At 62.7% G+C, this 458026-nt stretch carries 412 protein-coding genes, 15 tRNA genes and 6 pseudogenes (2 of these 433 running past the window's edge); 260 read left to right on the top strand and 173 right to left on the bottom strand.

Annotated elements, in window-relative coordinates; all coding sequences use genetic code 11:
* Positions 1-116: the 3' portion of a LysR family transcriptional regulator gene (locus LOY37_RS19550; protein ID WP_258715551.1), read on the top strand. It extends 772 nt beyond the left edge of the window; only the last 116 of its 888 coding nucleotides appear in the window; the start codon falls outside the window, past its left edge; the stop codon is at positions 114-116.
* Between the two features lie 6 nt (positions 117-122).
* Here the strand turns inward: LOY37_RS19550 and LOY37_RS19545 are convergent, their stop codons facing one another.
* Positions 123-872 carry a 3-oxoacyl-ACP reductase family protein gene (locus tag LOY37_RS19545; RefSeq protein WP_258715550.1) on the bottom strand — a complete coding sequence of 250 codons (750 nt, stop codon included), beginning with the start codon at positions 870-872 and terminating at the stop codon, positions 123-125.
* Between the two features lie 123 nt (positions 873-995).
* Here LOY37_RS19545 and LOY37_RS19540 point away from each other — a divergent pair, with 123 nt between their 5' ends.
* Complete coding sequence (locus LOY37_RS19540) at positions 996-1928, top strand: LysR family transcriptional regulator (protein WP_093380520.1); 933 nt, start codon at positions 996-998, stop codon at positions 1926-1928.
* Between the two features lie 17 nt (positions 1929-1945).
* On the opposite strand, the gene LOY37_RS19535 is transcribed toward LOY37_RS19540, so the two are convergent.
* Entirely contained in the window at positions 1946-2428 is a 483-nt protein-coding gene (locus LOY37_RS19535) for a transcription elongation factor GreAB (protein WP_258715549.1), read from the bottom strand.
* Positions 2429-2432: 4 nt separating this feature from the next.
* The gene (locus LOY37_RS19530; RefSeq protein ID WP_258715548.1) at positions 2433-2819 is read right to left on the bottom strand and encodes a hypothetical protein; all 387 of its coding nucleotides are present in this window, start codon (positions 2817-2819) and stop codon (positions 2433-2435) included.
* Positions 2820-2941: 122 nt separating this feature from the next.
* Between LOY37_RS19530 and earP the strand changes: the two genes are divergently transcribed.
* Both earP and LOY37_RS19520 read left to right on the top strand, forming a co-directional pair.
* Positions 2942-4072, top strand: a complete 1131-nt coding sequence (gene earP, locus LOY37_RS19525; protein WP_258715547.1) for an elongation factor P maturation arginine rhamnosyltransferase EarP — start codon at positions 2942-2944, stop codon at positions 4070-4072.
* A 48-nt stretch (positions 4073-4120) separates the two neighbouring features.
* Entirely contained in the window at positions 4121-4693 is a 573-nt protein-coding gene (locus LOY37_RS19520) for an elongation factor P (RefSeq protein WP_038994110.1), read from the top strand.
* A gap of 70 nt (positions 4694-4763) precedes the next feature.
* On the opposite strand, the gene LOY37_RS19515 is transcribed toward LOY37_RS19520, so the two are convergent.
* The 3 genes from LOY37_RS19515 to LOY37_RS19505 form a co-directional block, all read right to left on the bottom strand.
* Entirely contained in the window at positions 4764-5192 is a 429-nt protein-coding gene (locus LOY37_RS19515) for an organic hydroperoxide resistance protein (RefSeq protein WP_045195238.1), read from the bottom strand.
* Positions 5193-5319: 127 nt separating this feature from the next.
* The gene (locus LOY37_RS19510; protein ID WP_093380528.1) at positions 5320-5781 is read right to left on the bottom strand and encodes a MarR family winged helix-turn-helix transcriptional regulator; all 462 of its coding nucleotides are present in this window, start codon (positions 5779-5781) and stop codon (positions 5320-5322) included.
* A gap of 56 nt (positions 5782-5837) precedes the next feature.
* On the bottom strand, positions 5838-6794 hold the full coding sequence (locus LOY37_RS19505; RefSeq protein ID WP_258594476.1) for a LysR family transcriptional regulator: 957 nt from the start codon (positions 6792-6794) through the stop codon (positions 5838-5840).
* 111 nt (positions 6795-6905) lie between these two features.
* Here LOY37_RS19505 and LOY37_RS19500 point away from each other — a divergent pair, with 111 nt between their 5' ends.
* A complete protein-coding gene (locus tag LOY37_RS19500; protein ID WP_093380533.1) occupies positions 6906-7655 on the top strand; it encodes a sulfite exporter TauE/SafE family protein in 750 nt (249 codons plus the stop codon).
* Here LOY37_RS19500 and LOY37_RS19495 read toward each other — a convergent pair.
* Complete coding sequence (locus LOY37_RS19495; protein ID WP_093380535.1) at positions 7645-8499, bottom strand: LysR family transcriptional regulator; 855 nt, start codon at positions 8497-8499, stop codon at positions 7645-7647. The two genes, LOY37_RS19500 and LOY37_RS19495, sit on opposite strands and share 11 nt — an antisense overlap.
* 97 nt (positions 8500-8596) lie before the next feature.
* On the opposite strand from LOY37_RS19495, the gene LOY37_RS19490 reads away from it, so the two are divergent.
* The gene (locus tag LOY37_RS19490; protein ID WP_309475534.1) at positions 8597-8827 is read left to right on the top strand and encodes a DUF1127 domain-containing protein; all 231 of its coding nucleotides are present in this window, start codon (positions 8597-8599) and stop codon (positions 8825-8827) included.
* 58 nt (positions 8828-8885) lie between these two features.
* A complete protein-coding gene (locus LOY37_RS19485; protein WP_258715545.1) occupies positions 8886-10127 on the top strand; it encodes a winged helix-turn-helix domain-containing protein in 1242 nt (413 codons plus the stop codon).
* On the opposite strand, the gene LOY37_RS19480 is transcribed toward LOY37_RS19485, so the two are convergent.
* A complete protein-coding gene (locus LOY37_RS19480) occupies positions 10108-11454 on the bottom strand; it encodes a class II 3-deoxy-7-phosphoheptulonate synthase (RefSeq protein WP_045195224.1) in 1347 nt (448 codons plus the stop codon). The genes LOY37_RS19485 and LOY37_RS19480 overlap by 20 nt on opposite strands.
* Before the next feature lie 130 nt (positions 11455-11584).
* Here LOY37_RS19480 and LOY37_RS19475 point away from each other — a divergent pair, with 130 nt between their 5' ends.
* Both LOY37_RS19475 and LOY37_RS19470 read left to right on the top strand, forming a co-directional pair.
* On the top strand, positions 11585-12340 hold the full coding sequence (locus tag LOY37_RS19475; RefSeq protein ID WP_045195222.1) for a spermidine synthase: 756 nt from the start codon (positions 11585-11587) through the stop codon (positions 12338-12340).
* A gap of 321 nt (positions 12341-12661) precedes the next feature.
* A pseudogene (locus LOY37_RS19470) lies at positions 12662-14357 on the top strand (DEAD/DEAH box helicase).
* 104 nt (positions 14358-14461) lie between these two features.
* On the opposite strand, the gene LOY37_RS19465 reads toward LOY37_RS19470, so the two are convergent.
* Positions 14462-15229, bottom strand: coding sequence for a class III extradiol ring-cleavage dioxygenase (locus LOY37_RS19465; protein ID WP_093380543.1), 768 nt, complete (start codon positions 15227-15229; stop codon positions 14462-14464).
* A gap of 104 nt (positions 15230-15333) precedes the next feature.
* Here LOY37_RS19465 and LOY37_RS19460 point away from each other — a divergent pair, with 104 nt between their 5' ends.
* Complete coding sequence (locus LOY37_RS19460) at positions 15334-15984, top strand: thiopurine S-methyltransferase (protein ID WP_093380546.1); 651 nt, start codon at positions 15334-15336, stop codon at positions 15982-15984.
* Between the two features lie 47 nt (positions 15985-16031).
* Here the strand turns inward: LOY37_RS19460 and htpX are convergent, their stop codons facing one another.
* The gene (htpX, locus tag LOY37_RS19455) at positions 16032-16919 is read right to left on the bottom strand and encodes a protease HtpX (protein ID WP_045195215.1); all 888 of its coding nucleotides are present in this window, start codon (positions 16917-16919) and stop codon (positions 16032-16034) included.
* A gap of 225 nt (positions 16920-17144) precedes the next feature.
* Entirely contained in the window at positions 17145-18356 is a 1212-nt protein-coding gene (locus tag LOY37_RS19450; protein ID WP_123567230.1) for a pyridoxal phosphate-dependent aminotransferase, read from the bottom strand.
* A 167-nt stretch (positions 18357-18523) separates the two neighbouring features.
* Here LOY37_RS19450 and msrB point away from each other — a divergent pair, with 167 nt between their 5' ends.
* Positions 18524-18916 (top strand): peptide-methionine (R)-S-oxide reductase MsrB, encoded by a 393-nt coding sequence (gene msrB, locus LOY37_RS19445; RefSeq protein WP_258717212.1) that lies wholly within the window; start codon positions 18524-18526, stop codon positions 18914-18916.
* Between the two features lie 15 nt (positions 18917-18931).
* Positions 18932-19417, top strand: a complete 486-nt coding sequence (locus LOY37_RS19440) for a glutathione peroxidase (RefSeq protein WP_045195209.1) — start codon at positions 18932-18934, stop codon at positions 19415-19417.
* Here the strand turns inward: LOY37_RS19440 and LOY37_RS19435 are convergent.
* A complete protein-coding gene (locus LOY37_RS19435) occupies positions 19410-21770 on the bottom strand; it encodes a response regulator (protein WP_258607642.1) in 2361 nt (786 codons plus the stop codon). The two genes, LOY37_RS19440 and LOY37_RS19435, sit on opposite strands and share 8 nt — an antisense overlap.
* A gap of 82 nt (positions 21771-21852) precedes the next feature.
* Between LOY37_RS19435 and LOY37_RS19430 the strand changes: the two genes are divergently transcribed.
* Entirely contained in the window at positions 21853-22743 is an 891-nt protein-coding gene (locus LOY37_RS19430; RefSeq protein WP_045195206.1) for an ATP-binding protein, read from the top strand.
* Complete coding sequence (locus tag LOY37_RS19425; RefSeq protein ID WP_093380555.1) at positions 22740-23222, top strand: GAF domain-containing protein; 483 nt, start codon at positions 22740-22742, stop codon at positions 23220-23222. The genes LOY37_RS19430 and LOY37_RS19425 overlap by 4 nt, the downstream gene beginning before the upstream one ends.
* A 103-nt stretch (positions 23223-23325) precedes the next feature.
* Here the strand turns inward: LOY37_RS19425 and LOY37_RS19420 are convergent, their stop codons facing one another.
* On the bottom strand, positions 23326-24093 hold the full coding sequence (locus LOY37_RS19420) for a hypothetical protein (RefSeq protein ID WP_045195204.1): 768 nt from the start codon (positions 24091-24093) through the stop codon (positions 23326-23328).
* A 335-nt stretch (positions 24094-24428) separates the two neighbouring features.
* Here LOY37_RS19420 and LOY37_RS19415 point away from each other — a divergent pair.
* From LOY37_RS19415 to LOY37_RS19395, 5 genes are all read left to right on the top strand, one after another.
* Positions 24429-24504: transfer RNA gene (locus tag LOY37_RS19415), tRNA-Glu, on the top strand.
* 2 nt (positions 24505-24506) lie between these two features.
* Positions 24507-24582 (top strand) — tRNA-Gly (locus tag LOY37_RS19410).
* 103 nt (positions 24583-24685) lie between these two features.
* Positions 24686-24761 (top strand) — tRNA-Glu (locus tag LOY37_RS19405).
* Positions 24762-24766: 5 nt separating this feature from the next.
* Positions 24767-24842 (top strand) — tRNA-Gly (locus LOY37_RS19400).
* A 91-nt stretch (positions 24843-24933) separates the two neighbouring features.
* A tRNA-Gly gene (locus tag LOY37_RS19395) sits at positions 24934-25009 on the top strand.
* 103 nt (positions 25010-25112) lie between these two features.
* Here LOY37_RS19395 and LOY37_RS19390 read toward each other — a convergent pair.
* Together LOY37_RS19390 and LOY37_RS19385 are read right to left on the bottom strand one after the other, a co-directional pair.
* Positions 25113-25520, bottom strand: a complete 408-nt coding sequence (locus tag LOY37_RS19390) for a PA2817 family protein (RefSeq protein ID WP_045195203.1) — start codon at positions 25518-25520, stop codon at positions 25113-25115.
* Positions 25521-25588: 68 nt separating this feature from the next.
* Entirely contained in the window at positions 25589-28036 is a 2448-nt protein-coding gene (locus tag LOY37_RS19385; protein ID WP_258715544.1) for an acyl-CoA dehydrogenase, read from the bottom strand.
* Between the two features lie 183 nt (positions 28037-28219).
* Here LOY37_RS19385 and LOY37_RS19380 point away from each other — a divergent pair, with 183 nt between their 5' ends.
* The 3 genes from LOY37_RS19380 (at position 28220) to LOY37_RS19370 (ending at position 30706) form a co-directional block, all read left to right on the top strand.
* On the top strand, positions 28220-28843 hold the full coding sequence (locus LOY37_RS19380) for a glutathione S-transferase family protein (protein ID WP_123567236.1): 624 nt from the start codon (positions 28220-28222) through the stop codon (positions 28841-28843).
* 154 nt (positions 28844-28997) lie between these two features.
* The gene (locus LOY37_RS19375) at positions 28998-29930 is read left to right on the top strand and encodes an ABC transporter ATP-binding protein (protein WP_045195197.1); all 933 of its coding nucleotides are present in this window, start codon (positions 28998-29000) and stop codon (positions 29928-29930) included.
* Positions 29927-30706: an ABC transporter permease gene (locus tag LOY37_RS19370; RefSeq protein WP_045195195.1), complete on the top strand. Its 780-nt coding sequence runs from the start codon at positions 29927-29929 to the stop codon at positions 30704-30706. Before LOY37_RS19375 ends, LOY37_RS19370 begins: the two co-directional genes overlap by 4 nt.
* Here the strand turns inward: LOY37_RS19370 and LOY37_RS19365 are convergent.
* Positions 30674-31216, bottom strand: coding sequence for a DUF2062 domain-containing protein (locus LOY37_RS19365; RefSeq protein ID WP_045195193.1), 543 nt, complete (start codon positions 31214-31216; stop codon positions 30674-30676). The genes LOY37_RS19370 and LOY37_RS19365 overlap by 33 nt on opposite strands.
* Positions 31217-31359: 143 nt before the next feature.
* Here LOY37_RS19365 and LOY37_RS19360 point away from each other — a divergent pair, with 143 nt between their 5' ends.
* The 8 genes from LOY37_RS19360 (at position 31360) to murB (ending at position 38191) form a co-directional block, all read left to right on the top strand.
* Complete coding sequence (locus LOY37_RS19360) at positions 31360-33582, top strand: DNA internalization-related competence protein ComEC/Rec2 (RefSeq protein ID WP_258715543.1); 2223 nt, start codon at positions 31360-31362, stop codon at positions 33580-33582.
* A 70-nt stretch (positions 33583-33652) separates the two neighbouring features.
* A complete protein-coding gene (locus LOY37_RS19355) occupies positions 33653-34288 on the top strand; it encodes a MotA/TolQ/ExbB proton channel family protein (protein ID WP_176794233.1) in 636 nt (211 codons plus the stop codon).
* Positions 34285-34716 carry a biopolymer transporter ExbD gene (locus LOY37_RS19350; RefSeq protein ID WP_045195189.1) on the top strand — a complete coding sequence of 144 codons (432 nt, stop codon included), beginning with the start codon at positions 34285-34287 and terminating at the stop codon, positions 34714-34716. Before LOY37_RS19355 ends, LOY37_RS19350 begins: the two co-directional genes overlap by 4 nt.
* Entirely contained in the window at positions 34716-35726 is a 1011-nt protein-coding gene (lpxK, locus tag LOY37_RS19345) for a tetraacyldisaccharide 4'-kinase (RefSeq protein ID WP_258715542.1), read from the top strand. The genes LOY37_RS19350 and lpxK overlap by 1 nt, the downstream gene beginning before the upstream one ends.
* 38 nt (positions 35727-35764) lie before the next feature.
* On the top strand, positions 35765-35950 hold the full coding sequence (locus tag LOY37_RS19340; protein WP_038994143.1) for a Trm112 family protein: 186 nt from the start codon (positions 35765-35767) through the stop codon (positions 35948-35950).
* Entirely contained in the window at positions 35947-36711 is a 765-nt protein-coding gene (gene kdsB, locus LOY37_RS19335; protein ID WP_195884755.1) for a 3-deoxy-manno-octulosonate cytidylyltransferase, read from the top strand. Before LOY37_RS19340 ends, kdsB begins: the two co-directional genes overlap by 4 nt.
* Complete coding sequence (locus LOY37_RS19330; RefSeq protein WP_258715541.1) at positions 36711-37175, top strand: low molecular weight protein-tyrosine-phosphatase; 465 nt, start codon at positions 36711-36713, stop codon at positions 37173-37175. The genes kdsB and LOY37_RS19330 overlap by 1 nt, the downstream gene beginning before the upstream one ends.
* Complete coding sequence (gene murB, locus LOY37_RS19325; protein WP_258715540.1) at positions 37172-38191, top strand: UDP-N-acetylmuramate dehydrogenase; 1020 nt, start codon at positions 37172-37174, stop codon at positions 38189-38191. The genes LOY37_RS19330 and murB overlap by 4 nt, the downstream gene beginning before the upstream one ends.
* 66 nt (positions 38192-38257) lie before the next feature.
* Here murB and rne read toward each other — a convergent pair whose 3' ends face one another.
* The gene (gene rne / locus LOY37_RS19320) at positions 38258-41425 is read right to left on the bottom strand and encodes a ribonuclease E (RefSeq protein WP_258715539.1); all 3168 of its coding nucleotides are present in this window, start codon (positions 41423-41425) and stop codon (positions 38258-38260) included.
* 744 nt (positions 41426-42169) lie between these two features.
* On the opposite strand from rne, the gene rluC reads away from it, so the two are divergent.
* Genes rluC through LOY37_RS19305 form a run of 3 tightly spaced genes read left to right on the top strand, consistent with a single transcriptional unit; the run spans position 42170 to position 44793 of the window.
* Positions 42170-43126: a 23S rRNA pseudouridine(955/2504/2580) synthase RluC gene (gene rluC, locus LOY37_RS19315; RefSeq protein ID WP_045195176.1), complete on the top strand. Its 957-nt coding sequence runs from the start codon at positions 42170-42172 to the stop codon at positions 43124-43126.
* Positions 43116-43808 carry an HAD family hydrolase gene (locus tag LOY37_RS19310; RefSeq protein WP_045195174.1) on the top strand — a complete coding sequence of 231 codons (693 nt, stop codon included), beginning with the start codon at positions 43116-43118 and terminating at the stop codon, positions 43806-43808. Before rluC ends, LOY37_RS19310 begins: the two co-directional genes overlap by 11 nt.
* Positions 43801-44793, top strand: coding sequence for a S49 family peptidase (locus LOY37_RS19305; protein WP_195884749.1), 993 nt, complete (start codon positions 43801-43803; stop codon positions 44791-44793). The genes LOY37_RS19310 and LOY37_RS19305 overlap by 8 nt, the downstream gene beginning before the upstream one ends.
* 52 nt (positions 44794-44845) lie before the next feature.
* Here LOY37_RS19305 and LOY37_RS19300 read toward each other — a convergent pair whose 3' ends face one another.
* Positions 44846-45424 carry a nucleoside triphosphate pyrophosphatase gene (locus tag LOY37_RS19300; RefSeq protein WP_045195170.1) on the bottom strand — a complete coding sequence of 193 codons (579 nt, stop codon included), beginning with the start codon at positions 45422-45424 and terminating at the stop codon, positions 44846-44848.
* Positions 45425-45519: 95 nt separating this feature from the next.
* On the opposite strand from LOY37_RS19300, the gene LOY37_RS19295 reads away from it, so the two are divergent.
* From LOY37_RS19295 to LOY37_RS19240, 12 genes are all read left to right on the top strand, one after another.
* Entirely contained in the window at positions 45520-46047 is a 528-nt protein-coding gene (locus tag LOY37_RS19295) for a YceD family protein (RefSeq protein ID WP_045195168.1), read from the top strand.
* Positions 46048-46060: 13 nt separating this feature from the next.
* On the top strand, positions 46061-46243 hold the full coding sequence (rpmF, locus tag LOY37_RS19290) for a 50S ribosomal protein L32 (protein ID WP_010223221.1): 183 nt from the start codon (positions 46061-46063) through the stop codon (positions 46241-46243).
* Positions 46244-46246: 3 nt separating this feature from the next.
* Positions 46247-47257, top strand: coding sequence for a phosphate acyltransferase PlsX (gene plsX, locus LOY37_RS19285; RefSeq protein WP_082075402.1), 1011 nt, complete (start codon positions 46247-46249; stop codon positions 47255-47257).
* A gap of 129 nt (positions 47258-47386) precedes the next feature.
* Positions 47387-48325, top strand: a complete 939-nt coding sequence (gene fabD, locus LOY37_RS19280) for an ACP S-malonyltransferase (protein WP_258715538.1) — start codon at positions 47387-47389, stop codon at positions 48323-48325.
* A 16-nt stretch (positions 48326-48341) separates the two neighbouring features.
* A complete protein-coding gene (gene fabG, locus LOY37_RS19275; protein ID WP_038994156.1) occupies positions 48342-49082 on the top strand; it encodes a 3-oxoacyl-ACP reductase FabG in 741 nt (246 codons plus the stop codon).
* A 196-nt stretch (positions 49083-49278) separates the two neighbouring features.
* Positions 49279-49515 (top strand): acyl carrier protein, encoded by a 237-nt coding sequence (acpP, locus tag LOY37_RS19270; RefSeq protein WP_003175607.1) that lies wholly within the window; start codon positions 49279-49281, stop codon positions 49513-49515.
* A gap of 104 nt (positions 49516-49619) precedes the next feature.
* Positions 49620-50864 (top strand): beta-ketoacyl-ACP synthase II, encoded by a 1245-nt coding sequence (gene fabF / locus LOY37_RS19265; RefSeq protein ID WP_045195160.1) that lies wholly within the window; start codon positions 49620-49622, stop codon positions 50862-50864.
* Positions 50864-51679, top strand: a complete 816-nt coding sequence (gene pabC / locus LOY37_RS19260) for an aminodeoxychorismate lyase (RefSeq protein WP_258715537.1) — start codon at positions 50864-50866, stop codon at positions 51677-51679. Before fabF ends, pabC begins: the two co-directional genes overlap by 1 nt.
* 3 nt (positions 51680-51682) lie before the next feature.
* Positions 51683-52828 (top strand): endolytic transglycosylase MltG, encoded by a 1146-nt coding sequence (gene mltG, locus LOY37_RS19255; RefSeq protein WP_258715536.1) that lies wholly within the window; start codon positions 51683-51685, stop codon positions 52826-52828.
* Positions 52829-52847: 19 nt separating this feature from the next.
* Positions 52848-53480: a dTMP kinase gene (gene tmk, locus LOY37_RS19250; protein ID WP_045195155.1), complete on the top strand. Its 633-nt coding sequence runs from the start codon at positions 52848-52850 to the stop codon at positions 53478-53480.
* A complete protein-coding gene (locus LOY37_RS19245; RefSeq protein WP_258715535.1) occupies positions 53473-54459 on the top strand; it encodes a DNA polymerase III subunit delta' in 987 nt (328 codons plus the stop codon). The genes tmk and LOY37_RS19245 overlap by 8 nt, the downstream gene beginning before the upstream one ends.
* 43 nt (positions 54460-54502) lie before the next feature.
* A complete protein-coding gene (locus tag LOY37_RS19240) occupies positions 54503-55285 on the top strand; it encodes a TatD family hydrolase (protein WP_258715534.1) in 783 nt (260 codons plus the stop codon).
* Between the two features lie 235 nt (positions 55286-55520).
* Here the strand turns inward: LOY37_RS19240 and LOY37_RS19235 are convergent, their stop codons facing one another.
* The gene (locus LOY37_RS19235; RefSeq protein ID WP_258715533.1) at positions 55521-56654 is read right to left on the bottom strand and encodes an aminotransferase class V-fold PLP-dependent enzyme; all 1134 of its coding nucleotides are present in this window, start codon (positions 56652-56654) and stop codon (positions 55521-55523) included.
* A gap of 72 nt (positions 56655-56726) precedes the next feature.
* Between LOY37_RS19235 and LOY37_RS19230 the strand changes: the two genes are divergently transcribed.
* The 4 genes from LOY37_RS19230 to LOY37_RS19215 all read left to right on the top strand — a co-directional run bounded on the left by LOY37_RS19230 (position 56727) and on the right by LOY37_RS19215 (position 59704).
* Positions 56727-57365, top strand: coding sequence for a TetR/AcrR family transcriptional regulator (locus tag LOY37_RS19230; RefSeq protein WP_045195146.1), 639 nt, complete (start codon positions 56727-56729; stop codon positions 57363-57365).
* Between the two features lie 127 nt (positions 57366-57492).
* The gene (locus LOY37_RS19225) at positions 57493-58461 is read left to right on the top strand and encodes a GTP 3',8-cyclase MoaA (protein ID WP_258715532.1); all 969 of its coding nucleotides are present in this window, start codon (positions 57493-57495) and stop codon (positions 58459-58461) included.
* Positions 58462-58527: 66 nt separating this feature from the next.
* Positions 58528-59133 (top strand): DUF4823 domain-containing protein, encoded by a 606-nt coding sequence (locus LOY37_RS19220; RefSeq protein ID WP_045195142.1) that lies wholly within the window; start codon positions 58528-58530, stop codon positions 59131-59133.
* Between the two features lie 10 nt (positions 59134-59143).
* Complete coding sequence (locus LOY37_RS19215) at positions 59144-59704, top strand: DUF1285 domain-containing protein (RefSeq protein ID WP_258715531.1); 561 nt, start codon at positions 59144-59146, stop codon at positions 59702-59704.
* A gap of 120 nt (positions 59705-59824) precedes the next feature.
* Here LOY37_RS19215 and LOY37_RS19210 read toward each other — a convergent pair.
* Positions 59825-59900, bottom strand: a tRNA-Asn gene (locus LOY37_RS19210).
* 63 nt (positions 59901-59963) lie between these two features.
* Positions 59964-61160 carry an amino acid aminotransferase gene (locus tag LOY37_RS19205; RefSeq protein WP_258715530.1) on the bottom strand — a complete coding sequence of 399 codons (1197 nt, stop codon included), beginning with the start codon at positions 61158-61160 and terminating at the stop codon, positions 59964-59966.
* 308 nt (positions 61161-61468) lie between these two features.
* On the opposite strand from LOY37_RS19205, the gene uvrB reads away from it, so the two are divergent.
* Positions 61469-63484 (top strand): excinuclease ABC subunit UvrB, encoded by a 2016-nt coding sequence (gene uvrB, locus LOY37_RS19200; RefSeq protein ID WP_045195137.1) that lies wholly within the window; start codon positions 61469-61471, stop codon positions 63482-63484.
* Positions 63485-63569: 85 nt separating this feature from the next.
* Here uvrB and LOY37_RS19195 read toward each other — a convergent pair whose 3' ends face one another.
* Positions 63570-65120 carry an MDR family MFS transporter gene (locus LOY37_RS19195; RefSeq protein WP_258715529.1) on the bottom strand — a complete coding sequence of 517 codons (1551 nt, stop codon included), beginning with the start codon at positions 65118-65120 and terminating at the stop codon, positions 63570-63572.
* A complete protein-coding gene (locus LOY37_RS19190) occupies positions 65110-66159 on the bottom strand; it encodes an HlyD family secretion protein (protein WP_045195134.1) in 1050 nt (349 codons plus the stop codon). Before LOY37_RS19190 ends, LOY37_RS19195 begins: the two co-directional genes overlap by 11 nt.
* Positions 66160-66303: 144 nt before the next feature.
* Here LOY37_RS19190 and gltX point away from each other — a divergent pair, with 144 nt between their 5' ends.
* The 8 genes from gltX (at position 66304) to LOY37_RS19150 (ending at position 70601) form a co-directional block, all read left to right on the top strand.
* Complete coding sequence (gene gltX / locus LOY37_RS19185) at positions 66304-67785, top strand: glutamate--tRNA ligase (RefSeq protein WP_045195132.1); 1482 nt, start codon at positions 66304-66306, stop codon at positions 67783-67785.
* 280 nt (positions 67786-68065) lie between these two features.
* Positions 68066-68141, top strand: a tRNA-Ala gene (locus tag LOY37_RS19180).
* A gap of 79 nt (positions 68142-68220) precedes the next feature.
* Positions 68221-68296: transfer RNA gene (locus LOY37_RS19175), tRNA-Glu, on the top strand.
* 53 nt (positions 68297-68349) lie between these two features.
* Positions 68350-68425, top strand: a tRNA-Ala gene (locus LOY37_RS19170).
* A gap of 44 nt (positions 68426-68469) precedes the next feature.
* A tRNA-Glu gene (locus LOY37_RS19165) sits at positions 68470-68545 on the top strand.
* Between the two features lie 178 nt (positions 68546-68723).
* Positions 68724-69263, top strand: a complete 540-nt coding sequence (locus LOY37_RS19160) for a TetR/AcrR family transcriptional regulator (protein ID WP_045195130.1) — start codon at positions 68724-68726, stop codon at positions 69261-69263.
* A gap of 28 nt (positions 69264-69291) precedes the next feature.
* On the top strand, positions 69292-70125 hold the full coding sequence (locus LOY37_RS19155) for an alpha/beta fold hydrolase (RefSeq protein ID WP_123567284.1): 834 nt from the start codon (positions 69292-69294) through the stop codon (positions 70123-70125).
* Positions 70126-70169: 44 nt separating this feature from the next.
* A complete protein-coding gene (locus LOY37_RS19150) occupies positions 70170-70601 on the top strand; it encodes a thioesterase family protein (RefSeq protein WP_258715528.1) in 432 nt (143 codons plus the stop codon).
* Positions 70602-70616: 15 nt separating this feature from the next.
* Here LOY37_RS19150 and LOY37_RS19145 read toward each other — a convergent pair whose 3' ends face one another.
* The 4 genes from LOY37_RS19145 to LOY37_RS19130 form a co-directional block, all read right to left on the bottom strand.
* Positions 70617-71321 carry an ATP-binding cassette domain-containing protein gene (locus tag LOY37_RS19145; protein WP_258715527.1) on the bottom strand — a complete coding sequence of 235 codons (705 nt, stop codon included), beginning with the start codon at positions 71319-71321 and terminating at the stop codon, positions 70617-70619.
* A gap of 1 nt (position 71322) precedes the next feature.
* On the bottom strand, positions 71323-72075 hold the full coding sequence (locus LOY37_RS19140) for a hypothetical protein (RefSeq protein WP_258715526.1): 753 nt from the start codon (positions 72073-72075) through the stop codon (positions 71323-71325).
* Positions 72072-73271 (bottom strand): YcaO-like family protein, encoded by a 1200-nt coding sequence (locus LOY37_RS19135; RefSeq protein WP_258715525.1) that lies wholly within the window; start codon positions 73269-73271, stop codon positions 72072-72074. The genes LOY37_RS19140 and LOY37_RS19135 overlap by 4 nt, the downstream gene beginning before the upstream one ends.
* A 788-nt stretch (positions 73272-74059) precedes the next feature.
* Positions 74060-74923 (bottom strand): McbB family protein, encoded by an 864-nt coding sequence (locus tag LOY37_RS19130; protein ID WP_258715524.1) that lies wholly within the window; start codon positions 74921-74923, stop codon positions 74060-74062.
* 810 nt (positions 74924-75733) lie between these two features.
* Here LOY37_RS19130 and LOY37_RS19125 point away from each other — a divergent pair.
* Positions 75734-76693, top strand: coding sequence for a tRNA-dihydrouridine synthase (locus LOY37_RS19125; protein ID WP_258715523.1), 960 nt, complete (start codon positions 75734-75736; stop codon positions 76691-76693).
* Between the two features lie 115 nt (positions 76694-76808).
* Entirely contained in the window at positions 76809-77255 is a 447-nt protein-coding gene (locus LOY37_RS19120; protein ID WP_045195122.1) for an Hsp20 family protein, read from the top strand.
* A 420-nt stretch (positions 77256-77675) separates the two neighbouring features.
* On the opposite strand, the gene LOY37_RS19115 is transcribed toward LOY37_RS19120, so the two are convergent.
* The 4 genes from LOY37_RS19115 to LOY37_RS19100 all read right to left on the bottom strand — a co-directional run bounded on the left by LOY37_RS19115 (position 77676) and on the right by LOY37_RS19100 (position 83204).
* On the bottom strand, positions 77676-78506 hold the full coding sequence (locus LOY37_RS19115) for an IS3 family transposase (protein ID WP_258717184.1): 831 nt from the start codon (positions 78504-78506) through the stop codon (positions 77676-77678).
* An 8-nt stretch (positions 78507-78514) separates the two neighbouring features.
* Positions 78515-78823, bottom strand: coding sequence for a transposase (locus LOY37_RS19110; protein ID WP_258715522.1), 309 nt, complete (start codon positions 78821-78823; stop codon positions 78515-78517).
* A 138-nt stretch (positions 78824-78961) separates the two neighbouring features.
* On the bottom strand, positions 78962-82258 hold the full coding sequence (locus LOY37_RS19105) for a PAS domain S-box protein (RefSeq protein ID WP_045195120.1): 3297 nt from the start codon (positions 82256-82258) through the stop codon (positions 78962-78964).
* A gap of 61 nt (positions 82259-82319) precedes the next feature.
* The gene (locus LOY37_RS19100) at positions 82320-83204 is read right to left on the bottom strand and encodes a LysR family transcriptional regulator (RefSeq protein WP_093380610.1); all 885 of its coding nucleotides are present in this window, start codon (positions 83202-83204) and stop codon (positions 82320-82322) included.
* A 130-nt stretch (positions 83205-83334) separates the two neighbouring features.
* Here LOY37_RS19100 and leuC point away from each other — a divergent pair, with 130 nt between their 5' ends.
* From leuC to LOY37_RS18995, 21 genes are all read left to right on the top strand, one after another.
* Positions 83335-84768 (top strand): 3-isopropylmalate dehydratase large subunit, encoded by a 1434-nt coding sequence (leuC, locus tag LOY37_RS19095; RefSeq protein WP_045195116.1) that lies wholly within the window; start codon positions 83335-83337, stop codon positions 84766-84768.
* Positions 84765-85409, top strand: a complete 645-nt coding sequence (gene leuD / locus LOY37_RS19090; protein ID WP_045195114.1) for a 3-isopropylmalate dehydratase small subunit — start codon at positions 84765-84767, stop codon at positions 85407-85409. Before leuC ends, leuD begins: the two co-directional genes overlap by 4 nt.
* A 64-nt stretch (positions 85410-85473) precedes the next feature.
* Positions 85474-86238 (top strand): class I SAM-dependent methyltransferase, encoded by a 765-nt coding sequence (locus LOY37_RS19085; protein WP_093380612.1) that lies wholly within the window; start codon positions 85474-85476, stop codon positions 86236-86238.
* A 53-nt stretch (positions 86239-86291) separates the two neighbouring features.
* Positions 86292-87374, top strand: a complete 1083-nt coding sequence (gene leuB, locus LOY37_RS19080) for a 3-isopropylmalate dehydrogenase (RefSeq protein ID WP_258715521.1) — start codon at positions 86292-86294, stop codon at positions 87372-87374.
* Between the two features lie 68 nt (positions 87375-87442).
* Complete coding sequence (gene asd / locus LOY37_RS19075; protein ID WP_045195108.1) at positions 87443-88555, top strand: aspartate-semialdehyde dehydrogenase; 1113 nt, start codon at positions 87443-87445, stop codon at positions 88553-88555.
* Between the two features lie 160 nt (positions 88556-88715).
* Positions 88716-89726, top strand: a complete 1011-nt coding sequence (locus tag LOY37_RS19070) for an aspartate-semialdehyde dehydrogenase (protein WP_045195107.1) — start codon at positions 88716-88718, stop codon at positions 89724-89726.
* A gap of 70 nt (positions 89727-89796) precedes the next feature.
* Positions 89797-92529 (top strand): FimV/HubP family polar landmark protein, encoded by a 2733-nt coding sequence (locus LOY37_RS19065; protein WP_258715520.1) that lies wholly within the window; start codon positions 89797-89799, stop codon positions 92527-92529.
* A gap of 120 nt (positions 92530-92649) precedes the next feature.
* A complete protein-coding gene (gene truA / locus LOY37_RS19060) occupies positions 92650-93474 on the top strand; it encodes a tRNA pseudouridine(38-40) synthase TruA (RefSeq protein WP_045195741.1) in 825 nt (274 codons plus the stop codon).
* Positions 93475-93535: 61 nt separating this feature from the next.
* Positions 93536-94156 carry a phosphoribosylanthranilate isomerase gene (locus LOY37_RS19055; protein ID WP_258715519.1) on the top strand — a complete coding sequence of 207 codons (621 nt, stop codon included), beginning with the start codon at positions 93536-93538 and terminating at the stop codon, positions 94154-94156.
* A gap of 279 nt (positions 94157-94435) precedes the next feature.
* Positions 94436-95356 carry an acetyl-CoA carboxylase, carboxyltransferase subunit beta gene (gene accD / locus LOY37_RS19050; RefSeq protein WP_045195100.1) on the top strand — a complete coding sequence of 307 codons (921 nt, stop codon included), beginning with the start codon at positions 94436-94438 and terminating at the stop codon, positions 95354-95356.
* The gene (gene folC / locus LOY37_RS19045; protein WP_258715518.1) at positions 95353-96660 is read left to right on the top strand and encodes a bifunctional tetrahydrofolate synthase/dihydrofolate synthase; all 1308 of its coding nucleotides are present in this window, start codon (positions 95353-95355) and stop codon (positions 96658-96660) included. The genes accD and folC overlap by 4 nt, the downstream gene beginning before the upstream one ends.
* Positions 96644-97312, top strand: a complete 669-nt coding sequence (locus tag LOY37_RS19040) for an SPOR domain-containing protein (RefSeq protein ID WP_258715517.1) — start codon at positions 96644-96646, stop codon at positions 97310-97312. The genes folC and LOY37_RS19040 overlap by 17 nt, the downstream gene beginning before the upstream one ends.
* 99 nt (positions 97313-97411) lie before the next feature.
* On the top strand, positions 97412-97966 hold the full coding sequence (locus tag LOY37_RS19035; protein ID WP_045195095.1) for a CvpA family protein: 555 nt from the start codon (positions 97412-97414) through the stop codon (positions 97964-97966).
* Positions 97967-98007: 41 nt separating this feature from the next.
* Positions 98008-99513: an amidophosphoribosyltransferase gene (gene purF / locus LOY37_RS19030; protein WP_010223267.1), complete on the top strand. Its 1506-nt coding sequence runs from the start codon at positions 98008-98010 to the stop codon at positions 99511-99513.
* A gap of 15 nt (positions 99514-99528) precedes the next feature.
* Positions 99529-100740, top strand: coding sequence for an O-succinylhomoserine sulfhydrylase (locus LOY37_RS19025; RefSeq protein WP_093380622.1), 1212 nt, complete (start codon positions 99529-99531; stop codon positions 100738-100740).
* 11 nt (positions 100741-100751) lie between these two features.
* Complete coding sequence (locus LOY37_RS19020) at positions 100752-101510, top strand: SDR family oxidoreductase (protein WP_177414847.1); 759 nt, start codon at positions 100752-100754, stop codon at positions 101508-101510.
* Between the two features lie 173 nt (positions 101511-101683).
* Positions 101684-101759: transfer RNA gene (locus LOY37_RS19015), tRNA-Val, on the top strand.
* A 76-nt stretch (positions 101760-101835) separates the two neighbouring features.
* Positions 101836-101912 (top strand) — tRNA-Asp (locus LOY37_RS19010).
* Positions 101913-102011: 99 nt separating this feature from the next.
* Positions 102012-102088 (top strand) — tRNA-Asp (locus tag LOY37_RS19005).
* A 111-nt stretch (positions 102089-102199) separates the two neighbouring features.
* Positions 102200-102276 (top strand) — tRNA-Asp (locus tag LOY37_RS19000).
* Between the two features lie 217 nt (positions 102277-102493).
* Positions 102494-103243 (top strand): SDR family oxidoreductase, encoded by a 750-nt coding sequence (locus LOY37_RS18995; protein ID WP_258715516.1) that lies wholly within the window; start codon positions 102494-102496, stop codon positions 103241-103243.
* Positions 103244-103251: 8 nt separating this feature from the next.
* On the opposite strand, the gene LOY37_RS18990 is transcribed toward LOY37_RS18995, so the two are convergent.
* On the bottom strand, positions 103252-104805 hold the full coding sequence (locus LOY37_RS18990) for a methyl-accepting chemotaxis protein (RefSeq protein WP_258715515.1): 1554 nt from the start codon (positions 104803-104805) through the stop codon (positions 103252-103254).
* Between the two features lie 266 nt (positions 104806-105071).
* On the opposite strand from LOY37_RS18990, the gene LOY37_RS18985 reads away from it, so the two are divergent.
* Entirely contained in the window at positions 105072-105941 is an 870-nt protein-coding gene (locus LOY37_RS18985) for a DUF2242 domain-containing protein (RefSeq protein ID WP_258715514.1), read from the top strand.
* A gap of 203 nt (positions 105942-106144) precedes the next feature.
* On the opposite strand, the gene LOY37_RS18980 is transcribed toward LOY37_RS18985, so the two are convergent.
* Both LOY37_RS18980 and LOY37_RS18975 read right to left on the bottom strand, forming a co-directional pair.
* Complete coding sequence (locus LOY37_RS18980; protein ID WP_045195083.1) at positions 106145-107185, bottom strand: AraC family transcriptional regulator; 1041 nt, start codon at positions 107183-107185, stop codon at positions 106145-106147.
* Between the two features lie 3 nt (positions 107186-107188).
* On the bottom strand, positions 107189-108310 hold the full coding sequence (locus LOY37_RS18975; protein WP_258715513.1) for a nitrilase-related carbon-nitrogen hydrolase: 1122 nt from the start codon (positions 108308-108310) through the stop codon (positions 107189-107191).
* 193 nt (positions 108311-108503) lie between these two features.
* Between LOY37_RS18975 and LOY37_RS18970 the strand changes: the two genes are divergently transcribed.
* Both LOY37_RS18970 and LOY37_RS18965 read left to right on the top strand, forming a co-directional pair.
* Positions 108504-110540 (top strand): NADPH-dependent 2,4-dienoyl-CoA reductase, encoded by a 2037-nt coding sequence (locus LOY37_RS18970; protein ID WP_258715512.1) that lies wholly within the window; start codon positions 108504-108506, stop codon positions 110538-110540.
* Between the two features lie 78 nt (positions 110541-110618).
* Positions 110619-111518, top strand: a complete 900-nt coding sequence (locus tag LOY37_RS18965) for a 1-aminocyclopropane-1-carboxylate deaminase/D-cysteine desulfhydrase (protein WP_258715511.1) — start codon at positions 110619-110621, stop codon at positions 111516-111518.
* On the opposite strand, the gene LOY37_RS18960 is transcribed toward LOY37_RS18965, so the two are convergent.
* Entirely contained in the window at positions 111515-112063 is a 549-nt protein-coding gene (locus LOY37_RS18960) for a cytochrome b (protein WP_093380638.1), read from the bottom strand. The two genes, LOY37_RS18965 and LOY37_RS18960, sit on opposite strands and share 4 nt — an antisense overlap.
* A 169-nt stretch (positions 112064-112232) precedes the next feature.
* On the opposite strand from LOY37_RS18960, the gene LOY37_RS18955 reads away from it, so the two are divergent.
* Entirely contained in the window at positions 112233-113519 is a 1287-nt protein-coding gene (locus LOY37_RS18955; RefSeq protein WP_258715510.1) for an arsenic transporter, read from the top strand.
* 57 nt (positions 113520-113576) lie between these two features.
* On the opposite strand, the gene LOY37_RS18950 is transcribed toward LOY37_RS18955, so the two are convergent.
* On the bottom strand, positions 113577-114521 hold the full coding sequence (locus tag LOY37_RS18950; RefSeq protein ID WP_258715509.1) for a DUF1853 family protein: 945 nt from the start codon (positions 114519-114521) through the stop codon (positions 113577-113579).
* A 133-nt stretch (positions 114522-114654) separates the two neighbouring features.
* On the opposite strand from LOY37_RS18950, the gene LOY37_RS18945 reads away from it, so the two are divergent.
* The 11 genes from LOY37_RS18945 to LOY37_RS18895 all read left to right on the top strand — a co-directional run bounded on the left by LOY37_RS18945 (position 114655) and on the right by LOY37_RS18895 (position 126657).
* Positions 114655-115545, top strand: coding sequence for an NAD(+) kinase (locus tag LOY37_RS18945; RefSeq protein ID WP_045195070.1), 891 nt, complete (start codon positions 114655-114657; stop codon positions 115543-115545).
* Positions 115545-116516: a metallophosphoesterase gene (locus LOY37_RS18940; RefSeq protein WP_093380644.1), complete on the top strand. Its 972-nt coding sequence runs from the start codon at positions 115545-115547 to the stop codon at positions 116514-116516. Before LOY37_RS18945 ends, LOY37_RS18940 begins: the two co-directional genes overlap by 1 nt.
* Positions 116513-117385 (top strand): rhomboid family intramembrane serine protease, encoded by an 873-nt coding sequence (locus tag LOY37_RS18935; RefSeq protein ID WP_045195066.1) that lies wholly within the window; start codon positions 116513-116515, stop codon positions 117383-117385. Before LOY37_RS18940 ends, LOY37_RS18935 begins: the two co-directional genes overlap by 4 nt.
* A gap of 14 nt (positions 117386-117399) precedes the next feature.
* Complete coding sequence (locus LOY37_RS18930; RefSeq protein WP_045195064.1) at positions 117400-117660, top strand: YeaC family protein; 261 nt, start codon at positions 117400-117402, stop codon at positions 117658-117660.
* Positions 117657-118487 (top strand): DUF2797 domain-containing protein, encoded by an 831-nt coding sequence (locus tag LOY37_RS18925; RefSeq protein WP_258715508.1) that lies wholly within the window; start codon positions 117657-117659, stop codon positions 118485-118487. Before LOY37_RS18930 ends, LOY37_RS18925 begins: the two co-directional genes overlap by 4 nt.
* Before the next feature lie 14 nt (positions 118488-118501).
* A complete protein-coding gene (gene pepN, locus LOY37_RS18920) occupies positions 118502-121159 on the top strand; it encodes an aminopeptidase N (RefSeq protein ID WP_258715507.1) in 2658 nt (885 codons plus the stop codon).
* A gap of 229 nt (positions 121160-121388) precedes the next feature.
* Positions 121389-122444: a YCF48-related protein gene (locus LOY37_RS18915; RefSeq protein WP_258715506.1), complete on the top strand. Its 1056-nt coding sequence runs from the start codon at positions 121389-121391 to the stop codon at positions 122442-122444.
* 20 nt (positions 122445-122464) lie between these two features.
* Positions 122465-124846, top strand: a complete 2382-nt coding sequence (locus LOY37_RS18910) for an RND family transporter (protein ID WP_195886034.1) — start codon at positions 122465-122467, stop codon at positions 124844-124846.
* Between the two features lie 122 nt (positions 124847-124968).
* Positions 124969-125262, top strand: coding sequence for a DUF5629 family protein (locus tag LOY37_RS18905; RefSeq protein ID WP_123567320.1), 294 nt, complete (start codon positions 124969-124971; stop codon positions 125260-125262).
* Positions 125225-126355 (top strand): lactonase family protein, encoded by a 1131-nt coding sequence (locus LOY37_RS18900; RefSeq protein ID WP_258715505.1) that lies wholly within the window; start codon positions 125225-125227, stop codon positions 126353-126355. Before LOY37_RS18905 ends, LOY37_RS18900 begins: the two co-directional genes overlap by 38 nt.
* 122 nt (positions 126356-126477) lie before the next feature.
* The gene (locus tag LOY37_RS18895; protein WP_010223291.1) at positions 126478-126657 is read left to right on the top strand and encodes a hypothetical protein; all 180 of its coding nucleotides are present in this window, start codon (positions 126478-126480) and stop codon (positions 126655-126657) included.
* On the opposite strand, the gene LOY37_RS18890 is transcribed toward LOY37_RS18895, so the two are convergent.
* The 13 genes from LOY37_RS18890 to LOY37_RS18830 form a co-directional block, all read right to left on the bottom strand.
* The gene (locus LOY37_RS18890) at positions 126654-127247 is read right to left on the bottom strand and encodes a glutathione S-transferase (protein WP_258715504.1); all 594 of its coding nucleotides are present in this window, start codon (positions 127245-127247) and stop codon (positions 126654-126656) included. The two genes, LOY37_RS18895 and LOY37_RS18890, sit on opposite strands and share 4 nt — an antisense overlap.
* A complete protein-coding gene (locus tag LOY37_RS18885) occupies positions 127244-130891 on the bottom strand; it encodes an AAA family ATPase (RefSeq protein ID WP_258715503.1) in 3648 nt (1215 codons plus the stop codon). The genes LOY37_RS18890 and LOY37_RS18885 overlap by 4 nt, the downstream gene beginning before the upstream one ends.
* Complete coding sequence (locus tag LOY37_RS18880) at positions 130888-132129, bottom strand: exonuclease SbcCD subunit D C-terminal domain-containing protein (protein ID WP_258715502.1); 1242 nt, start codon at positions 132127-132129, stop codon at positions 130888-130890. Before LOY37_RS18880 ends, LOY37_RS18885 begins: the two co-directional genes overlap by 4 nt.
* A gap of 51 nt (positions 132130-132180) precedes the next feature.
* Positions 132181-133806: a BatD family protein gene (locus LOY37_RS18875; RefSeq protein WP_258715501.1), complete on the bottom strand. Its 1626-nt coding sequence runs from the start codon at positions 133804-133806 to the stop codon at positions 132181-132183.
* Positions 133803-135524 carry a tetratricopeptide repeat protein gene (locus LOY37_RS18870; RefSeq protein ID WP_258715500.1) on the bottom strand — a complete coding sequence of 574 codons (1722 nt, stop codon included), beginning with the start codon at positions 135522-135524 and terminating at the stop codon, positions 133803-133805. The genes LOY37_RS18875 and LOY37_RS18870 overlap by 4 nt, the downstream gene beginning before the upstream one ends.
* On the bottom strand, positions 135521-136597 hold the full coding sequence (locus LOY37_RS18865) for a VWA domain-containing protein (RefSeq protein ID WP_258715499.1): 1077 nt from the start codon (positions 136595-136597) through the stop codon (positions 135521-135523). The genes LOY37_RS18870 and LOY37_RS18865 overlap by 4 nt, the downstream gene beginning before the upstream one ends.
* A complete protein-coding gene (locus tag LOY37_RS18860; RefSeq protein ID WP_045195039.1) occupies positions 136590-137084 on the bottom strand; it encodes a DUF4381 domain-containing protein in 495 nt (164 codons plus the stop codon). The genes LOY37_RS18865 and LOY37_RS18860 overlap by 8 nt, the downstream gene beginning before the upstream one ends.
* Positions 137081-138025: a DUF58 domain-containing protein gene (locus LOY37_RS18855; RefSeq protein WP_045195038.1), complete on the bottom strand. Its 945-nt coding sequence runs from the start codon at positions 138023-138025 to the stop codon at positions 137081-137083. The genes LOY37_RS18860 and LOY37_RS18855 overlap by 4 nt, the downstream gene beginning before the upstream one ends.
* Positions 138026-138029: 4 nt before the next feature.
* The gene (locus LOY37_RS18850) at positions 138030-138989 is read right to left on the bottom strand and encodes a MoxR family ATPase (protein ID WP_038994235.1); all 960 of its coding nucleotides are present in this window, start codon (positions 138987-138989) and stop codon (positions 138030-138032) included.
* 202 nt (positions 138990-139191) lie between these two features.
* Positions 139192-140520, bottom strand: a complete 1329-nt coding sequence (locus LOY37_RS18845; RefSeq protein WP_045195035.1) for an MFS transporter — start codon at positions 140518-140520, stop codon at positions 139192-139194.
* Positions 140521-140566: 46 nt separating this feature from the next.
* A complete protein-coding gene (gene lhgO / locus LOY37_RS18840) occupies positions 140567-141760 on the bottom strand; it encodes an L-2-hydroxyglutarate oxidase (protein WP_195884709.1) in 1194 nt (397 codons plus the stop codon).
* 109 nt (positions 141761-141869) lie between these two features.
* Positions 141870-142580 (bottom strand): FadR/GntR family transcriptional regulator, encoded by a 711-nt coding sequence (locus tag LOY37_RS18835; protein WP_045195031.1) that lies wholly within the window; start codon positions 142578-142580, stop codon positions 141870-141872.
* A gap of 75 nt (positions 142581-142655) precedes the next feature.
* Positions 142656-143009 (bottom strand): hypothetical protein, encoded by a 354-nt coding sequence (locus LOY37_RS18830; protein ID WP_258715498.1) that lies wholly within the window; start codon positions 143007-143009, stop codon positions 142656-142658.
* A 347-nt stretch (positions 143010-143356) separates the two neighbouring features.
* Between LOY37_RS18830 and LOY37_RS18825 the strand changes: the two genes are divergently transcribed.
* Positions 143357-148222, top strand: coding sequence for an NAD-glutamate dehydrogenase (locus tag LOY37_RS18825; protein ID WP_258715497.1), 4866 nt, complete (start codon positions 143357-143359; stop codon positions 148220-148222).
* 151 nt (positions 148223-148373) lie between these two features.
* Here LOY37_RS18825 and LOY37_RS18820 read toward each other — a convergent pair whose 3' ends face one another.
* Positions 148374-149192, bottom strand: coding sequence for a pyruvate, water dikinase regulatory protein (locus LOY37_RS18820; RefSeq protein WP_195884706.1), 819 nt, complete (start codon positions 149190-149192; stop codon positions 148374-148376).
* A gap of 176 nt (positions 149193-149368) precedes the next feature.
* Between LOY37_RS18820 and ppsA the strand changes: the two genes are divergently transcribed.
* The 8 genes from ppsA (at position 149369) to LOY37_RS18780 (ending at position 157554) form a co-directional block, all read left to right on the top strand.
* Complete coding sequence (ppsA, locus tag LOY37_RS18815) at positions 149369-151744, top strand: phosphoenolpyruvate synthase (protein WP_045195023.1); 2376 nt, start codon at positions 149369-149371, stop codon at positions 151742-151744.
* Between the two features lie 107 nt (positions 151745-151851).
* Entirely contained in the window at positions 151852-152841 is a 990-nt protein-coding gene (locus LOY37_RS18810; RefSeq protein WP_093380685.1) for an alpha/beta fold hydrolase, read from the top strand.
* A gap of 196 nt (positions 152842-153037) precedes the next feature.
* On the top strand, positions 153038-153526 hold the full coding sequence (gene rraA / locus LOY37_RS18805; RefSeq protein WP_038994247.1) for a ribonuclease E activity regulator RraA: 489 nt from the start codon (positions 153038-153040) through the stop codon (positions 153524-153526).
* A gap of 28 nt (positions 153527-153554) precedes the next feature.
* The gene (locus tag LOY37_RS18800; RefSeq protein ID WP_045195019.1) at positions 153555-154550 is read left to right on the top strand and encodes a zinc transporter ZntB; all 996 of its coding nucleotides are present in this window, start codon (positions 153555-153557) and stop codon (positions 154548-154550) included.
* Between the two features lie 93 nt (positions 154551-154643).
* Entirely contained in the window at positions 154644-154898 is a 255-nt protein-coding gene (locus tag LOY37_RS18795) for a CrfX protein (RefSeq protein ID WP_371128640.1), read from the top strand.
* 2 nt (positions 154899-154900) lie between these two features.
* Positions 154901-155725, top strand: coding sequence for a mechanosensitive ion channel family protein (locus LOY37_RS18790; RefSeq protein WP_038994250.1), 825 nt, complete (start codon positions 154901-154903; stop codon positions 155723-155725).
* Positions 155726-155839: 114 nt separating this feature from the next.
* Positions 155840-156406 (top strand): RNA polymerase sigma factor SigX, encoded by a 567-nt coding sequence (gene sigX / locus LOY37_RS18785; protein ID WP_036990388.1) that lies wholly within the window; start codon positions 155840-155842, stop codon positions 156404-156406.
* Between the two features lie 110 nt (positions 156407-156516).
* Positions 156517-157554, top strand: a complete 1038-nt coding sequence (locus LOY37_RS18780; protein ID WP_045195013.1) for an OmpA family protein — start codon at positions 156517-156519, stop codon at positions 157552-157554.
* A 57-nt stretch (positions 157555-157611) separates the two neighbouring features.
* Here LOY37_RS18780 and cobA read toward each other — a convergent pair whose 3' ends face one another.
* The 5 genes from cobA to LOY37_RS18755 form a co-directional block, all read right to left on the bottom strand.
* Entirely contained in the window at positions 157612-158349 is a 738-nt protein-coding gene (gene cobA / locus LOY37_RS18775) for a uroporphyrinogen-III C-methyltransferase (protein ID WP_045195011.1), read from the bottom strand.
* 28 nt (positions 158350-158377) lie between these two features.
* Complete coding sequence (locus LOY37_RS18770; RefSeq protein WP_093380688.1) at positions 158378-160048, bottom strand: bifunctional protein-serine/threonine kinase/phosphatase; 1671 nt, start codon at positions 160046-160048, stop codon at positions 158378-158380.
* A 10-nt stretch (positions 160049-160058) separates the two neighbouring features.
* Complete coding sequence (locus tag LOY37_RS18765; RefSeq protein ID WP_258715496.1) at positions 160059-161270, bottom strand: NarK/NasA family nitrate transporter; 1212 nt, start codon at positions 161268-161270, stop codon at positions 160059-160061.
* Positions 161271-161420: 150 nt separating this feature from the next.
* Positions 161421-161996, bottom strand: a complete 576-nt coding sequence (locus LOY37_RS18760; RefSeq protein ID WP_010223325.1) for an ANTAR domain-containing response regulator — start codon at positions 161994-161996, stop codon at positions 161421-161423.
* 14 nt (positions 161997-162010) lie between these two features.
* A complete protein-coding gene (locus LOY37_RS18755) occupies positions 162011-163225 on the bottom strand; it encodes a CmpA/NrtA family ABC transporter substrate-binding protein (RefSeq protein WP_093380693.1) in 1215 nt (404 codons plus the stop codon).
* A gap of 152 nt (positions 163226-163377) precedes the next feature.
* On the opposite strand from LOY37_RS18755, the gene LOY37_RS18750 reads away from it, so the two are divergent.
* Positions 163378-164400: a quinone-dependent dihydroorotate dehydrogenase gene (locus LOY37_RS18750; protein WP_045195001.1), complete on the top strand. Its 1023-nt coding sequence runs from the start codon at positions 163378-163380 to the stop codon at positions 164398-164400.
* Between the two features lie 96 nt (positions 164401-164496).
* Here LOY37_RS18750 and rmf read toward each other — a convergent pair whose 3' ends face one another.
* Positions 164497-164712: a ribosome modulation factor gene (rmf, locus tag LOY37_RS18745; RefSeq protein ID WP_010223328.1), complete on the bottom strand. Its 216-nt coding sequence runs from the start codon at positions 164710-164712 to the stop codon at positions 164497-164499.
* Positions 164713-165252: 540 nt separating this feature from the next.
* On the opposite strand from rmf, the gene rlmKL reads away from it, so the two are divergent.
* A complete protein-coding gene (gene rlmKL / locus LOY37_RS18740; RefSeq protein WP_258715495.1) occupies positions 165253-167451 on the top strand; it encodes a bifunctional 23S rRNA (guanine(2069)-N(7))-methyltransferase RlmK/23S rRNA (guanine(2445)-N(2))-methyltransferase RlmL in 2199 nt (732 codons plus the stop codon).
* Between the two features lie 102 nt (positions 167452-167553).
* The gene (locus tag LOY37_RS18735) at positions 167554-169947 is read left to right on the top strand and encodes a diguanylate cyclase (RefSeq protein WP_093380699.1); all 2394 of its coding nucleotides are present in this window, start codon (positions 167554-167556) and stop codon (positions 169945-169947) included.
* A 7-nt stretch (positions 169948-169954) separates the two neighbouring features.
* Here the strand turns inward: LOY37_RS18735 and dacB are convergent, their stop codons facing one another.
* Complete coding sequence (gene dacB / locus LOY37_RS18730; RefSeq protein WP_045194994.1) at positions 169955-171418, bottom strand: D-alanyl-D-alanine carboxypeptidase/D-alanyl-D-alanine-endopeptidase; 1464 nt, start codon at positions 171416-171418, stop codon at positions 169955-169957.
* Positions 171419-171632: 214 nt separating this feature from the next.
* Here dacB and LOY37_RS18725 point away from each other — a divergent pair, with 214 nt between their 5' ends.
* Positions 171633-171977, top strand: a complete 345-nt coding sequence (locus LOY37_RS18725) for a YggL family protein (protein ID WP_195884699.1) — start codon at positions 171633-171635, stop codon at positions 171975-171977.
* 60 nt (positions 171978-172037) lie between these two features.
* Here the strand turns inward: LOY37_RS18725 and LOY37_RS18720 are convergent, their stop codons facing one another.
* From LOY37_RS18720 to LOY37_RS18695, 6 genes are all read right to left on the bottom strand, one after another.
* Positions 172038-175694 (bottom strand): transporter substrate-binding domain-containing protein, encoded by a 3657-nt coding sequence (locus LOY37_RS18720; protein WP_258715494.1) that lies wholly within the window; start codon positions 175692-175694, stop codon positions 172038-172040.
* A gap of 8 nt (positions 175695-175702) precedes the next feature.
* Positions 175703-176329, bottom strand: a complete 627-nt coding sequence (locus tag LOY37_RS18715; protein WP_045194987.1) for a response regulator transcription factor — start codon at positions 176327-176329, stop codon at positions 175703-175705.
* A 291-nt stretch (positions 176330-176620) separates the two neighbouring features.
* Entirely contained in the window at positions 176621-177952 is a 1332-nt protein-coding gene (locus LOY37_RS18710) for a deoxyguanosinetriphosphate triphosphohydrolase (RefSeq protein WP_093387412.1), read from the bottom strand.
* Between the two features lie 426 nt (positions 177953-178378).
* On the bottom strand, positions 178379-178711 hold the full coding sequence (locus tag LOY37_RS18705) for a hypothetical protein (RefSeq protein WP_045194984.1): 333 nt from the start codon (positions 178709-178711) through the stop codon (positions 178379-178381).
* Positions 178708-179085: a phage holin family protein gene (locus tag LOY37_RS18700; RefSeq protein WP_045194982.1), complete on the bottom strand. Its 378-nt coding sequence runs from the start codon at positions 179083-179085 to the stop codon at positions 178708-178710. Before LOY37_RS18700 ends, LOY37_RS18705 begins: the two co-directional genes overlap by 4 nt.
* A 9-nt stretch (positions 179086-179094) precedes the next feature.
* The gene (locus LOY37_RS18695) at positions 179095-179409 is read right to left on the bottom strand and encodes a YqjD family protein (RefSeq protein WP_045194981.1); all 315 of its coding nucleotides are present in this window, start codon (positions 179407-179409) and stop codon (positions 179095-179097) included.
* A 301-nt stretch (positions 179410-179710) separates the two neighbouring features.
* Here LOY37_RS18695 and LOY37_RS18690 point away from each other — a divergent pair, with 301 nt between their 5' ends.
* Complete coding sequence (locus LOY37_RS18690; protein WP_195884697.1) at positions 179711-180919, top strand: ammonium transporter; 1209 nt, start codon at positions 179711-179713, stop codon at positions 180917-180919.
* A gap of 5 nt (positions 180920-180924) precedes the next feature.
* Here the strand turns inward: LOY37_RS18690 and LOY37_RS18685 are convergent, their stop codons facing one another.
* Complete coding sequence (locus LOY37_RS18685) at positions 180925-182883, bottom strand: monovalent cation:proton antiporter family protein (protein WP_093380714.1); 1959 nt, start codon at positions 182881-182883, stop codon at positions 180925-180927.
* 178 nt (positions 182884-183061) lie between these two features.
* On the opposite strand from LOY37_RS18685, the gene LOY37_RS18680 reads away from it, so the two are divergent.
* The 4 genes from LOY37_RS18680 to LOY37_RS18665 all read left to right on the top strand — a co-directional run bounded on the left by LOY37_RS18680 (position 183062) and on the right by LOY37_RS18665 (position 185165).
* Positions 183062-183298, top strand: a complete 237-nt coding sequence (locus tag LOY37_RS18680) for a glutaredoxin family protein (protein ID WP_123565427.1) — start codon at positions 183062-183064, stop codon at positions 183296-183298.
* Positions 183299-183391: 93 nt separating this feature from the next.
* The gene (locus LOY37_RS18675) at positions 183392-183823 is read left to right on the top strand and encodes a D-Ala-D-Ala carboxypeptidase family metallohydrolase (protein ID WP_258715493.1); all 432 of its coding nucleotides are present in this window, start codon (positions 183392-183394) and stop codon (positions 183821-183823) included.
* Between the two features lie 92 nt (positions 183824-183915).
* A complete protein-coding gene (locus LOY37_RS18670) occupies positions 183916-184227 on the top strand; it encodes a hypothetical protein (RefSeq protein ID WP_045194969.1) in 312 nt (103 codons plus the stop codon).
* Positions 184228-184277: 50 nt separating this feature from the next.
* On the top strand, positions 184278-185165 hold the full coding sequence (locus tag LOY37_RS18665; RefSeq protein WP_093380723.1) for a pseudouridine synthase: 888 nt from the start codon (positions 184278-184280) through the stop codon (positions 185163-185165).
* Between the two features lie 42 nt (positions 185166-185207).
* Here LOY37_RS18665 and LOY37_RS18660 read toward each other — a convergent pair whose 3' ends face one another.
* From LOY37_RS18660 to acnA, 3 genes are all read right to left on the bottom strand, one after another.
* The gene (locus LOY37_RS18660; protein WP_045194965.1) at positions 185208-186773 is read right to left on the bottom strand and encodes a PAS domain-containing methyl-accepting chemotaxis protein; all 1566 of its coding nucleotides are present in this window, start codon (positions 186771-186773) and stop codon (positions 185208-185210) included.
* A gap of 190 nt (positions 186774-186963) precedes the next feature.
* Positions 186964-187740 (bottom strand): CPBP family intramembrane glutamic endopeptidase, encoded by a 777-nt coding sequence (locus LOY37_RS18655; protein WP_258715492.1) that lies wholly within the window; start codon positions 187738-187740, stop codon positions 186964-186966.
* A gap of 151 nt (positions 187741-187891) precedes the next feature.
* Positions 187892-190633, bottom strand: a complete 2742-nt coding sequence (acnA, locus tag LOY37_RS18650; RefSeq protein WP_258715491.1) for an aconitate hydratase AcnA — start codon at positions 190631-190633, stop codon at positions 187892-187894.
* Positions 190634-190886: 253 nt separating this feature from the next.
* Here acnA and rlmM point away from each other — a divergent pair, with 253 nt between their 5' ends.
* Together rlmM and tusA are read left to right on the top strand one after the other, a co-directional pair.
* Positions 190887-191951 (top strand): 23S rRNA (cytidine(2498)-2'-O)-methyltransferase RlmM, encoded by a 1065-nt coding sequence (rlmM, locus tag LOY37_RS18645; protein WP_045194959.1) that lies wholly within the window; start codon positions 190887-190889, stop codon positions 191949-191951.
* 51 nt (positions 191952-192002) lie between these two features.
* Positions 192003-192245, top strand: a complete 243-nt coding sequence (gene tusA, locus LOY37_RS18640) for a sulfurtransferase TusA (protein ID WP_045194957.1) — start codon at positions 192003-192005, stop codon at positions 192243-192245.
* Here the strand turns inward: tusA and LOY37_RS18635 are convergent.
* On the bottom strand, positions 192242-193639 hold the full coding sequence (locus tag LOY37_RS18635; RefSeq protein ID WP_258715490.1) for an MATE family efflux transporter: 1398 nt from the start codon (positions 193637-193639) through the stop codon (positions 192242-192244). The genes tusA and LOY37_RS18635 overlap by 4 nt on opposite strands.
* A 142-nt stretch (positions 193640-193781) precedes the next feature.
* Here LOY37_RS18635 and pdxB point away from each other — a divergent pair, with 142 nt between their 5' ends.
* Both pdxB and LOY37_RS18625 read left to right on the top strand, forming a co-directional pair.
* Positions 193782-194924 carry a 4-phosphoerythronate dehydrogenase PdxB gene (gene pdxB, locus LOY37_RS18630; protein ID WP_258715489.1) on the top strand — a complete coding sequence of 381 codons (1143 nt, stop codon included), beginning with the start codon at positions 193782-193784 and terminating at the stop codon, positions 194922-194924.
* Between the two features lie 343 nt (positions 194925-195267).
* The gene (locus LOY37_RS18625; protein WP_258715488.1) at positions 195268-195417 is read left to right on the top strand and encodes a hypothetical protein; all 150 of its coding nucleotides are present in this window, start codon (positions 195268-195270) and stop codon (positions 195415-195417) included.
* A 338-nt stretch (positions 195418-195755) separates the two neighbouring features.
* On the opposite strand, the gene LOY37_RS18620 is transcribed toward LOY37_RS18625, so the two are convergent.
* Positions 195756-195932 (bottom strand): PA1571 family protein, encoded by a 177-nt coding sequence (locus tag LOY37_RS18620; RefSeq protein WP_176794234.1) that lies wholly within the window; start codon positions 195930-195932, stop codon positions 195756-195758.
* Positions 195933-196209: 277 nt separating this feature from the next.
* Here LOY37_RS18620 and LOY37_RS18615 point away from each other — a divergent pair, with 277 nt between their 5' ends.
* The 4 genes and pseudogenes from LOY37_RS18615 to mqo all read left to right on the top strand — a co-directional run bounded on the left by LOY37_RS18615 (position 196210) and on the right by mqo (position 201779).
* Positions 196210-197979: an ABC transporter transmembrane domain-containing protein gene (locus tag LOY37_RS18615; RefSeq protein WP_258715487.1), complete on the top strand. Its 1770-nt coding sequence runs from the start codon at positions 196210-196212 to the stop codon at positions 197977-197979.
* A gap of 210 nt (positions 197980-198189) precedes the next feature.
* Positions 198190-198921: pseudogene (locus tag LOY37_RS27650) on the top strand (methyl-accepting chemotaxis protein); the annotation flags it as partial.
* A gap of 117 nt (positions 198922-199038) precedes the next feature.
* The gene (locus tag LOY37_RS27645; protein ID WP_408980731.1) at positions 199039-199806 is read left to right on the top strand and encodes a methyl-accepting chemotaxis protein; all 768 of its coding nucleotides are present in this window, start codon (positions 199039-199041) and stop codon (positions 199804-199806) included.
* 374 nt (positions 199807-200180) lie between these two features.
* Positions 200181-201779: a malate dehydrogenase (quinone) gene (gene mqo / locus LOY37_RS18605; protein ID WP_258715485.1), complete on the top strand. Its 1599-nt coding sequence runs from the start codon at positions 200181-200183 to the stop codon at positions 201777-201779.
* A 91-nt stretch (positions 201780-201870) separates the two neighbouring features.
* Here the strand turns inward: mqo and LOY37_RS18600 are convergent, their stop codons facing one another.
* The 3 genes from LOY37_RS18600 to LOY37_RS18590 all read right to left on the bottom strand — a co-directional run bounded on the left by LOY37_RS18600 (position 201871) and on the right by LOY37_RS18590 (position 202740).
* The gene (locus LOY37_RS18600; protein ID WP_038994310.1) at positions 201871-202245 is read right to left on the bottom strand and encodes a bacteriocin; all 375 of its coding nucleotides are present in this window, start codon (positions 202243-202245) and stop codon (positions 201871-201873) included.
* A gap of 132 nt (positions 202246-202377) precedes the next feature.
* Positions 202378-202454 (bottom strand) — tRNA-Pro (locus LOY37_RS18595).
* Positions 202455-202518: 64 nt separating this feature from the next.
* Positions 202519-202740, bottom strand: a complete 222-nt coding sequence (locus tag LOY37_RS18590; RefSeq protein WP_010223359.1) for a YgdI/YgdR family lipoprotein — start codon at positions 202738-202740, stop codon at positions 202519-202521.
* 197 nt (positions 202741-202937) lie between these two features.
* On the opposite strand from LOY37_RS18590, the gene moaB reads away from it, so the two are divergent.
* Both moaB and glp read left to right on the top strand, forming a co-directional pair.
* Positions 202938-203477, top strand: coding sequence for a molybdenum cofactor biosynthesis protein B (moaB, locus tag LOY37_RS18585; protein ID WP_045194944.1), 540 nt, complete (start codon positions 202938-202940; stop codon positions 203475-203477).
* A 7-nt stretch (positions 203478-203484) separates the two neighbouring features.
* Complete coding sequence (gene glp / locus LOY37_RS18580; protein ID WP_045194942.1) at positions 203485-204687, top strand: gephyrin-like molybdotransferase Glp; 1203 nt, start codon at positions 203485-203487, stop codon at positions 204685-204687.
* On the opposite strand, the gene LOY37_RS18575 is transcribed toward glp, so the two are convergent.
* Together LOY37_RS18575 and LOY37_RS18570 are read right to left on the bottom strand one after the other, a co-directional pair.
* Positions 204676-205923 (bottom strand): glycosyltransferase family 4 protein, encoded by a 1248-nt coding sequence (locus LOY37_RS18575; protein WP_258715484.1) that lies wholly within the window; start codon positions 205921-205923, stop codon positions 204676-204678. The two genes, glp and LOY37_RS18575, sit on opposite strands and share 12 nt — an antisense overlap.
* A gap of 64 nt (positions 205924-205987) precedes the next feature.
* Positions 205988-207442 carry a mannose-1-phosphate guanylyltransferase/mannose-6-phosphate isomerase gene (locus LOY37_RS18570; RefSeq protein WP_258715483.1) on the bottom strand — a complete coding sequence of 485 codons (1455 nt, stop codon included), beginning with the start codon at positions 207440-207442 and terminating at the stop codon, positions 205988-205990.
* 280 nt (positions 207443-207722) lie between these two features.
* Here LOY37_RS18570 and yegS point away from each other — a divergent pair, with 280 nt between their 5' ends.
* Complete coding sequence (yegS, locus tag LOY37_RS18565) at positions 207723-208622, top strand: lipid kinase YegS (protein WP_258715482.1); 900 nt, start codon at positions 207723-207725, stop codon at positions 208620-208622.
* Here yegS and LOY37_RS18560 read toward each other — a convergent pair.
* From LOY37_RS18560 to LOY37_RS18550, 3 genes are all read right to left on the bottom strand, one after another.
* Positions 208606-209265: a response regulator transcription factor gene (locus LOY37_RS18560; protein WP_045194934.1), complete on the bottom strand. Its 660-nt coding sequence runs from the start codon at positions 209263-209265 to the stop codon at positions 208606-208608. The genes yegS and LOY37_RS18560 overlap by 17 nt on opposite strands.
* On the bottom strand, positions 209262-210101 hold the full coding sequence (locus LOY37_RS18555; protein ID WP_371128641.1) for a sensor histidine kinase: 840 nt from the start codon (positions 210099-210101) through the stop codon (positions 209262-209264). Before LOY37_RS18555 ends, LOY37_RS18560 begins: the two co-directional genes overlap by 4 nt.
* Positions 210102-210589: 488 nt before the next feature.
* Positions 210590-211114, bottom strand: coding sequence for a histidine kinase (locus tag LOY37_RS18550; protein ID WP_082075399.1), 525 nt, complete (start codon positions 211112-211114; stop codon positions 210590-210592).
* Positions 211115-211461: 347 nt separating this feature from the next.
* On the opposite strand from LOY37_RS18550, the gene LOY37_RS18545 reads away from it, so the two are divergent.
* Entirely contained in the window at positions 211462-212397 is a 936-nt protein-coding gene (locus tag LOY37_RS18545) for a chemotaxis protein CheV (RefSeq protein ID WP_038994319.1), read from the top strand.
* A gap of 40 nt (positions 212398-212437) precedes the next feature.
* Positions 212438-213244 carry an MOSC domain-containing protein gene (locus LOY37_RS18540; RefSeq protein WP_082075398.1) on the top strand — a complete coding sequence of 269 codons (807 nt, stop codon included), beginning with the start codon at positions 212438-212440 and terminating at the stop codon, positions 213242-213244.
* 58 nt (positions 213245-213302) lie between these two features.
* On the opposite strand, the gene LOY37_RS18535 is transcribed toward LOY37_RS18540, so the two are convergent.
* Entirely contained in the window at positions 213303-215231 is a 1929-nt protein-coding gene (locus tag LOY37_RS18535) for a transglycosylase SLT domain-containing protein (RefSeq protein ID WP_258715481.1), read from the bottom strand.
* 221 nt (positions 215232-215452) lie between these two features.
* On the opposite strand from LOY37_RS18535, the gene LOY37_RS18530 reads away from it, so the two are divergent.
* On the top strand, positions 215453-217375 hold the full coding sequence (locus LOY37_RS18530; protein WP_045194920.1) for an ATP-binding cassette domain-containing protein: 1923 nt from the start codon (positions 215453-215455) through the stop codon (positions 217373-217375).
* Between the two features lie 45 nt (positions 217376-217420).
* Here the strand turns inward: LOY37_RS18530 and LOY37_RS18525 are convergent, their stop codons facing one another.
* Positions 217421-217864 (bottom strand): universal stress protein, encoded by a 444-nt coding sequence (locus tag LOY37_RS18525; protein WP_045194918.1) that lies wholly within the window; start codon positions 217862-217864, stop codon positions 217421-217423.
* Positions 217865-217973: 109 nt separating this feature from the next.
* Here LOY37_RS18525 and LOY37_RS18520 point away from each other — a divergent pair, with 109 nt between their 5' ends.
* The 7 genes from LOY37_RS18520 (at position 217974) to LOY37_RS18490 (ending at position 226231) form a co-directional block, all read left to right on the top strand.
* Positions 217974-218411, top strand: coding sequence for a hypothetical protein (locus LOY37_RS18520; RefSeq protein WP_258607556.1), 438 nt, complete (start codon positions 217974-217976; stop codon positions 218409-218411).
* A 480-nt stretch (positions 218412-218891) separates the two neighbouring features.
* Positions 218892-221039: a fatty acid oxidation complex subunit alpha FadB gene (gene fadB / locus LOY37_RS18515; protein WP_045194915.1), complete on the top strand. Its 2148-nt coding sequence runs from the start codon at positions 218892-218894 to the stop codon at positions 221037-221039.
* Positions 221040-221070: 31 nt separating this feature from the next.
* Positions 221071-222246, top strand: a complete 1176-nt coding sequence (gene fadA / locus LOY37_RS18510; RefSeq protein ID WP_045194913.1) for an acetyl-CoA C-acyltransferase FadA — start codon at positions 221071-221073, stop codon at positions 222244-222246.
* Positions 222247-222325: 79 nt separating this feature from the next.
* On the top strand, positions 222326-222577 hold the full coding sequence (locus LOY37_RS18505) for a DUF1653 domain-containing protein (RefSeq protein WP_045194911.1): 252 nt from the start codon (positions 222326-222328) through the stop codon (positions 222575-222577).
* Positions 222578-222677: 100 nt separating this feature from the next.
* Positions 222678-225290, top strand: coding sequence for a type I DNA topoisomerase (gene topA / locus LOY37_RS18500; protein WP_010226976.1), 2613 nt, complete (start codon positions 222678-222680; stop codon positions 225288-225290).
* Between the two features lie 135 nt (positions 225291-225425).
* Entirely contained in the window at positions 225426-225947 is a 522-nt protein-coding gene (locus LOY37_RS18495) for a DUF6586 family protein (protein ID WP_258715480.1), read from the top strand.
* A 50-nt stretch (positions 225948-225997) separates the two neighbouring features.
* Entirely contained in the window at positions 225998-226231 is a 234-nt protein-coding gene (locus LOY37_RS18490; RefSeq protein ID WP_045194907.1) for a hypothetical protein, read from the top strand.
* 67 nt (positions 226232-226298) lie between these two features.
* Here the strand turns inward: LOY37_RS18490 and sulA are convergent, their stop codons facing one another.
* Entirely contained in the window at positions 226299-226793 is a 495-nt protein-coding gene (gene sulA / locus LOY37_RS18485; protein ID WP_093380765.1) for an SOS-induced cell division inhibitor SulA, read from the bottom strand.
* A gap of 10 nt (positions 226794-226803) precedes the next feature.
* Complete coding sequence (gene lexA, locus LOY37_RS18480) at positions 226804-227412, bottom strand: transcriptional repressor LexA (RefSeq protein ID WP_258715479.1); 609 nt, start codon at positions 227410-227412, stop codon at positions 226804-226806.
* Positions 227413-227642: 230 nt separating this feature from the next.
* On the opposite strand from lexA, the gene LOY37_RS18475 reads away from it, so the two are divergent.
* From LOY37_RS18475 to nagZ, 3 genes are read left to right on the top strand one after another with little or no spacing between them, the layout of a single operon-like run.
* Positions 227643-228356, top strand: coding sequence for a TetR/AcrR family transcriptional regulator (locus tag LOY37_RS18475; RefSeq protein ID WP_258715478.1), 714 nt, complete (start codon positions 227643-227645; stop codon positions 228354-228356).
* A 46-nt stretch (positions 228357-228402) separates the two neighbouring features.
* On the top strand, positions 228403-228927 hold the full coding sequence (locus LOY37_RS18470; RefSeq protein WP_123565451.1) for a L,D-transpeptidase: 525 nt from the start codon (positions 228403-228405) through the stop codon (positions 228925-228927).
* Positions 228928-228949: 22 nt separating this feature from the next.
* On the top strand, positions 228950-229948 hold the full coding sequence (gene nagZ, locus LOY37_RS18465) for a beta-N-acetylhexosaminidase (protein ID WP_176794328.1): 999 nt from the start codon (positions 228950-228952) through the stop codon (positions 229946-229948).
* 90 nt (positions 229949-230038) lie between these two features.
* Here the strand turns inward: nagZ and LOY37_RS18460 are convergent, their stop codons facing one another.
* The 3 genes from LOY37_RS18460 to mfd are packed head-to-tail and all read right to left on the bottom strand — an operon-like array spanning position 230039 to position 236379.
* On the bottom strand, positions 230039-232354 hold the full coding sequence (locus LOY37_RS18460; protein WP_258715477.1) for a DEAD/DEAH box helicase: 2316 nt from the start codon (positions 232352-232354) through the stop codon (positions 230039-230041).
* A 4-nt stretch (positions 232355-232358) separates the two neighbouring features.
* Positions 232359-232919 carry a peptidoglycan binding protein CsiV gene (locus LOY37_RS18455; protein ID WP_258715476.1) on the bottom strand — a complete coding sequence of 187 codons (561 nt, stop codon included), beginning with the start codon at positions 232917-232919 and terminating at the stop codon, positions 232359-232361.
* A 10-nt stretch (positions 232920-232929) separates the two neighbouring features.
* Complete coding sequence (gene mfd / locus LOY37_RS18450; protein WP_045194889.1) at positions 232930-236379, bottom strand: transcription-repair coupling factor; 3450 nt, start codon at positions 236377-236379, stop codon at positions 232930-232932.
* Between the two features lie 169 nt (positions 236380-236548).
* Here mfd and LOY37_RS18445 point away from each other — a divergent pair, with 169 nt between their 5' ends.
* From LOY37_RS18445 to sthA, 3 genes are all read left to right on the top strand, one after another.
* Complete coding sequence (locus tag LOY37_RS18445) at positions 236549-238012, top strand: glyceraldehyde-3-phosphate dehydrogenase (RefSeq protein ID WP_045194887.1); 1464 nt, start codon at positions 236549-236551, stop codon at positions 238010-238012.
* Positions 238013-238085: 73 nt separating this feature from the next.
* Complete coding sequence (locus LOY37_RS18440; RefSeq protein WP_045194886.1) at positions 238086-239084, top strand: FAD:protein FMN transferase; 999 nt, start codon at positions 238086-238088, stop codon at positions 239082-239084.
* Positions 239085-239255: 171 nt separating this feature from the next.
* On the top strand, positions 239256-240650 hold the full coding sequence (sthA, locus tag LOY37_RS18435) for a Si-specific NAD(P)(+) transhydrogenase (protein WP_038994353.1): 1395 nt from the start codon (positions 239256-239258) through the stop codon (positions 240648-240650).
* Positions 240651-240692: 42 nt separating this feature from the next.
* Here the strand turns inward: sthA and LOY37_RS18430 are convergent, their stop codons facing one another.
* Together LOY37_RS18430 and LOY37_RS18425 are read right to left on the bottom strand one after the other, a co-directional pair.
* Positions 240693-241415 (bottom strand): glycerophosphodiester phosphodiesterase, encoded by a 723-nt coding sequence (locus LOY37_RS18430; protein WP_045194882.1) that lies wholly within the window; start codon positions 241413-241415, stop codon positions 240693-240695.
* A 28-nt stretch (positions 241416-241443) separates the two neighbouring features.
* Positions 241444-242031 (bottom strand): PilZ domain-containing protein, encoded by a 588-nt coding sequence (locus LOY37_RS18425; RefSeq protein ID WP_045194879.1) that lies wholly within the window; start codon positions 242029-242031, stop codon positions 241444-241446.
* A 94-nt stretch (positions 242032-242125) separates the two neighbouring features.
* Between LOY37_RS18425 and LOY37_RS18420 the strand changes: the two genes are divergently transcribed.
* The 3 genes from LOY37_RS18420 (at position 242126) to LOY37_RS18410 (ending at position 245384) form a co-directional block, all read left to right on the top strand.
* Positions 242126-243376 carry a lipoprotein-releasing ABC transporter permease subunit gene (locus LOY37_RS18420; RefSeq protein ID WP_045194878.1) on the top strand — a complete coding sequence of 417 codons (1251 nt, stop codon included), beginning with the start codon at positions 242126-242128 and terminating at the stop codon, positions 243374-243376.
* Between the two features lie 7 nt (positions 243377-243383).
* A complete protein-coding gene (gene lolD / locus LOY37_RS18415) occupies positions 243384-244067 on the top strand; it encodes a lipoprotein-releasing ABC transporter ATP-binding protein LolD (RefSeq protein ID WP_176794235.1) in 684 nt (227 codons plus the stop codon).
* A 72-nt stretch (positions 244068-244139) separates the two neighbouring features.
* Positions 244140-245384 (top strand): lipoprotein-releasing ABC transporter permease subunit, encoded by a 1245-nt coding sequence (locus LOY37_RS18410; RefSeq protein WP_093387417.1) that lies wholly within the window; start codon positions 244140-244142, stop codon positions 245382-245384.
* A gap of 66 nt (positions 245385-245450) precedes the next feature.
* On the opposite strand, the gene LOY37_RS18405 is transcribed toward LOY37_RS18410, so the two are convergent.
* Positions 245451-246800, bottom strand: coding sequence for a heavy metal sensor histidine kinase (locus LOY37_RS18405; protein WP_258717211.1), 1350 nt, complete (start codon positions 246798-246800; stop codon positions 245451-245453).
* Positions 246797-247477: a heavy metal response regulator transcription factor gene (locus tag LOY37_RS18400; protein WP_045194874.1), complete on the bottom strand. Its 681-nt coding sequence runs from the start codon at positions 247475-247477 to the stop codon at positions 246797-246799. The genes LOY37_RS18405 and LOY37_RS18400 overlap by 4 nt, the downstream gene beginning before the upstream one ends.
* A 156-nt stretch (positions 247478-247633) precedes the next feature.
* Here LOY37_RS18400 and LOY37_RS18395 point away from each other — a divergent pair, with 156 nt between their 5' ends.
* Positions 247634-248125 (top strand): cupredoxin family protein, encoded by a 492-nt coding sequence (locus tag LOY37_RS18395; protein WP_258715475.1) that lies wholly within the window; start codon positions 247634-247636, stop codon positions 248123-248125.
* Positions 248126-248193: 68 nt separating this feature from the next.
* On the top strand, positions 248194-249024 hold the full coding sequence (queF, locus tag LOY37_RS18390; RefSeq protein ID WP_258715474.1) for an NADPH-dependent 7-cyano-7-deazaguanine reductase QueF: 831 nt from the start codon (positions 248194-248196) through the stop codon (positions 249022-249024).
* Positions 249025-249068: 44 nt separating this feature from the next.
* On the opposite strand, the gene LOY37_RS18385 is transcribed toward queF, so the two are convergent.
* The gene (locus LOY37_RS18385; protein ID WP_045194866.1) at positions 249069-249332 is read right to left on the bottom strand and encodes a DUF4404 family protein; all 264 of its coding nucleotides are present in this window, start codon (positions 249330-249332) and stop codon (positions 249069-249071) included.
* Positions 249333-249456: 124 nt separating this feature from the next.
* Positions 249457-250017, bottom strand: coding sequence for a hypothetical protein (locus LOY37_RS18380; protein WP_045194865.1), 561 nt, complete (start codon positions 250015-250017; stop codon positions 249457-249459).
* Positions 250018-250207: 190 nt separating this feature from the next.
* Here LOY37_RS18380 and LOY37_RS18375 point away from each other — a divergent pair, with 190 nt between their 5' ends.
* Positions 250208-250909 (top strand): VacJ family lipoprotein, encoded by a 702-nt coding sequence (locus LOY37_RS18375; RefSeq protein WP_045194864.1) that lies wholly within the window; start codon positions 250208-250210, stop codon positions 250907-250909.
* Positions 250910-250962: 53 nt separating this feature from the next.
* Here LOY37_RS18375 and LOY37_RS18370 read toward each other — a convergent pair whose 3' ends face one another.
* Positions 250963-251262, bottom strand: coding sequence for a PilZ domain-containing protein (locus tag LOY37_RS18370; RefSeq protein ID WP_258715473.1), 300 nt, complete (start codon positions 251260-251262; stop codon positions 250963-250965).
* Positions 251263-251524: 262 nt separating this feature from the next.
* On the opposite strand from LOY37_RS18370, the gene rssB reads away from it, so the two are divergent.
* Complete coding sequence (rssB, locus tag LOY37_RS18365; protein ID WP_045194857.1) at positions 251525-252709, top strand: two-component system response regulator RssB; 1185 nt, start codon at positions 251525-251527, stop codon at positions 252707-252709.
* The gene (gene rssC / locus LOY37_RS18360) at positions 252706-253188 is read left to right on the top strand and encodes an anti-sigma factor antagonist RssC (protein WP_038994382.1); all 483 of its coding nucleotides are present in this window, start codon (positions 252706-252708) and stop codon (positions 253186-253188) included. The genes rssB and rssC overlap by 4 nt, the downstream gene beginning before the upstream one ends.
* Before the next feature lie 40 nt (positions 253189-253228).
* Here the strand turns inward: rssC and LOY37_RS18355 are convergent, their stop codons facing one another.
* On the bottom strand, positions 253229-255124 hold the full coding sequence (locus LOY37_RS18355) for an alkaline phosphatase D family protein (protein ID WP_258715472.1): 1896 nt from the start codon (positions 255122-255124) through the stop codon (positions 253229-253231).
* Positions 255125-255392: 268 nt separating this feature from the next.
* Between LOY37_RS18355 and LOY37_RS18350 the strand changes: the two genes are divergently transcribed.
* Positions 255393-256322: a transposase gene (locus LOY37_RS18350; RefSeq protein WP_258715096.1), complete on the top strand. Its 930-nt coding sequence runs from the start codon at positions 255393-255395 to the stop codon at positions 256320-256322.
* Between the two features lie 128 nt (positions 256323-256450).
* Here LOY37_RS18350 and tal read toward each other — a convergent pair whose 3' ends face one another.
* On the bottom strand, positions 256451-257374 hold the full coding sequence (gene tal, locus LOY37_RS18345) for a transaldolase (RefSeq protein WP_258715471.1): 924 nt from the start codon (positions 257372-257374) through the stop codon (positions 256451-256453).
* A gap of 125 nt (positions 257375-257499) precedes the next feature.
* The gene (gene dusA, locus LOY37_RS18340; protein ID WP_258715470.1) at positions 257500-258510 is read right to left on the bottom strand and encodes a tRNA dihydrouridine(20/20a) synthase DusA; all 1011 of its coding nucleotides are present in this window, start codon (positions 258508-258510) and stop codon (positions 257500-257502) included.
* Between the two features lie 103 nt (positions 258511-258613).
* Between dusA and LOY37_RS18335 the strand changes: the two genes are divergently transcribed.
* Positions 258614-259738: a tyrosine-type recombinase/integrase gene (locus tag LOY37_RS18335; RefSeq protein ID WP_213603663.1), complete on the top strand. Its 1125-nt coding sequence runs from the start codon at positions 258614-258616 to the stop codon at positions 259736-259738.
* 1 nt (position 259739) lies between these two features.
* Here LOY37_RS18335 and LOY37_RS18330 read toward each other — a convergent pair whose 3' ends face one another.
* The 7 genes from LOY37_RS18330 to LOY37_RS18300 all read right to left on the bottom strand — a co-directional run bounded on the left by LOY37_RS18330 (position 259740) and on the right by LOY37_RS18300 (position 265225).
* A complete protein-coding gene (locus tag LOY37_RS18330; protein WP_213603664.1) occupies positions 259740-260015 on the bottom strand; it encodes a pyocin activator PrtN family protein in 276 nt (91 codons plus the stop codon).
* Positions 260012-260479, bottom strand: coding sequence for a hypothetical protein (locus LOY37_RS18325; protein ID WP_213603666.1), 468 nt, complete (start codon positions 260477-260479; stop codon positions 260012-260014). Before LOY37_RS18325 ends, LOY37_RS18330 begins: the two co-directional genes overlap by 4 nt.
* A 667-nt stretch (positions 260480-261146) precedes the next feature.
* The gene (locus LOY37_RS18320; RefSeq protein WP_213603668.1) at positions 261147-262976 is read right to left on the bottom strand and encodes a DNA cytosine methyltransferase; all 1830 of its coding nucleotides are present in this window, start codon (positions 262974-262976) and stop codon (positions 261147-261149) included.
* Positions 262973-263470, bottom strand: coding sequence for a hypothetical protein (locus tag LOY37_RS18315; protein ID WP_213603671.1), 498 nt, complete (start codon positions 263468-263470; stop codon positions 262973-262975). Before LOY37_RS18315 ends, LOY37_RS18320 begins: the two co-directional genes overlap by 4 nt.
* Before the next feature lie 93 nt (positions 263471-263563).
* On the bottom strand, positions 263564-263803 hold the full coding sequence (locus LOY37_RS18310; protein ID WP_213603673.1) for a pyocin activator PrtN family protein: 240 nt from the start codon (positions 263801-263803) through the stop codon (positions 263564-263566).
* Positions 263796-264308 carry a hypothetical protein gene (locus LOY37_RS18305; RefSeq protein WP_213603675.1) on the bottom strand — a complete coding sequence of 171 codons (513 nt, stop codon included), beginning with the start codon at positions 264306-264308 and terminating at the stop codon, positions 263796-263798. The genes LOY37_RS18310 and LOY37_RS18305 overlap by 8 nt, the downstream gene beginning before the upstream one ends.
* A gap of 257 nt (positions 264309-264565) precedes the next feature.
* Complete coding sequence (locus LOY37_RS18300; protein WP_213603677.1) at positions 264566-265225, bottom strand: LexA family transcriptional regulator; 660 nt, start codon at positions 265223-265225, stop codon at positions 264566-264568.
* Positions 265226-265322: 97 nt separating this feature from the next.
* Here LOY37_RS18300 and LOY37_RS18295 point away from each other — a divergent pair, with 97 nt between their 5' ends.
* From LOY37_RS18295 to LOY37_RS18280, 4 genes are all read left to right on the top strand, one after another.
* On the top strand, positions 265323-265517 hold the full coding sequence (locus LOY37_RS18295; RefSeq protein ID WP_213603680.1) for a helix-turn-helix domain-containing protein: 195 nt from the start codon (positions 265323-265325) through the stop codon (positions 265515-265517).
* Positions 265518-265743: 226 nt separating this feature from the next.
* A complete protein-coding gene (locus tag LOY37_RS18290; protein ID WP_213603682.1) occupies positions 265744-266232 on the top strand; it encodes a phage regulatory CII family protein in 489 nt (162 codons plus the stop codon).
* Positions 266225-266437 (top strand): TraR/DksA C4-type zinc finger protein, encoded by a 213-nt coding sequence (locus tag LOY37_RS18285; RefSeq protein ID WP_213603684.1) that lies wholly within the window; start codon positions 266225-266227, stop codon positions 266435-266437. Before LOY37_RS18290 ends, LOY37_RS18285 begins: the two co-directional genes overlap by 8 nt.
* The gene (locus LOY37_RS18280) at positions 266434-269202 is read left to right on the top strand and encodes a bifunctional DNA primase/polymerase (protein WP_213603686.1); all 2769 of its coding nucleotides are present in this window, start codon (positions 266434-266436) and stop codon (positions 269200-269202) included. The genes LOY37_RS18285 and LOY37_RS18280 overlap by 4 nt, the downstream gene beginning before the upstream one ends.
* Before the next feature lie 1151 nt (positions 269203-270353).
* Here the strand turns inward: LOY37_RS18280 and LOY37_RS18275 are convergent.
* Positions 270354-270620, bottom strand: coding sequence for a DUF1883 domain-containing protein (locus LOY37_RS18275; protein ID WP_213603688.1), 267 nt, complete (start codon positions 270618-270620; stop codon positions 270354-270356).
* A gap of 81 nt (positions 270621-270701) precedes the next feature.
* Between LOY37_RS18275 and LOY37_RS18270 the strand changes: the two genes are divergently transcribed.
* From LOY37_RS18270 to LOY37_RS18125, 30 genes are all read left to right on the top strand, one after another.
* Positions 270702-271049: a phage holin family protein gene (locus LOY37_RS18270; protein ID WP_213603691.1), complete on the top strand. Its 348-nt coding sequence runs from the start codon at positions 270702-270704 to the stop codon at positions 271047-271049.
* A 136-nt stretch (positions 271050-271185) separates the two neighbouring features.
* The gene (locus LOY37_RS18265) at positions 271186-271710 is read left to right on the top strand and encodes a terminase small subunit (protein ID WP_036994573.1); all 525 of its coding nucleotides are present in this window, start codon (positions 271186-271188) and stop codon (positions 271708-271710) included.
* A gap of 43 nt (positions 271711-271753) precedes the next feature.
* Positions 271754-273640: a phage terminase large subunit family protein gene (locus LOY37_RS18260; protein WP_258715469.1), complete on the top strand. Its 1887-nt coding sequence runs from the start codon at positions 271754-271756 to the stop codon at positions 273638-273640.
* 12 nt (positions 273641-273652) lie between these two features.
* Positions 273653-273868: a hypothetical protein gene (locus tag LOY37_RS18255; protein WP_036994575.1), complete on the top strand. Its 216-nt coding sequence runs from the start codon at positions 273653-273655 to the stop codon at positions 273866-273868.
* A 2-nt stretch (positions 273869-273870) separates the two neighbouring features.
* Positions 273871-275475, top strand: a complete 1605-nt coding sequence (locus LOY37_RS18250) for a phage portal protein (RefSeq protein ID WP_258715468.1) — start codon at positions 273871-273873, stop codon at positions 275473-275475.
* A 2-nt stretch (positions 275476-275477) separates the two neighbouring features.
* A complete protein-coding gene (locus tag LOY37_RS18245) occupies positions 275478-276698 on the top strand; it encodes a S49 family peptidase (RefSeq protein WP_258715467.1) in 1221 nt (406 codons plus the stop codon).
* A 12-nt stretch (positions 276699-276710) separates the two neighbouring features.
* Positions 276711-277061: a head decoration protein gene (locus LOY37_RS18240; protein ID WP_213603699.1), complete on the top strand. Its 351-nt coding sequence runs from the start codon at positions 276711-276713 to the stop codon at positions 277059-277061.
* Between the two features lie 11 nt (positions 277062-277072).
* The gene (locus LOY37_RS18235; RefSeq protein ID WP_258715466.1) at positions 277073-278104 is read left to right on the top strand and encodes a major capsid protein; all 1032 of its coding nucleotides are present in this window, start codon (positions 277073-277075) and stop codon (positions 278102-278104) included.
* Position 278105: 1 nt separating this feature from the next.
* A complete protein-coding gene (locus LOY37_RS18230; protein WP_258715465.1) occupies positions 278106-278288 on the top strand; it encodes a hypothetical protein in 183 nt (60 codons plus the stop codon).
* 2 nt (positions 278289-278290) lie between these two features.
* Positions 278291-278608, top strand: a complete 318-nt coding sequence (locus LOY37_RS18225) for a hypothetical protein (RefSeq protein ID WP_213603705.1) — start codon at positions 278291-278293, stop codon at positions 278606-278608.
* The gene (locus LOY37_RS18220) at positions 278608-279270 is read left to right on the top strand and encodes a hypothetical protein (RefSeq protein ID WP_258715464.1); all 663 of its coding nucleotides are present in this window, start codon (positions 278608-278610) and stop codon (positions 279268-279270) included. Before LOY37_RS18225 ends, LOY37_RS18220 begins: the two co-directional genes overlap by 1 nt.
* Positions 279263-279793 carry a hypothetical protein gene (locus tag LOY37_RS18215; protein WP_213603709.1) on the top strand — a complete coding sequence of 177 codons (531 nt, stop codon included), beginning with the start codon at positions 279263-279265 and terminating at the stop codon, positions 279791-279793. Before LOY37_RS18220 ends, LOY37_RS18215 begins: the two co-directional genes overlap by 8 nt.
* Positions 279790-280350: a phage baseplate assembly protein V gene (locus LOY37_RS18210; RefSeq protein WP_258715463.1), complete on the top strand. Its 561-nt coding sequence runs from the start codon at positions 279790-279792 to the stop codon at positions 280348-280350. The genes LOY37_RS18215 and LOY37_RS18210 overlap by 4 nt, the downstream gene beginning before the upstream one ends.
* Positions 280351-280687: 337 nt before the next feature.
* A complete protein-coding gene (locus LOY37_RS18205) occupies positions 280688-280906 on the top strand; it encodes a hypothetical protein (RefSeq protein ID WP_213604510.1) in 219 nt (72 codons plus the stop codon).
* Between the two features lie 4 nt (positions 280907-280910).
* Positions 280911-281237, top strand: coding sequence for a GPW/gp25 family protein (locus LOY37_RS18200; RefSeq protein WP_213603712.1), 327 nt, complete (start codon positions 280911-280913; stop codon positions 281235-281237).
* Positions 281234-282115 (top strand): baseplate J/gp47 family protein, encoded by an 882-nt coding sequence (locus tag LOY37_RS18195; protein ID WP_258715462.1) that lies wholly within the window; start codon positions 281234-281236, stop codon positions 282113-282115. Before LOY37_RS18200 ends, LOY37_RS18195 begins: the two co-directional genes overlap by 4 nt.
* Before the next feature lies 1 nt (position 282116).
* Positions 282117-282722 carry a phage tail protein I gene (locus tag LOY37_RS18190; protein ID WP_258715461.1) on the top strand — a complete coding sequence of 202 codons (606 nt, stop codon included), beginning with the start codon at positions 282117-282119 and terminating at the stop codon, positions 282720-282722.
* Positions 282719-285004 carry a phage tail protein gene (locus tag LOY37_RS18185; protein WP_258715460.1) on the top strand — a complete coding sequence of 762 codons (2286 nt, stop codon included), beginning with the start codon at positions 282719-282721 and terminating at the stop codon, positions 285002-285004. Before LOY37_RS18190 ends, LOY37_RS18185 begins: the two co-directional genes overlap by 4 nt.
* Positions 285005-285013: 9 nt before the next feature.
* Positions 285014-285571 (top strand): hypothetical protein, encoded by a 558-nt coding sequence (locus LOY37_RS18180; protein ID WP_258715459.1) that lies wholly within the window; start codon positions 285014-285016, stop codon positions 285569-285571.
* A 70-nt stretch (positions 285572-285641) separates the two neighbouring features.
* Positions 285642-286808 carry a phage tail sheath family protein gene (locus LOY37_RS18175; protein ID WP_258715458.1) on the top strand — a complete coding sequence of 389 codons (1167 nt, stop codon included), beginning with the start codon at positions 285642-285644 and terminating at the stop codon, positions 286806-286808.
* Between the two features lie 12 nt (positions 286809-286820).
* The gene (locus tag LOY37_RS18170) at positions 286821-287330 is read left to right on the top strand and encodes a phage major tail tube protein (RefSeq protein WP_095162631.1); all 510 of its coding nucleotides are present in this window, start codon (positions 286821-286823) and stop codon (positions 287328-287330) included.
* A 12-nt stretch (positions 287331-287342) separates the two neighbouring features.
* Positions 287343-287645, top strand: coding sequence for a phage tail assembly protein (locus tag LOY37_RS18165; protein ID WP_258715457.1), 303 nt, complete (start codon positions 287343-287345; stop codon positions 287643-287645).
* Positions 287646-287779: 134 nt separating this feature from the next.
* Complete coding sequence (locus LOY37_RS18160) at positions 287780-290506, top strand: phage tail tape measure protein (protein WP_258715456.1); 2727 nt, start codon at positions 287780-287782, stop codon at positions 290504-290506.
* 9 nt (positions 290507-290515) lie between these two features.
* On the top strand, positions 290516-291361 hold the full coding sequence (locus LOY37_RS18155; protein WP_258715455.1) for a phage tail protein: 846 nt from the start codon (positions 290516-290518) through the stop codon (positions 291359-291361).
* Positions 291336-291542, top strand: coding sequence for a tail protein X (locus LOY37_RS18150; protein ID WP_258715454.1), 207 nt, complete (start codon positions 291336-291338; stop codon positions 291540-291542). The genes LOY37_RS18155 and LOY37_RS18150 overlap by 26 nt, the downstream gene beginning before the upstream one ends.
* 67 nt (positions 291543-291609) lie before the next feature.
* The gene (locus LOY37_RS18145; protein ID WP_258715453.1) at positions 291610-292665 is read left to right on the top strand and encodes a phage late control D family protein; all 1056 of its coding nucleotides are present in this window, start codon (positions 291610-291612) and stop codon (positions 292663-292665) included.
* A 25-nt stretch (positions 292666-292690) separates the two neighbouring features.
* Positions 292691-293242: a glycoside hydrolase family 19 protein gene (locus LOY37_RS18140; protein ID WP_258715452.1), complete on the top strand. Its 552-nt coding sequence runs from the start codon at positions 292691-292693 to the stop codon at positions 293240-293242.
* Complete coding sequence (locus LOY37_RS18135) at positions 293239-293751, top strand: lysis protein (RefSeq protein WP_258715451.1); 513 nt, start codon at positions 293239-293241, stop codon at positions 293749-293751. The genes LOY37_RS18140 and LOY37_RS18135 overlap by 4 nt, the downstream gene beginning before the upstream one ends.
* A 155-nt stretch (positions 293752-293906) precedes the next feature.
* Complete coding sequence (locus LOY37_RS18130; RefSeq protein WP_258715450.1) at positions 293907-294701, top strand: DNA adenine methylase; 795 nt, start codon at positions 293907-293909, stop codon at positions 294699-294701.
* A gap of 171 nt (positions 294702-294872) precedes the next feature.
* Positions 294873-295193 (top strand): hypothetical protein, encoded by a 321-nt coding sequence (locus LOY37_RS18125; protein WP_258715449.1) that lies wholly within the window; start codon positions 294873-294875, stop codon positions 295191-295193.
* An 87-nt stretch (positions 295194-295280) separates the two neighbouring features.
* On the opposite strand, the gene LOY37_RS18120 is transcribed toward LOY37_RS18125, so the two are convergent.
* The 4 genes from LOY37_RS18120 to LOY37_RS18105 form a co-directional block, all read right to left on the bottom strand.
* Positions 295281-295958: an SOS response-associated peptidase gene (locus tag LOY37_RS18120; RefSeq protein WP_258715448.1), complete on the bottom strand. Its 678-nt coding sequence runs from the start codon at positions 295956-295958 to the stop codon at positions 295281-295283.
* Positions 295943-296671: a hypothetical protein gene (locus LOY37_RS18115; protein WP_258715447.1), complete on the bottom strand. Its 729-nt coding sequence runs from the start codon at positions 296669-296671 to the stop codon at positions 295943-295945. Before LOY37_RS18115 ends, LOY37_RS18120 begins: the two co-directional genes overlap by 16 nt.
* 24 nt (positions 296672-296695) lie before the next feature.
* Positions 296696-297061, bottom strand: a complete 366-nt coding sequence (locus LOY37_RS18110; protein WP_309475532.1) for a helix-turn-helix transcriptional regulator — start codon at positions 297059-297061, stop codon at positions 296696-296698.
* 554 nt (positions 297062-297615) lie between these two features.
* A complete protein-coding gene (locus tag LOY37_RS18105; RefSeq protein WP_258715446.1) occupies positions 297616-299370 on the bottom strand; it encodes an AIPR family protein in 1755 nt (584 codons plus the stop codon).
* A gap of 532 nt (positions 299371-299902) precedes the next feature.
* Here LOY37_RS18105 and LOY37_RS18100 point away from each other — a divergent pair.
* Complete coding sequence (locus LOY37_RS18100) at positions 299903-300364, top strand: hypothetical protein (protein WP_258715445.1); 462 nt, start codon at positions 299903-299905, stop codon at positions 300362-300364.
* A 31-nt stretch (positions 300365-300395) separates the two neighbouring features.
* On the opposite strand, the gene LOY37_RS18095 is transcribed toward LOY37_RS18100, so the two are convergent.
* Complete coding sequence (locus LOY37_RS18095; protein WP_045194844.1) at positions 300396-300842, bottom strand: acetyltransferase; 447 nt, start codon at positions 300840-300842, stop codon at positions 300396-300398.
* Between the two features lie 269 nt (positions 300843-301111).
* On the opposite strand from LOY37_RS18095, the gene LOY37_RS18090 reads away from it, so the two are divergent.
* From LOY37_RS18090 to LOY37_RS18070, 6 genes and pseudogenes are all read left to right on the top strand, one after another.
* Positions 301112-301774 carry a hypothetical protein gene (locus LOY37_RS18090; RefSeq protein ID WP_045194840.1) on the top strand — a complete coding sequence of 221 codons (663 nt, stop codon included), beginning with the start codon at positions 301112-301114 and terminating at the stop codon, positions 301772-301774.
* Between the two features lie 431 nt (positions 301775-302205).
* Positions 302206-303162, top strand: coding sequence for a LysR family transcriptional regulator (locus tag LOY37_RS18085; RefSeq protein WP_213603738.1), 957 nt, complete (start codon positions 302206-302208; stop codon positions 303160-303162).
* 118 nt (positions 303163-303280) lie between these two features.
* A pseudogene (locus tag LOY37_RS27640) lies at positions 303281-303541 on the top strand (PAS domain S-box protein); the annotation flags it as partial.
* A 357-nt stretch (positions 303542-303898) separates the two neighbouring features.
* Positions 303899-304846 (top strand): annotated as a pseudogene (locus tag LOY37_RS27635) (methyl-accepting chemotaxis protein); the annotation flags it as partial.
* Between the two features lie 9 nt (positions 304847-304855).
* Positions 304856-306613, top strand: coding sequence for a bifunctional diguanylate cyclase/phosphodiesterase (locus LOY37_RS18075; protein WP_258715443.1), 1758 nt, complete (start codon positions 304856-304858; stop codon positions 306611-306613).
* Positions 306614-306690: 77 nt separating this feature from the next.
* On the top strand, positions 306691-307326 hold the full coding sequence (locus tag LOY37_RS18070) for a hypothetical protein (RefSeq protein ID WP_093380918.1): 636 nt from the start codon (positions 306691-306693) through the stop codon (positions 307324-307326).
* On the opposite strand, the gene arsH is transcribed toward LOY37_RS18070, so the two are convergent.
* Genes arsH through LOY37_RS18055 form a run of 3 tightly spaced genes read right to left on the bottom strand, consistent with a single transcriptional unit; the run spans position 307297 to position 308829 of the window.
* The gene (gene arsH / locus LOY37_RS18065; protein WP_258715442.1) at positions 307297-307989 is read right to left on the bottom strand and encodes an arsenical resistance protein ArsH; all 693 of its coding nucleotides are present in this window, start codon (positions 307987-307989) and stop codon (positions 307297-307299) included. The genes LOY37_RS18070 and arsH overlap by 30 nt on opposite strands.
* A gap of 12 nt (positions 307990-308001) precedes the next feature.
* A complete protein-coding gene (locus tag LOY37_RS18060; RefSeq protein ID WP_093380924.1) occupies positions 308002-308472 on the bottom strand; it encodes an arsenate reductase ArsC in 471 nt (156 codons plus the stop codon).
* A gap of 12 nt (positions 308473-308484) precedes the next feature.
* A complete protein-coding gene (locus LOY37_RS18055) occupies positions 308485-308829 on the bottom strand; it encodes a metalloregulator ArsR/SmtB family transcription factor (protein ID WP_045194829.1) in 345 nt (114 codons plus the stop codon).
* Positions 308830-308999: 170 nt separating this feature from the next.
* Here LOY37_RS18055 and LOY37_RS18050 point away from each other — a divergent pair, with 170 nt between their 5' ends.
* Entirely contained in the window at positions 309000-310040 is a 1041-nt protein-coding gene (locus LOY37_RS18050; protein ID WP_258715441.1) for a DUF1176 domain-containing protein, read from the top strand.
* Positions 310041-310114: 74 nt separating this feature from the next.
* Here the strand turns inward: LOY37_RS18050 and LOY37_RS18045 are convergent, their stop codons facing one another.
* On the bottom strand, positions 310115-310900 hold the full coding sequence (locus tag LOY37_RS18045; protein WP_045194827.1) for a sulfite exporter TauE/SafE family protein: 786 nt from the start codon (positions 310898-310900) through the stop codon (positions 310115-310117).
* A 505-nt stretch (positions 310901-311405) separates the two neighbouring features.
* On the bottom strand, positions 311406-312029 hold the full coding sequence (locus LOY37_RS18040) for a helix-turn-helix domain-containing protein (RefSeq protein WP_045194826.1): 624 nt from the start codon (positions 312027-312029) through the stop codon (positions 311406-311408).
* Between the two features lie 121 nt (positions 312030-312150).
* Between LOY37_RS18040 and LOY37_RS18035 the strand changes: the two genes are divergently transcribed.
* From LOY37_RS18035 to LOY37_RS18025, 3 genes are all read left to right on the top strand, one after another.
* Positions 312151-313281, top strand: a complete 1131-nt coding sequence (locus tag LOY37_RS18035; protein ID WP_258717209.1) for an FAD-binding oxidoreductase — start codon at positions 312151-312153, stop codon at positions 313279-313281.
* Positions 313282-313300: 19 nt separating this feature from the next.
* Positions 313301-313678 (top strand): RidA family protein, encoded by a 378-nt coding sequence (locus LOY37_RS18030; RefSeq protein ID WP_093380936.1) that lies wholly within the window; start codon positions 313301-313303, stop codon positions 313676-313678.
* A 71-nt stretch (positions 313679-313749) separates the two neighbouring features.
* Positions 313750-314814, top strand: a complete 1065-nt coding sequence (locus LOY37_RS18025) for a hypothetical protein (RefSeq protein ID WP_258715440.1) — start codon at positions 313750-313752, stop codon at positions 314812-314814.
* Positions 314815-314868: 54 nt separating this feature from the next.
* Here LOY37_RS18025 and LOY37_RS27630 read toward each other — a convergent pair whose 3' ends face one another.
* The 3 genes and pseudogenes from LOY37_RS27630 to LOY37_RS18015 all read right to left on the bottom strand — a co-directional run bounded on the left by LOY37_RS27630 (position 314869) and on the right by LOY37_RS18015 (position 317815).
* The gene (locus tag LOY37_RS27630; RefSeq protein WP_408980598.1) at positions 314869-315609 is read right to left on the bottom strand and encodes a methyl-accepting chemotaxis protein; all 741 of its coding nucleotides are present in this window, start codon (positions 315607-315609) and stop codon (positions 314869-314871) included.
* A 162-nt stretch (positions 315610-315771) separates the two neighbouring features.
* Positions 315772-316755, bottom strand: a pseudogene (locus LOY37_RS27625) (cache domain-containing protein); the annotation flags it as partial.
* A gap of 175 nt (positions 316756-316930) precedes the next feature.
* On the bottom strand, positions 316931-317815 hold the full coding sequence (locus LOY37_RS18015; RefSeq protein ID WP_195884662.1) for a LysR family transcriptional regulator: 885 nt from the start codon (positions 317813-317815) through the stop codon (positions 316931-316933).
* A 122-nt stretch (positions 317816-317937) separates the two neighbouring features.
* On the opposite strand from LOY37_RS18015, the gene LOY37_RS18010 reads away from it, so the two are divergent.
* Positions 317938-318384 carry a PACE efflux transporter gene (locus LOY37_RS18010; protein WP_045194813.1) on the top strand — a complete coding sequence of 149 codons (447 nt, stop codon included), beginning with the start codon at positions 317938-317940 and terminating at the stop codon, positions 318382-318384.
* Between the two features lie 9 nt (positions 318385-318393).
* Here the strand turns inward: LOY37_RS18010 and LOY37_RS18005 are convergent, their stop codons facing one another.
* From LOY37_RS18005 to LOY37_RS17985, 5 genes are all read right to left on the bottom strand, one after another.
* Positions 318394-319440, bottom strand: a complete 1047-nt coding sequence (locus LOY37_RS18005) for a hypothetical protein (RefSeq protein WP_213604374.1) — start codon at positions 319438-319440, stop codon at positions 318394-318396.
* A gap of 64 nt (positions 319441-319504) precedes the next feature.
* Entirely contained in the window at positions 319505-319924 is a 420-nt protein-coding gene (locus tag LOY37_RS18000) for a hypothetical protein (RefSeq protein WP_082075396.1), read from the bottom strand.
* 92 nt (positions 319925-320016) lie between these two features.
* Positions 320017-320703 carry a GntR family transcriptional regulator gene (locus LOY37_RS17995; protein ID WP_045194811.1) on the bottom strand — a complete coding sequence of 229 codons (687 nt, stop codon included), beginning with the start codon at positions 320701-320703 and terminating at the stop codon, positions 320017-320019.
* A 16-nt stretch (positions 320704-320719) separates the two neighbouring features.
* Positions 320720-321424, bottom strand: coding sequence for a FadR/GntR family transcriptional regulator (locus LOY37_RS17990; protein ID WP_045194809.1), 705 nt, complete (start codon positions 321422-321424; stop codon positions 320720-320722).
* A 69-nt stretch (positions 321425-321493) separates the two neighbouring features.
* Complete coding sequence (locus LOY37_RS17985) at positions 321494-322804, bottom strand: C4-dicarboxylate transporter DctA (RefSeq protein ID WP_038994418.1); 1311 nt, start codon at positions 322802-322804, stop codon at positions 321494-321496.
* A 531-nt stretch (positions 322805-323335) separates the two neighbouring features.
* On the opposite strand from LOY37_RS17985, the gene LOY37_RS17980 reads away from it, so the two are divergent.
* Positions 323336-323485, top strand: a complete 150-nt coding sequence (locus LOY37_RS17980; protein WP_213603422.1) for a hypothetical protein — start codon at positions 323336-323338, stop codon at positions 323483-323485.
* 234 nt (positions 323486-323719) lie between these two features.
* Here the strand turns inward: LOY37_RS17980 and LOY37_RS17975 are convergent, their stop codons facing one another.
* Both LOY37_RS17975 and LOY37_RS17970 read right to left on the bottom strand, forming a co-directional pair.
* Positions 323720-324856 carry an IS481 family transposase gene (locus tag LOY37_RS17975; protein WP_258715439.1) on the bottom strand — a complete coding sequence of 379 codons (1137 nt, stop codon included), beginning with the start codon at positions 324854-324856 and terminating at the stop codon, positions 323720-323722.
* Between the two features lie 261 nt (positions 324857-325117).
* Complete coding sequence (locus LOY37_RS17970; RefSeq protein ID WP_045194806.1) at positions 325118-325432, bottom strand: helix-turn-helix domain-containing protein; 315 nt, start codon at positions 325430-325432, stop codon at positions 325118-325120.
* A gap of 278 nt (positions 325433-325710) precedes the next feature.
* Here LOY37_RS17970 and LOY37_RS27620 point away from each other — a divergent pair.
* The 9 genes and pseudogenes from LOY37_RS27620 to LOY37_RS17930 form a co-directional block, all read left to right on the top strand.
* A pseudogene (locus tag LOY37_RS27620) lies at positions 325711-325980 on the top strand (PAS domain-containing protein); the annotation flags it as partial.
* A gap of 174 nt (positions 325981-326154) precedes the next feature.
* The gene (locus LOY37_RS17965) at positions 326155-327264 is read left to right on the top strand and encodes a methyl-accepting chemotaxis protein (RefSeq protein WP_371128675.1); all 1110 of its coding nucleotides are present in this window, start codon (positions 326155-326157) and stop codon (positions 327262-327264) included.
* 22 nt (positions 327265-327286) lie between these two features.
* Positions 327287-328975 carry a bifunctional diguanylate cyclase/phosphodiesterase gene (locus LOY37_RS17960; protein WP_045194801.1) on the top strand — a complete coding sequence of 563 codons (1689 nt, stop codon included), beginning with the start codon at positions 327287-327289 and terminating at the stop codon, positions 328973-328975.
* Between the two features lie 188 nt (positions 328976-329163).
* Positions 329164-329253 carry a K(+)-transporting ATPase subunit F gene (gene kdpF, locus LOY37_RS17955; protein ID WP_036996387.1) on the top strand — a complete coding sequence of 30 codons (90 nt, stop codon included), beginning with the start codon at positions 329164-329166 and terminating at the stop codon, positions 329251-329253.
* A gap of 8 nt (positions 329254-329261) precedes the next feature.
* Positions 329262-330956 (top strand): potassium-transporting ATPase subunit KdpA, encoded by a 1695-nt coding sequence (kdpA, locus tag LOY37_RS17950; RefSeq protein WP_258715437.1) that lies wholly within the window; start codon positions 329262-329264, stop codon positions 330954-330956.
* Between the two features lie 10 nt (positions 330957-330966).
* Positions 330967-333021 (top strand): potassium-transporting ATPase subunit KdpB, encoded by a 2055-nt coding sequence (kdpB, locus tag LOY37_RS17945; RefSeq protein ID WP_258715436.1) that lies wholly within the window; start codon positions 330967-330969, stop codon positions 333019-333021.
* A gap of 15 nt (positions 333022-333036) precedes the next feature.
* The gene (gene kdpC, locus LOY37_RS17940) at positions 333037-333597 is read left to right on the top strand and encodes a potassium-transporting ATPase subunit KdpC (RefSeq protein WP_258715435.1); all 561 of its coding nucleotides are present in this window, start codon (positions 333037-333039) and stop codon (positions 333595-333597) included.
* Positions 333598-333612: 15 nt separating this feature from the next.
* Positions 333613-336267: a sensor histidine kinase KdpD gene (locus LOY37_RS17935; RefSeq protein ID WP_258715434.1), complete on the top strand. Its 2655-nt coding sequence runs from the start codon at positions 333613-333615 to the stop codon at positions 336265-336267.
* Positions 336264-336956 carry a response regulator gene (locus tag LOY37_RS17930; protein WP_213603759.1) on the top strand — a complete coding sequence of 231 codons (693 nt, stop codon included), beginning with the start codon at positions 336264-336266 and terminating at the stop codon, positions 336954-336956. Before LOY37_RS17935 ends, LOY37_RS17930 begins: the two co-directional genes overlap by 4 nt.
* Positions 336957-337016: 60 nt before the next feature.
* Here LOY37_RS17930 and LOY37_RS17925 read toward each other — a convergent pair whose 3' ends face one another.
* A complete protein-coding gene (locus tag LOY37_RS17925; protein WP_045194791.1) occupies positions 337017-338057 on the bottom strand; it encodes a patatin-like phospholipase family protein in 1041 nt (346 codons plus the stop codon).
* A gap of 158 nt (positions 338058-338215) precedes the next feature.
* Here LOY37_RS17925 and LOY37_RS17920 point away from each other — a divergent pair, with 158 nt between their 5' ends.
* The 3 genes from LOY37_RS17920 (at position 338216) to LOY37_RS17910 (ending at position 340162) form a co-directional block, all read left to right on the top strand.
* Positions 338216-338494 carry a hypothetical protein gene (locus tag LOY37_RS17920; protein WP_028941416.1) on the top strand — a complete coding sequence of 93 codons (279 nt, stop codon included), beginning with the start codon at positions 338216-338218 and terminating at the stop codon, positions 338492-338494.
* Positions 338495-338508: 14 nt separating this feature from the next.
* A complete protein-coding gene (locus LOY37_RS17915; RefSeq protein WP_258715433.1) occupies positions 338509-339279 on the top strand; it encodes a CHAD domain-containing protein in 771 nt (256 codons plus the stop codon).
* An 82-nt stretch (positions 339280-339361) separates the two neighbouring features.
* Complete coding sequence (locus LOY37_RS17910; RefSeq protein WP_258715432.1) at positions 339362-340162, top strand: acyl-CoA thioesterase II; 801 nt, start codon at positions 339362-339364, stop codon at positions 340160-340162.
* Positions 340163-340168: 6 nt separating this feature from the next.
* On the opposite strand, the gene LOY37_RS17905 is transcribed toward LOY37_RS17910, so the two are convergent.
* From LOY37_RS17905 to LOY37_RS17895, 3 genes are all read right to left on the bottom strand, one after another.
* The gene (locus LOY37_RS17905; protein WP_045194785.1) at positions 340169-340531 is read right to left on the bottom strand and encodes an Mpo1-like protein; all 363 of its coding nucleotides are present in this window, start codon (positions 340529-340531) and stop codon (positions 340169-340171) included.
* Positions 340532-340607: 76 nt separating this feature from the next.
* Positions 340608-342086, bottom strand: coding sequence for a methyl-accepting chemotaxis protein (locus LOY37_RS17900; RefSeq protein WP_258715431.1), 1479 nt, complete (start codon positions 342084-342086; stop codon positions 340608-340610).
* Positions 342087-342172: 86 nt separating this feature from the next.
* On the bottom strand, positions 342173-342979 hold the full coding sequence (locus LOY37_RS17895) for a TatD family hydrolase (RefSeq protein WP_045194781.1): 807 nt from the start codon (positions 342977-342979) through the stop codon (positions 342173-342175).
* A 158-nt stretch (positions 342980-343137) separates the two neighbouring features.
* Here LOY37_RS17895 and LOY37_RS17890 point away from each other — a divergent pair, with 158 nt between their 5' ends.
* The gene (locus LOY37_RS17890) at positions 343138-344559 is read left to right on the top strand and encodes a transglycosylase SLT domain-containing protein (RefSeq protein WP_258717208.1); all 1422 of its coding nucleotides are present in this window, start codon (positions 343138-343140) and stop codon (positions 344557-344559) included.
* 570 nt (positions 344560-345129) lie between these two features.
* Positions 345130-345438 carry a hypothetical protein gene (locus LOY37_RS17885; RefSeq protein WP_045194777.1) on the top strand — a complete coding sequence of 103 codons (309 nt, stop codon included), beginning with the start codon at positions 345130-345132 and terminating at the stop codon, positions 345436-345438.
* An 18-nt stretch (positions 345439-345456) separates the two neighbouring features.
* Here the strand turns inward: LOY37_RS17885 and LOY37_RS17880 are convergent, their stop codons facing one another.
* The gene (locus LOY37_RS17880; RefSeq protein ID WP_258715430.1) at positions 345457-346674 is read right to left on the bottom strand and encodes a DUF3422 domain-containing protein; all 1218 of its coding nucleotides are present in this window, start codon (positions 346672-346674) and stop codon (positions 345457-345459) included.
* Between the two features lie 152 nt (positions 346675-346826).
* Between LOY37_RS17880 and greB the strand changes: the two genes are divergently transcribed.
* Positions 346827-347303 (top strand): transcription elongation factor GreB, encoded by a 477-nt coding sequence (greB, locus tag LOY37_RS17875; protein ID WP_258607515.1) that lies wholly within the window; start codon positions 346827-346829, stop codon positions 347301-347303.
* On the opposite strand, the gene LOY37_RS17870 is transcribed toward greB, so the two are convergent.
* Both LOY37_RS17870 and LOY37_RS17865 read right to left on the bottom strand, forming a co-directional pair.
* Positions 347304-349802 (bottom strand): ABC transporter permease, encoded by a 2499-nt coding sequence (locus LOY37_RS17870; RefSeq protein WP_045194764.1) that lies wholly within the window; start codon positions 349800-349802, stop codon positions 347304-347306. It abuts the gene before it with no gap.
* Positions 349802-350485, bottom strand: a complete 684-nt coding sequence (locus LOY37_RS17865) for an ABC transporter ATP-binding protein (RefSeq protein ID WP_045194762.1) — start codon at positions 350483-350485, stop codon at positions 349802-349804. The genes LOY37_RS17870 and LOY37_RS17865 overlap by 1 nt, the downstream gene beginning before the upstream one ends.
* Positions 350486-350495: 10 nt before the next feature.
* On the opposite strand from LOY37_RS17865, the gene LOY37_RS17860 reads away from it, so the two are divergent.
* From LOY37_RS17860 to LOY37_RS17850, 3 genes are all read left to right on the top strand, one after another.
* A complete protein-coding gene (locus tag LOY37_RS17860; protein WP_176794241.1) occupies positions 350496-351101 on the top strand; it encodes an arylesterase in 606 nt (201 codons plus the stop codon).
* Positions 351102-351157: 56 nt separating this feature from the next.
* Positions 351158-351439: a hypothetical protein gene (locus LOY37_RS17855; protein ID WP_010222548.1), complete on the top strand. Its 282-nt coding sequence runs from the start codon at positions 351158-351160 to the stop codon at positions 351437-351439.
* Positions 351440-351560: 121 nt separating this feature from the next.
* Positions 351561-352538: a L,D-transpeptidase family protein gene (locus LOY37_RS17850; protein WP_258715429.1), complete on the top strand. Its 978-nt coding sequence runs from the start codon at positions 351561-351563 to the stop codon at positions 352536-352538.
* Positions 352539-352667: 129 nt separating this feature from the next.
* Here the strand turns inward: LOY37_RS17850 and oprI are convergent, their stop codons facing one another.
* Entirely contained in the window at positions 352668-352919 is a 252-nt protein-coding gene (gene oprI, locus LOY37_RS17845; RefSeq protein WP_003259780.1) for an outer membrane lipoprotei OprI, read from the bottom strand.
* 507 nt (positions 352920-353426) lie between these two features.
* Between oprI and LOY37_RS17840 the strand changes: the two genes are divergently transcribed.
* On the top strand, positions 353427-353711 hold the full coding sequence (locus LOY37_RS17840; RefSeq protein WP_010222546.1) for a GNAT family N-acetyltransferase: 285 nt from the start codon (positions 353427-353429) through the stop codon (positions 353709-353711).
* Positions 353712-353797: 86 nt separating this feature from the next.
* Here LOY37_RS17840 and LOY37_RS17835 read toward each other — a convergent pair whose 3' ends face one another.
* Positions 353798-354874, bottom strand: coding sequence for a 3-deoxy-7-phosphoheptulonate synthase (locus LOY37_RS17835; protein ID WP_045194753.1), 1077 nt, complete (start codon positions 354872-354874; stop codon positions 353798-353800).
* Between the two features lie 164 nt (positions 354875-355038).
* Positions 355039-355491: a PilZ domain-containing protein gene (locus tag LOY37_RS17830; protein WP_258715428.1), complete on the bottom strand. Its 453-nt coding sequence runs from the start codon at positions 355489-355491 to the stop codon at positions 355039-355041.
* Between the two features lie 116 nt (positions 355492-355607).
* Between LOY37_RS17830 and LOY37_RS17825 the strand changes: the two genes are divergently transcribed.
* From LOY37_RS17825 to LOY37_RS17780, 10 genes are all read left to right on the top strand, one after another.
* Positions 355608-356597, top strand: a complete 990-nt coding sequence (locus tag LOY37_RS17825) for a putative 2-dehydropantoate 2-reductase (protein WP_258715427.1) — start codon at positions 355608-355610, stop codon at positions 356595-356597.
* Between the two features lie 22 nt (positions 356598-356619).
* Positions 356620-357528 carry a 5'-nucleotidase gene (locus LOY37_RS17820; RefSeq protein ID WP_258715426.1) on the top strand — a complete coding sequence of 303 codons (909 nt, stop codon included), beginning with the start codon at positions 356620-356622 and terminating at the stop codon, positions 357526-357528.
* A 92-nt stretch (positions 357529-357620) separates the two neighbouring features.
* On the top strand, positions 357621-358118 hold the full coding sequence (locus LOY37_RS17815) for a universal stress protein (protein WP_045194744.1): 498 nt from the start codon (positions 357621-357623) through the stop codon (positions 358116-358118).
* A gap of 124 nt (positions 358119-358242) precedes the next feature.
* Entirely contained in the window at positions 358243-359217 is a 975-nt protein-coding gene (gene cysB / locus LOY37_RS17810; protein ID WP_010222540.1) for an HTH-type transcriptional regulator CysB, read from the top strand.
* Between the two features lie 379 nt (positions 359218-359596).
* A complete protein-coding gene (locus tag LOY37_RS17805) occupies positions 359597-360076 on the top strand; it encodes a CS1 type fimbrial major subunit (RefSeq protein ID WP_093380981.1) in 480 nt (159 codons plus the stop codon).
* Between the two features lie 94 nt (positions 360077-360170).
* Positions 360171-362702: a CS1-pili formation C-terminal domain-containing protein gene (locus LOY37_RS17800; protein ID WP_408980667.1), complete on the top strand. Its 2532-nt coding sequence runs from the start codon at positions 360171-360173 to the stop codon at positions 362700-362702.
* On the top strand, positions 362699-363916 hold the full coding sequence (locus LOY37_RS17795; protein ID WP_258715424.1) for a hypothetical protein: 1218 nt from the start codon (positions 362699-362701) through the stop codon (positions 363914-363916). The genes LOY37_RS17800 and LOY37_RS17795 overlap by 4 nt, the downstream gene beginning before the upstream one ends.
* A 134-nt stretch (positions 363917-364050) precedes the next feature.
* A complete protein-coding gene (locus tag LOY37_RS17790) occupies positions 364051-364785 on the top strand; it encodes a molecular chaperone (RefSeq protein ID WP_258715423.1) in 735 nt (244 codons plus the stop codon).
* Positions 364786-364821: 36 nt separating this feature from the next.
* Positions 364822-365448: a response regulator transcription factor gene (locus LOY37_RS17785; RefSeq protein ID WP_195884647.1), complete on the top strand. Its 627-nt coding sequence runs from the start codon at positions 364822-364824 to the stop codon at positions 365446-365448.
* Positions 365449-365461: 13 nt separating this feature from the next.
* Positions 365462-367348, top strand: coding sequence for an ATP-binding protein (locus LOY37_RS17780; protein WP_258715422.1), 1887 nt, complete (start codon positions 365462-365464; stop codon positions 367346-367348).
* On the opposite strand, the gene LOY37_RS17775 is transcribed toward LOY37_RS17780, so the two are convergent.
* Complete coding sequence (locus LOY37_RS17775; RefSeq protein ID WP_093387442.1) at positions 367335-368069, bottom strand: phosphoadenylyl-sulfate reductase; 735 nt, start codon at positions 368067-368069, stop codon at positions 367335-367337. The genes LOY37_RS17780 and LOY37_RS17775 overlap by 14 nt on opposite strands.
* Positions 368070-368198: 129 nt before the next feature.
* On the opposite strand from LOY37_RS17775, the gene thrH reads away from it, so the two are divergent.
* Positions 368199-368816: a bifunctional phosphoserine phosphatase/homoserine phosphotransferase ThrH gene (gene thrH, locus LOY37_RS17770; protein WP_093380992.1), complete on the top strand. Its 618-nt coding sequence runs from the start codon at positions 368199-368201 to the stop codon at positions 368814-368816.
* Positions 368817-368878: 62 nt separating this feature from the next.
* Here thrH and pabB read toward each other — a convergent pair whose 3' ends face one another.
* From pabB to LOY37_RS17750, 4 genes are all read right to left on the bottom strand, one after another.
* Entirely contained in the window at positions 368879-370222 is a 1344-nt protein-coding gene (gene pabB, locus LOY37_RS17765) for an aminodeoxychorismate synthase component I (protein ID WP_258715421.1), read from the bottom strand.
* 127 nt (positions 370223-370349) lie between these two features.
* Positions 370350-371327, bottom strand: coding sequence for an alpha-L-glutamate ligase-like protein (locus LOY37_RS17760; RefSeq protein ID WP_045194737.1), 978 nt, complete (start codon positions 371325-371327; stop codon positions 370350-370352).
* Positions 371327-372859 (bottom strand): inactive transglutaminase family protein, encoded by a 1533-nt coding sequence (locus LOY37_RS17755; RefSeq protein WP_045194736.1) that lies wholly within the window; start codon positions 372857-372859, stop codon positions 371327-371329. Before LOY37_RS17755 ends, LOY37_RS17760 begins: the two co-directional genes overlap by 1 nt.
* 5 nt (positions 372860-372864) lie before the next feature.
* Positions 372865-373401: an ATP-dependent zinc protease gene (locus LOY37_RS17750; protein ID WP_026001282.1), complete on the bottom strand. Its 537-nt coding sequence runs from the start codon at positions 373399-373401 to the stop codon at positions 372865-372867.
* Between the two features lie 293 nt (positions 373402-373694).
* Here LOY37_RS17750 and LOY37_RS17745 point away from each other — a divergent pair, with 293 nt between their 5' ends.
* The 6 genes from LOY37_RS17745 to prpD all read left to right on the top strand — a co-directional run bounded on the left by LOY37_RS17745 (position 373695) and on the right by prpD (position 382075).
* A complete protein-coding gene (locus tag LOY37_RS17745) occupies positions 373695-374405 on the top strand; it encodes a GntR family transcriptional regulator (protein ID WP_045194728.1) in 711 nt (236 codons plus the stop codon).
* Positions 374402-375292, top strand: coding sequence for a methylisocitrate lyase (gene prpB, locus LOY37_RS17740; protein WP_045194726.1), 891 nt, complete (start codon positions 374402-374404; stop codon positions 375290-375292). The genes LOY37_RS17745 and prpB overlap by 4 nt, the downstream gene beginning before the upstream one ends.
* Before the next feature lie 77 nt (positions 375293-375369).
* On the top strand, positions 375370-376497 hold the full coding sequence (gene prpC / locus LOY37_RS17735) for a 2-methylcitrate synthase (RefSeq protein WP_258607494.1): 1128 nt from the start codon (positions 375370-375372) through the stop codon (positions 376495-376497).
* 160 nt (positions 376498-376657) lie between these two features.
* Positions 376658-379249, top strand: coding sequence for a Fe/S-dependent 2-methylisocitrate dehydratase AcnD (gene acnD, locus LOY37_RS17730; protein ID WP_258715420.1), 2592 nt, complete (start codon positions 376658-376660; stop codon positions 379247-379249).
* A 99-nt stretch (positions 379250-379348) separates the two neighbouring features.
* The gene (gene prpF, locus LOY37_RS17725; RefSeq protein WP_258715419.1) at positions 379349-380539 is read left to right on the top strand and encodes a 2-methylaconitate cis-trans isomerase PrpF; all 1191 of its coding nucleotides are present in this window, start codon (positions 379349-379351) and stop codon (positions 380537-380539) included.
* 51 nt (positions 380540-380590) lie between these two features.
* Positions 380591-382075, top strand: a complete 1485-nt coding sequence (prpD, locus tag LOY37_RS17720; protein ID WP_258715418.1) for a 2-methylcitrate dehydratase — start codon at positions 380591-380593, stop codon at positions 382073-382075.
* A gap of 85 nt (positions 382076-382160) precedes the next feature.
* On the opposite strand, the gene acnB is transcribed toward prpD, so the two are convergent.
* Positions 382161-384770: a bifunctional aconitate hydratase 2/2-methylisocitrate dehydratase gene (acnB, locus tag LOY37_RS17715; RefSeq protein ID WP_258717207.1), complete on the bottom strand. Its 2610-nt coding sequence runs from the start codon at positions 384768-384770 to the stop codon at positions 382161-382163.
* Positions 384771-385176: 406 nt separating this feature from the next.
* On the opposite strand from acnB, the gene LOY37_RS17710 reads away from it, so the two are divergent.
* Complete coding sequence (locus tag LOY37_RS17710; RefSeq protein ID WP_093381002.1) at positions 385177-385644, top strand: DUF1289 domain-containing protein; 468 nt, start codon at positions 385177-385179, stop codon at positions 385642-385644.
* Positions 385645-385714: 70 nt separating this feature from the next.
* On the opposite strand, the gene LOY37_RS17705 is transcribed toward LOY37_RS17710, so the two are convergent.
* The 3 genes from LOY37_RS17705 to LOY37_RS17695 all read right to left on the bottom strand — a co-directional run bounded on the left by LOY37_RS17705 (position 385715) and on the right by LOY37_RS17695 (position 387812).
* Positions 385715-386545, bottom strand: coding sequence for an IS3 family transposase (locus LOY37_RS17705; protein WP_258717184.1), 831 nt, complete (start codon positions 386543-386545; stop codon positions 385715-385717).
* An 8-nt stretch (positions 386546-386553) separates the two neighbouring features.
* Positions 386554-386862 (bottom strand): transposase, encoded by a 309-nt coding sequence (locus tag LOY37_RS17700; RefSeq protein ID WP_258715417.1) that lies wholly within the window; start codon positions 386860-386862, stop codon positions 386554-386556.
* Between the two features lie 86 nt (positions 386863-386948).
* Positions 386949-387812, bottom strand: coding sequence for a universal stress protein (locus LOY37_RS17695; protein ID WP_258715416.1), 864 nt, complete (start codon positions 387810-387812; stop codon positions 386949-386951).
* A 158-nt stretch (positions 387813-387970) separates the two neighbouring features.
* On the opposite strand from LOY37_RS17695, the gene LOY37_RS17690 reads away from it, so the two are divergent.
* The 4 genes from LOY37_RS17690 to LOY37_RS17675 all read left to right on the top strand — a co-directional run bounded on the left by LOY37_RS17690 (position 387971) and on the right by LOY37_RS17675 (position 391971).
* The gene (locus LOY37_RS17690; protein ID WP_258715415.1) at positions 387971-388576 is read left to right on the top strand and encodes a tRNA-(ms[2]io[6]A)-hydroxylase; all 606 of its coding nucleotides are present in this window, start codon (positions 387971-387973) and stop codon (positions 388574-388576) included.
* Between the two features lie 156 nt (positions 388577-388732).
* Positions 388733-389206, top strand: coding sequence for a MarR family winged helix-turn-helix transcriptional regulator (locus LOY37_RS17685; protein ID WP_093381004.1), 474 nt, complete (start codon positions 388733-388735; stop codon positions 389204-389206).
* A 39-nt stretch (positions 389207-389245) separates the two neighbouring features.
* Positions 389246-390442, top strand: coding sequence for an HlyD family efflux transporter periplasmic adaptor subunit (locus tag LOY37_RS17680; RefSeq protein WP_093381006.1), 1197 nt, complete (start codon positions 389246-389248; stop codon positions 390440-390442).
* Entirely contained in the window at positions 390439-391971 is a 1533-nt protein-coding gene (locus tag LOY37_RS17675) for a DHA2 family efflux MFS transporter permease subunit (protein ID WP_045194704.1), read from the top strand. Before LOY37_RS17680 ends, LOY37_RS17675 begins: the two co-directional genes overlap by 4 nt.
* Positions 391972-392034: 63 nt before the next feature.
* On the opposite strand, the gene lpxH is transcribed toward LOY37_RS17675, so the two are convergent.
* Positions 392035-392757, bottom strand: coding sequence for a UDP-2,3-diacylglucosamine diphosphatase (gene lpxH / locus LOY37_RS17670; RefSeq protein WP_045194702.1), 723 nt, complete (start codon positions 392755-392757; stop codon positions 392035-392037).
* Positions 392754-393257, bottom strand: a complete 504-nt coding sequence (locus LOY37_RS17665) for a peptidylprolyl isomerase (protein WP_258715414.1) — start codon at positions 393255-393257, stop codon at positions 392754-392756. Before LOY37_RS17665 ends, lpxH begins: the two co-directional genes overlap by 4 nt.
* Before the next feature lie 216 nt (positions 393258-393473).
* Here LOY37_RS17665 and LOY37_RS17660 point away from each other — a divergent pair, with 216 nt between their 5' ends.
* Positions 393474-395177, top strand: coding sequence for a glutamine--tRNA ligase/YqeY domain fusion protein (locus LOY37_RS17660; RefSeq protein ID WP_045194697.1), 1704 nt, complete (start codon positions 393474-393476; stop codon positions 395175-395177).
* 9 nt (positions 395178-395186) lie between these two features.
* On the top strand, positions 395187-396569 hold the full coding sequence (cysS, locus tag LOY37_RS17655) for a cysteine--tRNA ligase (RefSeq protein WP_258715413.1): 1383 nt from the start codon (positions 395187-395189) through the stop codon (positions 396567-396569).
* Between the two features lie 75 nt (positions 396570-396644).
* Here the strand turns inward: cysS and LOY37_RS17650 are convergent, their stop codons facing one another.
* From LOY37_RS17650 to LOY37_RS17635, 4 genes are all read right to left on the bottom strand, one after another.
* Positions 396645-398033, bottom strand: a complete 1389-nt coding sequence (locus tag LOY37_RS17650; RefSeq protein ID WP_045194693.1) for a HAMP domain-containing sensor histidine kinase — start codon at positions 398031-398033, stop codon at positions 396645-396647.
* Positions 398011-398691 carry a response regulator transcription factor gene (locus tag LOY37_RS17645; RefSeq protein WP_045194691.1) on the bottom strand — a complete coding sequence of 227 codons (681 nt, stop codon included), beginning with the start codon at positions 398689-398691 and terminating at the stop codon, positions 398011-398013. Before LOY37_RS17645 ends, LOY37_RS17650 begins: the two co-directional genes overlap by 23 nt.
* A gap of 138 nt (positions 398692-398829) precedes the next feature.
* Positions 398830-399849 (bottom strand): branched-chain amino acid aminotransferase, encoded by a 1020-nt coding sequence (locus LOY37_RS17640; RefSeq protein ID WP_093381010.1) that lies wholly within the window; start codon positions 399847-399849, stop codon positions 398830-398832.
* Positions 399850-399980: 131 nt separating this feature from the next.
* Entirely contained in the window at positions 399981-400616 is a 636-nt protein-coding gene (locus LOY37_RS17635; protein ID WP_045194687.1) for a LysE family translocator, read from the bottom strand.
* A gap of 133 nt (positions 400617-400749) precedes the next feature.
* On the opposite strand from LOY37_RS17635, the gene LOY37_RS17630 reads away from it, so the two are divergent.
* Both LOY37_RS17630 and LOY37_RS17625 read left to right on the top strand, forming a co-directional pair.
* A complete protein-coding gene (locus LOY37_RS17630; RefSeq protein WP_045194685.1) occupies positions 400750-401250 on the top strand; it encodes an Lrp/AsnC family transcriptional regulator in 501 nt (166 codons plus the stop codon).
* A 193-nt stretch (positions 401251-401443) separates the two neighbouring features.
* A complete protein-coding gene (locus tag LOY37_RS17625) occupies positions 401444-401974 on the top strand; it encodes a cysteine hydrolase family protein (protein ID WP_258715412.1) in 531 nt (176 codons plus the stop codon).
* On the opposite strand, the gene LOY37_RS17620 is transcribed toward LOY37_RS17625, so the two are convergent.
* From LOY37_RS17620 to LOY37_RS17555, 14 genes are all read right to left on the bottom strand, one after another.
* Positions 401951-403558 (bottom strand): ABC-F family ATP-binding cassette domain-containing protein, encoded by a 1608-nt coding sequence (locus LOY37_RS17620; RefSeq protein ID WP_258715411.1) that lies wholly within the window; start codon positions 403556-403558, stop codon positions 401951-401953. The genes LOY37_RS17625 and LOY37_RS17620 overlap by 24 nt on opposite strands.
* A 412-nt stretch (positions 403559-403970) precedes the next feature.
* A complete protein-coding gene (locus tag LOY37_RS17615) occupies positions 403971-404219 on the bottom strand; it encodes a hypothetical protein (protein WP_258715410.1) in 249 nt (82 codons plus the stop codon).
* A gap of 8 nt (positions 404220-404227) precedes the next feature.
* Complete coding sequence (locus LOY37_RS17610) at positions 404228-404713, bottom strand: hypothetical protein (RefSeq protein ID WP_258715409.1); 486 nt, start codon at positions 404711-404713, stop codon at positions 404228-404230.
* 156 nt (positions 404714-404869) lie between these two features.
* Complete coding sequence (locus LOY37_RS17605; RefSeq protein ID WP_195884633.1) at positions 404870-405112, bottom strand: hypothetical protein; 243 nt, start codon at positions 405110-405112, stop codon at positions 404870-404872.
* A gap of 176 nt (positions 405113-405288) precedes the next feature.
* Positions 405289-405531, bottom strand: coding sequence for a hypothetical protein (locus LOY37_RS17600; protein WP_123565505.1), 243 nt, complete (start codon positions 405529-405531; stop codon positions 405289-405291).
* A gap of 14 nt (positions 405532-405545) precedes the next feature.
* Complete coding sequence (locus LOY37_RS17595; protein WP_258715408.1) at positions 405546-405791, bottom strand: hypothetical protein; 246 nt, start codon at positions 405789-405791, stop codon at positions 405546-405548.
* A 68-nt stretch (positions 405792-405859) separates the two neighbouring features.
* Positions 405860-406099: a hypothetical protein gene (locus LOY37_RS17590; protein ID WP_195884631.1), complete on the bottom strand. Its 240-nt coding sequence runs from the start codon at positions 406097-406099 to the stop codon at positions 405860-405862.
* Positions 406096-406587, bottom strand: coding sequence for a hypothetical protein (locus tag LOY37_RS17585; protein ID WP_258715407.1), 492 nt, complete (start codon positions 406585-406587; stop codon positions 406096-406098). Before LOY37_RS17585 ends, LOY37_RS17590 begins: the two co-directional genes overlap by 4 nt.
* 148 nt (positions 406588-406735) lie before the next feature.
* Positions 406736-406978: a hypothetical protein gene (locus LOY37_RS17580; protein ID WP_093381029.1), complete on the bottom strand. Its 243-nt coding sequence runs from the start codon at positions 406976-406978 to the stop codon at positions 406736-406738.
* A gap of 12 nt (positions 406979-406990) precedes the next feature.
* Entirely contained in the window at positions 406991-407470 is a 480-nt protein-coding gene (locus LOY37_RS17575; RefSeq protein ID WP_045194668.1) for a hypothetical protein, read from the bottom strand.
* A gap of 118 nt (positions 407471-407588) precedes the next feature.
* A complete protein-coding gene (locus tag LOY37_RS17570) occupies positions 407589-408977 on the bottom strand; it encodes a hypothetical protein (protein WP_258715406.1) in 1389 nt (462 codons plus the stop codon).
* Between the two features lie 21 nt (positions 408978-408998).
* Positions 408999-409856, bottom strand: a complete 858-nt coding sequence (gene nadE / locus LOY37_RS17565; protein WP_045194663.1) for an ammonia-dependent NAD(+) synthetase — start codon at positions 409854-409856, stop codon at positions 408999-409001.
* A gap of 11 nt (positions 409857-409867) precedes the next feature.
* A complete protein-coding gene (gene pncB, locus LOY37_RS17560; protein WP_045194661.1) occupies positions 409868-411073 on the bottom strand; it encodes a nicotinate phosphoribosyltransferase in 1206 nt (401 codons plus the stop codon).
* Between the two features lie 2 nt (positions 411074-411075).
* A complete protein-coding gene (locus tag LOY37_RS17555) occupies positions 411076-411720 on the bottom strand; it encodes a nicotinamidase (RefSeq protein WP_258715405.1) in 645 nt (214 codons plus the stop codon).
* 99 nt (positions 411721-411819) lie between these two features.
* On the opposite strand from LOY37_RS17555, the gene LOY37_RS17550 reads away from it, so the two are divergent.
* Genes LOY37_RS17550 through LOY37_RS17540 form a run of 3 tightly spaced genes read left to right on the top strand, consistent with a single transcriptional unit; the run spans position 411820 to position 413580 of the window.
* Entirely contained in the window at positions 411820-412380 is a 561-nt protein-coding gene (locus LOY37_RS17550) for an adenylyltransferase/cytidyltransferase family protein (RefSeq protein WP_258607477.1), read from the top strand.
* Positions 412377-413087 carry an NrtR DNA-binding winged helix domain-containing protein gene (locus tag LOY37_RS17545; RefSeq protein WP_093381042.1) on the top strand — a complete coding sequence of 237 codons (711 nt, stop codon included), beginning with the start codon at positions 412377-412379 and terminating at the stop codon, positions 413085-413087. The genes LOY37_RS17550 and LOY37_RS17545 overlap by 4 nt, the downstream gene beginning before the upstream one ends.
* A gap of 25 nt (positions 413088-413112) precedes the next feature.
* The gene (locus LOY37_RS17540) at positions 413113-413580 is read left to right on the top strand and encodes a GNAT family N-acetyltransferase (RefSeq protein ID WP_258715404.1); all 468 of its coding nucleotides are present in this window, start codon (positions 413113-413115) and stop codon (positions 413578-413580) included.
* 162 nt (positions 413581-413742) lie between these two features.
* On the opposite strand, the gene LOY37_RS17535 is transcribed toward LOY37_RS17540, so the two are convergent.
* Complete coding sequence (locus LOY37_RS17535; protein WP_258715403.1) at positions 413743-414498, bottom strand: hypothetical protein; 756 nt, start codon at positions 414496-414498, stop codon at positions 413743-413745.
* On the opposite strand from LOY37_RS17535, the gene LOY37_RS17530 reads away from it, so the two are divergent.
* A complete protein-coding gene (locus tag LOY37_RS17530) occupies positions 414491-415279 on the top strand; it encodes a suppressor of fused domain protein (protein ID WP_258715402.1) in 789 nt (262 codons plus the stop codon). The genes LOY37_RS17535 and LOY37_RS17530 overlap by 8 nt on opposite strands.
* 104 nt (positions 415280-415383) lie before the next feature.
* Here the strand turns inward: LOY37_RS17530 and LOY37_RS17525 are convergent, their stop codons facing one another.
* Both LOY37_RS17525 and LOY37_RS17520 read right to left on the bottom strand, forming a co-directional pair.
* A complete protein-coding gene (locus LOY37_RS17525; RefSeq protein ID WP_258715401.1) occupies positions 415384-416025 on the bottom strand; it encodes a LysE family translocator in 642 nt (213 codons plus the stop codon).
* 43 nt (positions 416026-416068) lie between these two features.
* Complete coding sequence (locus LOY37_RS17520; protein ID WP_258715400.1) at positions 416069-416941, bottom strand: LysR family transcriptional regulator; 873 nt, start codon at positions 416939-416941, stop codon at positions 416069-416071.
* A gap of 132 nt (positions 416942-417073) precedes the next feature.
* On the opposite strand from LOY37_RS17520, the gene LOY37_RS17515 reads away from it, so the two are divergent.
* On the top strand, positions 417074-418375 hold the full coding sequence (locus LOY37_RS17515) for an FAD-binding oxidoreductase (protein ID WP_258715399.1): 1302 nt from the start codon (positions 417074-417076) through the stop codon (positions 418373-418375).
* A gap of 46 nt (positions 418376-418421) precedes the next feature.
* The gene (locus LOY37_RS17510; protein WP_258715398.1) at positions 418422-419510 is read left to right on the top strand and encodes a polyamine ABC transporter substrate-binding protein; all 1089 of its coding nucleotides are present in this window, start codon (positions 418422-418424) and stop codon (positions 419508-419510) included.
* Between the two features lie 15 nt (positions 419511-419525).
* Here LOY37_RS17510 and LOY37_RS17505 read toward each other — a convergent pair whose 3' ends face one another.
* A complete protein-coding gene (locus tag LOY37_RS17505; protein WP_258715397.1) occupies positions 419526-420584 on the bottom strand; it encodes an NAD(P)-dependent alcohol dehydrogenase in 1059 nt (352 codons plus the stop codon).
* 180 nt (positions 420585-420764) lie between these two features.
* Here LOY37_RS17505 and LOY37_RS17500 point away from each other — a divergent pair, with 180 nt between their 5' ends.
* The 7 genes from LOY37_RS17500 (at position 420765) to LOY37_RS17470 (ending at position 426158) form a co-directional block, all read left to right on the top strand.
* Entirely contained in the window at positions 420765-422117 is a 1353-nt protein-coding gene (locus tag LOY37_RS17500) for a VWA domain-containing protein (protein ID WP_258715396.1), read from the top strand.
* 82 nt (positions 422118-422199) lie between these two features.
* Positions 422200-422424: an MbtH family protein gene (locus tag LOY37_RS17495; protein ID WP_038994517.1), complete on the top strand. Its 225-nt coding sequence runs from the start codon at positions 422200-422202 to the stop codon at positions 422422-422424.
* A gap of 9 nt (positions 422425-422433) precedes the next feature.
* Positions 422434-423153, top strand: coding sequence for a thioesterase II family protein (locus LOY37_RS17490; RefSeq protein ID WP_045194635.1), 720 nt, complete (start codon positions 422434-422436; stop codon positions 423151-423153).
* 63 nt (positions 423154-423216) lie between these two features.
* On the top strand, positions 423217-423768 hold the full coding sequence (locus LOY37_RS17485; protein WP_045194633.1) for a hydrolase: 552 nt from the start codon (positions 423217-423219) through the stop codon (positions 423766-423768).
* A 14-nt stretch (positions 423769-423782) separates the two neighbouring features.
* Complete coding sequence (locus tag LOY37_RS17480; RefSeq protein ID WP_045194631.1) at positions 423783-424277, top strand: DUF1543 domain-containing protein; 495 nt, start codon at positions 423783-423785, stop codon at positions 424275-424277.
* 72 nt (positions 424278-424349) lie between these two features.
* Complete coding sequence (locus LOY37_RS17475) at positions 424350-425018, top strand: hypothetical protein (protein ID WP_258594161.1); 669 nt, start codon at positions 424350-424352, stop codon at positions 425016-425018.
* Between the two features lie 60 nt (positions 425019-425078).
* Entirely contained in the window at positions 425079-426158 is a 1080-nt protein-coding gene (locus tag LOY37_RS17470) for a DUF1615 domain-containing protein (protein WP_045194627.1), read from the top strand.
* A gap of 81 nt (positions 426159-426239) precedes the next feature.
* Here the strand turns inward: LOY37_RS17470 and LOY37_RS17465 are convergent, their stop codons facing one another.
* Genes LOY37_RS17465 through LOY37_RS17430 form a run of 8 tightly spaced genes read right to left on the bottom strand, consistent with a single transcriptional unit; the run spans position 426240 to position 432355 of the window.
* A complete protein-coding gene (locus LOY37_RS17465) occupies positions 426240-427166 on the bottom strand; it encodes a metal ABC transporter solute-binding protein, Zn/Mn family (protein ID WP_258715395.1) in 927 nt (308 codons plus the stop codon).
* Positions 427163-428062: a metal ABC transporter permease gene (locus tag LOY37_RS17460; protein ID WP_038994524.1), complete on the bottom strand. Its 900-nt coding sequence runs from the start codon at positions 428060-428062 to the stop codon at positions 427163-427165. Before LOY37_RS17460 ends, LOY37_RS17465 begins: the two co-directional genes overlap by 4 nt.
* A complete protein-coding gene (locus LOY37_RS17455; RefSeq protein ID WP_045194621.1) occupies positions 428062-428811 on the bottom strand; it encodes a metal ABC transporter ATP-binding protein in 750 nt (249 codons plus the stop codon). Before LOY37_RS17455 ends, LOY37_RS17460 begins: the two co-directional genes overlap by 1 nt.
* Positions 428808-429725: a metal ABC transporter substrate-binding protein gene (locus tag LOY37_RS17450; protein ID WP_258715394.1), complete on the bottom strand. Its 918-nt coding sequence runs from the start codon at positions 429723-429725 to the stop codon at positions 428808-428810. The genes LOY37_RS17455 and LOY37_RS17450 overlap by 4 nt, the downstream gene beginning before the upstream one ends.
* 14 nt (positions 429726-429739) lie before the next feature.
* Positions 429740-430309 carry a DUF6162 family protein gene (locus tag LOY37_RS17445; protein WP_258715393.1) on the bottom strand — a complete coding sequence of 190 codons (570 nt, stop codon included), beginning with the start codon at positions 430307-430309 and terminating at the stop codon, positions 429740-429742.
* Positions 430306-430623 carry a hypothetical protein gene (locus LOY37_RS17440; RefSeq protein ID WP_408980666.1) on the bottom strand — a complete coding sequence of 106 codons (318 nt, stop codon included), beginning with the start codon at positions 430621-430623 and terminating at the stop codon, positions 430306-430308. Before LOY37_RS17440 ends, LOY37_RS17445 begins: the two co-directional genes overlap by 4 nt.
* Entirely contained in the window at positions 430620-431156 is a 537-nt protein-coding gene (locus tag LOY37_RS17435; protein WP_258715391.1) for a thiamine pyrophosphate-binding protein, read from the bottom strand. Before LOY37_RS17435 ends, LOY37_RS17440 begins: the two co-directional genes overlap by 4 nt.
* Positions 431153-432355, bottom strand: a complete 1203-nt coding sequence (locus LOY37_RS17430; RefSeq protein WP_045194614.1) for a PepSY domain-containing protein — start codon at positions 432353-432355, stop codon at positions 431153-431155. The genes LOY37_RS17435 and LOY37_RS17430 overlap by 4 nt, the downstream gene beginning before the upstream one ends.
* 225 nt (positions 432356-432580) lie before the next feature.
* Here LOY37_RS17430 and LOY37_RS17425 point away from each other — a divergent pair, with 225 nt between their 5' ends.
* The 4 genes from LOY37_RS17425 to LOY37_RS17410 form a co-directional block, all read left to right on the top strand.
* Positions 432581-441847, top strand: a complete 9267-nt coding sequence (locus LOY37_RS17425) for a non-ribosomal peptide synthetase (RefSeq protein WP_258715390.1) — start codon at positions 432581-432583, stop codon at positions 441845-441847.
* A gap of 69 nt (positions 441848-441916) precedes the next feature.
* Positions 441917-442975 (top strand): TauD/TfdA family dioxygenase, encoded by a 1059-nt coding sequence (locus LOY37_RS17420; RefSeq protein ID WP_045194609.1) that lies wholly within the window; start codon positions 441917-441919, stop codon positions 442973-442975.
* Positions 442976-442984: 9 nt separating this feature from the next.
* Positions 442985-446089 (top strand): amino acid adenylation domain-containing protein, encoded by a 3105-nt coding sequence (locus tag LOY37_RS17415; RefSeq protein ID WP_258715389.1) that lies wholly within the window; start codon positions 442985-442987, stop codon positions 446087-446089.
* 2 nt (positions 446090-446091) lie between these two features.
* On the top strand, positions 446092-458026 hold the 5' portion of the coding sequence (locus tag LOY37_RS17410; RefSeq protein ID WP_258715388.1) for a non-ribosomal peptide synthase/polyketide synthase. 437 nt of this gene lie beyond the right edge of the window; only the first 11935 of its 12372 coding nucleotides appear in the window; its start codon is at positions 446092-446094; the stop codon falls past the right edge of the window.

Genomic DNA, 458026 nt, shown 5'->3' with positions numbered 1-458026 from the left:
TCGAGGATGCGCCGGTGCGGCATGTTTATGCGATCTGGTCGACGCACCCGACCCCGGCCGCCAGGGCCTTTGTCCAGTTGATTGAGCAGCGCCTGGCGGTCCGGGACGGCCATTGACCTGCCTCAGGCAGCGAAGCCGCCATCGATGGTCAGGCTGGCGCCGGTAATGTAGGCCGTCTCCGGGCCGGCCAGGTAGGCGACGAAGCTGGCGATTTCCTCGACGTGGCCGTAGCGACCCACCGCCATCAAGCCCATCAGGCTTTCAGCAAACTCGCCCTGGGCCGGGTTCATGTCGGTGTCCACCGGGCCAGGCTGGACATTGTTGATGGTGATGCCCAGGGGGCCGAGGTCACGGGCCAGGCCGCGGGTCAGGCCGACCAGCGCCGACTTGCTCATGGCATAGGGGCCGCCGCCGGCGAAGGGCATGCGCTCGGCATTGGTGCTGCCGATGTTGATGATTCGCCCGCCCTGGCCCATGTGCCGGGCAGCGGCCTGGGTGGCGACGAAAACGCTGCGCACATTCACCGCCAGGGTACGGTCGAAGTCTTCCAGGCTGAAATCCGCCAGTGGCCCGACGGCCAGTACCCCGGCGTTGTTGACCAGGATATCCAGGCCACCGAAGGCCTCGACGGTGCTTGCCACAGCCTGCTGCACGGCGCTGGCATCGGCGCTGTCGGCCTTGATTGCCAGGGCCTTGCCGCCGGCGGTGATGATGCTCTGCTGCAAGGCATCGGCCTGGGCCGTGGCATTGGCGTAGGTGAAGGCGACACTGGCGCCTTCGGCGGCCAGGCGTTTGACGATGGCAGCGCCGATACCGCGCGAGCCACCCTGGATCAGGGCTACTTTACCGTTGAGGCTGGATTGGGTCGACATGCTGTGCTCCCGAAAGAACAAGGCCGGATGCCTTGGATGGGGCTCAGTATCGGCCGCTGATTACCCTGCCGGTAGCCAGTAATCGCTATAGTCTGTGTAAACCAGAAGTATGGAATCGCCGCGATGGAGTCGTTCAGCAGTATCGAGTGTTTTGTCCGCAGCGCCGAGGTCGGCAGCTTTGCCGAAGCCGCGCGGCGCCTGAGCCTGACCCCGGCGGCAGTGGGCAAGAACGTCGCCCGCCTGGAGGCACGCCTGGGTGTGCGCTTGTTCCAGCGCAGTACTCGGCGCCTGACCCTGACCGAGGCCGGCCAGCGCTTTCTCGGTGAGGTAGCGGCGAGTTTCCAGACCATCCAGTACGCCGTGGCTAACCTTGCCAGTGCCGAAGGGCAGCCGGCCGGTACCCTGAAAGTGAGCATGGGCACGGTGTTCGGCCGTCTGTACATTGTGCCGTTGCTGGCTGAGTTCCTGCGGCGCTACCCGGCCATCAGCCCCGATTGGCATTTTGATAACCGCCAGGTCGACCTGATTGGCCAGGGTTTCGATGCGGCCATTGGCGGCGGCTTCGATCTGCCGCAAGGCGTGGTGGCGCGCAAGCTGACTCCGGCGCACCGGATTCTGGTAGCGGCGCCGGCCTACCTGCAGCAGCATCCGCCGATCACCCAGCCTGGCGACTTGCACGCACTCGATGGCATCCTCATCCGTTCGCCGCAAACCGGGCGCGTGCGCTCCTGGCCGCTGACCAGCCGCGAGCGGGAACAAAGTCCGTTGAGCCTGCGCCTGCGCATGACCATGAGCGATTCGGAAGCCGCCTGCGCGGCAGCGGAGCAGGGCCTGGGCGTAGCGCTGGTGAGCATGCCATTTGCCGTGCCGTACCTGCAGGCCGGGCGGCTGCTGCGAGTGTTGCCGGACTGGTATGTGGACGACGGCAACATCTCGCTGTACTACGCCGAACACAAACTGTTGCCGGGCAAGACCCGGGCCTTTGTCGATTTTATCATCGAGCAGTTTGCCAGCCAGGGGTTGGCGCAGCGCTTTGATGCCTTGGGATCTTTGTGAAGGCGCAGCCTTCCTGATCACAGAACCTTGAGGATGAAGTAACGCTGGGACACCCCGCCAAGCACCAGGCTGACCTCATCCTCTTCGACCTTGCCGAGCAGTCCCTGACCCAGTGGCGAGCGCGGGGTGATCACCGTGACCAGGTGCTCGCCCTGGCCAATCTTCAGGCCCGCGCCTTCGGGGCCGAGGAATAACTGCTGGCAACTGCCGTTCTCGGCCTCGAGGGTCACCAGGTTGCTGACCTGGATGCCGCGTTGCGGGTCATAGTCGCGCAGCAGCAACTGCTGGTACGCCGCCCGCGCCTGGCGGATCTCTTCCATGCGCCGGGCTTGCCCGGTGGCCAGGTACGAAGCCTCAAGGCCCAGGGTGTCGTACTTGTTCTCGGCGATGTTCTCTTCGGCGGTGGCCGCTTCATAGGCGGTTTGCGCCGCGCGCTGGGCGACGTCCAGGTCGAAGGTCAGGGTATCGATGATGCGTTGCAGCAGGTCGGCTTTGTTCATGGTGTCAGTTGCAAAATTCCAGGACATGGGCGCGACTTTTTTCCGTGGGCAGGTTGCGGTTTTGCTGCAGCCAGAACTGGCACTTGGGGTTGGACAGGTTGCGCATGCTGCCTTGTGCCTGTTCTTCGGCCTGCTGTACCTGCTGGTTGCGCAGGATCTGCTGGTACTGCTCGAACATCTGCTGTTGCGGGTCTGCCGCCAGCGGGGGCGCCGGGGCGATGGCAGGCGGCGCAAGCACCTGGCCGATCGGCGGCACCGTCGCGGGAAGCAGGCGCCCGGCCAGCCACAAGCTCAGGGCGATGGCCACGGCGCCAAGCCACAGGCCCAGGGCAATGCACAGGATCAGTTGCAGCGGCTTGAGGGTGATCTTCAGTTCGCGAGGGCGGGGCATGATGGCCTCCTGGCCAGGACACGGGTGGCCATTGTCGCATGGTGCAGCAGGTTTTTTACCTGCCATGCTTTTGTCTGCGATGATTTACCCGGACAATCGGCGCTTTTTCCAAGGGGCCCGCGATGAAAGCGCACTGGGACATCTTCTGTTGTGTCGTCGACAACTACGGCGACATCGGCGTGACCTGGCGCCTGGCCCGGCAATTGGTGGCCGAGCAGGGCCAGGCGGTGCGCCTGTGGGTGGATGACCTTAAGGCGTTCGTGCGTATTTGTCCCGAGGCCCGGGCCGATGCCGCCCAGCAATGGCAACAGGGCGTTGATGTGCGCCAATGGCCTGGCGAGTGGCAGGAGACGGCGGTAGCGCAGGTGGTGATTGGCGCGTTCGCTTGTCAGTTGCCGCCCGCTTATGTGCAGGCGATGCTCGATCAGCCACGTGCGCCATTGTGGCTGAACCTGGATTATCTCAGCGCCGAAGACTGGGTCGAAGGCTGCCATGGTTTGCCGTCGCCCCAGGCCAATGGCTTGCGCAAGGTGTTTTTCTTTCCGGGCTTCACCCGCAAAACCGGCGGCTTGCTGCGTGAGGCGAACCTGTTGGCACAACGCGACGTGCTGCAGCAGGACCCTGCCGCACGTACCGCGTTTCTGCAGCGCCTGGGCGTGACGCCAGCGGCAAACGCCCGCCTGATTTCGCTGTTCGCCTACGAAAACCCCGGCGTGGCCAGCTGGCTCGAGGCCCTGGCTGGCGACAGCCGCGCCAATCATCTACTGGTGCCCGAAGGCCGGGTGCTGGGCGATGTTCAGGCCTGGCTCGGCGAGCCGCTGTGCGTCGGCAGTGTTGCCCGGCGCGGCGCACTGACCGTGCAGATCCTGCCGTTCGTCTGCCAGGACGATTACGACCGGCTGCTGTGGAGTTGCGATTTCAATGCAGTGCGCGGTGAAGACTCTTTCGTTCGCGCGCAATGGGCGGCACGACCGCTGCTTTGGCATATTTATGTGCAGGAAGAGTATGCCCACTGGGAAAAACTCGAAGCGTTTCTGGATCTGTACATCCAGGGCCTGAGCGCTGCGGCAGGCGACGCGCTGGTTCAATTGTGGCGCGCCTGGAACATGGACTGCGACATGGGCCAGGCCTGGCAGCAGGTGCTGCTGCACTGGGACGAACTCGACCAGCACGCCCGCCGCTGGAGCGCCGCGCAGGCCGCTCAGCCGGACCTTGCCACGGCGCTGGTACAGTTTTACCGAAATTGGCTATGATATGCGGCCTCGATTTTTGTAAATCCATCCAAATTCGGATATATCGCAATGAAAACTGGTAAAGAACTGAAACCCGGTACCGTGATCCGTATCGACAACGATCCATGGCTGGTTCAGAAGGCTGAGTTCACCAAGTCGGGCCGTAACAGCGCGATCATGAAAACCAAGCTGAAGAACCTGCTGACCGGCTACAAGACTGAAACCGTCTACTCGGCCGACGACAAGCTGGACGACGTAATCCTGGATCGCAAAGAAGCGACCCTGTCGTTCATCAACGGCGACACCTACACCTTCATGGACACCACTGACTACACCATGTACGAGCTGAACGCCGAAGACATCGAGGCCGTTCTGCCGTTCATCGAAGAAGGCATGGAAGACGTCTGCGAAGCCGTGTTCTTCGAAGAGCGCCTGGTTTCGGTTGACCTGCCAACCACCATCGTGCGTCAGGTTGACTACACCGAAGGTTCCGCTCGCGGCGACACTTCGGGCAAGGTCATGAAGCCTGCCAAGCTGAAGAACGGCACCGAGCTGAGCGTTGCTGACTTCATCGAAATCGGCGACTGGATCGAGATCGACACTCGCGAAGGTGGCTCCTACAAGGGCCGTGCCAAGGTCTAAGCCTGGCATTCCTGCGCAATCGAAAAACCCGGCCTTGGCCGGGTTTTTTTTATGCCTGGGGTTTTATCACTCAGACAGTGACATGCAAGCGTACATCAACGTTGCCACGGGTGGCATTGGAGTACGGGCAGACCTGGTGAGCGGCGTCGACCAGTGCTTGCGCCTCAGCCTGGTCCAGGCCCGGCAGGTTGATGTTCAGGTCGATATCCAGACCGAAGCCACCCGGAATCTGGCCGATGCCGACCTTGGCAGTGATCGAGCTGTCAGCAGGCAGGGCCTTTTTCTGCTGGCCGGCGACAAACTTCAGGGCGCCGATAAAGCAGGCCGAATAGCCGGCGGCAAACAGCTGTTCGGGGTTGGTGCCGTCACCACCGGCGCCGCCCAGTTCCTTGGGGGTGCTCAGTTTGACTTCCAGCTTGCCGTCGCTGGAGCTCGATTTACCGTCGCGGCCACCGGTGGATGTGGCTTGGGCAATGTACAGCGGAGTGACTTTTTGCATGATGAGCCTCGCTTGTGAGTGGCGCCGCGGCGCTGAGTGGGTGCGGAAATTAAATTAGCGCGCAATTATTTAGTGCGCAAGATAATTTTTCGGCTGACCTACCAACGGTCATCTACCAGCATAGCCCTCAGAGGCTTTTTTGCAGGTTGGCGCGCAGTTCCAGCAAGTCGGCCTGCAGCTTTTGCAGGCGTTGGAGGTTCTCGCCACTGGCGGCGAGGATGCAGTGCGGCACATCCTTGGCCCGGGCTTGCAAGGCGCGGCCCTGGTCGCTCAACTGCACCAGCACGACCCGTTCATCTTCACGGCTGCGGGTACGCTTGAGCAGGCCTTCGGCTTCCAGGCGCTTGAGCAAGGGAGTGAGCGAGCCTGGATCGGTGAGCAGGCGCTGGCTTATCTCGCCGACGGTCAGGCCGTCCTGTTCCCACAGCACCAACATCGCCAGGTATTGTGGGTACGTCAGCCCAAGCTTGTGCAGCAGCGGCTTGTAGACCTTGGTCATCAGCAGCGAAGTCGAATGCAGAGCAAAGCACACCTGGTTATCCAGGCGCAGTTCGTCGCAGGGAGCGGGCGCTTTCGGGTCGGCGTTCATGCACATCCTTTCATGGGTTGAGTCCTTTAAATTTAGCACGCAAGTCATTAGCGCACTTACTGCCAGCGCAGCTCGCTTTGCAGCGCCAGGTCCCATGGCGGGATCGGGCTGAAGCGGCTCTTGAGGAATTCGAGCAGCAAACGGCTGCGAGAGTTCGTTTCATGTTCCAGGCGCAGGGCATAGATGCCACTGCTTTCGGCGCTGGGCAATCCGTTGTCACAGAATAGCGGCAGCAATTCGCCGCGCAGCAGGTACTCGCTGATCAGCCAGGTGGGCAGGTGGGCGATGCCCAGGCCGGCGAGGGCGCCGAACAGCAGGGTTTCGGCATTGTTGGCACTCATGCGCATGCGCGTCGGGCGGTACAGGCGCATCTGCCCCTCGACCGCGAAGCGCCAGGCGAAGGGCGGGGCCAGGCCGTCCCAGTCCAGGCCATCGTGTTCAGGCAGTTCAGCCGGGCTGGCGGGAATGCCGCGCTGGGCCAGATAGCCGGGGCTGGCGCAGGCAATGCGCACCATATAGGCCAGCGGCGTGGCCACCAGGCGAGTGTCGGCCAGCGGGCCGGCGCGCAGTACCAGGTCGACTTCGCCCAGGTGCGCGCCGTGCAGGTCGACGAAGCTGTCGATCAGGCGCAGTTGTACGTCCAGGCCGGGATAGGCAACGAGGAAATCGGCGATGGCCGGGGCCAGATGGCGGCGGCCGAAGGCGGCCGGGGCGTCGATGCGAATCAGGCCTTCCGGGGCATTGCTCAGCGACACCGCTTCAGCCCGGGCCAGGCGCAGTTCTTCGACAATTCGCCGGGCGCGCTCGGCAAAGGCATTGCCCGCCGGCGTCGGCCTTAGCGCATGGGTACTGCGCACGAACAGGCGGCTGCCGACTGCGCTTTCCAGGCTGTCGATACGCCGTGCCACCGCCGAAGGCGTCAACGGATGACGCCTGGCAGTAGCGGAGAAGCTGCCGGTTTCCAGCACATCGAGAAACAGGCTGAGTTGTTCGGTCAGGGCGTCGGGGTTCATGGCGGCAGATCTGCTTTTGCGTAAATGGCACAGCCATTGTGCGTTGCTGTGCGTTTCCCCGCTAGCGCCAGCTCGGTAGCATGCAGCGCTTGGCACTTCAGAGAGACAGCAATGATCGAGTGGGTGATGTACATAGCGCTGGGCGCGGCACTGGGTACCGTGGGCGGGTTGTTCGGCATTGGCGGCGGGCTGATCGCGATTCCGGCGCTGGGGGTGCTGTTCGGCCTCGACCAGCAACTGGCCCAGGGCACGGCGTTGGTGATGGTGGTGCCCAACGTGCTGCTGGCACTGTGGCGGTATCACCAGCGCAATCGCATTGAGCTCAGGCATGCGCTGCCGCTGGCGGCGAGCAGTTTTGTGTTTGCCTGGCTGGGTTCGATCTGGGCGGTGGGCGTCGATGCCCAGGCAATGCGTTTTGGCTTCGTGCTGTTTCTGGTGGCGCTGGCGGCCTGGAACCTGGCGCGGATGTTCATGCGCACGGCGCAACCGTCCAGCGAGCTGCGCCAACCCTGGCCGTGGCTGGGTGTGCTGGGAAGCGGCGCCGGGGTGCTGGGCGGCTTGTTCGGGGTCGGCGGGGCGGTGGTGGCAACGCCAGTGCTGACCAGCGTGTTCGGCACCACCCAGGTGGTTGCCCAGGGTTTGTCGCTGGCGTTGGCGGCCCCGAGCACGGCCGTTACTTTGCTGACTTATGGTCTGCATCAACACGTGCAGTGGAGCATGGGCATCCCGCTGGCGGTCGGTGGCCTGCTGAGCATCAGTTGGGGTGTGAAACTGGCTCACGCCCTGCCGGAAAAAGTCCTGCGTTCGCTGTTCTGCGGCTTTCTGGTGCTGTGCGCGGTAATGCTCGCGTTCAAGATCTGAAGCCCTCGATGATGTAGTCGGCCAGGCAGTCGGTCATTTCCGACTGCGTGGTGCGATTGCGCAGCAGCATGATGCTGGCGGTGGGCAGTGGGGGCAGACCTTCGGCCTCGCCGATGATCTGCAGGTCGCTGGTGATCAGGCTCTGCAATTGCGCGGTGACCGCCAGGCCGGCGCTGACCACGGCCATGATCGCCGCAGTGCTGGCGCTGGTGTAGGCGATCCGGTACTCCTTCTCGATGGCATCCAGGGCGTTGCAGGCCCAGGTCCGGCAGTAACAATCGCAGTTGAACATCGCCAGCGGCAGCGGGTTGTGCTCATGCGGGCAGAAGCCCTGGGCCTGCACCCACACTGCGCGCTCGCGGCGCAGCAACTGGCCGATTTCGTTGCCAGGCTCGCGAGTGACGATGGTCAGGTCCAGATCCTGGCGTTGCATCAGCTGCCGCGAACTTTCGCAGTGCACCTCGACCTGCACCAGCGGATAGGCCTGGGCAAAACTTGAGAGGATGCCCGGCAGAAAACGCATGGCGTAGTCGTCCGGGGTGCCGATGCGCACCACACCGACCATGTGCGGCATGCGCAGGGTATTGAATACCTCGCCGTGCAGCTTGAGGATCCGCCGGGCATAGCCCAGCAGCACCTGGCCCTCGGCGGTCAGGCGCACCTGGCGGCCATCGCGCTCGAACAGCTGGCGCTGGATGATGTCCTCCTCCAGGCGTTTCATCTGCATGCTCACCGCCGACTGGGTACGGTTGACCACTTCGCCGGCACGGGTGAAGCCGCCGTGTTCGGCGATGGCGACAAAGGTGCGCAGTACGTCGGAATCGATACTCTGGTACTGGGACAAGGCATCAATCTCCTAGATGTATTACATAAGAAACATTCGTTGGATTGATCTTATGCCCGAGCTGACACTGTCGTCATCCCAACAGGAGGGTAAGACGATGAAAGGTCAGAAATCGCTTGTTCTGCAGTACTCAACGTCCCAGCACAGCTGGATCTACCAGCTCACCCAAGGGGCGGCCCAGCAACTGCTGCGCTGGCGCCAACTGCATCGCCAGCGCCGTGAACTGGCGCGCCTGAGCGATGCGGCGCTGGACGATATCGGCCTGAGCCGCGCGGATTTCCTGCGCGAGGTGGAGCGCCCGTTCTGGGATGATCCGCTGAAAAAATGAGTCGCATCATGGAGGTGCCACGACTAGTGTAAGTGGGCTTGTTCACAAGGAGCCGGGCATGCCCACCACACAGTCCCTTACCCTGGCCCAGGCGCGCCGCCTGGCGTTGTCGGCTCAAGGCTTCAACAATCGGCAGGCGAGCCCGTCGCTCGGTGCCGCGCAACTTAGCCGGATGATCGAGCGCCTGGGTGTGGTGCAGATCGATTCGGTCAATGCCTTGGTGCGTTCGCACTACCTTCCGCTGTTTTCCCGCCTCGGCAGTTATCCACAGGCGCTGCTCGATCAGCTGGCCTGGGGGCGCAACCGTCAACGCAAACTCTTCGAGTACTGGGGGCATGAGGCCTCGCTGTTGCCGCTGCAGCTGTATCCACTGCTGCGCTGGCGCATGGAGCGTGCGCGCCAGGGGCAGGGGATCTATCAACAGCTGGCGCGTTTTGGCCGCGAGCAGCAAGCGACCATTGCCCGGGTGCTGGCGGCGGTGACCGAGCACGGCGCCCTCGGCGCTGGCAGCCTGTCGACCCGCCAGGAGCGCGCCGGGCCCTGGTGGGACTGGAGCGCGGAAAAGCACGCGCTGGAATGGCTGTTTGCCGCAGGGTTGGTCAATGTCGCCGGCAGGCGCGGGTTCGAGCGCTTGTATGATTTGCCCGAGCGGGTACTGCCGGCTGCATTGCTTGAGCAACCACCACTGCCGGAGGCCGACGCTCAGCGTGGGCTTTTATTGCATGCCGCACAGGCGCTGGGCGTGGCCACCGAGAAGGACCTGCGCGACTACTTTCGCCTGGCCCCCGGCGACAGCCGCGCACGCCTGGCCGAACTGGTCGAGGAGGGGCAATTGCAAGCCTGTGCGGTACAGGGCTGGACGCAAGCGGCGTATTGCCTGGAGGCGCCAAAGGTGCCGCGCAAGGTCAGCAGTAGCGCCTTGCTTTCACCCTTTGACTCGCTGGTCTGGGCGCGTGAGCGCACCGAGCGGCTGTTTGACTTTCGTTACCGCCTGGAGATCTACACGCCGGCGCCCAAGCGCGTGTACGGCTATTACGTGTTGCCGTTTTTGCACAACGAACGCATTGCCGCGCGGGTCGACCTGCGCGCCGAGCGTGCCAATGACTGCCTGGCAATCCACGCGGTGCACGAAGAGCAGCCGGGGCTGGATGAAGCGGGCATGCAGGCCCTGGCCGACAACCTGCAGCGCATGGCCAGCTGGCTGGGCCTGGCCGAGGTGCAGTTGCACTGCCCGCGAGCCAGCGCCGCACGCTTGCGCGTGGCGCTGGCCGCTGGCCGCGTTAGCGACGCACTTGCTTGAGGGTTTCGGCGATCAGGAACGCCAGCTCCAGCGACTGATCGGCATTCATTCGCGGGTCGCAATGGGTGTGGTAGCGGTCGCAGAGGGCGTCTTCGGTGATGGGGCGTGCGCCGCCGATGCATTCGGTGACGTTCTGCCCGGTCATCTCGATATGGATACCACCGGCATGGCTGCCTTCGGCCTGGTGCACCTGGAAGAACTGCTTGACCTCGCTGAGGATCTGGGCGAAATCGCGGGTCTTGTAGCCGCTGCTGGCCTTGATGGTGTTGCCGTGCATCGGGTCGGAACTCCACAGCACCTGGCGGCCTTCGCGCTCGACGCTGCGAATCAGCGCCGGCAGGTGTTCGCCGACCTTGTCGGCGCCCATGCGCACGATCAGGTTGAGGCGGCCGGGGTCGTTGCTGGGGTTGAGCACGTCGATCAGGCGGATCAGCTCTTCGGTGTTCATGCTTGGCCCGACCTTGACCCCGATCGGGTTGTTCACCCCGCGCAGGAACTCGACGTGGGCGCCATCGAGCTGACGGGTGCGATCGCCGATCCAGAGCATGTGCGCCGAGCAGTCATAGTAGTCGTTGGTCAGGCTGTCGCGGCGTACAAAGGCCTCTTCGTAGTTCAGCAGCAGCGCTTCGTGGGCGGTGAAGAAGCTGGTTTCCCGCAGCTGTGGCGAGCTGTCCAGGCCGCAGGCGCGCATGAATGCCAGGGTTTCGTCGATGCGGTCGGCCAGCTGGCTGTATTTTTCTGCCAGCGCCGAGTTGGCGATGAAGTCCAGGTTCCACTTGTGCACCTGATGCAGGTCGGCGAAGCCGCCCTGGGCAAAGGCGCGCAACAGGTTGAGGCTGGCGGTGGACTGGTGGTAGGCCTGCAGCAGGCGCTCCGGGTCGGGGATCCGGCTTTTTTCGTCGAAACCGATGCCGTTGACGATGTCGCCACGGTAGGCCGGCAGGGTGACGCCGCCAATGGTCTCGTCGCCCGCCGAGCGCGGCTTGGCGAATTGCCCGGCCATGCGCCCGATCTTGACCACCGGGCAGCCGGCGGCGAAGGTCATGACAATGGCCATTTGCAACAGGACCTTGAAGGTGTCGCGAATCTTGGCTGCGGAAAACTCGGCGAAGCTTTCGGCGCAATCACCGCCCTGGAGCAGGAAGGCCCGGCCCTGGGTGACTTCGGCAAACTGGCGGCGCAGCTCCCGCGCTTCACCGGCGAACACCAGCGGCGGATAGCTGGCCAGGGTCTGCTCGACCTTGAGCAGATGGGCGGCATCGGGGTAGCTTGGTTGCTGCTGGATCGGCAGGGCGCGCCAGCTGTCAGGACTCCAGGGGTGGTTCATTGCGGGCTCGATCTGGTCGGAAAGGGGCTGTCTGCCATGTTAACAGGTGGCGCATGCCTTGTTGCACTGGCGCTATTGACAGACAATGGCGGTTTTTTGCGCGATACGGCGGCGTCTGCCGGGAGACAGCATGACAGTGGAACGGGTAGAGCGACTGCTGGCCCAGGTACAGGACCAATACGGCACCATCAGCGTGCTGGAAGTCGACGACTATCGCTTTCTCGAATTTGGCGAGGCGATCGAGCAAAGTTGCGTGTTCACCGCCGACCCGAGCTGGCTGGAGTACGACTACACCCGTGCCATGCTGATCGGCGCGCTGGCTCACGCCGAGCCCGAGAGCGCGTTGTTCCTGGGGCTCGGTGCCGGCACCCTGACCCAGGCCTGCCTGAAGTTCCTGCCGCTGGAAGACGTCGAAGCCATCGAGTTGCGCCCGGATGTACCGCGCCTGGCCATCGAGTACATGGGCCTGGATGACGACCCGCGCCTGTACATTCGTATCGGCGATGCCATGGAGCTGCTGGAGACGGCCGAATCCGCCGACCTGATCTTCGTCGACCTCTACACCGACCACGGCCCGGGGGTCGCGCACCTGGCCTGGAGTTTTCTGGAAAACTGCCAGAAACGCCTGAACCCTGGTGGCTGGCTGGTGATCAACCAGTGGGCCAGCGACGACGGCAAGCCGTTGGGTGCGGCGCTGCTGCGCGGCCTTTATCATCGGCATTACTGGGAATTGCCGGTCAAGGAGGGCAATGTGATCCTCATGGTCCCGGCTGACCTCGACCAGCAGCTCGATCTGCCGGGCCTGACCGCGCGGGCCGAGGCGCTGGCGCCGCAACTGGGCTACTCGTTGCAACCGCTGATCGGTGCGATTCGCCCGGCGTCCTGAGGCGCGTCACTGTGTCACTGGCGGAAAATCGATTCAGCCGCCAGTGTCGTCCACTTTCCGGGCCCGCCGTTACGTGGCCTGGCGCTGGCGTGTTTCATGAAAAAAATCTCCCGTGAATGGCGAATTCAGGTATAGTACGCGCCGGTCTTTCACCGGACCTCGTTTAAGGTGTGCAATTCCCCGAAGCCAGCTTCGGCTGCGCGTCCGCACTGCGGACTCTCCTTGACGTTCCTTTTTTTCTTCAATCGTTTTCGCAAATCCCCGCCGACAAAGCTGCCAGGGTGACCTTCGGGTCTTACAAGGCATGTGCAGCTTTGGAGCATGGGTCTTTGCGGATGCACTTAGAGGCAGACCCATGACCCAGGAAACCGGCGGCTTCGCCGCTCTCGAACTTCATCCGAGCATTGTTGCTGCAGTGCTGGCTACCGGCTACGAAGAGCCGTCCGCCATTCAGCAGCAATCGATCCCGATTATTCTCGCTGGTCACGACATGATCGGTCAGGCGCAGACCGGCACCGGTAAAACCGCTGCCTTCGCTCTGCCAATCCTGCACCGCATCGACCCGAGCAAGCGCGAGCCGCAAGCCCTGATCCTGGCGCCAACCCGTGAGTTGGCGCTGCAAGTAGCCACCGCTTTTGAAACCTACGCCAAGCAAATGCCGGGCGTAACCGTGGTGGCCGTATACGGTGGTGCCCCGATGGGCCCACAACTGAAAGCTATCCGTAACGGCGCGCAAATCGTCGTTGCTACCCCGGGCCGTCTCTGCGACCACCTGCGTCGCGACGAGAAAGTCCTGGCAACCGTCAACCACCTGGTGCTCGACGAAGCCGACGAAATGCTCAAGCTGGGCTTCATGGATGACCTCGAAGTGATCTTCAAGGCCATGCCGGAAAGCCGTCAGACCGTACTGTTCTCGGCCACCCTGCCTGCATCCATCCGTGCCATCGCCGAGCGCCACCTGCGCGAGCCGAAGCACGTCAAGATCCAGAGCAAGACCCAGACCGTTACCGCTATCGAACAAGCCCACCTGATGGTCCACGCCGACCAGAAGGTTTCTGCTGTCCTGCGTTTGCTGGAAGTGGAAGAGTTCGACGCGCTGATCGCCTTCGTGCGTACCAAGCAAGCCACCCTGGACCTGGCCAGCGCCCTCGAAGCCAAAGGCTACAAAGCCGCTGCGCTGAACGGTGACATTGCCCAGAACCAGCGTGAGCGCGTCATCGACTCGCTCAAAGATGGCCGCCTGGACATCGTCGTCGCTACCGACGTCGCTGCCCGTGGTCTGGACGTACCGCGCATCACTCACGTGTTCAACGTCGACATGCCGTACGACCCGGAGTCCTACGTTCACCGTATCGGCCGTACCGGCCGTGCCGGTCGCGAAGGCCGTGCGCTGCTGCTGGTTACCCCGCGCGAGCGTCGCATGCTGCAGGTGATCGAGCGTGTTACCGGTCAGAAGGTTGCTGAAGTTCGCCTGCCGAACGCCCAGGCCGTTCTCGATGCCCGCATCAAGAAGCTGACCAACAGCCTGGCGCCGCTGGTTGCTGACGCCGAGTCGACCCACGGTGATCTGCTTGACCGCCTGACCGCCGACATCGGTTGCAGCCCGCGTGCCCTGGCCGCTGCCCTGCTGCGCAAGGCTACCAACGGTCAGGCCCTGACCCTTGAAGCGGTCGAGAAAGAGCAGCCGCTGGTTCCGACCTACACTCCGCGTGAGCGCACTGGCGATCGTCCAGAGCGTGGCGAGCGTGAGCGTCGTGCACCCATGCCGCTGGGCGAAGGTCGTGCGCGTTGCCGTACCGCGCTGGGCGCGCGTGACGGTATCGCTGCCAAGAACCTGCTGGGCGCGATCCTCAACGAAGGCGGCCTGGCCCGCGAAGCGATCGGCCGCATCCAGGTGCGCGACAGCTTCAGCCTGGTCGAGCTGCCGGAGGAAGGTCTGGAGCGTCTGCTGACCAAGCTCAAGGACACTCGTGTTGCCGGCAAGCAGCTGAAGCTGCGCCGCTACCGCGAAGACTGATCCGCGAGCGATAAAAAAATCCCCGACTGGTTCGGGGATTTTTTTTGCCTGTACGAGGTGATGTGTTGGCTTGACCCGCGATCGGTCGCAATCCAGCGACAGGATCAATCGAACCGGTAAATATCCATCCCCAGCGCCCCCAGCGTAAACCCCTGATGGGCAATCCCGAATCGCCCGCCCGCACCCCGGGCGAAATACAGCGGCAACAGGTGCTCATCACTGGGATGATTGCGCACGGCAAACGGCGCCTGCTGGCGGTAGTCGTGCAAGGCGGGGGTGTCATCGGCTACCAGCTTGTCGATTATCCAGTCGCGAAACGCCAGGGCCCAGGGCTCGACGCTTTCGGGTCCAGCCTGCCAGTCGAGCTCGCGCAGGTTGTGGGTAATGCTCCCCGAGCCAATCAGCAGGATGTTGTCTTCGCGCAATTGCGCCAGCGCCTTGCCCACCTGCTCCTGCAGCTGCGGGCCCATCTGACTTGGTAGAGACACCTGTACTACGGGGATGTCGGCTGCCGGGTACATCAACGACAGCGGCACCCACACGCCATGATCAAACGGGCGCTTGGGGTCGAGGCGCGCGGCTAGCCCGGCATCGCCCAACAGGCCGATCAAGCGCTCGGCCAGTGCCGGCTCGCCAGGAGCGGGGTACTGAACGGCATACAGGGCGGCAGGAAAGCCACCGAAGTCATGCCAGGTTTCTGGTTGCGGGTGGCTGCTGACCCACAGCTCGCGGCTCTCCCAGTGCGCCGAGACCACCACGATGGCTTTGGGCCGCGGTAGCTCTGCGGCCAGGCGCGTCAGGGCCGGGCCGCTGGCACCGGGCTCGAGGGCGAGCATGGGCGAGCCGTGAGAAATAAACAGGCTGGGCAGCATGGAGAGGGTCCTGGCGGTTAAGATGGGCCCATCTTCCGGCAGATCATTGATCTGATTCCAATATAAGTTTTCGCATAATCTGATCGAATAATTCGAGGTATGCCATGCAGGCAGAGTTCTGGCACAAGCGTTGGGCAGACAACCAGATCGGCTTTCACCAGCGCCAGGTCAACGGCGACCTGCAACAGTACTGGCCCAGCCTGGGCCTGGCGCCCGGCAGCAAGGTCCTGGTGCCGTTGTGTGGCAAAAGCCTCGACCTGGCCTGGCTGGCCGGGCAGGGCCATCAGGTGCTCGGCATCGAGCTGTCCCAGCGGGCGGTGGAGGATTTCTTCAACGAACAGCGGTTGACGCCCGAAGTCGGCCAGCGGGGCGCGTTCAAGACCTATCGCAGTGGCAACCTGCAGCTGTGGTGTGGTGATTTCTTCGCCCTGAGCGCCGAGGATATCGCCGACTGCACCGCGCTGTATGACCGGGCCGCAGTGATTGCCTTGCCGCCTGCGTTGCGCCAGCGCTATGCCGCGCTGCTCAGTGGCTATCTGGGGTCCGGGTGTCGGGGGCTGTTGATCACCATGGATTACGACCAGGCCCTGCTGCCGGGCCCGCCCTTTGCGGTGGTTGATGCCCAGGTGCGGCAACTGTTCGCTGACTGGCAGCCGCATGAGCTTGAGGCGCGGGATATTCTCGCCGAGAGCCCGAAGTTCGTTCAGGCCGGGGTGCCGATGCTATTTGAGCGGGTGTACCGCCTGCAGCGCTGAAATGTAAAAGGGCGACCGAAGTCGCCCTTTTTTATTGCTGCTACCGATCAGCCGCGACGGCGCAGGGCTTCGATGCGCTCTTCCAGCGGCGGGTGGCTCATCAGCAGGCCGGCCAGGCCCTGCTTGAGGCCGCCGTTGATGCCGAAGGCGTTGAGGGTGTCGGGCATGTGCACCGGCACACCTTGTTCCGAGCGCAGGCGCTGCAGGGCGCCGATCATCGCGTTGGTGCCGGCCAGGCGGGCGCCGGCTTCGTCGGCGCGGAACTCGCGTTTGCGCGAGAACCACATGACGATGATGCTGGCCAGGATGCCCAGTACCAGTTCGGCGACGATGGTCGCGATGTAGTAGGCGATACCCTGGCCTTCTTCGTTCTTGAAGATCACCTTGTCGACGAAGTTGCCGATGATGCGGGCAAAGAACATCACGAAGGTGTTGACCACGCCTTGCACCAGGGCAAGGGTGACCATGTCGCCGTTGGCGACGTGGCCGATCTCGTGAGCCAGTACGGCGCGCACTTCATCGGGCGAGAAGCGCTCGAGCAGGCCCTGGCTGACCGCTACCAGGGCGTCGTTGCGGTTCCAGCCGGTGGCGAAGGCGTTGGCCTCGTAGGCCGGAAAGATACCCACTTCGGGCATCTTGATGCCGGCTTCGCGGGACAGTTCCTCGACGGTCTGCAGCAGCCATTGTTCGTGGCGGGTGCGCGGTTGGCTGATGATCTGGGTGCCGGTGCTCATCTTCGCCATCCACTTGGAGATGAACAGCGAGATCAGCGAGCCGGCAAAACCGAACACCGCGCAGAAAATCAGCAGCTGGTCGAGTTTGAGGTCAACCCCGTTGGCCGCCATGAACCCGTTGAAGCCAAACAGGCTCAGGGTAATGCTGGCAATCAGCACAACCGCGAGGTTGGTGGCCACAAACAGTAAGATGCGCATCATGGTTGTTACGTTCTCCTGACGGATAAAAGTGTCACGTATGCGGGGTATATAAGGTGCGCGCTGCAGTGATTCAACCGGGCGACTATTTCAAACTGTGTACTTGCCTTTATTACAGACGAATTCCAGCAACCCGCACGCCAGAGCGGCGGGTGATGTAAGGGCTGAATGCTGGGTCTGTAAGGTCTGCGCCGAGGGCGGCGCAGACGTTTCCATATGCGCAGTAGGTTACTGCTGATATGTCTTCAGGAAGTTTCCGATCCGGCCAATGGCCTGCTCGAGGTCGTCTACCCGTGGCAGGGTCACGACGCGGAAGTGATCCGGCCACGGCCAGTTGAAGGCCGTGCCCTGGACGATCAGCAGCTTTTCCGACAGCAGCAGGTCGAGGACGAACTTCTCGTCGTTGTGGATCGGGCAGACTTTCGGGTCGATGCGCGGGAACGCATACAGCGCGCCCATCGGCTTGACGCAGCTGACCCCGGGGATGCTGTTGAGCAGCTCCCAGGTGCGGTTGCGCTGCTCGAGCAGGCGGCCTTGTGGCAGTACCAGGTCGTTGATGCTCTGGTAGCCGCCCAGGGCGGTCTGGATCGCGTGCTGGCTCGGCACGTTGGCACACAGGCGCATGTTGGCCAGCATGTCGATGCCTTCGATGTAGCTCATGGCGTGATGCTTGGGCCCGGAGATGGCCAGCCAGCCGGAGCGGAAGCCCGCCACCCGGTAGGACTTGGACAGGCCGTTGAAGGTAAGGCAGAGCAGGTCCGGGGCCAGCGAGGCGGTGCTGATGTGCACGGCTTCGTCATAGAGGATCTTGTCGTAGATCTCGTCGGAGAACACCACCAGGTTGTGCTGGCGGGCCAGCTCGAGCATGCCCAGCAGCAGTTCGCGCGAGTACACCGCGCCGGTCGGGTTGTTCGGGTTGATGATCACCAGGGCCTTGGTGTTGGAGGTGATCTTGGCCTTGATGTCGTCCAGGTCCGGGAACCAGTCGGCCTGCTCGTCGCACAGGTAGTGCACCGGGTTACCGCCAGCCAGGCTGACGGCGGCGGTCCACAGCGGGTAGTCCGGGGCCGGAATCAGCACTTCGTCGCCATTGTTGAGCAGCGCCTGCATCGACATCACGATCAGCTCGGAGACGCCGTTGCCCAGGTAGATGTCTTCGATACCGACACCTTCGACCTGTTTTTGCTGGTAGTACTGCATCACCGCCTTGCGCGCGCTGAACAGGCCCTTGGAGTCGCTGTAACCCTGGGCGGTTGGCAGGTTGCGAATCACATCCTGGAGGATCTCGTCCGGCGCCTCGAAACCAAAGGGCGCCGGGTTGCCGATGTTCAGCTTGAGGATGCGATGGCCTTCCTCTTCCAGGCGTTTGGCGTGCTTGAGCACCGGGCCGCGAATGTCATAGCAGACATTGGCGAGCTTGTTCGATTTGCTGACCTGCATGATGTGATCCCGATTAGAAAAGATCGCCGCGCATTGCGCTGTGAAAACGTTTGAAATGCGTATGACGCGGGTGCCAGACTGATGTCTGATGAGGCGCAATAATATACGTGCCGCCCGCCCTGTGGAAAAGCCATGGCGCGGGGTTTTTGGACAGATGAGGCCTGATGATGGAAAAACTCGCGAAAACCCTTGAAGAATGGCGCGCCATGCTCGACCCCGAGCAGTACAACGTGTGCCGCCTGAAGGGCACCGAGCGGCCGTTCAGCGGCAAATACAACGGCACCAAGACCGACGGCGTCTACCATTGCATCTGCTGCAACGAGCCGCTGTTCGATTCGAGCAGCAAATTTGATTCCGGGTGCGGCTGGCCTAGCTTCTATGCGCCGATTGCCGACAGCGCGATGATCGAGATTCGCGATACCTCCCACGGCATGATTCGTACCGAAGTCACCTGCGCCAAGTGCGACGCCCACCTGGGCCACGTATTTCCCGACGGTCCGCCGCCGACCGGGCTACGCTACTGCATCAACTCGGTCTGCCTGGACCTGGTGCCACGCTGACAAAGGAGCAAGGTCATGGCCGACGCAATGCTGAAGATTCCCTGCATTACCCTGACCGGTGAGCAAAAAGCCCTGGCCGATTACCCGGCCAAGGCAGTACTGGTGGTCAACACCGCCAGCCAGTGCGGATTTACCCCGCAATACAAGGGCCTGGAGCAGCTCTGGCAACGTTACCGCGAGCAGGGGCTGGTGGTGCTGGGCTTTCCCTGCAACCAGTTCGGCAAGCAGGAGCCGGGCGATGCGAGCGAGATTGCGCAGTTCTGCGAGCTCAAGTTTGGGGTCAGCTTCCCGTTGTTTCGCAAAATCGAAGTCAACGGCGCCGGAGCCCATCCGCTGTTTATCGAGCTGAAAAAGCGCGCCCCGGGGCTGTTCGGCTCCGAAGGCATCAAGTGGAACTTCACCAAGTTCCTGCTCGACCCGGCCACCGGCAAGGTCACCCGCTATGCTCCGAGCACCAAGCCGGACGCCTTGGCCGGTTCGATCGAGAAACTGCTCAGGTAGCCGTCAACGGCACCCAGTGATCGATCAGCGCCAGCAATTCCTCGCGGCGAAACGGCTTGGCCAGGTAGTCGCTCATCCCCGCAGCCCGGCAGCGCTCGCGCTCTTCGGGCATGGCGTTGGCGGTCAGGGCGACGATCGGCAGGTCTGGCCAGCGCCCGCTCTGGCGGATCCGCCGACTGGCTTCATAGCCGTCCATCACCGGCATGTTGCAGTCCATCAGCACCAGGTCGAAGGGTGACTGCTCCAGCTGTTCGAGGGCGTCGGCGCCATGGGCGGCGACGCTGACCTCACAGCCGAGCTTGGCCAGCATACCCTTGGCCACCAACTGGTTCACCGGGTTGTCCTCGACCAGCAGGATGCGTGCACGGCGTTCGCTGTGCGAGGCGCCGCCAAGCGGTGACTGGTTGATGTGGTCGGCGCCGTGCAGGGTGCGCCGCAGTGTCTGATACAGGGCGTTGCGGGCCAGCGGTCGGGCCTGCTGCTGCAAGGGCGCCAGGTGCGCGGCCTGTTCGCCGGGCAGGAAATTGCCATAGGCGGTAACCAGCAGGATTGGCGCACTGACCTGCGGACGCAAACTGAACAGGCAATCCAGGTCGTCGGTGATCAGCAGGTCCGGGGTCGCGTCCTTGAGTTGCTCTGGCGTGTCGTAGCGCTGGTAGTCCAGGCCCCAGCCGGGCAGCAGTGTCTGCAGCAGTTCGGCCAGGCCGCTGCTGGCATTGCTGATGGCCGCAACGCTGCCGTGCAAAGGTTGCGCGGGCACCGCCGCGGTATGGCTGGGCAATGGCAACTCGGCGCTGAACTGGCTGCCGAAGCCGGCTTCGGAACTGATGCTCAGGCGCCCTTGCATGGCTTCGCAGAGGTTATTGGTCAGCGCCAGGCCCAGGCCGGTACCGCCGTATTGGCGGGTGATACCGGCGCCGGCCTGGGTGAAGGGCTGAAAGATCCGTACCTGGGCTTCGCTGGGGATGCCGATGCCGGTGTCGCAGACATCCAGGCGAACGCCGCCGGCGTAGCTGCAAAGGCGCACATCGACACGGCCAAAGCGAGTGAACTTCAAGGCGTTGGACAGCAGGTTGCTGACAATCTGCCGTACCCGTGTCGGGTCGCCGAGCACCATCGAGGGAAACTGCGGGTCGATCAGGCAGGTCAGCTCGACACTGGGCGCGGCGTTCTGCGACAGCAGGTTGGCGGTGTCTTCGACCAGCGCGCCGAGGTCGAAGGGAATGCGTTCAAGCTCCAGTTGCCCGGCATCGAACTTGGACAGGTCGAGAATATCGTTGAGCAGCTCGACCAGAACCTTGCCCGAGTCGTGGGCAATCGACAGCTGCTGGCGCTGCTCGGCATTGAGCGGGCTGTCCAGTGACAGCGCGATCATCCCCAGCAGGCCATTGAGCGGGGTGCGAATCTCGTGGCTCATGTTGGCCAGAAAGGCCGCGCGTGCCTGGGCCATGTCCAGGGCGCGGCGCCGGGCGTCTTCGAGTTCTTCGTTGGACTGGCTGAGGCGAGTGTTGCTGGCCTTGAGCTCGTTGGTGCGCGCCGAGACGATGTTCTCCAGCTCGTTGAGGTAGTCGGTCAGGCGGTTTTCGGCGTTGCGCCGCTGCTGGATCTCGGTGGCCATGCTGACGAACTGCTGGTTGGCGACCTTGACCAGCACGCCGATTTCGTCCTGCTCGTGGCCGGGTGGAAACGACAGTTTGGACTGCGCCGGGTTGCGCGAATCACTGTTGCTCAGGGCGCTGATCACCCGCACCAGCGGCTGGGTCAGCATGATGTAGAACAGGCCGAGAAGAATCCCGGTCAGGACCAGGCTGCGCACAAAGCCATTGAGCAGGGTGACTTCGGCGCGCTTGAGAAAGCGGCTGCCAAAGGCAAAGGTATCGACGTCCAGGTACAGGGTGCCGAGGTATTCGTCGGGCATATGGCTGAGAAACAGCTGGTCGCGAAACTGGCGCGATTCGCCGAAGAGGAAATCGCTGATCAGCCGGTAGCTGCTTTCCTGGCGTGGGCGCTGAACATCGGCGAGGACGGTGTCGTTGTTGTCGATCAGCCAGGCGCGGGTGATCGCCGGCGATTGCAGCAGGCCGCGGGTCAGTTCCTGGGCCAGTTCGGCATCGATGTTATAGGCGATGCGCGAAGCCGGGTTATGGCTGATTTGCAGCAGCGCCTGCATCTCGCGGTTGATGGAGGCGTCTTCACTGGCATAATCGATACCGATCTGGATGAGACTGAGCAATGTACCCAGGATGAAGCCGACCAGGACCGTCAGCCGGGCTTGCTTGTAGGACAGGCGATTGGTGAACTTGATATCCATGAGTCCCGAGCCAGTTTCACGTTCCGTGCGCTGCGCAAGCATAGCCGATCAGTCCCGGCTGCTGGCACGCCCTGTCACACATTCAGCTGTGCTTTTGTCCTTGCATCTGTCTTGAGGAATTCTTGTGGACTCACGTTTGAATGCTTTTCTGGAGCGCGCCGAAACCGTACTTGCGCGCCTTGAGCCCCTGTTGCCGGCGCCACGCCCGAGCATCGACTGGTCGCAATGCCTGGCTGCGCGCTGGCAGCGCGATGGCCGTAGCGGCTACCTGCTGCCGCTGCAGGTCAGCCTCGACATGCGCCTGTCCGACCTGATCGGCGTCGACCAGCAGCGCGAGCAACTGGGGCGCAACACCCGCCAGTTTCTCGATGGCATGCCGGCCAACCACGCACTGCTGTGGGGCTCGCGCGGTACCGGCAAGTCGTCGCTGGTGCGCGCACTGCTGGCCGAGCATGCCGAAGCCGGCCTGCGCCTGATCGAAATCGAGCGCGATCACCTGGCCGACCTGCCGCGGGTGGTCGAGCAACTGCAGAAACTGCCGCAACGCTTCGTGTTGTTTTGCGATGACCTCTCGTTCGAAGCCGGGGAGGGCGACTACCGGGTGCTCAAGAGCGTACTCGATGGCTCGCTCGAACAGGCGCCGGATAACGTGCTGCTGTATGCCACCTCGAACCGCCGCCACCTGGTGCCGGAAAAACAGAGCGACAACGAAAACTGGAAGATGGTTGACGGCGAGCTGCATCCCAACGAAGCGGTGGAGGACAAAATTGCCCTGTCTGACCGCTTCGGCCTGTGGCTGTCGTTCTACCCCTTCACCCAGGAGCATTTCCTCAACGTGGTCGAGCACTGGATCACCCAGCTGGCGCAGAGTGCTGGCCTGGCCTGGCGCCGCGACGAGGAACTGGACATTCTCGCCGTGCGCTGGGCAACCGGTCGCGGCAACCGTAACGGCCGTTGTGCCTACCAGTTCGCCCGTTACTGGGTGGGACTGAAACTGTTGGAGCAAAAATCATGATCGACCTCAACGCTACCGGCGCCGGCCTCGAAGGCTACGGTCTGCTGGCGGCACAACTGGAAGCCCTGCTGGCCGATGAGCGTGACTTCATCGCCAACGCCGCGCAGTTTTCGGCGTTTCTCTACAGCCAGGTCGAAGACCTGAACTGGGCCGGCTTCTACCTCAACCGCAACGAGCAACTGCTGTTGGGGCCATTCCAGGGGCAGGTGGCCTGCGTGCGCATCCCGTTCGGGCGTGGTGTATGCGGCGCTGCTGCGGCCAGCCGGGAAACCCAGCGGGTGGAAGATGTGCACGCGTTTCCCGGGCACATTGCCTGCGACAGTGCATCGAACAGCGAGCTGGTGATTCCGCTGGTAAAGGATGGCCGATTGATTGGCGTGCTGGACCTCGACAGCCCTAAGCTTGCGCGTTTCAGTGAAGTGGATCAGGCGGGGCTGGAGCGCTTGGCGGGGATTTTCCTGCGACTGACCGATTGCTGACGAGCGCTTTGCACTCGATCGCTGGCAAGGCCAGCTCTCACAGGTCTTGTATGTAGCGAACCTTGTGGGAGCCGGCCTTGCCGGCGATTGGGTCAATTAGAACTCAGTCGTAGATGACCTTTTTCTTCCAGTCTTCGGTGGTATCGGTCTTCAGGCCTTCGGTCAGGGCGTTGGTTTCGTCCTCGGCCGGTTCCAGCTGGCTCAACACCTGGGCATTGGCGCGGGCCAGCAGCTTCTCCATGTATTCCAGTTGTTCGCGGTAAATCACCGGGTCAGGCTGCTTGCGCAGGTATTGCACGCCACGCTCGAAGGCCAGGCGCGCGTGCCCCGGCTGGTTCTGTTGCAGCGCCTGCTGGCCGAGGTTGTTGAAGAACTCGATGTGCAGCAGCACCAGGATGTGGCGAATTTCCTTGACCCAGTACTTGGCCTCGTTGGTCGGCAGGAAGCCTTCCTGGGCGGCGCGGGTGATCTGGTTGTGCATGCCTTCCAGCAAAAAACGCACATCCTTGGCCCGGGCTTCGGTCTGGATCGGCATCGGCGGGTTGTTCACCGGCAGTGCTTCACCTTTGGCAATCAGCCCTTCGAGTTCGGCGATCCGTGCGCGAATATCACGGCTGTGCTTGTCCAGGGCCAACTGGCGCTGGTTGAGGTTGAGTTCCAGGCGGGTCAACAGCAACTTGAGGGCCGGGGTCATCAACTGGCCAGGAAAGGTTTCGGTGATTTCGCCACAACGGCGCAAACGTTCGGCCAGCTCGATCTTCAGCCGGGCACGCTCGAGCTTGTTGTTCTCGACCACGTTGTTCAGGTAGCCGATCACGATCAATAACGCGATCCCCGCTACTATAAGCAGGGTGATCAGAAGTGGTGTCACCGTTAACGCCTCATACAGGATGATTTACTGTTTGAGTGTAGTGGCTAAGCTTTTAGCCGGATAGAGCTGTTTGGCGGTTGCCCGGGGGCGATTGATGGCCTTTTGCTGGTAGATCGCCGTGGCTGCTGGGCCGAAGGCGGGTAGGGCGTCAGAAAATAATCGTCAAGCCTCAGGCGCGCGTTGCCCTGGCGCAAGGCTGCAAAGCGCCGGGAAGTCATTGATTTAAATAAATTTATACAGAGGGGTTGACGGCTTATCAAAGCATCCCTAGAATGCGCGCCACTTGCAGCGTAAAGCACACAGCGGAACGCGGCAGGGAGTGAATGTTGTAGCGTGTCCCCTTCGTCTAGTGGCCTAGGACACCGCCCTTTCACGGCGGTAACAGGGGTTCGAGTCCCCTAGGGGACGCCAATGCGGGAATAGCTCAGTTGGTAGAGCACGACCTTGCCAAGGTCGGGGTCGCGAGTTCGAGTCTCGTTTCCCGCTCCAGTTTACAATGGCTTTGCTTAACGGCAAGGCTTGTAAAAACCCAGCGTCAGATCTTCATGGTTTGAGTTGGTAACTGAGGCATGCATTGCATGTTTCGGGCGTCGTCCCCTTCGTCTAGTGGCCTAGGACACCGCCCTTTCACGGCGGTAACAGGGGTTCGAGTCCCCTAGGGGACGCCATTTTTGCGGGAATAGCTCAGTTGGTAGAGCACGACCTTGCCAAGGTCGGGGTCGCGAGTTCGAGTCTCGTTTCCCGCTCCAAATATGGTGCTCCAGCGTTTGATAACGCTGTAGTGATGGAACAAGGGCGTCAGTGCTTGTTCTTGCCGGTCCGGCCGGTCGCTACAAATTTGCGGGAATAGCTCAGTTGGTAGAGCACGACCTTGCCAAGGTCGGGGTCGCGAGTTCGAGTCTCGTTTCCCGCTCCAAATAAAGAAACGCCGTTCGTTTGAACGGCGTTTTTTTTCGTCTCGATTTTATCCGCTGTCTGCGTGCGGCAGGGCTGTTGTCAGCCCTGCGCAGCTTCATCGCTTAATGCTTGCTGTCGTCGTCCGACATGCTCAGCAGCTGTTTTTCCTGGTTCCAGTCGAAGGGTTCATCATTCTGCTCGGCCTCGAAGCGGCGCTCTTCCAGTTCCTGGTACATGTCCAGTTCGTTCTCCGGCATGAAGTGCAGGCAGTCGCCGCCAAAGAACCACAGCAGGTCGCGCGGTACCAGGTGCGCGACCTGTGGATAACGCTGGATGACCTGGCACATCAGGTCCTGGCCAAGATAGGTGCTTTCCGGGTCGACGGGCAGTTGCAGCATCAGATCGTCGAAGCGCTCCAGAAACAACGCGTGGCTTTCTTCCGGCACCTGCTCGGCTTCGCCCAGGGCAACCAGGATGGTGCGCAGGTGGGTGAGCAGGGCGAGATGGTATTCCAGGCGATCGGTAGCCATGCAGGCAGTCCTCTTGAGCAAAAACGGGCGCGGGAGTATACGGCTCCCGGCGCCCGATGTCCCGGCCCTTAGCGAATCTTGCCGTCGGCCGGTAGCAGTTGCTCCTTGTCGAAGGCATCGACATCGATCACCCGCCGGCGTGCCGACTCAGCGGCATGCAGGCTTTGCGCCTCACTGGCTTGCAGCACGCCAGCGTGCAGCGCCGCGTCGATAATCGACTCGCCTGGCGCAGGGGCAACCTGGCCACTCTTGACGGCCTGGTGCAGTTTTTTACGCAGCGGCGCGCCGGCGCTGAGTAAATCGCAGGCCTGTTGCAGGGCGGCAACCGGGTCGCCGTCCGCTTGCGGCCGATAACAACCGGCAAGCAGCCCCTCCAGCGCCGGGTCACCCTTGGCGCGGCCGATCAGTTCGGCAATCTCCGCGTCCAGTTCGTCGCTTGGCCCGGTATGCCGGCGGCCGAAGGGGAACACCACCAGGCGCAGGGCGCAACCGAGCAAGCGGTTGGGGAAGTTGTCGAGCAAGCGGTCCAGGGCTTTTTCGGCTTGGCCAAGGCTCTCCTCCAGGGCCCAACGCAGCAGCGGTTGCAGGTACTCGGGCGAATTCAGGTCGTGGTAACGCTTGAGCGCCGCCGAGCCCAGGTACAAATGACTGAGCACATCGCCCAGGCGCGCCGACAAACGCTCGCGACGCTTGAGCTCGCCACCCAGGAGCATCATGCACAAGTCGGCGAGCAAGGCGAACGCCGCCGCTTGGCGATTGAGGGCGCGGAAGTAACCTTGGCTTAACGCGTCGCCCGGGACTTTCTCGAAATGGCCCAGGCCCAGGCCGAGCACCAAGGTACTGGCGGCGTTACCGACGGCAAATCCAATATGCTGCATCAGCAGGTGATCGAACTCCTTGAGCGCCTGGTCGTGGTCTTCGCGACCGGCCAGGGCCATTTCCTTGAGTACGAACGGATGGCAGCGAATCGCCCCCTGGCCGAAGATCATCAGGTTGCGCGAGAGGATGTTGGCGCCCTCGACGGTGATGAAGATCGGCGCGCCTTGCCAGTTGCGTCCCAGGTAGTTGTTCGGGCCCATGATGATGCCCTTGCCGCCGTGCACGTCCATGGCGTGCTGGATGCATTCGCGCCCGCGCTCGGTGAGGTGGTACTTGAGAATCGCCGACAGCACCGAGGGTTTTTCGCCCAGGTCCACGGCCTTGGCGGTGAGCAGTCGCGCACTGTCCATCAGGAAGGCGTTGCCGCCAATGCGCGCGAGGGATTCCTGGATACCTTCGAAGGCCGCCAGCGGCACGTTGAACTGCTCACGAATCTGCGCGTACTGGCCGGTCACCAGGCTGGTGTACTTGGCTGCACCAGTGCCCACGGCTGGCAAGGAAATCGAGCGGCCCACCGACAGGCAGTTCATCAGCATCATCCAGCCCTTGCCGAGCATGTCCTGGCCGCCGATGAGAAACTCCAGCGGCACGAACACATCTTTTCCGCTGTTGGGGCCGTTCATGAACGCCGCGCCCAGGGGCAGGTGACGCTTGCCGATTTCGACGCCGGGGGTGTCGGTGGGAATCAGCGCGAGACTAATGCCCAGTTCTTCTTTATCGCCCAGCAGGTGTTCGGGGTCGTAGGCCTTGAAGGCAAGGCCGAGCAGGGTAGCGACCGGTCCGAGGGTGATGTAGCGCTTTTCCCAATTCAGGCGCAGGCCGATGACTTCCTCGCCTTGCCACTGGCCTTTGCAGATGATCCCGGTGTCGGGCATGGCGCCAGCATCGGAGCCGGCCAGCGGACCGGTGAGGGCGAAGCAGGGGATTTCGTCGCCGCGGGCCAGGCGCGGCAGGTAGTGATTGCGCTGCTCGTCGGTGCCGTAGTGCAGCAGCAGTTCGGCCGGGCCGAGGGAGTTGGGCACCATCACGGTGGAAGCAAGGTCGCCGCTGCGGGTCGCCAGCTTCATTGCCACCTGCGAGTGGGCGTAGGCCGAAAAGCCCTTGCCGCCGTACTCCTTGGGAATGATCAGGGCGAAGAAGCCGTGGCTCTTGATGTGCTCCCAGGCCGCGGGGGGCAAATCCAGGTCCTGGCCAATTTGCCAGTCGCTGACCATGGCGCAGAGTTCTTCGGTGGGGCCGTCGATAAAGGCTTGTTCTTCTTCAGTGAGTTCGGCCTTGGAGTAGCCGAGCAGGGTGTTCCAGTCCGGGCGGCCGCTAAACAGCTCGCCGTCCCACCACACGGTGCCGGCGTCGATGGCTTCGCGTTCGGTTTGCGACATTGGCGGCAAGGTGCGCTGGAACCAGCTGAACAAGGGCGCGGTGAGCACTTTGCGGCGCAGGTCGGGGAGCAGCAGGGGCGCGGCGACGGCGGCCAGCAGCAGCCAGAAAATCGTCAGTAGCCAGCCTGGGGCGTGGCTGAAAATGCCCATCGCCAGCAGGTACAGGGCAACGATGCCCAACGCCGGCAAGGCGGCGATGCGACGGTGGGCCAGGTAGGCCACGCCGATCACCAGGACCACTAACCACAACAGCAACATAGGAATTCCTCCGTGAAACATCGGGGCATTTCGCCATCCATCGAAGCTTAGACCGCATCGGTTAAACGGCTTGTCTGAACAGTGACAGGACATGACCTCAGGAGTTCGCCTGCACGCCAAACGATTGCCAGCGCGAGCGCCTGGAGTAGACTGGGCGACCAGCCAAATCATCAGGGAAACGACATGCTCAAGATCTGGGGCAGGAAGAATTCGTCGAATGTCAGGAAAGCACTGTGGTGCGCCGCAGAGCTTGGTCTGGAGTATGAGTCGATCGATGCCGGTGGCGCCTTCGGCCTGGTCAACGAGCCGCAGTACCGGGCGCTGAACCCCAACGGCCTGGTGCCGATGATCGAGGACGACGGCCTGGTGCTGTGGGAGTCCAATGCCATTGTGCGCTACCTGTCGGCGCAGTACGGCTGCGAGTCGGGCTGGTATGAGCAGGACGCACGCAAGCGTGCCGAGGCCGACAAGTGGATGGACTGGGTTACTTCCTCCCTGGCCACGCCGTTCCGGCCGTTGTTCTGGGGCATCCTGCGCACGCCTGCCGATCAGCAGGACTGGGTGGCAATCAATGCCGCACACAAGACCTGCGCGCAGTTGCTGTCGATTGCCGACCAGGCCCTGGCGCACCAGCCGTATTTGTCTGGCGACAAGCTGGGCATGGGCGATATCCCCCTGGGCTGCTTTGCCTACGCCTGGTTCGAGATGCCCATCGAGCGCCCCGAGATGCGCCACCTGCGCGCCTGGTATGAGCGCCTGCAAGAGCGTCCGGCCTATCAGGCGGCGGTGATGACGGCGCTGACCTGATTGACGGTTACCGGGAAAGTGCGGTCAAGCTGATAGTTAATATCGATACACATGACTGTACTTGTCTGGTCTGCACAAGCACCATGCTCCTATTCACTGCGGCTGGCCTCGTCCGGCCGCGTCTAGAACCTTCCACACTGGTACGCGACCCGCTATGAGTTCTGCTCTGTCCATAAGGCAGCTAACCAAAACCTACGGCAACGGTTTCCAGGCCCTCAAGGGCATTGACCTGGATGTCGCCGAAGGTGACTTCTTTGCCTTGCTCGGCCCCAACGGCGCCGGCAAATCCACCACCATCGGCATCCTCTCGACCCTGGTCAACAAGACCAGCGGCAGCGTCAACATCTTTGGCCACGACCTCGATCGCCAGCCCGCCGCGCTCAAGCGCTGCATCGGCGTGGTGCCGCAGGAGTTCAACTTCAACCAGTTTGAAAAGACCTTCGACATTGTCGTCACCCAGGCCGGTTACTACGGTATCCCGGCCAAGGTCGCCAAGGAGCGGGCCGAGCAGTACCTGACCCAGTTGGGCCTGTGGGACAAGCGCGATGTGCCGTCGCGCTCGCTGTCGGGCGGCATGAAACGCCGCCTGATGATCGCCCGCGCGCTGATCCACGAGCCGCGCCTGCTGATCCTCGACGAGCCGACCGCGGGTGTGGATATCGAGCTGCGCCGGTCGATGTGGAGCTTTTTGACCGAGCTCAACCAGAAAGGCATCACCATCATCCTCACCACCCATTACCTGGAAGAGGCTGAGCAGTTGTGCCGTCACATCGGCATCATCGACCACGGCACCATCGTCGAGAACACCAGCATGCGCGCGTTGCTGAGCAAGCTGCATGTCGAGACCTTCCTGCTCGACCTCAAGCAGGACCTGCCCCAGGCGCCAAACCTGGTCGGCTATCCGTGCCGCTTGATCACCCCGCACACCCTGGAAGTGCAAGTTGACAAGGAAGTGGGCATTACTGCGCTGTTCGGCCAGCTGGCGCTGCAGAACATCGAGGTGCAGAGCCTGCGCAACAAGACCAATCGTCTCGAGGAGCTGTTCGTGTCCCTGGTTGAGAAAAACCTGGCAAAGGTGGCGGTATGAGTTCGGAACTGAGCGCCAACCTGGTCGCCCTCAATACCATCGTCTACCGCGAAGTACGCCGTTTTACCCGGATCTGGCCGCAGACCCTGCTGCCCCCGGCGATCACCATGGTTTTGTACTTCGTGATTTTCGGTAACCTGATCGGCCGGCAGATCGGCGACATGGGCGGCTTCACCTACATGGAGTACATCGTCCCGGGGCTGATCATGATGTCGGTGATCACCAACTCCTACGGCAACGTGGTCTCGAGCTTCTTCGGCAGCAAGTTCCAGCGCTCGATCGAGGAGTTGATGGTGTCGCCGGTGTCGCCGCATACCATCCTCGTCGGCTACACCCTGGGCGGCGTGTTGCGCGGCCTGGCGGTAGGGGTGATCGTCACCTTGCTGTCGCTGTTCTTCACCGACCTGCAGGTTCATCACCTGGGCGTGACCATTGTCGTGGTGCTGCTGACGGCGACAATCTTCTCGCTGCTGGGCTTCATCAACGCCGTGTTCGCCCGCAACTTCGATGACATCTCGATCATCCCGACCTTCGTGTTGACGCCGCTGACCTACCTGGGCGGGGTGTTCTACTCGATTACCCTGTTGCCGCCGTTCTGGCAGACCGTGTCGATGGCCAACCCGGTATTGCACATGGTCAACTCGTTCCGCTACGGCATTCTCGGCGTGTCGGACATCCGCATTGGCGTCGCCATCAGCTTCATGCTGGTCGCCACGGCAGTGCTGTATATCGGCTGCGCGCGGTTACTGGTCAGTGGGCGAGGAATGCGCACCTGATTGTTTGACCTTGCGCCGGCGCCACTGCCTGCCGACCCACCAGCGCCAGTAGAGCATGGTCAGGCAGTAGGCGAGGGCGCCGAGCAGCACGCCACACACCACTGAGCCGAGCAGGAACGGCTGCCACAGGGTCGACAGCTGGTCGGTGATCCACTCGAAGGTCAGTTCTTCAGGCAGGGTGCGTGGTGGGATCTGCATCAGCCAGGCGCCCATCTGGTAGGTGCAGAAGAACACCGGCGGCATGGTGATCGGGTTGGTCAGCCACACCAGGCTGACCGCGATCGGCATGTTGCCGCGGACCATGATCGCCAGGCTTGCGGCCAGCAGCATTTGCATCGGAATCGGAATGAAAGCGGCGAACAGGCCGACAGCCATGGCGCGCGCAACCGAATGCCGGTTGAGGTGCCAGAGGTTGGGGTCGTGCAACAGCCGGCCGAGAAAGCGTAAGGATTTGTGTTCCCTGATGCTGGTCGGATCGGGCATGTAGCGTTTGAAGAGACGACGCGGCATGTGGGGTCTCGGCAATCTGAAGGGTGCCAGTATGCACGGATTCTAAAAGTGCCTTATTCAGACTTTGTGACAATTATTTAGCGAGCGGTTGCCGTCACTGATCTAAGCCTCAGGGGGTGGTTTACTTCTGGAGCTTCACGCTTATGCGCACAGGGATGTTGGCGCTTGCACTCGGGCTGCTCAGCCTCGGGTTCCTGCCGGCTTTGCCGCCCGTCTGGATACTTGTCCTGCTGGCAATTGCCGGGCTTTGCTGCCTGCCTACGCGGCTGTGGCCCGCCGGGCTGTTTCTGCTGGGCTTGAGCTGGGCGTGCGTCTCGGCGCAATGGGCGTTGGATGAGCGCCTGGCGGCGCAGTTCGATGGCCGTACCCTGTGGATAGAGGGCCGGGTTACTGGTTTGCCGGAGCAGGGTGCGCGCTCGGTGAGGTTCGAGTTGAGCGATGCCGAGTCGCGCCGGGGGCAATTGCCAAGGCGCATGCAGCTCAGCTGGTTCGGCGGCCCGGCGGTCAACAGCGGTGAATACTGGCGTTTGGCAGTCAGCCTCAAGCGCCCCGCAGGCTTGCTCAATCCTCACGGCCCGGACCAGGAGGCCAGTTTGTTGGCCCGGCGCATCGGCGCCACCGGCAGCGTCAAAGCCGGCGAGCGGCTGCTGCCGGCAACGGCGGCCTGGCGGGATGATCTGCGCCAGCGCTTGCTCAGCGTTGATGCCCAGGGCCGGGAGGCGGCGCTGGTGGCCTTGATACTCGGCGATGGCGGCGCTTTGGCGCGCCAGGACTGGCAAGCGCTGCAGGCCACCGGCACGGTGCACTTGCTGGTGATTTCCGGCCAGCATATTGGCCTGTTGGCCGGGCTGGTATACGCCTTGATTGCCGGGCTGGCGCGCCTGGGCTGGTGGCCGCAACGGCTACCCTGGCTGCCTTGGGCCTGTGCGCTGGCCTTTGCCGCAGCACTGGCCTATGGCTTGCTGGCCGGGTTTCAGGTGCCGGTGCAGCGCGCCTGCATGATGCTGGCCATGGTGCTGCTCTGGCGCCTGCGCTTTCGTCACCTGGGTGTCGGGCTGCCGTTGTTGCTGGCGCTCGATGCAGTGCTGCTGTGGGAACCATTGGCCAGCTTGCAGCCGGGCTTCTGGCTGTCGTTCATGGCCGTGGCCATTCTGATCTTCACCTTCAGCGGCCGCCTTGGCGCCTGGAACCCCTGGCTGGCCTGGAGTCGCGCCCAGTGGTTGATCGCCATCGGCTTGTTGCCGGTGCTGCTGGCGCAAGGTTTGCCGGTGAGCCTGACGGCGCCGCTGATCAATCTGCTGGCAGTGCCGTGGATCAGCCTTGCGGTGTTGCCAATGGCGTTGCTCGGCACTGTGTTGCTGCCGGTGCCGGTTCTGGGGGAAGGCTTGCTGTGGCTTGCCGGCGGCCTGCTCGACGGTTTGTTTCGCTTGCTGGCGCATGTGGCGGTTTGGCAACCGGCCTGGATGCCAGAACCATTGCCGTTCTGGGCCTGGTTGCTGGTGTGCCTGGGGGCATTGCTGCTGTTGTTGCCACGCGGCATACCGATGCGGGTGCTGGGCTGGCCATTGTTGCTGTTGGCGGTGTTTGCGCCCCGGGAGCGCGTGCCGCAGGGGCAGGTAGAGGTCTGGCAGCTGGATGTCGGCCAGGGGTTGGCCTTTGTGCTGCGCACCCGGCACCACGCCATGTTGTATGACGCCGGCCCGGCCATGGGCGATTTCGATCTGGGCGAGCGGGTAGTGCTTCCCAGCTTGCGCAAGCTGGGGGTGAGCAAGCTCGACCTGATGTTGCTCAGCCACGCCGACGCCGATCACGCCGGGGGCGCCCGCGCCGTGCAGCGCGGTTTGCCGGTGCTGCGGGTGCAGGCTGGTGAGGCTGCGGCCTTGCCTGAAGTGCTGCAAGCGCAGCCGTGCAGCAGCGGCGAACGCTGGCAGTGGGACGGGGTGAATTTTTCACTGTGGCAGTGGCAGGATGCTGGCGACAGCAATCAGGATTCCTGTGTGCTGCTGGTCGAGGCAAATGGCGAAAAACTGCTGCTCACCGGCGATCTCGATGCCCGCGGCGAACGGGCCTGGGCGCGGGACTGGCAGGCGACCACGGTCGACTGGTTGCAATCGCCCCATCACGGCAGTCGCAGCTCCTCCAGCGAGGCCTTGTTGAAGGCTACTACCCCGCGCGGCGTGCTGATCTCGCGCGGGCGCTACAACGCCTTCGGGCATCCGCACCCGGAGGTCATGGCGCGCTATCGGACGCACGGTATTCAGGCCTATGACAATGTCGACCAAGGTGCCTTGCGCCTGCGCCTGGGTGTGTTCGGCGAGCCTGAGGGGTTGCGTGCCCAGCGGCGTTTCTGGCGTGAACCGAGATGACGACCTTCGGCAGATGAGCCCCCTGGGGTCCTATGGTAAAGTGGCGGACTTTTTCGAGGGGATGCTTACTGTGTGGGAATTGGTCAAGTCCGGTGGCTGGATGATGCTGCCGATCATTCTGAGTTCCATCGCTGCCATGGCGATCGTCGCCGAGCGTCTCTGGACCTTGCGCGCCAGCCGGGTCACGCCACCGCACCTGCTGGGCCAGGTGTGGATGTGGATCAAGGACAAACAGCTCACCAGTGACAAGCTCAAGGCCCTGCGCGCCGATTCGCCGCTGGGCGAGATCCTTGCCGCAGGCCTGGCCAACTCGCGCCATGGCCGCGAAATCATGAAGGAATGCATCGAAGAGGCCGCAGCGCGTGTCATTCACGAGCTGGAGCGCTACATCAACGCCCTGGGCACCATCGCCGCCATGGCGCCGCTGCTGGGCTTGCTCGGCACCGTGCTGGGCATGATCGACATCTTCAGCGCCTTCATGGGTACCGGCATGACCACCAATGCCGCAGTGCTCGCCGGCGGTATCTCCAAGGCACTGATCACCACCGCGGCCGGCCTGATGGTCGGTATTCCGTCGGTGTTCTTCCACCGTTTCCTGCAGCGTCGTATAGACGAGCTGGTGGTCGGTATGGAGCAGGAAGCGATCAAGCTGGTCGAAGTGGTGCAGGGCGACCGTGATGTCGACCTGGCCGAGGGCAAGGCGTGAAATTCCGGCGCAAGCCACGGGAGACCGTGGACATCAACCTGGCCTCGCTGATCGACGTGGTGTTCATCCTGCTGCTGTTTTTCGTGGTCACTACCACCTTCACTCGCGAAACCCAGTTGCGTGTCGAGCTGCCGGAGTCGGTCAGCGGCGCGCCGGCACCGGATTCGGAGCTCAAGCAACTGGACATCACCATCAGCGCCGACGGCGTCTATTCGGTGAACAACCACCTGTTGCCCAAGAGCGACCTGGCGACCCTCATTGAAGCCCTGCAGCAGGAATCCGCAGGGGACACCAAACTGCCGTTGTCGATCAGCGCCGACGGCAAGACCCCGCACCAGGCGGTGGTGACTGCCATGGATGCGGCCGGCAAGCTCGGTTTCAGCCAGTTGCGCATGACCACGGTCGAGGCGGCTCAGGGGACGCCCTGATGGCCTTTGCCGATCGTCTGCTCGATGCCTGGTACGCCGGGCATCCGGCCCTGGCGCTGCTGCGTCCGCTCGAAGCCCTCTATCGTCGCGTGGTGCTGGGCAAGCGCGCGCGCTTTCTCAGTGGCGAGAGCCGCAGCTACCGCGCGCCGGTGCCGGTCATCGTGGTGGGCAACATCACCGTCGGCGGCACCGGCAAGACACCGATGATCCTCTGGTTGATCGAGCATTGCCGCCAGCAGGGCCTGCGTGTCGGCGTGGTCAGCCGTGGCTATGGCGCCAGGCCGCCACAGTTGCCGTGGCGCGTGCGTGCCGAGCAAAGCGCGGCCGAGGCGGGTGATGAACCTTTGCTGATCGTCCAGCGCAGCGGCGTGCCGCTGATGATCGACCCGGACCGTTCGCGTGCGGTTCAGGCATTGCTGGCCAGCGAGCCGCTGGACCTGATCCTGTGTGACGACGGCATGCAGCATTACCGCCTGGCCCGCGACCTGGAACTGGTGTTGATCGATGCCGCCCGTGGCCTGGGTAACCGCCGCTGCCTGCCGGCCGGCCCCCTGCGCGAGCCGGTGGAACGCCTGCAGGACGTCGACGCGGTGCTTTACAACGGCGCCACGACCGACCGCGAAGACGGTTTTGCCTTTGCCCTGCAACCTACTGCACTGGTCAACCTGCGCAGTGGCGAGCGCCGTGGCCTCGACTTCTTTGAGCCAGGCCAGGCCGTGCACGCGGTGGCCGGCATTGGCAACCCGCAACGTTTCTTCAATACCTTGCAGGGGCTAAACTGGCGACCTGTGCCACACCCTTTTGCCGATCATGCCCAATACAGCGCCCAGGCCCTGAGCTTCAGCCCTGCGCAGCCCCTGGTCATGACCGAGAAGGACGCGGTCAAATGCCGCGCCTTCGCTGCCGACGACTGGTGGTACCTTGCGGTCGATGCTGTGCCTTCGCCGGCCTTCAAGGCCTGGTTCGACACACAGCTTGCACGCTTGCTGCCCGGGTCGCGGCCCTCCTGATTCGTTTCTTTTTCCGGCCACTGGCCTGAGGAATTTCCATGGACACCAAACTGCTCGATATCCTTGCCTGCCCGATCTGCAAGGGCCCGCTCAAGCTCAGCGCCGACAAGACCGAGCTGATCAGCAAGGGCGCGGGTCTGGCCTATCCGATCCGCGACGGTATCCCGGTGATGCTCGAAAGCGAAGCCCGTACCCTGACCGATGACGAGCGTCTGGACAAATGAGCCTGGCCTTTACCGTTGTGATTCCGGCGCGGCTGCGCTCCACGCGCTTGCCCGGCAAGCCGTTGCTGCCGATTGCCGGCAAGCCGATGATCCAGCACGTCTGGGAACAGGCTCGCAAAAGCAGCGCCAACCGTGTGGTAATCGCCACCGACGACGCGGGTATCTTCAAGGCCTGCGAGGCCTTTGGCGCTGAAGTGCTGATGACCCGCGAAGACCATGACTCCGGTACCGACCGCCTGGCTGAAGTCGCCGCCAAGCTGGGCCTGGCTGCCGATGCCATTGTGGTCAATGTGCAGGGTGACGAGCCGCTGATTCCGCCGGTGATCATCGATCAGGTGGCGGCCAACCTGGCGGCCCATCCGGAGGCCGGCATCGCCACCCTGGCCGAGCCGATCAGTGACGTCGAAGCGCTGTTCAATCCCAATGCGGTCAAGGTGGTCAGCGATTGCAATGGCCTGGCCCTGACGTTCAGCCGCGCACCGTTGCCCTGGGCGCGGGATGCCTTTGCCCAGAACCGTGAGCAGATGCCGCAAGGCGTGCCGTACCGTCGCCACATCGGCATGTACGCCTATCGCGCCGGCTTCTTGCAGGACTTCGTCGCCTGGGGCCCGTGCTGGCTGGAGAAGGCCGAATCGCTGGAGCAGCTGCGGGCGCTCTGGCATGGCGTGCGTATTCACGTCGCCGATGCCATCGATGCGCCGCCCGTGGGCGTCGATACCCCTGAAGACCTGGAGCGCGTACGGCGCTTGCTGGAGGCCTGATGCGGGTTTTGTTCGTGTGCCTGGGCAATATCTGCCGCTCGCCTACCGCCGAAGGCGTGCTGCGTCAGCAATTGCGCGCCGAAGGCCTGGCCGAACTGGTCGAAGTGGCGTCGGCTGGCACTGGCGACTGGCATGTCGGCAAGCAGCCTGATGCGCGCACCTGCCGCACCGCGCGCATGCGTGGTTACGACCTGTCGCAGCAGCGTGCGCAGCAAATCAAGGCCGCGCATTTTGCTGAATACGACCTGATCCTGGCCATGGACAAGAGCAATCTTGGCCATCTGCAGGGCATGCGCCCGGCCACGGCCAAGGCCGAGCTGGACTTGTTCCTGCGCCGCTATGACGGCGCGCTGGATGAGGTGCCGGATCCTTACTACGGCGCCGAGGAGGATTTCGAACAGGTCCTCGACCTGATCGAAATCGCCTGCAGCCGTTTGGTCACCGAACTCAAGGGTCGTCTATGAGCGGGCAGTGGCAGCAACAAGTTTCGCTCAAGCCATTTAACACCTTCGGTATCGACGTTAAGGCCCAGTTTTTCACTGAAGCCCACAACGACGAAGAGGCTCGTCAGGCCTTGGCCCAGGCGGCTGATCAGGGATTACCGGTGCTGGTGGTGGGAGGCGGTAGCAACTTGTTGCTGACTGCCGATATCCAGGCGCTGGTGCTGCGCATGGCCAGCCGTGGCCTGCGCATCTTGTCTGACGATGGTGAGCGGGTGGTGGTCGAGGCCGAAGCTGGCGAACCCTGGCACCCGTTTGTGCAATGGAGTCTGGCCCAAGGCCTGGCCGGGCTTGAGAACCTCAGCCTGATTCCGGGCACGGTCGGCGCCGCGCCGATGCAGAACATTGGCGCCTATGGCGTCGAGATCAAGGACGTGTTCGCCGGGCTCACCGCACTGGATCGCCAGACGGGCAAGCTGCGCGACTTCAGCCTGCAAGAGTGCGCCTTCGCCTACCGCGACAGCCTGTTCAAGCGCAACCCGGGGCGCTGGTTGATCCTGCGGGTGCGCTTTGCCTTGAGCCGGCTCATGCATGCCCACCTGGACTACGGTCCGGTGCGCCAGCGCCTGAACGAGCAAGGCATCAGCCAGCCGACGGCGCAAAATGTCAGTGATGCAATTTGCAGCATCCGCCGGGAAAAACTGCCTGACCCGATCGAGCTGGGCAATGCCGGAAGTTTCTTCAAGAACCCGGTGGTGGCAGCTGTGCTGGCCGACAAGATCCGTTTGCAGTATCCGGGGCTGGTGGCTTATCCACAGGCTGATGGCCAGTTCAAGCTGGCTGCCGGCTGGCTGATCGAACAGGCGGGCTGGAAGGGCCATCGCGAAGGCGATGCCGGGGTGCACCGATTGCAGTCGCTGGTGCTGGTCAACTATGGCCAGGCCACCGGTGTGCAGTTGCATCAGCTGGCGCAGAAGATCCAGGCCGATATCCTCGAGCGTTTCGGGGTTGAGCTGGAGATGGAGCCAAACCTTTATTAACCGCTCCCAACGGCAATAAAAAAGCCCCGCCAGTCACCTGGCGGGGCTTTTTTTCAGCCTGGAAGATCAGACGAGCGGTTTGTGCTCTTCTTTCTCTTCAACCACTTCTTCAGCCGGTGCAGCAGGCGCCTCTTCAGCGACTACAGCAGCGCTGGCTTCGGCGGCGGCCACTGCAGCAGCGGCTGCGGCAGCTTCGGCTTCACGCTTGCGACGGCGTACTTCACGTGGGTCGTTCGGTGCGCGACCGTTGCTGGTCAGAGCACTGGCAGGAGCTTCAACCGCTGGCTCTTCAACCGCTGCAGGCTCGGCAACTACTGGCGCAGGCGCTTCGACCACTTCAGCAACGACTACCGGCTCGGCCACTACAGGTGCCTGGACTTCAGGCGCTGGCTCGACCGCAGCAACCGGTTCGACCACTTCAGCCGGGGCAGCAACAGGGGCTTCGATAACCGGCGCGATGCTGGTTTCTACGGCTTCTGCTGCTTCGACCGGGGCAGTGAAGGGCTGTTCGACAACCGGCGCGGCAGCGACTTCAGCGACCTGGGCAGTTTCTACCACTTCGGTTGCTTCAGTTGCTTGAGCCACTTCGGCGACTTCAGCCGCTTCAACTACTGGCTGAGTTGCTTCGACGACGGTTTCGCTGGCAACGACTTCAACAACCGCCTGCTCTTCGACAGTAGCGGTGGCGCGTTCAGCCTGCTGGTTGGCTTCGGCTTCGGCAGCGGCGCTGATGTTGCTGGTGGCAACAGCGGCGGTCACGGCCAGGCCTGCGGCCAGTTCAGCACCCAGTTCGCTGGCTTGAGGCTGCTCGTCGCTGCCGTCTTCCGAACCTTCTACCAGGTTACCGTTGGCATCGCGTTGACGCTCACGACGGTTGCTGCGACGACGCTGGCCACGGGAGCGGCGGCGAGGGCGTTCGCCTTCGGTACCTTCCTGGTTGTCATCCTGCAGCAGCTCTTCGTTCGGCAGTTGCTCTTCAGCAGCGTCGGCAGCCTGTTCGGCCGGGCGCGGCTGGCGTTCTTCACGCGGTGGGCGCGGAGCGCGCTCTTCGCGTGGGGCACGCTCTTCACGCGGTGCACGTTCTTCGCGCGGTGCGCGCTCTTCACGTGGGGCGCGTTCTTCGCGTGGAGCACGTTCTTCACGAGGCTGGCGCTCTTCACGTGGGGCGCGCTCAGGGCGTTCTTCACGGACCGCCGGGGTGGCGGCGTCCAGCGGCTCGCGCAGTTCGCGGACCGGACGCTCTTCACGGGAGCGGCGCTCTTCACGTGGGGCGCGAGCTTGACGCTCTTCGCGCGGCTGGCGTGGTGCACGTTCTTCGCGGGCCGGTGCTTCTTCGCGGGCTTCGCGAGGCTGACGCTCTTCACGCGGGGCGCGCTCGGCACGCTCTTCACGCGGCTTGCGGTCTTCGTCGCGACGGCCGTTGCGGTTGCGGCTCTGCTGGCGACCGTTGCGGCGCTCTTCGTTGCGCTGCGGGCGTTCGGTGGCGGGCTTCTCGGCAACCACAGGGGCGGCGGCAGGCTCGTCCTTGCCGGCGAACAGGCTGACCAGCGACTTCACCAGGCCTTTGAACAGGCTTGGCTCAGGAGCGTGGACTGGAGCAGCCACTGGCGCGGCAGCTTCGGTAGGTACTGGAGCGTTGGCGCGGGCCGGAGCGGTCTTGACCGCAGCTTCCTGGCGCACCAGGGTGCGGGTAGCGGCAGTCGGCTGGACTTCTTCGGTCTCGGCGGCGGCGATTTCGTAGCTGGACTGGCTGCTCAGGGCTTCCGGGCTGTCGTCGCGCAGGCGCTGGACTTCGAAATGCGGGGTTTCCAGGTGGTCGTTCGGCAGGATGACGATACGCGCCCGGGTGCGCAGCTCGATCTTGGTGATCGAATTGCGTTTCTCGTTGAGCAGGAAGGCGGCAACCGGAATCGGCACTTGCGCGCGGACTTCGGCGGTGCGGTCTTTCAGGGCTTCTTCTTCGATCAGGCGCAGGATGGCCAGCGACAGCGATTCGACGTCACGGATGATGCCGGTGCCGCTGCAGCGTGGGCAGACGATGCCGCTGCTTTCGCCCAGCGAAGGACGCAGGCGCTGACGGGACATTTCCAGCAGGCCGAAGCGCGAGATGCGCCCAACCTGTACGCGGGCACGGTCGGCTTCCAGGCATTCGCGGACTTTTTCTTCCACGGCGCGCTGGTTCTTGGCCGGGGTCATGTCGATGAAGTCGATCACGATCAGGCCGCCGATATCACGCAGGCGCAGCTGGCGGGCGATTTCCTCAGCCGCTTCCAGGTTGGTCTGCAGGGCGGTTTCCTCGATGTCGCTGCCTTTGGTGGCGCGCGCCGAGTTGATGTCGATGGAGACCAGGGCCTCGGTCGGGTCGATAACGATCGAGCCGCCGGACGGCAGGTCGACGACGCGCTGGAAGGCGGTCTCGATCTGGCTTTCGATCTGGAAGCGGTTGAACAGCGGCACGCTGTCTTCATACAGCTTGATCTTGCTGGCGTACTGCGGCATGACCTGGCGGATGAAGGTCAGGGCTTCTTCCTGGGCGTCGATGCTGTCGATCAGTACTTCGCCGATGTCCTGACGCAGGTAATCACGGATGGCGCGGATGATGACGTTGCTTTCCTGGTAGATCAGGAATGGCGCGGCGCGGTCCTGGGAAGCTTCCTTGATCGCGGTCCACAGCTGCAGCAGGTAGTCGAGGTCCCACTGCATTTCTTCGCTGCTGCGGCCAAGGCCGGCAGTGCGCACGATCAGGCCCATGTCGGCAGGGGCGACCAGGCCGTTGAGGGCTTCGCGCAGTTCGTTGCGCTCTTCGCCTTCGATACGACGGGAGATGCCGCCGGCACGCGGGTTGTTCGGCATCAGCACCAGGTAGCGACCGGCCAGGCTGATGAAGGTGGTCAGGGCGGCGCCCTTGTTGCCGCGCTCTTCTTTCTCGACCTGGACGATGACTTCCTGGCCTTCGCTGAGCACTTCCTTGATGTTCACCCGGCCTTCGGGCGACTTCTTGAAGTATTCGCGGGAGATTTCCTTCAGCGGCAGGAAGCCGTGACGCTCGGAGCCGAAGTCGACGAAAGCGGCTTCCAGGCTAGGTTCGATCCGGGTGATCCGGCCTTTGTAGATGTTGGCCTTCTTCTGCTCACGCGCGCCGGACTCGATGTCCAGGTCGTAGAGACGTTGGCCGTCCACCAGAGCTACACGCAACTCTTCGGGTTGAGTCGCGTTAATCAGCATTCTTTTCATGTAATACCGTCGGTTTCCGGGCTGCCGGAAACGGCGTTCGGCACACACGACTTCTCACGGTCTGTGTCAGGTGCGCAAGGGGTGGCGGGCCACCCCCGTGTCCAGCAACTTTCGAGTCCGACTGGTCACCCAGTACTGCCGAAGTCGCGACGACGCGTCCTGCTTGCTGTGGTGTCAAATGCACTCAGTCAGGAGGAGGAATCAGCCTTCGGCCGTGGACGCCCGTGGGGCATCTTGATCAAGACCGGGTCCGGTCGCCTGGCCAATAGGCCGGTGGACTGGACGCAGTACTACACGGTCCGACGGTTGTGCATCTCCACCCTACACGTATCCCTGATAATTCGGGTGCTGCCGCGCGCTGAATCCGCAACGGGTTGCATTTTCGCCAGCTCCATACGGGAGCCCGCGCCTTTTATGTCCAAGGCTGGTATTTCCGAAGCCGTCGCCATGACTGCGTGAAATTGACGGCACTGACAGAGTGGCAGCGAAAAAAACGTGGGGGAGGGTGAAATACCGCTCTTGTAGTTTTTTATCGGTCTTCTCTGCACGGCGCTGGTGGCGATTCCAGGCATTTCTGTAAACTGGCGAAAGCCCCGTCGGACGGCCTCGCGTCCTCGAGAATTGCGTCGGTCAGGGCCGGCTGAAAGCCGTGAGTCCGCTGGCCAGCCGCTTTTGGCGGCGTTCGCGACTATAGCAGCAATCATTAAGTGCTTCAAATCCATAAAAAATTGTTATGATTGGCAAATGACGACTACTGCCCCTCCGACCTCCGGCGTCCAGCTGATCGAGGTCGCGCCGGAACTTGCCGGCCAACGAATCGATAATTTCCTCGTAACGAAGCTCAAGGGTGTTCCCAAGACCTTGATTTACCGCATTTTGCGTAAAGGCGAAGTGCGCGTGAACAAGGGCCGGATCAAGCCCGAGTACAAGCTGCAGGCGGGCGACATCGTGCGCGTGCCGCCCGTTCGTCTGCCCGAGCGCGACGAGCCGGTACCGGTGGCTCAGGGCTTGCTTCAGCGCCTTGAGGCGGCGATTGTCTATGAAGACAAGGCCCTGATTGTGCTCAACAAGCCGGCCGGCATCGCCGTACACGGTGGCAGCGGCCTGAATTTCGGCGTGATCGAAGCCTTTCGTCAGATGCGCCCGGACGCCAAGGAGCTGGAGCTGGTCCATCGCCTGGACCGCGACACCTCGGGCCTGTTGATGATTGCCAAGAAACGCAGCATGTTGCGCCATTTGCACGCTGCCCTTCGCGGCGACGGTGTCGACAAGCGCTACATGGCCCTGGTCCGCGGTCATTGGGCCACCGCCAAGAAGCAGGTCAATGCGCCGTTGCTCAAGAGCAACCTGCGCTCCGGCGAGCGCATGGTCGAGGTCAATGACGAAGGCAAGGAAGCGCTGACGATCTTCCGCGTGCTGCGCCGTTTTGGCGAATTTGCCACCATTGTCGAGGCGCGGCCGATCACCGGTCGTACCCACCAGATCCGCGTACATGCCCTGCATGCCGGGCATTGCATTGCTGGCGACAGCAAGTATGGCGATGAAGATTTCACCCGTGAGATCCGTGATCTGGGTGGCAAGCGCCTGTTCCTGCATGCCTACGCCCTGACCGTGCCGCTGCCCGATGGTGGCGAGCTCAAGCTCGAAGCGCCGGTAGACGAAATGTGGGCCAAGACCGTGGAGCGCCTGGGTGCAGCGTAATTACGACCTGCTGATCTTCGACTGGGACGGTACCCTCGCCGACTCCATTGGCCGAATCGTCGAGGCCATGCACCTGGCCGCCGGTCGCGCCGGCTATGCCATCTGCGCGGATGACGCGGTCAAAGGTATCATTGGCCTGGCGTTGCCCGAGGCCATCAGCGTGTTGTATCCGCAGCTGGATGCCGAGCAGATCGTGCAGTTTCGCCAGCACTATGCCGACGTCTACATGGCCCTGGATGACCAGCCTTCGCCGCTGTTCGAGGGCGTGGTCGAGTCGCTGGAGGCCTTTCGGGCCGAGGGCTATCGCCTGGCGGTGGCGACCGGCAAGGCCCGGCGGGGGCTTGATCGGGTGTTACGCGCCAATGGTTGGGAAGATTACTTCGATATCACCCGTGCAGCCGACGAAAGCCGCGGCAAGCCGCACCCGCAGATGCTTGAGGAGATTCTTGCCCATTGCCAGGTCGAACCGCAGCGTGCATTGATGGTCGGAGATTCTTCCTTCGACTTGTTGATGGCCAGCAATGCCGGCATGCATTCGGTGGCGGTGGGTTACGGCGCCATGTCGCTTGAGGCCTTGAGTGCCTTCGGGCCACAGGTGTGTATCGATCATTTTTCACAGTTGCAGGCCTGGCTTCGCTGCACGCCTGCAGCAGTACATTCCAGGGTAGGTGAGCATGGCTGACGAGTGGAAGGCGCCCAGCGCCGAAAGTAACGACAGCAACGAAGAACAGAAGAGCTGGAAGCTGCTGGAGAAAACCCTCCTGGCCGGTGTTCAGGAGCAGCGTCGGGCGCGGCGCTGGGGGATCTTTTTCAAGCTGCTGACCTTTGTTTACCTGTTCGGCATTTTTGCCCTGTTCACGCCTTTGATGAACATGGACAAGGCGGCCTCGCGCAGCGTCAGCCATACCGCGCTGGTCGAGGTGCGCGGCATGATCGCCGACCAGGAGCCGGCCAGTGCCGACAATATCGTCAGCGGCCTGCGCGAAGCGTTCAAGGACCCGAAAACCAAGGCGGTGATCCTGCGTATCAACAGCCCGGGCGGCAGTCCGGTGCAGTCAGGTTACATCTACGATGAAATCCGCCGCCTGCGTGCCGAATACCCGACGATCAAGCTGTATGCGGTGATCAGCGATCTCGGCGCTTCCGGCGCTTACTACATCGCCAGTGCCGCTGATCAGATCTACGCCGACAAGGCCAGCCTGGTGGGCTCCATCGGTGTAACGGCGGCCGGTTACGGTTTTGTCGGCACCATGGAAAAGCTCGGCGTCGAGCGTCGTACCTATACCGCGGGTGAGCACAAGGCCTTCCTTGATCCGTTCCAGCCGCAAAAGCCTGAAGAGACGGCGTTCTGGCAGGGCGTGCTGGAAACCACCCACAAGCAGTTCATTGCCAGTGTCAAGCAGGGTCGTGGCGAGCGCCTCAAGGACAAGGAGCACCCTGAGCTGTTCAGTGGTCTGATCTGGTCGGGCGAGCAAGCCCTCTCCCTGGGCCTGGTGGATGGCCTGGGCAGCGCCGGTTACGTGGCGCGCGAGGTGGTAGGGGAGAAGGAGCTGGTTGACTTTACCGTCGAGGAGTCGCCGTTCGATCGCTTCTCCAAGCGCCTGGGGGCCAGTGTGGCCGAGCACCTGGCGATGTGGATGGGCTTTCAGGGGCCATCGCTGCGTTGATTGCCTGGTGCATTGAAAAAGCCGACCTTCGAGGTCGGCTTTTTTGTGCGCGTCAGGGCAGGCTGACGCCTTCGGCCAGCAGCATGTCTACCAGGCGGATCAGTGGCAGGCCGATCAGGCTGGTGGCATCCACGCCGTGGGTGCTCTGGAACAGGCTGACGCCCAGGCCTTCGGCCTTGAAGCTGCCGGCGCAGTCGTAGGGCTGTTCGGCGCGCAGGTAGCGCTCAATGCGTGGCAGGTCCAGTTCGCGCATGTTTACCGTGAACGGCACGCAGTCGACCTGGCAGTGGCCGGTGGCGCTGTTGAGCAGCGCCAGGCCGGTGAGAAAGGTCACATGGTTGCCGCTGGCTGCCAGCAGTTGCTCGCAGGCGCGCTCGAAGGTGTGCGGCTTGCCGAGGATCTGCTCGCCGAGCACCGCGACCTGGTCGGAGCCGATGATCAGGTGCCCGGGATGGCTGCCGGCCAGGGCCTGGGCTTTCTCCCGGGCCAGGCGCTTGACCAGCTCAAGGGCGGGCTCTTCGTCCAGCCGATGTTCGTCGATATCCGGCGATGCCCAACTGAAGGGCAGGCGCAGACGCTCGAGCAGTTCGCGTCGGTAGGGTGAGCTGGAAGCCAGTAATAAAGGCAGCATGATAGACTCCTGAACAGGTGAAACGATTCTAACATGCTGAACGGAGCCGAATTTCCTTTGACAGGGGCGGGGGTCATCCCTAGAATGCTGCGCCTATGTTGAATGACCCGATTCCACCTCACGTTGACCCGCGCAAATTGGCCGATCGTGGTGTTTCCCTCGAAGGAACACTGCAGCTCGCCGATTTGGAGAGACTCTGCGACCCGCTTTCCGACACTGTCGGTACGGTGCAGGCTAAATTCGATTTTGAGCGCGACGAGCAGAAAGCTGTGGTTATCCACACCGACCTGCGCGTCGAGGTCAAGATGGTTTGCCAGCGTTGTCTTGAGCTGGTCACCCTGCCGATCCACAGCGAATGTACTTACGCCGTGGTGAAGGAGGGTGCGAATACCCAGTCGTTGCCGAAAGGTTATGACGTGCTGGAACTGGGCGAAGATCCTTTGGATCTGCAGGCCTTGGTCGAGGAAGAGCTTCTGCTCGCCTTGCCTATCGTGCCTGCTCATCATCCGGAAGAATGCCAGCAGCCGGCGGGCGCCGATGAGCCCGAACCGAGCAAGGACGAGGTAACACGGTCCAACCCGTTCAGTGTATTGGCGCAGTTAAAGCGTGACCCAAACGTTTAGGAGTTAATCAATTATGGCTGTTCAGCAGAACAAAAAATCCCGCTCTGCCCGTGACATGCGCCGTTCGCACGACGCCCTCTCGGAAAACGCTCTGTCCGTAGAGAAAACCACTGGTGAAGTGCACCTGCGTCACCACGTATCGCCAGAAGGCGTATACCGTGGTCGTAAAGTGATCGACAAGGGCGCTGACGAGTAATCCTTGTCCGCTCAGATCATCGCGATTGACGCAATGGGCGGGGACTTCGGTCCCCGCAGCATTGTTCAGGCGAGTATTGCTTGCCTGTCGGCTACCCCCTCGCTGCACCTGACCCTTGTCGGTCAACCCTCCCTCCTTGAAGATCTGATCGCTGGCCAGTCGGCAGCGGATCGCGCGCGCCTGCAGATCGTGGCCGCCAGCGAAGTGATCGGCATGGACGAGCGGCCGTCACAGGCGCTGCGCAGCAAGCCCGATTCGTCCATGCGCGTGGCCCTCGAATTATTGCGTGATGGCAAGGTTCAAGCCTGCGTCAGTGCCGGCAACACCGGTGCGCTGATGGCCCTTTCGCGCTATGTGCTGAAAACCCTGCCCGGTATCGATCGCCCGGCCATGGTTGCCGCCATTCCCACCCAGACCGGCTATTGCCAGCTGCTCGACCTGGGCGCCAATGTCGACTGCAGTGCAGAAAACCTCTATCAGTTTGCCGTGATGGGCTCGGTGGCCGCCCAGGCCCTGGGTATCTCGCGCCCGCGCGTAGCCTTGCTCAATGTTGGCACTGAAGACATCAAGGGCAACCAGCAGGTCAAGCTTGCGGCCAGCCTGCTGCAGAACGCCCGCGGCCTGAACTACATCGGTTTCGTCGAAGGTGACGGCTTGTACCGTGGCGAGGCGGATGTGGTGGTGTGCGACGGTTTTGTCGGCAATATCCTGCTCAAGTCCAGCGAGGGCCTGGCGACCATGATCGGCTCGCGCATCGAGGCGTTGTTCAAGGGCGGGCTCGGCGCGCGCCTGGCCGGCGCCGTGGCCATGCCCCTGCTGCGCCGCCTGCAGGCTGACCTGGCGCCGGCGCGACATAATGGCGCAAGCTTTCTCGGCCTGCAGGGCATTGTCATCAAGAGCCATGGCTCTGCCGGGGTGCAGGGCTTGCAGAGCGCCATCCAGCGCGCTTTGATCGAGATCCAGGAGAACCTGCCGCAACGTTTGCACGGGCGCCTGGAAGACCTGTTGCTTTAGGCATATGCCTCAGGAAGTGGTTAAATGTGACCGCTTGGTCCTCGCTACCATCCAACTCTTCAGTTTCTTGTGCTCAGCCTGGTGCTGGGCGCTTTATTTCCGACGACAAGATCACTAGGGGCTTGTTCAATGTCTGCATCCCTCGCATTCGTCTTTCCCGGTCAAGGTTCGCAGTCCCTCGGCATGCTCGCCGAGCTGGGTGCCCAGCATCCGCTGGTCATTGATACCTTCCGTGAGGCCTCCGAGGCTCTGGGCTATGACCTCTGGGCGCTGACCCAGAACGGTCCGGAAGAGCAACTCAACCAAACCGACAAAACCCAGCCGGCCATTCTTACCGCCTCGATCGCCTTGTGGCGCCTGTGGCTGGCTGAGGGCGGCGCGCGTCCGGCGTTCGTTTCCGGTCACAGCCTGGGTGAGTACAGCGCCCTGGTCGCCGCCGGCAGCCTGAGCCTGGGTGACGCCGTGAAGCTGGTCAAACGCCGCGGCGAGCTCATGCAAGAGGCCGTACCGGCCGGGCAGGGCGCCATGGCGGCAATCCTGGGTCTGGACGACGCCGCTGTCGTGGATATCTGCGCAAAAGCAGCCCAGGGCGAAGTGGTCAGTGCGGTGAACTTCAACTCGCCAGGCCAGGTCGTGATCGCTGGCGCCAAGGCCGCCGTCGAGCGCGCCATGGAAGCCTGCAAGGAAGCCGGCGCCAAGCGTGCGCTGCCGCTGCCGGTCAGCGTGCCGTCGCACTGTGAGCTGATGCGCCCGGCAGCCGAGCGCTTTGCCGAGTCGGTCAATGCCATCGACTGGCAGGCCCCACAGATCCCGCTGGTGCAGAACGTCAGCGCCGCCGTTGCCGCGGACCTCGACACCCTCAAGCGCGATCTGCTGGAGCAGCTGTACAAGCCAGTGCGTTGGGTCGAGTGCGTGCAGACCCTGGCCGCCAATGGCGCGGTCAACCTGGTCGAATGCGGCCCGGGCAAGGTTCTGGCCGGTCTGAACAAGCGTTGCGCCGATGGCGTGACCACCTACAACCTCAATACCCCAGATGCTGTCGCCGCCACTCGTGCGGCGCTGGCCTGATTTAGGAGAAACTTGCATGAGCCTGCAAGGTAAAGTTGCCCTGGTTACCGGCGCCAGCCGTGGTATCGGCCAGGCTATCGCCCTGGAGCTGGGCCGTCTGGGCGCTACCGTGATCGGTACCGCCACCTCCGCTTCGGGCGCCGAGCGTATCGCCGCGACCCTCAAGGAGCACGGCATCACCGGCACTGGCCTTGAGCTGAACGTGACCAGCGACGAGTCGGTCACCGCTACCCTGGCCAAGATCCAGGAGCAGTTCGGTGCGCCGACCATTCTGGTCAACAACGCCGGCATCACCCGCGACAATCTCATGCTGCGCATGAAGGACGACGAGTGGTTCGACGTCATCGACACCAACCTGAACAGCCTCTACCGTCTGTCCAAGGGCGTGCTGCGCGGCATGACCAAGGCGCGCTGGGGTCGTATCATCAGCATCGGCTCGGTGGTCGGTGCCATGGGTAACGTCGGCCAGGTCAACTACGCTGCCGCCAAGGCCGGCCTGGAAGGCTTCAGCCGCGCCCTGGCGCGTGAAGTCGGCTCCCGCGCGATCACCGTCAACTCGGTGACCCCGGGCTTCATCGACACCGACATGACTCGCGAGCTGCCTGAAGCTCAGCGTGAAGCGCTGCAGACCCAGATCCCCCTGGGGCGTCTGGGCCAGGCTCAGGAGATCGCCAATGTGGTGGCTTTCCTGGCCTCCGAAGGTGCAGGTTATGTCACCGGCGCGACCATTCCGGTCAACGGCGGCATGTACATGTAAAATTGAATGTGACGGATTGCATCAAAAAAATGTCATACGAGCTGTCTAAAATCCGTTATAAAGCTGCAACCAGATTCTAGTCGGTTGGCAGGTGTGGTCTTGCAAGGCGTGTTGCGCTTGAAAAGCAGACGTCTTTCTATACACTTACACACCGGCCAGCTGCCTGACATATGTCCATTAGGAGTGAAAACAAGGTATGAGCACCATCGAAGAACGCGTCAAGAAAATCGTCGCCGAGCAACTGGGCGTTAAAGAAGAAGAAGTAGTGAACACTGCTTCCTTCGTCGAAGATCTGGGTGCCGATTCCCTTGACACCGTTGAGCTGGTGATGGCTCTGGAAGAGGAATTCGAGACCGAAATCCCTGACGAAGAAGCCGAGAAGATCACTACTGTTCAAGCTGCTATCGACTACGTCACCAGCCACCAGGCCTAAGACGTTGTAGTCGTCGCTTCTTGTCATGGAAAAACCGCACTGCCTTCGCCGGCGTGCGGTTTTTTCTTTACAAGAGATGTAGTCAATTGAATAAGGAGAGTGCTGTGTCGCGTAGACGCGTCGTGGTCACCGGTATGGGTATGCTGTCGCCACTGGGTACGGATGTGCCGAGCAGTTGGCAGGGCATTCTGGCTGGCCGCAGTGGCATAGGTCTGATCGAGCATACTGACCTGTCTGCCTACTCCACCCGTTTTGGCGGCTCGGTAAAGGGCTTTGAAGTCGAGCAGTACCTGTCGGTCAAGGAAGCCCGCAAGCTCGATCTGTTCATTCAGTACGGCCTGGCAGCCGGTTTTCAGGCAGTGCGTAACGCCGGCCTGGAAGTGACCGATGCCAACCGCGAGCGCATTGGCGTGGCCATGGGCTCGGGTATCGGTGGCCTGACCAACATCGAAGAAACCAGCCGGACCTTGCATGACCAGGGCCCGCGGCGTATTTCGCCGTTCTTCGTGCCGGGTTCGATCATCAACATGATTTCCGGTTTCCTGTCGATCCACCTGGGTGTACAGGGGCCTAACTACGCTATTTCCACCGCCTGCACCACCGGTACCCACTGTATCGGCATGGCTGCGCGCAACATCGCCTTCGGTGAAGCCGACGTGATGATCGCCGGCGGTGCGGAAATGGCCGCCTGTGGCCTGGGCATGGGTGGTTTCGGTGCGTCGCGGGCGCTGTCGACCCGCAACGACGACCCGACCCGCGCCAGCCGTCCGTGGGACAAGGGCCGTGATGGCTTCGTCCTCGCCGACGGTGCCGGTGCGCTGGTACTCGAAGAGCTCGAGCACGCCAAGGCCCGCGGCGCGACCATCTATGCCGAGCTGGTAGGCTTTGGCATGAGTGGCGATGCCTACCACATGACCTCGCCGCCAGAAGATGGCAGCGGTGCCGCGCGCTGCATGGCCAACGCCCTGCGCGATGCCGGCCTGAACCCCGGCGAAGTCGATTACATCAACGCCCACGGCACCTCGACGCCGGCCGGCGACCTGGCAGAAAGCTCGGCGATCAAGTCGGTGTTTGGCGATCACGCCTACAAGCTGGCCGTCAGCTCGACCAAGTCGATGACCGGGCACCTGCTTGGCGCTGCCGGTGCCGTCGAGGCGATCTTCAGCGTGCTGTCGATCAACAGCCAGGTGGCGCCACCGACCATCAACCTGGACGAGCCGAGCGAAGGTTGCGACCTCGACTTCGTGCCGCACCAGGCGCGCAACATGCCGATCGAGGTGGTGCTGTCCAACTCCTTCGGTTTTGGTGGCACCAACGGCTCACTGGTGTTCCGCCGGTTCGCCGGCTGATGCACAGCTGGGTCGATGGCCTGCCGGCAGATGCACTAACCCTGCAAAGCCGGGGGCTGGCCTATGGCGATGGTCTGTTCGAGACCATCGCCGTGCGCGCCGGTCGGCCATCGTTGCTCGAGTACCACCTCGAGCGCCTGGCGCTGGGTTGCCAGCGCCTGGCGATCAGCGCCGATTACGGCCTGATTCGCGACGAGCTATGCCGTTATGCCAGCTTGCTGGGTGACGGCGTGCTCAAGCTCATTGTTACCCGCGGCGACAGCCAGCGCGGCTACGCGCCGGCCGCTGGCGTGGCGCCACGACGAATTCTCCAGGGCAATCCCTTGCCCACCTATCCCGCAGGGCATGCCGAACAGGGCGTTCGCTTGTTCGATTGCCAGACCCGTCTGGCCGAGCAACCCTTGCTGGCAGGCTTGAAACACCTCAATCGCCTCGAGCAGGTGCTGGCCCGTGCCGAGTGGCAGGATGCCGCGCACGCCGAAGGTTTGATGCGCGATGTTTCCGGGCGCATCATCGAGGGGGTGTACAGCAACCTGTTCCTGGTGCGCGACGGCCAACTGCAGACTGCCGACCTGAGCCGCTGCGGCGTGGCCGGGGTCATGCGCGCAGCCTTGCTCGATCACGCCAGGGACGCCGCAATCGCTGTGCAGATTACCGACCTGAGCCTGCAGGACCTGCAGCAAGCTGACGAAGTGTTTGTCTGCAACAGCGTCTACGGCATCTGGCCGGTACAGGCTTTTACATCGCTGAACTGGCCGCCGGGGCCGCTCACCCGTAAACTGCAGGCCATTGCCCGTACGCTACTGGATGCCTGATTTGTGAGACGTAAATTCTTGGTGCTGCTGGAGATCGGCTTGATCCTGGCCGGCCTGACGCTGGGCTATTCGGCCTGGAAGGTAAAATCGGCGCTGGAGCAGACCCTGCACGTGACCCAGGAGCAGTTGCTCGACGTGCCCACCGGTACCACCCCCAACCGCATGTTCTACCGCATGCAGAACGACGGGGTGCTGGAAGACGCCTTCTGGCTACGCCTGTACTGGCGCTTCAACATGGCTGGCGTGCCGCTGCATACCGGCGAGTACCGCATGACCCCGGGCATGACCGTGCGCGAGCTGTTCGAGGTCTGGCGTCGCGGTGATGTGGTGCAGTACACCCTGACGCTGGTCGAGGGCTGGAACTTCCGCCAGGTGCGTGCGGCGCTGGCCAGGCACGAGAAGATCAAGAAAACCATCGACGGCCTGAGTGATGCCGAGGTCATGGACAAGCTCGGCCATCCGGGGGTGTTCCCTGAAGGTCGGTTCTTCCCCGATACCTATCGCTTCGTGCGTGGCATGAGCGATGTCGAGTTCCTCCAGCAGGCCTACGCGCGCCTGGAAGAAGTGCTGGCCAAGGAATGGGCTGAGCGCTCCAGCGATGTGCCGTATCGCGACCCGTACCAGGCGCTGATCATGGCGTCGCTGGTCGAGAAGGAAACCGGCGTACCGCAAGAGCGCGGGCAAATTGCCGGGGTGTTCGTGCGGCGCATGCGTATCGGCATGCTGCTGCAGACCGACCCAACGGTGATCTACGGCATGGGCGAACGCTACAACGGCAAGATCACCCGCGCCGACCTGCGCGAGCCGACGCCGTATAACACCTACACCAACGCCGGCCTGCCGCCGACGCCGATTGCCATGGTTGGCCGCGAAGCCATTCATGCCGCGTTGAACCCGACGCCGGGCAGCAGCCTGTATTTCGTGGCGCGTGGCGATGGCAGCCATGTGTTCTCCGATGACCTCGATGCGCACAATTCGGCCGTGCGCGAGTACCAGATCAAGCGCCGTGCCGACTACCGTTCGAGCCCGGCCCCGGTTACCGAACCTGAACCCGAGGCCCAGCCGCCGGCGCCGCAATCGCCGGATGTCAGCCCTGAGCCGGCGACCGAGCAAGCGGCGCCGGCCAACGACGCGGCCTCCCCGCAATGACCCACTGTAAGGACTGCCTGTGAGCGGCTTGTTTATCACCCTGGAAGGCCCTGAAGGCGCGGGCAAAAGCACCAATCGCGAGTACCTCGCCGAGCACCTGCGCGGCGCCGGCCTGGATGTCGTGCTGACCCGCGAGCCGGGCGGCACGCCACTGGCCGAGCGAATCCGCGAACTGCTGCTGGCCCCTAGTGAAGAGAAGATGGATGCCGACACCGAGCTGCTGCTGGTGTTTGCCGCCCGTGCCCAGCACCTGGCCGAAGTCATTCGCCCGGCCCTGGCCCGTGGCGCGGTGGTGTTGTGCGACCGTTTTACCGATGCCACCTACGCCTATCAGGGCGGCGGGCGCGGCCTGTCGCTGGAGCGCATCGCCACCCTGGAGAATTTCGTCCAGGGCGATCTGCGCCCGGACCTGACCCTGGTGTTCGATCTGCCGGTGGCGATCGGTCTGTCGCGCGCTGCCGCCCGCGGCCGCCTGGACCGTTTCGAACAGGAAGGCCAGGCCTTCTTCGAAGCCGTGCGCCAGGCCTACCTGGCTCGCGCCCAGGCTTCGCCGCAGCAATACCGGCTGATCGATGCCGCTTTGCCGCTGGCCCAGGTACAGCAGGCGCTGGACGCCTTGCTGCCGCAGATTCTGGAGCGTTGCCGTGGCTGAGGCCTTTCCCTGGCAGCAGGCGCTGTGGCAGCAACTGGCCGGGCGCACCCAGCATGCCCATGCCTATCTGCTGCACGGTCCGCAAGGCATTGGCAAGCGGGCCCTGGCCGACCGCCTGATGGCCTTGCTGCTGTGCCAGCGTGCGCAAGGGCTGCAGGCGTGTGGGCAGTGCAAGTCATGCCTGTTGCTCGCAGCCGGCAGCCACCCGGACAACTACGTGTTGGAGCCGGAAGAGGCCGACAAGCCGATCAAGGTCGACCAGGTCCGCGAGCTGGTGTCTTTCGTGGTACAGACCGCGCAGTTGGGCGGGCGCAAGGTGATCTTGATCGAGCCGGTCGAGGCGATGAACGTCAACGCCGCCAACGCCTTGCTCAAAAGCCTTGAAGAGCCCTCGGGCAATACTGTTCTGCTGCTGGTCAGCCATCAGCCCAGCCGCCTGTTGCCAACCATCAAGAGCCGCTGCCAGCAGCAGGCCTGCCCGCTGCCGAGCCGCGAGCAAAGCCTGGCCTGGCTCGAACAGGCCTTGCCCGACTGCGACGAGCAGGAGCGCCTGGAGTTGCTCAGCCTGGCCGCCGGGTCGCCGTTGGCGGCCGTCAGTCTGCAGGCCCAGGGTGTGCGCGAGCAGCGCGCGCTGGTGGTCGATGGGGTGAAGAAGCTGCTCAAGCAGCAGCAATCGCCTAGTCAGCTGGCCGATGCCTGGAATGCCGTTCCCTTGCTGCAACTGTTCGACTGGTTCTGCGACTGGTCCAGCCTGGTCCTGCGTTATCAGTTGACCCAGGACGAGGAGGGGTTAGGCTTGAGCGATATGCGCAAGGTGGTCCAGTACCTGGCGCAGAAGAGCAGCCAGGCCAGGGTCCTGGAGATCCAGGACTGGATTCTGGCCCAGCGCCAGAAGGTCCTGGGCAAGGCCAACCTCAATCGGGTGCTGTTGCTCGAGGCGCTGCTGGCGTCCTGGGCGATGTTGCCGGGCCAGCGTTGAGCTGCGCCGTTCCTTCATTTCTTTTCAGCGTTGTCATGCACCCATGCTTGTAGATTCCCATTGCCACCTCGACCGTCTTGACCTCACCGCCCACCAGGGCTCCCTGGATGCGGCCCTGGACGCTGCTCGCGCGCGCGGCGTCGGCCACTTCCTGTGCATCGGCATCAGCGCCGACAACGCCCAGGCGGTCAAGGACCTGAGCGAGCGTTACAGTGATGTCGACTGCTCGGTGGGCATCCACCCGCTCGACCTCACCCCCGATGGCGCACCGCCGCTGGACTGGCTGCTCAAGGAGCTGGAGCACCCGCATGTGGTGGCGATTGGCGAGACCGGCCTGGACTATCACTATGAGCCGGAAGCGGCTCAGGTGCAGCAGGACTCGTTCCGCCTGCACCTGGAGGCGGCCAGGGTAACCGGCAAGCCGGTGATCATCCATACCCGCGCGGCGCGCGCCGACACCCTGGCCTTGTTGCGTGAAGCGGACCTCAAGCAGGCCGGCGTTCTGCATTGCTTCACTGAAGACTGGGACATGGCCAGGGCGGCGCTGGATCTGGGCTACTACATTTCGCTGTCGGGCATCGTCACCTTCCGTAATGCCGATGCGTTGCGCGATGTGGCCCGCCAGGTGCCTGCCGATCGGCTACTGGTCGAGACCGACTCGCCGTACCTGGCGCCGATCCCCTACCGCGGCAAGGCCAACTTGCCAGAGTACGTGCGTGAAGTGGCGGAGTTCGTGGCGATGGTGCGCGGTGAAGGTTATGAGCAACTGGCTGAACAGACCACGGCCAACTTCAAGCGCCTGTTTCCGTTGGCGCGGGTGGCCTGAGCCCGCGGGCGGTAAAAACCGCAGGCAAAAAAAACCCGGGTTCTGGGGGGTGAATCCGGGTTAAGACCATTAGGAGTAAAACAAAGGCACGCGGTCCCTGAGCACCTTTATCGGCGCGCCACATGGGGGGATGCGCTGCGCCAACACCTGAAGTATTGGCCAGGATTGACGCGCCGCCAGCCACAGCTGGTCGTTTTTTAAACAGATTTGGAATACGCCTGCCGCTGCTGAGCACTCATCGCTCTGCGATCTCGCGCACAATGGCCAGAGTTTCGTCGATTATCTGCCTAGGTGTGTAGAAGTGCGGGGAAAATCGCACCCCGGGGCCACGCGGAATGCAGATCACCTGTTCCTGCTTGAGGCGCTGATAAACCTGGGCGTTCTCGACGCCCTCAATGCTGAAGGACACGATCCCTGAGCGACGCGCAGGCTCCTGCGGGCTGTGTACGGTGACCCCAGGGATCGCTGCCAGGCCTTCGTTGAGCCAGTGCACCCGCTCCAGCAGCGCTGTGGCCACTTGATTGATGCCCACTTCTTCGAGCAGCGCCAGGCTGGATTCTAGTGCCGCTGCACCAAGCATGTTCGGGCTGCCGCATTCAAAGCGCCGGGCGCTGTGGGCCGGCTGCCATTCGCTGCGGCTGTAGTCGCCCATGTGTTCGAGCATGTGCCAGCCGTACTCGCTGAGCTTGAGCAGCGGGCGTACCTCGGCGCGGCAATAGAACACCCCGAGGCCTTCCGGGCCGAGCATCCATTTGTGCCCATCGGCCATGGCAAAGTCGCACTGATAGGCCTGGACGTCGAAGGGCAGGGCGCCCAATTGCTGGATGGCGTCGATGCAGAACAACACCTCACGCTCACGACAGCCTTGGCCCAGACGCACCAGGTCAAGGCGCAGGCCGCTGGCAAACTGCACGGCGCTGATTGCCAGCAGGCGCACCTTGGGGCCGCAGGCCGCGAGCAAGGCCGCCTCCGGGTCGCTGCCCTTGAGGCTTACCTGGATGACGCTGACGCCTTTGTCGGCCAGGGCTTCCCAGACAATCCGGTTGGAGGGGAATTCTTCGTCGCTGATGACGATCTGGTCGCCGGCCTGCCAGTCGATACCGAAGGCGACGAAAGACAGCGCTTCGGAGGTGTTCTTGACCAATGCGATGTCATCCGTCGACGGTGCATTCGTCAGGCGCATCAGGCGTTCACGTAAACGCTGCTCCATGGCCATCCAGTCCGGATAGTCCCTTGCACCGAGCAAAACGTTCTCGCTGGCGAAGCGCGAAACCGCCTGGCTGGCGCGTTTGGGCCAGGGTGCGACCGCGGCATGGTTCAGATAACGAAGCCCCGGGGCCTGTTCAAACTCATCAAGAAACATAGACATGGTTGGATGATCCGTGCATTTTGGCGCAAGTTAGGCATAATAACCGGCTTCGATTTTGATCCAGTCCTTCTTATGCAGAAAGAACCTCGTAAGGTCCGTGAGTTTCGTCGCCGAGAGCAAGAAATTCTCGATACCGCGCTCAAGCTGTTTCTCGAACAGGGTGAAGACAGTGTCACCGTCGAGATGATCGCTGATGCCGTCGGTATCGGCAAAGGCACGATCTACAAGCATTTCAAATCCAAGGCGGAGATCTACCTGCGCCTGATGCTCGACTACGAGCGCGATTTGAACGAACTGCTGCACTCTGCCGACGTCGACCGCGACAAGGAAGCCCTGTCGCGCGCCTACTTCGAATTCCGCATGCGTGATCCGCAGCGCTACCGCCTGTTCGACCGTCTCGAAGAGAAGGTGGTCAAGGGCAACCAGGTGCCGGAGATGGTCGAGGAGCTGCACAAGATCCGCGCCTCCAACTTCGACCGCCTGACCCTGCTGATCAAGGGTCGCATCAGCGAAGGCAAGCTTGAGGACGTACCGCCGTACTTCCACTATTGCGCGGCCTGGGCCCTTGTGCATGGGGCCGTGGCGCTCTACCACTCGCCGTTCTGGAGCAACGTCCTGGAAGATCAGGAAGGCTTCTTCCAGTTCCTCATGGACATTGGCGTGCGCATGGGCAACAAGCGCAAGCGCGACCCGGATACCGCCGGTAGCTGAGACATTCAGCCAAACCATGGAGCTACTGGGATTGGGTGGCGAGGAATATACTCAGGTATGAGGCTTGCAAAAACCTGATTTTTGAGTCAGGTTTTGCAGGCCCGATTCACCCATGCCGGAGTCACCCATGATCGTCGACCGCCAAGGCAGGCGTTTTCGCAATTTGCGTGTCAGCCTTACGGCTGCCTGCAACTACGCCTGTACCTATTGTGTGCCCGACGGCAAGCGTCTGGTCGCGGCCCAGGACGAGCTCTCGGCCGAGGCCATGGCCCGCGGCGTGGCTTATCTGGTCGAGGCCGCCGGTATCGAGCGGGTGCGCGTCACCGGCGGCGAGCCGCTGGTCAGCCCCAAGCTGGAAACCTTCCTCAGCTCCATTGCCAATCTGGGTCTGGATGAAATCAGCCTGACCACCAACGGCCAGTTGCTGGCGCGCAAGCTGCCGTTGCTGCGCGCAGCGGGTATCCGTCGCCTCAACGTTTCCCTCGACACCCTTGATCCGGATGCCTTCCGGCGCATTGCCCGTGGCGGCGACCTGGTCACTGTGCTCGACGGCATGAGCCAGGCCAGCGCCGCCGGCATGCAGATCAAGGTCAACATGGTGCCGTTGCGCGGGCAGAACTTCGACCAGGTGCTGCCGCTGCTGGAGTACTGCCTGGCCCACGGCTACGAGCTGCGCTTCATCGAGCTGATGCGCATGGGGCACCTGGCGCGCGACAGCAATGCCTTTTTGCAGCAGTTCGTCAGCCTTGAGCACTTGCTGCAATTGATCGGCGAGCAGTACGAGTACCTGCAGGCCAACGCGCCAGTGGATGCCACCGCCTTGCGCTACCAGATCCCGGGCCAGGGTTATTTTGGCGTGATCGCCAACGAGAGCGTGCCGTTCTGCCGTACCTGTTCGCGTTTGCGCCTGTCCTCCACCGGCTGGCTGCACGGTTGCCTGTCGTCGAGCAACCGTCACTATATCGGCGACCTGCTCGACAAACCGCGCCACCAGGCCTTGCCGGCGCTACAGGGCTTGCTGGTCAAAGCCCTTGGCGACAAGCAGCCGGTGGCGTTTTCGGGCGGCGCGACGGTGATGAAAATCATCGGCGGCTAAGACTGGCGCAAAAGCTGCATCTGCCAGCTGTTCGCCGGTTTTCCGTCACCGGCCACTGGAGGATAGATGCGTAGCCTGGTTTTGCTGCTGGCGCTGACGGCGCTGGGCGGCTGCATGAATGTCAGCGATATGGGCGAGGGTGCCCGTTATCACATGAGCGATGCCGGTCTGCTCGATCACAGCGACACCCGTCGTTCGCTGTCGGTGCGCCTGCAGCCTGATTCATTCATTTACATTGGCCAGGGTGCTTTCGTGCCATCAGGCAAGGGCCCGTACCCGCGGCCCAACGTCGTGGCTGAAGAAGCCTTCAAGGGCTTTGTCGAGTACTTCCCGCTGGTTCGCCGTGCCCCTGCGCCGCTGGGCCTTGAGCAAGCGCTGATCGAAGCGCGTGAAGTCGGCGCCCATTACCTGCTGTACACCCGTTTTGCCCGCACCGACGATCGCATCGGCAATGGCGATGAGTGGTATGACGAGCAGGCGGTCGATCGTCTGGGCATCGATACTGGCGTGGTGCAGCTGATGCTGATCGAAACCAGCACCCGTTACCTGATCGACACCGCGCGGATCAAAAGCCGCGGCGGTTTGCTGACGTTCCACGACAACAAGCCGGAAGATTTGCTCCGCCCGCCACTCGAGGATTACGCTCGCAGTCTGTTGGGCATGAGTCGTTAAGGAGAGGGTGATGCAAGACACCGGCAAGGCCAATGATCTGCTGGCGCAGATTCCCAAGGCAGAAAAGGGCCTGCCGCCCGTGCACCTGTGGAGCCCGGATTTTTGCGGCGACATCGACATGCGCATCGCCCGTGACGGCACCTGGTACTACCTGGGTACGCCGATCGGGCGCAAGCCGATGGTGCGGCTGTTCTCGACCATCATCCGCCGCGACGGTGACGACTACTTCCTGGTGACGCCAGTGGAGAAGGTCGGCATCAAGGTCGATGACGCGCCCTTTGTTGCGGTCAGCCTGGAGGTGCAGGGCGAGGGTGAGCAGCAATTGTTGTGCTTTACCAGCAATGTCGACGACCAGGTCGAGGCCGGCCCCGAGCATCCGCTGCGCGTTGAAATCGACGCGCAGACCCAGGAGCCTTCGCCGTACGTGCACATGCGTAGCAACCTCGAAGCGTTGATCCATCGCAATGTCTTCTACCAGTTGGTCGAACTGGCGGTGCCCAGACAGATCGATGGCCAGCAGTGGCTGGGCGTCTGGAGTGGTGGCTGTTTCTACCCCATCGGCCGGACCTGATCGTCCGCCCGGTTTTCCCTGAGGGATGACCGGGCTTTGCCGGCGGGGTGTGCGATTTAATCGCGCCAGAAACGAAAAAAACCTCCAGTGCTCAGGGCAACTGGAGGTTTTTCAGGTGTTTGGCTCCGCGACCAGGACTCGAACCTGGGACCCAATGATTAACAGTCATTTGCTCTACCGACTGAGCTATCGCGGAATCTGTGGCGTATCTTACTGATTGCTAAGGGGAAGTCAAGCCTCCCCTATGCAATTGAGTAATTTACAGAACCTCGACGATCGCCTTGGTCACCACATGGATGTTGCTTTGGTTCAGCGAGGCGACGCAGATGCGACCGGTATCCAGAGCATAGATACCGAACTCGTTCTTCAGGCGCGCGACCTGCTCAACGGTCAGGCCCGAGTAGGAGAACATGCCGCACTGGCGACCGACGAAGCTGAAGTCCTGCTTGGCGCCGTACTCGGCCAGCAGCTCGACCATCTGCTTGCGCATGCCGTGGATGCGCTGGCGCATCTCGGCCAGCTCGTCTTCCCACATCTTGCGCAGTTCTGGGCTGTTGAGCACGGTGGCGACGATGGTCGCGCCGTGGGTCGGCGGGTTGGAGTAGTTGGTGCGGATCACGCGCTTGACTTGCGACAGCACGCGGGTGGCCTCTTCCTTGGACTCGGTGACGATCGACAGGGCGCCAACGCGCTCGCCGTACAGCGAGAAGGATTTGGAGAACGAGCTGGAGACGAAGAAGTCCAGGCCCGACTCGGCGAACAGGCGTACCGCGGCGGCGTCTTCAGTGATGCCGGCGCCAAAGCCCTGGTAGGCCATGTCGAGGAACGGCACGTGGCCCTTGGCCTTGACCACTTCGAGGACGTTTTTCCAGTCTTGCGGGGTCAGGTCGACACCGGTCGGGTTGTGGCAGCAGGCGTGCAGCACAATGATCGAGCCAGGCGGCAGGGCGTTGAGGTCTTCGAGCATGCCGCTGCGGTTGACGTCGTGGGTGGCGGCGTCGTAGTAGCGGTAGTTCTGGACCGGGAAGCCAGCGGTTTCGAACAGGGCGCGGTGGTTTTCCCAGCTCGGGTCGCTGATGGCGACGACGGCGTTCGGCGACAGCTGCTTGAGGAAGTCGGCACCGATCTTCAGGGCGCCGGTACCGCCGACGGCCTGGGTGGTGATCACGCGACCGGCGCTCAGCAGTGGCGACTCGGCACCGAACAGCAGCTTCTGTACGGCCTGGTCGTAAGCGACGATACCGTCGATCGGCAGGTAGCCGCGGGAAGCGTGCTGGGCAGCGCGCTGGGTTTCGGCTTCGATCACTGCACGCAGCAGTGGGATACGCCCTTCTTCGTTGCAGTAAACACCTACACCCAGGTTGACCTTGTTGCTACGGGTATCGGCGTTGAAAGCTTCGTTGAGGCCCAGAATGGGATCGCGTGGTGCCAGCTCGACAGCGGAAAACAGGCTCATTATTACCTTGGCTCTGAATGGAGAGTGGAAGAGGTCGCACGCTCCAGTCGCTTGCACTAGAGCGGTGCACAAACGGGGAGTCAGTATAGTGATACCGCTCGGTCACGGCGACAGTCTGTCGCAGCTTTTCCTGCTGTTTGACCGAATATTTTTCGACCGTTAGTCGATTTCACCGGTCCATACTCAGAAATGCCCGGGTTACTCAGTTGAAACTGGCGCAATGGGCCCTTAATTCGGTATAACTACTGTCTATAAATACAGTTGCCCGCGCCAGCGATGAAACCATCGCGATCACACAGAGGTTTGTCATGTCCGAGTTCCAGCTCGTCACCCGTTTCCAGCCGGCCGGCGACCAGCCCGAGGCCATTCGCCTGATGGTCGAAGGAATCGAGGCGGGCCTTGCGCACCAGACCCTGCTCGGGGTGACCGGCTCAGGCAAGACCTTCAGCATTGCCAACGTGATCGCCCAGGTGCAGCGCCCGACATTGGTGCTGGCGCCGAACAAGACCCTGGCGGCGCAGCTGTATGGCGAGTTCAAGTCATTCTTCCCGAACAACGCCGTCGAGTACTTCGTTTCCTACTACGACTACTACCAGCCCGAAGCCTACGTGCCGTCCTCGGACACCTTTATCGAGAAGGACGCCTCGATCAACGACCATATCGAGCAGATGCGCCTGTCGGCGACCAAGGCGCTGCTGGAGCGCCGTGATGCGATCATCGTCACCACGGTGTCCTGCATCTATGGCCTGGGTAGCCCGGAAACCTACCTGAAGATGGTCCTGCACGTGGACCGCGGCGACAAGCTCGACCAGCGTGCGCTGCTGCGCCGCCTGGCCGACCTGCAGTACACCCGCAACGAAATGGACTTTGCCCGCGCTACCTTCCGCGTGCGCGGTGATGTGATCGATATCTTCCCGGCCGAATCGGACCTGGAAGCCATCCGCATCGAGCTGTTCGACGACGAGGTCGAGAACATCGCCGCCTTCGATCCGCTGACCGGCGAGGTGATCCGCAAGCTGCCGCGTTTCACCTTCTACCCCAAGAGCCACTACGTGACCCCGCGCGAGACCCTGCTCGAGGCCGTGGACGGCATCAAGGAGGAACTGGCCCAGCGCCTTGAGTACCTGCACAAGGCCAACAAGCTGGTCGAGGCCCAGCGCCTGGAGCAGCGCACCCGCTTTGACCTGGAGATGATCCTCGAGCTGGGTTACTGCAACGGCATCGAAAACTACTCGCGCTACCTCTCCGGGCGCCCGGCCGGGGCAGCGCCACCGACTCTTTACGACTATCTGCCGGACGATGCCTTGCTGGTAATCGACGAATCCCACGTCAGCGTTCCGCAAGTAGGCGCCATGTACAAGGGTGACCGCTCGCGCAAGGAAACCCTGGTCGAGTACGGCTTTCGCCTGCCCTCGGCGCTGGACAACCGGCCGATGCGCTTTGACGAGTGGGAAAACGTCAGCCCGCAGACCATCTTCGTTTCTGCGACCCCTGGCAACTACGAGGCCGAACATGCTGGCCGGGTGGTTGAACAGGTGGTGCGCCCCACCGGCCTGGTCGACCCGCAGGTCGAAGTGCGCCCGGCCACGACCCAGGTCGACGACCTGCTCTCGGAGATCCGCAAGCGCGTGGCGGTCGAGGAGCGCGTGCTGGTCACCACCCTGACCAAACGCATGGCCGAGGACCTCACCGACTACCTGGCCGACCACGATGTGCGCGTGCGCTACCTGCACTCGGACATCGATACAGTGGAGCGGGTCGAGATCATCCGCGACCTGCGCCTGGGTACCTTCGATGTGCTGGTGGGCATCAACCTGCTGCGTGAAGGCCTGGATATGCCGGAGGTATCGCTGGTGGCGATTCTCGATGCCGACAAGGAAGGTTTCCTGCGTTCCGAGCGCTCGCTGATCCAGACCATCGGCCGTGCGGCGCGTAACCTCAATGGCCGGGCGATCCTCTATGCCGACAACATGACCGGCTCCATGCAGCGGGCGATAGGCGAGACCGAACGGCGCCGCGACAAACAGATCGCCTTCAACGCCGCCAACGGCATCGTGCCCAAGGGCGTGGTCAAGGACATCACCGACATCATGGAAGGCGCCAACGTGCCCGGCTCGCGCAGCAAGAAGCGCAAGGGCATGGCCAAGGCGGCAGAGGAGAGCGCCCGTTACGAAGCCGAACTGCGCTCACCGGGCGAGATCGCCAAGCGCATCAAGCAGCTGGAAGAGAAAATGTACCAGCTGGCGCGGGACCTGGAGTTCGAAGCGGCGGCGCAGTTGCGCGACGAGATTACCGCGCTGCGCGAGCGGATGATCACCACCTGAGGGCCTTATCGCTGGCCCTATGATTGCCATACCTGTGGGAGCGGCGGTGCGACGCCTCGACTTGACCCGCGATAAGGCGCCGCGATTAGTGCGCCTGCCCAGCCTTCAACCCCTGCGGCAATTTGCGCGTCATCACCACCGCCAGCATGCTGATCGCCAAGCCGATGCCGACAAAGTGGAAGGCATCGTTATAGGCCATGATCATCGCCTGCTGGTGGGTGATTTCACTCAGCTTGCCCAGCGCCGCCGCATCGCTGCCCAGTCGCTCTGCCAGTTGCGCCAGACGCTCCGCGACTTGCGGGTTGCTCGGCACGATCGACTCGCGCAGGTAATCGAAATACACCTTGGTCCGTGCATCCAGCAAGGTCGCCAGCAAGGCGATGCCGATGGCGCCACCCAGGTTGCGCAAGATGTTGAACAGGCTCGAGGCCGAGCCGGCGTCCTGCGGCTGGATGTACGCGGTGGCAATCAGCGAGATGGTCACCATGATCATCGGTTGGCCGAGGGCGCGGATGATCTGGATATGGTTGAACTGCTCGCCGGCAAAGTCCGGGTTGAGCACCCCGGAGCCGAAACTGGCCAGGCCGAACAGGCCGAAACCCAGGGTGCAGAGGATCTTCGGTGAAATCACCTTCATCAGCTGCGGCACCAGCGGAATCAGGAACAGCTGCGGAATGCCCATCCACATGATCACTTCACCGATCTGCAGGGCGTTGTAGTTCTGGATCTGCGCCAGGTACAGCGGCAGCAGGTAGATCGAACCGTACAAACCCACGCCCATGCCCAGGCTGGCAATGCTCGACAGGCCGAAGTTGCGGTTGCCAAGGATGCGCAGGTTGATCAGCGGGTTGGGTTTGGAAAACTGCAGGATCACGAAGGTGATCAGGCTGAGCAGGGCGATGCTGCCCAGGGTGACGATCAGGCTCGACTCCAGCCAGTCCTTGCGGTGGCCTTCCTCGAGAAATACCTGCAGGCAGCCAAGGCCGACGCCGAGCGTGACGATACCGGCATAGTCAGTGCTTTTCAGCAGTTCCCAATGGGCTTCTTTCTTCTCCAGGCCGTACAGCAAGCCGCCGATCATGATCAGCCCCGGCGGGATGTTGATGTAGAAGATGTACTCCCAGCCCCAGTTCTCGGTCAGCCAGCCACCCAGGGTCGGGCCGATCGAGGGGGCGAAGGTGGCGGTCATGGCGAACATGGCCATGCCCTTGGCCCGGTGGTGTTCCGGCAGCTTGATCAGGGTCAGGGTGAAGGCCAGGGGGATCAGCGCGCCGCCGGTAAAGCCCTGCATGGCGCGGAAGACGATCATGCTCTCCAGGTTCCAGGCCATGGAGCAGAGCAGCGATGAGGCCAGAAAGCCCAGCGACACCCACACCGCCAGGCGCCGCGCCGACAGCAACTGCACCAGCCAGGCGGTGAGCGGGATCATGATGATCTCGGCCACCAGGTAGGAGGTGGAAATCCACGAGCCTTCCTCCAGGGTTGCCGACAGCGCGCCCTGAATGTCCTTGAGCGAGGAGTTGGTGATCTGGATGTCCAGCACCGCCATGAAGGCGCCGAGCATCACGCTCATTACCGCGATCCAGTCGCGCCGGCTGGGTTCGCCGGCGGGACGGATCAACTGGTCACCGGCCATGGTCGGCGTTGTCGCGGATATCAACGGTGGCGGTTACCGACATGCCCGGGCGGATCTTGCCGTGCAGCGGGTTGTTGGCGGCGAAGGTCAGTTTTACCGGAATGCGCTGCACCACCTTGGTGAAATTGCCGGTGGCGTTGTCGGGCGGCAGCAGGCTGAACTGCGCGCCGGAGGCGGCGAACAGGCTGTCGACCCGCGCTTCGATCGGGGTGTCCGGGTAGCTGTCGAATAGCAGTTCAGCCTTTTGCCCGGGCTGCATGTGGCCGATCTGGGTTTCTTTGAAGTTGGCCTGAATCCAGATGTCTTCATCGGGGACGATCGACAGCAGGTAGGCGCCGGCCTGGACCACCTGGCCATTGCGCGCGGCGCGCTGGCCGATGATGCCGCTGATCGGGGCGTGGATTTCGCTGCGGGTCAGGTTCAGCTCGGCCTGGGCCAGGTCGGCGCGGGCGTTGACGATCTGCGCATCGAGGCGCTTGATCTCGGCGGCCAGGGCGTTGACCTGCTGGCGCTGGCCTTGCAGGTCGGCCTGGGCCTTGCTCACCTGGGAGCGGGCGACGTGGTTTTCGGCTGACAGTGTGGTGACCCGTTCTTCCGAGACAAAGCCCGGTTTGCGCAGGGCCTCGGCGCGGTTCAGGTCCAGTTGCGCACGGCCGAGGGTGGCCTGGTTAGCGGCAACCTGCGCTTTTCCTGCGGCAATCAGGCTGGCTTGCTGGGTGAGCCGGCTTTCGGCCTGCAGGCGTTCGGCTTCGCGGGTATCGAGGGCGGCGCGGGCGCGTTCAACGGCCAGGCGAAAATCTTCGGGCTCAAGGCGCACCAGCAGGTCGCCCTTGGCCACGTGCTGGTTGTCCTGTACCAGCACTTGATCGATGCGCGCGCTCAGCTGGCTGGAAACCCGGGTTATTTCGCCCTGCACGTAGGCGTTGTCGGTGCTTTCATAGAAGCGTCCCTTGAAGTACCAGTGGGCCAGGAAGGCGAGGGCAATCAGCAGGACAAGGGCAAGAAAAATCAGCAGGCGACGCTTGAGTTGGGCAGGCATGGGTACGATCGTTGTAAAAATGTAAGCAAATTTAACAGCGTTTGCAGCCGTGCTTACAAGTGCCGATCGCGCCCATTGCTGGAGCCCGGTGCCCGCTCCCTGTTAACATCCAGCCTTTGTTTCATCTCTAGTTCGAGACTGTCCATGACCACCGTTCGCACGCGTATCGCGCCTTCGCCTACTGGCGATCCCCACGTCGGCACCGCTTACATCGCCCTGTTCAATTACTGCTTTGCCAAGCAGCACGGCGGCGAGTTCATCCTGCGTATCGAAGATACCGACCAGCTGCGCTCGACCCGCGAGTCGGAACAGCAAATCTTCGACGCCCTGCGCTGGCTCGGCATCGAGTGGAGCGAAGGTCCGGACGTCGGCGGCCCGCATGGCCCTTACCGGCAGAGCGAGCGGGGCGATATCTACAAGCAGTACGCCCAGCAACTGGTCGACCTTGGCCACGCCTTCCCGTGCTTCTGCACCGCCGAAGAGCTCGACCAGATGCGTGCCGAGCAGATGGCCCGCGGCGAAACCCCGCGCTACGACGGTCGCGCCTTGCTGCTGTCGGCTGAAGAAGTGCAGCGCCGCCTGGCCGCTGGCGAGCCGCACGTGATCCGCATGAAGGTGCCGAGCGAAGGCGTCTGCGTGGTCCCGGACATGCTCCGTGGCGACGTCGAAATCCCGTGGGACCGCATGGACATGCAGGTGCTGATGAAGACCGACGGCCTGCCGACCTACTTCCTGGCCAACGTCGTCGATGACCACCTGATGGGCATCACCCACGTGCTGCGCGGCGAAGAATGGCTGCCGTCGGCGCCCAAGCTGATCAAGCTGTACGAGTACTTCGGCTGGGAACAACCGACCCTGTGCTACATGCCGCTGCTGCGTAACCCGGACAAGAGCAAGCTGTCCAAGCGCAAGAACCCGACCTCGGTGACCTTCTACGAGCGCATGGGCTTCATGCCCGAAGCCATGCTCAACTACCTGGGCCGCATGGGCTGGTCGATGCCGGACGAGCGCGAGAAATTCTCCCTGGCCGAGATGGTCGAGCACTTCGACCTGTCGCGGGTGTCCCTCGGCGGGCCGATCTTCGACATCGAGAAGCTGTCGTGGCTCAATGGCCAGTGGCTGCGCGAACTGCCGGTAGAGGAATTCGCTGCGCGCCTGCAGAAATGGGCGTTCAACAGCGACTACATGATGCAGATCGCGCCGCACGTGCAGGGCAGGGTAGAGACCTTCAGCCAGGTCGTGCCGCTGGGCGGCTTCTTCTTTGAAGGTGCGCTCAAGCTCGACGCCAAGCTGTTCGAAAGCAAAAAGCTCTCGGCCGACCAGGTACGCCAGGTGATCCAGCTGATCCTGTGGAAGCTCGAAAGCCTGCGCCAGTGGGAAAAAGAGCGGATCACCGCTTGCATCCAGGCGGTGGTCGAAGCCCTGGAGCTGAAGCTGCGTGATGCCATGCCGCTGATGTTTGCCGCCATCACCGGCCAGGCCAGCTCGGTTTCGGTGCTCGATGCCATGGAAATCCTCGGCCCGGACCTGACCCGCTACCGCCTGCGCCAGGCTCTGGACCTGCTCGGTGGTGTGTCGAAGAAAGAAAACAAAGAGTGGGAAAAGCTCCTGGGCACCATCGCCTGATTGCCTGACCTTGGTAAAACTTCGCGGGGCAAGCCCGCTCCTACCTGTTCAGTAGGCGCGGGCTTGCCCCGCGAAGAAGCCCGCAAACCCCTGTAAAACCGGGGTGTTTCATCCGCTCGGGCGGTAAGTGTTTGTTATCTCGGAAATTTTTTTTGAATTTTGTTGAAAATATATTTGACAGGTTCGCCATCCGATCTTAATATGCGCCCCGTCCACAGCGATGAACGAAAACGAAACGCGAAGCACCCAGCCAAGCGATTCAAGTTCAAAGCGACATTGTGGGGCTATAGCTCAGCTGGGAGAGCGCCTGCATGGCATGCAGGAGGTCAGCGGTTCGATCCCGCTTAGCTCCACCAAATTCCGATTCGCAGTCAGCTAGACTGACTGCGGAATCAACCGGGTTCCAGCGACCGGGTTGGTAAGGTAAGAAGGTTCGTCCCCTTCGTCTAGTGGCCTAGGACACCGCCCTTTCACGGCGGTAACAGGGGTTCGAGTCCCCTAGGGGACGCCAGTTTTACACAAGCGACATCGAAAGAAGTCGCTGGGCCGCGAGGCTAGAAATCTGGGGCTATAGCTCAGCTGGGAGAGCGCCTGCATGGCATGCAGGAGGTCAGCGGTTCGATCCCGCTTAGCTCCACCAATTTTGCCAGGATTCGTGAAAACGGATCTGCACGAAGGTTACAAGTCCCCTTCGTCTAGTGGCCTAGGACACCGCCCTTTCACGGCGGTAACAGGGGTTCGAGTCCCCTAGGGGACGCCATTTTACCCACTTTGTGGGATTTCAAGGCTCATTCGATTATTGAATGAGCCTTTTGTTTTTGTCTTGAAAAAACTTCTCCTCACGCCTTTCTTGCCTGACCCGACCAGCGGCAGCAATTTCTGCTTGCGAAAAAATATGATGAGAATAATATTCTAGCCATAATATTTTGGAGGCGAGCATGAACGACAAAAAGGCCAAGACCCGCGAACGGATTCTCGATGCTGCCTGCAGTGCGCTGATCCAGCATGGCCCCGCCGAGCCGAGCGTCAATCAGGTGATGGGCGCCGCCGGCCTGACCGTCGGTGGCTTCTACGCCCATTTCGACAGCAAGGACGCGTTGATGCTCGAAGCCTTTCGCCAGTTGCTGGGCGAGCGTCGGGCGCTGCTCGCCGAAGTCGACCCGAACATGAGCGGCGAGGAGCGCCGGGCTCTGGTTGCCGCCTTCTACCTGTCGCGCAAGCACCGCGACGCCACCGAGCGTGCCTGCCCGCTGCCGACCTCGCTGGGCGAAATGGCGCGCCTTCCGGAAGCCTTCCGCGAAGTGCTGGCCGAACACATTGAACTGATGATGGCCAACCTCGCCGACAGCCCGGAAGAGGCCGACAAGGTGCTCGCCGACATGGCCCTGATGATTGGTGGCCTGGCCCTGGCCCGGGCCCTGGGCACTGACGAGCTGTCTGACCGCATCCTGCGCGCCGCCAAGTCGGCGGTTGTCTGAACCACGCGATATCCACCGGAGTGAAGCGATGAATACCTTGAGCTGGATTCGTAGCGTTAACGGCACCCTCGGGCATCTGGCGCCGGAACATATCGCACGCAAGATGCGCCGTGCCTTCATGACCCCGCGCAACCGGCCGCCGCGAGACTGGGAGCTGCCGCTGCTGGCCCGCGCCGAGCGCATAACCTTGCGTTTCGGCCTCTCGGCACTGCGTTGGGGCCAGGGCCCGACCGTGCTGCTGATGCACGGCTGGGAAGGGCGCCCGACCCAGTTCGCCCACCTGATCGACAGCCTGGTCGACGCCGGTTACACCGCCGTGGCCCTGGAAGGCCCGGCCCATGGCCGCTCGCCGGGCAACGAAGCTAACGTGGTGCTGTTCGCCCGTGCCTTGCTGGAAGCCGCCGCCGAACTGCCGCCGCTCAAGGCCGTGGTTGGCCATTCCATGGGCGGCGCCAGCATGCTCCTGGCGTTGCAGTGGGGGCTGCGCGCCGAAGTGGCGGTGAGCATCGCCGCGCCGGCGCAGTTGCTTGGCGTGATCCGCGGTTTCGCTCGTCACCTGGGCATGCCGGCGCGGGCGCGGGCGGCGTTCATTCGCCAGATTGAGCGCGATGTCGGCGTGCAGATTTCCCGCCTGGATGTCAGCGGCTACCAACTGGAGCTGCCCGGCTTGATCGTGCATGCCGAGGACGACCAGTTGGTACCGGTAGACGAGTCCGACGCCATCCACCGCGCCTGGTTCGACAGCCGCCTGCTGCGCCTGCCCGACGGTGGTCACCTGCGGGTGCTGGCTGACCCACAAGTGCGCGAAGGGGTGCTGGCGCTGCTGCAGCGCAGCAGTTCACCGGCCCGGCAATCGGCCTGAGCATCCGGTACACTCTGCCCGTTAACCACGGATCTGGAGCGGGCATGAGTTGGGACCTGGCAACACCGTTCATCATCGACCTGCGGGTCGCTGCCGACGACATCGACGGCCTCGGCCACGCCAACAACGCGGTCTACGTCACCTGGCTCGAGCGCTGCGCCTGGCGCCACTCCCAGCGCCTGGGGCTGGACCTGGCCGAATACCGGCGCCTGGACCGGGCCATGGCGGTGGTCCGCCACGAAATCGACTACCTGGCCGCTGCCTACGAAGACGACGAGCTGCAACTGGCAACCTGGATCGTCGACTGGGACCAGCGGCTGAAAATGACCCGGCGCTTCCAGCTGGTCCGCCCCAGCGACGGCACCACTTTGCTGCGTGCGCAAACCACCTTCGTCTGCATCGAGTTATCCACAGGGCGACCCAAGCGCATGCCGGCCGAGTTTATCGACGGCTATGGCCCGGCGCTGCTTCTATAGGCGTACCTGAACCATTTACTGAATAGCTCCGTTGATGAATGCCTCGTCGAGTGAGGTGGCGTTGAAGTAATCCATGAAACCTTCCGCATCGTTGAAAGGAAGAAAACGGCGCCTGTGGATCAAGTGAAATTGATCGCAATGACTAGTGATTTCCTCTATATGGTGAGAAGAAACTAAAACGGAGATGCCTTCGCTGCACGCTTGCTGCAAACAAAGCCAAATGTAATAACGAAATTCGGGGTCTATTCCGGCAGTTGGTTCGTCGAGAATTAGTAAATCACAAGGAAGTGTCAGCAAGGTTAATGCAAAGAACGCGCGGATTTCTCCGTAGCTACATGTTGCGGGCTTTTTTTTCCACAGGGCGACATAGCGTTTGCTGATAGTTGGTGACCACTGCTTTAGTTTTTCGAATGTTTGCTCTCCACAAGGTGGGGTGGGAGTTGTCAAATTACATATCAAGCGGTGTATGTCTGCCATCTGAAGTGACGACGGTGGGGAAAGTATTTGCGAAAGATAAAGTGGTTGTGCTGCTTGATTCAAAACGCTCCCTTCAGCTGGGTGGCGTAGACCACAGAGCATATCAAAAAGCGTTGTTTTGCCTGAGCCGTTAGGTCCAAGAACTCCTCCCAGCGTGCCTTTTTGTAAGTGTAGGGTGGCATTGTCAAAAATGTTGTCTTGTTGGTACCTGAAGCTTATGTTGTTTACGCTTATGATGTTCATCTCAATAGCGGCTCCAGACAGGGTTGATGCGGAAATTATTATAGAAAATGAGGCAGCTAATTAACAATGATGTTAGTGAAATAGTAAGCGCCGTGATGATGTCTAGCGCGCCGGTCATGATGGACTGTGCAAAGTACAACGGATTAATCTGATTCAATTTGGCGGGAATTGATTCCGGGGATGATGCGCCTAAGTAGCCGCATGAGATCATCAAAAATGATACTGCAGAAAAAAGAGTATTCGCAGTGGAAAACCGTAGGGGGGCTAGCGCCAGTAATAGTCCAAGTGAAGAGTAGAAAGTATAGCTGGCGTAAAATCGAAGTAATATATCTGCGTACTCTTCAAGTACGTAGGGTCCAAAGGTAGGGCGAGAAGTAAGATAAAATATAGTTGCGTAAAACAAGCTGATAGTAGAGTGGCTTATAATGTGCGAAGCTAGATAAATAGATATTGATGTTTTTTTGAATATGAAGGAGCGGATAAACCCGCTTTCCCTTCGGCCAATCAAGTAAAAGCTAAAGCCAAATAAAGCGATGCTGGATGCCATGTAAGAGTAAAACCATGATGCACTATCAATATAGTTATGATTGACTATGTTCTCGCTTTTTTTTGAGAAGCCAAGGAAATAGAATAACAGAGATGGCGATATTATTATCCATAGTATTGCAATTGGCTCATTGATTTGTTCTTTCGTTAGTGTGTATGTTATTGAGAGGATTCTTTGTGTGTGGTGCTCGGCGAATTTTTTGCTCATGGGAAAGGGACCATTTTTTCTTGTCTGTGTTTTTTTGTCGTATTTTTAAACTGTGCTGAGTAGCTATTGTCATGGTTTATATTTGAAGCGTTATTCATGTGAAGGAATAGGTTTGGTGAAATGTACTTGCTGGCAAAAACCTGCGATTTATGGGGTAGAGGTATACTTTCTATGTATATGTATCCGTTTAGGCTCAGTGATCTGACTCTGTCGATTAGTGATGTTAAGGTAAGGGGGGCTGATTTAGTTGAGGTGCTTGGTGATGAGGATGAGCTAGCCACTTCAAGATAGGTGTCGTAATTGTTGCAACTAAGAAAATGTCTTAAGTAGTGGTCTTTTATGGTTTCTAAACGTTGGTTGCTGGCTACAAAGTTGTTCATGAATCTATAAGTCTGCCAAAGTTCTAGAATTGATTTTTCCAATGCGTCGCCAAAGCATTCCGAATAGGACATTCCGGCGCAATATTTCACTGATCGGTATTTGTCGGGGCTTCCGTATACAATCAAAATGCAGATGCCTGGGAAATTGGTATCACTGATGTCGAGAATACAAAGCTCGCCAGCGTTGCTCAGGGCTTCAAATAGATTTCTAGCGTATGATTTTTTTAGTGCTTCTAATGCTTGAGTGTTTTTTATTTTTTTGCGGCACGTATCAGTTAGCCAGAATCTCAAAAGAAATTGTCTCTCGAGTAATTCCTTGATTGAACCAAGAATTGCCTTATCTATAGTTTGATGGATGCAGCATCCGCAAGTGTCTCTGTTGGGAAGAATATTGTCATCCTTGCAATCGATTAAGGGTGATAATGAAATGCAGACAGTTGGTATGTTGCAAGGGGTAAAGTCGACAATCCGCCATGCTCTGCTGAGCTTGAATTTTTGTTGAAGTAGGGCGTTTTTATATATGTTCTGGTGCGATGTTTGCGAAAAGGCAAGAATAAATTCATTTACTTCTTGGGGAGAGAGCGATGATCTTAACTGATCGTAAGATGTACTCTGAATATCCAAATAGAAGTGTTTGCGTTCCAAGTACTCACCGAATGCGGAGGTGAAAGAGACATCACCCCACCCAACACCTGATCCAAAGACCTGCCAATAATTACCTGCTTCAACGCAGCTTGGAAGAGTTGTAGTCGCGCTGGGTTGGCAATATAAAAAATCTGGTTGAAAGTCTTGATGGTTGTCACGATACAGATTCATGTGTCACCCAATTAGTTGTATGCATAGGGGTAAGAATAACGCCGGATTTAATTTAAGAGTCTTTGTTATTTGGTGATCTGAAAAGCCAGACCACATTCGATTTTGAAGGTGTAGTTCTTTGCATCGAAGATCAATCAGCATATACATTGATCCAGCCTCCATCAGGGCTAGTCGATAGCCACGGTAGCGGTACTTAAAAAGTGATTTAGGTAAATACATGAAATAAATTATTGCTACGCTTGGGCTGCCTATGCCGGAAGGTTCTGGTGTTATGGCCTGTAGTAACGTGTTAGTGTTTATATTCGATGCTAAGGGTTCAAATTTTCTAGACCTCGGGAGTAGGTGTAGAATGTTTTGATTTTTTGGCCAGTCAGTGTTTTTTCTTGATAAATTGCAACAAAATATTTCCACTGGGTACAGTGCACCTCCACTTGGGTAGCCACGTTTGAATTTATGTTCAGGTTTTCCCAGCAGTGGGGAAAGGAGCTTTCCAATATTTTGGAAGGGAATGCTTTGGCCAAAAAACTCATTGCAGGACTCGTTTCTACTTAGTGGGTGTTCCGTGTTTATTTGTGGGATATGGTGCTGATCATGTTCTGTGGCTATGTCCGGATATAGTTTGATCTCGTTACCAGTAAGCGTTTTTAACTCGCTTTCACTGAGGTGATGCAAGGTGGTAAAGTGTTTCGTCGATCTGTGTATCGTGAAGTTTCCTTTCGAATGGAAGGATAGGGTTTCCTCGAATACGTCGTTTGCAAGAAATTTCAAATAGTAATCGTGAGAGATTGTCATTGATTAAGTCTCAGACATTCGCACATCAGCCAGTGGCTGGTGGACTGTTTGGTTATAAGCCCACTTTCAAGGTTTAAAGTCGTGGACTGCAATGTGGAGTCTTGAGTGACTTTTCGGGGTTGGGAAGTAGTGAGGGTGGTGATACTTTTAACGATTGCACTTAGAATCAATGTTAGCTGTAATGGGTCTAGGGGTTGCGGCGGTAGACTGATTCTGTTTGTTTGGCAAAAATTCAACATTTTTGTCCATAAATTAAATCCCGGGCGCTGGGTCTCATAGCTGATTATTCGATCAATGACGCAAAAGGCGCACGGGTTACCGATCTCAGGTACGAAAGGCTCTGTTAAATGAAAGCAGTTTCCGCTGATAAACCCAATGCATATTGCACAGTCAGTATTTTCTCTGCAGGTTTTGAAGTATAAGTCACGAAGCTTTGAAGGGTTAAGCGTTAGGCTTGATAAAACAAAAAATGTTTTTTGTGCTGGTTTGATTGGTGTGTCGTAGTTAAGTTTTGTTAAACTTATCGTCGCGTTAGTATTCTTCGTAATGTATTTTGTAAGTTCTGAGGTAATTTCCCAGTCATGATAGATGTGCGCCTTGTTGAAATATGGGTTTTCTTTGATTTGGCTGATAGTTAACACTTGCTTGAGGAATTCTAGGACTTCGTCTGGCTCTAGATTGTGTTCTTGGAATACCTTATTTAGCTGTCCGGTAGTTGTTTCTGGTAGGTGGGTTTCTTTTATTGCTCTAAGTGCTCTTTCCAGGTTGGGGGAGTGTATTTTTGTTATTCCTTTTTCGGAATAGAGTAGTGTGTCTGTGTCAAAATTTAATATTTCATAATTGTTTATTCGTATTTGCATGTCCGTCTCCTAGGCCTGCGTCTCTCATGCGCTGGTTTTGAGACACAGGCCATTTCAGTAGTTAGCTAGAAGGTTCTAGCTCGCTAATCCCATTGTTACCACTACCTCCTGAGCCACCACTCCCGCCACTACATCCACCGCCGCCGCCGCAACCGCCGCTTCCCCCGCATCCGCCTGCACCTCCTGATCCGCCAAAAAACTCCATGTTTGAGATTTCTGGGTTGTTAGTACTTACAAGGATTTCGCCTAGTTTTTGATCACTGTTCATTTGTTTTTTCTCCAGTAGTAAAAGATATCTCGACTTGATGTCCTTCAGATTTCGTTGAAGGTGTGAAATGTTTAGGTGTTTTTATTTTTTCTGTCAAAGCACGGCGCATAAGCTGGAAGCGATGTGGCCATTTCTTGTTTAAAGGGGAGTGGTTGATTTCGGAAAGGTCTGTTGAAATGTCTTGAGTTAAGTATGTATCTGTTGTAGGAGCTTTCTGTATTTCAAGGCAGGTGTTATCGGTTCCTTACTTTTTGTAGTCCATGTCTTGATAATTTTTGTGAGATTTCTTTTTTATTAGGACTTTGTTTCTTGGTTTGTAATTTGTTGTTGTGCAAAATTCCGACGGAAGGTTTTTATTATTTTTGTTTATAGTGGCGTTGGCGGAGTATTGAGTGGATGTCGAGAAAGAGGTTTGCTCGCCGCATCAGCAACCATCATGGGAGAAATCACCTTGTGATCGCTGGTTTGCCTCATTTTCTTCGGTAATTGTTGCCGTCGTCCGGGCTTTGTTAGAATCGCGTTTTTTCAACAGGTCAGCCTCCATGCAAATTGCCCTGGCCCCGATGGAGGGGCTGGTCGACGACATTCTTCGCGACGTACTGACCCAGGTGGGCGGCATCGACTGGTGTGTCACCGAGTTCATTCGGGTCTGCGACCGCCTGCTGCCGGCGGCGACCTTCGAAAAGCTCGCGCCGGAGCTGAGCCAGGGCGCCCGCACTGCGGCCGGGGTGCCGTTGCGGGTGCAATTGCTCGGTTCCGACCCGGTGTGCCTGGCCGACAACGCAGTGCTGGCCTGTGAGCTGGGCGCGCCGGTGATCGACCTCAACTTTGGCTGCCCGGCCAAGACCGTCAACAAGTCGCGGGGCGGGGCGGTGCTGCTCAAGGAGCCGGAACTGCTGCACGCGATCTTGTGTGAAGTGCGTCGCGCGGTGCCTGCGCATATCCCGGTCACGGCCAAGATGCGCCTGGGTTTCGACAGCCCCGACGGCGCCCTGGACTGTGCCCGGGCCCTGGCCGAAGGCGGCGCCGAGCAGTTGGTGGTGCACGCGCGGACCAAAGTTGACGGCTACAAGCCGCCGGCCCATTGGGAGTGGGTGGCGCGGGTGCAAGAGGCGGTCAAGGTGCCGGTGTATGCCAACGGCGAGGTCTGGACCCTGGAAGACTGGCGGCGCTGCCGCGAAGTCAGTGGCGTTGAAGACATCATGCTGGGGCGTGGCCTGGTTTCGCGCCCGGACCTGGCCCGGCAGATTGCCGCCGAACGCGATGGCGTCGAGTTCGTGCCCATGGACTGGCAGAGTTTGCTGCCGCTGATCCAGGACTTCTGGGGCCAGGCCCGCGCGCAGATGACCCCGCGCCAGGCGCCGGGGCGACTCAAGCAATGGGTGGCAATGCTGACCCGCACCTACCCCGAAGCGGTGGCGCTGTTCACCGAATTGCGTCGGGAAACCGACTGCGATCGGGTCGGGCAGTTGATTGGTGTACCGGTCAGCGAGGCGGCCTGAAAAAATTTTTGCAGGGTTGCTTGAAAAGCAGGCGAGGGTCCTTATCTAGGGAGTACGCGATGCCGAAGTCGGGTCGCGCTACTACACAAACTCGCTGATTTTCAGGAGATGCATCATGACTACTGCTTTTTCTCTGGCTCCACTGTTCCGCCATTCCGTGGGTTTCGACCGTTTCAATGACCTGTTCGAATCTGCGGCGCGTAATGAGGCGGGTAGCAGCTACCCTCCCTACAACGTTGAAAAACATGGCGATGACCATTATCGAATCGTCGTTGCTGCGGCCGGTTTCCAGGAGCAGGATCTGGACCTGCAGGTGGAAAAAGGCGTCTTGACCGTGACTGGCGGCAAGCGTGACAGCAACGCTGATAGCGTTACCTATCTGCATCAGGGCATCGCCCAACGGGCGTTCAAGTTGTCGTTCCGGTTGGCTGACCATATCGAGGTCAAGGCGGCTGGTCTGGCGAACGGGCTGCTGAGCATTGATCTGCTGAGGATTGTGCCGGAAGAGGCCAAGGCCAAGCGGATTCCTATCAATGGTGAGAGCAAGCCTGCTCTGAATTGATTGGTTGATGTGAATGAGGGCACCTTCGGGTGCCCTTTTTGTCTTTGGTGATTATCCATTGGCGAGGGTGCTGCCGAGGCACCTTTCCGCCCTTACGGCGGCTTACTTTTTTCAGTCGAAAAAAAAGTAAGCAAAAATTCTCGCCCCACCAGTGGGCCCTACGCTGCGCTTCGGGTTCCCTCGCTCCGGTGTCGCTACGGGGCATTGCGAACTACGAGTTGCAAGCAACTCTACGTTTCGCAACTTCGGCTAACGCCGAAGGTGCTGCGCACTAGCCCCTTCGCAACACCTGCACTCGGCCCTTCTGGTTGACGGGGCCAGGTGGATCAAGATCAAAAGCAGATCAAGAGCACGATTCGAGTTGCTTTTGTGGGAGCGGGCTTGTTCTGGTCAAGTTTTACCGGACACCGATTACGGTGATCAAGCTGCCAACTGCTCCATTGCTATTGGCGACAGGTAGTTGTTGTAGCTATGGAGCCTGATTTGGTTGTAGCGCAAGAAGAAGCTGGTCATGTCCTGTCTGGCTTCTTCGATCGTTGCATAGCCCTTGGCGGGCACCCATTCTGATTTGAGCGTGCCAAATAAGCGCTCCGTTGGTGCGTTGTCCCAGCATTGGCCTCTGCGGCTCATGCTTTGGGTTATGCCATGCTCAAGCAGTTCGGATTGGAAGCGTTGGCTGGTGTATTGGCAGCCTTGATCCGAATGAAACACCAAGCCCGCATGTTTGCCTCGTACTCCCACCGCCATTCCCAAGGCCTTGCTGACCAGGTGGGCATCATTGATCAGAGAAAATGACCAGCCAATGACCCGCCGGGCGAACAGGTCAATGACCACGGCCAAGTGATACCAGCGCTTCCCAATCATCAGGCTGGTTACGTCACCGCACCACACCTGATTGATTGCTGTGGGCTGGAAGTTGCGTTCAAGGACATTCTTGGCCACAAATGCTTCTACACCTCTGGAGCGATATTGGTGGCGACGGCGCTGTCTGCTGGTCAGGTTCGCTTCTGCCATAAGTCTTCCAGCTAGATACCTTCCAACCTTTAGCTGCTGGGCCTTCAAATACTGAGAAATCATTCTCGCACCAGCACTTTCCCTGCTTTCAGCATGCAATTGCACGACCTTTGCCCTGAGCGCATCACGCTCGGTATTGGGTACCGAGCGGCGATCGAGCCAGTCATAAAACGCACTGCGGGAAACGCCCAGAGCGCTGCAAAGCTGGCTGGTCGGATACGAGCCTGACTCTCTCAGCTCCTCGATCAGGAAAAACGATCGGGATCCGACATCAAGAGAGCGGTAGCTTTTTTTAGGATTTCGGCCTCGGTCTCTAAACGTTTGATCTTGGCGCGTAACTGCTGGAGCTCCCGCTGCTCATCGCTGATTGCCTTGGTACCTGGCACTGGTTGCCCTTTCTGACGCTCTTTACGAACCTGGTCTACCCAGCGGCGCAGAGCTGTGGGGCCGACGTCCATTGATGCGCAGACCTCGGGAACCGAGCAGTTGTCGTCAAGAACCATGCTTGCAGCACGTTGCTTGAACTCGCGGGTATAAGTCTTTCGTTCTTGCATGGAGCCTCCTGGTTGGGCGAATCATATCGCCCTTAAGAGGTGTCCGGGATCATTAGGCCAGTTCAGCTTGACCCGCGATGCGATGTGGCAGGCGGGACGATATCGCGGAGCTAGCCCGCTTCTACATTTTCGAAAGCTTCAGTAGCCCGCCGGCGCTTCAAGCAACATCGCCCGAAACTCCCCCAGCGGCAACGGCCGGCTATGCAGGTAGCCCTGGTACAGGTGGCAGCCCAGCCGCTCAAGAAACTCCAGTTGCTCCGACAGCTCGACCCCTTCGGCAATCACCGCCAGGTCCAGGCTGCGGGCCATGGCGACGATGGCGCGGACGATTTCGGCGTCGTTAGGGTCGATCGGGGCGTCGCGGACGAAGGACTGGTCGATCTTCAGGGCATCCACCGGCAGGCGCTTGAGGTAGGTCAGCGAGGAGTAGCCGGTGCCGAAATCATCCATGGCAAAGCTCACGCCAAAGGCCTTGAGTTCGCGCATTTTGCTGATGGTGTCTTCGAGGTTCTGGATGACGATACCTTCGGTGATTTCCAGCTTGAGGATCTTGTGCGGCAGGCGGTAGTCGTCAAGGCTGCGCATTACCCGTTCGACGAAGTCGTTCTGGCGGAACTGGCGCGGGCTGATGTTCACGCACAGGCTGAAGTCGTCGGGGTCGATCAGGCCGTCGCGCAGCATACCGGCGCAGGCGTCGCAGGCTTCGTCGAGGATCCAGCTGCCAACTTCGAGGATCAGCCCGCTTTCTTCCAGTACCTGAATGAACTGCGCCGGCGGCTGCTGGCCCAGTTGCGGGTGGTGCCAGCGCAACAGCACTTCGGCGCCGACGATGCGGTTGTCGCGGGCGTCGACCTGGGGCTGGAAGTGCAGGGCCAGTTCGCCGCGGGCCAGGGCCAGGCGCAGGTCGTTTTCCATGCGCAGGCGTTCGCTGGCAGCCTTTTGCATAGTGGTGTGGAACATTTGCGTGGTGTTGCGCCCGGAGTCCTTGGCCCGGTACAGGGCGATGTCCGCACGCTTGAGCAAATCGGCCGGGGTCGAGCCGTGGTCGGGGATCAGCGCCACGCCGATGCTCGGCGTCACCTGCAGGCGCTGGCCGTCCAGCGACATTGGCTCGGCCAGCAGTTCGCGCAGGGTATCGGCCAGTTCGCGGACTTTTTCCGTGACTTCCTCGCGGCTGCCTTCCAGGCCGCTGAGCAGCACCACGAACTCGTCACCACCCAGGCGCGCGACGGTGTCTTCCAGGCGCACGCTGGCTTCCAGGCGCGCGGTGATGATCTTCAGCACCGTGTCGCCGACCGGATGGCCAAGCGAATCGTTGATGTGCTTGAAGTGGTCGAGGTCGAGAAATAGCAGGGCGCCACGCAGGTTGTGGCGCTTGAGCAGGGCGATCTGCTGGCTCAGGCGGTCCATCAACAGGGCGCGGTTGGGCAGGTTGGTCAGCGGGTCGTGGTAGGCCAGGTGGCGGATCTGCGCCTGGGCATTCTTCAACTGGCTGACGTCGCGGGCGGTGAGCAGCAGGCACTCGGTTTCGTTGAGGTTGATCGGCTCGATCGAAACCTCGACGGTGAGGATGTCGCCACGCTTGTTGCGCCCGAGCATTTCCCGGTGATGCACGCGGCCTTTGTCGTGGAATTCGTTGAGCAGCGCGGCGCGCTGTTTGTCGTCGGCCCAGATGCCGATGTCGTGCACAGTCTGGCCGATCACTTCAGCGGCGCTGTAGCCGGTCAGGCGGCAGAAACCGTCGTTGACCTCCAGGTAGCGGCCGCTGTCGCGTTCGGTGATGGTGATGGCGTCGGGGCTTGAATGGAAGGCCTTGGCGAATTTCTCTTCGCTGGCCTTGAGCGCCGCTTCGGCGCGCTGCTGCTGGGTGATGTCGCGCAGGGTGGTGACGCTGCAGGGCTGGTTGTCGACCTTGATCAGGCGGCTGGAAATCACGCAGGTCAGCGGCTGCCCGTCCTTGTGGTTGACCACCACGGCGACGTTGTTCAAGGCCTGGTCGCGGATCACCCGTTCGATGCGCCGGGCGCGTTCGGCTGACTCGGCCCACAGGCCGATCTGTTCGGCGGTGTTGCCCAGTACCTGTTCGGCGTTCCAGCCAAACACCTGGGTAAAGGCCGGGTTGATCTCGATGAACTGGCCGCTGTCCTGGCGGGTCACGCAGATCGGGTCGGGGCTGGCCTGGAACAGGCTGGCGAACTTTTCTTCGGAACTGGTCAGGCGCTGCTCGCGCTCCACTTGTTCGGTGATGTCCAGCAAGGTGCCGGCCATGCGCAGCGGGTTGCCCTGTTCATCGCGGTACAGGCGCGCGCGGCTTTCAATGAAGCGCGAGCTGCCGTCTTCCATCTGGATGCGGTAGGTGATCTGGTAATTGCCGGCCGGACCTTCGCGCAGGCTGCGGTAGGCCTGGCGCATGCTGCTGCGTTCCATTTCCGGCACGCCTTCGAAAAACGACTCGAAGGATTCGTGAAACGGCACCGGCTCAAGGCCGTGCAGTTCGGCGGCGCGCGCCGAGCCATAGAGCATGCCGCTGGGGATGTGCCAGTCCCAGGTGCCCAGTTGTGCCGAGTCCAGGGCCAGGTCCAGGCGTTCCTGGCTGTCCTTGAGCGCTTGTTCGGCGCGTTTGCGCTCGCTGGTGTCGACGAAGGTGCTGAGCAGGTAGGCGGTGCCTTCCAGGTCGATGTTCTGAGTACAGAGCAGGCCGTCGTGGACTTCGCCGCTGCTGCCGCGAAACTGCACTTCGAGGGTCACCGGGCCGCTGGTGCCGCTGGTCGCCGCCAGCACCTGCAGGCGCTGCTGTGGATGCACCCACAGGCCAAGTTCGAGGGTGCTCTTGTTGATGATCTGGTGGCCCGGCCAGCCGAGGATGTTCTCGAAGTGCTGATTGACCTCGTAGATCATGCCGTCGGCGCGGCGGGTCAGGAGGATGACATTGGGGCTCAGGTGGAAGAGCGTGGCAAAGCGCTTTTCCGAGTTGATCAGCGCCGCTTCCCGTTCACGCTGGCGGGTAATTTCGCGAATCACCCCGACCATCTGTCGCCGGCCGTTGCGGTCCTTGGTCATGCTGCCGTTGATTTCCAGCCAGTGCAGGCTGCCGTCGGGCCAGCGGATGCGATGGCGCAGGGCTTGCTCGACCGGCTCGCCGTTGACCACCGCATGAAAGGCCTGCAGGGCGCGGGCGCGGTCTTCCATGGGCACCAGTTCCAGGTAGTCCAGGTCATTGGGCAGCGGCTGGTGCGGGTCAAAGCCGAACAGCGCCTGGGTGCCGCGCGACCAGCTGATCTGCCCGGTCTCGACATCCCAGAACCAGGCACCCAGGCGCGCACCGTTAAGCGCCGCCAACAGTTGCGGGGCGTTTTCCCAGGTTTGCTCCGATTCCTGGGGGTCCGCTGCATGAATTCGGGGCATGCGCGGAAAACGGTTTGCTGATTTGGGCATCGATACCAGACCTTTGGCAGATAACGCGTCCTTGAGCGGGCGGGTGTGCCCGGGTACTACCTCAGTGGTTCAAGGGGCTTGCATGGCTGTCGAGCAATGCCATAAAGGCCCTGGCGGCATTCGATAACGTTCGTTCGGTGTGCAGAATGTAGCCTAGCTGGCGCGACAGCTGTATGCCCGGCAAGGCGATGGGCGCAACCTGCTCGTCGAGCATAGTACGCGGCAGCACGCTCCATGCCAGGCCGATGGAGACCATCATCTTGATGGTTTCCAGATAGTTGGTGCTCATGGCGATGTTCGGCGTCAGGCCCTGGGCTTCGAACAGGCGCTGGACGATATGGTGTGTGAAAGTGTTACCACCGGGGAACACCGCCGGATGGTGGGCAATGTCGGCCAGGCTGACCGCGCCTTTGCGTGCCAGCGGGTGCTCTGGGGCGGCGACGAAGTCCAGCGGATCGTCCCATACCGGCACGGCACGCACCAGGTGGTGCGGTTCCGGGGCCAGGGTGATGACGGCGATCTCTGCGCGGCCATGGAGGATTTCTTCGTAGGCAACTTCCGAATCGAGAAACTGGATATCCAGCGCCACCGCCGGGTACTGGCGGGTGAAGGCTCGCAGCAGCGGCGGCAGGCGGTGCAGGCCGATGTGATGGCTGGTGGCCAGGGTCAGGCGCCCGCTGACTTCCCCGGTGAGGTTGGTCAGGGCCCGGCGGGTGTCGTCCAGCACATTCAGTATCTGATAGGCGCGCGGTAGCAGCGCGCGCCCTGCCTCGGTCAGGTTGACCTCGCGGCCGAGGCGGTCAAACAGGCGCACATCCAGTTGCTGCTCAAGGCCGGCGATACGTTTGCTGATTGCCGGCTGGGTCAGGTGCAAGCGCTCGCCGGCCCCGGAGAAGCTGCCAGTCTCGGCAATCGCGATAAAGGCATTGAGGTTGGCCAGGTCCACTACTCGAATTCCTTTTGGTTATCCAAAGCATAAAAATTATGAATTTGAGTTATTCAATCTACCGGCATAGCATCGTCCGTACAAGCCAAGGGGTTATTGGCATAGAAAGACGCTGATGAGGAACAGTCTGATGGCCGGCAAAACGCTTTACGACAAGCTCTGGGATTCGCATTTGGTCAAGCAGCGCGACGATGGTTCGGCGCTGATCTACATCGACCGTCACATCATTCACGAAGTGACGTCGCCGCAAGCCTTCGAAGGCCTGCGTCTGGCCAATCGCAAACCCTGGCGCATCGATGCCAACATCGCCACGCCTGATCACAACGTGCCGACCACCCCGGAGCGCAAGGGCGGTATCGATGCCATTGTCGACCAGGTCTCGCGTTTGCAGGTTCAGACCCTCGATGAAAACTGCGACGAGTATGGCATCGTCGAATTCAAGATGAATGACGTGCGTCAGGGCATCGTCCACGTCATCGGCCCGGAGCAGGGCGCGACCTTGCCGGGCATGACCGTGGTCTGCGGCGACTCGCACACCTCGACCCACGGTGCCTTCGGCGCCCTGGCCCACGGTATCGGCACCTCCGAGGTCGAGCACGTACTCGCCACCCAGTGCCTGGTGGCCAAAAAGATGAAGAACATGCTGGTGCGCGTCGAAGGCACATTGCCGTTCGGCGTCACCGCCAAGGACATCGTCCTCGCGGTGATCGGCAAGATTGGCACCGCCGGCGGCAACGGCCATGCCATGGAATTCGCTGGCAGCGCGATTCGCGAGTTGTCGGTCGAAGGGCGCATGACCATCTGCAACATGTCCATCGAAGCCGGCGCCCGGGTGGGCCTGGTGGCCACCGATGAAAAAACCGTCGAGTACGTCAAGGGCCGCCCCTATGCACCCAAAGGCGAGCAGTGGGCGCAAGCGGTCGAAGCCTGGAAAGACCTGGTCTCCGACGCCGATGCGGTGTTTGACACGGTGATCGAGCTGGACGCTGCGCAGATCAAGCCGCAGGTCAGCTGGGGCACCTCGCCGGAGATGGTTCTGGCCGTCGACCAGCGCGTACCGGACCCGGCTGCCGAGGCCGATCTGGTCAAGCGTGGCTCGATCGAGCGGGCGTTGAAGTACATGGGCTTGAATGCCAACCAGGCGATCACCGACATCCAGCTCGATCGGGTGTTTATCGGCTCTTGCACCAACTCGCGCATCGAAGACCTGCGCGCCGCCGCCGAGATCGCCAAGGGCCGCAAGGTGGCCGCGACCATCAAGCAGGCGATCGTGGTGCCGGGCTCGGGCCTGGTCAAGGCCCAGGCCGAGAAAGAAGGCCTGGACAAGATTTTCCTCGAAGCGGGCTTTGAGTGGCGTGAACCGGGTTGCTCGATGTGCCTGGCGATGAACCCCGACCGCCTGGAGAGTGGCGAGCATTGCGCCTCGACCTCCAACCGCAACTTTGAAGGGCGTCAGGGCGCCGGTGGCCGGACCCACCTGGTGAGCCCGGCCATGGCCGCCGCCGCCGCCGTTACCGGCCGTTTTGTCGATGTACGCGAGTTGATCCAAGGGAGCGCAGCATGAAAGCCTTTACCCAGCACACCGGCCTTGTCGCGCCATTGGACCGTGCCAACGTCGACACCGACCAGATCATTCCCAAGCAGTTCCTGAAGTCGATCAAGCGCACCGGCTTTGGCCCCAACCTGTTCGATGAATGGCGTTACCTGGATGTCGGCCAGCCGTACCAGGACAACAGCAAGCGCCCGCAGAACCCGGATTTCGTGCTCAACCACGCGCGTTATCAAGGTGCCAGCGTGTTGCTCGCCCGCGAGAACTTCGGTTGTGGCTCAAGCCGTGAACATGCGCCGTGGGCCCTGGAAGAGTACGGCTTTCGCAGCATCATCGCGCCGAGCTATGCCGACATCTTCTTCAACAACAGCTTCAAGAACGGCTTGCTGCCGATCATCCTCAGCGATGAGGAAGTCGACGAGCTGTTCAAGCAGGTTGAAGCCGATCCGGGTTACCAGTTGAGCATCGACTTGCAGGCTCAGACCGTGACCCGCCCGGACGGCAAGGTGCTGACCTTCGAGATCGATGCATTTCGCAAGCACTGCCTGCTCAACGGCCTGGATGACATCGGCCTGACCTTGCAGGATGGCGATGCGATTGCCGCCTTTGAAGCCAAGCACCGGGCCAGCCAGCCCTGGTTGTTTCGTGACGCTTGATTGATGCCAATCGCGGGGCAAACCCGCTCCCACATGCCCCGCGATAAGGCCCCAGGAGATGTAGATGACCAGCACCACCCATAAGGACGTCGTCCAGCGCCAGTTCGGCGAACAGGCCAGTGCCTACCTGAGCAGCGCCGTGCATGCCCAGGGCAGCGAGTTCGCCCTACTACAGGCCGAGCTTGCCGGCCAGGGCCGGGCACGCCTGCTGGACCTTGGCTGTGGCGCCGGCCATGTGAGTTTCCACGTTGCCCCGCTGGTGCGTGAAGTGGTGGCCTACGACCTGTCGCAGCAGATGCTGGATGTGGTCGCCGCCGCTGCCAGCGAACGTGGCTTCGAGAACATCGTCACCGAACGCGGCGCCGCCGAGCGCCTGCCGTTTGCCGATGCTTCGTTCGAATTCGTCTTCAGCCGCTATTCGGCGCACCACTGGAGCGACCTGGGCCTGGCGCTGCGGGAAGTGAAACGGGTGCTCAAGCCCGGCGGCGTGGCAGCCTTCATCGACGTCATGTCGCCGGGCAGCCCGTTGCTCGACACTTACCTGCAGAGCGTCGAGGTGCTGCGCGACACCAGCCATGTACGCGATTATTCGGCCAGCGAATGGCTGCAGCAGGTCAGCGAAGCCGGCCTGTTCACCCGCAGCCACAGCCGCCAGCGCCTGCGCCTGGAGTACAGCTCGTGGGTCGAGCGCATGCGCACCCCTGAAGTGATGCGTGGCGCCATCCGCCAATTGCAGCAGGCGATGGGCGAAGAAGTACGGCAGTATTACCAGATTGAAGCCGACGGCTCGTTCAGCACCGATGTCGTGGTGCTCTGGGCCGAACGCTAGGTTTTTTCCGGCAGGCCAACAGGGCGTGCCGCTTGAATTGAATAGAGGAAAGCATGAGCAAGCAGATTCTGATTCTTCCAGGTGATGGCATCGGTCCGGAAATCATGGCCGAGGCGGTCAAGGTGCTGGAACTGGCCAACGACAAGTTTCAGCTCGGTTTTAGCCTGGAGCACGACGTCATCGGCGGCGCTGCCATCGACAAGCACGGCGTGCCGCTGGCCGACCAGACCCTGGAACGCGCACGCAAGGCCGATGCCGTGCTGCTCGGCGCCGTTGGCGGGCCGAAGTGGGACAAGATCGAGCGCGACATTCGTCCTGAACGCGGCCTGCTGAAAATCCGCTCGCAACTGGGCCTGTTCGCCAACCTGCGTCCGGCGATTCTCTACCCGCAACTGGCCGACGCTTCGTCGCTCAAGCCAGAAATCGTCGCCGGCCTGGACATCCTCATCGTTCGCGAGCTGACCGGCGGCATCTATTTCGGCGCACCCCGCGGCACCCGCGAGCTGGAAGGCGGCGAGCGCCAGTCCTACGACACCCTGCCATACAGCGAGAGCGAAATCCGCCGTATCGCCCGGGTCGGTTTCGACATGGCCCGCGTGCGCGGTAAAAAACTCTGCTCGGTCGACAAGGCTAACGTCCTGGCCTCCAGCCAGCTGTGGCGCGAGATCGTCGAGGAAGTCGCCAAGGACTACCCGGACGTCGAACTCAGCCACATGTACGTCGACAACGCCGCCATGCAACTGGTGCGTGCGCCCAAGCAGTTCGACGTGATGGTCACCGACAACATGTTCGGCGACATCCTGTCGGATGAGGCTTCCATGCTCACCGGCTCCATTGGCATGCTGCCATCAGCGTCGCTGGATGCCGGCAACAAGGGCATGTACGAGCCTTGCCACGGCTCGGCACCGGACATCGCCGGCCAGGGCATCGCCAACCCGCTGGCGACCATTTTGTCGGTGTCGATGATGCTGCGTTACAGCTTCAACCAGCAGGCGGCAGCCGAGGCCATTGAAAAGGCCGTCAGCCTGGTATTGGATCAGGGGCTGCGCACCGGCGACATCTGGTCGGACGGTTGCAGCAAGGTAGGTACGCAGGAAATGGGCGACGCAGTAGTCGCAGCGCTGCGGAATCTGTAATCTCTCGGGCCCGCTGCTGTTTTTCCTAGTGAAGCAGCGGCCCACTTTTTAGCAAAGGTGTAGTTGCGATGAAACGTGTAGGTCTGATCGGTTGGCGCGGTATGGTCGGTTCCGTGCTCATGCAGCGGATGCTGGAAGAGCAGGATTTTGATCTTATCGAGCCGGTGTTCTTCACCACCTCCAACGTCGGTGGCCAGGGTCCGGCAGTGGGCAAGGATATTGCTCCGCTCAAGGACGCTTACAGCATTGAAGAGCTCAAGACCCTCGATGTGATCCTGACCTGTCAGGGCGGCGACTACACCAACGAAGTCTTCCCCAAGCTGCGCGAAGCCGGCTGGCAGGGCTACTGGATCGACGCCGCCTCCAGCCTGCGCATGCAGGATGATGCGGTCATCGTTCTCGACCCGGTCAACCGCAAGGTCATCGACCAGCAGCTCGACGCCGGTACCAAGAACTACATCGGCGGCAACTGCACCGTCAGCCTGATGCTGATGGGCCTGGGCGGCCTGTTCGAAGCCGGCCTGGTCGAGTGGATGAGCGCCATGACCTACCAGGCAGCCTCCGGCGCCGGTGCGCAGAACATGCGCGAGCTGATTCGCCAGATGGGCGCGACCCACGCCGCGGTCGCCGATGACCTGGCCAACCCGGCCAGCGCCATCCTCGACATCGACCGCAAGGTTGCCGAGGCCATGCGCAGCGACGCCTACCCGACCGAGAACTTCGGCGTGCCGCTGGCCGGCAGCCTGATCCCGTGGATCGACAAAGAGCTGCCTAACGGCCAGAGCCGTGAAGAGTGGAAGGCCCAGGCCGAGACCAACAAGATCCTCGGCCGCTTCAAGAGCCCGATCCCGGTCGACGGCATCTGCGTGCGCATCGGCGCCATGCGTTGCCACAGCCAGGCACTGACCATCAAGCTGAACAAGGACGTGCCGATTGCCGACATCGAAGGCATGATCAGCCAGCACAACCCTTGGGTGAAACTGGTGCCGAACCAGCGTGAAATCAGCATGCAGGAGCTCAGCCCGACCAACGTCACCGGTACCCTGAACATCCCGGTGGGTCGCCTGCGCAAGCTGAACATGGGTTCCCAGTACCTGGGCGCCTTCACCGTTGGTGACCAGCTGCTGTGGGGCGCGGCCGAGCCACTGCGGCGCATGCTGCGCATCCTCCTGGAGCGTTGATCGCCAGGCAGTGTTGAACCCAGGCCCGTGCTGGAAACAGCACGGGCTTTTTTGTGGGTGGTCCACGCTGTGGGAGCGGGGTTGACCCGCGATTCAGGTGTTCCGCGCATGAGAATCCAAGTAAAGTGCCGCTCCCGCCGTTTCAGCAGAGGATTTTTCCATGAGCCAGCCTATTGATATCGCCGTTATCGGTGCCACCGGTACTGTCGGTGAAACCCTCGTGCAGATCCTCGACGAGTGCGATTTCCCGGTCGGCACCCTGCACCTGCTGGCCAGCAACGAATCGGCGGGCAGCGGCGTGATGTTTCGCAGCAAGAGCCTGCGCGTGCGCGAGGTCGACAGCTTCGACTTCAGCAAGGTCAAGCTGGCCTTCTTCGCCGCCGGTCCGGCAGTGACCCGCAGCTTCGCGCCACGGGCCCAGGCGGCTGGTTGCGCAGTCATCGACCTGTCCGGCGGCTTGCCGGCCGAGCAGGCGCCGGCGGTGGTGCCGGAAGCCAACCCGGCAGTGCTCGACAGCCTCAAGGCGCCGCAGCAACTGAGCAGCCCAAGCGCCGCAGCGATTGCCCTGGCGGTAACCCTGGCGCCCCTTAAGGGCTTGCTGGAACTTGAGCGCATTAATGTCACCGCGTGCCTGGCGGTCTCGGCCCAGGGGCGCGAGGCGGTCAACGAGCTGGCCCGGCAGACCGCCGAGCTGCTCAACGCCCGCCCGCTGGAGCCGCGCTTCTTCGACCGGCAGATGGCCTTCAACCTGTTGGCCCAGGTCGGTGCCAGCGATGCTGACGGCCATGGCGCCCTTGAACGCCGCCTGGTCAGTGAGTTGCGCGAAGTGCTCGGCTTGCCTTCACTGAAGATTTCGGTGACCTGCGTTCAAGTCCCGGTGTTTTTCGGCGATAGCTACAGTGTGTCCGTGCAAAGCCGCACGCCGGTCGACCTGGCGGCGGTCAACGCCGCACTGGAAGCCGCTGACAGCATCGAACTGGTGGAGGAGGGTGATTATCCGACGCCGGTGGGTGACGCAGTGGGCCAGGACGTGGTCTATGTTGGACGGGTACGGGGTGGAATCGACGAGGTTGAGCAGCTCAACCTCTGGCTGACCACCGACAATGTGCGCAAAGGTGCGGCCCTGAACGCGGTCCAGCTGGCGCAATTGTTGATAAAAGGCCTTGTGTAAAAGATACTTGCCGACAATTTGCTCCACTTGTTCTCGCTTGCCGGGGAAGGTTCATTCAAAGGAAGAGGTCATGCTTCGAATTCGCAAACTGGTCTTAGCAATAGCCGCGGCGTCGGCGCTGTCGTCCGGTATGGCGCATGCCCTCGGGTTGGGCGAGCTGACCTTGAAGTCAGCGCAGAACCAGCCCCTGGATGCCGAGATCGAACTGCTCGATGTCCGCGACCTGACCGCGGCCGAAGTAGCGCCGAGCCTGGCGCCGGCCGAAGAGTTCGCCAAGGCCGGTGTCGAGCGCCAGGCGTTTCTCAATGACCTGACCTTTACCACGGTGATCAACCCCAACGGCAAGAGCGTGTTGCGGGTGACCTCGAGCCAGCCGCTGCCGGCGCCGATGGTCAAGTTCCTGGTCCAGGTCATGTGGCCGAGCGGTCGCCTGCTGCGCGACTACAGCGTGCTGATTGACGCGGCCAAGTTCAACGCTCCGGCCGGACAACCGGCGCCGGCCGGCGTTGCGCCTGCGGTAACCGCGGCCAACTACACCACCGTGCGTCGCGACACCCTGTGGGAAATCGCCTCGAAAGCCCGTCAGGGCGGGTCGGTGCAGCAGACCATGCTGGCCATTCAGGCGCTGAACCCGGATGCCTTCATCAACGGCAACATCAACCTGCTGAAAACCGGCCAGGTCTTGCGCCTGCCCGATCAACAGCAGATCACCAGTATTCCCCAGGCCCAGGCCGTTACCGAAGTGGCCGAGCAGTATGCTGCCTGGCGCGAAGGCCGGCGCCTGGGCCCGCGCGCACGCCAGCTGGACGCCACCCGGCGCAGCGGCACCGAGGCGGCGCCGGCACGTATCGCCAACCAGGACAACCTCAAGCTGGTCGCACCCGGCAGCAAAGGCGCTGCGGGCAGTAAAGGTCTCAACGACAAGCTGGCTGTGGCCCAGGAAAGCCTGGACACCAGCCGTCGTGACAACGAAGAACTGAAAGGCCGCATGGCCGACCTGCAGAGCCAGCTGGACAAACTGCAGCGCCTGATCGCGCTGAAAAACGACCAACTGGCCAAGCTTGAAGCCCAGGGCGCCGCTGGCGCGCCGGCGCCTGAAGCTGCCGCGGCCCAGCCGCCGGCCATTGCCGCCGAGTTGCAGCCGGCTCCTGCCGAACCGGTGGTCACCCCGGCACCGGCTGCGGTCGATACCGCACCGGTTGATCCGGCGCAGCCTGCTGCCGACCAGGCGCCGGCCGACTCGAACAAGATGCTCGACGATCTGCTCGGCAACCCGCTGTTGCTGGCGCTGATCGCCGGTTCCGCGTTGTTGGTGCTGTTGCTTCTGCTGCTGTTGCTGGCCCGCAAGCGCAAGGCCGACCAGGAAGCGGAAAAACACCTGCGCATGGCCCGCGCCCTGGCCGAAGAGGGCGAGCGCGCCCCAGACTTGGACCTGCCGCCAAGCAGTTTTGAAGGCCTGGACATCGCGCCGCCGAGCGTGACCCTGGCACCGGCAGTGGTCGCGGCATCTGCCGCCGCCGCCACAGCCGCCGCCTTGCCTGCCGAAGAGCCGGCGCCTGTGGTGGCGGAGCCAGCGCCGAGCAAGCCGGTGCAAGGCCCGATTGCCGCGCCATTGGTTGCTCCGGCGGCCAGCCCGGCAGCCCCGACCGGCGACACTGTGCTCGACGAAGCAGAGTTGAGCATTGCCCGTGGTCGCCTCAATCACGCCGCCGAACTGCTCGAGCCTGCGGTTACCGCAGCCCCTGAGCGCAGCGACCTGCGCCTGAAGCTGATGGAGGTCTATGCCCGCCAGGGCGATCGCGATGCCTTTGTCGGCCACGAGCGGCAGTTGATTGCCACCGGCCAGAACCATGCCGATGTCGAAGCCCTGAAAAACCGCTTCCCGGCCATGCTCGCCGTCGCGGCGGCGGGCGTCAGCGCGGCGGCGCTGGCGGCTGAACTGGATGCCCAGTATGTCCAGGAGCTGCTGCAGGACGAGGCGCCAGCCGAACCGCTGGCAGAAGCCGAACCAGCCGTCGAGCCAGCCGTTGAGCCAGAAGCAGGGGCCGAGCCTGAACCTGAACCTGTGGTTGAAGAATCGCTGGCCGAGCCTGAGCCTGTTCCTGAAGACGACCTGGACAGTGCCTTCGACCTGAGCCTGGATGACGACCTGCAAGGCCTGGAGCTGGACGCGCCGCCACTGCTCGACGAGCCCTCGCTGGCTGTTGAAGCGCCACAAGCCGAAGCAGTCGCGAGCGAAGCCAGCCCGGCGCAACCGGACTTCGACGCCTTGCTCGCAGAGCATCTTGCCGAGCCTGAGCAGGCCCTGGACGACCTCGCCGATTTCGACCTCGACGTCGCTGGCGACGAGCCAGCGCTGGCGCCGAACAGCGAGACCGTCGATATCGCCGCAGAGCTGGCGGCGTTCGATGAAACCATGCCCGAGTTCGACCCGTTGAGCGAGCTGGACCTGCCGGAAGACTTCGACCTGTCGCTGTCACTGGAGGACTCGCAGGCGGATAAAAACTTTGCCTCGGAGCTCGATGACGTCAACGCCGAACTCGACAAGCTGTCGCAAAGCCTGGAGCAGCCGTCGATCGAGCCGCACTTCAGCGAAGCGGACGCCGCGATCAGCGACGACCTCGACGATGATTTCGACTACCTCGGCGGCGCCGACGAAGTGGCCACCAAGCTCGACCTGGCCCGGGCCTATATCGACATGGGCGACCATGACGGCGCCCGCGACATTCTCGACGAAGTGCGCAAGGACGGCAGCGATGCCCAGCGCCAGGAAGCCGACGAGCTGCTCTCGCGCCTGGTCTGAGTTCACCCTGTGTAAAACCAACGGCAGCCCAAGTGGCTGCCGTTGTCGTTATAATTGCCGCCATCTGCTAAACCGACAGGCTGTATCCCCTTGGAAATCATTGATAACGCGGCTGCCGAAGTGGCCGCCGAAGGCTTCTTTCGTATCGCCCTGGGCGTTGAGTACAAAGGTTCGCGCTACCGCGGCTGGCAGCGCCAGGCCAGTGGCGTGGCAAGCGTGCAGCAAACCCTCGAAGAAGCCTTGTCGCGGGTGGCCGATTCGCCGGTCACCCTGCACTGTGCCGGGCGCACCGATGCCGGCGTGCATGCCTGCGGCCAGGTGGTGCATTTCGACACCCAGGCGGTGCGCAGCATGAAGGGCTGGACCATGGGCGCCAACATCAACCTGCCGCACGACATCAGCGTGTCCTGGGCCAAGCAGATGCCGGCGCACTTCCATGCGCGCTTCAAGGCCATTGCCCGGCGTTACCGCTACGTGATCTACAACGACCAGATCCGCCCGGCGCACCTGGGCGAAGAGGTGACCTGGAACCACCGGCCGCTGGACGCCGAGCGCATGGCCCTGGCCGCCGAGTACCTGGTCGGCACCCACGATTTCAGTGCCTTTCGCGCCGGCCAGTGCCAGGCCAAGTCGCCGGTCAAGAACCTCCATCACCTGCGTGTTAGCCGCCACGGCCAGATGATCGTCCTCGACATCCGCGCCAGCGCCTTCCTGCACCATATGGTGCGCAACATTGCCGGCGTGCTGATGACCATCGGCGCTGGCGAGCGCCCGCCGGAGTGGGCCCTGGAAGTGCTGCAAAGCCGAGAGCGGCGCGCCGGCGGGGTGACCGCGCATCCGTATGGGCTGTACCTGGTGCAGGTCGAGTACCACGACGAGTTCGAACTGCCCGAGCGTTACATCGGCCCACACTTCATTACCGGCTACGAGGCATTGACGGGCTGACGGCCCGCAAGCCATTTGCTAACATCCGGAACTTTCCGCTTTCTGCTGAGGTTCACAGGTCATGAGCGCCGTTCGCAGCAAAATCTGCGGCATTACCCGCATCGAGGATGCGCTGGCCGCAGCCGAGGCGGGCGCCGATGCCATCGGCCTGGTGTTCTATGCCAAGAGCCCGCGGGCGGTCGATGTGCAGCAGGCGCGGGCGATCATCGCCGCCTTGCCGCCGTTCGTCACCACCGTCGGCCTGTTCGTCAACGCCAGCCGTTGCGAGCTGACGGACATCCTCGAAGCGGTGCCGCTCGACCTGCTGCAGTTCCATGGCGATGAAACCCCGGCCGATTGCGCAGGTCACAAGCGTCCATGGATCAAGGCCTTGCGGGTGCGCCCGGGCGACGACCTGGAGGCCAGCTGCAAGCGCTACAGCGGTGCCAGCGGCATTCTTCTCGATACCTACGTGGCCGGCGTGCCCGGCGGTACCGGCGAGGCGTTCGACTGGTCGCTGGTGCCTGCGCAACTGAGCAAGCCAATCATCCTCGCCGGCGGCCTGTCGCCGGATAACGTCGCCCAGGCCATTGCGCAGGTGCGGCCTTATGCGGTGGATGTCAGCGGCGGCGTGGAGCAGGCCAAGGGCATCAAGGACCCGGCGCGGATCGAGGCGTTTATCCGCGCGGTCAAGCAGGCGTGAAAGCGCTGCGTGCTGCGGATGTGACGGCTGGCCGCGCGCCATCGTCCATAGCTTTCGCAGCCCGGTGCTGCCGGATCGCGCCCATGGGCCGGTCGAAATTAGCGGGTGACGCCACGGGCGTCGCCCTTACAGGTTGACGAGGGTGCGGTATCGGGGTGGCTCGCTGCAGGCGGGCGCCGGAGCCGCATCTTCATCGCGTCATACACGAATTGAGCTCAAGGGCATACGCGCGAGCCGGCAGCCATAGCCTGCCGGTCGCCGCTACTGGAGAAAGAAAGCATGAGCAACTGGTTAGTAGACAAACTGATCCCTTCGATCATGCGTTCCGAGGTGAAGAAGAGTTCGGTCCCTGAAGGCCTGTGGCACAAGTGCCCGTCCTGCGAGGCCGTGCTGTATCGTCCGGAGCTGGAAAAGACCCTGGATGTCTGCCCTAAGTGCAACCATCACATGCGTATCGGCGCCCGCGCCCGTATCGACATCTTCCTCGATGCCGAAGGCCGCGCCGAGCTGGGCGCTGACCTGGAACCGGTCGACCGCCTGAAGTTTCGCGATGGCAAGAAGTACAAGGACCGCCTGACTGCTGCCCAGAAGCAGACCGGCGAGAAAGACGCACTGATCTCCATGAGCGGTACCCTGCTGGGCATGCCGATCGTGGTCAGCGCCTTCGAATTCTCCTTCATGGGTGGTTCGATGGGCGCCATCGTCGGCGAGCGTTTCGTCCGTGCCGCCAACTACGCCCTGGAAAACCGCTGCCCGATGGTCTGCTTCTCGGCCTCCGGTGGTGCGCGCATGCAGGAAGCGCTGATCTCGCTGATGCAGATGGCCAAGACCTCCGCAGTACTGGCACGCCTGCGCGAAGAAGGCATCCCGTTCATCTCGGTGCTGACCGATCCGGTCTACGGCGGCGTTTCTGCCAGCCTGGCGATGCTTGGTGATGTCATCGTCGGTGAGCCCAAGGCGCTGATCGGCTTTGCCGGCCCGCGGGTGATCGAGCAGACCGTACGCGAGAAGCTGCCAGAAGGCTTCCAGCGCAGCGAGTTCCTTCTGGAGCACGGCGCCATCGACATGATCATCCCGCGTCAGGAGCTGCGTCAGCGGCTGGGCAACCTGCTGGCCCAGATGATGGGCCTGCCGACGCCCACGTTCGTCGCCCCGGTGATCGAGCCGATCGTCGTGCCGCCGGCGCCTGCCACCGTATGACCCAACGTACCCTTGGCGACTGGCTCGCCTACCTCGAGCAGTTGCATCCGTCGGCCATCGACATGGGCCTGGAGCGTTCGCAACAGGTCGCTGCGCGGCTCGGGCTGGGCCAGCCGGCGCCACGGGTAATCACCGTGACCGGCACCAACGGCAAGGGTTCGACCTGCGCCTTCGTTGCCGCGTTGCTGCGCGCCCAGGGCCTCAAGGTCGGCGTTTACAGCTCGCCGCACCTGCTGCGCTACAACGAGCGGGTGCAGATCAACGGCGCTGAAGCCGGCGATGAGCAGCTGTGCGAAGCCTTCGCCGCGGTTGAAGCGGCCCGCGGCGACATCTCCCTGACCTACTTCGAAGCCGGTACCCTGGCGGCGTTCTGGCTGTTCAAGCAGGCGGCGCTCGACGCCGTGGTGCTCGAAGTCGGCCTGGGCGGACGCCTGGATACCGTCAACATCGTCGATGCCGACCTGGCGCTGGTCACCAGCATCGGCGTTGACCATGTCGACTACCTGGGCGACACCCGTGAGTTGGTGGCCTTCGAGAAGGCCGGGATCTTCCGCCAGGGCAAGCCGGCCCTGTGTGGCGACCTCAATCCGCCGCAGCCGTTGCTGGACAAGGCCCGCGCCCTGAACAACCCGCTGTTTTTGCGCGGTCGCGATTTCGACCTGGCCAGCACTGACCAGCACTGGCAGTGGCGTGGGGTCAATGCCCGCGGCGAGGTGGTCGAGCTGCAGGATTTGCCGCTGCTCGACCTGCCGATGGAAAACGCCGCGTTGGCATTGCAGGCCTACCTGTTGCTCGACCTGCCGTGGGATGCCGGGCAGATTGCCGAGGCCCTGCGTAGCACGCGCATGGTCGGCCGCCTCGATCGGCGGGCCTTTACCTGGCAAGGCAAACCTTTGACTATCCTCATGGATGTCGGGCACAACCCGCATGCTGCCGAGTACCTGGCTCAGCGCCTGGCCACCCGGCCGCTTTCGGGCAAGCGCCTGGCGGTGTTCGGTTTGCTCGCCGACAAGGACCTCGAAGGCGTGCTCAAGCCGCTGCAGCACCAGGTTCAGGCCTGGGCCGTGGCGCCGCTGGATACCGCCCGCAGCCGGCCGGCTGACCAGTTGCAAGCGGCGCTGACGAACCTTGGTGCTGCGGTGCAGTCTTATCCCAGCGTCGCCGCCGCCCTGGACGGGCAGTGCGCGCAGGCAACGGCGGATGACGAAATCCTGCTGTTCGGATCATTTTTCTGTGTCGGCGAAGCCCTGCAGTGGCTCGACCGGCAGGCCACGGAGGACGGGGCAAATGGCATTGCTGGATAAAGTGGTCAAGCAACGCATGGTCGGGGCGCTGGTGCTGGTGGCGCTGGCGGTGATCTTCCTGCCGATGCTGTTCTCGCGCGAAGACGAAATGCGCCAGGTGCGCGTCGAAGCCCCCGAGGCACCGGCCGCGCCGACCCTGCCGCAAGTGCAGGTAGAGCCGGTGCAGGTCCCCGAGCCGCAGGTATTACCCGAAGAGCCGCTGATCGTCGAGCAGGCCACGGCACCGGTGCAGGCGCCAAGCACGCCGATTGCCCCGGCGCCGGCCGCCACGCCGCTGCCGACACCGGCCCCGGCTGCACCGGCTGTCGCGGCAAAACCGGCGACGCCAGCGCCCGCCAAGGTAGAAGCCAAGCCGGCAGCCACCGTCGCCGCTGCGACCAAGCCTGCTGCGGGCAAGATCGACGCCAATGGCCTGCCGGTTAGCTGGTCGATTCAGATGGCCAGCCTGGCCAACCGCGCCAGCGCCGACAACCTGCAGAAAACCCTGCGCAGCCAGGGCTACAACGCTTATATCCGTTCGGCCGAAGGCATGAACCGGGTGTATGTCGGACCGTTGATCGAGCGCGCCGAGGCCGAGCGCCTGCGCGATGTGATCAACCGCCAGCAGAAGCTCAAGGGCTTTGTCGTACGCTTCCAGCCCGAGCGCAGTTGAACCCTTGCCGCCCGGCCCGTACCGGGCGGTAAATCACTGCTTACCGACAGCCCGTTGCTCTGGTAAAATGCGCCGCCTTATCCGTTTGCAGGCAACACTGTGGCATTTACCTGGGTCGACTGGGCGATTCTCGCGATCATCGCCATTTCTTCGCTGATCAGTCTCAAGCGCGGCTTCGTCAAAGAGGCCTTGTCGCTGCTTACCTGGATCATCGCCGGTGCCGTGGCCTGGATGTTCGGTGGCTCGCTGTCGCAGTACCTGGAAGCTTATATCCAGACGCCTTCGGCCCGGGTCATCGCCGGATGCGCCATTCTTTTCGTCGCCACCCTGCTGGTGGGGGCCATGATCAACTTTCTCATCGGCGAGCTGATTCGCGTCACCGGGCTGTCCGGGACCGATCGCTTCCTGGGCATGGCCTTCGGCGCCGCCCGCGGGGCCTTGCTGGTGGTCGTGGCGGTCGGGCTGTTGAGCCTGGGGCCGGTACAACAGGATCAGTGGTGGCAGGAGTCTCGCCTCCTGCCACAATTTCTATTGGTGGCTGACTGGTCGAAAAACCTCATTCTGGGGTTCACCAGTCAGTGGCTAGCCAGCGGGATCAGCGCACCGGCTGATCTCCCGTTCCAGGAACAGCTGCTGGGGCCCAAAACGCCTTGAGCGCTTTTCAATCCAGTTTCATTAAGTAGGGGTTGCGTCGCATGTGTGGCATCGTCGGTATCGTCGGTAAGTCGAACGTCAATCAGGCGCTGTATGACGCGCTAACCGTCCTCCAGCACCGCGGCCAGGACGCTGCCGGTATTGTGACCAGCCATGATGGCCGGTTATTCCTGCGCAAGGACAACGGCCTGGTCCGTGACGTATTCCAGCAGCGCCATATGCAGCGCCTGGTCGGTCACATGGGTATCGGCCACGTGCGCTACCCGACCGCGGGCAGCTCGACCTCGGCCGAGGCCCAGCCGTTCTATGTCAACTCGCCCTACGGCATCACCCTGGCGCACAACGGCAACCTGACCAACGTCGAACAGCTGGCCAAGGAGATCTACGAGTCCGACCTGCGCCACGTCAACACCAGTTCCGACTCGGAAGTGCTGCTCAACGTCTTCGCCCATGAGCTGGCGGTGCGTGGCAAGCTGCAACCGACCGAAGAAGACGTGTTCGCCGCAGTCACCGACGTGCACAACCGTTGCGTTGGCGGTTACGCGGTGGTGGCGATGATCACCGGCTATGGCATCGTCGGCTTCCGCGACCCCAACGGCATCCGTCCGATCGTGTTCGGCCAGCGTCACACCGACGAAGGCGTCGAGTACATGATCGCTTCCGAAAGCGTTTCTCTGGACGTGCTGGGCTTCACCCTGATCCGTGACCTGGCGCCGGGCGAAGCGGTGTACATCACTGAAGAGGGCAAGCTGCACACCCGTCAGTGCGCGACCAACCCGCAACTGTCGCCGTGCATCTTCGAACACGTCTACCTGGCCCGCCCTGACTCGATCATCGACGGCGTCTCGGTGTACAAGGCGCGCCTGCGCATGGGCGAGAAGCTGGCCGAGAAGATCCAGCGCGAGCGCCCTGACCACGACATCGACGTGGTCATCCCGATTCCCGACACCAGCCGCACCGCAGCGCTGGAGCTGGCCAACCACCTGGGCGTCAAATTCCGCGAAGGCTTCGTCAAGAACCGCTACATCGGCCGTACCTTCATCATGCCCGGCCAGGCCGCGCGCAAGAAATCGGTACGCCAGAAACTCAACGCCATCGAGCTGGAGTTCCGCGGCAAGAACGTGATGCTGGTCGACGACTCGATCGTGCGCGGCACCACCTGCAAGCAGATCATCCAGATGGCCCGCGAAGCCGGCGCGAAAAACGTCTACTTCTGCTCGGCCGCCCCGGCGGTGCGCTTCCCTAACGTCTACGGCATCGACATGCCGAGTGCCCACGAGCTGATCGCGCACAACCGCAGCACCCAGGATGTCGCCGAACTGATCGGCGCCGACTGGCTGGTCTACCAGGACCTGCCGGACCTGATCGAAGCGGTCGGCGGTGGCAAGATCAAGATCGAGCATTTCGATTGCGCGGTGTTCGACGGCAAGTACGTCACCGGCGACATCGACGAAGCCTACCTGGACAAGATCGAGCAGGCGCGCAACGACGCCTCCAAGGTCAAGAACCAGGCGGTCAGCGCGATCATCGACCTCTACAACAACTAAGTTAGGAGCAGCGGCATGACACAGGAATGGGATGCCGGGCGCCTGGACAGCGACCTCGAAGGGGTCGCTTTCGACACGCTGGCGGTACGCGCCGGCCAGCATCGCACGCCGGAAGGTGAGCACAGCGATCCGCTGTTCTTCACCTCCAGCTACGTGTTCCGTACGGCGGCCGATGCCGCCGCGCGGTTCGCCGGCGAGGTTCCAGGCAACGTCTATTCACGCTACACCAACCCCACCGTACGCGCGTTCGAAGAGCGCATCGCCGCCCTTGAAGGCGCCGAGCAGGCGGTTGCCACCTCCACCGGCATGTCGGCGATTCTCTCGACCGTCATGGCCCTGTGCAGCGCCGGCGACCATGTGCTGGTGTCGCAGAGCGTCTTTGGTTCGACCATCAGCCTGTTCGAGAAGTACTTCAAGCGCTTCGGCGTGCAGGTCGACTACGTGCCGCTGACCGACCTGGCCGGCTGGGACCAGGCGATCAAGGCCAACACCAAGCTGCTGTTCGTCGAGTCACCGTCCAACCCGTTGGCGGAGCTTGTGGATATTGCTGCCCTGGCTGAAATCGCCCATGCCAAGGGCGCGCAGTTGGTGGTCGACAACTGCTTCAGCACCCCGGCCTTGCAGCAGCCGCTGAAGCTGGGCGCCGACATCGTCGTGCATTCGGCGACCAAGTTCATCGACGGCCAGGGCCGTTGTATGGGCGGCGTGGTTGCCGGGCGCAGCGAGCAGATGAAAGAAGTGGTGGGCTTTCTGCGCACCGCCGGGCCGTCCCTGAGCCCGTTCAACGCCTGGATCTTCCTCAAGGGCCTTGAGACCCTCAACCTGCGCATGCGCGCCCACTGCGCCAACGCCCAGGCCCTGGCCGAATGGCTGGAGCAGCAGGACGGCATCGACAAGGTCCACTACGCGGGCCTGCACAGCCATCCGCAGCACGAGCTGGCCAAGCAGCAGATGAGCGGCTTCGGTGCAGTGGTGAGCTTTGAGGTCAAGGGCGGCAAAGAGGGCGCCTGGCGCTTCATCGATGCCACCCGGCTGATTTCGATCACCGCCAACCTGGGTGACAGCAAGACCACCATCACCCACCCGGGCACCACCTCCCACGGCCGCCTGTCGCCGCAGGAGCGTGAGGCCGCCGGCATTCGCGACAGCCTGATCCGGGTTGCCGTGGGCCTGGAAGACGTCGCTGACCTCAAGGCCGACCTGGCCCGCGGGCTGGCGGCGCTGTGATCGACTGGTCGGTGGGCGATAGCAGCCATAACGGCCGCGTCGCCCTGGTCACCGGCGCGGCGCGGGGCATCGGCCTGGGCATTGCCGCCTGGCTGATCAGCGAAGGCTGGCAGGTGGTGCTCACCGACCTCGACCGGGCCCGTGGCGCGAAAGTGGCCAAGGTGCTCGGCGACAACGCCTGGTTCGTCGGCATGGATGTCGCCGACGAAGCCCAGGTGATGACCGGCGTGGCCCAAGTGCTGGGCCAGTTTGGCCGGCTCGACGCCCTGGTGTGCAACGCGGCGATTGCCGACCCGCACAACACCACCCTCGAAAGCCTGAGCCTGGCGCACTGGAACCGGGTGCTGGCGGTCAACCTCGGTGGCCCGATGCTGCTGGCCAAGCACTGTGCGCCGTACCTGCGCGCCCATTGCGGGGCGATCGTCAACCTGGCGTCGACCCGCGCCGGGCAATCGGAGCCCGACACCGAGGCCTATGCCGCGAGCAAGGGCGGGCTGCTGGCCCTGACCCATGCCCTGGCCATGAGCCTGGGCCCGGAGATTCGCGTCAACGCCGTCAGCCCCGGCTGGATCGACGCCCGTGATCCAGCCCAGCGCCGTGCCGAACCCCTGACCGAAGCCGACCATGCCCAGCATCCGGCGGGCAGAGTAGGGACGGTAGAAGACGTAGCGGCGATGGTGGCCTGGTTGCTGTCGCGCAACGCCGGCTTCGTCACCGGCCAGGAATTCGTGGTCGACGGCGGCATGACCAAGAAGATGATTTATCGGTAGCGGCAAGCGGCAAGCGGCAAGACGTCCGCGTTGTGCTTTTGATTTTGCTTTTTCTTGTAGCTTGCAGCTTGAACCTTGAAGCTGTTTTTTCCACCCCCGTGAAAAAAACTTCAATCAGGCTATTGACTTAGGTTCGATACCTGCGTAAATTTCGCCACCTCAGCGAAGCACACGGGTGATTAGCTCAGCCGGGAGAGCATCTGCCTTACAAGCAGAGGGTCGGCGGTTCGATCCCGTCATCACCCACCACTTCCTGAGATGTTCCTGACCCGACACTTTCGCAAGAAGGTGTTACCAGAGAGGAACCGGACGCAAGTCCATATGCGCAGCGGTAGTTCAGTCGGTTAGAATACCGGCCTGTCACGCCGGGGGTCGCGGGTTCGAGTCCCGTCCGCTGCGCCACTTTTCTCCAGATCGGTTTAACGACCGGTTTGAGGTTCCAGGGCCAAACAGCCTTGTAGCCAGATCCCAGTTTCAAGCGGGCGCAAGCCTGTACGATACGCAGCGGTAGTTCAGTCGGTTAGAATACCGGCCTGTCACGCCGGGGGTCGCGGGTTCGAGTCCCGTCCGCTGCGCCATCTTCGCTTCGAGGCCCTTGAACTCCTCGAAGTAACAAAGAGAGCGACCTGAGGTTGCTTTTTTTGTGCCCGGGATTTGCAGCCTTTGCGCAGCCCGGGTGAGCACGACACGCAGCGGTAGTTCAGTCGGTTAGAATACCGGCCTGTCACGCCGGGGGTCGCGGGTTCGAGTCCCGTCCGCTGCGCCATATTGCAGTACCAGAGAAAGCGACCTTCGGGTCGCTTTTTTTGTGCCGAAATTTTGGCACCGTGGTACGGCCATCACCGGCAAGGCCGGCTCCCACTCAGTGGGAGCGGCGGTACGACGCCTCGACTTGCCCCGCGATGCTTTTCAGGCCTGCTTGGTCTGCATCCAGTCCGCACAAGCGGTATGCTAGCGCCTCAAGTCTTCCACTGAGGTTCAGGATGAACAATCTTCAAGACTCGATCGCGGTCATCACCGGTGCCGGACGCGGCCTGGGTGCCGCGTTGGCCATCTCCTTGGCCGACGCTGGTTGCAAGGTCGTGCTCTGTGGCCGCAACGAAGCAGCCCTGGCCCAAGTCGCTGCCACGATCGAAACCCGCACCGCTCAACTGCCATTGACTGTCCAGGTCGATCTCGCCGACAGCGCCAGCGTTACCCAGGCAACGCAGGCCATCAGCCAGCGCTTCCCCACTATCGATCTGCTGATCAACAACGGCGCCATGTGGCTGGAGCACAACGAGCAAGGTTATTCCCCTGAAGACATCCACGGCGTGATCAACGCTGCGGTCACCGGTACCTTCCTCTTCACCCAGGGCTTGCTGGCCTCTCTGCGCCGCTCTCAGCGCCCGGACATCGTCACCATAGGCTCGATCAGCGCGCTGCCCAATGCCGCCTTGCACAGCGTCTCAGTGCCGTTCTACGCCGCCAAGCAGGCCCAGCGTGCACTGGCAGAGGGGTTGCGTCAGCAACTGGCCGGTACGCCGATCCGTTCGCTGTGCGTGCACCCGCCGTACCTGGACGACATCTGCCCGACGCAACCGGCCTGGGAGGCCGCCGCCCAACGCCAGAAAGGCGAGCGCGGCACCAACCGTGACGTGGTCGAGGCCGTGCTGTTTGCCGTGACCCGGCCGCGGCATGTGAGCCTGTCGTCGATCGTTATCGACAGCGACGACGGCGGCCTGTTCGGCTGACTTACCGGTTACACCCGAAAGCGCGCCACCAGCTGTTGCAGTTCACTGCCCAGGCGCGCCAGTTCCACTGACGAAGCCGCCGTCTGCTGAGACGCGGTGGACGACTGTTCGGCAACGTCGCGCACGCTGAGCACACTGCGGTTGATCGATTCGGCGACGCTGCTCTGCTGTTCGGCGGCGGTGGCGATCTGCAGGTTCATGGTCTGGATGCCGGTCACGGTCTGGGTGATGGCCTGCAGCTCGATACCGACCTGGTTGGCCAGCTCCACCGTACCGCCGACCTGTTGCTGGTTGGCTTGCATCATTTCGGCGGCTTTCTGCGCGCCTTGTTGCAACGACAGGATCAGCGACTCGATCTGCGCTGTTGATTGTTGTGTGCGCTGGGCCAGCCCGCGCACTTCATCGGCGACCACGGCAAAGCCGCGCCCGGCCTCCCCCGCGCGCGCCGCCTCGATGGCGGCGTTGAGGGCCAGCAGGTTGGTCTGTTCGGCAATGGCGTTGATCACCGTCATCACGGTGCCGATGCGCTCGCTTTCTTGCGACAATTGGCTGACCGCGCTGGCGCAATTGCCGATGTCGTCGGCCAGCCGGCCGATCTGGCTCAGGGCCTGCTGCACTACGCGGTTGCCCTGTTTGGCCTGGCTGTCGGCCTGGTGCGTGGCTTCGCTGGCTTCTTCTGCGTTACGCGCGACTTCCTGGACGGTGGCAACCATCTCGCTCATTGCCGTGGCCACCTGGTCGGTTTCGACCTTCTGGCTGGTGATGCCAGCGCTGGTCTGTTCAGTGATGGTCGACAGCTCTTCAGCGGCGGTCGACAGCTGGCGGGTGACATGCCCGGCCTGGCCAAGCATCTCGCGCAGGTTCTCGCCGCTTTGCGCCAGCGCCTGCAACAGCTGGCCGAACTCGTCGCGGCGTGGTTCGCTGGCAGTGTTGGTCAGGTCGCCTTGGCCAATGCGCCGGGCAATTTCCACCGCCTGGCGCAGTGGCTGGGTCACCTGGCGGATGATCAGCGCACTGATCAGCACGCCCAGCACCAGGGCTGCGAACAGCAAGCCCAGCATCAGGCTGCGGCTGTCGCTGGATTCCTCGGTGCTCTTCTGGTTCTGCAGGGTGATCAACTGGTTGATCGCCTCCAGGCCCTGATGCACGGTCTGCAGCAACTGGTCATGCAGCTTGCTCTGCAGCAGGGTGCCGCCGCTGGCCGCCTTGAGTTGCTCGAACTGTTGCAGGTACTGCTTGAGATCATCGCCAGTGGCCTTGAGCAGGCGCTGCGAGTCGGCATCGGGCAGGGCGCCGAGGTTTTCCTCGACCAGGCGGCTGGCCTCCTGGTGGGCCTGTACCAGCTGGCTGGCGAAGCTGCCTTCGCGGCGTTGCTCGAAGCTCAGCTGGGCGGCGCGCATTTCATTGAGGTTGTCGAGGATGTAGTTGACCGACACCAGGCGATCGGCGCGCTGGGTCAGGGTGTTCAAGCTGTTGATGGCGGTAATGGCGAGTAGCACCATCAGTACCAGAATGGGCGCAAAGCCAAGCAGCAACTTGATTTTCACAGATAGGTTCTTCACCGAGATAACTCCTGTCGACCGGTAGGTGGTGATGGCTAGTTGCCAGCGTAGTCGTAGAATGGGCAGGGCAAAAGTCGGATGGGTCCGATCTGTTCGTAGGGCTTGAGCGAAGGATTTGTGGGTTTATCGACCAATGGTCAAGCCCCGGCATCAGGGGCGATCACTGGCCCCTTGTATGAATTTTCTGCGGTGATTGCCCGCCTGTGGTTTCAGCATTCCGTCGATGTGTTGCACAATAGGCGCCGACCGTTTCCTCAGGATTTGCAATGTCAAAGTCAACCGTCTGCGGTGCGCTCGGGCTGGCCCTTGTGCTGGCGGGTGTTTCCGGCTGTTCTTCGAAGAAAGCTGCCATTTACGAACACGAGAATTTCGACGACTCGGGTACCTTCTCGCGCAGCTTTGCGGTGAGTGAAGCCGGTACCTGCGAAGCGGCGCGCCGTGCCTTGCTCAGCCAGGGCTATATCATCACCAGCAGCGACGCTGGCCAGGTCAATGGCAACAAGAGCTTCCAGCAGACTGGCGATTCGCACCTGCAGATCAGCTTCAACGTGGTCTGTGCCCGCGACAGCGGCGACGAGCAGCGCTCGACCATGTTCGCCAACGCCCTGCAGGACCGCTATGCGCTGAAAAAATCCAACACCTCGGCCAGCCTCGGCGTCGGCGTGCTGGGTTCGGTGTCGATGCCGATCGGCTCCAGTGACGATTCGATGGTCAAGGTTGCCAGCGAGACCGTGACCTCGGCCAAGTTCTACGAGCGTTACTTCGCCCTGGTGGAAAGTTTCCTGCCCAAGGAAACCAAGAAGAAGGCTGAGGCAAAGCCTGCAGCCAAGCCAGCGGTGGAGCTGGGTGTGCCCGAGACCGCGCCGGCAGCACCAGCGGCCGCCCTGGCTCCGGCTCCGGTTGAAGCACCAGCGGCTGCAGCGGCTGGCGTACCGGTCAGCGAACCGTCGCCGGCCCCGGCTGCCGAAGTGCCGGCCGCGCCGGTGGTGGATGACAGCAGTGGCTCGCAGCCGGTGCCGCCGCCCGCCGAAGCTGCGCCGATCAGCGTCCAGGACAGCAGCACACCGGCACCCGTAGAGCCGACCCCGACCATCGCCCCGGTAGCACCGGCCAGCAGCGAGCAGGCGCCGCTGTAAATTCGCCCGTCTCTGCTACGTTGTTTTGATAAGCGTCATTGTCATTTTTCTTTCATCGCGGCACTTTAGGCTCGTTGATGAATCAATGACATGAATGAGAAACAACGGAGCAGACGATGGACGACTATCAAGAAGAACTACTCGAATACCGCGCCATTGAGCTCGACCCGGTCGAGCCGGCCGAAGACGCTACCGAGCTGTAATCAGCCGGTACGCCGCTGGCTGCGGCGAAACTCGCCCGGGGTGATGCCGTTCCAGCGCTTGAACGCACGCTGAAACGCCTCCGCCGAGGCAAACCCGAGCAAGTAGGCAATCTCGCCAAAGGCCAGTTCCGTGTCACGGATATAGGTCATGGCCAGATCGCGCCGGGTATCGTTGAGGATGGCGCGAAACTGCGTGCCTTCCTCGGCCAGCTTGCGCCGCAGGGTCCAGGTCGGCAATTGCAGGTGCCTGGCCACTTCCTCCAGATCCGGTTCCCGTCCGCCATTCAATAGCGGCCCCAGCAGGTGGGCGATGCGCTCGCCCAGGCTGCGTATGCGCGTGCGTTGCTCAAGCTCGGCCTCACACAGCTGCAGCAGGTGCTGCCAGGTGCTCGGACAGTGCGCCGGGTTGCGCAGGGCCAGGTTGGCGCGGCTCAGGCGCAGTTGATTGGTGGCGGCGCCAAACTGCACCGGATTGCAGCTCAAGGCCTGATAGTGGGCGGCGTAGGCGGGCGCCTCGAACTCGATCTCGACCCGTTCGGCCAGCAGCATCGTACCCGCCAGGCTCGACAGCTGCGCCAGCCAGCCGGCCAGCAGCGAATCCACCACGAAGCGGTTATAGGCGTTGTACGGGCTGATCGAATAGAACCGTAGCCAGGCGCCGCTGCTGTCTTCATGAAAGCTTGAGTGCCCGCGGTAGTTGGCCGCGTACAGCGGCTCGAAGCGCAACAAGGTGCGCGCCGCTTCGCCCACGGTGGGTGCTTGTGCCGCAGTGACGCCGGCCAGGCCGGCCTGGCCCAGGCGGCTGATATGGCCCATGTGCAGGCCCAGGGCCGGGTCGCCGGTCAGTTCGATGGCAGCATGGCCCAGGTGCATATAGCGCGGGATCGACAGGCGCGCGCCGGCTTCGGCCAGGCGCGCTGGCTCCAGGCCGTAGCGGGCGAGCAGGGCCGTAGGATCGATGCCGCGTTGCTGCAGGGTTTCGCTCAGCGGCTGGATAAAACCGACCGACAGGTCGCCCAGGCGCACGCGGGGACGGTTCATGCCCTACAACCAGAGGTTCAGCAGGCGCGCACCGGGGCTGGACGTGCCGCCCAGGTTCACCCCGTTGAGCTGGGCAAAGCCCTGGCCATCGGCGGCCAGGTCCCAGAAGCGCCCGCGCAGGAACACACTCATGCTGCTGACCCTGGCGGCGTTGGCGTTCAGGGTCAGGCGTTGCCAGGCTTCGTGTTCACTCACCTCACCGGGCTTTAGCGCCAGCGACGAGGCCAGGGGTTGATGCCGGTTGCCGCGCCACGGCGCGTTCCAGCTGTCATGGCCGCTGAGAAACACCGGGTTGGCGACGATCTGGGCAAACTGGTTGGCCAGTTGCTGCTGGTTGCTCGGGTACCAGCTGTCGCTGCCGATCAGCACGCCCAGGCGCCCGGCCGGAGTTTGCAGCACCTGTGGCGGTTGATCGATGCCGCTGCTGATAAAGCGCCGCACTTCACTGTCCGGGTGCTGCTGGCGTTGCGGCTGGCCGAGCACCGAGCCGTCGCTGGCGAACACCAGGCTTGCGTTGTACAGGGCGCCGGAGCCGATGCGCAGGGTGCCGCGCTCGACGTAAGGTTCAGGCAGGACGATGGAGCCGGCCACCAGGGTTACGCCAAATTCCTTGGCCAGGCCGCCGAACAACTGCTGGTAATCCTCGGCCATCTGCCCGGCTTTCATCCGCAGGTGGGCGTCGGCACGGCGGTCGTCACCCTCGGCGCCGAGCAGGGCCAGGCCGTAGCGCAGCGGGTTGCTCAGCTCCAGCCATTGCAGGGCTTCGCGGCGTTGGGTGACCTGGTACAGCTCGCTCTTCTCGCCTCGGGCCCACAGCCAGGTGCCGATGTGTTCGGGCAGGATGACGATGGTTTTGGCGTTGACCAGGCCCTGGGCGCGGGCGTGTTCAAGGTAGGCGGCCAGCTTGCGGTGCAGGCGCTGTAGGCTCTGGTAGTCACCGGGGAACAGTTGCGGCTCGACGCCCAGCAGGTTGCCGTGATCGGCCGGCACGCCTTCGCTCAGGGCCAGCTCGATGCGCAGGTCCGACAGGTAGTGCCCGGCCGGGCGCTGCTCGGTCCAGAAGCCGTAGCCACTGAGGACGGCAATGACAACCAGCGCCAGGGCGCTCAACAGAAGTTTTCGCATGAAACGGGACAGCGCCGAAAAGGGATTCGGCCCCTAGGGTAGACCCCGAGTGCAGCAGGATCAATAACTTGTCACTTTCGGTCATTGAGCCGCGCCCGCTGGCTCTTTAATGTCGGCCTCAGATAACTGACGGGCCCCGCCAACCTTGGCGAGGCGCCCGCATTCCGTGATTACGCCTGTTGTGGAGTTGACTATGGCCGCCGCTCAATACCCGCATTTGCTCGCCCCGCTGGACCTGGGTTTCACCACCTTGCGCAACCGCACCCTGATGGGCTCGATGCACACCGGCCTTGAAGAAAAGCCCGGCGGTTTCGAGCGCATGGCGGCCTATTTTGCCGAGCGTGCCCGTGGCGGCGTCGGCCTGATGGTGACCGGCGGCATCGGCCCGAACGTGGAGGGCGGGGTGTATTCCGGCGCGGCCAAGCTGAGCACGCCGGAAGAAGCCGATAAACACCGCATCGTCACCCAAGCGGTGCATGAAGCCGGTGGCAAGATCTGCATGCAGATCCTTCACGCCGGGCGCTATGCCTACAGCCCAAAATCGGTAGCGCCGAGCGCGATCCAGGCGCCGATCAACCCGTTCAAGCCGCGTGAGCTGGACGAAGAGGGCATCGAGAAGCAGATCCAGGACTTCGTCACCTGCTCGCTGCTGGCGCAAAGCGCCGAGTACGACGGCGTCGAGATCATGGGGTCGGAAGGCTACTTCATCAACCAGTTCCTCGCCGCCCACACCAACCAGCGTACCGATCGCTGGGGTGGCAGCTACGAGAACCGCATGCGCCTGGCGGTGGAGATCGTGCGCCGGGTGCGCGAAGCGGTAGGGCCGAACTTCATCATCATCTTCCGCCTGTCGATGCTCGACCTGGTCGAGGGCGGCAGCAGCTGGGAAGAGATCGTGCAACTGGCCAAGGCCGTGGAGCAGGCCGGCGCGACCCTCATCAACACCGGTATCGGCTGGCACGAAGCGCGGATCCCGACCATCGCCACCAAGGTGCCGCGTGCGGCATTCACCAAGGTCACCGCCAAGCTGCGCGGCGCGGTGCAGATCCCGCTGATCACTACCAACCGCATCAACACCCCGGAAGTCGCCGAGCAGATCCTGGCCGAGGGCGATGCCGACATGGTCTCGATGGCGCGGCCGTTCCTGGCTGACCCGGAGTTCGTCAACAAGGCCGCCGCCGGGCGTGGCGACGAGATCAACACCTGCATCGGCTGCAACCAGGCCTGCCTGGACCACACCTTTGGCGGCAAGCTGACCAGCTGCCTGGTCAACCCGCGCGCCTGCCACGAAACCGAGCTCAATTACCTGCCGGTAACCCAGGTCAAGCGTATCGCCGTGGTCGGCGCCGGCCCCGCCGGCCTGGCGGCTGCCACCGTGGCGGCCGAGCGCGGCCATGAAGTGACCCTGTTCGATTCGGCCAGCGAAATCGGCGGCCAGTTCAACGTGGCCAAGCGCGTGCCGGGCAAAGAGGAGTTCTATGAAACCCTGCGCTACTTCAAGCGCAAGCTGCAGACCACCGGTGTCGAGCTGTGCCTGAACACCCGCGTCGATGCCGAGCAACTGGCGGCGGGCGGTTTTGACGAGATCATCCTCGCCACCGGTATCGCCCCGCGCCTGCCGGCCATCCCTGGCATCGAGCACGCCAAGGTGTTGAGCTACCTGGACGTGCTGCTGCAGCGCAAGCCGGTAGGGCAGAAGGTCGCGGTGATCGGCGCCGGCGGTATCGGCTTTGACGTCTCCGAGTACCTGGTGCACCAGGGCGTGGCCACCAGCCAGGATCGTGAAGCGTTCTGGAAGGAGTGGGGCATCGATACCCACCTCGAGGCCCGCGGCGGCGTGGCCGGGATCAAGGCCGAGCCGCACGCGCCGGCGCGCCAGGTGTTCCTCCTGCAACGCAAAAAAACCAAGGTAGGCGACGGCCTGGGCAAGACCACCGGCTGGATTCACCGCACGGGCTTGAAGAACAAACAGGTGCAGATGCTCAACAGCGTCGAATACCTGAATATCGACGATGCCGGCCTGCACATCCGTATCGCCGAGGGCGAGCCGCAGGTGCTGCCTGTGGATAACATCGTCATCTGCGCCGGCCAGGATCCACTGCGCGAACTGCAGGACGGCTTGCTCGCCGCCGGGCAGTCGGTGCACCTGATCGGTGGCGCCGATGTCGCTGCCGAACTGGACGCCAAGCGCGCCATCAACCAGGGCTCGCGTCTGGCCGCCGAGCTCTGACCGGCGCAGCGCGGCGGGCCGCCCGGCCCGTCGCGCTGTTACACTGCGCTGCCCTGGCAGCCCTGTTGTGCCCCGCCCATGATTGGCAATTTCGACGACCTTCCGCTCGCGCCCCTGCAACCCTTGCCGCTGAACTGGCTACGCCCTCATGGCGTGAAGCTCGCGGTGTTGCGCCTGGACCTGATCGACCCGCTGATCAGTGGCAACAAGTGGTTCAAGCTGCTCGAACACCTGCGAAACGCCCAGGCCCAAGGGGCGCCCGGGGTGATCAGCCTTGGCGGCGCCCATTCCAATCACCTGCATGCCCTGGCGGCGGCGGGCAAGCGCTTCGGCTTTGCTACCGCCGGGCTGTTGCGTGGCCATGCCCAGGACACCCCGACCGTGCGCGACCTGCAAGCCTTTGGCATGCAACTGCACTGGTTGGGATATGGCGGTTATCGCGAGCGTCATCAACCGGGGTTCTGGCAGCCGTGGCAGGCGCTTTATCCGGGGTGGCAATGTGTCGCCGAAGGCGGTGGCGGGGCGTTGGGTGCCAAGGGCTGTGCGTTGATCGTCGAGCAGGCGCAAGCGCAGTTGGCGGCGCTGGGCTGGGCGGATTACCACGGCTGGTGGCTGGCGGCCGGCACCGGCACCACCCTGGCCGGGTTGGTGTTGGCCGAGGCGGGCCGGCGTGAGGTGCATGGCGCCTTGGCCGTACCGCTGGACCACGGCGTGCCCGAGTCTGTCGAAACACTGGTTGGCAAGGCAGGTTACAGGCTGCATGAGGCCTGCCGTGGCGGCTTTGCCAAGGTCGATGACGAGCTGGTGGCGTTTATGGCCGACTGCGAATCTGAAACGGGCATGCCGCTGGAGCCGCTGTACACCGCCAAGGCCTTGCTGGCGCTGCGCCGGGAAGTCGAAGCGGGGGCTTTTGCCGCCGGCACCCGGCTGATCTTTTTGCACAGCGGCGGCCTGCAGGGCCGCCGCGGGTTCGCCTAGTTATTGCGTGGCAACATGCGCAGCAAGGTGTTGTCGCGCTGCACATAGTGATGGAACAGGCCGGCAACAGCATGCAGGCCGATCAACCAGTAGCCCCAGGTGCCGATGCGCTCGTGCCAGCCTTTGATGAACTTGGCCAGGTCCGGGTCCGGGGCTATAAGCGCCGGCAGCTCGAAGCCATAGAACGGGATCGGCTTGTTGGCAGCGCTGAGCAGCAGCCAGCCGGCCAGCGGCAGGCCGATCATCAGCAGGTACAGGGCCAGGTGCATCAGGTGCGCCAGGCCGGTCTGCCAGGCCGGCGGCGCCGGAATGATCGGCGGGGTCGGGCGGCCCAGGCGCAGGGCCAGGCGCAGCCAGACCAGCACGAATACCGTCAGGCCGAGCATGAAGTGCAGGTCTTTCATCAGCGCGCGCTCGGCGCTGTCCTTGGGGAACATGCCGCGCAGTTCGATAAAGGCGTAGACCGCCGCCAGCAGCACCAGCATCAGCCAGTGCAGGGCAATCGACAGACCGCCATAGCGGGCCTGGTTTTGGCTCAACGTCATGGGTATTCCTCATCATCAGGTCGAAGTCCGCGCTCTTGTGGCGCAGTCAGCTAACTGTAACCGCTTGCCAGCCGATTACCCGGCCATTGCAGCAGAAATTGGTCACGCAGGCCTTGATCTGTCGCTAGAATCCGGCGCTTGAGTCCGATTTCTACAAGGCTTGTACTTCATGCTGATGGCATCGCTGATATTCCTCCTGACCATTACCCTGGTGATCTGGCAGCCCCGCGGCCTGGGCGTTGGCTGGAGTGCCACGGGCGGGGCGCTGCTGGCGTTGCTCTGTGGGGTGGTGCAGTGGAGCGATATTCCGGTGGTCTGGCAGATCATCTGGAACGCCACCGGCACCTTCATTGCCCTGATTATCATCAGCCTGTTGCTCGATGCTGCTGGCTTTTTTGCCTGGGCGGCGCTGCACGTGGCGCGTTGGGGGCGCGGCAGTGGCCAGCGGCTGTTCTGCTTCATCGTACTGCTGGGGGCACTGGTGTCGGCGTTGTTTGCCAACGACGGCGCGGCGCTGATCCTCACCCCGATCGTGGTGGCCATGCTCCTGGCCCTGCGCTTCAGCCCGGCGGCGACCCTGGCTTTTGTCATGGCCGCAGGTTTTATTGCCGATACCGCGAGCTTGCCGCTGGTGGTGTCGAACCTGGTCAACATCGTCTCTGCGGACTTCTTCGGTATTGGTTTCAACCGTTATGCGGCGGTGATGGTGCCGGTCAACCTGGTTGCCGTGGCGGCAACCCTGGCGGTGCTGTTGTGGTACTTCCGCGGTGATATCCCGGCAGACTACGACCCGCTGCAGCTGGATGCGCCGCGCAGCGTGGTGCAAGACCCGGCGACGTTTGTTGCCGGCTGGCTGGTGCTGGCGATCCTGCTGCTCGGCTGTTTTGCCCTTGAGCCGCTGGGCATCCCCATCAGCGCGATTTCGGCGGTGTGTGCCCTGGTGTTGCTGCTGGTGGCGGCACGCGGGCACAGGATTTCCACGCGCAAGGTGCTCAAAGAAGCGCCCTGGCACATCGTGGTGTTCTCCCTGGGGATGTACCTGGTGGTCTACGGCCTGCGCAACGCCGGGCTGACCGATTACCTGGCCGGCTGGCTCGATGCCTTCGCCACCGGCGGGGTATGGGGCGCAGCGCTGGGCACCGGGCTGCTGACCGCGGTGCTGTCGTCGATCATGAACAACCTGCCGACGGTGCTGATCGGCGCCTTGTCGATCGACGCCAGTGCCGCCACCGGGGTGGTCAAGGAAGCGATGATCTACGCCAACGTGATCGGCAGTGACCTGGGGCCGAAAATTACCCCGATCGGCAGCCTGGCGACGCTGTTGTGGTTGCATGTGCTGGAGCGCAAGGGGGTGAAGATTGGCTGGGGGTATTACTTCAAGGTCGGGATTGTGCTGACGCTGCCGGTGTTGCTGCTGACGCTGGTGGCGCTGGCGTTGCGCTTGACGTTGGTTTAGGGCTGGCCTGATCGCGGGGCAAGTCGAGGCGTCGCACCGCCGCTCCGACAAAACCATTTACCCGGGAAGATTGGGCCAAAGGTCAGAGACCAGGAACAAGCGCTCGGCTTCCTCCCACTCGCCACGCTCGCCCTCGACCAGCCTTACCAGCAATTGCGCCGGAGCCAGCGGGTCCAGGGCCTGCAGCCAGGTTTCGAAGCGCTGCACCGACCAGCAGTCCTGCGCCGGATAACAGGCCGGCGCCAGCCAGGCATGGCGCGGTAGCGGCTGCCAGCGACCAGCCGCGCTTTGCCCCCGCAATGACGCCCAGTCCCGCTGATGCAACCAGAGCCCGCGTAAATGCTGCGGGTTGGCCCCACGCGGCGCTTGCGCCTGCCCCGGCCAGGGGTAGAGCAGGTAACCGCCCAGCCACAATTGCGCACTGAACTGCTCGATCTCCAGCGCCGCCAGCGCTTCGCGGCTTTCCGCGCGCGCCGAAATCGGCAACTGGTGTTCGGCCAGGTGGGCAAGCTTGCGGTCCAGGCGGTCATGGCAACCCGGCCCCAGCCACTGCGCCGGGTTCTCTCCCGTGCCGTTCTGCGGCCCCAGGTACAGCTTGATCGCCAGCTCCAGGTGGTGCACACCGTCGCTGTCGCGCAGCAACAGGTCCAGCTCGCCGAGGGTGTGCCCGCCATTGCGGATCGGCAGGTTGGCGGCCAATAAAGTCACCCCGGGGGCATGCTGGAGGACGAACTGCCATAGACGTTCGTAGTACAAACCCAGGCGCCGGGTGCTGGCCTGGGCCAGCCAGTGCAGCAGGGGCTGGCTGTCGCGGTCTTGTGCCAGCAGCCACTGGCGCAGTTGTTCAGGCTCGGCTACCCAGCGGCTGGCCGCCAGCGGGTGGCGCTGCGGCCACGGCGTGTCGCGCAGCATCGGCGGCGCCAGGATCACCCAGGCCAGGTCGCGCACCTGGGGCTGGCGCAACTGGCGGGGCAGGTCGGTCAGGCTGGGAAACGGGTTCATTCTGCGAGCATAGCCGCTCAGCCTGCGCGCTTGCTGAATTTCTCCGGCGTTTGCCGCTGCCCGGCGCTTTCGCCCATAATCGAACTCTTTGGCGAGCATCGCCTCTTTACCCGCCGCAGAGCCCTGGAGCCCCATGGAGCAATTTCGCAATATCGGTATCATCGGACGTCTGGGCAGCTCCCAGGTGCTCGATACCATTCGCCGACTGAAAAAATTCCTGCTGGCGCGGCATCTGCACGTGATCCTCGAGGACACCATCGCCGAAGTCCTGCCCGGCCACGGCCTGCAAACCTCGACCCGCAAGCTGCTGGGCGAGGTCTGCGACCTGGTGATCGTCGTCGGTGGCGACGGCAGCCTGCTCGGCGCCGCCCGCGCCCTGGCCCGGCACAACATTCCGGTACTGGGCATCAACCGTGGCAGCCTGGGCTTTCTCACCGACATCCGCCCCGATGAGCTGGAGGTCAAGGTCGCCGAGGTGCTCGACGGCCACTACCTGGTGGAAAACCGCTTCCTGCTGCAGGCCGAAGTGCGCCGGCACGCCGAAGCCATCGGCCAGGGCGACGCCCTCAACGATGTGGTGCTGCACCCGGGCAAGTCGACGCGAATGATCGAGTTCGAGATCTACATCGATGGCCAGTTCGTCTGCAGCCAGAAGGCCGACGGCCTGATCGTCGCCACGCCGACCGGCTCGACCGCCTACGCGCTGTCGGCGGGCGGGCCGATCATGCACCCCAAGCTCGACGCCATCGTCATCGTGCCGATGTACCCGCACACGCTGTCGGGGCGGCCGATCGTGGTTGACGGCAACAGTGAGCTGAAGATCGTCGTGTCCAAGGACCTGCAGATCTACCCGCAGATTTCCTGCGACGGCCAGAACCATTTCACCTGCGCGCCCGGCGATACCATCACGGTCAACAAGAAGCCGCAGAAGCTGCGCCTGATCCATCCGCTGGATCACAATTACTACGAGGTATGCCGGACCAAGCTCGGCTGGGGCAGCCGCCTGGGTGGTGGAGGCGAGTGATGCTCGATCCCGCTCGCAGTTTCGATCTGATCGGTGACGTGCACGGCTGTGCACATACCCTCGAACGCCTGCTCGACGCCCTCGGCTACAAGCGCCAGGGTGGCGTCTGGCGGCATCCGTCGCGCCAGGCCGTGTTCCTTGGCGACATCATCGACCGTGGCCCGCGGATTCGCGAAGCGCTGCACATCGTCCATGACATGGTCGAGGCCGGCCAGGCCCACTGCATCATGGGCAACCACGAGTACAACGCCCTGGGCTGGAACACCCCGGCGTTGCCCGAGAGCGGCAAGCACTACGTGCGCGAGCACACCCCGCGCCACGGCCGGCTGATCTACGAAACCTTGACCCAGTTCGAACAGCATCCAGGCGACTGGCATGACTTTCTCGAGTGGTTCTACGAACTGCCGTTGTTCATCGACGCCGGGCGTTTTCGCGTTGTCCACGCCTGCTGGGATGCGCGGCTGATCGACCCGTTGCGCCAGCAGTACCCGGACGGGCGCATCGACGAGCATTTCATCCAGGCTTCGGCAGTGCCTGAGAGCTTTGCCGCCACAGTCTGCAACCGCCTGTTGCGCGGCACCGACATGCGCCTGCCGGACGGTTTGACCCTGACTGGCGGCGACGGCCTGACCCGGGCGTTTTTCCGCACCAAGTTCTGGGAAGAAGACCCGCAGACCTACGGCGATATCGTCTTCCAGCCCGATGCGTTGCCCGAGCAGGTGGCCAGTGCGCCGCTCAGCCACAGCCAGAAGAACGCCTTGCTGCGCTACAGCGAGGACGAGCCGATGCTGTTCGTCGGCCATTACTGGCGCAGCGGCAAGCCGGCGCCGATCCGCGCCAACCTGGCCTGCCTGGACTACAGTGCGGTGCTGTACGGCAAACTGGTCGCTTACCGCCTGGATGCTGAAACCCGCATCGACCCGCGCAAGTTCGTCTGGGTTGATGTCGACCGGCCGGAGGCCAGCCAATGACTGCAGTGGTGGTATTACGCATGCCGTTGAGTACCGATCTCAGCGGCTTTGTCGGCCTGTTGCGGCGCCTGCAGGTGCCTCACCGGGTCAGCGAGGAGGGCGGTGACCAGGTGTTGTGGGTGGCCGAGAACCTCGCCGAAGACGTACGCCAGCTTTACCAGCGTTTCCCCGAGGGCAATGCCGAGTTCGAACTGCCGGCCGATGCCGCCCTGGCGCCGCCGGCGCGTCCGAGCATCGGCGAGCAGTTGCGCGCCAGCAAGGCCACGGCGGCGATTCTCTTGCTGTGCCTGATCGTCGCCGGCCTCACCGGCCTTGGCGACAACTTCGCGACCTTGAGCTGGCTGACCTTCCTCGATTTTCGCGTGCAGGGTGACTACCTGTACTTCACCCCCTTGGCCGCCAGCCTTGCCGATGGCCAGTGGTGGCGCCTGTTCACGCCGATGCTGGTGCATTTCGGCATCCTCCACCTGGCCATGAACGGCCTCTGGTACTGGGAACTGGGCCGGCGCATCGAACTGCGCCAGGGGCCATGGAACCTGCTCGGCCTGACCTTGCTGTTCAGCCTGGTGTCCAACGCCGCGCAGTACCTGTTTGGCGGCCCGAGCCTGTTCGGCGGCTTGTCGGGGGTGCTCTACGGTTTGCTCGGGCACATCTGGCTGTACCAGTGGCTGGCGCCCAACCCGGTGTATCGCATGCCGCGCGGCGTGCTGGTGATGATGCTGGTGTGGCTGCTGCTGTGCCTGTCCGGTTTGATCAGCCTGCTCGGCTTCGGCCAGATCGCCAACGCCGCCCATGTCGGCGGGCTGTTGGTCGGTTGCCTCAGCGGGCTCTTGGGCGGGGCGCTGGCCCGGCGTAAACTGACCGCTTGATTTTGGGAGACCTTATGTCCACTTTTGCGCAAATGATTGAAAACATCACCCCGGAAATCTACCAGAGCCTGAAACTGGCGGTAGAGCTGGGCAAATGGGCAGACGGGCGCAAGCTCACCACCGAGCAGAAAGAGCTGTCGCTGCAGGCGGTGATCGCCTGGGAGCTGCAGAACCTGCCGGAAGAACAGCGTACCGGTTACATGGGCCCGCAGGAATGCGCCTCGAAGTCGGCACCGGTGCCGAACATCCTGTTCAAGTCGGATGCGATCCATTGATCGAACTCGGCCGCGGCTCCATCAGTAAAATGTCGGCGCGTCTCGATGCGCCGGTGGTGCAGTACGCTTTTCGTCTGGGCGAGCAGGAAGTGCCGGTCAACCCCTTGATCGGCAAGACCCTGCGCCTGGAATACCTCGGTGCCATCCATTGCAGCCACTGCGGGCGCAAGACCAAGACCAGCTTCAGCCAGGGTTATTGCTACCCGTGCATGACCAAGCTTGCGCAGTGCGACGTGTGCATCATGGCTCCGGAAAAATGCCACTACGATCAGGGCACCTGCCGCGAACCTTCGTGGGGCGAGCAGTTCTGCATGGCCGATCATGTGGTGTACCTGGCCAACTCCTCAGGCATCAAGGTCGGCATTACCCGGGCGACCCAGTTGCCCACCCGCTGGCTAGACCAGGGCGCCAGCCAGGCGCTGCCGATCGTGCGGGTTGCCACCCGCCAGCAGTCGGGGCTGGTCGAAGACCTGTTCCGCAGCCAGGTGGCCGACCGCACCAACTGGCGCGCCTTGCTCAAGGGCGATGCCGAGGCGGTCGACCTGCTTGCCGTGCGCCAGCAACTGTTCGACAGCTGCGCCGAGGGCCTGACTGCCCTGCAGGCACGATTCGGCCTACAGGCCGTGCAGCCGTTGAATGATGGTGAAGTGCTGGAAATCCGCTACCCGGTCGAGGCCTACCCAAGCAAGATCGTCAGCTTTAACCTGGACAAGAACCCCGTGGCTGAAGGCACGCTGCTGGGCATCAAGGGCCAGTACCTGATCTTCGACACCGGCGTGATCAATATTCGCAAATACACGGCGTACCAGCTCGCCGTGCATCAGTAAAAAAGGACCGCCACATGCGTACCGAACAGCCGCAAGTGATCTACCTCAAGGACTATCAGGCCCCCGAATACCTGATCGACGAGACCCACCTGACCTTCGAACTGTTCGAGGACCACAGCCTGGTCCACGCGCAGCTGGTCATGCGCCGCAATCCGGCCCGTGGTGCCGGCCTGCCGCCGCTGGTGCTCGACGGCCAGCAGTTGGAGCTGCTCAGCGTCGCCCTGGACGACCAGGCCCTGGCCGCCGGCGACTACCAGCTCGATGACAGCCACCTGACCGTACAGCCCAAGGCTGCGACCTTCACCCTCGACACCAGCGTGAAGATCCACCCCGAGCGCAACACCGCCCTCGAAGGCCTGTACAAGTCCGGCAGCATGTTCTGCACCCAGTGCGAGGCCGAGGGTTTTCGCAAGATCACCTACTACCTCGACCGCCCGGACGTGATGAGCAAGTTCACCACCACGGTGATCGCCGAGCAGCATCGCTATCCGGTGCTGCTGTCCAACGGCAACCCGGTCGGTACTGGCCCGCAGGAAGATGGCCGGCATTGGGCAACCTGGGAAGACCCGTTCATGAAACCGGCCTACCTGTTCGCCCTGGTCGCCGGTGACCTGTGGTGCGTCGAAGACAAATTCACCCGCCAGTCGGGCCGTGACGTGACCCTGCGCATTTATGTCGAGCCGGAAAACATCGACAAGTGCCAGCACGCCATGACCAGCCTGAAGAAGTCCATGCGCTGGGACGAGGAAGTCTATGGCCGCGAGTACGACCTGGACATCTTCATGATCGTCGCGGTCAACGACTTCAACATGGGGGCCATGGAAAACAAGGGCCTGAACATCTTCAACTCCAGCTGCGTGCTGGCCCGCGCCGAAACCGCCACCGACGCCGCGCACCAGCGGGTCGAGGCGGTGGTCGCCCACGAATACTTCCACAACTGGTCGGGCAACCGCGTGACCTGCCGTGACTGGTTCCAGCTGTCGCTCAAGGAAGGCTTCACGGTGTTTCGTGACTCGGAGTTCAGCGCCGACATGAACTCGCGCACGGTCAAGCGCATCGAGGACGTCGCCTACCTGCGCACCCACCAGTTCGCCGAAGACGCCGGGCCCATGGCCCACGCCGTGCGCCCCGACAGCTTCATCGAGATCTCCAACTTCTACACCCTGACCGTGTACGAGAAGGGCTCGGAAGTGGTGCGCATGGTCCGCACCCTGCTAGGCGCCGAGGGTTTCCGTAAAGGCAGCGACCTGTACTTCGAGCGTCATGACGGCCAGGCCGTGACCTGCGATGACTTCATCAAGGCCATGGAAGACGCCAACGGCGTCGACCTGACCCAGTTCAAGCGTTGGTACAGCCAGGCCGGCACGCCGCGCCTGGCAGTCAGCGAGGCGTACGACAGCGCCGCGCAGACTTACAGCCTGACGTTCCGCCAGAGCTGCCCGGCCACCCCGGACAAGGTCGAGAAAAAACCATTCGTGATCCCGGTGGAACTGGGCCTGCTCGATGCCCAGGGCAACGACATTGCCCTGCGCCTGCAAGGTGAAGCGGCAGCAGACGGCACCTCGCGGGTGTTGTCGGTCACCGAAGCCGAGCAGACCTTCACCTTCGAGGGCATCGCTGCCAAGCCGCTACCCTCCTTGCTGCGTGGCTTCAGTGCCCCGGTCAAGCTGAGCTTTCCGTATGACCGTGACCAGCTGATGTTCCTCATGCAGCACGACAGCGATGGTTTCAATCGCTGGGAAGCCGGCCAGCAACTGTCGGTACAGGTGCTGCAGGAACTGATCGCCCAGCACCAGCAGGGCGCCAAGCTAGTGCTGGATCAGCGCCTGGTGACCGCGTTGGGTACGGTGCTGGCCAACGAGCAACTGGACCAGGCCATGGTCGCCGAGATGCTCTCGCTGCCCAGCGAAGCCTACCTCACCGAAATCAGCGAAGTGGCTGACGTCGATGCCATCCACGCCGCCCGCGAGTTCGCCCGCAAGCAGATCGCCGAGCAGCTGTTCGATGCCCTCAACGCACGCTACCAGGCCAACCGCGCGCTATCGCGTGGCACCGAGTACGTTGCCGAAGCCGAGCACTTTGCCCGTCGCAGCCTGCAGAACATCGTGCTCTCGTACCTGATGCTCAGCGCCCGGCCCGAAGTGCTGGCTGCAACCCTGGAGCAGTTTGACGCCTGTGACAACATGACCGAGCGCCTCACCGCCCTGGCCGTGCTGGTCAACTCGCCGTTCGAGACGCAGCGGGCCAAGGCCCTGGAAAGCTTTGCCGAGCACTTCAAGGACAACCCCCTGGTCATGGACCAATGGTTCAGCGTACAGGCGGCCAGCACCCTGCCGGGCGGCCTGGCGCGGGTCAAGGCGCTGATGCAGCACCCGGCCTTCACCATGAAGAACCCGAACAAGGTCCGCGCCCTGATCGGTGCCTTCGCCGGGCAGAACCTGGTCAACTTCCATGCCGGCGATGGTTCGGGTTATCGCTTCCTGGCGGACCTGGTGATCGAGCTCAACGCCCTCAACCCGCAGATCGCTTCGCGCCAACTGGCGCCGCTGACCCGCTGGCGCAAATACGACAGCGCCCGTCAGGCGTTGATGAAAGGCGAGCTGGAGCGGATTCTGGCTAGTGGTTCGCTGTCCAGTGATGTGTATGAAGTTGTGAGCAAAAGTCTGGCTTGATGGCCTCATCGCGGGTCAAGCCCGCTCCCACATTTAGTGTGGGAGCGGGCTTGACCCGCGATTGCTTCCCCGCAAATCCTGCGCTTAACAAAAGATAACGTCCCGTTCGTTGTCAGCCCTTTGCAAACCCCGATAGGATGGCTCTCAGCTATTGCGGGGCTCTGGAACACGGTTTTTGCAGTACCTGCATATAGATTGACCCAAATAACAATAAACGGGGGATAGATCTATGACTGAGCCTGTCATGGCGGGTCTCGGCGCTGCTGCGCGTAAAGCCGGCAATCGCCCTTGGGCATTGGCCGCCAGCGGCTTGCTGGTCTTGGCAATCGGGCTGTGGGCCAATACGGCCGAAGCCGCAGCCGCGCAAACCGATGACTACTCCACCCAATCGTCCAAGGCGGTAAAAAGCTTGCTGCTGGACGTCACCAAGGCCGGCGCACGCCTGGTCGCCGTGGGTGATCGCGGCCATATCCTGTTTTCCGATGACCAGGGCAAGTCCTGGACCCAGGCCAAGGTGCCGACCCGGCAACTGCTCACCGCCGTCTATTTTGTCGACGACCAGCACGGCTGGGCGGTCGGCCACGATGCGCAGATCCTCGCCAGCACCGACGGCGGCGCCACCTGGAATAAACAATTCGAAGACCTCAAGCGTGAAGCGCCGCTGCTCGATGTCTGGTTCAAGGACACCCAGCACGGCATCGCCGTGGGCGCCTATGGCGCATTGCTGGAAACCACCGACGGTGGCAAGCACTGGAACGATGTTGGCGATCGGCTGCATAACGATGACCAGTTCCACCTCAACGGCATCGCCGCGGTAAAAGACGCCGGCCTGTTCATCGTTGGCGAGCAGGGCAGCATGTTCCGCTCCAGCGACGACGGCCAGACCTGGGAAAAGCTCGAAGGCCCTTATGAAGGCTCGCTGTTTGGCGTCACCGGTACCGCCCAGCCACGCACTTTGCTGGCCTACGGCTTGCGCGGCAACCTCTACCGTTCCAGCGATTTTGGCGACACCTGGCAACAGATCAAATTGAAAGCCGCGCGCGGCAACCTCGAATTTGGTCTGGCAAGCGCTACGCTTCTCGATGATGGCAGCCTGGTACTCGTGGGCAATGGCGGCAGCGTGCTGCGCAGCAGCGACGACGGTCAGAGCTTCAGCGTGTTCAACCGGGCCGATCGCATTGCCCTAGCCGGCGTCAGCGGGCTGAATGAAGGGCGCCTGGTGCTGGTGGGCCAGGGTGGCGTGCACCTGGCTTCGGCCCAGGGCGCCGAAGGAGTGCAGCCATGACCCGTCAGGAGCAGTTCAACATGAACCAGCAGCAACACCATCAGGACAAGGCGACCTTGCTTGAGCGCCTGATCTTCAATAACCGCCCGGTGGTGATCCTCATCTGCCTGCTGGTCAGCGTGTTCCTGTTCTGGCAGGCCACGCAGATTCGTCCGTCCACCAGCTTCGAAAAAATGATCCCGCTCGAACATCCGTTCATCGAGAAGATGCTCGAACACCGCAACGACCTGGCCAACCTCGGCAACACCGTGCGCATTTCGGTGGAAGCCACCGACGGCGATATCTTCAGCAAGGACTACATGGAAACCCTGCGTCAGGTGCATGACGAGGTGTTCTACATTCCCGGCGTCGACCGCTCGGGGCTTAAGTCGCTGTGGAGCCCCAGCGTGCGCTGGACCGAAGTGACCGAAGAGGGCTTCGCCGGCGGCGAGGTGATCCCGCAGACCTACGACGGCTCGGCCGACAGCCTCGACCAGTTGCGCAACAACGTGCTCAAGTCCGGGCAGGTCGGGCGCCTGGTGGCCAACAACTTCAAGTCGAGCATCATCGACATCCCGCTGCTGGAGTCCTACCCCGACCCGCAGGACCAGGGCAGGCTGATCAAGCTCGACTACCAGCAATTCTCCCATCAGCTCGAAGAGAAGATCCGCGACAAGTTCCAGGCCCAGAACCCCAACGTGAAGGTGCACATCGTCGGCTTCGCCAAGAAGGTCGGTGACCTGATCGACGGCCTGATGATGGTGGCGATGTTCTTCGGCATCGCCCTGGTGATCACCTGGGTGCTGCTGTACTGGTTCACCTGGTGTATCCGCAGCACCATCGCCGTGCTGATCACCACCCTGGTGGCGGTGGTCTGGCAATTGGGCCTGATGCATGCGGTGGGCTTCGGCCTCGACCCGTACTCCATGCTGGTGCCGTTCCTGATCTTCGCCATCGGCATCTCCCACGGGGTGCAGAAGATCAACGGCATCGCCTTGCAGTCCAGTGATGCCGACAACGCCCTGACCGCGGCCCGGCGCACCTTCCGCCAGCTGTTCCTGCCGGGGATGATCGCCATCCTGGCCGACGCCGTGGGCTTCATCACCCTGTTGATTATCGACATCGGCGTGATCCGCGAGCTGGCCATCGGTGCCTCGATCGGTGTGGCGGTAATCGTCTTTACCAACCTGATCCTGCTGCCGGTCGCCATCTCTTATGTCGGCATCAGCAAGAAGGCCATCGAGCGCAGCAAGAAGGACGCCACCCGCGAGCATCCGTTCTGGCGCCTGCTGTCGAATTTTGCCAGCGCCAAGGTGGCGCCGGTGTCCATCGTCCTGGCCTTGCTGGCCTTCGGTGGCGGCCTCTGGTACAGCCAGAACCTGAAGATCGGCGACCTCGACCAGGGCGCGCCGGAGCTGCGCCCGGACTCGCGCTACAACCAGGACAACGCCTTCATCATCAACAACTACTCGACCAGCTCCGACGTGCTGGTGGTCATGGTCAAGACCCCGACCGAAGGCTGCTCGGTGCACTCGACCATGGCGCCGATCGACGAGCTGATGTGGAAGATGGAGAACACCCCGGGGGTGCAGTCGGCGATCTCCCTGGTGACCGTGTCCAAACAGATGATCAAGGGCATGAACGAGGGCAACCTGAAATGGGAAAGCCTGTCGCGCAACCCGGACGTGCTCAACAGCTCGATCTCCCGAGCCGACGGCCTGTACAACGCCGACTGCTCGCTGGCGCCGGTGCTGATCTTCCTCAACGACCACAAGGCCGAGACCCTCGACCGCGCGGTCAAGGCGGTGCAGGAATTTGCCGACACCCACAACAAGGAAGGCCTGGAGTTCCTCCTGGCGGCCGGTAACGCCGGTATCGAGGCGGCCACCAACGAGGTGATCAAGTCGGCCGAGCTGACCATCCTGATCCTGGTGTACATCTGCGTGGCGGTGATGTGCATGATCACCTTCCGCTCGTTTGCCGCAACCTTGTGCATTGTCCTGCCGCTGGTGCTGACCTCGGTGCTGGGCAACGCCCTGATGGCCTTCATGGGCATCGGCGTCAAGGTCGCGACCCTGCCGGTGGTGGCGCTGGGCGTGGGTATCGGCGTGGACTACGGCATCTACATCTACAGCCGCCTGGAGAGTTTCTTGCGCGCCGGGCTGCCGCTGCAGGAAGCCTACTACCAGACCCTCAAGTCCACCGGCAAGGCGGTGCTGTTCACCGGCCTGTGCCTGGCCATCGGCGTGTGCACCTGGATCTTCTCGGCGATCAAGTTCCAGGCCGACATGGGCCTGATGCTGACCTTCATGCTGCTGTGGAACATGTTCGGCGCGTTGTGGCTGCTGCCGGCACTGGCGCGGTTCCTGATCAAGCCGGAAAAAATGGCGGGCAAGCAGGGCGGTTCGATTTTCGCCCATTGATTGCTGGTGATAATCGCGGGTCAAGCCCGCTCCTACAATGTGGGAGCGGCGGTGCGACGACTCGACTTGACCCGCGATGCTTTCAGGTATCATGGGCTTTTCCTGCCAGTGATATCCCAGCAATGACAACCCTCTCCCAAGCCCTCGAATCCTGCGACATGCTCCTGATCGACGGCCTGCACGCTTTTGACTTCACCTTCGACGAAACCGGCCTGCATATCGCGCTGATGGACGGCCGCGTTCGTAAACAATGGTCGTTCACCCCGGAGCAGATCGGCGCCGCCCGCGCTGAAGGTGCCGACTGGCTGATCAACGCCGACACCGGCGAGCATCGGCTAGTCTGTATGAGTGCCTTTAGTGCCAGCGAAGAGGATGACGATGACGCGCCTGCTGAAGAACCTGCTGATCGCCAGTAGCATGAGCCTGATGCTCACCGCCCAGGCCCACGACCTGCTGGTCGGCAGCTACACCGCAGGTAGCAGCGAAGGTATCTACCGCTATCGCTTCAACAGCGACAGCGGCCAGATCGACCCCACGCCGCTGCAGGTGCTCAACAGTGAAAACCCGTCCTGGCTGACTCTCTCGGTCGACAAGCGCCTGCTGTTCGCGGTCAACGAGAATGGCGCCGGCAACGGTCAGGTCAGCAGTTTTGCCATCGGCAAGGACGGCAGCCTCAAGGCCCTGAACCAGGTGCCCAGCCTGGGCGACGAGCCGACCCATTCCAGCCTCAGCCATGACCAGCGCTACCTGTTCGTCGCCAACTACGGCGTGTTGCCCGCCCCGGGCGGCAGCCTCAGTGTGTTGCCGGTGAACCGTAAAGGCCGTTTGCAGGCCTCGGTGCAGCAAGACCGGCACAAGCCCAGCGGCGTCAACCCGGAGCGCCAGACCGGGCCGCACGTGCATTCGGTGGTGTCCTCGGACGACGGCAAGTACGTGTTCGCCAGTGATCTTGGCGCCGACAAGGTGTTTGTCTACCGTTACGACGGTGCCAGCCCCACCCAGCCCCTGAGCGCGGTGGAGCCGGTCAGCCTGCCGCCGGGCAGCGGGCCGCGCCATTTGCTGTTTGACCGCGACGGCAAGCATGCCTACCTGACCCTGGAAATGAGCGCGCAAGTGGTGGCGTTCGAGTACCAGGACGGCAAGCTGCTGGAGCTGCAACGCCTGCCCTTGACCGAACAGGGTGATGCCTCGGCCCGCGCGGCGGGGGCCTTGCACCTGTCGGCTGACGGGCGCTTTCTGTATGTCAGCAACCGCGGTACGGCCAACGAGCTGCTGGTGTTTGCCGTCGATGACAAGACCGGCAAGCTGATGCAGGTGCAGCGGCGCAGTGTCGAAGGTGATCATCCTCGGGAATTCACCCTCGACCCGAGCGGCAAGTTCCTGCTGGTGGCCAATCAGAAGAGTAACCAGATCGTGGTGATCCGCCGTGATCCGCGCAGTGGCTTGCTCGGTGAAACCGTGCAGAAGCTGGCCCAGGATGCGCCCTCGGACCTGAAGTTCGTCAACTGACTATCAATTGCGCTGATGTTTGCTACTGCTGCAATGAATTTCTGTGCGCCGCGCCAGCGGCGTAAGTTTGAACCACGGCCCCAGACGGCCACTTCAAACCACAGACTTCGAGGGTCAGCGCCATGAACTTCAACCTTTTCCCGGTCATCGCCGCTTCCGCCATTTCTGCTTCGGTGGTCCTGCCGGCCAACGCCCATGTCGAGCTCAGCGAGCGCAAATCGTCGACCCAGAGCTACACCCAGAAGTACCTGCAACAAAGCGCCAACTTCTACGCCGCGCTGGACCACAAGTCGCAGCACTAGCGCGCCATGATCGCCTTGAACAGCGCCGACTCCAGCCAACCCTGCAGCCACGCCCGCAAGTGCGGGTAGGGCGCCTGGGCAAACCATTCAGGCTCGACCCCGGCGAACTGGCGCATCAATGGCAGCAACGCCGCATCCGCCAGGCTTGGATGGTCAGCGAACAGGTAGGCCTGGTGCGCCAGTCGCTCATTCAGCTCGGCCAGCCAGGGTTCAGCCTGTGCCCGGTACTCCTCACGCGAGTGCTGCGGGTAGCGTTCAGCGTACTTGTACAGATTGACCTGCACCTTGAACTGGCGATCATTGCGCTCGATCAGCGCATCGGCGGCCTGCGCCGCCCGCGGGTCGGCCGCCAGTTGCCAGTCTTGCGGATCATGCCGGGCCAGGGCCCAGCGCATGATCTCCAGGCTTTCCTCCAGCACCAGGCCGTCTGCACTCAACACCGGCACCGTGCCCTTGGGCGACAGTGCCAGTAGTTCGGCCGGCTTGGCCTTGAGGCTGACTTCGCGAATCTCTACCGGACACTCGGCATAGCGCAGCGCCAGGCGCGCGCGCATGGCCCACGGGCAGCGGCGGAACGAGTAGAGGATCATCCGCTGACCTCCACCGTGCTCAGGCCGTTGCCCTGGCGGCGCACCTGGATCTGCACCGGGATACGCTCGTGCATCTCCTGTACGTGGGAGATCACCGCGACCTTGCGGCCCTGGGCCTGCAGGCCGTCGAGGGCGTCCATGGCCAGTTGCAGCGACTCCGGATCGAGGCTGCCGAAGCCTTCGTCGATGAACAGCGACTCGATGCGCAAGGTGCTCGAGGCCATCGATGCCAGGCCCAGGGCCAGGGCCAGCGAGACCAGGAAGGTTTCACCGCCCGACAGCGAATGCACCGAGCGCAGCTCGTCGCCCATTTCCGTGTCCAGCACCAGCAAACCGAGCAGGCTGCCACCGCGCTTGAGCCGGTAGCGCCTGGCCAGCTGGCGCAACTGGGCGTTGGCGTGGTGCACCAGCAGGTCGAGGTTGTAGCCCTGGGCGATCTTGCGGAAGGTGTCGCCGGTGGCCGAGCCGATCAGGGCGTTGAGCCGCGCCCAGCGCTGCCATTCGCCGTAGGCGCTGGCGATCCGTTCGGCCAGGGCCTGGTGCGCCAGTTGCCGGCGCTGGTCTTCAGCCTGGGCGGCACGCAGTTCGGCGCAGGTCTGTTCGCTGGCCGCCAGCTGTAGCTGCAGGCTGTCGATTACCTGCTCCAGGGCTTCGCGGGTGAGCTCGGCGTTGCCCTGGGCCTGATGCTGGTCCAGGCGCTGCTGGCGCTCCTGCAGCAGGGTGCGGGCCTGTTCGATGGCTTTTTCGGCGTCCTGCAGACCCTGACGCAGCTGCGCTACGGCGTTGTCGTCCAGTGCCAGCAATTGCTCCAGGCCACTGTCGTCCAGTTCCGGGTGGCCCTGGCGCCATTGTTCGATCTGCGCGCGAACCTCGTTGTGTTCCTGTTCCAGGTTGCTCAGGCGTTCGTCTTTGGCCTTGAGCTCGGCGGCCAATTCGATCAGTTGCGCCTGGGTTTGCTGCAGTTGTTGCAGCGCCTGGGTTTCAGCCTGGCGTGCGTGCTCCACGGCCTGTTCCAGATGCTGCTGCCAGTGTTCGGCGCTGGCCTGTTCGCCGAGCAGGGCGGTGAGGCTGTCGCGGCTACTTTGATGCTGGTGTTCCAGCTCAGTGCACTGTTGTTGCAGCTCTTCGTGTTTTTGTACCCGCGCCTGTTGCTGCAGCTGGGCTTTGTCCAGGCTCTGCTGGCGCTCGGCATGTTCCTGCTGCTCGTCCTTTTGCCGTTGCAAAAGGTCCAGGCGCAGGGCCAGTTGCTGGTCCAGGCGCATGAAGGCGGCGGCCGGCTCCTGGCGCAGGTCGTTGAGGATGTCAGCGGGCAACAGGCTGGCGAAGCTGCCCAGTTCCTGTTCCAGGCGTTCTTCGTCACTGGCCAGCGCTGTTTGCTGCTGGCTCAGGTGCTGGCTGGCCTGTTGGCTGGCTTCTTGGGCTGCCTGCAACTGCTGTTGCAGGCGGCTGGCGTCTTTTTGCAGGGTCAGCAGGGCGTTCTGGCGCTGCTCGTCACGACCGATGTCGTGGTTCAGGTTGCGTGCCTGCAAGTCCAGCCAGGTGCTGCGCTGGCTTGCGTCCTGAGCGGCCAGCGACGGGTACAGCGGGTGCGCCTGGAGGCTGGGCAGCAGCGCCTGTTGCTGGCTGCCCAGTTGCTCCTGCTGGTGCAGGTACTCCTTGATCTGGCCGTTGACCCCGCCCAGTTGCGTGCGCAGCTCATCGAGTTGCTTCTTCAGCCCGTCGACCACCTGCTGGGCATTGGCTTCTTCGTTCTGGTCGTGGCGGCCGAGGCTTTGCAGCAGGGCTTCGGGCTGATGGTAAGGGTGTTCCTGGCTACCGCAGACCGGGCAGGGCTGGTCGTCCTGCAATTGCGCGCGCAGTTCTTCGACGCTCTGGCTGCGGGCCAGGCGCTGGCGTTCGAGCAACTGGCGAGTAACGTTCAGCGCCTGTTCGGCGGCGGTCAGCTGGTTTTTGCCATTGAGGCCTTCGCTGATCAGCTGTTCGCGTTGTTGCAGGGCAGCTTGCTGGCGTTCGCGCAGGGCTTGCAGGCGCTGTTCGAGCTCTTGCTGGTTGCTCCACAGCCGGCTCAGTTCTTCGACCTGGCGTTGCTGCTGGCGGTTTTTCTGCAACAGCTCGCCAAGCAGGCCGATCTGTTCGGCCAGTGCCTCGGGTTCGGCCTCGGCTTCGCGGTAGAGCAGGGCCAGGGCGGCGCGTTGCGTTTCAAGCTGGGCGTGCGCCTCGCTGGCGCGTTGCTGCAGGCCCGGCAGTTCGGCACGGCCCTGGTTTAAGCGGTTGCCCAGTTGCATCAGTTGCTGCAGGCGGTGGCGATAGGCATTCCAGGCTTCGCTCAAGCCAGCCAGCGCCACGCTTTGCTCAAGCTGCGCGCCGATCTGCTGCAAGCGTTGTTCGCTCAGGCGTTGCTGCTCATTGAGGCTCAGCAGCTGTTGCTGGCCTTCGGCACTGGCCTGTTCGGCCTGCTGCTTGAGCGCTGTGCTATTGGTCAGCTCCTGCTGCAGGCGGGTCAGGGTGTTTTGCTCGGCAAAGGCCTGGCGTAGCGCTGGTGCGCTGTCGCTTTGTTGCGCCAGGGCCAGGCCCAGGGCTTCGCGGGCCTTGGCCTGTTCGTCCTGCAGTTGCTGCTGACGGCTATGCAACTGCTCATGTTGCTGGCGCTGCGCGGCGATACTCGCGGCCAGCGGGCTGAGCTGGGCATTGAGCGCCTGCTGGCGGGCGAACTGGTGACGCTGCGGTGCCAACTGTTCCAGGCGCGCAAGCTTCAGCCGCTCACCGTGCAGGCTGTCGTGGTGGTGTTGGGCGCTATGCAGTTGCGCGCTGGCGGCCTGCACTTGCTCTTGCACTTGCAGCAGCTCGCTGAGCCAGCTGCGTTGCTGTTCGAGCAGGCGCAGTTGCGCCTGTTCGGCCTTGAACCCGTCGAGCGCTTGGGTGTAGTGCAGGTCCAGTTCGGCGCGAGCCTCGGCGGCCATGGGCAGCACACCGCTGGCCTGGTCCTGCAGGGCTTTGTGCGCCTCTTCGGCTTCTTTGCTCTTGCTGTAGGCGCGGCGCCCCAACTGGCTGTAGATCGCCGTGTTGGTGAGCTTTTCCAGCAGCTCGCTGCGCTCTTTGTCATCGGCCTTGAGGAAGGCGCTGAACTCGCTCTGGGCGAGCATCACCGCGCGGGTGAACTGCTCGAAATTAAGTCCCAGGCGCGACTCGATCAGTTGCTTGTATTCGGCCTTGCTCTGGTTGCTCAGCAGTTGTTCGCTGTCCAGGTCATGCAGGCTCTGGCGGCTGCCTTGCAGCTTGCCGTTGGCCTTGTCGCGGGCGCGGTTGGTTTCCCAGCGGGCGCGGTAGCGACGACTGTCGATGCCGACGAAATCCACCTCGGCAAAGCCGCTGCCCGAACCCCGACGCAGCAGGGTGCGCGGGTCGCTGGTAAGGATGTCGCTGTCGACTTCCGGCAACTTGGTTTCGCGGCCGATGTTGCTCAGCCGCGGCACCGCGCCGAACAGCGCCAGGCACAGGGCGTCGAGCAGGGTGCTCTTGCCGGCGCCGGTGGGCCCGGTAATGGCGAACAGGCCGGCGCTGGCCAGCGGCTCGGCGCTGAAGTCGATCTCGATCGGGCCTTCCAGGGAGGCCAGGTTCTTCAGGCGGATGGCGAGAATCTTCATGGCTGTTCTTGCTCCTGCTGGACGTCCTGCAGCAACAGGGCAAAGTCGGCCAGGGTCTGTTCATCGACGGCGTTGCCGTAGGCCTGCTCCCAGGCGCGGCTGAACAGCTCGTGCGGGGTCAGTTGGCCGAGTTCCAGCAGGTCGGCGCTGCTGTCCTCTGCGCTGCGGCCGTTGCCGGCATACTCGGCGGCGATGCGCACCAGGCGCACGGCCTTGCCGTGCAGGGCGCCTTCAAGTTGCGCGCGCAGGTCGGGCAGGGGTTCGTCCAGGCGTACGCGGATCTCCAGCCAGGGTTGGCGCTGCGGGTCGTCGAGCAGGTCGACCACCGGCAGTTCGGCCAGTTGCTCCAGCACCTCGGCCAGCGGCGCCGGGCCCAGGCGTTGCAGGTGCACAGCGCGCGGCACCAGGCGCGATTCGACGCTGGCAAGCTTGGCGCCGTCCAGTTCGATTTCCAGGACCTGATGCTGATAGCCGATTTCCGAGAACGACAGCGGGATCGGCGAGCCGCTGTAGCGGATGCGCTCTTCGCGGTTGACCTTCTGCGGTTTGTGCAGGTGGCCGAGGGCGACGTAGCTGATCTCCGGGGCGAACAGCCGCGCCGGCAAGGCTTCGGCGTTGCCGATGATCAGGCTGCGTTCGGAGTCTTCCGAGATCGAGCCGCCGGCCATGTGGGCATGGCTCACGGCAATCAGCGCCTGGCCGTTTTTGCGCCGTTGCAGGGCGGCGGCGATAAGTTTTTCGTGGACCTGGGCGATGCCGCGCAGGTAGTCATCGCCCAGGTGGGCACCGGTGACTTCTGCGGGGCGCAAAAACGGCAGCGCCAGGCACCAGGCGGCGACCTTGCCCTTGGCGTTGGTCAGCGGAATCAGCAGGCGTTCGCTGTCCAGCTCGCCTTCATCCAGCCATTGCACACGGCCCAGGGCGTGGGTGCGCAAGCTGCGCATCAGCGGCGCCGGCAACTCGATGCGCGAACCGGAGTCATGGTTGCCGGCAATCATCACGATGGTCAGCTTGGGCTGCTGTTCGTGGGCCTGGACGATGAAGTCGTAGAGCCGTTCCTGGGCTTTGACCGGCGGGTTGACGGTGTCGAAGATGTCGCCGGCAATCAGCAGGGCATCGGGCTGGCGCAGCTTGAGCTGGCCGAGCAGCCACTCGAGAAAGCAGGCGTGTTCGAAGTCGCGTTCCTGGCCGTGCAGGGTTTGACCCAGGTGCCAGTCGGAGGTGTGAAACAGACGCATGAAGGGTTCCGCAGTGTGCCGGCGTGGCGCCCGGGGCGTCACGCCTTGAGGTTATTTGGGGTACAGCGGCGGCAAGCTGCCGTTCTCGCTTTGTGCAGGCTGGACCTGCTCGGCGGCCGGGATGGTACCGATGGCCCGCCATAATTCTTCGCCTTGCCAATACTGCCCGCTTTCGCTGTACAGCGCGCCGTTGAGGCCATCGAGGGCATCGGACAGCGGCACGAAACGCGCGGCCATCTCGGCCAGGGTTTCCGGTTGCTGGCGCGCCCAGGCATCCAGGGCCTGGCGCGTCGCTTGCGGGTCGTTGGCCTGGCACGCGCGCTTGAGGTCATCTAGCAGGGTGCGCGGGCTCGGCCCGCTTTGCGCCGCGCGCAGCACCGCCGGTTGCGAGCGCGCCCGCCACCACAGGGCAAAGCCCAGCAGGGTGGTCAGGGCCAGCACCAGGGTACTCAGTTGCCAGGGCCAGAGCAGGTAGGTGTGCACCGTGACCGGGTCGACGCTGGCCGGCTTGTCGGCGCTCAGCGCCGGGTTGTCCTCGATCTGCAGGCTGCGCGCCGGCAGGTTGCTGCGCTCCAGATGATCTTCGCGGGTGTTCCACCAGACCACTTCCTGGCTCGGCAGTTCCAGCCTGCCGGCGTGGGTCGGTACCAGCGCTTCGCGCTCTTCACGCACCCCGAGCAGGCCGCGGTCATTGACCTGGTTGCGCAGTTGCGGCTGGTCCGGGTAGCGGCGCAGGCCGCTCACTTCGGTGCCGGGCAGCGGCGGTAGCTGGGCGCTGGACAAGCCCTCGGCCTGGAGGATCACGGTGCGGGTCAGCGAGTCGCCGATTTGCGTCTGTTGCTGGGCCGGGTCCGGGCTCCAGTGTTCTTCCAGGGTCAGGCTGTTGGCCGGCAGCCACGGCGTATCGGCTGGGTAATCGGCCGGGATCGGGTCGACCGTCAGCACCAGCGGCGTCGAGCTGACCTGCACCTGCTTGCCGGCGCGCGGGGTGTTGAGTTCCTGCTCGGCGTCGTTCTGCGCGGCGGTGGCGCTGAAGGTCAGGGCCGGGATTTTCAGGTCGCCGCTTTGCTGCGGGTAAATTGCATAGCGCATCTCGATCACGCCGTGGCGCACACCGTCGATGACTTTTTCGAAGGTGCGCGACTCACCCAGCGGCTCGACCCTGGCGTTGTCCAGCTGCAGCGGGCTGAGGCTGCTGTCGTCGTACAGCGGCACCGAGTGATAGATGCTCAGGGTCAGCACCGCCTGGGCCTGGACGTAAACCTCGGGCTGGTCGAGGCTGGCGTCGATGAACACCGGCCCGTGGTTTTCGCTGCTGATCTCGTTGGCCTGGATCTGCAGGCTGATCGGCTGGCTGCGCACCTCGCCCAGTTGCAGAGCGGGAATTTCCACGCTGCCGCTCTGGCGTGGCAACAGGGTGATGATCCAGCGGGTGTTGGCGCTGTTCTCGTCGAGGCTGTTGAGGCTGTTGACCTGGCGGGTGCCACGCACTTCGAAGATGGCATTGAGCGGCGTCAGGTCGGGCTTGCCGAATTGGGTGACATCCTGGGTCTCGAGGGTCAGCTCAAGGGTTTCGCCGGCATTCAGGCGGGTGCGGTCGACACTGGCGAGCAGCGCCGCCGCCTGCACCTGCAGGGCGATAAAGAGGCTGAAGACCAGGACGCAGACGCGACTCATCGATGGGTTTCCTGATGTTGTTGCTGTTCATACCAGAATTTACGCCGCAACAGCTCGGCCGGGTTGTCCGGAATCTGTCGCAGCCATTGTTCCAGGGCCTGGCGCTGTTCGGCATCAAGGCTGCTGTCGGTCGGGCGCTGGGGCGGGCGGGTGGTGTCTTCGTCGTCCGCGCCGCTGGCCTGGTTTTGTGCCTGCTCGTTGGCGTTGTCTGCAGGTTTGCCCGCTTCATCGGCCTCTTGCGGTGGTTTTGCTGCGGCCTGGTCCTGGGCGTTCTGCGAGCTGCTGGCAGCGTCGCTGCTGCTGGTGGGGTCGCTTTGCTGGTTGTCTTCGGGCGGCTGCTCAGGCGTCTGTTCGGCCTGGCGTTGTTGCAGCAATTGCTCGACCAGGGCCTTGTTGGCCAGCGCCGGTTGCAGTTCCGGCTGGCGCTCCAGAGCCTGCTCGTAGGCATCCACTGCGGCTTCCAGTTCACCGCTGCGGGCCAGGGCGTTGCCGCGATTGTAATGGTCGGCGGCGCGGTTGCCCTGGGCGAACTGGCGCGCGGCGCCGTTGTAGTCGCCGGCCTCATACAAGGCCAGGCCTTTCCATTGCGGGTCTTCGAAGTGCCGCGCAGCTTCGGCCGGGCGCTGCTGCTCAAGCAGGCGCTGGCCTTGCTGGTCGGGGCGCAGCCACAGGTCGTTGAACTCGAAGGCGTAGCTTGGTTGCGGCAGGGCCAGCAGCAACGGCAGGCAGAACAGCCAGCCACGGCGGCCGGCGCAGGCGGCCAGCAGCAACAGCGGCAGCAACAGCCAGTAGCCCTGGTCGGCCCAGCTGTCGAGCTGCACGGTCTGGCCATCGTCTCGCAGGCTGCGCGGGTTGTCGAACAGGCGCAGGCCGCGCAGGTCGAGGTCGTCGATGCGGGCGCTGCGATAACGTCCGCCAGTACTGGTGACAAAGGCTTTGAGGCTGGCGCTGTCGAGGCGCGGCAAGAGGATGCCGCCCTGATCGTCCTTGAGGAACTCGCCGTTGGCCTGCCTGACCGGCGCCCCCTCGGCGCTGCCGACGCCCAGCATCAACAGGCTTGGGCCCTGGCGGCCAAGCGCCTGGACGATGCCCTGGCGCTCCTGGGCATCGAGCGATGAGCCGATCAACAGCAGACGGCCCTGGCCGATGCCTGCCTGGGCGAGCAGGGCCAGGCCCTTGCGCACGGCAAGATCCGCGCGCTGGCCGGCTTGCGGCATGATCGCCGGGTCCAGGGCTTCGAGCAGGTTGCGGCTGGTGGCCAGGTCGTCGGACAGCGGCACCAGGGTGTGCGCGCTGCCGGCGTAGACGATGATCGCGGTCTGGCTGTCGCGGCGGTGCTCGAGCAGGTCGAGGATCTTGCGTCGGGCCTGTTCCAGGCGGTTTGGCGCGGCGTCGTCGGCAAGCATCTGCGGGGTCAGCTCAAGCAGCACCACCAGCGGGTCGGCCGGGCGCTGGCGGGTGTCCTCCAGGCGCTGCCAGCTTGGGCCCACCAGGGCCAGCACGGTGATCAGCCAGGCCAGGCCCAACGCGATCCACGGCAGTTTGCTGTCGCGACCGTTGCCGCCACCGAGCAGCACGGCATGGAAGGCCGCGGGCAGGATCATCTGCCAGCGCCCGGCGCGTTTTTGCCGATGCCAGAGCTTCCACAGCAACCAGGCCAGCAGCGGCAGGACGACCAGCCACAGCGGGCGTAGCCATTGCGGCCACAGTTCGTTCATCGCCGCCTCCTCAAGCGCAGCCGTTGCAGGCGCTGGCGCCATTCCGGGTGCGGCTGTAAAAAGCGTGGGCGGCGCAGCAGGCGCTGCAACAGGTTGTCGGGCCATTGCTGCTCGACCACCAGCAGCACGCTGAGCAACAGCGCCAAGGCCAGCGGCCAGCTGTACAGCGGCTCGGCGGTGCGCGCCTGGGTCGGCTGCTGGGCTACCGGCTCGAGGCGGTCGAGGGCCTCGCCGATGGCCTGCAGTTCTTCACCGTCGTGGGCGCGGAAGTAGCTGCCGCCGGTCAGCTCGGCGATTTCCTTGAGCGAGGCTTCGTCCAGGTCCAGGCTCGGGTTGATGCCCAGCAAGCCGGCGGTGCCGGTCTGCTCCGGGTCGGCACCAATGCCGATGGTGTAGATGCGCACGTTTTCCTGGGCGGCCAGGCGCGCGGCGGTCAGCGGGTGGATCTGCCCGCCGTTGTTGGCGCCGTCGGTGACCAGCACCAGCACCCGGCTCTGCGCCGGGCGCTGACGCAGGCGCTTGAGCGCCAGGCCGATGGCATCGCCAATGGCAGTGTTCTTGCCGGCGATGCCGATCTGCGCTTCGTCGAGGAAGGTGCGTACGGTGCGCCGGTCGAAAGTCAGCGGTGCCTGCAGGTAGGCCTGGCTGCCGAACAGGATCAGGCCGACGCGATCGCCCTGGCGCTCTTCGAGAAAGTCGCCGAGCAGGGCCTTGACCAGGGTCAGGCGGCTGACGTCGTCGCCTTGCCACTGCATGTCGGGAAAGTCCATGGAGCCGGAAACATCCACCGCCACCAGCAGGTCGCGGCCACTGGCGGCCACCGGCAGCGGTTCGCCCAGCCACTGCGGGCGGGCGGCGGCAAACAGCAGCAACAGCCACACCAGCACGAATGGCGCTTGCTGGCGCCAGGTCGGCAGGTTCAGGCGCGCGCGGCGCCCGGCCAGGCCTTCGAGTTCATCGAGGAAACTGACCTTGAGCACCGGCTCGCCGCTGTCGGCGGCCGGCAGCAGCAGGCGCGCCAGCCAGGGCAGCGGCAGCAGCACGAAGATCCACGGCCAGGCCAGTTCAAACATGTTTGCGGATCCAGGTTTCGACCGACTGGTTGAGGCCGTTGATGGCTTTGTCGTCGAGTTTGCATTCGGGCTTGTAGGCGCCTTCGACCAGTACCATCCAGCGGGTCAGGCCGGCGGCCGGGCAGCGGTTATCAAGAAACGCCAGCCATTGGCGGCCGTTGAGGGTATGGCTGTGGCTGCCCGGGTAATGGTTGCGGCACAGGCGCTTGAGCAGTGCGTTGATCTGCTGCAGCCAGGCCCCGGCCGGGGCACCGTCGTAGGGTTTGGGCAGGCGCGCGAGTTCGGCCAGGGCCTCGATGCGTACCGGGTCCAGGGGCAGTTCGGCGCGCACGATGGGCTTTTTACCCGGGCGCCAATGGCGCAGGCGCCACAGGCCCCAGGCCAGCAGCGGCAGCAGCAACAGCAGTGCCCACCAGCCTGGCGCCAGCGGCCACCAGCCGATTGGCGCCGGGGCCAGCAGCGGCTGCAATTGATCGAGCGGGTTCACGAGGTTTTCCCCGGTCGTTGCGCGTTAAGGTACTCGCGCAGTTGCTCGATCATCTCGCTCTGGGTGCTCAGCGGCATCAGCACCACCCGCAGCTTTTGCGCCAGCAGCTCCCAGCGTTCGATGCGCGCCTCGCTTTGCTGGCGGTAGCTCTTGCGCAGGGTCGGGTCGAGGGTGTCGAGCTCCAGTTGCGCACCGTGCTGGGCAAAGCGCAGCAGGCCGGCGGCCGGCAGGGCATGGTCGAGCGGGTCGGACAGCGGCAACAGCAGCAGGTCGCAATGACGCGAAAGCAGGCTCAATTGCTGCTCGACCGCAGGCGTCAGCGCCCGCTCGTCGCAGATGATGATTGCCAGGCTGCCCGGGCGCAGCACTTCGCGGGCGCGGCGCAGGGCGATACCGAGGCTGTCGGCCTGGGGCACGGCTTCGGTGTGCAGCGACTGGTTGACCCGTGCCAGGCGGTTGAGCAACTGCAACAGGCTCTGCTTGCTGCGCCGTGGCTTGATTTCGTAGTGCTCGTTGTCGCCGAACACCAGGCCGCCAATGCGGTCGTTGTGGCCCAGCGCAGCCCAGCCGATCAGGGCGGCGGCCTGGGCGGCGAGCACCGACTTGAACATCAGCCCGGAACCGAAGAACAGACGCTGGCTTTGTTCGACGAGGATGAAGATCGGCCGCTCACGCTCCTCATGGAACAGCTTGGTATGCGGCTCCTGGGTGCGCGCGGTCACCCGCCAGTCGATGTTGCGCACATCGTCGCCGGCCTGGTACACCCGCACCTGGTCGAAGTCGACCCCGCGTCCGCGCAGTTTCGAGTGGTGCAGGCCGACCAGCGGGCTGCGCTGGCCGGGCCGGGAGAACAACTGCACTTCGCGCACGCGATGGCGCATCTCGATCAGCTCGGCGAGGCTGATGCGGATTCCGGGCGCGGCCAGCAGGCGATTGGGCATGGGTTCAGGCGACGGCGACGACGTCGAGGATGCGCTGGATCACCCGGTCCTGGTCAATCCCGGCGGCCTCGGCCTCGAAGGAAAGAATGATGCGGTGGCGCAGTACGTCGAACAGCACCGCCTGGATGTCTTCAGGGCTGACGAAGTCGCGTCCGGCCAGCCAGGCATGAGCCCGCGCGCAGCGGTCGAGGGCAATCGAGCCGCGCGGGCTGGCGCCGTAGGCGATCCAGTCGGCCAGCTCCAGGTCGAACTTGGCCGGGGTGCGGGTGGCCATCACCAGTTGCACCAGGTATTCCTCTACCGCGTCGGCCATGTACAGGCCGAGGATTTCCTTGCGCGCGGCAAAGATCGCCTGCTGGCTGACCCGTCGTTCCGGCTTGGTCTCGCCGTTGAGCGCCTCGCCCCGGGCCTGCTGGAGGATGCGCCGTTCGACGGCGGCATCGGGAAAACCAATCTTGACGTGCATGAGGAAGCGGTCGAGCTGGGCTTCGGGCAGCGGGTAGGTGCCTTCCTGTTCGATCGGGTTCTGCGTGGCCATCACCAGGAACAGCGGCGACAGCTCGTAGGTACTGCGCCCGACACTGACCTGGCGTTCGGCCATGGCCTCGAGCAGCGCCGACTGAACCTTGGCCGGGGCGCGGTTGATTTCGTCGGCCAATACCAGGTTGTGGAAGATCGGCCCCTGCTGGAACACGAAGCTGCCGGTTTCCGGGCGATAGATCTCGGTGCCGGTGATGTCGGCCGGGAGCAGGTCGGGGGTGAACTGGATACGATGGAACTCGGCTTCGACGCCTTCGGCCAGTTCCTTGATGGCCTTGGTCTTGGCCAGGCCCGGGGCGCCTTCGACCAGCATGTGGCCGTCGGCGAGGAGCACGATGAGCAAGCGCTCGACGAGTTTTTCCTGGCCCAGGATCTGGGTTGAAAGAAAGGTGCGCAGCGCGATCAGCGCCTCACGGTGTTCCATCGTTGACGGTTCCTGGAAAAAAGCCAGGGCGTGCGGCGTAAAAGCGCCCGGGCGGGGGCTGATACTTTAATCCATCCGGGGGCTTGCGACTAACGGCAGCAGGGAAAATTGTTCAAATCGTGAAGTCGGGGCTGCTGTGCAGCCCATCGTCGGCAACGCCAACTCCCACAGGGATCGCGCTGACCCTGTGGGAGCCGGGGTGTCAGTTCTTGAAGCTGGAATGCTTGCGGCCCTGGTCACACAGGGCAAACACCACCACGAACACCGCCGCCACCACCAGAATCAGCGCCACGCCGTCGGTGGAGTGGGTCGCCGAGTTGGCCACCAGCGCCAGGCCGCCCAGCGGTGCCAGACCGCCGGCCACGGCGGTGCCGATCTCGCGCCCGGTGCCAAAGCCCGAAGAGCGGGTCTGGGTCGGGAACTGGCGGCTGAGGAACGAGCCCTGCGGGGCAAACATCATCGGTGCGAGGATGCCGGTACCGATGGCAATCGCCAGGTAGATCATCATCGGCTCGCCGGTGTTGAGCAGGCTCAGGAACGGGTAGGCGAACAGCACCGAGAACAGCCCGCCAAGCATCAGCACGGTCTTGCTGCTCCATTTGTCGCACAGCCAGCCGAAGAACGGCACGGCGATAATCGCCACCAGGCTGGCGATGGTCACCGACAGCGAGGTGACATGGGCTTCAACGCCTTTGTACTGGGTCAGGTAGGCCAGCGAGAAGGTCTTGAAGATGTAGCTCAGGGCGTTGTAGCCGATGGCCACGAAGAACACCACGGCCAGGCCCTTGAGGTCGTTGCGAAACAGCAGCTTGAGCGGCGAAACCTGGTCCTTGGCCGGGGTTTTGTCGAGCTCTTTGAAGTCCGGGGTTTCCGGGATGCTTTTACGCACCCACAGGCCGACGCCGACCAGCACGATGCTGCAGATGAACGGGATGCGCCAGCCGCCGGCGAGCAGGAACTCGTTGCCGTTCATGGTCAGCAGGTAGACGGTCAGCGACGACAGCAGCAGGCCCAGGTTCAGGCCCAGCGCCGGCCAGGCGCCCTGGCTGCCGCGCTTGCCTTCGCTGGCGTGTTCATAAGAGGTCACCGCCGCGCCAGACAACTCGGCACCGGCACCCAGGCCCTGAATGATGCGTACCAGCACGAGGATGATCGGCGCCCAGATACCGATCGAGGCGTAGCTGGGGATCAGGCCGATCAGGGTAGTGCACACGCCCATCATACAGAAGGTGATGACCAGTACCTGCTTGCGCCCGAAGCGGTCGCCCAGGTAGCCGAACAGCACGCCGCCGAAGGGGCGGGCGATAAAGCCGATGGCGAAGGTGGAGAACGCCAGCAGCGACGCCACCGCCGGGTTGCTCGGGTCGAAGAAGATCTTCGAGAAGACGATCGCCGCCATGGTCGCGTACAGGTAGAAGTCGTACCACTCCAGCATCGAGCCGAAGATGGTCGCGGCGGCGACCTTGCGCAGGCGTTTGCGTTTTTGTTCCGGGGTTTCGCTCGCGGCCGCAGCCGCCTCATGTACTGACATGTGGGGTGTTCCTTTTTTGTCTTTGTAGTTAGGTGTGCAGCAGGATTCAGCGGGCCTTGAAGATCCTTTCGGCGATCATCTGGCCGATCGGGATGGCTGAGGTGGCCGCCGGCGACGGCGCGTTGCAGACGTGCACCATGCGCGGCGTCTCGGCGAACAGGAAGTCGTGCACCAGGGTGCCGTCGCGCATCACCGCCTGGGCGCGGATGCCGGCCTCATAGGGCAGCAGGTCTTCGACATTCAGCGACGGGCAGTACTTGCGGCATTGCTCCAGATAGCCGCCTTTGAACAGCGAGTTCTTCATCTCGGCGGTGCCGGAACCAAGGTTGTTCCAGATGGTTTTCCAGAACCCCGGAAAACGCGCGTATTCGGCCACGTCGCGCCAGTTCACCGAGAACTTGCGGTAGTTTTCCCGGCCCAGGCCGAGTACGGCGTTGGGCCCGACGGTAACGCTGCCGTCGATCATCCGCGTCAGGTGCACGCCAAGAAACGGCAGCTCCGGGTCGGGAATCGGGTAGATCAGGTGGTTGACGATGTCGTTCTTGGCCGCAGGCAGGCGGAAGTATTCGCCGCGGAAGGGGATGATCTGATGGTCGATCTTGACCCCGGCCATGGTTGCCAGGCGGTCCGATTGCAGGCCGGCACAGGCCACCAGCTGGCGGGCGCTCCAGACCTTGTCGTCGCTGCTGATGGTGACCTTGTCGGCGGTTTCGACAATCGCGCGCACGGTGGTTTGCAGCTGCACTTCGCCGCCGAATCGCTGGATGACCCGGGCCATGGCTTCGCAGACCTGCTGGTAGTCGACAATGCCGGTGGCATCGAGGAACAGGCCGCCGAGGCCGACGATATTCGGCTCGCGGCGTTGCAGCTCCTTGGCATCCAGCTGTTCGACCTTCAGGCCGTTCTGCTGCGAGCGCTCGTACAGGGCACGCATGCGCTCGACTTCCAGCGGCGTCGAGGCCACCAGCAACTTGCCGCAGACTTCGAACTTGATCTGGTGCTCGCTGCAGAACGCTTTGGTGGCCTGGGCGCCGCGCTTGCACAGGTCGGCCTTGAGACTGCCCGGCGCGTAGTAGATGCCTGCGTGAATCACGCCGCTGTTATGCCCGGTCTGGTGCTTGGCCAGGCTGCTTTCCTTTTCCAGGATCAGCAAGGAGGCGCCCGGTTGGCGTTCCAGCAGCGCCATGGCGGTGGCGAGGCCGACGATGCCGCCGCCGATGATGCAGTAGTCGTAGATCATGCAGGTGTCACCTTGGCTTGTTCTTATCAGAGAGTCTGCTTATCAGGTTGTCAGACTAAGTAGGTCAAACAAAAGGGCGCCATGCCGCAGCGCCCGTTCTATAGGGTGTTCAGTCGATACTCGGCAGGTCCAGTTTCAGGCGTTTGGCCGAGGCCCGCAGGTGCGCTTCGGCGCAGGCTGCGGCGCCCAGCCGGTCGCCATCGGCGATGGCCTGGTACAGCGCCTGATGCTCGCGATGGGCATCGGCCGAACCGCCGACCGAATGCGCTGCGGAGTTTTCCCAGGCGGTGCGACGGGCTGCGGCCAGCTGGCCACGCAGAAAATCATGGAAAGCGACGAAATAATCGTTCTTGCTGGCCTCGGCGATGGCCCGATGAAACTCCACGTCGGCAGCGGCGGCCACGGCAAACTCGCTGCGCTTGTCGAGCATCTCCTGCAGGGCCTTGCCCATGCGCGCCAGGTCAGCGGCGTCGCGGCGCTGGGCGGCTACCGAGGCGGCCTGGGTCTCGATCCACAGGCGCACTTCGAACATCTGCACCAGGTCCGGGCTGCGGCCTTGCGCAGCAGGGAAGCGGAATACCGTGCCGGTCGGGGTTTGCGAAATGTACGAACCCAGGCCGCGGCGGGCGATCAGCACCCCGTCCGCCTTGAGCTGGGCCACTGCCTCGCGTACCACCGAGCGGCTGACGTTCAATTGCTCGGCCAGTTGCTGTTCGGTGGGCAGGCGCGATTCGGCCGCCAGGCGACCGGAATCGATTTCTGCGCGGATGGCGCCGACAACCCGTTCGACCAGGGTGTCGGGGCGCTGAAGCTCAAGCATGAGGGGTGGCTCATTAATCAGGTTGTCAGACAATGCCTTTTGCAGCGGTTCCTTGTCAAGAAACCGCGTGGGCGATTACAGCTCGCTGACGTAGGTGCCGGTGCCCTTGAGGATGTTCTGCAGGGTTTCTTCGACTTCGGCGAGGTCGGTGCCGTCGGAGATCAGGGTAATCTCCAGGTGATCGTCGCCTTTGAACACATCGGCATCGCCTGGCGCCACTTCGATCAGCAAACGCTCGACGCTGAGGCTGACCTTGAGGCCGTCGAGGGTGCTTGGCTCGTCATCCAGGGTGATGTCCACCGTGTCTTCGTCCGGATAGCGCGTCATGAGGAACATCTGGCCCTTGTCGCTGTGGCAGCACAGGGTGGCCATGTTGTCTTCTTCATCATCGCAGGGTGTGGCGAAGAGCAGGGCGGTCTTGAATTGCATGAGCGGCTCGATCAATAAGTTGAAACACGATTCTGCCAGTCTTCGGCCTGTGGATAAACGTACGGTTGCACCTCAATGACCGAATATGTCGCAGCACCGCAAGCAGGGGCGGGCGGGCACTCGTTAAGCTGCGCTGTCGATGGACACCCGTAAAGACACAGCCGCGCTGGCAGTCGTTTTTGCAGATGCCCATCCGTGGAGCGGGAAGATGTGACTTGCGGGTCACCTTGAGCGCCTGTTTCTATGGTTTTACCGTCCTCCTGCTGCGGGTTGGCTATCGTTGATCCGTAAATGGCGGACGCGCGCGACGCTTCACTCAATAATAAAGCCCAAGCGGAGTACCACAGATGGCGTTTTTCACCGCAGCCAGCAAAGCCGACTTCCAGCATCAACTGCAAGCGGCCCTGGCGCAGCACATCAGCGAACAGGCACTGCCACAAGTGGCGCTGTTCGCCGAGCAGTTCTTCGGCATCATCTCTCTGGACGAACTCACCCAGCGCCGTATGTCGGACCTGGCCGGTTGCACCCTCTCTGCGTGGCGCATCATCGAGCGTTTCGATCACTCCCAGCCTCAGGTTCGCGTCTACAACCCCGATTACGAGCGTCATGGATGGCAGTCGACCCACACCGCGGTCGAAGTCCTGCACCATGACCTGCCATTTCTGGTCGACTCGGTACGCACCGAGCTCAACCGTCGCGGCTACAGCATCCACACCCTGCAGACCACCGTACTGAGCGTGCGTCGCGGGCCGAAAGGCGAGCTGCTGGAAATCCTGCCCAAGGGCACCCAGGGCGAAGGCGTGCTGCAAGAATCGCTGATGTACCTGGAAATCGACCGCTGCGCCAACACCGCCGAACTCAACCTGCTGACCCGCGAGCTTGAGCAGGTGCTGGCTGAAGTGCGTGTCGCCGTCGCCGATTTCGAGCCGATGAAAGCCAAGCTGCGCGAGGTCGTGGCGCTGGTTGAACAAACCGCCTACGCCCCGGCACAAAATGAAAAGGCCGAGGTCAAGGCGTTCCTCGAGTGGCTGCTGGGCAACCACTTCACCTTCCTCGGCTACGAAGAATTCGTCGTCCATGGCGACGCCCAGGGCGGCCAGCTGCAATACGACGAGCAGTCGTTCCTCGGCTTGACCCGCATGCTGCGCGTCGGTCTCACCGCCGAAGACCTGCGCATCGAAGACTACGCCGTCAATTACCTGCAAGAGCCGCTGCTGCTGTCCTTCGCCAAGGCCGCGCACCCAAGCCGCGTGCACCGTCCGGCCTACCCGGACTACGTGTCGATCCGCCAGCTGGACGCCGACGGCAAGGTCATCAAGGAATGCCGCTTCATGGGCCTGTACACCTCCTCGGTGTACGGCGAGAGCGTGCGCGCGATCCCCTACATCCGTGGCAAGGTCGCCGAAGTCGAGCGCCGCTCGCACTTCGACCCCAAGGCCCACCTGGGCAAGGAGCTGGCGCAGGTCCTGGAAGTGCTGCCGCGCGACGACCTGTTCCAGACCCCGGTCGACGAGCTGTTCAGCACCGTCATGTCGATCGTGCAGATCCAGGAGCGCAACAAGATCCGCGTGTTCCTGCGCAAGGACCCGTACGGCCGCTTCTGCTACTGCCTGGCCTACGTGCCGCGTGATATCTACTCCACCGAAGTGCGGCAGAAGATCCAGCAGGTGCTGATGGAGCGCCTCAAGGCCAGCGACTGCGAGTTCTGGACCTTCTTCTCCGAGTCGGTGCTGGCCCGCGTGCAATTGATTTTGCGCGTCGACCCGAAAAACCGCATCGACATCGACCCGCAGCAACTGGAAAACGAAGTGATCCAGGCCTGCCGTTCGTGGCAGGACGACTACGCCAGCCTGACCGTCGAAAGCTTCGGCGAAGCCCAGGGCACCAACGTCCTGGCCGATTTCCCGAAAGGCTTCCCGGCCGGTTACCGCGAGCGTTTCGCCGCCCATTCGGCGGTGGTCGACATGCAGCACCTGCTGACCCTGTCCGAGCGCAAGCCGCTGGTCATGAGCTTCTACCAGCCGCTGACCCAGGCCGGCAAACAGCAGCTGCACTGCAAGCTGTACCACGCCGATACACCGCTGGCGCTTTCAGATGTGCTGCCGATTCTGGAAAACCTCGGCCTGCGCGTGCTCGGCGAGTTCCCCTACCGCCTGCGCCATGCCAATGGCCGCGAGTACTGGATTCATGACTTTGCCTTTACCGCCGCCGAAGGCCTGAACCTCGACATCCAGCAGCTCAACGACACCCTGCAGGATGCTTTCGTGCACATCGTCAATGGCGATGCCGAGAACGACGCCTTCAACCGCCTGGTGCTGACCGCCGGCCTGCCATGGCGCGACGTGGCGCTGCTGCGTGCCTACGCCCGCTACCTCAAGCAGATCCGCCTGGGCTTCGACCTCGGTTACATCGCCAGCACCCTGAACAACCACACCGACATCGCCCGCGAGCTGACCCGGTTGTTCAAGACCCGCTTCTACCTGGCGCGCAAGCTCACCAGCGAAGACCTCGACGACAAGCAGCAGCGTCTGGAACAGGCGATCCTCACCGCCCTGGATGACGTCCAGGTGCTCAACGAAGACCGCATCCTGCGTCGCTACCTGGACCTGATCAAGGCCACCCTGCGCACCAACTTCTACCAGACCGATGCCCAGGGCCATAACAAGTCGTACTTCAGCTTCAAGTTCAACCCCAAACTGATCCCCGAGCTGCCCAAGCCGGTGCCGAAGTTCGAGATCTTCGTCTACTCGCCACGGGTCGAGGGTGTGCACTTGCGCTTTGGCAACGTCGCCCGCGGCGGCCTGCGCTGGTCGGACCGTGAAGAAGACTTCCGCACCGAAGTGCTGGGCCTGGTAAAAGCCCAGCAGGTGAAGAACTCGGTGATCGTGCCGGTCGGCGCCAAGGGCGGTTTCCTGCCGCGTCGCCTGCCGCTGGGCGGCAGCCGCGACGATATCCAGGCCGAAGGCATCGCCTGCTACCGGATCTTTATTTCCGGCCTGCTGGACATCACCGACAACCTCAAGGACGGCGCCCTGGTGCCGCCGGCCAACGTCGTCCGGCATGACGACGATGACCCGTACCTGGTGGTGGCTGCCGACAAAGGCACCGCGACCTTCTCCGATATCGCCAACGGCATTGCCATCGACTACGGCTTCTGGCTCGGCGATGCGTTCGCCTCCGGTGGCTCGGCCGGTTACGACCACAAGAAAATGGGCATTACCGCCCGTGGCGCCTGGGTTGGCGTGCAGCGGCACTTCCGCGAGCGCGGCATCAACGTCCAGGAAGACTCGATCACCGTGGTCGGCGTCGGCGACATGGCCGGTGACGTGTTCGGCAACGGCCTGCTGATGTCCGACAAGCTGCAACTGGTGGCGGCGTTCAACCACCTGCACATCTTCATCGACCCGAACCCGGAGCCGGCCAGCAGCTTCGCCGAGCGCCAGCGCCTGTTCGACCTGCCGCGTTCGGCCTGGAGCGACTACGACACCAGCATCATGTCCGAAGGCGGCGGGATCTTCCCGCGCAGTGCGAAAAGCATCGCGATCACCGCGCAGATGAAAGAGCGCTTCGCCATCGAAGCCGACAAGCTGACCCCGACCGAGCTGCTCAACGCACTGCTCAAGGCGCCGGTCGACCTGCTGTGGAACGGCGGTATCGGCACCTACGTCAAGTCCAGTGAGGAAAGCCACGCTGACGTCGGCGACAAGGCCAACGACGCCCTGCGCGTGGACGGCAACGAGCTGCGCTGCAAGGTGGTGGGCGAGGGCGGCAACCTTGGCATGACCCAGCTGGGCCGGGTCGAGTTCGGCTTGAACGGCGGCGCCACCAACACCGACTTCATCGACAACGCCGGTGGCGTGGACTGCTCCGACCACGAGGTCAACATCAAGATCCTGCTCAACGAAGTGGTGCAGGCTGGCGACATGACCGAGAAGCAGCGCAACCAGCTGCTGGGCAGCATGACCGACGAAGTGGCCGGCCTGGTGCTGGGCAACAACTACAAGCAGACCCAGGCGTTGTCGCTGGCTGCGCGTCGGGCCAAGGAGCGCATCGCTGAATACAAGCGCCTGATGGCCGACCTTGAAGGCCGTGGCAAGCTGGACCGCGCCATCGAGTTCCTGCCGACCGAAGAGCAACTGGCCGAGCGCCTGGCCGCCGGCCAGGGCCTGACCCGTGCCGAGCTGTCGGTGCTGATCTCGTACAGCAAGATCGACCTCAAGGAGCAGCTGCTCAAGTCGCTGGTGCCGGACGATGACTACCTGACCCGCGACATGGAAACCGCGTTCCCGCCGTCGCTGGTGAGCAAGTTCGCCGAAGCCATGCGCCGCCATCGCCTGAAACGCGAGATCGTCAGCACCCAGATCGCCAACGATCTGGTCAACAACATGGGCATCACCTTCGTTCAGCGCCTGAAAGAGTCCACCGGCATGAGCCCGGCGAACGTCGCTGGCGCCTACGTGATCGTGCGCGACATCTTCCACCTGCCGCACTGGTTTCGTCAGATCGAGGCGCTGGACTACCAGGTCCCGGCTGAAATCCAGCTGACCCTGATGGACGAGCTGATGCGTCTGGGCCGCCGTGCGACCCGCTGGTTCCTGCGCAGCCGTCGTAACGAGCAGGATGCCGGGCGTGACGTGGCGCACTTCGGACCGAAGATCGCTGCTTTGGGGCTCAAGCTTGACGAGCTGCTGGAAGGGCCGACCCGCGAGCGCTGGATGACCCGTTACCAGGGCTTTGTCGAAGCCGGCGTGCCGGAGCTGCTGGCGCGCATGGTGGCCGGCACCACGCACCTGTACACCCTGTTGCCGATCATCGAGGCTTCCGACGTCACCGGCCAGGACCCGGCCGAAGTGGCCAAGGCTTTCTTCGCCGTTGGCAGCGCCCTGGACCTGACCTGGTACCTGCAGGAAATCAGCAACCTGCCGGTGGAAAACAACTGGCAGGCGCTGGCCCGTGAAGCCTTCCGCGATGATATCGACCTGCAGCAGCGGGCGATCACCATCTCGGTACTGCAGATGATCGACGCCCCCGAGGACATGGACGCCCGCGTGGCCCTGTGGCTGGATCAGCACCGGGTCATGGTCGAGCGCTGGCGCGCCATGCTCGACGAGCTGCGTGCCGCTACCGGCACCGACTACGCCATGTACGCGGTGGCCAACCGCGAACTGGTGGACCTGGCCCTGAGTGGTCAGGCCACGGTGATGCCGTCTTAAGCGGCTAGCTTTAAGCTACAAGCTGCAAGTGGAATGCGTTGTTTCCGCTTGCAGCTTTCAGCTTGCTACTCGTGCAAGCTAACAACTTTCTCACCAACAGCGCCGCCTGCTTTTTCTTGTCGCTTGAAGCTTGCAGCTTGCAGCTTGCAGCCTACTTAAACCTTCGCTCTACACCTTTCTCGACCAGAATCTTCGCCGCAATCTCTTCCACGGAGAAATGCGTGGAGTTGATGTGCGCAATGTTCTCGCGGCGGAACAGGTTCTCCACTTCACGTACCTCGAACTCGCACTGGGCAAAGCTTGCGTAGCGGCTGTTGGGCTTGCGCTCGTGGCGGATGGCGGTCAGGCGGTCGGGGTCGATGGTCAGGCCGAACAGCTTGTGCTGGTGGTTTTTCAGGGCCTGGGGCAGTTGCAGGCGCTCCATGTCATCTTCGGTCAGCGGGTAGTTGGCCGCGCGGATGCCAAATTGCATGGCCATGTACAGGCAGGTCGGGGTCTTGCCGCAACGCGACACGCCTACCAGGATCAAGTCGGCCTTGTCGTAGTAGTGGGTGCGTGCGCCGTCGTCGTTGTCGAGGGCGAAGTTGACCGCCTCGATGCGTTCCATATAGTTGGAATTGCCGCCGATCGAGTGGGATTTGCCCACCGAATAGGACGAATGGGCGGTCAGTTCCTGTTCCAGCGGGGCCAGGAAGGTCGAGAAGATGTCGATCATGAAACCATTGGAGGTGGCGAGGACCTCGCGGATATCCTGGTTGACGATGGTGTCGAAGATGATCGGACGGACACCGTCTTTCTCAGCGGCGCTATTGATTTGTTGTACCATCACCCGCGCTTTTTCCACGCTGTCGATGTACGGCCGCGTGAATTTATTGAACGCAATGGTATCGAACTGCGCTAGAAGACTCTGTCCCAGCGTCTCGGCGGTAATGCCGGTGCCATCGGAGATAAAGAAAGCAGATCGTTTCATTTGCGCCTTGGGCCTTAAGCTGGTGACGAATCTTGGATATGATAGGTTCGGTTTACCGAACACTGCGTTCGGCATTCTCACTTATTTTCCAGGTCCAGGCCACAAGCGCCCGGCCAAGCCAGAGCTGGCAGGCGGGCGACCTGAGCTTTTCCAACACAGTTAGTGGAGAGATCACCTTGGTAGAGTACGTAGTTTCCCTCGATAAGCTCGGCGTCCATGATGTGGAGCATGTGGGGGGCAAGAACGCATCCCTCGGCGAGATGATCAGTAACCTCGCGGGCGCCGGTGTCTCGGTCCCCGGCGGCTTTGCCACTACGGCTCAGGCGTATCGTGACTTTCTCGAGCAGAGCGGCCTGAACGCCCAGATCCACGCCGCCCTCGACGCGCTGGACGTTGACGACGTCAACGCCCTGGCCAAGACCGGTGCGCAGATCCGTCAATGGATCATGGAAGCCGAGTTCCCCGAGCGCCTGAACGCCGAAATCCGCACTGCTTTCGCCGAAATGTCCCAGGGCAACCCGAACATGGCCGTGGCCGTGCGCTCCTCGGCCACTGCCGAAGACCTGCCGGACGCCTCGTTCGCCGGCCAGCAGGAAACCTTCCTGAACATCCGCGGCGTCGACAACGTCATCCGCGCCGCCAAGGAAGTGTTCGCCTCGCTGTTCAACGACCGCGCCATTTCCTACCGCGTGCACCAGGGCTTCGACCACAAGCTGGTGGCCCTGTCGGCCGGCGTGCAGCGTATGGTCCGCTCGGAAACCGGCACTGCCGGGGTGATGTTCACCCTCGACACCGAGTCGGGCTTTCGTGACGTGGTGTTCATCACCGGCGCCTACGGCCTGGGTGAAACCGTCGTTCAGGGTGCGGTCAACCCCGACGAATTCTACGTGCACAAAGGCACCCTGGAAGCCGGCCGCCCGGCGATCCTGCGCCGCAACCTGGGCAGCAAGGCGATCAAGATGGTCTATGGCGAAGAAGCCAAGGCCGGTCGTTCGGTCAAGACCGTCGATGTCGACAAGGCCGACCGCACCCGTTTCTGCCTGAGCGACGCCGAAGTCAGCGAGCTGGCCAAGCAGGCGATGATCATCGAGAAGCACTACAAGTGCCCGATGGACATCGAATGGGCCAAGGACGGTGACGACGGCAAGCTGTACATCGTTCAGGCCCGCCCTGAAACCGTGAAAAGCCGCGCCCAGGCCAACGTCATGGAGCGTTACCTGCTCAAAGAGACCGGCACCGTGCTGGTCGAAGGCCGCGCCATCGGCCAGCGCATCGGCGCCGGCAAGGTACGGATCATCAAGGACGTCTCGGAGATGGACAAGGTCCAGCCCGGCGACGTACTGGTTTCGGACATGACCGACCCGGACTGGGAACCGGTCATGAAGCGCGCCAGCGCCATCGTCACCAACCGTGGCGGGCGTACCTGCCACGCGGCGATCATCGCCCGTGAACTGGGGATCCCGGCGGTGGTTGGTTGCGGCAACGCCACCCAGCTGCTCAAGGATGGCCAGGGCGTGACCGTGTCGTGCGCCGAAGGCGATACCGGCTTCATCTTCGAAGGTGAGCTGGGCTTTGACGTGCGCAAGAACTCCGTCGACGCCATGCCGGAGCTGCCGTTCAAGATCATGATGAACGTCGGCAACCCGGACCGCGCCTTTGATTTTGCCCAGCTGCCCAACGCCGGTGTCGGCCTGGCGCGCCTGGAATTCATCATCAACCGCATGATCGGCGTGCACCCCAAGGCGCTGCTCAACTACGCAGGCCTGCCTGCCGAGCTCAAAGAGAGCGTCGACAAGCGCATTGCCGGCTACAACGACCCGGTCGGCTTCTACGTCGAGAAACTGGTCGAGGGCATCAGCACCCTGGCGGCGGCGTTCTGGCCGAAGAAGGTCATCGTGCGCCTGTCGGACTTCAAGTCCAACGAATACGCCAACCTGATCGGCGGCAAGCTCTACGAGCCGGAAGAAGAAAACCCGATGCTGGGTTTCCGCGGTGCTTCGCGCTACATCAGCGAAACCTTCCGTGACTGCTTCGAGCTCGAGTGCCGCGCCCTCAAGCGCGTGCGCAACGAGATGGGCCTGACCAACGTCGAGATCATGGTGCCGTTCGTGCGCACCCTGGGCGAGGCCAGCCAGGTTGTCGACCTGCTCGCCGAAAACGGCCTGGCCCGCGGTGACAACGGCCTGCGCGTGATCATGATGTGCGAACTGCCGTCCAACGCCATCCTCGCCGAAGAGTTCCTCGAGTATTTCGATGGCTTCTCCATCGGCTCCAACGACCTGACCCAGCTGACCCTGGGCCTGGACCGCGACTCGGGGATCATTGCGCACCTGTTCGACGAGCGTAACCCTGCTGTCAAGAAGCTGCTGGCCAATGCCATCCAGGCCTGTAACAAGGCTGGCAAGTACATCGGCATCTGCGGCCAGGGCCCATCCGACCACCCGGACCTGGCCAAATGGCTGATGGAACAGGGCATCGAAAGCGTCTCGCTGAACCCGGACTCGGTCCTCGAGACCTGGTTCTTCCTGGCTGAAGGCCAGGCCGCGAACTGATGCGCTGAACCGGAGCCTTCACCTGGCGGTTACGCCGGTGAGGGTTCCGACCGTATTCCAGGGCGTGTTCCAGTGATGGATCTCGCCCTTTTTTGTGCAAGAACCCTATGCAAAGCAGCAGTACCCTTTTTCCCGTGGCCTTGCTCAGTGCCGAGCGCCGTGGCGACCTGAGCGAGGACGTGTACCGGATCAAAGCCGGTAACAGCCCGGATCGCAGCGTCGAGCTGGCGCTCACCCGCCTGGGCATGGCCGATCAAGCCGAGGTGCGTGGCACCCCGGTCATTCTGCTGCACGGCAGCTTTTCCAACCGGCGCTTCTGGTATTCGCCCCGGGGCATTGGCCTGGGCGCCTACCTGGCGCGCGCCGGTTTCGATGTGTGGATCCCGGAGATGCGCGGCCACGGCCTGTCGCCGCGCAACCATGGCTATCGCAACAACCGCGTGGCTGACTATGCCCGTTACGACCTGCCGGTAATTGCCGCGTTCGTCTGCGAGCAGGCCGGCAGGCCTGCGCACTGGATCGGTCACTCGCTGGGCGGTACCACCCTGGCGGCAGCCCTCGGTGGCCAGTACCTGGGCGCCGAGCAGGTGGCCAGCGTGGCGTTCTTCGGTACCCAGGTCAGCCGAACCTACTGGCCACTGAAGCTGCCGCCGGTGGAGTGGGGCGGGCGCCTGCTGCTCAAGCGCTTTGCGCAGATTTCCGGCTCGCGGCTCAAGCGCGGCCCGGAAGACGAGCCGATTGGCCTGGCGCTGGAAAGCATGCGCTGGTTCGGTCTGTTTGGCCGCTTTGGCGACAAGGATCGTGACTGGTGGGCGGGGCTGGCCGAAGTTGATGTGCCAGTGCTGGCGGTGGCCGGCGCGGGTGATCACCAGGACCCGGTGTGGGCCTGTCGCAAGCTGTTCGAGCAACTGGGCAGCGAGCACAAGCAGTTTGTCCGCCTGGGCCGTGAAGAGGGCTTCGACAACTTTGGTCATGTCGACATGCTGGTCAGCAAGCCGGCGCAGGCGCAGGTCTGGCCGTTGGTCGAGCGTTGGTTGCAGGATCCGCTGGCGGCGTTGCTGCCGGAGGCGGCGCAAGCCGTTTCGCCGGCGAGCTGATGCCGTTAAGATATGACGATTGTGAAGGTTTTGGTCATTTTTGGGTTTTTCAGCGAACATCTGTTCGCTGACTCCTTGCCCAAGGTGACCGCAACGGCAGTGACGTGTAGCCTTGGGCCTAAAGCCGCATCGCCGGGCCTCGTTCACTGAGTGAAACTGCGACATTCATCGTCTCGATAATCGACAGGAGTTTCCCATGCATTACATCACCCCCGATCTGTGCGACGCCTACCCGGAACTGGTGCAGGTGCTGGAGCCGATGTTCAGCAACTTCGGCGGCCGCGACTCCTTCGGGGGTGAGATCGTCACCATCAAGTGCTTCGAGGACAACTCGCGGGTAAAAGAGCAGGTCGAGCTCGATGGCACCGGCAAGGTCCTGGTGGTCGATGGCGGTGGTTCGCTGCGCCATGCCCTGCTCGGCGACATGCTCGCCGAAAAGGCGGCGAAGAATCACTGGCAAGGCCTGGTGATCTACGGATGCGTGCGTGATGTCGATGTCCTGGCGCAGACCGACGTCGGCGTCCAGGCCCTGGCCAGCCACCCGCTCAAATCGGTACGCCGCGGTGTTGGCGAACTCAACATCCCCGTGACCTTTGCCGGCGTGACCTTCCGTCCGGGCGAATACATCTACGCCGACAACAATGGCGTGATCGTCTCGCCAAGCCCGTTGAAAATGCCTGAGTAAAGCTCTGAAACCGGTCAGTGGGGTAGGGATGTTCGAGGAAGAAAACGCGCAATGGGGGCTGGTGCATGCCCTTGTGCTGGATGGAAAAGGCGGTGCCCGTGCGATCGCCCGAACTGAACTGGACGCCCTTGCGTTGCAGCCCCAGGAAAGCCTGTGGCTGCACTGGGACCGCAGCCACCCGCAGACCCGCACCTGGTTGCGCCACGACAGCGGCCTGAACGAGTTTGCCTGCGACCTGTTGCTGGAAGAAAACACCCGTCCACGCCTGCTGCCCCTGCCGGATGCGCAGATGCTGCTGTTTTTGCGCGGGGTCAACTTAAACCCCGGCGCTGAACCCGAAGACATGGTCTCGGTGCGCATCTTCGCCGAGGCCCAGCGGGTGATCTCGCTGCGCCTGCGGCCGTTGCGCGCCAGTGACGAGCTGCTCCAGCAACTGGCCGAAAATCGAGGGCCGAAGACCGCCTCCGAGCTGCTGCTGAGCATGGCCCAACTGCTGACCGAAAAGGTCCAGGCGCTGATCAGCGACCTCTCGGAAGTGGTTGACGGCGAAGAAGAGCAGCTTGAAGCCGACAAGCGCTATGCCCCGGATCAGGGCAGCCTGCAGCAGATCCGCCGGCGTGCGGCGGGGCTGCGGCGCTTTCTCAACCCGCAGCGGGAAATCTACGCACAACTGGCGCGCAACAAGTGGAGCTGGTTCGCCGCCGACGATGCCGACTACTGGAACGAGCTCAACAACAGCCTGACCCGCTACCTCGAAGAGCTGGATCTCACCCGTGAGCGCGCCGCCCTGGTGCTCGAGAGCGAGGACCGGCGCCGCAGCGAGCGGATGAACCGGACCATGTACCGCTTCGGTATCATCACCTGCATCTTCCTGCCCATGAGTTTCGTCACCGGGCTTCTGGGCATCAACGTCGGCGGCATTCCCGGCTCCGACAGCCCCTACGGCTTTCTGTTCGCCAGCCTGCTGGTACTGGCCCTGGCGTTGGGGCAATGGTGGCTGTTCCGCCGCCTGCGCTGGGTGTGAAGATGAAATCTGTGAACATGCAGTCACAAACTGCCTGGGCGGTTCATGTGACCCGTTGTCTGGCGACCTCGTCTTTGACAGATATTGCGCGAGGTGCCTATGCACGATCCGTTTGAAGAATCCCTGCGAGACCTGCTCAAGGCATCGCCGTCCGGTCAGGACCGCGACGACGACGCCTGCCTGGGCCGGGTCCTGAAAACCGCCAACCGCCAGGTTGGCGCGGGCGATCTGTTCAGCCTGCTGGGCCGCTGGAGCCAGGCGCTGATGATTGCCGTGAACAATGGCTCGGCGCATGTCGCGCCGGTGCGCCGTAACGCTACCGCCCGTAAAGCTGATAAGGCCGATTGAATATGGAACTTGATCTCTGGACCCAGAGCCTGGTCACCGCGATGACAGCGCTGTGGACCAAAGTGGCGAACTTCATTCCCAACCTGTTCGGCGCCCTGGTTGTGGTGCTGCTCGGTTTCGTCGTGGCCAAGCTGCTCGATACCCTATTGTCGAAACTGCTGGCCAAGCTCGGCCTGGATCGCCTGATGGGCGGCACTGGCCTGACCAAGATGCTCAGCCGGGTCGGCATCCAGGTGCCGATCTCGACCCTGATCGGCAAGATCGTCTACTGGTTCGTACTGCTGATTTTCCTGGTTTCGGCCGCTGAATCCCTGGGCCTTGAGCGCGTCTCGGCGACCCTCGACATGCTCGCCCTGTACCTGCCGAAGGTGTTCGGTGCGGCGCTGGTACTGCTGGCCGGTGTGTTGCTGGCGCAACTGGTCAACGGCCTGGTACGCGGCGCCGCCGAAGGCATCGGCCTGGAATATGCCGCAGGCGTCGGGCGCATCGCCCAGGGCCTGGTGATTATCATCAGTATCTCGGTGGCAATCAGCCAGCTTGAGGTCAAGACCGACCTGCTCAACCATGTGATCGTCATCGGTTTGATTACCGTTGGTCTGGCCGTAGCGCTGGCCATGGGCCTGGGCAGCCGGGAAATCGCCGGGCAGATCCTGGCCGGAATTTACGTGCGTGAACTGTATCAAGTGGGCCAACAAGTGCGGATTGGCGAGGTCGAAGGGCAGATCGAAGAGATCGGCACGGTCAAGACGACCCTGCTGACCGATGATGGCGAACTAGTGTCGTTGTCCAACCGGATTCTGCTTGAGCAGCGAGTCAATAGCCGCTAACCGGGCAAATCCTGCTAATGTATGCCGCCGCAAAAATGCCCCAGGCAGGGGTATGCGGCGACATTGACCTGACTGTCGGCCAGATCCGTTTTGAATAAAGTTCACTCGCTGCCCATGCGTTACGACCCCCGCGAGCTCACTGATGAGGAGTTGGTGGCGCGTTCGCATGAGGAGCTGTTTCATGTTACTCGCGCGTATGAGGAGCTCATGCGCCGCTACCAACGGACCCTTTTTAACGTCTGTGCACGTTATTTAGGGAACGATCGGGATGCTGACGATGTCTGTCAGGAGGTGATGCTCAAGGTGCTCTATGGGCTGAAGAACTTCGAGGGCAAATCGAAGTTCAAGACATGGCTCTACAGCATCACCTACAACGAATGCATCACCCAGTACCGCAAGGAGCGGCGCAAACGTCGACTGATGGATGCCTTGAGTCTTGATCCACTCGAGGAGGCCTCGGAAGAGAAGGCGCCAAAACCGGAAGAGAAAGGCGGGCTGGACAAATGGCTAGTGCATGTCAATCCGATTGACCGCGAGATTCTGGTGCTTCGATTTGTCGCAGAACTGGAATTTCAGGAAATCGCCGATATCATGCACATGGGCCTGAGCGCAACGAAAATGCGGTACAAGCGTGCGCTTGACAAGCTACGTGAGAAATTTGCGGGCCTTGCTGAAACTTAGTAGCGCGCAAATATCTCTAACGTACCGGCAAGTTCTGCTAGACTTGCCGTCGAGTTGTCCCCCGGATGTTGGTGGGACTGCTTAACTATCACCAGATGGGGATTTAACGGATGAAATTGAAAAACACCTTGGGCTTGGCCATTGGTTCTCTTGTAGCCGCAACTTCCTTCGGCGCTCTGGCACAAGGCCAAGGCGCAGTCGAAATTGAAGGCAACGTCACCAAGCAGTACTACGACAGCGAACGTAACTTCAAGAACGACGGCACCAATCCTGGTGTTCGCCTCGGTTACTTCCTGACCGACGACCTGTCCCTGGACCTGGGCTACAACGAGACTCACAACGCTCGTGGCGAAGTCTTCAACAAAGACATCAAAGGTTCCAAGGCCAAGCTGGACGCTACCTACCACTTCGGTACCGTCGGCGACGCTCTGCGTCCATACGTTTCGGCTGGTTTCGCTCACGAAAGCCTGGGTCAAGCTACCCGTAACGGCCGTGACCACTCCACCTTCGCCAACGTTGGCGCTGGCGCCAAGTGGTACATCACCGACATGTTCTTCGCCCGTGCTGGCGTTGAAGCCATGTACAACATCGACAACGGCAACACCGAGTGGGGTCCGACCGTTGGTCTGGGTCTGAACTTCGGTGGTAGCGGTGGCAAGGTTGAAGCCGCTCCTGCTCCAGTCGCTGAAGTCTGCTCCGACAGCGACAACGATGGCGTCTGCGACAACGTCGACAAGTGCCCTGACACCCCAGCCAACGTTACCGTTGACGCTGATGGCTGCCCAGCTGTTGCTGAAGTCGTCCGTGTTGAGCTGGACGTCAAGTTCGACTTCGACAAGTCGGTCGTCAAGCCAAACAGCTACGGCGACATCAAGAACCTGGCTGACTTCATGAAGCAGTACCCACAGACCACCACCACTGTTGAAGGTCACACTGACTCCGTCGGTCCTGACGCTTACAACCAGAAACTGTCTGAGCGTCGTGCAAACGCCGTTAAGCAAGTTCTGACCAACCAGTACGGTGTTGAGTCGAACCGCGTTGAGTCGGTTGGCTACGGTGAAACCCGTCCGGTTGCTGACAACGCCACCGACGCTGGTCGCGCTGTTAACCGTCGCGTAGAAGCACAAGTAGAAGCCCAAGCCAAGTAATTGGTCCAGGCGCTACTGAAAAGCCCGGCCTAGGCCGGGCTTTTCTTTGCCTGCGATTCAGGCTGTCAGTTGCTGCAGCACTGCGCTGTGCGCTGCTGCCACCTCGCCGATCACCACAATCGCCGGGCTGCACAGCTTGAAGCGGGCGGCGTCCTGGCACAGCTGCGCCAGCGTGCTGCGTTGCTCGCGCTGCTGAGGCAGCGAGGCATTCTCGATCATGGCCACCGGCGTCTGCGCCGCCAGGCCACCTGCCAGCAAGCCCTGCTGCACGTCCTCCAGCTTGCTCACGCCCATGTACACCACCAGGGTAGTTCCGCCCTGGGCCAGCGCCTGCCAGTTCAACGGGCTGTCGTCCTGAGTGTGGGCGGTGACCAGGGTCACGCCACGGCTGACGCCGCGCAAGGTCAGCGAGATACCGCATTGGGTCGCGCCGGCCAAGCCTGCGGTAATGCCATTGACCAGCTCGGTTTCGACGCCATGAGCCTGCAACCAGGCCGCCTCTTCGCCGCCGCGGCCAAAGATGCACGGGTCACCACCCTTGAGCCGCGCTACGCAGCGGCCCTGACGGGCATAGCGCAGCATCAGGCGCTGAATGAAGGCTTGCGGCGTGGAGCGGCATCCGCCGCGCTTACCCACGGCAACCACCCGCGCCTGCGGGCAGTGTTGAAGAATGTGCGGGTTGACCAGGTCGTCGATCAGCACCACTTCGGCTTCCCCCAGGGCGCGTACCGCCTTGAGGGTCAGCAGCTCCGGATCACCGGGGCCTGCACCAATCAGCCAGACTTTCGCATGCATCGGGTTTTCCTCATCGGCATAGGGGCTGTCAGCCTTTTAGCAGGCTGATCAGCAGGATCAGGTTAAGCAGCAGGGACAGCAGCGCCAGGGTGCGCCAGACTTTCAGCGGCTCGCGCTCAAGCAGCGGCCGCGGGCGCACGCTGAGCGCCTGGCGGTCGCCCTGTTCAAGCAGCAACAGCCATTGCTCGGCGGTTTCAAAGCGTTGCCGTGGGTCGGCGAGCAGTGCCTGAGCGAGGTTGTGCTCGAGCCATTCGGGCAGGTCCGGGCGATAGCGGGCGGCGCTGATCGCCTGGGTGAAGCGCGGGCGCTGGAAGGCTTCGATTTCGCCATAGGGGTAATGTCCGGTGAGCAGGTAGTACAGCGTTACCGCCACGCTGTAGAGGTCCTGTTGCGGGCTGGGCGGCTCGGCGTCGAAGGCTTCCGGCGCAATAAACGAGGGCGTGCCCGGCAGCTCATGGGCGCGGTCTTCAGAAAGACCAGGGCAGAACGCCAGGCCGAAATCCAGCAGGCGCAGCTGGCCGTCATCGCCCAGGAGCAGGTTCTCGGGCTTGATGTCGCGATGGAGGATGTTGCGTCGGTGCAGCGCGCCTACCGCCTGCAACAGTTGCCGGGCCAGCGCCTGCCATTGCGCCAACGGCAGGGGGCCGCTGGCGGCGAACCGTTGCGCCAGGGTTTGCCCGGAGTACTCGCGCATCAGGTAATACAGGTGCTGGCGCTGGCTGGCCGGGTGCACTTCGGGGAAGTAGCGCCCGGCCACCCGGCGCAGGAACCACTCTTCAAGCAGCAGGCCTTGCTGCGCGCCGGGTTCATCTTTGCGTTCGGCCGGCAGGGTTTTCAGCAGCCATGCCTGTTGCTGCGGGTCGCGCACGCGATACAGCAAGGATTGGCGGCTGTGGCCAAGCGCCCGCTCGACCTGCCAGCCGTCGATTGTCTGCCCGCTGCGCAAGGCGGGCGGCAGTGGCCATTGCTGCAATTGCGCCAGCGAATCACCGAGGTTGCTCGCACCCAGTTGTTCGACCCGCACCAGCAGGGCGCTGGCATTGTCCTGGCTGCCGCTGTAGTGAGCCGAGCTGACCAGGGTCTGGGCGGCGTCCTGCAGGTCGATCTGCTCGCGCAGCACCGCGCGAATCTGCGCTTCGCTGAGGCTGGCCCAGACGCCGTCGCTGAGCAGTACGAAACACTCACCGGCCTGCAGCTCGCCCTCCAGGTAGTCGACCTGCAGGTGCTGGTCCAGGCCCAGGGCGCGCTTGAGCACGTGCTGCATGCCGGGTTGGTCCCAGACGTGGTCTTCGCTGATGCGCTGCAGTTGCCCGGCGGCCCAGCGGTAGATCCGGCAATCACCGACATGCGCCAGGGTAAAACGCCGACCACGCAGCACCAGTGCGCTCAGCGTGGTCAGCAGCGGCTGGCCGCCGCCATTGGCACGCAGCCAGCGGTTCTGCGCCAGTAGCAGGCGGTCCAGGGCCTGGGCCACGCCCCAGGTGGCCGGCGTGGCGTAATAGTCCAGGGCCAGCGCCTGCAGGCTGGCCCGCGCCGCCAGGCCGCCATCGGCGCACTGGCTGACGCCGTCGGCGAGGGCGAACAGGTAGCCTTTGCTGGCGGCCAGTTCCGGGTTGGGGGTGACCAGGCGCAGGGCGTCCTGGTTTTCCTCCCGGGGGCCGCTGGCGCTGGCCTGGGCAAAGCTCAGTTGCAGGCTCATGTTGTCATCCTCAAACCCGCGCCGCAGTCACCGCTGCCGAGCCCCAGGTGGTGCGCCAGCGCTGCTTGACGCCGTGCAGGCCGAACCAGGCAAGAATGCCCAGGCTGGCGAACAGCCACAGGCCCAGCTGATAGTCGCCGCTGTGCTGTTTGATCGCCCCCAGGCCCGCAGCGAGCAGAAAGCCGCCGATGCCGCCGGCCATGCCGATCAGCCCGGTCATCACGCCGATTTCCTGGCGAAAGCGTTGCGGCACCAGTTGGAACACCGCGCCGTTGCCGGCACCCAGGCCGAGCATGGCGCTGACGAACAGGGCCAGGGCAGCCACTGCGCTGGGCAGGTTGAAGCCGACGGCGGCAATGCAGATGGCGGCAACGCTGTACATCGCCAGCAGGGTGCGGATGCCGCCGAAGCGATCGGCCAGGGCGCCGCCCAACGGGCGCATCAGGCTGCCGGCAAAGACGCAGGCGGCGGTGTAGTAGCCTGCGGTCACCGGGCTCAGGCCGTACTGGTCGTTGAAGTAGCCGGGCAGGGCACTGGCCAGGCCGATAAAGCCACCGAAGGTGACGCTGTAGAAGAACATGAACCACCAGCTGTCGCGATCGCCCAGGGCCTTGAGGTAGTCGGCCACGGCTTTCGGTTTGGGCCGTTCGGGGGCGTTGCGCGCCAGCAGGCTGAACAGCACCAGGGTCAGCAACAGCGGGATCACGGCAAAACCGAACACGTTGTTCCAGCCAAAGCCTGCGGCCAGGGCCGGGGCCAGCAGGGCGGCGAACACCGTGCCGGAGTTGCCGGCACCGGCGATGCCCATGGCCTTGCCCTGGTGCTGCGCCGGGTACCACTGCGAGGCCAGCGGCAGCGATACGGCAAACGAGGCGCCGGCAACGCCGAGGAACACCCCGAGCAACAAGGCTTGCTCATAACTGTGAATGCCCAGGCGCCAGGCGCAGAACAGTGCGACGATGACAATCACCTGGCCGATCAGCCCGGCGATCTTGGGTGACAGGCGGTCCACCAGCAGGCCCATGACAAAGCGCAGGATCGCCCCGGCCAGGATCGGCGTGGCCACCATCAGCCCGCGCTGCTGGGTGGTCAGTTGCAAGTCGGCGGCAATCTGCACCGCCAGCGGGCCGAGCAGGTACCAGACCATGAAGCTCAGGTCGAAATACAAAAAGGCGGCGAACAGGGTGGGGACATGCCCGGACTTCCAGAAACTCGTATTCATCGAACACCTCGTTGAACAGGGACGGAAACGAAAAAGACGTCGCCACCCGACCCGCTGGCGCGAGTGGGGGTGCGACGTCTTTGTCGTGAAGGGGGCAACCGCCGTTGGCTACCTGTGCTGTGGTGATAGCAAGAGCCGGGCCAGAGTGCTTCAGCCGAGCAGGTCGCTCATGGCAATGATCTGCTCGGCCACCTGGATCAGCTTCTGCTGCTTGCTCATGGCCTGGCGGCGCATCAGGGTGTAGGCCTGTTCTTCGTTGCAGTCCTTCATTTTCATCAACAGGCCCTTGGCCAGTTCGATGCGCTTGCGCTCTGCCAGTTGCTGGTCGCGGGCCTGCAGTTGGGCCTTGAGCGCCTGGTCGCTTTCAAAGCGGGCCATGGCCACATCGAGGATCGGCTGCAAGCGCGTAGCCTGGATGCCTTCGACAATGTAGGCGCTGACCCCCGCCTGGATCGCCTGGCGCATCACCCCGGGGTCGTGCTCGTCGGTGAACATGACGATCGGTCGCGGCCGGTCACGGCTGACCAGCACCACTTGCTCCATGACATCACGACCCGGTGACTCGGTATCGATCAGCACCACGTCCGGATGCACCGTTTCGACGCGTGCCGGCAGGTCGATGGTCAGGCCCGACTCTTCGATCACTTCGAAGCCGGCCTGGACCAGCGCAGCCTTGAGGCGACCGACTTTTTTCGCGGTGTCGTCGATTAGCAGGATTCGCAGCATGAGAGCGTCTCCGTTCAGCGTCGGGCGAGGGCGGCGGGCGGCTCGGCCAGCGCGTGCAGACGAAAGCTGCGGGCGTAGCCGTGCGGGTCGCTGCCATCCCAGCGGCTGCCATCGATCAGCTGGCTGCTACGCATGTCGGAACCTGCGCAGGGCACGCCGACCGCCGTGGCGGCGTCGCGGTACAGCGCCAGTTGCTGCACCTGGCGGGCTACGGCGAGGTAATCGGGGTCTTCACGCAGCAGGCCCCAGCGGCGGAATTGGGTCATGAACCACAGGCCATCGGACAGGTACGGCAAGTTGGCCCGGCCCTGGTCATACAGGCGCAAAGCGTGGCGATCCTGCCACTGGTTGCCCAGGCCGTCCTGGTAGTGGCCGAGCAGGCGCGGCTCGATGCTCGACAACGGCGCATCCAGGTAGGCCTTGCTGCTGAGCAGTTGCGCGGTGCTGCGGCGGTTTTCGCGGCTCTGCTCGATAAAGCGGCTGGCGGTCAGCACCGCCATCACCAGGGCCCGCGCACTGTTCGGATACTGTTCGACAAAGGCCCGGGTGCAACCCAGGACTTTTTCCGGGTGATCCGGCCAGATTGATTGGCTGGTGGCCAGGGTGAAGCCCTGGCCCTGTTCGATGGCGCCTGCCGACCAGGGTTCGCCGACGCAAAATCCGTCGATGCGTCCTGCTTGCAGGTGTGCGAGCATCTGGCCTGGCGGCACCACCACGCTGTTGACGTCATGCAAGGGGTGGATGCCCTGGCTGGCCAGCCAGTAATACAGCCACATGGCATGGGTGCCGGTAGGAAAAGTCTGTGCAAAGGTCAGTTTTGTCCTGCTTTGGTGCACGAAGCGCTCCAATGCCTCGGGACTGGTCACGCCCTGACGTTGCAGCGCAGCGGACAGATTGATGCCCTGGCCGTTCTGGTTCAGGCCCATCAGCACCGCCATGTCGGCGGCCGGACTACCGCCGATGCCCAGTTGCAGCGCGTAGATCAGGCCGTACAGGCTATGCGCGGCATCCAGCTCGCCGCTGGCCAGCTTGTCGCGCAGGCCGGCCCAGGAGCTCTGGCGCTGCAGGTTCAGGGTCAGGCCGTAGGTCTGGGCGAAACCCTGGGTCGCGGCCACCACCACCGAGGCACAATCGCTCAGGGCCATGAAACCGAGATTCAGGCAGGGCTTTTCCGGGGCATCGCTGCCGTTGACCCAGGCCAGCGAGGTTGCGGGAATAGGGTTGGTCACGTCATTGCGCCTGTGTCGAAGGTCAGGCCGTACCGCTCGCGTGGCAGGCGTTTGATCAGGGTGCAAGCAACGCATATGCCAAGGCGGCCCTGTCCCCCGGGCGACGCCACCGCTATAATCGCCCCCTCACTCACGTCGAGCTAAACCCGCCCATGTATACCCTGGCCCGCCAGCTGCTGTTCAAGCTCTCCCCGGAGACCTCCCATGACCTGTCCCTGGACCTGATCGGCGCCGGTGGCCGTCTGGGCCTCAACGGCTTGCTGACCAAGGCGCCGGCTTCCTTGCCGGTCACTGTCATGGGCCTGAACTTCGCCAACCCGGTCGGGCTGGCGGCGGGTCTGGACAAGAACGGCGCGGCCATCGACGGTTTTGCCCAGCTGGGTTTCGGTTTTGTCGAGATCGGCACCGTCACCCCGCGTCCACAGCCGGGCAACCCCAAGCCGCGCCTGTTCCGCCTGCCGGAAGCCGAAGCGATCATCAACCGCATGGGCTTCAACAACCTGGGTGTCGACAACCTGCTCAACCGTGTGCGCGCCGCCAAATACAGCGGCATCCTCGGCATCAATATTGGCAAGAACTTCGACACTCCGGTCGAGCGCGCGGTCGACGATTACCTGATCTGCCTCGACAAGGTCTACGACCAGGCCAGCTACATCACCGTCAACGTCAGCTCGCCGAACACCCCGGGCCTGCGCAGCCTGCAGTTCGGTGATTCGCTCAAGCAACTGCTCGACGCCCTGGCCGAGCGCCGCTCGCAACTGGTGACCGAACGCGGCAAGCATGTGCCGTTGGCGATCAAGATCGCCCCGGACATGAGCGACGAAGAAACCGCGCTGGTCGCCGCAGCCCTGGTCGAGTCGGGTATGGACGCGGTGATCGCCACCAATACCACCCTCGGCCGTGAAGGCGTCGAAGGCCTGCAGCATGGTGACGAAGCAGGCGGCCTGTCGGGCGCGCCGGTGCTGGAAAAAAGCACCCATATCGTCAAGGTGCTGGCTGGCGAGCTGGGCGGCAAGTTGCCGATCATCGCCGCGGGCGGGATTACCGAAGGCAAGCATGCGGCGCAGAAGATTGCTGCCGGTGCCAGCCTGGTACAGATCTACTCGGGGTTCATCTACAAGGGCCCGGCCCTGATCCGCGAGGCAGTGGACGCCATCGCCGCCATGGGGCGCTGAAACCGCAGGCATAAAAAAGGGCCCCCTCAAGGGGCCCCTGGGCCTCAGCCCGCCGCCCGGATAGGGCGCGCATGGTAATCGGATTCAGTTCCTCGTTCAGCCAACGGCGTGAAGTTCGTTGAGTCTATGGATACCCGCAGTGCCGGTCATACCGTCCCAGTTGTCGCCGCGTCCTTCGCGCCAGCCATTGATCCATGCCTGGCGTACAGACGGTAGAGTAAAGGGGCAAAGCTCGCGGGATTTGCCGGTGACCCCATATTGGTAGCCACGTGAAAAAGCTCGTTCCAACGGATCACGCTTAAGTCTTCTCATAGGGTGTTGCCCTCACTTGTTGACTGTAATGTCCCGTCGACCTCTAGAAGGTCGGGCAGAATCGTTCTGCCGGTTTGCGCTCGCTGCCGGCGTCGCGAGCGGATGTGTTGCCCCGTTGCGGTGACAACCTGAGACCAGTTCTAACCAATGCAGGACACAGTGTGAATGATCGTTTTGTCATAAGGACGTAACCTTTCATAGGGTCACAGGATAAGTAAATAAATGCGTCTGATTAGGATCTGGCGCAAAGCCCGCTATGATCAGGGTTTGACCTGCTGCAAAGTCATCTGGCCATCGCTGTGTGATAATTTGTAACAACACCGGCAAAACGACGAAGGGTCATTTTTCCCGGTTCTTTGCCTGAATTTTTCGTTCTGCCCGGCAATCAAAGACTTTTCAGCCCTCGGCAAAAGTCGGATTGGCGGGCGGCCCGGCGCGAGATAAAGCGCCACTCGAACGCTGTGGAAAGGCGTTCGATTAAACATCGGAAGGGCGATGCGCTTGCCTCTCCACTTTATTGCTCAAGGCTCTGGATACCCCATGTCGGACCGTTTCGAACTTTACCTCACCTGTCCCAAAGGCCTTGAAGGCCTGCTTGCCGAAGAAGCCCGCGGCCTCGGCCTTGAAGAAGTGCGCGAGCACACTTCGGCGATCCGCGGCACGGCCGACATGGAAACCGCCTACCGGCTGTGCCTGTGGTCGCGCCTGGGCAACCGCGTACTGCTGGTGCTCAAGCGCTTCAACATGAAGAACGCCGACGACCTCTACGACGGCGTCAACGAAGTCGAGTGGCAGGATCACCTGGAGGCCAGCGGCTCGCTGGCGGTGGAATTCAGCGGCCACGGCTCGGGTATCGACAACACCCACTTCGGCGCCTTGAAGGTCAAGGATGCAATTGTCGACAAGCTGCGTACCAGCAGCGGCGAGCGCCCGTCGGTCGACAAGCTCAACCCGGACCTGCGCGTGCACCTGCGCCTGGAGCGTGGCGAGGCGATCCTGTCCCTGGACCTGTCCGGCCACAGCCTGCACCAGCGCGGCTACCGCCTGCAGCAAGGTGCGGCGCCGCTCAAGGAAAACCTCGCGGCCGCGGTGTTGATCCGCGCTGGCTGGCCACGCATCGCTGCCGAGGGCGGCGCCCTGGCCGACCCGATGTGTGGTGTGGGGACCTTCCTGGTCGAAGCCGCAATGATCGCCGCCGATATCGCACCGAACCTGCGCCGCGAGCGTTGGGGCTTCAGCGCCTGGCTCGGCCACGTGCCGGCCCTCTGGCGCAAACTCCATGATGAGGCGCTGGCCCGTGCCGAAGCCGGCCTGGCCCGCCCGCCGCTGTGGATTCGCGGCTATGAGGCCGACCCGCGGCTGATCCAGCCGGGCCGCAACAACGTTGAGCGCGCCGGCCTGAGTGACTGGGTGAAGATCTACCAGGGCGAAGTCGGCAGCTTCGAGCCGCGCCCGGACCAGAACCAGAAAGGCCTGGTGATCTGCAACCCGCCGTACGGCGAGCGCCTGGGCGACGAAGCGAGCCTGCTGTACCTCTACCAGAACCTCGGCGAGCGCCTGCGTCAGGCCTGCCTGAACTGGGAAGCGGCGGTGTTCACCGGCGCCCCGGACCTGGGCAAGCGCATGGGCATCCGCAGCCACAAGCAATATGCCTTCTGGAACGGCGCCTTGCCGTGCAAGCTGCTGCTGATCAAGGTTCAGCCCGACCAGTTCGTCACCGGCGAGCGCCGTCAGCCCGAGCGCAATGGCGAAGCAGCCGAACCGCGTACCCCGGCCGCCGTGGCCAGTGAGCCGGCACGCCTGAGCGAGGGCGGGCAGATGTTCGCCAACCGCCTGCAGAAGAACCTCAAGCAACTGGGCAAGTGGGCCAAGCGCGAGAACGTCAGTTGCTACCGCCTGTACGATGCCGACATGCCCGAGTACGCCCTGGCCATCGACCTGTACCAGGACTGGGTGCACGTGCAGGAATACGCCGCGCCGCGCTCGATCGACCCGGAAAAGGCCCAGGCGCGTCTGTTCGACGCCCTGGCAGCGATCCCTCAGGCCCTGGGCATCGACCAGAGCCGCGTGGTGGTCAAGCGTCGCGAGCGTCAGAGCGGTACCCGCCAGTACGAGCGCCAGAGCGCCCAGGGGCAGTTCCTCGAAGTGCAGGAAGGCGGCGTCAAGCTGCTGGTCAACCTCACCGATTACCTCGACACCGGGCTGTTCCTCGACCACCGCCCGATGCGCCTGCGCATTCAGCGCGAGGCTGCCGGCAAGCGCTTCCTCAACCTGTTCTGCTACACCGCCACCGCCAGTGTGCATGCGGCCAAGGGCGGCGCGCGCAGCACCACCAGTGTTGACCTGTCCAAGACTTACCTGGACTGGGCGCGGCGCAACCTGTCGCTCAATGGCTTCTCGGACAAGAATCGCCTGGAGCAGGGCGATGTCATGGCCTGGCTGCAAGCCTGTCGCGAGGAATACGAGCTGATCTTCATCGATCCGCCGACCTTCTCCAACTCCAAGCGTATGGAAGGCGTGTTCGACGTGCAGCGCGATCATGTCGAGTTGCTTGACCTGGCCGTGGCGCGCCTGGCGCCGGGCGGTGTGCTGTACTTCTCGAACAACTTCCGCAAGTTCCAGCTCGACGAAAACCTGGCTGAGCGCTACGCGGTGGAAGAGATCAGTGTCCAGACCCTGGACCCGGACTTTGCCCGTAACAGCAAGATTCACCGGGCCTGGAAAATTCAGGCGCGCTGATTGGCTGATTGTCGAGGGTGATGATTGCTACGTTAATGGCTAATGGCTATAACTCAATCAGAGCCCGCGATCCGCTGGACGCTGGCGTTTTGAGTGCTTTCTATGTCGATGCACGCCGCTCGTCCGAAGATGCTCGGCTTTGTCAGCGAGGAAGTGTCCGCCTGGCTGGTGGCCGGCGTGGCATTTGTCGCCGGCGGCCTGTTGACTGCGCTGCTGGCGCTGGCCACCCATGACCTGTACCGCCAGCAGTTGCGTCAACGCTTCGAACTGCTCGCCAGTGAGCGTTACAGCCGTATCGAAGAGCGTTTCGAGGACCAGGTGCAGCGTCTCGATGGCTTGCGCCGCTTCTTCGTGTTCTCCGAAAGCGTCACTCTCGCCGAGTTCAACGGCTACGCCAAGCCCCTGTTGTACCGGACCCAGGCCTACGCCTGGGCGCCGCGGGTGGCGGGCGATGAGCGTCAAGCGTTTGAGCGCAGCGCCGCGCAACTCCTCGGCAAGCCCTTTGCCATCCACGAACTGAATGACGCTGGCAGCCTGCAGGTAGCGGCTGAGCGTGCGCTCTATTACCCACTGTTGTACACCCAGGCCTCCAGCCACCAGGTCCAGCCCCTGGGTCTGGACATGCTCTCCCAGCCGCTGCGCCAGGCGGCCCTCGACCGTGCCCGCCAGCCCGGCAGCATGGCGGTGTCGGCACCCTTGAACCTGACCCATGTCGACCCGGCCTTCGCCCGCGGGGTATTGATGGTGGCGCCCGTTTTTGCCCCGGGCAGCGCCGCCGCCCCACCAGATGGCTACGTACTGGCGGTGATCAGCCTGCAGCAGCTGATGGCCGAGGGGCTGCCCAACCCGAGCGAGGACAACCTGGTGGTGCGCATTCTTGATCTGTCCGGGCAGGGCCAGCATGAGGTGTTGTTCCAATCCGGCAACCAGGGGGCCGACACCGATCTGACCGCCACCCACCTGTTGCGCCTGGCCGATCACGACTATCAACTGGATATCCAGCCCAGCCTTGCCTTCATGGACGCCAATCGCTCCTCGGCGGTCGTTGCCGTGGTGCTGCTTGGCGGCCTGCTCAGCCTGTTGCTCAGCGCCTTGCTGTTCAGCCTGTTCGGCCAGCGCCAGCGTGCCCTGACCCTGGTCGAGCAGCGCACCGCCGAGTTGCGCGTCAGCGAACAGTCGCTGCGCGATACCCACAACCAGCTGCGCAGCGTGCTCGATGCCGCCACCCAGGTGGCGATCATTGCCACCAGCCTGCGCGGGGTGATCAGTACCTTTAACGCTGGCGCCGAACGCATGCTCGGCTACCACAGCGCTGAAGTCATCGGCCGCCTGACCCTGGAAGAGCTGGTCTCGCCAGAGGAGCTGCAGGCCCGGGCCCGCGCCTTGAGCCAGCGTTATGGGCGCGAGGTCAGCCCGGCCCAGGCGATGTTCGCCGAGACCGTCCAGGAGGGTGAGAGCGAGCCTGGTGAGTGGACCCTGTTGCGCAAGGATGGCAGCCACCTGCTGGCTAACATGATGGTCAGCGCGGTGCTCGATGAGCACGGCCTGTGGGTCGGCCACCTGGCCATCTGCATCGACGTTACCGAGCGCAAGCGCGTGCATGAGGCCCTGGCGGCCCGCGACCGGTTGCTGGAAAAGCTCAGCGCCGAGGTGCCCGGCGGCATTTACCAGTTTCGCCTCGACCCCGACGGCAGCTCGTGCTTCAGCTATGCCAGCGAGGGCTTGCGCGATATCTACGAGATCGAACCGCAGCGCCTGCGCGAGGACGCCACGGCCGTGTTCGAGCGTATCCACCCCGATGACCTGGAACGGGTGCGCGCCTCGATCCGCTATTCCGCTGATCACCTCACGCCCTGGCGCGAAGAGTACCGGGTGCTGCTGCCGGTGGCCGGGATGCGCTGGATCCGCGGCGAAGCCACGCCGGAGCCGGCCGAGCAGGGCGGTACTCTGTGGCACGGCTACCTGACTGATATCTCCGATCTGAAGCGCGTCGAGGAGGAGCTGCGGGCGTTGTCGGTAACCGACTCACTGACCGGCATTCACAACCGCCGCTACTTTCAGGAGCGGCTCAAGGCCGAGCTTGAGCGGGCCCAGCGCGACAGCCAGGACCTGGCGGTGATCATGCTCGATATCGACCACTTCAAGCGCATCAACGACTTGTACGGCCATGCCGTGGGCGATCATGTGCTGCGCAGCCTGTGCCAGCGCATCAATCACCGCCTGCGCCGTACCGATGTGTTCTGCCGCCTGGGTGGCGAGGAATTCATGGTGTTGTGCCCGGGCAGCAATGCCGAGCAGGCCTACAGCCTGGCCATGGAGCTCTGGCAGGGCCTGCGCAGCGTGCCGGTGGACGGGGTGGGGATGGTCACGGCGAGTTTCGGCGTGGCCGGCTGGCGCCCGGGGGAGGGCGCCGATGCCTTGCTGCTACGCGCCGACTCGGGGGTCTACGCGGCCAAGCAGGCTGGCCGCGACCGGGTCGAGGGCGAACTGCCCTGAGTCAGGCTCAGGGCTGAACGGCGGCGGTGCTGTTGACCAGTTTCGGCTGGCGGTACAGGTCGAGCAGGACCTGGTCGAGCACGGCAGAAGCCCCCCAGGGTTTGGGGTCGTTGAGGATCGCCGCGACCGCCCAGGTGTTGCCGTTGCTGTCGCGGCTGAAGCCGGCGATGGCGCGCACGGTGTTCAGGGTGCCGGTCTTGATGTGCGCCTCACCGGTCATGGCGGTGCGCTTGAGGCGCTTGCGCATGGTGCCGTCCATGCCCACCAGCGGCATCGAGCTGATGAACTCGGCAGCGTACGGGCTGTTCCAGGCCGCTTGCAGCAGGGCGGCCATTTCCCGGGTGCTGACCCGTTCGGCGCGGGACAGGCCCGAGCCGTTTTCCATGATCAGGTGCGGCGCGGTGATGCCCTTTTTCGCCAGCCACTGGCGCACCACGCGTTGGGCGGCGCGGGCGTCGTCGCCGTCGGCGTCGGTACGGAACTGCGCGCCCAGGCTCAGGAACAGCTGCTGGGCCATGGTGTTGTTACTGTATTTGTTAATGTCGCGGATGATTTCCACCAGGTCCGGGGAGTAGGCGCGGGCCAGCAGACGCGCGCTTTTCGGCACGTTGTCGACCCGGTCACGGCCCTGGATGCTACCCCCCAGTTCGTTCCAGATGGCGCGCACGGCGCCGGCGGCGTAGGTCGGGTGATCGAGCAGCGACAGGTAGGTCTGCGAGTTGCAGCCATCACCCAGCTGGCCGCTGACCACGACGCTGACGCCGTCAGCTTGCACCACCGGGTTGTAGCGCACGTCGCCGCTGCACTGCTTGGTGTTGACCGCCTTGACCTGGTTGTCGATGCGGATGTTGGCAATCGGCGGCTCGACTGACACCAGCACCTTGCCCCCATCGTTGCGGGCGACGAAGCGCAGCGCCTTGAGGTTGATCAGCAGCGAGTCGGGCTTGACCAGGAAGGGTTTGTTTTCGTCGCCACCATCATCGTTGAACTGCGGCAGTTGTGGCTGGATGAAGTGGCTGCGGTCGAGCACCAGGTCACCGCTGATGGTCTGTACGCCATTGGCGCGCAGGTCGCGCATCAGCAGCCAGAGCTTTTCCATGTTCAGCTTCGGGTCGCCGCCGCCCTTGAGGTACAGGTTGCCCTGCAGCACGCCGTTGCGCAGCGGACCGTCGCTGTAGAACTCGGTTTTCCACTGGTGGGTGGGGCCGAGCATTTCCAGGGCGGCGTAGGTGGTGACCAGCTTCATGGTCGAGGCCGGGTTGACCGAGACATCGGCATTGAACACGGTCGGTGTGCCCGGGCCGTTGAGCGGCAGCATGACCAGCGACAGGGCCGAGTCCTGCAATTTGTTGGTTTTCAGCGCCTGCTGCACTTTTGGCGAAAGCGTGGTGTTGACCGCGGCGGCGTGGCTGGAAAGCGCCAGGGGCATCAGCAGGCCGGCAAGCAGAAGAGGGCGAAGAGATCTGATCATGTGCGATAAAACCCTGCGAGCGAGGGGTGAAAAAAACGGAGCGAAAAAAGGTGAAGGCCCCGATACGGAAAAATATAGCGCGCATTATGCCCCAAGCAGAACGCCCATGGGCCTGTGAATACAGGATCAAACAACAGCTTATCGGCTTTTATTCCGGCAATCGCGCGGTGAAACTGGTAAAGTGCCGCGCGTTAATACTCAAGAGGATTGTTTCATGGCCACTAACCGTTCCCGCCGTCTGCGCAAAAAACTCTGCGTGGATGAATTCCAGGAGCTGGGTTTTGAGCTGAACCTGGATTTCAAGGAAGATCTGTCCGACGAAGCCATTGACGCCTTCCTCGATGCATTCCTGGCTGACGCCATGGATGCCAATGGTCTGGACTATGTTGGCGGCGACGACTTCGGTCTGGTCTGCAAGGCCACCCGTGGTTCTGTCACTGAAGAGCAGCGCGCTGCTGTTGAAGCCTGGCTCAAGGGCCGCAGCGAACTGACCAAGATTGAAGTCAGCCCGTTGCTGGACGCCTGGTATCCGGAAAAATCGGTCAACCCGGCTTCCTGATCCTGCTGAAACGGCGGCCCCAGTGGCCGCCGTTTTCGTTTCTGCTCCCCCGCCGCCTGTTCAGGTGGTGCCGCTGGAACAGCGCTGCTCCGGCAAGTGTTCGTGCAAATACCCTTGTAATGCCTGCTCAAGCACCGAGAGGATGTGCAGGATCTGCCGTTGCCGACGCTCCAGCATGGCCGGCGCCAGGTTGGCCTGGCAATCGGCCTCGAGCTGTTCGCAGGCGTGGATCAGGCCGTTGGCCTGAATGATCCGCGCCGGGCCGAGAATCTTGTGCGCCTGGCTCATCATTTGCGCTACATCGCGGCCAGGGTCGAGCGCCTTGAGTTGGGCGCCGTCGCGCTTGAAGCTGCGCAGCAGTTCTTCAAGCAACTGGCGCAGGTCGTTGATGCTGTTGCCGACCACAGGCTCCAGCCCTTGCAGATCGAACGGCAACTGCGCAGGCGGCGCCGGCCGGGCGCTCATCAGTGGCGCCCGGGCCAGGCGCTGGCCCAAGGCGTTGAGGCTGATAGGCTTGAGCAAACAATCATCCATGCCGACCTGGCGACAACGTTCGCGCACTTCCGGCTGGGCATTGGCGGTGTAGCCGAGAATGGTGCAGGGTGACCATTGGTACTGTCGCTCGTGGTCGCGCAACGCCTGGGTGAACTGGTAGCCGTTCATTTGCGGCATGTTGCAGTCGACGATTACCACATCGAAGTGCGCCTGACGCCAGGCGTTGAGGCCGCTGAAACCATTGTCGGCACTGGCGTGTTCGAGCCCGAGAAAGTTCAACTGCTGGGCGATCAGCAGCAGGTTTGCCGGATGGTCATCGATCACCAGGATCCGCAGCGCTGGCAGCACCGCACAGGGCACCGCTACGGGGGAGTCCGGCTTGGCCGTTTCAGCCAGCAGGGTCAGGGGCATGCTGATGCACGCACGGGTGCCCTGGCCGAACACGCTGTGCAAGCTCAGGTTGCCGCCCATCGACTGGCACAGGTCGCGGCTGATGGCCAGGCCCAGGCCGGTGCCGCTGCGGGCCAGGTTGCTGTCCGGATCGGCCTGGGCGAAGGGCAGGAACAGGCGCTGCTGGTCTTGCGGGCGAATGCCGATGCCGCTGTCCTCGACCGTTATCTTCAGGGTCGGGTGATCCGCTTGCGGGCCGGGCTCCAGAACCAGGTGCACAGTGACCTGACCCTGTTCGGTGAACTTGATCGCATTGCTGACCAGGTTGGAAAGAATCTGCTTGAACCGCAGCGGGTCGAGCAATACTTCGCAGCGTGCTTGCGTGGCGATGTCCAGGTTCAGGCGCAGGTCTTTCTGGCGGGCCACGCCATCGAACACGCGCCCGACCGACTCGACCAGCTCGGCCAGGTTAACGGGCTCTGGTGCCAGGCTCAGGTGGCCGGACTCGATACGGGCCATGTCGAGAATGTCGCCGATCAAGGCCAGCAGTTCTCTCGCCGAGTTGTAGGCCACTTCGATGGCCGGTCGGTCGATATGCCCCTGGTCGCCCCGTTTGAGGGTCAGTTCGAGCATGCCGATGATGGCGTTCATCGGCGTGCGGATTTCGTGGCTGATGGTCGCCAGGAACACGCTTTTGGCGCGATTGGCATCGTCGGCGCGTTGCTTGGCCAGGCGCAGGTCCTGGATCAGCTGGCGGCGCTCGCTGATGTCGATCCAGCCGCCAATGATGCCCTGTACTTCGCCAAGCGAGTCGCGGTAAGGCAGGATCCAGTGATAGATGGTCAGTTCCCGTTCCCTGAGCAGCAGGGGCCGGTCAACGATCAGCGGAATGCCTTCGCGCATGACCTTCTGGTAATCGGCCTGGATCTGGCTGGCATAGCAGCTGTCGCCCAGGGTGCTGTCCTGGATGCGCTTGCCGAGGACGTCCTCAAGGCGCGCCTGCACCGCTTCCAGGTAACTGTCGTTGCAGCTTTGCAGCAACCCGGCACGATCGCGAACGTACATCGGGTGGGGGGTACCGTTGAGCAGTGCGCGCATGAACTCGAGCTGGTCGTTGAGGGCGCGCTCGGCGGCCTCGCGCTGCTTGATCTGGCGGCGCATCCAGGCGTTCCAGGCCAGCGACAGCAGCAACAGCAGGCTGGTACCCAGTACAACCTGGAGGATCAGGCGCTGGTACTTCTGCCAATAGGCGTCGGTTTCGGTACTGTAGCCACGCCAGCGGCTGTTGATGATGCCCAGCTCTTCCGGGGCGATGCTCAGCAACGCCTTGTCGAGGATTGACGCCAGCTCCTGGGCGCCTCGCGCCGTGGCCATGGCGAAGGTCGCAGGCTCGGCGCCGACCGAGGCGCGGATCGTCAGGTCGCGCTGGGAGGCCAGGCTGAAGTTGGCGTTGATCAGCGCGGTGATGGCCGCATCGACATGCCCGCTGGCCAGCAGTGAGGTTGAGAAGAAGGTGCTTTCCGTTTCGATCAGCTGGATGCCGGGAAAACGCTGGCGCAAGTCTTCGAACAGCGGGCTGTCGCGGGTCAGGGCCAGGCGCCGGCCGTTCATCTGCTCCAGCGAGTCCGGCTGGTCGCTGCCTTTGCGTGTCAGTAGGACGTAGGAGTTTTCCAGGTAGGGGCGGCTGATCGCCAGGGTGCCCGCGCGCCGCGGGCTGGGGGAAATTGCCGCAATGACATCGGCCTGGTCATGGTTGAGGCGGTCGATCATGTCACTGATGCCGCTGGCCCGTTGTACCTCGAAACGCAACCCGGTGCGCAGGCGGATCAGCTCCAGCAGATCGGCGGCGATGCCGCGAAAATTGCCGGCGCTGTCAAAAAAAGTCAGCGGCGCGGCGGTTTCGTTGACCACCACGCGCACCACCGGGTGGCCGCTGAGCCAGCGCTCTTCGCGTTGCGACAGCTGCAGCTTGCGGTCGGTGAGCAGCACGTCGCTGCCGGCGCTCCAGCGTTTGAAGATGCTTTCGCGGGTGCTGCTGGAGACGCTGTCGAGGGTGGCGTTGATCAGTTCCAGCAAAGGCTGGTTGCTGCGCTGCACGGCAAAGCTGAAACCGACCGGTTCGTGCTTGCCGAAATTGGCCATCTTGATGTTCTGCAAATGGCCCTGGTTGATCAGGTAATGGGTCGAGATGGTGTCACCGAGAAACACATCGGCCTGATCGAAGGCCACGGCGTTGAGGGCGTTCTGGTAGGAGGGGTAGGACTGGATGGTGGCGTCCGGATAACTGGCCAGTACCTCGTCCATCGGCAGGTAGTGATAGACCATGCTCAGGCGCAGGCCGGCCAGGCCCATGTCGAGCGGGCGCGCCTCGTTCTCGCGGGTGACCAGCACCGGCTGGTCGACCGCGTAGGGCTTGGACAGGGCAATGCCGGGAGTTGCCGCCTCGTAGCCGTTGGTGCTGCCCAGCAGGTCGATCTGCCCTTGGGCCAGGGCCTTGACCGCATCCTGGCGGGTGGCGAAGCGCTTTACCTGGATGGGCAGGTCCAGGGCTGAGCCAATCAACCCGGCGAAATCGGCGGTCAGGCCTTCGTAGTCCCGGCCGCTGGCGGTCATGTCGAACGGCGGGTAGTCCGGCGCCGAAGTGCCCAGTACCAGCTGGCCCTTGCCCTTGATCCACAGGCGCTGGGCCGGGGTCAGCGACAGTTGCATGGCAATCGGCCCGGCCCGGCTGAACAGGGTGAACGGGCTGGCGGCGACTTCGTCTGCCTGCGTGACATGGCTCAGGCAGGCCAATACGCCGCACAACAACAGGGTCAGGCGCTGCCTAAGCATGAGTGGCCTCACACCAGTGCATTGCGTTTGGCCATTTCAATCAGTTCGACCAGCGAGCTGGCCTTGAGCTTTTGCATCAGCCGTTTCTTGTAGGTGCTGACAGTTTTGTTGCTGAGAAACATGCCCTGGGCAATTTCCTTATTGCTTCGGCCTTGGGCAAATAGTTGCAGCACCATTAACTCGCGGTCATTGACCTGTTTGAAAAGGTCCAGTTCCGAGGCGCAATCTTCGTGTTTGCGTGGCGGATTGATCGCTTGGCTGGGGAAGTAGTTATAACCGGAAAGCACCGCTTTTATCGCACTGAGCAGTTCACTGAGATCTTCTTGTTTGCACACATAGCCGGCAGCACCGGAGTGCATGCAGCGAATGGCAAAGAGTGCCGGCGATTGTGCGGTCAATATCAGGATTTTCAGCGGGATGCCCATGGCGTGAAAGCGTGAGAGCACTTCCAGCCCATCGAGCCGGGGGATGCTGATGTCGAGGATGATCAGGTCCGGCAGGCATTCGCGGACCATTTGCATGGCGTCTACGCCGTTGTCCGATTCGCCGACGACGCGATAGCCCTCATTCTCCAGAAGCATGCGCACCGCCAGGCGGATGACCGGGTGATCGTCGACGATGAATACAGAGTACATGGTGAAGTTTCCATAAAGGTGCCAGAGGGAGAAACGGCACCTTAGCGCAGATAGAACAGGTCGCACATGAACTCAAGGGGAGTTAAATGATATATAGGAAAAGTCCTACTGGTTTTGAAATGTAGGATTACAGGGGTTTCTGTATGGTGGCAGTGTCAATAGTGTTGATAGTAAGTTGATGTTGCGAAGGATAAGGTAAGTTTATTGTTGTTTGCAGTGTGTAGGTGGTTTCTCACATCTTATCGGCGAAATCGTACTGCCCGAATGCAGGGCAGTACGCTGTGGTCGCGATCAGGTCGGGCTTGAGCGGCCGGTCATTTCGCGGGCCATTTCGCTGGCATAGCTGTCGGTCATCCCGGCGATGAAGTCGATCATGCGCAGGAACGAGCTGTGCAGCGAGGCGTCAGGGTCGGGTGCGTTCTTGCCGAGCAGGTCGAGGATGCGCCGGCTCTTGAACGACGGCGTGCGTCCGCCATGTTGCTCAAGGGCCGCCCCACAGAACGAGTTGAGCAAAATCTCCAGGGTGGTGTAGGCGCCAATTTCGTGCAGGGTCTTGCGTTTATCCTGGAAGATTTTCTTGCGCGCAATGTCCTTGGCCTGCAGCACGCAGCGTTTGGCCGGGCCGTGCATGTGTTCGACCAGATCGCCGCCGAGGGTGCCGGCCAGCAGGGCGTCCTGTTGCTCGACAAAGGCGCGTGCGGCGGCGTTGGTCAGATGTTCGATGGCCTTGCCACGCAGGATCGCCAGCTTGCGTCGGCGCGAATCGTCGGGGCCCAGCTGGCGATAGGTTTCCGGCAGGTCGTCGCCCACCAGGCTGAGCAACAGCGACTCGACCTCGGCATAGTCGAGCAGGTCCATTTCCAGGCCGTCCTCGAGGTCGATCAGCGCATAGCAGATGTCATCTGCAGCCTCCATCAGGTACACCAGCGGATGACGCGCCCAGCGTTGCTCTTCAAGCTGCGGCAGACCGAGCTTGCGGGCGATCTGTTCAAGCAGCGCCAGTTCGCTCTGGTAACAGCCGAACTTGTGCTTCTTGTAGCCCAGGGCGTCGGCATGGCGGGCGGTCCAGGGGTACTTTAGGTAGGTGCCGAGGGTGGCATAGGTCAGCCGGGTGCCGCCGTCGAACTGGTGGTATTCGAGCTGGGTAAGCACGCGAAAGCCCTGGGCGTTGCCTTCGAAGTTGAGGAAGTCGGCGCGTTCGGCCTCGCTCATGGCGTCGAGCCAGCCACGCCCGGCGGCCTGCTGGAACCAGTGGCGGATGGCGTCTTCGCCGGAGTGGCCGAACGGCGGGTTGCCGATGTCATGGGCCAGGCAGGCGGACTGCACGACCATGCCCAGGTCGCTGGGTTCGCACCATTGCGGCAGGCTGGCGCGCAGGGTTTCGCCGACGCGCATGCCCAATGAGCGGCCGACGCAGCTGACTTCCAGGGAGTGGGTCAGGCGGGTGTGGATGTGGTCGTTGCTGGACACCGGATGAACCTGGGTTTTGCGCCCCAGGCGGCGGAAGGCGCCAGAGAAGATGATCCGGTCGTGGTCTTTGTGGAACGGGCTGCGGCCGAGTTCTTCGGGGCTGTGCAGGGGTTTGCCGAGGCGTTCGCGGGTGAGCAGGGTGTGCCAATCCAAGGCCATTTCTCCGGTGCGGGGGGCAGGGGGGTAGCTTCGGGGTTTGGCGCTGGGGGTGCAAGTGGCTTGGTGGGCTTATCCGTTTGGGGTGGGGGATCTGCGGGCCCCTTCCGCCCTTACGGCGGCTTACTTTTTTCAGTCGAAAAAAAAGTAAGCAAAAATTCTCGCCCCACCAGTGGGCCCTGCGCTGCGCTTCGGGTTCCCTCGCTCCGGTGTCGCTACGGGGCATTGCGAACTTCGAGTTGCAAGCAACTCTACGTTTCGCAACTTCGGCTCACGCCGAAGGTGCTGCGCACTCGCCCCTTCGCAACACCTGCACTCGGCCCTTCTGGTTAACGGGGCCGGTGGATCAAGATCAAAAGCAGATCAAGATCAAAAGCAGATCAAGATCAAGGTCAAGATCGCAATGCACTTCGCTCTTGCTTTTTAACGCTTGCTACCAGCCCCTTGCATGGCCAGTTTCAACAATGGAATCAAGCTGGTCCCCAGGCGCACCAGGCGGCTGACGCTGCCGCTGCGGGCGCCTTTGCCGGTCAGGAAGCCCAGCAGCACCACGGCGCCAATACCCCACAGCGGCGCGTGCTTGATGCCCAGGCCGCCTTGCAGCGAGTCGCCCATGGCGCGCAAGCGGGTCAGGGGGTTGAGCAGTTGCCCGGATTCGTGGCGAATTTCCTGGCGGTGCATCTCCAGGCGCAGGCGTACCAGGGCCTTGCGCAATTCGCGGCGGTTGGTGGTTTGCGGCAGTTCTGGCAGGCTCATGGCAACAGGCGCTCCCGGTCCTTGGCAAGTTCTTCGAGGGTCGAGCTGAACGGCGACGATTCATCGAACACCGCTGCCTTCAGGCGCAGGCCGCAAAACACTGCGGCAAGCCCGTAAAACACGCACAGGCCGATGATGCCGGCCAGGCGGTAGCTGTCCCAGAGCATCACCAGCACCAGGCCGGAGAGGGCGGTCAACAGCAGCAGGGCAAACACCAGGGCCAGCCCGGCGAACAGCAGCAGGCTCAGGGTTCGGGCTTTCTGCTCCTGCAGCTCGATGCCGAACAATTCGACATGCCCATGCAACAGGCCCAGTACTGCCGCGCCCAGGCGCTTGCTGGAGGGGCCGGCACCGGCCAGTGGTTCGCTTTCCATGCTCGGTCCTCAGCGGCGGGTGGCCAACAGGCCGATCAGAAACCCTACGCCGGCGGCAATGCCGATCGACTGCCAGGGGTTGCTCTGCACGTAGTCTTCGGTGGCGCTCAGGGCCGCCTGGCCGCGCTCGCGGACCGAGTCCTGGGTCAGTTGCAGGGTTTCCCGGGCGCGCAGCAGGCTGTCGTGGATCTGCTCGCGCAGGTCGTCGGCCTGATCGCCGGCCAGGGTTGCAGTGTGTTCCAGCAGCTTCTCGGTATCGCGTACCAGGGCCTGGAAGTCAGCCATCAATATGTCTTGAGCAGTCTTTGCCGATTTGCTGGCCATGGGGCTCTCCCTAACAGTGTGTGTGGCTATTTCGAGTCGTGGGCGCGGGCGAAGGTTCAAGTGCAATTGGCTGGTACAGCTTTTGCTTTGCCTTGGTGCGCCAGGACCGGTGCCCGCGCCGATTGTGGGCGCGGGCCCTTACCGGACCTGTAAACCTTAACCCAATCCACGACAAACCCAAGGAAAAACTCCCGTATCACCCGGATCGGCCAGGGAGGTGGCCGTCACAACGATCCAGGCTGGTGCACCAAGGAGTACTTCTGGGCTGTCTTGGTGCTTTTTTTGCAGGCCTGCCGACTCCATGGAAAATTTGCAAAGCGCGGTGGACACCCTGGTCCACGGTTCCAACACGCTGTTCATCCTGCTGGGGGCGGTGATGGTCCTGGCCATGCACGCAGGCTTCGCCTTCCTCGAGGTGGGCACGGTGCGGCACAAGAACCAGGTCAATGCCTTGTCGAAGATTCTCAGCGACTTTGCCGTCTCGACCCTGGCGTACTTTTTTGTCGGCTACTGGATCTCCTATGGCGTGAGTTTTCTCCAGCCGGCCCAGGTATTGAGCCAGGAGCATGGCTATAGCCTGGTGAAGTTCTTCTTCCTGTTGACCTTTGCCGCAGCCATTCCGGCGATTATCTCCGGTGGCATTGCCGAGCGGGCGCGCTTTGCCCCGCAATTGTGCGCCACGGTGCTGATCGTTGCCTTCGTCTATCCGTTTTTCGAAGGCATCGTCTGGAATGGCAACTTCGGCCTGCAAGCCTGGCTGACGGCACGCTTTGGCGCAGGCTTTCATGACTTTGCCGGCTCCGTGGTGGTGCATGCCATGGGCGGCTGGCTGGCGCTGGCGGCGGTATTGTTGCTGGGGCCGCGCAACGGCCGCTATCGCGACGGCAAGCTGGTGGCCTTTGCGCCGTCGAATATTCCGTTTCTTGCCCTGGGTTCGTGGATTCTGATTGTCGGCTGGTTCGGCTTCAACGTCATGAGCGCGCAAACCCTGCAAGGGGTTAGTGGCCTGGTGGCGGTCAATTCCTTGATGGCCATGGTCGGCGGTACTGTCGCCGCCTTGCTGGTCGGGCGTAACGACCCGGGCTTCCTGCACAACGGCCCGCTGGCCGGGCTGGTAGCGGTGTGCGCAGGTTCTGACCTGATGCACCCGGTGGGGGCGCTGGCCACCGGGGCGATTGCCGGGGCCTTGTTTGTCTGGTGTTTTATTGCCGCGCAGAACACCTGGAAGATCGACGACGTACTGGGCGTGTGGCCGCTGCATGGTTTGTGCGGGGTATGGGGCGGGATCGCCTGTGGAGTCTTCGGTCAGAGCGCGCTGGGTGGTTTGGGTGGGGTGAGCCTGGCCAGCCAGCTGATCGGCAGCCTGGCCGGGGTGCTGGTGGCGTTGCTCGGTGGCTTTGCCGTATATGGCAGCATCAAGTTGCTGCACGGCTTGCGCCTGAGTCAGGAGCAGGAGTACTACGGCGCCGACCTGTCGATTCACAAGATCGGCGCCACCAGTCAGGACTGAACGGCTCAGCGCCCGGCGAGCAAGCGCGCCTCGCAGGCTTCTACCGCGCTCAATGGGCCGCTGACCAATACGGCATCGCCGGCGTGCAGGCAGGTGCCGGTGTCGACATTCAGCTCCTCGCCCTGGCGCTGCACCGCCTGCAACTCAACGCCCAGTTGCTCCAGGCCCAGCTCGCTCAAGGGACGGCCGCAGGCGTAGGCTTCGGCGCCGAGGTTGACTGCGTGCATCATCGCCTTGGGCAGGCCCTCGCTGTCGACCGGGCTGGTCTGGGCGCCATGGTAGAAGGCATGCAGCAAGCGGTAGCGGGTCTTGCGTACTTCATCGACACGCTGCTGCACCTGCTCTTGCGGCAGGCCGAGCATGACCAGGGCGTGGGAGGCCAGCATCAGGCTGGATTCAAGCAGCTCCGGGACCACCGCCGTGGCGCCGGCGGCGCGCAGTTCTTCACGCTGGCTGTCATCACGGGTTCGCACCAGGATCTGCACCTGGGCGTGCCGCTCGCGGGCGGCTTTCAACACGCTCAGGGCAATGTCGGTCTTGTCCACGGCAATCACCAGCAGGCGCGCGCGTTCAAGGCCGATGGCGGTGAGCAGTTCGCCGCGCCGCGAGTCGCCGTAATGCACGCAGTTTTCCCCGGCGGCAGCTTCCTGAACGCGCACCGGGTCGTCATCCAGGGCAATGAAGGCGATGTTCTCGCGCCGCAGGAAGCGCCCGATCGATTGGCCGACGCGGCCGTAGCCGCAGATCAGCACGTGGCCATTCATTGCCGCGCTTTGCGCTTCGATCTCTTCCAGGTGGATCTCCTGGTTGGGCTTGCGGTGCAGGCGGGCGGCGATGCTCGGCGCTGCGCGCAGCAGTAGCGGGGTGACCAGCATCGAGCAGAAGGTCGCGGCCAGCAGCAGGTTGCCCAGCTCTTCTGGCAGCAGGCGGGTCTGTTGCATCTGCGCCATCAGGGCGAAACAGAACTCGCCACCCTGGGCCAGGGCCAGGCCGCTGCGCCAGGCGGTCTCGGCATCACTGCCGCGCAAGCGCACCAGGGCGGCCACCACCACACCTTTGATCAGCAGCAGGGCGAGGGTCAGGGCAAGCAGCTGCCAGCCGTGGCTGGCGAACAACTGCAGGTCGATGAGCATGCCGATACTGACGAAGAACAGCCCGAGCAAAATGTCGCGGAACGGGCGGATATCGGCTTCGATCTGATGGCGATAATTGCTTTCACCCAGCAACATGCCAGCGAGAAACGCGCCCAGGGCCGGGGACAACCCCAGCAGGTGGGTCAGCCAGGCGGTCAACAGCACGATCACCAGCGCCAGCAAGACGAACAGCTCAGCTGAGTGCGAGCTGGCCACCTCATGGAACAGCCGCGGCAGCAGCCAGCGGCTGGCCAGCAGCAGGCCGAAGAAGAGGATCACGGTCTTGCCCAGGGTCAGCGGCAAAGCCCAGTACCAGGCCTGGCCGCCTTGACCGGCAAACACCGGGACCAGGGTCAGCAGCAGCACCGCCACCACGTCCTGGAACAGCAGCACGCCGATGGCATTCTGGCCATGGCTGCTGAAGATTTCGCCAAGGCTGGTCAGCTCCTTGCTGACGATCGCCGTCGACGACAGCGCCAGGCCTGCGCCGAGCATCAGGGCGACGTTGGGTTGCATACCGAGCAGCACCAGCAGGCCGGCGAGGAGGATGCTGGTGCAGATCACCTGCAGGCTGCCGAGGCCAAACACCACCTTGCGCAAGGCGAGCATTTTCGACAGGGAAAATTCCAGTCCCAGGGAAAACAGCAAAAACACCACACCCATTTCAGCCAGGTCCGGCAGCTCTTCGCTTTCGTTGACCCAGTCCAGGGCGGTAGGGCCGACGAACAGGCCGACACACAAATAGCCAAGTACCGGTGGCAACTTCAGGCGCCGGAAGAACGCGATGACGACCAGCGATGAGGCCAGGATGATCAACAGGTTGGCAAACACAAAACACTCCCTTGCGAAAACAGCGGAAAAACCATTAAGTCTGAACGACTTGCGCGATTTGGCCGTTGATGTACATCAGCACTTCATTGCCGTTGGCCGGCTTCAGGGGCGGCGCTCGACTGGCCCCGATTGCAGACCTAGAATAATGATCCGTTCCTACAGATGCTGGTACCCATAAATGCCTCCTGAATGCCAATTGTTCGGCACCTTGGGTTGTCACCTGTGCGAAGTGGCCGAGGCGCTGCTGATGCCGTTTGTCGAGCATGGCCTGATGGTCGAACTGGTCGATATCGCCGAGCACGAGGGGATGATCGACACCTATGGCCTGCTCATTCCGGTGCTGCGTAGATGTGATACCGGTGCAGAGTTGAACTGGCCGTTTGACCCTGAACAGGTGGTGACCTTCTTGCAGTAAAGCAGGGGGCGCGGGGAGCGGCTTCCTGTCGTGCGTTGATTCAAGGGTGCGAGGACAATCCCTGGCGAATACACAATGCCAAGGAATGGTCCCATGCAGCTGTCCGCACATTTTTCCCTCGCCGAGATGATTACCTCGGAGACTGCCGCTCGTCGTGGTATCGACAATACCCCCGAAGCGCAGGTCATCTGTAACCTGCAACGACTGTGCACTGTGCTTGAAGAGGTTCGCAGCCTGGTCGGTCGGCCGATTAGAGTCAGCAGCGGCTACCGTTCGCAGGTCCTCAACAAGGCAATCGGTGGCTCGCCCAGGAGTGCGCATACCCTCGGCCTGGCGGTGGATATCAATGTGACCGGGCTGGCGCCGAGCGAACTGGCCAGGCGAATCAAGGACAGTGAGGTGATGTTCGATCAGTTGATCCTCGAATACGACCAGTGGGTGCACTTTGGCCTCAGCACGCAAGTGCCACGCCGTCAGGTGCTGACCATTCGCCGCGGTAGTGGCTACCTGCCGGGTCTGGTCTGACAGCTGTCGTCTGATTGACGCAGGCGACTTCTCTGAATATGCTGTATATAAATACAGTAAAGGGATGGCGCTTGCGTCGAGGGTCCGGATCAATGGTCAATGTCGAACAACTGAAATACTCCGTCAATCGCATGGCTGTCGAGGTCGTGAGTGAAGCGGTGCTCGAGTTGCGCCTTGACGGCCTGGTGCTGGAAGGCAAGACGCCGTTCAATAAAGTGCATTTCAATACCTGCTTCGCCGAGATCGAGGCGCTGTTCCAGCGCGCGGGTTACCACCGGCCGCTGGATGTGGTCGGTTACCAGGGGTTGTTGTACGCCCTTTACGACCCCGGCCGCTGGGAGGCGGTCGAGGTGCTGCGCTGGCTCAAGGAGTTCACCGAGGCTGCAGCCACCGAAGCTGGCTGAGCGGGCGGGCATGGGCGATAATGCCCGGTCCTTTCGTCCTGAGTGTTCCCATGGCCACGCCTCCCTTCGATCCGGCACAGCATCAAGCCAGTACTGTCTGCCTGCCGCCCGGCAACTGGGCGACGGTGGTCGATTGCCTGAGCGAGCACTTCAAGGCCATCGGTCGCGAGCAGTGGCTCGATCGTATCGCCCGCGGCCGGGTGCTCGATGCCCAGGGTGCGCCGATCAATGCCGCGCTTGCCTACCGTCCGGGCCTGCGCATTCACTACTTTCGTGAAGTGCCGAACGAAAAACCGATCCCGGTCGAAGAGGCCATCCTGCACATCGATGAGCACCTGGTGGTTGCCGACAAGCCGCATTTCCTGCCAGTCACCCCGACCGGCGAGTATGTCGAGCAGACCTTGCTGCGCCGGCTGATCCGCCGCCTGGACAATCCCCACCTGGTGCCCTTGCACCGCATCGACCGGCACACCGCCGGGCTGGTGCTGTTCTCGGCCAACCCGCAGAGCCGTTCGGCCTATCAGTCGCTGTTTCCCAACCGGCAGATCGACAAGCGCTACCAGGCCATCGCCCGCGCCTTGCCCGAGCGTGATTTTCCACTGGTGCACAAAAGTCGCCTGGTCAATGGCGAGCCGTTCTTCCGCATGCAGGAAGTGGAAGGGGTAAGCAACAGCGAAACCCTCGCCCAGGTGCTGGAGAAGAATGGCGAGCTGTGGCGCTACGGGCTGTCGCCGGTGACCGGCAAGACGCACCAGCTGCGCGTGCACATGACCGCCCTGGGCGCGAGCATTTGCAACGATCCGTTCTATCCGGACATCGTTCAGGGGCCGGACGACTACAGCAAGCCGCTGAAACTGCTGGCGCACAGCCTGCGTTTCAATGACCCGTTGAGCGGTGCAGAGCGATACTTTGAAAGCCGGCTGACGCTCGACTGGTAAGGCGGGGAGCCGCGCACCGCCAATGGCGATGCGCGGCCGGGCTTAGCGGTTGAAGCGTTCCACCAGCGAGTACTGGCTGGTGGCGGTGCGGGTCAGTTCTTCGCTGAGCAGCGCCGAGTGCTGGGCCTGTTCCGAGGTCTGGTCGGCCAGTTGGGCGATGGTGCTGATGTTGCGGCTGATCTCGTCGGCCACCGCAGTCTGCTCTTCAGTGGCAGCAGCAATTTGCGTGGCCATGTCGGTGATGTTGGCTACGGCTTCGCTGATGCCGACCAATGCCTGGTCGGCTTCCATTACCCGTGCAACGCCTTCTTCAGCCTGGCGATGACCGCTTTCCATGGTCTGCACGGCGCTGTTGGCAGTCTGTTGCAGTTTGGCGATCAGGCCGTGGATCTGCCCGGTGGATTCGGCGGTGCGTTGCGCCAGCTGGCGCACTTCGTCGGCCACTACGGCAAAGCCGCGGCCCATCTCACCGGCCCGGGCCGCTTCGATGGCGGCGTTCAGGGCCAGCAGGTTGGTCTGGTCGGCAATGCCCTTGATCACATCGACCACGCCACCGATTTCGTCGCTGTCGCGAGCCAGCTGAGTCACGGTCAGGCCGGTCTCGCCGACGGCAGCCGACAGGCGCTGGATGGCTTCGCGGGTTTCCCCGGCGATGTCACGGCCGCGCCCGGTCAGGCGATTGGCTTCCTGAGTGGCATCGGCCGTGCGCTGGACGTGGTTGGCCACTTCCTGGGTGGTGGCGGCCATCTGGTTGACGGCGGCGGCAACCTGTTCGGTTTCCACGCGCTGGCGTTCCAGGCCCGAGGAGCTGTTGTGGGCCAGGGTATCGGACTGGCGCGCCTGCTCGTTGAGGTGCTCGGCGGTATCCTGCAGGCGGGTCAGGCAGGTTTTCATCCGCGCATCCTGGCTGAGCATGGCCATTTCCAGGCGCGCCTGCACGCCGCGGCTGTCGGTGTACATCTGCGCGATCAGCGGGTCGGAAGTGGCTTGTTCGGCCAGGCGCAGCAGGCGCTTGAGGCCGCGTTGCTGCCAGCTCAGGCCAAGCAGGCCGAGCGGCACCGAAAGGCCGGCTGCCAGGGCAAAGCCCCAGGAATGGCCGAGCCAGTTGCCGATCAGGAAGCCGATCTGGCTGATGAGGATGAACGGCAGCCAGTCCTGCACCACCGGCAGCCACTTGTCGCGGCGCGGAATGGCCGGCTTGCCCTGGTTGATGCGCTGGTACAGCGCTTCGGCGCGGCGTACCTGTTCGGCGGTGGGCTTGACCCGCACCGATTCGAAGCCCACCACCTGGTTGCTCTCGAACACCGGCGTAACATAGGCGTTGACCCAGTAATGGTCACCCGACTTGCAGCGGTTCTTGACGATGCCCATCCATGGCAGGCCTTGCTTGAGCGTGGTCCACATATGCGCAAACACAGCAGGCGGCACATCCGGGTGGCGGACCAGGTTGTGCGGTGCGCGCATCAGCTCCTCGCGGGAGAAGCCGCTGATTTCGACGAAGGCGTCGTTGCAGTAAGTGATAACGCCCTTGGCATCAGTGGTCGAAATCAACCGTTGCTGAGCTGGGAAAGTCCGTTCGCGCTGGGTAATCGGCTGGTTGTTACGCATTAGCTGTTCAATCCGCAAGGCTTTCGAGAGGTATCGGCACGCCGGGGGTTTTGTTGAATGAATATTTGCAGGGCTTGATTTCGATCAATGAGTCCTGATCTGACCTGCGCTAAGTCACTCGTGCAAAGTTCAACAAATTAGCTGCATTCTTTCATGTTTTTGACACAAAAGTCAGCTAATGACCGCAAGTTCACAACGGCGCCAGCATCGGGTAACTGAAACCGGCGAAATGCGCCAGGTTCAGGCCGAAATGGCAGAGTACTGCGGCGAAAATACCGCCATAACGGTACGCCAGGCCGTAGCCGACACCGGCAAGCCCAGCCAGCAGCACCCATTGCCAGCCGCCACCGAGATGGGCCAGGCCGAACAGGCTGGCGGCCAGCAGCAGGGCCAGGTTCTGGTTTTTCAGCAGGCGCTGCAGGCCGCCCTGGATGTAGCCGCGAAACAGCAGCTCTTCGGTCAGGCACACCAGCAGCAGGTTGTTCATGGCCCAGATCCACGCCTGTTCAGGCCACTTCGGCGCCCAGGCGATCATTGCCAGCAGCCAGGCGCCGCCCAGGCAGACCGCGATGACCAATGGCAAGGTCCAGGCCAGGCTCGCCAGTGGGCGCTTGTTCTTCAGGGCCAGCACCCAGGGGCACGCCAGCAGCAGCCAGAAGCCGATCAGCGGCTTGTCGAGGTTCAGGTACATGGAGAAGGGCAGGGCTTCGCTGCTAAAACGCACCTTGTCGATGACCTTGGCGCCGCTGAAACCGGGCAGCATGTGCAGGGCCAGGGCAAAGGCCAGGAGCACGAACAGGGCATGGCCGACCAGCTTTTGCCAGAGGCTTGCGCGGCGTACCAGCAAGCCTGCACACAGCAGGGCAATCAGGGTGGGCAGGGCCAGCAGGCCGAGGTTGCCCTTGAGCAGGGCGAAGAGGTAACCGAGGCCGAGCAGCGCCAGGCCGATCCATTGCGGGGCAAGCATGAGACATCCTTTGAAAAGCAAAACGTGAAACCTTCGACTGCGCTTTTACAATCGAGGACACGCCACTCGGCCATCCTTTGGCCATTACTGCTTATCGTACGTGGTCTGCTCCATCAGGCATAGGCCCGGTCACAGGGACCGGGCCGTTACTTCAGGCTGCGATCAATTGCCGCAGTACATAATGAAGAATCCCGCCGGCCTTGAAGTACTCCACTTCATTGAGGGTATCGATGCGGCACAGCACTTCGATCTGCTCCTGGCGACCGTCCTCGCGGGTGATCTTCAGGTTCAGGGTCATGTGCGGCTGCACCTGTGCATGGCTCAGGCCAAGAATGTCGATGCGCTCGCGGCCGTCCAGGGCCAGGCTCTTGCGGTTCTGCCCGGGCTTGAATTGCAACGGCAACACGCCCATGCCCACCAGGTTGGAGCGGTGGATGCGTTCGAAGCTCTCCGCCAGCACCGCCTTGACCCCCAGCAGGTTGGTGCCCTTGGCGGCCCAGTCGCGGCTGGAGCCGGTGCCGTATTCCTGGCCGGCAATCACCACCAGTGGCGTGCGATCGGCCTGGTAGCGCATGGCCGCGTCGTAGATCGCCATCTTCTCGCCGCTGGGCACATAGAGAGTGTTGCCGCCTTCTTCACCGCCGAGCATCTCGTTGCGAATGCGGATATTGGCGAAGGTGCCGCGCATCATCACTTCATGGTTGCCCCGGCGTGAGCCGTAGGAGTTGAAGTCGTGCGGCTCGACGCCTTTTTCCCGCAGGTAACGTCCGGCCGGGCTGTCGGCCTTGATGTTGCCGGCCGGGGAAATGTGGTCGGTGGTCACCGAATCGCCCAGCAGGGCCAGGACCCTGGCGCCGTGAATATCCTCGATGACCGGCAGCGGCCCGGTAATGTCGTCAAAGAACGGCGGATGCTGGATGTAGGTGGAATCGTCCTGCCAGACATAGGTGGCCGCCTGCGGTACTTCGATGGCTTGCCATTGGGCGTCGCCGGCAAATACCTCGGCGTACTCCTTGTGGAACATCGCGGTATCGACGCTGGCCACGGCGTCGGCAATTTCTTTCTGGCTGGGCCAGATGTCGCGCAGGTACACCGGCTGGCCATCCTTGCCGACGCCCAGCGGTTCGCGGCTGATATCCACGCGCACGCTGCCGGCCAGGGCATAGGCGACCACCAGCGGTGGCGAGGCCAGCCAGTTGGTTTTCACCAGCGGGTGAACGCGGCCCTCGAAGTTGCGGTTGCCCGAGAGCACCGAGGCGACGGTGAGGTCGGCGCTGGTGATGGCTTTTTCGATGGCGTCGTCCAGCGGGCCGGAGTTGCCGATGCAGGTGGTGCAGCCATAGCCCACCAGGTCGAAGCCCAAGGCGTCGAGGTATTGGGTCAGGCCGGCGGCCTTGTAGTAGTCGGTAACCACCTTGGAGCCGGGGGCCAGCGAGCTCTTGACCCAGGGCTTGCGCTGCAGGCCTTTTTCCACTGCCTTTTTCGCCACCAGCCCGGCTGCCATCATCACGCTGGGGTTGGAGGTGTTGGTGCAGGAGGTGATCGCCGCGATCACCACCGCGCCGTTTCTGAGCAGGTGTTGCTGGCCCTGGTATTCATAGCTGACTTCACCGGCCTGGTCGGCATTGCCCACCGCCACGCCGCCACCGCCTTCGCTTTCAAGGCGACCTTCTTCCTTGCTCGAGGGCTTGAGTTGCAGGCCGATGAAGTCATCGAAGGCCTGGCTGACATTGCCCAGGGCGACGCGGTCTTGCGGGCGCTTGGGCCCGGCCAGGCTCGCTTCGACTTCGTTCATGTCCAGGGCCAGGGCGTCGGTGAACACCGGCTCCTGGCCGGGCAGGCGCCACAGGCCCTGGGCTTTGCAGTAAGCCTCGACCAGTTTCACCGTGGCTTCAGGACGGCCCGACAGGCGCAGGTAATCGAGGGTGATCTGGTCGACCGGGAAGAAGCCGCAGGTGGCGCCATACTCCGGTGCCATATTGGCGATGGTGGCGCGGTCAGCCAGGGGTAGGTCGGCCAGGCCGTCGCCGTAGAACTCGACGAATTTGCCGACCACGCCTTTTTTACGCAGCATCTGCGTGACGGTCAGCACCAGGTCGGTGGCGGTGATGCCTTCGCGCAGCTTGCCGGTCAGCTTGAAACCGATCACTTCCGGGATCAGCATCGACACCGGCTGGCCGAGCATTGCAGCCTCCGCCTCGATACCGCCGACACCCCAGCCGAGCACGCCCAGGCCGTTGATCATGGTGGTGTGCGAGTCGGTGCCGACCAGGGTGTCGGGGAAGGCGTAGGTGCGCCCGTCTTCTTCACGGGTCCAGACGGTGCGCCCCAGGTACTCGAGGTTGACCTGGTGGCAGATACCGGTGCCCGGCGGCACCACGCTGAAGTTGTCGAAAGCATTCTGGCCCCAGCGCAGGAAGGCGTAGCGTTCGCCGTTGCGCTGCATTTCGATGTCGACGTTCTGGGCAAAGGCCTGCTGGCTGGCGTAGCGGTCGACCATCACCGAGTGATCGATGACCAGGTCCACCGGCGACAACGGGTTGATCCGCTGCGGGTCGCCGCCGGCCTTGGCCATGGCCGCGCGCATGGCGGCGAGGTCGACCACCGCCGGTACGCCGGTAAAGTCCTGCATCAGCACCCGCGCCGGGCGGTACTGGATTTCGCGGTCGGAACGCCGCTCCTTGAGCCAGTTGGCCAGCGCCGAAAGGTCGCCGCTGGTGACGGTCTTGCCGTCTTCCCAGCGCAGCAGGTTTTCCAGCAGCACTTTCAGCGACATCGGCAGGCGCTGCAGGTCGCCGAGGCTATGGGCGGCGTCGGGCAGGCTGTAATAGTGGTAGAGACGATCATCGACCGTCAGGGTTTTGAGGGTTTTCAGGCTATCGAGCGAGGGCATTACCAACTCCTTCTGCGCCGGTGATCGGCAATCTTCCCTGCTGTCGCCGGTTCACCGCCTCTGTGACAGTCCGCACGGCACGGACCTGGCTGAACGGTCAGGGTAGCCCTGTTTGGCGGACCTGACCATGTACTGGACCGGCCGGAAGTGTCGCAGGTTCCGATCTTCCTTTATCATTCGCCGATTTACCGGCGCTGCGTATTGCGCCCGGTCAGGGTTGGCGGTAATGGCCGTCAGCCGTCCTGGAGTGAAGATGAATACCCTGTTTATGCATTGCCGGCCCGGTTTCGAGAGCGAAGTCTGTGCCGAAATCGCCGAGCACGCCGCGCGCCTGAATGTCGCCGGCTATGCCAAGGCCAAGCCGCAGAGCGCCTGCGCCGAGTTCATCTGCAACGACGCCGAAGGTGCCGAGCAACTGATGCGCGAGCTGCGTTTTGCCCAGCTGATCTTCCCCCGGCAATGGGCCCGCGGCGCGTTCATCGAGCTGCCGGAAACCGACCGCATCAGCGTTCTGCTCGAGGCCCTGGCCGATTACCCGCAGTGTGGCAGCCTGTGGCTGGAGGTGATGGACACCAACGATGGCAAAGAGCTGTCGACCTTCTGTCGCAAGTTCGAAGTGCCGTTGCGCAAGGCCCTGAGCAAGGCCGGGCGCCTGGTTGAGGATGCGCACAAACCACGATTGCTGCTGACCTTCGTCAGCGGCCGGCGGGTGTTTGTCGGCCTGGCGGCGGCGGATAACTCGGCGATGTGGCCGATGGGTATTCCGCGCCTGAAGTTCCCCCGCGAAGCGCCGAGCCGTTCGACCCTCAAGCTGGAAGAGGCCTGGCACCACTTCATCCCTCGCGATCAGTGGGATGCGCGCCTGTCCGATGACATGACCGGGGTTGACCTGGGCGCGGCGCCGGGCGGCTGGACTTACCAACTGGTCAAGCGCGGCATGCTGGTCACCGCCATCGACAACGGGCCGATGGCTGAGAGCCTGATGGACACCGGCCTGGTCCAGCACCTGATGGCCGACGGCTTTACCTACAAGCCCAGGCAGACCGTGGACTGGATGGTCTGTGACATCGTCGAGAAGCCGGCGCGCAGTGCCGCCTTGCTGGAAACCTGGCTCGGCGAGGGCTTGTGCCGCGAGGCGGTGGTCAACCTCAAGCTGCCGATGAAGCAGCGTTACGCCGAAGTGCGGCGCCTGCTCGAGCGCATCGAAGAGGGCTTCAAGGCGCGCAAGGTCAAGGTCTCGATTGGCTGCAAGCAGCTGTATCACGACCGTGAGGAAGTGACCTGCCACCTGCGGCGCCTGGATCTGAAACCGCGCTGAGGCTGTGGGAGCGGCTTGAGCGACAATAGCTGATTGTTTCCGGAGTTCTACATGACTGACTTCACCCCAGATGCCATCCTCGACGCCACCGGCCTGAATTGCCCGGAGCCGGTGATGATGCTGCACCAGTACATTCGCGACCTGGCCCCCGGCGGCCTGCTCAAGGTGATCGCCACCGATCCCTCGACCCGTCGCGATATCCCCAAGTTCTGCGTGTTCCTCGACCATGAACTGGTCCAGCAGCAGGAAGAGGCGGGCACTTACCTGTACTGGATCCGCAAGAAGCTCGGTTAACGCTTTTCAGCGCGGCGAATGTGCTTGGCGCTGCTGCGCGCCAAGCGAATCGCCAGCATCAGCGCCGCGCAGGTGAGGCCGGCAATCAGGCCTTCCCACAGGCCGTTAGGGCCGCTTGCGGGGCCGAACAGGTCGGTCAGGCCGAGCACGTAACCCACCGGCAAGCCGATGCCCCAGTAGGCGAACAGGGTCAGGATCATGGTCACCCGGGTGTCCTGGTAACCGCGCAGGGCGCCGGCGGCAATCACCTGGATGGCGTCGGAGAACTGATACAGCGCGGCATACACGATCAGCATCGCGGCAATCTGGATCACCGCCGTGTCCGGGGTGTAGATCGAGGCGATGGGCTCGCGCATCAGCAGGATCAGGCTGGCCGAGAAGCAGGCAAACACCAGCGCCGCACCCAGGCCCACCAGGGCGGCGCAGCGCGCCTGGCGCGGTAGCCCGGCGCCGATCGCCTGGCCAACCCGCACGGTCACCGCCATCCCCAGCGAATACGGAATCATGAACAGCAGCGAGCTGATGTTCAGGGCAATCTGGTGCCCGGCCACCACGGTCGGGCCGAGGCTGCCGATCAGCAGGGCAATCACTGCGAAGATGCTCGACTCGGCGAATACCGCGATGCCGATCGGCAGGCCGACGCCGACCAGGCGCTTGATCACCGGCCATTGCGGCTTGTCCAGGCGCACCAGCACGCGGTGGCGGGCATAGGCCGGGGCCCAGTGGGTCCAGGCGGCCATGCTCAAGGCCATGAACCACATGACGATGCCGCTGGCCCAGCCGCAACCGACGCCGCCCAGAGCCGGCATGCCGAAGTGGCCGTAAATCAGTACATAGTTCAGTGGAATGTTCAGCAGCAGCCCGGACAAGCCGATAACCATGCTCGGCCGGGTCCGGCCCAGGGCATCGCTGTAGCAGCGCAACACGTAATAAAGGGCGACACCGGGGAAGCCGAAGGCAATGCCCTGCAAATAGCCCATGCTCGGCGCCACCAGTTGCGGGTCGACTTTCATCACCTGCAAGATCGGTTCGGCGCTGAGCAGCAGGCCACTGGCGATCAGGCCGACGCACAGTGCCAGCCACAATGCCTGGCGCACCAGCGGGCCGATCTCGGCGTGCTGGCCGGCGCCATAGCGCTGGGCAACCTTGGGCGTGGTCGCCAGCAGGATGCCGGTCATCAGCAGGTACACCGGAATCCAGATCGAGTTACCCAGCGCCACGGCTGCCAGGTCGCGGGGGCTGACCCGGCCGGCCATCACCGCATCGACAAAACCCATGGCGGTGGTCGCCAACTGGGCAATGATGATTGGCGTGGCCAGCATCAGCAGGCCGCGCAGCTCGCTGCGGATCCGCGTCGGGCGCGACAGGGCGGGGGTTTGGGTCTCGGCGGTCATCGGTGTCACAAGGCAGGCGTCCACAGGAAAGATGGGCAAAGCCGGCTAGTCTACGCCTTGACGCGGCAGTCAGGAACCTCGCCTGCCTGTGGATCGCCCCACCCGTATCGGCCTACACTGCGCACCCCGATAGGAGAGCGCCATGCTGATTGTTGCTGACGAGAATATCCCGCTGCTCGATGCCTTCTTTGCCGGTTTTGGCGAAATCCGCCGCTACCCCGGGCGAGCGATCGATGCCGCCTGCGTCAAGGATGCCGATGTGCTGCTGGTGCGTTCAGTGACCAAGGTTGACCGCACTTTGCTCGAAGGCAGTCAGGTGAAGTTTGTCGGCACCTGCACCATCGGCACCGACCACCTGGCCCTGGATTACTTCGCCGAGGCTGGTATTCACTGGTCCAGCGCGCCAGGCTGCAACGCCCGCGGGGTGGTCGACTATGTGCTCGGCAGCCTGCTGACCCTGGCCGAGCTCGACGGCGCCAGCTTGCCTGCGCGCACCTATGGGGTGGTCGGCGCCGGGGAAGTCGGTGGGCGTCTGGTCGAAGTGCTGCGCGGCCTTGGCTGGCAGGTGCTGGTGTGCGACCCGCCGCGCCAGGCGCGCGAAGGCGGCGACTATGTGAGCCTGGAGCAGATCATCGAGCAGTGCGACGTCATTAGCCTGCACACCCCGCTGACCCGTAGCGGCGAGCTGCCGACCTGGCACCTGCTGGGCCAGGCGCAACTGGCCCGCCTGCGCCCCGGCGCCTGGCTGATCAATGCCAGCCGCGGCCCGGTGGTCGACAATCAGGCTCTACGCCAGCTGCTGCGCGAGCGCGACGATATCCAGGCGGTGCTCGACGTCTGGGAGGGCGAGCCCCAGGTCGACCTGGCCCTGGCCGACCTCTGCGTGATCGCCACCCCGCATATTGCTGGCTACAGCCTGGACGGCAAGCAGCGCGGCACCGCGCAGATCTACCAGGCGTTTTGCGCCTGGCGGGGCGAACCTGCCGAGGTGCAACTGAGCGACCTGCTGCCACAGCCGTGGCTGGCCGAAGTCGCCTTGCAGGCCGAGACCGATCCGGCCTGGGCCCTCGCGACCCTGTGCCGTGCGGTGTATGACCCGCGCCGTGACGATGCCGATTTTCGCCGCAGCTTGAGCCGCGACCCGGCGCAGCAGAAGGCCGCCTTCGACAACCTGCGCAAGCACTACCCGCCGCGCCGTGAAATCGAAGGCCTGGCCGTGCGCCTGCACGGTGAAGCGCCGCAACTGGCGCAGCTGGTCCGCGCCCTGGGCGGCGTGCTGGTGTAAATAGCGGGCAATAAAAAGGCTCTTCACGGAATCCCGGGTTGGGATGTTGAGGCTGCGAGTTTATCCATTCAGTGTGGGGCTGCTGCTGGCCCCTTCCGCCTTTACGGCGGCCTACTTTTCTCTTGGGAAGAAGTAGGCAAAACCGCTTGCTCCTGCATACGGCCCTACGCTGCGCTTCGGGTCCCCTCGCTACGGCACCTTCCGGGGCATCGCGGCCTACGACTTGCTTCGCAAGTCTACATCTCGCGTCTTCGGCTGCCGCCGAAGGTGCTGCGCACCGCCCCTACAGGCACCTACGCTCGGCCTCCTGAAGTCGCTTTTCGCGGTGCCTGGAAGTACGTGCATGAACATCAAGATCAAGACCAAACAAGTTGGTGCTCGTTTTATCAGCGGGCTTGTCCCGCTCCTGCGGCAGCATGGCTTCGCCAACATCTGCTTTCGTAGATGCGTCAGTGCAGGCGCCGCCCGTAACTTCGCGACTTCAGGAGGCTGAGCGTAGGTGTCTGGAGGGGGCTGGTGCGTAGCACCCTTCGGCCTGAGCCGAAGTCGCGAGACGTAGACTTGGCGAAGCAAGTCGTAGGCCGCGATGCCCCTGGAAGGCACCGTAGCGAAGGAACCCGGAGCGCAGCGTAGGGCCGTATGCTGGAGCGAGCGGTTTTGGTTCCTTTTGCCAAGAACAAAAGGGACCCGCCGAAAGGGCGGAAGGGGCCAACAGCGGCGCCACACCGAATGGATTAGCCCGCAACCCAACCCAAGAATCATAGCCCCCGGGATTCCGTGAAGAACCAATAAAAACCCGGCGCGTGCGCCGGGTTGAAGAATTCGGGTGGGTCAGTCTTTCTTGGCGAGTTCTACCCGGCTTTTTTCCAGCTTCTCGCAGGCCTGCTGGATCATCTCCTCGGTGATGGTGATCTCATTGCCATCCTTGTCGATGATCGTGCCGCCTACCGATGCCTGGGGGTTAGGCGCGGGTTTTTCCTGGGTATTGCCTTGATGTTGCAAGCTCATTTCCTGTCTCCTCATCAGGTTGCAAGCTCAGACTAGAATCGCCTCGTGACCGGCCTGTGACAGCTCCTTCGGTTATCACTGTGCGACGTGTCCAGTCCATCAGAAAGCCGAGTAAACCTCCAGTAGTACTTTAGACCGAAACGGTCTAGCCGGCTGTGGCCTGGGTCTTATATGCCCAGGTTCTGGTTCCGACGCCCAATCATTGCCCGCAGTTCCTTGGCGCTTGATCAACGGTCCGGTGTAGGCTGCTGTAAACAGCGGACAAACGGCGTACTCCATGCTCAACCGGTTTTCTTCACGCCAGCGCCAGGCCCTGCGCCTGGGCTGGCGTTTTATCCGTCCTTACCGCACGCAGGCGCTGCTGGCCTTGCTGGCACTCATCGTTACCGCAGCGATTACCCTGTCCATGGGCCAGGGTATTCGCCTGCTGGTGGACCAGGGCTTCATGACCCAGTCGCCACACCTGCTCAACCAGTCCATCGGCCTGTTCCTGCTGTTGGTGCTGGCCCTGGCGATCGGTACCTTCAGTCGCTTCTATCTGGTGTCGTGGATTGGCGAACGCTGTGTGGCCGATATCCGCCAGCAGGTGTTCGATCATCTGATCTACCTGCACCCGGGTTTTTTCGAAAGTAACCGCAGTTCGGAGATCCAGTCGCGGCTGACCGCCGACACAACCTTGTTGCAATCGGTGATCGGCTCGTCGCTGTCGCTGTTCCTGCGCAACGCGCTGATGGTGCTGGGCGGCATCGTCCTGCTGTTTGTCACCAACCCCAAGCTCACCAGCATCGTGGTGCTGGCCTTGCCGCTGGTGCTGGCGCCAATCCTGATCTTCGGTCGGCGGGTGCGCAGCCTGTCGCGGCAAAGCCAGGACCGGGTCGCCGACGTCGGCAGCTATGTGGCCGAGACCCTCGGCCAGATCAAGACCGTGCAGGCCTACAACCACCAGTCCAGCGACCAGCAGCGCTTCGGCGCCACGGTCGAGGCGGCCTTTGAGGTAGCGCGCAAACGCATCCTCCAGCGCGCCTGGCTGATCACCCTGGTGATCGTGCTGGTGCTCGGGGCAGTCGGGGTAATGCTCTGGGTCGGTGGCATGGACGTGATCGCCGGGCGTATTTCCGGCGGTGAGCTGGCCGCCTTCGTGTTCTACAGCCTGATCGTCGGCAGCGCCTTCGGCACCCTCAGCGAAGTGATTGGCGAGCTGCAGCGCGCTGCCGGTGCCGGCGAGCGGATTGCCGAGCTGCTGGCAGCGCGCAGCGAGATAGTCGCGCCTGCTGACCTGCAGCGCTCGGCGCTGCGGGTCAGTGGCCGGGTCGAGTTGCAGGGCATCCGTTTTTCTTATCCATCACGGCCAACATCGCCGGCCATCAATGACCTGAAGCTTACTGTCGAGCCCGGCGAAACCCTGGCCCTGGTCGGGCCGTCGGGGGCGGGCAAGTCGACCCTGTTCGACCTGTTACTGCGTTTTTACGACCCGCAGCAAGGGCGCATCCTGCTTGATGGTCAGGACATCAGGTGCCTCGATCCGCAGGACCTGCGCCGCCACTTCGCCCTGGTAGCGCAGAACCCGGCGCTGTTCTTTGGCACGGTGGAGGACAACATCCGCTACGGGCGTGCCGATGCCACGGCCGAACAGGTCGAGGCTGCTGCCCGCAGCGCCCATGCCCATGAGTTCATCTTGCAGTTGCCCAAGGGCTATCAGACTCACTTGGGTGACGCCGGCCTTGGCCTCTCGGGCGGTCAACGCCAGCGCCTGGCGATTGCCCGGGCCTTGCTGGTGGATGCACCGATTCTGTTGCTGGACGAAGCCACCAGCGCCCTCGACGCGCAGAGCGAGCATTTGATCCAGCAGGCGCTGCCGACCCTGATGAGCGGGCGCACCACCCTGGTGATCGCCCATCGCCTGGCCACGGTGCAGCATGCCGACCGCATTGCGGTGATTGATCAGGGCCGGCTGGTGGCCATCGGCACGCATCGCCAGTTGATTGCCCAGAGCCCCTTGTATGCACGGCTGGCGGCGTTGCAATTCAATAACGTGACGGAAATGTGACAGCGTCCTACAGACTGTCACATTTCTGTAGCAATCCCTTGAGACTATCTGTTCCAGCTGTTGCGTAATGCTCGAACCTGGCTGCTATCGATCGATGGCAGCTTTTTTTTGGCCTGCCGTCAGTGGCCAGTGAACGAGGACAGGGACGTCTTTGCCTGGTTGGCGCCGAGTGGCGCCGCTCCCTTATTCCTTGTTCCGGGACTTCTTCCGATGTTGCGTAAATCCCTCAGAGTGCAAATTCTCGCCCTGCTCGGCGGCAGCCTGGCGGCGATCCTGCTGATCGCCCTGGTGTGCTTTCAGTTGTTGTCCTCCAGCGTGCGCGGCTACGGCCAGCTGATCGACGGGCCATTGCAGGCGTCGCAGTTGATCGATGAAGCCAACCTGCAGTTCAAGGTTCAGGTCCAGGAGTGGAAGAACGTGCTGCTGCGCGGCAAGCAGCCCGCCGAGCTGGACAAGTACTGGCAGCAGTTCCTGGCCCGTGAGCAGCAGGTGCAGGGCATCCTTGACCAGTTGATCGCCCGCAGCGAGCAGCCGCTCAAGGGCCGTGCCGAGCAACTCAAGGCCAGCCACCGACAGTTGGGTCAGGCTTACGCACAGGGGCGTCAGGCGTTTCTGGCGGCGGGCGCTGATCCTGTTGTAGGCGATCAGGCAGTCAAAGGTGTTGACCGCGCTGCCAGCGAGCAAATGAGTGAGTTGGTCAGCCAGTTGCGCAGCGATGCCCAGGCGCGTGCCCAGACCATCAACCAGTCGGCAGAGCGTACGGTCTGGCTGGGGCTGCTGGTGATGTTCGGCTCGGCGTTGCTGGTCGGGCTGTTCAGTCTGTGGCTGGTCAACCGCAGCCTGATCGAGCCGATCCGTGGCTTGATCGATTATGTCGCGCAGTTGAGCCAGGGGCGCTTCGCCGCGCGGGTCGCCAGCGATCGCCAGGATGAGCTGGGGCGGCTGGCGGTGGCGGCCAATACTCTGCGCGACTTTCTTGCCGACACCTTCAGCCGCCTGCAGCGCAATGCCGGTGAGCTGGAAAGCGCCAGCGGCGAGCTGCGCGGCATTGCCGGCAACATGGCCCGAGGCACCGACGACCAGTTCCAGCGTACCGACCAGGTCGCTACGGCCATGCATGAAATGTCGGCGACCGCCCAGGAAGTCGCCCGCCATGCCGCCGACGCCGCGCGCGCCGCCGATGAAGCCGACCACAGCGCCCAGGCCGGCGAGCAGGTGATGCAGGCAACCATTGCCACCATTGCCGGGGTCAACCAGGAAATTGCCGACACCGCCAAGGTGATTCGCCATCTGGAAGCCGACAGCGACCGTATCGGCAAGGTGCTGGAAGTGATCCGCGCGATTGCCGAGCAGACCAACCTGCTGGCGCTCAACGCCGCCATCGAGGCGGCACGGGCCGGTGAGGCCGGACGCGGCTTTGCCGTGGTCGCCGATGAGGTGCGCAGCCTGGCCCAGCGTACGGCCGCGTCGATTGCCGAAATCAACCAGATCATCAGCGCCGTGCAGTCCGGCGCCGTGGCGGCGGTAAAAGCCATCGAGAGTGGCCGGCAGCGCAGCGAGGAGGGCGCCGAGCAGGTGCAGCAGGCCGGGCAGATGCTGCAGCGCATCACCGTTGCCGTCGAGGCTATCCGCGACATGAACCGACAGATCGCCACGGCGGCGGAAGAGCAGACCAGTGTTGCCGAGGACATCTCGCGTAACCTGGTGGAAATTACCCGGATTGCCACCACCAACCAGCAGGCGGTGCAGCAGACCGAGCAGGCCGGGCAGCACTTGCACGGCTTGTCCGGGCAGTTGGGGGAGGTCACTGCGCGCCTGAGTGCTTGAGCAAAAGCGGGGGAAATCCGCCACATCCAGCGGTAAAGGCCCGGCAATGTGGCGGATTGTCGCCAGCTAAACCGTTAAAGTTGGGGTGCGACGACACGTCCTAGCTATTAGCCGTTGGTCTTGTAAAAGTTGGCCCGCTTCCTGCTTTAAGGCGACCCACCCTGACAGCGGCGGCCATGCCCCGCGTCTGGCGTGACGACCGTTCCCGATCCATCGAACAACCCCAGCCGCCATCCAGTGCGCGGGTGTCCGGGCCGATTGCCCGAGCACCAGCTACGCTAAGCCTTGGACTGCGCGAGCAACAACAAGAATCCGGGCGTGCACTACGGGACCTGCGGTCATTGCCAATTACTTCACTTCAATTGGATTGAACTATGAAAAAAATCCTGCTGACGCTCCTGTGCCTGAGTGTCATCGGTTGCTCCAAGCCCAGTGAGCCCGAGAAAACCGTAGACGTGCTGCTGATCGGCGGCGGCATCATGAGTGCAAGCCTGGGTACCTACCTCAATGAGCTGGAACCCGGTTGGTCGATCGACATCTACGAGCGCCTGGACAAGGTCGCCGAAGAAAGCTCCAACGCCTGGAACAACGCCGGTACCGGTCACTCCGCGTTCTGCGAGCTGAACTACACCAGCGAAGGTGCCGACGGCAAGATCGACATCAGCAAGGCCGTTGGCGTCAACGAGCAGTTCGAGATCTCCAAGCAGTTCTGGGCCTACCAGGTCGAGCAGAACGTGCTGAGCAACCCGACCTCGTTCATCAATAACGTGCCGCACATGAGCTTCGTCTGGGGCGACAAGAACGTCGAGTTCCTCAAGAAGCGTCATGAAGCCCTGCAGCACAGCTCGCTGTTCCGTGGCATGGAGTACTCCGAAGACCACGAGCAGATCAAGAAGTGGGTACCGATCGTGATGGAAGGCCGCGCTGCCGACCAGAAGATCGCCGCCACCCGCATGCCGATCGGCACCGACGTCAACTTCGGCGAGATCACCCGCCAGCTGTTCGCCTCGCTGACCAAGCACGACAACGTCAAGCTGCACGTCCAGCACGAAGTCCGTGACATCGTCCGTAACGCCGACAACACCTGGACCGTGGTCGTCGCTGACCTGGCCAACAAGGGCGTCGAGAGCAGCATCAAGGCCAAGTTCGTCTTCATCGGTGCCGGTGGTGGCGCGCTGAAGCTGCTGCAGAAATCGGGCATCCCTGAAGCTGACGGCTATGCCGGCTTCCCGGTCGGTGGCCAGTTCCTGATGACCGACAACCAGGACATCGTTGCCCGTCACAAAGCCAAGCTGTACGGCAAGGCTTCGGTTGGTGCGCCGCCAATGTCGGTTCCGCACCTGGACACCCGCGTGATCGACGGCAAGGAAGTGCTGCTGTTCGGCCCGTTCGCCACCTTCTCGACCAAGTTCCTGAAGAGCGGCTCGCTGCTGGACATGTTCGCTGCGCTGACCACCCACAACATCATGCCGATGACCCACGCCGGTATCGACAACATCGACCTGAGCACCTACCTGATGGGTCAGTTGATGCTGAGCTTCGATGACCGCATGGCGGCCCTGCGCGAGTACTTCCCGAACGCCAAGAACGAAGACTGGAAACTGCTGCAGGCCGGTCAACGCGTCCAGGTGATCAAGAAGGACCCTGAGCACGGCGGCATCCTGCAGTTCGGTACTGAAGTCGTTGCTGCCCAGGATGGCACCATCGCCGCACTGCTGGGTGCCTCGCCAGGTGCTTCGACCGCTGCGCCGATCATGCTGAGCGTGCTGGAAAAGACCTTCAAGGATCGCATCAAGACTCCTGAGTGGCAGGCCAAGCTGAAGGAAATCGTGCCGACCTACGGCCAGAAGCTCAACAACAACCTTGAGCTGACCAACAAGACCCGTGAGTGGAGCAGTTCGCGTCTGAACCTGCTGTACGTTCCGGTGCTGCCGGAAGAAGCGGCTGCGGTACAGGCTGAGCCTGCGCTGTAAGCTTTCGCTTTGCCAGAAACAAACAAGCCCCAGTTCAGGGGCTTGTTTGTTTCTGGCCTGGCAAAAATATCGCCGGCTACTCGGTTGCGGATCAGTGGCGTTTCTTGCGATGACTGTCCGCCAGGTTGTTACCCAACGCACCACCAGCCGCGCCGCCCAGGCCTGCGCCAATTGCCGAGCCGGTGCTGCCACCGAGCTTGCCGCCGACCAGCGAGCCACCGGCCGAACCCAGGCCGCCACCAATGGCCGCCTTGGTCTTGTTGCCTTTTTTCGCGCCCATGGCACTGCCTGCCGCGCCGCCGACGCCGGCACCAATGGCCGCACCGGTGCTGCCGCCAAGCTTCTGCCCGACCACGTTACCCAGAACACCACCCAGGCCACCGCCTACAGCGGTCTGGCCATCACCGGCCATGGCGCCTTGTGCGCACAAAAGGCCCAGGGTCAGGGCGGCAAGTGTCTTACGCATGTGAATCAACCTTACTGTTCAAAAAGGCGCGCATTCTGCTGGCAGCGTCGCCGCCGCGCAATGCTGGCCACTGCTGCTCGTCTGCCAGGCACGAAAAAGCCCGCGCGAGGGCGGGCTTTTTGCTGAGTAAAGTGGTCGGAGAGACAGGATTCGAACCTGCGGCCTTCTCGTCCCGAACGAGACGCGCTACCTGGCTGCGCTACACTCCGATGGAGAAAATATTACTCAAAATCTTCTCCTCGACAAGCCCCCAGAGGCGGCCTGTCGATCAGCTCACAGGTCCTTGACGGTGCGGACCTGGTCCTTGTTGATGCGGGTGCGCTTGCCGTCCAGTTGTTCGAATTCGTAGAAGCCCGAGTCTTCGTCGTATTGCGGAGTATCGACCGCCTGGATTTCGCGGCCGTCGTTCAGGGTAATGACGGTCGGCGAAGCGCAGCCAGCCAGAGTGCCAAGACCCAGGGCGAGCAGGAAAGCGGGAAGAGTCCGTTGAATCATTGTGTTTCTCCAGTAAAGGATGGTGCGTAATGTTTCTTGAGACGCATGGCGCCTGCGCAAGTTCCATGCAGATTTCAGCATAGCGGCAATCTAGCATTATTGACCGGCAACAATGCCTGGGCCGCTGGCGGGCGCGAGGCAGGCAGGGCTGTGATATAACACCGCTCATTCGTTCCTATCAATGGATTCAAGGTCCCATGAAAGCCAAGGCAGATGTACCTTTCGTGCCGCTGAACATTGCCGTCCTGACGGTCAGCGATACCCGCACCCTGGAAACCGACACCTCCGGCCAGGTGTTCGTCGACCGCCTGAGCGAGGCCGGCCACGCTCTGGCGGCGCGGGTGCTGCTCAAGGACGATCTGTACAAGATTCGCGCCCAGGTCGCCACCTGGATCGCCGATGAGCAGGTGCAGGTGGTGCTGATCACCGGCGGTACCGGCTTTACCGGGCGCGATAGCACCCCGGAAGCCGTGGCCTGCCTGCTGGACAAGCAGGTCGATGGCTTTGGCGAGCTGTTCCGGCATATCTCCCTGGCCGATATCGGTACCTCCACCGTGCAGTCCCGGGCCCTGGCCGGGCTGGCCAACGGCACCCTGGTGTGTTGCCTGCCGGGCTCGACCAACGCCGTGCGCACCGGCTGGGACGGCATCCTTGCCGAGCAGCTCGACGCCCGTCATCGCCCGTGCAACTTCGTCACCCACCTCAAGCAGGCCGCGCCCTGCGAAAGCCGTGGTTGAGGCGCCCATGCACACTCAACTGATGCCGGTCGAAGAAGCCCTGGCAAAACTGCTGGCGCTGGCCGAAGCCGCGCCTATCACCGCTACCGAGCAGGTCGCCCTGGCCGACGCCGAGGGCCGCGTGCTGGCACATGAGCTGGTCTCGAGCCTCGACCTGCCGCCCTGGCCCAACAGCGCCATGGACGGCTACGCGCTGCGCCTGGCCGACTGGACGGGCGAGCCCTTGACGGTCAGCCAGCGGGTATTCGCCGGGCATTCACCCGAGCCGTTGCAGCCGGGTACCTGTGCGCGGATCTTTACCGGGGCGCCGGTGCCGGTGGGGGCGGATTGCGTTGAGATGCAGGAAAACGCCGACGTCCTGGACGATCAGCGCGTGCGCTTTACCGAGGCGCTTCGCGTCGGTCAGAACATTCGCCCGCAAGGGCAGGAAACCCGCGCTGGCGAGGCGGTTTTGGCCGCGGGTACGCGCCTGGGGCCGATCGAGCTGGGCCTGGCAGCTTCCTTGGGGTGCGCCGAGCTGACCGTCGTGCGGCGGGTCAAGGTCGCTGTGCTGTCGACCGGCGACGAACTGGTCGAGCCCGGCTTGCCCCTGGGGCCCGGGCAGATCTACAACAGCAACCGGCGGCTGCTCGGCAGCTGGCTGCAACGCCTGGGCTGTGAAGTGATCGACGCTGGCATTCTGGCCGATGACCTGGAGAAAACCCGCAACTGCCTGGCTGCCCTGCAGGGCGTCGACCTGATCCTTTCCACTGGCGGTGTTTCGGTGGGCGAGGCCGATTACCTGGGCATCGCCCTGCGTGAAGAGGGTGAACTGTCGCTGTGGAAGCTGGCAATCAAGCCGGGCAAGCCGCTGACCTTCGGTCATTACAAGGGCGTCCCGGTCATTGGCTTGCCGGGTAACCCGGCTTCGACCCTGGTGACCTTCGGCCTGCTGACCCGCCCCTACCTGTTGCGCCGCCAGGGTGTTACCGAGGTCACGCCGCTGCAGTTCGCGGTGCCGGCCGGGTTCGACTGGCCCAAGGCTGGCACTCGCCGCGAATACCTGCGCGGGCGGCTGGAGCAGGGCAGCGCATTGATCTACAAGAACCAGAGTTCAGGGGTGCTGCGCAGCGCCGCCTGGGCCGAGGGCCTGGTCGAAGTCCGTGAGGGCCAGACCCCGGGCAAGGGCGATATCGTGCAGTTCATTCCCTTGAGCGAGCTACTTGGTTGAGCGGCTGAGCAGGGTGTCGCCCATCAGGGTGGCACCGCTCGGCGCGCGCAGGCTGGGGCGCGCATGTACGCTTTCCAGCTGGGCAGCGGCGATGCTCCAGTCGTGGCGGCTGCAGACAAACTCCCGCGCCGCTTGCGACAGCTGGCGCAGGCGCCAGGGCTGATTGAGCAGTTGGTTAATCATCAACGCCAGCTGGTCGCCGTCGTCACTGGCCAGGTAGTGCTCGCCATGGGTCACCTGCAGGCCTGACACGCCCTTGGCCGTGGTTACCACCGGCAGCCCGGCGGCCATGGCTTCCAGTATCTTGATCTTCGAGCCGCCGCCATAACGTAGCGGCGCAAAGAAGATCGCCGAGTTGCGTTGCAGTTCGCGCAGGTCAGGCAGGTAGCCAATCCATTCGATTCGCGGGTCGCTCCAGCGCAGTTTCCAGCTGGGCGGCAAGGCGTGGCCAACCACGGCCAGGCGTACTGCGGGGTTGCTCAACCAGACTTGCGGCAGAATGTCTTCCAGCGCCCATTCGATGGCTTCAAGGTTGGCGCCGTATTCGAAATTGCCGACGAACAGCAGGCGCTGGCTGCACAGCGACGGCTGGATATCCTGGTAATGCGCGCAATCCACGCCATTGATCACCACCGACACCGCAGCGCCGGTCGCCTGGCTGATGTGTTCGGCGTCGGTTGGGCTGACCGCTACCACTTCATGGGCCTGGCTGAGCACGCGGTTTTCCCAGCGCCGGTAACGCCAGCGATCAAAGGCATTGAACGGTCGCAGCCACAGTGGCAAGCGGTCGTGGCAAGCGGCGCCATTGACCGATTCGATGTTGTGCTCGCTGAGCACGAACGGCAGCCCGCGAGCCTGCAGGGCCTTTTCGAACGGCTGGAAGCTGTAGCTGTGCTCGATCTGGATGACATCCCAAGGCTCTTCCAGCAATTGCTCGAAGCAGTGGCGCAGGTGCGGCGCCAGGCCATTGATGCTGGCGCGCATCGGATAGCTGGGGTAGATCGCCGCCAGCAGGTTCAGGGGGCTGTGGAAGGGGCGCCTGGGTAGCACGATCAGGCGTTCGAGCAAAGGTTCCAAGGCCTGTCGGGCCGCGTCGCTGGGCGGGATTTTCGATTGCACCAGCAGGGTGATGCAGTGACCCCGCTGCGCCAGGCTGCGCAGCAGGTGGTATTGCCGTGTTTTACCGCCGCTGGTGGTGGGCCAGGGCAGGTAGGGTAGTGTCCAGAGTACGCGCATGACCCCTTTCCTCTGTGTTCAGGCGGGTAACGGCATGCAGATAAAAATGGACGCGCCGGGGGAATCAGCTTGCGGCTGGCTCCGGGGCGCGTCCATAGATATCAGTAAAGCGCACGATGTCATCCTCGCCCAGGTATTCGCCACTTTGTACTTCAATCATTACCAGATCGATCACCCCCGGGTTGGTCAGGCGGTGTACCCGGCCGGGTTTGATGAAGGTCGATTCGTTGGTATCGAGCAGAAATTCCTCTTCACCATTGGTCACACAGGCCATGCCGCTGACCACGATCCAGTGCTCGCTGCGGTGATGATGCATCTGCAGCGACAGCGAAGCCTCGGGGCGGACCATGATGCGCTTGATCTTGAACCGCGGGCCTTCCTCGAGCACCGTGTAGGTGCCCCACGGGCGGTTGACCGTGCGGTGCAGGCGGAACGCGTCGTGGCCCTGGCGCTTGAGCTGCTGGGCAATCACCTTGACCTCCTGGCTGCGCGCGGCATCGGCAATCAGCAGGGCATCGGGGGTGTCGATGATAATCAGGTTGTCCAGGCCCACCGCGCCGACCAGGCGCCGTGGCGAGTCAATGTAGCAATTGTGCACATCGTGCAGCACGGTTTCGCCGGTGCAGCGATTGCCTTGATGATCACCGGCCTTGAGCTCGCGCACCGCCTCCCAGCTGCCGATATCGCTCCAGCCCAGCTGGCTGGGCAGTACCGCGACCTGTTGCGAGGTCTCCATCACGGCATAGTCGATGGAAATGTCCGGCACCAGGGCGAAGCTGTCCGGGTCCAGTTCCACCTGACACTCGCGGGCGCCTTCCTTGCACGGGCTCAGGGCCAGGCAGTGATTGACCGCCGCCAGCAGTTGCGGGGCGTGCTGTTCCAGCTCATGCAGGATGGCGTCGACACGCATGCAGAACATCCCGGCATTCCACAGGTGCTGGCCGCCATCGAGGTACTGCTGGGCGGTGTCGGCGTCGGGCTTTTCGACAAAGCGGGCAACCCTGAAGCCGTTGGCATCCAGGGCCTGGCCTTTTTGGATATAGCCAAAACCGGTTTCGGCACGGGTCGGCAACAGGCCGAAGGTGGTCAGCCAGCCCTGGGCAGCCAGCAAGCGGGCCTGGCTGACGGCCTGGTCGAAGGCGCTGAGGTCGTTGATCAGGTGATCGGCCGGCAGTACCAGCAGTTGCGCATCCTCACCGTACAGCCGGGCGCAGTGCAGGGCGGCAGCGGCAATGGCGGCGGCTGTATTGCGGCCAAAGGGTTCTAGGATGTAGTCCAGGGCCAGGTTGGCCTTGTTCAACTGGCGGAATTCATCCTGGGTGCGGAAGAACACCTCGCGGTTGGTCACCGTCAGGATCCGCTCGACGTCGGCCAGGCGGCTGGCGCGGGCGAAGGTTTTCTGCAGCAGGCTCTGGCCGTCAGGCAGGCGCATGAACGGCTTGGGCATGGTTTCGCGCGATACCGGCCACAGGCGGGTGCCGGCGCCGCCAGCGATGATGCAAGGAATCAGAACACTCATCTCACAGCCTCGAGTCAGGGGCACTGCCTGGGCAGTGCAGCAAAAGTAAACAGAGCAACCTGGCAGGCTTTTGCGCAATGAGTCAATAAAATGACTTTTACCACTGGCATCGTCCATGAAGGCCAAATATTTGTCGAATGATGCCCCTCAGCGGCGAAGCTTTCAATGATATTTGTGTGAATGGCATGCGAAACTCTGCTGAAACGTTACCTGCAATGCAGTAAAGGGACGCCGGAAACGGTCGAGATACTCGACGCTCAATTCATCGGGGAACGCACACATGGCGCAGCAAAAGGCATTGATGATCCTGCATGGCAAGCAGGCCTTGAACGAAGAGGTGCGTGCTGCGGTGACCGGCATGCGAGAGCGCGGCTGGCAGTTGGACGTGCGCCTGACCTGGGAGGGGGGCGACGCCCAGCGCCTGGTCGAAGAAGCGCTGGCCGCCGGCTACCCGCACCTGGTGGGTGCGGGTGGCGATGGCACCCTGCGCGATGTCGCCGAGGCCATGGTGCGTGCCGACGCTGACGCCAGCCTGGTGTTGCTGGCGCTGGGCACCGCCAACGATTTTGCCAAGGCTGCCGGCGTGCCGCTGGAGCCGGCGCAAGCTTTGGACTTGCTGGAAGTGCCGGCCCGGGCCATTGACCTGGGCAAGGTGGGTGGGCAGGTATTCCTGAACATGGCCACCGGTGGCTTCGGCAGCCAGGTTACCGCCAATACCTCCGAAGACCTGAAAAAGGTATTGGGTGCGGCAGCCTACCTGTTCACCGGCCTGTCGCGCTTCAGCGAGCTGCGCGCGGCGTCGGTCGAACTGCACGGCCCGGATTTCCAGTGGCAGGGTGAGTTGCTGGCGCTGGGCATCGGCAACGGGCGGCAGGCCGGCGGCGGGCATGCGCTGTGCCCCCAGGCGCAGGTTGATGATGGCTTGCTCGACATCAGCATCCTGCCGGCACCCCAGGAAGTGGTCGGCACCTTGCGCGGCCTGCTCAGCGATGGCCTGGGGCTGGACAGCATGTTTGTCCGTGCGCGCTTGCCATGGGTCGAGATCAAAAGCTCGCAAGGCCTGGACATCAACCTCGATGGTGAGCCCTTGCAGGGCGACAACCTGCGTTTTGAAGTGCTGCCCGCGGCCTTGCGCGTGCACCTGCCGGTCGACTCGCCGATGCTCAGTCGTCGAGGCTGATGATTTGCTCGCGCACGGCAAACAGCACCAGGCCAGCAACGTCGTAGATCTGCAGGCGCTTCATGATCTGCGAGCGGTGGGTTTCCACGGTCTTGATGCTCAAGCCCAGGCCCTGGGCGATTTCCCGGGTCGACTTGCCGCGCACGATCAGGCGCAGGATTTCCAGTTGGCGGGCGGTGAGGTTGTGCTTTTCCGCTGTCTCCGGCTTGCCCGACTGGGCGCGCAGCAGGGCCTGGTTGATTACCGTGTGGGCAATCGCCGGGCTCAGGTAGCGCTCGTTGCCGCGCAGTGCTGCCAATGCCTGTTCAAGCTCGGTGGCGGTGGTGTCTTTGAGCAGGTAGCCATGGGCGCCGCTTTCCAGGGCCTGCATGATCAGCTCCGGGTCGGTGTGCATGGAGAGGATCAGCACCTTGCTGCGACAGCCCAGGGCGCGCAGGCGGGTCAGGGCATCCAGGCCGCTGGTGCAGCGCATGGAGATATCCAGCAGGACGATGTCCGGGTCCAGTTGCATGACCAGTTCCGGCACCTGGCTGCCGTCGTTGGCTTCGCCGATCACGGCATAGCCGGGAATGTCGGACACCAGCGCGCGCACACCTGCGCGAATCAGTGAATGGTCATCGACCAACAGCAATGTACAGGTCATGGGACGTTACTTGTCTTGGCGCGTTCGAGGGTGCGCGCAGGCCAGGGGAACAGGGCGTCGATCTGGGTGCCCAGGCCGGGCTGGCTGTTGACCGACAGTGTGCCATTGAGCAGGCCGACGCGCTCGAGCATTCCGGCCATGCCGCGCTGGCCTTCATCGGCTGGGCTGCTGGCCGGCGAAAAGCCCAGGCCGTCATCGCTGATCGACAACGCCAGGCCTTCGGGCTGGCGCTGAATGCGCACCACCAGGTTCTTTGCCTTGGCGTGACGCAGGATGTTGGTCACTGCTTCCTGGGTAATGCGAAAGGCGGCGATGGCCATATCTTCCGGGAGGCCGCCCAGGCGCTGGCGGCATTCCAGGCTCCAGTGCACCTCGGTGTTTTCCAGGGCGCGCAGCAGGTGCGCGCGCAGGCTGGCTTCCAGGCCCAGGCTGGACAGTTGTCTTGGGTTGAGGATGGCCGAAACATCGCGCACGCTGGCCAGGGTGTCGTCCAGGGTGCTGCGCAAGGTTTTGCAGTGCTCCTGCAACTCGCTCGGAGCGCGGCGCGCGAGCCAATCGGCCTGGAGTTTGGCGGCGGTCAGCAACTGGCCGATATCGTCGTGCAGTTCGCGGCTCAGGCGCTGGCGTTCGCTTTCCTGCACTTTGAGCAGGCGGTCGGCCAGTTCCGCCGGGCGCAGGGCAATCGAGCGCGCCCACTGGCGCAGTTGCCAGGCAATGCTCGACAGGGCGACCAGTTGCAGGGCCAGGGCGATGCCTGGCAGTGGTTGCTCAAGCAGGTACAAGGCCAGGTTGACGGCAACCGAAGCCAGGCACAGCAGGGCGGTTGCCCAGCGCAACAGAGAGGCTCCGGGGTGCCAGCGCTTGAGTGTCTTGAGGCTTGAGAACATAGAAATTGAAGCCACTGAAATATCGCTGTTGAAAGCCTTGCAAAGGTCGAACTAGAGGCGTTTGTCGAATTGCCTTCAATAACGTTTAAATGCCGGCGCCGGGGTAACCGCGATGAAAGTCTGCACGCGGTGTCTGGGGAGATCCGGGTAAGGTGCATGTGTTCATCAGCGCGCATGGTATCACTTCAAATACAATTGGTCGCGAACTCTGATAACTGACTGAATAGCCAGATTTTACGGGCTGGTACGACGGTTCCGATTGTCTTCGAATCTAGCATTTTGCCATCAGTTTGCGGGGCTGGGATTTTGCCCGAAATCAATTAAACGAAATGTTTGTTGCAGATAATTAGAGAGACCTGGAAATACACTAAGTTGGGTCTTAGTGTGCACTCGTCACAGGCTTGGTTAATCTCGCCGGGGCAGTATTGTTATGTCCCTTAGTTGCCCCTGGTTGGCGAAGAAAGTGCAGTGGCGTTCGCGCTGGTGGGCGCAGCCATTGAAGGGGCGGGGTGTTCGCAAGTGTGCCGGGTTTCGATGCAAGAGTCGCAGGCCAGAGCCTCCTGCGGGCTCAGGGCGGTGGCCAGGGTGTCGAGCAACTGCACCTGTTCCTCGGTATCCAGGCTCAGGCGGCCGGTGTGCGGATCGATCAACTCCAGCTGCCAGGCCAGCAGGGTCAGGCAGCTTTCCAGGGCTTGCAGGGCTTCACCTTGCAATGCCGGTTGCGCCTGCGCGGGTTCCAGCAGTGCCTGCAGATGTTGGCTGTAGCTTGCGACCTCGACCAGGCCAAGGGCCTGTGCGCGTTCTACCAGGGTGGCCAGGGTATCGTTGAGGCAGTGACAGGCATCCGGATCGTTGTCGATCAGTTGCAGGTGCAGCAGGCATTCCTCTGCCTTGGTCAGCAGCACCTGGGCGTCGATCAGGAAATCCTGCAGGGCGCTGTTGTGCAGTGCGTCGTTAGCCATCATTTGGCTCCAGCGCGTAAGGCTGGAGCAGGGGCTGGCCACCATGAGGCGATCGCTGACAAAAGCCTGACTCCGTTCATGCAATGAGAATGGCGTCACATTAATGGCTAATGGATATTGCGAACATCAGGTCTCACCCGATTGTCACTAGGGGATTCCCTGATACGGTGTTTTCGATACGACCCTTTGCGGGTGTTTGCGACAACGGAGAGGTGAGCGCAGTAAAGCATGATGGTAAAATGACATCAATGGGCTGCGGAGCATTTTCTTCACAGGGTCAAGCTCTGCGGCAAACGGCCGATACAGGGCCATTGGGATCATTTTCGACACACCTTGGGGGCTCTTCGATGGCTGGCATTCTCGACACGGTAGACCAAAGAACGCAGCTGGTGGGCGAGAACCGCCTGGAAATCCTGATGTTCCGCCTGGCTGGCCGGCAACTGTTCGCGATCAACGTGTTCAAGGTCCAGGAAGTGCTGCAGATGCCCAAGCTGACCCTGATGCCGCAACGCCATGCGTACGTCTGCGGCGTGGTCAACCTGCGTGGCCAGACCCTGCCGGTGATCGACCTGTCCCAGGCCATCGGCATGCGCCCGCTGGAGCCCGGCCCGGGCAGCACCATCATCGTCACCGAATACAACCGCTCGGTGCAGGCCTTCCTGGTAGGCGGCGTCGACCGCATCGTCAACATGAACTGGGAAGCCATCATGCCGCCGCCGACCAGCGCCGGTCGCCAGCACTACCTGACGGCGATCAGCAAGGTCGACGAGCAACTGGTGGAAATCATCGACGTCGAGAAGGTTCTGGCGGAAATCGTCCCGTACAGCGCCAAGGTCTCGCGCGACAAGCTCGAAGACCCGGTGCTGGCCCGTGCCCGCGGCCGCGAAGTACTGCTGGTCGACGACTCCACCGTAGCCCTGGCGCAGTTGCGCGACACCTTGTCGCAACTGGGAGTGAAAATGCATGTGGCCAGCGATGGCCTCAAGGCGCTGCGCATGCTCAAGGGCTGGGCCGATGCCGGCGAGGATGTTTGCGAGAAACTGCTGATGGTTTTCACCGATGCCGAAATGCCGGAAATGGACGGCTACCGCCTGACCACTGAAATCCGCAACGACCCGCGCCTGCGTTCGTTGTACGTGGTGCTGCACACGTCGCTGTCGGGCAGCTTCAACGAATCGATGGTGAAGAAGGTCGGCTGCGACAACTTCCTTTCCAAGTTCCAGCCCGACAAGCTGGTCGATGTCGTGCGCCAGCGGCTGATGCTGGATGAAGCCACGGCCTGAGTCGGTATAAGCTAGGGCTTTAACCGACACAAGGCAGGTCATGATGCGCCTCAGTGCGTTGTACCGATACCCGCTCAAATCAGCGCGCGGTGAGGCGCTGCAGACTTCCTCGCTGGACCTTCTGGGGTTGAGCGGGGACCGCCGCTGGCTGCTCGTGGAGCGCGCCAACGGGCGCTTCCTGACCCAGCGCATGTACCCGCAGATGACCCAGCTGGCCGCGCTGCACAACGCCGATGGCAGCCTCACCCTTGAGGCGCCGGGCCATCCCACGCTGCACGTGGCCGTGCCCGAGCCCGAAAACGACCTGCGCGGTATCACTATCTGGCGCGACACCTTTCGCGTACCCGATGCCGGCGATGCGGCCGCGCAGTGGCTTAGTGCATTCATCGGCAAGGACGTGCGCCTGGTTTACGTGCCCGATCAACGTGCACGCTTCCTGCCCAGTGGGTATGGCCTGAACAGCGACCGTGTGGCGTTCGCCGATGGTTTTCCCTTGCTGCTGATTGGCCAGGCATCGCTGGATGACCTGGTAGCGAAGGTCGGGCGGCCGCTGCAGATGCTGCGCTTTCGTCCCAACCTGGTGGTGGAGGGCAGTGCTGCCTTTGCCGAGGATGGCTGGAAGCGCATCCGTATCGGCGAGGTCGAGTTCCGGGTGCTCAAGCCCTGCGAGCGCTGCATCATGACCACCATCGACCCGCAGACCGGCGAACGCAGCCCGGACCGTGAACCACTGGCGACCTTGCAAACCTACCGGCAGAAGGAAGGCGATGTGCTGTTTGGCCAGAACCTGGTGGCCGATGGGGTAGGAAGGCTTGAGGTGGGGATGGCAGTGACGGTGCTGGAGTAGTTCGGCTGTGGACTTCTATCGCGGGGCAAGTCGAGGCGTTGCCCCGCGATGGAATCAATCACTGATCGTCAAAATACCGCTCATGCCAGTCCACCAGCGGCTGCGGCGAATTGAGCTTTTGCCCGTAGATCACCGAATACGACAGCACGTTCTGCACGTACTGGCGCGTCTCGTCGAACGGGATCGACTCGACCCAGACATCGAAGCTCAGGTGATCGGCGCCACGCAGCCACTGGCGTACCCGGCCTGGCCCGGCGTTGTAGGCGGCCGAGGCGAGCACGCGGTTGCCGTTGAACTGGCTGTGCACCTGGCTCAGGTAGGCAGCGCCGAGCTGGATGTTCTTGTCCGGGTTGAACACCTGCGCCGGCGAGGCCAGCGGGATGCTGAACTTGCGCGCGGTCTCTTTGGCGGTGGCCGGCATCAGTTGCATCAGGCCACTGGCGCCAACGCTTGAGCGGGCATCGTCCATGAACGCGCTTTCCTGGCGGGTGATGGCAAACACCCAGCTCGAATGCAGGCCGCGCACCTTGGCCTCGCGCACCAGGGTGTCGCGGTGGGCCATCGGGAAGCGGATGTCCAGGTCGTCCCAGTACTTGGCCTGGCTGATGGTGCGAATGGCCGGGAAGTACCAGCTCATGTCATAGGCCAGCTTGGCCTGGGCGACCATCTCGTCACGGTTGAAGTGCCGGCTGACGTGATACCACTCGCGGCGACCGTCGACGATCTGCCCCCGGGCGTGGAACTCCAGTGCACGTTTGACCCCGGGGGTGTTGCGTACCTTGTTGATGAGCTGCTGGCTGAGTACCAGCGGCTTGTTGTTCAATTGGTAGGGGGTTTGCGCGCGGTCGGCGGCGAGGAAGCCGTAGAAGTCGCGCTCACGGGCCACAGTTTTGTACAGCAGCGGGATCTGCGGGTTCTTCGGCTGCGCCAGCTCCAGGCTGCGCGCCTGCCAGTAGCGCCAGCGGTTGCTGCTGGCCAGGTCCTGGGGCAGGCGCTTGGTCAGCTCGTAGGCATCTTCCCAGCGGCCCAGGCGCAGCAGCAGGCGCAGGCGCCATTCGGTGACGGTGTTGTCACGCAGCTCCGGGTCGTAGCGGGTCATCAGGTCCAGCGCCCGCGGGTCGTAGCGGCGCGCCAGGGTCAGGCCGATTTCGCGGGCGATGGCGACCTTTTCGTCGCGGGAGAAATGCATGCGGTTGGCGTAGTCATCGAGCAGGCTCATGGCCCGCTCCGGGTCCTGGCGGGCCAGGCGGCGCAGGCCGAGGCTGACCACGTCGGACATCGCCTCGTTGACCGGAGTGAAGCGCCCGGGCTGGTTGAGCAACTCGGGCTTTTGTGCCACGTCGATCAGCAGGCGGCCCTGCGGCGCCAGGGTGTTGAGGCTCTTGACCAGGGTGTTGGCCAGCGCATAGTTGCGGGTTTGGGCCGCCAGCTTGGCGCGCTCCCAGCGTTTTTGCTCGGTCAACTGGCCTTCGGCGGCCCAGCGTTCGAACAGGGCATCGCAGGCAGCCGGTTGCGACTTGCCGACCAGCCAGAGTTTCTCGGCGCTGGCGAAGCCTTCGGCGCGCTGGCCGTGGCTGAGCTGGTACTGGCCGTTGAGGCAGTCCAGCTCGGTGAAATTGAGCTTTGGATCGTAGTACTTGGTGAAGGTCGTCCAGTCGCCGCGTTCGGCCAGCCAGCGCAACCAGCGCAGCTTCATCCAGTTGGCCTGGGGCAGGTCGCCGTGGGCGGCGAGGAATTTCTCGATTTCGTCGTTGCTGGCGGTTTTAAGCCGGGCGGTGAGTTCGTCGTAGGCCAGGTAAGGCGTCAACGGATAATCGCGCAGGGCATCGGCGTAACGCAGGTACGGGCCCTTGTCGCCCTTGGCCAGGGCGCGTTTGGCTTCATCGTAGTATTGACGTTGCTGGGTGATGTCGGTGGCCTGGGCGACACCCACTGCCGAGGCAGTGAGAAGCAGGCTGGATACGAGGCAGAGCAGGCGGCTGCGCATGAGACTTCCGGGCAGTTTGACCATGAAAAGTGACGGCGAAGCCAGCACTGTTGAAGTTGCATTGCCTTAGCTTAGCCGGTTGCCGCAGGCGGATGAAAGCATTGTGCTTGTATCTGGTTGTAAAGAAGCGGCCCGTCGTCGGAAGGTACAGTAGGACGCGCTGCTTAATGTGAAGCCGGCCCAAGTCGGGTAGAATGCGCGCCCGGTTTTTGGAGAAGATCATGACCCTGCTCAAATTAAGCGATGTGTCCCTTGCGTTCGGCGCCACGCCGTTGTTGGACAAGGTGTCCTGGCAGATCGCCCGTGGTGAGCGGGTGTGCATCATCGGCCGCAACGGCACTGGCAAGTCGAGCATGCTGCGCCTGGTCAAGGGCGATCAGAAGCCTGATGAAGGCGACGTCTGGCGTGCCCCGGGCCTGAAGATCGGCGAGCTGCCGCAAGAGTTGCCGGTGGCTGACGGCCGTACCGTGTTCGACGTGGTGGCCGAAGGCCTCGACGGCGTCGGCGCCTTACTGGCCGAATACCACCACCTGAGCCAGAACATCCATAGCGATGCCGACCTGGAAAAGCTCATGCACGTACAGCACGACCTCGAGTCGCGCGATGGCTGGCGCTTGCAGCAACTGGTCGACAGCACCCTGAGCCGCCTGCAACTGCCGGCCGACAAGACCCTGGCCGAGCTCTCCGGTGGCTGGCGCCGCCGCGTGCTGCTGGCCCAGGCGCTGGTGTCCGAGCCTGACCTGCTGCTGCTCGACGAACCGACCAACCACCTGGACATCGGCGCCATTGCCTGGCTTGAAGATGCCCTCAGTGGTTTCGGCGGCGCCGTGCTGTTCATTACCCACGACCGTTCCTTCCTGCAGAACCTGGCCACGCGCATTCTCGAGCTGGACCGCGGCGGCCTGATCGACTGGAACGGCGACTACGCAAGCTTCCTGGTGCACAAGGAAGCGGCGCTGGCGGCCGAAGAAACCGCCAACGCACTGTTCGACAAGAAGCTGGCCCAGGAAGAAGTGTGGATCCGCCAGGGCATCAAGGCTCGACGCACCCGCAACGAAGGTCGCGTACGCGCCCTCAAGGCCCTGCGTGTTGAGCGCAGCGAACGCCGCGAGCGCCAGGGCAAGGCCAACATCATGCTCGATGTCGCGGAGAAATCCGGCAAGCAGGTGATGGTCCTGGAAAATGTCAGCTTCAGCCACCCCAACGGCCCGCAGCTGGTCAAGGACTTCTCCATGGTCCTGCAGCGCGAAGACCGCATCGGCCTGCTCGGCGCCAACGGCACCGGCAAGACTACGCTGCTCAAGCTGATGCTCGGCGATCTTGAGCCCACCAGCGGCAAGGTCGAGTCCGGCACCCGTCTGGAAGTGGCCTATTTCGACCAGCTGCGCCATCAGCTGGACCTGGAAAAGACCGTGATCGACAACCTCGCCGAAGGTCGCGATTTCATCGACATCGACGGCCAGAGCCGTCACGTGCTGAGCTACCTGGGCGACTTCCTGTTCAGCCCGCAGCGTGCCCGCACGCCGGTCAAGGCCTTGTCCGGTGGTGAGCGTGCGCGCCTGCTGCTGGCCAAATTGTTCAGCAAACCGGCCAACCTGCTGGTGCTCGACGAACCGACCAACGACCTCGACGTCGAGACCCTCGAGCTGCTCGAAGAAGTGCTGTCGGCGTTCAAGGGCACCGTGCTGATGGTCAGCCACGACCGGGCCTTCCTCGACAACGTGGTCACCAGCACCCTGGTGTTCGAAGGCGAGGGCAAGGTGCGCGAATACGTCGGTGGCTACCAGGACTGGATCCGCCAGGGCGGTTCGCCGAAGTTGCTCGGTGTTACCGAGAGCAAGTCGGGCAAGTCCGAGCTCAACACCGCGGTGGTCGAGGCCGTGGCACCTGCGCCGGTAGCAGCGCCAGCAGCGGTTGACGCGCCGAAGAAAAAGCTTAGCTACAAGCTGCAGCGCGAGCTCGAAGCCCTGCCGGGCCAGATCGACGCACTGGAGCAGAAGATGGCTGCGGTGCAGGAAGAAATTGCTGCCCCGGCCTTCTACCAGCGCCCGATCGAGCAGACCAGCGCCGTACTGGCAAGCCTGGAGAAGATGCAGGGCGAACTGGACGTGCTGGTCGAGCGCTGGGCTGAGCTCGACAGCTGAGGGGCAGGGCCCGGCGCTTGAAAGTGCGCCGGGTCCGCCAGAGGTTTACTCGGCTTTTTTCTGCAGGCGTACCGCCAGCACATCGCACGGTGCGCCATGCAGCACGTCATTGGCGGTCGAGCCCAGCAGCAGGGCCAGGCCGTGGCGGCCATGGCTGCCGACCACGATCAGGTCGCATTTCTGCTCCTTGGCCAACTGGTGGATTTCCTGGCGCGGCTGGCCGTAGGTCAGGTGCGAATCGCCGCGGTTGATGTCGGGGTACTTGTTGTACAGGCGCTCCATGCGCTCCTTGGCCTGGTCGAACTGCTGCTGTTGCAGCTGCGACAGGTCCATTGGCACGTCGCCGCCAAAGGCCATGGCCATGGGCTCGACAATGTGCACCAGGGAAACCTTGGCGCGGGTAGGTTCAGCCAGCTTCATGGCGCGCTTGATGACCGGGTCGCATTCTTCGGTCAGGTCGACGGCAACCAGTATGTGTTCGTAGGGCATGAGAAGCTCTCCTGACAGTCGCGATAGTTAAAGTATGGTCGGTTTCAGGCTGATCGCTTCGAACCACGGCTAACCAGCTCATTTGCAAAGCTTTATGGGAACAACAGATATGACGGTCTGGGTAGTGGTGTCAATCCTTGCGCTGATTCTCAGCCCTTTGGCCTGGTTGCGTCCTTCACGCAAGCAGAGCGGCCAGATGGCCTTGCGCATGGAAGCCCGGCGCATGGGCCTGGCCATGCAACTGGCGCCCCAGGAGTGGCCGCACTGGCTGCCCAAAGAGCCGCCAAGCCCCTGTGCCCAGTACCTGCGACCGCGGCGCCAGGGCCGTAGCGACAGCTGGAGCTATTGGCAGACCACCCCTGGGGTATGGCTCAACCAGTGGCGCGAGCCGTGCACCGATGCTGTGCATGCCGGTCAATTGGCACGCTTGCCAGAAAGCGTCTACAAGGTCGAGGCGGGTCCGCAGATGGTTGCCCTGTACTGGGGAGAGCGCGGTGAAACGGCTGTATTGCAGGATATTGCCGAGGTCCTCAAGGCACTGGCCTGATCATCATCAATAAAAAGCCCGATTCACAGATCGGGCGGACAGGCCAGGCAGGCCGGCTTAAGGTTCAATCTCTCCCAGTGTAGCCATCTCGCGGCTATCTGCTGCAAATCCCAACTTTTTCCGTGTTGATCAATAGTAACGGCGTGTAAGCCGTTGAACACTATCGCGCCAGTGAATGGCTCAGCATCACCGCCACGGCGGTTTACCCGCGCTCAGCAGAAAATGACCGGAAAGTCGCGTTTTGCCGCTGCTTTTGGGTATTTGACAACGGCGATCTTTTCGTTGAATGTGTGCATACCCAAATCAAACGGGCGTATGAATTGAGCGTTTGTATTGTCAGACGGCTCTTACAGAATCCCGACTATCGCGCTGGCGGGTGTGCCTGGCGCAAGGGTTCGGCAACAACGGCCATTGGCCGGCCGGGCCTTTCACCAGCGATCGGCGTGTACAGTTCAGCTTCCATATCGTGGAGATCAGTTGATGATTTACGAAGGTAAAGCCATCACGGTTAAGGCTCTTGAAAGCGGCATCGTCGAACTGAAGTTCGACCTCAAGGGTGAGTCCGTCAACAAGTTCAACCGTCTTACCCTGAACGAATTGCGTCAGGCCGTAGACACCATCAAAGCCGACGCATCGATCAAGGGCGTGATTGTCAGCAGTGGCAAGGACGTGTTCATCGTCGGCGCGGACATCACCGAGTTTGTCGACAACTTCAAGCTGCCCGAGGCCGAACTGGTCGCCGGCAACCTGGAAGCCAACCGGATTTTCAGCGATTTCGAAGACCTGGCCGTGCCGACCGTTGCCGCGATCAATGGCATCGCCCTGGGCGGCGGCCTGGAAATGTGCCTGGCGGCGGACTACCGCGTCATGGCCAGCAGCGCCAAGATCGGCCTGCCGGAAGTCAAACTGGGCATCTACCCGGGCTTCGGCGGTACCGTGCGCCTGCCGCGCATCATCGGTGCCGACAACGCCATCGAGTGGATTGCCGCCGGCAAGGAAAACCGTGCTGAAGACGCGCTGAAGGTCGGCGCCGTCGATGCCGTGGTGGTTCCCGAGCTGCTGCAGGCTGCGGCCCTGGACCTGATCAAGCGCGCCATCAGCGGCGAGCTCGACCACAAGGCCAAGCGCCAGCCGAAACTGGAAAAACTCAAGCTCAACGCCATCGAGCAGATGATGTCGTTCGAAACCGCCAAGGGTTTCGTCGCCGGTCAAGCTGGCCCGAACTACCCGGCGCCGGTCGAAGCGATCAAGAGCATCCAGAAGGCCGCCAACTTCGGTCGTGACAAGGCCCTGGAAGTCGAAGCCGCAGGTTTCGTCAAACTGGCCAAGACCTCGGTCGCCGAGAGCCTGATCGGCCTGTTCCTCAACGACCAGGAGCTCAAGCGCAAAGCCAAGGCCCACGACGAAATCGCTCACGACGTGAAGCAGGCCGCCGTACTCGGCGCCGGCATCATGGGCGGCGGCATCGCCTACCAGTCGGCGGTCAAGGGCACCCCGATCCTGATGAAGGACATCAACGAAGCCGCCATCCAGCTGGGCTTGAACGAAGCCTCCAAGCTGCTCGGCAAGCGCGTTGAAAAAGGCCGCCTGACCCCGGCGAAAATGGCCGAAGCGCTGAACGCGATTCGCCCGACCCTGTCCTACGGCGACTTCGGCAACGTCGACATCGTCGTCGAAGCCGTGGTCGAGAACCCCAAGGTCAAACAAGCCGTGCTGGCTGAGGTGGAAGGCCAGGTCAAGGAAGACGCGATCCTTGCGTCCAACACCTCGACCATCTCCATCAACCTGCTGGCCAAGGCCCTCAAGCGTCCGGAAAACTTCGTCGGCATGCACTTCTTCAACCCGGTGCACATGATGCCGCTGGTCGAAGTCATCCGTGGCGAGAAGTCCAGCGAAGTGGCCGTCGCTACTACCGTGGCCTACGCCAAGAAGATGGGCAAGAACCCGATCGTGGTCAACGACTGCCCGGGCTTCTTGGTCAACCGCGTCCTGTTCCCGTACTTTGGCGGCTTCGCCAAGCTGGTCAGTGCCGGTGTCGACTTCGTGCGCATCGACAAGATCATGGAAAAATTCGGCTGGCCGATGGGCCCGGCCTACCTGATGGATGTGGTCGGCATCGACACCGGCCACCACGGCCGTGACGTCATGGCCGAGGGCTTCCCGGACCGCATGAAGGACGACCGTCGTTCGGCCGTCGATGTGCTCTACGAGGCCAAGCGCCTGGGCCAGAAGAACGGCAAGGGCTTCTACGCCTACGAGACCGACAAGCGCGGCAAGCCGAAGAAGGTCGCTGACGCGGCAGTCCTCGAAGTGCTCAAGCCGATCGTCTACGAGCAGCGTGAAGTCAGCGACGAAGACATCATCAACTGGATGATGATCCCGCTGTGCCTGGAAACCGTTCGCTGCCTGGAAGACGGCATCGTCGACACCGCGGCCGAGGCCGACATGGGCCTGGTCTACGGTATCGGTTTCCCTCCCTTCCGTGGCGGCGCGCTGCGTTACATCGACTCGATCGGTGTAGCCGAATTCGTTGCCCTGGCCGACAAATACGCCGATCTGGGTCCGCTGTATCACCCCACCGCGAAGCTGCGTGAAATGGCCAAGAACGGCCAGAGCTTCTTCGGTTAAGCGCCCAACGATATAGAGCGAGAGTGAATATATGAGCCTGAATCCAAGAGACGTGGTGATTGTCGACTTCGGTCGCACCCCGATGGGCCGCTCCAAGGGTGGCATGCATCGCAATACCCGCGCCGAAGACATGTCCGCGCACCTGATCAGCAAGGTGCTGGAGCGCAACACCAAGGTCGATCCGAGCGAAGTCGAAGACGTCATCTGGGGCTGCGTCAACCAGACCCTGGAGCAGGGCTGGAACATCGCCCGCATGGCCTCCCTGATGACCCAGATCCCGCACACCGCTGCCGGCCAGACCGTCAGCCGCCTGTGCGGCTCCTCGATGAGCGCGCTGCACACCGCCGCCCAGGCGATCATGACCGGCAACGGTGATGTCTTCGTCGTCGGTGGTGTCGAGCACATGGGCCACGTCAGCATGATGCACGGCGTCGACCCGAACCCGCACATGTCGCTGTACGCCGCCAAGGCCTCGGGCATGATGGGCCTGACCGCCGAAATGCTCGGCAAGATGCACGGCATCAGCCGTGAGCAGCAGGACCTGTTCGGCCTGCGTTCGCACCAGCTCGCCCACAAGGCGACGGTCGAAGGCAAGTTCAAGGATGAGATCATCCCGATGCAGGGCTACGACGAGAACGGCTTCCTCAAGGTCTTCGACTACGACGAAACCATTCGCCCGGACACCACCCTGGAAAGCCTGGCGGCCCTCAAGCCGGCTTTCAACCCCAAAGGTGGTACCGTGACTGCCGGTACTTCGTCGCAGATCACCGACGGTGCCTCGTGCATGATCGTCATGTCGGCCCAGCGTGCCCAGGACCTCGGTATCCAGCCTCTGGCGGTGATCCGTTCCATGGCCGTGGCCGGTGTCGACCCGGCAATCATGGGCTACGGTCCGGTTCCGGCAACCCAGAAAGCGCTCAAGCGCGCGGGCCTGTCGATCGCCGATATCGACTTCTTCGAGCTCAACGAAGCCTTCGCCGCACAGGCCCTGCCAGTGCTGAAGGATCTGAAAGTGCTCGACAAGATGGATGAGAAGGTTAACCTGCACGGCGGCGCCATCGCCCTGGGCCATCCTTTCGGTTGCTCCGGTGCGCGGATTTCCGGCACTCTGCTCAACGTCATGAAGCAGAATGGCGGGACCTTCGGCGTTTCGACCATGTGCGTCGGCCTGGGCCAAGGCATCACCACCGTCTTCGAACGCGTTTAACGCTTCGCTGGACGGAAACCGGGGCCTGGTGCCCCGGTTTTTGTTTTTGCAGCAAATTTTTTTCAAGAGGGTGAGCAACATGCAGATACAACCAGGCGTATACCGGCATTACAAGGGGCCTGAGTATCGTGTGTTCGGCACCGCGCGCCATTCCGAAACCGAGGAGTGGGTGGTGTTCTACCAAGCCCTGTACGGCGAATTCGGCCTGTGGGTGCGACCGCTTTCGATGTTTCTGGAGTCGGTCGAGGTTGACGGCGAGCAAGTGCCGCGCTTTGCTTTGGTCAAGGCTGAAACCGAGCTGTTTTCCCGCTCCGATGCCGAGGGTGGCTAAAGCCCCGCGCTTGACCTCACTCTGTTGCCACTATATATAGCGGTGCCGCGTCAGGTACCTGCCGTGTTTTTATTTTCAGTATTCAGGAATTTTCCGATCCATGGGCAAATCGCTGGTCATTGTGGAATCCCCGGCTAAGGCCAAGACCATCAACAAGTACCTGGGCAGCCAGTACGTGGTGAAGTCGAGTATCGGCCATATCCGAGACCTGCCCACCAGCGGTTCGGCCAGCGCCAGCAAGGAGCCTGCCGCCAAGCGCGGCAAGGCCGCCGCGGGCGAAGCGCCGGCCCTGTCGCCGAAAGAGAAGGCGCGCAAGCAGCTGGTTGCGCGCATGGGCGTCGACCCTGACCACGGCTGGAAGGCCAAGTACGAGATTCTCCCGGGCAAGGAGAAGGTCATCGACGAGCTGCGTCGCCTGGCCAAGGATGCCGACACCATCTATCTCGCAACCGACTTGGATCGCGAGGGGGAAGCCATCGCCTGGCACCTGCGCGAAGCCATCGGCGGGGACGACAGCCGCTACAAGCGCGTGGTGTTCAACGAAATCACCAAGAAAGCCATCCAGGAGGCGTTCTCGCAGCCTGGCGAGCTGGATATCGACCGGGTCAACGCCCAGCAGGCGCGGCGCTTCCTCGACCGCGTGGTGGGCTACATGGTTTCGCCACTGCTGTGGGCCAAGATCGCCCGCGGCCTGTCTGCCGGCCGGGTGCAATCGGTGGCGGTGAAGCTGGTGGTCGAGCGTGAGCGCGAAATCCGCGCCTTCATCCCTGAAGAATACTGGGAAGTGCACGCCGACCTGGGTACCGCCAAGGACGCCAAGGTGCGTTTCGAAGTGGCCCGCGAGAACGGCGAAGCCTTCAAGCCGCTGAACGAAGCCCAGGCCATGGCAGCGCTTGCGCAGCTCAAGTCGTCCAGCTACACCGTGGCCAAGCGTGAAGACCGCCCGACCAGCAGCAAGCCGTCGGCGCCGTTCATCACCTCGACCCTGCAGCAGGCCGCGAGCAACCGCCTGGGCTTCGGCGTGAAGAAAACCATGATGATGGCCCAGCGTCTGTACGAAGCCGGCTACATCACCTACATGCGTACCGACTCGACCAACCTTTCGGTCGATGCGGTGGAAATGGCCCGCAGCTACATCGAAAGCGAGTTCGGCAAGAAGTACCTGCCCGAAGCGCCGATCGTCTACGGCAGCAAAGAGGGTGCCCAGGAGGCGCACGAAGCGATTCGTCCGTCCGACGTCAACACCCATCCGACCAAGCTCAGCGGCATGGAGCGTGACGCCGAGCGTCTGTACGAGCTGATCTGGCGCCAGTTCCTGGCCTGCCAGATGCCGCCTGCGCAGTACCTGTCGACCACCGTCAGCGTCACCGCCGGCAACTTCGAACTGCGCGCCAAGGGCCGTATCCTCAAGTTCGACGGCTACACCCGGGTACTGCCGCAGCAGAGCAAGCCGGGCGATGACGATGTGCTGCCGGAAATGAACCAGGGCGAAGTGCTCAAGCTGATCCAGCTCGACCCGAGCCAGCACTTCACCAAGCCGCCGGCGCGCTACTCCGAAGCCAGCCTGGTCAAGGAGATGGAAAAACGCGGCATCGGTCGTCCTTCGACCTACGCGGCGATCATCTCGACCATCCAGGATCGCGGTTACGTGACCCTGCACAACCGCCGCTTCTACTCCGAGAAGATGGGCGACATCGTCACCGAGCGCCTGTCCGAGAGCTTCTCCAACCTCATGGACTACGGCTTTACCGCCGGCATGGAAGAGAACCTCGATGATGTGGCCCAGGGCGAGCGCGACTGGAAAAACGTGCTCGACGAGTTCTACGGCGACTTCAGCAACAAGCTCAAGCTGGCCGAGGACGGCGAGAAGGGCATGCGTGCCAACCAGCCGACCCTGACCAACATTGCCTGCAAGGAATGTGGCCGGCCAATGATGATCCGCACCGCCTCCACCGGCGTGTTCCTCGGCTGCTCGGGCTACAGCCTGCCACCGAAAGAGCGCTGCAAGGCCACCGTCAACCTGGTCCCTGGCGATGAGATCGCCGCCGATGACGAGGGTGAATCGGAATCGCGCGTGCTGCTCAACAAGCACCGCTGCCCGATCTGCTCGACTGCCATGGATGCCTACCTGCTCGATGAGAAGCGCAAGCTGCACATCTGCGGTAACAACCCGGACTGCACCGGCTACGAAATCGAAGAAGGCAACTACCGCATCAAGGGCTACGAAGGGCCGAGCCTTGAGTGCGACAAGTGCGGCAGCGAGATGCAGCTCAAGACCGGCCGTTTCGGCAAGTTCTTCGGTTGCACCAACGCCGAATGCAAGAACACCCGCAAGCTGCTCAAGAGCGGCGAGGCGGCGCCGCCGAAGATGGACGCGGTGAAGATGCCGGAGCTCAAGTGCGAGAAGGTCAACGACACCTACGTGCTGCGTGACGGCGCTTCGGGGTTGTTCCTGGCTGCCAGCCAGTTCCCGAAAAACCGCGAGACCCGCGCACCGCTGGTGATCGAGATCATCCCGCACAAGGACGAGATCGATCCGAAGTACCACTTCCTCTGCGAAGCGCCGAAGAAGGACCCGGACGGTCGCCCGGCAGTCATTCGCTACAGCCGCAAGACCAAGGAGCAGTACGTGCAGACCGAGGTTGACGGCAAGCCGACTGGCTGGCGTGCGTTCTACGACGGCAATGCCTGGAAGGTCGAAGACAAGCGCTGATCGCCAGGTCAGGTAAAAATCGCGGGGCAAGCCCGCTCCTACAGTCTGTAGGAGCGGGCTTGCCCCGCGATGCTTTTCAGGCCTGCACTAGTGTAGATTGATAGACCGCCTTGCAGCCTTTCGGAGGGCACCCAGATGGCCCAGGAACTCTACACCCGCACCAACCAGAAGATTTACTTCGCAGGCCTGGCCCTCGAAGCCCTTGGCAAGGCGCAGGAGAGCCGGGTCATGAACGCCCAGGCGCTGATCCAGGCCGAGCGCGAATCGGCGCTGTTCCACCTGTACGGCGCGTTGCTGGGCTTGTGTCACGAGATTGCCGGGTTCTATCGTTTGCCCCAGGCCGGCGCACCCCGCGCCGAGCTGCTGCTGACCCGTGAAGTGCTTGAGGCCATTGCCATTCCAGAGATGGCCGAACTGGTCGAACTGGCTGAACAGCGCGAAACCTGGCTGGCGCAATTGCTTGACGCTTATGCCGATTTGTTCCGACCGCCGGTCGCGAAAAAAGCAGCAAAAACCGACGTCACCCAGCCGCTGATTCAGGCGGTGAGCCTCGACGAACCCGAGGCGCCAGCGCTGTCGCGCGAAGAGCTGGAAAGCTGGCGGCAGAATCTCAAGCGCCTTACGGTTCGTTTTCGCGAGGGTTTGAGTGAGTGCTGATTGGGGCAACGGCTGGTACAATGCCGGCCTTTCGTGGAGAACAGCCCCTTATGCCAACGTCCTTTCTAGAAATTGTCGAGTTGCCTGATGGCCGGATCGAGCTGCGCCGTGCCGAGGACGAGGGTTCGTTGGTAACCCTGGATTTCTCCGAGGACGCCAAAGCCTTTTTGCAGGGTCAGCACGTCGAAGTGGCCAAGGCCATGCTCAGTGTTGGCGTGCAGATGGCTGGCAAGCTGGTGGAAGGCGAGATCGAGCGCGACGACGGGCCGCGGGTTCTGCACTGATCGCCTGCATGGCTTCCTCGTCCTGAGGAAGCCTGGCGAAATTCAACGATTGAAACAGACCTGAATATCAGCCGAGGCGGATGTTCAGGCTTTGTGCGTCTCCTGCGCGGGCGGCATTGCTCAGTTGCTGACGGGCGCTGCTGCTGACGGTATTGAGCCAGCTGACCACAGTGTGGCTGCGGCCCAGGCGCAGGGCTTCGCAGGCCAGTTGCAAGGCGCTCTGGTTGCCGCGCGGTTGCAGCAGCAGGATGCGCTCGCGGTTCAGCCCGGCCTCGCGCAGCCAGGCCTGGGTCAGGCTGGCGGGTGGAGCGATCAGGGTCAGCCAGCGGGCGTCATGTTCTTCGCTCAACTCGCTCAGTTCACGCAGCATCGGTGCCAGCAGGCTCTGGCAGCTACCCAGTGCGCCACGCAAGGACAGCTCGCTGAAAACCTGGGCCGCGCCGGGGTGGGGTGCAGGCCTGGAGTTTTTCAGTCCGGGCAGTACCGGCTGGGCCAGGAATGCTTCGAACAGTGGCAATTGTGCTTGCAGCGGTACGTTCTGTGACGCAGGGGGGAACTGCATGATGCCTCCTTTACCGGCGTATGACGCCGACACTCAAGCCCTCGATCACCAGCTCCTGGTCTTTCAGGTTGACTTCGATAGGGGCGAATTCGGGGTTCTCGGCAATCAGCCAGACCTTGCTGCCTTCGCGCTTGAAGCGCTTGACCGTGACTTCATCGCCGATGCGGGCGACGACGATCTGGCCGTTACGGGCTTCGCGGCAGGTGTGTACCGCCAGCAGGTCGCCGTCGACGATGCCGACATCCTTCATGCTCATGCCATGAACGCGCAGCAGGTAGTCGGCACGCGGATGGAAGAACGCCGGGTTGATGTTGCAGGACTCCTCGATGTGTTGCTGGGCGATGATCGGCGCACCGGCTGCTACCCGGCCGATGATCGGCAGGCCGCTGTCGTCGGGCTTGGCTTCGAAGCCCGGGATGCGAATGCCCCGTGACGCCCCGGGGGTCATTTCGATCGCACCCTTGCGGGCCAGGGCCTTGAGGTGCTCCTCGGCGGCGTTGGGCGATTTGAAGCCCAGCTCCTGGGCGATCTCTGCGCGGGTCGGCGGGAAGCCGTTGTCTTCCAGGCAGCGTTTGATAAAAGCCAGAATCTCAGCTTGGCGTGGCGTCAGTTTTAGCATGTCGATCGCTCTGTCTTTTTATACAGTGACTGGGATTATATACAGTGGGTGGCAAGCTGCAAGCGCCAAGCTTCAAGAAACGGCACAGGGGCGTTCTTGCAGCTTGCAGCTTGTGGCTTGCAGCTATGGTTTAATACGTGACCATATGGCCGCAAAACGGCTGCGCGGACTTGACAAATCACCACTTTGAAACGTATGTTTCAAACAAGTGTTTGTCAGGCGGAGAAGTCATGGCCCAGTCGGAAACCGTAGAACGCATTCTCGATGCTGCCGAGCAGCTGTTCGCGGAAAAAGGTTTTGCCGAAACCTCATTACGGCTGATCACCAGCAAGGCCGGCGTCAACCTGGCGGCGGTGAACTACCATTTCGGTTCGAAGAAGGCCCTGATCCAGGCGGTTTTCTCGCGTTTCCTCGGGCCGTTCTGCGCAAGCCTTGAGCGCGAGCTGGAGCGTCGCCAGGCCCGCCCCGAGCAAAAGCCCACCCTTGAAGAGCTGCTGGAGATACTGGTCGAACAGGCCCTGGTGGTACAGCCACGCAGCGGCAACGACCTGTCGATCTTCATGCGCCTGCTGGGCCTGGCCTTCAGCCAGAGCCAGGGTCACCTGCGCCGCTACCTTGAAGACATGTACGGCAAGGTATTCCGCCGCTACATGCTGCTGGTCAACGAAGCCGCGCCGCGCATTCCGCCAATCGAGCTGTTCTGGCGCGTGCACTTCATGCTCGGCGCTGCGGCGTTCAGCATGTCCGGGATCAAGGCCCTGCGCGCCATTGCCGAAACCGATTTCGGCATCAATACCTCGATCGAGCAGGTCATGCGCCTGATGGTGCCGTTCCTGGCCGCCGGCATGCGCGCCGACAGCGGCGTCACCGACGAGGCCATGGCTGCCGCGCAACTGCGCCCGCGCAGCAAGTCCTCCAGCGCTCCGGTCGCCGCCAAGGCCTGATGCCACGGCTGGGCGCGGCGGGCCGCATCGGCTAAGCTAGCGCCCCATGGCCAGTCTCGATTTCCTGCATATTTCCCTCGCTGATCAATGCCTCTATGGGTTCGCCCAGGGGCAGTTGCGCCTGCGCCTCGAGATCTCCACCGCGCGCAATGGCGCGGGCGAGCTCAATGGTTCAGGTTGCACGCCGCGAGGGCGCCACCAGGTACGTGCCAAGATCGGCGCCGGCCTGCCGCAAGGCGCGGTGCTGCGCGGGCGGCGCTGGACTGGCGAGACCTGGTCGGCCGAGCTGCATGAACAATTTCCCGGTCGCGACTGGATCCTTACGCGCATTCTCTGGCTCAGCGGTTGCGAGCCGGGCGTCAATCGCCTGGGGCCAGTCGACACCTTTCGCCGTTACATCTACCTGCATGGCACGCCCGATAGCGAACCTATGGGTGTGCCGTTGTCCCATGGCTGTGTGCGCTTGCGCAACGCCGACCTGCTGAGCCTGTTCGACCAGGTGCCGGTGCATTGCCCGGTGCAGATCGACGAAGCCGCGTGCCCCCAATGGGCTCACATCAGCGTCAACTGAAGGATCAATTATGAGTGCCAGCCTGCAAGGCTCCCTGATGGTCGACATCGCCGGTACCTGGCTGACCGCCGAGGACCGCCAGCTTTTGCGCCAGCCCGAAGTGGCCGGCCTGATCATCTTTGCCCGCAACATTGAAAGCCCGCGCCAGGTGCGTGAGCTGTGTGCCTCGATTCGCGCCATTCGCCCGGAACTGATCCTGGCGGTGGACCAGGAGGGCGGTCGGGTCCAGCGCCTGCGCCAGGGCTTTGTGCGGCTGCCGGCGATGCGCGCGATTGCCGACAACGACAACGCGGACTATCTGGCCGAACAGTGCGGTTGGCTGATGGCCACCGAGGTGCTGGCGGTGGGCCTGGACCTGAGCTTTGCGCCAGTGCTGGACCTCGATCACCAGCGCAGCGCGGTGGTCGGCAGCCGTGCCTTTGAAGGCGATCCACAGCGCGCCACGTTGCTTGCCGGTGCTTTTATCCGCGGCATGAACGCTGCGGGCATGGCCGCTTGCGGCAAGCATTTCCCCGGTCATGGCTGGGCCGAGGCCGATTCCCATGTGGCGATCCCTACCGACGAGCGCAGCCTGGAGCAGATCCGCGCAGCCGACCTGGTGCCGTTCACCCGCTTGAGCGGGCAAATGGCGGCAGTAATGCCGGCCCATGTGATCTACCCGCAGGTCGACAACCAGCCGGCCGGTTTCTCCCGCCGCTGGTTGCAGGACATCCTGCGTGGCGAGCTGGGTTTCAACGGGGTGATCTTCAGTGATGACCTGTCCATGGCTGGCGCCCACGTGGTCGGCGATGCGGCCAGCCGCATCGAGGCGGCGCTGAGTGCCGGCTGCGACATGGGCCTGGTGTGCAATGACCGTGCAGCGGCGGAACTTGCCCTGAGCGCGGCCCAGCGCCTGAAGGTCAAGCCTTCGCCGCGGATTGCGCAGATGCGCGGGCAGGGCTTTGCCCGTACCGACTATCGCCAGCAGCCGCGCTGGCTGGAGGCGCTGGGGGCGCTCAAGGAAGCGCAACTGGTTGATTGATGGCAATCGCGGGTCAAGCCCGCTCCCACACAGGATCGCAATCTTCTGTGGGAGCGGCGGTACGGCGACCCGACTTGACCCGCGATGAATTCAACCGGATCTAGAGCCGTGCCGCTTCCCCGGCAACGGCGCAAACAACGCATCGATATCCTCCGCCGCCAAACGCCAGTCCCCCGCCTGACGCCCATCCAGCACACCCGCCGCCAACGCCGATTTCTCCAGTTGCAACTGCTGGATCTTTTCTTCCACCGTGCCCCGGGTAATCAGCTTGTAGACGAACACCGGCTTCTCCTGGCCGATGCGATAGGCACGGTCGGTGGCCTGGTTTTCCGCGGCCGGGTTCCACCACGGATCGTAGTGGATCACGGTGTCGGCCGCGGTCAGGTTCAAGCCCACACCACCGGCCTTGAGGCTGATCAGGAAGATCTGCAATTGCCCGCTCTGGAAGTCCTGCACCGGCGAGCGGCGATCGCGGGTCTCGCCGGTCAGCAGGGCATAGGCGATACCGCGGTGCTGCAGTTCGGCCTCGATCAGCCGCAGCATGCTGGTGAACTGCGAGAACAGCAGGACGCGTCGCCCTTCGGCCAGCAGTTCTTCGAGCATTTCCATCAGGCTGGTGAGTTTGCCGGAGTGGGCGCCGCGCGCGGTCGAGGCTTCGCTGTTGATCAGGCGTAAATCGCAGCACACCTGGCGCAACTTGAGCAGCGCTTCGAGAATGATGATCTGGCTGCGCGCCACGCCCTTGCGGGTGATTTCGGCGCGCACTTTCTGGTCCATGGCCAGGCGCATGGTTTCGTACACGTCACGCTGGGCATCGCTTAGCTCGACCCAGTGGATCATTTCGGTCTTGGCCGGCAGTTCGGTGGCCACCTGCTCCTTGGTGCGCCTGAGCAGGAAGGGCTTGATTCGCGCATTCAGGTACTGCAGGCGTTCATCGTTGCCCTGGCGCTCTATCGGCACGCGGTAGTCGCGATTGAAGGCCTTGGCATCGCCCAGCCAGCCAGGCAGCAGGAAGTGAAACAGCGACCACAGCTCGCCCAGGTGGTTTTCCAGCGGCGTGCCGCTCAGGCACAGGCGCTGGCGTGCTTCGAGCTGGCGCGCGGCCTGGGCCGCCTTGCTGTTCGGGCTCTTGATGTACTGCGCCTCGTCGAGGATCAGCACATCCAGCATCAGGCCCTTGAAGTGCTCCAGGTCCTTGGGCAGCAGGGCGTAGGTGGTCAGCAGCAGGTCGTAGTCCTGCAGGTTGTCGAAATGCTTGCGCCGGCCAATGCCCTGCAGGGCCAGTACGCGCAAGCCTGGGGCGAAGCGCGCAGCTTCGTCCTGCCAGTTGGGGATCAGGCTGGTAGGCATCACCACCATCGCCGGGCGGGTCAGGCGTCCGGCGTTCTTTTCGCAGAGCAGGTGGGCGAGGGTCTGCAGGGTTTTGCCCAGGCCCATGTCGTCGGCGAGGATGCCGCCAACCTGCAGCTCGCGCAGGGCCTGCATCCAGCTCAGGCCTTCGAGCTGATAGGGGCGCAGGGTTGCGTTCAGGCCATCCGGGGTTTGTGCCGGCTGCAAGCGAATATCGCGCAGCCGTTCGCCCAGGCTGCGCACCTGTTCGCCACCTTGCCAGCTCAACGGCAGGTCTTCCAGGTCGTTGAGGCGAGTGGCGTCCAGGGTTGGCAGGCGCACGCTGGTTTCGCCGGGTTCGCGCAGGTAAAAATCACCCAGGGTGGCCAGCACCGGCTTGAGGCGGCCGTAGGGCAAGGCCACTTGCAGATTGCGCCGTGCTTCACCGGCGGGGGCGGGGATCTGCACCAGCAACTGCTCGTCATCGCGGCGTTTGTATAGCTGCGCCGGGTTGAGCAGCTCCGGGTGGCTGCGCAGCACATTGAGCAGAATCGGCAGCAGGCTCAGGCGCTGGCCGTTGATCTCGATGCCCAGCTCCAGGTCGAACCAGTCGCGGCCGCTGGCTTCGTCGATGTGCGCATACCAGTCGTCAACCTCGGCGAGGTTGAAGGCGAAGTCCTCGGTGTACTCGATCTCCCAGCCTTGCTCGCGCAGGCTGGGCAGATCGTTGAGCATGAAACGCAGCCAGGCCGCTTCGGAAGCCAGCTCCAGCAGGTCGCCGGCACTCTCCGGCAAGGCTTTGCTTTGCCGGGTGGCCACCTTGAAGCCCAGGCGTTGAAGGGTTTGGCGGATCTGACTTTCGGCTTCGGCGTGGCGCTGTATGCGTTGGCTGCTGACGTCCAGGCGGCCGGCTTCCTTGCCTTGCCTGCCGCTGGCGCGGATGCCGTCATAGTTGAACGACAGCGCCGCCCGGTGCTGGTGCTGGCGCTGCATCCGGCCGGTTTGCGGCACGTAGGCGCTGAACTCGTGGCTGCCCAGGATCAGGTGAGGTGTGGGGGCAAGACCATCGTTAGGCATCGGGTTACTGCTCCATCATCTCCGCAGGCGCAGCGGGGGCGCTGACTGGGCGGTGGGTAGTAACTTTCAGCAGCACGGCCAGGTGTCCGCCATCGAGGAAGGTCAACTCGCCATTTTTAATGTTGCTGTTGCTCTGCTTGAATGCTTCGCTCTGCAGCACGCTGCCGTTGCTGTCGAACTGGTTGACCCAGAAGTTGGCTTCTGCGGCGATGAAGCGCTCTTCCTTGATGCTCAGGTTGCCGGCGATGGGGAACTGGCCGAAGTGTTCTTCGCCGTCGCTTATCGCCACTGTGCCTGCGTCCTGTTTCCAGGCCTTGTGCAGCAGCACGGTGTACTGCGGGTCGGCGGCAAGCTTGGCCGCTTCGTCATTGAGCGCCGGTTGGCGCAGGTCACCTTCCTGGATGGCCTGGGCGCCGTTGCGCCAGTCTTCCGGAGCCGACTTGATGGTGATCGCCGGCACGGCGTTTTGCCGTACCAGGATCATTTCGACCTGAAAAGTGCCATCGGCAAAGGCTGCCGGGGCGATCAGCGCCAGCAGCAGGGTCAGGCTACGCATTACACGCATGGAACTTCCTTCACGCAGATTGTGGGGTCAGGCGCTCGAACAGCGCCTCAAGGTTGTTGAAGCGTTCTTCCGGACGCTCCATCGGCACCAGGAACTTGAACTGGGTGGCGCCTTCGAACTTGTAGCGTTTTGGCTGGCTCTGGATCAGCTTGATCAGCACCAGCGGATCGACCGGGGTTTCCGATTCGAACTCGATCTTGCCGCCATTGGGCCCGGCATCGACTTTCTTGATCCCGAGTTTTTCCGCCTGCAGCTTGAGCAGGGTCAGGCGCACCAGGTTCTTGGTCGGCTCCGGCAGCAGGCCGAAGCGGTCGATCATCTCCACTTGCAGGTCCTTGAGGCCGTCTTCATCCACCGCCGAGGCGATGCGCTTGTAGAGGATCAGCCGCGCATGGACATCCGGCAGGTAGTCCTCGGGAATCAGCGCCGGCAGGCGCAGGTTGATTTCCGGGCCGCCGCCCAGCGGCTGGTCGAGGTTCGGCTGGGCGCCCTTGCGGATGGCCTTGACCGCGCGCTCGAGCATTTCCATGTACAGGGTGAAGCCGACTGCCTGGATCTGCCCGCTCTGGCCTTCGCCGAGCAGCTCGCCGGCGCCGCGGATTTCCAGGTCGTTGGTAGCCAGGACGAAACCTGCGCCCAGGTCCTGGGTGTTGGCGATGGCTTCCAGGCGCTTCTCGGCGTCCGGAGTGATCTGCTGGCGCGGCGGGGTGAGCAGGTAGGCGTAGGCCTGGTGGTGGCTGCGCCCGACCCGGCCGCGCAACTGGTGCAACTGGGCCAGGCCGAACTTGTCGGCGCGCTCGATGATGATGGTGTTGGCGCTCGGCACGTCGATGCCGGTCTCGATGATGGTCGAGGCGATCAGCACGTTGAAGCGCTTGTGGTAGAAGTCGCTCATCACCTGTTCGAGTTCGCGTTCGCGCATCTGCCCGTGGCCGATGCCGATGCGGGCCTCCGGCACCAGTTCGGCGAGGTCGGCGGCGCATTTTTCGATGCTCTTCACATCGTTGTGCAGGTAGTACACCTGGCCACCGCGCAGCAGCTCACGCAGCAACGCCTCTTTGACCGTGCTCTTGTTCTGCTCCATGACAAAGGTGCGTACCGACAGCCGGCGTGCCGGCGGCGTGGCGATGATCGACAGGTCGCGCATGCCGGCCACGGCCATGTTCAGGGTGCGCGGGATTGGCGTGGCGGTCAGGGTGAGGATGTCCACCTCGCTGCGCAGGGCCTTGAGCTGTTCTTTCTGGCGCACACCGAAGCGGTGTTCTTCGTCGATGATCACCAGGCCCAGGTCTTTGATCTTGACGTCGTCCTGCAACAGCTTGTGGGTGCCAATGACGATGTCGATCTTGCCTTCGGCCAGGTCCGCCACCGCGGCAGCGACTTCCTTGGGCGACTTGAAGCGGCTCATCACTTCAACCGTTACCGGCCAGTCGGCAAAGCGGTCGCGAAAACTGTTGTAGTGCTGCTGGGCGAGCAGGGTGGTGGGCACCAGGATCGCCACCTGGCGACCGCCATGCACGGCAATGAAGGCTGCGCGCATGGCCACTTCGGTCTTGCCGAAGCCGACGTCGCCGCACACCAGGCGGTCCATCGGCTTGGCCGCGAGCATGTCCTCGCGCACCGCCTCGATAGCGCTCTGCTGGTCGGGGGTTTCCTCGAAGGGGAAGCCTGCGCTGAAGGTGGCGTAGTCCACCGACGGGTCGGCGAAGGCATAGCCTTTGCGCGCGGCGCGGCGGGCATAGATGTCGAGCAGTTCGGCGGCGACGTCGCGCACCTGTTCGGCAGCCTTGCGCTTGGCTTTCTGCCAGGCTTCGGAGCCGAGCCGGTGCAGCGGCGCCAGGGCGTCGTCGCTGCCGGTGTAGCGGGCGATCAGGTGCAGGTTGGCTACCGGCACATAGAGCTTGGCGCCCTCGGCGTATTCGAGGGTGAGGAACTCGGCGGCCTGGTTGTCGATTTCCAGGGTCGCCAGGCCCAGGTAGCGGCCCACGCCATGGTCGATATGCACTACCGGCGCGCCTTCGCGCAGCTCGGTGAGGTTCTTGATCACCGCATCGTTGTTGGCGTCGCTGCGCTTGTCGCGGCGCCGGCGCTGCATCACCCGCTGGCCGAACAGCGGGCTCTCGGCGACCAGGGCAATAGCCGGGTCGTCCAGCAGCAGGCCTTCGTCGAGCGGGGCGATGGTGATCGCCAGGCGCGCCTTGCCAGCGACGAAAGCGCTCCAGCTGTCGACGGTCTGCGGGCGCAGCTTCAGGCGTTCGAGCAGTTCCAGCAATACTTCGCGGCGCCCCGCCGATTCGGCGGTGAACAGCACGCGGCCAGGGAACGTCTCGAGAAACCCCGACAGCGCCGCCAATGGCTGGTTGGCCTTGGCTTCGATGGCAAGGTTGGGCAGGACCTGGGCCGGGAAGCGTTCGCGGCCGACCCCGCTGTCGAGGTCATCCTGGCTGACCACCACCCGCGGCCAGCTTTTGAGCCGGGCAAAGCAGTCTTCCACCGGCATGAACAGCTCGGCCGGCGGCAGCAGCGGCCGCGCCGGGTCGATGCGACGCTCCTCATAACGGTTGCGTACATCGCTCCAGAAGTGTTCGGCGGCCTGCTCGACACCGGGCAGGGAGAACACCTGGGTGTCCTGGGGCAGGTAGTCGAACAGGGTCGAGGTGTCGTCGAAGAACAGCGGCAGGTAGTACTCGATACCGGCCGGGGTGATGCCGCTGGAAAGGTCCTGGAAGATCGGGCAGCGGCGAAAATCAACGTCGAAGCGCTCGCGAAAGCGCGCCTTGAAACGCGTCACCGCATCTTTTTGCAGCGGGAACTCGCGGGCCGGCAGCAGTCGCACCGACTCGACCTTGTCGATCGAGCGCTGGGTTTCCGGGTCGAAGGTGCGCAAGGTCTCGATTTCGTCATCGAACAGGTCGATGCGGTACGGCAGCTTGCTGCCCATCGGGAACAGGTCGATCAAGGCGCCGCGCACGGCAAATTCGCCGTGCTCGTAGACCGTGTCGACACAGCGGTAGCCGCTGGCTTCAAGACGCGTGCGCATCTGCTCGACATCGAGCTTCTGGCCGATGTCCAGCACCAGGCTGCTGCCGAGCAGGAAGCGCGTCGGCGCCAGGCGGTGCAGGGCGGTGGTGATCGGCACCACGAGAATGCCGTGATCGAGCTCCGGCAGCCGGTACAGGCTGGAGATGCGCTGGGAGATGATGTCCTGGTGCGGCGAGAACAGGTCGTAGGGCAGGGTTTCCCAGTCGGGGAACGGCAGCACCGGCAGCTCGGGCGCAAAAAAGCGCAGCTCCTGCTCGAGGCGGTCAGCGCTCTGGCTGTCGGCGGTCAGCAGCAGGGTGAAGCGTTTGGCGGCGCTGGCCGCTTCGGCAATGGCCAGGCTCAGGGCGGCGCCCGGCAGGTTGCCCCAGGTTTGTTTGCCGGCAGTGGCCGGCAGGTGCGGTAGACGCAGAACAGGCACGGGAGGTCGAGCTCCAAGCGTTGCGACAAAGACGCCAATTGTACCGGGCGCAGGCCCGCGCTGTCAGGTTTGTGCAGGCTAAAAGCATGTAGTGCGATGCTGGCGACAGGCGCTCATTGCCCGATGGGCTGCGGGGCGTCATAATGTAGCCCCTTTTTTCTGTCCCTACATGTGGAAGGTTCCCGTGACTCAGAAGCCCGACCAGTGTCTTGGTGAGTGGATTGATCGTGAAGCGCTTGCAGAAGCGATGATCCCGCTTATCGGTCAGCTCTACCGCAATAACAATGTGGTGAGCTCGATCTATGGCCGTAGCCTGATCAACCGCTCGGTGATCTCGATCCTCAAAGCACACCGCTTTGCCCGTCATCGCCAGACCGACGAAACCGAACTGTCTGTACACGAGACATTCCCGCTGCTCAAAGCCATGAGCGAGCTGAAACTGGGCGCCGCCTCGGTCGACCTGGGCAAGCTGGCCAACAAGTTCAAGCAAGAAGGCAACGGCCGTACTGCCGAGCAGTTCGTGCGTGAAGAAATGGCTGACGTGGTTGGCCAGCAAAACGCTTCGGCACGCAAAGGCACCGACGTCGTGCTGTACGGCTTCGGTCGTATCGGCCGCCTGCTGGCGCGCATCCTGATCGAAAAAACCGGTGGTGGCGACGGCCTGCGTCTGCGCGCCATCGTCGTGCGCAAAGGCGCCGAGAACGATCTGGTCAAGCGTGCCAGCCTGCTGCGTCGTGACTCGGTGCACGGCCCGTTCGATGGCACCATCACCATCGACGAAGCCAACAACACCATCACCGCCAACGGCAACCTGATCCAGGTTATCTACGCCAAGAACCCGAGCGAAGTCGACTATACCCAGTACGGCATCGAGAATGCCCTGATCGTCGACAACACCGGTGTATGGCGCGACGCCGACGGCCTGGGCCAGCACCTGGCCTGCCCGGGCGCTGCCCGCGTGATCCTCACCGCACCTGGCAAGGGCGCGCTGAAGAACATCGTGCACGGCATCAACCATGGCGAAATCAGCGCTGATGACAAGATCATCTCCGCGGCTTCCTGCACCACCAACGCCATCGTTCCTGTGCTCAAAGCGGTCAACGACAAGTTCGGTATCGTCAACGGCCACGTTGAAACCGTTCACTCGTTCACCAACGACCAGAACCTGATCGACAACTTCCACAAGGGCAGCCGTCGTGGCCGCGCCGCGCCGCTGAACATGGTTATCACCGAGACCGGTGCTGCCACTGCAGCCGCCAAGGCACTGCCAGTGCTCAAGGGCAAGCTGACCGGCAATGCGATCCGCGTACCAACGCCGAACGTGTCGATGGCCATCCTCAACCTGAACCTGGAAAAAGCCACCAATCGCGAAGAGATCAACGAGTACCTGCGCCAGATGGCCATGCACTCGGACCTGCACAAGCAGATCGACTACGTGAGCTCCCAGGAAGTGGTCTCCACCGACTTCGTCGGTTCGCGCCACGCCGGTGTGGTCGATGCCGAAGCCACCATCTGCAACGATAACCGTGTTGTCCTGTACGTCTGGTACGACAACGAATTCGGTTACAGCTGCCAGGTAGTGCGCGTGATGGAAGACATGGCTGGCGTCAATCCGCCTGCTTTCCCACGCTAAGCTTGGCTTGATCGTGAAAGACGGGAACCTCAGGGTTCCCGTTTTTTTTGCCTGAATTTTCCCTGGAGGCTGGATGCGCAAGGCAGTGTTGATCGGTGCGATGCTGGGCCTGGCCGGGTGCGGGCAGGGCAACACCCTGGAGCGCATCAGTGGCCCGACCATGGGCAGCAGCTACACCGTGCAGTATGTGCGTACGCCCCAGGGGCCGGCACCGGAGCTGGTCAAGCGCGAGGTCGAGCGGATTCTGGAGGGTGTCGACAGGCGTTTTTCCACCTACCGTAGTGATTCTTTGACCGAAGCTTTCAACAGGCTGCCGGCCAATAGCTGTCAGTCGATGCCGGCCGATGTACTGCAATTGGTGCGGGTCGGCGAGCAACTGGCGCAGCAAAGTGACGGCGCTTTTGACCTGACCGTGGAGCCCTTGCTCGACCTGTGGGGCTTTGGCCCGCAGTCGCGGATGGAAAAAGTACCGGATGCCCAGGCCCTGGCTGCCACTCGCCAGCGGGTCGGGCATGGGCATTTGCGCATAGTTGGCGAGCAGCTGTGCAAGGATGCGCCGGTGGAAGTGGACTTCAACAGCATCGCCGCCGGGCATGCGGTAGACCTGCTGGTGGAGCGGCTAAAAGCCCTGGGGGTCGCGAATTTGCTGGTCGAGGCGACAGGTGAACTCAAGGCGATCGGGCGCAAGGCCGACGGCAGCCCGTGGAAAGTGGCGCTGGAACTGCCCCGCGCTGACCGCCAGATAGCCCAGCAAGTGCTGGACGTGGACGGGTTTGGTGTATCGACCTCCGGTGACTATCGCAATTATTTCGAGGAGAATGGCCAGCGCTATTCACACACCTTCGATGCGCGCCAGGGAAAACCCGTGAAACACGAGCTGGCCTCGGTGACGGTGTTTGACCGCTCGACGCTGATGGCTGATGGTTATTCGACCTTGCTGCTGATTCTCGGGCCTGAGCGCGGCTGGGAGTTTGCCCTTCGGCACGGGATTGGCGCAGTGTTCGTGACCCGGGTTGCCGATGGTTTCGTCTCCCGCAGCACGCCGGCGTTTGCCCAGGTGCTGGTGAACTGACAATGAATACATGTAGTGCAGAGAAAAATAGCCTACGACGCGACCAAGGGTTAATGTGCGCGGCGTTCAAGCTTGATTAGACTGCACCCGAATTTTTGCATGGCGCCGCTGGCGACATGAGGTAGCCCCGCCCGCCGATGTGGCGCGTGGGCCTGTTCTGAAGGAGTACGCATGGCTGTCTACAACTACGACGTAGTGGTGCTGGGTTCCGGCCCCGCAGGAGAAGGGGCGGCAATGAATGCTGCCAAAGCAGGACGCAAGGTGGCGATGGTCGATAGCCGTCGCCAGGTCGGCGGCAACTGCACCCACCTGGGTACCATTCCGTCCAAGGCCCTGCGTCACTCGGTGCGCCAGATCATGCAGTTCAACACCAACCCGATGTTCCGGGCCATTGGTGAGCCGCGCTGGTTCTCGTTCCCCGACGTGCTGAAAAGCGCCGAGAAGGTGATCTCCAAGCAGGTGGCCTCGCGCACCGGCTACTACGCCCGCAACCGCGTCGACGTGTTCTTCGGCACCGGCAGCTTCGCCGACGAGCAGACCATCGAAGTGGTCTGCGCCAACGGCGTGGTCGAGAAGCTGGTGGCCAAGCACATCATCATCGCCACCGGTTCGCGCCCGTATCGCCCGGCCGATATCGATTTCCACCACCCGCGAATCTACGATAGCGACACCATCCTCAGCCTCGGCCACACCCCGCGCAAACTGATCGTCTACGGCGCCGGCGTGATCGGCTGCGAGTACGCCTCGATCTTCAGCGGCCTGGGTGTGCTGGTAGAGCTGGTAGACAACCGCGGCCAGTTGCTGAGCTTCCTCGACTCGGAAATCTCCCAGGCGTTGAGCTACCACTTCAGCAACAACAACATCACCGTGCGCCACAACGAAGAGTACGAGCGTGTCGAAGGCCTGGACAACGGGGTGATCCTGCACCTGAAATCCGGCAAGAAGATCAAGGCCGATGCCTTGCTCTGGTGCAACGGCCGTACCGGCAACACCGACAAGCTGGGCCTGGAAAACATCGGCATCAAGGTCAATAGCCGTGGCCAGATCGAAGTCGACGAAAACTACCGCACCCACGTGGCGAACATTTACGGTGCCGGTGACGTGATCGGCTGGCCGAGCCTGGCCAGTGCCGCCCACGACCAGGGCCGCTCGGCTGCCGGCAGTATCGTCGACAATGGCAGCTGGCGCTTCGTCAACGATGTGCCGACCGGCATCTACACCATTCCGGAGATCAGCTCGATCGGCAAGAACGAGCAGGAGCTGACCCAGGCCAAGGTGCCTTACGAAGTCGGCAAGGCCTTCTTCAAGAGCATGGCCCGGGCGCAGATTGCCGGTGAGCCACAAGGCATGCTGAAGATCCTGTTCCACCGCGAAACCCTGGAAATCCTCGGCGTGCACTGCTTCGGCTACCAGGCCTCGGAGATCGTCCACATCGGCCAGGCGATCATGGACCAGCCGGGTGAGCGCAATACCCTGAAGTACTTCGTCAACACCACCTTCAACTACCCGACCATGGCCGAAGCCTATCGGGTAGCGGCTTACGACGGCCTCAACCGGCTTTTTTGAGCGGCTCCGGCCGGTGGCCTGAGCCGGCCGGGGAGACCGATTTCAGCGATTCTCGAGGGTGGCGCTGGCCAAACCGGGAAAGTCTGTAATCAGGCTGTCTACGCCGAAGTCGGCGAGCCTGCGCATCAGCGCCGGCTCGTTGACTGTCCACACCGACACGTGCAAACCCTGGCGCTGGGCCTTGATCAGGCGCTCGGGGGTGCACAGTGTCCAGTTCAACGCCAGCAAGTTGCAGCCATAGTTCTGGGCGACCTTCAGCGGGTCGAGCCAGGCGTACTCGGCCACCAGCCCCCTGGAAATATCCGGAGTCAGCTCCAGCGCTGCGCCCAGCACTTCCCGTGAGCTTGAGGTGATGGTGATCTTGTCGAGCAGGCCGAACTGCTGGGCCATTTCGCGGATCGCCAGCACAGTGGTGGCGGCGCGGGTGCGCGAGGCGCTCTTGACCTCAAGCTGCCAGTGCTCGAAATCGCACTTTTCAAACAGCTCCTCAAGTCGCGGGATCGGGCAGGGCGAGACCCAGCCCGGGCCGCCCTTGCGCGCATCGTAGGTGGCAAGGTCGGCGGCGCTGTGTTCAACCACCTTGCCGCGCCGGCCGGTGGTGCGCTTGAGGCTGGGGTCGTGAATCACCATCAGCTGGTTGTCAGCCGACAGGTGCAGGTCGAGCTCGCAGCGGCGCACGCCATGCTTGAGGCACTGCTGGAAGCTGGTGAGGGTGTTTTCGGGGGCTTCGCCCTTGGCGCCGCGGTGGCCGTAAATCGTGGTCACGTCTGTTCCTTCAACAAATAAGTGAAACTCAGGAGGCGCTTGGGTCGTTCTGCTCCAGGGCCTGGCGTCGTTGTTGCGCTTGGCGTTGCAGGATGTAGCGGGCCAGCAGCTGGCGCTGGGCGTCGGTGGTGTCGACGAACTCGGTGCCGATCTCGTACTGGCCGTCGGCCTGGCGGTCGCAATGGGTGACCTTGGCGCGCAGCAGCAAGCCCAGGGCCTGGGGCATCAACACCATCTTCACGGCCACGCGCTCGCCGGCTGCCAGCGGCTCGGCGCGGTTGAACTCGATGCCGCCCTCGGACAGCACTACCGCCTGCGGCGCGCTCAATTGCCCGAGCAGGGTCTGCGCAACCACGGCACTGAGCAGATCGATGCGTTTGTTCTGGGCCTTGAGAAAGGCCGCCAGGGTGCGGTCCTTGTCACTGAGCTGGCGCAGCAGGTGCTGGGACTCGAACTCGCTCAGGTGCAGTTCACTGAGCAGGTTGAACAGCGGTGAAGTATCTTGCAACAAGTCTGTGCCAAGCGCTTCGGCGGCGCTCAACGGGCTAATTTCCAGTGCGATCCGATCCTCGATACGGTAGTATTCGCGGCGATCTTCTTCATCTAATGTCGACATGGCGAACCCATGGTAGCGGCGGTGGTCTGAGTGTAAAGCTGCTAATCAAGCCCCGCCACAAGGACGTTCCTCTTTCATCCGAACAAGCCCCGACATGTTCAGACCTCTCTTCGTATTCATCGGCACGCGTTATACCCGTGCCAAGCGTCGCAACCACTTCGTCTCGTTCATTTCCCTGACCTCGATGATCGGCCTCGCCCTGGGCGTTGTCGTGATGATCGTGGTGTTGTCGGTCATGAATGGCTTCGATCACGAGATGCGCACCCGGGTGTTGGGCATGGTGCCCCACGCCACACTGGAAACCGGCCAGCCGATCAACGACTGGCCCGCCCTTGCCAGTCAAGTAAAGCAGAACCCGCAGGTTCTGGCGGTGGCGCCCTTCACCCAGATGCAGGGCCTGCTGACCCATGACGGCAAGGTGCAGAAGGTGCTGCTCAACGGCATCGACCCGGCCCAGGAGCGAAAGGTCTCGATCATCGACGACTTTATCCGCGAGGGTAAGCTCGATGACCTGGCCCCTGGCGGCTTCGGCATCATGATCGGCGACAAGGCGGCGGCCAAGCTGGGCGTCGGCATCGGTGACAAACTGACCTTCGTCGCCCCCGAGGTCACCGTCACTCCGGCCGGCATGTTCCCACGCATGAAGCGCTTTACCGTGGTCGGCATCTTCCATGTCGGCGCCGGTGAAATCGACGGCTACCTGGGCCTGACCAACCTGTCGGACCTGTCGCGCCTGCACCGTTGGAAAGCCGACCAGGTGCAGGGCCTGCGCCTGAAGTTCGACGACCTGTTCCAGGCCCCCCGGGTTGCCTGGGACATCGCCCAGAAGCTGGGCGAGCAGGAGTTCTACGCCCGCGACTGGACCCGTAGCCACGGCAACCTGTACCAGGCGATCCGCATGGAAAAAGCCATGATCGGCCTGCTGTTGCTGCTGATTGTCGCGGTGGCCGCGTTCAACATCATTTCCACCCTGGTGATGGTGGTCAACGACAAGAAGGGCGACATCGCCATCTTGCGCACCCTGGGCTCGACGCCGGGGCAGATCATGGCCATCTTCATGGTCCAGGGCACGGTGATCGGCGTGGTCGGCACCCTGATCGGCGCGCTGGTGGGCATTTTCGCCGCGCTCAATGTCAGCGCCGCGATTGCCGGCATCGAGACCCTGATCGGGCACAAGTTCCTCAATGCCGACGTCTACTTCATCGACTACCTGCCATCGCAGATCATGGCCGAGGACGTGTGGATGGTCTGCGGCGCGGCATTGGTCCTGAGTTTCCTCGCCACCCTGTATCCGGCCTGGCGTGCGGCACGCACCCAGCCTGCGGAGGCGCTACGTTATGAGTGAGTTGGGCATGAGTGATAAAGCAGTGCTGAGTTGCCGCAACCTGGGCAAGTCCTACGAGGAAGGCCCGGAGAAGGTCCAGGTGTTGTCCGGCCTGCAGCTGGAGCTGCACCCGGGCGAGCGGGTGGCGATCGTCGGTAGCTCCGGTTCAGGCAAGAGTACTTTGCTCAACCTGCTCGGCGGCCTCGATACCCCGACCGAAGGCAGTGTCTGGCTGGCCGGCGAAGAGCTCTCGGCATTGGGCGAGCGCGCCCGTGGCCTGCTGCGCAACCGCGCCCTGGGCTTCGTCTACCAGTTCCACCACCTGCTGCCGGAGTTCACGGCGCTGGAGAACGTGTGCATGCCGCTGCTGATCGGTCGCACCGCCATCCCCGAAGCCCGCGAGCGCGCCGAAGCGCTGCTCAAGCGCGTCGGCCTGGGCCATCGCCTGAGCCACAAGCCGGCCGAGCTGTCCGGTGGCGAACGCCAGCGCGTGGCCATCGCCCGGGCGCTGGTCAACCGTCCGGGGCTGGTGATGCTCGACGAGCCTACCGGCAACCTCGACCATCACACCGCCCAGGGCATCCAGGACTTGATGCAGGAGCTCAGCAGCTCTTCGCAGACGGCCTTCCTGGTGGTGACCCACGATCTCAACCTGGCGCGCCAGATGGACCGCGTACTGCGCCTGGAAGACGGGCACCTGGTACCGATCTGATTGCCCGCGCAACGTGCCCGCCGCTGTCAGGCGGGCACCTGGTTCCTTTTCTTTACCCGGGTGCTTTCGTTCATGTTCAGACCCTTGTCTATTTTCATCGGCGCGCGCTACACCCGCGCCAAGCGCCGCAACCATTTCATCTCGTTCATTTCCATGACCTCGATGATCGGCCTGTCCCTGGGCGTGCTGGCGATGATCGTGGTGCTGTCGGTGATGAACGGCTTCCAGCGCGAAATGAGCTCGCGCATCCTCGGCATGGTGCCGCACGCCAGCGTGCTCGGTGCCCAGCCGCTGGACGACTGGCGGCCGGTGGCGGCGCAAGCCTTGAAAAACCCTGAAGTGATCGCCGCCGCGCCACTGACCGAGATGGAAGGCATGCTCTCTTACAAGGGCTCGATGCAGCCGATCCAGGTCAGCGGCATCGACCCGGCCGAGGAGGGCAAGGTCTCGATCGTTGCCCAGCATATTGTCCAGGGCAGCCTTGAAGACCTCAAGCCGGGTGAGTTCGGCGTGGTCATCGGTGAAATCACCGCGCGCCGCTTTCGCCTCAATGTCGGCGACAAACTGACCCTGATCGTGCCCGAAGTCAGCAGCGCGCCGGGTGGCATCACCCCGCGCATGCAGCGCCTGAACGTGGTCGGGGTATTCAAGGTTGGCGCCGAGCTCGACGGCTCGCTGGGCCTGATGCACATGGCCGACGCCGCGCAGATGCAGCGCTGGGCGCCGAACCAGGTGCAGGGCGTGCGCCTCAAGGTCAAGGACCTGTACGCGGCGCCGCAGGTGTCCAAGGCGATTACCACAAGCCTTGGCGAGCAATACCGCGCCGATGACTGGACCCACACCCAGGGCAGCCTGTTCAGTGCCATGAAGATGGAAAAGACCATGATCGGCCTGTTGCTGCTGCTGATCATCGCCGTGGCGGCGTTCAACATCATTGCCACGCTGATCATGGTGGTCAACGACAAGGGCGCCGACATCGCCATCCTGCGCACCATCGGCGCAACGCCGGCGCAGATCATGGGCACCTTCATGGTTCAGGGCAGCCTGATCGGTATCGTCGGTACCTTGATCGGCGGTGTGCTGGGGGTTATTGCCGCGCTCAACGTCAGCCAGATCGTCGGCTGGCTGGAGCGGGTCAGCGGCCAGCACATCTTCACCTCGGACGTGTACTTCATCAGTACCTTGCCGTCGGAACTGCAATGGGGCGACGTGGCGCTGATCTGTAGTGCCGGCCTGATCATGAGCTTCCTGGCCACCCTGTACCCGGCCTGGCGGGCTTCGCAGGTAGAGCCGGCGTACGCCTTGCGTTACGAGTGATGGCTGATCGCGGGGCAAGCCCGCTCCTGCACCGGCTGTAGGAGCGGGCATGCCCCGCGATGGTATTCACACCGTCGGCAAGTCGATCACGAACCGCGTCCAGCCCCCAGCCGACTCCCCGCGAATACGCCCGCCGTGCGCCTGTACGATCGAGCGGGTAATCGCCAGCCCCAACCCCGCATGCTCACTGCTGCCTTCGCGCCGCGCCGGGTCTGCCCGGTAGAAGCGGTCGAACAGTTTCGGCAGCAACGCCGGGTCAATCGGCTCACCGCGGTTGGCCACCTGCAGCCTTACTCCGTCTTGGTGTCGCTCGATGGTCACACGTATCTCGCCGCCGGCCGGGGTAAAGCGCAGGGCATTGTCGAGCAAATTGGACAGCGCCCGGCGCAGCATATGCCGGTCGCCGGCAAGCGGCGCCTGGCCCTCACGGCTCAGGCTTACCTCGGCATCTTCAGCCAGCGGTGCGTAGTATTCGAGCAAGGCATCGGCCTCGTCCTCCAGCGCCAGTTGCTGGCGGCTGGGCATCAGCAAACCGTGGTCAGCCTTGGCCAGGTAGAGCATGTCGTTGACCAGTTGCGCCATCCATTGCAGCTCTTCGAGGTTGCTGTGCAGCGCCTCGCGGTATTCATCCAGGCTGCGCGGCCGGGTCAGGGTTACCTGGGTGTGGGTTAGCAGGTTGGACAGCGGCGTGCGCAGCTCGTGGGCAATGTCGGCAGAGAACGCCGAGAGGCGCTGAAAGGCATCGTCCAGGCGTTCGAGCATGGCGTTGACGGTCTGCGCCAGTTCTGCCAGCTCCACCGGCATTTGCCCTTCGGGCAGCCGCGTGGTCAGCGAGCGTGCCGATACCCCGGAGGCCACTTCGCCCATCTGCCGCAGTGGCCGCAGCCCGCTGCGCGCGGCCCAGGCGCCGAGCAGCGCGGTCGCCAGCGCCGAAAGGCCGACGGTCAGCCAGATCAGCTGCTGCATGCGCTGGAGGAAATGCTGATGGTGGGTGATGTCGAGAAACAGCGTCAGCTGCGCGTCGCCACCGTTGAGGTTGACACACAGGCTGCGAAAGTCGACGCCGCTGCTGTGCAGGGTGCTCAGGCCGAGCACTTGCGGCGACTCGGGCAGGCCGGCCTGGCTGTCGAACCAGATGCGCCCGTCCCGGCCGCGAATGCGCACGGCAAGGTCGGCCTGGTGGCTGAGTTCGGTTTGCAGGGCAGGCAGGCGCGGGGCGAGGCTGGCCGGGTCGTCCACGCCTTCGAGCATCTGGCGCAGCAGTGACAGGCGGCTGTTGAGCAGTTGCTGGTCGAGCTCGATGAAGTGGGTGGCGCTGGCGCGGCTAAAAAGGATACCGGCAGTCAGCGACACCACTGCCGTGCAGGCGGCAAACAGCAGTGCCAGGCGACTACCGAGGGACAGGCGGCGCATCAGGCGCTGCGCTCTTCAAGCACATAACCCATGCCGCGCACGGTATGGATCAGCTTGTTGTCGTGGGCATCGTCGATCTTCAGGCGCAGGCGGCGGATCGCCACTTCAATGACGTTGGTGTCGCTGTCAAAGTTCATGTCCCACACCTGCGAGGCGATCAGCGACTTGGGCAGCACTTCGCCCTGGCGGCGCAGCAGCAGTTCGAGCAGGGCGAACTCCTTGGCGGTCAAGTCGATGCGCTGGCCTGTGCGTTCGACCCGGCGGCGGATCAGGTCAAGGCGCAGGTCGGCCAGGCCCAGGCTGGTTTCCTGTGCCGGGCTGCTGCCGCGGCGCAGCAGGCTGCGCACCCGTGCCAGCAGTTCAGAGAAGGCGAACGGCTTGACCAGGTAATCGTCGGCGCCCAGTTCCAGGCCGTGCACGCGGTCTTCGACGGCGTCGCGGGCGGTGAGGAACAGCACCGGGATTTCCAGGCCGGCGGCGCGCACCGCCTGAAGGATCTGCCAGCCATCGCGGCCCGGCAGCATGACGTCGAGGATCAGCAAGTCATAGTCGCCGGTCAGGGCCAGGTGCTGGCCGGTATTGCCGTCGCTGGCAAGCTCGGTGGCAAAGCCCGCTTCACTGAGGCCCTGGCACAAGTACTGGCCGGTCTTGGTCTGGTCTTCGACGATCAACAGTTTCATCGGCTGGCTCTTTTACGTGGATTGCCGCAGGGTTATACCGCGGCGGGCGTGGCGGGTGGCCAAGCTGACAAAGTTGTAATGTTTTTGTCAGGTGACTGCCAGCGGCGATTTTCTACAGTGAAGCCTGAACCGTCGCAACCCTGGAGTGGGCTTGAAATGAAACACCTTTTTATCGTCGGCGCACTGGCGCTGTTCAGCCTTCCAGCCTTGGCGTCGCCCGCGCATTCCTACACCTTCGGCCAGCCTGCGCCTGCGAGCAAGGCCACCCGCAGCGTCGAGGTGGTGATGGGCGACATGTACTACGCGCCTCGCAGCCTTGAGGTCAAGGCCGGGGAGACCGTGCGCTTCGTGCTGGTGAACAAGGGCGCGGTAGTCCATGAGTTCAGCCTCGGCGATGCTGTGATGCACGCCAGGCACCAGAAAGAAATGCTCGCCATGCAGGGTCAGATGGACCATTCGGCCATGGGCCACGGCAACATGAATCACGCCAGCATGCAGCATGACGATCCGAACACGGTGATGGTCGAACCTGGCAAAAGCGCCGAGCTGACCTGGACCTTCAGCCAGTCGACGCCAATCGAGTTCGCCTGCAACGTGCCCGGTCATTATCAAGCGGGCATGGTCGGCAAGCTGACCATCGGCCAATAACAGCCGATTGCCCAAAGCATGGCCTAAAACCGATAAACTAGGCGCATTTGCTCCTACAGGTTTTAGCCATGCATCCTGCCGCCGAACATTCTCCGCTGGGTAAATCCAGCGAATACGTTTCCACCTACACACCCTCGCTGCTGTTCCCGATCCCGCGGGCGGCAAAATGGGCCGAGCTGGGCGTTAGCGCCGAGACCCTGCCATGGCAGGGCGTCGATTTCTGGAACTGCTTCGAGCTGTCCTGGTTGCTGGCGTCGGGTAAGCCGGTGGTGGCAATCGGTGAGTTCGCCATCCCGGCCGACTCGCCGAACATCATCGAGTCGAAGTCGTTCAAGCTGTACCTCAACTCGCTGAACCAGACCGTGTTCGAATCGCCCGCTGCCCTGCAGGCATGCCTGGTCAAGGACCTCTCGGCTGCCGCCGGCAAGCCGGTGGGCGTGCAGGTCCGCAGCCTGGCCGAGGTCGAAGGGCAGGGCGTGGTCGGCTTGCCGGGCGTGTGCATCGATGAGCTGGATGTCAGCATCAGCAACTACGAGCAACCGCAGCCGGAGTTGCTGCGTTGCGACAGCGACAACATTGTTGAAGAAACCCTGCACAGCCATTTGCTCAAGTCCAACTGCCCGGTCACCGGCCAGCCGGACTGGGGCAGTGTCACCGTGCACTACCGTGGCGCGGCGCTGGAGCATGCCAGCCTGCTGACCTACCTGATCAGCTTCCGCCAGCATGCCGACTTCCATGAGCAGTGCGTCGAGCGCATCTACCTTGACCTCAAGCGCCTGCTCAACCCCGAACACCTGACGGTTTATGCCCGTTACGTGCGCCGCGGCGGCCTGGACATCAACCCGTACCGCAGTACTTCCCAGGTGACCCTGGAGAACCTGCGACTGGTTCGCCAGTAACGAAAAGCCCCGTTCGATGACGGGGCTTTTTTATTCCGGCGGGCTTAGATGCCCATGCTTTGCAGGCTCTGAACGATATTGCGCAAGGTGGCGGTCAGGCCCGGGTGCTCGACTTCAAAGCGCTCCACGGCGAGGTTGACGCCATCGACCAGGTTGTTGTCCTTGGTCGCGGCTTCCAGCTTGATCTCGGCCTCGATCTTCTCCATCAGCTCATGCAGGTGTTGGCGCTCTTCTTCTGAAAGCGGCGGGTTCTGCTCCAGTTGCTCGCGCAGCTCAGTGAGTTGCTTTTGCAGTTCTTGGGCAGGCATGGGTGTTCTCCCTCTATGAATAGGCACAGTCATGGACCCCGTTAGCGGGTGAAAGGTCCATGCCCTGTCTACTAGAGTAATCCACCGGCTGGCGCTTTGCATGACCCTGATCAAAGGTGCTGTTTCAGGGTTTTTCACCTTTGCGCCGGCGCTGGCCGATGTCTGCCAGGCAGTCGGCCAGGGCTTCGAGGTGGTCGATCACCGAGTGCACGCCCAGGGCAAACAACTGCAAGGTGGCCTGGCCACGCTGGCGTTCCTGCTCTTTGGGGCCAAGGGCTTGCCACTGGCTGCTGGGCCCGCAGGCGGCCAGGCCGATGGTCCACAACCCGGCGTTGAGGCCCGACTGCAGCAGGCGTGGTTCGCCACTGACCAGCACGCAACCGTCGAGTTTGCCCGCCCTGAGGCTCATCAGTGCCTGCCAGCAGGCATCCGGTGCCGGCCAGGGGGTCTTGCAGGCCGGGAAGGCATTGAGCCAGGCCGGCAAGGGGCTGGCCATTTGTTTGCCGTCTGCAGCCGGCAGCTCATCGAGCCAGGCACAGGGAACCTTTTGCTGATACAGCCAGTCAAGGGTGGGCAGCGCGCCCGGAGTGGGGCAGGGTGCCTGGGCATCAGAGCCCGGGTTCACTTCGACAAGGCAGCCGCGCAAGCCGAACAGCAGGGCAGTAATGGCGGGGGAGTCTGGCATGGCAACGTCCCTGAAATACTTTGCAGGCTACGCTTGGGTTGTTACTTTTTGGTGACGCTGCCGATACACAGTTGTTCACATTTTTGCGACGTTGTTTATGCCAAGCTGCTTAACGGCAGCAGAGCCTTTATACTTGCTTCATTTTTTGGCGTAGGACGCGCGGCGTCTGCCTAGTTCGAGGAGTAACACTATGCGTAGGATCGGCCTGATCGATCGGATGACCCGGGCTTGTGTCTGTGCCGGCCTACTGTTGGCGCCTGTCGTCGCGGCCCAGGCGGCCACTGAAGAAGATCCCTGGGAAAGCATCAACCGGCCGATCTTCCGCTTCAACGACACGCTCGACACCTACGCGCTCAAGCCGCTGGCACAGGGGTACCAGGCGGTCACTCCGCAGTTCCTCGAAGACGGCATCCACAACATGTTCCGCAACCTGGGCGACGTCACCAACCTGGCCAACAACGTGCTGCAGCTCAAGCCGCACGCCGCCGGGGTTGATACTGCGCGGCTGATCGTCAACACCACCTTCGGTATTGGCGGGTTCTTCGATGTCGGCACCAAGATGGGCCTGCAGCGCAATGACGAAGACTTTGGCCAGACCCTCGGCTACTGGGGCGTGAGCAGCGGCCCGTACGTAATGCTGCCGTTGCTCGGCCCGAGCACCGTGCGCGATGCCATCGGCAAGTACCCGGACACCTACACCGAACCCTACCGCTACATCGACCACGTGCCGACCCGCAACACCGCCGCCGCCGTCGATGTGGTCGACACCCGCGCGAGCCTGCTGTCGGCTGAAAAGCTGATCAATGGCGACAAATACATCTTCATTCGCAATGCATACCTGCAAAATCGCGAATTCAAGGTCAAGGATGGCGCCGTCGTCGACGACTTCTGATCCGAGCGGGTAAACAAAAGGCGACCTTCAGGTCGCCTTTTTTGTGTCTGCAATTATTTCATACTGAGGATGCGCAGGCCGAGTTTCTGCTTGCCCTCTGGCTGGTCGGCAATCCACACCACCTCTGTGCTCGCTTCCAGGCCCTTGAGTGCCGGATGGTCGGAGTCGATACGCACCTCGAGTTGATCGCCAACCGTGAACGGCTGCGGCGCCTGGACCTGCATGCCACTGCTGGAGAGGTCGAGGCAGACGGCGGCGATGACCTGCCCCTGGTGGATCAGGCTTATATCTGCTTCCACCCGCATGCGAATGAAATCGCGCTTCTCGCTGTAGTCCATGGGCACTGAGCTCATCTCGGCATCCTTTCATTGCGTTGCGGTTGGAGGGGTTTTTATAACTCCCGGTGCTTTCGGCTGTAAAGAGCATCGGCGACCATCGGTGTGCCCTTGAAACGCCCGGCGGATGGGAGTACCGTCTGCGCCTTACAAGGCACCTCTGCTATTTGCCGGACAGGTTTTGATGTCCTACAACTCATAGAAGAGTAGCTCGAAGTGAATCCAGTACGTGGGCCGATGCTCACCTACGCCCAACCTATTCCTGGCGCCGTTTGCCCACATGCAGAAAACCAGTGCAACGCTGCTGATAATCGATGACGACGACGTCGTACGTGCGAGTCTTGCCGCCTACCTGGAAGACAGCGGTTTCAGCGTCCTGCAGGCAGCCAATGGCCAGCAGGGCCTGCAGGTCTTCGAACAGGAACATCCTGATCTGGTGATCTGCGATCTGCGCATGCCGCAAATGGGCGGCCTGGAGCTGATTCGCCAGGTAACCGAGCGCGCGCCGGAACTGCCGGTGATCGTGGTATCGGGCGCAGGGGTGATGAACGACGCCGTAGAGGCCCTGCGCCTGGGCGCGGCCGACTACCTGATCAAGCCCCTCGAAGACCTCGCGGTGCTCGAGCATTCGGTACGCCGGGCCCTGGACCGTGCGCGCCTGGTGCTGGAAAACCAGCGCTACCGGGAAAAGCTCGAAACCGCCAACCGCGAGCTTGAGGCCAGCCTGCACCTGCTGCAGGAAGACCAGACCGCCGGGCGTCAGGTGCAGATGAACATGCTGCCGGAAAGCCCCTGGGTGGCCGACGACCTGTCGTTCGAGCACCAGATCATTCCGTCGCTGTACCTGTCGGGCGACTTTGCCGACTATTTCCGTGTCGATGATCGGCGAATTGCCTTTTACCTGGCAGACGTTTCCGGGCATGGCGCGTCTTCGGCCTTCGTCACCGTGCTGCTGAAGTTCATGACCACGCGCCTGCTGTTCGAATTCAAGCGCGGCGGCAACTTGCGTGACTTCAAGCCGTCGGAAGTACTCGGACACATCAACCGCGGCCTGATCAACTGCAAGCTGGGCAAGCATGTGACCATGGTCGGCGGCGTGATCGACGAAGACACCGGTATCATGACCTACAGCATCGGTGGTCACCTGCCGTTGCCAGTGCTGTACACCCCGGGCCAGAGCCGTTATCTGGAGGGCCGCGGATTGCCGGTCGGCTTGTTCGAGGAGGCTACCTACCAGGACCACGTCCTGGAGTTGCCGCCGCAGTTCAGCCTGACCCTGCTGTCTGATGGCATTCTGGACCTTTTGCCCGGTGACACACTCAAAGATAAAGAGGCGGCCCTGCCTGAAATCATCAAGGCCGCAGGCGGTAGTCTGGATGGGCTGCGCCAACGATTCGGATTAGCTACGCTTGGGGAGATGCCGGATGATATCGCCCTATTGGTGTTGAGCAGGAACCTTCAATGAGTACGGGTAGAATCCAGTTCGCCGAGCAGAATGGCACCTTCGTGCTGAAGTTTGTCGGTGAAGTGCGCCTGACCTTGTGTTCGGCGCTGGATGCGACGATTGAAAAGATCTTCACGGCGCTGAATTTCTCGGCGATCGTCATCGATCTGACAGAAACCCACAGCATCGACAGCACCACCCTGGGCTTGCTGGCCAAGCTCTCGATCCTGTCGCGGCAAAAGGTCGGGCTGTTGCCCACGGTGGTCACCACCCACGCCGACATCACCCGCCTGCTGCAGTCGATGGGTTTCGACCAGGTGTTCAACATCGTTGACCGGCCGATCCCGTGCCCGGAATGCCTGACCGACCTGCCGTCGCAGGATCAGAACGAAGACGTGGTGCGCTCCAAGGTGCTTGAGGCGCACAAGATCCTCATGGGCCTGAACGATTCCAACCGCGAAGCCTTCCACGACCTGGTCAACGCCCTCGAGCGCACCTGATCGTCGAACGGGCGCCGTTCTGGCGCCGGTCAAAAATCACTTAACAGTCAGCTTCGCGCGGTGGAAACTCGGTCGCCGCGCTGCCATCGGCGTTGAGCTGGAAAATCCGCGCCGGCTGCCCCTGTTCATTGAAAAACACCTGGCCCAGGCCCGCGCTGTTCCACAGCCGCTCGCCGGCCTTGCTGTGCGCGGGTGTGCGCGGCATCACCTGCATCTGCCGGCGCTTGGTAAACCAGTTGAGCGGTGAGCGTGGCGAGTACAGCCAGCGGTTGAGGCGGTCGAAGGTGTCCAGCAGGCGCTTGGGGAACTGGTTCTTGATGCCGCTGCTGGTGATCTGCCACAGGTGCGGGGCGCGCTGGCGGTGGCGGATCAGCACCTCATAGACGAACGAGTAGTGCACGTCACCGGAGAGAATCACGTAGTGCCCCGGTGTGCGCGAGTGGCGGAAGATGTTCAGGATCACCTGCGCCGCGCCGCGATGGGCCATCCAGTTCTCGGCATCGACCAATAGCGGATAACCCAGCCAGCTGAATACCCGCTGCACGCTCTCGATCAGCTTGACGCCGAAGATCGGCGCCGGCGAGACGATGATCGCCGAAGGATGGTCGAGCAGCGCCTGCTGCAGCTCGCTTAAGGCTTCCCAGTCGAGCAGGCCCGAGGGTTTGTTGAAGTTGCTTTCACTGCGCCAGCGCCGGGTGCGGGTATCGAGCACCAGCAGCGCCGGGCTGCTGGGCAGGACGAACTGCCAGCCCTGAAAGCGCAGTACTTCGTTGATCAGCGCATCCTGCAGCGGCGTGTCGAGGTAGTCATCGGCGTCGGCACTGTGGCTGAAGGCCTGGCAATGCTCCAGTAGCCCGGTAAAGGCATCCGGGTTGTTGCCCCAGCCCTGGCACAGCATATAGCCGAGCAGGGCGTTGCCGATGATGCGCTTGGAGAACGGGTGGCCGTAGGCGGTTTCTTCCCATTGCGCCGACAGGTTCCAGTCATCGGTGATGTCGTGGTCATCGAAAATCATCAGGCTCGGCAAATGCGCCAATACCCGCGCCACCCCGCCCAGGCCGCTGGCAAAGCCGTCGATCAGTTGCTGTTCCTGGCGGTAGCGGGCCTGGCGCTCGGCATTGAGGCCGGGCGGCATCTGCACGTCGATCAGGCCCCAGGGCAGCGGGGACCAGACCAGCAGGTACATGGCCATGACTTCGGCGAAGGTCACCAGGTGGTTGTCGGCGTTGCTGCTGGTGAAGATCGGCTTGCGTGTGCCACCGAAAAAGCGCTCGCGCAGGGTTTCGTTGCTCTCGAGCGCCGGCAGCAGGTCGGCGCGGTGGTAATAGCTGGCCGGGTGCTGGTAGAGCGCGGCGCTGTCATCGACCACCGCGCCTTGCAGGTGCTCGCCAAACAGCCCCAGGCGCTCGATCAGCGCATGTATGGCGCGCAGCATGGGCCCGGCGACATCGTCGGCATACACCTGGTCACCGCTCATCATCAGCAGGGCCGGGCGCTGCAATGGCGTGGGGTGTTCCAGCAACAGGCGGTCGGCGCACAGCAGGCCGTCGGCCGCCGGGTGGTGGGGTTTGCGGCACGAGCCGTGGAGCAGGTGCTCCAGGTGTGAACGCAGGACGAAATTCGGCCGTTGCGCGCCGGGGTAAAGCAGGTGCGGGGCGTACTCGGCGATACCCTGGTTGTTGACGATCAGGTCGTAGTCGATCTGATCGTCACATGGCAGCGGGCTGTCGAGGCTGATGTCGAGCAGGTGGACAAACGCCTGGCGGCCAATCGGCACAACCGTGCAGTGGATGTCGGCGCTAACGCCTGCGCAGCTCAGTTGCAGCTCAGCTTGCAGCGGCTTGGAAGCTACCAGCCAGAACACGATGCGCGTGGGTTCGAGGCGGCGCAGTAAAGGTCCGGCCAGTACTGCGGGTAATTCGGAAGATTCAGACATCAACATCTCTGAAAGCAAAGTCGAAAGCATCGCGGGTCAAGTCGAGTCGTCGCACCGCCGCTTGTGTCTTGAGGTTGGAATAGAATCAGAAGTGAGAGCGGTGAATGGCAAGCTGTACGCCGGTAGTGCTTAAAGCACGTGTGGGAGCAAAGCTGCCATTCACCTCTCCACTCTGGCCCGAGCCCGAACAGTTGATTGAGCGCCTCTCGAATCACAAGCGTGGGCCAAGCCAGAGCGCTCTCACAACTGAGTGTAAGAGGGTTCAGCCATGTTGTCTTCTGTTGGAATCGACACTGCCAAAGCCACGTTGGAAATCTGCATCAAACCTCAGAAAATCCGCTTCGAAGTAATCAATGAGCGCCCAGGCTTTGATGTGCTGATCGGGCGACTGAAGGACTTCAAGATCAGCAGAGTGTTGATTGAAGCGACCGGCGGCTACGAGAAAGACGTGCTGATTGCATTGCGCTCGGCCGGTTTCGAAACCATCTGCATCAACCCAGCCCGTGCCCGGAAATTCGCCGAGGCGATGGGTAAAAAAGCCAAAACCGATAAGATCGACGCCGAGGTCCTTGCGGACTTCGCTGCACACCTCAGCGCTCCTCAAGACCAACTAATCAGCCCGGAACGCGAAGAGCTGCGCGAGTTGGTGAAGCAGCGCGCCCAATTTGTGCAGAGCCGTGATGACTACAAACGGCGCCGCCTGCAATGCCGCTCGGCAATGGTGATGGCTCACTTTGATGAGCACATAGAGCAGCTGAAAGTGCTGATCAAACGCCTTGACGAAGAAATTGACCAGGCGATGGTGCAACTGGACGACACCAGGGCGCGTCAGTTGTTGGCGGTGAGCGGAATTGGTCGGGTAACCGCCGCAAATCTGCTCGCCTCACTGCCAGAGCTGGGGCAATTGGACCGCCGTCAGATCGCCGCGCTAGTGGGCGTAGCGCCTTACAACAACGATAGCGGTAGCCATCAAGGGCACCGCCAGATATGGGGTGGCCGGGCGCATGTAAGGCGAGTCCTGTACATGTCGAGCTGGATCATCATCCGTCACAACACGGAATTTAAAGCACGCTACGAAGCACTTCGGGAGCGTGGCAAGTGCGCCAAAGTCGCCCTCGTAGCCTGTATGCGGGTGCTGATCGTCAGGCTGAATGCAATGCTGCGGGACAATACCCCTTGGCGAGTGCAAACAGCCTGATCAAGACAGTTGCTCCCACTTGCTGGGTGGGAGCGGCGGTGCGACGACTCGACTTGACCCGCGATGAGGCCCTGAAGGCCGATAGGATGCTCTACGCTGCACCCCTCACTGGCAAACCCAGATTTGTATCAGGCCTTTGCCAACAACGCCCCAAGCTTCTCCTGATCCCGGGCAAACTGGCGAATCCCCTCGGCCAGTTTCTCGGTGGCCATGGCATCTTCGTTCGACGCCCAGCGGAACTGGCTCTCCGTCAACTGCTGGCGCGCCTCGCCGGTTTTGCCAGGCTTGAGGATGCGCGGCAGCTCGCCCTGATCATCGCTCAACTGCTGCAGCAGCTCGGGGCTGATGGTCAGGCGGTCACAGCCGGCCAGTTGCTCGATCTGGCCGATATTGCGAAAGCTCGCGCCCATGACCACGGTCTTGTAGTCATTGGTCTTGTAGTAATCGTAGATGCGCGTCACCGACTGCACGCCCGGGTCTTCGGCGCCGACGTAGTCCTTGCCGGTGGACTTCTTGTACCAGTCGTAGATGCGCCCCACGAACGGCGAAATCAAGAACACCCCGGCGTCGGCGCAAGCCTGGGCCTGGGCGAAGGAGAACAGCAGGGTCAGGTTGGTCTGGATGCCTTCCTTTTCCAGAACCTCGGCGGCGCGGATGCCTTCCCAGGTCGAGGCCAGTTTGATCAGCACCCGGTCACGGCCGATACCGGCCTGGTCGTACAGCTCGATCAACTGCCGGGCCTTGGCCAGCAGCGCCGGTTGGTCGAAGGACAGGCGGGCGTCGACCTCAGTGGAGATACGCCCCGGAATCACCTTGAGAATGCCGGCGCCAACGGCCACGGCAAAGGCGTCACAGGCGAGGCCGACATCGCCCTTGCTGTGCGCGACCGATTGCTGGAGCAGCTCGGCATAGCCAGGCATGGCCGCGGCCTTGAGCAGCAGCGAAGGGTTGGTGGTGGCATCGACCGGTTTCAAGCGGCTGATGGCATCAATATCACCGGTGTCGGCAACCACAGTGGTGAACTGCTTGAGTTGTTCCAGCTTGGAAGTCATGGGCGTGCTCTGTCCTGTGCAATGGATCGACATTACCCGAGCGCTGCCAGCCGCTCAAGGGCTGGCTGGCAGGCGGGGCGAAGGGGATAAGCCTTCGAGTGCCAAAGCGCGCACAGGTTCCGGGGTTAACGCCCCTGCAGCAGCTCGCCGGCCTGGTCGAGCAGGGCCAGTGGGTCCTTGCTCTTGTGGATATCCACCGACAGCAACTGGCGGAACTTGCGCGCCCCCGGGAAGCTCTGGCCAAGGCCGAGAATATGCCGGGTGATGTGATGCATGGCGCCGCCGCAAGCCAAATGCGCAGCAATATACGGGCGCAACTTGGCCAGCGCCTCGCTGCGGCTGATCACCGGCGCGCTGCTGCCGAACAACTGCTGGTCAACTTCGGCCAACAGATACGGATTGTGATAAGCCTCGCGCCCGAGCATCACCCCGTCGAAAACCTTCAAGTGCTCCTGGCACTCGGCCAGGGTCTTGATCCCGCCGTTGAGCACCAGCTCAAGGTCCGGGAAGTCGGCCTTCAACTGCGCGGCGACGTCATACCGCAGCGGCGGAATCTCACGGTTCTCCTTCGGCGACAAGCCTTCAAGAATCGCAATGCGCGCATGCACGGTAAAACTGCGGCAACCGGCATCACGCACCTGACCGACGAAATCACACAGCTCGGCGTAGCTATCGCGGCCATTGATACCGATGCGGTGCTTGACCGTCACCGGAATCTGCACCGCATCCTGCATTGCCTTCACGCAATCGCCGACCAGCGCCGGATGGCCCATCAGGCAGGCGCCGATCATATTGTTCTGCACCCGATCGCTTGGGCAGCCGACGTTGAGGTTGACCTCGTCATAGCCTGCGGCCTCGGCCAGCTTGGCACAGGCGGCCAGATCAGCCGGCACACTGCCGCCCAACTGCAGCGCCAGCGGATGCTCGGCCTCGCTATGACGCAGAAAACGCTCGGCATCACCGTGCAGCAAGGCGCCGGTGGTAACCATTTCGGTGTAGAGCAGGGCGTTGCTGGACAGCAGGCGCAGGAAGAACCGGCAGTGGCGGTCGGTCCAATCCATCATAGGCGCAACGCTGAACCGGCGGGGCGGCTCAGGGCGCGGGTTTACTGGGGTTGAGGCGGATTCTAGGGGCATTTTCGGTTACGTATTTTGTACCATTTTTGGACGTTTTAAGGCGTTTTTTGTACCTCGGTGGTACGATGTACCACCGACAATCTCCTTTGTACCACCGGAATCTATGGCAACGATCAGAGCACGAAAAAAGGCCGACGGAACGGTCAGCTACACCGTCCAGATCCGTCTTAAAAACAAGGGTGTCCTAGTCTACCAAGAGTGCCAGACATTCGCCCGCAAGCAGGCTGCCCAGGCGTGGGCAAAGCGACGAGAGACAGAGCTAGCTGAACCTGGTGCGATCGAGCGAGCAAACCGCAAGGGGCACACCGTTCGGGAAATGATTGACCGCTACCTGGTCGAAGGCGCCAAGGTCCGGCCGCTTGGGAAAACCAAGAAGGCTACGTTGCTCGCCATTGCTGCGAGCCACTTCGGAGAGGTAGTGGACTCTGCTATCAACAGCCAGATCCTGGTTGATTACGCTTTGTGGCGCATGAGCCCTGAAGGTGGCGCTGTACAGCCGCAGACGGCTGGCAACGATCTCGCACACCTCGGATCGGTGCTATCGGTGGCTCGGCCTGCTTGGGGGTATGAGGTGGAACCTCACGCCATGAGTGATGCCCGTACCGTGTTGAAGAAGCTCGGGTACAACATGAAAAGCCGTGAGCGTGATCGTCGGCCGGCGATGGTTGAGCTGGACAGGCTGCTTGAGCACTTCTTCGAGATGCAGAAGCGTCGGCCATCGTCTATCAACATGCCAAAGGTGCTTGCCTTCGCCCTGTTCTCGACGCGTCGTCAGGAGGAGATCACGCGAATCCGCTGGGCTGATCTGGATGAAGAGCGGCAGGCAGTGAAGGTTCGGGACATGAAGAACCCGGGGCAGAAGATCGGTAACGATGTCTGGTGCCATTTGCCGGATGAGGCCTGGGCGATTGTCCACAGCATGCCTCGGGAGTGCGATGAGATATTCCCTTACAACAGTGATTCAATCTCGGCCGCATGGACCAGGGCTTGCCAGTTCCTAGAGATCGAGGACCTGCACTTCCACGACTTGCGGCATGAGGGGGTCAGTCGCTTGTTTGAGATGGACTGGGATATTCCGCGAGTGGCGAGTGTTTCGGGTCATAGGGACTGGAACTCACTACGCCGTTATACGCATCTGCGGGGGCGGGGTGATAATTACCGCGATTGGAAGTGGTTAGAGCAAATAAAGAAGGCGCCCGTAGAGTTGGGCGCCCGGATCAAGGCGTAAGTCAGCTGGCTTTCTTGTATCCGTTGAGCTGTGCGCATTCCTTTAATGCGGCTTCTCGTTGTTGGTCCAGATAGAGCGCCAAGTCGGCGATATGAATCCCTTTGGCGCTCTTCTGGCTGGACTCAAGTCGAGTGATGGGGATTTTGATCTGACCAGCCAAGACTTTACGCTCTAACATCTTTACAGTTAGGTGTGTGAAGTAATCGTTGCACACCTGCTCCAGAGGGATGACAGCAAGCCCGTTGTATTGCGCCATCAGTACGAAGGACGTATTCATAAATACCCCCTCTCTAAGGTGTCCTGTCGGTACGCTTCAATTAGTGCCTCACGAACATGCGTGTATTCGCCGGTCTCTGACTCGGTGTGTGGGAATCTTATTTCAGTTGTTTCGGGGTCGCTCCATATAGTGCCTCTCTGATCAAGCCATTCAATAAGTTGACTATCAGAAATACACTTATCCAGATGCATGCCAGGATGGATGTCGTGGTCGGGCGTGCCGCCCTCCGCTTTCGCCAAAGTGTGCTCGACCGTCACATCGGCGGTGGAGTGGCCAGCATGATCGTTGACGAGCTCGGGCTTACAGCCCTCGGCTTCTAGGCGGTGGCGCTCGATCTCTGTGATGAGTTCCAGAACAACCGCTGGCGGTACCGCCATGCCGTAGTCGTTCAGTACCAAACAGTCATACTGATCACGCTTGGCCGCCTCGGCTAGAGTCTTCAGTTTCAGGATGTCGACGCTCATGCCTTGCTCTCCTGCTTGATGATGAACCCAGCCGCTTGGCGGGCCTTTGAGCATTTGTCGTGGCCGCCTGGGCGAGTACGAGACTTGCCGCACACGTCGCAGATCGCCGACATCGCTGGGCGAAGCAGGGACTGCATGCCCCCGGGCGTTCTGGTCTCAGGTTGATAGCTGATAGTCGTATTCACAGTGAATACCTCTCATGAGCGCGGCGGGCTGCAGGGCTCAGCACTAGAGCGGTGGCAGCGTCGGCATTGATAACAGTCGGTAACATGCCTTTAGAGGCGAGCGCACAGGGCACTACCTGGTATAGGGCAGTGAGTGCGGCAACCAGCCCCACTGTCAGTACCACGCTGATGAACTGCCAGATGCGTTCTGGTTTAGGCATTGCGGCGGGCCTCGATCTGCATAAGGACCAGAGCGCGGGCATATGCAAACAGTTGGTCCGCTGATACGGGCTCTATGCGCTGCTCCCCGTTCTGCAGGGCTTCCAGGCGAGTGCGGTAAAGCCCGGCCGGGCCGAGCCACGCGACGGCGTTGTGTTCGGCGTCCGACACTGGACAGTCGTGGTTTTTGGGGCGGGGGCCTTGGTGGTCTCGACCACATTTTCTGCAGTGATGCAGGCCGCCGTCGTAACCTTCGGATGTGTACCAATTGTGGCTATGTGTGCTCATGCGGCCTCCTGCTGGTACAGGTCGATCAGGTCTTTCGCATTGGCGGCGATCAGGTCTTCAGCCTCATCGGGGCAAACACTGTTGCCGATCAGGCGTATCTGGTCAGTGTTCTTGATGGGGCGCCATTCCAGATGGCCAGTTTCTGCGTTCTCGAACAGGCCGCGATCGAGGATGTAGTCAGGGCTGAATCCCTGAGCGAGCTTCAGTTCGGGGGCTTTGAGCATGCGCAGGGTGAAATCGACTAGGGCGTGCTCGCCCAGCAGTATCACGTCGACCGGCTCAGGGAAGTGCTCCGGCAGGTACTTGTGCAGGAAACGGGCGCACTTGTGGGCCTTCTCCATCAACTCGGGAGGTAGGATCGCGGCGGGCACCTGAACTACGGTGACCAATGCCATGCGTTCTTTGGTAGGCAAGGTGTGCATCGGTTCGTACATGCCTTGCCATTGGCCGCCTGTGCCGTAGTACTTCACCAGGTACGCAGAGGCCAGGCGTTGATTGGTGCCGCGCCCAAGAATCGTGCTCAGTGGCGCCTTGGCTGCTCGGCCATCACCCTTGTAGAACCCGCCGTTCGCCTGTTCGAAGTGGCAGGCTACGACCGCGTGGTGGCCGCTGCTGGTGGTAAGGGCATTAACGGGCTGGCCCATGCCGTTGCCGATGGAGCCTTTACGCAGGGTGATCATGGAGGCGGTGACCAAAGCCTGCTCGCCTCGGTTAGCGCCGGTGATCGTGCGGGTTGCCTCGGTAATTGGGTAACCCGAGCGGTCCCCGTGATGGGTCAGGTGGGTGAGGTGTGCTGCGGCCAGAGCGAAGTGGCCGCCCTTGATCTGCGCAACCTGAGTACGCAGCGGCTCGGCGGCACTGAACGTTCGTTGAGTGCTCGCGTTAGCGAACTCAGTGAGACTCGCCGCTGCCAGCTGTTGCTCGTCCAGCTGGAGCACGAAGGGCTGCTCAGCCATGACGGTATGGCGCCAGAAGCCCTTGGCTACGCGGCGGCAGGTGTTGTCCACCAGCGGGCGCTTTCGGGTGAACAGGCTTTTGCCCAGGTCAGTGAAGTCAATGCACTCGGCGGCGGTTCGCCACGGCAGTTGACCCGACTTGGGATTCTCGTGTCGTTTCGGTTTCGTCCACACGATGGGACGGCCATCGGTGCGGCCGATGAGGAACAGACGCTTACGGATGGTGGGTGATCCTGCGTTCGAGGCGCGGCGCTCACGCCACTGCACGTCGCAGCCCAGTCCGCGCACTAAGGCATCCATTGGCACCCACTGGCCGATGCAGTCGATGATCTCGTCCATGTCCGGGTGATCGGCTGCGAGGCCGGTAGTGAGGCAGGCGACAAACGCCTTGAAAGTACGGCCCATTTCCGACTTGATCGGCTTGCCCTGGTCGTCCAATGGGCCCCAGGCCTGGAACTCTTCAACGTTTTCCATCAGGAAAAGGCGTGGGCGGGTCACGTAGACCCAGCGAACCACGACCCAAGGCAGCGAGCGCACGCTCTTACTGCGTGGGGCGCCGCCTTTCGCCTTGCTGAAATGGCGGCAGTCTGGCGATGCCCACAGGATGCCGACAGGTTGACCGCCGGTCGCCTGCAGTGGGTCGACCTCGTAGATGTCGCTGATGTAGTGGCGGGTGTTGCGATGGTTCGCTCGGTGAACTGCGATAGCGATTGGGTTGTGGTTAATGGCCACGTCGGGATCGCGGTAGGCGCGGGCCCCGCCGCTGCTGGCCCCGCCGGCGCCGGCGAACAGATCCACATAAAGCTCGCGCTGGAAGGGCAGGGCGTGCTGCTGTGCTCCCGCCAAACTGATCTGTTGGGCGATAGTCATGCCGCTTCCCCCGTGTCTGTTGGCTTGGCGGGGGTGATACGCAACTGGGCATGTACGCGGGCGGCGAGCTCTTCGATGTAGCGTTGCTGGTCATTAGCGTGCTGGGTCTGAGGGTCGACGTGCAGGGCCTTCCAGGTGCGGCCGGCCAGCTTCAAAGTGTTGGCGGTTTTGGTCAGCAGGTCGTGGTCAGCCCTGGTCACCGGCATGTCGGTGTAGGACATGATCCGGTCTTCAAGCTCTTTGACCCTGCCCTGGAGAGCGGCTTTGATGGTGAGGTGCTTTCGTTGTTCGGCTTCAAGCTGGATGGCGAGCTCGTCTCGCTCGATGCGTATCGACGCGATCCGCTGAGAGTTGATTGCGTCGCGGGTTTCAAGCCCTGCCGCTCTTCCGCTGTCGAATGCGCGAGTCCGGGCTTTTGCGAAAAGGAAAGGCAGGAATGCCAGGGTGAACAGCCAAAGGGCTGCGAGGGCCAGGATGTAGTGTTGCTGTTGCATGTGTTGTGCTCCAGGTGTTGCTCGGCACCAAGCCGTGAAGCCGTGGTGAGGTTCGATGCCGAGCAAGGTGTCCCAACAGGCCGGGACCGCCGTTTACGCCGTTTGCTTCGATTGGGAGTCGAGGAAGTCAGCAAGGTCGTGCAGGTAGACCACGGTTTGCGCTCGTGCCGAGTTATGCACCTTGCTGAGCTTGAGTTTGACCCGGTTGGTCTTGATCAACTCGCGCAGCCGGCGGTCTGTCTTTATGTGCGGGAAGTAGTGCTCTCGCACCGCTGATAGCGTTGGGCAAGGCGTGGTGAACTGCTTGCGCAGCTGGGCCAGCGTGTCAGTCATGGGTGCTCCCCGCCCCCTCTTGGGTGGGCCGGAGCTTGACGCGTACGGATTCTGCAAGATGGTTCTTACATCTGCCGGTGACAGCCGCACAGATTTCGCCTTGTACGTTGGTCACAACGACCCCGAAGGGGCGCTCCGAGTTGGTAGTCGGGGTGATGTAGGCGATCTGATCCCCTTCAAGCACGCCGTTCACGCTGTCGAGTGCTTCCATAAGAGCAAACGCCTGCTGCGACAGTTGCCCAGACTCAGTCCGGCCATTCGCCAGGTCTTGCATAAAGTCCCGCAAGGCGATGTATTTCGCCGAGTCGCCGCGTTGCAGTGTGAGAGAGCCGGTGAGAGGGCCGAAGGTAACTTTCAGCCGATGAGTGCGGTCATCGTTCTCAACGTCGATTCGAGCGTCAATGGACGTCTCAGGTCGGCGCATGGGGCAGGTGGTTGTGCCGCCATTTTCCAGAACGTGCTGAAGCAGCATGACTCGCTTGAGGGGGAGAATGTACTCGCTCATGCGGCACCTCCAGCGGGGATGGCGCGAACGATTCCTGTCGGAGAGACAATCAGTTGGAGCCCGGTGCGACGCTGGAAAGCGTCCACGATAGCAGGGCGAGTGCAGGTGGTTGGATGCAAGTAGACCTTGCATTCACTAGCGATATGTATGGGTTGCATGTCTGGACCTCAGTGGTGAGAGGGGGGTGCGGTCCAGACAATACTCAAACGAATTTATCAGGTCAATACATATTCGTATTGATCGGTTAGGAGGTTTGGTTAGAAAATCTCCACTTTCGAAATCACCACGCCGCAGATCAGTGCGCTATCAGGTAACTCAATGATTGGGTCGGGCCAGGAGGGATTGAGTGGCTTGAGAAATTGGCGCGTTCCCTCGCAGACGATCTGCTTGAAGGTCGCTTCCCGGCTGTCGGGTAGCTTGGCTATAACAAGTGACCCGTTCTCGTAGTCTTTAGCTGGATCTACAAAGATTATGTCGCCATCCCTGAATGACCGCCGCTCATGGGGGTTGAACATCGAAAGCCCCCTTACTCGTAGCGCGAAGGTACCGCTACTGTGGGATACGGCGCAGGGAAGCCACGTCTCCACATCTTGCAGCTCGAGCACGTCCTGCATCTCGCACCACGCCCCGGCCTGGACCCATGAAATCAGAGGGACAAAGCCGCGAACGCGAGGACCTGGCTCGATGTTGGAGTTAGGTCCAACAGTCATGTCAGGAGCTTCGCCTCCTTTCCAGAGCCACTCGCTGGTAACCCCCAGGGCTTTTGCAAGCTTCTCGACATTCGATTGGCGAGGGCTAGCGGATGTCCCTGTCAGGATCCTGTGGATGGTGGGTTGAGGTACGCCTGAACGCCTACCTAGTTCCCCTTCCGACCAGCCTAGTTCCTGCATTCGCTGGGCTATGCGTTTTCCAATCACGGCTATTGCTCGATTCGTTTGCGTATCGGAATTGTATTGCTCTGGTTAATTCGTTTGGGTATTATCCGCTCAATTCGATAACGCATCGGTGGGTGCAATGACCATTCAAGAGATGCTTCAAAAACTGATTGAGTTGGGATTCTCCCAGCGGGCAATTGCTGAGCGGGTGGGGGTTACCCAGCCGACTATCTATCGCGCAACGAAGGGGGCGGCAGTCCGCTATGAGGTGGGCAAGGCTGTTGAGCAGTTCTACGAAGAGCAAATCAAGATCGCAAATAAGCCCCAAAAGTAAGGAGTGCTGAGCTGGGCCTCTCACCACAAGAACCTCCCAGCTCAGCGTTGACGATGTATTAGCACCGCTACACCCGCCATCCGGTTGCCTCTCACCACAAGAATCACCGGATGACTAGAACGACATGCCGTGTCGCACAACACACTTGAACAGGCACATCGGTCGTGGTCGTAGGATAGGGCTTGCCCAATCCTGTGGCTACACCGTTAATCGAGGTTTAACGGTTATGAGTCGTATTGATCTATTTCCACGTCCAGGCGTGGTCCTCAGGCTTCGGCGGGCGCTCTATCGTGCAGGGCGCGATCCAGAGGGCGGCATTACTTCAGCAGCTTATGAGATGGGCATGGATGTCGATGCTCTGCAGAAAAAGCTCAACCCCAATGAAGAGCGCCGCTGGCTTTCGCCCGATGAGCTAGAAGAGTTTCTGGCATTGAGGCCCGATCCAAGGGTGCTCGACGCGATTTGCAGGGCGGCGGGAGTTGTGTGGTACCGCCCGGAGCCAGTTCCTGCCACAAATGAAGCGCTTAAAGCTGTCGGCAAGCTGCTTGATGAGGCTGGCGAGTTCGTTAGCAGCATGCACGATGGTGCGGCGGACAATATCTGGGAGCTGCATGAGGTGCTGCATCTTGAACAGCGCGGCATGGATGTGATCCGGCAGGTGTTGGCCATCATGGCCGGTGCTCGTCAGGCCATGGAGGACCGCACCAATGGCTAACCATCCAGATCCTCTCGACGTTGCAAACGAGCAGGCCGAGTACTTCCTTCAAATGGCGCTTCAGCGCCATACGCAAAAGCCCAGCAAACCTAGCGCCCAGTTCTGTGAGGATTGCGACGACGCTATTCCGTTGCTGCGTCAGCAATTGGTCGCGGGTTGTGAGACCTGCGTGAGTTGCCAGGAGCTGCGGGAGCGGCGTAGATGAGCGAGCCCAAAGGACATTCGATTGCGGCATGGTCGCGGCGTTATATCGAAACTTTCGGGCTCGCTCTGGTACCCGTTGAACCAGGAGAGAAGGGGCCCAAGGGGGACGCCTGGAACAAGCCCGGTGGTTACTTCACTGATGCCGACGCGGCCGAGGCGTTCTGGGCTGCTCATCCAACCCACAACCTTGGTGTAGTGCTTGGCCCAAGCCAGGTGTGCTCGCTGGACGTTGATGAAGTAGAGATGTCGCGGCAGGTCCTGCAGGAGGCATTCGGGCTGGACCTCGATGCGCTTGCCGCCGCCCATCCCACCACCGTGGGTAACCCTGCGCGTTTTCGCGTTATGTTTCGGGTGCCTACAGGCGTTGAATTGAGTCGTCGCTCGCTCACTTGGCCCAACCAGGCGGACCCGGATGGCTCGATTCTGAAGGCTCTCACCGCTCAGATGGTGGCAGCCAAAAAGGCGGGTGACGCGGGCAGGGTAGCCGCGCTGCGCATGGCTGCAGAGCCCTTCAAACGGACAACCGTGTTCGAACTGCGGGGTGGTGCTGTTCAAGACGTTCTGCCGCCATCCATTCATCCTGGTACTGGCCAGCCGTACACTTGGCGCAATCCACCCCCGCCTGAGGGCATGCCTGAGCTGCCAGCTGAATTGTTGGCAATTTGGCTTGGATGGGATCAACTCAAGGCTCAGGCGCAAGCGGTGTGTCCTTGGGCGCCTAAGCCTGCAGCTGCTCCGGCCCTTCCTGCCTCGAGGCCCCACTTAGCCGCTGAACGTTCTGGAGATCGACTGCCAGAGGTCATTCCCGAGTTCAACCGTTGTCACGACATCGCAACGCTGATCGAGGCCCACGGCTACGAGCGTAGAGGTGACAAGTGGCTGTGCCCGCACAGCAGCAGTGGCGATCCAGGAGTGACCATCATCGATGGCAAGCTCTATTCACATCACAGCTCCGATCCGCTTGCCAATGGCCACAAGAACGACGCTTTCGACGTTTTCTGCATCCTGATGCACGACGGTGACCAGCGGGCAGCGACCAGAGCGGCTGCGAAGGCCCTCGGTTTGGATGTTAAGTCGCGTCCACCAGCCCCACCGCCTCTCGGCGAGCTTCCCCATGCCCCATCGGTAAATGAGCCCGTGAGGCAGCCAGCCGGTGCGGCCACAACTGAACAGGAAGAAGGTGTGGCCCGCGAAGCATTGGATAGCGAGGTAGCCAGCTCGGCCGGCTCCTCAGGCCAAGGGGGCGCGGGGGGTAATGGTTTGGACATCGACGGAGCGATGCGGCGGTTCGCCCTGGTCGAGAGCACCACCAACGTGTGGGACTTCGACAAGGGTAAGCCTATGAAGCGGACCGGTTTCGAGGCCCTGGTTGGCAAGCCGCTCGCGAAGGAATGGATGGAGCGGACCGACAAGAAGTTGATCGCGTCGGAGAAGGTCCAAGAGCTGGACCAGGCGCGGCGTCTGTCGGCCAAAAAAGGCGCAGCGTTGAAGATGGACCCTATTGAACGCTATGTGTACATCGACGGCACAAAGGACGTCTGGGACCGCGAGAAGAAACGGCGCATCGCTGAAGGCGCTGTGAAGATGGCCCTGGGCGAGGAATACAAGTGGTGGTTGAACAGCCAGGATCGTCGGGTGGTGGACGTCGACCATATCGTGTTCGACCCGACCATGCGCAAGGACCCGAATGTTTACATCAATACCTTCGACGGGTTGCCCCTGGAGCCGGTGCGTGATGACGCCGCATGCGAGAACCTGCGATGGTTGATCTCATTCCTCTGCAACCATGACAACAAGGCGCTGGATTGGCTGGTCAAGTGGCTTGCGTATCCGCTGCAGCACATGGGAGCCAAGATGGACACCGCCGTCTTGATGCATTCGATCATGGAGGGTTCCGGCAAGAGTTTGCTGTTTGCTGATGTGTTCGGCCAGCTGTATGGCCAATACGCGGCGACCGTCGGGCAGACGCAGCTGGAGGGCAGCTTCAACGCCTGGCAAAGCCGCAAACTATGGGCGGTGTTCGAAGAAGTCGTCAGCCGGGATCAACGCTACAACCAGGTGGGCAAGATCAAGCACATGATCACCGGTAAGACGGTGCGCATGGAGTCCAAGTTCATCAATGGTTGGGAGGAAGCCAACCATATGAACGCGGTCTTCCTGAGTAACGAGATCATGCCGTGGCCGATCAGCGACGCTGACCGCCGAATGCTGGTTATGTGGCCAATGGAGACGCTGCCGGTCGAACGGCAAAAGGCGATCAGTCATGAACTGGCCAACGGCGGGGTGGCGGCGTTGTATGGCTGGCTGTTGGCTGTAGACCTGGGTGAGTTTGACCAGCGCACGCGTCCGCCTGATACCGAGGCGCGTCAGCGGTTGGTAGCCCTGAGTCGCACGGCCTGGCAAACCTTCCTTTTCCTTTGGCGTACTGGCGAGCTGGGGCATGGCCTATGGGGTTGCTGCCTCACCAGCGATCTGTATGCACTGTTCCTCGAGTGGTGCTCACGCAATAAGGAGCACTCCATGAGTCAGACCAAGTTCTCGCTGATGCTCAGCGCGACGGTGGAGAAGACGCGGGCGATCCCCTGGACCGATGGCAACAACCGGCGTTTCGCCGCGTTCTTCTTTCCCAGTGACGGCGATCCCTCCCTGCCCCCTTCCTTGAAGTCGGCCGAGCTGGGCAAGAACGTCGTCGAGTGGCGTGCTCGGGCAAAGCTCGCCGGCTGGAACGTGGACGCTTGGGAGCACGTCAAGGGGATCGCGGCATGAGTGCGTCAGTAAGTGTGGTGGGTGTGTTGGGTTGGTGTTGGGTCCGTTCTGGCAGGCCAACACAGTCTCAAGCCCCGGAATCAGCAGGGGGGCGGGCATCCGTGGCGGGTGTGTTGGGTTTGCGCACGCGCACGCGCAGGCGCGCCAACTTTAGTGGCGCCGCTATAGGTGAATTCAAAGTCCATGCGAAACTTCAAAAACTCAACAAACCCAACACACTCGACACAACCATAGGCAATCAATTGATTTTATTGAGTTTTAACTGTGTTGGGTTTGTGTTGGGTAGCGTGAATGTGTGTCGGGTTCAGTTTACGGTGAGGGGGCAATGACAATGGATCAGACTGAACGCCTACAAGCGGTAGCGGATTTAATGTGTCATTGGGGCAGGCAGCGGTCCCTGCTTGGGCAGGATGCTGGATTAGGCAGCCAAATGGGCAGCATCATGGAATGGAAGGGGGCAGCCCCCCGAGGCGGATCATCTGGTGCGCGTATCCTGGTAGCCGGAGCTGGTCTGGATCACTCAGCGGCAGAAGTCGATGCAGCGGTCGCTGAACTGGAGCGCCGTGATCAGCGTGGTGCAACGTTGGCAAAGCTGGCCCAGTTCCGCTACTTGCATGGCGCAACGATCCGCGAGCAAATGCACCAGGTGGGGCTCGCCGAAGATGCTGATCGGACCTACCGTAACTGGGTCAAGGCGCTGCATTTGCAGGTGTTATCGATTCTTATAGCGCGCTCTGGTCCGAATCGACGGCATACCGTCCGTCGGCTAACAATGCGCCGAGTATGCGCCGGGGATGCGTCGAAGTAGCGTCAAGGCTGCGAACCGAAAATCACCTCTTTTCGGTTTTTCCGGTGGCATGTAAAAAGGCGCCACGATATGAAAAGTGCGCTTAGGCGCTGACCCAACAACCACTGTGCCATGCAATTGCTCCGGTCTTAGGTGCATTGAGAACCCTGCCATTTGGCGGGGTTTTCTTTTGGGAGTACGCAAGGAGATGACGATGCGAGTTGAAGTACGAGATGAGGGGGGCGAATTGATTTGGTCGAGGAGCCCCGTAGGCGGCTTCACCAGCAACACCTACGGAGCAGATGGAACCCTCAAGCGTTTAGAACGAGCGCTGATGATGGCGCTTGATCAGTGTCGAGGTGAACTAGTCATTTCGGTGGATAGTAATCGAGTGGCGGATCTGGGCGGACCCACCACCTAGGTCAATAGTGATGTTCCAGTAGCCGGAATGTGGCGCAGCGATGCGTGCAGGCAGTTGCTTGTAGAAGCCACCGTAGTACGTGTGCTTCTTACCATTCTTGAAGTTCGAAAACTGAGAGTCGGTGGTCAGTCGAACATTGCATTGGTGAGAGCACTGTACCTCGACAACATCGCCTTCGTTCAAGTGTTCGCGTTTGTGCAAGAACTGCATAAGGCCTCCTTAGCCTATGTTGTGGTTGCATTTTGACATTAGCACCATATCCACCCTGCATGAGGAGAAGTTGTTAAAGACATGACTAGTGAACAGCAAACGCTGATTGATATGCCTATCTGGATGGTCATCGTACTGGCCCTGGTCGGCGGGGTGTCAGGTGAGATGTGGCGGGCAGACAAGGCCGGTGCTCGGGGCTGGGGACTAGTGCGGCGGATCGCCCTGCGGTCAGGTGCCTGCATCGTCTGCGGGCTCTCGACCATCATGCTCTTGTACTCCTTGGGGTTGTCGATCTGGTCGGCGGGGGCTGTTGGTTGCCTCACGGCCATGGCCGGTGCCGACGTGGCAATCGGCTTGTACGAACGTTGGGCCGCCAAGCGCCTGGGTGTCTGCGATGTGCCGCCATCGAGCGGTGGTGCTGGTCAGTGACCCAGGCGGGGTGGGGGTGGGGGTGCCAATTTTCTGGGTCCTCCCCCTGGGCCGCCCCCTACACGGGTACGGGGACTCGCGGAATCTCTGCAGCTGAGGTGTGTGCAGGGATGTCCGTCTTTTCAAGGACTTAGCAATGGGAAGGACAGTCAGCAAGGCCGAACTTGGTGAGATCGTCGGTCGAGATGAGCGCACCCTCAGCCGCTGGCAGAAGGACGGAATGCCGGTGATCGAGTTTGGCGTGGGGCGCGGCAACGAAAACCAGTACGACACCCAGGCGGTGATCGAGTGGCTCATGCGCCAGGCTGCGTTGAACGGCAAGAAAGAAAGCACACGGGATCGGCTAGACAGGCTACGCGGCGACCGCGAAGAGCTGGCGCTGGCCAAGGACCTGGGCGAAGTCGTGATCGAGGCAGAGATGGTTTCCCGCTTTGAGGCTGTCATTACCGCCGCCAAGATCGAGCTGCTCAACACTCTGCCGGATGAGTTGTCCGCAACCTTGTCCGCGCAGTACGGCGTCCAAGTTGACGACCAACTGATCCGCGAGCCCATCGAACTAATACTCAGGAGGTTGTCCGCGTATGACGAGGATGACGATGATCCCGAATGGGATCCTGACGAGCCGGACGATGAGGAGGGCTCTGAAGAAGACGGCGAGTAAGGGCATCAGCCGGGCGTGCCGAAAATGGGCGCCACCACCACGAATGAGCATCATCGAGTGGGCCACCAAGTACCGCTACCTCTCCACTGAAGAGGCGGGCAAGCCTGGTAAATACCGTTTCGATGTCACGCCTCACCTGGTCTGGCCGGGTGGCCCGCTGGAAGCCCTGGACGATCCGAACGTGTTCGAGATTGTTGGCCGCAAGTCCGCCCAGGTGGCCTGGACGTCGGGTGTGATGGGTAACGCCATCGGCAAGTGGATCGACCTTGATCCGTCCCCGATCCTGATTCTGTTTCCCAAGGCCGAAGCGGCCAAGCAGTACGTCGCTGAAAAGCTGGAGCCGATGATCGCGGCGACCAAGCGCTTGCGTAAGAAGGTCGATCTCCGCAGCCGCAAGCTGCAGCAGCGCCAGGACTTCAAGCGCTTCCCTGGCGGTTTCCTCAAGATGGTCGGATCAAACAGCCCCTCCAGCGTAAAGTCCACGCCGGTGCCTCGGGTCGCGGTCGAGGAGCCAGATGACTGCAACCTCAACCTGCGGGGGCAGGGGGACAGTATCAAGCTGGCTAAGGAGCGCCTCAAAACGTTCAGGCGCTCCAAGATCATTATCGGTGGCACGCCTACCATCAAGGGGCTCTCGGCGATTGACGCGGAGCTGGAGCTGTCGGACAAGCGCATTGGCCTGGTGCCATGCCATGGCTGCGGTCAGTCGCATGCGCTGAGCTTCGAGCACCTGTATTGCGACGAAGACCCCAGCTATCACCACGAGGTATACGGCAAGCGTCGGCCTGAAACGGCGTACTACGCCTGCCCTCATTGCGGCGAGATCTGGGACGACCACCAGAAGAACGCCAACCTCCAGCACGGCCGTTGGGAGGCTACCGCCGAGTTTCGGGGGATCGCGGGTTACATCCTCAATGAGCTGTATGCCACGTTCCACGGCTCTCGATTCGAAGTGCTGATGGAGAAGAAGCTCCAGGCTGAACACGCCGCGTCGAACGGCAACCACGGCCCGATGATCGCGTTCACCAACAGCCAGATGGGCGAGTGCTATGAGTACAAGAGCAATGCGCCCAAGACGGACGAGTTGGAGAAGCGCGCCGAACCTTACACCGAGTTGACCGCGCCGAAAGGCGTGCTGTTGGTCACCGTCGGCGTGGACGTTCAAGGTGACCGCCTGGCCCTGGTGATCGTGGGCTGGGGCAGGGGAGAAGAGTCCTGGCGGCTGTACTGGGGCGAGTTGGAGGGCAATCCGATTGATCCCCACGATCCGGTATGGACTGAGTTGGACAAGATCATCGCCACACCGATACCCGCCGAGGGCGGCGCTCAACTGGCCGTGTCAGCGGTGAGTATCGACAGCTCCGACGGCAACACTAACGATGCGGTTTACACCTACGTTCGGGATCGGCAGCGCTTCAACATAATGGCGATCAAGGGCGCATCGATCGACAGCCGGGACCGGGAGATCTTCACCAAACCGGCCCAGTCAGCGGACACCAGCCAGGACAATACTAAGGCTGCCAAGTACGGGCTGCGGGTCTACATCGTTGGCACTCACAAGGCCAAGACGCTGATCGATGGCCGTATGCGGCTCTCGGGCAGTGGGCCCGGCCGCATGCACTGGTACAGCGAGATTCGCGCTGATTACTACGAGCAGGTCACCAACGAAGTGCTGGCGCCGCACCCACGACAGCCAAGCAAGATGGTCTGGCAGAAGAAAGCAGGGCGGCGCAACGAAGCCCTGGACTGCGAGGTTTACGCCCTGCACGCGGCGCGCAGCCTCAAGACCCACCTGCTGCGCGATCACGAATGGGACCAGCTGGAGCAGCAACAGCTTCAGCCTACCCTCTTCAACACTGAGCAGGCGGTAGCGCCGGTGCCTCGCCGCGCTGTGACTCGCGGGCGTGGCACTCGGAGCCGCGTCAGCTAATCGAGGTTCACCATGACAGAAGCACAACAACGCCTTGCGGAAGTTCGGGCGGCGATCTCGGCCGTCCTGAAAAACGGCCAGCGCCTGCGCCGGGCGGATCGTGAGGTCCAGATGGCCGAACTCAACAGCCTGCGTCTGCTGGAGAAACAGTACGCCGAGCAGGTCGCCGCTGAGGCGGCTGCGCTCCAGCGCCGTGGCCGCAACCGCGTTTCGTACGTGAGGGTTTGAGCATGGGTTTCTGGAAGCGTGAAAGCGCAGCCGATCAGCTGATGCGCGAAGCCCTGAAGCTTGCTAAGGCTACGGTGGGTGGCCAGCAGATCGTTGCCCAGGGTGGCGGTGGCGGGGTCGAAACCCGGTGGCGCGGTGCCTCGCGCATGCTCCGTAGCATGGCCAGCTGGATCCCAGGCCTGGGCAGTCCGCGCCGCGACTTCAACCAGAGCGAGCGGCGGATGTTGGTGGCTCGCTCACGCGATGCCATGCGCAACCACCTGATCGCCCGTGCGGCGATTACCCGACTACGGACCAATGTGGTCGGTACCGGCCTGGTCTGCCGTGCCCAGGTCGACCATGTGGCGCTCGGTATCAGCGAAGAGGCGGCGGACGACTTGAACGGCGAGCTTGACCGCCTGTGGTCGTTGTACGCCGACGACCCACGGGAGTGTGATGCCGAAGCCACGCTCAACCATTACCAGCTCCAGGCGCTGGTCCTGGTGTCGTCAATGGTCGCGGGCGATGTGTTCGTGGCCAGCCCGGACCAGGAGCGCCCCGGTTGCATCTTCAGCACCCGTTTGCAGTTGATCGAATCCGACCGGGTCTGCAACCCAAATAACGGGATGGACCGGGTTGACCTGGTCGATGGCGTCGAGTTCGACGGGCTGGGTTCGCCCGTGGCGTATCACGCGTGCACCGGCTATGTCGGCGAGCACCTCGCGGGTAAGCCCCTGAGCTGGGAACGGCTGAGCGTGTTCGGCGCTGAGACAGGCCGCCGCCGCGTGTTGCATGTAATGGCGGACAAGGAACGGCCCGGCCAGAAGCGGGGCATGCCTTATCTGGCTCCGGTGCTTGAACCCTTGCAGAAGCTTGAGCGCTACGCCAGTGCCGAGCTTATGGCGGCGGTGATCTCGGCCATGTTCACCGTGTTCATCAAAAAGAGCAGCGACTTCCAGCCAGGCAACCTGCCGATGACGGCTTTGGCTGAAGAGAGCCCAGGCGGGGATGACACCACCGACGGAGAGTTGGCCCTGGGCGAGGGCGCTGTGGTTGATCTCGGCGTGGGCGAGGAACCAGTTGTGGCCAACCCCGGTCGGCCGAATGCCCAGTTCGATCCGTTCTTCACCGCCGTGGTGAAAGAGATTGGCGCCGCCCTGGAGCTGCCGCTGGAAGAACTGCTGCTGCACTACAGCAGCAGCTACAGCGCTGCCCGCGCCGCGATGCTGCAGGCATGGCGTTTCTACAGCCTGCGCCGCTGGTGGCTGGCCTGCGACTTCTGCCAGCCCAGTCGCGAGTTGGTGATCGATGAAGCGGTGGCCAGGGGCCTGATCGATCTGCCGGGATACGGCGACCCAGCCAAGCGCAGAGCGTACTGCCAGGCCATCTGGATCGGGCCGGCGCGTGGTGCCATCGATGAACTCAAAGAGGCCAATGCCGCTGGCAAGCGCATCGAGATCGGCGTCAGCAACGAAACTCTGGAAACGGCTGCAATGACCGGCGAGCCCTGGCAGCAGGTGTTCCGCCAGCGTGTGCGTGAGGTCGACCAGCGCCGCAAACACAACCTGCAGGCCCTGCCCAAAGGTGGGTTGGAAAACCCGCCTGAGCCCAAAACCGAAGAGGATTAATCATGCCGCGAGCACTTGAGCTGGCTGCCTCGCAGCCATGGCTGATGCTGCCCGACGCCCTGGACAATCTGTTGGCCATCTCTGATCGCATGGGCGATCCGGTGGCACTGGCGACCAAGCGCGGCGAGCGGCTGGAAGAAACCCGCAGTGTCAGCCTGCGCAACGGCGTGGCGGTGGTACCGGTCATAGGGCCGATCTTTCGCTACGCCAACTTGTTCACCGAGATCAGCGGCGCGACCAGTACTCAGGTCCTGGCCACCGATATCCAGCGCGCCTTGGATGACCCGAAGGTCAAGGCCATTGTGCTCAACATCGACAGCCCTGGTGGCGTGGCGTCGGGCATCAACGAACTGGCCGAGATGATCTTTGCCGGTCGCTCCCGCAAACGCATCGTCGCGTACATCGGCGGCACGGGGGCGAGCGCAGGTTACTGGATCGCCTCGGCAGCCAGCGAAATCGTCATCGACGAGGCCAGTCTGGCGGGCAGCATCGGCGTCGTTGTCGAAGCGGTTGTCGAGAACGAGTCCGCCAGCGGCCGCAAGCGATACCAGATCGTCAGCCGCAACGCCCCGAACAAGCGCCTGGACCTCTCAACCGAGGAAGGGCGCAGCAAGCTCGGCGAGACCATCGACGCCCTGGGCGATGTCTTCGTGAGCAAGGTTGCCCGCAACCTGGGTGTCGATGCCGAGACAGTCCCCGAGATGGGCGACCACGGCGGGTTGCGTGTCGGCGCTGATGCCGTCAAGCATGGCCTGGCCCATCGCGTGGGCTCGCTGGAAGCCCTGCTCACCGAACTGGCCAAACCGGCCATCACCTCCACAAGGATACACACCATGACCACCGTCAAGACCACGGCAGACCTGCGTGCGGCACTGGCTGCCGGTACCGACGTCAACACCATCGAGATTGCCCAGGCTGACCAGCCGGACACCGCCTCGATCCGTACCGAGGCTGCTACCGAAGAGCGCGAGCGGATCAAAGGCATCAATGCGCTGGCCAGCAAGGGCTTCGAGAAGGAAATCGAGGCGGCCATCGATAACGGCAGCTCTGTTGAAGCGACCGCGCTGGTGATGTTCAAGGCCGCACAGGATCGCGGTATTTCGCTGGCAAGCATCAAGAGCGATGCCCAGGGCGTAACCGGCACCACCCCAACCGGCGACGGCAAGCAAGGCGAGCGCAAGGCCGCCGTCAGCGCCATTGTTTTAGGCGCCTCGCGCCGTTAACTGGAGACACCCATGAGCAACCCCAAACGCACTACTTACCAGCCACGGCAGTTGTCTGCGGGCGACTTTCCCATCGCGATGGATACCGGTGTCATTGCTGCAGGCCAAACCTTGAGCTGTGGCGCTGTCCTGGGCCAGGTATCCGCCACCAAGGAATACCTGCTGTGCAAGGCCGCAGCCGATGATGGGTCGCAGGTGCCGACAGCGATCCTCGACCAGGACGTCGACACCACGGGTGGCGCCAAGAACGCCCCGATCCGCCTGACCGGCCAAGTGCTGGGCAGTCAACTCACTCTCGGCGAGGGCCTGACCCTGGCCGCCGCAAAGGTCGCGCTGCGACCTCTGTGCCTCTTCATTCGCTGACCGGAGCCCCCATGACCGATATTTTCGACACCCTGACCATGCTGGACGCGGTCGAGCAGATGACACTGCCGCGACGTTTCCTGATGAATACCTTTTTCAACGGTGCCAACCCGGTGACCTTCGGTACCGAAGCGGTGACCATCGATATCGTTAAAGGCCAGCGGACGATGGCGCCGTTTGTTCACCCTTCGCTGCCAGGGAGTATCTCGCTGCGTACTGGCTTCAGCAGCGAAACTTATACCCCGCCGTACATTCAGCCGAAGCGTAAGACCCGCGCCGAACAGATCCTCAAGCGTGCTGCCGGTGACAACCCCTTTTCTGCCCGTACCCCTCTGGAACGTGCGGGTGAGCAACTGGGGCGTGACCTGGCCGAGCTGGACGATGAGATCACCCGTCGCGAAGAGTGGATGTGCGCTCAGGCGTTGAGCACCGGCCGGGTTCGTGTGGTTGGCGAGGGCGTAGATGACACCATCGACTTCCTGATGGAAGACAGCCATAAGGTCACTCTGGCCACCGGCCGCTGGAACAGCTCGGACTCTGACCCCATCGGCAACCTGCGGCAGTGGAAGCGACAAATCGCCAAAGACTCCGGACGCACCGGCAACGTCGCGGTGCTCAGCGGCGAGGCCCAGGACGCCTTCCAGCGCAATGAAACCGTGCTGAAACAGCTCAACAGTCGCCGCGTTGATATGGGCTTGATCAAGCCGGAGCTGCTGCCCGACGGCGTGACTTACTTGGGCTACCTGAACGACCCAGGCATCGACCTGTACGTGTATGACGAGTGGTACCTGGACGATGCGGGGGACGAACAGCAGATGGTGCCTGCCGGTGGTTTGATCCTTGGCGCTACTTCAACGCGCAACGCGATGTTGTATGGCGCGATTCAAGACATCGACGCCATCGAGAGCGGGCTGGTGGAAGCGGTGCGTTTCCCGAAAAGCTGGGTCACCCCTGACCCGAGCGCTCGTTGGTTGAAACTGCAGAGTGCCGCACTGGCCGGCATGCTGGAACCTAACGCTTTCCTCTACGCGAAGGTGGTGTGACATGGCAGCGAAAATCGAATACGTCGTGGTAGACGGTTGCGTCCAGGACGGCAGCAAGATCTACAAGAAGGGCGAAGCCTACGTGCCGCCGAACAAGGAGCTCCTTGAGCTGTTGCTCGATGAAGGCAAAATCGCGCCCCGCGGGAAGCTCCCCGCTAAGGACGAGCAAGACGACGGTGAGTAACCATGGCCTTTCGTGACCAAGTGGCAGCGATGGACACGCAGCTACTGGAGGTCCTGGGCGATGAGGCGATGATCGAAGGGCGTGACGAGCCGGTGCCGGGTTTCTTCTCGGCACCTTGGTTGCAACCCAAGATCGGCCGCATCAACACCGGTGTGCGCGAGCCGGTCTTTGCAGTACGGATCGCAGAGGCGAACGGTATCAAGGAGGGGCAGCACCTGGTCTGCCTGCTCGCGCCTGAGGATGGCGGTGGACGCTATGTCATCAGCAAGCGGGAGCCGGACGGTACGGGCTGGATCAACCTGATATTGCGGGAGGTTTGATGAGCGTTGGCAGCTATCACAAGCAGTCGGCGAGCAGTGGCCTAATCAGTCTGCAGGCCGACCAGTCGGACCTGAAGGCGTTTGCCGACTTCGCTGCTTTAGTACCCAAGGCAGCCGCCGCCGCCCAGCGCCGGGCGATTAACAAAACCCTGCGCTGGTTGCGAACGCATGTCGCCCGGGCGGTCAGTCGGCAGGAGAAGGTTGCTGTTGGTGCAGTTCGGCAGCGTCTGCGGGCCTACCCGGTAGGTAGCAACGGTCAGGGCAAGCTGTGGTTCGGTATCAACCCGATCGAGGCCAGCCGCGCTGGCCGACCTCGGCAAAGCCGGTCGGGCGTTTCGGTGGCGGGGCGCCGCTATGAGGGGGCGTTCTACCGGAGAGTGTACGGCGGTCAGCCAGACATCTGGATCCGCACGGCCAGCAAGCACTTCAAGGCCAGTGACTACCCCGACAGCGAAGTCTCTGGCGGTAGTGGTGCGAGTTCGGGTTGGATCAGTGAAAACGGCAGCCGCTACCCGCTGGCCAAAGCCAAGATATCCCTGGATGACGTGCGCCCACACTTCGAGCGCTGGACCAAGCAAGCGCATGAGCACCTGCTGAAAGTCCTTGAGCAGGAGCTGAACTTTGAACTGCAGAAGTACTTGCGAGGATCTGCCCGTGTCTGAGGATGAGTTCAACCTGGAGCTGTTTTATCAAGCCATTGAGGAACATATCGACCGGGCAATCCCTGGTTTGGCTTGTGTTTGCACTATGCCGCACATGAAGGAACGCATAGATCTGCCAGCGGCAGTGATCGAGTTGGCGGGTTTTGAGCCCGGCCTTGATCAAGGTACGGGGGAAACGGCGCTGATTGCCCGATTGGAAGTGCGCTTCATCGTCGCTGGTGAGGATGTGGAATGCCAGCAGAAAGCCGCCTTCGCGGCGGCGCAAATGGCGGTGCTACTGCGCACTCAATCGTGGGGGCTGCCGGTCGACCAGGCCGAGTTCGTGAATTCGGCGCAGGATTGGACCCGACCCGAACTGGACAGTTACGCCGTGTGGGTCGTCGAGTGGACGCAGGGCATCTACCTCGGCGAGGAAGAGTGGCCTTGGCCCAATCAGCCCCCCGGCAGTTTGCTGTGGGGTATCAGCCCAGACGGCGGCCCGATCTCCGAAGGTGACTACCAGCCCCCGGAGGCCATGACATGAGCTACGCGAGCGCAGCCCATGACCGTATGCTGGCGGGGCTGATCATTCCTTGCCGGGTGGTGGCGGTCGATTTGGCTGCCGCGATGGTCCGCGTGTCCGACGGTGCTGGATGGACCAGCGCCTGGGTCCGCTGGCACAGCCAAGCTGCTGGCAAGGCCCGGCACTGGCGTGCGCCAAGCCTGGACGAACAGGGCGCTTTGATCAGCCCGAGCGGTGAGCCAGCTCAGGGCACGTTCGTGCCGGGGTTGTACGGCAATGCCGGTGCCCAGCCAGACAACCGCGACCATGTCGAGGTGTGGCGTTTCGATGATGGTGGCTCGCTGGTCTACGACTGGCAGGCCAGCAGCTACACCATCGAACTGCCAAGCGGCACCGCGACGGTCAAGGTTGGTGGCAGCACGGTGGTGGTGACGGACTCCGCGATCACCGCCAAGGCAGCGAGCATCACCCTGGAGGGCCAGGTGCAGGTCAACGGGCCTTTGCGCGTTACCGGCGACATCAACGGCGGCGGCAAGATCATCGATACCGGTGGCAACACGGCCAATCACAAACATTGAGTACTCAGTCATGGCTGAAAAGATGACAGCGTCGGATTTTGAACTTGCTTGGATTTTAAGCCCGACCAGGCCAGATGATCTCGGTGGTCACCCCTTAACTGGACAGCGCAACGATGCGAAGACATTGGTGCGTCTTGTTCTGGTTGAGGGGGTCGCAATTACGGAAGTAGCGTACCGATACGGCCTTAGAGGATGCACAGTAAGCCGATTGAAGGAATGCGTTAGCGAGGTAAGAAATCAAATTCTGGTACGTGTTGGCTGACGCTCTTCCATAGGAGCTGTTTATCGAAGTTTTTCAATGCCCGCTTTTTGCGGGTTTTTTGTGCCTGGAGGCATCATGGCCAAAGAAGTGAACAAGCAGCTAGATCCCCCGTTAGCCGTTCCACAAGCGGCAGCTCAGGTGTACCGCGACACGGTCTACACCTCCCGCGTGTTGATCCTGCCGGACGGCCGCACCCTGGCAGTGACCGGGGCGCTGGTGATCGCCGAGGCAGGCGACACCGTCGCACAGGCCTATCTGGGCAAACACCCAGACCTGAAGCTGCAGCCGGAGTAACCCCATGATCGGAATGGACCGCCGCCTGGGTCAGCCTCTTTCCGGTCTGGCGCATTTGCGGCAGTCCATAGAGGACATCCTGACCACCCCGCTGGGCAGCCGCCGTATGCGGCCGGAGTACGGCAGCCAGCTGCGCCGCTATGTCGATCTGCCGGTTAACGAAGGCTGGAAGAGCGCAGTGCAGGCGGAGGTGGCCCGGTCGCTTGGCCGCTGGGAGCCACGCCTGAAGCTGGAGCGGGTCAGGGTCACCGCCGTTGTCGGTGGCCAGATCACCCTGCAGCTGACCGGCCAGTACTTGGGCGAGAGCGCGATAGTTGAGGTAACGGCATGAGCACCATCGAACTGACGGCGCTGCCCGCGCCACAAGTGCTGGAGGATCTCGACTTTGAAGAGGTCTACCAGGCCGAGCTGGCAGTCTTTCGCCAGTTCATGGGCGACAACTGGTCGGCCCTTCTCGAAAGCGATCCGGTCACCAAGCTACTGGAGCTGGGGGCCTACCGGCGTCTGCAGGACCGGGCGCGGGTTAACGACGCGGCCAAGGCCTTGTTGCTGGCCTACGCCCAGGGCACTGACCTCGATCACCTGGCAGCCAACGTGCGGCTTAAGCGGTTGGTGGTTCAGGCCGAAGACTTGGCTGCTGTACCACCGGTACCGGCTGTGCTTGAGGCGGACGATGCTCTACGGGAGCGGATCCAGCTGGTGTATGAAGGGTTGACCACGGCAGGGCCCCGCAACAGTTACATCCTGCATGCGCGCAACGCCTCGGGCCTGGTCGCGGATGCCACCGCCGAAAGCCCCTCACCAGCAGTGGTAGTGGTCACGGTGTTGAGCCTGGAGGGAGAAGGCCAGGCCGGGCCGGAGCTGCTGGAGACGGTTCGCACCCGGCTCAGCGACGATGACGTGCGGCCGGTAGGTGATCGCCTGACGGTGCAGGGTGCCGAGATCCTGCGATACCGGATCGACGCGGTGGTGTACATGGCTGGCAGTGGCCCGGAGATCGAAGCCACGCTAGCCGAATGCCGCCGCCGACTCGAAGCATGGATCAACCCTCGGCGTCGCCTGGCGGTCGAGGTGGCCCGTTCGGGTGTGGACGCCCAGCTGCACATCGCCGGTGTCAGTCGGGTCGAGCTGAACAACTGGACGGACATTCGCCCGACCAAGTCGCAGGCGGCCTGGTGTGAGGGCATCACCGTCAAGCGGGGTGGCTGAGATGAAAAGCCTGCTCCCCCTGAACAGTACCCGGCTTGAGCGAGCGATCGAGACGGCCACCGAGAAAACCCCCGAGGTGCCCTTGCGGGTGCTGTACAACCCCGACACATGCCCGGCGGACCTGTTGCACCAGCTGGCCTGGGCCTGGTCCGTGGACCGCTGGGACGAGCAGTGGACGGAGGCGGTCAAGCGTTCAGTGATCCGCTCTGCGTTCTACGTGCATGCCCACAAGGGCACCATCGGTGCCTTGCGCAGGGTGGTCGAGCCGTTGGGCTACCTGATTGAAGTGCAGGAGTGGTGGGAGACCTTGCCACCGGGCGTGCCGGGTACCTTCGCGTTGCAGGTCGGCGTGCTCGATACCGGCATCACCGAGGAGATGTACCAGGAGCTGACCCGGTTGATCGATGACGCCAAGCCGGTCAGCCGCCACCTCACGGGGCTGGCAATCACCCTGGCCAGCACCGGCTACCTGCGCTTGCCGGGTTGTTTGTACGAAGGCGACGAAATCGACGTTTACCCGCCGACCTCCCGCGACATCGAGGTCATCGGCAGCTATGGCCCTGCAGGCCGCGAACACACTATTGAAACCCTGGACGTTTACCCATGACCGACCAAAACAGCCAGTTCTTTGCCATTCTTACGGCAGTAGGCGAGGCCAAGCAGGCCAACGCCGATGCCCTGGGTGTGCCCTGGACCTTCAGCCAGATGGGCGTTGGTGATGCCAACGGCACCGAGCCGATCCCCTCGCGCACGCAAACCCGTCTGATCAACGAGCGGCGCCGGGCGCCGTTGAACCAGGTCAAGGTCGACCCAGCCAACGTTAACATCGTCATCGCCGAGCAGATCATTCCGCCAGATGTTGGCGGCTGGTGGATCCGCGAGATCGGCCTGTATGACGCCGACAACGACCTGGTGGCCGTGGCCAACTGCGCGCCGAGCTTCAAGCCGCTGCTGAGCCAGGGCACTGGCAAGACCCAGGTGGTACGGATGAACTTCATCGTCACCAGCGCCGCCAACGTTACCTTGAAGATCGACCCGGCCGTGGTACTGGCCACGCGGGAGTTTGTCGAACTGCGCCTGAGCGAAGAGATCGGCAAGCTCGATGGCAAGAACAGCGTACGTGTCGCGACCCTCGGCCCTATTGATCTCGGCGGGATCCCCACCCTGGACGGGGTGGCCCTGCAGGCCGGTGATCGGGTACTGGTCAAGGACCAGGTACAAGGGCGGGAGAACGGACTGTACGTCGTCGGCCCTGGCCTGTGGGCTCGGGCGCAAGACGCGGATGGCAATGCCGAGGTAACTCCGGGTTTGACGGTGACGGTCGAGCAAGGTGCCAAGCTGGCCGATACCCAATGGAAACTGGTCACCGACGCGCCCATCGTGGTGGGCACCACGCCGCTGCAGTTCCAGAACGTGGCTGCCGGGTACAGCGGAATCGCTCCGCGCAATGTGGGTGGCCCGATTACCACCGCTGAGGCAGGTAAGCTGATCTACTTCTACGGTGGCGCGACCGGCCAGGTGCTGACCTTACCTAGCGCCGCCGACTTCCCCACGGGCGGTAAGCTCAACCTGCAAAGCATGAGCGGCGTGCCCTGTGAGCTTGCCGCGTTTGGAACTGAGCGGATCTGGGTCGGTGCCAGTACGGTTGCCAGTTTGACAATGTATCCCTGCACCGAGCTCGAGCTGGTGCGGGTCAGCTCCACCGAATGGTTTGCCCAGGGCACCGGCACCCTTTACCGGCTGAACAGCATGCCGCTGGTGGGCACAGGCGCAAATGACGGCCGACTGGCGAGCACAGCCTTTGTCCAGCAGGAACTGGTGGTCGAACGTGGCAGTGCTGCCCCGCTGATGGATGGCGTGGCCGCTGCCGGTACGGCGGTCAAGAAAGCGCGAGAGGATCATCGGCACCCGACCGATACCAGTCGGGCGCCGCTGGCATCGCCGGTATTTACCGGGGTGCCCCGCGTGCCCACGGCAGCAGCCAGCGCCACGGGTGACCAGGCGGCCAGTTTGGACTATTGCCGACTGGTGGTTGCGGCGCTGGTGGACTCGGCGCCGGGCGCATTGGACACGCTCAAAGAGCTGGCCGCCGCCCTGGGCAACGACCCGAACTTTGCCGCGACCATGACCTACTACCTGTCGCTCAAGGCGCCGTTGGTCAGCCCGGCCCTGACCGGCACCCCGACGACGCCGCTGGCGGCATTGTTCGACGACTCCAGCCTGCTGGCGTCGACGGCCTTTGTCCGCCGCTTTGGCAGTCAGTTCGGCGGCGTAGGCGTATACACCGCATCAGCGCAACTGCCGGTTACAGACGCGGGCAAGCTGATTTACTTTGCCGGTTCCGCACAAAACCAGACGCTGACGCTGCCTCCGGCCAGCTCGTTGCCGGTGGGTAGCAAGCTGCACTTCCAGAACATGGCGCCCAATCAGGTGTTTGTCAGTCGCGCCGGCACTGACACGGTGCAGGTGGGGGGTGTGCTGACGCCGGTAGTGGTGATCCCCGCCGGTGGTGATGCGTACTTCACCCGCGTGGGTGCCAGTGACTGGTTCGTCAACGGCACGGCAGTTCTGGACAAGCTGGCCAGCTTCGCCAGCCTCAAGCAGCCAAACGGCTGGGAGAAGTCACCGAGCGGAATCATTCGCCAGTGGGGCTACGCCAACAACGGCGACATGGTGAACGGCACGCTTATCACCCTGCCCATGACCTACCCGAACGAACACTTTCAGACCGTCGTCTGTGCCTACAACTCCACCGGCGATATCGACAACTGCTACATCGGCGAGCTGGGCACGAACTTTTTCCGCTTGCTCACGCAATCGCAGGCAGCGGCGGGAGGCCCCTGGGTCAACAACGTCGTGGCCGCCCGATACGTTTCCTATGGCTGGTAAGGAGTACACATGACCACTTTCTACAGTGCTTCAACCGGAGGCTTCTTTGACGACGCGCTGTTCGGTGCCGACAGCCTGCCAACCGATGTGGTCGAGATCACCGAAGATGATCATCAGGCGCTGCTGCAGGGGCAGTCGGACATGAAACAGATCGTCGCCGACGACAACGGCTACCCGCGCTTGCTGGAGCGTCCGACCAGCCTGCCGACCCCGGAAGAACTGGTGCAGCGGATCGATGCCTACGCCGTGACCCAGTACACCTACCTCAACCGGTTCGAAGTCGAGTACCGCGAGCGCGCAGCTGCAGCGCGCAGCTATCGCGAGGCTGGCTACAGCGGTGAGCCGGGGATCTGGATCACCTCGTTTGCCGAGGTAGCCGGACTCGAACCGGCATCGGCTGCCGATCGCATCATCAGCCAGGCCGAGGCGCTGGCCGATGCATTCGCCCAGCTGGCGGCGCTGCGCATGCGAAAGCGCGAGGTGCTCGCCCTGGACGGTGAGGATGCGCTGGTGCGCGCGCAGGAGATCACGGCGGCCATGGATGAGGTCGTGGCGCGGATCGAGTAGCCCCGCAGGTTAACCACCCCACAACAACCCCAGCCCCGTAAGGGGTTTTTTCATTTCTGGAGCATCACTTATGAGTGGCTTTTTCCACGGCGTGACCGTGACCAACGTCGACACCGGGTCGCGCACCATCGGCCTGCCATCGTCCTCGATCATCGGCCTGGTCGATACCTTCACCCCGGGCCCGACGGCCAGCGCCAAGGCCAACGACCTGGTGCTGATCACCAGCGAGCGTGAGGCGGTTGCCGCTTTCGGTCCCGACTCAGCAATCACTAAGGCCTGTCAGGCCATCTACATGCGCGCCAAGGCCGTTATCGTCGCCTGTGGCGTGGCCAAGGTCGAAGAGGCAGCAGCGCAAACTTCGGCGATCATCGGCGGTGTGCTGGCCGACGGCAAACGCACCGGCCTGCAGGCGCTGCTGGACGGCAAGAGCCGATTCAACGCGCAGCCGCGGCTACTGGTGACGCCCAAGCACAGCGCTACCCAGGCGGTCGGTACCGCGCTGGTGGCCTTGGCTGACAAGCTGCGGGGTATCGCCATCATCGACGGGCCGAACACCACCGACGAAGCGGCCATTGCCTACGCGGAAAACTTCGGTGCCAAGCGCGCCTACCTGGTCGACCCCGGCGTCCAGTCCTGGGACATCACCGCAGACGCGACCGTCGATGCCCCGGCCTCGGCCTGGGTTGCCGGTCTGTTTGCCTGGACCGATAGCGAGTACGGGTTCTGGGCCTCGCCATCGAACAAGGAGTTCGTCGGCATTACCGGTACCGGCCGCCCGATCGAGTTTCTCGACGGTGACGAAACCTGCCGGGCCAACCTGCTCAACAACGCCAACATCACCACCATCATCCGTGATGACGGCTACCGCCTGTGGGGTAACCGCACGCTGAGCAGTGATCCGAAGTGGGCGTTCGTCACCCGCGTGCGGACCATGGACATCGTCATGGACGCGATCCTGTACGGGCACAAATGGGCGGTCGACCGCTCGATTACCGCGACCTACGTCAAGGACGTGACCGAGGGCCTGCAGGCGTTCATGCGCGACCTCAAGGCCCAGGGCGCAATCATCAACTTTGAAGTGTTCGCTGACCCCGAGCTGAACACGGCCAGCCAGCTGGAGCAGGGCAAGGTGTACTGGAACATCCGCTTTACCGATGTGCCGCCTGCCGAAAACCCCAACTTTCGCGTCGAGGTCACCAACCAGTGGCTGACCGAAGTCCTCGACCAAAACGCCTAAGGAGCTGAACCCATGGCAATGATTCCCGAAACCCTGGCCAACCTGAACCTGTTCGTTGATGGCATCAGCTTCCAAGGCGATGTGCCCAGCCTGACCCTGCCCAAGCTGACCCTGAAGATGGAAGAGCACCGCGCCGGTGGCATGGATGCACCGATCGAGCTGGACCAGGGCATGGAAAAGCAGGAGGCCGGTTTTGTTACCACCGGCGTACGCCGTGAGTCGCTGAAGTTCTTCGGCCTGGCCGACGGCACCGCCTTTAACGGCACCTTCCGGGGCGCCTTCAAGGGCCTGAAAGGCAAGGTGACGCCGGTGGTGGTCACCCTGCGCGGCTCGCTGAAAGAGGTCGATATGGGCGACTGGAAGCCCGGCGACAAGGCCGAGATCAAGCACAACGTCGCGGTCACCTATTACAAGCTCGAGGTCGACGGCCGCCTGGTCTATGAGATCGATCCGCTTGGCATGAAACGCGTCATCAACGGCGTCGACCAGCTCGCCGCCCAACGTTCGGCCCTGGGCCTGTAAGGAGTGCAACCGATGATCAAAGTAGCCAAAACCCCGGCCTGGATGGAACTGCGTGCTGAGGGCGTCAGCATCACCCTGAGCAAGCCAACCGAAGCCAATGGCATGCAGGTCGACAAGTTGCACCTGCGGGCCCCTACCGTCCGCGATGTACGCGCTGCCGGGGCCACTGCGGGTGGTGATGACGAACAGCGCGAGCTGGCCCTGTTCGCCTCTCTGGCCGAGGTTGGCACCAAGGACCTGGAGGGCTTGACCCTCAAGGACTACAACCGCTTGCAGGCTGGCTATTTTCGCCTGGTGCAGGATGACAGCGTTTGACCCAGTGGTGCAGAAGCGAGCGGCCAAGCGATTGGCCGCCGAGCTGAATTTCTCGGCTGCTGAAATCGAGGCCATGCCGTTTGATCGCATGGCCTGGTGGCTCACGGACTGAGCCCGCACACAAGGGGTAGACCATGGCAGGCAAGCTATCACTGGGACTGGTGATCGGCGGCGCCGTCAGCGCGACGGTGCGTTCGGCGTTCACCGAAGTCCAGGGCCATATCAAGAAGCTGGAAGAGAAGGGCAACAAAGCCAAGGTGCTCAAGAGCACTATCGGCGAAACCATTCGCCTGCGCGAGGAATGGAAGAAGGCGCACGAAAGCGGCTCGGCCTCAGCCTCCGCCTTGTTGCGCAAGCTGGAAAGCAACCTCGACGGCCTGCGCAAGCAAGGGGTCGCGGTTGGCAAGTTGAACCAGGAGTACCAGCGCCTCGGCCGCACCGCCAAGGCGACGGATCTGCAGGTCAAGGGCCAGCAGCAGATCCAGCAGGGCAAGGAAGGGCTGAAGTCGACGGTCGGCCAGGCGGTGGTCGGCGTTGGTGCCTTGGGCGTGGCGGGCAAGATCAGCGCGGACTATCAGGCGATCATCCGCGACATTGCGATCAAGGCCGATGTGGTCAACCAGCCGCAAGAGGCCCAGATGAGCCGCACGGTTATTCAGACCTCGCAAGAAACCGGGATGGCGCGCAACGATGTAGCCGACCTGATCAATCAGTTGGTCGGCGCTGGCATGGACTTGAGCCAGGCTATGTCGTATGCGCCGGTGGCGGCCAAGTTCGCCATTGGCCAAGGGGCCAGCGGCGTCGACACGGCGAGCATGATTCAGGCGCTGCAGCAAAACGCCAAGATCACCGACCCCAAGGTCATGGAGCAGGCCCTGGAAGCCATCGCCCTGCAGGGTCAGGCAGGAAGCTTTGAGGCCTCCGACATGGCCAAGTGGTTCCCGCAGCTGTTGGCGGGTATGGAGAAGAACGGCAGCATCGGCATGGAGTCGGTCAGTTCCCTGGGTGCGATGCTGCAGGTGCAGATGAAGACCGCCGGCGGTTCCGATGAGGCGGCCAACAACCTCAAGAACTGGATGGAAAAAATCGGTTCGGGCGACGTGGTCAAGGCCTACAAGGACGCTGGCATTGACTATCAAAAATCTCTCAACACCGGCATTCAAAAGGGTATGTCTACCCTTGAGTCGAGCTTTTCCTTGGCTATGGAGTACATCCAAGCGACCGATCCCGCCAAGGCGGCCGCGATGGCCGAAGCTCAGGCCAAGATCAGCAAGGAGGCCAACCCCGAGAAAGCCAAGGCGATGCTCAACGCCCTGGAGCAGTCGCTGCGTACCGGCGATATCTTTGCTGATATGCAGGTTAAGGCGGCGCTGACTGCCTATGCCGGCAACCGTGACCTGTACGAACAGCTCAAGAAGGATTCGCAGAACGCCAAGGGCATTCTCGACAAGAACCTACGTGAGCGGCGGGAGGCATCGGCGCAAAAGTGGGCGGAAGCAACGCAAGCGATTAACGATTCGATGCGTAGCCTTGGCGAGGCAATTGCCCCGGTAACTGACATGATCGCGGTGGGCATCACGAAAGTCGCCCATGTGCTGACCAATCTGTCGGACGGCTCGCAATCGGTGGTGCTGGGGATCACAGCCATCGGTGCCGCATTCGTCGCCTTCAAGACCGTGCTCAACAGCCTGAAGATTGCCCGAGGGCTGGCCAACATCGGTCGCGGGGTGATGATGGAACGTAGCGGTTCACGCGGTGGGAGCCGCATCAGTGACGCCATCACCGGTAAGGGAGGGAAGACCGGTATCAAGCCGGTGGATACCGGCCTCAAGGTACTGGGCGGCCTGCTCGGGGCCAGCAACGATGGCGATGGCGGCAACAGCCGCGATCCGCAGCGGGTGTTTGTGGTCAATGCTAATGCCATGGGCGGATTGGGAGGCGCAGGCGGCAACGAGCGATCAGGTGGTCAGCGCTCCTCGAGGCGCAAACGCCGAGGGCGGACATCAACCAACACGCAGCAACGCTCGGCGGGCCCTCGCTCAAAGGGCGCTCGTCCAGTTACCTCGAGTGCGCCGGTTCCCCGGCCTGTGGTGCCGCCGGTCGCTGCGCCGGGCGCCCTCGGCAAGATGCTCGGTGCCGTTGGCAAGGTCAGTAAGTTCGCCAAGGGGGTGCCGGGCGGTGGCCTGATCGATGCTGGGGTGACCGCCGTTGATACCTTCATGAATGCCGAAACCCAGGACGAAAAAGCCGAGGGTTACGGCAGCGCGGCCGGTGGACTGGCCGGGACCATGGCCGGGATGGCTGCCGGGGCCGCGATTGGCTCGGTGGTACCGGTGATCGGTACCGCCATTGGTGGCGCCGTAGGGGCGCTACTCGGTGGCCTGGGTGGCGACAGCTTGGGTGGCATGCTGGGCAAGGCGTGGTTCGGTAGTGATGACAAGGACACGGCGGTGGCCAAGGCGGACGAACCTGACAAAGCCGCCAAGCCAGCGGTGCCCGGGGATGCTGTGCGTGCCATTGCCGCGACGGCGCCATCGCCTGCCGTGCCGGTCAAGGCTGCAGAACCGATCACGAAAGCGCCGGCCAACGCGCCGGGGGATGTTGTCCGCTCGATGGCCGTGGCGCCTCCGGCACCGGCAGCGGTGCAGGCCATCGCCAAAGCGGCGGAGCCAGCCAAGCCGGTGCAGCCGCAGGTGGACCAGCAGTTCACCTGGTCGCCGAGCTTCTCGGTCACGGTGCAAGGCGATGTGAAGGACGCGAACCAATTGGCCCGCGACCTGGCCCCCCATTTGCGGCCGCAGTTCGAGGAGTTTGCCCGTCAAGTTATGGGGCGACAGCTGTTCGACGCTCCCCACGTATAAGGAGGTGCCATGCCTTACATGGAACAAATGCAGTCCGGGCTGAAGTCCCTGGTCGCGGCGGGAGAAGCGGGCCGCCGCAATCTCGATGGCATGCTGGGCCCGCTCAACGGTGCGATCAGCGACATGACCGGTGCGGCGTCAGAGCTGGAAAACATCCCGTTCATCGGTCCCGCTCTGGGCGAGAAGCTGCAGCGCACCATGCGCGGTATCAACGCGGCCCAGTCAAAGGTCGGTGAGGTCGCGGCCAAGTACGGCCAAGCCACAGCGGCGGCCGCCCAGATCCAGGAGCGGATCGGCACCCTCAAAGAGCAGGCGTCCAAGGCCGGAGCGGAGATCAACCGGCTGGCCGGAAAGGTCAGTCCGTCCCTGGGCAACATCATGCCCACAGGCGCGCTAGCCCCGTCGATCACCCCGGCGGTCGAGGCGGTGAAGCCCTTCCCGCACCTGCTGATCCTGCAGCCGCTGCAGGCCAATGCGCAGCCGTACTTCTTCAACCTCGACACCGCCGCGTTCGATGAGCTGCGGCGGCAGACCGCGTTCCGTTGGGCGGGGCAGGAGCGCTTGAGCCGCAGCATTGCCCAGCAGGCCATCGGCCAGGGGGAAGACAAGCTCAGCCTCAAGGGCGCGATCTTTCCTGGGCACAAGGGTGGCCTCAAGCAACTCGACACCTTGCGCAGTATCGGTCGGCGCCTGCAGCCGCTGAGCCTGACCACCGGTTACGGCGAGGTGCTGGGCAACTGGTGCCTGCTCAGCCTGGACGAAGAGCAGAGCAACCTGTTGGCAGGCGGGATCCCGCGCAAACAAACCTTCAGCCTGGAGTTCGTGAGCTATGGCGATGACATGCAGAACGTCTGACGGGGATCTGCTCGACACCCTCTGTCAGCACCACTACGGCCACCTCAATGGCGCAGTCGAGGCGGTGCTCAATGCCAACCAGGGGTTAGCCGACGAACCGCAACCCTACCGTGCGGGGGTGCTGATCGTGCTGCCGGATCTGCCGACCTCGACCGAGGCACTGATGCGGCTCTGGGATTGATCGCCGTCACCTGGTCACCAACGAAGCCCCGCCTTGTGCGGGGTTTTGCATTTCTGGAGAGCAATCCATGCAACCCGTTTTCCGCCTTGTCGCTGACGGCAAGGACATTACCGCGCTGATCAACGACCGGCTGCTGACGTTGCGCACCTCGGACAAGCCCGGCATGGAGTCGGATGAGTTCGAGCTGCGTATCGATGACCGCGATCAGGGCGTGGCGCTGCCTTCGCGGGGCGCACATATCGAGGTGTTCCTCGGCTATGCAGGTCAGCCTCTGGCCCGCTTGGGCCGCTACACCGTGGATGAGGTCGAGTTGTCCGGCCCGCCCGATTCCTTGGTCATACGCGGCAAGGCCAGCGACATGCGCGGGAGCGGCAAGACCACACGCAGTGGCAGTTGGGAAGACGTGCCGCTGCAACAGATTGTTCGTGACGTGGCGGCACGCAACGGCTGGCAGCCGGTCTGCCCGGTGACCACCAAGGTGCCCCGCGTCGACCAGTTCAACGAGTCGGACTTCAACTTCATCACCCGCCTGGCCAAGCAGTACGACTGCACCGCCAAGGTCGGTGACGGCAAGTTGCTGGTGTTGCCGCGACAGGCCGGGCAAAGCGCGAGCGGCAAGGCCCTGGGCGCGGTCACCATCACCCGTCATGACGTTAGCCGCTACCAGTTCCGCCTGGGTGACAAGTCGACCCAGAAGGCGGTGCAAGCCAAGCACCAGGACAAGAAGAGCGGGGCGCTGAGGGTGGTCGAGCTTGGCAACGACGAGGCACCGGACGGCCTGCCGCCGGTGCATACCGATCGACACATCTACCCGAACAAGAGCGCCGCCGAGCAAGCCGCCAAGGCCCGCTTGGCCGCGTTCAACCGCAGCACTGCCGGGGTGCGACTGGAGATGCCCGGGCGAACCGACCTGTTTGCCGAGCGAATGATCAGCGCCCAGGGCTTCAAGGTCGGTCTTGATGGCGAGTACCTGGTGGACTCGGTGGAACAGGTGTTCACCCAGTCCGGCTGGAGCACCACGGTCGAGTGCAACGGCGGCAAGAAGGGCAAGGCCAAGGCCAAAGGCAAGAAAAAGAAACAAACCAAGCCACTGAAAGTGGTCGAGCTGTCCCCGTCGGCCTGACGTGGCCATCACTGGAGAAACATCGATGTCTATCACCGCGCAGCAGCTACTGCAGATCCTCCCCAACGCCGGCAAACAAGCCGGCGTTTTTGTTCCTGGCCTCAATGCCACCATGGGCAAGTACGCCATCATCACCCGCCTGCGCATGGCCGCGTTCATTGCCCAGATCGGCCATGAGTCTGGCCAGCTGCGCTATGTCCGTGAGCTGGGTGGTGACACCTACCTGGCGAAGTACGACACCGGCAGGCTGGCCCAGCGCCTGGGCAACACGCCAGAGGCCGACGGCGACGGCCAGAAGTATCGCGGCCGTGGGCTGATTCAGGTCACCGGGCGCGCCAACTACCAGGCCTGCAGTGAAGCCCTATTCGGCGACAGCCGATTGGTCAACACACCTGAGCTGCTCGAGCAGCCGGTCTATGCCGCGATGTCGGCGGGCTGGTACTGGCAACGGGCGGGGCTCAACACCCTCGCGGACAGGGGCGACTTTCTCGCCATCACCAAGAAAATCAACGGCGGTACCAACGGTCTGGCGGATCGCGAAGAGCTGTATGAACGTGCCTTGAAGGTGCTGCAGTGAAGCCCCTGGATTGGCAACTGCTGGCCCTGGCGCTGCTGCTGGGGCTTGCCATGGGCGGTGGTGCCGCCTGGGCCTGGCAGGCAAATAGCTACGAAAAGGCGCTTGCCCTGCAGGACGCTGACCATCGGAGGGAGCGAGAAGACGCCGCAACCGGCGCGATCAATCGGCTCGGCCAGGAACAAACCCAGCGCCGGACGCTGGAGGATCGCCTGCAGGCGAGTGATCAAGCCCACTATCAGGAGCTGCTCGATGCCCAACACATTCAGGCTCGCTTGCGTGACCGCCTTGCTACTGCTGATCTGCGGTTGTCAGTCCTACTCGACGCCACCCAGGGTGGTTACTGTGGGGTGCCAGCCACCACCGGCGCCGTCGGCGTGGTTCATGGAGGCATTCGAGCCAACCTTGACCCAAGACATGCTCAACGAATTATCAGCATCACCGATCGAGGCGACAAAGGATTGATCGCCCTCAAGGCCTGTCAGGCCTACGTGCGCGCTATCACGCGCTGAAGTGAAAAGGAGCGGGCCAGGAGGATGCGTCAACATCCAGCTGGCCCACCGAACCCGCAGACCCTTCCTGCAAGTCCAGCCGAGGCTCCTGCTCCGTGCACAAAGCGCGGCGAGCCTATCACCTGTTTATCCATACAGTAAAGACTTGCTATCAAATGACGACTCCAATCATTCCCTGGATGGGCGGCAAACGCCGCCTGGCCGACCGCCTTATCCCTCTCTTTCCCCCTCACGAATGCTACGTCGAGGTCTTCGCCGGTGGAGCTGCGCTGTTCTTCATGCGCCCGCAGCCCGCGCCGGTAGAAGTGCTCAACGACCTCAACGGCGACCTGGTGACGCTCTATCGGGTGGTGCAAAACCACCTGGAAGAATTCGTCCGCCAGTTCAAATGGGCCCTCAGCTCGCGCCAGATTTTCGAATGGCAGAAGATGACCCGGCCTGAAACCCTCACTGATATTCAGCGTGCCGCCCGGTTCTTCTACCTGCAGCAGCATGCCTTCGGCGGCAAGGTTACGGGTCAAACGTTCGGTACCGCGACAACCGGTCCGGCCATCAACCTGCTGCGCATTGAGGAGAACCTGTCGGCCGCGTGGCAGCGGCTGGCCGGTACCTACGTGGAGAACCTCTCCTGGCTGGAATGCGCCGAGCGCTACGATCGAGCGCACACCTTCCACTACATGGACCCGCCGTACTGGCAGACCGCCGGGTACGGGGTCGACTTTCCGTTCGACAACTACGAGCGGATGGCCGAGTTCATGCGGTGCTGCAAGGGCAAGGTGATGGTCAGCATCAATGACCACCCGGATATCCGGCGTGTGTTCGAGGGCTTTCATTTCGAAACGCTGGATATCCGGTACACCACGGCCAATCAGCGGCAAGGCAAGGCTGAAGTGACGGGTGAACTGGTGATCATGAACTGGACTCCTTCGGCTCTTGGGGGGTTATTTTAATCTAAATAGCGTCTGAATTAGTCTGACGACCTCGATGGCTAAGATAAGAGAAAGTTCGGTGATCATATAATTCTCCAGGCTGAGTTTGGCCGTCCGGCGCATTAGTGGGCGTCGGTTGCGGTTTGCTTTAGGTTGCTCGGCGATTAAATATAAATTCGGGGCGGGCTGTCAATGCTCTTGAATATATTTCTTAGAAGTCGGTCGCAAAGCCGCATCCCTCCGTTATGCCGGGGGCAGAGAGCAGGAAGGGTATTAGCCTGCACAGGCTGCTTAGGCGTCTTTGTTAACTTTGCTGCCTTTGGCTACTTAGGCGTCTTTGTTAACTTTGCTGTCTTTGGCTACTTAGGCGTCTTTGTTAACTTTGCTGTCTTTGGCGATTTAGGCGTCTTTGTTAACTTTGCTGTCTTTGGCGATTTAGGCGTCTTTGTTAACTTTGCTGTCTTTGGCGATTTAGGCGTCTTTGTTAACTTTGCTGTCTTTGGTGATACTTAGGCGTCTTCGTTAATTTTGCTGCCTTTGGTGACTTAGGTGTCTTCGTTAACTTTGTTGTCTTTGGTACCTTTGTCAGCTTGGTTCTCTTTACACGGCCTCTATTGAGGTAATCAAGCCCGCCCCTTGGTTTCGAACGTTACCTACGGAGGCTCCAACCCGAAACCACTCGAATGCCTCTGAGGGCTCGCCCAGGTTCAGGGCCATTTGCTCGGCCTGTTCTCTAGATGTAGTCGGAGCAAGCCACTCCCTGGCCAGATCCGGTGCCAGGACTACAGGACGGCGGTCGTGCACGTCGACCATCCCGCCTACGCTGTCGGCAGTGATGATCACGAAGCCATCATGTTCATTCGACTCGGCGCTGAACTGACCGATACCCGCACACAGGGCAGGGCGGCCATCCTTTCGCCTAATCAGGTAGGGCTGCTTTTTCGGTCCGCCTTCATCGACCCACTCGAACCAGTTGTCGATCGGTACGATAGCCCGGTGCGGCCAGATTGATCGGAAGAAGGGGCCGTGGGCCACTTTTTCTACTCGAGCATTGATAGGCGCTGAGTGGTCCGTTGCCCAGTGCGGCCGCCAGCCCCAGCGCACCAGGTCGGCATGAAGCACACCATCATCCAGCCGCAGTAAAGCAACGCGGGTGGTTGGGGCAACATTATATCGATCGAGTGGCTGCTTGCCGACGGAGTTGGCCAGCGGATGGCTCATGCTCAAGGCGTCTACGAAATCATGAATGCCACGGTACTGGCTCAATCTTCCGCACATCCCGGCTCACCTAGGTTATCCGCAACAAATCCCTGCCCATGGCAGGTCTCGCAGTCTTCGCGCTGAGCGAACGAATCACAGCACGCCGGACAACATATGAATGGCGAGTATCTCACCCGGTCCCGCAACAGGCGGTACCGCGCCCACTCTTTCTCCTCAAACGCTTCCTGCGCCAAATCAATCAGTACCCGGTATGCATCAGGGTCATCAACACCCTGCAGCATCCTGCCTTCAATCATCCTCGCGGTCTCAACCAGGCGGTAGACCCTGCCGTCGGCTCCAACCAGCCGCAGTCCCTGGATCACCCCCAGCTCACCTGAGGTTCGCAGCACGATTCGAAGTCGATCCGGCTCCTGGATCACCATGCCGTCGCAGCTGAATGCCTCCGTTCGGTTCTCCTTGTAGTAGTTGCCCTGGCGGATGCAGCCGATTCGCCGGTGCCCACCCACCGGCACAACGTTGTAGCTGGATGCTCTGCAGTACAGATCATTGGCGAACTGTTCCTCCAGAGCGGCGCTGTAAGCTGCTTGGGCTTGTTCGGATAGATCGTGCACTTCCAGCGGGTCGAGCAGCTCAAGGGCCTGCAGATCGGCGGTGGCCATTCGCATGACCTGCAGGTAGACCTCGGGGTTGCTCAGCCTGAGATGCTCGTTGCGCAGCGATCCGTTCCAGCGAGCCAGGGCTTCTGGCTTGCTCAGTGGCTTCTTGTTCACTGGGTGATTGCCCCTGGGTGAAGATCATTCGATCAAATGAAAGTCATCCCTGGTCCTGGGGCACGGAGTAGCCCCTCTCAAATTATCTCCCTTCATTGGTGGGTGGCCTGGAAGGAAGAACAATCCTTCTGCCTCCAGGGCGTAGGCGAGGGCCTGCATCGTGACGCGGCGCAGCTCGGCCCCTTTTTCCAGGCGCCTAATCGCACCAGGTGATACGCCCGAACGGAATGCCAAAGCTTCAATGCTCCAGCCAAGCATCGTGCGTGCTTCGGCGCAGTGATCACTGCGAAAGCCCAGTGGCAGGTTTTCCATAAGCCATTCCATGGTTGGTTTCTGTGTTTCATCCAGAGCCAATCGAATGGCTTGAATGTCGTCTTCGTCTGTAGGCATTGGCGCTCTCGCATAGCTGTATGTTTATACAGTGTAAGGCTTGGCGAGAGCGTGCGCAAAAAATGGTAGGTGTTGGCACACCGAGGTCTGCGCACGGGCGTTGGGGGATTGGTTTCTAGGGCAAATTTAGGGCAAAACTAGGGCCGCTATAGGCCGTTGCAGCCCGATAGGAAGAGTTCTAGTATCAGCAAAAGCGGGCCTATGGCGGCCTGTGATCCGCTGCGGGCGGGTTCAAATCCCTATCATGCCTGATCTACCACCAAGTGGAGGCATGCGGCAGCTCGGCCGAAGAAATTGAGCGTCTTAGATTGATAGCGGAACCGCTCTGCCAAGCGGTGACAGATTACCAACAGCGGTCTTTAGGTCTTTAGGAGCGCCATCAGGAACACCCCATTAGGAAGGGCGCGGGGCAAACCGTACGCCAAACCATGCCACTCAGCGCTAACCACTGCCATTTTACCTGAGCCAAACAAAAGCCCGAGGCCCTTTTGACTGGGGATCGGGCTTTTTTGTGTCACTACTCCAGCACAATCCGAGTATGTGCTGGTTAAACCTTATTTTTGATTTGGTTGTGCCGCAAAGTATTCATTTGCTTTGTTTATAAGGTCGGTGGTGAACTTTCCACGCTTTAAAGAGTCTGTCGATGGAGTGCCAGTGGATTTGATGATTTGCTGGCAAGTTATAAAGTGCTCCATGTATGGTTTGTCTTCGGCGGTGAGCGACAGAATTATCTTATTCGCATATTCTTCGGCGGCTTTTGAGGAGGGTGCAGGTATTTCAGTTTTTCCGTGAACTACCCATTTGTAGACCTGGATAATGTGCCAGCGAAGCTTGATGAAATTCTGCGCTCCGTTTTTACGGCCATTTACTAATGTGTTGTATTTGTAAAGGGCTAAAGCAGAAGCGTAATAGAGAGATTCATGGTCGTTGTCGCAAAAAAGCTCCTTGCCGCTAGTTGAGAAGATTTCCTTGACGTATCTGGCCGAATGATGCGCTTGATTTAACACCATCGCCGCATAGCAGCGAGCTAGTTCACGGACGTCGAAAATTCGAGTGAACTGATAGCCGGCTTCTTTATATTCGTTCTCGCGGCGCTCAAAGTAAATTCTGTTTTCTGGTGCGGCTTTAGCGTTCTTCGCGTCAAAGTATTTTTGAACCAGTTTGGCTTTGCCCTTCAAACCATGGAAAGACTCTGTGTTTACTTCGGTCTGGTTGTTGGTGGCGGAAATTATATCTTCTGATACATCTGTATTGGCGGACTCGATAAATTTTATGATGATATTTACAGAGTCATCTAGGAGGTGGCTATTCATAAATAATGTATTGCTGGTTTGGCAGCCGTTGATTACTTGATAGTTTGTTAAGTTGATTTCCTTTGTGTTGGGGGTCAGTGTAAGCTCTGGCGCAACAATTGTGATCCCGTTGTTGAGTACGGAAAACAAATTCTTTTTTTCCGCATCGTTAAGAGTGGACTTGATTTTGTTGTTGACTTGATTGCTTTCGCCCAAAAAGGATCGGACATTCTCTTCAAATACTCGATGATTTAGATTGCCATCGGCATCTGATAAGACATTGGTCACAAATTCTTTTGCGTTCGCAATTCCGATATATGACTGGGGGATGTTTGGAATTTTAGGCATTCCAAAGTAATCAATTAGCCTAAGGGCTGCTTCGTTTTTCTCGGTGGCATTCGCATATAGCTTTAGTAGTTCGGCTCGTCCGAGTGGTGTTACATGTACTTCACCAAAAAGGTCTTTTTCTTTAATTTTAATCTTTAGCGCATCAAAAGAGGCCTTTATTTCTCGTTCCTCTTTGTAATTGCCGCTGGTGCAGTAGTATGCGTGAAGGTTGGGGAGACGGTTTTTTATTTTCTTTAAGTTATCAAAGATTTCTTTGATTATTTTTAAAGCGTTATTGTTGAGTTTGCCTTGTGGGTATTGAGGCTTTAGTGTGATGAAGTCTTCAAGGCCAACGCTGAAATTGTTAATGTCTGCCTTTTTGAAAGCTTCACCGCTCTTGCATTGAGTGAATATAATGTCGGCGCTTAAGTTGGTTTTGTGGGTCTTGAAGATCTTCTGGACGTCATCTAGCGTTGTGATTAAGTCGCCGTCAATGATGATGGCGATTCCGTCAATTGATGCATCATCTTCATCAGTGGTGATGTCTTTCGGGTTGAATCTGCCGAGGTAATGCTTTGAGGTAATACAATAATTGCAGAAGTATTCGAATAGTTTGGATTCGACAGTTTTTTTGGAGTATTGGTATTCTTTTTTTAGTTCTTCAATATTTTTTTCGATGATGATATGCATGGCGGTCCATTGCTATGGCTTGTTGGCTAGGTGCCAGTATGCCACTGAAGCGTTTGCTTTTGGTACATGGGTACAGGAGAGGCGGGCGCTTAGAATTGATGTCTGGGCATCTGAACGATGCGTCAAGTGGTAGGTGGGTGGTACAAAAATGGTAAATGCTAAGAGCTTTCCGCTCTAAGCCCACGTGATTCAAGCTTTGCGAGAAAAACAGCTCCAATCCATCATAGGCGCAACGCTGAACCGGCGAGACGGCTCAGAGCGCGGGTTTACTGGGGTTGAGGCGGATTCTAGGGGCATGTTCTACGACGCATTTGCAGCCATTCAGGGGTGTTTTTGCTTTGCGTGGTTTGCTAAAGCATGCCGGCGCTAATCAAAAACAAAGGTGCTCTAGTCTACCAAGAGTACCGAGCGTTCGCTCGTAACCAGTCTACGACGAGAGGCGTTTCGTACAGCCCCTGAACAGGGCTCATGTAACCCGACAATGCGCCGATACCGTGCTGCGGAAAGTCCATAAAAGGCAGGAGCCTGAACATTGTTCGAACACATCTGGCGCAGCATCCATTCCCCGGGCTACTTCCCCAACGTACTGGAATGGATGATCGATATTCTCCTCAACCCGTTCATGGTGGTTATGTGCCTGATGGTCGGGGCGCTGGCCGGTAAAGGGTGGCGAGCCATCCCCTACGGCAGCCTCACCTGTTATGTGCTGTTCCTGAGCCGCTCGCCATTCTATCGGTGGGAAAGCATTTTTCCCGTAGCCGGGCTGCCCGCGCTGTTGATTGATGGCGCACTGTTGGCCCTGCTCGGTTTCTATTTGAAGGGCGTACTCAGAACCCGCTCAGCAGCAAGACCCGAAGGTCATTGGTTGCGCTGGCTTTATCAAAGCCTGAAGGTTGTCATGCTGACAATCGTGGTGGTGTTCTGGGTAGTCGTTGTGCTGTTTGTCTTGATCTTCACCGTCTCGGTCGCTACCCAACCGTCACTGGCGCACTGACCCAATTCCTGCTTGGCAACCCAGAACCGTTTCAGGCCGTTGCAGCCGGCAAGCTCATGTGCAGCAACGGGAACGGCCGGCCTTCGCCATCCAGCGGCGAACGGCCAGTCTGAACAAAGCCGTAATGCAGATAAAACCCCACCGCCTGGGGATTTTGCTCGTTTACGTCAACGCTCAGGGTATCCCGCGAATCATGCGCGTAATCCAGTAGCGCTCGGCCAATGCCTTGCCCGCGCAGGTCGGGATCAATGAAGAGCATCTCAACGTGGGTTTCGTTGAGCCCGATAAAGCCCAGCGGGCGGTCTTCAGTGTCTACTGCAACCCATAACTCAACCGCGGGTAGGTAGACGTCGCGCAGTTGCGGCAGCAGCGCGTCTATGTCGGATGCTTGCAGGAAGTGGTGGGTGGCGCGCACGGAGCGCAGCCAGAGGTCGAGCAGTTGCGGGTAGTCGGCAGCGTTAGCCTGACGAATGATCATGGAATCATCCTTGTGCACTTGATATCGGAGTAGAGGTACGCCAGGGAAGTGTCGGCATCTGTATGACCGCTTCGCGAGTTAACGCCTGGGCAGTGCACGGCAGAGGTAGCCGAAAAGGAGGGGCGGAAAAATTACTGAGTCTCTTTCGATGTGTCAAGAAAACTGGACGCTTGCGAGGCGTCAAGGAGCAACGCTGGGACATCAGTGCTCAGGATGCGATAGCATTGAGCCATTAACGAAGATTTTGCTCACCTGCAAGGGAATGTCTGATGTCGAAAAAAATGGGTTCTCTCGGATTGGCCTTGGCCGTGACCCTCGGAGCCAGCTCGTCGGCAATGGCCGAAGAAAAGCTGTTCAAGGATTTTGCCTTTGACTCGCCACGGTCAGCCTATACCGAAGCCAAGGGCTATTACGACTGCTCGGAAGATCTTCTCGCTCCCGCCATGTGCAAGGATGATGTGGACTTTATCGGCCACAAATTTACCCTGGCCCTGGTGTTTGCAGGCGGCAAACTGAACACGGTTTCGCTGATCAGTGACTTCGATCAGGAGATTTACAACAACGCCATGACAGCACTGAACAAGACGTTCATGTTGAGTTCGATGTCGGACGCCAACACGCAATTGGACTTGATCGAGCTGGCGAGCAGTGCGCGCAATCGCGACGACTACTTGACCCGGTATACCCGCTATGAAGAAGTGGGCGTCGCGGCGGGGGATTTCACTTACACCTTCCTTGAGGGGGCCGATACCTCGAAGAAATACTCCAGTGTCCCCACCTTGCTAAATGGCTCTGCAGATAACATCCGCTGCGCCGAGCTGATGCTGACCGGTGAGGGGGCTGACTCGGCGCTGTACATCCGCTTCTCCTTTCCTAACCTGGAGATGAAAAAAGCCGAAGCTGCGGCGCAGAAGCCGGTCGAATCCTTCTGACCGTCACCGCCAGAGCAAACCCCGCCCCGAGCGGGGTTTTTCATGTCTGTCGGGCAAGCAGAAATAATAAATCTTCCAGGTATTCCAAGTTGTTATAGTTGTGTTCGTTATTTTTATTTCAACTTTGACTGCCTGCTTTATAGGCTGTTTGGAATAACAAAGCAGCCGCTGCCTTGCCGATGTCTGAAAGTATGTTATGCTCGGAAAATAACCCCCGCCGCACCCTCTCTCCCTACCTGTTTTTCTCGCCTAAATTGATGATCTGCATCAGTTTTTTGCTCGCCTGCGGGCTCTATATTGAATTTAAAGGAATGAACAACTCTCCCCGCCACGCTGCGAAGTTCTGGTGTGAAAGTTTATAAAACAATAAGGAATCGCCCGTTAGGTTGAGTGCTGTTTTTACGGCGCTCGATCATCATCCGGTGTTACCCATGAAGTCGACCGTTGTCTCTGTTGCGCGCAAACTCAAACTCTATCAATTGGTGGTCTTCGACCAGGTCCTGCGTAGCGGCTCGCTGGTGGGCGCGGCCCAGGCGTTGAACCTGACCCAGCCGGCCGTGACCAAGATCATCCACGAAATGGAAGCCTTCCTCGGCGCCGCCTTGCTGGTGCGCGGCAACCGCGGGGTGCGTGCCACCGAGCTGGGCGGGGTGGTGGTGCGCCGCGCCCATGCCATGCTCACCGAACTGCGCAGCCTTACCGATGAGGTCAATGCCTACCACAGCGGCACCACCGGCCAGGTCATGGTCGGCTCGCTGACCTCGTCATCGGCCTTGCTGTTGCCGCATACCCTGCGCCTGCTCAAGGAGAGCGCGCCAGGGGTGCTGGTGACGGTGCGGGTCGGGCATATGGACCAGCTGTTCTCAAGCCTGTTGGCCGGTGAGCTGGATATTGTCGTCGGGCGCATTCCCGATGACTGGCGCTGGCACGAGCACGAGCCGCGGCTCAAAGTCGATGTGCTGTGCGAAGAGGGGCTGTGCATCGTCGCCGGTGCCGAGCACCCGCTGCACGCCAGCGGCGGGCCGCTGAGCCTGGCCGAGCTGCATCCGTTCCCGTGGATTCTGCCGCCGCGCAGCGGCCTGTTGCGGCGTACCGTCGACCGCCTGTTCGAGGAGCTGGACCTGGGCCCGCCGGCCAACGTCATCGAGTCGATCGCGGCCCTGACCAACTACGAATTGATGCAGGACCAACAGACCGTCGGTTTCTTCCCCCTGCAAACCACCCAGCAACTGGCCCAGGGCGGCAAGCTCAAGGCCTTCGACCTTGGCAAGCCGCTGAGCTTTGGCAGCATCGGCTGCTTCTACTCGGCCAATCGCAGCCTCGACCCGGCCAGCCGGCTGTTCCGTGAATGCCTGACCCTGGCCAACCAGCCCGGCGAGCAAAATTAACCAGGTATTCCATATCGCTATAGCTACAGCCGCTCTATTCATGAGGTATGGCCAATTGCCACACCTACAATGCGGGTAATTACACCCGATTGATCTCGCAATAACGGATACCCAGCGCATGAGAAGCAATCTGCCGGTCACCCAGCAGGAAGTCATCTTCCAGAACCAACAGCGGCTGATTTCTGCCACCGACCTGCACGGCAACCTGACCTACTGCAACGACGAGCTGGTGGCCATCAGCGGCTTCAGCCGTGAAGAGCTGATCGGCAGCCCGCACAATATCGTCCGCCACCCGGACATGCCCGAAGCGGTGTTCGCCCACATGTGGTCGTACCTCAAGGCCGGCAAGAGCTGGATGGGCATCGTCAAGAACCGCTGCCGCAACGGCGATCACTACTGGGTCAGCGCCTATGTCACGCCGATCCTCGAGGGGGCGACGGTCGTCGGCTACGAGTCGGTGCGGGTCAAGCCGCAGCGTGCCGATATCGAGCGTGCCGCCGCGCTTTACCAGCGCATCCGTACGGGCAAAAAGAGCTGGAGCTTCAAGCACCTGGCCAAGGCTGTGAAAGAGCAGGCGCTGGCGCCGGTGGCGCTTGGCGTGCCTTGCCTTGCCGCCGTGTGGTACCTCGATAGCTGGGCGGCGCTGGCCGTGCTGGCCTGTGGTTTTGTCGGCATGCAGGTGGCTGCGCACTGGAACCTGCAGCGCAAGTTCGCCCTGGCCCGGCGTGCCACCGCCGACAGTTTCGACAGCGAACTGATTGCCCGCACCTACACCGACGAGCACGGCGCCGTGGCGCAGTTGATGATGTCGCTGATCAGCGAACAGGCCAAGGTGCGCACCGCCCTCAGCCGTTCCGGCGACTACGCGCAGAAGACCGAAAGCATGGCCGGCGAAAGCGGCAAGCTGGCCCAGGCTTCCGAGTCGTCGTTGCAGCGCCAGCGCGACGAGACCGACATGGCCGCTACCGCCATGACCCAGATGGCGGCGTCTATCTCCGAGGTTTCGACCCACATCCACGACACCGCCCGTGAGGCCGACGACGTCAACCAGCTGACCCGGGTCGGCTCCGAAGAAGCCGGCAAGACTCGCCTGGTGATCGAGAAACTGCAGGACACGGTGAACCAGATCAGCCAGTCGGTGGAAAATTTTGCCGACGAGACCCAGTCGATCCAGATCGCCTCGAACATGATCCGCCAGATCGCCGACCAGACCAACCTGCTGGCGCTCAACGCCGCCATTGAAGCGGCCCGGGCCGGCGAGCAGGGCCGTGGTTTTGCCGTGGTCGCCGATGAGGTGCGGGCGCTGGCGTTCAAGACCCAGGAGTCGACCGAAACCATTCAGACCATCATCCAGTCGCTGCACAGCGCCGCCAACCAGGCGGTGGATATCGCCCGCCAGGGCAGTGACGAGGCCCATGCCGGTGTCGATCAGGTGATCGCCACCCAGAATGCCCTGGAAGGCATCGGCGTGGCGGTCGAGCATATCCACCAGATGACCGAACAGATGGCCGCCGCCTCCGAGCAGCAGGCCCATGTCGCCGAAGACATCAGCCGGCAGATCACCACCATCGCCCAGGTGTCGGAACAGAACGTCGACATAGCCGCCAGTTCCGCCAGCATCGGCCGTGAGCTTGAACACACGGCGCATGAAATGTATGCGCTGGTGGACCGCTTCAACCGCTAGGCCGCGATCATGACCCGAGAGGATTTCGACAAGCTCGCGGCCAACGCCGAGCGCGAGCTGACCAGCATTCCCTACGCGATTTTCGAGGCCGCCGCCGATGCGATTGTCATCACCGATGAATGGGGGCGGGTGCAGGCGATCAATGCCGCGGCGCAGAAGCTGTTCGGCTACAGCTTCGGCGAACTTGCCGGTGCGAATATTTCCCGGCTGATGCCCAGGGCCTACGCCGAGCACCATGATCAGTGCCTGGCGTCCTACCGTGCGGGCGGCGGGCGCAAGCTCAACGGCCTGGTACGCGAGCTGCTCGGCAAGCGCAAGGACGGCTCGTTGTTCGATTTGCACGTAAGTGTCGGCGAGCTGTTGCTGGGTGGCCGGCAACTGCTGATCGGGGTGTGCTATGACATCAGTGAACAGTTGCAGATGCACCGGCGCATCAACCACCTGGCCAGCCATGACACCCTGACCCACTGCATGAACCGCAGCGCCCTGCATGCGCGCCTGCAGCAGGAGATCGCCCTGGCGCAAGCGCAGGTGCAGCAACTGGTGCTGGTGTTCATCGACCTCGATGGCTTGAAAATCATCAACGACAACCATGGTCATTACGTCGGTGACCGGGTGCTGGTTGGCGTCGCCGAGCGCTTTCGCCAGCACCTGACCGGTGCGGGGTTGCTGGCCCGGGTTGGCGGCGATGAGTTCGTGGTGGTGGTGCGTCAGCCGTTTGCCGAACAGGGTGGCATGGGCCTGGCCACACGGCTGTTCGAGTGCCTGCAGGCGCCGCTGCGGATCGACGGCATGGCCTTGGCTGTGCGCGCAAGCCTTGGCGTCAGTACCTGCGCCAATTGCCGGGAAGGGCAAGCGCCGGCGCCGGATCAACTGATCATCGATGCCGACTTTGCCATGTACCAGGCGAAGAAGGCCGGCGGCAATCGCATCGCCTGTTTCAACCCGGCCATGCGCATCACCCAGCAGCGCGAGCAGCAGCGCCTGGAGCGCTTGCGCCAGGCGATCGAGACCGAGCAATTGCAGCTGCATTACCAGCCGCAGTTCGAGCTGGCGGACCCGCAACGGATCACCGGCCTTGAGGCTTTGCTGCGCTGGAACGACGGCGCCAACGGCCCGGTATCGCCCGAGGTGTTCATCCCCCTGGCCGAGCAGAACGGGCTGATGTCGGCGCTCAATGTCTGGGTGGTGACCCGTGCCTGCGCCGACAACCGGGCGCTGATCGAAGCCGGCCTGCTGGATGTGCCGGTGGCGGTGAACATGAGCGGCTACTCGTTCATGCAGTGCGATTTTGTCAGCAAGTTGGCGGCGGTTCTCGAGCGTAGCGGCCTGGCGGCCAACCGCCTGGAAATCGAAGTGACCGAAACCGCCGCGCTCAAGGATATCGAGCAGGCCCGGCAGAACGTTTTGCGCTTGCAAGGCATGGGCGTGCAGGTGTCGATCGATGATTTCGGTACCGGCTACTCATCGCCTAGCACCTTGCGCGCCTTGCCGTTCGAGAAGCTCAAAATCGACCGGGTGTTCATCAGCGAGGTGCAGAGCAACCCGATCGACCAGGCTATCGTCAATGGCTACCTGATGCTGGCCGAGAGCCTGGATATCCAGGTGGTGGCCGAGGGCATCGAAACCCGCGAGCAGCTCGATTACCTCAAGGCCCAGGGCTGTAGCCTGGGCCAGGGCTTCTGGTTCTGCCGGCCGTTGCCGATGGACCGCTTGCTGCAGTTCGTCATGGGCCGTGAGCATGCCGGACGTCGGTTGGTGAGGTAGCGCCAGCAAGGCTTGCCTACACTCATCGGTCGCCTGTGCAATGGATGCATGGGGCCATTTCATGGAGATCAGTGGCAATGAATTCGCCCGGAAAAGGACTTCCCGAGACCTTCCTGCAAGCCGCCGCCCTGCGCGAGCACGACCGCTACCCTGAGGATATGGACTGGCAGGCGCTGGTCCATGCGTTTTTCCCCGACAGCGTGGTCGGCATGGCCCAGTCGCTGTCGAACATCACCGGGGCCTTCTATGGCCTGATGCTGGAGCAGGCCGGGGAAATGTTCGGCCGCGAGCACATCAATCGCCTGTCCGAGCGCATGTTCTATCGCCTCGGCCGGCGCATGGCAGCGCGGCACATGGCCAGCCAGGTGCAACTGGAGCGCGACGCCCGTGGCCTCGGCCGGTTGGTGGTGGCGGCGATTTTTACCTCCAGTCCGGAATACCGCCTGCACATCCTCGAATTCGGCGCCGAGCAGGTGTTTATACGCATCACCGGCGCCGATCGCTACCACCGCATCGCCCGTGAACTGGGCTTCGAAGACGTGCTGCAGTGGCCGGTACTGCGCGAGTTTTTCCGTGGGCTGGGGGATGAGCTGGGGATTACCGAGCGCTTCGCACTGGCCATGGAACTGGTAAGCCTGGATGACGACAGCCGGTGCGATTATTCGCTGGCTATCGTCAGGCGCTCAGATCGAACGCTGGCCGACCCGCTGTGACAAAGCCTCGGCCGACTCCTTGCGCTCGGAGTAGCGATCGACCAGATGCTCGCTGCGCCCGCGCAGCAGCAGGGTGAACTTGACCAGCTCTTCCATGACGTCGACCACACGGTCGTAGTAGGCCGAAGGTTTCATCCGGTCGTTACCGTCGAATTCCAGCCAGGCCTTGGGCACCGAGGACTGGTTGGGGATGGTGAACATACGCATCCAGCGCCCCAGTACTCGCAGCTGGTTGACCACGTTGAATGATTGCGAACCACCACACACCTGCATCACTGCCAGGGTTTTACCCTGGGTCGGACGCACCGCGCCCATGGCCAGCGGCACCCAGTCGATCTGCGCCTTGAACACCGCCGACATGGCGCCGTGGCGCTCGGGCGAGCACCATACCTGGCCTTCGGACCATTGCATGAGGTCGCGCAGTTCGACCACCTTGGGATGGTCCTCGGGCGCGTCGTCGGGCAGGGGCAGGCCGCTGGGGTTGAAAATCCGGGTTTCGGCGCCGAAGTGCTCCAGCAGGCGCGCAGCTTCCTCAGTCAGCAGGCGGCTGAACGAGCGTTTGCGGGTCGAGCCGTAAAGCAGCAGGATGCGCGGCTTGTGCCCGTCATGGGCGGCGTTGGCAGGGATCAGGTCGAGGTCGAGATTGGGCAGTTGATCGTTCATGGGAGAGTCCTTTTACAGGGTGCCGATGCGGTCAATTTCAGCCTGCAGCTGATCGCGGCTCAGGCGCTCGAAGGGCAGGGCGAGGAAGGTTGTGCAGCGCAGCGCGATACGCGCCAGGGTGGCGTCGAAGGCGGCATCGAGCTGGGTGTCGGTGCCGTGGATTTCGGACGGGTCCGCCAGCCCCCAGTGGCTCTTCAGTGCCGGGCCGAAGTACAGCGGGCAGGCTTCGCCAGCGGCGTTGTCGCAGACGGTGATGACGATGTCCGGTGGGTTGTCGACGAAGGTGTCGTTGCCTTTGCTGGTCAGGCCGCTGATACCGATGCCGGCGCGTTGCAAGGTCGACAGGCTGCGAGGATGCACCTGGCCCTTGGGGAAGCTGCCGGCACTGAGCGCTTCGAAACCGGCCGGGGCCAGGTGGTTGAACAGCGCTTCGCACAGAATGCTGCGGCAGCTGTTGGCGGTGCACATGAACAGGATTCGCATGGGGCGGACTCCTTAGCAGCAGGTTGCGCGGGCAGGGCGATCACCCATGCCGTCGAGGCGGGTGCTGTCGGCGCTGAGCCACTGGCCGTTGGCTTCAAGGGTCAACTGCAATACCTGGTTGACCCAGGCCGGCAGTTGCGGGTTAAGCCGGTAGTACACCCACTGGCCCTGGCGGCGGTCGAGCAACAGGCCGCAGCTGCGCAGTTGCGCCAGGTGGCGGGAGATCTTTGGCTGGCTGTGGTCGAGCGCGCACATCAGCTCGCAGACGCACAGCTCACCTTCGCGGGCGATTAGCAGCGTGGCGCGGGCACGGGTTTCATCGGCGAGGCATTTGAACAGGGCGGTGGGGCTGAGCATCGAATCGGCCTTTTACATATGGAAATTCGAATATACGGATTTCCATATGTTTTTGGCAAGCCGGTTGTCTAATCAGCCAGCCGCTGGTGAACTCAGCATCATTACCCTGGAGCAGTACTTTCAGGATGCCCAGCGTTAGAATGCGCCGTTTACCAGAAACGGAATTCATCATGAGCGCACCGTTGCACGCCGCTTTTTTCACCTTGCTGGCCTTGCCCGGTGCTGCCCACGCTGCGGCGGCAGAACCGGTACCGCTGTACCAGCCCCTCAAGGACTGGGTGGTTGGCTGTGACAATACCCGCCAGTGCACGGCGCTGGCGGCCGATACCCGGGCGGACATGCCGCTGGGCATCCAGGTAATGCGCGGGGCCGGCCTCGATGGCCAACTGCAGGTGACGATCTTCAGCAACAGCTCGCTGGAGGCGCCGTTGCAGCTCGATGGCCAGCCGCTGGCACTACCCTTGAGCGAGGCTCAGGAGGACGGCGTGGTGTTCTGGCACGCCAGCGGCGAGCAGGCGATGGCCCTGCTCAAGGCCATGCGCAACGGCGCGCGCCTGACCTCGCAGAGCAATGATGGTGAGCTCGGTAGCTCTCTGAACGGCCTGACGGCTTCGTTGTTGCTGATCGATTCGGTGCAGGGGCGGGCAGGGCATCGCAGCGCCTTGGTGCGCACAGGGGATGCGCCGGATAGCGCCGTGCCTTCTGCGCCAGTACTGCCCAAGCTGGCGCCATTCGTACGCCCCGAGCCGATGGGTGAAGCAGAGGCCAGGCGCATCAGCGAGGTGGTCATGGCCGTCACCGCAAACGACTGGCGCGACCCCGACGCGGACTGGACCCCGGACAGTGCCCAGGCCTATGCCTTGAGCAAGGACACGGCGCTGGTCAGCTTTCGTTTCGGCTGCGGTGCCTACAACTGCGAGTACGCGCTGTACACCACTTCGCGGGCGCATCCCGAGCAGGCGAAGGCGCTGCAACTGGAGAAGATTGCGGCGCAGGAGCAGTGGGGCGACTTTGGCGGTTCGGTGGGCTATGACCCGGACTCCGGGGTGCTCAGCAGTTTCATCCTGGCGCGGGGCATTGGCGATTGCGGCATGGAACAGAGCTGGCGTTTTGACGGGGAGCGCATGCGACCGCGCTCGCTGTCACGCATGGGCAGTTGCACTGGGAACTGGCCAGACAAGTGGCCGGTGCTGTGGCGTACGCAGGATTGACCCTGGGGCTACTGCGTAGCCCATCGCCGGCAAGGCCGGCTTCCACAGGGATTGGTGTTGCCTGAAAGCCTTGATCAGAACGCCAGCTTGTAGCCAATCATCAGCAGCATGCCCGCCAGGCACGGGCGCAGGATGCTGTCGGAAATTCGCCCGGTCAGGTGGCTGCCCATGTAGATGCCCGGCAGCGAGCCGAGCAGCAGGTAGCCGAGCAGCGACCAGTCCATGTTGCCCATGCTCGCATGGCCGAGACCTGCCACCAGGGTCAGGGGCACGGCGTGGGCGATTTCGGTGCCGACCAGGCGGCGGGTGACCAGGTACGGATAGAGCAGAAACAGCGCCACGGTGCCCAGGGCGCCGGCACCGATCGAGGTCAGCGAGACCATGACGCCGAGCACCACGCCGGTGACTACGGTCAGCAGGTTGAGGCTGGTGCCGCTCAGGTGGTAGCGGTCGCCGGCGTGTTTGCTGGCGAAGGCCTGGAGTTTGCTTTTGAACAGGATGGCCAGGGCGGTGAGCACCAGGACCACGGCCAGGCCTTGCTTGATAATGGCGTTGGCGGCCTGGGTGTCGGCATCGAGGCTGGCGAGGAACCACAGGGTCAGGGCGGCGGCCGGGACGCTGCCGAGGGTCAGCCAGCCGGTGATTTTCCAGTCGATATTGTTGTTTTTGCCGTGGACCCAGACGCCGCTGGCTTTGGTGATGGCGGCGTAGAGCAGGTCGGTACCTACGGCGGTGGCGGGGTTGATGCCGAACCACAGCAGGATCGGGGTCATCAGCGAGCCGCCGCCGACGCCGGTCATGCCGACGATGAATCCAACTACCAGGCCTGCAATGGTGAAACCGAAAGAACCTACATCCATAAGTAACCTAAACGCCCAACGTGCCCGTGATCGGATGGCAGCCAGCATAAAGGTTTTTTTATAGCCAAATAGACTTGTTCGTTATTAGGTTATAACTGGGTCGAGCTTCGGGAGGGTTTGCACCATCCATTTGCCAGGGTGTGGCTTAGTCACCTTTCCGCCCTTACGGCGGCTTACTTTTTTCAGTCGAAAAAAAAGTAAGCAAAAATTCTCGCCCCACCAGTGGGCCCTGCGCTGCGCTTCGGGTTCCCTCGCTACGGTGTCGCTACGGGGCATTGCGAACTACGAGTTGCAAGCAACTCTACGTTTCGCAACTTCGGCTAACGCCGAAGGTGCTGCGCACTCGCCCCTTCGCAACACCTGCACTCGGCCCTTCTGGTTAACGGGGCCGGTAGATCAAGATCAAGAGCACAATTCGCTTCGCTCTTGTTGAGCGCGTAGCGCTGTGGGAGCGGCGGTGCGACGTCTCGACTTGACCCGCGATGCGGTGTTACAGACAACGCTGTTACCGATCCGTCATCACCACCATCACATGCGCATCCCCACCATCTTCCGTCTCGGAAAGATAAATATGCCCGACATTGCTGTTGAAGTACGCCGTCTCCTGCGGGCCGATACTCACCGCCTCACCGGTTTCAAACACAATCCGTACTCGCCCGCTCAGCACCAGGGCAAATTCCTGCCCGGGGTGGCGGATGAATTCGTCGAACTGTTGCCGCTCGCGAGCGATGATCCGGGCGTACATCGGGGTCATCAGGCGCTGCGGAAATTCGCCGGCAATCGGGTGGTAGTCGTAGGTGCCGGTGCTGTAGCCGGGAGCGCTGGGCAGGGAGTTGACCACGACGGTGGTCGGCACTGGCACATCGCTTACGCCTGAAGCGCGAAACAGCTGGGCGATATCCACCTGCAACGCCCGCGCCGCCGCCGCGAGTTTTTCGTAGCTCACCGAGACCTGCGCCAGTTCCATTTTCGACAGGGTCGAGACCGGTACCCCGGACAGCGCCGAGAGTTGCTTGAGCGTCAGTTGCTGGGCCTTGCGCACGCTGCGCAGGCGCGCGCCGACTTCGGCGCGGTCAATCAGCGGCAGCGCGCCAGGGCGGGTGTCGGCAGGGGAGCGGTCGGCACTCATCAAGCATCTCGGTCAGGTAAAACGGATGCGCATCTTACCGTGAGCGCTTGCATAATCCGAAATTCTCAGATATTAGAATTCTCACAAATGATAATTTCATCTCGCAGGTGATTGCATGGCTATGACACAGACCTTCGACATCGTGATCATCGGCGCCGGTATTGCCGGTGCTTCATTGGGCTATCGGCTGGCGCCAGGGCGCCAAGTGCTGATGCTTGAACGCGAAGCCCAGGCCGGCTACCACTCCACCGGGCGCTCGGCGGCGATGTTCATGGAGGCCTATGGCACCCCGCAGATCCAGGCGCTGACCCGCGCCAGCCGGGCCTTTTATGAGTCGCCGCCGCCGGGCTTCTGCGAGCATGCCTTGCTCGAACCGCGGGGTTGTCTGTATGTGGCGACCCTGGAGCAACAGGCGCTGCTCGACAGCACCTATGCACAGAGCCAGGCCAACGGTACCGAAGTGACCTTGCTCGACCGCGACGGGGCGCTGGCGCTGGTGCCGAGCCTGCGCGCCGAGGTGGTGGCCGGCGCGGTACTCGAACCCGGCGCCATGGACCTGGATGTACACGCGCTGCACCAGGGCTTCTTGCGCGGTTACCGCCAGGCCGGCGGGCACTTGCACTGCAATGCCGAGGTGGTCGAGGGCAGTTACCACGAAGGTTACTGGCAGCTCGTGATGGCCGACGGCAGCTGCATTCAGGCGCGCCAGTTGGTCAACGCCGCTGGCGCCTGGGCCGATCACATCGCGGCGGTCTGCGGCGTACAGCCGGTCGGCCTGCAGCCGTGCCGGCGCTCGGCCTTTACCTTCGACGGCCCGCCAGACCAGGCCTTCAGCCGCTGGCCGGCAGTGATCGGCGTCGATGAGAGCTTTTATTTCAAACCCGATGCCGGGCAGTTGCTCGGCTCACCGGCCAACGCCGACCCGGTCGAGCCCCAGGACGTGATGCCCGAAGAGCTCGACGTCGCCATCGGTATCTACAACATCGAGGCCATCACCACCCTGGCGATTCGCCGCCCCAGTCATAGCTGGGCCGGGCTGCGATCGTTCGTTGCCGATGGCGACCTGGTGATTGGCCGCGATCCGCACAACCCGGCGTTTTTCTGGCTGGCGGCGCAAGGCGGTTATGGTATCCAGTCCGCCGCTGGCGCTTCGCAACTGGCCTGTGCGCTGTTGCTTGAGCAACCGTTACCGGCAACCCTGAGCGCCGAGGGGGTCGAGCCGCAACGCTTGTCCCCGGCGCGTTTTCGTTAACTCCCGAAGGAGATTTCCCATGAGTTCGACTATCGAGCGTATCCCCAGCCACCTGCCATATCCGTTTTCCAAAGCGGTCAAGGTCGGCGGTTTTCTGTTTCTTTCCGGGCAGATCCCCCTGCACGCCGACGGTGAAGTGGTGCGCGGCGACATTCAGGTCCAGACCCGGGCGGCGCTTGAGCGTATCGGTGAAACCCTGGCCGAGTGCGGCGTCGGTTTCGACCAGGTGGTGAAGGCCACCGTGTGGCTGTCCGACATGGCTCATTTCGCCGGCTTCAACGAGGTCTACAAAAGCTTCTTCGCCAGCGGCTACCCGGTGCGTTCCACCGTCAGCGCCGGCCTGGCCCTGGGCGTGGATGTCGAGATCGAAGTGCAGGCCTGGCTCGGCAACGACTGAGTCAGCACGGCAACACTGGGTAAAAACAACAACAAAGGCCCCGCAGGGCCATCGATACCAGAGGGCTGAAAATGAAAGAGCAGCTGAAAATTGCAGGCGCCTTTATCGGCGTGATCGTCGGCGCAGGGTTCGCCTCGGGGCGGGAGCTGTTGCTGTTCTTTGTCGACTTCGGCCTCTGGGGCCTGCTTGGGGCGCTGGTCAGTGCGGCGTTGTTCACCTTTCTCGGCATGGCCCTGGCAAGGCTCGGCAATCGCTTGCAGGCGGCCTCGCACAAGGACGTGGTGTACGCCATCTGCGGGCGTTACCTGGGCTTGTTCGTCGATTTGCTGATCACCTTTTTCATGTTCGCCGTCACTGTGGTGATGCTTGCCGGCGGTGGGGCCTTGCTCGAGCAGCAGTTTGGCATTCCGGCGCTGGCCGGCAGTGTGCTGGTGACGGTGCTGGTGGTGGCGGTGGTGTGCCTGGATGTGCAGAAGGTGATTCTGCTGATCGGTGCGGTGACGCCGTTCCTGATCCTGGTCGCCACGGCGATTGCCTTGTACGCGGTATTTACCCGCGAGCTGAGCTTTGCCCAGCTTGACCGGGTGGCCAGCCAGCAAGAGGCGGGCACCCGCCATTGGCTGCTCGGTGCGTTCCTGTATGTGTCGTACAACATCGTTGCCGGAGCGCCGATCCTGGCGATTCTCGGTGGCTCCGCACGCCTGGAGAAAACCGCGATCTGGGGCGGGATTCTTGGCGGCGCGGCACTGGGCGGGCTGATGCTGGTGATGAGCGCCGGGCTGTTGTCGCGCCTGGACAGCGTGGCCGAGCTGCCGATGCCGATGCTGTCGATTGCCAGCGAAATCTCCCCGGCACTGGGCGTGATCATGTGCGTGATCATCTTCGGCATGATCGTCAACACCGCCGTGGGCACGCTGTATTCGTTTCTGGCGCGGCTGTTGCCGGCCGGCACCCGCAGTTTTCGCCTGGGTTCGGTGGCGGCGGGGGTGGCGGCGTTTGTCTGCAGCCTGATCGGCTTTATCAGCCTGGTCGGCCAGGTCTATCCGTTCTTCGGTTATCTGGGTTTTGTGCTGATGCTGGCGGTTTTGATCGGCTGGCTGCGCCTGGGGCGGGCCAAGCAGGTGCTTGCGGTGTAGCGCGAGAGGATGAAAAAAGGGGCCGCAAGCGGCCCCTTTTGTTTTTCACAGCGGTCAGATCTTGAAGCTGTCGACCAGTTGCTTGAGGCGCCCGGCCTGTTGGGCCAGGGCATCGCAATGACGCAGGGTGTCATTGAGGTTGGCCACGCCTTGCTGGTTGAGCACGTTGATCTGGGTGATATCCAGGTTCAGGCTTTCTACCACGGCGGTCTGCTCTTCGGTCGCGGCGGCCACCGACTGGTTCATGCCGTCGATCTCGCCGATGCGCTGGGTCACGCTGCTCAGGCGCTCGCCGGCCTGGTTGGCAACCATCACGCTTTCTTCGCTGGAGACCTGGCTGGCGTTCATGTTGTGCACCGCCTCGCGCGAACCGACCTGCAGGGTGGTGATCATCTTGTGGATTTCTTCGGCCGACTCCTGGGTGCGGTGGGCCAGGTTGCGGACCTCGTCGGCCACCACGGCAAAACCACGCCCGGCTTCACCGGCACGGGCCGCTTCGATGGCGGCGTTGAGCGCCAGCAGGTTGGTCTGCTGGGAGATGCCCTTGATCACGTCGAGGATCTGGCCGATGTCGTCGGTGCTGGCGTTGAGGGTTTCGATCTGCTCGCACGATTCGCTGATCTTCTGCGACAGCGAGGTCATCGCCGAAATGGTTTCCTGCACCACCTGACGACCGTCGTTGGCCTGCTCGCTGGCGCCGCTGGCGTGTTGCGAGGCATCGGCGGCGTTGCGGGCGATTTCCTGGGTGGCAGCGCCCAGCTCGTTGATCGCCGCAGCCACGCTGTTGGTGCGCATGCTTTGCTCTTCAGAGCCGATGATCGAGGCGTTGGAGGCGCTCATCACGCGCTCGGACAGGTCGTGGACCTGGCGAGTGGCCGAGGACACTTCGGCAATCGAGGCATGGATACGCTCGACGAACTGGTTGAAGGCACCGGCCAGTTCACCGAACTCGTCCTTGTTCTCGACGACCAGGCGGCGGGTCAGGTCGCCTTCGCCCTGGGCGATGTCCTGCATGGCGCGGCCCATGGTGGTCAGCGGACGCATCAGCACCGGGATCAGCAGGCTCAGCAGGCCGGCGATGGCGGCCACGGCAATGAGCATGGCGATAATGGCCGAGGTACGGAACTGGCTCAGGCCGGCGTAGGCTTTGTCGCGATCGATCGACAGGCCGATGTACCAGTCAGCCGTCGGCAGGCCGCTGACCGGGGCGAAGGAGATGATCCGCTCCTGTTTGTTCAGGGTGACCTCGTGGGTGCCCGGGGCGATGTGCAGGTTGCTGCCCGGGTAAATGTCCTTGAGGTTCTTCATCACCTGGTCTTTGTCCGGGCTGACGATCACCTGGCCGTTACGGTCGACCAGAAATGCATGGCCGATACCGCCGAAGTCCACGGCGTTGATGATGTCCACCAGGGTCGCCAGGCTCAGGTCGCCACCGACCACGCCGAGCAGCTCGCCGCTGGTTTTGCTTTTCACCGGCATGCCGATGGTGACCACCAGGCCGCCGACCGCCGCCATGTATGGCGGGGTCAGCATGGTCTGGTTGGCAGCGACGGCCGCGGTGTACCACGGGCGCTGGCGCGGGTCGTAGCCGTCAGGCATCTTCGCGTCCGGGCGCTGGGTGAACACGCCGTTGGCCTGGCCCACGTAGGTGAACTGGAAGTTGTTGGTGTACGAAGGCTGGTCGACCAGGCCCGGCAGGTCGGCGTTGGCGCCTTGCTGGGCGACGTCCTGGGCGAGGTTTTCCAGGACCAGAATGCGCCCGCTCATCCAGTTCTGCACACTGCTGGCAGCCAGTGCCCCGGCCTGTTTGACCGACGAGTCGATGTTCTGTTTGATGGTGTTGCGTTGCAGGTAATCGTTGTAAAGGGTGAACAGTGCAAATGCCAGAACCACGACGCCGCAGGCGCACAGCAGGATCTTGTGGCGAAATTTCAGGTTCATGTTCCGAGACCTTGTGCCAGTAAAGAGGAGTGCCGAGCGGCGCTTTTGGCGTGTGCTCGTACCTATCCAGACGGGTATCGGCCGCAAAACTGAAAAATTGATAGGAGTTTTTGCCGCAGGGGCTGACAGGATTTTCCTACTGCCTGCTCTGGAATGCGTGTTTCAGCCGGGCGCTTTATTGCACGCCCAATAAACGCACCAGCGCCTGGGCAGCTTTTTGCAGTGGCTGGTGCTGGCGCCAGAAGGCATGCACCGGCAACTGCAACTCGTTGCGGGTGTTGCTGAAGTCCAGGCGCACCAGGCGCCCGGCGCCGAGCAACGGTGCTACCCGCGACAACGGAAAGTCGCCCCAGCCAAGGCCGGCTTCGACCATTTCGATGGCCATGGCCAGGCTGTCGGTGCGCCAGTACGCCTTGCCGATCAGCGCGCGGGTGTCGCTAAGGGGCAGGTCGCGGCTGGCCACCAGGATCTGCCGGACGTTGGCCAGGTCTTCGAGGTAAACGATTTGCCGGGGGCGCTGTTGCAGGGCCGGGTGCTGCGGGCCGATGCAGGCCACCAGCGACTCCATGCCGATGTTCTGAAAGCGCTGGCGGGCGTCCACCGACAGCCCGGCGAAGGCCAGGCACAGGCTGACGCGGCCGTCGTGCAGCAGTTGCAGGGCATCTTCCTGCGGTGCGCTCAGCACCTCGACATTCAGCAGCGGGTGGCGCTCACTGAGGGTTCTGATCGCCGCCAGCAGGCGGGTGTGGTCGATGTCCGGCACCACGCTGATGCTCAAGGTGCTTTCCAGCCCTTGGGACAGCTCCAGGGCATGCACCTGCAATTGCCCCAGTTGGTTGGCGATCATCCGTGCATGCGGCTCCAGGGCCTGGGCCATGGCGGTGGGGCGGGTTTCCCGGTGGGTGCGTTCGAACAGGCTGAAGCCCAGTTCCGCTTCCAGGTTGCCGATGGCCATGCTCACCGCCGACGGCACCCGGCCCAAAGCCCGGGCGGCAGCGGAAAACGAGCCGCGGTCGAGTACGGCGAGAAACAGTTCGATGTTGTCGCTGGAAAAGTTCATGGCAATCTCCTGTCAGCTAATCTGATAGCTGCTGACTTTGGCTGTCAAGAAGATTGACGCATGCTTGCCCGCCTCAGTTGCCCAAGAGGGCGACGTTTTACGGCAAAACCGAGGTTAGCAACGTGCAAGGTGTCAAACGCAAACTGGTCTACGTGACCGCCTATGAACTGATCGGACTGTGCATGTCGACCCTGGGCCTGGCCTACCTGGCCGACAGCGCGCCGAGCAATACCGGGCCGCTGGCGGTGATGATCACCACCATCGCCATGGCCTGGAACTTCATCTACAACACCCTGTTCGAGTACTGGGAAAGCCGCCAGGCCAAGCGTGGGCGCAGTGTTGGCCGGCGGCTGGCGCATGCCATCGGTTTTCAGCTGACCCTGGTGGTGTACTTGATCCCGCTGATTGCCTGGTGGCTGGACATGAGCCTGCTGGAGGCCTTTGTCGTCGACCTGGCGTTCATCATCCTGATCCCGTGCTACACCTTCATCTACAACTGGCTGTTTGACCGCATCTTCGGCCTGCCGACCTCGGCCCAGGCTCAGCCCGACAACCGCGTCGCCGCATAAGCCGCGCGTTTATTGGGCCGGCAGGGTGATCACCTGGGCTGCGGGCTGCGGCTCGCGCTCGGGGCCTTCGGCGGCCAGCAGGCTGTCTTCTATCTCCCCCGACAGGTAGTAGACCCCGGCCATGGCGCCGGTCTTGCGGTTCTCCATCAATTCCCGCCATTCCTCGTTCAGCGCGACGTTGAGGATCACCCGCAGTTGCTCGATCATCGCCGGTTGTTCGCGGTTGTGGGTCATCACCCCGATGCCGGTGGCCGCCAGGGAAATCACCGTGCCCGCCGCACGCCCGACGGCTGCCGCCACGGCGCTGGCGATGCCCCGTGGCGCCAGGGTGGCGCCGAGCTTTTCACTGGCTTGCTGGGCGACCGATGACAGGCCGATGTCGGCGCGCTGGGTGCCGGCGCGCACGGCGCTGTGCAGGCGTTTGACCAGTGCGGCGTAGGCGGGTTGCTGTTCCAGCGGCTTGCTGAACAGCAATTGATGGAGCGAGGCATTGTTGTTGGCCGGGGGGCCGAGGCCGATGGCCTGGATTCGCGTCAGGTGCAGGTTGAACTGCTCCGGCGGCGCCCGGTAGCGCTGGGCAATCTGCTGCAGTTGCTGGCCAAGCAGCTGGATATACAGCTCCATGGCCCGGTCGCGAATGGCCTCGGGGTCGATCTCCTTGGCCACCGGGTCCAGCACCCGTTCGTGGTACTGCTCCTGCAGGTACTGGGCCAGGCGCTTTTCCGGGGTTTCGCTGCCGTCGCCACTGTTCATTTTGTACCAGGCCACTTTCATGGTCAGCCATTGCTGGGTCCAGTAGCCGGTGAACCAGGGGATGAACTCGCTTTCGGTGTACTGCTGCACGCGGTCTTTCCAGACCCGCATGGAGCGCCGGGCATAGTCGTTGACTGAACTGGTGACCGCCAGCGAAGCGTCGATGATCTCGCGGTCGATCTGTTGCCAGGTCGCCGCATTGACCGGGATGGGCGGCGGCTCGCTGACCTTTTGCCGTGAGCCGCAGCCGCCCAGCGCCAGGAGCACGGCGAGCAGCAGGGCGATGAGCGGGGAACGCGGAATCAAAGCGCAGCCCCCCTGTGGTCAGGCAAGCTCGAATGGTGTGGTTACCTGAGTATAGGTGCCGTCACTCGCGCTGCTGTTCGGCCTCAGCCTCGTCCAGGGCGAGGAGGATGTCGGCCCAGATCTCCTTGCAGAAAAACCACACCCAGGTGGCGTTCAACAGGCGGTCGATATGGCGCCGCCACCAGCTGTCGCGGCGTGCCTGGAGGGTTTCTTCGATCTCCTCCTGCAGCCAGGTTTCGTCGAAACCGGTCCAGACCGGCGGTACCGGCGTCATGATGTTGCCGTAGCAGGCGGGGGCGACTTCGCTGTAGAAGATTTCCTTGAGCAGCTCGCGGTCAAAACCCACCAGGTGGCGGGCGATCCACAGGTATTCGACGTGGGTGTCGACGAAGGCATCGGACATTGCTGCGCGCACTTGCTGGCGCTGCTGCGGTGTCATGTGCGGCGCAGGTGTCATCAGGGTGCCCTCCAAGGCGGTCATCGGTCCATTTGTTAGGAGCGGGCTTGACCCGCGATAGCGTCCTGTCGGCCACATCGTATCGCGGGGCAAGTCCCGCTCCCAGGCGAAAATGCTCAACCCTCCAGGTCGAGCTTGGCCTCGATATGATCCAGATGCTCATGCATCAACGCCAGCGCCGCCTCGCCATCGCCGTTCTCCAGCGCATCGATGATCGCCGCATGCTCCTGCCAGGCGCAATGGCTGCATGGTCGTGCTTCGTACTGGGCAATGATCAGCGAAGTCTGCGGTACCAGGCCGTTGAGAAAACGCGCCAGCGGCAGGTTGTCGGCCATGTCCGCAAGTTTGAGGTGAAACTCGCCGCCCAGGCGGATCGCCGTGCAGCGCTGGCCCTGTTCATGGTGCTGGCGCTCGCGGGCCACCAGTTCGCGCAACTGGCGGATCTTGGCCGGCCGTGCGCGCTTGGCCGCGAGGCTGATCAGGGTGGTTTCGGCCAGGCGCCGGGCGCTGAGGATCTGCCGTGCATGCTGCGGGTCGGGCGCAGCCAGGCGTGCGGTGTGGCTCGGGCGCTGGACGATCACCTGTTGGTCCGACAAACGCCCGAGCACCCGCCGGATCACCGTGCGGCTAACCCCGAAAGCATCGCCCAGGGCTTGCTCGGTCAGGGCGCTGCCAGGAGCCAGGCGCTGTTCGAGGATGGCATCGAACAGCCGTGGGTAGATCTGCTCGGCCGACAACCTGCGCTCACCCTGGGCAAGCAGCGAGGGCAGGGCGGTGTCATGGGCGTGGGCGCTGGCGTTCATGGTCGCACTCCTGGGGTCAGTTGCCCGGATGATCGTCCGGGATGTTCAGTTCGATGCCCATGCGCCGGCCTTCCTGAAGGATATGGTGGCGCATCTGCGCGCTGGCCTGGGCGCTGTTCTTGTTGCGGATGGCGCGCACCACCGCTTCGTTTTCCTCAAGTCGCGCCGCCAGATGCTCGGGCGAGTTGCGCAGCACTGCGGCGCTTTGCTTGAGGGCGTTGCTGGTCTGCTGCACCACGCTCTGGAAGATCGGGTTGGCGGTCAGGGTGAACAGCTCTTCGTGAAAGGCGATGTAGGCGTTGACCCCGGCTTCGCTGTCTTCGGCCTCGAGGGCTTCGCGCATGTCCATCAGGGTCAGGCGCAACTGGCCGATTTCCTTGCTGCTGATCGACTGCGCCACCAGGCCGACGATGAACGGCTCGAGGGTGTAGCGCAGTTGCAGCACATCCTCGAGGCTGGCCTCGGCGACACCGCTCTGGGGCGAGGTGCTTTGCGCCGCATCGGCGTCCAGTACCAGCACGCCCTTGCCCGGCATCGAGCGCACCAGGCCGAGGGTTTCCAGCACGGTCACCGCTTCGCGCAGGCTTGGCCGGCTGATACCCAGTTGCTCGGCCAGTTCGCGCTGGCCCGGCAGCATGTCGCCGGAGCGCCACTGGCCGCGGGCCAGGGCCTGGCGGAGTTTTTCCACCACCGAGTTGACGACGGTTGATGAAGTAATCATTGGTCACTCCATGAGAACACTTGCATGGTTTGCTCCTGTGGCCGGCAGTTTTGCTGCCGGCCCTGTTGCTCAGAACTCTTGTTGATGGGCGTTGGGGGTTTTGCGCTGGGCAAAGCCGAAGCCCTGTTTGCCCGACAGCACATTGTTGGCCCGTTCCATGTCGATATCGCCTTCCCAGCGGCCGATGGCCACGGTGGCCACGCAGTTGCCGATCAGGTTGGTCAGCGCCCGGCCGATGCCCATGAACCAGTCCACCGCCAGCACCAGCACCAGGCCGACCACCGGGATCGCCGGAATCGCGGTGAGGGTCGCGGCAAGGATCACCAGCGCCGAACCCGGAATACCGTGGGCGCCCTTGGAGGTAATCAGCGACACCAGCAGGATGGTCAGCAGGTCGGTCATCGCCAGCGGCGTGCCGGTGGCGTTGGCAATGAAGACGATGGCCAGGGTCAGGTAGATCGAGAAGCCGTCGAGGTTGAACGAGTAACCGGTAGGAATCACCAGGCCCACCGTCGAGCTGCCGATGCCCAGGTGCTCGAGCTTACGCATGATCTGTGGCAGCACGGCGTCGGAAGAAGCGGTGCCGAGGACGATGGTCAGCTCTTCGCGCAGGTACTTGATGAACGGCAGGATCTTCAGCCCCGACAGGCGCATCACGGTGCCCAGGATCAACAGCACGAAACCGGTGCAGGTCAGGTAGAACAAGGCCACCAGGCCGCCCAGGTGCTGCAGCGATTCCAGGCCATATTTGCTGGTGGTGAAGGCGATGGCACCGAACACGCCGATCGGCGCCAGGCGCACGATCATGCCCATGATGCGGAAGATGATGTGGCTCAGTTCGTTGATCAGCCGCGAAATGCCCGAGGCCGCTTCACCGACCAGGTTCAGGGCGCTGCCGAACAGCACTGAAAACAGCAGGACCTGGAGGATGTTGTTGTCGGCAAAGGCGCCGACCACCGAGGTCGGGATCAGGTCCATGAGGAACGCTGCAGTGCCATGGATGTGCTGGCCGCGTTCGGCCAGGTTGCTGGCTTCGCTGCTGGCCAGTTGGTCCAGATGAATGTTGGCGCCGCTGCCAATGCCCGAGGTAAAGGCGAACACCAGGCCGATCACCAGGGCGATGGTGGTCAGGATTTCGAAGTAGATCACCGATTTCAGGCCGATGCGCCCGACCTTCTTCAGGTCGCCAGCACCGGAGATGCCGCTGACCACCACGCAGAACACGATCAGCCCGATCAACATCTTGATCAGCTTGATGAAGCCGTCACCGAGGGGTTTGAGTTGCAGGGAAACTTCAGGAAAGCTCAGGCCGCAGGCTATGCCTAGCACAAGGCCCAACACCACTTGGAGGAAGATCGAACGCGAGCACCATTTGAGCATGGGAGGGATCTCTGGTCGGTGTCCCTGCTTCGATGCCACGGCGGGCGAAAGAGCGGAGGACTTAATTATTGTGGTCTTACCGGTATGTCCAGTGCGTGGGCAGTGTAGGCGCGATTTTTTTGGGTTTGCAAGGGGTTTTCGGCTGAGCGGGCAAGAATTGGCTTTACCGGTCTGACCAGTTGCGGTGCAATAGCCAGGCAAAAAAAGCTCTTCACGGAATTCAGGGTTGGGTTGTTGAGGCTGTGAGTTTATCCATTCAGTGTGGGGCTGCTGCTGGCCCCTTCCGCCTTTACGGCGGCCTACTTTTCTCTTGGGAAGAAGTAGGCAAAACCGCTTGCTCCTGCATACGGCCCTACGCTGCGCTTCGGGTCCCCTCGCTACGGCACCTTCCGGGGCATCGCGGCCTACGACTTGCTTTGCAAGTCTACATCTCGCGTCTTCGGCTGCCGCCGAAGGTGCTGCGCACCGCCCCTACAGGCACCTACGCTCGGCCTCCTGAAGTCGCTTTTCGCGGCGCCTGGAAGTACGTGCATGAACATCAAGATCAAGACCAAACAAGTTGGTGCTCGTTTTATCAGCGGGCTTGTCCCGCCCCTGCGTCAGCATGGCTTCGCCAACATCTGCTTTCGTAGATGCGTCAGTGCAGGCGCCGCCCGTAACTTCGCGACTTCAGGAGGCTGAGCGTAGGTGTCTGGAGGGGGCTGGTGCGTAGCACCCTTCGGCCGAGGCCGAAGTCGCGAGACGTAGACTTGGCGAAGCAAGTCGTAGGCCGCGATGCCCCTGGAAGGCACCGTAGCGAAGGAACCCGGAGCGCAGCGTAGGGCCGTATGCTGGAGCGAGCGGTTTTGGTTCCTTTTGCCAAGATGTATGGACCGGAGACATCGCTGACACATGTACGGGGACATGGTTGACACATTATCGCTTGCCATCCGGGTTGTTGAAATCGATGGTTCTCAGCTTGCGGTGGCAGAAGTAGACGTCGAAGTGATCAGGTCCCTTCTCGCTCGGGCGCAAAGCCAAAATGTGGCCCACCAGCGCTTTTGCTATCCGGAATGAGCGCTTCCTGAAGCGGAACTGACTATCGTAGGGTTTGACTAGGATATCTTCGGGTCCGTATTCAAAGGTTGGTACCCGGCTTGGAAACGGCCGTGTGCTCATCTGGTAGCGCTCCCTCGGTACTTGGTAGTCCAACTGCTGGTGGGGTCGCTTGTAGTTGTAGACGCCACGCCACAGGTCGAACGCCTCCTGCGCCTCCTGCGCCTCCCGCAAATCACGGAAGGTGCGGTCCCTGAGCACCTCTGTCTTGAGCGTTCGGTGGAAGCGCTCGTCTTTACCGTTGGTCTGTGGGTGCCCTGGCCGGCTGAAGGTCAAGCGTATGCCCAGACGCACTATCCAGATCCCTAGCGGCGTCAGCTCTCCAGGGTTTCGTGGTGCCCCCCAGGGCGCGCCATTGTCTGCGTTGATCTGCAGGGGAAGGCCATACCGCCTGAACAGATCGGTCAGGTGCTCCTGGACCAATTCGGTTCGCTGATGCGCACAGGCTTGAATCGCCAAGTTGAAGCGCGAGTGATCATCGATCAACGTCAACGGGTAGCACGGCCCCTGACCTGTCTGGAAGAAGCCTTTGAAGTCGATCTGCCAGAGATCATTAGGAGCCTCGCGTTCATAGCGTTTCCACGGCGTAGCTGCAGCACTGGCTTCGGAGGTGATCAGCCCGTGGCGATGCAGAACATTGGTGACGGTACTGGCGCAAATGCGCTGACCCAGTAGATGCCTGATCTTGCGGCCACCCCAGGCAGGGTGCTCCTTGCGGATGGCGATCACTTCTTTCTCAAGCCCACGATCCGTCAGCCTAGGGCTGCTGGCAGGTTTTCTGGATCGTTCCAAAAGGCCTGCCGCACCCTCCTGCCGGTAGCGGTTAAGCCACTTGTAACCTGTCTGGGGACTGATACCGAAGCGTCGGCACAACTCCCTGACATTGGCGTCTGGGTGATTGGCCAGACGAACGAACTCTTCTCTCAAGCTCATGGCGTCTCTCGCGTTCCAAGGCATGGTCGAATTCCCGGCAGGTTTGCTTGCCGAAAAGTGTCAACCATGTCCCCGTACACCTGTCCACCATGTGTCCGGTCCATACACCAAGACAAAAGGGACCCGCCGTAAGGGCGGAAGGGGCCGGCAGCCGCGCCACATCAAATGGATAAGCCCGCAGCCGTAACCGCAACAACCCAACCCAAAGATCATAGACTCCGGGATTGCGTGAAGAACCAAAAAAAAGCGGCAGGGTCGACCTGCCGCTTTTCGGGGTTGCCGCCACTAAGGCTTGGACAAGGCCAGGTCTACCGCTGCGATCAGCTTTCCCAGGTCTTGGGAGGGCGTTTTGTGAATGACGCCGAAGAGATAGGCACGCTGCTCGTCTTCGTCGTTCTCTTCGGCGAAGAAGGCTTTGAGTTTGATCCCCAGCACTTCGGAAAAGCTCGACAGGGCTTCCACGCTGGGAGTGTAGGTGCCGGTTTCGAAGCGACTGATGGTCTTGGGGTCAAAACCGGTTTTCTCGCCAAGTTCAGCCTGAGTGAGCCCGGCTACCTTGCGGTAACGTCTGATGGCCGAACCCAAACTTGAAATTGTCATCGCTTAATTCCCATTTAGAATCAAGAACTTAACGATATCTATCGGCAAGAGGCAACGCCACAATTCATCACCTTTGTTTGCATAATGTGATGTAATTCGTAGAATTGATCGTTTGGACAGGTCAAAAGCCATCGAGTTTCAACCGCGCTGACCCAGCTGAGACTATTCAGCAAAGCACCCCGGTAGAAGGCTGATCTCGGTGTCGGACGAATGGTTTGGGCGCTGCGCAGGACAACCTGGCAGACCCCTGCAAATGGAGTTTTATCGTGCGTCTCAACATGCCGGTTACCTCGGTCGAACAGACTTTCGGCGAGGATCAACGGCTTATTTCCGCCACCGACACTGCCAGCAATATTACCTACTGCAACGCCGAATTCGCCGCCATGAGCGGGTTCAGCCAGGCCGAGCTGATCGGTAGCCCGCACAACCTGGTGCGCCATCCGGACATGCCGCCAGCGGTGTTTGCCCTGATGTGGCAGTACCTCAAGGCCGGCCAGAGCTGGATGGGCATCGTCAAGAACCGCTGCAAGAACGGCAACTTCTATTGGGTCAGCGCCTATGTCACGCCGATTCTCGAGGACGGCCGCCTGGTCGGCTATGAGTCGGTGCGGGTCAAGCCCACTCGCGAGCAGGTGCTCCGTGCCGAAGCACTGTATGCACGCTTGCGCGAGGGCAAGCCGGCAGTGGCGAGCGGGCGCCGGCTGGCTCAGCTCGGCCAGGTGATGAGCCTGCCCCTGGCTGCAGGCGCGCTGGCGGTGGCGGCCAACCAGGTGCTGCCGGGCTGGCCGGGCCAGGGGATCACCCTGGGCCTGTTCGCGCTGCTCGGCCTGTGGGCGCATGGCCGTCTGGGTCGTCAGTTGGGGCAGATCGTCGGGTGTTCGACGCACACCTTTGCCGACCAGATCAGCGCCCTGACCTACAGCGACCTACTGGGCCCGGCGGCGCAGTTGCAGATGATTTTGATCAGCGAAGAAGCGCGGCTGAAAACCGCGCTCACCCGCCTGAGCGACCTGGCCACACAAATGGCCGAAGCCGCCAGCGACTCTAGCCGTTTGTCGCGCAACACTGAAACGGCACTGCTGGAGCAGCGCGGCGAAACCGACATGACCGCCACCGCCATGACTGAAATGGCCGCCTCCATCGGCGAGGTGGCCGAGCATGTGCAGCAGACCGCCGTGCAGGCGCAGACCGCCAACCAGTTGGCCGAGCAGGGCAGCCAGGTCGCCGGCACCAGTCGCGAGGCCATCCAGTTGCTGGCCACTACCGTCAGCCAGATCAACCAGGCGGTCACCCACCTGGCCGGGCAGACCCAGGACATCATGCTCGCCGCTGAAGTGATTCGCGCGATTGCCGAACAGACCAACCTGCTGGCGCTCAACGCCGCCATCGAAGCGGCCCGCGCCGGCGAGCAGGGCCGTGGCTTTGCCGTGGTCGCCGATGAGGTTCGCGCCTTGGCGGCCAAGACCCGGCACTCGACCGTGCAGATCCAGGGCATCATCGAGAACCTGCGCAGCGGCGCCGACGAGGCGGTGAGCATCGCCAGCCTCGGTATCAACGAGGCCGAGCAGGGCGTGGCCCAGGTGCTGGAAGCGCAGCGCGCCTTGCAGGGTATTCGCGCCGCGGTCGAACGCATCAGCGACATGAGCCAGCAGATGGCCGCCGCATCGCAAGAGCAATCCTCGGTGGCCGAAGACGTGTCCGAGCAGATCAACAAGGTTGCCAGCACCGTGCAGGCCACCGCGCTCAACGCCAATGCTGCAGCCAGCCGCGGCGCCGAACTGGAAAGCATTTCTTCGGGCCTGCGGGCCCTGGTCGAGCGTTTCAATCGCTAGCCACCAGGGTGCAGAGGAATTCATGGACGATAACTACCGCGCGGCAGTCGATGCCGCCGCGATCTTTTCCGAAACCGACCTGAGCGGCCGGATCACCTACGTCAACGAGCAGTTCTGCAGCATCTCCGGCTACAGCCGCGAGGAACTGCTGGGCGCCAACCACCGGATCCTCAACTCCGGCCTGCACGGGCCGGAGTTTTTCATCGGCATGTGGCGCGCGCTGGTTGCCGGGCGGGTGTGGAAGGGCGAGATCTGCAACCGCGCCAAGGACGGTTCGCTGTACTGGGTCGACAGCACCATGGTGCCGTTGATCGACCCGGCCACGGGCAAGGTGCGCAAGTACGTTTCGATCCGCTTCGACGTCACCGAAAAACGCCAGCTGCTGCATACCCTGCAATGGCGGGTCGGCCACGACGTGCTCACCGGCCTGCCCAATCGCGCCTACCTGTCCGACCTGCTTAACCAGGCCCTGGAGTTCTCGCGCAACGAGGACATTCCGCTGGCGGTGTGCATGCTCGACCTGGACGGCTTCAAGGCGGTCAACGATGGCTACGGGCATGCCAGCGGCGATCTGCTGCTGGTCGAAGTGGCCACCCGGCTCAAGGGCATTCTGCGTGGCGGCGATGCCGTGGCGCGCTTGTCGGGCGACGAGTTCGTGCTGATTCTGCGCCACGTGCAAGACCCCACCCACTTGCAGGCGGCGCTTGACCGGGTGCTGACCGCGATCGCCGCGCCATACCGGATTCGCGAGCAGGAGATTCGCGTCAGCGCCAGCATCGGCGTGACCCTGTTCCCCCAGGACAACGAAGACACCGACACCCTGGTGCGCCACGCCGACCAGGCCCTGTACGTGGCCAAGCAGAGCGGACGCAACCGCTTTCACCTGTTCGACGTGTCGCTGGACCAGGAGGTCAAGGCCACCCACCAGACCGTGGCGCGCCTGCGCCAGGCCTTGCACCAGGGTGAGCTGTGCCTGCATTACCAACCCAAGGTCAACATGCACAGCGGCGTGGTGATCGGCTTCGAGGCGCTGCTGCGCTGGCAGCACCCGGGCAAGGGCCTGGTGCTGCCCGGCGATTTTCTGCCGCAAGTCGAACAGACCGACTTGATCGTCGAGATTGGCGAGTGGGTGATCGACCAGGCCATGAGCCAGATGCAAAGCTGGCAGGCGCTGGACCATCAGTGGCCGGTCAGCGTCAACATCGCTGCCCGCCATGTGCAGCGTGACGACTTTGTCGAGCGCCTGCAGTTGCTGCTCGGGCGTCATCCGGACGTGGCGCCGGCGATGCTCGACCTGGAGATCGTCGAGTCGGTGGCGATCGAAAACATCCAGCGCGTCAGCCAGTGCCTGGAGGCCTGCCAGCGTTTGGGCGTGCAGTTCTCCCTGGATGATTTCGGCACCGGCTATTCGTCGCTCAGCTACCTCAAGCGCCTGCCGACGCGGACCATCAAGATCGACAAATCGTTCGTGCGCGACATCCTCCACGACCACGACGACCTGGCCCTGACCCGCGCCGTCATCGGCCTGGCCCGGGCCTTTGGCCGCCAGGTAATCGCCGAAGGCCTGGAGACGGTAGAGCATGGCCAACTGCTGATGGGCCTGGGTTGCGACATCGCCCAGGGCTACTGCATCGCAAGGCCGATGCCGGCCGAGCAGGTGATCGGCTGGGTTGCCGGTTACCAGCAGCCAGCGCAGTGGAAAGTCCTGTAGGGGCGGGCCTTCTGTGGGAGCGGGCCTTGCCCCGCGATCGAGCGCGTAGCGCTCGCAATCCAGGCCCCGCCGCATCGCGTTATTTACGCATTCTTTATGCCCGGCCCTGGCTCTCGATCTCGCCCCTTTACAGCCTCTCTACCGACAATGACCGTCAGCGGCACGTGCCGTAAGGACGGAGAGTTTTCATGAGCATTCTGGACGGGGTGTCACTGCTGCTGGCAGTGGCCTTGATGATCTACCTGCTGGTCGCGCTGCTGCGCGCCGATCGGGGTTAGGAGCGACCATGCACAGTTACGATTACGCGTTGCTGCTGGCGTTCTTTGCGCTGGTACTGCTCCCGGCACCCTTGCTCGGGCGTTTCTATTTCAAGGTGATGGAGGGCCAGCGCACCTGGCTGTCGCCGCTGCTGGGGCCGGTCGAGCGTGGCTGCTACCGGCTCGCCGGGGTCGATGCCAGCAAGGAGCAGAGCTGGCAGCAGTACACCCTGGCCTTGCTGGCCTTCAACCTCGCAGGCTTTGTGCTGGTGTTTGCCGTACTGCTGTTACAGGGCTACCTGCCGCTCAACCCGCAGCACCTGGCGGGGCAGGAGTGGTCGCTGGCGTTCAATACCGCCGTGAGCTTCGTCACCAACACCAACTGGCAGTCCTATAGCGGCGAAGCCTCGGTCAGTTACCTGAGCCAGATGCTCGGCCTGACCGTGCAGAACTTCGTCAGCGCCGCCACCGGCCTCGCCGTGCTGGTTGCCTTGTGCCGTGGTATCGCCCGCCGTTCGGCACAGACCCTGGGCAACCTCTGGGTCGACATGACCCGCGCCACGCTCTACGGCCTGCTGCCGCTGTGCCTGGTGCTGGCCTTGCTGCTGGTGTGGCAGGGCGTGCCGCAGACCTTCGCCGATTATGTTCATGCCCTGACCCTGCAAGGCGCCGACCAGACCATCCCGCTGGGCCCGGCTGCCAGCCAGATCGCGATCAAGCAACTGGGCACCAACGGCGGTGGCTTTTTCGGCGTCAACTCGGCGCACCCGTTCGAGAACCCGACGGCCTGGAGCAACCTGTTCGAGGTGGCCTCGATCATTCTCATTCCGGTGGCCCTGGTGTTCACCTTCGGCCATTACGTCAAGGACATGCGCCAGAGCCGGGCGATCATCGCCGGCATGCTCGCGCTGTTCCTGATCGGCGGCGGCACCGCGCTGTGGAGCGAGTACCAGGCCAACCCGAACCTGAGCAGCCCGCTGGTTGAACAGACCGCGCCGCTCGAAGGCAAGGAAAGCCGTTTCGGCACCACCGCCAGCGTGCTCTGGACGGTGACCACCACCGCCGCTTCCAACGGCTCGGTGAACAACATGCACGACAGCCTCAACCCGCTCAGCGGCATGGTCGCGCTGGTCAACATGATGGTCGGCGAGGTGATCTTCGGCGGCGTCGGCGCCGGGCTCTACGGCATGCTGCTCAACGTGCTGATCGCGGTGTTCCTCGCCGGCCTGATGATCGGCCGCACCCCGGAATACCTGGGCAAGAAACTGCAGGCGCGGGAAGTGCAGTTGCTGGTGGCGACCCTGCTGGTAATGCCGGTCGGCGTGCTGGTGCTCGGCGCCCTGGCGGCCAGTTTGCCCGGCCCTGCGGCGGCGATCAGCAATCCCGGTGCCCACGGCTTCAGCCAGTTGCTGTACGCCTACACCTCGGCCAGCGCCAACAACGGTTCGGCCTTTGCTGGCCTGGGTGCCAACACCACCTTCCACAACCTGATGATCGGCCTGGGCATGCTGATTGGCCGCTTCGGCTACATCCTGCCGGTGCTGGCCCTGGCTGGCAGCCTGGCACTGAAAAAATCCGCACCGGTGGGGCAGAACAGCTTCCCGACCCACGGCCCGCTGTTCGTCACCTTGCTGGTGGTGACCATCCTGCTGGTTGGTGGCCTGACCTTCCTGCCGGCCCTGGCCCTGGGGCCGGTGACCGAATACCTGAGCCTGGGCTTGTGAGGAACAACTGATGAACATGCCGATTCCTGAAGTAAAGGCGCAGGCCCCCGAGGCTGCGCGCACTACCTTTGCCGCCCTGTGGCGCCCGGCGCTGGTGCAGGCCTTCGTCAAGCTCGACCCGCGCCAGCTCAAGCGCTCGCCGGTGATGCTGGTGGTGGAACTGACCGCAATCTTCACCACCTTGCTGTGCTTCGTGCCCGACAGCCGCGTGCCGACCGCCGTGGCGGTGCAGATCGCCCTGTGGCTGTGGTTCACGGTGCTGTTTGCCAACTTCGCCGAAGCCCTCGCCGAGGGCCGCGGCAAGGCCCGCGCCGACAGCCTCAAGGCCGGCAGCCAGGGCCTCAGTGCCCGCCGCCGGACGGCCTCGGGCAGCTTCGAGATTGTCCCGGCCACCAGCCTGCGCAAGGGCGATGTGGTCAAGGTCTCGGCCGGGGAGATGATCCCTGGCGACGGCGAGGTGCTCGAAGGTATCGCCGCGGTCAACGAGGCGGCGATTACCGGTGAGTCTGCGCCGGTGATCCGCGAGTCCGGCGGTGATCGTTCGGCGGTGACCGGCAACACCCGGTTGGTCTCCGACTGGCTGCTGATCAGCATCACCAGCAACCCCGGCGAGTCGACCCTGGACCGCATGATCGCCCTGGTCGAAGGCGCCAAGCGGCAGAAGACCCCCAACGAAATCGCCCTGGATATTCTGCTGATCGGCCTGACCCTGATCTTCCTGGTGGTTGTGGTGACCCTGCAGCCGTTTGCCCATTTCGCCGGTGGCAGCATCCCCCTGGTGTTCCTGGTGGCGCTGCTGGTCACGCTGATCCCGACCACCATCGGCGGCCTGCTGTCGGCCATCGGCATCGCCGGCATGGATCGCCTGGTACGCCTTAACGTCATCGCCCGTTCCGGTCGTGCGGTAGAAGCGGCAGGCGACGTGCATGTGCTGATGCTCGACAAGACCGGCACCATCACCTTCGGCAACCGCCGCTGCAGCGCCCTGCATGCTGCGCCCGGCGTCACCGCCCGCGAGCTTGGCGAGGGCGCCTTGCTGGCGTCGCTGGCCGACGACACCGCCGAAGGTAAATCGATTGTCGAATACCTGCGCCAGTTGCATGACTTCAACGAACCCAACGCCGAACAGTTCACGCCTGTAGCCTTCAGCGCCGAAACCCGGCTGTCCGGCATCGACTACCAGCAGCGTCGCTACCGCAAGGGCGCGGTGGACTCGGTGCTGGCCTTCGTCGCCATGCAGCGCCTGGAAATGCCCGCGCCCTTGGCCCGCGAAGTGGACAAGATCGCCCAGAGCGGCGGCACGCCCTTGCTGGTCTGCGCCGACAAGCGCCTGCTGGGGGTGATTCACCTCAAGGACGTGGTCAAGCCGGGCATCCGCGAGCGCTTTGCCGAATTGCGCAAGCTGGGTATTCGCACGGTGATGGTCACCGGTGACAACCCGCTGACCGCCGCCGCGATTGCCGCCGAAGCCGGGGTCGATGACGTGCTCGCCGAAGCCACCCCGGAGAAGAAACTGGCGCGCATTCGCCAGGAACAGAACGACGGCCGCCTGGTGGCGATGTGCGGCGACGGCGCCAACGACGCCCCGGCGCTGGCCCAGGCCGATGTCGGCATGGCCATGAACGACGGCACCCAGGCCGCGCGCGAGGCGGCCAACATGGTCGACCTCGACAGCGACCCGACCAAGCTGCTGGATGTGGTCCAGGTCGGCAAGGAGCTGCTGGTGACCCGCGGCGCGCTGACCACCTTCTCGATTGCCAACGACGTGGCCAAGTACTTCGCCATTCTTCCGGCGCTGTTCGCGGCGATCTACCCGCAACTGGGCGTGCTCAACCTGATGCACCTGAGCAGCCCGCAAAGCGCGATCCTCTCGGCGATCATCTTCAACGCCCTGATCATCGTCGTGCTGATCCCCCTGGCCCTGCGCGGGGTGCGGGTACAGGCGGCCAGCGCCGCCCACCTGCTGCGTCGCAACCTGCTGATCTATGGCCTGGGCGGGCTGATCGTGCCGTTCGCCGGGATCAAGCTGATCGACCTGTTGCTCACCGCCCTGAAGCTGGTCTGAACCAAGGAGATGACCATGACTAACCCTATTCGTCCGGCCCTGAGCCTGATCCTGTTGATGACATTGATCACCGGCGCGGTGTACCCGCTGGTGGTCACCGGGGTGGCCCAGCTGGCCTTCCCCGAGCAGGCCAATGGCAGCCTGCTGCGCGACGGCCAGGGCCAGGTGCGTGGCTCGCAGTTGATCGCGCAACGCTTCGAGGGTGACGCCTGGTTCCAGTCGCGGCCCTCGGCCGGTGACTACGCCACGGTATCGAGCAGCGCCAGCAACCTGGCGCCGAGCAACCCGGCGCTGGCCGAGCGGGTCAAGAGCAGCGCCGCGCAGTTGTATATCGAAGCGCAGGGGCCGGTGCCGCTGGCCTTGCTGACCACCTCCGGCAGCGGCCTGGACCCGCACCTGTCGCCGGCGGCGGTGGCTTACCAGCTGCCGCGGGTGGCGGCGGCGCGCAAGGTTGCCCCCGAGGCCTTGCAAGTACTGGTCGAGCAGTCCACCCTGCACCCCTTGATCGGCCCGCCGGTGGTCAATGTACTGGCCCTGAACAGCACCCTTGAGCAGCTGTCGCCGGCGTCGAAATAAGGACAGGCAGTGAGCATGAGCAATTCCGAACGCGCTGATGCGTTGTTGGCCGGGCTGCCGCGCGAAGGGCGCGGCCGGCTCAAGGTATTTCTGGGTGCGGCACCGGGGGTAGGCAAGACCTACGCCATGCTCCAGGCCGCCCATGCCCAGCTGCGCCAAGGCGTGGCGTTGCTGGCGGCGGTGGTCGAAACCCATGGCCGCGCCGAGACCGAGGCGCTGCTCGGCGGCTTGCCCCAGCAGCCGCTGCTACGCAGCGAATACCGCGGCATGCTGCTGGAAGAAATGGACCTCGACGGCCTGCTCAAGGCCCGTCCGCAACTGGTGCTGGTCGACGAGCTGGCCCACAGCAACGCCCCCGGCAGCCGCCATGCCAAGCGCTGGCAGGATGTCCAGGAACTGTTGGCCGCCGGCATCGACGTCTACACCACGGTCAACGTCCAGCACCTGGAAAGCCTCAACGACCAGGTGCGTGGCATTACCGGTGTGCAGGTGCGCGAAACCCTGCCCGACTGGGTGCTGCAGGAAGCCTTCGAACTGGTGCTGATCGACCTGCCGCCGCGCGAACTGCTCGAGCGCCTGCGCGAGGGCAAGGTCTACGTGCCGGAGCAGGCACGGGCGGCGATCGATGCATTCTTCACCCAGACCAACCTTACCGCCTTGCGCGAGCTGGCCATGCAAACCGCTGCGGCCCAGGTCGATGCCGACCTGGCCCACGGTTACCGCCAGCTTGGCCAGGATGCGCCGGCCTTGCGCGGGCGTTTGCTGGTTGGCGTCGATGGCGATGCCCAGGCCGAACGCCTGGTGCGTCACGCCAGCCGGGTGGCGCAGCGGCGTCATCTGCCGTGGACCCTGGTGCACGTCGACAACGGCCGGCTACGTGACGAAACCGCTCGCCAGCGCTTGCAGGCGGCCCAGCAACTGGCCGAACGGCTGGGCGGCGAAGTGGTGCTGCTGCGCGCCGGCGAGGTGGCCAAGACCCTGATCCAGCATGCCCTGGAACGCCGGGCCAGCCTGGTGCTGGTCGGCCAGTCGCGCGATCGCCTGCGCCGGCGGTTGTTCGGCGCTGGCGTGGCGACGCGCTTGCTGCGCGATGCCCACGGCCTGGAAATCAACGTGCTCGACCGCGACACTCAGCCCGAGCCGCCCAGTGCAGCGGCGAAAAAGGTCTGGGTCTGGCGTCATTACCTGTTGGCCTTCGCCGCCACGGTCCTGGCCACCGGCCTGGCCTGGGCGGTGGCCAGCGTGCTGGCGCTGCCGAACATTTCGCTGGTGTTCCTCGCGGCGGTGTTGCTGGTGGCGGTGCGCAGCAGCCTGGGCCCGGCATTGGCCTGTGCAGTGATGTCGTTTCTGGCCTATGACTTTCTGTTCATCCCGCCGAATTTCTCCTTCAGCATCCAGCGTGAAGAAGACGTACTGACCTCGCTGTTCTTCCTGTTGATGGCGGCGCTTACCGGCAACCTGGCGGCGCGCCAGCGCCGGCAATTGCAGGCTTTGCGCGAAACCCAGGAGCAGACCAGCCAGTTGCTCGACCTGTCGCGCAAGCTCACCGCTGCCACCGATCGCCAGGCGGTATTCACCGCCGCCGGCCAGCACCTGGATGGCTGGCAGGACCTGCAGGTGTGCCTGCTCGAGCGCGACGCCGAAGGCCATCTGCAGGTGGCCAGCGGCGGCAACCTGCAGTTCAGCGACAACGAGCGTGCCGCCGCCGACTGGGCCTGGCAGCACGACCAGGCGGCGGGTCTGGGCAGCGATACCCTGCCTAACGGTCGTTGGTGGTGGTGGCCGCTGTCGGTGGACGATGCGCGTCTGGCGCTGCTCGGCGTGCGCCCGCACAAGGGCGAGCAACTCACCGCTCAGCATCGGCGCCTGCTCAAGGCCCTGAGCCAGCCGCTGGCCCAGGCCCTGGCGCGGGCGCGCTTGGCCGAGCAGCTGGAATCGGCGCGTTTGCACGGCGAAACCGAGCAACTGCGCAGCGCCTTGCTGGCCTCGGTGTCCCACGACCTGCGCACGCCGCTGACCGCTATGCGCGGCAGCATCGACAGCCTGCTGGCCCTCGGCGAGGCGATCCCCAAGGCCGACCGCCAGGAACTGCTTGAAGGCACCCGCAATGAAGCCGAGCGCCTGGATCGCTATATCCAGAACTTGCTCGACATGACCCGCCTGGGCCATGGCGGCCTCAAGCTTGCGCGCGACTGGGTGGCGCCCAGCGACATCGTCGGCAGCGCCCTGAACCGCCTGCGGGTGGTGCTGGCGCCGTTGCAGCTGCGCACCGAAGTGCCGGCCGACCTGCCGCTGTTGTTCGTGCACGCGGCGTTGATCGAGCAGGCGCTGATCAATGTGCTGGAGAACGCCGCGCGCTTTTCGCCGGCGGCTGGCCGGCTTGATCTGCAGGTCAGCGTCGACGGCGAGTTGCTGTGCTGTGCCGTCAGTGATGAAGGCCCGGGCATTCCCGAAGCCGACCGCGAGCGGATTTTCGACATGTTCTACACCGCCGCGCGTGGTGACCGGGGCGGGCAGGGCACGGGGCTGGGCCTGGCGATCTGCCAGGGCATGATCGGCGCCCACGGTGGGCACATCCGCGTCGCTGACGGTATCGATGGCAAGGGCACCTGCATCACTCTATGCTTGCCGCTGCCGACCCAACCCGAGCCTGAAAGCGAAGCCCCATGAGCCAGAGCGCGACCCTGCTGGTCATCGATGACGAACCGCAAATCCGTAAATTCCTGCGTATCAGCCTGAGCTCCCAGGGCTATAAGGTAGTGGAAGCCGGCAGCGGCGCCGAGGGCCTGACCCAGGCGGCACTGGCGCGCCCGGACCTGGTGGTGCTTGACCTGGGCCTGCCGGACATGGACGGCCAGCAGGTGCTGCGTGAATTGCGCGAGTGGAGCGCGGTGCCGGTGCTGGTGCTGTCGGTGCGTGCCAGTGAAGTCCAGAAGGTCGAAGCCCTGGACAACGGCGCCAACGACTACGTCACCAAGCCCTTTGGCATTCAGGAATTCCTCGCTCGCGTACGCGCCTTGCTGCGCCAGGCGCCGCAGGCATCAGCCAGCGCCTCGGCGCTGAGCTTCGGGCCGTTGACCGTCGACCTGGCGTTTCGCAAGGTGACCCTGGACGGCGTCGAGGTGGCGCTGACGCGCAAGGAATATGCACTGCTGGCGCAGCTCGCCAGCCATCCCGGGCGGGTGATTACCCAGCAGCAACTGCTCAAGGACATCTGGGGGCCGACTCATGTCGACGACAGCCATTACCTGCGCATCGTCGTCGCCCATGTGCGCCAGAAGCTTGGCGATGACCCGACGGCGCCGCGGTTCATCGTGACTGAGCCCGGGGTGGGGTACAGGCTGATCGGACCGGAGTAGGGGCAAGCCCGCTCCCACAGCAAGTGTAGGAGCGGGCTTGCCCCGCGATGCTGTTAGTCATCAACGCCGCTCCGCTTCATAGTTATCCAGCGTGTCCCGGGCAATCTCCCGCCCCAGGGCGATCAGTTCCGGCGCCTTGTAGAACTCGAAAAACCGGCACACGCGCTTGGGCACGTTGATCAGTACATCCGGCGGGTAGCCGGCAATCTTGTACTGCGCAAGCGACGTTTGCATCACCTCGAAACTCTGGTTGATCAAGTCCAGCAATGACGCCGGCCCGACGTTGTCGATGATGAACGAACCGGTCGCCGATTTCGGCGCGCCTTCAATTTCTGGCGCTGCCGCCGGTTGCTGGGCTTCGGGGTCGGCAGCATCGCTGAGCCAGGGGTTGGGGATTTGCGCCGCCTCCGGTTGCAGGCCCTGCTCGATACGCATCAGTTGTTCGGCCGGTTTGCGCCGGAACGGCAAGTGCGAACCCAGCGAATTGATCAGGTTGTCAAAGCGCAGCTTGAACGCCGCCGGGCGTTCGATCACTGGCAACTGGTACTGCTTCTGGTTGGTCGAGTTGAGGTTCACGGCGATGATCAGGTCGCAGTGGCTGGACACCACCGGGATGATCGGCAAGGGGTTGAGGATGCCGCCGTCGACCAGCATGCGATTGCCTTGCACCACGGGCGTGAACAGGCTGGGGATCGCCGCCGAGGCGCGCATGGCCTGGTGCAGGCAGCCTTCCTGAAACCAGATTTCCTGCTGGTTGGTAAGGTCGGTGGCCACTGCCGTGTAGGGGATGCGCAGGTCTTCGATGTTGATCTCGCCGACGATCTTGCGGATCTGGCCGAAGACTTTCTCGCCACGGATCGCCCCCAGGCGAAAGCTCACGTCCACCAGGCGCAGGACGTCGAGGTAGTCCAGGCTTTCAATCCAGTTGCGGTATTCATCGAGCTTGCCGGCGGCATAAATTCCGCCAATCACCGCGCCCATGGAGCAGCCGGCGATACAGGCGATGTCATAGCCACGGCGTTCGATTTCCTCGATCACGCCGATGTGTGCATAGCCCCGGGCCCCGCCCGAACCCAGAACCAGTGCGACGCGTTTTTTCATGATGCTTCCCCGGTGTTCTGCTTCCATGGTCTAACAATGCGCCCAATTGTGTCTGTGCTTCAATCGTCACTGGCACTGGGCTACGCTGAACAGGGCACTTTTCTCGCTGTTTACCGTCGAAGTCGCCACCCTGAACTTTTTCTTTTGAGGTATTGCCGATGAAAGCCTGGATTTGCCTGCCCCTGATTGCCCTGGTTCTGACCGGTTGCGCTGGCAAGACAGCCTACCGCGACAGCTGCGCCAATCAGCTGGACTCGGCCTGGAAGGAGCTCGACCTGGCCAAGGCCGAAGGTTTCGCCGGTACTGTCAGTTATTCAAAAGCCCTGTCGTTGTTGACCGGGGCCAAGACCCAGCAGCAGTTCGAAGCGTTCGAGGGCTGCAGCAAGAAGGCCGAGAAGGCTCGCTTCTACATTCGTGAATCTCGCGCCGGGCGCTGATACAGGAGTAGACCATGTCGTCGGCCATGCTCGACCACGTCATTGCCCAGGTGCTGAGCCTGCAGGTGCGCCTTTTGGCCTGCCAGGCGCGCCTGGTTGCCGATACCGACAGCGAGGCGCTGCACGACCTGCGCATCGGCGTGCGGCGCTTGCGCAGTGTGTTGCGACCGTTACGGGCACTGCCCGGTGTCGATCAGCTGGAAGGTGCGGCCAAGGCCCTGGGCAGCTTGACGACGCCGTTGCGTGACCGTGAGGTACTGGCCGCGCAGCTGCTTGAGCGCCAGCAAGTGGCCGCGGCGCAGGCACGCCTGGCCCAGCGCCGGCAAACCTTCGCCAGCGTTGCCGCCAGTGCCGAACTGGCGCGCCTGCTGGCGATCATCGACGCCTTCCCGGTGTTCCTGCGCGCCGCCCAGCGCCAGGGCTTGATCCGCCGGCTGCAACAGCGCATCGACAAACGCCTGGTAAAACAGTGGAAGCAACTGCGTCAGGCCCTCGACGACCCGGCCCACGACCGCCATCGTCTGCGCCTGCTGATCAAACGGGTGCGCTACGCGGCTGAAGCCTACCCGCAACTGCAGCACTCCAACTCGCGCCTGCAAAAGGCTCTCAAGCGTGCCCAGAGTGACCTGGGCAGTTGGCACGACCTGTTGCAGTGGCTGCTGCAGGCCGAGCAGCAACGCGATCTGGCGCCGTGCGTCAGCCATTGGCAAGCGCAGTTGGCCAAAGCCGAACAAGGCGCCGACGCCACCCTCGAACGCCTGCAGGCGCAGCTTGCGCAGCGATAGCCCGCTGAAATGGCCGAAATGCGTGCTGTAGACCGCTTGCTGGCTGGTTAAGATCAGTTTTTTCCTGATCGCTGAGGTCGGCATGAACTTCTCACAATTGCTCACGGCGGTCCGCCAGCATCCCCAGTCGGTAGTTATTGATTCCAGCTGGGCCCAGGGCCGCGCCTGTTTCGGCGGGCTGATGGCGGCCTTGCTGTATGAGGCCATGCTGGCCAAGACCTCGCCGGGGCGCCCGGTGCGTTCCCTGGCCATCACCTTTGTCGGCCCGGCCGAGCCGCAAATGCCGATCAGTTTTGAAGTGGAACTGCTGCGCGAAGGCAAGGCGGTCAGTTCGCTGCTGGGCCGCGCCGTGCAGAACGGCCAGGTGGTTACCCTGATGCAGGGCAGCTTTGGCAGCGGCCGCGATTCGCTTATCGATGTTCCGGCCTTGCCGGCGGTAGACATGAAGCCGCTCGAGCAGTCGAGCACGGAGTTGCCGTACATCAAGGGCGTGACCCCCGAGTTCATGCGCCATGTGTCGCTGCGCTGGGCCATCGGCGGCATTCCGTTCAGCAACAACAAGTCCCGCGACATGGGCGGCTGGGTGCGTTTTCGCGACAGCGAACGGGAAGAGCCGATCAGCGAGGCGCACTTGCTGGCGCTGGTCGATGCCTGGCCGCCGACCTTGCTGTCACACCTGAACAAGCCGGCGGCTGGCAGCACCCTGACCTGGACCATCGAGTTCATCCAGCCGGTGGCGAGCCTGACCACCCTGGACTGGTGCCGCTATCACGTCGAAACCGAACATGCCCGCGATGGTTACGGGCATGCGGCGGCTGTGCTGTGGAGCGACAAGGGCGAGTTGCTGGCGCTCAGCCGCCAGACCGTAACAGTGTTCGGCTGACGCCACTCAATGCCGGTGGCGGTCGCGCCAGGCGCGCCACCAGGCACCGCTGAGCACAAAGCGCGGGAAGGTGATGAACTGCTCCACCAGCAGGCGGCCGATGGCGTCCTGGCGGTTGGCGAACGGCTCGGGTTGCTGGGCCTCCAGGCGATGCCCCTGGCGTTGCAGGCCGAGCCCGGCGATCAGGGCGATGATGCCCACCGCCAGTTGCCCCAGGTCCAGCGAGAACAAACCGGACAGCACTAGCAGCACGCCGAGGATGAACAGCGGCACGGCAATCAGGTGCAGCACCAGGTTGGTCGGGTTGCGGTGGTTGTGGTGGTAGCCACGCCATTGCCAGGCGGGCAGGTTGGGCAGGCGTTTGCTCATGGAAATGTTCCTCAGGGTCTTGCCTGAAGAATAGTGCGGCCCCGGTGAAGGGGCCAATCGATGGCGGCTATGACGCCTATAGCTTGAGCTGACCGATGGCCTTGTTCAGCTCACCGGCCAGGGTCGCCAGCTCGCTGCTGGTGGTGGCCGAGTCGACAGTCTGCTGTACGGTCTCTTCGGTCACATCGCGGATGCTTACCACTGCCCGGTTCATTTCTTCGGCCACCTGGCTTTGCTGCTCGGCGGCCACGGCAATTTGCGTGTTGCTTTCGCGCATCTGTGCCACCGCGCTGGTGATTTCCGCCAGGGCAGCGCCGGCTTCCTGGGCCTGCTGCACGCAGTCGTCAGCCTTGAACGAGCTTTCCTGCATGAAGTCCACGGCGTCGCGGGTACCGGCCTGCAGTGCCGAGACCATGGTGGTGATTTCGTCGGTGGAGGCCTGTACGCGCTTGGCCAGGTTGCGCACCTCGTCGGCGACCACGGCAAAGCCGCGGCCCAGGTCACCGGCACGGGCGGCCTCGATGGCAGCGTTGAGGGCCAGCAGGTTGGTCTGCTCGGCAATGCTGTGGATCACCCCGACCACGCCGTTGATCTTCTGGCTGTCGTCGGCCAGTTGGCGAATCATCTCGGCGGTCTGCTGCACGCCGCTGGACAGCCCGGCAATCGAGGTCTGCACCCGGCTGACCACCTCCTGGCCACTGCCGGCCAGGGAGTCGGCGCTCTGCGACAGGTCGCGGGTGGCACCGGCGTGCTGGGCAATGTGGTAGACCGTGGCAGTCATTTCGTTGATGGCGGTGGCGGCCTGGTCGGTTTCGCTCTGTTGGCCGAGCATGCCGTGGCGCACATCGTTCATGCTCGCGGCCAGGCGCGCGGCGCCGGAATCCAGCTGCGCGGCGGTGCGCGCGACGGTGTTGACCACCCGGTGGTAGGTGGTTTGCATGGCGTTGAAGGCGCTGGCCATCTGTCCGACTTCATCGCCGCAAGCCAGCGGCACGCGGGCCGACAGGTCGCCGGTTTTTTCCACGTGCAGCATCACGTCCTTGAGGGTGTTGAGCTGGCTGAGCAGAAAGCGGATCAACAATTGCGAGGCACAGAGCATCGCCAGCATCAGGATCAGTACGCACACGGCGTAGTTGGTGAAGCGGTCGGTGAACACCTGGATCAGGCTGGGGGAGGGGGCGAGCACGGCAATCTGCTGGTCACCGCGGCTGATCACCTGGGCGCCGGTCAAAGGGTTCTCACCCAGCAACGGCAAGCCTTCGAGTTCGACCCAGCCTTGGGCCGTGGCCAGCGCATCGAGGCTTTGCCCTTCGAATTGTGGCGCCTGGCCGGGGCTGTAGGTCAGCCACAGGGCGTTGCTCGGCAAAGTTTGCCCGGCAGGCCAGGCGGCCAGCAACTGCGCCTCGGCTTCAGCTTTGCTTTGGGCGGTCTGGGCCCGCGCCTGTTGTTCCAGGTGCACGGCATACAGCACCAGAAACAACGTGGTGACAAAGGCGACCGCGTTCACGGCCCAGAACTTGTATTTCAGGGAGATATTGCTAAGCCAGGCACCCATGGTAGGTCTTCTCTGATTGAGCGGAAACATTGTTGGCAAGGTGCCATCATTGTGCCGACTCGATCATCAAGACGTCTTGATATGCGTCAAATAATCGCGGGCAGGTTAAAGAAGGCCCGTGCCGTGGCGGTGCTGTGGGCGGCCAGTTGCTCGACGCTTTCGCCACGGTGCAGGGCCACTTCACGCAGTACTTCGGTGAGGAACGCCGGTTCGTTGCGCCCGCTTTTCGGTTTGGGCCGCAGGCTGCGCGGCAGCAGGTAGGGCGCATCGCTTTCGAGCATCAGGCGGCCTTGGGGGATGCTGCTGACCAGTGGGTGCAGGTGGGTGCCGCGGCGCTCGTCGCAGATCCAGCCGGTGATGCCGATGTGCAGGTCCAGGTCCAGGTAGCCGAACAACGCTGCGCGCTCGCCGGTAAAGCAGTGCACTACCGCTGCCGGCAGGCGGTCGCGAAAGTCCTTGAGGATCGCCAGCAGGCGTTCGCTGGCGTCGCGCTCGTGGAGGAACACCGGCATCTGCAACTCGACCGCCAGGGCCAGTTGCTCTTCCAGGGCCTTTTCCTGCTGCGGGCGCGGCGAAAAATCGCGGTTGAAATCCAGCCCGCATTCACCCACGGCCTGCACCCGCGGCTGCTCAAGCAAGGCCCGTAACTGACGGCTACTGGCACTGCTCCAGCTGCTGGCGTCATGGGGGTGCACGCCTGCGGTGCTGAACAGGTGCTGGGCGCTTTCATCGAGTTGCTGGCACAGCTCCAGGGCCTGTTCGCTGCCCTCAAGGCTGGTGCCGGTGACCATCATCTGCACCACCCCGGCGGCCAGGGCGCGTTCGAGAATTGCCTGGTGTTTGTCGGCAAAACTTGGGTTGGTCAGATTGACGCCGATGTCGATGAGTTGCATGGTGCTACCTCAGGCCGGAAGCCGGCCAGCATAACAAAGCTCGACCGAAATCGATAAAGCCAAGAACTTCAACGAGTTGTCGTGGTCTTTTGCGGTCAATTGTCATGGAACGACTGCAAACTATGGCGCCAACCCCACACGCGCGGACCTCGCAACGGATGACCCGAGCGCTGTTTTTGTTGATCGTGCTGAGCTTCTCGCTGCTGCCTGCCGGGCCGGCCAGCGCGCGTCTGGCCGGGCCGCAACAGGCGGTACCCAAGACCCCGGCGCGCGACCTTGCGCAAATCCGCAGCAGCCGGGTACTGAAGGTGCTGGTCAACCAGAGCCGCAACAGCTCCGGCGAAGTCAAGGGCGAGCCGGTGGGGGTCGAGTATCACCGCCTGCGCGCGTTCGAGCATTACCTCAATGCCCGCGCCCGTGATGGCGAGGAAATCCGCCTGAAGATCATCCCTCGCGCCAAAGACCAGTTGCTGGCCGCCTTGCAGCGCGGCGAAGCCGACCTGGTGGCGCCTGGCGAGCTGGTCGACCCGACCTCTACCCGCGGTCTCAGCGCCAGCGACCCGGTAGTCGACAAGGTGCCGCTGGTGCTGGTCGGGCGCAAGGGCGAGCGCAGCGTCCAGCGCGTCGAGCAGTTGTCCGGGCGTACCCTGGCGCTGACCAGCTCCAGCGCGGCCGGCGACACCCTGCACGAGATCAATCAGAAACTGGCCCTGCGTAAGCTTGCGCCGATCAAGGTTGAGTGGGTCGACCCGACGCTGGCCGTGGAAGACGTGCTGGAGATGGTCCAGGCCGGGATCTTTCACCTGACCGTGGTCGAGCAGCCAATTGCCGAACGCTGGGCCAAGGTCATGCCCAAGCTGCGGGTCGAGCGCAAACTGCACCTGGCCAGCCCCGAGGCCATGCGCTGGTACGTGCGCCGGGATGCGGTGATGCTGCACGCCAGCGTCGATCGTTTTTTGCAGGGCTACAAGGCGCCGGCCAACCAGGACGCAGCGTTCGAGCGGATCTACCGGCGCCTGTACCGGGTGCACAACCCGTTGGCGCGTAGCGACCGCAAGCGCCTGGAGGCCTTGCGCCCGGTGCTGCAGCGCCATGCCAGCGCTCAGAACATCGATTGGCTGAACCTGGCGGCGGTGGCCTTCAAGGAGTCGGCCCTGGACCCCAGCGCGCGCGGCGCCGGTGGCGCTCATGGGCTGATGCAGATCACTCCCAGTGCCGCCCAGCGGGTCGGGGTGAGCAATATTTCCAATGTCGATGGCAATGTTCAGGCCAGCGCCCGCTATATGGCGCTGATCCGGCGCAAGTTCTTTGCCAGTAACCAGCTCAACGAGCGTGAGCGCATGGCCTTCACTCTGGCGGCCTACAACCTGGGGCCGGAGCGGGTTCAGGCGATGCGCGCCGAGGCCCGGCGGCGGGGGCTCAATGGTAATCAGTGGTTTTTCCAGACCGAGCGCATTGCCATGGAGCAGGTGGGCATGGGGCCGGTGAGCTATGTGAACAGTGTCAACAAGTACTTCCTGGCGTTTGATCGGGAGCGGGCTTCGCTGGAGCCCAAAGGGGGGAAAGGTAATGGGCGTTAGTAATGGGGTGTTTGGAATGGCTCATTAAGGGTCCGGATGGGGCGGGGATGCTGAGTCACCTTTGCGCCCTTACGGCGCCTTACTTTTTTCAGTCGAAAAAAAAGTAAGCAAAAATTCTTGCCCCATCAGGGGCCCTGCGCTGCGCTTCGGGTCCCCTCGCTCCGGTGTCGCTACGGGGCATTGCGAACTACGAGTTGCAAGCAACTCTACGTTTCGCAACTTCGGCTATCGCCGAAGGTGCTGCGCACTCGCCCCTTCGCAACACCTACACTCGGCCCTTCTGGTTAACGGGGCCGGTGGATCAAGATCAAGAGCAGATCAAGATCAGGAGCACAATTCGCTTCGCTCTTGCTGAGCGCGGCTTGTCGAAATTCCGGGGTTTTTTAGTCCCAGGGCCGTTGACATTCCACCCGCAGCGCCTCTAGGATGCTGACTTGCGCCGATTTAAACAGCTACTTGCGGGGCGCAGGGTTACCTCTTCGGGGGTTTCACCAAATACCGCTAAAACGCTGGTTCGGTGACGCCTCCCACCGCAGCCCAGCGGGTTTTGCGAGGCGGAGATCTAACCCCATGAGTTGTCCACGTTCCAGTGTTTGCCTGACCCCGTTGCCCGCCAGCCAAGGCACGCGCACACCGCGTATTCTTTTGGGCGGCAGCCATCAGCCAACCCTCCTGCGCTACCTTGACGGCTGGCCGCGTCGCAACAGCCGCAACACTGCCTTCCTTATCCAGTTCGCCGACAGCCGTGATTCCCTTGGCCAGTTTGCCAACGACCGTTTCGATCTCGCCGTGATCCAGTCGCCCAGCGCCGACGACGCTGCCGAAGTTATCGGCCACCTGACCCGCGTCGCCCGCCAGGGTTTGATCACCCGGGCCTGAACAGCCCGGGCCCGGGCGTCAATGCGCCTTGGCTTTCCTGATCCGTAGCAAAATCACCAGCAGGGTCAATATCACCACCGGCGCCATGCCCAGCAGCGCTTCGCGGGCAGTGATCTGTGCGCCGAGGGTGTGCAGGCCGGCATAAAAGAGCTTGAACAGGCTCAGCAGGTAGTAGCTGATGGCGATGATCGACAGGCCTTCGACTGCCCGCTGGATCTTGATCTGGGTGTCGGCGCGGGCGTTGAGGCTGCGCAGGATCTCGGCATTCTGTTCTTCCATCTCCACCTGCACCCGCGCCTGCAACAGGTCGCCGAGGTTGGCGACGCTTTCGGCCAGGTGCTCCAGACGCTGCTCGCTGGCCGCGCAGTAACGCACGGTGGGCTTGAAGCGCCGCTCGATGAACACCCCCAGGCGCTGGCAATCGCCGACATGGCTCTCGCGCAGTTCGCCCAGGCGTTCGAACACCAGTTGCGCATAGGCCTGGGTGGCGCTGAAGCGGTGGCGGTGCTTGACCGTGCTGCCGACCACCTGGCGCGACAACTGGGCGATATCGGCCAGCAGCGCCTTGGCGTTGCCGCCGTCGCTGCTGACGTTACGCTCCGACAGGCTCACCAGTTTACGGTCATAGGCGTCCAGTTGCGGGCCCAGGGCCTTGGCGGCGGTCAGCGACAATGACGCCATCATCCGGTAGGTCTCGATCTCCAGCAGGCGGCGGATCATGCGCCCCTGGCGGTAAGCATTGAGCCTGCGGTTGATGAACAGGAAGCGGTTGGTGCCATCGGCGGTCAGGCGAAAATCGCTCCACACCACGGCATCGCCGCCGCCCACGCACGAGCCGCTGGGGTCCTTGAAACCGTAACGGCTGAGGTCGAGGTCGTGTTCATCGCGTACCAGCACCTGCACCGAGTTGATCATCTGCTCACGGTAGGGCTCCACACCTGCAGCCAGAGCCGCCGGCAGGGTACTCCAGTGCAGCTCGGCGCTGGCGGCGGGCACCACCAGCGTCAGGGTGAAGAACTCGGAATGGCGCTCCCATTTGAACGGATGGCCGTCCAGCGTGGTGATGCCCTGGGCGGCATCGGGCTCGAAGGCGCCCGGGCAGCAACGTTGCAACAGGGTATTGCAGTCGGCATCGGCGCCGAGAAACGCCAGGTGGAAAACATGCGCGGGCTCATCGAAATACAGCGACGGGCGGGCGTGCAACTCGTTGTGCAAGGCGGTGCGTTGGGCGTGCATGCGGGTCAGACCGTATTGTTGTGGTTGTCTGCGGTTTCACTCTTGGGACTGGAACCGACAGGCACAAGTCACGTGCAGTTGCGCCGTGCTTCGACAGGGTTGATGATCAGGCCCTGCAAGCCACTCAGTCAGCCTGGAAGCGAGAATTTTTGTTGAGTACGCAAATCATCACGAAGGAAGGTCACGAAGCGCTCAAACAGGAGCTGGACCATCTGTGGCGGGTCAAGCGCCCCGATGTCACCCAGAAAGTCACCTGGGCAGCGTCGCTGGGCGATCGCAGCGAGAACGCCGATTACCAGTACAACAAGAAGCTCTTGCGCGAGATCGACCGCCGCGTGCGCTACCTGCGCAAACGCCTGGAAGACATGCGCGTGGTCGACTATTCGCCAGAGCAGGAAGGCCGGGTGTTTTTCGGCGCCTGGGTCGAAATCGAGAACGAGGAGGGCGAGAGCAAGCGCTTTCGCATCGTTGGCTACGACGAGATCTACGGGCGCATGGACTACATCTCGATCGACTCGCCCATGGCCCGCGCCTTGCTGAAAAAAGAGGTCGGCGATGAAGTCATCGTCCAGACCCCTTCCGGCGAGATGTGCTGGTGGGTCAACGCCATCGACTACGTCAAACCCTGATCAGCCCTCGCGCAGTACCGCCAGCGGGCTGGCATTGAGCGCCCGGCGCGTGCCGTAGACCCCGGCACCGCCGACCAGCAGGGCGCCGAGGACCGGCAGCAACAGCAGCCATGGGTGCGGGCTCCAGTGCAGGTCGAAGGCGTAGCGGTACAGCACCAGGGTGATCAGCTCGCAGCCAATCGCCGCCAGCAGGCCGCTGGCCGCCCCGAGCAAGCCAAACTCGATGCGTCGGGCCTTGACCAGCAAACCGCGCCCGGCGCCCAGGGCGCGCAGCAGGGCGCCCTGGCGAATACGCTCGTCGAGGGTCGCCTGCAAACCGGCGAACAGCACCGCCAGGCCCGCCGCCAGCACGAACAACAGCACGTACTCCACCGCCAGGGTGACCTGGGCGAGGATGCTGCGCAGTTGTTCCAGCAACGCATCGACCTGAAGGATGGTCACCGCCGGGAACGCCCGCGACAGCGCTACCACCTGCTGGTCATGCCCGGGGGCCAGGTAGAAGCTGGTGAGGTAGGTGGTCGGCAGGTCCTGCAGGGTCTGAGGCTGGAAGATCATGTAGAAGTTGGGCTGGAAACTGTCCCAGTTGACCGTGCGCAGGCTGCTCACCTGCACCTGGCGTTGCAGGCCGCCGATGCTGAAGGTCAGCTGGTCACCGAGTTTGAGCTTGAGGCTCAGGGCCAGTTCGGCTTCCACCGAGACGCCGGGCAGGGCATCGGCCGGCGGTTGGGCCTGCCACCACTGGCCTTCGCTCAGGGTGTTGCCCTGGGGCAGGTCGGCAGCCCAGGTCAGGCTCAGGTCGCGCTGCACCGCGCGGTCGCCGGTGGATTCCTTGCTGACGATCTGTTGCACCGGCTCGCCGTTGATTGCGGTCAGGCGTCCGGGGATGACCGGGTACAGCGGCGCGGCTTCGGCGGAGAACTCGCTCAGGCGCTGGGCGAAGCTGTTCTTGTCGTCGGGCAGGATGTTCAGGGCGAAGTAGTTGGGGGCGTCCTTGGGCAGCTGGTTCTGCCAGGTGTCGAGCAGCTCGGCGCGCAGCAGGGCAATCAGCGCCATGGCCAGCAGGATCAGGCCGAAGGCCAGCGATTGCCCGGCCGCCGCCAGCGGATGGCGCAGCAACTGGCCAAGGCCCAGGCGCCAGGCCAGCGGGCTGCCGGCGAGCAGGCGGCGCAGGCTGCGCAGGCCGAGCAACAGCAGGCCGCCCAGCAGCAAGGCGGCCACCAGGCCACCGCCGAGCAGGGCGAAGGTCAGCAGCAGGTCGAGGCTCAGCCGCCACATGATCAGCCCGAGGGCGAACAGTGCGGCGCCATACACCAGCCAGCTGCTGGCCGGTACCGGCAGCAGGTCGCGGCGCAATACCCGCAGCGGCGGCACCCGGCCCAGGGCGGCCAGCGGCGGCAGGGCGAAACCGGCCAGGGCCACCAGGCCGGTGGCAATCCCGGCCAGGGCCGGGCCGATGCCGCCAGGTGGGATCTGCGCCGGCATCAACCCCTGCAGCAACTGGAACAGGCCCAGTTGGGCCAGCCAGCCGAGCGCCGCGCCACACAGCGCAGCGATGCTGCCAAGAATCGCCAGTTGCAGGCAGAACAGGCTCAGCGCCTGGCGCCGCGACAGGCCCAGGCAGCGCAGCAGGGCGCTGGCATCGAAACGGCGGGTAGCGAAGCGGCTGGCCGACAGGGCCACGGCGACACCAGCGAGCAGCACTGCCACCAGGCTGGCCATGTTCAGGTAGCGTTCGGCCTTGCCCAGGGCGCCGCCGATTTGCTGGTTGCCATCGCGCGAATCCTGCAGGCGCTGGTTGGCGGCAAGGTTTTTACTCACCGCGTCACGGTAGCTGGCCAGGGCTTCGGGCTCGCCGCGCCAGAGTTCGCGGTAGCTGACCCGGCTACCCGGTTGCACCACCCCGGTGGCCTCAAGGTCGGCAAGGTTGATCAGTACCCGTGGGGTCAGGCTATAGAAGTTGCCGGCGCGGTCGGGCTCGTAGGTCAGTACCCGGCTCATGCGCAGGGTTTTCATGCCGACATCGATGCTGTCGCCGATCTTCAGCTCCAGCGCTGCCAGCAGCCGTGGCTCGACCCAGGCCTCGCCCGGTGCCGGGCCGCCACCGGCGGTTTCGCTGGCATAGGGTTCGGCGGCGCTGCGCAGCTCACCGCGCAGCGGATAACGGTCGTTGGCCGCCTTGATGCTCGACAGCTGGATGCCGTTGTCGGTGGCGATCACGCTGGAGAACTCGACCACCTGGGCATGCTGCAGGCCCAGGGCGGTGCCGCGGCTGATCTGCTCGGGGGCGGCCGGCGAGCTGCCCTGCAGCACCAGGTCGGCGCCGAGGAATTCGGTGGCGCGCAGCAGCATGGCGCCATTGAGGCGGGCGCCGAAGTAGCCGATCGCGGTACTGGCCGCCACCGCCACCAGCAGGGCGAAGAACAGCACGCGCAACTCGCCGGCGCGGGCGTCGCGCAGCAACTGGCGCAGGGCCAGGGGGAACAACGGCAGGCGTTTCATCAGGGCTCCAGCGGCGCGACCAGGTGGCCGGCGTCCAGGCGGATCAGGCGACGGCAGCGCTGGGCCAGGCGTTCGTCATGGGTGACCAGTACCAGGGTGGTGCCGCGCTCCTTGTTCAGTTCGAACAACAGGTCGCTGATGCGCTCGCCGGTGTGGCTGTCGAGGTTGCCGGTCGGCTCGTCGGCAAACAGCACCGCAGGCTCGGCGGCAAAGGCGCGGGCGATGGCCACCCGTTGCTGCTCGCCACCGGACAACTGGCGCGGCGAGTGGCTCAGGCGCTGGCCCAGGCCGACCCGTTCGAGCAGGCTGCGGGCGTGCTCGCGGGCATCGCGGCGACCGTCCAGCTCCAGCGGCAGCATGACGTTCTCCAGGGCGTTGAGGCTGTCGAGCAACTGGAACGACTGGAACACGAAGCCGACATGCTCGGCCCGCACCCGTGCGCGCTGGTCTTCATCGAGCGGACCGAGGTCGTGGCCGGCCAGGGTCACGGAGCCTGCGCTAGGCAGGTCGAGGCCGGCCAGCAGGCCGAGCAGGGTCGATTTGCCCGAGCCCGAGGCGCCGACGATGGCCAGGCTGTCGCCTTGTTTCAATTCCAGCGAGAGTTCGTGCAGGATGGTCAGGTCGCCTTCCGCGCTGGGGACCACTTTGCTAAGGTTGCGCGCACTGAGAATGCTGGGGCCCATGGAGAATCCGATGCGAGTGTGGTTATTGAGTGCTGGCCTGGCCTTGATGTGCCTGGCCCAGGGCGCAGCCGCGGGGACCGTGCTGATTGTCGGCGATAGTATCAGTGCCGCTTTCGGCCTGGATACCCGCGAGGGGTGGGTTGCCTTGCTGGAAAAACGCCTGAAGAGCGAGGGTTTCGACGCCAAAGTGATCAATGCCTCGATCAGCGGCGACACCAGTGCCGGCGGCCAGGCGCGGCTGCCGGCGCTGCTTGCAGAGCACAAGCCGGAGCTGGTGGTGCTCGAATTGGGCGGCAACGATGGCCTGCGCGGGCAGCTGCCAACGCAATTGCAACAAAATCTTGCCTCGATGATCGACCGCTCGCGGGCTGCCGGCGCCAAGGTGCTGTTGCTGGGCATGCGCCTGCCGCCCAACTATGGCAAGCGTTACAACGAGGCTTTTGCCCAGGTGTATGAAAACCTGGCGACGGAAAAACAGGTGCCGCTGGTGCCGTTTTTCCTCGAAGGGGTGGGCGGTGTACCCGAGCTGATGCAGGGCGATGGCATCCATCCGGCGCAGGGCGCCCAGGCCAGGTTGCTGGAAAATGCCTGGCCGCAACTAAAACCGCTGCTTTGACGCTTTTATAGTGACCGGCTTTCGGCTAATGTTGCGCCCCCGATTTGGAGCCCCCGATGCCGCGTCCCGCCTGGTCCCTGTATGCCTATCAATTGATCGAGCCTGACGAACAGCTTGACCTGTTCGCCTGCCAGGAGATCCGCGTCCACCTGGTAGCCCGCCAGCTCGAGCTCGGTGGCTCGGCCGACCGCACCCTCTGCGGCACCCTGTTGCCGGCGCAACCGCGCTGGTCGCAGGCCGAGCGCAGCATCTACCGTGACCGCCGCCTGTGCTCGCTGTGCCGGGCGATTCTCGATGCCCAGCGCCGTGGCACGCGGCCAGTGTGGCCCGAGCTGTAACGCGCTGATATAACCTTTCATCCCCTGCACCGCCAACTGCGCCCGGGACATCTCCCTGTTCTGCGGGGGGCGGTGTACAATCGATTGCTTGACTCAATTGAATTAGCGAAGGATTTCCCGGATGTTGCCGCGCTTTCCCGCCGTCACCCGTTGCCTGTCCCTGGCCGCCCTGCTGGCGGCAGGTCCCGCTGCTGCGCTGGAGTTCCCCCTGCCGCCTCCCGGTGAAGACGTCATCGGCCAGGTCCAGGTGATCAAGGCCAAGTACGAAGACACCTTTGCCGACATCGGCACCGCCAACGACCTTGGCTACCTGGAAATGATCGCCGCCAACCCCGGCGTCGACCCGTGGCTGCCGGGCGCCGGCACCGAGATCATCCTGCCGACCCGCTTCATCCTGCCGCCGGGCCCGCGCGAAGGCATCGTCATCAACCTTGCCGAGTACCGGATGTACTACTACCCGAAAGGGCAGAACGTGGTGCACACCTACCCGCTGGGCATCGGCCGTGAAGGCTGGGGTTCGCCGATCGCCAACACCAAGGTCACCGCCAAGACCCCGAACCCGACCTGGACGCCGCCTGCCTCGATCCGCAAGGAGCACGCCGAAGACGGCGACATCCTCCCGTCCGTAGTACCGGCAGGTCCGGACAACCCGCTGGGGCCGTTCAAGTTCACCCTCGGCGTGCCGGGCTATCTGATCCACGGTTCGAACAAGAAGTTCGGCATCGGCATGCGCACCAGCCACGGCTGCTTCCGCATGTTCAACAACAACGTGCTGGAGCTAGCCAAGATGGCTCCGGTCGGCGTGCCGGTACGCATCATCAACGAGCCGTACAAGTTCGGTATCAGTGCCGGCAAGGTCTATCTCGAGGCGCACACGCCGCTGGACGACAAGGGCGACCCGTCGGTGGTCGACAAGCACACCGCAGTCATCAACGCCTTGCTCAAGCGCGAAGACCTGGCCAACAACCTGCGCATGAACTGGGACATGGTCCGTGACGTGGTCGCCGCCGAAGACGGCATGCCGGTGGAGATCGCCGTGCCCAATGGCGCTGGCAGCCCGGCACCGATGGTGTCCAGCGTGCCTTACGACATGCAGTAAGCCATTCCTGCTGTACCTGAGGCCTGCCATCGTGCAGGCCTCGTCGTTTCTGCTGTTGCACTTTCACGGCGGCAATAAAAAAGCCGACCCACAAGTGGGTCGGCTTCCAATAACAATCCCGAAGGACTATTACTTGCGGCTGGCTTTGTCCAGCATACGCAGAGCGCGCTCGTTAGCTTCGTCAGCGGTCTGTTGTGCTTTTTGAGCAGCAGCCAGAGCGTCGTCAGCTTTGCGATAGGCTTCATCGGCACGAGCTTGTGCACGAGCAGCTGCGTCTTCGGTAGCGGTCAGACGAGCTTCGGTTTCTTTGGATACGCTGCTGCAACCGGTAGCCAGGACTGCGGCCAGAGCCAGAGCAGAAAATTTCAGAACGTTGTTCATCGTGTTCCCCTTCAAGGACTTTCTATTAAATAGCCATCTCTCAAGAAAGAGAAACTGGCCGGCGTACATAGTACCCATTACTTGTAGTAAGTAAACTGACAGAGCGCAAGAACTGCAAAAAAATGCGCCTGTCCCGGGTCCGCCACAGCCTTATGTAGAAAAACTGTGAAGGCGCCGCATGCGCGGGTGCTAACAAGTGTAGCAAGTGTGTAATTTGTTGAACTAAAAGTGACTTAAAGTGTCATCCTTCGTCATAGCACTACAACATCCGGCAACTGTTCAGGCCGATGCTCGCCGCCGTGTCCGCTTGCCACAAGTGGGTGAAATTTGCGACCAGCCACCTTGAGCATCCGGGCATCGGGCGCCTACTATTTGTACGTGCTCATTTGCCAGAGAACAGCCATGCTCTTCTCGTTGTCCAATGGGGCACGGGGTGGCGTAGAGGTTCCTTCGCCGGACAAACATCGGTAAGGTAGGGTCATAGCACAAGACCCGCGAGGAGTAGTGATGAGCGAGGCGTTGTCCATCCACCATGACCAGGCTGGTCATCAGTTCGAGACCAATGTGGACGGTCATCGTGCTTACCTGACCTACATGGACCTGGGTAAGCAGACCCTGGATATCTACCGCACGTTCGTGCCCAACGCGTTGCGTGGCCGGGGTATCGCTGCGGCGCTCACCGAGCAGGCGCTCAAGTACGCCGAAGACATGGGCTATACCGTGATTCCGTCGTGCTCCTATGTTGAGCGCTACATGGAACGTCAGCAAAAGCACGCCACCAACAAGGCCTGAAGATCACGAAGGGCAGCCCTTTGCGCTGCTGTTCAACGCACCAACAAAAACGCCGGGCAATTGCCCGGCGTTTTTGTATCTGCCTGTCAGCCGCGCTGGCGTTTGGGCAACACGTCCTTGAGCTTGGCGTGCATGCTGCGCAGGGTTTTCTCGGTGGACGCCCAGTCGATGCAGGCGTCGGTGATCGAGACACCGTACTGCAGGTCGTTGAGGTCTTTCGGGATTGCCTGGCAGCCCCAGTTCAGGTGGCTCTCGACCATCAGGCCGATGATTGACTGGTTGCCTTCGAGGATCTGGTTGGCGACGTTCTCCATCACCAGCGGCTGCAGGGCCGGGTCCTTGTTGGAGTTGGCGTGGCTGCAGTCGACCATGATGTTCGGCTTGATCCTGGCCTTGGCCAGGGCCTGTTCGCACAGGGCGACGCTGACCGAGTCATAGTTGGGCTTGCCGTTGCCCCCACGCAGCACCACGTGGCCGTAGGCGTTGCCCTTGGTGGTGACGATGGACACGCCGCCTTCCTGGTTGATACCAAGGAAGCGGTGCGGGCTCGACACCGACTGCAGGGCGTTGATGGCAACGGTCAGGCCGCCGTCGGTGCCGTTCTTGAAGCCGACCGCGGAGGACAGGCCCGAGGCCATTTCCCGGTGGGTCTGGGATTCGGTGGTGCGCGCGCCGATGGCCGACCAGCTGATCAGGTCCTGCAGGTACTGCGGCGAGATCGGGTCGAGGGCTTCGGTGGCGGTCGGCAGGCCCATTTCCGCCAGGTCCAGCAGCAGCTGGCGGCCAATGTGCAGGCCGTCCTGGATCTTGAACGAGTCGTCCAGGTACGGGTCGTTGATCAGGCCTTTCCAGCCGACGGTGGTACGCGGCTTTTCGAAATACACGCGCATGACCAGGTACAGGGTGTCGGACACCTCTGCCGCCAGCACCTTGAGGCGCTCGGCGTATTCGTGGGCAGCCTTGATGTCGTGGATCGAGCAGGGGCCGATCACCACGAACAGGCGGTGGTCCTTGCCGTCGAGGATATTGCGCACCACTTCGCGACCGGCAGTCACGGTCTGCAGGGCAGTAGCGCTGAGAGGGATTTCCTTCTTGAGCTGATCGGGGGTGATCAAGGTCTCGTTGGAGGCAACGTTTAGGTCATCGATCGGTAAATCAGCCATCGTGTTACTCGTCAGGTCACGGGTGCCGGCCGCCAGCGATCCCCGTGCGGCGGAGCAGCGAAAATTGTACGCAGCGGGGAGCCGAACCTTAGCGCGTTACACCGTGGCTCGACAATGGGCAAGGGCGGCTTTCCTGCAAGGAAAAGCCCACAGCCACGGGGTTTTTACCCCGGAAGGAGGATTTGCCGGGTATGGCTTGCCTCAAGGCTGGCCTCGGAGAACTCGCCGGCGTGCAGGCTGACCCACTGCTGGGCGAGGGCTTCGACATCGGTATCGGGGTTGGCGGCGTGTTCCCGGGCCTGACAGAAGTGCTGGATCTGGCACACCTGTTCGCCCATGCGTGCGCCAAACAGCGCCTGTTCGTCGATAAAGGCAATACCCACCCGGTAGCCGTCCTGGTGCTTCTGGCACCAGGCCACGTAACCTGGGTAGCGCGCCTCGGCGCCGAGGGAGGGGATGAGCATTTCCACCGCCATGCCGCGTCGGTAGGCCCGAGGGTGGTTGCAGGCGATTCCGCCCAGGCTGATAGTGTGCAGCCGTTGGCGGAACAGTTTGGGCGACTGACGCAGGGTCAGCTCCACCGGAACATCGTCCGGGTGCAGCAAGAAACCACGCATGCTCGACTCCGTGTCGATTTTTTGACCTTGTTCGCCTCAGTATAGTGAAGGTTCGTAAAACGTATGATTTGCGTGTAAAAAATGTGAACAGAAAATGAACGCTTGAGGAGAGCAGGATGAACACGAGCAGCCCGCGTATCGGCGTAATCGGCACCGGTGCCATTGGAGGCTTCTATGGCCTGATGCTGGCGCGTGCCGGGTTCGAGGTGCACTTTCTCTTGCGCAGCGAGTTCGACGCCGTTCAGCTCAACGGTTTGCGCCTCGACAGCGCCGTGCATGGCATCGTGCAGATGAAGGTTTCGGCCTACGCCGACGCCGCCGACATGCCGCCCTGCGACTGGCTGCTGGTGGGCGCCAAGACCACCAGCAACGCTGAACTGGCGCCGTTGATTGGCAAAGCGGCGGCGCCGGATGCCAAGGTGGTGCTGCTGCAGAACGGCCTGGGCGTCGAAGAGCAGCTGCGACCGTTGCTGCCGGCCAACCTGCACCTGCTCGGCGGCTTGTGCTTTATCTGTGTCAACCGCGAAGCGCCGGGGGTGATCCGCCACCAGTCGTTGGGCGCGGTGAACCTGGGCTACCACAGCGGCCCGGCGGTCGATGAAGGCAGCCGCCAGCAGATTGTCGAGGCCGGGGCGGCGCTGTTCCATGGCGCCGGCATCGATTCCCAGGCTATGAGCAACCTGGCCCAGGCGCGCTGGCAGAAGCTGGTGTGGAATGTGCCCTACAACGGCTTGTCTGTGCTGCTCAAGGCCAGTACCACGCCGCTGATGGCCGATGCCGACAGCCGCGCATTGATCCAGGCGCTGATGGCCGAAGTAGTGCAGGGCGCACGTGCCTGTGGCCATGAGTTGCCGCAAGGCTATGCCGAACACCTGTTTGCGGTGACGCAGAAGATGCCCGACTACTGGCCGAGCATGTACCACGATTTTGTCCAGCAGCGGCCACTGGAGCTGGCGGCGATTTATGCCGAGCCGTTGGCCCAGTCACGGGCGGCGGGTTGTGAGTTGCCGAAGATGCAGGTGTTGTATCAGGCCTTGGCTTTTATTGACCGGCAAAACAGCATCGCCCCTGCAGGAGCGGGCTTGCCCCGCGATGAGGCCCGCTAGAACAGCGCAATAGGAGCAGCATATGAGCAAGAACCTCGGTGACAAACTGGTCGTCGCCATCTCCTCCCGGGCGCTGTTCGACCTCAGCGAGAGCCATCGGCTGTACCTGGCCGAGGGTGTTGAGGCGTATCGCCAGTACCAGATCGAACACGAAGACGAAGTGCTTGAACCCGGTGACGCTTTCCCGTTGGTGCAAAAGCTTCTGGGTCTGAATGCCCATCTTGGCCAGTCGCGGGTCGAGGTGGTGCTGGTGTCGCGCAACAGCGCCGATACCGGCTTGCGGGTGTTCAATTCGATCGAGCATCACGGCCTGGGTATTTACCGCGCCGCCTTCGTCGGCGGTCGTAGTCCTTATCCGTATCTGGCGGCGTTTGGTTGTCACCTGTTCCTGTCCACCGATGCCGATGACGTACGCAGCGCCCTGGAGGCTGGCTTTGCCGCCGCCACTATTCTCTCCGGTGGCGCCCAGCGTGCGGCCAGTGACGAGCTGCGCATCGCTTTTGACGGCGACGCGGTGCTGTTCTCCGATGAGTCCGAGCGAGTCTACCAGCTCGGCGGCCTCGAAGCGTTTCAGGCCAGCGAGCGTCAATCGGCGCGTGAACCGTTGCGTGGCGGGCCGTTCAAGCCGTTCCTGGCGGCGCTGAACCTTTTGCAAAAGGAGTTCCCGCAAGGCGCCTGCCCGATCCGCACGGCGCTGGTCACCGCCCGTTCGGCACCGGCCCATGAGCGGGTGATCCGCACCTTGCGCGAATGGGATATTCGCCTGGACGAATCGCTGTTTCTTGGCGGCCTGGACAAATCGGCGTTCCTCGAAGCCTTCGCTGCCGATGTGTTCTTCGACGATCAGGCCGGCCATTGCGAACGGGCCCGCAGCGTCGTCGCCACTGGCCATGTGCCTCATGGGATCAGCAACGAACCGACCCTGGGCTGACTGGCAAACCTCGGCGCCGGACGGCCCTGCGGCCGATCTTGGCGCTGCTAAGCTGAAGCTTGCTCTGCCGTCGTGGCAGTCGAGGAGGTCGAATGATCCGTTCCATGCTGTATGCCACTGACCTCGGTGTGTACGCGCCTTTTGTCATGCAACACGCGCTGGCGCTGGCGCGGACCTTCAACGCAGAGCTCTACGTCATTCATGCAGTCGAGCCCATGGGCCAGTTCGCCGAATCACTGCTGCAAAGCTATCTGGACGAGCAGACCCTCGATGAACTGCACAGCGAAGGCGTCACCACGGTGATGGCCAACATCGAGCAGCGGGTTCTGGAAAACTTTCGTGACGAATTAGGCGAGGAGGCCGATCTGGCCCTGATCAAGGCCGTGCGCGTGCGCCAGGGCGACCCGGCGCAGGTGATTCTCGAGCAGGCCCAGCGCCTGAGTGTCGACCTGCTGATCTTCGGCAGCCACAGCCAGGGCGCCGGCGTCGACATTCCGATTGGCCGCACCGCCGTGCGCTTGCTGCAGCTGTCGCCGGTGCCGGTGTACATGGTGCCGCTCGCGCAACATCTCGGTCGTAGGAAGTCTTAACTGGGTGACGTAGGTGGGTTCCTTGAAGACTGCTAAAATAGTTCTAGATTTATTCTTCAAACCACTAATATAGTTATAAATCGTCGCTGCTGCCGGTGACGCCCAGCTGATTTGAGGGATACCTATGAAGCTTCAACAATTGCGCTACATCTGGGAAGTGGCGCACCACGACCTCAACGTCTCCGCGACAGCGCAGAGCCTGTATACCTCCCAGCCGGGCATCAGTAAGCAGATCCGCCTGCTCGAGGACGAGCTGGGCGTCGAAGTGTTCGCCCGCAGTGGCAAGCACCTGACCCGCGTGACCCCGGCCGGTGAGCGCATCATCACCACCGCCGGCGAGATCCTGCGCAAGGTCGAAAGCATCAAGCAGATTGCCCAGGAATTCTCCAACGAGAAGAAGGGCACCCTGTCGATCGCCACCACTCACACCCAGGCGCGTTATGCCCTGCCACCGGTGATCAGCAGCTTCATCAAGCAGTACCCGGAAGTGGCCCTGCACATGCACCAGGGCTCGCCGATGCAGATTGCCGAAATGGCCGCCGACGGCACCGTCGATTTCGCCATCGCCACTGAAGCCCTGGAGCTGTTCGGCGACCTGGTGATGATGCCCTGCTATCGCTGGAATCGCTGCGTGGTGGTGCCTCAGGGCCACCCGCTGACCAAACTGCCAAAGCTCACCCTCGAAGCCCTGGCCGAATACCCGATCGTTACCTACGTGTTTGGTTTCACCGGCCGCTCCAAGCTCGATGAAGCCTTCAGCCACCGCGGCCTGACTCCGAAGGTGGTGTTCACTGCTGCCGACGCCGACGTGATCAAGACCTACGTGCGCCTGGGCCTGGGCGTGGGTATCGTGGCCAAGATGGCGGTCGACACCAAGCTCGATAATGACCTGGTGGTGCTTGATGCCAGCGAGCTGTTCGAGTCCAGCGTGACCAAGATCGGTTTCCGGCGTGGCACCTTCCTGCGTGGCTTCATGTGCGACTTCATCGAGAAGTTCGCCCCGCACCTGACCCGCGAAGTGATGGCCAAGGCGATCGCCTGCCACAACAAGCAGGAGCTTGAAGAGCTGTTCGAAGGTGTCGAGCTGCCGGTGCATTGATCCGAACCCTGATAGACGATGTGCAGAAAGCGCCCTTGAACGGGCGCTTTTTTTTGGCTCTTCACGGAATCCCGGGTTGGGATGTTGAGGCTGCGAGTTTATCCATTCAGTGTGGGGCCAGCAGCGCCACACCGAATGGATAAGCCCGCAACCCAACCCAAGAATCATAGCCCCCGGGATTCCGTGAAGAACCTTTTTTTTGTGCGATTGAACGCTAACGCTCTTTGGGAAATTTCCCAATCCTGCTGGGAGTGGTCCGACTTTTTGCGTCGGATATCTGCCGAATAATCCTCCTCGCCAACCGCCCTGTGCGGTGCGGCATTCGCCGTTGGCACGTCGCCTGTGACGATTGCACAGGTCAATTCGAGGAGATCAATTCATGAAGCGCACTTTTCTGGCCCTGCCGCTCGCCTTGCTGGCCGTTGGTAATGTATTTGCCGCCGACCCACTGGAGAAACAAGTCACCGTAACCGCCACCGTTCCGACCGAGAACTTTTATGTCGAGCCGGTGGGCGGCAACTGGATGAACGAACCGCAGAACATGGCCTGGAACGCCCTGCGCGAATCGCTTGAGCCGATCCGCAAGCAATTGCAGGTCAAGAGCACCACCGGGGCGATTTCCGCCCGTCTGCTCAGCCCGGCAGTGATCAACAGCGGCGCCAACAGCATCGGTCTGGACGTCGCGGTCAACGGCACCGACCTGACCACCACCTCGGTGCCGGTAGTGCCGGCAGCCGCAGCGGCGGCCGGCACCCTGGTGGCCTTCGATGTGGCCGCGCAGTCGGCCGGTGCTGGCGGCTACGTGCCAGGCAACTACCAGGGCATCGTCAACATGCTGTTCGAGACCGTTTCGCCGTAAGTCGCCAGCCGGCGTTTTTTTGTCCCCTTCTATTCACCCCGGTGCTCCTTCGTTTGGATGAGTACGGGGTGAATATTGCCTGTGAAAAATGGACATGGCCAATTACTTGTCTCTCGCTGCATCCGTTCGACGGGCCCTGGGTTGGGTTGTGCTCTGCAGTTCTGCCTGTGCCTGGGCCGATGCCCGGGGAGCGGCCGGGCCCTTGGGGGTGTTGAGCCAGGCGCAAGGCTTGCCGCAAGAATTCAGCGAGCACTTCTTTGATGTGCCCCTGGCGGTCCGCGTCGACCTCGATGGTCGCTACCTGGGTGATGCGCTGGTGGTGCTATCGCGCGATGAGCGCGTGCACCTGCTCGACTTTACCGACACCTTCGACAGCCAGGCCGCTGACAGCGAGCGTTCACGCTGGCGCGAACAGTTGCAGGAGCCGAGGTTGCTGGGCAACTGCCTGTCCAGTTGCCCGCTGGGGCTGGTGGCCTTGCACTACAGCCTGGTCAATTCGCAGTTGTCGATCCTGACCTCGGCAGCGGAACGCAGCGATCAGCCGTCGCTTTATCATCAATTGCCCGAACGTGGCAGCCACGGCTTGCTGCTGCGCAACCAGTTGAACCTGGTCGGCGGCGACCTGGAAACCACCGGCCGTTATGCCGTACAGGGACAGGGCAGCGTCGGCAACTGGACTGCCGTTGGCGAGGCGCAGTTCGACCGCAACAGCGACTACGCCGAGCAAACCCGGCACCGTGTCGACCAGCTCTATGCCGAGCGTGTGCACGACCAGCATTTCTTTCGCCTGGGCTACTTTACCCCGGGTGCCCAGGGCCTGACCCGCCAGCCGCGCCTGCTCGGCAACCTGCCCGATACCACCCGCGGCCTGATGCTCGGCAGCAGTGACAGCCTGGCGGTCAATAATGGCCAGGCCAGCGCCACGCCCATCTATGTCACCCCGAACCGCTCGGCTATCGCCGAAATCTACCGTGATGGTGTGCTGATCAACAGCCAGGCGGTGCAGGCCGGTTTGCAGGCGCTGGATACCCGGGTGCTGCCGGGAGGCATTTATGAAGTAGAAGTTCGCCTGATTGAAGACAACCAGGAAACCTCGCGCAGCGAGGCCTTCATCTACAAACCCTCGAACTGGAACAACGCCGAGTCGCCATGGCGCTACAACGTTTATGTCGGGCAGCAGAGCACCTTGTGGAGCAATTGGGACAAGGACTATGACAACAGCCTGACGGCCGGGGTCTTTACCAATTACCTGTTGCACCCGCGGGCAGTGCTCGGGCTCTCGGCCCAGCGCATCGATGAACTCATGCAATACGGCAGCTCGCTGGACTGGGATGTGCTCGATCCGTTCAAGCTCTATGGCAGCGTTTTTCACACCGAAGATCAGGGTAACGGCTACGACCTGCAAGGCATCTACAACTATGCCTCGGGCTCGCTGGTGTTCAGCCAGAGCCGCTCATGGCTGGACAGCCGCAGGTTCGAAGACGATCAGCCTGGCGCGCAGCGCGACTTCAGCGTGCGCGAGGTGCGCCAGAGCGCGCTGTCGCTGAACCACCGGGTCGATCGCCACAGTACCGCTACCGTACGGGTTTCCCATAGCAGTGGTACTGGCGCAAACGGCACCGGGTTCGATGTCGGCTGGGGCTATTTTGGCAAGTTGCTGGACTCCGATACCCACTGGCGGCTGTCGGTGTTCGATCGCCCTGGCACCAGCAGCTCGGGTGATGCGCGCAACCGCGGCGTCACCTTGAGCATGAGCATGAGCCTCGGCGGGCCGGGCCGCAGGATTTCGGCAACCCTGGGCAGCCGCACGTCCCGCGACGGCGGGCGCGATCAGAACGCTTCGCTGACCTATCAGCAAGATGTCGACTACGGCGCACTGCAGAGCCTGGCCGGCACGGTTTCGCTGGACCGTTATGGCACCGGCTTTGGCGGCAGTGCCCTGTTCGAGAGCCCGCTGCTGCATGGCGATGCCTATGCCCAAAGCTCGTCCTACAACGGCGAACTGACCGCCGGTTTGAACCTCGACAGCGTGGTGGCGATCGGCGCCGGCCAGGTGGCGATGTCCGGGCAGTACCTGCCCCACGAGGCCGGCCTGATTGTCGATGTCGAGTCGGACCTGCAGGGCCTGCGCATGCGCGCCGACGACCATCACGGCCACAGTGCCGTGCTGCGCCCGGGGCGCAATGTCATTCCGGTCAGCGCCTACAAGGCCGGCCAGGTGCACTTCGATTTCGAAGGCACGGACGCCCATGCTGCGGTCATCCAGCCCTCGGCAGTCGAGTATCACCTCAACCGTGGCGGGGTGGGCTATCACCAGATCCGCGTGATGCAGACCCTCACGGTGATCGGTCGACTGGTCGATGCTAAAGGCCAGCCGCTCAGGGGGGCAATGGTGATCAACCACGCCAGTCGCAGTGTCAGTGAAGCGGACGGTTTCTTCGCCATCGAAATGAGCGAGTCGACACCCACCCTGGAAATTCGCCGAGGCGCCGAAGCCTTGTGCCTGGTCAGTTTCGATCAAGGCAAGTACACCCGTGAGAACGACGTCCTGCTGGTCGGCGACCTGACCTGCGCCGGAGCCAACGTGGCCCGGGCCGAACTGAAACCAACAAAGGAGGATGCGTGATGCGGCAATTGCGAAAATGCTTGGGCGCGGCGCTTGCCGTGTTCATTGGTGTCTCAGGAGGCGGTCTGCCGGGGCTGTTCAGTACACAGGCCGAGGCCAGTGTGGTGAACATCACTTTTGAGTACAAGGGCCCTCGGCCGGGTTACAGGCCAGACGCGTTCGTCTACACCACGCCGTCGGCGCAGTTCTGTTCGGGGCTGGCGACCTGTAATCAACACAATGAACACAAATACACCGTCAATTTGCCGGTGAGCTTTCGCACCCGAGGCATCAATTATGCGTCGAATTGGAGGGACAGGTATTTCTTCAAGCTGCCGGACGTGACGTCTCTGAATCTGGTCAATGAACGAGGAGATTCGTTCAGTGCTGCGTTCAAGGCGACCCATATCGGCCTCAGAGGCACGGCTACCAGACCTCAGTTGGTATGGGAGGGTCTCGGCGGGTGTTCGGGCTTGGCATGGCGCGGGCTTGGGACCCTCAATACTCAGCTGTTCGCGCAGATCCAGGACCCGGCTCGTGGTTGTTACATTCTGGATCGGGACCCTACGCAAGGGGTTGTCAATGATGTCCGTACCGAGGTCATGGGCATATCCTTCACACTACAGTTGCCGTCCGCCTTAACACTGAAAAACGGCGTCTATCGCGGCCAGTTGCCATGGAGCGTTGGTGGAGCGGGCTCAGACTTTGACCTTGGTAACCAAGTCGTTTCGGCGACGCCGGACAGGTTGATTCTGGATTTCGAATTTATTGTCAGACACCCCTTGAAACTCGAGTTTCCTCCCGGCTCCGAACGTGCAGTACTCGAACCGCCCGGTGGCTGGGCAAGCTGGATCAATCGCGGCACGCCGCCTCAGCGCTTGTACCGGGTGTTGCCATTCCAGATCTGGACCACCGGTGCGATCAGCGTGCACACCCGCTGCGAATACGACCTGGGTGGGCGCTGCGGCATTCGCGGCCGCGACGGCCACCAGGTTCCGCTGAAAGTCGCCCTGACCCTGCCGTCCAGCATGAAGCACCAGGGCGCGCCGGTGGACGCCCTGGTGTTGCCGGTCGGCGCGCCGGCGGCGCTGCACATCGATACCGTCGAGGCCACGCTCGACCGTCAGGCGCGCTTGCTGTTCGAAGTGTCCCAGGCCGATACCGCCTCGATGCTTGGGTACCCGGGCGAAACCTTCCAGGGCGATGTGACGCTGGTACTGGATGCTGCGCTTTAAGCAACCCCCGAACGGGGCAATTGGAAGTTTCGCTGTCAGTTAAGGAAGTTTCCTACGGCCCCTGCCGGTTGCCCGGACAGACCGGGTGGATGAGAATGATATTAATTGGCCAGTTGAGCTGGGAGCTAAACGACATGAAAGGAATACTGGCGGTACCGCTGCTATGGATACTGGTGGCGAGCGCTGCGCTCGCCGGGCCCGAGCTCAACATCGGGACCTTCTACGATTACCTCGACGGTGAAAAGAGCACGTTGCTCAAGCGCGTGCGCAATGCTGGCGATACCACCGCCTTCGTCAAAGTCAGCGTCGCCGAGCTGGTCTACGATGAGCAGGGCCAGGCCCGCGAAGTCGAGATGGACGGCCGCGAGGCGTTGCAGCGTGGCCTGGTGGTGAGCCCGGCGCGGTTGATCATCCCCGCCAATGGCATGCAGGCGGTGCGCCTGCTGTATCGCGGCGAGCGTGAACACGAGCGCTATTTCAGGCTGCGTTTCATCCCGGTGCTGCCGGAGGTCAACGACGGTTTTGCCGTGACCGAAGACGAAGCCGAGCGCTATGAAAACGCCCTCAAGGTCGGGGTCAACATTTTGGCCGGCTACGGCTCGATCCTGTTCGTGCGGCCCCAGGCCAGCCGCTACCAGGTCGAAGTCGAGCATGAGGCCGGGCGCTTTCTGATTCCCAACAAGGGCAACACCACCATCGTCCTCGATCATTTCAATGATTGCGCCGCCGGCAACAAGGACTGCGCCCCGGCGACCAAGCACCATGTGTTGCCGGGCAAGGTCCGTGCATTCGAGAAACAGGCCGGGCGCCACTATCGCTTTGAGCTGGTAGAGGGCGAGCAACGTCGCGAAATTGCCTTCAAGGGGTGAATCGGACCGAGTCACCGTCGTGGTATGAGGGAAGGTATGAGTAGTGTTCTGATCGTGGACGATCACCCGTTTATTCGCTCCAGCGTCAACCTGCTGCTGGTCAGCGAGCGCTTCGAAGTCGTCGGCCAAACCGACAACGGCATCGATGCCGTGCGCCTGGCTCGTGAGCTGAGCCCTGACCTGATGATCCTCGATATCAGCATTCCGGGCCTGGACGGCCTGGAGGTGATTGCCCGGGTCAAAGCAATGAAGCTTGCGCTGAAAATTCTGATCCTGACCTCTCAGCAGGCTGATTATTTTTCCCTGCGCTGCATGAAGGCCGGCGCGGTCGGCTATGTATCGAAAACCGACGATTTATGCGAGCTGAGCAAGGCCGTGCATGCGGTCATGTCCGGCTACACCTACTTCCCTGAAGTCGCCTTGAGCTCGGTGAGCAGGGTCGATGTGCGCGCCTCGGAAGCCGAGTGCATCGCCAGCCTGACCAACCGTGAACTGCTGGTGCTGCAGCAACTGGCCCGCGGCCTGAGCAACAAGGCCATCGGCGACGCGATGCTGTTGAGCAACAAGACCATCAGCACGTACAAAACCCGTCTGATCGAGAAATTGAGGGTCAAATCATTGGTGGACCTGGCGGATGTCGCCAAGCGCAACCTGCTCATTTAGGTTGCCCAATTGTGTGCATGCTCGCTTGCTGCAGGCGCTGGTGTTGCTGGTACTGCAGTGCCTGGCCACAGTGGCCGGGGCCGAAGAGGTAGCGCCAGGCATCTGGCCGGATGCCATCCGCGGCCTGCACGCCTTTGAGGCGCAAGCGCATGCGGTGGTGGCGCAACACCCCACGCTGGCGATTGTCGACAGTTTCTGGCACGAAAACGGGCGCCTGATTGCCCAGGCTTGTGCCGTGGTCGGCAGCTTGCTGGCGCTGGCGCTGGTGTGGATTCACTACCTGCGCCAGTCAATCCGCAAGTGCGAACGGGCCGAGCGTGCCCTGACCGAGATGTATGCTGAACTGCAAGCGGCCAAGGAACAGGCAGAGGCGGCCAACCAGGCCAAGACGACGTTTCTGGCGACCATGAGCCACGAGATCCGCACGCCGATGAACGCCCTGTTGGGCATGCTCGAACTGGCCCAGGAAAAGGCCGATCAGGGGGTGCTCGACCGGCTGGCTATCGAGGTGGCCTCAAGCTCGGCGCGTGGCCTGCTTGAACTGCTCGGCGATGTGCTGGATGTCACCCGCATCGAATCCGGCCATTTGCTCCTTGAACCGCGCCGCACCCAGCTGCGCCAGCAGGTCGAAGGGGTGGTGCGCATGTTTGAACAGCAAGCCCTGGGCAAGGGCCTGCGCCTGCACCTGGAGGTTACCGGCGCCCTGGACAGCGACGTGCTGCTCGACGCCCTGCGCTTCAAGCAGGTTCTCTCCAACCTGATCAGCAATGCCATCAAGTTCACCCGTGAAGGCTCGGTGCGTGTGCGCCTGCACACCCAGCGCCGGCTGCGCCGCGTGGAGGTGAGCCTGGTGGTGGAAGATACCGGCGTCGGCATTCCCATGGCCGATTTGTCACGCCTGGGTACGCCCTATTGCCAGGCCAGCAACAACCGCCAGGCCGGGCGCAATGGTGCCGGGCTGGGGCTGAGCATCTGCCGGATGCTGTGCGAGCTGATGGGCGGGCGTATGCAGCTGGACAGCAGTATCGGTGTCGGTACCCGTGTCGAGGTGCAGTTGAACCTGGCCTGCCTGCCACCGGCGGCGTCCAGCGACGCTCCGGGCCGGCGCCGGGAGAGCGCCAGCCTGAGCAAGCCGCTGAAGGTGCTGGTGGTGGATGACTACCCGGCCAATCGCATCCTGCTCATGCACCAGCTCGGTTACCTGGGCCATCGCGTGCGGGTCTGCGAACACGGCGGCGAGGGCTTGCGCTGCTGGCTGCGCGAGTCGTTCGATGTGGTCATCGCCGACTGCAACATGCCGATCTTCGATGGCTATCGGCTGGCCAGGGCGATCCGCGAGCATGAGCGGCGCGCCGGCCGCGAGGCTTGCCGGGTGCTGGCGGTTACCGCCAATGCCCAGGCGTCGGAACGTGCCCGCTGCCTGGCGGCGGGAATGAATGCCTGCCTGTTCAAGCCCTTGAGCATCGACGATCTGCAGCAGGCGCTGGAGGGCCTGACGGGCCGTGTCGCGGTGCCGGTGGTGGCCCAGGCAGCGCCGGTGCTACCGGGCATGGACATCTCCAGCCTGCTGGTGCTGGCCGCCGGTGATCAGGACAAGGTCCGGGCCCTGCTCGGCGATCTGGTCAGCAGCAATCGCCAGGACCTGCGCGGTCTGGACCGGTTGCACGATGGTAAGGATCGGGTGGCGTTGGCCGACCTGGTGCATCGGCTCAAGGGCGGGGCGCGGATGATCCGTGCTCATGAGGTGTTGGCAGTTTGTGTGCAGCTGGAACAGGCCTGCAGTACACAGGCGCCGGCCCACCGCATCAGCCAGCTGGTGCAGATGCTGCGCCAGGCGATTATCGACCTTGAGCAGCACCTGGAGCGCTATTGCCAGCGCGAGGAAGTCAACCCTTGGTGATCAGGTTGCCGGCGTGCAGCCCGCATTCCTTCTGGGTCGACTCTTCCCACCACCAGCGGCCTTCGCGCTCGTGCTGGTTCGGCAGCACCGGGCGGGTGCAGGGCTCGCAGCCGATACTGATGAAGCCGCGCTCGTGCAGGCTGTTGTACGGCAGCTCGAGCATGCGGATGTAACCCCAGACTTCCTCACTGCTCATCTGTGCCAGCGGGTTGAACTTGTACAGGGTGTGCTCGGGGCTCGAGAAGGCGCTGTCGATTTCCAGCGCCGCCACCTGGCTGCGGGTGCCCGGGCTCTGGTCGCGGCGCTGGCCGGTGGCCCAGGCGCTGACAGTGCTCAGCTTGCGCCGCAGCGGCTCGATCTTGCGGATGCCGCAGCACTCGCCATGGCCGTCCTTGTAGAAGCTGAACAGGCCTTTTTCCTTGACGAAGGGCTCGAGCTTGCTGTGGTCGGGGGAAAGGATTTCGATCGGCAGCTGGTACTGTTCGCGCACCTGGTCGATGAAACGGTAGGTTTCCGGGTGCAGGCGGCCGGTATCCAGGCTGAACACCTTGAGGTTCTTGTTGAGCTTCCAGGCCATGTCCACCAGCACCACGTCCTCGGCGCCGCTGAAGGAAATCCACAGGTCATCGCCGAAGTGCTCGAAGGCCAGCTTGAGGATGTCTTGCGGCGACTTGTTGGCGTAGGTCGCGGCCAGGGCGGCGACGTCGAAGGGTTGGCTCATCAGGCGGCTTCCGGTCATTGAATGGCGCTTGGCGCTCGTAATGCCCTGATCTTAACAAAAATTGCCCGGGTAGACGCCGCGCATGTAGAGTGCGGCTTCCCATTTTTGGCGTTGTTCGAGGAGTGTGCTGTGGAAATTGCCTGTCTCGACCTGGAAGGCGTATTGGTCCCGGAAATCTGGATCGCCTTCGCGGAAAAAACCGGAATCGAATCGCTGCGGGCCACCACCCGTGACATTCCCGATTACGACGTGCTGATGAAACAGCGCCTGCGCATCCTCGATGAGCACGGCCTGAAGCTTTCCGATATCCAGGCGGTGATCGCCACGCTCAAGCCACTGGACGGCGCCATCGAGTTCGTCGACTGGCTGCGTGAGCGTTTCCAGGTGGTGATTCTTTCCGACACTTTCTACGAGTTCTCCCAGCCGCTGATGCGCCAGCTGGGCTTCCCGACGCTGCTTTGCCACCGGTTGATCACCGACGAAAACGACCGGGTGACCGGCTACCAGCTGCGCCAGAAAGACCCCAAGCGCCAGTCGGTGCTGGCCTTCAAGAGCCTGTACTACCGGGTGATTGCCGCAGGTGATTCATACAACGACACCACCATGCTCGGCGAGGCAGATGCGGGGATTCTGTTCCATGCGCCGGAGAACGTGATCCGCGAGTTTCCGCAGTTCCCGGCGGTGCATGATTTTGCGGCGCTGAAGAAAGAGTTCATCAAGGCTTCGAACCGCTCGTTGAGCCTGTAGGGCCTCATCGCGGGGCAAGTCGAGGCGTCGCACCGCCGCCTCGACTTGCCCCGCGATGCTTTTCAGAGGCCTTGCAAGGTCTCGAGCAACACCTTGACCTTGGTGATCGACTCTTCGTACTCCGCCTGCCAGTCCGAATCCGCCACCACTGCGCCACCCCCCCAGCAGCACACCTGACCGTCCTTGACCAGCAGGCTGCGGATGGCGATTGAGCTGTCCATCTCGCCGCGCACATCCACATACAGCAACGACCCGCAGTACAGCGCCCGACGGCTGGGTTCCAGCTCGTCGATGATCTGCATGGCGCGGATTTTCGGTGCGCCGGTGATCGAGCCGCCGGGGAAGCTGTCAGCGATCAGGTCCAGGGCGTCCTTGCCGGCCGCCAGGCGCCCGGTGACGCTGCTGACCAGGTGATGGACGTTGGGGTAGCTCTCCAGGCTGAACAGCTCCGGGACCTTCACCGAACCGATCTCGCAGGTGCGCCCCAGGTCGTTGCGCAGCAGGTCGACGATCATCAGGTTCTCTGCGCGATCCTTGCTGCTGCCCAGCAGTTCGGCGGCGTTGCGCGCATCTTCGTCGGCATCGCTGCTGCGCGGGCGGGTGCCCTTGATCGGCCGGGTTTCGACCTGGCCATTGCTGACCTGGATGAAACGCTCAGGCGAGAAGCTCAGCAGCGCGCTGCCGTCGGCCAGCAACTGGAACCCCGAATACGGCGTCGGGCAGGCCTGGCGCAGGGCCTGGTAGGCGTGCCAGGGGTCGCCCTGGCAGGGCGCGCGAAAGCGTTGGGTGAGGTTGATCTGGTAGCAGTCGCCGGCATGAATGTACTGCTGCACGCGGTCGAAGGCCTGGCGGTAGCTGTGTGCGCTGATATCGCCGCGCATCGGTGCTTGCAGGGCGAAGCTGGCGGTATCGATAGCGGGTGGCGCCTCGAACAGTTCGATCAGGCGCTGACGTTCGGCTGCAGCCAGGCTTGGGTGAAACAGCAGCTGGCTACTGTGCAGGCGGTGATCGCTGATCAGTGCCCAGGCATACAGGCCAAGGCTGGCATCGGCCAGGCCCAGGTCATCGACAGCGATGCTTGGCAGTTGCTCCAGGCGCCGGCCAAAGTCGTAGCTCAGGTAACCGATCAGGCCGCCGGCAAACGGCAACTCGATGCCATCCGGTACCTGCGCCTGGCCCAGTTGCGCCAGGCTTTCACGCAGCCGTTGCAGGTAGGCGCTACCACGTTCATCCATCGCGGGCGCCAGGGTTTGCAGCGGCCAGGCGCTGAGCAGGTCAAAGCGGCCGCGTTCGGCGCTAGGCCGGGCGCTGTCGAGCAACACGGCGCCGGGCGCCTGGCGAATACGCGCGAAGTAGGCCGCAGGGTCGGCCTGGTAGGGCAGGGGGTGGAGCGTACAGGTCGGCATGCAAGTAACAGCTATGAATGCGGGGAGGCGATTGTAGTCCTCTGTAGGAAATGCTCCTAGCGCTGACTACGACATAGAGGCTCCAGGGCGCGCCAGCCGGGCAGGCTGGCGCGCACAGGATGTGGACTCAGCTCGGCACGTGGCCGAACAGCTCCTGGGCGAAGCGTACGCGTTCTTCGGGGCTTTCCTGGCGGCCGTCTTTGGCCAGTTGCTCCAGGTGCGCTTCCACCGCGTGGGTGCGCAGGGTCAGGCCGCAGTCGTTGGCGATCTGGATGTTCAGGCCGGGGCGGGCGTTGAGTTCGAGGATCAACGGGCCCTTGTCCTGGTCCAGCACCATGTCGACACCGATGTAGCCCAGGCCGCACAGCTCGTAACAGCCGGCGGCAAGCTTCATGAAGCCGTCCCAGTTCGGCAGTTGCACGCCGTCCACCGCGTTGGTGGTGTCCGGGTGCTTGCTGATGATGTTGTTCAGCCAGGTACCGCGCAGGGTCACGCCGGTGGCCAGGTCGACGCCGACGCCGATGGCGCCCTGGTGCAGGTTGGCCTTGCCGCCGGACTGGCGGGTGGGCAAACGCAGCATGGCCATCACCGGGTAGCCCATCAGCACGATGATGCGGATGTCCGGCACGCCTTCGTAGCTGATGCTCTTGAAGATCTGGTCGGGGGTAACGCGGTACTCGATCAAGGCGCGGTCGCGGTGACCGCCCAGCGAGTACAGGCCGGTGAGGATGCTGGAGATCTGGTGCTCGATTTCCTCATGGCTGATGATCTTGCCCGAGACCGTGCGGTAACGGTCTTCGAAGCGATCGGCAACCACCAGGATGCCGTCGCCGCCGGCACCCTGGGCAGGCTTGACGACGAAGTCGCTGCGCCCGCCGATGATCTCGCCGAGCTTGTCGATCTCTTTCTCGGTGGAGATGATCCCGTACATTTCCGGCACATGGATGCCGGCCTGGATCGCACGCTCCTTGGTGATGATCTTGTCGTCGACGATAGGGTACAAATGGCGCTTGTTGTACTTGAGGACGTAGTCCGCATTGCGCCGGTTGATACCCATGATGCCCCGGGCCTCCAGGGCTTTCCAGGTTTTCCAGAGACCGAACATCAGGCGTCAGCCTTCACGAAAGCCTTGAAACGCACCAGCTCCGTCAGGCGGTAGCCGCGGTAGCGACCCATCGCCAGCATGAAGCCCACCAGAATCAGCAGTACCGCCGGGAAGGTGAAGACGAAGTACACCAGCTCCGGCACGCTCATCAACAGATGCGCCAGGGAGGCAGCAAACAGGGTGCCGATCGCCACTTTCATGGCATGGCCGCCGCCGCGTTCTTCCCAGGTGATCGACAGGCGTTCGATGGTCATGGTCAGGATCACCATCGGGAACAGCGCGACCGACAGGCCGCGTTCCAGGCCCAGCTTGTGGCTGAACAGGCTGATGGCGGCGATCAATACCACGACGAAGGTCAGCACCACCGACAGGCGCGGCAGCATCTGCAACTTAAGGTGTTCAAGGTAGGAGCGTAGCGACAGCCCGAGCGCGGTAATCACCGTGAACAGGATGATGCCGAAGCCCAGCTGGGTTTCGCGGAAGGCCAGGGCGATCAGCACCGGGGTGAAGGTACCCAGGGTCTGGATGCCGATCAGGTTGCGCAGCACCAGGATCACCAGCACGCCGATCGGGATCATCACCATGATCATGAAGGTCTGCTGGGTCTGCAGCGGCAGGCCGTACAGCGAGTACTCGAGGAAGTCGGCGTCGGTGTTCTCGTCGGTCAGCTTGGCCAGGCGAATGGCGTTCATTTCGCTGTTGTTGAGGCTGAAGCTGACGTTGGCTTTCTTGCCGCCATCGACGGTGATCAGGTTGTCGTCACCGGTCCACCACAGCAGGCGGTCGGCCGGCAGGCCTTGCTCGCCGGTGTCCGGGTTGAAGTACAGCCAGTCGCTGCCGTTGAAGCTGCGCAGCCACAGTTCAGGAGTTTGCGGCTGGTCGGCGACCAGGCGGATGGTGTGGACCTTCTCCACCGGCACGTGGGCAATCGACAGCAGCAGGTCGATGACCTTGGCCTTGTTCAGCGACGAGGTATCGCCGGCCAGCAGCAGCTTGACGTTGTCGTCGTTGAGGTTGTTGACCCGCTTGATGGTCTCGCCAACAAAGGTTTCGACGTCGGCCGAGTGCTGGCGAATAGGCGCCATCAGGGCTTCGGCGGCGATCTTCTCGGGGCCTTCTACCGCCAGGCTGTCGCGGAAGGTCGGGCCTTTGATCTTGGCTTTTTCGGTGCTGTAGCGCTTGGTCAGCACCAGACGGTAGTAGAGGGTCTGGTTGCCGCTGGCGCGACGGGCCGACCAGGTCACCTTGCGGTTGCCGTCGACGCGGTTGACGCTGACGCCGTAGTTGTTGGAGATGAAACTCTCGTTGAGGCTCACATAGTCGCGGCTCAGCGGCGGCACGAACATCTGGACCTTGACCGGGTCCTTGGGGCTGGCGACGAACTCGACCTTGGCGTCGATGTTCCACAGGTCATCGGTTTCGTCCTCGGTCACCGGAATGCCGAGAAAGAAGATCTGATAGGCCGTGACCAGGATGCCCAGTAGCACCAGGACGGTAATCAGGACTTTCAGATGGAGGGTAAGAGAGCGCATCAGGATTACTCTGCGGTGTGAGCGTCAGTGGCGCAGGCGGGTTTGCCGGCAGCGTATTTAAGGCTTGGATCGACCAGCGCGTCGAAGTGCTTGAGGGCCTCGGAGCCGATCAGCAGCGGATACTGGAACGCGCTGCGGTCGGTCAGGTTCACTTCGATGCTGCGCAGGGCCGTACCCATGCAGATGTTCATGGCAATCACCGGGCGGGCGGTATAGGCCTTGCCTTCGTCCGGGTCGTAATCTCCGGCGCGTCGCTTGATCTTGCTGACGCGGGCCAGTGGTCGTTCTATCGGATGCGAGTGGGCAGCGTCAATTGCCAGGTAGAAGCGCACCCATGACTCACCATTGCGCTTGAAGCGCTTGATGTCGCGGGCACTGAGCGAGGCGGTCTTGGCCCCGGTGTCGAGTTTGGCCGCCACTTCCAGGTCGATATCGGCCAGGCGGGCGTATTCATTAAGGCCGTACACGGTCTTTTCCGCAGCCTGGCCCAGGGCCGGCAACAGACAGAGGCTGAACAACAGGGGGAGGGGCGTAAGTCTCATAAATCCTGGCGCGGTGCTGTGCGATGTTCGGGTCAAGGCCACTGGCAGTACTGCGCAAGCTTCCTCGTTTACCTGGCACCTGCATAAACAGATGACAGACACACTATTCGTGCCCCGTCGGGAGGCGCGGCATTCTATCACGCTGGTGTGCTGGCGCCAGCGGCTGGACTCAGACAACAGCGGACACCTTGAAGTTCGTTCTTAGACGATTGTCGACAATGTTCATTTTGTCTTTGACTCCGCATGCCAATTTAGCTAGTTTTGCCCTCATTGATTTATGAGGTGTCGACAATATGCTGGACACAGCCCAAGCCCCCGGCACAGTGGCAGACGACAGCGAAACCCTCTCGGAAAACGTCTTCCGGCGTATCCAGGCGGCCATCGTCAAAGGCGAGATCGCCCCCGGCAGCAAGATCTCGGAGCCGGAGCTGGCACGCACCTACGGCATCAGCCGCGGGCCGCTGCGCGAGGCCATCCACCGCCTGGAAGGCCAGCGCCTGCTGGTGCGCGTACCGCATGTCGGGGCGCGGGTGGTGTCGCTCAGCCATGCCGAGCTGATCGAGCTGTACGAGATCCGCGAGTCCCTCGAAGGCATGGCCTGCCGCCTGGCCGCCGAGCGTATGAGCGTAGCCGAGATCGACGAGCTGCGCCGGGTGCTCGACACCCACGAGCGCGACGCCACCTTCCAGGCCGGCCTGGGCTATTACCAGCAGGAAGGCGATTTCGACTTCCACTACCGGATCATCCAGGGCAGCGGCAACCGCACCCTGGTGCAGATGCTCTGCGGCGAGCTGTATCAACTGGTGCGCATGTACCGCATCCAGTTCTCCGCCACGCCCAACCGGCCACGCCAGGCGTTCGCCGAACACCACCGGATTCTCGATGCCATCGCCGACCGTGACGGTGAACTGGCCGAGCTCTTGATGCGCCGGCACATCGGCGCCTCCAAACGCAACATCGAGCGTCACTATCTGGACGCTACCAGCCCACGAGGTGAGTCATGAGTCAGAAAAGCAGTCCCGGCCAGCGCTTTCGCGATGCAGTTGCCGCCGAACACCCGTTGCAGGTGGTCGGTGCGATCAACGCCAACCACGCGCTGCTGGCCCAGCGTGCCGGTTTCAAGGCCATCTACCTGTCTGGTGGCGGTGTTGCCGCAGGCTCCCTGGGCCTGCCTGACCTGGGCATCAGTGGCCTGGACGACGTGCTGACCGACGTACGGCGCATCACCGACGTCTGCGACCTGCCGCTGCTGGTCGACGTCGATACCGGTTTTGGCTCCTCGGCGTTCAACGTCGCCCGTACGGTCAAGTCGATGATCAAGTTCGGCGCTGCCGCCATTCATATCGAAGACCAGGTCGGCGCCAAGCGCTGCGGCCACCGCCCGAACAAGGAGATCGTCACCCAGCAGGAGATGGTCGACCGCATCAAGGCCGCCGTTGATGCCCGTACCGACGACAGCTTCGTGATCATGGCGCGTACCGACGCCCTGGCCGTTGAAGGCCTGGAAGCGGCACTGGACCGCGCTGCCGCCTGCATCGAAGCCGGCGCCGACATGGTCTTCCCGGAAGCCATCACCGAGCTTTCGATGTACAAGACCTTTGCCGACCGGGTCAAAGCCCCGATCCTCGCCAATATCACCGAATTCGGCGCCACGCCTTTGTACACCACCGAAGAGCTGGCCTCGGTCGATGTCTCGCTGGTGCTGTACCCGCTGTCGGCCTTCCGTGCCATGAACAAGGCCGCGGAAAACGTCTACACCGCGCTGCGCCGCGACGGCACGCAGAAAAACGTCATCGACACCATGCAGACCCGCATGGAGCTGTACGACGCCATCAACTACCACGTGTTCGAGCAGAAGCTCGACGCCCTGTTCGCCCAGAAAAAGGGCTGAATGCTCGAACCTGTAGGAGCGGGCTTGCCCCGCGATTAGCCAAGATTCCATAACAATTTCAAAAGTGGAGAAAGACAATGGCCGAAGCAAAAGTACTCAGCGGTGCCGGCCTGCGTGGTCAAGTGGCCGGGCAAACCGCACTGTCGACCGTGGGCCAGGCCGGTGCCGGCCTGACCTACCGTGGTTACGACGTGCGCGACCTGGCCGAGCACGCGCTGTTTGAAGAAGTCGCCTACCTGCTGCTGTACGGCGAGCTGCCGAGCAAGGCGCAACTGGCCGAGTACCAGCAAAAGCTGAAAACCCTGCGCGACCTGCCGCAGGCCCTCAAGGAAGTGCTTGAGCGCATTCCGGCCAACGCCCACCCGATGGACGTCATGCGTACCGGTTGCTCGGTGCTCGGCACCCTGGAGCAGGAGCTGACCTTTGCGCAGCAGCACGACAAGACCGACCGCTTGCTGGCGCTGTTCCCGGCGGTGATGTGCTACTGGTACCGCTTCAGCCACCATGGCGTGCGCATCGACTGCACCAGCGACGAAGACACCCTCGGCGGCCACTTCCTGCACCTGCTGCACGGCAAGAAGCCGAGCGAGCTGCACGTCAAGGTGATGAACGTCTCGCTGATCCTTTACGCCGAGCACGAATTCAACGCCTCGACCTTCACCGCGCGGGTTTGTGCCTCGACCCTGTCCGACCTGTACTCCTGCGTCACCGCCGCCATCGGCTCGCTGCGCGGCCCGTTGCACGGCGGCGCCAACGAAGCGGCGATGGAGCTGATCGAGCGCTTCCAGAGCCCGCAGGAAGCGGTCACCGAGCTGCTGCAGATGCTCGCGCGCAAGGACAAGATCATGGGCTTTGGCCATGCCATCTACAAAGAGTCCGATCCGCGTAACGAAGTGATCAAGGCCTGGTCGAAGAAGCTGGCGGACGAGGTGGGCGATACCGTGCTGTACCCGGTGTCCGAAGCCATCGACAAGACCATGTGGGAGCAGAAGAAACTGTTCCCCAACGCCGACTTCTACCATGCCTCGGCGTACCACTTCATGGGCATCCCGACCAAGCTGTTCACCCCGATCTTCGTCTGCTCGCGCCTGACCGGCTGGGCGGCGCATGTGTTCGAACAGCGTGCCAACAACCGCATCATCCGCCCGAGCGCCGAGTACACCGGCGTCGAACAGCGCAAGTTCGTGCCAATCGAACAACGCTGAGACCAGGCCGAGCTGCAAGCTTGAAGCGCCAAGCTGCAAGTAACAGCAGGGATGTGCCCCGGCAGTAAATGCTGACGCACCACTCATCTGCTTTGCTTGCCGCTAGTGGCTTGGGGCTTGTAGCTGGCTTTCGACCTTACCGTGATTGAGTCCCTGTGCCATGAATAGTGAATTTCGCAAGAACCTGCCGGGCACTGGCCTGGATTATTTCGACGCCCGTGCGGCTGTCGATGCGATCAAGCCCGGCGCCTATGACCGTCTTCCCTATACCTCGCGGGTGCTGGCGGAAAACCTCGTGCGCCGCTGCGACCCGGCCAGCCTCAATGCTTCGCTGGGCCAGCTGATCGAGCGCAAGCGCGACCTCGACTTCCCCTGGTTCCCAGCCCGTGTGGTGTGCCACGACATTCTTGGCCAGACCGCGCTGGTCGACCTCGCCGGCCTGCGCGACGCCATCGCCGAAGGCGGCGGTGACCCGGCTCAGGTCAACCCGGTGGTACCGGTGCAACTGATCGTCGACCACTCCCTGGCGGTGGAATGCGGTGGTTTCGACCCGCAGGCGTTCGAGAAGAACCGCGCCATTGAAGACCGCCGCAACGAAGACCGTTTCCACTTCATCAACTGGACCAAAAAGGCGTTCAAGAACGTCGACGTGATTCAGCCAGGCAACGGCATCATGCACCAGATCAACCTGGAGAAAATGTCGCCGGTGATCCATGCCGAGCGCGGCGTGGCCTACCCGGACACCTGCGTCGGCACCGACAGCCACACCCCGCACGTCGATGCCCTGGGCGTGATCGCCATCGGCGTCGGCGGCCTTGAAGCCGAGAACGTCATGCTCGGCCGTGCCTCGTGGATGCGCCTGCCGGAGATCGTCGGCGTCGAGCTTTCGGGCAAGCCGCAGCCGGGCATCACCGCCACCGACGTGGTACTGGCCCTGACCGAATTCCTGCGCAAGGAAAAGGTCGTTGGCGCCTACCTTGAATTCTACGGCGAAGGCGCTCGCGCCCTGACCCTGGGCGACCGCGCGACCATCTCCAACATGGCCCCGGAATACGGCGCCACCGCGGCGATGTTCTCCATCGACCAGCAGACCATCGACTACCTCAAGCTCACCGGCCGTGAAGACCAGCAGGTCAAGCTGGTAGAAACCTACGCCAAGGTCGCAGGCCTGTGGTCCGACAGCCTGGCCAACGCCGAGTACGAGCGAGTGCTGCGTTTTGACCTGTCCAGCGTGGTGCGCAACATGGCCGGGCCGTCCAACCCGCACGCCCGGGTCGCCACCAGCGACCTGGCGAGCAAGGGCATCGCCGGCCAGTGGGAGGAAGTACCGGGGCAAATGCCCGATGGCGCGGTGATCATCGCTGCCATCACCAGTTGCACCAACACCAGCAACCCGCGCAACGTGATTGCCGCCGGTTTGCTTGCGCGCAACGCCAACAAGCTGGGCCTGGTGCGCAAGCCGTGGGTCAAGTCTTCGCTGGCGCCGGGTTCCAAAACCGTCGCCCTGTACCTGAAAGAGGCGGGCCTGGATGACGAGCTGGAGCAGCTCGGTTTTGGCATCGTCGCCTTTGCCTGCACCACCTGTAACGGTATGTCTGGCGCGCTGGATCCGCTGATACAGCAGGAAATCATCGACCGCGACCTGTACGCCACCGCCGTGCTCTCGGGCAACCGCAACTTCGACGGGCGGATTCACCCATACGCCAAGCAGGCGTTCCTGGCGTCGCCGCCGCTGGTGGTGGCCTACGCGATTGCCGGCACCATCCGTTTCGACATCGAGAAGGACGTGCTGGGCGTGGTCGACGGCAAGGAAATCCGCCTGAAAGACATCTGGCCAAGCGACGAAGAGATCGACGCGGTGGTCAAGGCCGCGGTCAAGCCCGAGCAGTTCCGCCAGGTGTACATCCCGATGTTCGCCGTGCAGGAAGACACAGGGCCCAAGGTCACCCCGCTGTACGACTGGCGCCCGATGAGCACCTACATCCGCCGCCCGCCGTACTGGGAAGGCGCCCTGGCCGGCGAGCGCACGCTCAAGGGCATGCGCCCGCTGGCGGTGCTGCCGGACAACATCACCACCGACCACCTGTCGCCGTCCAACGCCATCATGCTCGACAGCGCCGCCGGTGAATACCTGGCGAAAATGGGCCTGCCGGAGGAAGACTTCAACTCCTACGCCACCCACCGTGGTGACCACCTGACCGCTCAGCGCGCAACCTTTGCCAACCCGAAACTGTTCAACGAAATGGTCCAGGAAAACGGCAAGGTCAAGCAGGGTTCGCTGGCGCGCCTCGAGCCGGAAGGCAAGGTCACGCGCATGTGGGAGGCGATCGAAACCTACATGCAGCGCAAGCAGCCGCTGATCATCGTTGCCGGTGCCGACTACGGCCAGGGCTCGTCCCGTGACTGGGCGGCCAAGGGCGTGCGCCTGGCCGGTGTCGAAGCCATCGTCGCCGAAGGCTTCGAGCGTATCCACCGTACCAACCTGGTGGGCATGGGCGTGTTGCCGCTGGAGTTCAAGGTGGGCGTCAACCGCAAGACCCTGGGCATCGACGGCACTGAAACCTTCGACGTGCTCGGCGAGCGCACCCCGCGGGCGACCCTGACCCTGGTCATCACCCGGGCCAACGGTGAGCGTGTCGAAGTGCCGGTGACCTGCCGCCTGGATACCGCCGAAGAAGTCTCGATCTACGAAGCGGGCGGGGTGCTGCAGCGCTTTGCCCAGGACTTCCTCGAATCGGCGGTCGCGGTTTGAGGTAGGGCCTCATCGCGGGTCAAGCCCGCTCCCACTGAACTGTGGGAGCGGGCTTGACCCGCGATAGCTCCCCCAAAGCACTCACAGGACAACTCAGCCATGGCTCACGTACCCCAGATCAAAATCCCCGCCACCTACATTCGTGGCGGCACCAGCAAGGGCGTATTCTTTCGCCTCGACGACCTGCCGCAAAGCGCGCAGATCCCGGGCCCGGCCCGCGACGCGCTGCTGCTGCGGGTAATCGGCAGCCCCGACCCCTACGGCAAGCAGATCGACGGCATGGGCGGCGCGACGTCGAGCACCAGCAAGACCGTGATCCTCTCGCGCAGCATCAAGCCCGGGCATGATGTCGACTACCTGTTCGGCCAGGTCTCGATCGACACCGCGTTCGTCGACTGGAGCGGCAACTGCGGCAACCTCTCGGCAGCCGTTGGTTCGTTCGCCATCAGCGCCGGCCTGGTCGACAGCAGCCGCATCCCGCACAACGGCGTGGCCGTGGTGCGCATCTGGCAGGCCAATATCGGCAAGACCATCGTTGCCCACGTGCCGATCACTGACGGTGAAGTGCAGGAAACCGGCGACTTCGAACTGGACGGCGTGACCTTCCCGGCCGCCGAAGTGCAGCTCGAATTCATGGACCCGGCCGCCGACGAAGACGGCGAGGGCGGCTCGATGTTCCCCACCGGCAACCTGGTCGATGACCTGGTGGTGCCCGGTGTCGGCACCCTGAAAGCCACGCTGATCAATGCCGGCATCCCGACCATCTTCATCCAGGCCGAGGCCCTCGGCTACACCGGTACCGAGCTGCAGGATGCGATCAACGGCGACTCGCAGGCTCTGGCCCGTTTCGAAACCATCCGTGCCTATGGCGCGGTGCGCATGGGCCTGATCGAGCATATCGACGAGGCCGCCAAGCGCCAGCACACACCGAAAGTCGCCTTTGTCGCGCCAGCGGCGGCTTATCAGTCATCCAGTGGTAAAGCCGTGGCCGCCGGCGACGTTGATCTATTGGTACGGGCGCTGTCCATGGGCAAGCTGCACCACGCCATGATGGGCACCGCTGCGGTTGCCATTGGTACTGCCGCGGCAGTGCCTGGCACCCTGGTCAACCTCGCCGCCGGTGGTGGCGAGCGCACGGCCGTACGTTTCGGTCACCCCTCGGGCACCCTGCGCGTCGGCGCCGAAGCCCGCCAGGTGAACGGTGAGTGGACTGTCACCAAAGCAATCATGAGCCGTAGCGCTCGCGTACTGATGGAGGGCTGGGTACGGGTACCCGGTGATGCCTTCTAACCAGTAGCGGCGCTTGGCTCCCTGTTACTTACGTCAACAGAGAGATGTGAAATGAGTGCCAACGTTGATCTGAATAACCGTCCCGACTACGACCGGGTGCTGCAGGACATCGCCGATTACGTCCTCGGCTACAAGGTCGAGTCGCAGGAGGCGCTGGACACCGCGCGCAACTGCCTGATGGACACCCTGGGCTGCGGCCTGCTGGCCCTGCGCTTCCCGGAATGCACCAAGCACCTGGGGCCGCTGGTGGAGGGCACGGTGGTGCCGTTCGGCGCGCGGGTGCCAGGTACCCGCTACCGCCTGGACCCGGTCAAGGCCGCCTGGGACATCGGTTGCATCGTCCGTTGGCTCGATTACAACGACACCTGGCTGGCTGCCGAATGGGGCCACCCCTCGGACAACCTCGGCGGTATCCTGGCCGTCGCCGATCACCTCTCGCAAAAACGTGTGGCCAATGGCGAAGCGCCGCTGAGCATGCGCGTAGTGCTCGAGGCGATGGTCATGGCTCATGAGATCCAGGGTGTGATTGCCCTGGAAAACTCCTTCAACCGCGTTGGCCTCGATCATGTGTTGCTGGTCAAGGTCGCCTCGACCGCGGTGTGCGCCAAGCTCATGGGCGCCAATCGCGAACAGCTGCTGGCGGCGTTGTCCCACGCCTTTGTCGATGGGCAGGCGTTGCGTACTTATCGCCATGCGCCGAACGCCGGCTCGCGCAAGTCCTGGGCGGCGGGCGATGCCTCCAGCCGTGGCGTGCGCCTGGCCGATATCGCCCTGCGTGGCGAGATGGGCATCCCCGGGGTGCTGACGGCGCCGCAGTGGGGCTTTTATGATGTGCTGTTCAGCCACACCAACAAGGACCTGGCGCTCAAGCCTGAAGGCAAACGTGCTTTCAGCCTGAGTCAGAAGTACGCAAGCTACGTGATGGAAAACGTGCTGTTCAAGATCAGCTTCCCGGCCGAATTCCATGCCCAGACTGCCTGCGAAGCGGCAGTCACCTTGCACCCGCAGGTGCGCAACCGCCTGCATGAAATCGAGCGTATCGTCATTACCACCCATGAGTCGGCGATCCGCATCATCTCCAAGGTTGGCACCCTGGCCAATGCCGCTGACCGTGATCACTGCATCCAGTACATGACCGCCGTGCCGCTGATTTTCGGCAACCTGGTGGCCGAGCAGTACGAAGATGATTTCCATGCTGCGCACCCGATCATTGACCGTCTGCGCGAGAAGATGGAGATCGTCGAAGAGCCGCGATTCACCCGCGAGTACCTGGAGGCCGACAAGCGCTCGATCGCCAATGCCGTGCAGGTGTTCTTCAACGATGGTTCGAGTACCGAGCAGGTGGTGGTGGAGTACCCGATCGGCCATCGCCGGCGCCGGGCCGAGGGCATTCCGCTACTGGAAGAGAAGTTCAAGGCCAACCTGGCGACGCGGTTTACCGGGCAGCGCAGCGCCGAGATCTTTGCCTTGTGCAAGGACCAGGCGGCGCTTGAGGCGACGGCGGTGCAGCGGTTCATGGATTTGTTTGTGATCTGAGGGCCTCATCGCGGGGCAAGCCCGCTCCTACAGGGCCCCATAAAAAACCCCGCCAATTGGCGGGGTTTTTTTACGCTAAGTCAGCTTAGGCTTGAACAACCGGGATCTTGGCGTTCGCAGCGGCTTCACGGAACTCGGCGATCTGGTCGAAGCTCAGGTAGCGGTAAACGTCGGCAGCCATGCTGTCGATGTTCTTCGCGTACTCCATGTACTCTTCGACGGTTGGCAGCTTGCCCAGGATCGAGGCAACAGCGGCCAGCTCGGCAGAGGCCAGATAGACGTTGGCGCCATCACCCAGACGGTTCGGGAAGTTACGGGTCGAAGTCGACACTACGGTCGAGTTCGCCGCAACGCGTGCCTGGTTACCCATGCACAGCGAGCAGCCCGGCATTTCCATGCGCGCGCCAGCCTTGCCGTAGATGCCGTAGTAGCCTTCTTCGGTCAACTGGTGAGCGTCCATCTTGGTGGGCGGCGACAGCCACAGACGGGTCGGGATCGAGCCTTTGACCTTGTCCAGCAGCTTGCCGGCAGCGCGGAAGTGACCGATGTTGGTCATGCACGAACCGATGAACACTTCGTCGATCTTCTCGCCCTGTACCGAGGACAGCAGACGGGCGTCGTCCGGGTCGTTCGGGGCGCAGAGCACAGGCTCTTTGACGTCGGCCAGGTCGATCTCGATGATCTCGGCGTATTCGGCGTCCTTGTCGGCGGCCAGCAGTTGCGGGTTGGCCAGCCAGGCTTCCATCGCTTGCGCGCGGCGTTCCATGGTGCGGGCATCGCCGTAGCCTTCGCTGATCATCCAGCGCAGCAGGGTGATGTTCGACTTCAGGTACTCGGCAACGGCTTTTTCTGGCAGCTTGATGGTGCAACCGGCAGCCGAACGTTCGGCCGAGGCGTCGGACAGTTCGAACGCTTGCTCGACGGTCAGCTCGTCCAGGCCTTCGATTTCCAGGATGCGGCCGGAAAAGGCGTTGATCTTGCCTTTCTTCTCGACGGTCAGCAGGCCTTTCTGGATGCCGTAGTAAGGGATGGCATGGACCAGGTCACGCAGGGTGATGCCTGGCTGCAGCTTGCCCTTGAAGCGCACCAGTACCGACTCCGGCATGTCCAGCGGCATGACGCCGGTGGCAGCGGCGAAGGCGACCAGGCCGGAACCTGCAGGGAACGAGATGCCGATCGGGAAGCGGGTGTGCGAGTCACCACCGGTACCGACGGTGTCCGGCAGCAGCATGCGGTTCAGCCAGCTGTGGATGATGCCGTCGCCTGGACGCAGGGACACGCCGCCACGGGTGCGGATGAAATCCGGCAGGGTGTGGTGGGTGGTGACGTCGATCGGCTTTGGATAGGCCGCGGTGTGGCAGAACGACTGCATGACCAGGTCGGCGGAGAAGCCCAGGCACGCCAGGTCTTTCAGTTCGTCACGGGTCATCGGGCCAGTGGTGTCCTGGGAGCCGACGGTGGTCATCTTCGGTTCGCAGTAGGTGCCTGGACGCACGCCTTTGCCTTCCGGCAGGCCGCAGGCTTTACCGACCATCTTCTGTGCCAGGGTGTAGCCCTTGCCGGTGTCGACAGGTGCTTCAGGCAGCTTGAACAGGTCGGTTGGGCCCAGGCCCAGCTCGGCGCGGGCTTTCTCGGTCAGGCCACGGCCGACGATCAGCGGGATACGGCCGCCAGCGCGGACTTCGTCGAGCAGCACCGGGGTCTTCAGTTCGAAGGTGGTGATGACGTCTTCGGTGCCGTGCTTGCAGACTTTGCCAGCGTGCGGGTAAACGTCGATGACGTCGCCCATGTTCAGGTTCGACACGTCGAACTCGATCGGCAGGGCGCCGGCGTCTTCCATGGTGTTGTAGAAGATCGGGGCGATTTTCGAACCGAAGCAGAAGCCGCCAGCGCGTTTGTTCGGTACGTACGGGATGTCGTCGCCGAAGAACCACAGCACCGAGTTGGTGGCGGATTTACGCGAGGAACCGGTACCGACCACGTCACCGACGTAGGCAACCGGGAAGCCTTTGGCTTTGACTTCTTCGATCTGCTTGAGCGGGCCGATGGCGCCTTGTTGTTCAGGCACGATGCCGTCACGGGCCATTTTCAGCATGGCCAGGGCGTGCAGCGGGATGTCAGGGCGCGACCAGGCGTCCGGGGCAGGGGACAGGTCGTCGGTGTTGGTTTCGCCAGGGACCTTGAACACGGTCAGGCTGTACTTGTCAGCGATGGCTGGCTTGCTGGTGAACCACTCACCGGCGGCCCAGGATTCCAGCACGGCCTTGGCGTGGGCATTGCCCGCCTTGGCTTTTTCGGCGACGTCGTGGAAGGCATCGAACATCAGCAGGGTGTGCTTGAGCTGTTCGGCGGCCACAGGGGCCAGTTCGGCGCTGTCCAGCAGCTCGACCATGGTGGCGATGTTGTAGCCGCCCTGCATGGTGCCCAGCAGCTCAACGGCGCGCTTCTTGTCGATCAGCGGCGAGGTGGCTTCGCCTTTGGCGATGGCGGAAAGGAAACCAGCCTTGACGTAGGCGGCTTCGTCCACTCCTGGTGGAACGCGATTGGTGATCAGGTCGACGAGGACTGCTTCTTCGCCAGCAGGGGGATTCTTCAGCAGCTCGACCAGGCCTGCGGTTTGTTCGGCGTTAAGCGGCTGGGGCACGATACCCTGGGCGGCACGCTCTTCGATGTGTTTGCGGTAGGCTTCAAGCACAGTTATTACCCTCATCAGTGGTCCCAAATGGGTGTCCGGGACGCTCATCCAGAAATTCCGGCAGCCATGCGCAATACGGCTTCTTGGGCCGCGTAGCCAGGGTTGCAGGAAATCCTTACAGAAGCTGCTTTCAAAGTTTTACGCCTGTAGAACGGAGGCTGATGAGGGCTGGCGCGGGACATGCGCGAAGCGAATATCCCGGGCCAACGCCGTTCTACCGGATGAACTGTGCTCGTGACGCTTTGAAAACAGCTTCTAACGGACATTGCTGCCTTAAAAAGGCCGGATGATTCTACGGTAAAAAGTCGATAAAGGTAAGGCGCGCTGGATGACTTTAGCGGGTGACCCTCGTTAGACAAAGGGCTAACATGGCAGCCTGTTCCACCGCCAAGCTGTCGGTTTTTTCATGTCCAATCAGTCAATTAAAACGCCTTGCGTCGGCCTCTGTTCCACGGTTTACGGGGACTTGGTGTGCCGTGGCTGCAAGCGTTTTCACCATGAAGTGATCAACTGGAACGGCTACAACGAAGATGAAAAGCGTGCGGTGTGGCTGCGCCTGGAGCAATTGCTGGTGCAGGTCATGGTGGCCAAACTTGAAGTCTTTGATGCCACGCGCCTGCGCCAGCAACTGGAGCTGCGCAAGGTCCGCTTCGTAGCGCATCAGTCTGAATATTGCTGGGCTTATCAACTGATTGCCCGCGGCGCACGGGTGATCCGTGAGCTGGAGGCTTACGGCATGGTGCTGCTGCCGGAGTTTCGCGACTGGGAATTGCCCGAGCTGCGCGATGCCATTGATCGGGAATTCTTCCTGCTGTCTGAAGCGCATTACCAGCGCTATATCGCGCCAGGCTTTCTCAAGGATGCCTTGGGGTAGGTGGGTCAAGCCTGCTCCTGTAGGAGCGGGCTTGTTCTGGTCAAGTTTTACCGGACACCGATTACGGTGATCAAGCTGCCAACTGCTCCATTGCTATTGGCGACAGGTAGTTGTTGTAGCTATGGAGCCTGATTTGGTTGTAGCGCAAGAAGAAGCTGGTCATGTCCTGTCTGGCTTCTTCGATCGTTGCATAGCCCTTGGCGGGCACCCATTCTGATTTGAGCGTGCCAAATAAGCGCTCCGTTGGTGCGTTATCCCAGCATTGGCCTCTGCGGCTCATGCTTTGGGTTATGCCATGCTCAAGCAGTTCGGATTGGAAGCGTTGGCTGGTGTATTGGCAGCCTTGATCCGAATGAAACACCAAGCCCGCATGTTTGCCTCGTACTCCCACCGCCATTCCCAAGGCCTTGCTGACCAGGTGGGCATCATTGATCAGAGAAAATGACCAGCCAATGACCCGCCGGGCGAACAGGTCAATGACCACGGCCAAGTGATACCAGCGCTTCCCAATCATCAGGCTGGTTACGTCACCGCACCACACCTGATTGATTGCTGTGGGCTGGAAGTTGCGTTCAAGGACATTCTTGGCCACAAATGCTTCTACACCTCTGGAGCGATATTGGTGGCGACGGCGCTGTCTGCTGGTCAGGTTCGCTTCTGCCATAAGTCTTCCAGCTAGATACCTTCCAACCTTTAGCTGCTGGGCCTTCAAATACTGAGAAATCATTCTCGCACCAGCACTTTCCCTGCTTTCAGCATGCAATTGCACGACCTTTGCCCTGAGCGCATCACGCTCGGTATTGGGTACCGAGCGGCGATCGAGCCAGTCATAAAACGCACTGCGGGAAACGCCCAGAGCGCTGCAAAGCTGGCTGGTCGGATACGAGCCTGACTCTCTCAGCTCCTCGATCAGGAAAAACGATCGGGATCCGACATCAAGAGAGCGGTAGCTTTTTTTAGGATTTCGGCCTCGGTCTCTAAACGTTTGATCTTGGCGCGTAACTGCTGGAGCTCCCGCTGCTCATCGCTGATTGACTTGGTACCTGGCACTGGTTGCCCTTTCTGACGCTCTTTACGAACCTGGTCTACCCAGCGGCGCAGAGCTGTGGGGCCGACGTCCATTGATGCGCAGACCTCGGGAACCGAGCAGTTGTCGTCAAGAACCATGCTTGCAGCACGTTGCTTGAACTCGCGGGTATAAGTCTTTCGTTCTTGCATGGAACCTCCTGGTTGGGCGAATCATATCGCCCTTAAGAGGTGTCCGGGATCATTAGGCCAGTTCAGCTTGACCCGCGATGAGGCCCTCAGCCCCTGGCCAGTTCCGTCAGCTGCACCTTCACCTCCTCGGTCTTGAGCACCAGCACATCACACTCCAGCGCATCGAGCACCACTTCCGCGGTGTTGCCGATCAGCGCCCCGGAAATCCCGGTACGGGCCACGGTGCCAATCACCGTCACCGCCGCTTCGTACTTTTTCGCCGTATAGGGAATCAGCACATCGGCCGGCCCTTCGGCAACATGCAGGCGCTCGTCCTTGATGTCGAACTCGGCCTGGAACGCTGCGCATTCCTCGCGGTACTTGCGCTCGATGGTGTCCTTGAGCTGGTACACCGGGTCTGCCGCCGACAGCATCGGCGACGGATGGGCGCTGATCACATGCAGCTCGCCCTTGGCCAGGCTTGCGATCGCGTAGCCATGGTCGATGATGCTGGTGTGCAGCAGGCGATGGGCCTCGTCGTGGTTGCCGACATCCACCGCGGCGAGGATCACCCCGCCGGTCCAGGGCCGCTCGCTCTTGACCATCAATACCGCGCACGGGCACTGGCGCAGCAACTTCCAGTCGCTGGGGGTGAGCAGGGCGCGCTTGAGCGGGTTGTCCGGGCGATGCTCCTTGATCACCAGCTCGCAGCCTTCGGCCTGCTGCACACTGACAATCGACTCGTGCAAGGTGTCGTGCCAGGCCTGCTCATGGGTCACGTTGTTGTAGCCGTCATCATGCAGCTGGCTGGTCAGCAGGCTGAGCAGGGCGCTGTGGTCGTGTTTCTTGTCGCACATCAGCAAGTGCAGGCGCGCGCCGGTGACCCCGGCGATCAGTTTGGCCCGGGTCAGCGCCCGGCTGTGAGCGTGATCGGGATCCAGTACCACCAGGATGCTGCGTACTTCTTGCATGAGCGTGAACTCCCTTCATAAATGGCGGCCAATGCCTGACTATAGTCGGCGCCAACTGCACCGGGCGTTGATATGTATCAAGCATAGTTCACTGGTGATCGGCGCTGCTGCCGGTATAATCGCCGGTCTTGCCGTTTGCCCTGCCTGTTTGTGAGCCTATGTCCCTTATCCCTGAAATCGAAGCCTTCCTTGGTTGCCGTACCCCTGATGCCTGGGTCCAGGCGGCGCTCGCCGACCAGGAAACCCTGCTGATCGATCACAAGAACTGCGAGTTCAAGGCCGCCAGCACCGCCCTGAGCCTGATGGCCAAGTACAACACGCACCTGGACCTGATCAACATGATGTCGCGCCTGGCCCGCGAAGAGCTGGTGCACCATGAGCAGGTACTGCGCCTGATGAAGCGGCGCAAGATCGCCCTGCGGCCGTTGTCGGCCGGGCGCTATGCCTCGGGCCTGCGCCGGGTGGTGCGCACCCACGAGCCGGTGAAGCTGGTCGACACCCTGGTGGTCGGCGCCTTTATCGAGGCGCGCAGTTGCGAGCGCTTTGCCGCCCTGGTGCCGCACCTGGATGAAGAGCTGGGCAAGTTCTATCACGGCCTGCTCAACAGCGAAGCGCGGCATTATCAGGGTTACCTCAAGCTTGCCCATCAATACGGCGATAGCGCAGATATCGAGCGGGTGGTGGAGAAGGTCAGGGCGGTCGAGGCCGACCTGATCAGCAGCCCGGATGAAGAGTTCCGTTTTCATAGCGGCGTGCCGGCCTGATTAATCACTTCTTTTGAATGCCTGATCGCGGGGCAAGTCGGGTCGCCGCGATTGCCTTCTATCGACAAAATAATAAGCTAGCTAATTAATGCCTTGACGTTAGCTGCCTAAGCAGTAACATTATGTAACTTACTGCCTAAGCAGGTATCTGTGTCCATGCAGCACTACACCCCGGAAAACTTCCAGAACTGCACCCTCGGCATGCTTCTGGGCCGCACCGCGCTGGTCAAGGACCGCATCATCGACAGCCACATGCAGCCTTACGGCGTGACTGCCGCGCAGTTCAAGGTGCTGATCATCGTCGCCCAATACGGCGTCGACACCCCGGCCGAGCTGTGCCGCTACCTGTCGGTGGACAGCGGCTCGATGACGCGCATGCTCGACCGCCTCGAACAGAAAGACCTGATCATCCGCCGCCGTTGCCCGGACGACCGTCGGCAGATTCGCCTGGGTCTGAGCGAAGAAGGCCAGAAGCTCGCCGACCTGCTGCCACAGATCGGCGCTGCGGCGATGAACGAGCTGGTCGGTGTGCTCGAGCCCAGTGAGCTGGCCACCCTCGAAGCGATCCTGAGCAAGGTGCTGCTGGCCGCCGGCGACACCCTGACGGCCATGCGCCTGGGCGCCAAGTAAGCGCCCATTTCACCCATTCACTCAGCCAAGGTATTAGCAATGGCCACTACTTCTTCTGCGCACGACACCACGCAGGACCTCAACAACCAGCGCAAGCGCAAGACCTGGCTGTTGGCCCTGGCGTTGCTGATCGTCGTCGCCGGCGCTGGCGTCTGGGCCTGGCACGAGCTTTACGGGCGCTGGAGCGAAGAGACCGACGATGCCTATGTCAACGGCAACGTAGTGGAGATCACCCCGCTGGTCACCGGCACTGTGGTCAGCATCGGCGCGGACGATGGCGACCTGGTCCACGAAGGCCAGATGCTGCTCGAATTCGACCCCAGCGACGCCGAGGTCGGCCTGCAGGCTGCCGAGGCCAAGCTGGCGCGTGCGGTGCGCCAGGTGCGTGGCCTGTACAGCAACGTCGATGGCAAGAAGGCCCAGGTGGCTTCGCGCCAGGCCGAGCTGAAAAAAGCGCAGGAGAACTTCAACCGGCGACAAACCCTGGCCGCCGGTGGGGCGATCTCCAAAGAAGAGCTGTCCCATGCCCGCGACGACCTGTCTTCGGCGCAAAGCGCCTTGAATGATGCAAAACAGCAGCTCAACACCACAGCGGCGCTGGTCGATGACACCGTAGTGTCGTCGCACCCCGAGGTGATGGCCGCGGCCGCCGAGTTGCGCCAGGCCTACCTCAACAACGCCCGCACCACCCTGGTGGCACCGGTCACCGGCTACGTCGCCAAGCGCACCGTGCAACTGGGCCAGCGCCTGCAACCGGGCACTGCGACCATGGCGGTGATCCCCCTGGACCAGCTGTGGATCGACGCCAATTTCAAGGAAACCCAACTGCGCAACATGCGCATCGGCCAACCGGTCGACATCGTTGCCGACCTGTACGGCAGCGACGTCAAGTACAGCGGCACCATCGACAGCCTCGGCGCCGGCACTGGCAGCGCCTTTGCCCTGTTGCCGGCGCAGAACGCCACCGGTAACTGGATCAAGATCGTCCAGCGGGTGCCGGTGCGTATTCATATCAATGCCGAGCAACTGGCCAAGCACCCGCTGCGCATCGGCCTGTCGACCCAGGTCGAGGTCGATCTGCATGACCAGAGCGGCCCGGTGCTGGCCCAGCAGCCGCCGCAGAAGGCCTCGTTCGCCACCCAGGTGTACGACCGTCAACTGGTCGAGGCTGATCGCCTGATCACCAGGCTGATCCATGACAACAGTGCCGGTTCCAGCAAGACGGCGCAGCGATGAGCGCCAATCAGGCTTCCTTTACCCCGCCAAGCCTGTTGCTGACCACCATCGGCCTGTCACTGGCGACCTTCATGCAGGTGCTCGACACCACCATCGCCAACGTGGCATTGCCGACTATTTCCGGCAACCTCGGCGTCAGTTCGGAGCAGGGCACCTGGGTCATTACCTCGTTTGCGGTGAGCAACGCCATTGCCTTGCCGCTGACCGGCTGGCTGAGCCGGCGCTTCGGTGAGGTCAAGCTGTTCATCTGGGCCACGCTGCTGTTCGTGCTGGCTTCGTTCCTCTGCGGCATTGCCCAGTCGATGCCCGAGCTGGTCGGCTTTCGCGTGCTCCAGGGCATCGTTGCCGGGCCGCTGTATCCGATGACCCAGACCCTGCTGATCGCAGTCTATCCGCCGGCCAAGCGCGGCATGGCCCTGGCGTTATTGGCCATGGTTACGGTGGTGGCGCCGATTGCCGGGCCGATTCTCGGCGGCTGGATCACCGACAGCTACAGCTGGCCGTGGATCTTCTTCATCAATGTGCCGATCGGCCTGTTCGCCGCCGCCGTGGTGCGCCAGCAGATGCGCACGCGCCCGGTCAGCACCAGCCGCCAGCCGATGGACTACATTGGCCTGCTGAGCCTGATCATCGGCGTCGGCGCCTTGCAGATCGTGCTCGACAAGGGCAATGACCTGGATTGGTTCGAGTCGAATTTCATCGTCATCGGCAGCCTGATCTCGGTGGTGTTCCTGGCGGTGTTCATCATCTGGGAACTGACCGACAAGCACCCGGTGGTCAACCTGCGGCTGTTCGTGCACCGCAACTTTCGCATCGGCACCATCGTGCTGGTCGGCGGCTATGCCGGCTTCTTCGGCATCAATCTGATCCTGCCGCAGTGGCTGCAGACGCAGATGGGCTACACCGCCACCTGGGCGGGCCTGGCGGTGGCGCCGATCGGCCTGTTGCCGGTGCTGATGTCGCCGTTTGTCGGCAAGTACGCGCACAAGTTTGACCTGCGGGTGCTGGCGGGGCTGGCGTTCCTGGCGATTGGCGCCAGTTGCTTCATGCGTGCCGGTTTCACCAACGAAGTCGACTTCCAGCACATCGCCCTGGTGCAGCTGTTCATGGGGATCGGCGTGGCGCTGTTCTTCATGCCGACCTTGAGCATCCTGCTCTCCGACCTGCCGCCGCACCAGATCGCCGACGGCTCGGGGCTGGCGACCTTCCTGCGGACCCTGGGCGGCAGTTTTGCCGCGTCGCTGACCACCTGGATCTGGATTCGCCGGGCAGACCAGCACCATGCCTACCTGAGCGAGAGCATCAGCAACTACGAGCCTGCGACCCGCGAGGCGTTGAACCAGCTGGGCGGGGCGAGCGGGCAGTCGTATGCGCAGCTGGAGCGGATGCTCAGCAGTCAGGCGTACATGATGTCGACGGTGGATTACTTCACCCTGATGGGCTGGATTTTCGCAGGCTTGATATTGCTGGTGTGGTTGGCCAAGCCGCCGTTTGCGGCCAAGGCCGGGCCAGCGTCGGCGGGGCACTGATAATCGCGGGGCAAGCCCGCTCCTACCAGGAATGTAGGAGCGGGCTTGCCCCGCGATCAGTCTTCAGGGAAAAGCAAAAGGCTGCAGTTGAAACCCTTGCTCATCCACCTCCAGCGCCCAGCCTTGGCGGTCCCAATCGCCCAGCACGATACGCCGCGCCGGTTGATCGCCGACCACCAGCTTGTGAATCGCCGGCCGATGGGTGTGGCCATGCACCAGGGTGCGCACACCGTATTGCTGCATGATCCGCGGCACTTCCTCGGCGGTCACGTCGACAATGTCGTTGGCCTTCATCCGCGTCTGTGCCCGGCTTTCGCTACGCAGCTTGCGTGCAAGCTTCTGCCGGGTGCTCAGCGGCAGATGCCGAAGAATCCACAGGCTCAACGGGTTGCGCAGGTAACGGCGCATCTTCATGTAGGCCAGGTCGCGGGTGCACAGGCTGTCGCCGTGCATCAGCAACACCGGCTCGCCGCCCATCTCGACCACGCTCGGGTCGGCCAGCAGGGTGCAGCCAGCGGCCTTGCAAAAGGCCTGGCCGAGCAGGAAGTCGCGGTTGCCGTGCATCACAAAGACCTGCGTGCCGCTGTCGCTCAAGGCACGCAGGGCCTGGCAGATCGAGGTCTGGAAGGGCGTCATGGCGTCGTCGCCGATCCATGCCTCGAAAAAATCGCCAAGGATATACAGCGCCTCGGCGTGCCGCGCGCGACCGTCGAGCAGATCAACAAACGCCCGGGTAATGTCCGGGCGTTCTTCTTGCAGGTGCAGATCAGAGATCAGCAGTATCACTCAATGATCTCGGCTTTCTCGATGATCACGTCGTCCTTCGGCACGTCCTGGTGACCGGACTTGGAACCGGTGGCGACTTTCTCGATGGCGTCGACAACGTCGGTACCTTCGGTCACTTTGCCGAATACCGCGTAACCCCAGCCCTGCACGTTCTTGCCGCTGTGGTTGAGGAAGTCGTTGTCCGAGGCGTTGATGAAGAACTGCGCCGAGGCCGAATGCGGCTCCATGGTGCGAGCCATGGCGATGGTGTACTTGTCGTTCTTCAGGCCGTTGTCAGCTTCGTTCTGGATGCTGGCACGCTTGTCACGCTTCTCGTTCATGCCTGGCTCAAAACCGCCGCCCTGGATCATGAAACCCTTGATTACACGGTGGAATACGGTGTTGCTGTAGTGGCCAGCGTTAACGTACTCGATGAAGTTGGCCACGGTGATCGGGGCTTTCTCGGCGTTCAGCTCGATGACGATGTCACCGTGGTTGGTAGTCAGTTTGACTTTGGACATGCTTGAAACTCGCTCTGTTCGGGGGTTTTGCGGTGGTGTAGCTTCAAGCTTCAAGTGGCAAGCTGCAAGAAAAAGCGCACGGCGTTCGTCTTGGAGCGTGTTGCTTGTAGCTTGAAGCTGCTATTTGACCTGTCGGCAGCTCGACCGCTTCGGCTATGATAAGCGCTTTGATTCAGTCGGCCTACCCAGGCCGTGCACCCCGTATTCAAGGATCCTATGAGCAAGCCCACTGCCGACACCGCTCCCAACGCCGCTGCCAAAGGCGCTCCCGCCATCCCTGCGAACTTCCTGCGTCCGATCGTGCAGGCAGACCTGGACTCGGGCAAGCACAGCAGCATCGTCACCCGTTTCCCGCCAGAGCCCAACGGTTACCTGCACATCGGCCATGCCAAGTCGATCTGTGTGAACTTCGGCCTGGCCCAGGAATTCGGTGGGGCCTGTCACCTGCGTTTCGATGACACCAACCCGGCCAAAGAGGACCAGGAGTACATCGACGCGATCCAGAGCGACATCAAGTGGCTGGGCTTCGAGTGGACCGGCCCGGTGCGCTACGCTTCGCAATATTTCGACCAGTTGCACGACTGGGCGGTCGAGCTGATCAAGGCCGGCAAGGCCTACGTCTGCGACCTGACCCCGGAGCAGGCCAAGGAATACCGTGGCAACCTGACCACCCCTGGCCAGAACAGCCCGTTCCGCGAGCGCTCGGTTGCAGACAACCTCGACCTGTTCGCGCGCATGAAAGCCGGTGAGTTCAAGGATGGCGAGCGCGTGCTGCGGGCCAAGATCGACATGGCCTCGCCGAACATGAACCTGCGCGACCCGATCCTCTACCGCATTCGTCATGCCCATCACCACCAGACCGGTGATGCCTGGTGCATCTACCCCAACTACGACTTCACTCACGGTCAGTCGGACGCCATCGAAGGCATCACCCACTCGATCTGCACCCTCGAGTTCGAAGGCCATCGCCCGCTCTACGAGTGGTTCCTCGACAACCTGCCGGTGCCGGCCAAGCCGCGCCAGTACGAGTTCAGCCGCCTGAACCTGAACTACACCATCACCAGCAAGCGCAAGCTCAAGCAACTGGTCGATGAGCAGCACGTCAACGGCTGGGACGACCCGCGCATGTCGACCCTGTCGGGTTTCCGCCGTCGCGGCTACACCCCGGCGTCGATCCGCAACTTCTGCGAAATGGTCGGTACCAACCGCTCCGACGGCGTGGTCGACATGTCGATGCTCGAATTCAGCATCCGTGACGACCTTGACCGCACCGCGCCACGCGCCATGTGCGTGCTGCGCCCGCTGAAAGTGGTCATTACCAATTACCCGGAAGGCCAGGTCGAGAACCTCGAACTGCCGCGCCACCCCAAAGAAGACATGGGCGTGCGCGCACTGCCATTCGCCCGCGAAATCTACATCGACCGCGACGACTTCATGGAAGAGCCGCCCAAGGGCTACAAGCGCCTGGAGCCGGCCGGTGAAGTGCGCCTGCGCGGCAGCTACGTGATCCGCGCCGACGAGGCGATCAAGGACGCTGACGGCAACATCGTCGAGCTGCGCTGCTCGTACGACCCCGACACCCTGGGCAAAAACCCTGAAGGCCGCAAGGTCAAGGGCGTGATCCACTGGGTGCCGGCCGCGGCCAGCGTCGAATGCGAAGTACGCCTGTACGACCGCCTGTTCCGCTCGGCCAACCCCGAGAAGACCGAAGATGGCGGCAACTTCCTTGACAACATCAATCCTGATTCGCTGCAGGTGCTGACGGGTTGTCGTGCGGAACCTTCCCTGGGCCAGGCCCAGCCAGAAGACCGCTTCCAGTTCGAGCGCGAAGGCTACTTCTGCGCCGACCTGAAAGACTCCCAGCCGGGTCGCCCGGTGTTCAACCGCACCGTGACCCTGCGCGATTCGTGGGGCAGCTAAGGAACTCTCGTGCTTACCATCTACAACACGCTCAGCAAGACCAAGGAAGTCTTCAAACCGCTTGAAGGCAACAAGGTGCGGATGTACGTCTGCGGCATGACCGTCTACGACTTCTGCCACCTGGGCCACGGGCGCAGCATGGTCGCCTTCGACCTGGTGACCCGCTGGCTGCGTTACAGCGGCTACGACCTGACCTATGTGCGCAACATTACCGACATCGATGACAAGATCATCAACCGGGCCAACGAAAACGGCGAAAGCTTCGACGCCCTGACCGCCCGCATGATCGACGCGATGCACGAAGACGAGCGCCGCCTGAACATCCTGCCGCCGGACCAGGAGCCGCGTGCCACCGACCATATCGCCGGCATGCACGCGATGATCCAGACCCTGATCGACAAGGGCTATGCCTACGCGCCGGGCAACGGCGACGTGTACTACCGGGTCGGCAAGTTCGTCGGCTACGGCAAGCTGTCGCGCAAGAAGATCGAAGACCTGCGCATCGGTGCCCGCATCGAGGTTGACGAAGCCAAGCAGGACCCGCTCGACTTCGTCCTCTGGAAGGGCGTCAAGCCCGGCGAGCCGAGCTGGGAATCGCCCTGGGGCGCGGGTCGTCCGGGCTGGCACATCGAGTGCTCGGTGATGTCCACCTGCTGCCTGGGCGAGAGCTTCGACATTCACGGTGGTGGCAACGACCTGGAGTTCCCGCACCACGAGAACGAAATCGCCCAGAGCGAGGCCGCCACCGGCAAGCAGTACGCCAATTCGTGGATGCACTGCGGCATGATTCGCATCAATGGCGAGAAGATGTCCAAGTCCTTGAACAACTTCTTCACCATTCGCGACGTGCTCGACAAGTATCACCCGGAGGTGGTGCGCTACCTGCTGGCGTCGAGCCACTACCGCAGCTCGATCAACTACTCCGAAGACAGCCTGCGCGAGTCCAAGGGTGCCCTCGAGCGCTTCTACCACGCCCTGCGCGGCTTGCCACGGGTGGCGGCTGCAGGTGGCGAGGAGTACGTCGAGCGCTTCACCGCGGCGATGAACGACGACTTCGGCACCCCTGAAGCCTGCGCCGTGCTGTTCGACCTGGTGCGTGAGATCAACCGCCTGCGCGAGAACGATCCACAGGCCGCTGCCGGCCTGGCCGGTCGCTTGCGCGAACTGGGTGATCTGCTCGGTGTGCTGCAACTGGACGCCGATGACTTCCTGCGTGCCGGCGCCGAAGGCAAGGTCGATGCTGCCGAGGTTGAAGCCTTGATCCAGGCGCGCCTGCAAGCGCGTGCCGACAAGAACTGGGCCGAATCCGACCGCATCCGCGACCAGCTGACCGCCATGGGCGTGGTGCTGGAAGACGGCAAGGGCGGCACGACCTGGCGCCTGGCTGACTAAGCAATCGCGGGTCAAGCCCGCTCCCACAGAAGACTGCAATCCTCTGTGGGAGCGGGCTTGACCCGCGATGAGGCCCTAACTGACGACACCCGTCCTGCAGTGCAACACCAGTTTCGCCCCACCCAGCTCACTCTCGCCGACCTCCAGTTCAAAGCCATGCAGGTCAACGATCGCCGCCACAATCGACAGGCCCAGCCCGAACCCCGGGTGACGCTGGCCTTCCTCACTGCGATAAAAGCGCTTCAACACCGCCCCACGCTCGTCCACGGGAATTCCCGGGCCGCTGTCGTGCACCTCGATATGCAAGCCCTTGGCATCGCTCAACGCGCGCATCAGCACCTGGCCCTGGGCCGGGGTGAACTTGATCGCGTTGCCGACCAGGTTGGCCAGCGCCTCGAACAGCAACTCGCGATCACCGTGCAGCGCCGGCAATTGCTCGGGCATTTCCAGGGTTAGTCCAATCTCGCCGTCTTCGGCCAGCGGCAGGTAGAAGTCGTGCAGCTCCTGCAGCAGCCCGTGCGGGTCAAGCTCGACAAACCCGGCGCGGCGCTGGCGGTCTTCCAGCTCGCTGATGCGCAGCAACCCGCGAAAGCGCGCCATCAGCGTGTCGGTTTCGCCAATCGCCTGTTCCAGTGCTTCGGCCTGCGGCGAATCATCGCCGGCCTGCTGGCGGATGCGGTAGAGCTGGGCGCGCAGGCGGGTCAGCGGGGTGCGCAGGTCGTGGGCGATGTTGTCACAGACGCCTTTGACTTCATGCATCAGGCGCTCGATGCGGTCGAGCATGGCGTTGACGATGGCCGCCAGCATGTCCAGCTCGTCGCGCCGCGCCGACAACGGCAGGCGCCGGGTCAGGTCGCCGGAAACAATCTGCTCGGCGCTGGCCTGGATCGCGCGGATACGCTTGAGCGGCCTGCGCCGCAGCAGGTACCAGCCGGCAATGCCGGGAATGATGGTCAGCGACAGGCCCCAGAGCAGGGCGTGGAGGATGATCCGGGTGACCACGAACAGCGAACCGTTGTCGCGCACCAGCACCAGCCAGCGGCCATCGCGGACCTTGATCGCCACCGCATCGCAGCTGTCACGGGGCAGGTGCGGGTCGTCGGCGTCCAGGCAGCGGCTCAGTTCGTGGATCTTGCCGTCCAGGCCGAGCTCGGGCGGGATCTGGCGAACCTGCCCGCCGAGCGCATTGAACTGCGCGTCGAACAGCCCATAGGCATCAAAACTGCGCTCTTCGAAGGCCTGGCTGGCAATCAGCGCATCATCGAGCTGCTTGCCGCTCATGTGCGCGAACAGGTGCTGGCGCTGCAGCAGGGAGTGGCGGGTGAGCTTGTTCAGGTAGCCTGATACCTCGAAGTACAGCACCCCCATGAGGATGCTGCTCCAGGCCACGAACAGAAAGCTGTACAGCGCCAGCAGGCGGCTGGTGGACGAGCTCCAGCCCTTAGACGGGTTCGGCAATGGCATAGCCCGAGCCCCGCACGGTGCGAATCAGCGGCGTCTGGCCGGCGGCGTCGATCTTCTTGCGCAAGCGTCCGATGTGCACGTCGATCAGGTTGGTGCCCGGGTCGAAGTGATAGCCCCAGACTTCCTCGAAAATCATCATCCGGGTAATCACCTGGCCAGCGTGACGCATGAGAAATTCCAGCAGCTTGTACTCGGTGGGCAGCAGGTTGAGGGTCTGCTCGCCGCGCTTGGCCTCGTGGCTGATCAGGTCCAGCTCAAGGTCGGCAACCTGCAGGCGGGTCTGCGCCAGCGGCACGCTGTTGCGGCGCAACAGCACCTCGACGCGGGCGGCCATTTCATCGGAGGCGAACGGCTTGGTCAGGTAGTCATCACCGCCGGCGCGCAGGCCACGGACCCGTTCGTCGACATCCGAAAGGGCGCTGATCATCAGGATCGGCGTGGCGATCTTCAGGGTGCGCAGGGTGGTGACGATGGTCAGGCCGTCGACTTCCGGCAGCATCCGGTCCAGGGTGATTAGGTCGTAGCCACCGGCAATCGCCTTGGCCAGGCCTTCACGGCCGTTGTCGGCCCAATCCACTTCCAGGCCATGGCTGGAAAGCTCGGCGACGATCTCCTGGGCGGTGACAGCGTCGTCTTCGATAGTCAGTACGCGGGGCATGCTTTTACCTGGGCGGCGGGTAGAGACTTGATTGTGCCAAAGAATAGGCGGTGCCCGGGTTAAAGAAAAATTCATCTAGGGAGGAGAGCATCGCGGGTCAAGTCGGATCGCCTTGACCCGCGATGGCGGTTCAGCGCATCAGGCGACCTTGACGATCCAGCCCGCCGGGCCTTCGATGTCGCCGCTCTGGATACCGGTCAGCTCGTTGTAGAGCTTCTGGGTGACCGGGCCAACCTCGGTTTCGCTGTAGAACACGTGCAGCTTGTCGCCATACTGGATGCCGCCGATCGGGGTGATCACCGCGGCAGTACCGCAAGCGCCGGCTTCGACGAAGCGGTCCAGGTTGTTGATCAGCACGTCGCCTTCGATGACCTTCAGGCCCAGGCGCGATTGCGCCAGTTCCATCAGCGACAGGCGGGTGATGCCCGGCAGCACGGAGGCCGACTTCGGCGTGATGAACTCGTTGTTGGCGGTGATGCCGAAGAAGTTGGCCGAGCCGACCTCCTCGATCTTGGTGTGGGTCAGCGGGTCAAGGTAGATGCAGTCGGCAAAGCCGGCTTGCTTGGCCTTGTAGCCCGGTTGCAGGCTGGCCGCGTAGTTGCCGCCGACCTTGGCAGCGCCGGTGCCTTGTGGCGCGGCGCGGTCGTAGTCGGAAATCAGGAACTTGTGCGGGGTCATGCCGCCCTTGAAGTACGAGCCGACCGGGATGGCGAAGATCGAGAAGATGAACTCCGGCGCGGTCCGCACGCCGATGTTGTCGCCCACGCCGATGACGAACGGACGCAGGTACAGCGCACCTTTGCCATACGGCGGAATGAAACGCTCGTTGGCCTTGACCACTTGCTTGCAGGCGTCGATGAACTGTTCGGTCGGCACCTGCGGCATCAGCAGGCGGTCGCAGCTGCGCTGCATGCGCAGGGCGTTCTGGTCCGGGCGGAACAGGTTGATCGAGCCGTCCTTGCAGCGGTAGGCCTTCATCCCCTCGAAGCATTGCTGGCCATAATGCAGCGCGGTCGAGCCTTCGCTGATGTGCAGCTGGTTGTCTTCGGTCAGGGTGCCCTTGTCCCACTCGCCGTTACGGAAATAGGACAGGTAGCGCTTGTCGGTCTTGATGTAGTCGAAGCCCAGCTTGTCCCAGTTAATGCTTTCGTTACTCATGGCACCCTCGATTCGGTTGCAGATGCCTGCTCAGGCAGGCGGTTCTTATTGCGCACTCGGCCACGATAATACATCCCGTGCAGATCGGGAACGCCCAGTCATAGATTGGACCTTGGTCGCAGTGAAAATCTTCAGCCACCGAGCTGGCGCAGCAGTGCCAGACGCATGCCGAAGCCGATCAGCAGGGTGCCGAACACGCGGTTCTGCAGTTTCTGCTTCCAGGGGCTGGCGGCCAGCCAGCGCCCCAGGCGATCGCCACTCAGGGCATAGAGCCCGTCAAAGCCCAGGCCGACCACCACCAGCACCGTGCCGAGCACGGCAAACTGCTGGCCGACCGCAGCGCCGTGCGGGTCGATGAACTGCGGCAACAGCACCGAGCAGAACAGCAGCGCCTTGGGGTTGAGCAGGTTGGTCAACAGGCCCTGGCGCAATGCCGCCTGCCAGTGCCCGCGCTGCTGCACCCCGCTGTGACGTGGCGGCAGCGGCGCAACCGGGGCGCAGAGTAATTGCCAGCCGAGCCAGGCCAGGTAAATACCGCCGGCAATGCTCAGCAGGTCAAACGCCCAGGGGTGGCTGCGTAGCAGGGCGGCCAGGCCCAGTGCCGCCAGGCTTACGTGCGCCGCGCGGGCCAGGGCCAGGCCCAAGGCGGTCACCAGGGCCTGGCGCTTGCCCTGGCTGGCGCCGGTATTAAGCAGCAGGAACATGTCCGGGCCGGGCACCAGGTAGACCACCAGCAAGGCGGCGCAAAACAGGCTGTATTGAGACATGACGGGCTCCTGCGCACATAACGGGACGAGAAAATTCTAAGCGCGAAAGGCCTGGCAGGTGCTTGCGATTGTTGCGTGTTTGCCCGGGTGTATTGCTATAAACTGCCACGATCTACCGTTCAGAATTAAGATCATGCCAAAACTCACCCTCGACGCTTTTGATCGCAAGATTCTCGAAGCTTTGCAGCGCAATGCCCGCCTGAGCAATGTCGAGCTGGCTGAAGCCATTGGCCTGTCGCCGTCGCCGTGCCTGCGCCGGGTGCGTCTGCTGGAAGAGGCGGGGCTGATCAAGGGCTACGCCGCGCAACTGGACCGCGATGAAGTCGGCCTGGGCCTGACCGTGTTCGTCGGGGTCAAGGTCGAGCGCCACCACGAGCCAGCCGCCCAGGCCTTTCAGCAGGCGGTGCTGGCGCTACCGCAGGTAATTGCCGCGCACCTGGTGTCCGGCGAGTCGGACTTCCTTTTGCAAGTGGTGGTGCCGGACCTGCGCAGCTACGAGCGCTTTCTCATCGACACCTTGCTCAAATTGCCCGGCGTCAGCGATATCCGCAGCAACTTCGCCATCCAGACCGTCAAGGCGCACGGCCCGTTGCCGCTGGATCACCTGGGCCTGGCCGAGGAAAACAAGCGTTGACCGCTGCTTGGCCCGGGCGCATTATCGAGCTATGAAGATTTGCCTGCTGACCTCGTCGCGTACCACTACCACCGCTATACGCGGGGCGGGTACGGCTGCTTAACCTTAGGCAGCAGGTAATCCAAGGCCCCGCCAGCAATGGACGGGGCCTTGTCTTTTCTCCGTCCGGCTGGCCAATCACACGGAGATGAAGATGCAAGCAAAACGCGCACTGCTGGTCCTGGATATGCAAGTGGGTTTGTTCCATGGCCCCGAACAGCCCTGGCAGGGTGAGCAGGTGCTCAACCGGATCAACAGCCTGATTGGCGCTGCGCATAACGCCCAGGCACCGGTTTTTGCGGTTCGCCACACCGGCCCCGAAGGTTCGCCGATTGCCGCAGGCAGCCCCGCGTGGCAGTTGTTGCCGGCCCTGGCGATTGATCCCGCGCGCGACACGGTCTTCGATAAAACCCGCCCCAGTGCCTTCTTTGCCACCTCGCTGGCCGATCAGCTGCGCGAAGCCGCTATCGATGAACTGGTCATCGTCGGCCTCAAGACCCAGTACTGCGTCGACACCAACTGCCGGGTTGCCCGCGAGCTTGGCTTCAAGGTCGTGCTGGTCAGCGATGCTCACACCTGCATGGACACCCCAGGCTTGCCCGCCGAGGCGATCATCGCCCACCACAACCTGACCCTGGGCGGCGCCTTTTCACGCCTGCAATCAAGCGCGGATGTGCAGTTCTGAGCCTTTGTCCAGCTGCAGGTAGCCGTCCAGCGCCAGTTGCTGCATGAACACCCGGTCGTGGGACGCAACCAGCAAGGTCCCGCGATACTGGCGCAGCATGGCTTCAAGGGCGGCGAGGGAGGGCAGGTCGAGGTGGTTGCTCGGCTCGTCGAGCAACAGCAGGCCCACCGGGGTGTCGCGGTACAGCACCCCGGCCAGGGTTGCCTTGAGCCGTTCGCCGCCGCTGAGCACGCCGCTGGGCAAACTGATGCGCTCGGCGCCCAGGCCCAGTTGCGCCAGGCGCGTACGCAGCAGGCTCTCGTCCGGGTTGGCGCTGGCGCTGCGCAGGTAATCGAGCACCGATTGCCCGGCGGGCAGCAGGCTGCAGTGCTGGTCGAGCAAGGCGACTTCGCTGCGTACTTCACACGTCCCCGCGGCCGGCGCCAATTGCCCGGCCAGTACCTTGAGCAAGGTGGATTTACCGCTGCCATTGGCGCCGACCAGGCCCAGGCGTTCGCCGCTATACAGGTTGAGATTGACCAGGCCTTGGTGGGCGAAGGGCAATTGCAGGTCTTGAAGTACGACTACCTGACTGCCGCTCGGTTGTAGCGGCGCGGGCGCATGGATCACGATCGGGCTGGCAGATTCAACCTGCTGCGCCGCATCGCGCACCTGTGCGTTAAGCGCCTGGCGCGCCGCCTGATGATCACGCTGCTGTTTGCCGGCAGTGGTTTCGCTGCGTTGCTGCTGGCGGTCGAGAAGGATCTTCGCCTGATTGGCCGAACGCGCAGCCTTGCTGGCGCGCGACTGCTGGCGCTGCCGGCGCTCGCGCTGTTGCTGTAGCTCGCGGGCCTGGCGCTGGCGTTCGAGCTTGAGGCGTTCCAGGGTACGTTCGGCCTGCTCGGTCTGCGCGCTTTTGCACTGGGCATAGAAGCTGTAATTGCCGCCGTAGCTGCTCAGGCCCAGGGGCGAGAGTTCGACGATGCGCTCCATGCGCTCAAGCAGCGCGCGGTCATGACTGATCACCAACAGGCCCTTGTTCCAGCCCTCGAGCAGGGTCATCAGCGCCTCCCGGCTGGTGGCGTCCAGATGGTTGCTGGGTTCGTCGAGGATCAGGTAATCGGCATCACTGACAAAGGCCCCGAGCAGCGCCACGCGCATCGCCTGGCCGCCGCTCAGCGCCGCTGCACAGTGCGCCCAGTTCAGTTGCCCCAGGCCATGCAGATCAAGCTGCGCCTGCAGGCGTTCGCGAATGTCCCAGCGCTCGCCGACGCAATCGAAGTCCGCGTCTTGGGTGCTGCCGGCCTCGATGCGCAGCAAGGCATCGATCACCTCGCGTACCTGAGCCAGGTCCGCCACCGTGGCATCGGCATCGGCCAGATGCTGACCCACATAGTGCACCCGGCCACGACGCAAACAGCGGCCTTCGCTGGGCGGCAAGCGCCCGGCCAAAACTTGCGCCAGCAACGACTTGCCCACGCCATTGCGACCGACCAGGCCGGTACGGCGCTGGTCGAAAGTCTCGACAAGATCGGAAAACAACAACCTGCCATCCGGCAAGGCCAGGGTGACGCTGTCCAGCGTCAGGATCGACGTATTCGTCATGCAAAACTCCAAGAAATGCCCGCGACGTCCCCCAAAAAGGGGCTGAAGACTGGCCGTCGCAAAGACGGCGGCATTAATGGCGCATTGGACGAATACCTCGGGGAGATGGCGGAGGGGACAGCTTAGGGTGCAGAGCGGTGCGGGTAAAGAGCCATTTAGTCCAGGTGGTCAAACCTGCGACGCCTGAAGAATAAACTGGAGCCGGAACCTGAGATGAGCAATGACACCAGCCAGATGTCCAGTCCGTACCAGTACGTGTCAGGGAATGCGAACATGCCATAGATACCGGCTCCCCAAAGCGAAATCCCCAGCCACTTTCTGATCGGGTAGGGTTTCAGGCAGTGGTCCACCACGGACATCAGGATCATTGCAAAGCACATTTGTGTAATTGCAGACATAGCGTATGCCCTGCTCAGGCCCAGCGTTCGGGATTGAATCGGTGGCGCCTGAAGAACAGCTCCAGCCCACCGACAACGGCAAAGAGTGAAACGAGGTGCAAGTCAAAGCCAAGCCAATGGCTTTCGGTCAGCGTTAACCTGCCAAGCAAGCCGCCACCCAGGCAGGTAAGACCGAGCCATTTTCGTGGCTTGTAGGGCTTGATCAGACGGTCTATGAGGATGAAAAACGCCAGGACGAGGAAGAATTGATTGGACTCTGACATGGTATTTTTCAGCCTCGACTTTCGATGATCATTGAGGAAACTGAACGTTGAGGGCCAAAGCCGCCACTGACCGAAGCTTGGAGGCTGACGATGACATCTCCAGCATGGTAGGTGGGTAAGCGGCCTTTTATGAAGTCGCCTGATTCAGAGTTGGTAGCTTTTCCAAACAATGGATTGCTCAGCCAAGTGGTTAAGCCACCAAAGCCTGAGGCTAAAGTAGTTATCACTGTGTGACGTTGGTCGTTCAACCTATCTGCCTGCTGACGGCTCAACGCTCGAGAAACAGCGACTTTCATCTCGCAAGCTCGATTTTCGGCCTGCATTCTGTCGTATAGCGCCACGAGCATTGTGTTGACTTGGTAGTGCGCCCCCTTCGCCTCGCTGATATGCAACTCGCGCAGCCTCGCGCGATCCTCCGGCAGGACCACAATTTGCGAGACGTGGAAAACGATGCCGAAGTTGCCGGCGTACTCATAGGTTTTTTCGATCTGCACAACAACTTTCCCTGTGTAATACAGACGCGCCAGGCGCACCTCATCGACGTGCAGGGAAAGATGCCCAAATCAACTTCGGGCGTATGTCGTACTACTCCGACATCAAGGTAGGACCGATCCCAAATTAGCGGATGACGGTCTGTCGAAGAGGTTCATTCATTCGTCGGGTTGAAACTTGCGGCGTCCCTTAACCAGAGTCATGCCCGCGAACAATACGAACAAAGGGAACAGTTTCAGATTCAACTCATGCCAATAGAGGCCGCCGGGCACAAATTGCAACGTAACGGCGGCTGTCATCAGCGCCAGGCCCAGCCATTTGCGGAGTAAATAGGGTTTCAGGCAGTGATCCATAAATGCAATCAGGATCAGTGCGTAGCACAGCTGGGTAACGTCAGACATGGGCAGCACTCAAGCGTCCTCATCGAATCGGTTGCGCCTGAAGAGCAACTCCAAGCTAGCAATCATACCGACGCCAAACAATACGACGCCACAACGTTTTCTTAGCCGATAAGGCTTGATGAGGAAATACAGGAGGTAAAACACAACCAGAAGGATGGTGTATTGAAGATACTCACTCATTCGTCAGGTTGAAACTTGCGGCGTCCGATGATCAGCGTCGTACCTGCGCAGAACACGAGTATTGGCACTAGGAACAGATCCATTGCCTCCCAATAGCTGCCACCCGGTTTGAACAGTAAAGTAATACCGGCGGCCCATAGGAACAACCCTAGCCATTTACGAATCAGGTAGGGCTTCAGGCAGTGATCCAGAAAGGCGATGAGGATCAACGCGTAACATAGCTGGGTAACTTCAGACATGATGTGTGCTCTGCTCAGTCATCGTCTTCGTGGCGGTTGCGTCTGAAGAACAACTCAAGTCCTCCGACAATTGCAAAAAGCGAAACCAGATACAGATCAAAGCCGCCCCAGTAACTTTTTTCGCTCAGCGTGACTCTACCCAACAGGCCGCCCAGCAAGAATATCAAGCTTAGCCATTTTCGTAGCTTGGAGGGTTTGAGCAGGCGCTCAATCAGTGCGAAGAATACGAAGGCGATAAAAAATTGACCGAATTCCATCATGTGTTTCAGCCTTGATTCTTGATGGTCACTGAGGAAGTTGTTCGTTGGGTCCGATGAGGTCAATTAAGTCAACCCTGTTCGAGATACTTGCGTCGCGTCATGAAGAGCGCGCCGCCGGCTCCTGATATGCAGATGGCGATGAATTCGATATCCAATGAACCTGCCCGGGTAGGGAGCAGGTAGCTGGCAATCGTGCCGCCGAAAAACAGTACGATGCCACAGCGCTTTCGTAGACGATAAGGTTTGACTAAGAAGTACAGCAGGTAAAATAGCGTCAAGAGGATTGTGTACTGAAGATACTCATTCATGGGGCCAGACCTGCGGTCGGTATGATTATCGAGTCAGTTGAAAATTGTGGACCGATGCCCCCGTCGACACGAGCCTCAATGCTTATGATCAGGTCCCCTGTGTGATAGGTACGTAATGAGCCGCTTACAAAAAAACGGGTCAAGATTGCCACCGGAATGGTGAAAGCGGGTCCGGCAAGCATTGCAAACCTGCTGGCGCTGGAACTAGAAGCGTTGGAAATTTGGTGACGTTGTTCGTTAAGGATATCGCCCTGCACGCGAGTCAGTGGTCTTGAAATTCTAATGGTCATGGTGCAGGCGCGACTACGTGCTTGCATCCTGTCATAAATCGCGACTGTTCTTTGAACAACTTCATAGTTCCCGTTTTTCGCTTCGGGAAAGTGAAGTTCTCGCAGCTGTCCGCGATCGCCCTCCGTAACAACGAACTTGGAAACATGGAAAACTATTCCGTGAGGACCGGCGTACTCATAAATTTTTTCGATCTGCACAACAACCTTCCCTGTGTAATACAGACGCGCCAGGCGCACCTCATCGACGTGCAGGGAAAGATGCCCAAATCAACTTCGGGCGTATGCCATATTGTTCCGACATAAAGGTAGGACCGATCCCAAATTAGCGATCAGCCTCAGGAAACGCTCAGCCAACCGGCGCAAACCGACGACGTTTGAGGAACAGCCCTACACCCAGGGCGACGGCGAAGATCGACAGCAGCCCAAGGTCAGCCCCCAGCAGGCGGGCCTGGCTTGCCGCTACGCAGCCGACCGCGCCAGCGGCCACCAGCGCCAGGCCCAGCCACTTGCGCAGCGGGTAGGGCTTGAGAAAGCGATCGAGCAAAAAGAACAGCACCAGGGCCAGAACCAGCTGGGTAATCTCGGACATGTGCGGCTCCACTCAGGTCTTGATGATCAGGGTCGAAATGGTGCTTTGCGGGCCGATGCCGCCGTTGACCCGCGCTTCAATGCTGACCAGCACGTCGCCGGCATGGTAGGTGGGCAGGATTTCGTTGGCGTACATGCGCACACCGGCACCCACCGGGACGCCGACATAGGGCGAGGCGACGGAACTGGCGGCGCCGGCGAAGGCCGAGGCGGCGAGGTTGGCGACCTTGGTGCGCTGGGCATTGAGCACGTCGCCCTGCTGGCGGGTCAACGGCTTGGAGATGCCGATCATCATGGTGCACGGCAGGTTCTTGGCGAGCATCTTGTCGTAGACCTCGACCACCTTGCTGTTCACTTCATAGTGAGCGCTTTTCGCTTCGCCAAAATGCAGCTCGCGCAGGCGCCCGCGTTCGCTGTCGGTGAGGGTGATCTGCGAGACGTTAAAGACGATCCCGTGTTGGCCCATGTATTGGAAAGTCCCTTCGAACTTCATTGCACGCATCCTTTCGAGGCAAAGGCGGCGATTCTGTACAAGGATCGCCGTCGGTGCAAATCATTGTGCCAGGGTTGTGATCAACTCGTGGCTTGGAGTTGAGAGGGCCCCAACGGGTTCACTTCACCGTTTGCAGACGCAGGTCGCTGTAGTAAAAGGCGTTCTTGTCGGTGCTGGCATTGAAGAAGTAGCCGTAGTCTTCCAGGTAGAACAGGTGATTCACGCGTTTGTACTCGTCACCCTTTACGCTGCAGTCGAGTGCCTTGGCATTGCCACTCAAGCTGGCGTTGAGGGTGTTGGCCGGCAGTTGCTGTTGCACGGTGCACTCGGTGATCTTCAGATCCTTGTCGTACTGGCCAATCACGCTGTTGTTGGTCACACCTTGCTGTGAATAGCTGAGTTTGCTGCCCACCGCCATGGTCTTCCAGTCACCCTTGAAGCTCAGGCTGGTCAGCGCGCTGCTTTCACTCATGCCGGTAAAGTCGCTTTTACTTACCAGCGGGATCAATCCGCGCCAGGTGACCTTTTGCGCCTCATAGCCTTTGCCACGCAGGATCAGCACCTGCTGCCGGCTGTTGGCATCGACGGAGAGAAAGTGCTCTTCGCGCATGGGCGACGTCTTGCCTTTCATGGTCGAGGTGCCGACGGTTTCCAGGTAGCTGAGCGGTTGAATCGGCTTGGGCAGTTGCAGGCGCTCGAGGGCGACCATCACCGACGGGCTGACCGGCGGCATCACCCCGGTGACGATCGGTGCCTTGAAGCGCGGGCTGAACGGCGCCAGTTGCGCGAGTTTGTCCGGCGTTGCGCAGGCCAGATCGTACAGCGCCTGGTAATCGGCGTTGCTGCCAGCCACAGGCGCCGGCTTGGGCAGTGACGGGACCATGCCGTCGGTGACCCGGTTGTCGGCATCGACATCGTAGCCGGCCAGCAGGGTGTAGGTGCCGGTGCTGCAGTTGAAGCGGTGATGCTCACGCTTTTGCGCGTAGGGGGCGTTGTACGGCAGGTCGAGGAGGATGCTCGGCTGGTCGAAGGCGGCCCACAGGCTGACCTCGTCGCCGATTTTGGCGATGCTGTTGCGCTCGACCAGCACCCATGGCTCGCCCTCTTCACCTTTAAGCTTGCGCCAGTCGGGCTTTGCTTGAGCCTTGCAGGCCTGGGCGAAGCTGGGGTTATTCAGCAGGGTGGCATGGTAGCGCGCCGGCATCGGCTGCGGTGGGGCATAGCCGCTGGTGCTTTTGAAGTAGGCACGCTGGTCGGCGTCCAGGTACATGATCGCCACGTTCGGCTCGATGCACGAGGCTTCGAGCTGGAAACTGCGATCACTCAGGCCGTTGTTGGCCGGTACCTTGATCTGGAAACTCAGCACATCGCCTTGGCGATACAAACTGTTGGCCGACAGCGGCTGGGCGAGCATGTTGCCGATGTACTGGTCGAGGCTGTCCTTGGAAGGCGTCGCGCAGCCCGTGAGGGTCGCGGCTGCCAGTGTGGTGACGATCAGACGTTGCACAACAAGCTCCGGTGAGTCCATTCAAGGTGGCGGCATTGTAGCGAAACTTGTCTTGGGTGCCTTGGGCAATTCGCGCTTGTGCCGGGTCTTGTCGTAGGCACTGATGATGGTTGTGGCCACGGCGTCATCGACCTCTTCGCCGTGCAAAAAGGCATCGATCTGCGCGTAGCTGACGCCGTAGACCTGCTCGTCGGCCAGGCCCGGGCGTAGCTCTTCAAGGTCGGCGGTCGGCACCTTGTGCACCAGGTGTTCAGGCGCACCGAGGGCGGCGGCGATGGCCCGCACCTGGCCCTTGCCCAGCCCGCTCAACGGCGCCAGGTCGCAGGCGCCGTCACCGAACTTGGTGAAAAACCCCATCACCGCTTCGGCGCCATGGTCGGTGCCGATCACCAGGCCATGGCGGGCATTGGCCAGGGTGTACTGAGCGAGCATGCGCAGGCGTGCCTTGACGTTGCCGAGGACAAAATCCCGCTGGCTGTCAGCCAGTGTGGCCAGTTGCGGCAGTTGCCCGGCCAGGCCCTGAACGCCATCGGCAATGTTCACCGTCACGCACTCATCGGCGCCGACAAAGGCCAGGGCCGCCTGGGCATCGGGCTCGTCATGCTGGGTGTTGTGCGGCAGGCGCATGGCGATGAAGCGGTAGCCGTTGTCGGCCTGTTCGCTGCGCAATTGCTCGACCGCCAACTGCGCCAGGCGCCCGGCGGTGGAGGAGTCGACGCCGCCACTGATGCCCAGCACCAGCACTTTCAGGCGCGCTTCGAGCAGGGTCTGCTTGATGAAGTCGATGCGCTGGCGGATCTCACTCGCCACTGCAGCACCGTCTGCGAAGGGCGCCACCACGCCCAGGGCTTGGGCAATCTCGATCTGACGACTGTTCATGTGCAGCTCCTTCACTGGCCTTCGACCTTGAACACGTGCTTGAGGTAGCTGACGAAGTTCTCGTCGCGGCATTGGGTCTTGCCCGGGCTGTCGGAGATCTTCGCCACCGGCGCGCCGTTGCAGGCGGTCATCTTGATCACGATGTTCATCGGCTCAACACCTGGAATGTCGCAGGTCAGGTTGGTGCCGATGCCGAAGCTGACGTTGATCCGCGGGCTGAGCTCGCGGTACAGGTGCAGGGTCTTGGCGAAGTTCAGGCCATCGGAAAACACCAGGGTCTTGCTCTTGGGGTCGATACCGAGTTTTTCGTAGTGGGCGATGGCCTTATTGGCCCAGAGCAACGGGTCGCCGGAGTCGTGGCGCAGGCCGTCGAACAGCTTGGCAAAGTACAGGTCGCAGTCCTTGAGGAAGGCGTCCATGCCGATGCAATCGGTCAGGGCGATGCCCAGCAACCCACGGTATTCCTTGACCCAGCATTCCAGCGCGGCGACCTGGCTGTCGATCAGCCGCGGGCCCAGTTGCTGGTGGGCCATGAACCATTCGTGGGCCATGGTGCCGATCGGCTTGATGTCCAGCTCGCGGGCCAGGTGCACGTTGCTGGTGCCGACAAAACGCCCCGGGAAGTCCTGCTTGAGGGTGTGTACCACGTGCTCCTGGACCCGGTAGGAAAAGCGCCGGCGGGTGCCGAAGTCGGCCAGTTGCAGGCCGGCCAGTTCTGCTGGCGAAGCCTCGGCCTTGAGCCAGTCGAGTTTCTGGTACAGGCGCTCGCCGACCTGCTCCATCACCACTTCGCGGTAGCGGTAGCGGTTGCGCACCTCCGAGACGATTGCCAGCAACGGGATCTCGTAGAGGATCACGTGCAGCCAGGGGCCGCGCAGGCGGATTGCCAGTTGTCCGGCGTCATCGATGCCAACGTGCACGTAGCGCAGGTTGAAGCGGAACAGGCTGAGAAAGCGGATGAAGTCCGGCTTGATGAAGGGGATGCGCCCCAGGTACGCCAGTTGATCCTGAGTGATCGAGACCTCGGCCAGTTGCTCGATCTGGTAGCGGATCTCGGCCAGGTACGGGGTCAGGTCTTCGCTGTTGCGGCAGCGGAACTCCCATTCCACCTCGGCGTTGGGGTAGTTGTGCAGTACCGCCTGCATCATGGTGATTTTGTAGAAGTCGGTGTCCAGCAGGTTCTGGATGATGCTTGGGCCGAAGACGCTCTCGCTCATGTTCATGCTCCCTTGAATGCGTTCAGTTGCTGGTCGAGGCTGGCGAGGTCGGCGCAGGCGATCACGCCGTGCCCGGTCATCTCGGCCAGGGCCTCGGCGCCGCCCTGGGCGCAAATCGCCCGGCACGCCGGTTGGTAGAGAAACACCTGCAAGCCTGCAGCCTGCAATTGCAGGGCGGTGTTCTTGACGCAGAAATCCAGGGCCAGGCCGCCGACGATCACCGCCTGCACGCCGTGCACCTTGAGGTACTCGATGACTCCGGTGGAGCGGCGGTTGGCCAGGTCGTGGTAGCAGGCGCCGTAAGGGTGCAGGTCGGGCTCGATGCCTTTCCAGACGAAAAAGTCGTAGTCGATCGGCGCGGGCAGGCCGGCCAGCAGCTCGAAGCCCGGGGTGCCCGGTACGCAGTGGCTGACCCAGGTCAGGTCGGCGTTGGCCATGCCCAGCGGCTGCAGCATCTCGGCGTGGCTGCCGACCACCCAGGCGGCTTTTGGCGTGTGCGCATCCTTGCTGCCGATGCGCAGGCTGGCGCGTTCGGCCATGGCGTTGAGGGCCGGGGCGATCTCGGCGCCGCCGGGTACCGGTAACTCATGGGGGGCGTTGTCGGTGAAGCCGTTCTGGGCGTCGACATCGAAGCTGGCGATTTTCATGCGGTGCCTCCTGCGCTGGGTGTGGACACATAATTCACTAGGTGTAATATGTATGTCAACCGCTTTTTCTTTTTCACAAGCAATCATGGTGGATATAGTATGCATAGTGAAATATATGAGTCGGCTCCGGTGCGGTTTCGCCTGGCGGTCTACGGTGGGGCCTTTGACCCGCCGCACCCCGGGCATTTGAGCGTGATCACCCGGGCGCTGCAGTGGGCCGAGCAGGTGCTCGTGGTGCCCAGTTACCGGCATGCCCATGGCAAGCGCATGGTCGACTTCGACCTGCGCTGGCGCTGGTTGCAGCGGCTGATCGCGCGCCTGGATAACCCGCGGGTCAGTTGCTCGGCGGTGGAGCGAGAGCTGGGCGGCGAGGGCGGGGCGGTGTACAGCTATGATGTGCTCTGTGCCTTGAGCGAGCGCAGCGGTATTGCCCGCGCTGATATTGCCCTGGTCATCGGCGAGGATAACCAGGCCAATGTCGCGGGCTTTTACCGAGGCCAGGAACTGCTGGCGGACTTCGGCCTGCTGGTAGCCGAGGAGCAACTGGGCGTGCACAGCTCGGCGATCCGCGCCGGCCTGCGCAGTGGCCAGGCGCTGCCGGCGGCCTGGTGCCTGGCCGACATCGTTGACGAGTTTGAGGTGTATAGGAGTCCACAGTGAGTGCTGCAGAAGTACTGGCCAGCGTCGACATCGTCGCGTTGCGCCTGCATCCCGAAAGCAAACAGCTGCAAGTGTTGCTGTACCGGCGCGAGCGCGCGCCCCACGAAGGTGAATGGGCGCTGCCGGGGGTGATCGTCAACGGCCGCACCCCGGACAACACCCTGGCGGCCGCGGCTGACCGGGCGATGAGCGAAAAAGCGCGGATTTTGCCGCGTCACCTGGAGCAGGTGGGCACCGAAGGCAACGCCTTTCGCGACCCGCGCGGCTGGTCGATGAGCACCTACTACCTGGCCTTGCTGGGCCCGCAGGTCGAGGCCGGCAGCGAGCAGCTGTGCTTTGTCGACGTCGCCAGCGTCATCGGCCGCAAGCGGGTACTGCCGTTCGACCACAACCTGCTGGTGCAACTGGCCTGCGAGCGCCTGGCCTCCAAGGCGGTGTACACCAACCTGCCGCTGTACCTGGCGCCGGAGCGCTTCACCGTGCTCGATGCCTTGAACGCGGTGCAGGCTTGCCTGGGTCACCCGGTCAACAACACCTCCCTGCGCAAGCGCCTGGAGCGCATGAAGGACGAAGGCTGGATTCGCGACACCGGCGAAAAGAACTTCCCGAAAATGGGCCGGCCGCAGCAACTGTTCGAACACACGCCAAAAGCCGAGACGCCGTTCGTGTTTGACCGTAGCCTGTTGCCCGAGCGCTCTGGCGCCTGAGCCAAAACACAAAAAAGGACATCACATGCCGAACCTGGAATGGCTTGAACAGCACTTGCAGCACTGCGACGCCTTCGCTGAACGGCTGTACCGGCAGTTCAGCTACGAATACGCCGGTATCCCGCTCAAGCAATGGCAGCGCGAGTTTGCCGAGGGCCAGCGCAATGGCGACTGGCAATGCCTGGTGGCGCTGCACGATGGCCACTTGCTCGGTGGCGCCGCGCTGGCCCGCGACGACTTGCCCGGGCGCCCGGAGCTTGGGCCCTGGCTTGCGTGTGTGCTGGTTGAACCGCAAGCGCGCGGGCAAGGCCTGGCGGAAAAACTGATTGAAGGAATCTGCCAGCAGGCCCGGGAGCGCGGCGTGGCCACCCTGTACCTGCACACCCATGACCAGAGCGCGTACTACGCCAAACGCGGCTGGAGCGTGCGCGAGCAGTTCGAGGCGTGGGGCAAGGCGCAGTGGTTGATGTCGCGGGAGTTGCTTGGCCAGTAGGCCCTTAGGCTTTGTACGAAAAGTGCCTGCGCGACGATCATGCTGCGTTGAAAACAGGCTCGGAATGCTCATTTACAACTCGTAAAGTCGTGCGCGACCCCGGCCGTTCCTCGCCTGTTTTCGCCTTGCCTGATCGCCGCTCGGCGACTTTTCGTACAAACCTTAGCTTCGCAGGTAGTTGTCGTGTAGGTCTTTGAGTGGCCGAGCAGCCTTCAGCGCCTGCTCAACCGCCATGAGCTCCCGACCTTCCAGCGTGCGCCGGCCAAACGAATAGAAAGCGCCGCCCGGGTCGACATGCGCCGAGAACAGCCCGAAAACCTCATCGCCTGTCGCCTCGAGCAGCAGCTCCATATGTGCTTCAAACGGCGTGCAGGCACTCAGGTAGGTCAGCCCCCCGACCACCGCGCAGGCACTCCAGCAGGCTTCCTCCAGGGCAAAGATCTGCGCCTCCTCGCCAGCGACTTGCTGTAGTGCCCAGGCGCTCTGCTCGTGTGGCAGCGACCTGAGCATGGGCAGTAGTTGCTCGCTACCAAGGATGTCGAGTTCATGGCTGTCGCCCCTGCTGCAGAGCACCTTTGCCTTGAGCAAGTAGCTCTGGGCAATTTCCGAAGGCTGTTCGCTCCAGCCATTGACGGCGGACAGCGGCGGGCACCATAGCAGTTGCACGGTCTCGCCAGCCTGCACAGCATCGTGCCGGTCGAACTGCGCCCAGGTCTTGTCGCCGGCTTTCGGCACAAGGGCCTGCAGGTCGAGGGTCGGCGCGCTGTAGTCAATGCCGGGCACGTTGCGCCAGCTTGAGGGCCAGCAGGTTTTCAGCGCAGGAGGCATCAGATCGGTTTGCTGGTTGGCCAAGGGTAGTACGGATGCTAGTGAGTGGTTAGCATTGCTGTCCACTTCGCAAGGATCGCCGATGAACATCTTCAAAAAACTGCTCGACGCATTTAAACAGCCAGCGTCCCAGGAAACTCCGCCAATCCTGCAAGCTGAAGCCGACAACCAGGCCGCCAGGCTTGCCAGCGAAGCCTGCCTGGATCGTCACTGGAGCAGTGTCGGCACAGTGGAGCGCGATGTCCTGGCCTACCTCATCAGCCCCAGCTTTGCCGGTGGCCCGCACTGGCCCTCGACCCGCCAGGCCTACCGCGTGGTGCGCCGTGGCGACTCGATCATCCTGGCAACCGAAGGCTTGTCCGACCCGTTCGACGATGACCAGGGGCAGGGCAATGGTTTCGAGATGGAGTTGTTCGTCGAAACCCCGGACATTCCCGAACATGCCCGTGGGCCGTTGGGCGAAGTCGACCCGTTCAAGCGCAGCTGGGCCTTCGAGCTGATCGAGAACATCGCCAAGACCGTGGCCGATGCCGGTGGCATTACCCAGCAGTTGGAGCGCTACGGCGCGCTGTCCCTGGAACTGCCCGGGTTCAGTGAATCGCACCACATAGCCAGTCAGGTGCCCAAACACTTCGTCACCGACGACGACAGCATCGGCGTACTGTTGGGCGGCCCGGCGCCAGACTTCCCGACCCGCCTTCAAGACATGCCGCTATCGCCCGTCACCTTGGTACCGGTGGTGCTGATCACCGCGGCGGAGCTTGAATACATCCGCGCCGGCGGCGGCGCGGCTCGTGCCGATCTGGTCAGCCGCCTACAGGCGGGCGGAGTGGGGCATGTCAGCAGCCTGCAGCGCGCCAGCGTGGTGTGATGCGGCCGCTTCAGTCAACACATCAATTATTGCCCGACTTGCGACCGCTACGCGTTCGATCGCTGGCAAGGCCAGCGCCCACAAGGTTTACGCCGCTCTGCGGATCAAGCGCCCTGACGGCGCATGGTCAGAATCGCCGCGCCAAAGCAGATAAACGTCGAACCCACCACCCGGCTGACCCAGCGTGAGAACGCCGGCCGGGTCAGGACGCCCTTGGCCCGCGAGGCGAGGGCGGCGTACAGGCTTAGCGAGGTCAGCGACAAGGCCATGAAGATCGCCGTAAGGATCAGGAACTGCGGCAGCAGCGCGGCGCTCTGGTCGATGAACTGCGGGAACAGCGCGGTGAAGAACATCGTTGCCTTGGGGTTGGTGGCAGCGGTGAGGAACGCCGATTTGTACAGCTTCAAGCGCGATGGCTTGACCTGTTCCTGGCCTGCGGTAACGTCGCTCGCCAGCATCGGGCTCTTTTTCATCAGCTGTTTGGCACCGAGGTAGAACAGGTAGCCGGCGCCGAGGATCTTCACCGCGTTGAACAGCCATTCGGAGCTGGCCAGCAGGGCACCGAGGCCGAGCATGGCCGCCGCCGACAGGCAGAACAGCCCGCTGGCATTGCCCAGCGAAGACCACACCGCGAAACGCGGCCCATAGGCCAGGCTGTTGTTGATCGCCATCAGCGTGGCGGGGCCAGGGCTGGCGATGGCAATCGCGGCAACCAGGGTGAAGGCAAGCAGTGCGTGAAGATCCATTTTCAGGCTCTAGAAGGTGGAGTAGGCACAGAATGTAACAGGATCAGCCACCGCTCTGCTCGGCAAACCACTGCATCACCAGCGCACACGCCGGATGCCCGGCCCCTGCCGCCTGCAGGCACAACGAATAGACCCCGCCGGTTTTCAGCGGCTGGCCGAACGGCACGACCAGCACGCCACGATCGATCGACTCCTGCGCCAGGGTCAGGTCGGTCATCGCCACCCCCAGGCCACGCGCTGCCGCATCCAGGGCCAGTTCGTCGAGGTTGAAGGGCAGGTGCCGGTAATCCGCCAGCGCCTTGTTACCCCGCGCCGCTAGCCATTGGCTCCAGGTCTGCTGGTCGGTGGAGCCATGGAGCAAGGCGAAGCGCTTCAGGCCGGCCTCTGAGCCCAGCCCCATGCCGGGTTTGCACACCGGCACCAGGGTTTCCTCGAACAGCGTCGAGCAGGCCGGATCGCTGGACGGCGCCGGCAGGTAAACGATGTAGGCATCGCTGTCACTGCCCGGCTCGACAAGCTCCGTGGCCACGGTCTCGATCGACAGCGAGATGTCCGGGTGCAAGCGATAGAACTCGTTGAGCCGCGGCAGCAACCAGCGCACCGCCAGCGACACATGCATGCGGATGCGGAACGGGCGCTGTTGCGGCGACAGGCGTTGTTCAAGGCTTTGCAGTTGCTCAAGAATGCTCCGCGCGCTGGCCAGCACCTGCTCGCCCTCGGCGGTGAGCTGCAGGCTGCGGCTGCTGCGCACGAACATGGCCACGCCAAAGTGGCTCTCCAGCAACTGGATCTTGCGGCTCACCGCGCTCTGGGTCAGGCACAGGCGGTGCGCGGCCTGGGTGAAGCTGCCGGCATCGGCAACGGCGACCAGCGCCTGCAGGGCTTGCAGCGAAGGCAGGTGGCGAACTTTATCCATGCGTTTTTCGAATGCCCCGATGAATTTATAACGTTGGTTGAATCGGCACAGACCTTTTAAATTCTGGCCATGGCAACCGCCACCAGCATAAAGCGTCCATGCGCTGTGTGCATACAGGTCGAGAGGTGATGCATGAAAAACCAATGTGGCTGGATTGCCCTGGCGGGTAGTTCACCGGCACGCGCTCGCCTGAGCGGCGCACAAAAAGCCGACTGGCTGGTGATCGGCGCCGGCATCACCGGGCTCAGCGCCGCCCATGCCCTGGCCGAGATGCACCCGCAGGCGCGGGTTGTCGTGGTCGATCGCCAGAGCGCTGCGCAAGGCGCGTCGGCGCGCAATTCCGGTTTTGTCGTCGCCCATGAGCACCCGGCAGACAGCGAACTGCTGGGGCGCCCGGGCTTTGCCGACTACGAAATCGACACCACGATCGGCCAGGCCGCCAGCAACGAAGTGCGCCAGCGCATCGCGCGCCACAACATCGACTGCGAGTTTCGTGACGACGGCTACTTTTTTGCGGTCAACGACCCAGACAAACTCAGCCAGGTCGAAGCCAAGCTGGCAACCCTGCGTGCCGTGGGTGCCGAGGCGCAGTTCCTGCAAGGCGCGGCGCTCAAGCACAGGCTTGGTAGCGGTCATTACCAGGCAGCGATCTGGTGCGCCAACGGCAATGCCTTGCTGCAACCGGCCAAGTACGTGAAAGGCTTGCTCGATGCGTTGCCAGCCAGTGTCACGCTGTACGAAGACACCGATATCAGCGGCCTTGAGCGCCTCGGCCAGGGCGGGATTCGCGCCAATACTGCCGATGGCAGTATCGAAGCCAAGCAGGTGCTGGTGTGCCTGAACGCTTTTATCCCGCGTGCCGGCATCGATCACAGCGCCACCTTTGCCATGGAGCTCAGCGCCAGCCTCACCCGGCCGATGACCGACGCCGAGTTCCGCGCCATCGGCAACGTCGAGCCCTGGGGCGTGCTCTCGACCCGGCCGCTGGGCGCCACAGTACGCCTGACTCCGGACCGTCGGGTGATGATCCGCAACACTGCCGAATACCGTGCCCGCGACCTCAACCCGAGTGAACTGGCCCAGCGTCAGCGGCACCACCTGCGCGGCCTGCAGCGGCGCTTTCCGTGGTTTGGCGCCGAAGATATCCAGTTCACTTGGAGCGGCCACCTCAGCGCCTCGCGCTCCGGCCAGCCGTATTTCGCCCGGGTCGAGGAGGGCGTGTTTGCCGTGGCCGGCTGCAATGGTTCGGGTGTCGCCCGCGGCACCCTGTGGGGGCGCTTGCTGGCAGAGCTTGCCAGCGGCCAAAGCTCACCGCTGCTGACCTCGGTCATGGCCCGCGCACAACCCGGCTGGCTGCCGCCCAAGCCGCTGCTCGACATCGGTGCCATGCTGCGTATGCGCGTGGAAGCGCTGCGAGCCAGAACCGAAATCTGACCCACCTAGCCCAACAAAAACAAAGCTCGCCAAAAGGTGATTGATCATGCCATTCAAAGCCCTGCCCCTGGTTGCCTTGCTCGCCACCTGTGCCACTGCCGCCCAGGCGGTAGAAGAAGTGAACATCTCCAACTGGAACGGCTACATCGCCGACGACACCTTGCCCAGCTTCACCAAGGCGACCGGTATCAAGGCCACCTACGACATTCATGACAGCAACGAGGTGCTCGAGTCCAAGCTGATGACCGGCAACACCGGCTATGACGTGGTCAGCCCCTCCAACCACTTCATGTCGCGGCTGATCAAGGCCGGGGCGATCCAGCCGCTGGACCGCAGCCAGTTGCCCAACTGGCAGAATCTCGACCCGCTGCTGATGAAAAAGCTCGAGGTCAACGACCCGGGCAACCAGTATGGATTCCCCTATATGTGGGGCACCGCCGGCATTGGCTACAACGTCGAGAAGATCAAGGCGATCTTCGGCAGTACCGACGTCACCCGTTCGTGGAAGCTGTTGTTTGACGTTGAGAACATTAAGAAGCTCAGCCAGTGCGGCGTGGCGATCATCGACAACCCGACGCAGATCCTGCCGATCACCCTCAACTACCTGGGCCTGCCGCACCACAGCCACACGCCTGCGCACTACAAGCAGGCCGAACAGGCGCTGCTGAAGATCCGCCCCTATGTGCAGTACTTTCATGCCTCCAAGTACATCAGTGACCTGGCCAACGGCAATATCTGCGCGGTGATCGGCTTCAACGGTGACGTGGTCCAGGCCGCGGCCAGCGCCAGGGAAGCCAACAATGGCATCGAGATCGCCTATTCGATCCCGCAGGAGGGCTCGACCCTGTGGATGGACATGCTGGTCATCCCCAAAAACGCGCCCCATGAGAAAAACGCCTACGCCTACCTCAACTACCTGCTCGACCCGCAGGTGATCGCCAACGTCAGCAACAGCATCCACTACGCCAACCCTAACAGCGCGGCGGATGCGTTCCTGGCGCCGGCGGTCAAGGACGATGCGGCGATCTATCCACCCAAGCGCGTGATGGAAAAACTCTTCACCGTTGAAGACCTGCCGCCGGCCATCGCCCGCCTGAGCACGCGGCTGTGGACCAGGCTCAAGTCCAACACCTGAGCCCTCGAGGCGCTGTCAGGTCTTGGCAGGCGCCTGCAATGAGTCCATATCGATGACGAAGCGGTAGCGCACATCGGAGCGCTCCATGCGCTCGAAGGCCTCGTTGATCTGCTCCATGCGGATCATTTCGCAGTCGGGCAGGATGTTCTTCTTGGCGCAGAAGTCGAGCATCTCCTGGGTCTGGGCAATCCCGCCAATCGGCGAGCCGGCCAGGCGCCGGCGGCCGAGGATCAAGGGTACGGTCTGTTGCTCATCGATCGGCCCGACCTGGCCGACGATCACCAGGGTGGCGTCGATGTCGAGCAAGGCCATGTAGGGCGAAACGTCGTGGCGCACCGGGATGGTGTCGATGATCAGGTCGAAGCTTGAACGGGCGCTGGCCATGGCCTTGGCGTCGGAGGACACCAGCAGCTTGTCGGCACCCAGGGCCAGGGCGTCAGCGAGCTTGTCGGCGCTGCGGCTGACCACGGTGACATCGGCGCCCATGCCAGCAGCCAGTTTCACCGCCATATGGCCCAGGCCGCCCAGGCCCAGCACCGCCACCCGGCTGCCGGGGCCGACATTCCAGGTGCGCAGCGGCGAGTAGGTGGTGATCCCGGCGCACAGCAGCGGCGCCGCCTTGGCCAGGTCCAGGCCTTCGGGCACGCGCAGGACGAATTCCTCGCGCACCACAAGGTGCTTGGAGTAACCGCCGTAGGTCGGCGCCCTGGTTATGCGGTCCAGGCCATTGTAGGTCTGGGTGTTGGTCTCGCGGCACAGTTGTTCTTCACCCTTGCGGCATTGGTCGCACTGCTGGCAGGAGTCGACCATGCACCCCACCGCCACGGCGTCGCCGACCTTGTAGCGTTTCACCTCGCTGCCGATTGCCGTGACCCGGCCGACGATCTCGTGCCCGGGCACGATCGGGTAGCGGCTGATGCCCCAGTCGTCGCGGGCCTGGTGCAGGTCGGAGTGGCACACCCCGCAGTAGAGGATCTCCATGGCTACGTCGTTGGCGCGCAGCTCGCGGCGTTCGAACGGGAAGGGGGCGAGGGGCGCGTCGGGCCGTTGCGCTGCATATCCGATGGTGTACATAGGCACCTCTGAAGGTTGCGGACGGAGGGCAAGCTCAGCGCTTCAATATAGCTACCCGGGCGACTTTTGCCGGCCGTAGCCTCAGGCGACCAATGGTGGCGTTATGTCAGTTAAGCGGTTTGACAGGGTATTCACCGTGGCTATGATCCAGAAACAGCCCATGAGCAGGGAGCACAGGGCATGAGCACCGTTTCAGTTGTGCCGATCATCGATATATCGGAAAGCATGAGCCAATATGGGCACGTCGAGCAGGCGCTGATCGACACCCAGGCGTTCCTGCGCTTGCACAAGGCCGGCGACAAGCTCGCGGTGGTCGCCTGTGACCACAAAGCGCGCACAGTGTTCACCGGCAACGGCGGCCTGGCCACGGTCGACCCGCTGCTCAACATCACCGCCAGCGCTGCCACTGCGGTCGCCGGGCTGGCCTTTGACGGGCTGTCCAGCGCCATCGGCCTGGGCTTGCAGCACAGTCGCAGTTTTCTCGACGCCTCGCGGCTGTCCCGCGCCTGCGTGCTGCTCAGCGACGGCCAGCATAACGACGGGCCGTCACCGCTGGAGGTGCTGCCGATCTATCCGGTGATGGCCTGCGCCCTCGGCCCACAGGCAGACCAACACCTGTTGCAGCAGATTGCCCAGCGCACCGGGGGCCGCTACTTCTATGCGCCGCGGGCAGTAGATTTGATGAAGGTCTACAACCAGATCCGCGCCTCCAGTGCCAGGGCGGCGCTACTGAACAACCAGTTGTGCGATATCGCCCAGCATGGCTACCAGTTGATTCCGGTGGTGATCGGCCAGCGCCCGGGGGCTGCGCAATTGTCGCTGGTGTGGTCGCGCCGCGAAGTCAGCTATACCAGCGCCAGCCCGCGCGGCAATCAGCTCTCAGTAAGCCTGGTCGACCCCAGCGGCGCCGTCAGCCCGCGGGCGCCGAGCATCATCGGTGCCGGTTTTGTCATCTTCAATATTCCCCAGCCGGCACCGGGGCAATGGTACCTGCAGGTCGAGTTCGCCGGCAGCGGGCAATCGATCAGTTGCACCGCCGGGGCGTTGCAGCACGGGGCAACGGTGCGCAGCGGCCTGGCCGACATCCGCCTGAGCGTGGAGATGGCCGCGCGGCACACGGCCGGCCAGCCGCTGCCGCTGACGGTGCACCTGGAGGCCGGTGGCGAAGTGCTCAGCAATGTCCGCGCCCATGCCATCGTGCAGGGGCCGACCATCAGCCTGGCCGACGCCCTGATCAAATACGACGACCAGCTCTACACCGTGCAGGCGCTGCCGTTCGACCGCGCCCAGGGCATCGCCGAACCCCTGGCGCGCCTGGCTGCACTGCGTCATACCTTGCTGCCGGAACTGGACATCCTCGCCCATCAGGAACGGGTGGTGCACCTGGGCAGCGGCGCCGGTCAACTCGGTACCTGGCTCGACACTCCGGTGCCGGGCTCCTACAGCGTGCAGGTGGTGGTCAGCGGCGAAAGCCAGGCTTCGGGACCGTTCCAGCGTTGTGAGCTGGTCAGTGTGCTGGTGACCGCGGATTAATTTATTGCACCTGTCGTTCGTTCTCTTGAAAGCCACCGTTCGCCATTGGCGTGACGGGCCCAATCAATCGAGGAGACAGGCAATGACATCGGTATTCGACCGCGAAGACATCGTGTTCCAGGTGGTGGTCAACCACGAAGAGCAGTATTCGATCTGGCCCGACTACAAGGCGATCCCGGCGGGCTGGCGGACCGTGGGCAAAAGCGGCCTGAAAAAAGAATGCCTGGCCTACATCGACGAAGTCTGGACCGATATGCGTCCTTTGAGCCTGCGCCAGAAGATGGCCGAAACCGCTGCGGCGCAGTAAGGGGCGGCCGTGTCTGCCTTGACCCTGCTGTGCCTGCCGTATTCCGGCGCCAGTGCCATGGTCTACAGCCGCTGGCGGCGCAAGCTGCCGGCCTGGTTGCAGGTGCGCCCGGTGGAACTGCCCGGGCGCGGCGCGCGCCTGGGCGAGCCGCTGTTGACCGACATGCAGGTGCTGGCCCGCCAGTTGGCCAGCGAGCAACGGCTGGCGGCCAGCCAGCCGTATGCCTTGCTCGGCCACAGCCTGGGCGCCTTGCTGGCCTTCGAGCTGGCCCACGAGCTGCAGGCGCTGGGCTGTCCGCCGCCGGTGGCGCTGTTCGCCTGCGGCACGGCTGCGCCCACCCGGCGTGAAGACTACGACGGCGGCAAGTGGCGCGAGCCCAAGAGCGATGAAGTATTGATCGACGAGTTGCGCACCTTGCAAGGCACGCCGGAAGAGGTGCTGGCCAATCAGGAGCTGATGAGCCTGACCCTGCCGGTGCTGCGCGCCGATTTCCTCTTGTGCGGGCGCTACGTATATCGCCAGCGCCCGCCGCTGCGTTGCCCCGTGCATGTGCTCGGCGGGGAAGACGACAAGGCCAGCGAAGAGCAACTGCTGGCCTGGCGCCAGGAGAGTGTCGGCGACTTCTCGCTGGAGATTTTCCCCGGTGGCCACTTCTTCATTCACGAGCATGAAGCGCGCGTGCTCGGCGTGCTCAGCGCTGCCCTGGAGCCCCATCGGCTGTCGGCTTGAGCATTGACGCAGCGCGGTCTGATGGGCGAGCCTTGGGCTTTACCCGCAACCCAGGGGCAGAGGATGTTGATCAAGCCGAATCAGGCCAGCTTGCTGGTCATCGATGTTCAGGAAAAACTCATTGGCGCGGTCAGCGACCCGGCCGGCACCCTCGCACGCACCCGCTGGCTGTTGGCGGCGACCGCTACCCTGGGCCTGCCGACGGTGTTTTCCGAACAGTATCCCAAGGGCCTGGGGCCGACCGTGGCGCAGCTCAAGGAGGCTTCGCCCGGCGCTGCGGTGGTCGAGAAACTGCACTTTTCCTGCGTGGCTGCCGAGTGCCTGCCGGCAGCGCTGCTGGCCCGCGAGCAGGTGATCGTCTGCGGCATGGAAACCCATATCTGCGTCTTGCAAAGCGTGCTCGGCCTGCTGGAGCTGGGTAAGCAGGTGTTCGTGGTCGAGGATGCCTGCGACTGTCGCGGTGCCCACAACCGTGACGCCGGCATTGCCCGCATGCGCGCCGCCGGGGCGCAGATCGTCACCCGCGAGATGGTGGTGTTCGAATTGATGGGCAGTTCGGCCCATGAACAGTTTCGCCACATCAGCAAGACCTACATGGTGGGCGAACAGCCGTGAGCGCTACACCTTCGATGCTGTATGTGGTGATGCTCGGCGGCAAGCACCCGCGGGCCAGGATCGAGGTGCACGATGTGGCCTTTGTCGTCGGGCCGTCGCTGGCGGCCTGTTACCCGCAGTTGCGCGAGCAGTGGTTCGGCAGCGCCAAGGGCCTGCATATCGACTCCTGGCTTGAGGTCGACGGGGTAGAGGGCTTCAAGCTGGGCTGGTCGGACCTGCAACCGGCGCCGGGCGAGCCGCGCCTGTACTTCATCAACCTTGGCGGTTACGAGCCGGGCTGCTTTGGCGAGGCGCATCACTACCTGCTGGTGGTCGCCAGCAACAAAGAGCAAGCCAAGGCCAAGGGCAAGCAGCAGATGGCCCGGCACTGGAGCAAACCGCACACCGACGCGTTGCTGGATGTCGACGACTGCGTGGCGGTCGACCAGGTCGGCGGGCGCTATGTGACGCTGCAGCCGGGGCCGCACGCAGCCTTGGCCCAGTACAGCGACTACATCATCCTGTCCTGAGCCGCAGGTGGTGGTGTTGCGCGCTGCTGTGCATTACAGTGCGCGCCACTTCATTACTTACAGGATGTTCAGATGAAACCGCGTGCATTGCTGACTATCGGCTCGACCCTGGCCCTGGCCTGCCTGCCCTTGTTTGCCCAGGCCCAGGCCACCGTTGCCCAGGTCTTCAATGGTGAAATGCTCGGCACCAACCTCAAGTACTTCGAGTCGGTCGCAGGCATTGCCCGCACCAGCTTCGGTGATAAGCACACCTATAAGGTACAGGGCTGCGAAATTACTGCCGACGCCGCCGGCGGCAGCATCAACGACCTGCGCCTGCAGCTGTCGCCGACCTGCAAGGCCGACCTCAGCTCGTTCATCGGCACCTTCGCGCCAGCGGCCAACCAGCCGCTGACCATCGCCGCCTTGCATGAATCCACCGGTGGCCCGCTGGAGTTCTACGCCGACTGCCTGGAGATGTGTGGCAACGCCGCCGACCCGTCGGTGTATGCCTTGTGGGAAGGGCCGCATGCGGTGGGCTTCACCCAGGTCCTGGCCGAGGTCATGCTCACCGACGACGCAGCCATCGCCGCCTCGAGCAAGTGGGCAGACGAGATGAAGAAGCACAAGGGCGAAGACTTCGTCATGGAAAACCAATACAACTGCGAGCGCAGCTTCGATCCGGCTGCCCTGCAGAGCTTCAAGCCGGTGGCGATCACGGCGGTGACCATCGGCACGCAACTGAGCAAACCAGGCTGCTGATTGCAGTCGTGTCCGCGCGCCGCTACTGTGCAGCTATTGCCCGATGCGGCGGGAGGGCTTATGCAGGTAACTGGTTGGCTGGTTGTGATCAGCGCGCTGCTGGCGCTTCAGGGTTGCGTCACCCAGGGTGAAGCCCCTGAGCAGGACCCGGCCAAGGTGCGCGCGCAGATCGTGCGCCTGCTGCCGGCCAGCGCCAACGACCGTGAAGGTTGGGCGCGGGATATCCAGGGCGCCTTCGCCGCGCAGCAGCTCAGCGCCAGCAAGAGCAACCTGTGCGCGGTACTGGCGGTCACCGAGCAGGAATCAACCTTCCAGGCCGACCCGAAAGTACCGGGCCTGGGTCGCATCGCCCGGCAAGAGATCGACCGCCGCGCCGCCAGCCTGCACATTCCCAAACTGCTGATCGACGCCACCCTGCAGACCCGCTCGGCAAGTGGCAAAACCTACGGCCAGCGCCTTGATGCGGTGCGCAGCGAAAAACAGCTCAGTGACCTGTTTGATGAACTGATCGGCGCCTTGCCCATGGGCAAGACCCTGCTCGGTGGTTTGAACCCGGTGCGTACCGGCGGGCCGATGCAGGTCAGCATCGACTTTGCCGAGCAGCATGCCAAGGGTTATCCCTACACCTATGCCGGAACCATTCGCCAGGAGGTCTTCAGCCGCCGTGGCGGCATGTATTTCGGCATCGCCCACCTGCTCGGTTACCCCACCCACTATGACCGTCAGCTGTACCGCTTCGGCGACTTCAATGCCGGTTGGTACGCCAGCCGCAATGCGGCGTTCCAGAGTGCTCTGAGCCGCGCTACCGGGGTGAAGCTGGCGCTCGACGGCGACCTTATCGCGCCGGGGGCAATCATGCCCGGCAGCACCGAGCAGGCGGCCAGGCGCCTGGGGCAGAAGCTGGACTTGCGCAATGTCAGCATCCGCAACCAGCTGGAGAAGGGCGACAGCCTGGAATTCGAAGACACCCGCTTATACAAGGGCGTGTATGCCCTGGCCGACGGTGCGGCGGGCAAGGCGGTGGCGCGGGCGCAGCTACCGGGGATCGAACTGAAAAGCCCGAAGATCACCCGCAAACTGACCACGGCCTGGTTTGCCAAGCGCGTGGATGAGCGCTATCAGCGCTGTATGAAGCGTTGAGCATCGCGGGTCAAGCCCGCTCCTACAGTAGATCTGCGTACACCGGACCTGTGGGAGCGGGCTTGACCCGCGATGAGGCCCTCAGCCATTGCCGGCGACCAAAGCCCCCACCACCTGCTCGACACTGGCCTTCAACCCCGCCAGGGTATCCTGGGCATCGGTCTCCACCACCAGCAGCTTGGCCCCGGAGGCTGCTATCACCTCGGCGACTTCCTTGCTCGGCTGCTTGTGATGCAGCACCAGCGCCACCTCCTGGTTCTTGAGCTCATCGCCCAGGCGCTTGAGCGCCGCCGCATCCCACTGGTCATCGGCCACCTGCGGGTGGTCGATCAGGTCCAGGTTCAATCCGCTGACAAGGTAATCCAGGCGATCCGACAGGTTCACCACGCTGAGGTTGTCCGCTTCGGCCAGGCGCGCTTCGCTGCCGGCACTGAGCTCGAGCAACTGGCGTTTGAGCGCCGCCAGGTTGCTCTGGATTTTCGGTTGGTCGGCCGGGCTCAAGCGCCCCAGGTCGTTGGCCAGCACATCGGCCATGCGCCCGAGGTTGCTCGGGTTCAGCCACGGGTAGCCGGCAAAGGCATTGTTGCCCTGCACGGCGATGCCCGGCAGGGCGCCATCGACCGGGCGCGCGGCATCGATCTCGACGATGCGGATGTTGCTGCGCCGGGCCACCGGGTACAGCGGGTCGTCGCTCCAGATCGAGCGCAGGCCGATCACCGCATCGGCGCCGCCAGCAGCCTTTTGCAGGCTGGCACCACCGCGGCCGCTGAAGTACGAGGGCTGGCGCGAGGCCGGAATATTCGCCGGCGCTGCCCGTTGCAGTTTTACCGAGGTGCCGTCGAGCAGGGCGCTGGCCAGGGTGCTAGTCACCGGCAGCGAAGCCAGGACGGTCACCCCGGCCGCTTGTTGTTTGGCCGCTGCCGGGGCGCTCTGGGCCAGGCTCAGGGACGGCAGGCCGGCCAGGGCCAGGGCCAGGGCCAGGCACAGGTGCTGGAGTTTGAAGGTCATGCCGGGTTTCCTTGCAGGCGTGGAACAAGGCCGCGGGCGAGGGCGGCGAGGGCGAAGCAGCAGCCGGCGACGAGGATGATCGCCGCACCCGAAGGCACCGGCAGGTCGAAGACGATCGGCAGCAAAATGCCCACCAAAGTGCTCAGGGTAGCGATCAGCACCGAAGCCCAGAAAAAGCCCTTGAGCGACTGGCTGATCAAGCGCGCCGCCGCTGCCGGAATCACCAGCAGGGCGCCGACCAGAATTGCACCGATGACTTTCACCGCCGCCACCGTGACCAGGGTCACCAGCACCACGAACAGGTAGTCCAGGCTCTTCACCGCAACGCCGCGCACCGCCGCCAGTTGCGGGTTGAAGCTGGCCAGCATGATGCGGTTGTACAGCGGCAAGGCCAGGGCCAGCACCAGGCTGGCGACGATGCCGAGCACCAGCAGGTCCTGGCCGCTGACGGTCAGCACCGAGCCGAACAGCACGTTCTCGAGGATGTGCACGTTGATCTTGCCGGCCAGCATCAGCAGCAGGCTGGCGCCCAGGGCCAAGGATACCGAGAGGAACACGCCGATCAGGGTGTCGGGCGACAGCCCGGTGCGGTTGCGCAGAAAGTTCAGCAGGATGCCGAACAGCAGGCAGTAGCCAAACAGGCTGCCATAGGGACCGGTGTAGGGTTCGCCAAGCAGGATGCCGATGGCAACGCCGGTCAGCGCCGCGTGGCCGACCGCTTCGGAGAAGAAGGCAAAGCGCTTGACCACCACCAGAGTGCCAAGGCCGCCGAGCACCGGGCCGATCATCAGGCCGGCGAGCAGGGCATTGACGACAAAGCCGTAGGCCAGGGCCTCGGGCAGGTAACCGGCAGTGGCCCAGCCCTGGATCAGCAGGCGAAATTCTTCGTAGTTCATCAGGCGGTGCTCTCGCTGCGCGGGTGGATGGAGAACAGGCTGAGCAGGCGGTCCGGGGTCAGTGCCTGTTTCGGCGGCGCATCGAACAGTACCCGGCGACTCAGGCCGGTGACCCGGTCGGCCAGACGTGCCACGGCTTCCAGGTCGTGTTCGATCCACAGCACCGTGGTGCCGGCAGCGCGCCACTCGTGCAGCAGGCGCTCGAACACCTGGATGCCGGCCTCGTCCAGCGCCGACATCGGCTCATCGAGCACCAGCAATTGCGGCGCCGGGATCAGCCCCTGGGCCAGCAGTACGCGCTGGCGCTCGCCACCGGAGAGCGCGCCCATGCGCCGCTTGCGCTTGTCAAGCATGCCCACCCGCTGCAGCGCCGCGTCGATGGCCGGCGCCACCTTGGCTGACAGGCCGAGAAAGGCCGGGCGGCGCTGGCACATGGCGGCCATAAAGTCGTCCACGGTCATTGGCAGGCCACGGTCGAATTCCAGGGCCTGGGGTACGTAGCCGATGATCTGCTGGTCGCCCGGCCAGGTCAGGGTCAACTGGCCCTGGTGCGGCATCTGCCCGAGCAGGGTCTTGATCAGCGAGCTCTTGCCGCCGCCATTGGGCCCGACCAGCGCATGCACGCTGCCGGCGGCAACGTTGAAGCTGACTTTGTCGAGGATGCGCGTGCGGCCCAGGGTCAGGTCGACCTCGGCGAAGGCAATGTCCGGCCCGCAGGCGCGGTTGAGCAGCGGCTGGGCCACGGTCATACCTGGGACTCCTTGATCGCCCGCACCACGGTGTCGAGGTTGCGCTTCATCTCGACTTCGTACTTCTCCTTGCTGTATTCGCCGTAGGAGATGTGCGTCAGCGGGTAGATCTTCACCCCCGATTCACGTTGGATGGTTTCGACGTAGGCCGAGGGGAAGTCCATCTCCGAGAAGATCACCTTCACATCCAGAGCCTTGAGCTGGTCGATGGTCTTTTTCAGCTGGCTCGGGCTGGGTTCGATGCCATGGGCCGGTTCCACTACGGCGGTGACTTCCAGGCCGAACTCGCGCACCAGGTAGTCGTAGGCGGCGTGGATGGTCGCCACGCGAAATTCGGCGCCCGGCGCTTCGGTGACCTGGGCTAGGGCTTCGGCGCGCAGTTTGCGCAGGCGCTTGGCGTAGGCGCGGGCGTTCTGGCTGTAGTACTTGGCGTTGTCCGGGTCGAGCTTGCCCAGTTCGCGGGCGATGTTGTTGACCTGGGCGATGCTGGCGCTGATCGACAGGAAGGTATGCGGGTTGACCACCTTGCCGGCGCCGCGCGCGGCCACGCCGGTGGCGGCCAGCAGCGGTACGTTGCTGTTCGATTCGATGGTGGCGATGGCGGGTTTTTCGCTGGCGGCGATCATCCGGTCGGCAAAGTCATCATGGCCGACGCCGTTGAGCACGATCACGTCCAGGGTGCCGATGCGCTTGATGTCCTCGGCCCGTGGCTCGTAGGCATGGGGGTTGAAGCCGGCTGGAATCAGCGGCACCACCTCGGCCTTGTCACCGACGATATTGCTTACATAGCTGTAGTACGGGTGCAGGGTGATGCCGATGCGCAGCGGCTTGCCGTTATCGGCCACGGCCAGGGCGGGCAGGGCGCAGGCGAGGAACACACTTAGAAGGCGACGGGCGAGGGTGGCGCGAAACATGGGGCGTCCTTGTGTCAGTGACGATGCTGGCGGGTGACGCCGGCGTCGTAGTGGGCGGCGATCTGTTGCCAGCCGGCGGCGATCAGCGCGGCCTGGCTGAAGTCGGCAGGGGCGCTGGCGGAAGGGCTGCGCTGCAGCCAGACGTCGGCTGTGCCGTCCACGGCTTCGGGCACCAGCAAGAGGAAGCTGCCGGCCACCGTGCTGGCCTGGCTCAGGCCCAGGTAGGCGCGTTCCTGCAGCAGTTGCCAGTGGTGCTGACCGCGGCTGGCGGCGCTGGCATCGGCGACGAAGGGCGGGAAGCCTTCGTCGGCCAGGTCTTCGACGGCCAGCAACTGTGGGGCTTCTTCGCGGCGTGCCTGGATCTCGTCGAAGGCCACCCGCAGGTCGGCATACACGCCTTGCTCAGCGGCAGTCAGGTCGCGGCGGGCATCCAGTTGGTGGGCCTCGATGCTGACCTCGTCATGGCGCTCGCCGCGCAGGGCGACGATGCCGGCGGCCACCGCCAGGATCAACAAGCTGACCAGCAGCACGTACAGGGTTTCATGCCCGGCGCCGGCCGGGCGCACCACCTGCACGCGACTCATTGCTCGATATCTGCGTAGTCGATTTCCACCACGTGGCCGGGGCCGGCGTCGAACAGCACATAGAACTCGCCTTCAGGGCGCTTGAAGGTCAGTTTGGAGTTTTCCCCCAGCTTGCCCGGCACCAGGATCTCTTCGTTGTAGCCGATCACGTCGAGGGTTACCCCGGGCGCGCCGCTACCGTCGGAAAAGCCGCCAGTGCATTCGATCTGCTCGCCATCGATCGGCTTGCATTCGCACATCGGGTTGTGGGCCAGGGCCTGGCCGGCAACGCCGAGCAGCAGCAACGGCAGGAGCAGTTTGCGGGACTTCATCATTTGCCTCCTTGTTTGTTCAGCCAGGCGACGGTGGCCGGCGAGGCCTTGCTCAGCGGCACGGCAGCCTGCTGCATGCTGCCGTCCCAGCCTTCGAGGGTGATCCAGATCTCGGCATCGGCGCGGGTCTTGGCCGGCACTGGCAGGCTGGTGCTCATGCGGTACGGGGTGCCGAAGAAAATCGTCCCGGCGGCGCGCAGGCTGCGCGGCTTGCCGATGCGCAGGTAAGCCGCCTTGACCTCGGCAATGCAGGCCTGGCACAGAGCAATGTTGAAGGCCTTGAAGTGACCGGCAGGGCCATCGGCGCGCGGTGCTTCATCGCGCAGTTCGGCCAGCTGCACGCTCCACGGCCCGACCTTGATCTCGCCCAGCTCGCGCTCGCCCAGGCCGCTGTCACCGCGAAACAGCGCGGCATCGGCAAAGTACTTGGGCATGAAGCCGAGCGGGATCAGCAACAACAGGATGTTCAGGTGAAAGCGCCACTTGTGCCAGAAGCGGCTCAACGGGCTTTGCGGCGCAACTGCTGCCTTGCTCATAGGCTGGCCTCCGTGGCGGTGTCGGTAGCACTGGCGGTTTGCTTGCGCGGCCGTTGCTCGCGCTTGAGGGCGGCAGCGGTGGCCTGGGCGGTGCGCTTGGTCCAGATCAGCAGGCCGCTCAGGACCATCATCGACAGCACCAGGCCGAAGAACGCCCAGATCAGCTTGATCGCCAGGCCGCCGAAGTCACCGGTGTGCAGCGGGCGCATGGATTCGGTGACGAACTCCAGGGTCGAGCGGTCGTTGATCAGGAACTGCGCCTCGATCTTGCTGTTGTACGGGTTGACGTTGACGGTCTGGAACATCAGCGGGTACCAGCCGCGCCCGCCCAGGTAGACGTGGGCGTAGGCGTTGCCGGGCAGCGACACGAAGCTCACATCAAGGCCGGGGATCTGCTCTTTGGCGATGCGCGTGGCGTCATCCAGGCTGATGCGCGGTGCCGGTGCGCCGGATTCGGTGCGCGGCACGTCTTCGCGGGCAATCACCGGCACCACCGGTTCGGTGGAAATGGTGATGTGGTTGTCACCGAGGATCGCCTGGATCAGGAACCAGGTGCCGGTGATGGAAATCACCGCAATGAACCAGATCGACCAGATGCCGCTGAGGCGGTGGAAGTCGCCCCAGAAGATCCGCGCGCCATGGTTAAAGCGCAACGTCGGCTTAAAGAATCCCTTCCAGAAGCGTTTATAGACCACCAGCCCGGTAACCAGCGAGGCCAGCATCGGCAGGCCGAGCAGCGACACCAGATACCAGCCCCAGCTGTAGCCATTGGTGAACGGCACCAGCCACCAGCCGTGCAGGGCACGGGTGAAACCCTCGAAGTTGAACGCCGGGCTCTTGCCCTGGATCGCCCCGGTATAGGGGTTGACGTACAGGGTCGGGGCGCTGCCGTCGGGGAAGGTGACCGCCGCGGTCAGGGCAAAGTGCGAACCGTCCGGCTGGCTGATAAAGCGCACGGCCATGTCCGGCTCGGCCTTGTGCAGGGCATCGAGCACCTGCTGGAAGCTCAGCCGCTCGGCGTCGCCGTCGGGCTTGCTGGCGCGCACATCGGGGTTGGCCAGCCAGACGATCTCCTGGCTGACCACCGCCAGGGTGCCGGTGACGCAGACGATCAGGACGAAAAACCAGATCGGCAGGGCGAGCCAGCTATGGACCAGGAACCACAGCCTGGATTTGGACTTTTTCGCTTTCTGGGACATTGCAGGTGTCTTTTCAGAGAAATTGAGGTCGAGCCAATGCTCAGCCTTGGGACTGCAATAGATAAGACGAACGAGAATCGTAAAACCCGCAGGGTTAGTTGAAAGCAAATGTTTCAAAGCTCCTGGGTCATCAGCCCGATGCGCTTAATTTTCATTCGCGGTCATCCGTTTTTCTTGAATTACCGGGCCTGCAGGCTCGTTGTTCCCCTGGATGGATGAAAGTCGATGAATGCCGAAGATGCCCGCAAGCTTGCCCGCCGATTCATAGAGTTGCCGTTGGAAAAGCGCCGCATCTTTCTTCAGGGGCTGGCCCGCGAAGGGGTCGACTTTGCCCAGTTCCCGATCCCGGCCCAGGTGCCGGTGGCCGGGCAGGGCGGCTTGTCCTATGCCCAGCAGCGCATGTGGCTGTTGTGGCAACTGGAGCCTGGCAGCGCGGCCTACAACCTGCCCAGCGCTGTGCGCCTGCAGGGCAACCTGGATGTCGAGGCGCTGGAACAGGCGTTTGCCAGCCTGGTACAGCGCCACGAAACCCTGCGCAGCGTGTTTGTTCAGCAAGCCGATGAACGCCTGGCGCTGATGCCGGCTGCGCAATGGCCGCAGGTCGAGCACCTGGACCTCGGTGTGCTGGATGCCGCCGAACGTGAACAGCGCGTGCGGACCCTGGCCGAGCAACAGTCGCTGCAGCCCTTCGACCTGGCCCGGGGGCCGTTGCTGCGGGTGCTGCTGCTCAAGCTCAAGGCCGATGAGCACGTGCTGTTGATGACTTTGCACCATATCGTTTCCGACGGTTGGTCGATGAACGTCCTGATTGAAGAGTTCAGCCAGTTGTACGCCGCGCACCTGGGCAAGCAGGTGCCGGCCCTGGCCGCGCTACCCATCCAGTACAGCGATTACGCCCTGTGGCAGCGCTGCTGGCTGGAAGCGGGCGAGAAGCAGCGTCAGCTCGACTACTGGCGCGCGCAGTTGGGCGAGGAGCACCCGCCGCTGGAACTGGCGCTGGATCATTCGCGCCCGGCGTTGCCCAGCTATCGCGGTGCACGCCAGCGCTTGAGCCTGGACCCGCAACTGGCCGAGGCCCTGGGCGCGTTTGCCCGCAGCCAGGGCGTGACCCTGTTCATGCTGCTGCTCGGGGCGTTCAACATTCTCCTGTACCGCTACACCGGTCAAGGTGACCTGCGCGTTGGCGTGCCGATTGCCAACCGCAACCGCAGTGAGATCGAAGGCCTGATCGGCTGCTTCGTCAACACCCAGGTACTGCGTACCCGGCTCGACGGGCAGACGACCGTCAGCCAACTGCTGGCGGCGGTCAAGGACACGGTGTTGGGGGCCCAGTCGCACCAGGACCTGCCGTTCGAGCAACTGCTGGAGGCCTTTGCCCTTGAGCGCAGCCTCAGCCACACGCCGTTGTTCCAGGTGATGTACAACCATCAGCCGCAGGTCGCCGACGTCACCACGCTGCACCTGGCGGGCGGGCTGCAGATGAGCCAGGTCGACTGGCAAAGCCGCACCACCCAGTTTGACCTGAGCCTGGATACCTTTGAGCAGGGCGGGCGTCTGCAGGCTGTAATCACCTACGCCAGCGACCTGTTCGAGGCGCCAACCATCGAGCGCATGGGCCGGCATTGGCAGAACCTGCTGGGTTCGATGCTGGCCGCACCGCACGCGCCTGTCGAGCAGTTGCGCATGCTTGATGTTCAAGAGTTGCAGCGTATTGTCGTCGACTGGAACGCGACATCCGTTGATTATCCACTGCAGCAACCGCTGCACCGGCTGATCGAAGCCCAGGTCGAGCGCAGCCCCCATGCCACGGCGTTGCTGTTTGCCGATCAAACGCTCAGCTATGCCGAGCTCAACGCCCGCGCCAACCAGCTTGCCCATTGCCTGATCGAAGCCGGCATCGGTGCCGACAGCCTGGTCGGCATTGCTGTCGAGCGTTCGCTGCAGATGGTTGTCGGCCTGCTGGCGATCCTCAAGGCCGGCGCCGCCTACGTGCCGTTCGACCCCGACTACCCGGCCGAGCGGCTGGCCTACATGATCGAGGACAGCGGCGTGCGCCTGGTACTGACCCAGGCGTCGCTGACCGAGCGCTTGCCGCTGCAGGCGGTGCAGGTGATGGTGCTGGACCAGGCCGGTGCCTGGCTGGGTGGCTACGCCACGAGCAACCCGAACATCGTCGTCGACCCGCTGCAGCTGGCCTATGTGATTTACACCTCGGGCTCCACCGGCCGCCCCAAAGGCGCCGGTAACAGCCACGCGGCGCTGGTCAACCGGCTGTGCTGGATGCAACAGGCTTATGGCCTGGAGGCCGGCGACACGGTACTGCAAAAAACCCCGTTCAGCTTTGACGTGTCGGTCTGGGAGTTCTTCTGGCCGCTGCTTAGCGGTGCCCGCCTGGCGGTGGCCGCGCCGGGCGAGCACCGCGAGCCTGCGCGGCTGATTGCCACGATCGAGCGTTATCAGGTCACCACCCTGCATTTTGTTCCGTCGATGCTCCAGGCATTTATTCATGAGCCGGGTGTCGAGGGTTGTCGCAGCCTCAAGCGTATCGTCTGCAGTGGCGAGGCGCTGCCGGTGGATGCCCAGCAACAGGTGTTTGCCAAGTTGCCGCAGGCCGGGCTTTACAACCTCTACGGTCCTACCGAAGCGGCCATCGATGTTACCCACTGGAGCTGTGTGGACGAGGGCCGCGACAGCGTGCCGATCGGGGTGCCGATCGCCAACCTGCGTACCCTGGTGCTGGATGCTAGCCTCGCGCCCGTACCGCCCGGTGTTGCGGGTGAGCTGTACCTCGGGGGGCAAGGCCTGGCCCGCGGTTATCACCGCCGCCCGGGGTTGACCGCCGAGCGCTTTGTGGTTGACCCGTTTGGCTGTGGCGAGCGCTTGTACCGCACTGGCGACCGTGTGCGACAGCGGGTCGACGGGGTTATCGAGTACCTGGGGCGCTTTGATCATCAGGTCAAGATCCGCGGCCTGCGCATTGAACTGGGCGAAATCGAGGCGCGCCTGGTTCAGCATGCTCTGGTGCGCGAGGCCGTGCTGCTGGCCCCGGAGGGCAAGCAACTGGTGGCGTACCTGGTGTTTGAAGGTGAGGCGCCAGACGACTGGCAAGCCCGGCTCAAGGCCTGGCTGCTGCAGAGCCTGCCCGAATTCATGCTGCCCAATCACCTGATGGTCTTGCCGGCGTTGCCGCTGACACCCAACGGCAAGCTCGACCGCAAGGCGTTGCCTGCGCCCCAGGCTGCCCCCAAAGGCGCCTACCAGGCCCCGGGCAGTGAACGTGAACGCGCCCTGGCGCAGATCTGGCAGACCCTGCTGGGGCATGAGCGCATTGGTCTGGATGACAACTTTTTTGAGCTGGGCGGTGACTCGATCATTGCCATCCAGGTGGTCAGCCGCGCGCGCCAGGCCGGCCTGCTGCTGGCGCCGCGCGATCTGTTCCAGTACCAGACGTTGCGCAGCCTGGCGCAGGCGGCGCAAGCCGGTACGGTGCGCGAAATCGAGCAGGGGCCGGTGCATGGCGATGTAGCCTTGACCCCGGTGCAACAGGGCTTTTTTGAGCTGTCACTGACGCAACCGGCGCACTGGAACCAGTCATTGCTGCTCAATGCGCGGCAAACGCTGGAGCCTGCGTTGCTGGAAGCGGCGCTCAAGGCGCTGGTCGATCACCATGATGCCCTGCGCTTGCGCTTTGAGCCGCTGGGCGCGAGCTGGCGCCAGTTTCACCAGGCCCCGCCAGCGGCCCTTGAGTTGTGGCAGCGTCAGGCCGATACGCCGACCCAGCTACTTGAACTGTGCGAAGCCGCCCAGCGCAGCCTCGATCTGCAGCAGGGGCCATTGCTGCGGGCCCTGTTGGTGCACATGGGCGATGGCAGTCAACGCCTGTTGCTGGTGGTTCATCACTTGCTGGTCGACGGGGTTTCCTGGCGGATCCTGCTCGAAGACCTGCAGTCGGCCTATACCCGGTTGCAGGCCGGGCAAGCTGTTCAACTGCCCGCCAAGACCAGTGCCTATCAGGCCTGGTCTGTGCAGCTGCAGGATTACCTCGAGCGTGCCGGCGAGCAACTGCCATATTGGCAAGCGCAGCTTGAGCACGCTGTGGACCTGCCCTGTGACAACCGCCAGGGCACGCTGTACAACCGCGACGCGGCAAGCATTGAAATCCGCCTCGATGTGCAGCACACCCGGCAATTGTTGCAGGACGCGGTGGGCGCTTACCGCACCCAGGTCAATGATCTGCTGCTGACCGCCCTGGCGCGGGCGGTGTGTCGCTGGACGGGGCATGACAGTGCGTTGCTGCAGTTGGAGGGCCATGGCCGCGAAGATCTGTTCGAACACCTGGACCTGACCCGTACCGTGGGTTGGTTCACCAGTATTTTCCCGCTTCGGCTGGTGCCCGAGGAGGATCTTGGGGCTTCGATCAAATCGATCAAGGAGCAGTTGCGGGCGGTGCCTGATCGAGGCCTGGGCTTTGGCGTGCTGCGTTACCTGGGGAGCGCGCAGCAGCGCGCAAGCCTGGGCGGCGATGCGCTTGCACCGCGGATCACCTTCAACTACCTGGGGCGTTTTGACAGTCAGTTCGACGAGCGCGCCTTGCTGTATCCGGCCAGTGAGCCGGGTGGCGCCGGGCAGGCCAGCGATGCGCCATTGGCCAACTGGCTGAGTATCGAGGGGCAAGTCTATGAAGGGCAACTGGGCCTGCGCCTGACGTTCAGTCAAGCCATGTTCCAGGCAAGTACCGTCCAGGCCTTGGCCGATGCCTACCTCGATGAGCTGCAAGGCTTGATCGGGCATTGCTGCCAGCTGCCAGGCGCGCAGGCGACACCGTCGGATTTCCCCCTGGCCAGGCTTGGGCAGGCGCAACTCGATCAGCTTGCGCCGCTGCTCGGCCAGGTCGATGAGCTTTACCCGCTGTCGCCCATGCAGCAGGGCATGCTGTTTCATGCCCTGTACAGCAACAACGGCGCCGAGTACGTCAACCAGTTACGGGTTGACGTCGACGGCCTGGAGCCGGAACGCTTTCGCCAGGCGTGGGAGGCGACGGTGCAGGCCCACGATATTCTGCGCAGTGGTTTTATCTGGGACGGCGGCCTGGCACAGCCGCTGCAGTTTGTCTGCAAGCAGGTCCGGCTTGATCTGCGCGAGCATGACTGGCGCGGCGATGCCGGGCTGGCGTCCAGGCTCGAGGCCCTGGCCCTGAGCCGGCGTCAACACGGCTTCGACCTGCAGGTCGCGGGCTTGTTGAACTTCGATCTGGTGCGCACCGGTGAGCAGCGGCATCACTTGATCTACACCCACCACCATATCCTGATGGATGGCTGGAGTAATGCCAGGCTGCTCGGCGAAGTGCTGGCGCGTTACAACGACCAGCCTGGCGCCTTGCCGGCAAGCCGCTACCGCGACTACATCGAGCATTTGCAGGGTCTTGATGGACGGGCAGCCCAGCAGTTCTGGACTGCGCAGCTGCAGGCGCTGGACGAGCCGCTGCACCTGGCGCGCTACCTGCCCGAAGCGGGCCGGGCACAGGCCCAGGGCCTGCGTGCAAGCCTGGTCCAGCGCTTCGACGCGCAGCACACCGCGCAGCTAAGTGCCTTCGCCCGTCAGCAGAAAATCACCCTTAATACCCTGGTGCAGGCGGCCTGGTTGTTGCTGTTGCAGCACTATAGCGGGCGCCGCAGCGTGGTGGTGGGCACCACGGTGGCCGGGCGCAGCCTGCCGCTGCCGGGGATCGAGCAGCAGATTGGCCTGTTCATCAACACCCTGCCGATCATTGCCAGCCCGCGGCCCGAGCAGACCGTGGCGCAGTGGCTGGAGCAGGTACAGGCGCTCAACCTTGCGGTGCGCGAGCACGAGCAAACCCCGCTGTTCGAAATCCAGCGCTGGGCGGGGCATCAGGCCCATGCGTTGTTCGACCATATTCTGGTGTTCGAGAACTACCCGCTGGCCGAGGCGTTGCAACAACAGCAGGGCCCTCGGTTTGGTGCGGTGGCGAACCAGGAGCAGACCCACTACGCGTTGTCGGTGGCGGTGAGCGTGGGCGATGAGCTGCAGCTCGATTACGACTATGCCTGCGACGCCATCGGCGAGCAGGCGCTGCAGGGCCTGGCCGAGCATTTGCGCGCGGTGCTCGAGCAATTGCCGCACGCGTTGTCGACGCCGCTGGGCGAACTGCAGATGTTGGCGCAGGCCGAACGCGAGGCGGTGTTGCAGCGGGCTCAACCTGAGCCGCCGGTGGACGTGCCGCCGTTGGCTATCCATGACTGGGTGCGGCAGCAGGCGGCGCGCACGCCGCAGGCCTGTGCCGTCGAGTATGCCGGCCAGCGCCTGAGCTACGAGCAATTGAACAGCGCAGCCAACCAGTTGGCAGTCCGTTTGCGTGAGACTGGGGTAGGGGCCGAGGTGGTCGTCGCCATTGCTGTCGAGCGAAGCCTGGAGATGATCATTGGCTTGCTGGCGATCCTCAAGGCCGGTGGCGCCTATCTGCCACTGGACCCCGGTTATCCGCAGGCGCGCATCCGCTTCATGCTCGACGACAGCGCCGCGCGCTTGTTGCTGGTTCAGCCGGGCCTTGCGCTGGACGTGCCGGCGGGCGTTACCCGCCTGGTGCTCGACAGCGCAGCCTACGCCGGGCCGCCAATCGCCGATGTCAGCACCTGCCTGCACCCGGACAACCTGGCCTACATGATCTACACCTCAGGCTCCACCGGCACCCCGAAAGGCGTGCAGGTGCGGCACGGGGCGCTGGCCAATCACATGCACTGGATGCAGCGCACCCTGCAACTAGAGCCTGCCGACCGGGTTCTGCAAAAGACCGCCCTGAGCTTCGACGCTTCGGTTTGGGAGTGCTGGCTGCCATTGATCTGCGGGGCGCAACTGGTCATTGCCGAGCCGGGCTTGTCAGCCGATATGTCCAGGCTCTGGGCCCGGGTCGAAGCGCTGGGCATCACCATTGTCCAGGCGGCGCCCTCGTTGCTGCAGGCGGTGCTGCCGGCGGCGACGGCGCAGAACATGGCCAGCTTGCGCTATCTGATGGCGGGGGGCGAGGCCTTGAGTGCAACCCTGGCCAACCAGCTGTTGCAGCGCTGGCCGGGTACGCTGGTCAACCTCTACGGCCCGACCGAAGCCACCATCGAGGTCACCTTCGCCATGGTCAGCGGGGCGCTGGAACGGGTCATGGTGCCGATCGGGCGGCCGCTCGATAACGTCCGGCTGCTGGTTTTGGGGCCGGCCCTGCAGCTATTGCCTGCGGGCGTGGTTGGCGAGTTGTGCATTGCCGGCGACTCACTGGCGCGGGGTTACCATGCGCGGCCCGGGTTGACGGCCGAACGCTTCGTGCCGGACCCGTTCGCCGCGCAACCTGGCGGGCGCCTGTACCGCACTGGCGATCTGGGCTGCTACGCGGCAGATGGGCAGATCGAGTATGCCGGGCGCGCCGATCATCAAGTCAAGGTCCGTGGCTTTCGTATCGAAACCGGTGAGATCGAGCGTCATTTGCTGGCCGATGCGCGGGTCCGTGATGCGGTGGTTGTGGCCCAGCAAGAGCAAGGTGTACAGCAGTTGGTGGGCTACCTGGTGGGGGCCGACCGGCAGCTGTTCGAGGACGCGGCGCAGGGCCAGCAACTGTGCAGCGAGTTGCGCCAGTCCCTGGCTTTGAACCTGCCGGCGCACATGCTGCCGACACGCCTGAGCGTCATTGCCCATCTGCCCTTGACCCCGAACGGCAAGCTCGACCGCAAGGCCTTGCTGGCCCAGGCCGACAGCAGCGTCGCCAGCAAGCCTTATCGGCCCGCCGGCACCGCGCTGCAGCAGCAGGTCGCCCAGGTCTGGCAGGAGGTCCTCAAGCTTGAGCGGGTCGGGCTCGACGACCAGTTCTTCGAGCTGGGCGGCCATTCATTGCTGGCGACCCAGGTGATCAGTCGACTGCGCCATGAACTGCAGCTGGACCTGCCTTTGCGCGCGCTGTTTGACAGCCCGTCGCTACAGGCATTCGTCGAGCAGTTACCGGCAAGCGGAAGCCGGCGCGTGTTGCCGGACTTGCATGGGGTCGACGCTTCGCAGCCGCAGCCGCTGTCTTATGCTCAGCAGCGCTTGTGGTTCCTCTGGCAACTTGAACCGCAAAGTTCGATGTACAACATTCCGCGCGCGCTGGAGTTGCTCGGGCCATTGCAGGTCGAGGCCGTGCGCCTGGCCTTCGAAGCCCTGGTTGCGCGCCACGCGGTGCTGCGCACGACGTTCTTCGAGGATCAGGGCGAAAGCTGGCAGCGGGTCCAGGCGCACTTGCCCGTGCCGTTCGAGAGTGTCGACTTGCAGGCCCTGGACAGCGCCAACCGGCAGGTGGTGCTGGCGCAACAGGTGCAGCAAGAGGCCCTGCGCCCCTTCGACCTGCAGCGTGGGCCGCTGCTGCGGGTGCAGTTGCTGTGCACCGAGCCAGAGCGCCACGTGTTGCTGGTGACGCTGCATCACATCGTCGCCGACCACTGGTCGTTTGCCATTTTGATCCGCGAGTTCAGCGCGCTCTACCAGGCATTTGCCACCGGTGTGGCGCCTGGCTTGAGCGCGCCAGGCCTGCAGTACCTCGATTTTGCGGTGTGGCAGCGTCAATGGCTGGCGGCTGGGGAGCATGACCGGCAGTTGCAGTACTGGCAGCAGCAATTGGGCAGCGAGCATTTCTTCACCACCCTGCCTGCCAGTGGCAGCGGCGTATCCGTCGATCAGCAGCAAGACTGCGAGGTGTACGAGTTTGCCCTTGAGCAGGGCTTGAGCGAGCGCTTGCGTCAGTTTGCCAAGGCACAGGGCCTGACCCTGTACATGCTCCTGCTGGCCGGCTTTGCCCTGGTCGTCAGCCAGCGCTGTGGCGCTGCCCGGGTCCGCCTGGGGACGGATGTCGCCAACCGAAATCACGCCGGCGTTGAAGAAATGGTCGGCTTCTTCGTCAATCAATTGGTACTGCAACTCTCGGTGGATCAACAACAGACGATCGGCAGTTTCCTGGCGTCCTGCCGCACCACGGTCATCGGTGCTTCGGACCATCAGGACCTGCCGTTCGATCGCCTGGTGGAGGCGCTGCGGTTGCCGCGTCGTTCAGGCAAGTCGCCGTTGTTCGCGATCAAATTCATCTACCAGGAACAAGGGGCGCAGCCGGTGGCTATCGATGGGCTGCAGATCAGGCCCTGGGCCGCGGGGCAGGCGGCGGCGGAGCTGGACCTGATCGCCGAGTTCGTCAACTCGTCGACGACCATCGGGGTTGGCTTCAAATGCATTGCCGGGCTGTACGAAAGCAATGACATGGCCTGTCTGTTTGCGCAGACGGCCTTGGTACTCGAACAGATGATTCAGGCGCCAGAGCAACCGCTCCAGGCTCTGCTCGACGCCTCGCGGGCCGTGCAGGAGCAGTCCGGCAAGGATCAGGCGCTAGCGCGCAGAACGCAATTGCTGCAGCAGCACCCGATTCGCCGGCGCTCGCCTCAGCGCGCAGGCAGTAACCAGGTGAATTGAAGCAGCGCCCGGACGGATCTATCGGTTGGCTTTGCCGCCAATGTCGAATCAGCGAATGGAAGGTGTTAAATGTCGGATTTCCAGTCTCACGTCATACCGGCACTGGCCAAAGGCAGAAGAAAGAGCCTTGGTGCCAGCGCCCAGCAGTTGGTGGCGTTTTCGCCGCTGCTGGAAGGCGGCTCTATGCCCTTGCTGTGTCGCCCGACCGTACCCGGCGTGGGCCTGGTGCAATGGGCCAGCGAAAACCGCGAACTGATCGAGCAACAGCTGGACAAGCACGCGGCGATTCTTTTTCGTGGTTTCGATGTACAGGACATTGAAACCTTCAACCGCTGTGTCGATGTGATCTCCGGCGGCGCGCTCGAGTACCTGTTCCGGGCTTCGCCACGTACCCAGATTACCCGCAAGTTGAATGTCTACAGCTCCACAGACTACCCGGCGGTGGAGAAGATCTTCCCGCACAACGAGCACTCCTATTCGCCGGTCTTTCCCTTGCACCTGTATTTCTACTGTGACCTGGCGTCACAGACCGGGGGCGAGACGCCCTTGGGTGATACACGGCTGATTCTCGATCGGATCGATCCTCAGGTGCGTGAAGCGTTTGCCCGCAAAGGCGTGCTGTATGTGCGCAACTATGGGGATGGCATGGGCTTGCCGTGGCAGACCGTGTTCCAGACCGAGGACCGCGAGGCGGTTGAAGCCTACTGCCGCAAGATCGGCGTCGAGCCGCAGTGGAAGCCCGGTAACCGGCTGCGCACGCGCCAGCGGGGTCCGGCCATGGTCCGTCATCCGCGTACGGGCGAGACGGTCTGGTTCAATCACGCGACCTTTTTCAATGCGCTGACGCTGCCAGACAGTATCCGCACCAGCCTGCTGGCCGAGTTCGCGCCGATGGACCTGCCGCAGAACACCTTCTTCGGTGACGGCTCGGCAATCCCCGAGCACTACATCACCCACCTGCAACAAATCTATCGAGAGGTCATGGTCGAGTTCCCCTGGCAGCAGGGCGACGTGGTGATTCTCGACAACATTCTTACGGTTCACGCGCGCAACGAATACACCGGGCCGCGAAAAATACTCACTGCAATGGCTATCGCGCTGAACAGCGTCGATGTGGCAATTGGTTAAGGATTCCCCATGAACGCTCCAGTCGACCCTTCCGAAGTTTTCCAGGTTTCCGCCCAGCAAGCGTCCATTCTCGATGCCCAGCAAGCCCGTGGTACGGTCCTCGGCGCCCAGCTGATCATGACGTTCGATGCCCCCATCGATCGCCAGCGGCTCGAGCAGGCGGCGATTGACCTGAGTGAACGGCACGAGATCCTGCGCACCGAGTACCGAAACATGCCGGGGATGAAACGTCCGGTTCAGGTGATTCATGCCCAGCCGCGCCTGTGCCTGCTGTCGGTGGCGCCGGGCACCTTCGAACAGGCGGGTCAAGCGTGCCTGGCGCAATTGGCAAACCACAGCCTGGTGCTGGGCCTGGGTAGTGGCGAGGATGCACACCGCTTACGAGTCGCTGCGCCCCTGGCGAGCCTGGATGAGGTTGCCCTGGGCTTGCTGGAGGAGCAATTGCGCGCGCTCTACCAGGGGCAGTCGCTGGCCCCCTTCGACGGGTTGCAATACGCCGACTACGCCGATTGGCAGACTGGCCTTGCGCAGGAGGACATCGGCCGCAAGGGGGGCGAGTTCTGGCGCAATCTGTACCGCGACATGCAGGTCGACTCGCGTCTGCCTTATGAACGGCTTACCCCGTTCATGGGGGCATTGCAGCAACACGAGCAGCATTTGCCAGCGGTTGTGCCGGCGCTGCGCACCCTGCGCCAGCAATGGCGACTGGACTCGGACGCAGCATCACTGCTGTTGCTCTGGGGGCTGTTCGTCGGTCGCCTGAGTGGCCGCGAGCATTGGCTGGTGGCCTGCGCAATGAGCGGGCGCAACGAGCAGTTGCACTCTACCCTGGGGCATCTGGCCTGGCGTTTGCCGGTTGCCTTCAGTCGCCAGGCTGATCTGTCCGTGGACGGCTACGCCGAGCACTTTGCCGCGCAGCTGCAGTTGAGCCAGTCCTGGCAGGACTGCTTCAACGAACTGGACATGCTCGGTGGCCAGGGCGCGGGGCTGGACTTCGGTTTTTCCTGGGCTGATCAGCCGCTTGAGGGGGCCCGGCTGGATCGCCCCAGCCTGGAAAAACTCCACCTGCAGGTAGCTCCCAGCGGTGATGATCTGCTGTTGCGCCTGCTGTCGCCGACCGGCTCGTTCAGGGCCGAACTGGGGCGCGCCTGGCTGGCTCAGTTTGCTGAGTTCGTCACTCAAGCCGTGGCTGACCCCCGGCAAGCAGCACAAAAGGTTGCCCTGGTGGATGCCGCCCAGGCCCGACCGTTGCAGCAGGCACTGGACCGCAGCCAGTCGCTGGGCGAGAGCGCCAGCCGCCAGTTGCACCAGTTGTTCGAGCGCCACGCGCAGCAGCATCCCGAACGGACAGCGATCCAGATCGGCGAGCAGCAGGTCAGTTATGCCCAGCTTGAGCGCCGTGCCAACCAGCTGGCCCGCGTCCTGAACCAGCGCGGAATCGGCCGTGAGGCGATTGTTGGCGTCTACGGCGCACGTTCGGTGGAGATCGTCGTGGCGTTGCTGGCTATCCTCAAGGCGGGAGCGGCGTACCTGCCGCTGGACCCGCGGTATCCGGCGCAGCGCCTGTCCTTCATGCTCGAGGACGCTGGGGTAGAGTGCCTGATTGCCTTGCAGGCGCTTGATCCGGCTATCGCCATGCCGGCGACGACAACCCTGCTCAGCCTGGATGACGAGGCGCTCGATCAGGTCGATGACAGCCCGCTGGCCAGTTGCGGCGAGGCGGATGACCTGGCGTACGTGATCTACACCTCAGGCTCCACCGGCACACCCAAGGGGGTGATGGTCAGCCACGCCAATGCGCTGGCCTCGACCCAGGCGCGGGTGCAGTTCTATCAGCAGCCGGTGCAACGCTTCCTGATGCTCTCGTCGTTCTCGTTCGACAGCTCCGTGGCGGGGATTTTCTGGTCCCTGGGGCAGGGCGGCAGCCTGTGCCTGCCGCTTGAGCAGGCGCACAAGGACCCTCAAGCCATTGCCCAACTGATAGAGCGCCAGGCCATCTCGCACTTTCTCGCCCTGCCGTCGCTGCACGCCCAGGTGCTTGAGCATCTGCAGGCGGCGCCCGCGTTGCGTTGCGCCATTGTTGCCGGCGAGGTCTGTCCTCCCGAGCTGCTGCGCCGCCACCGCCAGGCACTGCCGGGGGTAACGCTGGTCAACGAATACGGGCCCTCGGAGAGCACTGTCTGGTGCTGCGCCTACCAGGTGGCGCCAGAGGATCGCGGTGATTCTGAACTGCGCGTCGCCATCGGCGAGCCCATTGCCGGCACTCGCCTGTATGTGCTTGATGATCAACAGCGCTGGGCGGGGGTTGCCCAGGAGGGTGAGTTGTACGTTGCCGGTGCCGGGCTTAGCCGGGGATATCTCAACAGGCCCGGACTGACGGCCAGCCGCTTCGTTCCGGATCCGTTCGCCAGCGAGCCGGGCCAGCGCTGTTATCGCACCGGCGACCTTGCCTGTGTGCGCGCCGACGGCCTGGTTGATTACCTCGGTCGGCTGGATCATCAATTGAAAATTCGTGGCCACCGCATCGAGCTGGGTGAGATCGAGGCTCTGCTGGGTTCGCAGGAGGGCGTGCGCGAGGCCGTGGCCATCGCCCGCGACACCGTCGCCGGCAAGCAACTGGTGGCTTATGTGGTGTTGGCCGCCATGGCCGATGCGCAGCCGCGGACCGTGCAATTGCTGGGACTGTTGCGAGAGCAGTTGCCTGAGTACATGGTGCCCTCGACGTTGCAGGCGGTGCAAAGCCTGCCCCGTACCCCCAATGGCAAGCTTGACCGGACCGCCCTGGCTGCGCGGGCATTGGACGGTGTTGCCTACGTCGCGCCGGGCAATGAGCTCGAGCAATTGTTGGCCGAGGTCTGGCAGGAGGCTTTGCAACTGGAGCGGGTGGGCATCAACGACAACTTCTTTGCCCTGGGCGGGCATTCGTTGCTGGCCACGCGGATTCGTTCCCAGGTTCAGGCGCGGCTCAATGTCACCTTGCCGCTCAAGGTGTTCTTCGAGGGCGAAACCGTGGAGCTGCTGGCCCGGCAGATCGAGATGCACCGTGACGAGGCGGTCAGCGAAGACAAGGTCCAGGCGCTCGAAGCGCTGTTTGCCGAGGCTCAGGAGCAATGAGCATGCTTGAGCAACGAATGCTGGCGCTGGCTGAGCGCTTCACCCGTTTTTCCGCTGCTGAACGGCGCGCCTTGCAGGCGCGCATGCTTGAGCAAGGCCTGTCGCTGGAAAGCCTGCCGATTCCCCGGCGCGAAGACCCCAGCGAGGCGACACCCGCCTCGCATGCCCAGCAGCGGATGTGGTTTCTCTGGCAACTGGAGCCGGACTCCACGGCCTATAACCAACTGGCCGTGCTGCGCTTGCGCGGACAGCTGAATGTCGAAAGCCTGCGGCAAAGCTTCGAGGCGCTGGTGACCCGCCATGAAGTCCTGCGCACCCGTTTTGTGCTGCAGGACGGCCAGGTGTTGCAGCAGGTCGAGGCCGTTGCGCGCTTTGAACTGCAACTGCTCGACTTTAGCGGCGAGAACGGCCAGGCACTGGCGGATCAGGAGATTGAACGCCAGGCCCGGCAAGCCTTCGACCTGGAGCAGGGGCCGTTGCTGCGGGCCACGCTGCTCAGGCTGGATGCCGAGCAACATGTGCTGTTGTTCTGCACCCATCACATCGTTTGTGATGCCTGGTCCCTGCCGATTCTGGTCGAAGAAGTGACCCACGGCTATGCGCGCCTGGTCGCGGACGCCGAGCAGGCCGTACCCGCGCCGTTGGCCGTGCAGTATGCCGACCATGCACGTTGGCAGCGCCTGTGGCTGGACGCCGGTGAAGCGCAACGGCAGCTGGCGTACTGGAAAGCCAACCTTGGAGAGGAGGCGGTCAACCTCGAGCTGCCCCTCGATTACCCACGCCCGGCGTCGCGCAGTGCACGTGGCGCACGGGTGCCGATTGCCTTGTCCGAGAGCGTTTCGCAAGCGGTGCGCGCATTCGCCGCGAGCATGGGCGCGACGCCGTTCATGGTGCTGCTGGCATCGTTTCAGGCGGTGCTGCATCGCTACAGCGGCGCATCGGATATCCGCATTGGCACGCCGATCGCCAATAGGACACGGGCCGAGGTCGAGCCGCTGATCGGTTTCTTCGTCAATACCCAGGTACTGCGGGCACAGGTCGATGGGCAGATGTCGTTCGTCGAGCTGGTGCAGCAGGCCAAGCAGCGCGTGCTCGAGGCCCAGGCCCATCAGGACCTGCCGTTCGAGCACCTGGTCGATGCCTTGCAGCCGCAGCGCAGCCTGAACCAGAGCCCGCTGTTCCAGGTGATGTTCAACCACCAGGTGGCGCAACCGGCGGTTGACCAGTGGCGCCTGCCGGGATTGACCGTCGAGGCGCTCGATCGAGGCAGCGACACGGTGCGTTTCGATCTGACCCTCAACACCGAGGACCAGGGCGGGATACTCAAGGCGTCGCTGGCCTATGCCTGTGACCTGTTCGAGCCAGCCACCATCGAGCGGCTCGGCGAGCACTGGCGTTACCTGCTTGAGCGCTGCCTTGCCGAGCCGCACCAGCGCCTGGCGGAACAGTCGCTGTTCGACGATGCCCAGACTCGTCAGTTGCTCGACGCCTGCAATGACCCGCAAGCCAGCGTCCCGGCTTGCCTGCTGAGCCTGATCGCCGAGCAGGTCGCAACCCGGCCCCAGGCAACCGCGCTGGTGTTTGCCGAGGCGACCTTGAGTTATGCGCAGCTCGACGCCCAGGCCAACCGGCTGGCCCAGCGCCTGCGGGCGTCGGGGGTTGGGCCGGACGTTCTGGTGGGCATCGCCGTCGAGCGTTCGATGGCGTTGGTCGTGGCCGTGCTTGCCGTGCTCAAGGCCGGTGGCGCCTATGTACCGCTGGACCCTGAGTATCCGCGCGAGCGCCTGGCCTACATGATCGAGGACAGCAGCATTGCCCTGCTGCTGAGCCAGGCGCCGGTGCTCTCGCGCCTGCCCGCCGACCTGCCGTTGCCTGTGCAGTTGCTTGACGATCCGTCTCTGGAGCAGTGCAGCGACCAGCCTTTGCCGATTGTGCAGCAGGCCGAGAACCTCGCCTACCTGATCTATACCTCCGGTTCCACCGGCCGGCCGAAAGCGGCGGGTAATCGCTATGGGGCCTTGAGCGGGCGCTTGCAATGGATGCGCGATACCTATGCCATGAGCCCCGCAGACGCGGTGCTACAGAAAACCTCAAGCAGTTTTGATGTCTCGGTCTGGGAGCTGTTGCTGCCGTTGACCTGTGGTGCGCCGGTGGTGCTGGCGCAACCGGGCGACCAGCGAGACCCGGAGCGTCTGCTGGCGCTGATCCAGGCTCATCAGGTCAGTACCTTGCACTTTGTTCCCTCGATGCTCCAGGCGTTCATTGAAACCCCTGGGCTTGAAGGCTGTACGTCGTTGCGCAATCTGTTCAGTGGGGGCGAGGCGTTGTCTCGCGAGCTGCAGCACAAGGTGCTGCAACGCCTGCCCCACGTAGCCTTGTACAACCGTTACGGGCCCGTGGAGGCGACCATCAATGCCAGCCACAGCCAACGCGCAACCGCCAGCGATACACGGGTAGGCATTGGCCGGCCGCTGGTTGATACCGCCTTGTACGTGCTCGGTGGCGGTCTTGAGGTGCTGGCCCCGGCGGCCATCGGTGAGCTGTACATCGGCGGCGCGGCGCTGGCGCGTGGTTATCACCGCCGCCCTGGGCTGACGGCCGAGCGCTTTGTCCCCGATCCGTTCGGCCGCAGCCCGGGCGCACGCCTGTACCGCAGCGGTGACCTGGTGCGGCGGGGGGCTGACGGCGAATTGCAGTTTGTTACCCGTATCGATCACCAGGTGAAGATCCGCGGCATGCGTGTCGAACTGGGGGAAATCGAGTCGCAGTTGCTGGCCCTGGCACCGGTGCGCGAAGCGGTGGTGCTGGCCGTTGACGCCAGCCTTGGCAAACAGCTGGTTGCCTACGTGGTCGCCGACGCTGGCACCCCGCCAAGCCAGCTGCGCGAGCAATTGCACGCAGTGCTGCCGGACTACATGGTGCCCGCGCATGTGGTGCTGCTTGACCAACTGCCCGTGACGGCCAATGGCAAGCTCGACCGCATGGCCTTGCCGCAGCCCGGGCTGGAGCGCGCGCAGGAAGATTATCAGGCACCGGCCAATGAGCTGGAGCAGCGCATTGCAACGATCTGGGAGGCGGTGCTCAAGCGCCAGGCCATCGGTCGTCAGGACAACTTCTTCGAGCTCGGTGGCGACTCGATCATCTCCATTCAGGTGGTGAGCCGCGCACGCCAGGCCGGCATTCATTTCACCCCGCGCGATCTGTTCCAGCAGCAGACTGTCCAGGGCCTGGCCAGTGTCGCCCGGCTGGGTGGCGTGCAGCGCTTCGAACAAGCGCCGGTGGTCGGTGAGGTGCCATTGCTGCCGATTGCCCAGGCGTTTTTCGAGCAGTCACTGCAGGCCCCTGGGCACTGGAACCAATCGGTCCTGCTGCAACCGCGAGCGCCCTTGCAAGCCGAGCTGCTGGAGCAGGTGTTGCAAGCGCTGGTGGTGCATCACGATGCACTGCGCTTGAACTTCCAGCGCCAGGCCGACGGTAGCTGGCAGGCCACCTACGGTGCGCTGACGCGCCTGCCAGCGGCATTGCTTTGGCAGGCTGACGTGGCGGATGAGCAGGCCCTGACCGCGCGCTGCAACGAGGTTCAGCGCAGTCTGGACTTGCAGCACGGGCCGCTGCTGCGCGGGTTGCTGGCAACCTTGGCCGATGGCTCGCAGCGGCTGCTGCTGGTGGTTCACCACCTGGCGGTCGATGGTGTGTCGTGGCGCCTGTTGCTCGAGGATATCCAGCAGGCATACCAGCAGCTGATGGCTGGCCAAGCGCTGCGCTTGCAGGACAAGACCAGTTCGCTCAAGGCCTGGAGCGAGCGTTTGCAGGTGCGAGCCCGCGAGCGGCGCATGGACACCGAGCTGGCTTACTGGCGTGAGCAGTTGAGCTGCGCCAACGACTTGCCATGCCGTGACCCGCAGGCGAGCCTGTTGGCCAGTCACGCCCGCAGCGTCCAGACCCGGCTCGACAGCACCGCGACGCGCCAGTTGCTGCAACAGGCGCCTGCTGCCTACCGTACGCAGATCAACGACTTGCTGCTGACGGCCCTGGCTCGTGTCATCAGCCGCTGGACCGGCGACCGGCATACCTTGATCCGCCTGGAAGGCCACGGCCGTGAAGCGCTGTTTGACGATATCGACCTGAGCCGGACCCTGGGCTGGTTTACCAGCGTGTTTGCGCTGCGTCTGACGGCTTGCGACGACCTTGGGCAATCGATCAAGCAGATCAAGGAGCAACTGCGCCAGGTGCCTGACAAGGGCATTGGCTACGGTCTTCTGCGCTATCTGGCCGATGAGCCGACGCGCCTGCAGTTGCGTGGCCTGGCGCATCCGCGGATCACCTTCAACTACCTGGGGCAGTTCGATGCCAGTTTTGCCGATGGGCAAGGCCTGTTTGTCCCCAGTACCGAGGACAAGGGCGAGGAGCGCAGCCCGCAGGCACTGTTGAGCAACTGGCTGACCTTGAACGGCCAGGTCTACGCGGGCGAACTCAGCCTGGAATGGACTTTCAGCGAGCAGATGTTCGACCGCGCGCAGATGCAGACGCTGGCCGATGAGTATGCCGACGAGCTGCGCAGCCTGATCAGCCATTGCTGTGATCCACGCCACCGTGGGGTTACCCCGTCCGACTTCGCGCTGGCGCGCTTGAGCCAGGCGCAACTGGACCGGCTGGCGTGCAATGGCGCGGATATCGAGGACCTCTATCCACTGTCGCCGATGCAGCAGGGCATGTTTTTCCACTCCCTCTATGAGCAGGGATCGGGTGACTATATCAATCAGTTGCGCGTGGATATCCGCGGGCTGGATCTGCAGCGCTTCCGCGATGCCTGGCAGGCGTGCCTGCAGGCCCATGAAGTGCTGCGCAGTGGTTTTATCTGGCCTGACGATGCCGACACGCCTGTGCAAGTGGTGCTCAAACAGGTCGAGCTGCCGTTTGAGGTCCTTGACTGGCGCGGGCGGCCGGGCAGTGCCCAGGACCTGCAGGAACTGGCGGACACTGAGCGGGCACGGGGTTTCGAGCTGAGCTGCGGGCCATTGCTGCGTTTGCTGTTGGTGCGTAGCGGCGAGCATGACTATCACCTGATCCACACCAGTCATCACATCCTGATGGACGGCTGGAGCAGCTCGTTGCTGATGGGCGAAGTGCTCCAGCGTTACCGAGGGCACGCCGTGCCAGCGCGGCCTGGGCGTTATGCCGATTACATCGGCTGGTTGCAGGCGCAGGATGATGCGCGCAGCCGCGTGTTCTGGGAGGCGCAGTTGTCTGACCTCGCCGCGCCGACCCTGCTGGCACCAGCCCTGGCTGGCGCGCACGGGCAGGCCGCTAGCGGTCAGGGCCAGTACCAGGCGAGCCTGACGCCGGGGCAAAGCGCTCGCTTGAGCGAGTTTGCCCGGCAACAGAAAGTCACCCTCAATACCCTGGTACAGGCAGCCTGGCTGGTATTGCTACAGCGCTATACCGGCCAGCCTTCAGTGGCATTGGGTGCCACGGTGGCGGGGCGGCCGGCGGAGCTTGCCGGCATCGAACAGCAGGTTGGCCTGTTCATCAACACCCTGCCGGTCATTGCCAGCCCGGCTGCAGAGCTGAGCGTCGGGCACTGGCTGCAACAGGTCCAGGCGCAGAACGTGGCGCTGCGTGAACATGAGCAGGTGCCGCTGGCCGATATTCAGCGGTGGGCTGGACGGGCGGGCGAGCCGCTGTTCGACAGCATCCTGGTGTTCGAGAACTATCCTATTGCCGATGCGCTGCAACAAGGTGCGCCTGAAGGGCTGCAGTTCGGCGAGGTGCAGATGCAGGAGCAGACGCACTTTGCGCTGACCCTTGCGGTGGGGCTCGGCGAGGTGCTGACCTTGCAGTTCAGCTACGACCGGGCGCTGTGTGATGACACTGCGGTGACGAACCTGTGCGGCCATCTGACCCAACTGCTGCAAGGCTTTGTCGAGCAGGTCGATCAGCCGCTTGGCCAGTTGCCGATGCTGGGTGAACGCGCGCAACGCCAGGTTATCGACGGCTGGAACAATACCGCGCAGCACTACACCGACTCGCGCTGCGTGCACCAGGTGATTGCCGACCAGGCCCAGCGCACGCCCGCGGCCACGGCCCTGGTCTTCGCCGGACAGGCCATGTCCTACGCGGCGCTGGAGCTGCAGGCCAACCAATGGGCCCAGCGCCTGGTTGGCGCAGGCGTGGGCCCGGAGGTGCTGGTCGGCATCGCTGCCGAACGCAGCCTGGAAATGGTCGTCGGCTTGCTGGCGGTGCTCAAGGCCGGCGGCGCTTATGTGCCGCTGGACCCCGATTACCCCGCCGAACGCCTGACCTACATGATCGAGGACAGCGGTATCGGGCTGTTGCTGACCCAGTCGGCACTGCTCGAGCGCTTGAGCCTGCCGGGCAGTCTGCAGACCTTGCTGCTGGACCAGCCCGAGGCACTGACACCCGCCCAGGGCATGGCGCCAGTGCCGTGCACGCCTGATGCGCAGAACCTGGCCTACGTGATCTATACCTCAGGCTCGACCGGCAAGCCCAAGGGCGCCGGTAACCGCCATGTGGCCCTGAGCAACCGCCTTAACTGGATGCAACAGGCTTACGGCCTGACACCTGACGATGTCGTGCTGCAGAAGACCCCGTTCAGTTTCGACGTCTCGGTCTGGGAGTTCTTCTGGCCGCTGATGTTCGGTGCCCGCCTGGTCATCGCCGAGCCCGGCGATCATCGGGATCCTGCAAGGCTGGTTGCTTTGATCCGCAACCAGGGCGTCAGCACCCTGCATTTTGTGCCGTCCATGTTGCAGGCGTTCATGCAGGACGAGGCGGTGGCCTGTTGTACCTCGCTCAAGCGGATAGTCTGCAGTGGCGAAGCACTGCCGGTGGATGCCCAGGCGCAGGTTTTTTCCCAGTTGCCCGGTGCGGCGCTTTACAACCTGTATGGGCCGACTGAAGCGGCCATCGACGTCACCCACTGGACCTGCCGGGAAGAGCCGGGGGACAGCGTGCCGATCGGTGAGCCGATCGCCAACCTGCAAACCTGGATTCTCGATGCGAGCCTGCAATTGCTGCCGGCGGGGGTGATCGGCGAGCTGTACCTTGGCGGCGAAGGCCTGGCCAGGGGATATCATTTGCGTCCAGGACTGACCGCCGAGCGTTTCGTCGCCAGCCCGTTCGACGCTGCTCAGCGCCTGTACCGCACCGGTGACCTGGCGCGCTACCGTGCCGATGGGGTGATCGAATATGCCGGTCGCATCGACCACCAGGTAAAAATTCGCGGGCTGCGTATCGAGCTGGGCGAAATCGAGGCACGCCTGGTCGAACACGCGTCGGTTCGCGAGGCCGCGGTGCTGGCGGTGGGCGACAACGCCGCCCAACGCCTGGTGGCCTATGTAGTACCGAGCGCGGACTTTGCCAGCGCCCAGGCCGAGCAAGGCGCCTGGCGCCAGGCGCTGGACCAGCACTTGAAGGCAAACCTGCCCGACTACATGGTGCCCGCTCGCATCCAGTTGATCGAGCGGATGCCACTCAGCCCCAACGGTAAACTGGAGCGCAAGGCCCTGCCTGCGCCTGACCTGGAACCGAGCCAGCAATACGTGGCACCGGTGGCGGAGCTGGAGCGGCAGATTGCCCAGATCTGGCAAAGCGTGCTCAAGTGCGAGCGCGTCGGTTTGACCGACAACTTTTTCGAACTGGGCGGTGACTCGATCATTTCCATCCAGGTGGTCAGCCGCGCGCGTCAGGCGGGTATCCATTTCACTCCTAAACAGCTGTTCCAGCATCAGACCGTGCAAAGCCTGGCGGCGGTTGCGGCAACCGGCGCCGCGGCCCTTGAGATCGATCAGGGGCCAGCCAGCGGGCGGGTGCAGTTGCTGCCGATCCAGGCGCAGTTCTTCGAACAAGACATGCAGACACGCCAGCACTGGAACCAGTCGGTGCTGCTCAAGCCCGCCGAACGCCTGCAGGCGCCAGCACTGGAGCAGGCCCTGCAAGCGCTGGTGCAGCATCATGACGCGTTGCGCCTGAACTTCAGCGCGGCAGACGGGCAATGGCGGGCCGATTACCGCAGCCTGCAACAACAGGCGCAGCACTGGCGGCGCGAAGGGCTGCTGTGGCAGGCAAGCGTGCACGACCAAAGCGAACTGGCCGCAGCCTGTGAACGGGCCCAGTGCAGCCTCGACCTTGCACAGGGGCCGCTGCTCAGAGCGTTGCTGCTCGACCTGCCTGACCAGCAGCAGCGCTTGCTGCTGGTCATCCACCACCTGGTGGTGGACGGGGTTTCCTGGCGCATCCTCTTTGAGGACCTGCAGGCAGCCTACGCCAGTGCCCTGGCGGGCACGCCCGGCAACCTGCCGGCCAAGACCAGTTCGGTGCAGGCCTGGGCGGCACGCTTGCAGCGCTATGCCCAAAGCGAGGCCGTGCGCGGGCAGGTCGACTACTGGCAGGCGCAATTGTCGGTGGCGGGCAGTGCGCTACCCTGCGACGATCCGGACGCCAGCCTGCATAGCCGTTACGCCCACAGCGTGGTCACTCGCCTGGATGCCGGGCTCACCCGGCAATTGCTGCAAGTGGCGCCGAATGCTTACCGGACGCAGGTCAACGATGTGCTCCTGGCGGCGCTGGCGCGGGTCATTGCGCGCTGGAGCGGGCAGGCCGATACGCTGATCCAGCTGGAAGGGCATGGCCGCGAAGACCTCTTCGATGACATTGACCTGACCCGGTCGGTTGGCTGGTTCACCAGCCTGTTCCCGGTGCGCCTGAGTGCCCGTGATGACCTGGGTGAGACCCTGAAAACCGTCAAGGAGCAGTTGCGCGCGATCCCCGACAAGGGGCTGGGCTATGGCGTGCTCGGCCATTTTGCTGAACCAGGCGATCGCGCCCGGCTCACAGGGCTGGCGGTGCCGCGCATCACGTTCAACTACCTGGGCCAGTTCGACAGCAGTTTCACCGACGACGCGGCACTGTTCACCCCGACTGGTGAGGCGCGGGGGGCCGAGCAGGGCGCTGATGTTCCACTGGCCAACTGGTTGATGCTCAATGGCCGGGTGTTTGATGGCGAGCTGAGTATCGGCTGGACGTTCAGCACGCAAATGTTCGCTGCCTCGACGGTGCAGCGCCTGGCCGATGACTATGAGCAGGAACTGACAGCGCTGGTCGCCCATTGCTGTGACCCACGCAGCCAGGGCGCCACGCCATCGGACTTTGCCCTGGCGCAACTGACTCAGGCACAGCTCGATCAGTTGGACCTGAGCGCAGTCGAAGACCTCTATCCGCTGTCACCGATGCAGCAGGGCATGCTGTTCCATGCCCTCGATGGTCGCGAGCAGGGCAGTTACGTCAACCAGATGAGCGTCGAGGTTTTCGGCCTCGATGTAGAGGCTTTTGCCGCTGCCTGGCAGGCCACTGTGCAGGCCCACGACATCCTGCGAACCCGTTTCATCTGGCAGGGCGTTGGCGCACGTCCCTTGCAGGCAGTGCAAGCATCGGTGGAGGTGCCCTTTACCGTTCTTGACTGGCGTCAGCGTGCCGACCTGGACGAGGCGCTGGGCGCGCTGGCGGCCAGTGAGCGCAAGCGCGGTTTCGACCTGGGCTGCGCGCCGTTGCTGCGCCTGCATGTGGTGCACTGCGACGGGCAACGCTACCAGCTGATCTACACCAGCCACCATATCCTTATGGACGGTTGGAGCAATTCACAACTGATGGGGGAGGTGCTGCAACGCTATCGTGGCGAGCAACCGGCTGCGCTGCACGGCCGTTACCGTGACTATATCCAGTGGCTGCAGGCTCAGGACGAGCAGGCCAGTGAAGCGTTCTGGAAAGCGCAACTGCAGGACCTGGTCGGCCCAACCCGGCTGGCCGCAAGCACGGCACATGACGCTGGCAACCGCCACCAGCGCGAGTACCGGCACGTGCTGGAAGGCTCGCGCAGCCAACGCTTGCATGGGTTTGCCCGCGAGCAGAAGGTGACCTTCAACACCCTGGTTCAGGCCGCCTGGGCACTCTTGCTGCAGAGTTACAGCGGCCAGCAAACGGTCGTGTTCGGTGCCACGGTAGCCGGGCGTCCGGTCGAACTGCCTGATGCCGAACGGCAGATGGGGTTGTTCATCAATACCCTGCCGGTTGCCGCCACGCCGCGCCCGGAGCAAAGCGTCGGCAGCTTCCTGCAGGCGCTGCAGGCGAAAAACCTGAGCCTGCGCGAGCATGAACATACCCCGCTGTTCGACATTCAACGCTGGGCCGGACACAGTGCTGAATCGCTGTTCGACAACATTCTGGTGTTCGAGAACTACCCGGTGTCGCAGGCCCTGGAGCAGGGCGCAACCCAGGATTTGCGTTTTGGCCGGCTCAACAGCCACGAGCAAACGCACTACCCGCTGACCTTGCTGGTTTCGACGGGCGAGGAACTGGTGCTGCAGTTCAACTATGCCTGCGCGTTGTTCAGCGATGCCCAGATCGAGCGTCTCGCCAGCCACCTGGACAACCTGCTCGAGCAACTCTGCCAGGCGCCGCAACGGGTCCTCGGCGAGTTGGACATGCTAACCGGCAACGAGCGCGGGCTGCTGCTCGAAACCTGCAACAGCAATACCCTGGCCTTTGCTCACCAGCGCTGTATCCATCAGCATATCGAAGCGCAGGCTGCGCGCAGGGCTGACGCAACGGCATTGATCGACGGTCAGGCGCACATCAGTTATGCCCAGTTGAACCAGCGGGCCAATCTTCTGGCCTGTGCCTTGATCGAGCTTGGCGTGGGCCCCGAGGTGCGGGTCGGCGTGGCGATGCCGCGCTCGAGTGAAATGCTGGTGGCCTTGCTGGCGGTGCTCAAGGCAGGTGGTGCGTATGTGCCGTTGGACCCCGACTACCCGGCCGAGCGTGTGGCCTACATGCTTGAAGACAGTCGCGCCCGCGTCCTGCTGAGCCAGCAGCAGGTGCTGGAGCACCTCAGCGTGCCCACCAGCGTTCAGGTCGTGCCGGTGGAGCGTGGCTATGGCGAGCAGGCGACGACCATGCCTGGCAACCCGCAGACAGCGGTCTCGGCGCAGAACCTGGCGTATGTCATCTATACCTCCGGCTCCACCGGCAAACCCAAGGGCGTGGCGATTACCCATCGCAACGTCGGCGCACTGATTCAGTGGTCGCAGCAGGTTTACAGCCAGGAAGATATCCAGGGTGTGCTGGCGTCGACGTCGATCTGCTTCGACCTGTCGGTGTGGGAGCTGTTCGTCACCCTGGCCAATGGCGGTCAGGTGATCATGGCGCGCAATGCCCTGGAGCTGCCGACCCTGGCGGCCCGCGAGCGGGTACGTCTGCTCAACAGTGTGCCCTCGGCAGTCGCGGCCCTGCAGCGTGCCGGGCAGATTCCGCCGGGCGTGCGCATTGTCAACCTGGCTGGCGAGCCGCTCAGGCAGGCGCTGGTGGAGCAGCTGTATGCCAGCGGCACCATCGAGCACGTCTACGACCTGTACGGACCGTCGGAAGACACCACCTACTCGACCTGGACGCGCCGTCACCCTGGCGGCACACCGAGTATCGGCCGGCCGTTGGCCAACACCCGCGCCTACGTCGTCGATGGCCGCTTGCAGCCGACCGCCCTTGGAGTGGCCGGCGAGTTGCTGCTGGCCGGCGACGGGGTTACCCGTGGCTACCTGCTGCGCCCGGGTCTTACCGCCGAGAGGTTCGTGCCGGATCCCTTCGGTGTGCCCGGCGCCCGCCTGTACCGCAGCGGTGACCTGGTGCGCTACCGCGACGACGGCGAGCTTGAGTACATCGGCCGCCTGGATCATCAGGTCAAGATCCGTGGGTTCCGCATCGAGCTGGGCGAAGTCGAAGCACGCCTGCAGGCCCTGGCCCAGGTGCGCGAGGCTGCGGTGCTGGCGCTGCAGGGCGCGCGGGGCGCGCACCTGGTGGCCTACCTGGTGGTGGATGGCGACCTCGCGCCAAGCGCCTACGCCCAGGCCGGCGGAGCCATCAGGC

This window comes from Pseudomonas sp. B21-012, from assembly GCF_024749305.1.
In the GTDB taxonomy this organism is placed as follows: Bacteria; Pseudomonadota; Gammaproteobacteria; order Pseudomonadales; family Pseudomonadaceae; genus Aquipseudomonas.
The sequence above is the reverse complement of the archived record's forward strand: the minus strand, read 5'-3'. Positions and strand labels throughout refer to the sequence as shown.

Coding starts and splice junctions, on each gene's coding strand:
- LOY37_RS18695 (WP_045194981.1), bottom strand. CDS start 179,409: ATGGCCAGCAAATCGGCAAAGACTGCTCAAGACATATTGATGGCTGAC.
- LOY37_RS17475 (WP_258594161.1), top strand. CDS start 424,350: ATGAAACCGCGTGCATTGCTGACTATCGGCTCGACCCTGGCCCTGGCC.
- LOY37_RS18375 (WP_045194864.1), top strand. CDS start 250,208: ATGCGTAGGATCGGCCTGATCGATCGGATGACCCGGGCTTGTGTCTGT.
- LOY37_RS17805 (WP_093380981.1), top strand. CDS start 359,597: ATGAAGCGCACTTTTCTGGCCCTGCCGCTCGCCTTGCTGGCCGTTGGT.
- LOY37_RS18460 (WP_258715477.1), bottom strand. CDS start 232,354: ATGCCTAACGATGGTCTTGCCCCCACACCTCACCTGATCCTGGGCAGC.
- LOY37_RS17630 (WP_045194685.1), top strand. CDS start 400,750: ATGCCAAAACTCACCCTCGACGCTTTTGATCGCAAGATTCTCGAAGCT.
- LOY37_RS18880 (WP_258715502.1), bottom strand. CDS start 132,129: ATGCGTCTGTTTCACACCTCCGACTGGCACCTGGGTCAAACCCTGCAC.
- LOY37_RS19225 (WP_258715532.1), top strand. CDS start 57,493: ATGATCGTCGACCGCCAAGGCAGGCGTTTTCGCAATTTGCGTGTCAGC.
- LOY37_RS17870 (WP_045194764.1), bottom strand. CDS start 349,802: ATGAAACGCCTGCCGTTGTTCCCCCTGGCCCTGCGCCAGTTGCTGCGC.
- glp (WP_045194942.1), top strand. CDS start 203,485: ATGCACACTCAACTGATGCCGGTCGAAGAAGCCCTGGCAAAACTGCTG.
- rraA (WP_038994247.1), top strand. CDS start 153,038: ATGCATTACATCACCCCCGATCTGTGCGACGCCTACCCGGAACTGGTG.
- LOY37_RS19500 (WP_093380533.1), top strand. CDS start 6,906: ATGATCGAGTGGGTGATGTACATAGCGCTGGGCGCGGCACTGGGTACC.
- LOY37_RS18210 (WP_258715463.1), top strand. CDS start 279,790: ATGAGCTACGCGAGCGCAGCCCATGACCGTATGCTGGCGGGGCTGATC.
- LOY37_RS18370 (WP_258715473.1), bottom strand. CDS start 251,262: ATGAGCTCAGTGCCCATGGACTACAGCGAGAAGCGCGATTTCATTCGC.
- LOY37_RS19070 (WP_045195107.1), top strand. CDS start 88,716: ATGAGCCAGCCTATTGATATCGCCGTTATCGGTGCCACCGGTACTGTC.
- LOY37_RS17460 (WP_038994524.1), bottom strand. CDS start 428,062: ATGAACTACGAAGAATTTCGCCTGCTGATCCAGGGCTGGGCCACTGCC.
- LOY37_RS19085 (WP_093380612.1), top strand. CDS start 85,474: ATGACCAGCACCACCCATAAGGACGTCGTCCAGCGCCAGTTCGGCGAA.
- msrB (WP_258717212.1), top strand. CDS start 18,524: ATGGAAAAACTCGCGAAAACCCTTGAAGAATGGCGCGCCATGCTCGAC.
- LOY37_RS18445 (WP_045194887.1), top strand. CDS start 236,549: ATGTGGAAGGTTCCCGTGACTCAGAAGCCCGACCAGTGTCTTGGTGAG.
- dacB (WP_045194994.1), bottom strand. CDS start 171,418: ATGATCAGATCTCTTCGCCCTCTTCTGCTTGCCGGCCTGCTGATGCCC.
- LOY37_RS18590 (WP_010223359.1), bottom strand. CDS start 202,740: ATGATTCAACGGACTCTTCCCGCTTTCCTGCTCGCCCTGGGTCTTGGC.
- LOY37_RS18830 (WP_258715498.1), bottom strand. CDS start 143,009: ATGCAATTCAAGACCGCCCTGCTCTTCGCCACACCCTGCGATGATGAA.
- htpX (WP_045195215.1), bottom strand. CDS start 16,919: ATGATGCGCATCTTACTGTTTGTGGCCACCAACCTCGCGGTTGTGCTG.
- LOY37_RS18015 (WP_195884662.1), bottom strand. CDS start 317,815: ATGAACTTTTCCAGCGACAACATCGAACTGTTTCTCGCCGTACTCGAC.
- LOY37_RS18900 (WP_258715505.1), top strand. CDS start 125,225: ATGACGCGCCTGCTGAAGAACCTGCTGATCGCCAGTAGCATGAGCCTG.
- LOY37_RS19205 (WP_258715530.1), bottom strand. CDS start 61,160: ATGAGCCTGTTTTCCGCTGTCGAGCTGGCACCACGCGATCCCATTCTG.
- LOY37_RS18950 (WP_258715509.1), bottom strand. CDS start 114,521: ATGAACCCGTTTCCCAGCCTGACCGACCTGCCCCGCCAGTTGCGCCAG.
- LOY37_RS18700 (WP_045194982.1), bottom strand. CDS start 179,085: ATGGAAAGCGAACCACTGGCCGGTGCCGGCCCCTCCAGCAAGCGCCTG.
- rlmKL (WP_258715495.1), top strand. CDS start 165,253: ATGTCGGACCGTTTCGAACTTTACCTCACCTGTCCCAAAGGCCTTGAA.
- LOY37_RS19150 (WP_258715528.1), top strand. CDS start 70,170: ATGAGTTGGGACCTGGCAACACCGTTCATCATCGACCTGCGGGTCGCT.
- LOY37_RS17880 (WP_258715430.1), bottom strand. CDS start 346,674: ATGCACGCCCAACGCACCGCCTTGCACAACGAGTTGCACGCCCGCCCG.
- LOY37_RS18545 (WP_038994319.1), top strand. CDS start 211,462: ATGGCTGGCATTCTCGACACGGTAGACCAAAGAACGCAGCTGGTGGGC.
- LOY37_RS18030 (WP_093380936.1), top strand. CDS start 313,301: ATGAGTTCGACTATCGAGCGTATCCCCAGCCACCTGCCATATCCGTTT.
- LOY37_RS18855 (WP_045195038.1), bottom strand. CDS start 138,025: ATGCCCAATCGCCTGCTGGCCGCGCCCGGAATCCGCATCAGCCTCGCC.
- LOY37_RS19375 (WP_045195197.1), top strand. CDS start 28,998: ATGAGTTCTGCTCTGTCCATAAGGCAGCTAACCAAAACCTACGGCAAC.
- LOY37_RS18250 (WP_258715468.1), top strand. CDS start 273,871: ATGGGTTTCTGGAAGCGTGAAAGCGCAGCCGATCAGCTGATGCGCGAA.
- LOY37_RS18995 (WP_258715516.1), top strand. CDS start 102,494: ATGAACAATCTTCAAGACTCGATCGCGGTCATCACCGGTGCCGGACGC.
- LOY37_RS17660 (WP_045194697.1), top strand. CDS start 393,474: ATGAGCAAGCCCACTGCCGACACCGCTCCCAACGCCGCTGCCAAAGGC.
- LOY37_RS19120 (WP_045195122.1), top strand. CDS start 76,809: ATGACTACTGCTTTTTCTCTGGCTCCACTGTTCCGCCATTCCGTGGGT.
- LOY37_RS18105 (WP_258715446.1), bottom strand. CDS start 299,370: ATGCATATCATCATCGAAAAAAATATTGAAGAACTAAAAAAAGAATAC.
- LOY37_RS18845 (WP_045195035.1), bottom strand. CDS start 140,520: ATGTCAGTACATGAGGCGGCTGCGGCCGCGAGCGAAACCCCGGAACAA.
- LOY37_RS18310 (WP_213603673.1), bottom strand. CDS start 263,803: ATGACTGACACGCTGGCCCAGCTGCGCAAGCAGTTCACCACGCCTTGC.
- fadB (WP_045194915.1), top strand. CDS start 218,892: ATGATTTACGAAGGTAAAGCCATCACGGTTAAGGCTCTTGAAAGCGGC.
- LOY37_RS18915 (WP_258715506.1), top strand. CDS start 121,389: ATGACTGAGCCTGTCATGGCGGGTCTCGGCGCTGCTGCGCGTAAAGCC.
- LOY37_RS17710 (WP_093381002.1), top strand. CDS start 385,177: ATGTCCAATCAGTCAATTAAAACGCCTTGCGTCGGCCTCTGTTCCACG.
- fadA (WP_045194913.1), top strand. CDS start 221,071: ATGAGCCTGAATCCAAGAGACGTGGTGATTGTCGACTTCGGTCGCACC.
- LOY37_RS17895 (WP_045194781.1), bottom strand. CDS start 342,979: ATGCAACTCATCGACATCGGCGTCAATCTGACCAACCCAAGTTTTGCC.
- cysB (WP_010222540.1), top strand. CDS start 358,243: ATGAAGCTTCAACAATTGCGCTACATCTGGGAAGTGGCGCACCACGAC.
- LOY37_RS18910 (WP_195886034.1), top strand. CDS start 122,465: ATGAACCAGCAGCAACACCATCAGGACAAGGCGACCTTGCTTGAGCGC.
- LOY37_RS17465 (WP_258715395.1), bottom strand. CDS start 427,166: ATGACCTTCAAACTCCAGCACCTGTGCCTGGCCCTGGCCCTGGCCCTG.
- LOY37_RS18305 (WP_213603675.1), bottom strand. CDS start 264,308: ATGAGCGAGTACATTCTCCCCCTCAAGCGAGTCATGCTGCTTCAGCAC.
- acnD (WP_258715420.1), top strand. CDS start 376,658: ATGAATAGTGAATTTCGCAAGAACCTGCCGGGCACTGGCCTGGATTAT.
- LOY37_RS18835 (WP_045195031.1), bottom strand. CDS start 142,580: ATGCTTGAGCTTCAGCGCCCCGACACCCTGGTCGAACGGGTTGTCGGC.
- LOY37_RS18930 (WP_045195064.1), top strand. CDS start 117,400: ATGTCCACTTTTGCGCAAATGATTGAAAACATCACCCCGGAAATCTAC.
- LOY37_RS17800 (WP_408980667.1), top strand. CDS start 360,171: ATGGCCAATTACTTGTCTCTCGCTGCATCCGTTCGACGGGCCCTGGGT.
- LOY37_RS17930 (WP_213603759.1), top strand. CDS start 336,264: ATGAGCCAGAGCGCGACCCTGCTGGTCATCGATGACGAACCGCAAATC.
- LOY37_RS18120 (WP_258715448.1), bottom strand. CDS start 295,958: ATGTGCGGAAGATTGAGCCAGTACCGTGGCATTCATGATTTCGTAGAC.
- rssC (WP_038994382.1), top strand. CDS start 252,706: ATGAGTACGGGTAGAATCCAGTTCGCCGAGCAGAATGGCACCTTCGTG.
- LOY37_RS18240 (WP_213603699.1), top strand. CDS start 276,711: ATGAGCAACCCCAAACGCACTACTTACCAGCCACGGCAGTTGTCTGCG.
- LOY37_RS19235 (WP_258715533.1), bottom strand. CDS start 56,654: ATGTCTATGTTTCTTGATGAGTTTGAACAGGCCCCGGGGCTTCGTTAT.
- LOY37_RS18180 (WP_258715459.1), top strand. CDS start 285,014: ATGACCACTTTCTACAGTGCTTCAACCGGAGGCTTCTTTGACGACGCG.
- LOY37_RS17785 (WP_195884647.1), top strand. CDS start 364,822: ATGAGTAGTGTTCTGATCGTGGACGATCACCCGTTTATTCGCTCCAGC.
- LOY37_RS18260 (WP_258715469.1), top strand. CDS start 271,754: ATGAGCATCATCGAGTGGGCCACCAAGTACCGCTACCTCTCCACTGAA.
- LOY37_RS18125 (WP_258715449.1), top strand. CDS start 294,873: ATGCTCTTGAATATATTTCTTAGAAGTCGGTCGCAAAGCCGCATCCCT.
- LOY37_RS18935 (WP_045195066.1), top strand. CDS start 116,513: ATGACTGCAGTGGTGGTATTACGCATGCCGTTGAGTACCGATCTCAGC.
- LOY37_RS18060 (WP_093380924.1), bottom strand. CDS start 308,472: ATGCGAATCCTGTTCATGTGCACCGCCAACAGCTGCCGCAGCATTCTG.
- LOY37_RS17825 (WP_258715427.1), top strand. CDS start 355,608: ATGAACACGAGCAGCCCGCGTATCGGCGTAATCGGCACCGGTGCCATT.
- LOY37_RS17685 (WP_093381004.1), top strand. CDS start 388,733: ATGCAGCACTACACCCCGGAAAACTTCCAGAACTGCACCCTCGGCATG.
- LOY37_RS18550 (WP_082075399.1), bottom strand. CDS start 211,114: ATGGCTAACGACGCACTGCACAACAGCGCCCTGCAGGATTTCCTGATC.
- kdpB (WP_258715436.1), top strand. CDS start 330,967: ATGAACATGCCGATTCCTGAAGTAAAGGCGCAGGCCCCCGAGGCTGCG.
- LOY37_RS18750 (WP_045195001.1), top strand. CDS start 163,378: ATGTATACCCTGGCCCGCCAGCTGCTGTTCAAGCTCTCCCCGGAGACC.
- pabB (WP_258715421.1), bottom strand. CDS start 370,222: ATGCCGACCTGTACGCTCCACCCCCTGCCCTACCAGGCCGACCCTGCG.
- LOY37_RS19340 (WP_038994143.1), top strand. CDS start 35,765: ATGGACACCAAACTGCTCGATATCCTTGCCTGCCCGATCTGCAAGGGC.
- rssB (WP_045194857.1), top strand. CDS start 251,525: ATGCAGAAAACCAGTGCAACGCTGCTGATAATCGATGACGACGACGTC.
- LOY37_RS18760 (WP_010223325.1), bottom strand. CDS start 161,996: ATGCTGCGAATCCTGCTAATCGACGACACCGCGAAAAAAGTCGGTCGC.
- LOY37_RS18975 (WP_258715513.1), bottom strand. CDS start 108,310: ATGCGAAAACTTCTGTTGAGCGCCCTGGCGCTGGTTGTCATTGCCGTC.
- folC (WP_258715518.1), top strand. CDS start 95,353: ATGACCCAACGTACCCTTGGCGACTGGCTCGCCTACCTCGAGCAGTTG.
- LOY37_RS18380 (WP_045194865.1), bottom strand. CDS start 250,017: ATGCCAGACTCCCCCGCCATTACTGCCCTGCTGTTCGGCTTGCGCGGC.
- LOY37_RS18295 (WP_213603680.1), top strand. CDS start 265,323: ATGACCATTCAAGAGATGCTTCAAAAACTGATTGAGTTGGGATTCTCC.
- LOY37_RS18865 (WP_258715499.1), bottom strand. CDS start 136,597: ATGTTTGAACTGGCCTGGCCGTGGATCTTCGTGCTGCTGCCGCTGCCC.
- LOY37_RS19435 (WP_258607642.1), bottom strand. CDS start 21,770: ATGCTTGCGCAGCGCACGGAACGTGAAACTGGCTCGGGACTCATGGAT.
- nadE (WP_045194663.1), bottom strand. CDS start 409,856: ATGAACAGTCGTCAGATCGAGATTGCCCAAGCCCTGGGCGTGGTGGCG.
- leuD (WP_045195114.1), top strand. CDS start 84,765: ATGAAAGCCTTTACCCAGCACACCGGCCTTGTCGCGCCATTGGACCGT.
- murB (WP_258715540.1), top strand. CDS start 37,172: ATGAGCGGGCAGTGGCAGCAACAAGTTTCGCTCAAGCCATTTAACACC.
- LOY37_RS17550 (WP_258607477.1), top strand. CDS start 411,820: ATGCATAGTGAAATATATGAGTCGGCTCCGGTGCGGTTTCGCCTGGCG.
- LOY37_RS17435 (WP_258715391.1), bottom strand. CDS start 431,156: ATGAGCAAGGCAGCAGTTGCGCCGCAAAGCCCGTTGAGCCGCTTCTGG.
- LOY37_RS17900 (WP_258715431.1), bottom strand. CDS start 342,086: ATGGGTGCCTGGCTTAGCAATATCTCCCTGAAATACAAGTTCTGGGCC.
- lpxK (WP_258715542.1), top strand. CDS start 34,716: ATGGCCTTTGCCGATCGTCTGCTCGATGCCTGGTACGCCGGGCATCCG.
- LOY37_RS19460 (WP_093380546.1), top strand. CDS start 15,334: ATGCAGGCAGAGTTCTGGCACAAGCGTTGGGCAGACAACCAGATCGGC.
- LOY37_RS27630 (WP_408980598.1), bottom strand. CDS start 315,609: ATGCGCACCAACAGCGTGGCTGCGGCGATCAACGAGCTGGGCGCTGCC.
- LOY37_RS18680 (WP_123565427.1), top strand. CDS start 183,062: ATGCCTCCTGAATGCCAATTGTTCGGCACCTTGGGTTGTCACCTGTGC.
- LOY37_RS18960 (WP_093380638.1), bottom strand. CDS start 112,063: ATGACGTTGAGCCAAAACCAGGCCCGCTATGGCGGTCTGTCGATTGCC.
- LOY37_RS17760 (WP_045194737.1), bottom strand. CDS start 371,327: ATGTTCGGTCTCTGGAAAACCTGGAAAGCCCTGGAGGCCCGGGGCATC.
- LOY37_RS17695 (WP_258715416.1), bottom strand. CDS start 387,812: ATGCAAGAAGTACGCAGCATCCTGGTGGTACTGGATCCCGATCACGCT.
- prpD (WP_258715418.1), top strand. CDS start 380,591: ATGAGTGCCAACGTTGATCTGAATAACCGTCCCGACTACGACCGGGTG.
- LOY37_RS17790 (WP_258715423.1), top strand. CDS start 364,051: ATGAAAGGAATACTGGCGGTACCGCTGCTATGGATACTGGTGGCGAGC.
- LOY37_RS18780 (WP_045195013.1), top strand. CDS start 156,517: ATGAAATTGAAAAACACCTTGGGCTTGGCCATTGGTTCTCTTGTAGCC.
- LOY37_RS18615 (WP_258715487.1), top strand. CDS start 196,210: ATGCTCAACCGGTTTTCTTCACGCCAGCGCCAGGCCCTGCGCCTGGGC.
- LOY37_RS19390 (WP_045195203.1), bottom strand. CDS start 25,520: ATGGCTACCGATCGCCTGGAATACCATCTCGCCCTGCTCACCCACCTG.
- LOY37_RS17480 (WP_045194631.1), top strand. CDS start 423,783: ATGCTGTATGTGGTGATGCTCGGCGGCAAGCACCCGCGGGCCAGGATC.
- LOY37_RS18205 (WP_213604510.1), top strand. CDS start 280,688: ATGGCCAAAGAAGTGAACAAGCAGCTAGATCCCCCGTTAGCCGTTCCA.
- LOY37_RS18050 (WP_258715441.1), top strand. CDS start 309,000: ATGAGCGCACCGTTGCACGCCGCTTTTTTCACCTTGCTGGCCTTGCCC.
- LOY37_RS18800 (WP_045195019.1), top strand. CDS start 153,555: ATGTTCGAGGAAGAAAACGCGCAATGGGGGCTGGTGCATGCCCTTGTG.
- LOY37_RS17555 (WP_258715405.1), bottom strand. CDS start 411,720: ATGAAAATCGCCAGCTTCGATGTCGACGCCCAGAACGGCTTCACCGAC.
- LOY37_RS18495 (WP_258715480.1), top strand. CDS start 225,426: ATGGCCCAGGAACTCTACACCCGCACCAACCAGAAGATTTACTTCGCA.
- arsH (WP_258715442.1), bottom strand. CDS start 307,989: ATGAACGATCAACTGCCCAATCTCGACCTCGACCTGATCCCTGCCAAC.
- LOY37_RS17605 (WP_195884633.1), bottom strand. CDS start 405,112: ATGTCTGACGTTACCCAGCTGTGCTACGCACTGATCCTGATTGCATTT.
- LOY37_RS17970 (WP_045194806.1), bottom strand. CDS start 325,432: ATGACAATTTCAAGTTTGGGTTCGGCCATCAGACGTTACCGCAAGGTA.
- LOY37_RS17575 (WP_045194668.1), bottom strand. CDS start 407,470: ATGAAGTTCGAAGGGACTTTCCAATACATGGGCCAACACGGGATCGTC.
- LOY37_RS17495 (WP_038994517.1), top strand. CDS start 422,200: ATGACATCGGTATTCGACCGCGAAGACATCGTGTTCCAGGTGGTGGTC.
- LOY37_RS19485 (WP_258715545.1), top strand. CDS start 8,886: ATGCCCACCACACAGTCCCTTACCCTGGCCCAGGCGCGCCGCCTGGCG.
- LOY37_RS18270 (WP_213603691.1), top strand. CDS start 270,702: ATGACTAGTGAACAGCAAACGCTGATTGATATGCCTATCTGGATGGTC.
- oprI (WP_003259780.1), bottom strand. CDS start 352,919: ATGAACAACGTTCTGAAATTTTCTGCTCTGGCTCTGGCCGCAGTCCTG.
- LOY37_RS18385 (WP_045194866.1), bottom strand. CDS start 249,332: ATGCCTGCCCAAGAACTGCAAAAGCAACTCACTGAGCTGCGCGAGCAA.
- LOY37_RS19475 (WP_045195222.1), top strand. CDS start 11,585: ATGACAGTGGAACGGGTAGAGCGACTGCTGGCCCAGGTACAGGACCAA.
- LOY37_RS19515 (WP_045195238.1), bottom strand. CDS start 5,192: ATGCAAAAAGTCACTCCGCTGTACATTGCCCAAGCCACATCCACCGGT.
- LOY37_RS18540 (WP_082075398.1), top strand. CDS start 212,438: ATGATGCGCCTCAGTGCGTTGTACCGATACCCGCTCAAATCAGCGCGC.
- LOY37_RS19440 (WP_045195209.1), top strand. CDS start 18,932: ATGGCCGACGCAATGCTGAAGATTCCCTGCATTACCCTGACCGGTGAG.
- LOY37_RS18190 (WP_258715461.1), top strand. CDS start 282,117: ATGAAAAGCCTGCTCCCCCTGAACAGTACCCGGCTTGAGCGAGCGATC.
- LOY37_RS27645 (WP_408980731.1), top strand. CDS start 199,039: ATGGCCCGAGGCACCGACGACCAGTTCCAGCGTACCGACCAGGTCGCT.
- LOY37_RS18350 (WP_258715096.1), top strand. CDS start 255,393: ATGTTGTCTTCTGTTGGAATCGACACTGCCAAAGCCACGTTGGAAATC.
- gltX (WP_045195132.1), top strand. CDS start 66,304: ATGACCACCGTTCGCACGCGTATCGCGCCTTCGCCTACTGGCGATCCC.
- LOY37_RS18810 (WP_093380685.1), top strand. CDS start 151,852: ATGCAAAGCAGCAGTACCCTTTTTCCCGTGGCCTTGCTCAGTGCCGAG.
- LOY37_RS18475 (WP_258715478.1), top strand. CDS start 227,643: ATGGCCCAGTCGGAAACCGTAGAACGCATTCTCGATGCTGCCGAGCAG.
- prpC (WP_258607494.1), top strand. CDS start 375,370: ATGGCCGAAGCAAAAGTACTCAGCGGTGCCGGCCTGCGTGGTCAAGTG.
- LOY37_RS18025 (WP_258715440.1), top strand. CDS start 313,750: ATGAAAGAGCAGCTGAAAATTGCAGGCGCCTTTATCGGCGTGATCGTC.
- LOY37_RS17850 (WP_258715429.1), top strand. CDS start 351,561: ATGTTGCCGCGCTTTCCCGCCGTCACCCGTTGCCTGTCCCTGGCCGCC.
- LOY37_RS18290 (WP_213603682.1), top strand. CDS start 265,744: ATGAGTCGTATTGATCTATTTCCACGTCCAGGCGTGGTCCTCAGGCTT.
- lolD (WP_176794235.1), top strand. CDS start 243,384: ATGAGTGATAAAGCAGTGCTGAGTTGCCGCAACCTGGGCAAGTCCTAC.
- LOY37_RS18265 (WP_036994573.1), top strand. CDS start 271,186: ATGGGAAGGACAGTCAGCAAGGCCGAACTTGGTGAGATCGTCGGTCGA.
- LOY37_RS17620 (WP_258715411.1), bottom strand. CDS start 403,558: ATGACGAATACGTCGATCCTGACGCTGGACAGCGTCACCCTGGCCTTG.
- LOY37_RS19240 (WP_258715534.1), top strand. CDS start 54,503: ATGCTTGTAGATTCCCATTGCCACCTCGACCGTCTTGACCTCACCGCC.
- LOY37_RS18825 (WP_258715497.1), top strand. CDS start 143,357: ATGGCGTTTTTCACCGCAGCCAGCAAAGCCGACTTCCAGCATCAACTG.
- LOY37_RS18890 (WP_258715504.1), bottom strand. CDS start 127,247: ATGATCCTCTACTCGTTCCGCCGCTGCCCGTGGGCCATGCGCGCGCGC.
- accD (WP_045195100.1), top strand. CDS start 94,436: ATGAGCAACTGGTTAGTAGACAAACTGATCCCTTCGATCATGCGTTCC.
- LOY37_RS18055 (WP_045194829.1), bottom strand. CDS start 308,829: ATGCTCAGCCCCACCGCCCTGTTCAAATGCCTCGCCGATGAAACCCGT.
- LOY37_RS19365 (WP_045195193.1), bottom strand. CDS start 31,216: ATGCCGCGTCGTCTCTTCAAACGCTACATGCCCGATCCGACCAGCATC.
- LOY37_RS18535 (WP_258715481.1), bottom strand. CDS start 215,231: ATGCGCAGCCGCCTGCTCTGCCTCGTATCCAGCCTGCTTCTCACTGCC.
- LOY37_RS18165 (WP_258715457.1), top strand. CDS start 287,343: ATGATCAAAGTAGCCAAAACCCCGGCCTGGATGGAACTGCGTGCTGAG.
- mqo (WP_258715485.1), top strand. CDS start 200,181: ATGAAAAAAATCCTGCTGACGCTCCTGTGCCTGAGTGTCATCGGTTGC.
- moaB (WP_045194944.1), top strand. CDS start 202,938: ATGAAAGCCAAGGCAGATGTACCTTTCGTGCCGCTGAACATTGCCGTC.
- LOY37_RS18320 (WP_213603668.1), bottom strand. CDS start 262,976: ATGACTATCGCCCAACAGATCAGTTTGGCGGGAGCACAGCAGCACGCC.
- LOY37_RS18220 (WP_258715464.1), top strand. CDS start 278,608: ATGAGCGTTGGCAGCTATCACAAGCAGTCGGCGAGCAGTGGCCTAATC.
- LOY37_RS17690 (WP_258715415.1), top strand. CDS start 387,971: ATGTCCCTTATCCCTGAAATCGAAGCCTTCCTTGGTTGCCGTACCCCT.
- rluC (WP_045195176.1), top strand. CDS start 42,170: ATGACGACTACTGCCCCTCCGACCTCCGGCGTCCAGCTGATCGAGGTC.
- LOY37_RS18765 (WP_258715496.1), bottom strand. CDS start 161,270: ATGAATACGAGTTTCTGGAAGTCCGGGCATGTCCCCACCCTGTTCGCC.
- LOY37_RS18170 (WP_095162631.1), top strand. CDS start 286,821: ATGGCAATGATTCCCGAAACCCTGGCCAACCTGAACCTGTTCGTTGAT.
- LOY37_RS18185 (WP_258715460.1), top strand. CDS start 282,719: ATGACCGACCAAAACAGCCAGTTCTTTGCCATTCTTACGGCAGTAGGC.
- LOY37_RS18235 (WP_258715466.1), top strand. CDS start 277,073: ATGACCGATATTTTCGACACCCTGACCATGCTGGACGCGGTCGAGCAG.
- sulA (WP_093380765.1), bottom strand. CDS start 226,793: ATGCAGTTCCCCCCTGCGTCACAGAACGTACCGCTGCAAGCACAATTG.
- LOY37_RS18075 (WP_258715443.1), top strand. CDS start 304,856: ATGACCCGAGAGGATTTCGACAAGCTCGCGGCCAACGCCGAGCGCGAG.
- LOY37_RS18420 (WP_045194878.1), top strand. CDS start 242,126: ATGTTCAGACCTCTCTTCGTATTCATCGGCACGCGTTATACCCGTGCC.
- LOY37_RS17625 (WP_258715412.1), top strand. CDS start 401,444: ATGCAAGCAAAACGCGCACTGCTGGTCCTGGATATGCAAGTGGGTTTG.
- LOY37_RS19510 (WP_093380528.1), bottom strand. CDS start 5,781: ATGAACGCCGACCCGAAAGCGCCCGCTCCCTGCGACGAACTGCGCCTG.
- LOY37_RS17445 (WP_258715393.1), bottom strand. CDS start 430,309: ATGAGTCGCGTGCAGGTGGTGCGCCCGGCCGGCGCCGGGCATGAAACC.
- LOY37_RS18690 (WP_195884697.1), top strand. CDS start 179,711: ATGGAAAATTTGCAAAGCGCGGTGGACACCCTGGTCCACGGTTCCAAC.
- LOY37_RS17755 (WP_045194736.1), bottom strand. CDS start 372,859: ATGCGCTCTCTTACCCTCCATCTGAAAGTCCTGATTACCGTCCTGGTG.
- LOY37_RS19215 (WP_258715531.1), top strand. CDS start 59,144: ATGCAAGACACCGGCAAGGCCAATGATCTGCTGGCGCAGATTCCCAAG.
- LOY37_RS18045 (WP_045194827.1), bottom strand. CDS start 310,900: ATGGATGTAGGTTCTTTCGGTTTCACCATTGCAGGCCTGGTAGTTGGA.
- LOY37_RS18150 (WP_258715454.1), top strand. CDS start 291,336: ATGGCGATGACATGCAGAACGTCTGACGGGGATCTGCTCGACACCCTC.
- LOY37_RS18245 (WP_258715467.1), top strand. CDS start 275,478: ATGCCGCGAGCACTTGAGCTGGCTGCCTCGCAGCCATGGCTGATGCTG.
- LOY37_RS19125 (WP_258715523.1), top strand. CDS start 75,734: ATGCAAATTGCCCTGGCCCCGATGGAGGGGCTGGTCGACGACATTCTT.
- LOY37_RS17580 (WP_093381029.1), bottom strand. CDS start 406,978: ATGTCCGAGATTACCCAGCTGGTTCTGGCCCTGGTGCTGTTCTTTTTG.
- LOY37_RS18875 (WP_258715501.1), bottom strand. CDS start 133,806: ATGAGTCGCGTCTGCGTCCTGGTCTTCAGCCTCTTTATCGCCCTGCAG.
- LOY37_RS18455 (WP_258715476.1), bottom strand. CDS start 232,919: ATGCGTGTAATGCGTAGCCTGACCCTGCTGCTGGCGCTGATCGCCCCG.
- LOY37_RS19385 (WP_258715544.1), bottom strand. CDS start 28,036: ATGTTGCTGTTGTGGTTAGTGGTCCTGGTGATCGGCGTGGCCTACCTG.
- pdxB (WP_258715489.1), top strand. CDS start 193,782: ATGCTGATTGTTGCTGACGAGAATATCCCGCTGCTCGATGCCTTCTTT.
- LOY37_RS18980 (WP_045195083.1), bottom strand. CDS start 107,185: ATGAACCGTCCCCGCGTGCGCCTGGGCGACCTGTCGGTCGGTTTTATC.
- kdpC (WP_258715435.1), top strand. CDS start 333,037: ATGACTAACCCTATTCGTCCGGCCCTGAGCCTGATCCTGTTGATGACA.
- LOY37_RS19300 (WP_045195170.1), bottom strand. CDS start 45,424: ATGCTGCCTTTATTACTGGCTTCCAGCTCACCCTACCGACGCGAACTG.
- lexA (WP_258715479.1), bottom strand. CDS start 227,412: ATGCTAAAACTGACGCCACGCCAAGCTGAGATTCTGGCTTTTATCAAA.
- LOY37_RS17910 (WP_258715432.1), top strand. CDS start 339,362: ATGAACTTCTCACAATTGCTCACGGCGGTCCGCCAGCATCCCCAGTCG.
- LOY37_RS17415 (WP_258715389.1), top strand. CDS start 442,985: ATGAACGCTCCAGTCGACCCTTCCGAAGTTTTCCAGGTTTCCGCCCAG.
- LOY37_RS18280 (WP_213603686.1), top strand. CDS start 266,434: ATGAGCGAGCCCAAAGGACATTCGATTGCGGCATGGTCGCGGCGTTAT.
- LOY37_RS18130 (WP_258715450.1), top strand. CDS start 293,907: ATGACGACTCCAATCATTCCCTGGATGGGCGGCAAACGCCGCCTGGCC.
- LOY37_RS18225 (WP_213603705.1), top strand. CDS start 278,291: ATGGCCTTTCGTGACCAAGTGGCAGCGATGGACACGCAGCTACTGGAG.
- LOY37_RS19220 (WP_045195142.1), top strand. CDS start 58,528: ATGCGTAGCCTGGTTTTGCTGCTGGCGCTGACGGCGCTGGGCGGCTGC.
- LOY37_RS17885 (WP_045194777.1), top strand. CDS start 345,130: ATGAGTTGTCCACGTTCCAGTGTTTGCCTGACCCCGTTGCCCGCCAGC.
- LOY37_RS19105 (WP_045195120.1), bottom strand. CDS start 82,258: ATGCCCAAATCAGCAAACCGTTTTCCGCGCATGCCCCGAATTCATGCA.
- LOY37_RS18070 (WP_093380918.1), top strand. CDS start 306,691: ATGAATTCGCCCGGAAAAGGACTTCCCGAGACCTTCCTGCAAGCCGCC.
- LOY37_RS18195 (WP_258715462.1), top strand. CDS start 281,234: ATGAGCACCATCGAACTGACGGCGCTGCCCGCGCCACAAGTGCTGGAG.
- LOY37_RS18085 (WP_213603738.1), top strand. CDS start 302,206: ATGAAGTCGACCGTTGTCTCTGTTGCGCGCAAACTCAAACTCTATCAA.
- LOY37_RS19425 (WP_093380555.1), top strand. CDS start 22,740: ATGATCGACCTCAACGCTACCGGCGCCGGCCTCGAAGGCTACGGTCTG.
- rne (WP_258715539.1), bottom strand. CDS start 41,425: ATGAAAAGAATGCTGATTAACGCGACTCAACCCGAAGAGTTGCGTGTA.
- LOY37_RS17675 (WP_045194704.1), top strand. CDS start 390,439: ATGAGCGCCAATCAGGCTTCCTTTACCCCGCCAAGCCTGTTGCTGACC.
- LOY37_RS19450 (WP_123567230.1), bottom strand. CDS start 18,356: ATGCAGGTCAGCAAATCGAACAAGCTCGCCAATGTCTGCTATGACATT.
- LOY37_RS17515 (WP_258715399.1), top strand. CDS start 417,074: ATGAAAAACCAATGTGGCTGGATTGCCCTGGCGGGTAGTTCACCGGCA.
- LOY37_RS17980 (WP_213603422.1), top strand. CDS start 323,336: ATGAACATCAAGATCAAGACCAAACAAGTTGGTGCTCGTTTTATCAGC.
- LOY37_RS19465 (WP_093380543.1), bottom strand. CDS start 15,229: ATGCTGCCCAGCCTGTTTATTTCTCACGGCTCGCCCATGCTCGCCCTC.
- fabG (WP_038994156.1), top strand. CDS start 48,342: ATGAGCCTGCAAGGTAAAGTTGCCCTGGTTACCGGCGCCAGCCGTGGT.
- LOY37_RS18770 (WP_093380688.1), bottom strand. CDS start 160,048: ATGAGCCTGCAACTGAGCTTTGCCCAGGCCAGCGCCAGCGGCCCCCGG.
- LOY37_RS18635 (WP_258715490.1), bottom strand. CDS start 193,639: ATGACCGCCGAGACCCAAACCCCCGCCCTGTCGCGCCCGACGCGGATC.
- rlmM (WP_045194959.1), top strand. CDS start 190,887: ATGAATACCCTGTTTATGCATTGCCGGCCCGGTTTCGAGAGCGAAGTC.
- pncB (WP_045194661.1), bottom strand. CDS start 411,073: ATGAGCGAGAGCGTCTTCGGCCCAAGCATCATCCAGAACCTGCTGGAC.
- LOY37_RS18600 (WP_038994310.1), bottom strand. CDS start 202,245: ATGCGTAAGACACTTGCCGCCCTGACCCTGGGCCTTTTGTGCGCACAA.
- LOY37_RS19360 (WP_258715543.1), top strand. CDS start 31,360: ATGCGCACAGGGATGTTGGCGCTTGCACTCGGGCTGCTCAGCCTCGGG.
- rmf (WP_010223328.1), bottom strand. CDS start 164,712: ATGAGAAGACTTAAGCGTGATCCGTTGGAACGAGCTTTTTCACGTGGC.
- LOY37_RS18715 (WP_045194987.1), bottom strand. CDS start 176,329: ATGTACTCTGTATTCATCGTCGACGATCACCCGGTCATCCGCCTGGCG.
- LOY37_RS17745 (WP_045194728.1), top strand. CDS start 373,695: ATGCTGGACACAGCCCAAGCCCCCGGCACAGTGGCAGACGACAGCGAA.
- LOY37_RS18200 (WP_213603712.1), top strand. CDS start 280,911: ATGATCGGAATGGACCGCCGCCTGGGTCAGCCTCTTTCCGGTCTGGCG.
- LOY37_RS17960 (WP_045194801.1), top strand. CDS start 327,287: ATGGACGATAACTACCGCGCGGCAGTCGATGCCGCCGCGATCTTTTCC.
- LOY37_RS17500 (WP_258715396.1), top strand. CDS start 420,765: ATGAGCACCGTTTCAGTTGTGCCGATCATCGATATATCGGAAAGCATG.
- LOY37_RS19480 (WP_045195224.1), bottom strand. CDS start 11,454: ATGAACCACCCCTGGAGTCCTGACAGCTGGCGCGCCCTGCCGATCCAG.
- LOY37_RS18095 (WP_045194844.1), bottom strand. CDS start 300,842: ATGATCATTCGTCAGGCTAACGCTGCCGACTACCCGCAACTGCTCGAC.
- LOY37_RS17935 (WP_258715434.1), top strand. CDS start 333,613: ATGAGCAATTCCGAACGCGCTGATGCGTTGTTGGCCGGGCTGCCGCGC.
- queF (WP_258715474.1), top strand. CDS start 248,194: ATGCATCCTGCCGCCGAACATTCTCCGCTGGGTAAATCCAGCGAATAC.
- LOY37_RS17520 (WP_258715400.1), bottom strand. CDS start 416,941: ATGGATAAAGTTCGCCACCTGCCTTCGCTGCAAGCCCTGCAGGCGCTG.
- LOY37_RS19505 (WP_258594476.1), bottom strand. CDS start 6,794: ATGAACCCCGACGCCCTGACCGAACAACTCAGCCTGTTTCTCGATGTG.
- LOY37_RS17890 (WP_258717208.1), top strand. CDS start 343,138: ATGACCCGAGCGCTGTTTTTGTTGATCGTGCTGAGCTTCTCGCTGCTG.
- sigX (WP_036990388.1), top strand. CDS start 155,840: ATGCGTTACGACCCCCGCGAGCTCACTGATGAGGAGTTGGTGGCGCGT.
- pabC (WP_258715537.1), top strand. CDS start 50,864: ATGCACAGCTGGGTCGATGGCCTGCCGGCAGATGCACTAACCCTGCAA.
- tal (WP_258715471.1), bottom strand. CDS start 257,374: ATGACTTCCAAGCTGGAACAACTCAAGCAGTTCACCACTGTGGTTGCC.
- leuB (WP_258715521.1), top strand. CDS start 86,292: ATGAGCAAGCAGATTCTGATTCTTCCAGGTGATGGCATCGGTCCGGAA.
- LOY37_RS17530 (WP_258715402.1), top strand. CDS start 414,491: ATGAACATCTTCAAAAAACTGCTCGACGCATTTAAACAGCCAGCGTCC.
- LOY37_RS19065 (WP_258715520.1), top strand. CDS start 89,797: ATGCTTCGAATTCGCAAACTGGTCTTAGCAATAGCCGCGGCGTCGGCG.
- rpmF (WP_010223221.1), top strand. CDS start 46,061: ATGGCTGTTCAGCAGAACAAAAAATCCCGCTCTGCCCGTGACATGCGC.
- LOY37_RS19540 (WP_093380520.1), top strand. CDS start 996: ATGGAGTCGTTCAGCAGTATCGAGTGTTTTGTCCGCAGCGCCGAGGTC.
- LOY37_RS18655 (WP_258715492.1), bottom strand. CDS start 187,740: ATGCTTGCCCCGCAATGGATCGGCCTGGCGCTGCTCGGCCTCGGTTAC.
- LOY37_RS18820 (WP_195884706.1), bottom strand. CDS start 149,192: ATGAAACGATCTGCTTTCTTTATCTCCGATGGCACCGGCATTACCGCC.
- LOY37_RS19535 (WP_258715549.1), bottom strand. CDS start 2,428: ATGAACAAAGCCGACCTGCTGCAACGCATCATCGATACCCTGACCTTC.
- pepN (WP_258715507.1), top strand. CDS start 118,502: ATGCGTACCGAACAGCCGCAAGTGATCTACCTCAAGGACTATCAGGCC.
- LOY37_RS18985 (WP_258715514.1), top strand. CDS start 105,072: ATGTCAAAGTCAACCGTCTGCGGTGCGCTCGGGCTGGCCCTTGTGCTG.
- kdsB (WP_195884755.1), top strand. CDS start 35,947: ATGAGCCTGGCCTTTACCGTTGTGATTCCGGCGCGGCTGCGCTCCACG.
- LOY37_RS19190 (WP_045195134.1), bottom strand. CDS start 66,159: ATGCCTGCCCAACTCAAGCGTCGCCTGCTGATTTTTCTTGCCCTTGTC.
- LOY37_RS18470 (WP_123565451.1), top strand. CDS start 228,403: ATGGCCAGTCTCGATTTCCTGCATATTTCCCTCGCTGATCAATGCCTC.
- LOY37_RS18665 (WP_093380723.1), top strand. CDS start 184,278: ATGGCCACGCCTCCCTTCGATCCGGCACAGCATCAAGCCAGTACTGTC.
- LOY37_RS18440 (WP_045194886.1), top strand. CDS start 238,086: ATGCGCAAGGCAGTGTTGATCGGTGCGATGCTGGGCCTGGCCGGGTGC.
- LOY37_RS17665 (WP_258715414.1), bottom strand. CDS start 393,257: ATGTCCAAAGTCAAACTGACTACCAACCACGGTGACATCGTCATCGAG.
- LOY37_RS18560 (WP_045194934.1), bottom strand. CDS start 209,265: ATGACCTGTACATTGCTGTTGGTCGATGACCATTCACTGATTCGCGCA.
- LOY37_RS18965 (WP_258715511.1), top strand. CDS start 110,619: ATGATTGGCAATTTCGACGACCTTCCGCTCGCGCCCCTGCAACCCTTG.
- sthA (WP_038994353.1), top strand. CDS start 239,256: ATGGCTGTCTACAACTACGACGTAGTGGTGCTGGGTTCCGGCCCCGCA.
- LOY37_RS18285 (WP_213603684.1), top strand. CDS start 266,225: ATGGCTAACCATCCAGATCCTCTCGACGTTGCAAACGAGCAGGCCGAG.
- LOY37_RS18090 (WP_045194840.1), top strand. CDS start 301,112: ATGTCGAAAAAAATGGGTTCTCTCGGATTGGCCTTGGCCGTGACCCTC.
- LOY37_RS17440 (WP_408980666.1), bottom strand. CDS start 430,623: ATGATGAAGTCCCGCAAACTGCTCCTGCCGTTGCTGCTGCTCGGCGTT.
- LOY37_RS18670 (WP_045194969.1), top strand. CDS start 183,916: ATGGTCAATGTCGAACAACTGAAATACTCCGTCAATCGCATGGCTGTC.
- leuC (WP_045195116.1), top strand. CDS start 83,335: ATGGCCGGCAAAACGCTTTACGACAAGCTCTGGGATTCGCATTTGGTC.
- LOY37_RS18945 (WP_045195070.1), top strand. CDS start 114,655: ATGGAGCAATTTCGCAATATCGGTATCATCGGACGTCTGGGCAGCTCC.
- LOY37_RS18955 (WP_258715510.1), top strand. CDS start 112,233: ATGCTGATGGCATCGCTGATATTCCTCCTGACCATTACCCTGGTGATC.
- topA (WP_010226976.1), top strand. CDS start 222,678: ATGGGCAAATCGCTGGTCATTGTGGAATCCCCGGCTAAGGCCAAGACC.
- LOY37_RS17815 (WP_045194744.1), top strand. CDS start 357,621: ATGATCCGTTCCATGCTGTATGCCACTGACCTCGGTGTGTACGCGCCT.
- LOY37_RS18145 (WP_258715453.1), top strand. CDS start 291,610: ATGCAACCCGTTTTCCGCCTTGTCGCTGACGGCAAGGACATTACCGCG.
- LOY37_RS19545 (WP_258715550.1), bottom strand. CDS start 872: ATGTCGACCCAATCCAGCCTCAACGGTAAAGTAGCCCTGATCCAGGGT.
- LOY37_RS17700 (WP_258715417.1), bottom strand. CDS start 386,862: ATGCAAGAACGAAAGACTTATACCCGCGAGTTCAAGCAACGTGCTGCA.
- LOY37_RS19155 (WP_123567284.1), top strand. CDS start 69,292: ATGAATACCTTGAGCTGGATTCGTAGCGTTAACGGCACCCTCGGGCAT.
- yegS (WP_258715482.1), top strand. CDS start 207,723: ATGGCGCAGCAAAAGGCATTGATGATCCTGCATGGCAAGCAGGCCTTG.
- LOY37_RS17595 (WP_258715408.1), bottom strand. CDS start 405,791: ATGATGGAATTCGGTCAATTTTTTATCGCCTTCGTATTCTTCGCACTG.
- LOY37_RS18160 (WP_258715456.1), top strand. CDS start 287,780: ATGGCAGGCAAGCTATCACTGGGACTGGTGATCGGCGGCGCCGTCAGC.
- LOY37_RS17975 (WP_258715439.1), bottom strand. CDS start 324,856: ATGCCTTGGAACGCGAGAGACGCCATGAGCTTGAGAGAAGAGTTCGTT.
- asd (WP_045195108.1), top strand. CDS start 87,443: ATGAAACGTGTAGGTCTGATCGGTTGGCGCGGTATGGTCGGTTCCGTG.
- earP (WP_258715547.1), top strand. CDS start 2,942: ATGAAAGCGCACTGGGACATCTTCTGTTGTGTCGTCGACAACTACGGC.
- LOY37_RS18895 (WP_010223291.1), top strand. CDS start 126,478: ATGAACTTCAACCTTTTCCCGGTCATCGCCGCTTCCGCCATTTCTGCT.
- LOY37_RS18885 (WP_258715503.1), bottom strand. CDS start 130,891: ATGAAGATTCTCGCCATCCGCCTGAAGAACCTGGCCTCCCTGGAAGGC.
- LOY37_RS18625 (WP_258715488.1), top strand. CDS start 195,268: ATGAACATCAAGATCAAGACCAAACAAGTTGGTGCTCGTTTTATCAGC.
- LOY37_RS19140 (WP_258715526.1), bottom strand. CDS start 72,075: ATGAGCAAAAAATTCGCCGAGCACCACACACAAAGAATCCTCTCAATA.
- LOY37_RS17420 (WP_045194609.1), top strand. CDS start 441,917: ATGTCGGATTTCCAGTCTCACGTCATACCGGCACTGGCCAAAGGCAGA.
- LOY37_RS17485 (WP_045194633.1), top strand. CDS start 423,217: ATGTTGATCAAGCCGAATCAGGCCAGCTTGCTGGTCATCGATGTTCAG.
- LOY37_RS19330 (WP_258715541.1), top strand. CDS start 36,711: ATGCGGGTTTTGTTCGTGTGCCTGGGCAATATCTGCCGCTCGCCTACC.
- kdpA (WP_258715437.1), top strand. CDS start 329,262: ATGCACAGTTACGATTACGCGTTGCTGCTGGCGTTCTTTGCGCTGGTA.
- uvrB (WP_045195137.1), top strand. CDS start 61,469: ATGTCCGAGTTCCAGCTCGTCACCCGTTTCCAGCCGGCCGGCGACCAG.
- LOY37_RS17840 (WP_010222546.1), top strand. CDS start 353,427: ATGAGCGAGGCGTTGTCCATCCACCATGACCAGGCTGGTCATCAGTTC.
- LOY37_RS17430 (WP_045194614.1), bottom strand. CDS start 432,355: ATGTCCCAGAAAGCGAAAAAGTCCAAATCCAGGCTGTGGTTCCTGGTC.
- LOY37_RS19520 (WP_038994110.1), top strand. CDS start 4,121: ATGAAAACTGGTAAAGAACTGAAACCCGGTACCGTGATCCGTATCGAC.
- LOY37_RS17535 (WP_258715403.1), bottom strand. CDS start 414,498: ATGTTCATCGGCGATCCTTGCGAAGTGGACAGCAATGCTAACCACTCA.
- LOY37_RS18520 (WP_258607556.1), top strand. CDS start 217,974: ATGACGGTCTGGGTAGTGGTGTCAATCCTTGCGCTGATTCTCAGCCCT.
- LOY37_RS18490 (WP_045194907.1), top strand. CDS start 225,998: ATGCCAACGTCCTTTCTAGAAATTGTCGAGTTGCCTGATGGCCGGATC.
- fabD (WP_258715538.1), top strand. CDS start 47,387: ATGTCTGCATCCCTCGCATTCGTCTTTCCCGGTCAAGGTTCGCAGTCC.
- LOY37_RS18230 (WP_258715465.1), top strand. CDS start 278,106: ATGGCAGCGAAAATCGAATACGTCGTGGTAGACGGTTGCGTCCAGGAC.
- LOY37_RS18000 (WP_082075396.1), bottom strand. CDS start 319,924: ATGACCGCCTTGGAGGGCACCCTGATGACACCTGCGCCGCACATGACA.
- LOY37_RS17855 (WP_010222548.1), top strand. CDS start 351,158: ATGCCGCGTCCCGCCTGGTCCCTGTATGCCTATCAATTGATCGAGCCT.
- LOY37_RS18410 (WP_093387417.1), top strand. CDS start 244,140: ATGTTCAGACCCTTGTCTATTTTCATCGGCGCGCGCTACACCCGCGCC.
- kdpF (WP_036996387.1), top strand. CDS start 329,164: ATGAGCATTCTGGACGGGGTGTCACTGCTGCTGGCAGTGGCCTTGATG.
- LOY37_RS17680 (WP_093381006.1), top strand. CDS start 389,246: ATGGCCACTACTTCTTCTGCGCACGACACCACGCAGGACCTCAACAAC.
- LOY37_RS18850 (WP_038994235.1), bottom strand. CDS start 138,989: ATGGAACACCGTGAGGCGCTGATCGCGCTGCGCACCTTTCTTTCAACC.
- LOY37_RS18720 (WP_258715494.1), bottom strand. CDS start 175,694: ATGCTTAGGCAGCGCCTGACCCTGTTGTTGTGCGGCGTATTGGCCTGC.
- LOY37_RS19230 (WP_045195146.1), top strand. CDS start 56,727: ATGCAGAAAGAACCTCGTAAGGTCCGTGAGTTTCGTCGCCGAGAGCAA.
- LOY37_RS18970 (WP_258715512.1), top strand. CDS start 108,504: ATGGCCGCCGCTCAATACCCGCATTTGCTCGCCCCGCTGGACCTGGGT.
- prpF (WP_258715419.1), top strand. CDS start 379,349: ATGGCTCACGTACCCCAGATCAAAATCCCCGCCACCTACATTCGTGGC.
- LOY37_RS19160 (WP_045195130.1), top strand. CDS start 68,724: ATGAACGACAAAAAGGCCAAGACCCGCGAACGGATTCTCGATGCTGCC.
- LOY37_RS17635 (WP_045194687.1), bottom strand. CDS start 400,616: ATGTCTCAATACAGCCTGTTTTGCGCCGCCTTGCTGGTGGTCTACCTG.
- LOY37_RS19380 (WP_123567236.1), top strand. CDS start 28,220: ATGCTCAAGATCTGGGGCAGGAAGAATTCGTCGAATGTCAGGAAAGCA.
- LOY37_RS19530 (WP_258715548.1), bottom strand. CDS start 2,819: ATGCCCCGCCCTCGCGAACTGAAGATCACCCTCAAGCCGCTGCAACTG.
- LOY37_RS17830 (WP_258715428.1), bottom strand. CDS start 355,491: ATGCGTGGTTTCTTGCTGCACCCGGACGATGTTCCGGTGGAGCTGACC.
- LOY37_RS18525 (WP_045194918.1), bottom strand. CDS start 217,864: ATGCCCTACGAACACATACTGGTTGCCGTCGACCTGACCGAAGAATGC.
- LOY37_RS17905 (WP_045194785.1), bottom strand. CDS start 340,531: ATGAGCAAACGCCTGCCCAACCTGCCCGCCTGGCAATGGCGTGGCTAC.
- LOY37_RS17600 (WP_123565505.1), bottom strand. CDS start 405,531: ATGTCTGAAGTTACCCAGCTATGTTACGCGTTGATCCTCATCGCCTTT.
- LOY37_RS19130 (WP_258715524.1), bottom strand. CDS start 74,923: ATGCAAATACGAATAAACAATTATGAAATATTAAATTTTGACACAGAC.
- cobA (WP_045195011.1), bottom strand. CDS start 158,349: ATGCATGCGAAAGTCTGGCTGATTGGTGCAGGCCCCGGTGATCCGGAG.
- LOY37_RS19110 (WP_258715522.1), bottom strand. CDS start 78,823: ATGCAAGAACGAAAGACTTATACCCGCGAGTTCAAGCAACGTGCTGCA.
- LOY37_RS18575 (WP_258715484.1), bottom strand. CDS start 205,923: ATGCGCGTACTCTGGACACTACCCTACCTGCCCTGGCCCACCACCAGC.
- LOY37_RS17865 (WP_045194762.1), bottom strand. CDS start 350,485: ATGGGCCCCAGCATTCTCAGTGCGCGCAACCTTAGCAAAGTGGTCCCC.
- LOY37_RS18275 (WP_213603688.1), bottom strand. CDS start 270,620: ATGCAGTTCTTGCACAAACGCGAACACTTGAACGAAGGCGATGTTGTC.
- acpP (WP_003175607.1), top strand. CDS start 49,279: ATGAGCACCATCGAAGAACGCGTCAAGAAAATCGTCGCCGAGCAACTG.
- LOY37_RS17510 (WP_258715398.1), top strand. CDS start 418,422: ATGCCATTCAAAGCCCTGCCCCTGGTTGCCTTGCTCGCCACCTGTGCC.
- LOY37_RS17860 (WP_176794241.1), top strand. CDS start 350,496: ATGCGAGTGTGGTTATTGAGTGCTGGCCTGGCCTTGATGTGCCTGGCC.
- LOY37_RS19145 (WP_258715527.1), bottom strand. CDS start 71,321: ATGAACATCATAAGCGTAAACAACATAAGCTTCAGGTACCAACAAGAC.
- LOY37_RS17775 (WP_093387442.1), bottom strand. CDS start 368,069: ATGAGCCAACCCTTCGACGTCGCCGCCCTGGCCGCGACCTACGCCAAC.
- LOY37_RS18330 (WP_213603664.1), bottom strand. CDS start 260,015: ATGAATACGTCCTTCGTACTGATGGCGCAATACAACGGGCTTGCTGTC.
- LOY37_RS17650 (WP_045194693.1), bottom strand. CDS start 398,033: ATGCCATTGCCGAACCCGTCTAAGGGCTGGAGCTCGTCCACCAGCCGC.
- LOY37_RS18400 (WP_045194874.1), bottom strand. CDS start 247,477: ATGAAACTGTTGATCGTCGAAGACCAGACCAAGACCGGCCAGTACTTG.
- LOY37_RS19195 (WP_258715529.1), bottom strand. CDS start 65,120: ATGGCCGGTGACCAGTTGATCCGTCCCGCCGGCGAACCCAGCCGGCGC.
- LOY37_RS18155 (WP_258715455.1), top strand. CDS start 290,516: ATGCCTTACATGGAACAAATGCAGTCCGGGCTGAAGTCCCTGGTCGCG.
- LOY37_RS19135 (WP_258715525.1), bottom strand. CDS start 73,271: ATGAATCTGTATCGTGACAACCATCAAGACTTTCAACCAGATTTTTTA.
- LOY37_RS19025 (WP_093380622.1), top strand. CDS start 99,529: ATGACACAGGAATGGGATGCCGGGCGCCTGGACAGCGACCTCGAAGGG.
- tusA (WP_045194957.1), top strand. CDS start 192,003: ATGACTGACTTCACCCCAGATGCCATCCTCGACGCCACCGGCCTGAAT.
- LOY37_RS17915 (WP_258715433.1), top strand. CDS start 338,509: ATGTCGTCGGCCATGCTCGACCACGTCATTGCCCAGGTGCTGAGCCTG.
- LOY37_RS18620 (WP_176794234.1), bottom strand. CDS start 195,932: ATGAGCTTGCAACATCAAGGCAATACCCAGGAAAAACCCGCGCCTAAC.
- LOY37_RS18335 (WP_213603663.1), top strand. CDS start 258,614: ATGGCAACGATCAGAGCACGAAAAAAGGCCGACGGAACGGTCAGCTAC.
- LOY37_RS18355 (WP_258715472.1), bottom strand. CDS start 255,124: ATGTCTGAATCTTCCGAATTACCCGCAGTACTGGCCGGACCTTTACTG.
- LOY37_RS18040 (WP_045194826.1), bottom strand. CDS start 312,029: ATGAGTGCCGACCGCTCCCCTGCCGACACCCGCCCTGGCGCGCTGCCG.
- LOY37_RS17590 (WP_195884631.1), bottom strand. CDS start 406,099: ATGAATGAGTATCTTCAGTACACAATCCTCTTGACGCTATTTTACCTG.
- LOY37_RS19305 (WP_195884749.1), top strand. CDS start 43,801: ATGGCTGACGAGTGGAAGGCGCCCAGCGCCGAAAGTAACGACAGCAAC.
- LOY37_RS17645 (WP_045194691.1), bottom strand. CDS start 398,691: ATGCCCCGCGTACTGACTATCGAAGACGACGCTGTCACCGCCCAGGAG.
- LOY37_RS19055 (WP_258715519.1), top strand. CDS start 93,536: ATGAGCGCCGTTCGCAGCAAAATCTGCGGCATTACCCGCATCGAGGAT.
- LOY37_RS18940 (WP_093380644.1), top strand. CDS start 115,545: ATGCTCGATCCCGCTCGCAGTTTCGATCTGATCGGTGACGTGCACGGC.
- LOY37_RS17965 (WP_371128675.1), top strand. CDS start 326,155: ATGAGCCTGCCCCTGGCTGCAGGCGCGCTGGCGGTGGCGGCCAACCAG.
- LOY37_RS17990 (WP_045194809.1), bottom strand. CDS start 321,424: ATGATTACTTCATCAACCGTCGTCAACTCGGTGGTGGAAAAACTCCGC.
- LOY37_RS18675 (WP_258715493.1), top strand. CDS start 183,392: ATGCAGCTGTCCGCACATTTTTCCCTCGCCGAGATGATTACCTCGGAG.
- LOY37_RS17925 (WP_045194791.1), bottom strand. CDS start 338,057: ATGAAAAAACGCGTCGCACTGGTTCTGGGTTCGGGCGGGGCCCGGGGC.
- LOY37_RS19295 (WP_045195168.1), top strand. CDS start 45,520: ATGTTGAATGACCCGATTCCACCTCACGTTGACCCGCGCAAATTGGCC.
- LOY37_RS18110 (WP_309475532.1), bottom strand. CDS start 297,061: ATGCCTACAGACGAAGACGACATTCAAGCCATTCGATTGGCTCTGGAT.
- LOY37_RS18325 (WP_213603666.1), bottom strand. CDS start 260,479: ATGAGCGTCGACATCCTGAAACTGAAGACTCTAGCCGAGGCGGCCAAG.
- LOY37_RS18035 (WP_258717209.1), top strand. CDS start 312,151: ATGACACAGACCTTCGACATCGTGATCATCGGCGCCGGTATTGCCGGT.
- LOY37_RS18395 (WP_258715475.1), top strand. CDS start 247,634: ATGAAACACCTTTTTATCGTCGGCGCACTGGCGCTGTTCAGCCTTCCA.
- LOY37_RS17820 (WP_258715426.1), top strand. CDS start 356,620: ATGAGCAAGAACCTCGGTGACAAACTGGTCGTCGCCATCTCCTCCCGG.
- prpB (WP_045194726.1), top strand. CDS start 374,402: ATGAGTCAGAAAAGCAGTCCCGGCCAGCGCTTTCGCGATGCAGTTGCC.
- LOY37_RS18505 (WP_045194911.1), top strand. CDS start 222,326: ATGCAGATACAACCAGGCGTATACCGGCATTACAAGGGGCCTGAGTAT.
- LOY37_RS18530 (WP_045194920.1), top strand. CDS start 215,453: ATGACCCTGCTCAAATTAAGCGATGTGTCCCTTGCGTTCGGCGCCACG.
- LOY37_RS17525 (WP_258715401.1), bottom strand. CDS start 416,025: ATGGATCTTCACGCACTGCTTGCCTTCACCCTGGTTGCCGCGATTGCC.
- LOY37_RS18175 (WP_258715458.1), top strand. CDS start 285,642: ATGAGTGGCTTTTTCCACGGCGTGACCGTGACCAACGTCGACACCGGG.
- LOY37_RS17985 (WP_038994418.1), bottom strand. CDS start 322,804: ATGCTCAAATGGTGCTCGCGTTCGATCTTCCTCCAAGTGGTGTTGGGC.
- LOY37_RS17615 (WP_258715410.1), bottom strand. CDS start 404,219: ATGTCAGAGTCCAATCAATTCTTCCTCGTCCTGGCGTTTTTCATCCTC.
- LOY37_RS18140 (WP_258715452.1), top strand. CDS start 292,691: ATGTCTATCACCGCGCAGCAGCTACTGCAGATCCTCCCCAACGCCGGC.
- LOY37_RS17470 (WP_045194627.1), top strand. CDS start 425,079: ATGCAGGTAACTGGTTGGCTGGTTGTGATCAGCGCGCTGCTGGCGCTT.
- LOY37_RS18870 (WP_258715500.1), bottom strand. CDS start 135,524: ATGAACGAACTGTGGCCGCAATGGCTACGCCCGCTGTGGCTGGTCGTC.
- LOY37_RS18725 (WP_195884699.1), top strand. CDS start 171,633: ATGGCCACTAACCGTTCCCGCCGTCTGCGCAAAAAACTCTGCGTGGAT.
- LOY37_RS17750 (WP_026001282.1), bottom strand. CDS start 373,401: ATGAGACTTACGCCCCTCCCCCTGTTGTTCAGCCTCTGTCTGTTGCCG.
- LOY37_RS17450 (WP_258715394.1), bottom strand. CDS start 429,725: ATGTTTCGCGCCACCCTCGCCCGTCGCCTTCTAAGTGTGTTCCTCGCC.
- LOY37_RS17425 (WP_258715390.1), top strand. CDS start 432,581: ATGAATGCCGAAGATGCCCGCAAGCTTGCCCGCCGATTCATAGAGTTG.
- LOY37_RS19040 (WP_258715517.1), top strand. CDS start 96,644: ATGGCATTGCTGGATAAAGTGGTCAAGCAACGCATGGTCGGGGCGCTG.
- LOY37_RS18905 (WP_123567320.1), top strand. CDS start 124,969: ATGACAACCCTCTCCCAAGCCCTCGAATCCTGCGACATGCTCCTGATC.
- LOY37_RS17455 (WP_045194621.1), bottom strand. CDS start 428,811: ATGACCGTGGCCCAGCCGCTGCTCAACCGCGCCTGCGGGCCGGACATT.
- LOY37_RS18705 (WP_045194984.1), bottom strand. CDS start 178,711: ATGAGCCTGCCAGAACTGCCGCAAACCACCAACCGCCGCGAATTGCGC.
- LOY37_RS18315 (WP_213603671.1), bottom strand. CDS start 263,470: ATGCAACAGCAACACTACATCCTGGCCCTCGCAGCCCTTTGGCTGTTC.
- lhgO (WP_195884709.1), bottom strand. CDS start 141,760: ATGATCTACGACTACTGCATCATCGGCGGCGGCATCGTCGGCCTCGCC.
- LOY37_RS18735 (WP_093380699.1), top strand. CDS start 167,554: ATGTCGATGCACGCCGCTCGTCCGAAGATGCTCGGCTTTGTCAGCGAG.
- purF (WP_010223267.1), top strand. CDS start 98,008: ATGTGTGGCATCGTCGGTATCGTCGGTAAGTCGAACGTCAATCAGGCG.
- LOY37_RS17540 (WP_258715404.1), top strand. CDS start 413,113: ATGCCGAACCTGGAATGGCTTGAACAGCACTTGCAGCACTGCGACGCC.
- LOY37_RS17920 (WP_028941416.1), top strand. CDS start 338,216: ATGAAAGCCTGGATTTGCCTGCCCCTGATTGCCCTGGTTCTGACCGGT.
- acnA (WP_258715491.1), bottom strand. CDS start 190,633: ATGCCCTCGCTCGATAGCCTGAAAACCCTCAAAACCCTGACGGTCGAT.
- LOY37_RS19370 (WP_045195195.1), top strand. CDS start 29,927: ATGAGTTCGGAACTGAGCGCCAACCTGGTCGCCCTCAATACCATCGTC.
- LOY37_RS19490 (WP_309475534.1), top strand. CDS start 8,597: ATGAAAGGTCAGAAATCGCTTGTTCTGCAGTACTCAACGTCCCAGCAC.
- LOY37_RS17505 (WP_258715397.1), bottom strand. CDS start 420,584: ATGTACACCATCGGATATGCAGCGCAACGGCCCGACGCGCCCCTCGCC.
- LOY37_RS17835 (WP_045194753.1), bottom strand. CDS start 354,874: ATGGCTGATTTACCGATCGATGACCTAAACGTTGCCTCCAACGAGACC.
- LOY37_RS18255 (WP_036994575.1), top strand. CDS start 273,653: ATGACAGAAGCACAACAACGCCTTGCGGAAGTTCGGGCGGCGATCTCG.
- LOY37_RS18570 (WP_258715483.1), bottom strand. CDS start 207,442: ATGAGTGTTCTGATTCCTTGCATCATCGCTGGCGGCGCCGGCACCCGC.
- LOY37_RS18660 (WP_045194965.1), bottom strand. CDS start 186,773: ATGCGTAACAACCAGCCGATTACCCAGCGCGAACGGACTTTCCCAGCT.
- LOY37_RS17995 (WP_045194811.1), bottom strand. CDS start 320,703: ATGAACGCCAGCGCCCACGCCCATGACACCGCCCTGCCCTCGCTGCTT.
- LOY37_RS17640 (WP_093381010.1), bottom strand. CDS start 399,849: ATGAGTAACGAAAGCATTAACTGGGACAAGCTGGGCTTCGACTACATC.
- LOY37_RS18425 (WP_045194879.1), bottom strand. CDS start 242,031: ATGTCGACATTAGATGAAGAAGATCGCCGCGAATACTACCGTATCGAG.
- LOY37_RS18790 (WP_038994250.1), top strand. CDS start 154,901: ATGGAACTTGATCTCTGGACCCAGAGCCTGGTCACCGCGATGACAGCG.
- dusA (WP_258715470.1), bottom strand. CDS start 258,510: ATGCCCCTAGAATCCGCCTCAACCCCAGTAAACCCGCGCCCTGAGCCG.